Source organism: Bradyrhizobium sp. HKCCYLRH2047 (assembly GCF_051168175.1).
Lineage (GTDB): Bacteria > Pseudomonadota > Alphaproteobacteria > Rhizobiales > Xanthobacteraceae > Bradyrhizobium.
The window spans coordinates 57,042-506,065 of record NZ_JBNPUM010000005.1 but is presented as its reverse complement, the minus strand read 5'-3'; the positions used below and the strand labels follow the sequence as shown (position 1 = coordinate 506,065).

Here is a 449,024-nt window from a genome sequence, read left to right as displayed (position 1 = left end):
TGCCGCAAGTCTCTCTCTCCGCCGAGGCGCCGAAGCGCGGCGGCGTGTTGCGGATCTCGGTCGATCAGGGCGCGGCGGTCATTCATCCGCTGCTCGCGCGTGTCAATCCGGAATACCTCATCACCGAGCTGCTCTATTCCAACCTGACCCGGTTGAAGCCGGACATGTCGGTCGAGCCGGACCTCGCCTTGTCCTGGCAGGCCGGCGCGGGGCTCACCGAGTGGACGTTCAAGCTGCGGCCCAATCTCAGCTTCCACGACGGCTCGCCGCTGACGGCGGAGGATGTCGTTTCGACCTTCAAGGCAATCCTCGATCCGAAGACCGCGTCACCGGCGCGCACCAATGTCGGCCCGATCAAGGACGTCGTCGCCGTCGATCCGTCGACCGTTCGGTTCACACTGTCGGTTGCCTTCGCCGATTTTCCGGTCGCGCTCGCCTACAACAATGCGCGCATCGTGCCTGCGAAGGTCGTTGCCGCTGATCTCGCCAGCCTTGCCACCAAGGCGAATGGTTCGGGGCCGTTCAAGCTCGTGTCCTACGAGCCGGACCGCAAGATCGTCGTCGAGCGCAACCCGGCCTATTACGATCCCGCGCGGCCTTTACTCGATCGCGTCGAGATCCTCGTCTATCCCGACCGCACGGCCGAGGCATCGGCTCTGATTTCGGGCGACATCGATCTCATGTTGTCGACCACGCCCGGCGAATATGACCGGCTCGGCAAGGCCAGTGGCGTCAAGGCGGTGCGGATTCCCTCGGGGCAGTTTCTGAACGTCAACATGGGCTGCGACCAGAAGCCCTTCAACGACGTTCGCGTGCGCCAGGCGCTGGCGCTGACCATCGATCGCGAGGCCATGGCCGGCTTCGTGGCCGGCGGCTATGGCACGCCCGGCAACGATACGCCGCTGAGCCCCGCCTACCGCTTCTATCAGGACAGCAAACTGAAGAAGCCCGATATCGCCAAGGCCAAGCAACTGCTCGCCGATGCCGGCTATCCCTCCGGGATCGACCTGCCGATGGTGGCGTCCGACAAGCCGGACACGCGCACGCAGCTCGGTGTTGCGATCCGTGAGATGGCGGCGCCCGCGGGCTTCCGTATCAACGTTCAGACGATGCCGCACGCAACTTATCTCGACCAGGTCTGGAAGAAGGGCAATTTCTACGTCGGCTTCTACAACATGCAGTCGACCGCCGACGCGATCTTCAAGCTGCTCTACACTTCGGATGCGGCCTGGAATGAGACGCGCTGGAACAATGCGCGCTTCGACGAGATCGTCAACGCGGCGCGCAGCGAGACCGACGATGCCAATCGCGCCGCGCTCTATGCGCGGGCCCAGACGATGATGAGCGAGGAGGTGCCGTCGGTGATTCCGGTCTTCTTCGACATCCTGGCGGCGCAGCGCGCCTATGTGGAAGGATACCAGCTGCATCCGCGCGGGTCGGTGTTCCGGCTCGATCTCGTCTCGCTCGGCGCAGGCGCGCCCAAGCGCAGCTGAGGCGGGATCCGAGCGGTGTCATTCGCCTGGCTGCTGCGGCGGCTGCTCCTGATGGCCTACACGGTCGTCATCGTCAGCGTGCTGGTGTTCGCCATCACGCAGGCGCTGCCGGCTGATGCCGCGCAGACGCTGCTTGGCGAGAACGCCTCGCCGGAGGCGCTGGCCGCCGTTCGCGGCCGGCTCGGGCTCGACGACCCGGTCTGGCTGCAATTCGCGCATTGGGTCGCGCACGCGGCCATCGGCAATTTCGGCGTCTCCATGCGCACCGGCCTGCCGGTCGCGCCGGAGATGCTGACGGCGCTGTCTCGCTCGCTGCTGCTGGCAGCCGGCGCACTCGTCGTCACCCTTCTGATCGCGGTCCCGCTCGGAATCTTCGCGGCGCTCCGCAGGGGGCGGCCGGCGGATACGGCCGCCAGCGTGGTCGCCTATCTCGGGGTCTCCCTGCCGGAGTTCGTCACCGCAACCGTGCTCGCGCTGCTGCTGACCGACATCCTGCCATGGCTGCCGGCGACCGGCTACGTGTCGCCGCTGGAGGATACCGGGCTGGCGCTCCGCCACCTGATCCTTCCGGTCCTGACGGTGTCGGTCATTCTCGTCGCGCATGTGATGCGCATGATGCGGTCGGAGACGCTGGACGTGCTGCAGTCCGACTACGTCCGCGCGGCGCGGCTGAAAGGCCTGCCCGAGCGGACGGTGCTGGTGCGGCACGTGATGCGCAACGCGCTGCTGCCGGTCATCACCATCGTCGCGCTCGACGTCGGCTATCTCCTAGGCGGCATCATCGTCATCGAGGAGATCTTCGCCATTCCCGGCATCGGCCGCGCATTGATGATCGCCATCACCACCCGCGATCTGCCGTCGATCCAGGCCGGCGCGATGATCATGGCGGTCACCTATGCCATCACCAACACGCTGGCGGACGTCGTCTACGCGCTGCTCGACAGGCGGATCAGCTATGACTGAGCTGCTCGGCCGCATGATCCGGAAGCCGCAGGGCGCGATCAGCGTGACGCTGCTCGTTGCGCTCGCCGTCGTCTGCATTCTCGGCCCGTGGCTCGCGCCCTATGGGGCGGAGAAGATGGATTTTCTCGGCCGCTTCCGCGCACCGGGATGGCAGAACTGGCTGGGGGCCGACCAGTTCGGCCGCGACGTGCTGAGCCGCCTGTTGTCCGGAGCGCGCGCCACCGTTCCGATGGCGCTGGCGGCGACGCTCGCCGGCAGTGCGATGGGCGCCGTGATCGGCGTCGCATCGGCCTATCTCGGCGGCAAGGCCGACGAATTCATCATGCGCACCAACGATGCGGTGATGGCCATTCCGGGTCTTCTGATGGCGCTGCTGCTGGTCAGCACGCTGGGCAATGGGGCTATCAACGCGGTGATCGCGATTGCCTTTGCGTTTGCGCCGGGCATGGCGCGGGTCACGCGCTCCGTGGCGCTTGCGGTACGCAATCAGGACTACGTCAAGGCTGCCATCGCGCGCGGCGAGGCGGCCTCGCAGATCATTTTCCGCGAGATGCTTCCGAACGTGATGGGCCCGATCATCATCGAGGCCACCATCCGCGTGTCATTCGCGGTGATGCTGTTCGCGACGCTCAGCTTCCTTGGCCTGGGTGCGCAGCCGCCGGCGTCGGAATGGGGGCTCATGGTCGCCGATGCGCGCCAATACATGCACCGGGCGCCATGGCTCCTGATCGCCCCCTCGGCCGCGATCGCGCTGTCGGCGATCGCCTTCAATCTCGTCGGCGATGCCCTGCGCGACGCGCTGAATCCGCGGGACGATCGATGAGGCCGGCGCTCGCCATCACCAATTACGGGCTGGACTACGTCACCTCGGCGGGCGCCGTTGAGGTGCTGCGCGACGTGTCACTCGAGATCGCGCCCGGCGAGGTGCTCGGCCTCGTCGGCGAATCCGGCTCCGGCAAGAGCTCGCTGGCCTGGGCGTTGATGCGGCATCTGCCGGCCAATGCCCTGGAAGTCTCGGGTTCGCTGCGTCTGGGCGACCTCGACCTGCGGTCCCTCAGCCCGAAGCGACTGACCGCGGTCCGTGGCCGCCGCATCGGCATGGTGTTCCAAGACCCGTCGACAGCGCTCAATCCGACCTTGACCATCGGCCGTCAGATCACCGAGGCGCTGATGCGTCATCGCGATTTGAATGCGCGGGCCGCCAGGGATCTCGCGATCGATCTGCTCGGCCATGTCGAGCTCCGCAATCCCGCGGCGGTGCTGCGGCGCTATCCGCACGAGATCTCGGGCGGAGAGAAGCAGCGTGTGATCATCGCGACGGCCTTCGGCTGCCGGCCCGATGTCATACTGTTCGATGAGCCCACGACGGCGCTCGACGTCATCACCGGCGCCCGCATCATCGAGCTGTTTGCGCGGTTGCGGGCGGAGACCGGTGTCGCTGCGCTCTACATTTCGCACGATCTCGCGATGATGACCCGCGTCGCCGATCGCGTCGCAGTCATCCAACACGGCCGCATCGTCGAGCAGGCGCCCGCGTCCGATATCTTCCGCACGCCGCGGCACGACTACACCAAGGCGCTCATCGCCGCGGTGCCGCGTCCGGAACGGCGGCTCGTGAACGATCAGCCGGGCGCGGCCCTGGTGCTCGACGCACGCGGCATTGAGGTTCACTACGGCCGAGGCGGGCTGTTCCGTGCGGCGCCGCCGCCGGCGACCAAGGCCGTCGACGTCCGCGTCCGCGCCGGCGAAATCGTCGGCCTCGTCGGTGAATCCGGTTCGGGAAAGTCGTCAGTCGCTCGCGCCCTCACCGGGCTCGCCCGCTTCGACGGCACGATCAGCTTCGACGGCCGGACGCTGCGCGGGGCTGGCGACATGAACCGGGCCTATCGTCGCGATGTTCAGATCGTGTTCCAGCACCCGGATTCCTCGCTCAATCCGCGCCATCGGATCGGTGAGATCCTGTCGCGTCCCCTGAAACTCTATGGCGGCGACGTCGCCGCCGTGCCGCGGCTCCTGGAGCAGGTGCGACTGCCGGCCTCCTATGCGATGCGCTGGCCGCACCAGCTCTCCGGTGGCGAGAAGCAGCGCGTCGCGATCGCGCGCGCGTTTGCGGCACGGCCGCGGCTCGTGATCTGCGACGAGATCACGGCGCCGCTCGACGTCTCCGTCCAGGCCCGGATCATCGAGCTGCTGCTGGCGTTGCGCGCCGAGACCGGCGCGGCCTATCTGTTCATTACCCACGACCTCAATCTGATCCGGCAGATCGCGCACCGCATCGTCGTGATGCGTCATGGCCAGCTCGTCGACAGCCGCGCCGTTGATGCTTTCGGCGCCGAAGACGTTCACCCTTACACCCGCGAGCTGATGGCGGCCTCGCCAGCGCCGGTTGGCTGACCGCAAGGATTGACCCGATGGACCGCAACGACCTGCTCGCCCGCATCGATATTCCCGCCTCGCTCGCGCTGCTGTCGCGCATGGTACAGCACAAGAGCTATTCGAAGACCGAGGGCGAGAAGCAGCTCGCGGCCTTCATGGCCGAACAGATGAGCGCGATCGGCCTGGATGCCGGCCTCGCTCCGTTCGGGGCCGAGGGCCGGGTCAACGCGGTCGGCCGCTGGCACGGCACCGGCGGCGGCAAGAGCCTGCTCTTCAACGGCCATGTCGATACAAATCCGGTGACCGAGGGCTGGACCGTCGATCCCTGGGCGGGGAAGGTCGACGACGACTTCATCTACGGCATCGGCGTGTCAAATATGAAGGCCGGCGACGCCGCCTATTTCTGCGCGGTCAAGACGCTGATCGAGGCCGGCGTGAAGCTGCGGGGCGATGTCATCCTGACCTATGTGGTCGGCGAGCTGCAGGGTGGAGTCGGCACCTATTCGCTGCTAGAGCAGGGGCTGCGCGCCGACTATTTCATCAATTCGGAGCCGACCGACCTCAAGGCGATGACGATGCATGCCGCGGCCTTCATGTTCATCATCGAGCTCGTCGGCAACACGCGGCATCTGTCGAAGCGCGAGGAGGCGGTGGACGCGATCACCGCCGCCTGCGATCTCATTCCGCGTCTCAACGCGATGCGGTTCTCCGGCGCGCGTTCGCCGGCACATGAGGCCATCAACCGCGTCCATGTCGGCGTCGTGCACGGCGCGCTCGGTCGTGAGTTGCACGAATGGCGCACGCCGCAGGTCGCGGATTTCGTCCGCATCAAGGGCTCCGGCCGTTACGCTCCAGGGCAGACCGAGCAGGGCGCGCTCGCGGACATGCGGCGCGAGCTCGATGCGCTGGAGGGGCGTTTTCCCGGCCTGAAGGCCCATCTGATGTCGGAGGACCGCGCCGGCGTGCCGACCATGCCGCCATTCGAGGTCGCGCCGGACAGCCCGATCGTTCGTGCCGTCAACAATGCCTATCGCGTCGTGCGCGGCGCTTCCCAGCCGACCGGCCCGGTGGCGCCGAGCTGCTTCTACGGCACCGATGCCGGCCATCTCTATACGTATGGCGGCATGGAGGGCATCGTCTGCGGGCCGGGCGGCCGCTACAACACGATGCCGGACGAGCGCGTCGACATTCCCGACTATCTCGACATGATCCGCATCTACATGCTGGCCATTCTCGATATCTGCGACTGAACCTGCGCTCAGGCGGCGGCTGCCTGTTGCTGGAATTGCTCGAACGCCGCAATCGCATCGGCGGCATACATCAACGACGGTCCGCCGCCCATGTAGATCGCCATGCCGAGCGTCTCCTCGACCTCCTGCCGGCTTGCACCGAGACGGACGAGCGCCTCCGCGTGGAAGCCGATGCAGCCGTCGCACCGGACGGCGACCCCGATCGCCAGCGCGATCAGCTCTTTGGTCTTCTTGTCGAGCGCGCCATCAGCGGCGGCGGCCCTCGCCAATGCAGAGAAGCCCTGCATCACGTCCGGAATGTCCTTGCGCAGCGTCTTCAGGTTACCCGAGATGTCCTTGCAGATCTCGCTGTACAGTTTGGTCATGATAGCTCCTACGACATCTTCGTGGTGGGTTTGCCGGGCTCGCGCAGCGCGATGTAGATCGCGGGGATCACGAGCACGGTGAGCAGGGTGGAGGAGGCCAGACCGAACAGCAGCGAGATCGCCAGACCCTGGAAGATCGGATCGAGCAGGATCGTCGCAGCACCGATCATCGCCGCCAGCGCCGTCAGCAGGATCGGCTTGAAGCGCACGGCGCCGGCCTCCAACACGACGTCGCGCAGGGTCTTGCCCTCGCCGCCGCTGTGGCGGATGAAGTCGACCAGCAGGATCGAGTTGCGGACGATGATGCCGGCCAGCGCAATGAAGCCGATCATCGACGTCGCGGTGAACGGCGCGCCCAGCAACCAGTGGCCGAGCAGGATGCCGATCAGTGTCAGCGGGATCGGCGTCAGGATCACCAGCGGGAGCCGGAAGCTCTTGAACTGCGCCACGACCAGAACGTAGATGCCGAGGATGGCCGCGCCGAATGCGGCGCCCATGTCGCGGAAGGTCACGTAGGTGATCTCCCATTCGCCATCCCACAGCAGCGTCGGACGGGACTCGTCCGCCGGCTGGCCGTGGAAGCCGATCACCGGCTTCGGCAGCTTGCCCCAGTCATGGGCGTCGATCCGGTCGGCGACCGCGAGCATTCCGTAGAGCGGCGCCTCGAACCGGCCGGCGAGTTCTGCCATCACCATGTCGGCAAAGCGGCCGTCGCGGCGGAAGATCATCGGCGACCCCTCTTCCATGGTGGCCTTCACCACCTGGCCGAGTTCGACGACAGTCTTGCTGCCGGGCAACGTGTTGGCGGGCACCGGCGTCGATGCCAGGGCCTGACTCCAGCTCTTGTCGTGCTTCGGCAGACGCACGGCGATCTCGATCGGATTGCGGTCTTCGCCGCGATGCGAGTAGCCGACCGAGACGCCGCCGAACAGCGTCTGGATCGTGTCGTAGACGTCTCGCTGCTCGACACCGAAGAACTCGAGACTGTCCTGGTCGATCGACAGCCGCAGCCGCGGCCGGCGCTGGCCGATGGAATCGTCGATATCGACGATGAAGGGAACGTCGGCGAAGACCTTCTTGAGTTCGGTGGTGACGGCGCGCCGGGTCGCCGCGTCCGGACCGTAGATCTCGGCGAGCAGGGTCGCGAGCACCGGCGGCCCGGGCGGTACTTCGACCACCTTGATGCTGGTGCCGGCAGGCACAGGGATGCTCTTCAGCCGCTGCCGCAACTCGAGCGCGATGTCGTGGCTCGCGCGCTTGCGGTCGCCGCGCGCGGCGAGATTGACCTGTAGCTCGCCGAGCTCGGGCCGCTCCCGCAGATAGTAGTGCCTCACGAGACCGTTGAAGTTGAACGGCGCTGCCGTGCCGGCATAGCTCTGCACGGTCGTGATCTCCGGCAGCCCATGCGCGATGTCGGCGGCCGCGAACAGCGTGCGCTCGGTATCCTCCAGGCTCGCGCCTTCGGGCAGGTCGACCATCACCGCGATCTCCGACTTGTTGTCGAACGGCAGCAGCTTGACGGTGACGGACTTGGTCGCGAACAGGGTCATCGACAGCAGGGTGGCGATGCCGACGCCGAGCAGGAAGATCCAGGCGGAGCGCTTGCTGGCGACGATCGGGCGCGCGACGCTGCGATAGATGCGTCCGAGACGGCCTTCGCCATGCGCGTCATGAGAGTCCGCAGAGGCGCTGGTCGACCTCGGCGCCAGCCGCAGCATCAGCCACGGCGCCACCACCATGGCGACGAAGAACGAGAACAGCATCGCCGCCGAGGCGTTGGCCGGGATCGGCGCCATGTAGGGACCCATCAGTCCCGACACGAACAGCATCGGCAGCAGGGCGGCGACCACGGTCAGGGTCGCGACAACGGTCGGATTGCCGACTTCGGCGACGGCCTCGATGGTGGCCTGCAGGCGCGGCCGGCCGTCATGCATGCCCCAATGGCGCGCGATGTTCTCGACCACGACGATGGCGTCGTCGACTAGGATGCCGATCGAGAAGATCAGCGCAAACAGGCTGACCCGGTTGATCGTGTAGCCCATCAGATTGGCGGCGAACATCGTCAGCAGGATCGTGGTCGGAATCACCACGAAAGTGACGAGGGCCTCGCGCCAGCCGATGGCGACCGCAATCAGCACGACGATCGAGATCGTGGCGAGGCCAAGATGGAACAGCAGCTCGTTGGCCTTCTCATTGGCGGTCTCGCCGTAGTCGCGCGTCACCGTGACGGCGACGTCGCTCGGAATGAGACTGGCCTTCAGCCCTTCGAGGCGCTGCGCGATGTCGTGCGACACCACCACGGCATTGGCGCCGGCGCGCTTGGCGAGCGCAAGACTTACCGCCGGCACCCGGTGCCAGTCGCCCTTGTCGTTGCGGGCGTCGTCCCAGACGCGGTGCTCGGCGAGATTGGGGCCGATGACCACGGTGGCGACGTCGCGCACATAGACGGGACGACCATCGCGCGTCGAGATCAGGAGCAGGCCGATATCCGGGATGCCCGTGAGCGTCTGGCCCGCGGCGACATTGCGCACGATGCCGCCGTCGCGAACGTCTCCGGCCAGGAACGAGCGGTTCGCGTCCTTCACCTTGGCGACGAGCTGCTGCAGGGTCACGCCGAACAGCGACAGCTTTTCCGGATCGGGCTCGACCCGGATCTGCTGGGCGCCGCCGCCGGAGATATAGGTCAGGCCGATATTGTCGACCTTGGTCAGCTCCGCCCGCAGCTTGTCGGCGAGCTCGTAGAGGTCCTTGTCGGACCAGCGCCCGGCGGCCTCCGGCTTCGGCGACAGCGTCAGCACGGTGACGGCGACGTCGTTGATGCCGCGGCCGACGATCAGCGGCTCGGGAATGCCGACGGGGATGCGGTCGAGGTTGGCGCGCAGCTTCTCGTGGACGCGCAGGATCGCGTCCTCGAACTTGGTCCCCACCAGGAACCGCGCGGTGACCATGACACGGTCGTCCTCGGTCTGGCTGTAGACGTGTTCGACGCCATCGATCGCCTTGACGATGGTCTCCAGCGGCTTGGTCACGAGCTCGACGCCGTCGGGCGCACGCAGGCCGTCGGCGTTGACACGGATGTCGACCATCGGCACGCTGATCTGCGGCTCTTCCTCGCGCGGAATCACGACGACGGCGATGAGGCCGACCACGAGCGCCGCGAGCAGAAACAGCGGCGTCAGCGGCGAGGCGATGGTCGCCTGGGTAAGCTTGCCTGAGAGTCCGAGTTTCACGGCTGCACCAACTGGTCGCCGGCGCGCAGGCCGGACAGGATTTCAAGTCCATCGGGGAGATCGGCGCTCGGCAGAGCGCGTCCGCGCTGCACCGGAACGCTCACCTTCTGCGTCCCTTGCTGTAACTGGACATAGTCGATGCCGAACCGTGTCGTAACGTAGCGGGACGGAATCACGAAGGCGTCGCGCTGGCCGCCGGAGATCCAGACCCGCAGCCGGTCGCCGACGAAATACTGGCCGAGACCCGAGACGATCGCGTCCGCCACGACCCGGCCTTCCTCGATCTGCGGATAGACGAGGTCGATCACGCCCCATTTGTCGGAGCTGTCGCCGAACTCGGCGCCGTCGACCCGGACCTTGTCGCCGGCCTTGAGAAAGAGAGCGTGGCGCTCGGGCACGCGCAGTCGCAGCTTGAAGTTCTGCTGCGCCACCGTGACCACGGGATCGCCGGGCAGCACCACCGACCCGACGGCAACCAGCTTCTTCAACACGCGGCCGTCATCGGGCGCCAGCACCTGGCCTTCGCTCATCTGCTGGTTGACCACGGCGCGCTCGGCGGTCTTGGCCCGCAGCGAATTCTCGGCGACGTTCAGCGCGGTGCGCGTCTCGTCGAGCTTGACCCGGGGCAGGGTGCCACGCTCGACGAGCCCCTCGGTGCGGGTGAAGTCGATCTGCGCCTGATTGGCCTGGGCCTGCAGCGCTTCGATCTGGGCGTCGAGCGATTTGATCTGCAGGGCCAGTTTGTCGTCGCCGATCAAGGCGATGGGCTGGCCGCGCTTGACCGGGTCGCCTTCGCGCACCGAAAGCTGCACGATGGTGCCGCCGATGCGGCCGCGGGCAGGGACCACGCTGATGCTCTCCACCGTCGCGAACACCGCCTTCTCGTCGGCGACCTGCCGCGGCGCCACCGTCAGCGTCTCCGCAAGGGCCGGCGCTGCCTGCCACGCCATCGCGGCGATCAAGCTCAGGACCGATAATCTGCGCATCAGCCTATTCCTGTCTGGTTTGATTCGAATTGTGAGATTGGGCGAGCCGTCCGCGGTCGGCTGCAGACATCTCACCTGGATGGGGGTTCCCGTTTGATATTGGTCAAGATGCCGGTCCGGCATCCTCATAGTCTCGGTCGCGGTCTCGGCCCGCAGTACACCTGATAGAGCGTCTTGAGGACCTCGCGGGCCGGATCGCTTGTGATCGAATAGTAGATCGTCTGCCCCTCGCGCCTGGCGGTGACCAGGCCGTCCTTGCGCAGGAGCGCCAGGTGCTGCGACACGGTCGAATCGCGCAGGCCGAGAAACTCGGCCAGTTCTCCAACCGACCGCTCGTCGTCGACCAGCTGGCAGATGATCAGGAGGCGATGGCGGTTCGACAGCGCCTTCAGGAGGTCGCTGGCCTGGTCCGCCGCCGCTTCCATGATGTCAGCATCAATTTTCATAGTTGCGTATATACAGATATTCGAATATATAGTCAAGGCCGGCGGCGGCGCCGCGGTGACATGAAGCAAGAATGAATCAAGTGCGGATGGAGGATCCCAATGGCGGAAATCGTGGTGATCGGGGCGGGGCTGAGCGGCTCGCTGATGGCTTATGAAATGTTGCCGCAACTGAGGAGGGAGGATCGCGTGACCGTTGTCTCGCAGGGGTCCTCCTATCATTTCGTGCCATCCAACCCATGGGTGGCCGTGGGCTGGCGCAAGCGCGACGAGATCGAGATCGATCTGGTTGACGTCATGCAGCGCAAGGGCATCCGTCTGCTGACGCAGGGCGCCAAGCGCGTGCATCCGGCCGAGAACCAGGTCGAGCTGACGGATGGCGGCATGGTGGCATACGATTATCTCGTCGTCGCCACCGGTCCCGAACTCGCCTTCGACGAAATCCCGGGGCTTGGACCCGATGGGCATACACAATCCGTGTGCCACGTCGACCACGCCGCTCATGCCAAGGCGGCCTTTGACAGGCTCGCCGAGAAACCCGGGCCGGTGATCGTCGGTGCGGTACAGGGCGCCTCCTGCTTCGGCCCCGCTTACGAATTCCTCTTCATCCTGGAAACCGAGCTGCGCCGGCGCAAGATGCGCGACCAGGTGCCGATGACCTTCGTGACCTCCGAGCCCTATATCGGCCATCTCGGCCTCGACGGTGTCGGCGACACCAAAGGCCTGCTGGAAAGCGAGATGCGCGAAAAGCACATCAAGTGGATCACCAGCGCGCGCGTCACCAAGGTCGAGGATGGCCGCATGTTCGTGGAGGAGGTCGCCGACGACGGCACCGTCCGCAAGACGCACGAGCTGCCGTTTGCCTATTCGATGATGCTGCCCGCCTTTCGTGGCGTGGGGGCCGTCCGCGGCATCGACAAGCTCACCAATCCCCGCGGCTTCGTCGTCGTCGACAAGCATCAGCGTAATCCGACCTTCCCCAACGTGTTTGCCATCGGCGTCTGCGTTGCGATCCCGCCGATCGGGCCGACGCCGGTGCCGGTCGGCGTGCCCAAGACCGGCTTCATGATCGAATCGATGGTAACGGCGACGGCCTTGAACATCGGGGCGCTGCTGCGCGGCCAGGAGCCAAAAGCCGAGCCGACCTGGAACGCGATCTGTCTTGCCGATTTCGGTGATTCCGGCGTCGCCTTTCTGGCCCAGCCGCAGATCCCGCCGCGCAACGTCAACTGGTCGTCGAAGGGAGAGTGGGTGCATTACGCCAAGGTCGCCTTCGAGAAGTACTTCCTGCGCAAGATGAGGCGCGGGACGCCCGAGCCGTTCTACGAGAAGTTCCTGCTCGACCGGCTCAACATCGCCAAGATCAAGGAGGTCAGGACCGGGACATGAGCAACGGTTTGCAGATCGTGTGCGGCCATTGCGGGCAGATCAACCGTCTGCCCGCGGACCGGGTGCCGACGCAGGGGAAATGCGGCAAGTGTCATACGCCGCTGTTCGGCGGCCATCCGATCGAGGTCGACCAGGCCGCGTTCGAACGTCATGTCGCGCATAGCAGTTTGCCGCTGCTCGTCGACGTCTGGGCGCCGTGGTGCGGTCCATGCCGTGCGATGGCGCCGATGTTCGCGCGCGCGGCCCAGGAGCTGGAGCCGCGTGTGCAACTCTTGAAGCTGAACTCGGACGAGGCGCCGGAGGTGTCGGCACGGTTCGGCATCTCCGGAATTCCGACCATGCTGCTGTTGCAGCAGGGGCGGGAGCTGGCGCGGATCTCGGGTGCGATGGACTCGCAACGAATCGTCGCCTGGGCGCTGTCCGGCCTGCGGCAATAGCCGTACCGCCGGGCAGTCACTTGCTTGATTACGCTCAAATGCAACCATGAAGGAATATGTCATGAACGTCGACAAAGCGGTTCTCACCTTCGCAGGGATCGTCGTCCTGCTCAGTCTGGCGCTGGGTTGGTACGTCAGTCCCTACTGGTTCTTGCTGGCGGCCTTTGCTGGCGTGAACATGATCCAGGCCTCGTTCACGGGCTTCTGCCCGGCAGCGATCGTCTTCAAGAAGCTGGGGCTCAAGAGCGGCAACGCGTTCTCCTGAACCGATCGGAAGGACGGCAAGATGAAGCGGGGATATCATGGCTGACTCGGACGACACCTATATTGTCGGGCCGCTCTACAAGGCGCGCGACAAGGTCTATCCGGCGGCCGTGCACGGCCGCTTCCGGCGCATCAAGTGGACGATCCTGTGCATCACACTCGGCATCTACTACCTGCTGCCCTTCGTCCGCTGGGATCGCGGACCCGGCATGCCGAACCAGGCGGTGCTGGTCGATTTCCCGCACCGCCGGTTCTACTTCTTCTTCATCGAGCTGTGGCCGCAGGAGGTCTACTACTTCACCGGCCTGCTCATCATTGCGGCGGTCGCCCTGTTCCTGATGAACGCGGTCGCCGGCCGGCTGTGGTGCGGCTATCTCTGTCCGCAGACGGTGTGGACCGACCTGTTCTACGCCGTCGAGCGCTGGGCCGAGGGCGACCGCCGTGAGCGCATGCTCAGCGACAAGCGCGGCTGGACCTTCACCCATTTCCGCCAGGTTGCGCTCAAGCACTTCCTCTGGATCATGATCGGCTGGTGGACCGGGGGCGCCTGGGTGCTGTATTTCGACGATGCGCCGACCCTGGTGAAGGACCTTGCCACCTTCCAGGCGCCGTTCACCGCCTATCTCTGGATCGGCATCCTGACGGCGACGACCTATGTGTTCGCCGGTCACGCCCGCGAGCAGGTCTGCATCTATATGTGCCCGTGGCCGCGCATCCAGGCGGCGCTGACCGACGAATGGGCGCTCAACGTCACCTACAAGGGCGACCGCGGCGAACCGCGCATGTCGGTCAAGAAGGCGGAAGCCGCTCGGCTGCAGGGCGCACCCGCCGGGGACTGCATCGACTGCCACCAATGCGTAAACGTCTGCCCGACCGGCGTCGACATCCGCCACGGCATCCAGCTCGGCTGCATCCAGTGCAGCCTGTGCATCGACGCCTGCGACAGCGTGATGACCCAGATCGGCCGTCCGACCGGCCTGATCGGCTACGACACCGACATCAACGTCCAGCGCCGCAAGGAAGGCAAGCCCGAGATCTACCGGATCATCCGGCCGCGCACGATCATCTATGCGAGCTTCATCGCGATCGTCGGCGGAATCATGCTGTACTCGCTGGCGACGCGCGGCACGATGGGCATCAACGTGCTGCATGAACGTAACCCGCTGTTCGTGCAGTTGTCGGATGGCGGCGTCCGTAACGACTACACGGTCCGCCTGCTCAACAAGCGCGGGCCGCGCGACTTCGTGCTGGACGTCGTGGGGCTTCCGAACGCCAAGGTGACGGTGGCCGGCGAGACGCGCGAGCAGGACGGTCGCATGGTGATCGATGTGGGCCAGGATCAGACTCGCGAGATCCGCATGTCGATCGAGGCCAAGGGGGCCGACCTTCCCTCCGCGCCGGTGGACATCGAGATCAAGATCACGGATCCGGCGACCGGGACGTCGGTCAGCAAACGCGATCACTTCGTTCCAGCGACACGATAGAGCAGTGTCGTTCGATCGCCGACCGCGAGGCATCGCCGACAGTCCGTCGGCTCATCGGGACTGATCGAGGGAGGAGCGGTCGCTCCTCCCTCGATTGCTGAGTCCGGTTGTTCCAAATCAATGCCGCCTGGAGGCCGCAGGCAGAGCATTCTCGCGTCAAGGGATCGAAAGCTTTCCTACTGGCGGAGAAGGACAGATGTTCAAGGTCGCAATTCTCATCTGGGTCATGCTGGGCACGGTGCTGGCAGGCAGCGCGGTGACGGCATTGTTGACGGTGCAGGGGCTGGTCGCGAGTCCGATGAAAGACCTGCCGTTGGCGGCGCTGGTCGGATTCGTCGTCGCCATGCCGCTATCGTATCTCGTCGCCGCGAAGATCAAGGGCGGGCGCGGCCGGACGGCGTGACGGTCGTCGACGACGGGCCGGATCATCGTAATGGTCCGGCCTGATCGTCGTGCAGCAGTCGCGGGAGTGCCAGTCTGGCGCCGTCCATGAAGAGGTCGATCGCATCACGGACGGTCTGCTCGAGATCAGATGGAACGGGTGTTTCGTAGATGAACTTTCGGATCGCGAGATAGAAGATGCGTCCGTGCAGTCCCCAGAACATCTCCGCCTCGCGGCTGCCGAGGGGGCGGGTCGCGGTGTCCGGGAGCTGCAGTTCATGCCGCAGCTCGATCGCGGCAGGCTCGATGATCTCGCGCCGGACGAGGTCGAGATAGCGGCCGGTGATGCCGAACGACTTCATGCCGGAGAACACGAAGATCCGCACCCAGTTGTATTCGAACACGCGCGCCACGTAGTCGAGATAGAAGCCGGTCAGTCGCGCCTTGAGCGGATGGCTGCGATCGCGGATCAGCGGGCCCCAGTCCTGCGACCAGCGGCTCAGATAGACCTCCTGATAGACGCGTTCGATGAGGGCTTCCTTGCTGGGGAAGTGCCGGTAGATCACCGAATGCGCGATGCCCATGCGCTTGGCGAGCTCCCGCGTCTGGCCTTCGAAGCCACGCTCGGCGAAAAAGCGGATCGCTTCATCCACGATCAGGCGCTCGCGGTCGGCAGCGCGCATGTTGCGGCGCCTCGCCTGTGGGCGGCCGTCGGTTTTGCGCGGGCGTCCACCAATGCGGCCCTTCGTCTCAACGCTCGCTGTCTTCGGAGTCCTGGCCATGGTCTCAATCGATTGTGGCGACAAGCCTGTCTGATACCCGAAAGCAGATTTGTGACCAATCGTTCGTTTCTGGTTGACCGCACTGCCGCCGCGTGCAATTGTTTTGAGACCAGATGGTTACAAATCTGGAATTTCGGGCTGGCGAGCCCTGGCGGCGAGGAAACGGATGAAAGCGAGGGCTTTCAGCTATTTTCGTGCACACACGATCGGCGAGGCGCTCGAAGCTCATGCGAGCGCCGGCGACGATGCGCGATTCATTGCCGGTGGCCAGAGCCTGGTTCCGGCGCTGGCGTTGCGTCTCCAGGCCCCGCGAACTCTGATCGATATCAACCACATTGCAGAGCTGCGCGGCATCACGCGGGACGGCGAATGGTTGCGGATCGGCGCCTTGACCCGGCACTGCGAGATGCTGACCGATCCCTTGATTGCCGAGTTTGCCCCGCTGTTGCGTGCCGCGGCGCCGTTCGTCGCGCATCCTGCCATCCGCAATCGCGGGACCTTTGGCGGCAGCGTCGCGCTGGCCGACCCGGCCTCCGAATTTCCGGCGATGGTGCTGGCGCTCGACGCCGAGATCGAGATTGCCGGCGCGTCCGGCCTGCGCCGCGTCAAGGCCGACGACTTCTTCACCGACCTTTTTGAGACTGCGATCGCGCCCGGCGAGCTCCTCGTTGCGGTTCATGTTCCTCTCTTCAAAGCCGGTCAGCGCATCGCGTTCGATGAGCTGGCCCGCCGGCGCGGCGACTATGCACTGGTCGGTTGCGGTTTGCTCGCGACCTGCCAGGGCGATCTGATCGAGCGCCTCCGCATCGCGTTCTTCTCGGTCGGCAATATCCCGACCCGTGCGAGACGGGCGGAGGCAGTCCTCACGGGCAGCCGGATCGATGCGGCACGGATTGCGGCCGCGCAGGCCGCGCTCGACGACGATCTCGCGCCTGCTGACAGCGACGATGTTCCGGCGGCGATGCGCCTGCATCTGGCGCGCGTTCTGCTCGGCCGTCTGCTGGGACGGATCGGAGAAGCCGCATGAGCGCGCCGGTCGACGTCGAGGCCGAGGAGCAGGTCCGTATTCGCCTCATCGTCAACGGCCGCAAGGTGGCGTGTGACGTCGCGCCCCGCGACACGCTGGTGGATTGTCTTCGCCAGCAGCTCGAATTGACCGGCACGCATGCCGGTTGCGAGATGGGCGCCTGCGGCGCCTGTCTGGTTCAGCTCGACGGCGCTGCCGTGCATGGTTGCCTGATGTTTGCCGTGCAGGCCGATGGTGCGCGCATCGAGACCATCGAGGGGCTCTCGGAGAGCGGCGTGATCGCCGACCTGCAAGCCGAGTTTCATCGGCGCAATGCGCTGCAATGCGGGTTCTGCACGCCGGGCATGCTGATCACCGCTCATGAGCTGTTGACCCATTCGGCACGGCCGAGTCGCGAGAGCATCCGCGACGCGCTCTCGGGCAATTTCTGCCGCTGCACCGGATACGAAGCGATCGTCGACGCCATTGCCGCGGTCGCCGCGGCACGGGCGGCAACGCCATCGCAGGGCGCGGAGGGCTCGTCGCCATGACCGTGCCGCTGACCTCGCTCGACCGTCCGAATTCCTATATCGGCCGCTCCGTCCCGCGTCCGAATGCGAAGCGGCTGCTCGCCGGACGCGGGCGCTACGTGACCGACATTCGCCTGCCGCGCATGCTGTACGCTGCCTTCCTGCGCAGCCCTTATGCTCATGCACGCATCACCGGCATCGAGGTCGATGCGGCGCGGGCGCTTGCGGGCGTTCATCTGGTCGCGACCGGCGCTGATCTGGCGAAGATCTGTACGCCATGGACCGGAACACTCGATCATTTCAAGGGCATGACGTCCGAGCCGCAGCTGCCGTTGCCGCTCGATCGCGTCGTCTGGGCCGGCCAGGCCGTGATTGCCGTGGTTGCCGAGAGCAGGGCGATCGCGGAGGATGCGCTGGAGCTGATCTCGGTCGGTTACGAGGAGCTGCCGGCGGTGGTCGATCTCGACGCCGCTCGCCAGCCGCGGACACCGCGGGTCAATCCGGCTTCCGCATCCAACGTCTGCTTCCGTACGCAGCTCGACAGCGGCGGCGTCGACGAGGCCTTCGCGTCGGCCGCGCACGTGATCGAGCAGGACTTCAGCTTCGGCCGCCATACGCCGGTGACGCTCGAGCCGCGCGCCATCATTGCGGACTATGATCCCGAGAGCGGCGCGCTGACGGTGCATCATGCGACGCAGACGCCGTATCAGTTCCAGGACCTGTATTCCCGTCACTACGGCATCCCGGAAGCCCGCGTGCGCGTAATCGCGCCGGACATCGGCGGCTCGTTCGGCATGAAGCTGCATGTCTATCACGAGGACATGGCGGTCGTCGGATTGTCGATCCTGCTCGGGCGCCCGGTCAAATACGTCGCCGATCGCATCGAGTCCTTCGTCTCGGATATTCATGCCCGCGATCACCATGTCCACGCGCGCATGGCCGTTGGTACCGACGGCAAGATCCTCGCCATGGATGTCCACGATGCCACGGCGATCGGCGCGTTCTCGACCTATCCGCGCACCAGCGTCGTCGAAGGCAACCAGGTCATCCGCCTGATCGGTGCGCCCTATGATTTCAAGTCCTATCGCACCGAGCTCGAGGTCGTATTCCAGAACAAGGTGCAGACCAGCCAGTATCGCGCGGTCGGACATCCCATCGCCTGCGCGGTCACCGAGCGCATGGTGGATCTCGCCGCTGCCCGCGTCGGGCTCGATCCATTCGCGATGCGCGCCAGGAACGTGATTGCCGACAATGCCTATCCGACGGCTTCGCCGACCGGCTACAAGTTCGAGGCGCTGTCGCACGAAGTCTGCCTGCGGCGGCTGCGCGAGATCATGGACTACGACGCGCTACGGGCCGAGCAGGCCGAGCTGCGCCGGCGCGGTATCCATCGCGGCATCGGCATCGCGACCTTCGTCGAGATTACGAACCCCAGTCCGGCCTTCTACGGCGTCGGCGGCGCGCGCATCTCGTCGCAGGATGGCGCGACCGTCAGCCTGACGCCGTCGGGCGAGGTGCGCTGCGCGATCTCCGTGACGGAGCAGGGGCAGGGCACCGAGGCGATCATCAGCCAGATCGTCGCCGAGCAGCTCGGCCTCGCCCAGGAGCACGTCAAGATCATCACCGGCGATACCGAGGTCACGCCGCATGGTGGTGCGACCTGGGCCTGCCGCGGCGCGGGCATCGGTGGCGAGACGGCACTGCAGGCCGCGCGGAAGCTCAAGGCAAACATTCTGGAGATTGCCGCGCTGGTGCTGCAGGAGCAGCCCGCCGCGCTCGACGTCGTCGATGGCCAGATCGTCAGTGCCGCGACGGGGCAGCCGCGTCTGCCGGTCGCCGAGATCGCGCGCATCGCCTATTTCCGCTCCGACACCTTGCCGCCGGGCACCCAGGCGCAACTGACGGTCAGCCATCATTTCGCGCCGCAGGGCTACCCCTTCGCCTTCACCAACGGCATTCAAGGCTGCTATCTCGAAGTCGATGTCGAGACCGGCTTCATCAGGCTGCTGAAGCACTATGTCGTCGAGGACTGCGGCCGCATCATCAATCCGATGCTGGTCGACGAGCAGTTGCGCGGCGGTGTCGTTCAGGGTCTGGGCGCGGCGCTGTTCGAGGAATGCCGTTACGGTGAGACCGGCCAGTTGCTCAACGGATCGCTGGCCGACTATCTGGTGCCGATGGCGATGGAGATGCCGGACATCACCATCGATCACGTCGAGACGCCGACGGCGGACACCATTCTCGGCGCAAAGGGCTGCGGCGAGGCCGGCACCGCCGCTGCCTCGGCCTGCGTGCTGAATGCGGTCAATGATGCGCTGATGCCCTTCGGCGCGACCATCAACACCATCCCGATCACGCCCGCGCGCGTGCTCAAGGCGCTCAACCGGTTCTAAGAAAAACGAATGAGGGAGGAGATCATGCCAAGCTACGAGACGAGGCTGCGACGCACAGGAATATCCCGCCGCACGGCGCTGATGGGGATGTCGGCCGGTGTCGCCACGCTCGCGATGCCGCGCCTGGGACGCGCCGCCGATGACACCATCCGCATCGGCTTTCCGACGCCGCTGACCGGCCCGTTCGCCGCCGAGGCCCGTGACCAGGTCAAGTGCGCCGAGCTCGCCGTGAAGCTGGTCAACGACAAGGGGGGCATCGCCGGCCGCAAGGTCGAGCTCCTGGTGCGCGATGACAAGCTCAACGCCGGCGAGGCCGCGACGCGGACGCTGGAGCTGATCGAGAAGGACAAGGTGCACGCCGTCGTCGGCGCGCTCTCCAGCGCCGTCCAGCTCGCCGTCAACGAGGTGACGCGCGCCCGCGGCGTGATCTACGTGTCGATCAGCCAGTCCGACACCATCAACGAGGCCAAGGATTTCAGCAAATACACCTTCCACGAGGCGCTGAACCCGCACATGACCACGGCGGCCGTGGCCCGCCAGACGATCAAGAAGGGCATGAAGGTCGCGCATCTCGTGGCCGACTATGCCTACGGCCATGAGATGCTGCGCGGCTTCAAGCGGGCGCAGGCCGCTGTTGGCGCCGAGAGCGTCGGCGAGATCCTGCATCCGTTCGGTGCGGCCGACTATTCGACCTTCATGCCGCGGCTGATGTCGCTGCGCCCGGACGTGCTGTGCATCAGCAATTTCGGCCGCGACCAGGCCAACGCGATCAAGCAGGCGGTCGACTTCGGCATCAAGCAGCAGATGAAGATCGTGGTGCCGGTGATCCTGCACAACCAGCGTCTCGCCGTCGGGCCTGACGTGTTCGAGGGCGTGGTCGGAGGCGCCAACTATTATTGGGGTCTCGAGACCCAGAACAAGACCGCGGCCGAGTTCAACAAGGCGTTCCGGGCCGCCAATGGCGGCGCGATCCCGACCGATTACGGCGCCTATGGCTACTCGGGCGTCGGCTCGCTGCTGCAGGCGATGCAGGCCGCCGGCGGCACCGACACCGACAAGGTCGTCGCGGCACTGGAAGGACTGCAATACGACCTGACCAAGGGCCCGCAGCACTACCGCAAATGCGACCACCAGTCGGTGCAGTCGGTGCTGGTGCTGGAGTCCAAGAAGAAGTCGGCGATGGCCAACGAGAACGACCTGTTCGCGATCGTAGCCAGCGATCCCGGGGCGGACGAGATGCTGCGAAGCTGCAGCGAACTGGGTCATCCCACCTGATCCCGATCGCATGGACCTCTCGCTGATCATCATGCAGCTGTTTTCCGGCATCGCCCTTGGGGCGGTGCTGGTCATCACTGCGCTCGGTCTCACCATCGTGTTCGGCATGCTGGGTGTCGTCAATTTCGCCCACGGCGCGTTGTTCATGATCGGGGCCTATGCCGGCCTGTATGTGGCGTCGCTGACCGGCAGCTTCTGGTGGGGCTTGCTGCTCGCGCCAATTCTGGTCGGCGCATTCGGCATGCTGATCGAATACGTCCTGGTCCGTCGCCTGTATGGCCGCTCGATCGATGATCCCCTGCTGCTCACTTTCGGTCTCAGCTACATCCTGGTCGAGGGCGTGCGCATCGTATTCGGCAGCGATGGCATTCCGTTCCCGACCCCGTCGCAGTTGGTCGGCGTCGTCGATCTCGGTGTCGGCTTCTTTCCCAAATATCGTCTGTTCGTGATCGCGCTGGTGGCCGTCGTGCTGCTGGTGCTCTGGCTGATGCTGGAGAAGACCCGGGTCGGTCTGATCGTCCGGGCCGGCGCGCGTGATCCGCTGATCATGCGGGTGCTCGGGGTCGACATCGGCAAGGTGTGGCTCGCGATCTTCGGCCTTGGCGTCGGTCTCGCCGCGCTCGGCGGCGTGCTGGCGGGACCCATGCGCAGCGTCAATCCGGAGATGGGAACGCTGGTGCTGGCGGAAGCCTTCGTCGTCACCGTGATCGGCGGCCTTGGCTCGATCGTCGGTGCTGTCGTCGCCGGGCTGATGGTGGGGATCTGCATCAGCATGGTCGCGCTGTTCGCGCCCGAGATGGCGACGATCGTGATGTTCGCGCTGATGGCGGCCGTGCTGCTGGTGCGGCCGCAGGGTCTGTTCGGCCTCAAGGGGAGAGCGTGATGACGGTGCAGTCGACCGGCGAAGCACCGCCGCTTCCTCAGGCGCAGCGTCTCGTCGCGGTTCTCGCGGATCACCGCGTGCTGGTCTCGCTCATTGCGCTGGCGCTGCTGCCCTGGCTGCTGCCGTCGAAGGCGCTCGCCGTGAACGTCCTGATCTACGGCGTCGTGGTGATGGGCTACAATCTGCTGTTCGGCTACACCGGGCTGCTGTCGTTCGGCCACGCCGCCTTCTTCGGCACCGGCGCGTATCTGACCGGCATCGCCATCGGCCGCTGGGGCCTGCCATGGTTCGTCGCGGTGCCGCTGGCGATCGCCGCGAGCACCTTGCTCGCCGCGTTGATCGGCACGATCTCGACGCGCACCCGCGGCATCTATTTCTCCATGGTCACGCTCGCGCTGGCGCAACTCGTCTACTACTTCGCGCTGCAGGCCTCCTCCTTCACCGGCGGCGAGAACGGGCTGCGCGGCTTCACGGTCGAGCACATCGGTCTGTTCGGCGCGCAGATCAACTTCCTCGATCCCGTGAACAAATATTACGTGCTGATGGTGCTCGCGGCGATCGCGATCTGGGTGCAGTCGCGGATCCTCAACTCGCCGTTCGGCGCCGTGATCGAAGCGATCAGGGAGAACGAGCAGCGCGCGCGGGCCTGCGGCTACGACGTCGAGCGCTGCAAGCTGATCGTGTTCATGCTGTCGGGCGCGATCTCCGCCGTCGGCGGCTGCATGTCGGCGCTGCATCTGTCCATCGTTCCGCTCGACATCCTGCACTACCAGACCTCCGGCATGATCGTGATGATGGTGCTGCTCGGTGGCGCACGCAGCTTCTTCGGGCCGTTCGTCGGCGCCGCCACCTTCCTGATCCTGGAGGACGTCGTCTCGCTGTGGACGCCGCATTGGCAGATCGTCGTCGGCGCCATCTTCGTCGTGTTCGTGCTGTTCCTGCCCAAGGGCATCTGGGGCACGTTCCTCGATGTGCTGCCCATCGCGAGGCAACGCCGATGAGCACCGAGCTGCTGCGCGCGGACGGGATCGGCCGTCGTTTCGGCGCCTTCGTCGCGCTGGAAGGCATCTCGGTCGCGTTCGCGGCCGGCGAGCTGACCTCGATCATCGGCCCGAACGGGGCCGGCAAGAGCACCTTCTTCAACATTCTCTCCGGCACGCTGTCGCCGAGCAGCGGCACGTTGCGGTTCAAGGGCCGCGAGCTGAACGGCCTGCCGCAGCATCGCTTCGTGCATCAGGGCATCTCGCGCTCGTACCAGATCACCAACATCTTTCCCGATTTGTCGGTCCACGAGAATGTCCGGGTCGCCGCGCAGGCCATGCGCGTGAGCTACGACATCTGGCGCAAGCGCGCCGATCTTGCCGAGCTCGGCGAACGCGCCGATGCAGCCTTGATGGCGGTCGGCCTGATCGGCCGGCGCGGCGAGCTCGCCAAGTACCTCGCCCACGGCCAGCAGCGCGCGCTGGAGATCGCGATTGCGCTGGTCTCCGAGCCGGAGCTTCTGCTGCTCGACGAGCCGACCGCGGGCATGGGGCCGGAAGAGACCAAGGAGATGGTGGCGCTGCTGGAGCGGCTCGCGGAGAAGCGCACGGTGCTGCTGGTCGAGCACAAGATGAAGATGGTGCTCGGCTTGAGCCAGCGGGTGCTGGTGCTGCATCACGGCCGGCTGCTCGCCGATGGTCGTCCTGAGGACATCCGATCCAATCCGGACGTGCGCCGGGTCTATCTGGGACAGAGTGAGGGCTATGGCTGAGACCGCGTTGCTCGAGCTCGACAATGTCCAGGCCTGGTACGGCGCCAGCCACGTGCTGCACGGCATCTCGCTGCGCGTGAACGAGGGTGAGGTGGTGGCGCTGGTCGGCCGCAACGGCGCCGGCAAGACCACGACCTTGCGTACCGTCATGGGACTGATGCCGAAGGCCTCGGGCAGCGTGCGCTTCGCCGGCCAGGGCCTGCTGCCGCTGGCCGCGCACAAGCGCTTCCATCTCGGCCTCGCCTATGTGCCGGAGGAGCGTCGCATCGTGCCGGGCCTGTCCGTGCGCGAGAATCTGCGGCTTGGGCTGGTCGCCGCCAAGGCCGACATCGACGAGCGCGTGGCATTCGCCGAGATCGCCGAGACCTTTCCGCGATTGAACGAGCGGCTGGACCAGGAGGGCGTCACGCTGTCGGGCGGCGAGCAGCAGATGCTGGCGATCGCGCGCGCCTTGATCGCGCGGCCGCGCATGGTGCTGCTCGACGAGCCCTCCGAAGGCATCATGCCGGTGCTCGTCGAGGAGATGGGCGTGCTGTTTCGCCGGCTGCGCGACCAGGGCAAGACCTTGCTGCTGGTGGAGCAGAATGTCGAATGGGCGCTGCGGCTCGCCGATCGCGCCGTCATCATCGACCAGGGCGAGGTCGTGCATGAGAGCAGCGCCGCGGCGCTGCTGGCCGACAAGGACATCCAGGATCGCTACTGCGCGGTGTGATGCCGCGGGGGGCGCCGTCGTCGCGACGAGCCATCTCCCTCCGGCGGCGGCCGTTGCGGCAGGCGCGCAAGCCCGATGCCCGCGGCCCGAGACCATCTCACGGGCTTTCTCAGCGTCTGAGCGTCATCATGTACGATATACGCCCGCAATGGATGACCGTTTTGATGCGGAGATCGTCGTCGATCTGCACCGGCTTGCGCCGGCTGCGTCGTTGGCTATGGTCGTGCCAGGCCGGCAAAGCGAGACGAGGGAACACGTCATGGCGCGCATCCGCTGTATCACCGAGATGGGAATGGGCGTCGACGTCCACGGCCGCGACGCCACCAAGGCGGCCAGGCGGGCGGTGTCCGATGCGATCCGTCATTCCAGCCTGGGCTTCTTCCGCATGGTCGGCAAGACGCCGCAGGACATGTTCGTCGACGTCACCATCGGCGTGCCGAACCCCGAGGCGGTGGACACCGCGGCCGTCGCCAAGGAGCTGCCCTATGGCACGGTCACCGTCACCGCCGTGAAGGGCGGGCTGGAGATTCCGGCCGAGGCCGGCAGCGACGCCATCATCATCGCCAATGCGGCGGTGCTGGTCCATCTCGACGATGGCAAGTGAGAGCTCGCGCCCATCTCGCTGAACGGATTGTTCTGATGTGAATGTCAAACAGCCGGATATGCGATCGCGATCCCGCGGCGCGTTGCGCGCCCGGGTGATATCAGAACGATGTCCCTCTCGAGAGGAGAGGGCGCAGGGAAGACCGGGTATCCGCTGATACCCGCGGCCCCCGTGCGTGAAGAAGTGCACGGGGCAGGAACCACAGGCTCAGCCGGACATTCCGGCCTTCCCTGCGCAACGGTTTGACGGCTTATACGTGCTCTCCCCGGGGACCGGCTTGTTTGCCCCCGTCGCCAGCTGGTCATCATCTCGGCCGGCTTGACCTCAGCATCGGGAGGCCAGGACCACACGATTTCGCCGGCGCCTTCTGCCGTTCGTCCGCACGGAGAACCATGCTGCGGCAGCCTGCGCCCGTCGCATCACCGCCTCCACGTTCGTGACGATCGCGAAGCGCCCCTCATGGCGAGGCGGGACAGGCGGAGTATTTCATAGAATTCGGAAAAACGAAAGCGAAATTTTCGTGGACGCGGCATGCGAACCCCGATCGCATTGGAAAGGCTGGTGTTTGGCGCCGAAGATCGGCTTCGTCTGGGCGCAGGCGATCTCGCCCGGGCGCGGCCGGATCGCCGTGGAAGTTGCCGGCTGGCCTGCGCCCGGAACCGGGCCAGGCCAGCCGATGCGCATGCTCAGCGTCTTTGGCCTTTGCCTCGGCCGGGTCCCGTCGTGTCGAGAGCCTGGCGGCAATCCGCTGAGACTTTCTCGCGGTTGGTCTCGAGGCAGGCGCGAACCTGGCCTGCGCCGTGCTGCTTGCCGGAGCAGAAGCTCTGGATGTCAGCGGCGCATTGCGTTGCCACCGGCCCGGTTCCCTGAGCGAAAGCGGGCATGGCCGCGGTGGCGGCGATGACGATGGCGAGTTGCAAGGACGTCCTCATTCAAGCCTCCTTGGGGAGTGGTGTAGGCACGGTAGCGAGGTAGCGTGTGTCCTGCGTCCGTTCGTTGCGCAGGATCAAGCCGAAGGGGATCGCGCCGGAGGAACGGCGTCGCGTTCCGGGAATCGTACCTGGACGAGACGGCGTGACTGCCAGGAAGCTGCTCCACGATGATGATATCGCCGACATCGAGAGGCAGTACCAATACCTGCTGCGTCAGCAGCATGACCGCGATGGCTTCGATCTCCTCGAAGGCAGCCGGCACATCGGTGACGATGTCAGCGGCCCTGCGGAAGCTCACCCCCGTCGACCTGAGGCCACCGTCCTACGCTCACCCCGCCGCTCGATCGGCTCGCTCGCACGCCCCTGCGGCTGCGCGCTGCGATGACGAGACGGGTCTCAGAAGCCGGTCCGCGCACTCAAGACAAGCTGATCTCGGTTTCGCCGTCCGGCCCGATGAGCGTCAGCACTCCGGGCGTGCCCTCGCCACCGGAGAGGTAGTGATAGCTATCAAGTGCATGTCCGCTGGGAATGCCGAGAAGCTCAGCGAGGCCCGTCAACCTGTCTTCGGCAAACATGAACGGCCTGGCTGGGGACGGCGTGGCGACGATTGCGGCAGGCCTTGTAGCCATGCGCTTTTCGATGTCGGCGAGATATTGCTCGAGGCTCGGCGGATTCGGCATCTTGGCGGCAATCATCGGATAGGCCTCGATCGCTTTCTTACGGACCGCGTTGCGAGGTGCGGCGTCGCGAACGTGGAGGTTGGTGATGAACGATCCCATGGCTCCCTTCCGCAGTTCGGCTGCCCAAAGTCACGTTTGGCTCGAGAGCGCCCGTCACTGGGCGCCACAACTACGGAGCGTAGGCACCATGGGCGGCTGTGATACTCTCGCAGATGACGTCGACATATTCGTCATAGAACATGATGCGAAAATGTCGGCAGCGGGCAAGATGCCGCTGGGAGAAGCTCATCAGCCAGGCTGATCGTCCCAGGTCCACCACGGCGGCTTGATCGATCGCGGGCCCCCAATCGACGGTTTCACGGGAATAGTCATGGACTTCCTCTGGGGTGACTTGATGCACTTGAGTCTTGTGAAGGATCAAGTGTCGCATATCGTCCTCGGAAGCCCAGTCCGGGTTCAGATAGTCGAGGGCGATCAAGTTCAATCCGTGGCCGAAAAAGTGCGCTCGTCGCAGCTCTGGTCCGCGTCCGTCAGCCCAGATCCAATCGCGCAAGACCGGCTTGTACATCGCAGAAGATCGCCGTGGTTGGTTGTTGAGCGGCTCACAGCCGCGGATCGATCGGCTCGCTCTCCAGTGCCAGAACCGCGAACACGCATTCGTGCACGCGGCGCAGCGGCTCGCGGGCGACGAAGCGGGTCAGCGCCTCGTGGCCGAGCGCGAACTCGCGCAGGGCCAGGTTGCGCTTGCCCTCGAGCTTGCGCTGGCGCAGCCGGACGATGTGCTCCGGCGCATCATATTCCGGGCCGTAGATGATGCGCAGATATTCCGGCCCGCGCACCTTGAGCGCCGGCTGAATGAGGCCCTTCGGTCCGCGCGCGACGAAGTTTTTCGGCTTCACCACCATGCCTTCGCCGCCGCTTCCCGTGAGCTGCTCCCACCACGCGATGGCGTCGGCGACGGCCGTGTCGTCGGCCAGCACAACAGTGCGCCATTGCGTGCGAGTGACGACGGATGCTGATGCGGCGGCCAGCCGATCGGCGAGCGTCATGTGCCAGACGTGGTCCTGATCGAACCAGACCCGGCCCTCGCTGGCGAGCAGATGAAACGGCGCGACCTTGAGATCGTCGATGCCGCCGACCGGCCAGACGTAAGGCGCCCAGGCAGCGCCATAGCGCTTGGCGCGCGCGACACGATCGCGGAAATGGTCGCCGAGCGCGGCGACATCGAGGCCACGCGCGGCGGCGCGCGCCACTGCGTCGGCTGCTGCTTCGAGGCCGGCGACCGATGACGCCGCGACCGGCGCGTACTGGCTCTCGATCAGGCTGCCGGCCTTGGCCGACCAGGGCATGATCTCGGCGTCGAGCAGCAGCCAGTCGGATTGCAGCTCCTGCCACAGGCCGGCGCTGTCGACAGCGTCACGCAGCCGTGCCAGCAGCGCCTCGGTCATCGCGGCATCGTTGAAGAAGGCGCGGCCGGTGCGGGTCCAGATCGCGCCGCTCTCGTCGCCTGCGATGCCGAAGCGGGCCCTGGCAACATCGGCGCTGTTGCATAGCGCAATGACGGCGCGCGAGCCCATGTGCTTCTCCTCGCACACGACCTCGGCAACGTTGCGGGCGCGGAAATGCGCGAACGCCTCCTCGGGCCGTTCCAGCCAACCCTCGCGCGCGCTCGTCTCCGATGGCGACATGGTCGGCGGCAGATAGACCAGCCATTGCGGCGGCAGCGCGAAGCGGCTCATCACCTCCAGCGCGGCGGCCGCGTTCTCCTCGGCCACGACCATGCGGCCGCGCAGCGTGGTGTCGATCCAGCGGCGGCCGCTCACATCATCGATATCGAGCAGCTGATCGGCCTCGGCCTGCGCGGAGGCGCTGCCGGCGCGAGGCGCGAGCGGACGGACCGGCTCGCACCAGACGCGCTCGGCCTCGACCTCGACGAGCTCACGCTCCGGCCAGCGCAGCGCTGTCAGCCGGCCGCCGAACACGCAGCCGGTGTCGATGCACATGGTGTTGTTGACCCATTCGGCTGATCGCACCGGCGTGTGACCGTAGACCACGGTGGTCGGTCCGCGGTAGTTCGCGGCCCAGTCGGCGCGCAAGGGCAGGCCGAATTCGTCGATCTCGCCGGTGGTTTCGCCATACAGCGCGAATTCGCGCACTGCGCCGGAGCCGCGGCCGATCATCTCCTCCTTCAGCCCGGCATGCGCCACCGCGAGCCGGCCGCCGTCGAGCCAGACATGGCTGCGCAGCCCGTCGAGAAAGCCCGGCAGAGTGTCGCGGAAGCTTCGCTCCTCGCTGGCGAGCTGATCGATCGTGGCCTGCAGGCCGTGCGCGATCGTGACCTTGCGGCCCGCCAGCCAGCGCTGGAATTTGCGGTCGTGATTGCCCTGCACGGCATAGGCGGTGCCGGCCGCCACCATGCTCATGACGATGCGCAGCACATCGGGTGACTGCGGGCCGCGGTCGACGAGGTCGCCGACGAAGACGAGCTTGCGGCCCGCGGGCGGCGTCACTGTGACGGCGCGTCGACCCTCTGTGTCGCTCCATGTGACCTGATAGCCGAGCTTCGCCAGCAGCGCCTGCAATTCGGCCGCGCAGCCGTGTACGTCACCGATGATGTCGAACGGTCCGGCGTCATGCCGCTTGTCGGTCCACAACGGCTGCCGCGCGATGGTCGCGGCCTCGATGCGCGCGACGCTGTCGAGCTTCCACACCTGGCGAAAGCCCTCGCGCTGCAGCCCACCGAGACCACGGCGGATCTCCGAGACCATGCGCTGCACGACGGGGCCGCCGAAGGCGCGCTCGGGACGCGTCCTGTTTCTGTCGATGCAGACGTCGATGCCGGGATCGAACACGATCGCGACCGGCAGCGCATGCCATTTGCGCGCGAGCTCGACCCAGCCCTTCCGGTCGGCAGGGCGCACATTTGTGGCGTCGATGACGGCGAGCCTGCGGTGCTTCAGCCGCTTGCCGGCAATTTCGCGGACGATGTCGAACGCGTCGGCGGAGACGCCCTGGTCGGTCTCGTCGTCGGCGACCAGCGCGCGGCAATGGTCCGAGGAGATCACCTCGGTCGGAAGGAAATGCCTGGCGGCGAAGGTCGACTTGCCGGAGCCGGTCGAGCCGATCAGCACGACCAGCGCGAAATCGGGGATTTCGATGTTCATGGAATTGCTCAGCGAGTGAAGACGGCCATCTGCGTCGGCGCGCCATGGCTCTCGTCGTGATGGCCGATGCCGGAGAAGGCGGCCTGATAGTTGAAGGTTGCGCAGATCCGCTGCGCCCAGTCGGCAAACTCGGCGCGCGACCATTCGAAGCGATGGTCGCGGTGGCGAAACTGTCCGGCGGGCAGGCTTGGAAACAGTGCGTTGTAGTCGGCGTTCGGTGTGGTCACGATCACCGCGCGCGGCCGCGCGGCGCCGAACACCACGCGCTCGAGCATCGGCAGCCGGTCGGGATCGAGGTGCTCGATCACCTCGACCAGAACAGCGGCGTCGGCCTCCGCCCAGCGCGCGTCGCGATAGGTCAGCGAGCCGTGCAGCAAGGTGACGCGGCCCTCGGGCGGGCCACCGGGGAAGCCCAGCTTGAGCCGCTTGGCCGCGCGCTCCAGCTCGCCGGCCGCGGGATCGAGCCCGATCAGTCGTTCGACCCAGCGTTCGCGTACCAGAAGCTGCAGCAGCCGGCCTTCGCCGCAGCCGAGATCGGCGATGGTCTTGGCACCGGTGGTCCGCAGCGCCTCGATGACCGCCGTCATGCGCAGGTCGTTGAGCCGGATCGGCGCCTCCAATTTGTCTTCTGTCAGGCTGCGCGCCTCGGGCTCGGCCGTCTCGTCCTGCGTCTCCGGCGCGAGCCGTGCCAGCGCCGCACGCGCGAGCACGCCGCGGTGGCGCAGATAGCGGCGCACGATCAGCTCCTTGGCAGGATGGGCGTCGAGCCAGCCTTCGCCGCGCTTGAGCAGCTTGTCGATCTCCTCGTCGCCGACCCAGTAATGCTTGGCATCGTCCATCACGGGGATCAGCACGTAGAGATGGTTGAGCAGTGCGCTGAGCCGCGCAATGCCGCGCAATGTCAGTCGCACGTAGCGGCTCATCGCATCGCCCTGTGGTCCCGCAATGGGTGCGAGTTCGACCTGCCAGCCCAACGGCTCGAACAATTGCCGCAGCACGGCTTCGCCGCCGCGCAGGGGCAGGGGTGTCACGACCGCCTCCAACGGAATGGCGCTCTCGGCGAGCGCCTGGCGCGCGCTGCTGACGCCGTTCATCGCGGTCCGGAACGCCTTGTTCAGCGCGACCGACAGGAACGACGACGCGGCATAGGGGCGGTCGTTGACATATTGATCGAGCAGCCCGTCGCCTTGGCCCTTGCCGCGGACGAGGCCGATCGGATCGACGTCGAGCACCAGCGCCGCCTCGCAGCGATCATTGCTGGCCTCGGGATAGAAGATCAGCGCCTTGCCATAGGTGAGCGCGAGCTCGTGCAGCCGCTCCGGATGCTTGTTGAGCAGGTAGCCGAGATCGGTGGCAGGCTGATGGGTCGTGGCGATGGACAGGTACATGGCGTCACTTAAACGGGGGCGCGTGGGGTGGTCCACTGTTTGTGGAAGAAGACCCGGGCGCGTCTGTGGCGCGTCCGGGTCGTTTGTCGTCAGTGCAGGGTCGCGCCGCGCAGAATCTTCTCCTGCGCCGCGATCCAGGCGATCACGGCCTCGGAGAAGCCGTCGACCCGCGTCCAGGGCCCGTAGCCGACCCCGTGCTGGTACGACGCCACGTTGACCACGGTCCCGCGCGCCCTGGGCGGCTGCACCGCATCGTGGCTCTGCTCGTCGGTGAAGACGATCAGGCGGTCGCCCTTGCGGTCGACCTCGCCGACCGCACGGCCGAGATAGGTCCCGGAATGCGGCTGCGACCCGAGGATCGCATCGCGCAGCGCAAAGCCACGCCGCGGCGGCACCTTCACGACCTCATTGCTGAACGTGAAGATCTCCACCTCGTCGCAGACCTCGCGGGCCAGGATCGCCAGCCCGCACGCCGCGTCCGCGCGCGTCATCTCCGACCTCGCGGACAGCGCCGCGAACATCGAGCCGGAGACGTCGATCAGGAGCCGCGTGCGGCCCTTGAGCCGCGCGTAACCCTTGATCGACCTGAACATCGCGGCCTCGAGCTCGGGCTCGAAGGCCGGCGCATGCCGGGCCGCCGTGATGAACCGATACGGCAGCACCCGGTCCGTCCGCATCGTCGCGATCGCCTGTGCGATCGTTGCGCGCGGCACTCCGGCCTGCCGCATCAGGCGCAGGTTGCGCAACAGCGCCAGCGCTCCGAGCCTGTTCTCACCGAGCAGCCGCTCGAAGCTCGCACGCTTGTCCGCACCGGCCGACAGCGCGACCTCCCAGGTGTCGGGCGAGGGCAGCTCGCCATCGACGAGCTGCTTCCACACCGCCTCCTGGACGGCATCCCTGGGCCTGGCGTGAACCAGGAAGAGGACGTCGCGCAGCCGCACCGGCCCCTCGCGGTCATACTTCGCGAGCTGATAGGCGTCGAACTTCGAAAACGCCTTCGCCAGCCCCTTCTTGACCTGCGCCGAGACCGGCTGCCGCTTGCGCTGCTGCTGCGGACCGAGAGCGTCCGCCCAGTAGATCGCGAGCAGCTCGGCCATCTCGTCCGGCCGCTGGATGATGCGCGACAGCGTCTCGGCGACCAGCGCGCGGTGCGACGGCAACCGCGCCATCTCGCGGGCGACGAGCAGCGGCGCGTGCCGCAGCTTCATCTCCTCGCGCGCACGGACCGCGAGCTGAGCCACCTCGCGCGGCTCGACCTGCGGCACCAGCGCCTTGATGCGATCGGCGATCGCGACCCCGTCCTCGTAGAACTGGTCCTCCCAGAGCAGGCAGCTCATCAGCGTGCGCTGCAGCGCCTGTGCCGGCGCGAGCTGTCGGGACGGCGCACCCTCGTGGGTGAAGGCGCGCAGGAACGTGTTGAGCTTGACCATGCCAGGGCCTCCTCTTGGGTTAATGGTCGATGGATAAATGGCCGGGAGCATCGGCCGGCACGCGCGATCTCGTTCGAGATCAGGCGTGATGGGAACCACGCGCCGGGAACGGGCGAATGCTGATCGGCTAGTGCTCTACCGCTGAGCTACCGGCGCATGGAACGCCGGATGGGAGTCGAACCCACGACCTCTCGATTAGCAATCGAAGTATCAGCACTCTTCACCACGGCGCGTGGAAGACGGCGGCACAGCCAGCAGCTGCGCCGTAACGACGTGACCGCCTGTTGGCGGACAGCCACCGGTTGAGATGGATCACGAGCCGGGAACGGGCGATGACTGAGATCCGGGCCACTTGCATGGCCCGGACAGCGCTCTGACCTCTAAGCTACCGGCATGACGCCGGGCGGGATTCGAACCCGCGACCTCTGGCGTGGAAGGCGAAGTAACAGTCATCTTCACCACGGCTCGCGAATGAGTTCGGCGGGGAATGGGTGATGCTGTTGCTGCCCCAGTGGGGCGCTCGGTTTCAACGAAGTAACAGGCATCTTCACCACCGCCTTGGCCGCACGGCTGCGGGATGCGGCCGGGCGGCATTGATGGCGTGCTGGGGAACGGGCGATCACGGCGATACGACGATCGAAACGCAGGCTTGGCATCAGCCTCGCCGCAACCCGCGACTCACCCATCTCGCTTGACGGATTCCACGGTACGATCGATCGAAGGCGGCGCGCGGCCGCATTGGCGCGAAGGAGCCGCGATCTTCACCACCAGCAGCTCCCGGCTGCGAACGGCCGGGAATTCAATTGGCTTGTCTGCGGCGCTGCACGGCGCCGCGTGTTGCGAGCTCCAGGGAGCTCGCTCTGTCATCGGTGTCCGGCGTTGCCGCCTCGTTCCCTCCGACAGGCCCCGCGCGCGCAGGCCACGCGCATCACCTGCGCGAGCCCCGGGATCCGGGTCTCCCGTTCCGGCTCGAGGCCGGGACATCTGGTTGTTCGCCGTGCAGCCGGCTCACGTGAGGGCAACAAAAAACCCTCCGGAGCGGCGGGCTCGGGAGGGTCCGTGTGATGCGGACTGTTGATCTTGCCTCAAGCAAGATCGCTCCCCCGAGCATGGCGTGCGCCATCCACCGGCATGACGCCGTTGGACGTGCGGATGAAGTGTTCGTAGCCGAAGGACATCGTCTCGCTCATGTTTGTCGCGGGCGCAGTCGCTCGCGAGGCCGCGGGACATACGCCGCTTTGTTGGTGCTGTCAACAGCATGGCGTTGATGTTTTGCCGGCTGCTGCGGCGGCCTTGATCTGCAACAACGCGCCGATGCGGAGCATGCTTATCGTGAGCATATCGAGATGCGGCGAGAATTGCGGGCGCAGAGTCATGAACCGACGGCGAGTCCTGATAGGAGGCGGCAGCGCGCTTGCAGCGGCCGCGCTCGGCGCCGGCTCCTGGCGCGCCGCGACCGGCACGATGCGCGCATATGACGACTATAGTGCCCGGTTGCGCGCGCCGTTGTCGTCCGACATCACCGATGTCATCCGTTACGCGACGCTCGCGGCCAACAGCCACAACACGCAGCCGTGGCGCTTTCGCGTGACGCGGGATGCGATCGAGATCATGCCCGATCCGTCACGCCGCACGCCGGTGGTTGATCCGGACGACCATCATCTGTTCGTCAGCCTCGGCTGCGCGGCCACCAATCTCGCGATCGCCGCCGATGCGAGCGGCCGTCCGGGCGAGATCAGCAGCGACGGCCGGATGGTGCGGTACAGCTTCACGAACGGCACGGCGCATGACGATGCGCGGCTTGCGGCCATCGTCCGCAGGCAGTCGACGCGCGCGGAGTATGACGGACGAGCGGTGCCGCCAGGCGATCTCGCCGCGCTGCAGGCGGCCTCGGCGATGCCAGGCGTCGATCTCGCGATCATCACGGCTCCCGCCGTGATCGCTGCCATCCGCGATCTCGTGGTCGCCGGCAACGATGCGCAGATGCACGATGCCGCGTTCTTGCGCGAGCTGAAGAGCTGGCTGCGGTTCAATCCGCGGAGCGCGATGGAGACGGGCGACGGCCTGTTCGCGGCGGCCAGCGGCAATCCGTCATTGCCGACCGCGCTCGGTGGCCTCGCCTTCGATCAGCTCTTCAATGCAGCATCGGAGAACGACAGATATGCGCGGCAGATCAGCTCATCGGCCGGTGTCGCCGTGTTCACCGCCGAGCAGGCCGACGCCTCGCATTGGATCAGGGCCGGGCAGGCGTGCCAGCGCTTCGCGCTCGAAGCGACGCGGCTGGGGCTGAAGCTCGCCTTCGTCAACCAGCCGGTCGAAGTCGCCGCGTTGCGGCCAGAGCTGGCGCGCGTGGTCGGAACGACGAGGCGGCCGGATCTCGTGCTGCGCTTCGGCTACGGGCCGGCGCTGCCGTTTGCGCCGCGGCGGCGCGTTGCCGACGTGCTGGGTTCATGAGTCGTTCCTGTCAATCTTGACGGATTTGCGACTCGGTGCATTGCTTCGCTGCATGTTCGAGAACACCCGATTGGCACGCATGAGCGACGGGCATTATTGCCTGGTGCGCGACCTTGGCCTGGTCAAGGGCGGCAAGGGCATGCGCCATCACGAGGTGGTGGTGGATTTCAGCTATCGCGGCATCAAGGTGTTTGCCAGGCAGGGCGCGTCGTCGCTGATGCGCCGCGTCGCGGCCAAGCTCGCGCAGCACGACGCCACCTCGAAGCTGCCGGCACTGCTGCGCGTGCGCCTGCGCGAGCCGCAGTAGCGTCAGCGCTTGCGCCGGAGCTTGCCGCGCTGCGCTGTCGCGATCGGTCGTTTCGGCTCGTAGGGGCTGTCCGGATTGACGTCGAGCTCGACCTCGGCGACGCAATATTGCGGCCGGCGGTGGCTGCGCCCGGAATGCCAGCGCCCCTGGCGCAGCTCGACCTCGCTCATGTCGGCGACATCGAAGCACTTGCATTGGCCGCCCGGCGGCAGGCCGCTGCTCGCGCCGCCCGCGAACTGGAACGCGAGCACGCGCTCGCGGCCGGCGGTGTGGCCGAGGATGATCGGGCAGATCGCGCGGGCGAAGCCGCCATAGATGCACAGAATCTGCTGGCGCGAGAGCATCGCCTGCATGATCAATCGGTAGGTCGGGCTCGGCATGCTGGCCTTCTGCACGATGCAGCAACATAAGATCGCCGGCCGCGGCCAGTTCCGCATCGAACCTTGCAGCGGCGGTTCACGGGCTTAGATTGAGCTCTCAACGAGACAGCGCGAGCAAAAAGCCATCATGTCCGATCTCTCCAGCTTCCCGATCACCGCGCGCTGGCCGGCGCGGCATCCCGACCGCATCCAGCTCTATTCACTGCCGACGCCGAACGGCGTGAAGGTCTCGATCATGCTGGAGGAGACGGGCCTGGCCTACGAGCCGCATGCGATCGATTTCGGCAAGGATGATCAGAAGACGCCGGAATTCCTGTCGCTCACTCCGAACGGCAAGATTCCCGCGATCATCGATCCCGACGGTCCCGGCGGCAAGCCGCTCGGCCTGTTCGAATCCGGCGCGATCCTGCAGTACCTTGCCGAGAAGACCGGGAAATTTCTCCCCGACGATCCGGCGCGGCGGTGGCAGACCATCCAGTGGGTGCATTTCCAGATGGGCGGCATCGGCCCGATGTTCGGGCAGCTCGGCTTCTTCCACAAATTCGCCGGCCGTGAGTACGAGGACAAGCGGCCGTTGCAGCGCTACGTCGCGGAGAGCAGGCGGCTGCTCGGCGTACTCGACAACAGGCTCGACGGCCGGCAGTGGATCATGGACGCCGACTACACCATCGCCGACATCGCGACGCTCGGCTGGGTGCGCAACCTGATCGGGTTCTACGGCGCGCGCGACATCGTCGCCTTCGATGAGCTCAAGCACGTGCCGGCCTGGCTGGAGCGCGGCCTGGCGCGGCCGGCGGTGCAGCGCGGGCTGGAGATCCCGCAGCGGCCGTGATCGTCAGCGAGGCCGATTTCGAACGTTGCATCGCCGAACTGCTGGCCGCGCCGGCGATGCCGGGCGACGCCGTGCTGCCGTCCGACAGCGTGATGTGGCGCGTGCATCGCGAGGCCGCGCTGTTTCTCGGCGCCGGCCGCGCGCTGCTGTTGCAGCTCGCCCATCCCTGGGTGGCGGCGGGCATTGCCGAGCAGTCCAGAGTGTTCGCCGATCCGCTCGGCCGTTTCCACCGCACCTTCAGCATCGTCTACACCATGGTGTTCGGCACGCGCGCGCAGGCGGTCGCCGTGGCGCGGCGGCTGTATCGGCGGCACGCCGCGGTCGATGGCGTGATGCCGGAGACGGTTGGGCCGTTCGCCGCCGGCTCGCGCTATCGCGCCAACGACGTCGACGCGCTGCGCTGGGTCCATGCCACCCTGGTCGAGACCGCGATGATGTCCTACGGCCTGCTGTGTCCGCCGCTCGGCGATGCCGAGCGCGAGCAATATTGGCGCGAGGCCATGCGATTCGCGGGCCTGTTCGGAATTCCACACGAGGCCATGCCGCCGGACTGGAGGTCGTTCAAGGTCTATGCGGCCGATATGATGGCGTCGGAGACGCTCACGGTTGGCACGGCCGCGCGCGACATCGCGCACCGCATCTTCTCGGGCGAGGCGACGTGGATCGCACCGCCGCGCTGGTTCACGGCGCTGACGGCCGAGATGCTGCCGGAGCGGCTGCGCCTTGCGTTCGCGCTGCCCTATGGCGAGCGCGAACGCCGCAGCGCGGCGCGGGCCAAGCGGTTTCTGCCACGCGCCTACGCGTTGCTGCCGGAGAGATTGCGTACCGTCGGCCCCTATCAGGAGGCGATGGCGCGCATCGAGGGGACGACGTGTCCGCCGTTCACACGGCTGCTCAACCGTGTCTGGATCGGACAGCCCAGCATGGCGAGCCCGTTCGAGTCGCGTGCAGACCGTGCGCGGAGCGGGACGCTCTGAGTCCGGCGCGCCTGCCGCCGCGACGGCGGATCACGGCCGCGGAGCGAGCTTGAGCGTGACGCCGCGAACCTCCTGCGGCGTCGGCGCGCGGCTGCCGCCGGGTTGGCTGATGCTGAGGCGGATCGACAGCCGTCCACCCTCGATGGCCTCCTTCGGTACCGGGAGCGCATAGGTCCCGGCCTCCGCACCAGTGCGAAGGCCGAATGGCGAGATGGTCCCGAGCGGCATCCCGGATGCGGTCGTCACCGTCACCTCCTGGCCTCGCCCCAGTGCGCCCAGGCTGATCTCGACGACCGCAGCGTCGCTCGCATCCAATGGCCGCGGCACGACCAGATCGACGGCCCTGAAGGGCTCCGCCGCCAAGGACGAGGCCGGTCGCAGCAAGGTATAGAGCAGCACGGTACAGAGCAGCACGGCGCAGGCCCGCAGCGCGGCGCGCCTGCCGTTCATCGGCGCAGCGGTCCGACCGAGAGCGCTTTCAGGGGCGGCGCGGTGCCGACGCCGCCCGAAGGCACGACGCGGATGCTCAGCGGCTGGTTGGGCGCGGCCCGCAGGGCGGAGAACGCCTCCTGCTTCGTCGGCAGCGGCACCGCGAAGGTCGCATCCATGGTCATGGCCATGCCCGGCATCATCGATCCGAAGAAGGCGATGGTGCCTGCATAATACGGGCTGTCAGCCGTGACCTTGGTGACGTTGGCGGGCGCGTTCACCAGGACGTCGAACTCGCGCACGGTCGAATAGCCGCTCGGGCGGGGCAGCGTGATCTGCGCCATCAGCGGCTGCGGCCGCGTTGCCGCCAGGTGCGCTTCGAGCGCGTCGCCAGGAATCTTAACCGTGCCCACATTGGCCTTGACCGAGCCCTGCTGCGGCTTGATCTGCGGCGCCGAGGCGACCGCGGGCGGACCCACGATGTCCTCGCCGAATCCCGGCGCATAATCGTAGTCGAAGCGGTCGGTCGAGATGTAGTCGCCGGCCTTGCTGGGGCCGACATAGCCGCCCTTGCCATCGGCGTAGAACAGGAACGGCTCGTCCGAGAATGTCTTCAGGTCGGCCCCCTGCGGCAGGTAGGGTAGCTTGAGCCGCTGCTGCTTGCGTGTCCAGACATCCCAGAGCCGGTCCATGTTCGAATGATGCAGGAAGAAGATCGGATCGACCGGCGACAGGAAATTGGTCATGTTGCCATAGGGGCCGGGATCGAGCGGGCCGACACCGCCGATGTAGTTGTGGACCTTGTTGTGCGGCAGACCTTCCAAGGTCGAGAACTTGGTCGCGCCATTCGGCTGGGTGTTGTGCGAAGCGGTCTTCGAGCTGGTGAAGCTCAGATAGTTGTCGGGGTTATAGAAGTCGGTCGGCAGAAGGCCCGCCATGATCACGAACGGCGAGACGTCGTAGGTGGTCTTAGCATCGAGCTTCGGATTGTCGCGCGACAGATAGCGTGAGGCGCAGGTGGTCGCGAATGCCTCATTGCCGGAGATGCCGGCATTGGCGGACGGCGAGAAGCCGGTGACGTCGTTCCAGAGATCGTCGATCGACTTGTAGCCGCGGATCTCGAGCTGGCCGCGCTGGTCCTTCGACAGGCCGTTCCAGTAATCCGTCAGCGCCGGCTTGATGAACGAGGTGAAGACCGCGAGATTCCCGGTGAACGGCTGATACGCCTTGTCGGTCGGCGTCAGCACGCCGTCGAACATGCCGGCAGGAATTTCCGGCAGCTCGGTCCAGTCCCAATAGGGCAGGGCGAAACTGTCGTCGCCGCTGAGCGCGCGGATCGATTGCTCGAAATAGCCGAGATAGCCGCGATGCCAGACATAGAACCACCAATTGCCGTGCGGGCAGTCCATCAGATGAATGAACGCGTTGCGGAACCAGTTCTGCGGATGGTTTGCGGGAAGCTGCAGCATGGCGGCGACGCCCTTGGCGTAGCTCGCGAGCATCTTCTGGCCTTCCGCGCTGGTGACGTTGGCGCGGCGATATTTCGCGGCGGCGTGGCCTGGTCTCGGCGAGATGACGGTGCCGGCTGCCGCCATCGCGGCCGTCGCCAGGAACGTTCGGCGGGTCTGTCGCAATCCCATGCTCATCTGAAATGAATCCTGGTTGGAAAAACGCCATGTTGCGTTCTCACGATTGCAATCTCAAGTAGCAATTCCGTGTGATGGCCGTATGATGCCGCCCGAGAGGGTTGCCGATGAACGCGCTGACGCTGCTGATCATCCGTCATGCCGAGAAGCCTGACGGCGACACGACAGGCCCGGGCCTGACCCACACGGGCAAGCCGGATTCGAAGTCGCTGGTGATCTTCGGCTGGGAGCGGGCAGGGGCCTGGACCGCGCTGTTCGGCAGCGGGCTGGGCGGCACGGACTATCCGACACCGCAGGCGGTCTATGCCGCCGATCCCGACAGCACCAAGGACGGCTCCGACCCGAGCCGCCGGCCGTACGAGACGGTGCTCGAGCTCGCGGCGCGCATCGGGCTCGACAAGCCGAACACGTCCTTTGCGAAGGGGCAGGAGGCGGCGCTGGTCGAAGCCCTGCTACCGCTGTCCGGCACCGTGCTGGTGGCGTGGGAGCACAAGGCGATCATCTCCGACATCCTGCCGCGGCTGCCGGTGAGCAATGAAGGCCAGTTGCCGACCCACTGGTCCGGCAAACGCTTCGATGTCGTGCTGCGCTTCGACCGCGCCGCGGGCGGGGCCGATTTCAAGTTCACAGAGCTGTATCCCTGCCTGATGCCGGGCGATTCCAACACGCCGTTGAAAAGCGATCCGAAAGACGATTGAGCACCCGATCGCGGTTCGCCTGCTCCAGGGAGATATCCCGCGGACGGGTGCGTTGGAGCGACGTCCGCAGCAGTGGCGTGGGTAGGGTCGATCGCGCGGGCCGTTTCCTTTCGCGGGTCAGGTCAGGCCAGCGCAACCCGCTCGCGGTCGCTGATCTCCTCGACCCAGGCATGGGCGGCGAACCATTCATGGTAGATGCGGCAGTGCGGGCAGTAGGCGCGCGAGAAGAACACGGGCATGCGCTGAAAGCGCGCAGCGTCCATTTCCATCCCCGTCTCGATGCTGCGGCCGGTCTGCGGACAACGTACCATGATCTTGCCCATCGCGGTCTCCTGTTCGTGGGCCAGATACGCCGGGGATGCGAAGAAAATGTAATGCTCAGCCGACAGTTTCGTGGCAAAGGTCGGAGTGAATTCCGACCGCGGAACGCGTGGCCTCCGCCGCATCAAAAGCGGGTGAATCGCACTGCAAAATGCAGGGCCGATTGTCGCAACGTGGGACATCCATCACCGTCGGACACGATTGTTTGAGGACGCGTGGCATGAGCATCACGATCTACGGAATCAAGAACTGCGACACGATGAAGAAGGCGCGCGCCTGGCTCGACGATCACGGCGTCGCTTACGAATTCCACGACTACAAGACCGCCGGAATCGACAAGGCTAAACTCAAGGCGTGGAGCGACGAACTCGGCTGGGAGGTGCTGCTCAACCGCGCCGGCACGACGTTCAAGAAGTTGCCCGACGCGGACAAGGACGGACTCACCGAGAGCAAGGCGATCGCGCTGATGCTGGCGCAGCCGTCGATGATCAAGCGCCCGGTGCTCGATCTCGGCGGCCGGCGCGTGGTGGGCTTCAAGCCGGATCTCTACGCCAGGGACGTGAAGGCCGCGAAGTAGTTGGAGCCGGCGATCGCTGCGCGCGTGCGGGAAAATGCCGGTGGCATGATATTCTATGTCAACGGGAAATACCGGCAGATTTCAACGCAAGGTCCGCCGGCCGCCTTGCGACGTCGTTGCCCAGCTTTCCGCCTTGCCTAACTCACTCGATTGACGGCATATTCCGCCGCGAAGCGGTCGCGGGTGGCGGCGAGGAACCGTCCAGCCGTCCAGCAGAGCCGTCGTACAGGAAGAAGCGAGGGCCAGGCGCTGAAGGCGCCGGCTTGGGGGGAATCTTTGGCTGACGAGTTCATTCTCGAGACCCACGGATTGACGAAGGAATTCGCGGGATTTTTTGCCGTTCGCGATGTTTCGCTCAAGATCCGCCGGGGCACCATTCACGCGCTGATCGGCCCGAACGGGGCCGGCAAGACCACGTGCTTCAACCTGCTGACGAAGTTCCTGACGCCGTCTGCCGGCAAGATTCTCTATAAGGGTCAGGACATTACAGCGACGGCGCCGGCCGACGTGGCAAGGCTTGGCCTGGTCCGCTCGTTCCAGATTTCGGCCGTGTTTCCGCATCTGACCGCGCTGGAGAACGTCCGCGTCGCTCTGCAGCGGCAGCATGGCTCGTCGTTCGACTTCTGGCGCTCCAAGAGCGTTCTGAACCGCTTCAACGGCCGGGCGCTCGAGCTGCTCAACGACGTGGGCCTGAGCGAGTTCGCCAATATTCCGGCGGTCGAAATGCCCTATGGACGCAAGCGCGCGCTGGAGATCGCGACCACGCTGGCGCTCGATCCGGAGATGATGCTGCTGGACGAGCCGATGGCCGGCATGGGCCACGAGGACATCGACAAGATCGCCGCGCTGATCAAGCGCATCTCCGCCAAATACACGATCCTGATGGTCGAGCATAATCTCAGCGTCGTCGCCAACCTCTCCGACACCATCACCGTGCTGACGCGCGGGCAGGTGCTGACGGAAGGGCCGTATTCAGAGCTTTCCAAGGACGAGCGCGTCAAGGAAGCCTATCTGGGAGCCGGACATGCCTGAGGTGATGACGGCCACGAAGCCAGGCGCGGCGGCTGCGACCAGCACCATTCTCGACGTCAACAACCTCGAGAGCTGGTACGGCGAATCCCACATTCTCCATGGCATGAACTTCAATGTGAATGCCGGCGAGGTGGTCACCCTGCTCGGGCGCAACGGCGCCGGCAAGACCACGACGCTGAAGTCGATCATGGGGATCATCGGCAAGCGCACCGGCTCGGTTCAGTTCAACGGTCAGCAGCTGATCCGCATGACCTCGGACAGGATCGCGCGGCTCGGCATTGCGCTGTGCCCGGAGGAGCGCGGCATCTTCGCGAGTCTCGACGTGCGCGAGAACCTGCTGCTGCCGCCGGTGGTGCGGCCGGGCGGGCTGACGCTCGATCAGATCTTCGAGCTGTTCCCGAATTTGAAGGAGCGGCTGAAGAGCCAGGGCACCAAGCTGTCCGGCGGCGAGCAGCAGATGCTGGCGATCGCGCGCATCCTGCGCACCGGCGCCAGCTTCCTGATGCTGGACGAGCCGACCGAGGGTCTCGCGCCCGTGATCATCCAGCAGATCGGCCACACCATCGCGCGGCTGAAGAAGGAAGGCTTCACGATTCTCCTCGTCGAGCAGAACTTCCGTTTCGCCTCGACGGTCGCTGACCGCTACTACGTGGTCGAGCACGGCAAGGTCATCGACGGCTTCGCCAATGCCGATCTGTCGGCCAACATGGACAAGCTGCATACTTACCTCGGCGTCTGACCGGCGCCGGCGAAGCCGACCTGGGAGTTTCCTTCCGCGGTTTTCTTACGGTTTTCTTGGCAGTCTTCTCGGCAGTTTCTTGGAAAGTTCTGGAAGTTGGAAATGAAGAGCAAATTCATCGCGTCGCTGCTGCTGGGAACGGCACTCACGCTCGCCGTTGGCAGCGTCGCTTCGGCCGGCGACAAGACCGTCAAGATCGGCGCGCTGTCCGATCAGTCGGGTCTTTATGCCGATCTGGGCGGTCCCGGCTCGACGCTCGCGGCGCAGATGGCGATCGAGGATTCCGGTCTCACCGCGAAGGGCTGGAAGATCGACGTCATCTCCGGCGACCACCAGAACAAGCCGGACATCGGCACCTCGATCGCGCGGCAGTGGTTCGACGTCGACAAGGTCGACGTCATCGTCGACGTGCCGAACTCGGGCGTGGCGCTGGCGGTGAACAACGTCGTCAAGGAAAAGAACGGCGTCTACATCAATTCGGGCGCTGCGACCTCGGATCTCACCAACGCGCAGTGCTCGCCCAATACGGTGCACTGGACCTACGACACCTACATGCTCGCGCACACCACCGGCCAGGCGCTGGTCAAGGCGGGCGGCTCGACCTGGTATTTCCTGACCGCCGACTACGCCTTCGGCGCGGCGCTGGAGCGCGACACCACGGCGGTCGTGACCGCCAATGGCGGCAAGGTGATCGGCAGCGTCAAGCACCCGCTCAACACCTCCGACTTCTCTTCCTTCCTGCTGCAGGCGCAGTCGTCGAACGCCAAGGTCATCGGCCTCGCCAATGCCGGCGGCGACACCACCAATTCGATCAAGCAGGCGGCCGAGTTCGGCATCACGAAGGGCGGCCAGAAGCTCGCGGCGCTGCTGTTGTTCCTGACCGACGTCAAGTCGATCGGGCTCGACATCGCGCAGGGCCTCAACTTCACCGAGACCTTCTACTGGGACATGAACGACCAGACCCGCGCGTTCTCGGACCGCTTTGCCAAACGGATGAAGAACGGCGCGCCGCCGACCATGGTGCAGGCGGGCGTCTATGCCGGCTTGATGCATTACTTCAAGGCGTTGGAGGCTCTCGGCGAGAACCCGCATGACGGCGTCAAGATCGTCGACAAGATGAAATCGATCCCGACCGACGATGCGCTGTTCGGCAAGGGCGAGATCCAGCCGAACGGCCGCACCATCCACACTGCGTATCTGTTCGAGGTCAAGAAGCCCTCGGAGTCCAAGGGCCCGTGGGATCTCTACAAGCTGGTCGGCTCGGTACCGGGCGACCAGGCCTTCACACCGCTCGACAAGAGCGCGTGCGCCTTGTTGAAGAAGTGAACCGCTGCCGTCCCGGCGGCTGATCCCGCCGGAACCGCTGTCTTTAGGAAACGCCGAGAGAAAACAGAAACAAGACGATGCAGGCCCTCTACGCACAGCTCCTGGTCGGACTGATCAACGGCTCGTTCTACGCGCTGCTCAGTCTCGGGCTTGCCGTCATCTTCGGCATGCTCAACATCATCAACTTCGCCCATGGCGCGCTCTACATGATGGGCGCGTTCTGCGCCTATTTTCTGCTCAACCTCGGCGGCATCAATTATTGGTGGGCGCTGCTGCTGGCGCCGATCATCGTCGGCGCCTTCGGCATGATCCTCGAGCGCACCATGCTGCAATGGATTGCCGGGCTCGACCATCTCTACGGACTGCTGCTGACGTTCGGACTGGCGCTGATCATCCAGGGCGTGTTCCAGAACTTCTTCGGCTCGTCCGGCCTGCCTTACGCGATCCCGGATCAGCTCCGTGGCGGCATGAACCTCGGCTTCATGTATCTGCCGGTCTATCGCGGCTGGGTCGTCATCTTCTCCCTGGTCGTCTGCCTGGCGACCTGGTTCCTGATCGAGCGCACCCGGCTCGGCGCCTACCTGCGCGCAGCCACCGAGAACCCGACCTTGGTGCGGGCCTTCGGCATCAACGTCCCGCGCATGATCACGCTGACCTACGGCCTCGGCGTCGGGCTTGCGGCGCTGGCCGGCGTGCTGTCGGCGCCGATCAACCAGGTGCGGCCGCTGATGGGCGAGCACATCATCATCGTGGTGTTCGCGGTGGTTGTGATCGGCGGCATGGGTTCGATCATGGGCTCGATCATCACCGGCTTCCTGCTCGGCGTGATCGAGGGACTGACAAAGTATTTCTACCCCGAGGCTTCCAACACCGTGGTCTTCGTTCTGATGGTCCTGGTGCTGCTGGTGAAGCCGACGGGTCTGACCGGACGGGCGGCCTGACATGACATCCATCACCGACGCGACCCTGCCGATCACCCCGCGCGCGATGCGCGACGAGATGATCGTGTTCGTCATCATGGCAGCGCTGCTGGCGATCGTGCCGTGGACCGGGCTGTACCCGTTCTTCGTCATGCAGGCGCTGTGCTTCGCGCTGCTCGCCTGCGCCTTCAACCTCCTGATCGGCTATGGCGGCCTGTTGTCGTTCGGCCACGCGATGTTCCTGGGAACGGCCGGCTATTGCAGCGCCCACGCGTTGAAAGTGTGGGGGCTGCCGCCCGAGCTCGGCATCCTCACGGGCGTTGCCGGATCGTTCGTCCTGTCGGTGATCACCGGCTACATCTCGATCCGCCGGCAGGGCATCTATTTCGCGATGATCACCCTGGCGCTGTCGCAGCTCTTGTACTTCATCTATCTGCAGGCGCCGTTCACCCATGGCGAGGACGGTATCCAGGGCATTCCGCAGGGGCGGATGTTCGGCATCCTCGACCTGTCCAAGCCGACGGTGCTGTATTACGTCGTGCTGGCCGGCTTCCTCGCCGGCTTCCTGCTGATCTTCCGCACCATCAACTCGCCGTTCGGCGAGGTGCTGAAGTCGATCCGCGAGAACGAGCAGCGGGCGATCTCGCTGGGCTATAAGACCGACCAGTACAAGCTGCTCGCCTTCATCCTGTCGGGGACGCTGGCTGGCCTCGCCGGTGCGCTGAAGGTATTCGTCGCCCAGAATGCCTCGCTGACCGACGTCGAGGTCGGGATGTCCGGCCAGATCGTGCTCATGACCCTGGTCGGCGGGCTCGGCACCGTGTTCGGCCCCGTCGTCGGCGCCTTCGTGATCGTCGGCATGCAGCAATATCTGTCCGGCTTCGGCCAGTGGGTGACGGTGATCCAGGGCGGCATCTTCGTCGCCTGCGTGCTCACCTTCCGCCGCGGCGTGGTCGGAGAAATCGCCCATCTGTTCAAGCGATCCCTCTAAGCTATTGATCTGTAAAGAGATCGTCGAAGGGCAGAAAGCGGTGGATGAACCGGCCACCGCTTCTGCTGGTGCGCGATCCGGAGTATGACAGTTCTGTGACGGGCCGGCCCTGGCCCGTTTCGGAATGGATGGATCTCGTCCCATGCTGCACTGGTTTCGCGCCGTTCTCCCGCGGGAGGAGCGGTTTTTCGATTTGTTCGCCCGCCACAACAAGGTGGTGATCCAAGGCGCGCATGCGCTGCAGGACATGCTTAAGGGCGGCGACGACATCCTCAGGCACTGCCAGCGCGTCAGCCAGCTCGAGAACGAGGCCGACAACATCACGCGGGAGGTGCTGACCGCGGTCCGCCGCACCTTCATCACCCCGTTCGACCGCGGCGACATCAAGAACCTGATCACCTCGATGGACGACGCCATCGACCAGATGCAGCAGACCGCCAAGGCCGTGGTGCTGTTCGAGGTCAAGGAGTTCGAGCCGACCATGCGCGAGATGGGCACCTTGCTGGTCGATTGCGCCAATCTGATCGGGAAGGCGCTGCCGCTGCTGCAGGCGATCGGCCAGAACGTGCCGATGATCACCGCGATCACCGAGGAGATGACCAAGCTCGAGGGCCGGGTCGACGACCTCCACGACATCGGGCTGAAGGAGCTATTCCTCAAGCACCGCAACGCCAACACGATGGACTTCATCGTCGGCGCCGAGATCTACGACCATCTGGAGAAGGTCGCCGACCGCTTCGACGACGTCGCCAACGAGATCAATTCGATCATGATCGAACAGGTCTAGGGTAGGGCCGCGCCGTGGACGCTCAACTCGGCCTTCCGATTCTGGTTGGCCTCATCGCCGTCGCACTCGCCTTCGATTTCCTGAACGGCCTGCACGACGCCGCCAACTCGATCGCGACCATCGTCTCGACCCGCGTGCTCCGGCCGCAATATGCGGTGTTCTGGGCCGCGTTCTTCAATTTCGTGGCGTTCAGCGTGTTCGGACTGCATGTCGCGCAGACCATCGGCACCGGGATCATCGATCCCGCGATCGTCGACGCCCACGTGATCTTCGCGGCCCTGGTCGGCGCGATCGTCTGGAACCTGGTCACCTGGGCGGCCGGCATTCCGTCGTCGAGCTCGCACGCGCTGATCGGCGGCCTGGTCGGGGCAGGGGTCGCCAAGGCCGGCATCTCGGCCACCGTGTGGAGCGGCCTGTCCAAGACCGTGCTCGCGATCGTGCTGTCGCCGCTGGTCGGGCTGGTGCTGGCGATGATCCTGGTTGCGATCGTGTCCTGGGCCTCGGTGCGCTCGACGCCGTTTGCCGTGGACCGGGCCTTCCGCATCCTGCAATTCGCTTCGGCCTCGCTGTATTCGCTCGGCCACGGCGGCAACGACGCGCAGAAGACGATGGGCATCATCGCGGTGCTGCTGTACTCGCAGGGCCATCTCGGCGAGCAGTTCACGGTGCCGTTCTGGGTGGTGCTGTCGTGCCAGGCCGCGATGGCGCTGGGCACGCTGATGGGCGGCTGGCGCATCGTCCGGACCATGGGCCTGCGCATCACCAAGCTGAATCCGATGCAGGGCTTCTGCGCCGAGACCGGCGGCGCCATCACGCTGTTCCTGGCGACGTTCCTCGGCGTGCCCGTCTCGACCACCCACACCATCACCGGTGCCATCGTCGGCGTCGGCGCCGCCCGCCGCGCCTCGGCGGTGCGCTGGAACGTCGCCGGATCGATCGTCTATGCCTGGATCTTCACGATTCCGGCCTCGGCCATCGTAGCGGCACTGAGCTTCTGGCTGGTGTCGGTGCTCAGGCACTAAAGACGGCGAGACCGTCCTGAGACGTTGGGGCCTCATGGTTCGAGACGCGCCGCAAGCGCGGCGCTCCTCACCATGAGGGTTTGGGGCTGGATCTGGTCCGCAAAACGGACTCCGCTACAGATTCAGACCTCGTCCTGAGGAGCGCGCCGCTTGGCGCGCGTCTTGAAGGACGGCCGTGGGCGGGATGCGGGGTCCGGGCGGGCCACGGTCAGGCCGGTTAACTCCCCGGTTGGAGTTGCGGTGCAAAACGCCTATATGGAGGGCGCGCGGCGGCCGTGATCCCGCGCCTTTTCATCACATAGCGCTCTCTCTGGCCTCAAAACGACGTCCGCCGCCTCATGTCCGATTCCGCCGTCACCACTGAACAGCCGTCCCGCTCCGCGCTCTCCGATGAGGTCGCGCGCCGGCGCACCTTCGCCATCATCTCGCATCCGGACGCCGGCAAGACCACGCTGACCGAGAAGCTCTTGCTGTTCGGCGGCGCCATCAACCTCGCCGGCCAGGTCAAGGCCAAGGGCGAGCGCCGCAACACCCGCTCAGACTGGATGAAGATCGAGCGCGAGCGTGGCATCTCGGTCGTCACGTCGGTGATGACCTTCGAGTTCGAGGGCCTCGTCTTCAACCTGCTGGACACGCCGGGCCATGAGGACTTCAGCGAGGACACCTATCGCACGCTGACCGCAGTCGACTCCGCCGTCATGGTGATCGACGCCGCCAAGGGCATCGAGGCGCGCACGCGCAAGCTGTTCGAGGTCTGCCGCCTGCGCGACATCCCGATCATCACCTTCATCAACAAGATGGACCGCGAGAGCCGCGACACCTTCGACCTGCTGGACGAGATCGAGAAGACGCTGGCGCTCGACACCACACCGATGACCTGGCCGGTCGGCCGCGGCCGCGACTTCATCGGCACCTATGACGTCAGAGACGGCGGCGTGCGCCTGCTCGAAGGCGGTGGCGCCAAGACCGGCGCGGCGCAGCAGATCGCGATCTCCGAGCTCGGCAAGCTCAACGCCAATCTCGACATGGGCCAGATCACCGACGAGCTTGAGCTGGTCAAGGAAGCCTGCAAGCCGTTCGACCTGGAGGCGTTCCGCGAGGGCCATCTGACGCCGGTCTATTTCGGCAGCGCGCTGCGCAATTTCGGCGTCGGCGATCTCCTGGAAGGTCTCGGCCGCTACGCGCCGTCGCCGCGCGCGCAGGAGTCCAACCTGCGCAAGGTCGACGCCGCCGAGCCGCGCATGAGCGCCTTCGTCTTCAAGATCCAGGCGAACATGGACCCGAACCATCGCGACCGCATTGCGTTCGCGCGGCTGTGCTCGGGCAAGCTCAACCGCGGCATGAAGGCCAAGCTGGTGCGCACCGGCAAGACCATGCCGCTGTCGAGCCCGCAATTCTTTTTCGCGCAGGACCGCTCGGTCGCGGACGAGGCCTTCGCCGGCGACGTCGTCGGCATTCCCAACCACGGTAGCCTGCGCATCGGCGACACGCTGACCGAGGGCGAAGACCTGACCTTCGTCGGCGTGCCGAGCTTCGCCCCGGAAATCGTTCGCCGCGTCCGTCTCACCGATGCGATGAAAGCCAAGAAGCTGAAGGAAGCCTTGCAGCAGATGTCGGAGGAGGGCGTCGTGCAGGTGTTCCGTCCGCGCGATGGCGCGCCGGCGCTGGTCGGCGTGGTCGGACCGCTGCAGCTCGACGTGCTCAAGGCGCGGCTCGATGCGGAATATTCACTGCCGGTCGAGTTCGAGATCTCCGAGTTCTCGCTGGCGCGCTGGATCTCCTGCGACGACAAGAAGAAGCTCGAGGCGTTCATCGCCGCCAACAATTCCGGCGTCGCCGACGACGTCGATGGCGACCCCGTGTTCCTGGCCAAGAACGAGTTCTATCTCGGCTACACCAAGGAGCGCGCGGAGGGCATCGTGTTCTCCAACGTCAAGGACGTGAAGAAGAAGGCGTGAGGCTGGCTCCGTTGTCAGCCGTCATTCCGGGGCATCGCGCAGCGATGAGCCCGGAATCCGTCTTGCCTCTGGTTCTGTCGCCCGATGGATTCCGGGCTCGCCCTGCGGGCGCCCCGGAATGACGTGGGGAGAGAGTTCCCTGCAAAACTCGGGGCTGCTCACAGCTCGATGATGCCGCGCCTTGCCGCGTGCGCCACCGCATCCGTTCGCCCGGTGGCGTCGAGCTTGTCGAGCAGCGAGCCGACGTGGAATTTCGCGGTGTGCACGGAGATGCCGAGGCTGCGGGCGATCTCCTTGTTGGAGCAGCCCTCGGCCATCAGCGCCAGCACGTCGCGCTCGCGCGCGGTGAGCTGAAAATCATCGATCGCCAGGCCGTCGATCCTGTCGTCGCCGCTGTGCGTCTCATCACTGCCATGCAATGGCGCGATGGCGACGTCGGCGCTCTCGCCGGGGGCGACCAGCGTCAGGCCCGTGACATCGCCGAGCAGCGCCGCCAGCCGGTCGGCGAGCTCGGCATCGTCGACCGCGATTGCGATCCTGATCGGCCCGCGCGCCTCCTCGCTCACGCCGGCCTCTCGCCGATGGTCAGGGCGAACTGCACCGGCTCGCCGGCACGCAGCGCTGCGACCTCGACGACGGCGCCGACGCTGTCCGGACCGAGTTCGCGCATCATCGCGCGCATGCCCCTGAACGGCTCCTTGTTGAGAGCGGTGATGACGTCACCCTGGCGCAGGCCGGCGGCAGCGGCCGGGCCGCTCTTGTCGAGGCTCATGATCATCGCACCGAGTCCGTCGTCGAGCCGGACCGGCTGCAGGCCGGCGCCGAGATAGCCGCGCGCGATGCGACCATGCGTCTCGAGCTTGCCCGCGACCCGTTCGATCGTGGCCGCGGGAATGACGAGCGTGCGGCGCGGGCCGCGCACGGCCATTCCGATCGCGTGGCCTGCAGCGTCGAGCGCGAGGCCGCCTTCGGAGCTGTGGCGCAGCCGGGTGTCGAGCTCGATCCGCGCATCGATGTCGCCGCCGCGCAGGCTGCGCCACGGGCCGGCGGATTTCGAGACCATGGCGAGCGCTGCGACCGGCGCGCCCTGGTCGGCGGCGGCGATGACCGCGAGCGAGCCGAGCGCGGGCACCTCGCCGGAGAGTTTGACTGGCGCCGCCGCGCCGCCATCGAAGCGGAGCAGGGCGATGTCGGTGGTGTGATCGCGGCCTGCCATCCCGGCGGGACGTGTGGTGCCGTCGGCGAAGACGATAGTGACGTCGCCTTCATCGGCCAGCGCCTCATCGGCGGTGACGATGAGGCCTGATTTCCAGACGAAGCCGGAGGCGCGCAAGCGGTGCGAGTGGACCGAGACCAGAGACGGTGCGACCGCGGCGACGGTCGTCGAAAGCGCTGATGAGAGCGAGGAGAGGGTGGACAGATCGGACATCGCGGGCTCCATGGGTTGATCCCAATGTGGAGCGTCGGTCGGCGTTTCGGAACTCCCCGGATGGGCAGGCTATGAGTTGAACTCAGAGCGTCTTCCGCGACTTCGGCAGCGGAAACGCGAGATCGCCGTGTTTCGACGTCTTCAGCCCCAGCCCGACCAGCGCCTCGGCGAAGCGCACGGCGGCGGCGACGCCGTCGATCACGGGAATGCCGAGCTCGGTCGAGAGATCGCGCGCCAGATCGGCCATGCCGGCGCAGCCGAGCACGATGGCGCCGATCCCGTCCTCGCGCAGCGCCGCCCGGCATTCGCCGAGCAGCGTGCCGCGCACATTGGCCTCGGGCTTGTCGAGATCGAGCACGGCGACGTCGACCGCGCGCACCTTGCGGCAATGCTGCTCCATGCCGTAGTTGCGCACGAGGTGCTCCGCGATCACCTTGGTGCGCGACAGCGTGGTCACGATGCTGAAATGGGTGGCGACGAAGCTCGCCGCATGCATCGCGGCTTCCGCGATTCCGAGCACCGGCACGCCCGACAATTCGCGCGCGGCGAGCAGGCCGGGATCGCCGAAGCAGGCGATCACATGGGCGTGGCAGCCCTCGGCGTCGCCGGCTTCGATCTCCTTGAGCATGCCGACCGCGGCAATCGCCTCGTCGTAGTGCCCCTCGATCGAGGCGGCGCCGAACCGCGCGGTGCGGCCGACGATCCGCGTCGACGGGCTTGCGCTGGCCTGGGCCGCCTTGGCGATCAATTCGGTCATCGTCACCGTCATGTTCGGGTTGATGACGTTGATCACGGTCTCGCTGTGGCTCATCGTCGCGTCCGTCCGTTGTCGCATCCTGCCGTGTTCTAGCCGAGTTCCGCAGGCACGGTCGAGGGCCGTTCGCGACGCGGGAACGCGCAGACGTGAACGGGATTGAGCTTGCGAATTCTGCGATCGGATCCAGCTTGGAGTCCATTCCAGCCCGAGAGTCCCATGCTCCGTGTCGTCGTGCTCGTCCTGTTGATGGTGGCCGCTCCGGCCACCGCCGACGCGCGCCGCCAGCAGATCAATCCGGTGCCGTTCGCGCACACACCGTGCAGCGTGCTCGACGAGGGACCATGCACGCCGTCGTTCTGCAGCGTCTACGGGCCGTGGCCGTGCATTCCCGAGATGAACTATCCCTATGGCCAGAACCTGCAACTGACCATCGAGAGCCGGCCCGCCAAGGATCAGGAAGCCAAATATCAGAAGCCGGATCACGATCTCGACACGATCGGCGATCTGTTCGCAGCGCTGCGTGCATGCTGGACGCCGCCGCCGGAGGACAACGCCCGCGCCGGGATGCAGATGACGGTGCGCTTCAGCTTCAAGCGGACCGGCGAGATGATCGCGCCGCCGCGCGTGACCTTCGCAACATCAGGCGCCCCGGCCGACACGCGTGCGACCTATCTGAAGACGATCAATGCCTCGCTCGACGGCTGCCTGCCGCTGAAGTTCACAAAAGGGCTGGGCGGCGCGCTCGCCGGCCGGCCGATCGCGATCCGCTATGTCGAGAATCGTGATCTGAAGAACACGTCGGAGCGGTGATGGCTTCGCCCGCTGGGCACGACCTCTCGACCGCCCCGTGTCTCGCGCCCATCGTCATTCCGGGGCGACGCGTTAGCGTCGAACCCGGAATTTCGCGATTGCCTGCAAGAACGCAAGCCAATCTCGAGATTCCGGGTTCGGCTCTTCGAGCCGCCCCGGAATGACGGCTGAGGCGCTTGGCGCCTCACCTCGAAAATGCAGGCCACGTTGCGAGGCCGCCCCCGGAAATGATACCGGTGCCCACGCACAGGTCGCGTGCAAGCGAAGGGGGATGCCGTGGGACTTCTGGTGATGGTGGTGGGGCTGGTGCTGTTTCTCGGCGCCCATGTGTTCACGACCCGGCGCGAGGCGCGCGCGCAGGTCATCGCGCGGCTGGGCGAGGGCACGTACAAGCTGGTCTACACGGTCGTGGCCCTTGCCGGCCTCGTCCTGATCGTGTGGGGCTTTGCCGATTACCGCAGCGGCGGCTGGATCCAGGTCTGGACGCCGCCGAAGGCGCTCAAGCACATCAATCTCGCGCTGATGCTGCCGGCCGTCATCATGGTGGTCGCCGCCTACATCCGCGGCCGCATCTACACCGTGCTGAAGCACCCCATGCTGGCGGGCGTGAAGCTGTGGGCGTTCGGGCATCTGCTCGCCAATGGCGACCTCGGCGGCATCATCCTGTTCGGCTCGATCCTGGCCTGGGCGGTGTTCGACCGCATTTCGCTGAAGCGGCGCGCTGACGCCGGCGGCCCACCGATCCCGGTCGGCGGCGTCGGCAACGACGTGATCGCGGTGGTGGTCGGCATCGTCGTCTATCTGGCGCTGGCCTTCGCGTTCCATCCCGTCGTGCTCGGCATTCCGGTCATTGGGGGGTAGCGATGTCGGTGCAGTCGACGGTCCGCCGAAAGACGGCTCCCGAGATCCGCGCCCGCAAGGGCGGCGAGCCGATCGTGATGCTGACGTCCTACCACGCCCATACCGCGGCGCTGGTCGATCGCCATTGCGATGTGATCCTGGTCGGCGATTCCCTTGGGAACGTGATGCACGGTTTCGAGACCACCGTGCCGGTGACCCTGGAGATGATGATCCTGCAGGGCCGCGCCGTGATGCGTGGTTCGCGCCAGGCGCTGGTGGTGGTCGACATGCCGTTCGGCTGCTACGAGGCGTCGAAGGAGCAGGCGTTTCATGCGGCGGTGCGGATCCTGAAGGAGACGCAATGCGGCGCGGTCAAGCTCGAGGGCGGGGTGCGGATGGCCGAGACGGTGGCCTTCCTCAGCGAGCGCGGCATTCCGGTGATGGGCCATGTCGGCCTGACGCCGCAATCGATCAACACGCTCGGCTCGTTCCGCGCGCAGGGCCGCGACGAGGCGGATTGGGCCGCGATCGAGAGCGACGCTGCGGCGATCGCGCAGGCTGGCGCGTTCTCGGTTGTGATCGAGGCCGTGGCCGAGCCGCTGGCGCGCAAGATCAACCAGCAGATCGCGATCCCCACCATCGGCATCGGCGCCAGCGCCGCCTGCGACGGCCAGGTGCTGGTGCTGGAGGACATGCTCGGCCTGTCGCCACGCGCGCCGAAATTCGTCCGCCGCTACGGCAATCTCGGTCCGGCGATCGACGAGGCGGTCGAGCGCTACGCGGCCGACGTGCGTAGCCGTGTGTTTCCGGCGGCGGAACATGTCTACGGCATGAAGTCCAAGACCTGACGGGCGCCTCTCGCTTGGTCGTCGCGTTGCAGCCGTGATGCGCGCGGCGGCACTGCGCTATCTCCGGCGCTGCCGGAGATAGCCAAGCGCATCGCCCGATGGTTATGCTTGGCTGGTCCGCATCGCGGCAAACAACGACAAAAAAGCCAAGCTCGGGGAAATGCCATGGACTGGTCGACCTATGTGACGCCGCCGATGCGGCGCGAAGCCCGTTTTGGCGATCGCGTGGTGCCGCTGTTCACGGAGCGGCCGGCGAACATCTGGGCCATGGTCGAGGAGGCCGCGGCGCGCAACGGCGACGGCGAGGCGCTGGTCTGCGGGGCCGTGCGGCTGTCATGGCGCGAGGTCGCCGAGGCCGCCGCGCGGATCGCCGGCGGGCTGCAGGCGAGGGGCCTGCGCCAGGGCGATCGGCTGGCGCTGCTGCTCGGCAACCGCATCGAGTTCGTGCTCACGCTGTTCGCTGCCGCCAAGCTCGGGCTGATCACGGTGCTGCTGTCGACGCGGCAGCAGACCCCGGAAATCGCCTATGTGCTGAAGGATTGCGGCGCCAAGCTGCTGCTGCACGAGGCGGCACTGGCGGACCGGTTGCCGGCTGCTGCAGAGACGCCGGAGCTGGCGGGGCGCATTGCCGTCGATGATCGTCCAGCGCGATCGGATTTTGCAGCGCTGGCCGATCATGCCGCGCACGAGGCTCGGGTCGAGGTGGCGGAAGAGGACACCGCGATGATCCTCTACACCTCCGGAACCACCGGTCGGCCGAAAGGCGCGATGCTCGCCCATTGCAACATCATCCACTCCTCGATGATCTACGAGGCCTGCCTGGGGCTGACGCCAGCCGACCGCTCGATCGCCGCGGTGCCGCTCGGCCATGTCACCGGCGTCGTCGCCAACATCACCAGCATGGCGCGCTGCGCCGGCACCTTGATCATCATGCCGGAGTTCAAGGCCGGCGAGTATCTGAAGCTCGCCGCGCGCGAGCGCGTGACCTACACGGTCATGGTCCCGGCGATGTACAATCTCTGCCTGCTGCAGCGCGACTTCGACAGCCACGATCTCTCGTCGTGGCGGATCGGCGGCTTCGGCGGCGCGCCGATGCCGGTCGCGACCATCGAGCGGCTGGCCGCCAAGATCCCGGGTCTGCGGCTGGTCAATGCCTATGGCTCGACCGAGACCACCTCGCCGGCAACGTTGATGCCCTCGGATCTGACCGCGCGCCATATCGACAGCGTCGGGCTGCCGTGTCCAGGGGCCAGCATCCTGGTCATGGACGGGGAGGGGCGGGAACTGCCGCGCGGCGAGATCGGGGAGATCTGGATCGGCGGCGGCCAGGTCATCAGGGGCTACTGGAACAATCCCAAGGCCACGGCCGAGAGCTTCACCGCCGGCTATTGGCATTCCGGCGATCTCGGCTCCGTCGACGCCGACAATTTCGTCCGGGTGTTCGACCGGCAGAAGGACATGATCAACCGCGGCGGTCTGAAGATCTACTCGGCCGAGGTCGAATCGGTGCTGGCGAGCCATCCGGCGGTGGTCGAGAGCGCGATCGTCGCCCGGCCATGTCCCGTGCTCGGCGAGCGCGTGCACGCGGTGGTCGTGACCCGCGAGCCGATCAGCGCCGAGGCGCTGCGCAGCTGGTGTGCCGAGCGGGTCTCGGATTACAAGGTTCCGGAAACCCTGACCGTGACCGCGGACCCCCTGCCGCGCAACGCCAACGGCAAGGTGATGAAACGGCAGTTGCGCGAAGCCTTGACGGCGTGATAGCCGCGTTCGGACCCTGTGGCAGAACCGGGGAGTAACGCCTTGATTCGGCTGGACTCGCCTTGCCACCGCCATGCCGATGCGGTATCGGCGCCGGCGCGTGGGCAACGGGCCGCTCGCGCGGCCCTTCGAAGCCATGCGCGCGCGTTCGCAGCGAACCTGACTGGATGTCCTTAGGTGTCTGATTTTATTGATGAAGTAGACGAGGAGGTCCGCCGGGAACAGCTCAAGAAGCTGTGGGACCGCTACTCGATCTTGATCATCGCCCTGGCCGTGCTGATCATCGCCGGCGTTGGCGGCTGGCGCGGCTACCAATACCTGGAAGGCCAGAAGGCGGCCGAGGCGGGCTCGGCCTTCAACAAGGCCCTCGAGCTCTCCGAGCAGAACAAGCATGCCGAGGCGGAAAAGGCCTTTGCGGATGTCGCGGCCACGGCCCCATCGGGATACCGCACGCTGGCCCGCTTCCATCAGGCCGCAGAGGCCGCCATGCGCGACAAGGCGGCGGCCGTGAAGCTCTATGACGAGCTTGCTGCCGACCGCAGCATCGGGGCCGAGCAGCAGTCGATGGCGCGGCTGCGCGCGGCAGGCCTGCTGGCCGATACGGCACCTTACGCGGACCTCAAGCAGCGCCTCGAAGGCGAAACGGCGCCTGGTGCGCCGTTCCGCCACGCGGCCCGCGAATTGCTGGCGCTGTCGGCGTGGAAGGCCAATGATGCCGCCGCGACCCGTCAATGGCTCGACATGATTGCGCTGGATGGTGAAACCCCGCCGGGCCTGCGCTCGCGCGCCGAAGCGCTGCAGGCGCTGTTGCCTGCAGTCGCCAAGAGCTGATCGCGAACCTCGCGACGGCGAACCGAGTTGATTGGAACGACGATCATGCGCCGCCCCCAACGTGTCATTGCCCTCACGGTCCTCGTTGCGCTTTCCGGCGTGCTGGGCGGCTGCGCGAGCGGGGGAAGCTTCGACCCCTCGGACATGCTCGACTTCCTGGACACCAAGAAGAAGCTGCCGGGTGACCGCAAGCCGGTGTTCCCGGAGGGCGTGCCCGGCCTCGAGCAGGGCGTGCCGAAGGAGCTCTACAAGGGCGCGCAGCAGCAGCCGGTGGCTGATCCGGGCGCCCAGGAGGCGATGCCGGCACCCCCGGTCGAGGAGCCCAAGGGGAAAAAGGGCGCCAAGGGCCGCCAGCAGGCCGCCGTGAGCAACCCGACCACGGCCGATCCGCAGGATGGCGAGGCCGCCGCGGTCGAGGAGGGTGCCGCCGCCGTTCCGCCGGCGCCGAAGCCGAAGAAGATCGTGCGCCGCCGCACCACCGCACCGCCGGCGGATGACACGGCCGCGGCGCAGCCGCCGGCCGCCCAGCGCTCCGGCGGCGGCTTCCCGGCGCCGATGCCGAGCGGCTCCTTCAGCCGTTAATCTCAGTCGCGAATCGGCCGATCGCCCGTTCGGTTTTGCGGCCGAATGCGCTAAAGCTGCGCGCTCACGCGCACGGATCATCATGCCCTTCACCATCGCCATCATCGGCCGGCCCAATGTCGGCAAGTCGACCCTGTTCAACCGTCTGGTCGGGCAGAAGCTGGCGCTCGTCGACGACATGCCGGGCGTCACGCGCGACCGCCGCGAGGGCGAGGCCAAGCTCTTCGATCTCCATTTCACGATCATCGACACCGCCGGCCTCGACGAGGGGCCGAAGGGCTCGCTGACCGCGCGCATGCAGGAGCAGACGGAAACCGCGATCGCGCTCGCCGACGCGCTGTTCTTCGTGATCGATGCCCGCATCGGCTTGACGCCCGCCGACCGCGCCTTCGCGGATTTCGCCCGCCGCGCCGACAAGCCGGTGCTGCTGCTCGCCAACAAGAGCGAGGGCAAGCATGGTGAACTCGGCGCGATGGAATCCTACGCGCTCGGCCTCGGCGATCCGATCCAGATCTCCGCCGAGCACGGCGAAGGCATGGGCGAGCTCTATGACGCCGTCAGCAAGCTGGTGCCGCCCACGGAAGACGAGGACGACGAGCGTGAGGAGACGGACGAGGAGCGCGCCGCACGTCCGATCCGCGTCGCCATCGTCGGCCGTCCCAATGCCGGCAAGTCGACGCTGATCAACCATCTGCTCGGCGAGGAGCGGCTGCTGACCAGCCCCGAGGCCGGCACGACGCGCGATTCGATCGCGGTCGAAATCGAGTGGAAGGGCCGCGGCTTCCGTATCTTCGACACCGCAGGCCTGCGCCGGCGCTCGCGCATCGAGGAGAAGCTCGAGAAGCTGTCGGTGGCGGACGCGCTGCGGGCGGTGCGCTTCGCCGAGGTGGTCGTGCTGATGATGGATGCGCAGAACCGCTTCGAGGAGCAGGATCTGCGCATCGCCGACCTGATCGAGCGCGAGGGTCGCGCGCTCGTCATCGCGGTCAACAAATGGGACCTGATGGAGGCCAAGCCGGGCCAGATCTCGATGCTGCGCCGCGACGCCGACCATTGGCTGCCGCAGGTCGCCGGCGCGCCGATCGTGGCGGTGTCGGGCCTGATGGGCGAGGGCATCGACCGGCTGATGCAGGCGATCGTCGAGGCCTACGCGGTCTGGAACCGGCGCGTGCCGACCGCGGCGCTGAACCGCTGGTTCGAGGGGGCGATCGCCGACAATCCGCCGCCGGCGGTGTCGGGCCGCCGGCTCAAGCTGAACTACATCACCCAGACCAAGGCGCGGCCGCCGAGCTTCGTGCTGTTCTGCTCGCGCGCCGACGCGATCCCGCAATCCTACTTGCGCTATCTCACCAACTCGATGCGCGAGACCTTCGAGCTGCCGGGCACGCCGGTGCGCATCACCCTGCGCGAGAAGGCCAACCCGTTCGCGCACAAGCGCAAGCGGCCGAACTGATCGGTCGCGGTAGCGGAAGCGGTCCGGCCATGGAAGCAAGCCCGCCGAGCGTCGCGACCGAAAATGCGCCGCCCCCACGTCGCGGCGCGGTCGCCTTCATCTTCGTCACCATCCTGCTCGACATGCTCGCGCTCGGGCTGATCATGCCGATCCTGCCGAAGCTGATCGAGAGCTTCGTCGGCAACGACACCGCGCAGGCGGCACGCATCTTCGGGCTGTTTGGCACCGCGTGGGCGCTGATGCAGTTCGTGTTTTCGCCGGTGCTCGGCAGCCTGTCCGACCGCTTCGGCCGGCGGCCGGTGATCCTGCTGTCGAACTTTGGCCTCGCCGCCGACTATGTGCTGATGGCGCTGGCGCCGTCGCTCGCCTGGCTGTTCGTCGGGCGGCTGATCTCCGGCGTCACCTCGGCCAGCATCTCCACTGCCTTCGCCTATATCGCCGACCTGACGCCGCCGGACCGCCGCGCCGCGATCTTCGGCCGCATCGGCGCGGCGTTCGGCGCGGGCTTCGTGCTCGGGCCTGCCACCGGCGGGCTGTTGGGCGACATCGATCCGCGGCTGCCGTTCTGGGCGGCCGCGGGGCTCAGCTTCGCCAACGCGCTCTACGGCTTCCTGGTGCTGCCGGAGTCGCTGAGGCCGGAGCGGCGCAGTCCATTCCGGTGGCGAACGGCCAATCCGCTCGGGGCGCTGCGGCTGCTGGCATCGGACCGCATCCTGGCCGGACTGTCGACCGTGAACTTCATCACCCAGCTCGCCCATGTCGTGCTGCCGTCGACCTTCGTACTGTACGCGACCTATCGCTACGGCTGGGACACGCGCACCGTCGGCCTCACATTGGCGATGGTCGGCGTCTGCGCGATGATCGTGCAGGGCGGCGCGGTCGGGCTGATCGTGCGCGTGTTCGGCGAGCGCGGCGCGCTGATGCTGGGGCTATCCGCGGGGCTGGTCGGCTTCTTCATTTTCGGCGTGGCGCCGACCGGACCGCTGAGCTGGCTGGGCATTCCCGTGATGGCGCTGTGGGGCGTCTCGGGCGCGGCGCTGCAGGCGCTGATGACCCGGCTGGTGGCGCCGGACAAGCAGGGCCAGCTCCAGGGCGCGACATCGAGCGTGCAGAGCGTGGCCCAGCTCACGGGGCCGTTCCTGTTCACGCTGAGCTTCGCCTATTTCATCGGGGCCACCGCGCCCGTGCATCTGCCCGGCGCGCCGTTCCTGCTGGCCTCGGGGCTGATGATCGTCGCGATCGTGATCGCGCTGCGGACGCTCGCGAAAGCGAAGGCCGCCTCCTGACATCATCCCGATGCGCGCGACGGCGCATCGGAAATGGGCGTGAGTCCGGACTGATGCTGGCGCGCCAGCCCGGACCGATGCGGGACGATTACTTCTTCACCAGCGGGCACTCGCTGGCCTCGAGCGGCTTGGCGGCGTCCTCGGCCGGGATCGTCGCGATCAGCTTGTAGTAGTCCCACGGATATTTGGACTCTTCCGGCTTCTTGACCTCGAACAGATAGGCCGGGATCAGGCGGCGTCCGTCGGCGCGCAGCGGGCCCTTGCCGAACAGCGGATCGTCGGTCGGGATCTCCTTCATCTTGGCCACGACCTTGGCGCCGTCATGCGGATTGCCGCCCATCGCGTCCAGCGCCTTGAGGTAATGCAGCGTGCCGGCATAGACGCCGGCGACCGTCATCGACGGCATAGTGCCCTTTGGCGACACCTTCTGGAAACGCTTGGACCATTCGCGGGTCTTGTCGTTGAGATCCCAGTAGAACGACTCGGTGAAGGTCAGGCCCTGCGCCACCTTCAGGCCCAGCGCATGCACGTCGTTGACGAACAGCAGCAGCGCGGCGAGCTTCTGGCCACCCTGGACGATGCCGAATTCGGCGGCCTGCTTGATCGCGTTGGTGGTGTCGCCGCCGGCATTGGCAAGGCCGATGACCTTGGCCTTGGACGACTGCGCCTGCAGCAGGAAGGAGGAGAAGTCGGCGGTGTTGAGCGGGTGCTTGACGGAGCCGAGCACCTTGCCGCCATTGGCGGTGACGACCGCCGAGGTGTCGCGCTCCAGCGCATGGCCGAACGCGTAGTCGGCGGTGAGGAAGAACCAGCTGTCGCCGCCGGCCTTGGTCAGCGCCTTGCCGGTGCCGTTCGCCAGCATGTAGGTGTCGTAGGTGTAGGAGATGGTGTTGGCGTTGCAGGCCTTGCCGGTGAGGTCGGCGCTCGCGCCGCCGGAATTGATCAGGACCGAGTTCTTCTCCTTGACCAGATTGGAGATGGCCAGAGCAACGCCGGAATTCGGCGTGTCCATGATCACGTCGACCTTCTGGGTGTCGATCCACTGCCGGCCGATATTGACGCCGATGTCGGGCTTGTTCTGGTGGTCGCCGCTGATGACCTCGATGGTCCAGCCCTTGGCCTTCATGCCGGAATCTTCGACCGCCATGTTGACGGCTGCGACCGAGTTCGGTCCGCCGATGTCGGCATAGAGGCTGGACATGTCGTTGAGCACGCCGATCTTGACGACCTTGTCGTCGGCGAAGGCGGAGCCGGCAAAGCTGAGCGTGGTGGCGGCAAGCAGCGCGGCCATCCGCCGCGCCTGAGACGTCGTCATCAAAGTCCTCCCTGGTGTCGTGTCACGGCGGGGCTTCTTGGGCGCCCCTTGCCGTCTGTCTCCCTGGATAGCCGGTCTTGTGAGTTGCGGCAATGTGCCAAAAGGCGCGAGGCGCGCCCAAGGTTTGTGCGTTTCGCTTGAGCGTTAACGCTGGGCGTACAGGCCCTGCAAGAATACCGTTGCTCATCATGAGGCCCGTGACCGACGCCTTCCACGATCAGGTCATGCTCGGCTGAGCACGGCGCGGTAGCTCATGAGGGCTCGACGATGGGCGTCGAGCCGCGGGCCTTTCTGGTCTTGTCGCCGACCGGCGAGGGGGCTGCGGGCGGCCGCAGGAAGCGCGTCAGCATGATGCGCAGATGTGCGGTGCTCTTCTTGATGTCGACGTTCGGATTCCGGATCGGCAGCGCGCGTGCGCCGTCGACGATCGCGAACAGAATATTGGCGGTCGATTCGGGATCAAGGCGGGGATCGACGTCGCCGCGCCGCTGCGCCTTGATGAGAAAATCGACCAGCAGCGCCCGCATCGCGCGCGCATGGGCGTGGACGATGGCGGCAAAATCGGCATTGCGGCAGGCCTCGGCCAACGCCTCGGCGCTGAGGACCTGGGCCTGCGGCTGATGAATGCTGGTGCTCTCGAGCTCCTGCACCAGGGCGTCGATCACGTCGGGTGAGGCCAGGATCGCCTGGAGGCGCGCTGCGGCGTGGCTCAGGTTCTGGTCGACCAGCGCCTGGATCATCGCCTCCTTGCTGGGGAAGTAGTGGTAGAGGTGGCCTGGGCTGATCTTGGCGGCGGCGCAGATGTCGGTGGTGCTGGCGCCGTGAAAACCGTTCCGGACGAAGCACGACAACGCCGCCTGGAGAATCTCCCGGCGCTTCTGCTCGTGCTTGACCGGATCGACCTTTCTCATCACGCGTCTCTCATCACACGTCCTGTCGGGCCAACTCTCGCCACATTCGCGGTCTCCGCCAACTGCTTGTAATATAAAATAATATTTCGCGCCGCTCTAATCTAGAGAATTTGATCTAGTTTAGTTGGACAAGCGTTTCGGCTTGTGAGACTTAATTAGAGTGAGCTATCTATCAATGGGTCTCGCCGGTAAGATGCGCCTCGCCCCGCTGAAGTCGACGGCCCTGATTTCCCTGGCGCTGGCAACGGCCGGCTGCGCCACCGCTCCGCTGGAGCGGGCCGGCTCGCTCAAGAATTACGATCGTCTCGCCGACGCCAATGGCTTGGTGACGCGCGCGCAGATCAAGGCGAACAAGAAGGAGCTGCTCGAGGCCAGGACGATCCGGATCGAGCCGACCGCGTTTCCGCCGCGTCCCGACATCGCCTTCGACGAGAACGAGCGCAAGCTGGTCGCCAACGCCATCAGCCGGGAAATGTGCCTGCGGCTCAGCGAGCGCTTCCGCATCGTTGCGCTCGGCGAGGAGGCGGATCTGACGATCAAGGCGACCGTCACTCACGCCACGGCGACCAACGCGACCGCCTCGGCCGCCTCGCAGGCGGCGTCGATCGCCAAGAGCGTCGCGCTGCCGGGCGTCCCGGTGCCGGTGCCACGGTTGCCGGTCGGGCTCGGCACGCTGTCCGTCGAGGCCGAGGCGCGCGATTTCGCCGGCTTCCAGAAGGCCGCGATGGTGTGGGCGCGCGGCGCCTCCTCGGTGTCGACCGCCCGCATGGCCAATGACGGCGACGCCTACGACCTCGCTTCGGAGTTCGGCGCCGATTTCGCCAGGCTGGTATCGACCGGCGAGTCGCCGTTCTCCGGCGTCCCGTCGCTGGCCTCGCTGCCTTCGGTGTCGAGCGTGCCCGCCAAGCTTGGCGGCGCTCCCAAATATGCCGCATGTGAGCAGTACGGACGCTTCCCCGGCCTGAAGGGCTTCGTCGGTGCCGGTCTGGGCCTGCCGCCGGGCTGGACCGACAAGGGGGCCGACGAGGTCAAGCCCGGCGTGCCGCCGCCGGCGCCGGAGATCGCAAGCGTGGAGCAGCAAGCGTCGCGATGAAGTCTGCCGCCTCCTTCCGCGCGATGGTTCCGCGTATCCTGCTCGCATGCGCCGCGTCGCTGCTGCTGGCGGCGTGCGCAGCCGTCATGCCGCGCAACGCGCTGCCGGAAGCGGCTGCCGTCAGCGCCGACCCGGTCGGCTTCCGCAACGTGCGCTACTGGGGTGACGAGCCGGCGCCGCGCTTTGCCGAGGCCGCGATGTCGCGCGCCTCGGCCGAAATCCCGATCTCGCGTCCGCTGAATTTCCTCGCGATCTCCGGTGGCGCCGAGAACGGTGCATTCGGCGCCGGGCTGCTGGCCGGCTGGGGCGAGTCCGGCAACCGGCCGTCGTTCGACATGGTGACGGGCGTCAGCTCCGGCGCGCTGATCGCGCCGTTCGTCTTCCTGGGGCGCGAGCACGATGACAAGCTGCGCGAGATCTTCACCGCCTATGAGCGCAAGGACATCTTCACGGTCAACATTCCCGGCCTGCTGCAGGGCTCGGCGCTGGCCGACAACACGCCGTTGTCGCGGCTGATCGAGAAATATGTCGATCGCGAGTTCCTGCGCGATGTCGCGCGCGAGAGCAGCAAGGGCAGGGTGCTGCTGGTCGGCACCACCAATCTCGACGCGCAGCGGCCGGTGCTGTGGGACATGGGCCGCATCGCTGCCGCCGACACGCCCGAGGCGATCGCGCTGTTCCGCCAGGTGCTGCTGGCGTCCGCGACCGTGCCGGGCGCTTTCGCCCCGGTTCGCATCAAGGTGCGGATCGGCGACAAGGATTACGACGAGCTGCATGTCGATGGCGGCGTCACCCGGCAGGTCTTCATCGGCCCGTCGGTGCTGCGTCTCGTCTCCGGCCGCGGCCCGCGCCGGAGCGTGAGCGGCGCGCATCTCTACGTCATCCGCAACGCCCGCATCGATCCGCAATGGGACAGCGTCGGCGCCGACGTGCTCTCGGTGACGCAGCGCTCGCTGTCGACCCTGATCAAGAACCAGGGCATCGGCGACATCTACCGCATCTACTCGGTGGCGAGGTTCAACGGCATCGACTTCAACTTGGCCAGCGTGCCAGCCGATTTCCAGGCCAAGGCCGACGGCCCGTTCGATCGCACCTACATGACCGCGCTGTTCGATCGCGGCTTCGAGATGGGCCGTCGGGGCTATCCCTGGGTGAAGAGCCTGCCCGGGCTGCAATCCAACGAGCATGGCATCACGGCGCAGGGGACCACGCGCACCATGGCAGCGGCCGCGCGATGAGCTTCCGCCGGACCTGCTCGCGATTGACGCGGCCCATGCCCTGGCGTTCAGTGCTCGGGAGCGCGGCGCTGTTGACGTCCGTGCTGCTCGGCGGCTGCGCGACCTCGGGCACGACGCCATCGTCCGACACGGCGCAGTACGGCAACACGTACAACTATCTCCCGGTGAACGACGTGCCGCATGACGAGCAGCGCCCGGTGCTGTCGGTGGAGCAGCAGGAAAAGCTGCGCAAGGAGCTGACGGCGGTGCGCGATCGTCAGGTGCCTGCCGCGGCGAAGCCCGTCCCCGCGAAGCCCGCTGCCGCAAAGCCTGCGGCGGCGAGTCCTGCTCCGAAATAGCTGCCGACGCAGATCGGCTCACAAGTGGTCGGGGCACGAACGGGTTGACGCGTCGTGCGTGAGAGGCGTGGTGCCGACCACGTCCGCCGCTGTCGTCCCGGCGAACGCCGGGACGGATACCGCGTGATGCGTGTTGGGAAAGACGGTCTGCGTCGTCATCGTCGCCCACCACGACCGCCGGTGGCTATCGGTCCGGCGTTCGCCGTACGGTGAGGGGAGCAACGATCTCACGCCGGCGGCTGAAAGCTCTTCAGCGTGCGGGTCTTGTACTCGTACAGTTTGCCGGTCTCGGTCCAGGACGGCAGGCACATCGGCACGATGAAGTCGGCGACCTGCTCGGGCGTCTCGAGCGTCATCGGGTCTTCACCGGGGAAGACCGTGGCGCGCATGCGGGTGCGGATCGGGCCCGGGCTGAACAGGTTGACGCGCAGCGGCGTGCGCTCGGTCTCGTGCGCCCACACCCGCGCCAGCGTCTCCAGCGCGGCCTTGGTGACGGCGTAGGGGCCGAGATAGGCCTGGGCCTTGTGGGCGGCGCCTGAGGTGAGGAACACGGCGCGGCCGGCGTCGGAGGCCTTCAGCAGCGGCTCCATGCAGCGGATCAGCTGGAAGTTGGCTGAGAGGTTGACGGCGACGACGTCGTTCCACGGCTTCAGGTCGATATGGCCGAGCGGCGAGGACGGGCCGGGCACGGCGGCATTGCCGACGAGGATGTCGAGCTTGCCATGGCGCTCATGCAGCGCGGCGCCAAGACGGGCGATGCCGTCGCTGTCGGTCATGCTGAGCGGCACCAGGGTGGCGCCGTTGCCGGTCTCTTTCCGGATCTCGTCGTCGAGCTCCTCCAGCCCGCCCTGGGTGCGGGCGACGGCGACAACATGCGCGCCGGCGCGCGCCAGCGCGCGGGCGGTCGCATGGCCGATGCCGCGCGAGGCGCCGGTGACGAGGGCAATCCGGTTGGCGAGGGGAAGGGTGGTCATGGCCGCTATTCTCTCAGACGTCGTCCGGGCCAGGCGCACGATTGCGCGCCCGGAGCCGGGACCCGTACTCCTCGGCGGTTATGAGGGAGTTGGACCGTCGTGGCTAGTCCTAGCCGCCCAACGATCGCTGGTGGCTATGGTCCTGGCATTCGCAGAGACGACGGGCAACCGCGCATCGCCCCGGAACGACGGCGTGTGGAAAGAGCCTCAGCTCGCTTCCGCCAGCAGCGAGAGCTGCTGCTGGGGCGGCTCGACGAGTGACCGGTCGGTGAGATGGGTCGGATAGCTGCCGGTGAAGCAGTGGTCGGCATATTTCGGCGCTGCCGGGTCGCGGGCGGGCTCACCCATCGCGCGATACATGCCGTCGATCGACAGGAAGGCGAGCGAGTCCGCGCCGATCAGCTGGCGCATCTCCTCGAGCGAATGCGTCGCCGCGAGCAGGCCGCCGCGATCCGGCAGGTCGATGCCGTAATAATCAGGGTAGAGGATCGGCGGCGAGGCCAGGCGGAAATGCACCTCGGTGGCGCCGGCGTCGCGCATCATGCGCACGATCTTGCGCGAGGTGGTGCCGCGCACGAGCGAGTCGTCGATCAGGATGATGCGTTTGCCTTCGATCGCGGCGCGGTTGGCCGAGTGCTTCATGCGCACGCCGGATTCGCGGATCGCCTGGGTCGGCTGGATGAAGGTGCGGCCGACATAGTGATTGCGGATGATGCCGAGCTCGAACGGCACGCCGGAATGCTGGCTGTAGCCGATCGCCGCCGGCACGCCGGAATCCGGCACCGGCACGACGACGTCCACCTCGGGATGGCTCTCGCGCGCGAGCTGCGCGCCGAACGCCTTGCGCACCTCGTAGACCGAGCGGCCGCCGACGACGGAATCGGGACGGGCGAAGTAGATGTATTCGAACACGCAGGGACGTGCCGGCTTCGGCGGGAACGGCTTGTGGCTGTGCGCCCCGGTCTCGTCGAAGATCACGACCTCGCCGGGCTCGATGTCGCGGATGTAGCGCGCGCCGATCATGTCGAGCGCACAGGTCTCCGAGGCCAGGATCGGGCAGCCTTCGAGCTCGCCATAGACCAGCGGACGGATGCCCAGGGGATCGCGGGCGCCGATCAGCTTCTTGTTGGTCATGCAGACCAGCGAGTAGGCGCCTTCGAGCGCGCGCAGCGCCTCGATGAAGCGGTCGATGAAATTGGTGCGGCGGGAATGCGCCACCAGATGCAGGATCACCTCGGTGTCGCTGGTCGACTGCATGATGGCGCCGGCGCGCACCAGCTCGCGGCGGAGCGTGAGACCGTTGGTGAGATTGCCGTTGTGGCCGACGGCGAAGCCGCCGGCATTGAGCTCGGCGAACAGCGGCTGCACGTTGCGCAGGATCGTGGCGCCGGTGGTGGCGTAGCGGACATGGCCGATCGCGGCATTGCCGGGCAGGCGCTCGATCACCTCGCGGCGGGAGAAGGTGTCGCCGACCAGACCGAGGCGGCGCTCGCTGTGGAAGCGCGTGCCATCATAGGACACGATGCCGGCGGCTTCCTGGCCGCGATGCTGGAGCGCATGCAGGCCCAGCGCAGTGATCGCGGCGGCGTCGCTATGCCCATAAATGCCGAACACGCCGCACTCCTCGCGCAGCGTGTCTCCGTCCAAGTCTGGGTCCAGGTCTGGGTCTCTGAGGTAGGCTTGAGGTCCGAAGTCCAGATCCGCGTGAGTATCCGCTTGGGCTTCGCCGGAAGAATCGTGGTGCAGGTCCATCGCGCCTCTCTTCTGGGCTGAGCTCACTTGGCCGCGGGTTTCTCGATCAGCTTCTTCAAGCTGTCGCGGGCAGGCTTGCTGTACCCATCGCCGCCCGCTCCGGGCGACTCGGTGTCAGTCTGGTCGTCGTCCGGCTTGTTCTTCTTGAATTTCTTTAAAATGGTGTTCTCGGGATCATCAGGCAAGAGCGACATCAGCCAATCCCCGGTTCCCTGCAGGACCACGCGGGATTTGGCACCGGTGACCCAGTCCGGGCGCTGCTTGTCCGGCACCAGCCAGCTGAAGAACAGGAAGGCGACCACGACGATCAGCAGGCCACGGCCCAGTCCGAACAGGAATCCGAGGGTGCGATCCAGCGCGCCGATGCGCGAATCGAGAATCATGTCGGAGATCTTGACCGTGATCACCGAGACGATGAGCAGGGTGCCCACGAAAGTACCGGCGACGACGACGACGCTGGCGACGGTATCATTGTTGAAATAGGTCTTCGCGGTCGGCAGCAGCTTGGAGAATGAATAAAGCGTGACCAGGGCGGCCGCGCCCCAGGCCGCGATCGACAGCACCTCGCGCATGAAGCCGCGGACCATCGCGAGCAGCCCCGACACCAGCATCACGCCGAGCAGGATGAGATCGAGGATCGTTATCGGCATCGGCTGCTCAGGTCCGCTTCACAGGTCCAAGGTTCGCTTCGAATCGACGGAGGACCGCCCCTCCAGGTGGAGGACAGCGAGGTTCCCCGGCAAGTCCGGACGCTGCACGATCCCGTGTGGGCGACCGGTTGCGGCGTTGTATAGCGGCGAGTCACGCGAACGTCACGGTCCGGCTAGCCGTCCTGGCGGCGGAATCTCGCTGGTGTGGCATTTTTTTCGGCAGGGCGCGGTCCGCGGCGGCCGTGGTCGCCGTCATCGTCGTCCTGCCGGGTCGTCTCATGGCGGGCACGCGGCGTGCCGCGCGCGGCGATGTCGGCCACCAGGCTGGTCAACCCGCCGACGGTATTGAGGCTGAGCCCGGCGTCGCCGCCGGCCTCGCCGCGGGCGCGCTCCGGCAGCACCACGCGCAGAAAGCCGAGCTTGGCGGCCTCCTTCAGCCGTGCCGAGGTCTGCGCCACCGGTCGGACCGCGCCCGACAGCGAGATCTCGCCGAAATAGACCGCATCGGGCGGCAGCGGCGCGTTGACCAGCGAGGAGACCAGAGCTGCGGCCGCGGCGAGATCCGCCGCCGGCTCGTTGATGCGCAGGCCGCCGGCGACGTTGAGATAGACGTCGTGGCCCGACAGCTTGACGCCGCAATGCGCCTCCAGCACGGCCAGCACCATCGACAGCCGGCTCGGATCCCAGCCGACCACGGCGCGGCGCGGCGTGCCGAGCGAGGTCGGCGCCACCAGGGCTTGGATTTCGACCAGAACAGGGCGGGTGCCCTCGATGCCGGCAAACACCGCCGTGCCGGGGCTGCCGAGATCACGCTCGGACAGGAACAGCTCGGAGGGGTTTGTGACCTCGCGCAGACCCAATCCGGTCATCTCGAACACGCCGATCTCGTCGGTCGGGCCGAAGCGGTTCTTGACCGCGCGCAGGATGCGGAACTGCTGCGATCCCTCGCCCTCGAACGACAGGACAGCATCGACCATGTGCTCGACGACGCGGGGACCTGCGATCTGGCCATCCTTGGTGACGTGGCCGACCAGGATGATGGCCGCGCCGGATTTCTTGGCGAACCTGATCAGCTTCTGCGCCGAGGCGCGCACCTGGGTCACCGTGCCCGGCGCCGATTCGACGGTGTCGGTCCACATCGTCTGGATCGAATCGATCACGATCAGCCGCGGCACGCCGCCCTCGGACAGGGTCGCGATGATGTCCTCGACCGAGGTCTCAGCCGCCAGTTGTACCGGCGCATCCGCAAGCCCGAGGCGCTCGGCGCGCAGCCGCACCTGGGCGACAGCTTCCTCGCCGGAAATGTAGACCGCGCGATGGCCGGCGCGCGCCAGCATCGAGGTCGCCTGGGTCAGAAGCGTCGATTTGCCGATGCCGGGATCGCCGCCGACCAGCAGCACCGAGCCGCGCACGAAGCCGCCGCCGGTGACGCGGTCGAGCTCGGTCATGCCCGACGACAGCCGCGGCGCGTCGATGGTCTTGCCGGTCAGCGATTCCAGCTGGAAGGTGCGGCCCTTGCGCTTGGAGCGCAGCGACACCGGCGCGGAGGTCGCCCCCGTCGTGTCTTCCTCCGCCAGCGTGTTCCACTCGCCGCAGGCCTCGCATTTGCCCTGCCAGCGCGAATAGGCCGCGCCGCAGTTCTGGCAGACGAAGGAGAGCGTGGTCTTGGCCATGAGGTGAGAATCGGTGCGGTCAGGAGTGGGTAGCGTTCCATAACATACTTAGGCCGGCGGCCAGCATGATGCCATCCATCACCACGCGGAACACGTCCGGCTTCATGTGCAGCACGAAGCGCTTGGCGACGAAGGCGCCGGCCATCAGCGAGCCGCCGGCGATCAAACCTTTCAGCAGGATGTCCGGCGTGAGCGCGCCGAAGCGCTGGAAGGTGATGGATTTGGACACGTAGAGCCCAAGCGAACTCGCGGCCTCGGTGGCGAGGAAGGCGCCTTTCGACAGCCCGTAGAACAGGAACAGCGGCACGCTCAGCGGCCCGGTCGAGACCACGATGCCGGTCAAATATCCGATCACCGCACCGCCGATCGCGAGATGCCAGAGGTTGGCCTTGAGGTCGTGCCGCGCAAGCACGTGGCGCAGTGGCACCATCGCCATCAGGAACAGCCCGATGGTGATGTCGACCGCTTGCGACGGCAGGATGAGCAAGGTGCGCGCGCCGAGTGCGGCGGCCGGAATGCCGGTGACCGAATAGGCGGCGCAGGCGCGCCAGTCGACCTCGCGCCACCACGCCAGGATGCGCGACAGGTTCGCCATGACGGCGGCGACCGCCATGATCGGCACGGCCTCCTTCGGCCCGTACTCGTAGGCAAGCACCGGCATCAGCATGATCGACGAGCCGGTGCCGACGATGCCGGACAGTGTGCCGGCGACGAGGCCGACCGCGAGCACGAAGAGGAAGCCCAAGAGTGTCGTCCTCCGGGATGGCCGCGAGATCTGTCCTCCGTCATTGCGAGCGAAGCGACTTGTCCGCCATAGCCCGAAGGGCGACGGCGGAAGCAATCCAGGGCCGCGGGTGCCGCCCTGGATTGCTTCGTCGCTGCGCTCCTCGCAATGACGGAGGATGGTGCGGTGGTTAACGGCTCGTTCGAGCCGACTCGAAATCGGCGATGATTGTGCGGCCGCATCATTAAAAGTTGAAGCGTATTCCTCGCAGGTCCGCTGATGTTCTCGGACGATGACGATGAGCAAAACGCCAATGTCCTTGGAGATGCGGCCGTCCATGACGGCAACCGCCGATGCGGAGTTCCCCTGGTTCACGGCTGCGATGCTGGCCATGGAAGCCGGCGAGGTCATCCGGCTCCGGCTGGAGAAGTTCGCGCGCGGCGAAGCCGATGCGGGCGAGGAGGCGGAACTGATGGTCAGCGAAAAGATCGCCGCAGCCCTGGAGGCGACGGCGAAGCTGATGGCCGGCGCGAGCCCGGCGGCAGTCGTCGATCTCTATCGGGACTATGTCGCGGCCAACGCCGAGCGGCTGTCGGCCTAAGCCTTGCGCAGTCCGATTGCGTTGGACTGCGGACGTCGAGCAACCGAGCGCGGACGAGTTGGTCGAAACCCGCCGACTGGGCGGTTTCGTGCGTCCAGGTGCGGTGTTGCCATTGTGATGAAGATCGGACATTTTGCCGAAACCACCCACTGCTGATCACTTCCTTTCGCCGGACCGATCCAGTGCGACTGCTCATACGCCTCATGCAACGCGTGCTGGTCGCCGGGCTGGGGATCTTCACGGTCTGGCTGATCGTCTTCGTGGTGTTCGAGACCGCGAACCGCAGGCTGCCGTGGATTGCCGCAGTCGGCGTCAGCTACGCGTTCGCGGCCTACGTCGTTCTGCCACGCGTGATCCGGTTAGGTCTCAGGATTCTTCAGACGCGGCGAGTGCCCAGCTACACGATCACGGCTGACGGATTGCCCGGGGACCCGGTCAATCTCGCCCTGGTCGGGACGCTCCAACAGCTTCGCGCGAGCTTCGCTGCGGTCGGTTGGTCTGAAGCGGACCGATTGGGCCTGACGAGCTCCTGGGCCATGATCCGCGCCTTCGTCCTCAATACGCCTTACCCCGCCGCTCCGTTCAGCACGCTCTATCTGTTCGGGCGCGGCCAGGATATCGGCTTTCAGAAAGCCATCGGCAACAGCCCGCGAAAGCGCCATCACGTCAGGTTCTGGGCTGTCGGCCTGGCACACGCAGAGCAAACCTGGAATGCAGGCGATTTCTGGTCCAACGCCGATCAGCCGGCGGTCGATGAATCCGCTCTGTGGGTTGGCGCCGGCACGAAGGACACCGGCCTGTCGTTCACTCGATTGACGTTTCAGGTTACGCACGCCACCGATCCGGATGTCAACGCCGAGCGGGATTACATCATGGCCGAACTGATCAGGACACGATCGATCGAGATCGTGGAGCTGTACAAAGCTGGTCAGAGCCTCCCCGAGCGGGTCAATCACTACGTGACGGACGGAGACATTGCGTTGGCGAGCCTGCTGGTCTCCACCGCAGACGACGGCACATGATTTGCCGTCGTCTGTCTAATGGACACGCTGACGAGCCGCTTTCGATGTCGTCCGTTCTGCCCGGGGCCGGACCAGGAAGGCGGTGCCGAGCAGGACGAGCATCGCCACGCAGACGACCGTCAGGAACGCCTGATCGAAGGCGCGGTGGGCGTGCGAGGTGACGATGGCGGCGAGCTCGGTCGGCAGGCGCCCGGCGGCGATCAGCGCCTCGTCGATGCTGTCGCGCGCAACGGCGGGAATGCCGAGGCCGTCGGGCAGAACCATGAACGCCGTATAGACCCCGGACAGGATGCTTCCGAAAATGCTGATGCCGATGGTGCCGCCGAGCTCGAACGACACCTCCTCGATCGACGCGGCCATGCCTTCGCGGCCTTCGGGCGCGTGATTCATCACGGCGTTGGAGGCGGCCGCGATGGATGCGCCGAGCCCGAGCCCGTTGATCGCGATGCAGGTCAGTTGCAGCGCCAGGCTGGCGTTGTAGCAGATCAGGTAGCCGGCCGCGCCGATGCCGGCGATCAACAGCGCGCCGGACATCGTGGTGGCGGCTCCCACGCGACGGAGCATGAGGCTCGCGAGCGGGCCGCCGATGAATGCCCCCAGCGGGGCCGGCAGGATGTACAATGCCGCCTGCAGCGGCGAGTAGCCGAGGACGAGCTGCAGGCGCTGGCTGATCGCGAGCTCCGTGCCCGCAATGGCAAGTGAAGCCACGATCGCGGTGATCACGCTGAGCGTGAACTCGACGTTTCGGAACAGGGTGAAGTCGAGCAAAGGATCCTCGAGACGCAATTGACGGCGCACGAACACCGTCAACATGATGACTGTCGCGACGGCCGTGCCGGCAAGGACGACATAGGACGACTGGCGACTGCCGAGCTCCTCGACGACGTAGGCGAAGCCGATCAGTCCGGCCATCACCTGCACTGAACCGAGGAGGTCCCAGTCGCGCTCGGCACGATCGGCCGGTGCAGGAATCAGCAGCAGGCCGGCGGCCAGCGCCAGGACGACGAGCGGCACGTTGATCAGAAAGACCGAGCCCCACCAGAAATATTCCAGCAGGACACCGCCGACCAAGGGGCCGACCGCCGCCCCGCTGGACGCAACGGCTCCCCAGATCGCGATAGCGAGCGCCCGTTCGTGGTCATCGGAGAAGGTGATGCGAATGATCGACAGCGTCGCGGGCATCATCAGCGCGGCGCCGATCGCGAGCAGGACGCGTCCGCCAACCAGGATCGTGGCGGTCGGCGAATAGGCGGCGACGACCGAGGCCAGTCCGAAGACGATGAGGCCGGCGACGAATGTCCTCTTGTGCCCGACGCGGTCGCCGAGCGAGCCGAAGCCGGGAAGCAGGCCGGCGACGACGAGCCCGTAGGCCATGACGATCCACAATTTCTCCGAGGCGGTTGCTCCGAGCTCATGGGTCAGGCTGGGCAGCGCCGTATAGAGCACCGTCATGTCGATGACGACGAGCGCCAGCGCGCCGGAGACGGTCAGGAGGATCAGCCAGCGAATGCGCTTCGACGTCGGCGAATCCGCCGGCGGAAGACTCTGTTCAGTCCGCGCATTCGCCATCTCGTGCACCGTCATCATTCCCGTTCAGAGTCCGTCGCGATGTGTGATCCGGCCGTTCATCATCGTCAGCTGAACGTTCACCTTGCCGATCTCGTGTGGCCCGACATCGAACAGGTTCTTCTCGAGCACGATCAGATCGGCCAGCTTCCCGACCTTGATGGAGCCGATCTCATCCTCCATGCGCATCTGATAGGCCCCGTTGATCGTGTAGCCTCGAATGAGCTCCGGCAGGCTCAGGCGTTCGGTCGCGGGCGGATGGACCAGGCCGTCGGGCTTGCCGGGCTCCTGACGCGTATGGCCGGCCTGCACCGCCTCGAGCGGCTTGACGACGACCTTCGAGCCGGTCGCCAGGGCATCCATTCCGAACGACACCGTGACGCCTTGGTCGATGAACGTCTTGAAGGTGTACATGCGGCTCCAGCGCTCTTCGCCGTAGAGCTCGCGGATGCGACGCTGGCTCGTGTCCGGCACGCCCCACTGGATCTGGGTGTTCGCGATCACGCCGAGCTTTCTGAAGCGCGCAATGTCCGAGGGCGCAGTGAGGAACGCGTGGCAGATGGTATGGCGGCGGTTGCCCGGGCCATGCTCGCCAAACGCGGCGTCGTATGCATCCAGGCTCATGCGGACTGCGGCGTCGCCGACGGTGTGAAGATGCGTGTCGATTCCCTCCGCATGTGCCTGGCGCAGGATTCGGTTCAACACGGGCGCTGGCAGCAACGGTTCGCCGCGCCAATCCGGACTTCCGGCATAGGGATCGAGCAGATAGGCGGTGCGGGTCAGCTCGGTGCCGTCGACGAGCAGCTTGAGCACCTCGGCCTTGACCAGCGGCGTGCGATAGCGCTTCCGGTACGCCCGAATGATCGGCAGCGGATCGACGTTGGGATCATTGTGATAGAGGCAGCCGATCACGCGTTGCAGCAGCTTGCCGCGCCTCTCGAGGTCGACCAGCATGTCGAAACCGTGATGCTGTTCGGTCGGCCAGGCGCTGAAGCCGGCATCGAAGAAGGTGGTGATGCCGGCGGCCGCCAGCTTGGGCTGCCATTCCTCGATGGCGGCGGCGGTCGACTTGAGGCCGAACGGTTCGATGCCGTGCTTTTCGAGCGTCTTCAGCACCGCGAACAGCGCGGGCACTTCCGAAATGAAGCCGGTCGGCGCGCCATTGGGATCCTTTTCGTACCAGGAGGAGCCGGGTACGACGTCGCGTGGGGTGGCCTTCGTGATGCCGGCCATCTCCAGCAGCTTGGAATTGACCCAGTAGCTGTGCAGATCGCAACTGACGAGCAGGACCGGCCGGTCAGGGAAGATCGCGTCCAGCGGTTCCTTGCGCGGACCGGAGGCCGGAAACGCGCCCGCGATCCATCCGAAGCCGAGAATGAACTTCTCGTCGGAATGCGTCTTGGCGTAATCACGCAGAATCTCGTAGATGCGCTCGGGATCTTCCTCGTTGACCCAGGCGCCGCGAGCAAATGCCAGCGTGCAAAGATGCCAATGCGCTTCGACGAAGCCCGGCATCAGCATACGGCCCTTGAGGTCGATGACCTCGGCCCCGCGTCTGCCAAACTTCATCGCTCCGGCATCGTCGCCGACATAGACGATCTTGTCTCCCTTGACGACGACGGCCGCCGCCCAGGGCTGCGAGTCTTCCACCGTATAGACGCGCCCGCCGCGAAACACGGTCGTGCGGCTGGAGGCGGCAAAAGCCGGAGCCGGGCCAGTGGCCGCGAATGCTGCGGCGGCAGCCGTGGTTGCAACCATCCGGCGACGGGTCAGTCCGCCGCTCTCCGTCTTCGACGCCGCAAACAGCGAACCGATGGCTGAGCCGCATGCGATGCACATTGTCCTGCTCCGAACGCCCGCGCTCCGCATGAGCTGCGTCGTCTACCAATCGAACGCAAAACTACGTCTCTCCGCACATTCCAGGATTGACCGCGATCAAGGCGGCCTCAAACGAGGCGAACGTGCGTACGCAAACCGAAGTTCTGTTTGCTGATGACGAAAATTCGAATCGAATGCCTTCAGACAGGATCGCAGACCGGATTACTTCGATCCGGGCAGAATCATTTTGGAAACAGGAAAGCCAGACTCGCCCGAAACTGCCAATGCGATGCCTGGTCCGGCTTCAGCAGGTTGTAGTAGACGCCCACCTCGGCATTGATCGGCTGCCTATCGACCATGAAGAGCTTGCCCACGCCGACGCCGACCGGGACGACCCAGCGATCATTGCCCTTCGCGAGCCAGTTCGCCGTGATGATGGGACTCGAGCTGATGTAGGACCCGTCGGAGAAGTTGTAGGTCACGAAGTACTGCAGCATCATCTGGTTCACCGGCGCGCGGTCGCTCGGTCCCGCAAACGACCAGATGTTGTTGGCGAGCACGCCGAGCACCCACGGGCCCGGCATGGTCAGCGCGACGATGGTCGGGCCTGCGTTCCATTTCCCCGAACCGAGGGCGGGGTCGGTTGCCGACGGATAGGAAAAGGTCGGGCCGACACCCCAGATGAGCGGGCCCGAATGCGATGGGGTGAGCGCGAAGATCTGGTTGATATCGCCGACCCCGCCGATCCGGCCCTGCTCAGGGGAGAAGCGCACCTGGGCGATGCCGGGAATGGTCGTGCGCGTCACCAGATTCCAATCGGCATTGAGCTGGAACGGGATCACCGGCTCGATCTTGAAGACGTCGGCCGTCTGCCGGTACGGGCCCGTGTTCGGCATGGCGATATTCTCGAGGCCGACGCTGATCGTGTCCGCGATCGGGTTCTGCGCCGCCTTGGCCAGATCTTCGAGCGACGGCGTCCTGGCCTGCTGTGCCAGGGCGCCGGAGTCATGGCAGAGCGCCGAGATCAGGAGCAACAGAACCACACGTCGGAAGGCTCTCGGCATCCTTGTCGACCTCGCTGTCGAAGCGCAGCTCTTGCAGCCATTGTCTCGCCTCCGCACCGTATGGCCCCGCTTGCATCAGGTGAAGGTCGGGAAACGCTCGCCCGCGAACAGGGAGCGCCGGAGACGGGACCAGTTTGACGCGAACTGGAACGTGTCGAGATCGGTGTAGGTCTGGCCGATCACCTGCATGCCCGCGGGCATGCGGTCCTCGACCAAGCCGAGCGGGACGTCGACGACGGGATAGCGGTTGAGCAGGTTCCAGTGCCACGTCAGCGCCAAGTTCAGGCCGGTGCCCACCCACGGGTCCACCTTGTTGTCCTTGCTCTTGAACATGTCGGCCCCGACAAGAGGCGTTGCCATGGTCGGCATGAGCAGGATGCGGTAGCCCTTGCCGAACACGCGCTGCTGGACCTGGCGGTGCAGCCGCTGCAGCAGCTCCTCGGCTTCTTCGGCCTGGCGCGGTCCGACCGCGCCGACCTGGTCGAGCATTTCGGTCATGTAGGGCGAGAGCTGATCGCGATGCGCATTCGAGATCTCGATCGCGGTGCCGATGGACGTCGACATCAGCCCACGGATGAAGACCATCTTGTGGGCCTTCGTGAAGCCGCAATCGACCTCGTCCACCGTGCAACCCGCGGCGCGCAGCGCCGCGATGCCTCCCAGCATCGCCGCCTTCACGGACGGGATGGCCTCCGCAATGCCGGCGCCCCAATCGACGGCGATGCGCCACCCGGAAAGGCGCGGATAACGGGTGGGATAGTCGAGGCGAGGGCGCATCGCGGCCATCACCCGCTCGGACGGACCGACGATCGCGTTCTGGAGGCGGACGAGGTCGTCGAAGCGCCGCGCCATCGGGCCCGAGGTCGAGAACGGGATCTCCCCGCCGGCCACGCGTCCGAACGGCGGCCTGAAGCCATAGAGGCCACATTGTGAGGCGGGAATTCGGATCGAGCCGCCCATGTCGGAGCCGAGGGCGAGCGTCGTGAAGCCCGCGGCCAACGCCGCGCCGGACCCCGCCGACGACCCGCCCGGAGAATATTCGAGATTCCATGGATTGCGCGTCGTGCCCCAGGCGCGGGTGGATGCGCCGAGGAAAAGATAGAATTCCGGCACGGTCGTCTGGAACGGCATCACGGCGCCGGCCGCCTCGAGCGAGTCGATGATGGCCGCGTTCTCCGTTGCCGGCGGCGAGTCCTTGTAGATGAGCGAGCCCTGCGTCGTCCGCCAGCCCGGCCTGGAGAACTCGTCCTTGATGGCCACCGTGATCCCTTCGAGCGGCCTCGGATTGCCGCGCCGATAACGGTCTTCGGACTGCTTGGCCTCCTTCATCGCCTGGTCGAAGTGCTCGTAGGTGATGCAATTGACCTTCGGGTTGTAGGCTTCGATCCGCTTGATCTGCGCCTTCAGGAGATCGACCGGCGACGCCTTGCGGGCCCGGAACATGGCGGTGAGATCGGCGACCGATGCGTAGCAGAGCGGATCGGCGGACTCGGCCCGCGCGGCCGGCAAACCGAGTTCGGATGCGACCAACGCCGCTCCCGCGCCTTTGATGAGCATTCGTCTGTCGATCATACACGCCTCCGCATTTCCGGGAATCGGTCCGAGTATTTCGATTGGATCGTGAGGTGACGATCCGAGAAGAACGCAGGATTCAGCTTCGCTGTTCGTGGTTGAGCTGGCCGTTCATGACGGTCATCAGCACCTCAATGTTGGGCCAGCATCGGCCGCGGCGAACGCCGCGCCTGTCTGGACGAGCGGGCGTCGTGACAGCCCGGCCCCGTTGGCGCAGTCACAATCAAGCTGGAGCAAACCGCGAAATCTCGGCCCGTTGCATGCGACGTACATGAATTCACCTTTGCACGCTCTGCGGGAAAGACACTATTCCCGATTCCGCGGATCGTATGAACTCGGGGGAACTACGTAGTCCATTGCGTGCGAAGCGTTCGCATGAGCTGCTCGTGTTCGAGACGAATAGGTTAGAATGATTGTCAATTCGGAATAACTCCGCGACTTCGAAGCGGAATCGCCATTCGAAGCAAGCAGGCCGCATCACATTGTGAGGGACGCCGGCCTGCGTATCGTCCAGTTTGCGATTAGGTCGCGAACTCATCCGATCTGCAGAGTTCAGCTCATGGCAACGAAATCGATGTAACCTGCACGTGCGCGATTCGTCCGGCTCTGCGAGCGTGACCCCTGATCTGGCGGCATCCGTGTCGCAACCGGCGGTCCCGCTTCGCTCGGCAAGGTGCTCTCATGATCTTGCTGCTGGCCGTGATTCCCCAGTGCGACGGCAGACCGATGGAGTGAAAGAATGTTCACACTGGTACATGCAGGGACTTGGCTCGTCGTCGGCTTGATTGGCGGCGGCCTTGCCGGAATCCTGGTGAAGCGCCGCCGAGCAGGTTTCGGGCTCCTCGCCAACATCGGGTTGGGATGCGTCGGCGCCCTCATCGGCGGTGTCTTGTTCAACCTGTTCGGGTTGTTTCCGGGCATGGGCAGCATCGTCATTTCGCTACGCGATGTCGTCGCGGCGTTCGTCGGCTCGCTCGTCCTGCTGGCGGCGATCTGGTTGTGGGGCGTAGCCCGCGAACCGAGCCCGCGCTGAGCCCCACGCGGTCGTCAGCCCGAGTGGCGCGCGGTCTCCGCGCGCCAGTCGCGCGGACGCATGCCGAAACGCTGCTTGAAGCGACGCGTGAAGTGCGACAGATCCGAAAAGCCCCAGTCGAAGGCGATGCGGCCGATGTCGCGGCCGCATCGGGCGGGATCACGCAGATCGCGCGCCGCGCCATCGAGCCGGCGCTCCATCACCAGTTCGGAGAAGCTGGTGCCGGCGCGGGCCAGCAGCTTGTGCACATAGCGCTCGCTGATCCCGACGACAGATGCGATGGTCGCCACCGTCAGGCCGGGCTCGCGCACCCGCTCGTGAATGGCGCGGCGCAGCGCCAAGGTCGTTGCATCGGCAAACGCGGTGGTCGCATGCGTCTCGCGGCGGCCGCGGCGCGAAAGGCTCAGCGCCACCAGATCGAGCAGCACGTCGAACAGCGCCGACGCATCGTCCGGCGCGAGCCGCAGCGCATTGGCGTTGAGGGAGCGCGCCGTCTCCACGATCAGTGCGCCGACGCACGGGTCGTCGGACAGCCGCGCCGGCGCGATGTCCGGCACCGCCGGCAGGCGGCTGAACAGCGCATCGGCGGGGACGCGGAACGAGATCACGCCGAGCGACGGCCCACGATCGTGCTGCAGCACGAAGGTGCGGTCGCTGTCGAAGATACCGACCTGGCCGGCGGACAGGCTGACATCGCATTCGTCCTGCAGGATGGTGCAGCGGCCGGCGAGCTTGAGGTTGAGATAGAAGCAGCGCTGGGTGGAGGCGGCGATGTCCGTGCGCGAGCGGCGGACGATGTGCTCGGGAAAGCTGACGCGGTTGATGGCGCCGCTCCCGACGCTGATGCTGTGCACCTCCGCCGCGAATCCGATGCCGCGCGCCGGCTCCGGCGTCAAATTCATGAAGGCCTGGCAGATCGCCTCGCGGTAGTACGAGAACTGCTCCTCCGGCCGCACCGCTGCCGTATTCCAGCTCCGCTGCCGTTCCGGCTCGGCGCCCATCGGTTCACTCCGAGACCAATCGGGTTCAGTTGCAGCCAAGCGCCGCGGGCGCGGTCCGGCCCATAGTCCTTGCACCGCCTTCCATCGTGCAAAGGAACGTGATCATGTCAACCTACGTCCTGGTCCATGGCGCCTGGCATACCGGCGCCGAGCTCGAGCCGGTCGCCGCGCCTATTCGCTCCGCCGGCCACACGGTCCATCTGCCGACCATCCGCGGCAACCGCCCCGGCGACGCCAAGACCATCGGACTCGACGAGGCGATCGCCTCGATCTGCGACTACTTCACCGAGCACGACATCACCGACGCCGTGCTGATGGGGCACTCCTATGGCGGCATGGTCATCACCGGCGTCGCCGACCGCATCGCTCAGCGCATCCGCCGCCTGGTCTACTGGAACGCGTTCGTGCCCAACGACGGCGAGTGCCTCAACGACATGGTGCCACCGCACTATGTTGCGCTGTTCGACGCGGTCGCTGCGGAGCGCGGCGACGGCTCGGTGGTGCTGCCGTTCCCGGTCTGGCGCGAGGCCTTCATCAACGACGCCGATCTCGCCACCGCGACGCGCACCTATGAGATGCTCAATCCGCATCCCAACAAGACCTTCACCGACAAGATCAAGCTGCGCACCGATCCCGCCGAGATGGCCATCGCGAAATCCTACATCAACTGCACCGAGGACACGGCGCTGCCGCACAGCCTGCCATGGCATCCGCGCCTGTCCGGCAAGCTCGGACTGTTCCGGCTGGTCCAGGTGCCCGGCAGCCATGAGCTGTGCTTCTCCGATCCCGGCCGGCTTGCGCAGGCGATCATGGATGCGGGCCGGGACTGACGGTGCGCCGTCACGCTCTCGGTGTGGCGCCATGTGGTGATGATTCAAGGTTGTGATCGGCGTCACATTCGCCGGGAGCGCGATCGGCCAGACTGATCTCCGATGATTGCAGCTCGGCGGGGCATCCATCCTCGCCGCACCATCGGAGAACGCGTCATGGCCCAGCTCCATTTGACGTCCCCTCGGGGTCTTGCATCCAAGACATCAGCCGCGAAAGCGCCCGCGCGGCCGGCCGCGACCAGGGCCGGCTGGCTCGCGATGGCCGCCGGCGTGATCACGACCGTGTTCGCTGCGATCGGCGCGGTGAACAGCGTCATTCCCGCGGCGTCGAACGTCGGCGCGGCCGTGCTCGAAGCGCTGAATGTGCCGGCCTGCCTGTCCTATGCCGATCGCTATGACGGCACGCAGAGCAGCTTCCGCAAGGAAGGCCAGCTCTGGCGCGAATATCCGCGCGGCTCGGAGACCTTCAGCTACGAGTTCAGGGAGATCCGGCGCACGCGCCAGGAGATCATGCTGTGGAACGTGACGCCGCGCCCGAACGTGCCCGACGCCGCGAGCCTCGTCGTACACCTGCCGGTGTGCGGCGGCATGGCGGTGCTGACCGAGGGCCTGCCGGAGCGGGCGACCAACCTGCAGCAGACCTGGCCGGACCGCGGCTGAAGCTCCGACGCGCGCGACCTTCGGACTATGTCAGCACGATCCACGCCGGCGCGTGATCGCTCGCGCCGTCCTCGCCGCGAATGGCGCGGTCGACGCCGGCCTTGGCAAGGCGCGGCGCGAGTTGCGGGCTCAGCAGCAGATGATCGAGCCGCAGGCCGGCATCGCGCGGCCAGCGGTTGCGCTTGTAGTCCCAGAACGTGAACATCGGCGCATTCGGATGCAGTGTGCGGATCGCGTCGCACCAGCCTTGATCGATCAGCGCGTGAAAGGCGGCGCGGCTCTTCGGCTGGATCAGCGCGTCCTTGTCCCAGGACTTTGTCGGATAGATGTCGAGCGTATCAGGCGCCACATTGTAGTCGCCGGCGAGCACGACCGGCAGGTCGTCCTTGATGAACTTGGCCGCGTGCCTATGCAGCCGCTTGAACCAGGCGAGCTTATAGTCGAATTTCGGCCCCGGCTGCGGATTGCCGTTCGGCAAATAGAGGCAGCCGACGACGAGGCCGCGCACCGCGGCCTCGATGTAGCGCGCCTCCTCGTCCCTGGGATTACCGGGCAGGGTGGTGCGCGTCAGCACCGGCTCAGCCTTGCGCGCGAGGATCGCGACCCCGTTCCAGGTCTTCTGCCCCTGCCACACCGCGCCATAGCCGGCCTTGGCCATCGCATCGACGGGGAAATCGACCTCGGTGCATTTCAGCTCCTGCAGGCAGACGATGTCGGGCCTGGCGGCGCGCAGCCAGCGCAGCAGATTGGGGAGCCGCCGCCGGACATTGTTGATGTTGAAGGTCGCGATCTTCATGATGCCTGTTGCGGTGGGGATGGTCCGGATGACCAAGCTCGCAATCGCCTTTTGGTTCACGCTGCAGCATCGATGCAGCCAAGGCTGCCTATGAAAGCCCGGCCCATCAGGCAGCCACGCGCTTCTCGGCGGCGCGAGTCGAGAAGGCGCACGTGTCTATTTAGGTCGCGACGTCACCAGCGCGCGGATCTTGTCCGCATCCTCCGGCGTCGCGGGATTGTAGATCACCATGGTGAGGTCGGGCCGGCCATCGACGGCGAAGCCCGAGAATTCCAGCGAGAGCGGCCCGGCGACGGGATGGTGCAGGACCTTCACGCCATCGCCATGCCGCCCTTGCACATCATTGTCGCGCCACATCGCCGCGAAGTCCGGGCTGGTCGCGCAGAGCTCGTCGACCAGCGATTGGACATTGCGGGCCGCGCCGGCGCGCGCCACGTCGGCGCGGAAGGACGCGACCACATAGCGCGCCACGGCCTGCCAGTTGGACTGTGCGGCGCGGACGCGGCTGTCGTGGAACATCATGCGCAGAACGTTGCGCTGGCCCTCGGGCAGGGTGCTGTAGTCGGTGAGAACGACCGTGGCGGCCCTGTTCCAGGCGACGATGTCCCATGTCGCCGTGCGAACGAAGGCGGGGCTGTAGTCCAGCGTGTCGAGCACGCGTTGCAGGCGGGGGGAGATGCCGTCGATGGCGTGATAGCGGGCTTCGGGCGGCCGGCCGAGACCGAGCAGGAACAGATGCTCGCGCTCGACGTCGGTCAGCATCATGGCGCGCGCGATGCGGTCCAGCACGTCGGCGGAGGGCGCGCCGCCGCGCCCTTGCTCCAGCCAGGTGTACCAGGTGGCGCTCACATTGGCGCGTTGCGCCACCTCTTCGCGCCGCAGCCCCGGCGTTCGCCGCCGCTGCAGCGGCAGGCCGAACGCGGTCGGATCGAGCTTGGCGCGACGATCCCGGAGATAGGTCCCGAGCGAGTTGCTGTCCGTCATCCTGTTAGCGATTATACCCGTATAATGTCACGACTTTACCCGCATGAGCAGCGTAGCAATATCCCGGCGATCTGAACAGGGAGTGTGTCTCATGCGTGTCTTCGTCACCGGCGCCGCCGGCTTCATCGGCTCCGAAACCACCAAAGAGCTGATCGCTGCCGGGCATCAGGTCATCGGCCTCGCGCGCTCCGAAGAGAACGTCCGCACGCTCGAGCAACTGGGCGCGCAGGTTCATCGCGGATCGCTGCAGGACCTCGACAGCCTCAAGCGCGGCGCGAAGGACGCCGACGGCGTGATCCATCTGGCCTTCATCCATGACTTCGCGAAGTTCGCGGAGAACGGAGCGATCGACAAGGCCGCCATCGAAGCCATGGGCGAGGTGCTGGTGGGCACGAACAAGCCGTTCATTGTCACCTCCGGAACGGGGCTCGTGGCGGCCAATGTGGTGGTCACCGAAGACATGCGGCGCGAGTCCAGCGCGCATGTCCCGCGCGTGTCCGAGCAGACGGGTCTCGCCTATGCGTCGCGTGGCGTGCGCGCGATGGTGATCCGCCTGCCGCAGGTGCACGGCGCACCAGGAAAGGCCGGGCTGATCTCCTATCTGGTCGAGCTCGCGCGACAGAAGGGCCGCGCCGCCTATGTCGGCGCGGGCGCCGAGCGCTGGGCCGCGGCGCATCGATCGGATGTCGTCCGCCTCTACCGGCTCGCCCTGGAGAAGGGCGTGGCCGACGCGATCTACCACGCCGTCGGCGAGGAGGGCGTCCCGATGCGCGAGGTCATCGAGGCGGTCGGCCGCGCGCTGAACGTGCCGGTCGTGTCGATCAGCAAGGAGGAGGCGGGCGACTACTACGGTCCACTGGCGATGTTCGCGGGCCTGGACATGCCGGCCTCCAGCACCCTGACACAGCAGCGCCTGGGCTGGACGCCCGAGGGCATCGGCCTGATCGCCGACATCGGCCAGCCGGACTACTTCAAGCCGAGCTCTCGGAGTTGAAGGATTGCCTGGAGCGGGTGGCGCGCCTGATCCTCACCCGCTCGCTGCGGCTGAAAGGCCCGGTCCGCCTGATGGCGGCGTTCGGCAAGTGCTTTCCGTCGTAGCCTCGGGCGGGGCGCCGGCCCCTCGGTCGCTGGGGAGTTCTATGCACTGTCGCCGAATTCTCCAGAAATAGGTCGCAAATGACAGGCCAGCGGGGAGGGTTGCCCCTCAATCGGCCGCGAGCTTGCCCTGTGCGGCCGCGACGATCTCGTCCTGCAGCGGCCGAGGGCCGAGCGCGCGCCGTCACCATCGTGCCGATCAGCATAGTCAACGTACGGATCGCTTCGCCGCGCGCCTCTCGGCGCGATCGTTCCTAAGCTGCTGGCGCATTTTCACGGGGCGGCCCGCATGAGCGCGGCCCCCCGAATTCGCAGCGCTCATCCCCGCTTGCATACCTTCAGGACTTCTTGAAGATTAGACGTGCTATGCTGATTGTGAAAAAGTCTATAGACGTCGCGTAGTCACCGTTGCAGGACATGGATGCGCGCTGTTCGCAACCATGCGAGTTCAGCGCTACGATACACATGAAAAACTCGAAGAGCGGGCTCGTGCGATGAATCAACAAGCAAGGCTTCGTACAGGTCGGCGAGGGTGGCGAATTTTGCTGCTGCCACTTCTGATCATGCCGTTTGTGCCCGAGATAGTGGTCTATGCGGCAACCGTTCTAGGAAGGTCGGTCGGCTGTCGACTTGACGATTCGAATGAGGCGGCGTGTCAGGTCGCAGGTTGGCAAATCAGCAGCATCCTGGATGCTGCGCTGCAGGCGGGTCTGCTTGTCAGCGTGGCCTTCGGAATCGGATTTGCGGCTGTCTGGCTCGCAGTGTGCTATTACGTCGTCAATAGGGGCTGGTCTCAAATGGCAAGCCGCGTCATCCTCATTTCCTTGTTGACCATGATGTTTGCTGGGCTACCGTATTTGGCGCCTAACTTGGCGTTAGCTTATGTTGCGAACCAAAGGTGCGAGGCAAACGGCGGCTCTTGTTACGTGTTTGGCGGTAAGGTAACTAATACGGCAAGAGATGTCGTCGTTGTATCGGATCAGCCGTTCATTGCCAGTCTCGTCAAATCGCCGCCGGGTCCGATCGGGATTGGCGCTCCGATCGCTGGTGGCATGTTCGTGATTTACGTCGTCGGCATGTTGGCATCTCGAATTATTTTGCATCGCCGCAAGGCGGCTACAGATGGCACTGGAGCATCGTCGAGCAAGTCTTAGCCGATGGGGACCTTCCAAGTCCTGGGGATGGCGTTGCCACGCGGTCGCAAGCATGATCTAATACACGCCAGGGTATTGGAGGCATCTACGATGCGAAAATGCTTCATTTTATGGGGCAGGGGCATTATTGCGTTTGCTCTACTCATACTATCCTTTTCAATTCAGAACGTTTTTGCGCAAGAGCAGGACTGCCAAGCTTTAAGGGCAAGCGACATAGGAGACGCCTTCTTCAAGGTAGGCGCATTCGACCTGGGTCGGCCATTCGAGTGTCAGGCGGCCAAGCAATCGGCAATCAAATTTGCTGGATATTATGCGCCATACGCCATCCAAGCCGCGCTCTCGTACGTCTCCGATCATCAGATCAAGGAGGGACCGGATAATTTTGGGGACGAGCAGAATGTTCGCAAAGCGAAGAGAGTGTTCAGACAGTGGGAGTATCAGTTTGACAGTCTAGGCTTGGTAAAATGTACGATACCGGGCGACGAAAATTGTGTGGACGACCGCCCCCAGCGCTGGACGTTGTTTTCGACGGATGGACTTTATTATCAGGTCTGGGCTCGTCACCTCGCCAATCGTGGATGTTCAGAGGTTAGCATTGCATTTCGGGGCACAGTCAATTCGTCGGTCGCCTTGTTCTTGGCGTCCTGGAGTTCGAACGCCCATCGCTTCTCTCGTTACGCGCATATCGATGACGAATACGATCAGTTGGCGCGGCGACTTGATAATCTGATAGAGAAAATCAAGGGTATGCCCTGCTACAAGAGGGCAAACGGAAACGCTCAGATTGTTTCAGTTGGACATTCGCTCGGCGGCGGGCTCGCAGAGTTCGCAGCTCTTGCAACGAAGGCGGGCCGAATCAAGAAGGTCTTCACGTTCAATTCGTCCCCTGTGACGGCGCCGGATCTGATCAATGATCAGACGTGGAATACAAATCGGCAAAAATTGACCATCGACCGCGTCTATCAGGAAGGTGAAGTTCTTTCAAAATACGCGGTCATCCGTGGTCAGCAGCAAACTCCCGCGTTCGAGTGCGATCCCTTGGTTAGAACGGTTCAGATCAACGCCTTCAGGGCAGGTGCACCCAAGACCACGTTTCAGAGGGTCGTGCGGTGGGTCAATCCTGGGGCATACAATGCCTACGAGGAGCACGGCATAGTGCCGCTGGCTTCCAAGCTTGTGGAGTGGACGGACGAACGGCAGTCCAGCTATCCGCCTCTGCCCAGAAGTGCTCACACGACCTGCGACCCGAGCCCTGACTATCAAATGCTTCCGCCGCCGTCGCCTCTCGACCAGGTCGCTTCAATGGGTGCGTGGCACGTCGCTCCAGCGGCAGGCGCACGCGATGTTGCTGGTCTGAGAAGCCAATCGCGGCGGCGCGAGCGCCAACTGCAGGCTTACGGTTCTTCTGAGCCGGGATTGTTCTCGATGCAGCCTCTGCAGTTCGCTCCGGTCGAACCAAATATTCTCGAACAGACGGCTTCTAAGCAGAAGAAGGGGGCGGCGCGGGCAGTTGTCGGTCCAAGATATCGGACTACGTTCCGCTCATGGCGGGCGGCGGGGTTGGGCACGGGGCATTAGCACTGGCTCTCGTCATGGCCGACGATTACGCTCCGACCAGCGTTTGATCACTGGATTTGCACGTAAGCAGAGGGCTGGCGTAGCTGGTGCGGATACCATGCCGCTCCTATTGTCCGCGACGACGGCTCTAATCGCTGGGGCCTAATTCTGCGGACTTTTTGCACTTTGCGGAAAAATTTCCCAGTAATTTCAGCGTGACTCACCCTGTCCAGTCCTTCGGCGAAAAATATTTAACTTCCGTTTATCGGAAAAATATGGTTCTCTCTCTCCGTCCCGCCTCGGCACGAGGGGCGTATCGCGATCGTCATGACACGCGGGGTGGGATGTGGTGGGCGCTTCGGGTCGCAGCATGGCTTGACGTCGTGCGGACGAACGACACGGGGCGCACGTCGAAAACGTATGGTCCTGGCATCTCGACGCTGATGCTACGCTGGCGGTGATGATCCGCCGGTCACGGGGGCAAGACAGCCGATCCCCGGGGAGAGTACGCATAAGGCGTAAAGCCATCGCGCGGGGAATGCCGGTTGACCGGCTGAACCTGTGGTGACTGCCGCCTGCTTTTTTTCTGCAGGCGGGCCATGGGTGAGGCCTTCACCCGGCATTCCCTGCGCCCTCGTCTTTCGAAGAGGGTAAAAACGAGATGCAAGCCTCGGGCGTGACATGCCGCGAGAACGATAACTCATGTCAGCTCGCAATGACGAGGTGGCAGCAGCGGTGTGGACGTCAGACAGAGAGCGTTGCTGCGCGCGATCAGCTCTCCGCTGGCGCCGCACCACCTTTGTAGATCCGATGATAGCGCCGGCCGAGATTGGTCAGGACCTCGTAGCCAATGGTGCCGAAATGATGCGCGAGCTCGTCGACGGTGATGCCTTCGCCGAGCAGCGTCGCGAAGTGGCCGCGGCGTGCGGCCTTCGGCGGCAGGTCGGTCACGTCGACCGCGATCAAATCCATCGAGATACGCCCCGCGATCGGGCAGCGCTGGCCGGCGATGATGACGTCGGCGCCGCGGGTGCCGTCATTCGAAGAGGCAGCGCGGAAGTAGCCGTCGGCATAGCCGGCCGAGAGGATCGCAAGCTTGGTCGGCCGGCGCGCGCTCCAGGTGCCGCCATAGCCGACCGTGTCGCCGCGCGCGAGGTCGCGCAGCTGCACAATGCGGGCCTTGATCTCGGCGACCGGTTGCATCGGGTTGTCGGCCTCCGGCGTCGGGTTGACGCCATAGAGTGCCGCGCCGGGGCGCACCATGTCGAACTGGAAAGAGGCGCCGAGGAAGATGCCGGAGGAGGCGGCAAGCGCGGCGGGTACGCCGGTGAAGACGCCGGCGACCTCGCGGAACGCCGCGAGCTGGCGCGCGTTCGACGGGCTGTTGATCTGCTCGGCGGAGGCGAGATGGCTCATCACCAAGGTGATGCCATGGTCGCCGCTCTGGATGCGCGGGATCATGCTCTGCGCATCGATCAGGCTGAGGCCGAGCCGATTCATGCCGGTGTCGACATGGATGGCCGCGCCACCCTTCCAGCCGGTGCGGCGGCAGAACATGTCCCATTCGGCGAGCTCGTTGAGATCGCCGATGACAGGCCGGCAGTTGATCGCGGCGTAGTCGTCGCCGGTGTTCTGGAAGAAGCCGTCGAGCACGTAGAGCGCGGCCGAGTCGGGCAGGGCGGCGCGGGCGACCCTGGCCTCGGCGAGCGTGGCGACGAAGAAGGTCTTGCAGCCGGCGGCGGCGAGCGTGCGCGCCACCTGGGGAATGCCGCAGCCATAGGCGTCGGCCTTGATCACGCCGGCGCATTCGGCCGGCACCGCGGTCTTTTCCAGCTTGCGCCAATTGGCGGCGAGCGCGTCGAGATCGATGGTCAGCACGCCGGTGGCGCTGGCCGGGACAGCGTCATCGACCGCCGAGACAGGCTGTTCGGCGGGTTTCTGTTCGGGAACACTCATGGGGCGCTTTTACGCGCCACGGCGTCACGGTTCAACCGCGTCAGGTCAATAGTCGTGATGCTGCGGCGGCAGACCGTCATGCGCGAGATCGCCGAACCGGGTGACCGAGGCGTCGAAGTGCAGCTCGACCGTGCCGGTCGGGCCGTGACGCTGCTTGCCGATGATCACCTCGGCCTTCCCCAGCGCCAGATCCATTTCCATCTGCCACTTCTGGTGCTCCTCGGTGCCGGGGCGCGGCTCCTTGGCGGCGAGGTAGTACTCGCCGCGATACACAAACAGCACCACGTCGGCGTCCTGCTCGATCGAGCCGGATTCACGCAGGTCCGACAGTTGCGGCCGCTTGTCCTCGCGGTTCTCGACCTGGCGCGACAGCTGCGACAGCGCGATGATGGGAACGCTGAGCTCCTTGGCCAGCGCCTTCAGGCTGGTGGTGATCTCGGTGATTTCCTGGACGCGGTTGTCGTTGCCGCGCTTGCCCGAGCCCGACAGCAGCTGGATGTAGTCGATCACCAGGAGGTCGAGGCCCTTCTGGCGCTTGAGGCGGCGGGCGCGCGCCATCACCTGCGCGATCGAGATGCCGCCGGTTTCGTCGACATAGAACGGCAGCGACTGCAGCTCGATCGAGCACTCGCGCAGCTTCTCGAAATCGGCCTCGGTAATGCCGCCGCGGCGGATGTGGCTCGAGGGAATGCCGGAGCGCTCGGCGATGATACGGGTGGCGAGCTGCTCGCCGCTCATTTCGCACGAGAAGAACCCGACGACGCCGCCCTGGGCGGCGCGATAGGTGCCGTCGGGCTGCAATTCGGGAACATAGGCCTGGGCGACGTTATAGGCGATGTTGGTCGCGAGCGAGGTCTTGCCCATGCCGGGACGGCCGGCGAGGATGATCAAGTCCGAATGCTGCAGGCCGCCCATCTTGGCGTCGAGATCGCGCAGGCCGGTCGAGATGCCGGACAGCTTGCCGTCGCGCTGGAAGGCCTTGGCGGCCATGTCGAGCGCGGTCGTCAGCGCCTGCGAGAATTTCTGGAACCCGCCGTCGTAGCGGCCGGACTCGGCGAGCTCGTACAGCCTTCGCTCGGCGTCCTCGATCTGGTTGCGCGGCGCGAAGTCGACCGGCGCGTCATACGCGACGTTGACCATGTCCTCGCCGATGCCGATCAGGTCGCGGCGCAAGGAGAGGTCGTAGATGGTGCGGCCGTAGTCCTGGGCGTTGATGATCGTGGTCGCCTCGGCCGCGAGCCGCGCCAGATATTGCCCGACGGTCATGCCGCCGATGTCGACGTCGGCCGGCAGGAACGTCTTCAAGGTCACGGGAGTCGCGACCTTGCCCATCCGGATCAGGCTCGACGCGGTCTCGAACACGGTCTGATGCAGCGGCTCGAAGAAATGCTTCGGCTCGAGGAAGTCCGAGACGCGATAGAACGCGTCGTTGTTGACCAGGATCGCGCCGAGCAGACCCTGTTCCGCCTCGATGTTGTGAGGAGCGCTGCGATAGGCCGGCGTTGCTGCGTCAGCCGGAGCCAGCTTGTGAACGTTCGAATCGGTGAGTGCCATGACCGCGTGTTTAGCAGCTTTGAAGGGGAGGGGATAAAGCGCCAGTCGCGCGCGAAGCGGAAGCGAAAGCTGAGCGCAATTCACCGTCTGGTAAATCTGGTGGATGAATCCGGACTCGCCAGATGCCGCGCTTGACGGAACCGACAGGACTCAAGGCCGCGCGAGCGCGAGCGACATGCCGGTGCACTCAACCGGCGCGATCGTTCGACATGTCCGCGAGGCGGGAACGAGAGTCGGTACGGCAGGACGTGCGAGGGCCGCGCGTGGATCCGCGCCCGGCGTCAGACCAGCAGCAGATAGAGGAGGGCGATCAGGGATGCCCCTACGCCCGCGGCGATCAGCGCGTAGTCGGTGCTGAAGTCGGTCTGGGGTTCCAACATGGCTCTGGCGGGGCTCTGGGACACGCCGGGACACTACGGCCGGGCTTACCCGGGGTCTGTGAGCCAGTTCACAGACCGCACGATTTGTTTGAAAATTTGAGTCGGATGGGCATGATCTCACGCTTGGGACGCGATCCGTTATCTACGCATCTCAAGATTGAAGTCGGGCCGGCGGCGCGAATCCGGGCGTCCGTCTCTGCAGGACCATTGCACTGACGCCGCCTTCCGCCTTCGTCGCGGGCCGCGCGCGCTACTCACCCGCCATCTGCAGCGCCGGGCGGCTGCCGCGCTCGCGCGCCCGCAGCCGCGTCTCCTCGCGGTGGACGTAGTCACGCGTCATCGGCACGACGCCCTGGCGCTTCGTCAGCTGGATCTGGACATTCATCAGGTTCTGCTTGCGGAATCCCATTTCCGCGGCCGCCAGGTAGAACTCCCACATCCGCGCGAAGCGCTCGTCATAGAGCTGCACGGCCTCATCGCGCCGGGCCATGAAGCGTTCGCGCCACGCCTTCAGGGTTTCCGCGTAGTGCAGGCGCAGGATCTCGATGTCGCAGACGAGGAGCCCGGCGCGCTCGATCGCCGGCAGAACCTCCGAGAGGGCTGGGACGTAGCCGCCGGGGAAGATGTATTTGGCGATCCAGGGGTTGGTCGCATCAGGGCCCTCGGAGCGTCCGATCGAATGCAGCAGCATGACGCCGTCGTCCGCGAGCAGCTCGGCGCAGCGGCGAAAGAAGGTGTCGTAGAAGGCGACCCCGACATGCTCGAACATGCCGACCGAGACGATGCGCTCGAACGTACCTGGCACGTCGCGGTAATCCTGCAGCAGGAAGCGGGCGGCATGGGACAGGTGCCGTTCGGCCGCGCGGGCCTCGGCGACCTGCAACTGCTCGGCCGACAAGGTCACGCCGGTGACGTCGGCATCACACATCTCAGCCAGGTAGAGTCCGAGCCCGCCCCAGCCGCAGCCGATGTCGAGGATGCGATGGCGGCGGCGGATCAGCAGCTTGGCCGCCAGATGACGTTTCTTGGCGAGCTGGGCATCGTCCAGCGTCGCATCCGGCTTCTCGAAATAGGCGCAGGAATATTGCCGGTCGGCATCGAGGAACAGCGAATACAGCCGCCCGTCGAGATCGTAATGATGGGCGACGTTGCGGCGCGCGCGTGCCCGGATGTTGAGCTGGTGCAGGTGCCGGACGAGGTAGCGCAGCCACCATTGCGTCTTGGCCCAGTCGGGCACCGCGGCCGGCTGGCTCATCACGATCGACAGCAGATCCGCGATCGATCCTCGTTCGACGACGAACGAGCCGTCCATATAGACCTCGCCGAGCGCGAGCTCGGGATTGGCCAGAATCCGGCGCTCGGCTTCACGAGTCAGAAATCGTGCCGCCACGGGGACACCGGTTCCATCCCCGCAGCTGAACGACGTGCCGCTGGCCGTCGTAAAGCTGATCGACCCACGGCAAATGAAGCCACTCAACAGACTTCGGAGCAAACGGTCCATCCACACCACCCAACGAGCTATTCCCGTGAGTTGCTGACTTTCCCGGCCGTCGCACTCGACGCGTTGAGAACCGATTGGTTCCCAATCATCACGTTGTTATGTTACCCAGCGGGCACACGCCGATGCCACTGCCATGAACACAAAGCCGATATTCAGAACTGTCATTGTCATTGATCGATGGACATCTCGGCGCAGGAACATCTGTGCGCTTTCATTCGCTCCGCAATCCGTTAAAAAGGCCGCGGCCGCCGGCCTTTTGGCCGGTGTCCGGCATCTGACCGCCGGACGAGGTCTGAAGGGATCGCCGTCGACGGCGTGGAGCGACCGCAATGTCCGCTGTCACGTTCGGCTGATAGCGAGAGGAAACACGGCAGCGGATGTCGCGCGGGGCGGCGCCGTGTGGGCGAAACCATAGCTGGAGAATGAGAATGGTGGGCCGAGCGCTCAATTTGGCGGCGGTGGTGGCGGTGTTCTGCATGGGCTTTGCGGGGGCCGCCGTTGCGCAGGAAAATCTCGATGCGGGCAAGAGTCCTGCGCAGATCTTCAACGGGACCTGCGTGGTCTGCCACAAGTCGCCGCGCGGTCTGGCCAAGAACACCTCGGCCGGCTCGCTGCCCGGGTTTCTGCGCCAGCATTACACGACGAGCCCCGAGATGGCCGGCGTGCTCGCCAATTACCTGATTGCGAACGGCGCCGCTGATGCGCGATCCACGGGCCATTCCGGCAAGGAGACGCGGTCCGAGCGTCGCGCCCGGTCGGCCACCACCGAGCCGTCCGAGGCGAAGCCGGCCACCGCTGACGATGCGGCCGAGCCGCGCCGTCGGGGTCATCATTCCAGGCGCTCCGCGCCGGCCGAGGCCAAGCCCGATGCGGCAGCGGAGCCCGCGGCTGCACCGGCCGACGGCGAGGGCAGTGCGCCCGCAAAGAAGGGCCGGCTCGGCAAGCGCAAGAAGCCGGCCCAGGAGGGCGCGGCCGCGGATGAGACGCGCAGCGAGCCGACCGGTGCGACCCAGCCGTCACCGTCGCGCGAGGACAGCGCCGCCGGCTCCGAGCCGCCGCGGGTTGAGCCGGCAAGATCGAGCGACGCCGCCCCGGCGCTGCGCGCCGATCCGGTCCCGCCGGTGACGCCGGCGCCGGCCACGACCCAGTCGGTGCCGTCGGATCCCTCGGTTCCGTCCTCGCCCTCGCGGTGAGACGGCAATGAAAAAGCCCGGCTCGTTGAGCCGGGCTTTTCCGCAAATGGGCTAGCGCGGCGCTTACTGCTGCGCAGGCTCGCCGGCAGCGCCCTCGTCCTGGGCCTCCGGATCGAAGAACTCGCCGGCGGCCGCGATCGCTTCGGCGGCGGCGTCGCGGTCCTCCTGGCGGGTCGAGATGTCCTCGCCGCGCTTGATGCGCTCGGCCTCGTCGGCGCTGCGGGCGACCGTCACGGTCACCGAGGTCTCGACCTCCGGATGGATCGCGATGGTGATCGTCTGCTTGCCGATCGTCTTGATCGGGGCGTCGAGCCAGACCTGCGGCCGGCTGACGGTGATGCCGTCGGCGGCGAGGGCGGCGACGATGTCGCGCACCGAGACCGAGCCGAACAGCTGGCCGGATTCGGAGGCCTGGCGGATGATGACGATGTCGCGGCCGTCGATCTTCTCGGCGACCTTGGACGCCTCGCCCTTGGCCTTGATGTTGTTGGCCTCGAGCTCGGCCTTCATGCCCTCATACTTGGCCTTGTTCTCGGCGGTGGCCCGCAGCGCCTTCTTGCGCTTGAGCAGGAAGTTGCGGGCGAACCCGTCCTTGACCTTCACGATCTCGCCCATCTGGCCGAGCTTGGCGACGCGTTCCAGCAGAATGACTTCCATCGATGTTCTCCTTTAAGATGTTCGAAGCGGTTGGTTGAGGTGAAGCTTCTACGGCACCGGCAACGGCGGCGGCTGCCGCGGGCCGAAGCGGTGGCGGAGGTCGAAGGCGGCGTCGGCGAGGCCGAGGACGATCATCGCCAGCATCGGGATCGGCCAGATGAAGGTCAGCATCAGCGCGTAGGCGAGGCCGAGCCAGAGCGGCCGGGTGCGCAGCGGCAGGGTCAGCGTATGCAGGACCGCGAAGCCGGTGAGCGCATAGGCGGTCAGCAGCGCTGCGGCGGCGATTCGCGCGAGCATGCCGATCAGCCCGCCCGGAAAGCAGAAGGCGATGATCGCAAACAGCGCCGGCAGCGTCATCAGCGGCAGCTTGGTGTCGCGCAGGCGTGGCCATGGGCGCATCAGCCGGCCGGAGATCGCCGTGATCTTTGCAGCCGCCAGGACGTTGAGCGACAGGATCGTGGTCATGATCACCGCGGCCATGGGCGGCGCCATGAATACCAGGAGCTCGACCAGCTGCGGAATGTCGACCGCGTCGGACGACGCGACGGTATTGCCGAGCACGCGCGACAGCAGCCGCCTGAGACCCTGATTGGTGGCCGTCATGTCGGTGCCGAAGGAGAATGCGGCAATCAGCGCGGCGATCACCGCGATCCACAGCAGGATGTTGCCGGGCGGATACCATTCGATGCCATCCTGGCCGGATGGGCTGGTCGTCGGCCGGCCGAGCAGGACGAGGTGGCCGAGCCACCAGGCCGGCAGCGTCACAGAGACTGCAAAGGCGAGCGCGCGATCGAAGCCGAAGATGGCCAGCACGCAAGCGGTTGCCACAAGACCGCCGATGACAGCGCAAAGCCGGCCCCAGGCGATTGCGGCGACCAGCAGCGGCACGGGCGCGAGCAGCGCAAGCACGAGCGCCGTCATTACGCCCGACGCCGTCGAGGCGAACATGACGGCGGAGGCAGCGCCTGCTGCGAGCGCGATGAGAAGCGTTCCGATCATCAGCTGTCCCGCTCCCTTCGAGCGGTTAGAGGCGCCTTCGCCCCAACCATCGGCGACCGGACGACCCGGAAGCCTTATGAGAATTCAACGGAAGGAGCCGGCGGCGCGGGGCCGCCGGTCCGAGGTCCGCAATCAGCGGATGACGTAGGGCAGCAGGCCGAGGAAGCGGGCGCGCTTGATGGCGCGCGCGAGCTCGCGCTGCTTCTTGGCGGACACGGCGGTGATGCGGCTAGGCACGATCTTGCCGCGCTCGGACACGTAGCGCATCAGCAGCTTGGAGTCCTTGTAATCGATCTTCGGCGCGTTCGGCCCGGAGAACGGGCAGGTCTTGCGGCGGCGGAAGAACGGGCGACGTGCGGGGGCTTCAGCCATTGATCTTACTCCTCGTCCGTCGTTTCTTCGTCACGGGGCCGGCGCGGGCCACGATCGCCACGGTCTCCGCGATCGCCACGGAAGCCGCCGCCATCGCGCTCACCACGGAAGCCGCCGCCGCGGTCGTCGCGCTCACGGTCGCGATCGGCCTTGCGCATCATCGCCGACGGGCCTTCCTCGAGCTCCTCGACGCGGACGCTGAGGTAGCGGATCACGTCCTCGCTGATCCGCTCCTGGCGCTCGATCTCGGCGATCGCCGCGGACGGCGCGTCGATGTTGAGCAGCACGAAGTGCGCCTTGCGATTCTTGTTCATGCGGTAGGTGAGGGAGCGAACGCCCCAATTCTCGGTCTTCGTGACCTTACCGCCGAGACCCTCGACGATACCGGTCATCTGAGCCGTCAGTTCTTCCACCTGCTGGGTGCTCGCGTCCTGACGCGCGAGGAAAACATGCTCGTAAAGCGGCATGGCTGTCCTTTCCAAGTTGGCGCAAATCCTGGCGTCAAGCCCTTCGAGCCCTTGTGGAAAGGACTCGCAGACGTCAGCTCAGAAGGCGGGAACACGGGACGACGGGCCGACTGGCCCTGCCACATCAAATCGCCTGGACAGCTTGGAGAGGGTACATCCCCAAGGTTGAGCAAGGTGAATTTGCTGGGACCGTCCGTTCAGCTCCCGGCTCAGGATCCACGGATGGCGGGCCTTATACCGATTTTCGGCGCCAAGGCAAGGGAAAGTGGTCGAAATGCGCCCGTCACGCGCTTGACATCCCGGCCTTTGCCAGTGTCTTTCCGGCCAAAGTTACTCAATTCCAGGGATTTTGGAACGTTCAGGGGGGCGGCCATGACGGCAGCATTCACTTTTCCGGGGCAGGGGTCCCAGGCCGTCGGCATGGGCAAGGCGCTCGCGGACGCCTTCCCGGTGGCCCGCGCCGTGTTCGAGGAGGTCGACGCTGCCCTCGGCGAGAAGCTGACGACCATCATTTGGGAAGGTCCGGCCGAGACCCTGCAGCTGACCGAAAATGCCCAGCCCGCCCTGATGGCGGTGTCGATGGCGACCTTACGGGTGCTGGAGGCCGAGGCGGGGTTCTCGGTCGGGCGGGACGCGGCCTTCGTCGCGGGTCACTCGCTGGGCGAATATTCGGCACTGGCGGCCGCCGGCAGCCTGACCACCGCCGACACCGCCCGCCTGCTGCGGACGCGCGGTCTCGCGATGCAGAAGGCCGTTCCGGTAGGCGTCGGCGCCATGGCCGCGCTGCTCGGGATGGATTACGAGGCAGCCGTGGCGGTCGCCGAAGAGGCGGCTCAGGGCGAGGTCTGCCAGGCCGCCAACGACAATGGCGGCGGCCAAGTGGTGGTGTCCGGCAACAAGACTGCCGTCGATCGCGCCGTCGAGATCGCACGCGCCAAGGGCGCCAAGCGCGCCATGCTGCTGCCGGTCTCCGCGCCGTTCCACTGCAAGCTGATGCAGCCGGCGGCCGACGTCATGGCGGAGGCGCTCTCCAAGGTCACCATCAAGGCGCCGGCCTCGCCGCTGGTCTCGAACGTGCTCGCGGCCCCGATCAGTGATCCTGACGAGATTCGCCGTCGCCTGGTCGAGCAGGTCACGGGTACGGTGCGCTGGCGCGAATCGATCGCCTACATGGCGAGCCAGGGCGTGACGCGCTTCCTGGAGATCGGCGCGGGCAAGGTGCTCAGCGGCCTGGTCAAGCGGATCGCGGATGGTGCAGTCGGTGTCGCCGTCGGCGGACCGGCGGACATTGCGGCCGCCAAGGATGCGCTGGCCGCGGTCAAAACGTCGTAGAGCGTCGCGTATAGCGGCATTGAGGAGAGTTTGATGTTCGATCTGAGTGGCAGGACCGCGCTGGTCACCGGCGCGACCGGCGGCATCGGCAATGCGATCGCCAAGGCCTTGCATTCCCAGGGAGCGACCGTGGCCGTTTCCGGCACCCGGCGCGAGGTGCTCGAGACCCTCGCGGGCGAGCTGGGCAGCCGTGTGCATGTGCTGCCTTGCAATCTGTCTGACGCGGCCGAGGTCGAGGCGCTGGTGCCGGCCGCCGAGCAGGCGATGGGGCAGGTCGACATTCTCGTCGCCAACGCCGGCATCACCCGCGACAACCTGTTCGTGCAGCTCCGCGACGAGGATTGGGACGAGGTAATCAAGGTCAACCTGACCGCGACATTCCGCCTCTCGCGTGCCGCCACCAAGCTGATGATGCGCAAGCGCTTCGGCCGCATCATCGCGATCACCTCGATCGTCGGCGTCACCGGCAATCCGGGGCAGGGCAATTACACGGCGTCCAAGGCCGGCATCATCGGCATGATCAAGACGCTCGGCGCCGAGTACGCCAAGCGCGGCGTGACCGCCAACTGCATCGCACCGGGCTTCATCAAGACACCGATGACCGACGCTCTGAACGAGAAGCAGCGCGAGTCGATCCTCGCCAAGGTGCCGGCGGCGCGGCTGGGCACGCCAGAGGACATTGCTGCAGCTGCGGTGTACCTCGCCTCCAACGAGGCGGCGTATGTCACGGGCCAGACCATCCACGTCAACGGCGGCATGGCGATGATCTAGGCCCTGCCGCGGCTCGGAATGCGGCGAAAAGACGTCGCGACCAGCATACCGGGCCGTGTGGTCAACGATTCGCGTGTATGGTAACCGGGCAGCTGATGGGGGCACGAAGAACGCCATTGCAGGATTTCCAAACCCTGTATATTGGCGGGGCGAGCTGCCATCGTTCGCCGGGCCTCCGTCGGCTGGCGCTGCTGATCCGGGTTCCTGTTTGAGCGCTCTGGATCGGAGGCGTACCGGCCTCATGGAGAGTGTGGATTGGAGTTTGTGAGTGGCCCCGTTTCCGAAGTTTTCGGACCGCAAGTCGTCCGCCAAATTTCGGTAAAGGGGCGCTGCGGGGCAAATCTGGTTTTGCGCGATCGCGAAGGAAGTTTAGCGGCCGGGGTGATGCGGATCATCCGGGGGTCGGGTCTTAAAGGAACAAGCACGAGGTTGAACGATGAGTGAGATTGGCGAGCGGGTTAAGAAGATCGTGGTCGAACACCTTGGTGTCGAGCCCGAGAAAGTGGTCGACAACGCGAGCTTCATTGACGACCTCGGTGCTGACAGCCTCGACACGGTCGAGCTCGTCATGGCCTTCGAGGAAGAGTTTGGTTGCGAGATTCCGGACGACGCCGCCGAGACGATCCTGACCGTCGGCGACGCCACCAAGTTCCTCGAGAAGAACGCCAAGAGCTGACGCTCCGGCGAAGTTGCGCGAAACCGGCCGATCCGTCTTGTGCGGTCGACCGGTTTCTTGCTGTTGGCGGCGTCGTGATGAGCCGTCATCTGGCGGCCGGCGACAGACGATTCGGTCGCGCTGCCTGGCCAGACCGTGTTACTCGAACAATTGACCCGAGATGCGGCGACGGCCGTCAGCCGATCCACAAGCGCTCAAAATCGGGTCTGGAGAAACGAACATGAGGCGGGTTGTCGTCACTGGCCTTGGCATGGTTTCGCCGCTTGGCTGTGGTGTGGAAACGACCTGGCAGCGCATCCTTCAGGGCAAGAGCGGTGCGCGCTTGATCGAGTCGTTCGAGGTCTCCGATCTTCCCGCCAAGGTGGCCTGTCAGGTGCCGCGCGGCGATGGCTCCGACGGCACCTTCAACGCCGACCAGTGGATGGAGCCCAAGGACCAGCGCAAGGTCGACGATTTCATCATTTTCGCGATGGCTGCGGCGCGTCAGGCGCTCGATGACGCCAACTGGCATCCTGCGACGGAAGAGGACCGCTGCGCCACCGGCACGCTGATCGGGTCCGGCATCGGTGGCCTCTCGGGCATTGCCGACACGGCGATCCTGCTGAAGGAGCGCGGTCCGCGCAAAGTGTCGCCCTTCTTCATTCCCGGACGTCTGATCAATCTCGCCTCGGGCTATGTCTCGATCGAGCACGGGCTCAAGGGCCCCAATCATTCGGTCGTCACCGCCTGCTCGACCGGCGCGCATGCGATCGGCGACGCCAGCCGCCTGATCGCGCTCGGCGATGCCGATGTCATGGTCGCCGGCGGCACCGAATCGCCGATTTGCCGAATCGGCATGGCCGGGTTCTGCGCGGCCCGCGCACTGTCGACCGGATTCAACGAGACGCCCGAGCGCGCGTCGCGTCCTTACGACAAGGACCGCGATGGCTTCGTGATGGGCGAGGGCGCCGGCGTGGTCGTGCTCGAGGAGTATGAGCACGCCAAGGCACGCGGCGCGCGGATCTACGCCGAGGTCTGCGGCTACGGACTGTCCGGCGACGCCTATCACATCACATCGCCATCGCCGGATGGCGACGGCGGCTTTCGCAGCATGAGTGCGGCGCTGAAGCGCGCCGGCATCACGGCCGCCGACCTCGACTACATCAACGCGCACGGCACCTCGACTCAAGTCGGCGACGAGATCGAACTCGGCGCGGTCGAGCGCCTGCTTGGCAATGCCGCTTCGAAGATCTCGATGTCGTCGACCAAATCGTCGATCGGCCATTTGCTCGGCGCGGCCGGCGCCGTCGAAGCCATCTTCAGCATTCTCGCGATTCGGGATAACATCGCGCCGCCGACGATCAATCTGGAGAATCCGTCGGTGGAAACCGCGATCGATCTCGTGCCGCATGCACCTCGCAAACGCGAGATCAACGTGGCGCTGTCGAACTCCTTTGGTTTCGGCGGCACCAACGCGTCGGTGGTTTTGCGGCGCGTGGTGACCTAGTGCGGAAGGACGGAATGCCGCTCGGGCCGATTGTCGCTTGGTCACGCGGATATCCGACTGCAGCCACACTAGAACCCAAGACTTCGCGTGTCTTTAACTTCGCGTGTCTTTAACTTCGCGTGTCTTTCGCAGGTCGGCCTTCGGCGCCGATGCGGTAAGTGGATGCGCATGGCGGTGAGGCCCGGCGAAAACACCTTTTCGCCGTATTCGATGACGAGATGACGAATCGTTAAATTGGGCGTGGACTTCAGGTCGCTTGCGTTGGGGAGCGCACGGCCACGACGAGAGCGACAGGACTGAAGGTTGCATCGATGAGTGAACGGCCGCCCATCTCGCCCCGCAGCCCGCGCGCAGCGCTGGAGCCGGAACGCGTGCCGCCGCCGCCGCGCCGCTCCGACCGCGCCCGTAATCCGTTCGTGGTGGTCGGCAATGCGATCATCACCTTGCTCATCCTGGCCATGCTCGGCGTGGGCGCGGCCTACTATTATGGACGGCAGATTCTCGAAGCGGCAGGACCGCTGCAGGAGGACAAGGTCGTCAACATCCCGCAGCGCGCGGGCAAACGCGATATTGCCGACGTGCTCGCGCGTGAAGGTGTGATCGACGTCAATCCGTGGATCTTCATCGGTGGGGTCTATGCGCTGAAGGCCAGTTCCGACCTCAAGCCGGGCGAGTATGCGTTCCAGAAGAATGCATCGTTGCGCGACGTGATCGGCGTCATCGTCGAAGGCAAGGTCGTGCAGCATTCGGTGACCGTGCCCGAAGGCCTGACGTCAGAGCAGATCGTGGCGCGCCTGTCCGAGAACGAGATCTTCACCGGCAGCGTCCGCGAGATTCCGCGCGAAGGCACGTTGTTGCCGGAGACCTACAAGTTCCCGCGCGGGACCAGCCGCGATCAGGTCGTGCAGCGCATGCAGCAGGCGCAGAAGCGCGTGTTGGCCGAGATCTGGGAACGGCGCAGTCCGGATCTGCCGGTCAGGACGCCGGAGCAGCTGGTGACGCTGGCTTCGATCGTCGAGAAGGAGACCGGCAAGCCCGACGAGCGCAGCCGGGTGGCCGCGGTGTTCGTCAACCGGCTGAAGCAGAGGATCAAGCTGCAGTCCGATCCGACCATCATCTATGGTCTGGTCGGCGGCAAGGGCACACTGGGCCGTCCGATCAAGCGCAGCGAGATCACCCAACCGTCGCCCTACAACACCTATGTGATTGAGGGCCTGCCGCCGGGACCGATCTCCAACCCCGGCCGCGCCTCGCTGGAGGCGACGGCCAATCCGGCGCGCACGCGCGATCTCTATTTCGTCGCCGACGGCACCGGCGGCCACGCGTTCACCGAAACCTACGACCTTCACCAGAAGAACGTCGCCAAGCTCAGGGCGATGGAGCGCCAGACCCAGAACGACACCGTCGAGCCCGACGAGGCGCCGCCCGCCGTTGCCGGCGGAGCGGCGGATCCGGCGGCCGGGGCAGCAGCCGCGCCACGGGCGCCGGCCGGTGCGAAGAGGCCGCCCGCCAACCGCGCCAACGGCGGTGTTGCACCCGGCAACGGGGCGCGGCAGGGCGCTGCGCAGCCGACCCCGCCGGTCGTTCAGCAATAATTTCCCACGCATGTCGGCCGCGCAGAACCGGGCTTAACATTTGCCCAAAAGGCCGTAAGGTTCGCGCACTTTTGGCGGAGCGAGTCTGTCCCGCCATTCCCGATATGCCGGAGACATGGACGAAATGGCGCTGTCGAGCATGACCGGCTTTGCCCGTAGCCACGGGGCAAGCGGTCCCTACTCGTTCGAGTGGGAGTTGAAATCGGTCAATGCCAAGGGATTGGACGTCCGGGTGCGGCTGCCGCAGGGCTGGGACGAGGTCGAGGCCTTCGCCAAGAAGCGCGCCACCGAGGTGCTGTCGCGCGGCACCGTCTACGCCAATCTCACCGTCAAGCGCACCGAGACCGGGTCGACGGTACGAATCAACGAGGATGTGCTGGCGGCCGTCGTGAAGGTGGCGAGCCAGCTCGCGGGCCGGATCGACGCGGTCGCGCCCAGCATCGATGGGCTGCTGTCGATCAAGGGCGTGATCGAGGTGGCGGAGCCGGAGACCGACGAGGCCGAGGACAAGGCCGCCAAGGAGGCGGCGATCGCGGCGTTCGAGACCGCGCTGAAACATCTCGTGGAGATGCGTCGGCGTGAGGGCGACACGCTCGGACAGATCCTCAACCAGCGCGTCGACGAGATCGAGGCACTGGCGAAGAGGGCCGAAACATCGCCGGGCCGCAAGCCAGAGGCCATCAAGGCGCGACTCGCCGAGCAGGTCGCGGCCCTGCTCGACACGTCGGACCGCTTCGATCCTGACCGCCTGGCGCAGGAGGCGCTGCTGATCGCGGCCAAGGCCGACGTGCGCGAGGAACTCGATCGCATCGCCTCCCACATCGCGCAGGCGCGCGAGATGCTCGGCAAGGGCGGGCCCGTCGGCCGCCGGCTCGACTTCCTCGCCCAGGAATTCCATCGCGAGGTCAACACCACCTGCTCGAAGTCGAACGACATCGAGCTGACGAACATCGGCCTGGAGCTGAAGACCGTGGTCGAGCAGTTCCGCGAACAGGTTCAGAATCTGGAGTGATCCATGGCGGCTCACGACGGAAGCTTCGATGGGGTCGAGCGGCGCGGCCTGATGTTCGTGCTGTCATCGCCTTCGGGGGCGGGTAAGACGACGCTGTCGCGCCTGCTGATCGAGCGCATGTCGGGTCTGCGGATGTCGGTCTCGGCGACGACGCGCTCGATGCGGCCAGGTGAGGTCGACGGCCGCGACTATCACTTCGTCGACCGCGCGCGCTTCGAGGACATGGCCAAGCGCAACGAGCTGCTCGAATGGGCCACCGTGTTCGACAACCGCTATGGCACGCCGCGCGCGCCGGTCGAAGCGGCGTTGTCGGCGGGCCAGGACGTGCTGTTCGACATCGACTGGCAGGGCACGCAGCAACTGCGCGAGAAGGCGCGGCAGGACGTCGTCAGCGTGTTCATCCTGCCGCCGTCCGCCGCCGATCTGGAGAAGCGTCTCCACACCCGCGCGCAGGACTCCGATGAGGTCATCCGCGGGCGCATGAGCCGCGCCAGCCACGAGATGAGCCACTGGGCGGAGTACGACTACATCGTCATCAACCGCAACGTCGACGACGCGTTTGCCGAGGTGCAGTCGATCCTCAAGGCCGAGCGCCTGAAGCGCGAGCGCCGCACCGGCCTGACGACCTTCGTGCGCGAGTTGCAGCGCCAGCTCGAGGGCTGAAACGCCTTCCGTCTACGCCCGCCGGCCGAGGCGCGCCAGGATGTCCTGGATGCCGTCGAGCTCATCATCGTGCTGAATGTTGCGCGGCCGCGGGCGCAGCGCCGGAGGCCGCGGAATAAAGTCGAGCGGCGGGGTCGCCGGGTCCTCGAACTGGCTCGGCACGAACAGGGGTCGCTGCTGCGGCGGCCGCTGCGGTTGCTGCGGCGCCTGCGGCCTGTCGATGATCGGTGGCGCGGCGGGGATCGACGACCGCGATTCCAGGAGACTCATCAGTCGGGCCGCGGGATCATCATGCATATGCGCGACGTCCTGCGGAGCCTCGACGGAGAACTCCTCCTGCTGCGGCTCCGCCTCCAGCTCGTCTTCGGGCAATGAAAAGCGCGACTGCAGAAGGTTGATCAGCGCCGCCGCAGGATCGTCGAGCTCGTCGTCTTCGGCGGCAGGGGCCTCCGACATCATCCCGGGTCCGGCCCTCGCGATGTCATCGTCAGGCTGAGGGGCCGGCTGTCGTGCCGCATGCGCGCGAAGCGTCTCGATCAGCGCGGCCGCTGGATCGGCTGGTGCCGTTGACGGCGCGCGCGGGGGCGCGGGCTGATCGGGCATCGCGGGAACGGGCTGAGCGGCCGGCTGGCCGCCACGCAATTGGTTCGTCAGGGGTTGCGACGCCTGCGTGGTCCGGTGTGCAGCGTCCGCCTGCGCTGGCGGAGCCGTCTCAGCGAGGGCCGCTGCAGCCGGACCGTCGCCAGCCTCGCCGGGGTGCGTGGTACGCCGCTTGGCCGCGCGCGACACCAGCAGCGCGGCAATCACCTTGGCGGCGTCGATCGGCGCGCCGGCAGCGGGGGACGTGGCATCGCTGTTGCGGGCCCTGCGCAGCGCCGACACGATTTCGCTGACGTCGACAGGGGCGGGTGGGGCGGCGGTCGCGGCAGCCTGCGTCGGTGGCGGGGCCGATGGCGGCATTGGTGCGCCCACCTGGATACGGGCGGGATTCGCTGGTTCAACCCGCTGCGCCGCCGGCCAGGGCTCGGCGGGTGCCGTCGGTGCCGCATAGGTCGGCGAGCGCGGCGAGGCGTCTGCAGCAGCAGCGCTCGCCTGGGCTGCTGCAATCTTGGCGGCAGCGGCCTGCGCCGCGGCCATCTGGGCAGCCGTCAGTTGTGCCTGCGCCGGAGCAGTAGGCGATGGGGCAGTTGCGGCAACCGGCATTGGCTGCGCGTTGGTCGCAGCGGTCTGTGCCCCGGAAGGCTCGGCCCGGCGTATCGCTGCGCGATCGACCAGCTCATCGACCGCCTGCCATACCGCGTCGGTGGACTGCGATCGTTGCATCGCCGCAGCCGCGTCCCGGTCGCGTCGGCGTGCGGCTACGGCCGGGTGATCCTGCTGCTGGGGAGACGGCGCCGGCCGCTGCGGACGGGGCTCGACCTGGTCCGGCGAAGCCGCCAGCCGCGCGCTCGCGAGGTCGAGCGCCGAAGCCGGCTGAGAGCCGCGGCTGCCGCCTGAATGGGAGGGTGCTGCCGGCATGCTGCCGCGGCCCGCACGCATCCCGCCCTGCGGCGCCTTGGACCGTGGTTTGATGCGACTACGGCGCATCCGGACTGCGTCCGCGTGCCAGCTGCCGTTGCGCCGTTGCCGCCGTCCCATCCGGGCGAGCCGATAGAGCGCGCTCGCCAGCAGTCCTGAAATCGCGAGGGCGCCGATGACCACGAGCATGAGCACGTGGATGGGCGCTTCGGGCTTGCTTGGCTTCGGTGCGATGATCGGCCCGTCGGCAGCCGGCGCCGCATTCGTGTCCGGCTCCGCATTGCCATCGTCGGCCATTGCCGGCGGTGGCGCATCGGCAGCGATCGGCTCCGCCTGTTGTGGCGGGGCAGAGGGCCAGGGCGAGGTATCGAGGCTGCGGGGCAGGCTGGTGTCGGATGCGGTCAGCGTCGTCGGTGTGGCGAGAGTCTGCGGCTTCGGCGTGCCCCGCACGGCGAGATCGGCACGCAGCCGCGGCTGCGGCGCTTCTGCGAGGGCGTCGCTGGTGCGAGCGACCGGGCCATCGGTGCGTCTTGGCGTCAGTTTGGGTGGAGCGGGCTGGGCGAAGTCCCACGGAGCCGGCTGCTGCGTCGCCCGTATCGGTGCCGCGGCGTCACGGGTGTTGCCGTTGGCGTCTTTCAGATACCAGCAACGCCGATTGGTGCCACGATCGAAACGATAGTACCAGCGTTGCGCGTCGGACTTCTCTCCCGTCGGCTCGGTCAGACATTCCTCCGCCGCCAACACGACGCGCGGCAGCACGAGCACGACGGTGCCAAGGATTCCGGCTGCAATGGCAAACGCAACTCCTGCCGTTCGGCTTGCCATTGAAGACTCCGGATACGCTTACGCAACGGCGCGTTCTCGGAGAGAAGTTGGGTGGCAATGAGCCGCAATTCCGGATTAATTCTGTCGCGATCCTTTCGTGCCCGAGTGCGGCTTTTTTCCCACAAGAAGCTCCGCATCACGCCGCGATTTTGGCCGCGCTATCGCGCCAAATCGGTCACATCGGTGACGATGGACCTGGCTTTTCACCCTCAGGGGTCAGAGGCGTCGCGCCGACAACCTCTGCGTTTGTGGACAAATGATGGGCCGCAGTGGCGGCGAGCGGCGGCGGTACAGCACCGTCGCCGCGCGCGATGTCGCAACGGCGAGGGATCAGTTCGTCAGCACCACGCGTCCGACCACATGGCCGGCGCGCAGCGCATCGATCCACTTCTGTACGTCAGCCATCGGCTCCTCGCGCATCGGCGGCGGCTTGATCTTGCCGGCGCGCGCGAGCGCCATCAGTTCGTGCGCCTCGGCCAGCGTGCCGACCATGAAGCCCTCGATGGTCATGCGCTTGTACACCCATTGAACCATCGGCAGGGTGAACTGGCCGCCCATCAGTCCTGACACGACGATCTTGCCGCCGCGCGCTGCGACGGAGACCGCAAAGGCCATCGACTTCTCGTTGCCGGCGAAATCGACGATTTCGTCGAAGCCGCCCTCGGTCTCCTTGAGGATGCGCTTGATCACATCCGGCTCGGCCGGATCGTAGGCCGTCGCAGCGCCATTCTTCAGCGCGGTCTCGCGCGCGGCCGCCGAGAGGTCGGCCACCGAGATCGGCTGCTTGAACATGGCCTGCGCGAACGACAGGCCCATCATGCCGACGCCCCCGAGTCCGATCAGCAGCAAATTGCGCTGGCGCGGCCGATCCACGAGGCGCTTGAGCGCGCCATAGGCCGTTACGCCGGAGCACATCAGCGTCGCGGCCTGGTTGACCGGCAGCGGATCGTATTCCAGCAGATACTTCGCATCCGGCACCAGCACGTGGGTGGCGAAGCCGCCGTCGATCGAGACGCCGAGGAAGCGCTGCTTGGCGCACAAATTCTCGTCGCCATTGGCGCAGTCGCGGCACTGGCCGCAGCCGATCCACGGAAACACCGCGCGCCGGGCGCCGATCAGCTCCTTCGGCACGTCGGCTCCGACCTCGTCGACAACGCCGGCGATCTCATGGCCGAGCGTGAAGGGCAGGGTCATGCCGCGCGTGGTGTCCAGGCGCTTGCCGCCGCCGAGATCGGCATAGCCGTCCTGGATATGCAGGTCGGAGTGGCACAGGCCGCAGCGCTCGATGCGAACCAGAACTTCCCGGCCTTGCGGCTTCGGCGTCTCGACGATGGTTTCGCACAGCGGTGCGTCGAACTTGACGAGCGACTGACGGCGCATCAACGCCATGATGAAACTCCCTGAAATGCTTGTTGATTACGACTTGTTCTCGTCGCGACTATTGGTCAATTCGCGGGCCATGGCAACAAAGCCCGACACCGGAATGGTCTCGGCGCGGCGGGTGGGATCGACGCCTGCGGCGGCTGCGAGCCGCGCGGGATCCGCCGGCAGCGACTTCAGGCTCTGCCGCAGCATCTTGCGGCGCTGGCCGAAGGCGGCGGCGGCGACCTGCTCGAGCGCGCGGCGGTCGCAGGGTTCGGGCGACGGGCGCGGCACCAGCCGCACCACGGACGACGTGACCTTCGGCGGCGGCACGAAGGCGGATGGCGAGATGTCGAACAGGATCTTGGTCTCGCAGCGCCAGTTGGCGAGCACGCCGAGCCGCCCATAGGCGTCCTCGTTCTCGCGCGCGACGATGCGCTCGGCGACCTCGCGCTGAAACATCAGCACCATCATGTCGTACCAGGGCGGCCACGGCTCTGTAGAGAGCCAGCCGATCAGGAGATGCGTCGCGATGTTGTAGGGCAGGTTGGCGACGATCTTTGCTTTGGTGCTGCCGAGGTAGGGCCGGACGTCGAAGGTGCGGGCGTCGGTGCAGACGATTTCGAGCCGCCCCGGATAGCGCGCGGCGATCGCCTGCAGCGCCGGGATCGCGCGCTCGTCGTGCTCGACCGCGATCACGTGGCGCGCGCCGAGCGCGAGCAGCGCCCGCGTCAGGCCGCCCGGGCCTGGGCCGATCTCCACCACCGTGGCGTCCTCGAGCGGACCCGCGGCGCGCGCGATCCGGGCGGTGAGATTGAGATCGAGCAGGAAGTTCTGGCCGAGCGCCTTGCGCGCCGACAACTGATGATCGCGGATGACCTCGCGCAGCGGCGGGAGGTCGTCGATCGCGCTCATGATGATTGCTGGACCATGCGTGCGGCGAGTCGCAACGCTGCAATCAGGCTTGCCGGATTGGCGGTGCCTTTGCCGGCGATGCCGAACGCCGTGCCGTGGTCCGGCGAGGTGCGGATGAAGGGCAGGCCGAGCGTCACGTTGACGCCGTCGTCGAACGCCAGCGTCTTGAGCGGGATCAGCGCCTGGTCGTGATACATGCAGATGGCGCAGTCGTAGGTCTTGCGCGCAGCGTCATGAAACATCGTGTCGGCGGGCAGCGGTCCCTGCACGTCGAGTCCGGCATTGCGCAAGGTTGCGATCGCGGGCGCGATAATCGTGTCCTCTTCGGTGCCGAGCGTACCGTCCTCGCCCGCATGCGGATTGAGTCCCGACATCGCAATGCGCGGCCGCGACACGCCGAAATAGCGGCGCAGGCTCGCCGCGACGATGCGCGTCGTCGAGGTGATCAGCGGGCTCGTGAGCTGCTCGATCGCGTCGCGCAGCGCGACGTGGATCGTCACCGGCACGACGGCGAGCATCGGTGACCACAGCATCATGACAGGCTGCGGGGCCGCGCCGCCATCGGCGGCGAGCTCGGCGAGAAATTCGGTATGGCCGGGATGCGAGAAGCCGGCACGGTAGAGCACGGCCTTGGCGATCGGGTTGGTCACGACGGCGCTGGCGCGTCCGGCCCTCACGTCAGCCACGGCCTCACGGATCGAGCCGATGGCCGCCGCGGCACTCGTCGTGTCCGGCCGGCCCGGCAGGGCCGTCACGGCGTGCCCGGTGGAGACCACGGGCAGCGCGGTCGCAAACGCCTGCGCCGCTTGTTCGGGACGAACTTCGTCCACGGTGACGGGAAGGTCGAGCAGCCTGGCGCGCTGCGCGAGAAAGGCAGGATCGCCGCGCACGTAGAAGGGGGGAAGCCCGAGCTCGGTGCGGCGCAGCCACGCCTGCAGGGTGATGTCGGGTCCGATGCCTGCCGGTTCCCCCAGGGTCAGCGCGAGCGGCTTCGTCATCAGCGATATTCGATCATCGCCGCCTTGCGGACTTCCTGCAGATAGGCCTTGGAGGTGGCCTCGTATTTCTTGGTGTACATCTGCTCCTTGATCTCCCGCTTCTTCGGCGTGTCGATCGTGGTCGGAGTCCGCGAGCAGAGGGCCACCATCTGGATGCCCTGCCGCGTCGCTTCCGGCGGAGTCAGGTGGCCGATCGGCGTGTCATCGAGCAGCTTGCGCAGATTCGGCGGGATGTCGGCGGACGTCTTGACGACGATCTCCTTGATGACCGCATTCGCCGTCGTCTTGAAGATGTTATTGGCTTCGGCGCAGGTCTGCACCCGTGCGCGCAAGGCCTCGGCCTCCTTGTGCCGCGCTTCCATCAGGCCCTGGTTCGAGGAGTTCGACACGATCAGCACGATCGGCTGCATCTTGTACTCGAACGCCTGGCCCTGCTGATCGCCATCGCCGCCCGCGGCGGCGACAGCCGCGGCCACGTCCTTGTCGGAGACGATCAGGCGTTCCTTGTAGCGGCCGCGCACCAGGCTGCTCCAGACGATCTCGGCCTTGATGCGCGCCTTCAGCGTCTCCGGCCGTACACCCTGGCTCTCCAGCGATTTGGTCAACTGTTCCGGGTTGAGCCGCATGCGAGAGCCCATGCCGGCAAACGACTGGTCGACGTCGGAGGCGGTCGGCTCGACGCCAAACTTCTTGCCTTCCTTGATCTTCACCTTGTCGTCGATCAGCTCGTTGATGATCTCCTGGCGAGTCTGATGCTTGCGAGTGCTCAGGAAGTTCAGCTTGGTGCGCTGCTCGATGTCATAGTCGGTGATGGGATCGCCATTGACCATGACGACGATGCTCTGGGCGCGAGCCGACATCGTTCCGATGCCGCAGACGAGTGCGGCAAGAGTGCAGATGGCCAGGGCCCGAAGGCGAGGAGAGAACGCGATCGTCATGACCAAGCTTCGTTGTCGCTATTGATCCAACTGGAAGCGGCGCCACGGCTCCCAACGAGGGACTTTCGACCCCCACGGAGCGGCCCGTCGGAGACTGGCGCGCGCTACTGCAGGCCCCCAGCCCCGGTTCCCGTGGACGAGGAATTGGCCAGCGTCCGGAGTCCGATCTGGAGCATATAGGCATGGCTCAGAACGGGGGGAGTGGTGCCCGCCGTATAATTATACGACGTTACATAGTTGGCGGCCAGCACGAAACAATCGTCCACATAGCCGGCGCCGATCACATACTGGTTGATCTTGTTGGCTGCCAGATCCCAGCGCGCCGCACCCGTGACGACCCAGTTCGGCGCCACCTTGACCGAGCCGCTGCCGAGGATGCCCTCGCGACGGTCGAGGTAGCCGAGCGCCGGATCGGCGGCATAGTTGCCGTAGGTCAGGGCCACCGACCAGCGATCGAAGTTCGCCTTGGCTTCCGCCTCGAAGCGCTGGATGTTCAGGGTCTGCTGGTCGAACCGGCTGCGCATGCTGAACGTGTAGGTGCGGTTCGGCGAATAGTCGACGCGCGCCACGTAGTCCGAGGCGTTCTTGTCCAGGCCGGAACCGATCGCGGTGTTGTTGGCGTCCTGCACCGCGAACGAGTTCATCCCGAACAGGTGGTAGGACTGGCCGAACAGCACGTTGATGGTGCCGCCGCGGTCGAACTGCGTGGTGGCCTGGACACCGACATTGGCGCGGCCGCCGCCCTCGACGCGGTCATAGCCGGAGAACTTGTCGACGCTGAACAGGTTGCTGGCGTCGAACACCATGCTCTGGGCGTCCTCGTTCGGCAGCCGGCCGGCATAGGTCTCGTTCGGCCGGATGATCACTTGCGCGATCGGCTCGATCGTCGTCGTGCCCCATGGCTGAACGTTGATGAACGGATAGCGATATTCCAGGCCGACCGTCGGCATCAGGCGCAGCGCCTGGGTGTCCCCGGTCTGCAGGAAGTTGCCCACGCCCGGCTGGTTCGAGACGTTGGCGTTGATCGCGTCTGCGCGCAGGATCGCGAACGGCGTCCAGATCTGGCCGTAGGGATCCGTGAACGACCGCCGCCACTCCGCCTGCGCGGTCAGGCGGGTGTAGGTGCCGGGCGTGGCGCGCAGCAGGCACTGGGTGGGCAGGCGCGCCCGCGGATCGGCAGACACCGTCGTGCACAGTCCGGCGGTATTGGCCGTGGTCGTGATCGGGTCGAACACCGCCGTCTGGCGGCTCAGATTGACGAAGTTGGTCTTGTAGCTGAACTCGCCGCCGAACACGGGATAGTTCAGCACGTTCGAGTAATCCAGCACCGGATAGACCACCGGCACGGTCTGCTGGTTGCCCGAGAAGCTCAGATAATGGATCGCCCGGACGTCGAAGAAGCTGCGGCTGCCGACGCCGGTCAAGTAAAGCTGCGAGATCGCCTCGGTCGGGAGGCTCATGAACGAGTTGAACGGATCGCGATACTGCGCCAGCCGGTAATCCGACAGGAACATGTAGTCGGACAGCAGGATGCCGTCCCAGCCCCAGACCCATTTGTCGTTGAGCGCGAACTGGCCCTTGGTGTCGACGCCGCCGCGGAACTGGCGGTCGCCCGGCTGGCCGGCGAAGGCGTTGCGGTCGAGCTGATCGATGCCGTACAGGCGCACCTGATAGCCGCCATTGCTGAGGCGCTGGCGGAACTCGGTCTGCAGCAGCACGCCCTGCTTGGAGGTGATACGCGGCGTGAACGTCGCGTCGTAATCCGGCGCGATCGCCCAGTAATAGGGGATGTCGACGCCGAAGCCGTAGCCGCCGGTCTGGGTGACGCCCGGCATCAGGAAGCCGCTCTTGCGCTTCACCGTCGGATCGGGCGTCGAGAAATAGGGGATGTAGGCCAGGGGAACGCCGAAGAATTCGAGCTGGGCGTTCTCGAAATACAGCATCTTCTCGGTCTGGTCGTGGATGATGCGCGCACCCTTGACCTGCCACAGCGGCGGCTTCTTCGGATCGTCCTTGCACGGCGCGCAGGCGGTGTATACGCCGTTCTCGAAGACGGTGTAATTGCCCTTGGAGCGGTCGGCGCGGGTCGCCGCCATCCGCGTCTGGTCCTCGGTCTCGACGCGCAGCGAATCGACGAAGCCGTCGCGATAGTCGTCCGACAGATCGAGGCTGTTGGCGTAGGTGATCTTGCCGTCGGCGTCGGTCATGCGGATGTTGCCTTCCGCATGCAGGCGCTTGGTCTTCTGGTCGTAGATCACCCGGTCGGCCTCGACCGAGGTGCCGTTGTAGAACAGCTGGACGTTGCCGACCGCCGACACGCGCGAGTTGTTGTAGTCGTAATCGACCTCGGTCGCCTGCACCAGCATCTGGTTGTCGTTGGCGACGCGCGGCGGCGGCGCCTTGGGCGGACGCGGATTGTAGGTGAAGCCCTGCGCGACGGCAGGGGTCGGCGCCACGACCGCGGTCGCAGCAGCAACCATCAGGCCGAGCCCGCAGGCCAGAACGAATCCAAGTACGCCAGACCCGGCGCGACGCACGCGCGCGCAACCGGCGCGCGCAACGGCATGCTGCCGAAGCGCGGCGAGCGCTGTCTGACGGACGGCAACGAACGACACTAGCCGTCCTCCTGGTAGAGCAAAGCCATGAAACCGGTGAGGCCGCCGACGAACACCGGCAGCCACGCCGCAGCGATCGGATTCATCAACTCAGCCTTGCTCAAATCTTCAGTTACTTTCGACAGAACGTAGAGCAGAAACCCGGCGCCCACGCCACTCAAAACCATTTTCTGTACGCCACCCATTCGGAAGAACCTGAGCGACACGGACGCAGCCAGCATGACCATCGCAGCCAGCAAAAACGGCTGCGCGATCAGCTTATGATACTGCAGTCGGTACCCCGCGGTCGCGAAGCCTGAGCTCTCCGACGAACGGATGTATGTCGGCAGTTGCCAAAACGACACAGTTTCGGGGGTGGAGAAGCTGTTTCGGACCTGCGCCGGCGTCAGGCTGGTCGGAAGAATGTACGTCGGTTCGTCGACCGGTGGGGCATCGAGGGAGAATCGGCGCACGGACCGGAAGACCCACCGGCCTTCTTCCAGGGTCGCCTCGCGCGCTTCGATTCGTTCCTTGAAGTGCTTGTCCGTATCAAAACGGAACAGGGTCAGTCCGGTCAGGCGGACGCCCTGCTGCTCGCTGCGCGCGGCATTGATGATGACCGAGCCGTCGGGGTTGATCTGGTTGAGCCAGAAGCCGGCCGCATCCTGCACGCCGCCGCCCGGCGCTGCGCCGAACAGCTCGGCCTCCATCCGCTTGGAGAGCTCGCGCAGATTGGCCGACATCGGATTGTAGAGGGTCGTGGCCATCAGCCCGAGCACGATGGCGCTTGCCAGCGCCGGCGCGATGAACTGCCAGGCGGAGACCCCGGCTGCGCGCGCCACCACGAGTTCGAGTCGGCGCGACAGCGCGAGATAGCAGGTCATGGCGCCGATCAGGACGCAGAACGGCATCATCTTCTCGAGCAATTGCGGCACCCGGAACAGCGACGTCTCCGCCACCATCAGCGCCGAAGCGGAGGCAAGTCCGGAGGTCTTGCGCACCATCTCGATGTAGTCGACGAGCACGAGCAGGATGAAGATGCTCGCGAACACGCCGACCGCCGAGACCAGGAAGCGGCCGGCGAAATAGCGCCCGAGCGTGTTGGTGACCATGCTCATGCGGTGGCCGGCCTCCCGAACAGCCGTGCGATCCGCGCGTTCGAGCGGTTGATGGCTTCCATCAGCCGCGCCGGCGGCTCGACCACCACGCCGCCGATGATGATCCAGATGCTGAGGCCGAGCACGCCGAACAGCATGAGGTACTGCACCAGCGCCGCCATCGGCGTCTTCACGGTCATGACCGAGCAGGCGAAGCCCGCCATGCGCACGCCGAACACGGCGAGAATGGCGCTGCCGAACGAGAAGTTGCGGCTCTGGCGTGTCGTCCGCGGCGCGCCCAGGAATGCGAAGGTGAGGGCCGCGAAGGCGAACGGATAGATCGGCGCCAGGAAGCGGTCGTGCAATTCCTGGCGGAACTGTCCGGGGATCTGCTTGTAGATCGGATCGTTCTCGGCGGGCGCCATCAACTCCCACAGATAGCGCTCGCGAATGCCGAGCGTGACGTCGCGGCCCTGGTTCGAAAACTTCGACATGTCGAAGGCGTAGCGGGCGAACGCGACCATCGCCGGCTCGCGCTTGCCGAGCTCGAAGCGTTCCAGATTGCCGTCCTCGAGCACCAGGAACGAGCCGTCGGCATTCTTCACGACGGTGCCCTTCTCGGCGATGATCGTGATTCGCTCCTTGGGATCGCGGCGGTCGTCGATCAGGATGCCGGACAGCTCGCCGCCGGGTTGGCGCTCGCGGATCCGGATGGTCAGGTTCTGGTCGAGCTGCGCGAACCGCCCGGGCTGCAGGATGTTGGCGAGCACGTCGGCGGTGATCTCGGCATCCCACTGCTTGATCCGGCGCAGGCCGTCGGGGGCGAAGAAGGCGGCGATCAGCGTCACCAGCACGGCCACCGCGCAGGTGGCATAGGCGAACGGCACGAACAGCCGGATCGGCGACATGCCGGCCGCGTTCATGACGATGATCTCCGAATCGGTCGCAAGCTTGTTCAGCGTGTGCGAGACCGCGATCATCAGCGCGATCGGCGCGATGACGCCGAGCAGGGAGGGAATCACGAGGCCGGTGATGCCAAGGAAGGTCAGGATCGTCTGGCCCTGGCTGGTCATCAGGTCGATGCCGCGCAGCGCCTGCGTAATCCAGATCACGCCGGTGAGGCTGACCAGGACCAACGCGAACGACGCCAGCGTCGTGCGAAAGATGTACCTGTCGATGGACCCCATCGTCTGCGCTCGATCCCCAGTCATCTGTGCCGGAACGCGCGCTGCAGCCAACCCTCGCAACGGGCCCCCCAAGGCTGCAGTCGCCGTCACGTTCCGAAGGCGGTGAATATCTGTACCATCCCTTTGATCCGTCGACAAAATGGCTGTGGCATGGCGCCACGAAAATACGGTTAAAATTTCATCATTGTGACCGGTCCGCAACGCGGCGCTTGGCAGCCCCGGTCCGGGCAGGCCATACTGCTGCCAAGTTGGGTTCCGAACTGCCGCCATCCTGGTCTGGCCCTTGAGGTTTTCGGTCGGACGTGGCGGCTCATCACGTCGAAATTTGGAGGATTGCTTGATGTCCGACGCCGTCAAGGTCGGCTTCGTCCCGCTGTCGACCGCCCCGCGTGGCATCGTGGTGGCGTTCTGCGATGACACCCTGCGACTTGGAGTCGCGACCGAGAAGGCGCTCGGGGGAGCCTCGGACCTGATCAAGCGCGCGGCCGGGGCAGCCCGGTTCAAGGGCAAGGATGGTGCGGTGTTGGATCTGCTGGCTCCTGAGGGAATCAAGATTCAGCGCTTGATCGTCATCGGCATCGGCAAGGGCTCGGACCTCAAGGACAAGGATTTCCTCAAATACGGCGGGACTTTAGCCGGAAAGCTGAACGCCGGAACTGAAGCGGTGACGGTGCTCGCCGAGCTGCCTTCGGGACCGCTGTTGCCAGATCAGGTCAGCTCGCTGGCCGCCGGCATTCGGCTGCGGGCCTATCGGTTCGACCGTTACAAGACCAAGAAGAAGGACGAGGAAGGCGCCGTCAGCGCCAATGTCTCGATCGCCGTGGCCGACGTCGCGGCGGCCAAGAAGGCCTTCGCGCCACGGTCCCATGTCACCGACGGCGTGATCCTGGCGCGCGATCTGGTCAACGAGCCGCCGAACGTCCTTTACCCGGAGGAGTTCGCCAAGCGCGCTGCCGCCTTGCGCAAGCTCGGCGTCACCGTCGAGATCCTCGACGTGCCCGCGATGAAGAAGCTCGGCATGGGCGCGCTGCTCGGCGTCGGCCAGGGCTCGGCACGGCCGAGCCGCACCGTCGTGATGCACTACAATGGCGGCAAGCGCGGCGAGCAGCCGGTCGCGTTCATCGGCAAGGGCGTGTGCTTCGACACCGGCGGCATCTCGATCAAGCCGGCCGGCTCGATGGAGGACATGAAGGGCGACATGGGCGGCGCGGCCTGCGTGGTCGGCCTGATGCATGCGCTCGCCGCCCGCAAGGCCAAGGCCAACGTGATCGGCGCGATCGGCCTCGTCGAGAACATGCCGGACGGCAACGCCCAGCGTCCGGGCGACATCGTGACCTCGATGTCGGGTCAGACCATCGAGATCATCAACACCGATGCGGAGGGCCGCCTCGTGCTCGCGGACGTGCTCTGGTACGTCGCGACCAAGTTCAAGCCGAAATTCATGATCGACCTGGCGACCCTGACCGGCGCGATCATGGTCGCGCTGGGCACCGAGCATGCCGGTCTCTTCACCAACAATGATGATCTCGCCGACAAGCTGCTCAAGGCGGGGCAGGAGACGGGTGAGAAGGTGTGGCGGATGCCGCTCGGCCACGAATACGACAAGCTGATCGATTCGCAGTTCGCCGACATGAAGAATACCGGCGGACGCCATGGCGGCTCGATCACCGCCGCGCAATTCCTGCAGCGCTTCGTCAACGACACGCCGTGGGCGCATCTCGATATCGCCGGCACCGCGATGGGCGCGCCGAAATCGGAGATCAACCAGAGCTGGGGATCGGGCTACGGCGTCCGGCTGCTCGATCGGCTGGTGTGGGATTCCTACGAATCCAAATCCGACTCCAAGGCTGAAAAGGCTGAAGCCAAATCCGGCGCCAAGGCGTGACGTCGGGCGATGACTGAAGTCCTGTTCTACCATCTGCAGAACATGACCCTGGAAGGCGTGCTGCCGCCGCTGCTCGAGAAGTCGCTCGAGCGCGGTTGGCGCGTCGTGGTGCAGTCGACGTCCGAAGAGCGTGCGGATGCGCTCGATGCGCATCTGTGGACCTATCGCGACGATTCGTTTCTGCCGCACGCCACCTGGCGGGTGGCCGATGTGGCCGACCAGCCGATCGTGCTCGCGGTGGAAGAAGGCAATCCCAACCGCGCGAACGTACGATTCCTGGTGGATAACGCGCCGCTGCCAGCGGACTCGCACAGCTACGAGCGCATGGTGCTCGTGTTCAACGGCGATGATGCGGACGCGCTCGCGGCTGCGAGATCGGCGTGGACCGATTGCAAATCGCGGGGATTCGAGGTCACCTACTGGCAGGCGGATGAACGGGGACGCTGGCAGCGCCGACAATGATACGGAAGCCCGTGAAGCGCCGATGATGGCAGCGCCGCGTGATTAATGATAATCTGCCGATTTGCCGGCAGAGCGTTGGCAAAGCCACGAACGTGCCGCAAAGTGATGTTGGGACAACACGTTAGAGTGTCCACAGGTTGCAATTCAGCAAGGTTCATCGTGCGAGACCACACCAAACAGCTGACGCGCGCTCTGGCGTTCCTTGTGCTTGCCCCGGTCGTCGCCGGATGCTCGAGCACGCCCGATTTCCTGTCCAAGGACGCCGAGTGGTTCAACCGGCCGCAGCGCCTGTTCATCAAAAACATCTCGATCGATGCGCCGCCGCTGACGCCGGACAAGCCGGTCTCCGCTGAGGATCTTGTGAGCGCCGAAGGCGCATGCCCGGGCATGGCGCCTGCGGCCGGTGCTGCGGGCGCGAACGCGCTGGCGAATGATCCCGCCACGGCCGCGCCGGCTGTCGGCGGCACCGTTGCGCTCGGTCATACCGAATGCGACGTGGTGCGCGGCATCGGTGCACCCGACAACGTCAACATCTCGAGCAATGGCGGCGAGCGCGTGGCCACCGTGACCTGGCTGCGCGGCGCGCGCGCCGGCGTCTACACGTTCAGCTCCGGCCGCCTGACCTCGGTCGAGCGGGCGCCCGATCCGGGACCGGCGCCGAAGGTGGCGAAGCCCAAGGCGAAGAAGCGGGCGACCTGACGGAGGAGGCGGCCATGCAAATCACCGGCCTCCGTCGCGAGTTGGAGGAGGCCGGGTATGGGGTGCGCCGTGGTTTTCTTCCTCGCGAGTTGCTCGAGGCCGGCGATCGAATCAAGTCGCGAGCCGGTCGTGAGGCGATCGCGGAGCCTCATCTCGGATCCGTTGTCTCAGTCGGCTCGTCGGCCGATTTCGCGCCGATCATTCTGTTCGATGCACAGTATGAACTGTTGGAGCGCGCCGGATACCGGGATGCACGCTTTTTTGCCGGCTTCCTGATCTCCAAGCCGGCCGGATGTCCGAGGCTGCACTGGCACCAGGATTGGTGGGGCTGGTCGAGCGCTGCGAGCTACGCCGCCACGCCTCCAATTCTCTACTTCATGTACTACTTGACCGATACGAGCGCCGCGAACGGATGCTTGCGCGTGCTTCCCGGCAGCCATCGGCGCAAGAACGATCTCCATGCCTTGATCAAGGACCGGCCGACGCATCCCGATCGGATTCTGCCTGTCGACGACGTGCTGGTTTCCACACGACGCGACGAAGTCGATGTGACCGTTCGGAGGGGGGATCTGATCGTTCGCGACGGCAGGCTTCTGCATGCATCCCATGCCAACAATTCGAGCGAAGACCGCGCCTTGATCGTGTTGTCCTTCGTGCCCTTCTGGTCCGACCTGCCGGGGGAGCTGCAATGCGCCTTCGACAGGAAACGACCCAAGATCGAAAAATCCTGGCCGTCCCTAGAGGCCGAGCGCGTGCTGGCTCGAGCGACGGTCTACAACGGAGCGTCCTCGCCGATCCGTCTGCAGCGAACCCCGGACTTGAGCGACTGATCAGGCCGCTGCGTCCTCCGCATCCAACTCCATGACGACATCGGTCGCGCTCAACGTCTCGCCCGCACCGCGCCGGACCTGACTGATTGTCCCGGAATAGGGAGCTTTCACCGACAGCTGTGATTTGGCCGCCTCGATGACGTAGAGGACCTCACCGGTCTGCACCTTCTGACCCGCCTTGACGCAGACGTCGTAGAGCAGGCCGTCAAGTCGAGCGTAGAGCTGCTTGTTCATGTTTCGTCCTCCTGAAATCGCTTCAATCGAACCTCAAACATCAACGTTGTGTACCGAAAGTAGAGCAATTTTGAACCTGCCACAATGGCGCTTTCCAGCTTATGGATGTATGTAGGCATCATTGCTACCTCCAGCTCCGGGCATAGCGAGGCGCGCCATGAAGTGGTTCTTCAGCAAGTATCTTTTTGCAGCGATGATTGTCGTAGTTTCGTCGATTGCTGCGCGTGCCGACGTTCTGCCGGCGCCGTCGAGATGGACAAATCAACGAGGCTCGGTGCTCGAGATCTGGTCAGTCACCGATGGACAGGTGCGAGGACAATTCACCAACAACGCGCCAGGATTTGCGTGCCAGGGCATTCCCTATCCGGTATCCGGCAGATCGGCCGGCAGCGCCGTCATGCTGGTCGTGACGTTTGCTCAGTGCAATTCGATCACGCGGTGGAGAGGCCAGGTCGGCGGCAATCTACTCCGGACGAATTGGAATCTCTTCTACATTCAGCCCAACGGCGATCTCGGCAACCTGCCGGGTGCGGACCTGTTTCAGCGGACCAACTGATCCGGCCGCTCGCGCCGACCACGCATTCATCCGCGCGGGCCGCTGAGCGCGAGGGCATTCCGCGAAAGCCGAGTTGTCTGCGACTTTCCGCCGAATGCCCGATCCGAGGCTCGGGGCGCTTCAGCTCCCCGCCTCGTCATACAGCGTGCTGGCCTCCAGCCATTGCTCCTCGGCGCGCGCCAGCGCGTCGGCGGCATTGGCGCGCGCCTTCGACAGTTGCGCCGCCTGCTTCGGGTCGCGCGTGAAGATGTCGGGCAGCGACAGCGCGCCGTCGATCTTGGCGATGATCTCGGTGATCCGCGCGATCTCGGCCTCGGCCGCGGTGATCCTCTGCTTCAGCCCGCTCCGCCGGTTGTCGCTGCGGGGCCGCTCGGTCTTCTCGGCGGTCCCCTGCGGACGTTCGGTGTCTCGCGTGCCGGCACCGCTGCGCGACGACAGCACCATGCGCCTGTAGTCATCGAGGTCGCCATCATAGGTCTTCACGGTGCGGTCGGCGACGACCCAGAGACGGTCGGCGCAGGCCTCGATCAGATAGCGGTCGTGCGACACCATGATCACGGCGCCGGGAAAGTCGTTGATGGCCTCGGCGAGCGCGGCGCGGCTGTCGATGTCGAGATGGTTGGTCGGCTCGTCCAGGATGATCATGTTGGGGCCGAAGAAGGTCGCGAGCCCGAGCAGCAGCCGCGCCTTCTCGCCGCCCGACAGGCTCTTCACCAGCGTGTCTGCCGCCTTGCCGGAAAACCCGATCGCGCCGGCGCGCGCGCGCACTTTCGATTCCGGCGCATCGCCCATCAGCTTGCGCACGTGACTATACGGCGATCCGGTCTCGTCCAGCTCATCGAGCTGGTGCTGGGCGAAGTAGGCGATCGACAGCTTGTCGGCGCGCGTGACCTTGCCGGAGAACGGTGTGAGCCGGCCGGCGAGCAGCTTCACCAGCGTGGACTTGCCGTTGCCGTTGGCGCCGAGCAATGCGACGCGGTCGTCATTGTCGATGCGTAGGGTGACGCGGTTGAGCACCGGTTGCGCGGGGTCGTAGCCGACGGAAGCGTTGTCGACCGCGATGATCGGCGGCGACAGCAGTCGCTCCGGTGCGGGGAACGTGATCTCGTGCACGTCCTGGGTGACGAGCGCGGTGATCGGCTTCATCCGCTCCAGCATCTTGACGCGGGACTGCGCCTGGCGCGCCTTCGAGGCCTTGGCCTTGAAGCGCTCGACAAAGGCCTGCAGCCGCGCACGCTCCGCTTCCTGGCGCTTGACCGCCTTGGCATCGAGCATCTCGCGCGTGGCGCGCTGTTCTTCGTAGGAGGAGTAGCTGCCGCGATATAGCGTCAGCTTGCAACGGTCGAGATGCAGGATCTGGTCGACGGAGGTCTCCAGGAGATCGCGGTCATGGCTGATCACGATCACCGTGCGCGGATAGTGTGCCAGGTGATCCTCGAGCCACAGCGTGCCCTCGAGGTCGAGATAGTTGGTCGGCTCGTCCAGCAGGAGCAGGTCTGGCGCGGCGAACAGCGTGGCCGCCAGCGCAACCCGCATGCGCCAGCCGCCGGAGAATTCGGCGCAGGCCCGCGCCTGGTCCGTGGCGGAAAATCCGAGGCCGCTGAGAATCGCGGCCGCGCGCGCTGGCGCCGAATGCGCGTCGATGTCGACGAGGCGGGTCTGGATCTCGGCGATACGGTCTGCGTCATGGGCCGTCTCGGCCTCGTGCAGCAGCGCGTGCCGCTCGAGGTCGGCCCGGAGAACCACCTCGATCAGGCTTTCGGGCCCGCTCGGGGCTTCCTGGGCCAGGCTGCCGATGCGCCACCGCGGTGGCACGCTGATGCTGCCGGTCTCCAGCGACAGTTCGCCGCGGATCGCCTTGAACAGGGTCGACTTGCCGGTGCCGTTGCGGCCGACCAGTCCGACGCGGGCGCCGGGCGGAATCTGCACCGAGCTCTGGTCGATGAGAAGCCGTCCGGCGAGGCGGATGGAGATGTCGGTGATGGAAAGCATGCGCGCCTTGTCACCGCGCGCGCGGCCAAAGGCAACCGCTTTGTCGCGTCTCAGCGGCCGGATCGGCTCGTCCCGACCTCGTCGCGCTTGCGCAATTCGTTCATCAGCTCCGCGAGGGGAGCTGGCAGGTGAGAGCCGTCCGGCGGCAGGCTGCGTTGCAGGCGCTCACCGACGGCCTCGCAGATCGACCGGCTGGTCTTGCGATCGAGCGCGTCGCTGAAATCGGCGGTGCGGCCAGACATGACGGTATTCCACGGGCAGTTGCAGGACGATGCTGTAACAAGTCGTGACCGCTCGATTTGTTTCCGGCTCCCGACCGGAATACCCCGAAATGAGGTTGAAAGTGCACAAAAAAAGCCCCGGCGTGGGGGAGACGCCGGGGCAATGCGAGTTCGGTGCGGCGGGGGGCGGGTGCCGCGCCGAGGCTCGTATCAATAGCAGCGGTTGATCAACCGCCAGCGCGGTCCCCACGGGGTCGGAACCACGCGGCGCACGTAGCAGCCGCCATAGCCGTAGCTGTAGACCGGGCCGCCGACGAAGAAGCGCGGGCCGTAGAACGGACGGTGCCATCCGCCATAGCCGCCGTGCCAACCGCCCCCATGCCAGCCGCCGTGCCAATGAGCCGAGGCGGCGGTCGGGGCGAGGGCGGCTGCGCCGAGGGCAATTGCGGCCGCCGCGATGAGGGAGAGTTTGCGCAACATGATCGTCTCCTGGATGACAGCGCTGGTGGCGCCGAAATTGTCCGACGGATGAGGCTGGGAGAGGGCGGCCACCGGTCGTGCTGCTGGCTCGTCCCCGCCCGATAGCCACGACCTTAAGGCCCCTGAGCTGAACACGGGTGGCACGGACCCTTCAGACTATGTTCAGAATCGTGAAATTGTCGTAAGGCGTCCCGCCTCCGGCAGGGTCCCGGTCGCTTGCCGTCGGCCGATCGCGTCGATATAAGCCCGCAACTCACCCAAATCCCGCACCTCCAAGGACGACATCATGGCGATTGAGCGCACCTTTTCGATCATCAAGCCCGACGCGACCGAGCGTAATCTCACCGGCGCGATCAACGCGCTGATCGAGAAGGCCGGCCTGCGCATCGTGGCCCAGAAGCGCATCCGCATGACGCGCGATCAGGCCGAGACCTTCTATGCCGTGCACAAGGCGCGGCCGTTCTTCGGCGAACTGGTCGATTTCATGATCTCCGGGCCGGTCGTGGTCCAGGTGCTCGAGGGCGAGGGCGCCATCCTGAAGTACCGCGACGTGATGGGCGCCACCGATCCGTCGAAGGCGGCCGACGGCACCATCCGCAAGCTGCATGCGAAGTCGATCGGCGAGAACTCGGTGCACGGTTCCGACGCGGCCGAAACGGCTGCGATCGAGATCGCGCAGTTCTTCTCCGGCAACGAGATCGTCGGTTGATCGATCCTCGTGCGGCGGAGGGCGCCCTCCGCCGCACGACCGTCGTGTTCTACGCTGAACTTGTCTGAAAGGCCCGGCCGTGAACTGGCTATCGCAACTCGCCGATTCCGCCAGCTTCGGCCACATGCTCGCTCAATTCGAGGCCGACCTGCAGAGCCCGGGCTTCTGGCTCGCGCTCGGCAAGATCGTCTGGATCAACGTGCTGTTGTCGGGCGACAATGCGCTGGTCATCGCGCTCGCCTGCCGCGGCCTGCACGGCAAGCATCGCTTTTGGGGCATGGTCGCCGGCTCCGGCATTGCCGTCGCGCTGCGCATCGCCTTTACCGGCATCGTCGCCACCCTGATGGCGTTGCCGTACCTGAAGCTGGTCGGTGGGCTGGCGCTGCTCGTGATCGCTGCCAAGCTGCTGGTGCCCGAAGACGAGAACGACGAGATCGCCGCCGGCACGACGCTGTGGCATGCGGTCCGCATTGTCGCGCTCGCCGACCTCGTGATGAGCCTCGACAACGTGATCGCGGTGGCTGCGGCCGCGAACGGCCAGGCGTCGCTGCTGATCATCGGCCTCGCCATGAGCATCCCGCTGATCATCGCGGGTGCCGCGCTGATCATGCTGGTGCTCGATCGCTTCCCGCTGCTGGTCTGGCTCGGCGCGATGCTGCTCGGCTGGGTGGCCGGCGAGGTGATCGCGACCGATCCCGCGATCGAGCCGATGCTGCACCATCTGCTCGACGGCACCGTCGTCATCAACATCGAGGCGACCTCGGCGCTGCTCGCCGGCAAGACCACTCTCGCGAGCCATGTCGATGTCATGGAGACGCTGATGTCGCTGATCGGCGCCGGCGTGGTGCTGCTCGCCGGCTCGATCTGGCGTGGCCGCGCGCTGCAGCGTCAGGGCCAGCTGGAGCCGGTGCCGGCGCGGGGCGTCGATCTGCCGTAGCGGTCGTCTGCGCCAGCGGATCCGACCGCACGCGCCGTCAGGCTTCGGCGTCCAGCCGATCGAGGAACTCGCGCACGGTGTGAACCGAGCCCGTGTCGGCCGGCTGATAGCCGGGCAGGGCGGCGATGGCGCAATGGAAGTCGTCGCCCTTCATCACATCGAGGATGCGCCGCATCGGATCGCTCTCGAGAAACGACTGATGGCAGGCGAAGAAGTAGTCCTCGGTCAGGATACGGATGAAGTCCAGCCCGAACTGCCGCGCAGCCGCCTCGACGCCGAAGCAGGCGTCGGCCATGTCGCTCGCGACATAGGCCGCGACGGCAGCGTGGGTGAACTCGATCTGCTGCGCGCCATTGATGCGCGCCTCGTCCAATCCGTGCGAAGCGAGCAATTGATCGAACAGCAGGCGGGTGCCTGAATCATGATCGCGGTTGACGAAGCGAATCTTGCCATCCGCGATGTCCGCCAATGATCGGATCGACAGCGGATTGCCGCGCTTGACCATCAATCCCATCTCGCGGGTCACGAAGCTGATGACGCAGTCCTGCCGGGGATCGAGCCAATCCCGGCAAGCCTGGATGCTCTGTGCGCGCAGTTCGCCGCGCGGCAGATGCAGACCGGACAGGTCGCAGGCGCCTTGCGCGAGCGACACCAGCGAATGCTGGCTGCTGACATAGCGCAGATCGACGCCGACGCCCGGCTCGCGATCGAGCAGCTCGCGCAACTTGGCGACGGCGAAGCCGTGGCTTGCATGCACGCGGATTACGGTGGGATGCGGCTGCAGGAACGGCTTGATCTCGGTCACCAGCTCCTGCGCCAGATTGTCGAGCTGCGGGCCGAGACGGGCCTGCATGCGCTCGCCGGCCCAGACCAGCTTGTCGCCGAACGCCGTGAGCTTCGATCCTTTGCCGCGCTGGGTCTCCACCAGCGGCACGCCGAAGAATGCGGACCATTGCTCGATCAGATTCCAGACATGACGATAGGAGAGGTGCGCGTCATGGGCCGCGCTGGTGATCTTGCCGGTTTTCCTGATTTCGCTGAGCACGCTGAGCATCACGACGATGCTCTGCGGTCCGTCATCCCAGTGGAAGCGCCAGACGGGTTCGATCGCGATGCGCAGCATCGGACCTGCTTGTGAAGTCGGCTTCATATGATGGCCCGCCATAGGCAACAGATATCATATTTACGAACTCATATTTGCTCCTACGCTGGCATACAAGAAGCGGAGGAAATATGATGTCCATTGCATATGACTACGAACGCGGCTCCAGCGCGTCGCGCTATCTGGCGAAGCCGCTGCAGCTCCTGGTCGACGGCCGGCACGTTCCCTCCGTCTCGGGGCGCTCGTTCGTGTCGTTCAATCCTGCCACCGAGCAGCCGATCGCGACGATCGCCGAGGGCAACGCCGAGGATGTCGACCGTGCCGTCGCAGCGGCGCGGCGTGCTTTCGAAGGGCCGTGGCGCACGATGCGCGCAGCGGAGCGTGGCGCGATCCTGCTGAGATGGGCGCAGCTGCTGCGTGATCATGCCGACGAGATCGTCGAGCTCGAAAGCCTCGATGCCGGCAAGCCGGTTGCGGCCGTGCTGCGCCAGGATCTGCCCGCAGCGATCGATACACTCACATATTACGCCGGCTGGGCCGACAAGATCAGCGGTGAGGTCGTGTCCACGCGCGACGATGCCCTGACCTACACGGTGCGCGAGCCCGTCGGCGTCGTCGCTGCGATCGTGCCGTGGAACTTCCCGCTGATGATCGGAATGTGGAAGCTCGCGCCGGCGCTGGCCTGCGGCTGCACCGTCGTGATGAAGCCCGCCGAGCTGACCTCGCTGTCGGCGCTGCGGATCGGCGATCTCGCGCTCGAAGCCGGTCTGCCGCCCGGCGTTCTCAACATCGTGACCGGTCCCGGGCGCACGGTCGGCGAGGCGCTGGTCAATCATCCCGATGTCGACAAGGTTACGTTCACCGGCTCGCCCGGCGTCGGCCGCGGCATCATGAAGGGCGCGGCCGGCAACTTCAAACACGTGTCGCTTGAGCTCGGCGGCAAGTCTGCCAACGTCATCTTCGATGATGCGAACATCGAGGCGGCCGCGAAGGCCGCGGCCAGCGGCATCTTCTTCAACACGGGGCAGGTGTGCTCGGCCGGCTCGCGCGTGCTGGTGCAGGAGCGTGTCTATGACGAGGTTGTCGAGCGCCTGACCGAGCGGGCGAGGGGCTTACGGATCGGCGATCCGCTCGATCGTGCCACCTCGCTGGGACCCGTCATCTCCGAGCGGCAGATGAAGACGATCCTCGATTATGTCGAGATCGGCCGCAACGAGGGCGCTTCGCTGGTGACCGGCGGGGCGCGTGCCGCACCGCGTGGCTACTTCGTCAGCCCCGCCGTATTCGCCGGCGTCACGCACGAGATGCGGATCTCCCAGGAGGAGATTTTCGGACCGGTCGTCAGCGTGATCAAGTTCAGGGACGAGGCCGACGCGCTGCGCATGGCCAACGGCACCGCCTACAGCCTGGCCGCCGGCGTCTGGAGCCGCGACATCGGCCGCGTCCAGCGCCTCGCCAAGCGGCTGCGCGCGGGCACGGTGTGGATCAACACCTATGGCTACACCGATGTGCGGTTGCCGTGGGGTGGCGATCGCGACTCGGGACTGGGCCGCGAGCATGGCACGGCCGCTCTGGACAATTTCACAGAGCCGAAGGCCGTCTGGATGAATCTTGCGGTGTGAGCCAGGCGTCGGTTGACGCGGACGGCCGCCATTCGCATCGGCGGTCGTCTGCGCGATCCAACGGATCAGTCGGCCTTGGCGCCGGTCGTGATGATCGAGCCGACGTGGTGGCCACGCAGCGCCGCCGTCAGCCGTCCCGGCACCAGGCCGTTGACGACCTGGACCTGCGAGATGTGGCGTGCGTTGGCCATCACCTCGAGCAGCGTGCGGTCGAACGGCAGCGTGCCGTCCTGCCTGGCCAACGCATCGAAGCTGGTCTGACCCAGCAGTCTTGCTTTTGCCGCGTCCGGCCCGTTCGGGTCGACCGTGTAGACGCCATCGACGTCCTCGACGATCGTCAGTCCCGCGGCGCCGAGCGCATCGGCGATCAGGAAGGCGCCGGTGTCGGCCCGATGCGTCGGAATGCGCGAGGTCGGGAATTCGTGGTGGTGATAGGGCGGGAAGGCACTGCCGACCACTGCGCGTGCCGCGGTGAGATGAATCGCGAGCTGGTTGGCGATCGTCGGATGCTCGATGTAGGACACGCCTTCGCAGGCCAGCAGCGCCGCCAGGATGTGGCCGTTCTGGCCGGCCTCGCTGGCTGCGAGCGGTGCGAGCGAGCCGACCGGCAGGCCGAGATCGAGGCCGACGCCGTAGAGATGTCGGGCGCGGATACCTGCGCCGGTGAGGATCAGCAGCCGGTGCTCCGGCAGCAGCTTCCTGATCTCCTCGACCAGCGGCAGGATTGCCTCGGCGCCGCGGTCCATGATCGCGCGGCCGCCGATCTTGACGACCTGCAGCCAGGGCAGCAGCGCGATCGGGCGTTTGCCGGCGACAGGACGGGTGAGCTTGTCGTCGAGCAGCGTCTGGCGCGCGAGCGGCGAGGCGACGTGCTTGATGGTGTTGGTGTCAGCCATGGCGGTGGGGCCCTCAGCTCGCGGTGATGATGGTGCCGACGTGCTCGCCGGCGAGCGCACGGGTCAGATTGCCGGGCACGAGTCCGTTGACGATCTGGACCTCGCGGACGTGGCGCGAGGCTTCGAGCAGGTCGAGCATCGGGAACTCCAGGATGGAGTCCGCCAGACCCTTGGCCTTCATCTCGGGCACCGAGATCTTGGGAATGAAGGTGGCATTCTTTTCGGTCTTCGGATTGGCGGTGTAGAGGCCGTTCTCGTCCTTCACGTAGATCATCGCCTTGCAGCCGAACTGCTCGGCGACCAGGAAGCAGCCGGCGTCGGTGCGGTAGGGCGGGATGACACCATCGGCCGAAGGGCGCATCCACAGGCCGTAGGGCGGCATGCCGCTGAAGACGACCGCGTTGACCTCGGCGAGATAGAGCGGTACGGCGGAAAGACCCGCGCCTTCCACCGCCGAGATGCCGTGCTTGGCGAGCAACTGGCCCAGCATTGCCGCGTTCTGGTCGGCAACGGAGGCGCCGAGCTGCGACAGCACGCCGGCCGGCAGATTCAGTCCGGCGGCGATCGAATAGAGGTGGCGCGCGCGGGTGCCGGCACCGGTCCCGATCAGCATCTTGTGCGCCTTGCGGGCGGCGACGATCTCCTCGACCAGCGGATAGACGGCGGCACGGCCGCGATCGATCATGCTCTGGCCGCCGATCTTGATCACGGTGGCGTCGGGAAGGATGCGGAAGTCAGCCGCCGTTTCCGCCGCCGCAATCAACTGGGCGTCGGTGAGCGAGCGCTGCATCAGAAGCTGCTCGAGCCCGGCCGTCGTGGTTGCCATTGAAAAACGTTCCTTTCCTCGTGGATGTCCGGCCGGCGTGCCGGATTGGCTGCGCCGTCCACCCGCTCCTGACCGTTTCCCTGAGATGTCCTGGCAGCCGGCTCAATGCCGGCTATCGATCGCATATTGCCCGTGGAATACACGACCGTTCGTGGCCCCGACAATCGTCTGCGGAGCAGGTTGGCCCACGCTGTCATGCGCGAATATCGATCGCGCCGATCCCGCGGGTCCATCCAGTCAGAGAAAATCCCTTGGTATTTCAATTAGCTATATCGAGAATCATATAGCTTCACCCGAGCGGTTTGCAGGGTTTCCGACAATGCACAAAGTTTCGGCATAATCGCGCCGACTGCGGCCTGGCCCGATTGATCGCAGCGCCAGGTTGCCGGTGAACGGCAGCCGCGATCATTTGAGAAGCTCGCAGATCGTGGGTCGATTCTTGTCGAATACGGCGCAGCGCCGCGACACGCTCCACCACCACTGGTCCAGCGCGCGACGCGTGCAGGGCAGCCTCACGCTCATGCCCTGCGCGAAATTGATCCACTCGGCGAACCTGAAGCAGGGGACGGCGATCAGGACAGGGACATCCGCGGCCAGTGCCTGCTCGATCAGATAGGTCAGGCCTCCGCCTTCGCTTTCCTGGCGGCCGAAGCGGTTGACGATGAGAAGATCGGCGCCCTCGCTCAGCGCCCCCGCCACTGCTGAGCCCGCCTGCAGCAATTGGCCGACGTCGAGGCGGCAGCCGCCGGCTTGGCGCCCAAGCCGCTGCAGCAGAGAAATCTCGACACCGCTGTGCACCAGCGTCGCCGCGATCTCGTGCGCGTCGAGAGAGCGCTGGACACGCTGCACCAGTCCGACGGCACGAACGCCGCGAGCCCGAAGACGGTCTGCGAACTCTCGTAACAGCTGATCCGGCTCGTCGCCCTGATCATACACCAGGGCAGCGAGGTCGCATTCGGCGTCGAACATCACGCGCTCCGGAGTGAAAATGACGGTGGACCCGTTTGCGGGAAGGCCGCGGACAACTGTCCGCGGCCTTCATGTGGCTCAGGCCGTGAGGCCCGGTCCGTTGATGATCTGCAGCTGGGTGAACTCGGCGAGGCCTTCCTCGGCGAACTCGGTGCCGATGCCCGATTGCTTGGCGCCGCCGAACGGGATGTGCGGCGCCATGTCCAGGTGCTTGTTGATCCACACCGTGCCGGCCTCGATCTGGGTGGCGATCTCATGCGCGCGTTTCGGATCGGACGACCAGACCGATGCGCCCAGGCCGTAGCTGGTGCCGTTGGCGCGGCGGATGACGTCGCTCGGGTCGGAGTATTTGATCACCGGCAGCACCGGTCCGAACTGCTCCTCGTCGACCAGCTTCGAGCCTTCCTTGATGTCGCGCACGATCGTCGGCTCGATGAAGTAGCCGGGACGATCCATCGCAGCACCTCCGGCGATGACCTTGCCGTTCTTGTGCGCGTCGTCGAGGAACGCCTTCACTTTCTCGTATTGCATCCTGTTCTGCAGCGGCCCGAGCTTGGTGCCCTGTTTGGAGCCGTCGTCGACCACGGTGTTCTTGGCGATCGCGACCAGCTCGTTGCAGATGTCATCATAGACGCTCTCGTGCACGTAGAGCCGCTTGATCGCTAGGCAGACCTGCCCGGAGTTCTGGAAGGCGCCCTCGAAGATACCGGGCGCGACGGTCTTCGGATCGACGTCGTCGAGCACGATGCCGGCGTCGTTGCCGCCGAGTTCGAGCGTGATCCGCTTCAAGGTCTGCGCGGCACTGGCCATCACCTTCTGTCCCGTCGCGGTCGAGCCGGTGAACGAGATCTTGCGGATGTCCGGATGCCCGGTCATGCGGTCGCCGAGATCGTTGGCGTCGGTGATCACGTTGAGCACGCCGGCCGGCAGCACGTCCTTGACCAGCTCGGCGAATTTCAGGGTCGAGAGCGGCGTGGTCGGGGCCGGCTTGACCACCAGCGTGTTGCCGGCGAGCAGGGCAGGCGGCAGCTTGAAGCCCAGGATCAGCAGCGGATAGTTCCAGGGAATGATGGCGCCGACCACCCCGAGTGGACGGCGATAGGCTTCGACCTGGCGGTCGCCCGAACTCTCGATCACGCGCATCGGCAGCTCGAGCGTCGCGAGATAGCGGAAGAACGCGGCCATGCCGAGCACCTCGCCGGTGGCGTCGGTGAGCGGCTTGCCCTGTTCGCTGGTCAGGATCCGGGCCAACTCGCCCGAATTGGCTTCGATGATGTCGGCCATCTTGCCAATGAGCCGGCGACGCTCCTCGATCGCAGTCGCGGCCCAGGCGGGGAAGGCCGCCTTGGCGGCGGCGACCGCCTGGTCGAGCTGGGTTTCGGAGGCCCGCGGACACTGCGCGAGCACCTCCTCGGTCGCCGGATTGATCACCGGCATGGTCGCGGCGCCCGGCACCAGCGTGCCGCCGATCAAAAGATGATAGTCGCTCATCGGCATGACTCTCCCTGCAAGATATGGCACTTCGGCCACGTTATATCTGACGCTATATCACGATGAATACAGCAACGCCACCGCGGCATTTCCGCTGCCGCGCTGGACGCGATGGCATTTTTCGCTATAGTCATACGGAAATAACGGTGAATTGATGTGGAGCCATCATGGAGCTGCGGGCCAAGGCGCTGACGGTCTGTGAGGTCGTCGACGACGGTGAGACGATCTCGCTCGGGTTCGAGGACGCGGCCGGCAATGCGGCGGCGCTCAGCCTCTCGGTCAGCCAGGCCGGCGCGTTGGTCATGACGCTGCCCGGCCTCCTCGAGCTGGCGCTGCGTACGCGTTATGGCGACCAGGCACTGCGCTACGCCTATCCGCTGGCGTCCTGGACCATCGAGCAGTCGACGGATTCGACGAAGCGCATCATCACGCTCGCAACGCCCGACGGCTTCAGCGTCCGGTTCGCGATTCCCGACGATCAGCAGAACGTGCTCGGCGAGGCGCTGCTGATGCGATACCCGTCGGCACCGGCGATCCGGCCGAACTGATCGCGCGGGGACCGATCCGAACGTTGGTCAGGCCAGGGATTTCCTGCCTGTTTCGAGGGCGGCGGCCGGCGCGTCGGCGTCCTCCGATGCCCTGCGAGAAGCACGATGGCCGTCATATGTGTTGCCGTTACCGTCTCCGATCACTGGGTCGGTCAGCAACCGTCGCGGCCGGATCACAAGCCGCTCCACAATGCTGCGGCACGGTGCCGCGCCTTTGACAAGTACCTCAGGGCGCGATCGTCTGTTTCTTATAATCTTAAACCCGTTCGCGCCGCCGCGACACCACCACGTCGAGCTCCACTGGTCGGGCCCTGATTGGAATTGTTTCGAATTGGACTTGCGCATGTTGACTGCTGATGAGATCGTGCACGTCAGGTCGTCGTTCGACTTGGTATTTGCCAATGCTACACAGATGACGACGACGTTCTATGACCGCATCTTCGAGCTCGCGCCGGAATGTCGCACGATGTTTCCCGCCGACATGGACGTGCTGAAACGGGACTTCATCGCGACCCTGGCGGTCCTCGTCGGCAGCCTCGATCAGACGACGGGTCTGTTGTCGAGCTCCGACATCCTCGGCCGCAATCATGCGCGCTATGGGGTCAGGCCTGAGCACTATCCGGTGGTCGGCGAAGCGCTGCTGTGGACCCTCGCCAACGGACTTGGTCCGCATTGGAACGAAGAGGTCGAGCAGGCCTGGCGCAAGGTCTATGGCATCATCGCCCAGCGCATGATCGCCATCTCGGCCGGCGCCCGGCAGCCCTGATCCGGATCTAGCTGCGCACGATCGAACCGGAGCGGCCGACGAGACGCGCGAGCTGCTTGAAGCGTCCGCCGACGCGGTCGGCGACGAGGTCGACCATCTGGTGCTCGAACACCAGCATCAGCTTGCGGTCCTGGGTGCGGAAATGCGTTGCCGGCAGCACGCCCGGCCGCGCCGCCGAGATCAGATGCGCGACGCGAAACGCGGTGCCGAGCAGGCGCGCACGATCGATCTGGGCCGGGCTGAGCTGCTCGGTGAGGGCAGGCGGCTTCGCCTCGTTGCCCAATCCCTCGTAGCGGAAGAACACCGACAGCGCGGCGAAGATGCGGCCCTCGTGGCTGATCGAGCCGAAATTGCCGTTAAGAATGATGCCGTAGGTCTGCTCGCCGCGATGGTCCGGATGCATGCGCCAGCCGATGTCGGACAACAGGCAGGCCGCATGCCGCAGCCGTCGCTCGTCCTCGGTCTCGCGGATGTGCATCACGCGGAACAGGCGGTCGGTCCAGTCGATCAGCTCGCGGGCATGCTGGGCCGAGCGCGACAACAGCTCGTTGAGGCCCTGCGCCGCGCAGAGCAGCCCGTCCTTGGCGCGCTCGGCGTCGGGAAGCTTGGAGTAGAGCAGGCCCTCGCGCACGCCGAAGGTCGAGAACACGACGGTCGTCGGCCTGGCGACGCGGATGATGTGCTCGAGCACCAGCGCGGCATAGGCAAGCAGCGGGCGTCGCGCCTCGGCGATCGCTTCGATGTCGGCCAGCATGTCGGCGGCGACGAGGCGGCGCAGCCGGCGCACGAAGGCCAGCGCGTCGGCCGCCGGGATCGCATAGCCGTGCATGACGCCGAGCGGATAGCCGCTCTGGATGATGTGGATGCGCGCCAGCGCGCGCCAGGTGCCGCCGACCGCGTAGAAGGTGCGGTTCTGACCGGCCAGCAGCTGCGGCAAGTCGGTCAGCGCCTCGCTCGCGATGCGCTGCGCCTTCTTCAGCGATTTCTCGGCGAGATCCTGCAGCGCCAGGCTGCCGAGCGGCAGGGTGACGCCGCTGCGGACCTGGTGCCCGCGCACGTCGATCAGCTCGAGTGAGCCGCCGCCGAGATCGCCGACGATGCCGTCGGGCTTGTGAATGCCGGAGATGACGCCGAGCGCCGAATAGCGCGCCTCTTCGGCGCCGGTGAGAATCTGGATCGGCGCGCCGCAGATCTTCTCGGCCTTGGTGATGAAATCGGGGCCGTTCGAAGCATCCCGGCAGGCGGCGGTCGCGATGGCATGAACCTGCCCCACCCGCTGCACCTTGCACAGCGCACGGAAGCGCTTCAGCGCGGTCAGCGCCTTGTCGACGGCATCAGATGCGAGAAGGCCGGTGGTCTGGACCTCGCGACCGAGCCCACACAGCGCCTTCTCGTTGAACACAGTGACGAGACTGCGTTCCATCGCCTGGTAGACGACGAGACGGACCGAATTCGAGCCGATGTCGATGACACCGACGCTCGTGGCCCTCGTGCGGGGCGGCTTCACCACGGCATGTCCCGGCGCAGAAGGCCCCGGTGCAGACAGCCCCTATGAAGGAGAGCGTTCATTCCGGCGCGTGAGCCGGCGCGGCGATGATTCCTTGAGCGACTTTCCACGGCCGGACAGACTCGGATTCGTCATGAAGTAATTGTGCAGGTTGAACGGCTCCTCGCCCTTCGCGGCCTTCATACGCGTTGACGACCCATCCGGCAACAATTGCCAGCTCTGCTCGGTATCCTTCAGGTTCGCGACCATGATCTGCTCCAGGACCTGCTGATGCACGGTGGGGTTCTGAAGCGGGCACAGCACCTCGACGCGGCGGTCGAGATTGCGCGGCATCATGTCGGCCGAGGAGATGTAGACGGCGGCCTTGGCGCTCGGCAGGCCCTGACCCATACCAAAGCAGTAGATGCGGCCATGCTCGAGGAAGCGGCCGATCACCGATTTGACGCGAATGTTCTCCGACAGTCCGGGCAGGCCCGGGCGCAGGCAGCAGATGCCGCGCACGATCAGCTCGATCGACACGCCGGCTTGCGAGGCCTCGTACAGCGCGTCGATGATGTCGGGATCGACCAGCGAGTTCATCTTCATCCAGATCACGGCCGGCTTGCCCTGGCGGGCGAAGCTGGTCTCGCCGTGGATGTGCTCGATGATGCGCTTGCGAAGCGTGAGCGGTGACACCGCCATCTTCTCGATGTCGATCGGCTCGGCATAGCCGGTGATGTAGTTGAACACCCGCGTGACGTCGCGGCCGATCACAGGATCGGAGGTGAAGTAGGACAGGTCGGTGTAGATGCGCGCCGTCACCGGGTGATAGTTGCCGGTGCCGGTGTGGACGTAGGTGGTGAGGCTGCCGCCCTCGCGGCGCACGACCATCGACAGCTTGGCATGCGTCTTCAGCTCCAGGAAGCCGTAGACCACCTGCACGCCGGCCCGCTCGAGGTCGCGGGCCCAGCGGATGTTGGCTTCCTCGTCGAAGCGCGCCTTGAGCTCGACCAGCGCGGTCACCGACTTGCCGGCTTCGGCAGCTTCCACCAGCGTGCGCACGATCGGCGAGTTGTTGGAGGTCCGGTACAGTGTCTGCTTGATCGCAACCACGTCGGGATCACGCGCCGCCTGCTGCAGGAACTGCACGACGACGTCGAACGACTCGTACGGATGATGGACGATCAGGTCCTTCTGGCGGATCGCGGCGAAGATGTCGCCGCCATGGTCGCGGACGCGCTCGGGGTGACGCGGCACATAGGGCGCGAATTCGAGGTCGGGCCGGTCGACCCGCGTCAGTTGCGACAGCTCGTTCATCGCCAGCACGCCGTCGACGACGAACACCTCGTCATCCGTCGTGGACAGCGCATTCTGCACGAAGCGGCGCAGCTCCTCCGGCATGTTGGCCTCGATCTCGAGCCGGATCACCGAGCCGCGGCGGCGCCGCTTCAGCGCCGTCTCGAACAGCCGCACCAGGTCTTCGGCTTCTTCCTCGATCTCGATTTCGGAGTCGCGGATGATCCGGAAGGCGCCCTGGCCCTTCACGGTGTAGCCCGGAAACAGCCGGCCGATGAACAGTCCGGTCGCCTGCTCCAGGGTGATCAGGCGGATCACGCCATCCTTGGAGCCGGGGAAGCGGATGAAGCGGTCGATCTTGCCGGGCATGCGAATGAGGGCGTTCATCGGACGCCCGTCCGCGGAGCGGATCAGCTGCAGCGCCACCGTGAAGCCGAGGCTCGGGATGAACGGGAACGGATGCGCCGGATCGATCGCGAGTGGCGTCAGCAGCGGGAAGATGTTGGCGAGGAAATGGTCCTCGATCCAGGCGCGCTCGCTCCTGGTGACGTCCTGACCGTCGACCAGCACGATGCCGAGCTCGCCGAGAAACTTGCGCAGGTCGCGCCAGATCGCCTGCTGGTCGATGGCGAGCTGCGACACCGTCTCGTTGATCAGCTTCAGCTGCTCGGTCGGCGTCAGCCCGTCGGGGCTGCGCTCGGCGATGCCCTCGCGGACTTGGGCGCGGATGCCGGCGACGCGCACCATGAAGAATTCATCAAGGTTGTTGGCGGAAATCGACAGGAAGCGCACCCGCTCCAGGGCGGGATGGCGCGGATTGACCGATTCCTCCAGAACGCGGCGGTTGAAGTGAAGCCAGGACAGCTCCCGATTGATGAATCGCTCGGGGCTCGAGGCAATCTCGATGGACGGCGCCGAGACCGGTGCTTTCTCTGAAATTTCAGTAACTTGCTCGGTATCCATAGGGAATTCGATCCATATCCGTCCAGTCGCGAATGGTCGACCGTAGCCCAATCTGGGTGACCAGGGGATGACGTTGCCGGCACCATTGAGGTTCCGTCATCAACCGCCGTCAAGATGGCTGCCGGTCACGCCGGGCGGAGCAGCTCCGCCGCCAGCGCCCGGGTGACGGGGCGTCCGAGCCGCAGCGACTCGTTGTCCAGCAGCGCGATGGTCTGGCGTGCCGCCGCATAGGACCGCTCGATGTGGCTGGCGAGATAGCTGACCACGGTTTCGTCGATCGCCAGCTGCCGGTCGGCGGCCAGCTTGACGATCAGGGCCCGGAACAGCTGGTCGTCGGGCGGCAGCAGCGTGACCACCGGGACGGCACGCAGCCGCGACCTCAGATCGGCCAGGGCGATTGGCAGGGCCGCCGGGGCCTCGCGCGCCGTGATCAGCACGAAGGCCTCGTCCTGGCGGGCCAGGTTCAGCAGGTGAAACAGCGCCCGCTCGTCGAGACCGGTGGCGGTCAGATCCTCCAGCACCAGCGCGCCGGTGGTGAGCGCCCCGGGGACCACGCCTGCCTCAAGGGCATGCGCGGACAGCGATCGGGCGCCTGCCTGCTCGGCCCAGATCGCGGCGAGGTGGCTCTTGCCGGAGCCGTCGGGGCCGACCAGGAACATGGTCCGCGCCGGCCATTCCGGCCAGGCGTCGACCAGAGCGAGCCCAGCCGCGTTGCCTGGACCTTCGAAGAAATTGTCCCGCGTCAGGCTCTCCGCATGCGGCAGCGCGAAGGCCAGCTGACGAGGGGGGATATGGCCGGCCAAGATCGAATTGCTCCATATCGTGTGGTGCGTGAGGTCAGGACGGGCCCTCCGCGGAGGATCACCGGACCTCGATGGTGCTCATGTGGCGCACCCAGTCGACGAGATACAGCCCGACCGACACGAGGGTAAAGACGGTGACCAGCACCATCAGCACCACATCGTAGGGCCTGGGCTCGAAGCCGAAGCTGAGCGAGGCCAGCACGAGCGCCGCGAATCCCACCTGGGCGACCGTGTTCAGCTTGGACACCATCAATGGCTTCATCGCGACCGGTCGGTCGAACAGCCAGGACACGATCACCGCCGAGACGATCATGATGTCGCGCGAGACCACCAGGATGACGATCCAGCGCGGGATCGCGCCCCAGATGCCAAGCGTGACGAAGATCGAGACCAGCAGCGCCTTGTCGGCGAGAGGATCGAGCAGCGCTCCCAGCTCGGACCGCAGGTTGAAGCGCTTGGCCAGGAAGCCGTCCACGGCGTCGCTCACCCCCGCGACCACGAAGACCAGAAACGCGATCTCCATCTGGCCGGCCGCAATGGCCCAGACGACGATCGGAACCAGCAGGATTCGACCCAGCGTGATCAGATTGGGGATACTGTGGGGAATGGTCACGCAGCGGGTCCCGACGACGACTCGATCAAAAGACAACCCGATTCCGAAACAGGGCGAACCGGTACGGTTCCTAGATAGTGTGGGGACGAGCCCCTTGCGAGCCATTGCGCGCGGCTGGATTCCGACGTAACCAGCGGCCAGATTAGGGGTTTTTACCATGACCGAGCGCAAGAACGGGCTCACTTATGCAGATTCGGGCGTCGATATCGATGCCGGAAACCGTCTGGTCGATCTGATCAAGCCCATGGTGCGCGCAACCGCCCGCGCCGGCGCGGATGCCGAGATCGGCGGCTTTGGCGGCCTGTTCGACCTCAAGGCCGCTGGATTCAAGGATCCGGTGCTGGTCGCGGCGACCGACGGCGTCGGCACCAAGGTGAAGATCGCGATCGAGACCGGGCTGCATGGCGGCATCGGCATCGACCTGGTCGCCATGTCGGTCAACGATCTCGTCGTGCAGGGCGCCGAGCCGCTGTTTTTCCTCGACTACTTCGCCTGCGGCAAGCTCGACCCGGAGGCGACGGCGTCGATCGTGGCCGGTGTCGCCGAAGGCTGCCGGGAATCCGGCTGCGCGCTGATCGGCGGTGAGACCGCGGAAATGCCGGGCCTCTACAAGGACGGCGACTACGATCTTGCCGGTTTCGCGGTCGGCGCGGCGGAACGTGGCACGCTGCTGCCGTCTCCCGACATCGCGGCCGGTGACGTGGTGCTGGGGCTCGCATCCTCCGGCGTCCACTCCAACGGCTATTCGCTGGTGCGCAAGATCGTCGCCCAGTCCGGCCTCGGCTTCGATGCGCCGGCGCCGTTCGCGCCGGTCCTGACCCTCGGCGCGGCGCTGCTGACGCCGACCCGCCTCTATGTGAAATCATGCCTTCGCGCCATCCGCGAGACCGGTGCGGTGAAGGGGCTCGCACACATCACGGGCGGCGGCTTCACCGACAACATTCCACGCGTGCTGCCGAAGCATCTCGGCGTCTCGATCGACCTGACGCGCCTGCCGGTGCTGCCGGTCTTCAAATGGCTGGCGGAGCAGGGCGGCATTGCCGAGCGCGAGCTCTTGCGCACCTTCAATTGCGGGATCGGCATGATCGCGATCGTCAAGGCCGAGGCCGTCGATGCCGTCATCGAGGTGTTCACCGCGAATGGCGAGCACGTCGCACGGCTCGGCGAGGTCGTTGCCGCGACAGGCGACGAGCGGGTGATCTATACCGGCGCCCTCGACCTGGCTTTGTGAGACGAGTGAGCCGATGAAGCGCCGCGTCGCCATCCTGATCTCGGGCCGTGGGTCGAACATGGCCGCGCTGATCCACGCGGCGGCGCAGCCGGAATTTCCGGCCGAGATCGCCGTCGTGATCTCCAACCGGGCCGATGCGGCCGGGCTGCAGAAAGCGCAGGAGAGCGGCGTCGTGATCGAAATCATCGAGAGCAAGCCGTTCGGCAAGGACCGCGCAGGGTTCGAGGCCAGACTGCAGCAGGCGCTCGATGCACGCGGCATCGAGATCATCTGCCTGGCCGGTTTCATGCGCCTGTTCACGGCGGAGTTCGTGCAGCGCTGGTACGGCAGGATGCTGAACATTCACCCGTCGCTGCTGCCATCATTCCCCGGCCTCGATCCGCATGGCCAGGCGCTGCGCGCCGGCGTCAAGCTGTCAGGCGCCACCGTGCATTTCGTCATCCCGGAGACGGATGCAGGTCCGATCGTGATGCAGGGCGCGGTCGTGGTCAGGGACGACGACACGCCGGACACGCTGTCGACGCGCATTCTCGGCGTCGAGCATCGGATCTATCCGGAGGCGCTGAAGCTGTTGGCCAAGGGTTTGGTGCGGCTCGAAGGCGATCTCTGCCGGACGTCGTCCGTGGAGCAAGGCGATCATACGCTGATCTGGCCGGTCGTCCGCTAGCTGTCGCGGACAAAAAAATCCCCGGCGGGGCCGGGGGCACATCAAGGCTGACGAAGTCTGATCATCGGCGGCGAGCGAACCTGACGCGGAGCTCGTGAGTTGGTTTACGAACCCGCGCTGTGGCGACCTCCGCCGGGACGATGCTCACGAGAGCTTCAGGTTCTCTGCCGACGTCTTGCCGCGGCTCTCCACCAGATCATATTCGATCGTCTGGTTCTCGTTGAGCGTGGTCAGTCCAGCACGCTCCACGGCCGAGATGTGGACGAACACGTCCTTGTCTCCGCCAGTCGGTTTGATGAAGCCATATCCCTTGGTCGGGTTGAACCACTTCACGCTGCCCTTGTAGGTCGGCATCGCTGTCTCCTCGTCTAGACGAAAAAAAGACGCGGCCACGCTCACGCGTGCCACGCCACAAACGGGCTTCCCGGGATCTGCTCAATTTCCAAAGTCGCGAAACGCACAGTCGAACGGCCAATCCGATTGTACGGGAGATTGCAACACGATTTTCCGCCGATATCAAGGTTGGCGGACTGATGAGAACGCGTCGCGACGTCGCGTCGCCGGCTGTTGCTGCAATTGCGAGGCTTGTGGTGCTGGAACCACAAATCCCTGCAGGGAAGCCGCGGCACGGGCAATCCTCATTGACCGCGATCGGGAACTGCGGGCAAATCATCGCGGCAATATTGAAGCGAATTTGAGCGGCGGTGAAACGGGGCATCGATGCGCGGGGCATCTCAAGCCAGGCCGGATCGGCGAATGCGTAGTGGTGCGTCGGGCGCGATGCTGCTCATCGTCGCGCTCGGCACGGCCGCCGCGTCTTCGCCGTGCGTCGCGCAGGCCAGCCTGCCGAGCATCGCCGCCAGCCCGACGCCGACACCAACGCCGAGCCCACTGCCCAGCCCTGCGCCAGGCGCGATCAGTTCCGAACGTTCGGCCGGCCGAGCCGTGCTCGATCTCGGCTCGAGCTTCCTCGAACGGCTCGGGACTCAGGCCACGCAGGGCGTCACCCGGCTGCAGCGGAGCAATCCCGGGGGCGGCGGCGCGCCGGAGGCTTCGGAACAGCCTCGGTTCCGGACCTGGGGCGAGATGTATGGCGTCACCGTCCGTAGCGATGCGCAACGCGACTTCGTCGGCGACAAGAGGACGACTGGGGGCGGCGTCGCCGGTATCGGCATGCGCCTCGTGCCGGGCGTGAATGTCGGACTATCCGTCGACCAGAGCCGGACCTGGGTCGATGTGCCGGAGGCGCTGCAAGCAGCGACGCTCGATCTCACGCAGTTTGGCTTCAACGCCTCGTTCGACCAGGGACCCTGGACCTGGGCGATCGCGGTCGTCCATGGAGTCGGCGGGATCAGTGCGCGGCGCGACACCAGCCCCGGTGCGGCGACGTCGGTCTACGGCGCCCACATCACGGGCGTGCTGAGCGAGCTCGACTACTACTGGAGCATCGGGGAGAGCCGGATCGTTCCGAAGCTCGCCTTCGAATACACGCGCGCCACGACGGCGGCATTCCAGGAAGCGGGCGGGCTCGACCCGCTGTCGGTCAGCGGCACCTCGCTGGAGCGCGCCCGCGTTCTCGTCGGCGCCGAGTTCGGCCGCTACTTCATCGTCGACGGCAAGATCCTCGACGTCTCGGCCTATGGCAAGCTGGTCGACAATTTCAGTCAGAATCTCGGCGCGCTGACCGTCAGCCTCGGTCCGCAGAGCATCACGCTGCAGGGCCTTGGCGAGGGCCGCTACGGCGCCGACGCCGGCGCGGCACTGTCGCTATCCCTGAACCGAACGGCACGCCTCTATCTCAACTACGATGCAAAGCTTCGCTCGGTGCTGCAATCGCATCAGGGCACGCTCGGCGTCGAGCTCAAATGGTAGCCCGTCATACGGGTTTCGGCGCGACGTAGCCGTTGAAGCCGACGACATCCCGCGCGGGCGCCATCAGAGGCACGAGATTCAGCGGATGGATGAACTCGTCCCGGAAGCAGGCATGGACCTTCGGATCGAAGATGCGCTTCAACCAGTCGATGACGACCTTGTGCCGGTCGGAGTTGCGAAACTCCTTGTGATAGGTCAGCCACAGATCCATGTGGTAGTTGATGCCGAGATCGACAGGAACGAGCGGCGCCCCGAGCGCGACCGCCGATGTCGGCAGAAAGCCGATGCCGGCGCCGCGCTCGACCGCGTAGAGCACGGCAACGCTCGAATTGGTTGAGATGCCGACGATGCCTTCGAGGGACTCCAGGCCGAGGATGCGCGCATAGCCGGTCTCGTCGAGTTGCACGCCGTGCTGCTTGATGATGCGGTGGTTCTTGAGATCCGCCAGCGAAGTCGGCAGTCCATGCGCGTCGCGATAGGCTTCCGACACGAAGCCGTAGATGTGCAGACGGCCGAGCTTTGCAACGATCACGTCGGGGTTGGTCGGCCGTTCGAACTGGATCGAGATGTCGGCCTCCAGCCGCGACACGTCGGCCTGCTGCATCGCGCAGCTCAGATCGACGGTGATCCTGCGATAGGTCTTCTGGAAATCGATCAGTCGCGGCAGGATCCAGAAATTGCCAGGGCCTTCGGTCACGGCGACGCGCACCGACCCCTGAGTGTCGGTCGACAGCGAGGCACGCCGGAAGATGTTGAAGCTCAGCCGCTCCATCTGCTCGACGTCGAACAGTAACGATCGTCCCTCGTCGCTGAGCGACAGGCCGGATTGATCACGGATGAAGAGCTTGCATCCGAGCTCGTCCTCGAGCCGGTCGATCTTGCGCATCAGGGTTGTGCCGGTCAGTCCGAGCACATCCGCCGCGTTGCGGAAGCTGCGGTGACGCGTACAGAGCAGAAATGCTCTCAAATCCTCCCACGAGGGGTTAAGCGTTTCGTCAGACTTCCTGCGCTGCGTAGATGCAGCACCCCGATGCAAATGTTGCCGCATACACTCCAGCCCCGACAAGTATGATGACGTCATCAAAGCCAAGCTGGAAACATAGATGCAGAACCCCTACCGCGGAAGCACAGAATTCACGCCGCGACATCAGCTCGACGCGCTGCCGCGGACGGATCGGGTCGCGGCGCGGGCGGTCACGCTCGATCGGCTCGGTGAGCTCGCGGCGCTCGCACGCCGGGAAATACCGGGCGTTCGTGCCTCAGAACACGAGCTTGCGGAGTTCTTGCGGCACGATCCGGACTCGATCTTCGCGCTCTACCGCGGCAGGAACCTGCTCGGCGGCATCGCCTTCCTCTATCTCAACTGCTCAGGCCTCGATGCTTTGCTCCTGGATGAGTTCAATTTGAATGATCCGCCGCGCAGATTTCTGGCGCGGCCGGACGAAGACGTAGCCGCCATCTATGTCTGGGCGCTCGTCGCGCAAGGGCGGGGAGCGATCGGTCTCGGCAACGTCGCGCAGGCGCTGCAAGGCGCGAGATTTCGCGCCGCCGATTACTACGCGCAACCATCGAGTCCGGAAGGGCGCGCCTTTCTCGGCGCGCTCGGCTTCACGCCGGTGCCGAGCTTTCAGCCCGATCTCTGGTGGTATCAGCGGCCGTGGAACCGGATGCCCGAGATGATCGCGCCTTCGATCCAGTCGATGAAGGGTTTCGAACAAGGGAGCATTGCGGATGCACAGCATTAGTTCGGCCAGGACAGCAAAGACGAATCCCCGCGCGATCACCGTGCGCATCGCGCGCGATCCGAATGACCTCATGCTCGTCACCGCGATCCGCTCGGCGGTCTACCTGACCGAGCAGGATTGTCCCATGGAGGAGGAGTTCGACGGCAACGATCTGGTTGCAGCCCACTTCCTCGGTTTCGTCGGCAAGGAGCCGGCTGGATGTGTGCGTGTGCGCTTCTTCGGCGACTTCGCCAAGGTCGAGCGGCTCGCGGTGCGCCATCAGTACCGGCGCTCGCGGCTGTCGTTCAAGCTGGTTCGCGAGGCGCTCGACTATTGCAGGCGCAAGGGCTTCAAGAAGGCCTATGGCCACGCGCAGGATCGTCTCGTCGATTTCTGGGCGCATTTCGGCGCCAAGCCGCTCGGCCATAATCGCAAGCTCACATTCTCCGATTTCTCCTACACGGAGATGGTGCTGGACCTCGAGCCGTGCGACGATGCGATCACGCTCGACAGCGATCCCTACATGATCATTCGTCCGGAAGGCGACTGGGATCGGCCGGGCGTGCTCGATCTCTCGGCTGGCCGGCCGGCATCCTCGCCCTTGCACGACTTCGCCGCAGCGAGACCATGATGCCGGGCCGAGATCTGTTCGGTGCCACCGAGGCGGATCCGCCTGTTCTCGTCTGCGCCGATCTGCAGTGCGAATATCTCGCCGAGGGACGCAGGCATCTGATCGCCGATGGCGACGTCGTCATGGCGCGCTGCCGGCAGTTGATCGCGCTCTGGCGTGACAACCTGTGGCCGGTCGTCCATCTCAAGCGGATCGCACAGGCAGCCTGGTTCAACCCGGCTTCCAACCTGACGAACTGGCTTCCGGACTTCAAGCCGACCCCGGGGGAGCTCGCGTTCGAGCATCCGCTGCCGTCCGCCTACAGTTCGGCCCGGTTCGCCGAGTACATGGCGAACATGCGCAGCATGCGCTGCGTGCTGCTCGGCTTCTCGCTGGACGAGACGATCCTCTCGACGGTGGTGGACGGCTTTCACCGCAGTCACCGCTATCAGGTGATCGGAGACGCCGTCGCCTGCCGGCAGGCCTGCGCCGGCGACGCCGCCTTGTACAAGTTGGTTGTAACCAAGGTGATCGGCAATTTTGCCGGTGTCCTCGCCAGCGCCGAGCTTATCGGCGCTGGCGGCCGGCTCGCGGTGTGACCGCGGCGGCTATTGGCGGTATCATCCTGAGGCGAGTCGTTCGGCCAGATCGATAATCATACGACGATCGGCCGGATCACTGATCTTGTTGAACGCGACGACGAGGCGAAGGGCCTCGACGACGTGCAGGTCGACCGGATTCTCGCTGAGCAGCCGCAGCAGCTTCTGTTCCGGCGGTTCGCAATTGTCTTTGCTCACGCGGCAGCTCCAGGACCGAGACCACGACATGACCCGAGAGGAAGAGCTCAAAGAGCTGGCGAGCAGCCTCCGGGCAGCCATCGCGAAGGCGCGCCAGCTCAATCTGCCGACCAGCGTCTACATTCTCTCGATGGCTCTGGTTGAGGTGTCCCAGACAATCGAGGCGGAGTTGAGGGGGCAGACCAGCGCCGAATGATTGGCGAGATCATGGACACCCGTGCCGCCTGCTGCAATCAACTCGGCAGACTCGGGGAAGACGCGGCCGGCCATAGCCGCTGCGACGCCCATCAGGCCCGGTCGACCCGGACGACGCGGCCCTTCTCGATGGCGAGCGCGAGCTTGCCGTGCTTCAGCGCCAGCGCGGCCTCGCCGAACAGTTCGCGGCGCCAGCCCTGCAGCGCAGCGACGTCGGCATTGTCATCGCCGGCGATCTGCTCGAGATCATCGACGGTGGCGATGACCTTGCTCGCCACGGCGTGCCGTTCCGAGGTCATGCGCAGGAGGACCTTGAGCAGCTCGACGATCGCAGCGCCATTGGAGTTGTTGCGCGGCTTTTCCAGCTTGGGCAGGGCGGCGAGATCGCGCGCCAGTCCGCGCTGCACGGCGGCAACGATGTCGGAGCCCCATTTGGAGCGCTCGAAGCCCTTGGGCAGCGAGCGCAGATTGCCGAGCTTCTCGATCGTTGTCGGGGCATGGGTGGCGATGTCGCCGACGGCGTCGTCCTTCATCACGCGGCTGCGCGGCACGTCGCGGCTCTGCGCCTCCTGCTCGCGCCAGGCCGCGACCTCGATCAACACGGCCAATTCCTTCGGCTTGCGGACGCGGGTCTTCAGCCGCTCCCAGGCGCGCTCGGGGTGGAAGTCGTAGGTCTTCGGCGAGGTCAGGACCTCCATCTCCTCGCTGACCCAGTCGCTGCGTCCGCGCTTCTTCAGGTCGGCATCGAGCGCGGCGAACACGTCGCGGAGATGGGTGACGTCGGCCTCGGCGTAATGCGCCTGCTCCTTGGTCAGCGGCCGGCGCGACCAGTCGGTGAAGCGGTGGGTCTTGTCGGGGCGGTGGCCGGTGATGCGCTCGACCAGTTGGTCGTAGGCGATGCTGTCACCGTATCCCAGCACCATCGCAGCGACCTGGGTGTCGAAGATCGGGTGCGGCACGATGCCGGCGCGGTGCCAGATGATCTCGATGTCCTGGCGAGCGGCGTGGAAGACCTTCAGGACCTTCTCGTTCGCCATCAGCTCGAAGAAGGCTTTGAGATCGATGCCCTCGGCCAGCGCATCGATCACCACGGCCTCGTCCGGGCTCGCCATCTGCACGACGCAGAGCAGGGGATAGTAGGTGGTTTCCCGGAGGAACTCGGTATCGACGGTGACGACCGGGTGGCGGGCGAGGCGGGCGCAGGCGGCTGCGAGGTCCGCGGTGGTGGTGATCAAGTCCATGAACGATCCATGACGAGGCTCTTACGCCGTCGTCCGAAAACGCTGACAAGTCAAGGGTGTCGGCAAAGGGTAAGGGACGAAATTCGTCTCCGCTTGTCGGCCCAATCCGCCGCGAACGCAAGCGCCAGTGTCTCGGCCGATCGCTCTATGGTTGATGATGGGCGGGCAGGGGGCCGGTCAGTGATGCCGGACGCGGCCCGCAGGCCGGCGCGCCGAGGGCACAGCGAGCACGATCAGGCACAAGGCGATCATCGCCAGACCCATGAATTCGAACACCAGCGCGTCCACGTCTCAGACCTCCCCGACTTGTTGGTTCAACTTGTCGGGGCTGCGTTGATCGTTTCTTAAGGACCCGGGCGCTGTCAGGGCGATGGTGGACGCGAGGTTAAGACTGCGTGTCAGGTGCCGCAGAACGTCTGCAACACCTGCTCCTCCGGCTGCGGCGGATCGGCATAATCAGCCCGGTCCGGCCGGTCGTCATAGGGCCGGGCCAGCACCGCATGCAGCTCCTCGAACGGTGCGTAGTCGTCGTTCTCGACCGCCGCCGTGATCACCGCCTCGATGCGGTGGTTGCGCGGGATGAAGGCCGGATTGACCTTGCGCATGGCCGCGCGCCGCTCGGCCGGGCTCTGCGGTTCCTCGGTCAGGCGCTGCTGCCAGCGCGCCACCCATTCGTCGAACCCGGCGGGATCCTCGAACAGCGAACGGACCTCGCCGAGATCGCCGTTGCCGGCGGCGTCGCTGAGACGGCGGAACGTCAGCGTGAAGTCGGCCTTGGCCGCGGCCATCGCGTCGAACAGCGCCTGCGCCAGCGGCTGGTCGCCCTCGCGTTGCGTGAACAGGCCGAGCTTGCGCCGCAGTCCCGCCTGGTGGGCGTCGGTGAACTCCGCGGCGAAGCCGTCGAGTGCAGCCTCGGCCTCCTTGATCGCCTGGTCCTTGTCGTCCCCGAACAGCGGCAGCAGGCATTCGGCCAGCCGGGTCAGGTTCCACAGCGCGATGCGCGGCTGGTTGGCGAAGGCGTAGCGGCCGAACTCGTCGATCGAGGAGAACACCTGCTTGGGATCGTAGGCGTCCATGAAGGCGCAGGGGCCGTAATCGATGGTCTCGCCGGACACCGAGGTGTTGTCGGTGTTCATAACGCCATGGATGAAGCCGACCAGCAGCCAGTCGGCGATCAGCTTGGCCTGGCGCGCGATCACGGCGTCGAGCAGGGCGTGGTAGGGCCGCTCGGTGCCGGCGATATCAGGATAGTGCCGGCTGATGACGTGGTCGGCGAGCCGGCGCACGGCGTCCACGTCCTGGCGGGCGGCGAAGTACTGGAACGTGCCGACCCGGATGTGGCTGGTGGCGACCCGGGTCAGCACCGCGCCGGGCAGGGCCGTGCCGCGATAGACCTGCTCGCCGGTGACGACCGCCGCCAGCGACCGGGTGGTCGGGATTCCCAGCGCCGCCATCGCCTCGCTGACGATGTATTCGCGCAAGACCGGCCCCAGCGCCGCACGGCCGTCGCCGCGGCGCGAAAATGGCGTCGGGCCGGAGCCCTTGAGCTGGATGTCGCGGCGGACGCCGTTGCGATCGACGACCTCGCCGAGCAGGACCGCCCGGCCGTCGCCGAGCTGCGGCACGAAATGCCCGAACTGGTGGCCGGCATAGGCCATCGCGATCGGCTCGGCACCCTCGGGCACGGTTTTGCCCGCCAGGATCTCGGCGCCCTCCGGCGTCTCCAGCTCCGTCGGGTTGAGGCCGAGCTCCTCGGCCAGCGGCCGGTTCAGCTTGATCAGGCGGGGCGCCGCGACGGGGGTCGGCGCCACCCGGGCAAAGAAATTGTCCGGCAGCGCGGCGTAGGAATTCTGGAAGGGGAAATGCACGGTCATGGCTCCAAGATAGGCCCGCTGAGGCCACTTTTCGAGCCCAAACGGCTGCCAGATGAGCGTTTCAGCGCCAGCTCAATTCGGCGGCAGCGCGGCCGGTTGCTCCGGTGCGCCGGGGAGGCGGCCTTTTCCGCAACGAGGCGGAAAAGGGGCCGCGCATGCGGTTGCCGCGCCGGGGCGGCTCGGCTAAACCCTGCGCGCATTCGGCAATGCGCCCTTGCGGCTGCGCCGATTCCCTTTTCCTCACGACGACCATTCAGGACGACCATGCATCGCTACCGGACCCACACCTGCGGCGCGCTCCGCGAGAGCAACATCGGAGAGACGGTCCGGCTGTCCGGCTGGTGCCATCGCATCCGCGACCATGGCGGCGTGCTGTTCGTCGATCTGCGCGACCATTACGGCATCACCCAGTGCGTCGTCGACCCGGACTCGCCGGCGTTCAGCCTCGCCGAGAAGCTGCGCTCGGAGTGGGTCGTGCGCATGGAGGGCAAGGTGCGCCGCCGCCCGGCCGGCGCCGACAACAAGAGCACCGACAATGACGATCTGCCGACCGGCAAGATCGAGCTCTACGTCTCCGACATCGAGGTGCTCGGCCCCGCGGACGAGCTGCCGCTGCCGGTGTTCGGCGAGCAGGACTATCCCGAGGACATCCGGCTGAAATACCGCTTCCTCGATCTGCGCCGCGAGAAGCTGCACCAGAACATCATGACGCGCGGCGCGATCATCGATTCGATGCGCCGGCGCATGAAGGAGCAGGGCTTCTTCGAATTCCAGACCCCGATCCTGACCGCGTCCTCGCCCGAGGGCGCGCGCGACTTCCTGGTGCCGTCGCGCATCCATCCCGGCAAGTTCTACGCGCTGCCGCAGGCGCCGCAGCAGTACAAGCAGCTGCTGATGATGTCGGGCTTCGACCGCTACTTCCAGATCGCGCCGTGCTTCCGCGACGAGGACCCGCGCGCCGACCGCCTGCCCGGCGAGTTCTATCAGCTCGACGTCGAGATGAGCTTCGTCGAGCAGGAGGACGTGTTCGCGGCGATGGAGCCGGTGATCACCGGCGTGTTCGAGGATTTCGCCAAGGGGAAGCCGGTCACCAAGGGCTGGCCGCGCATCCCATTCGCGGAAGCGATCCGCAAATACGGCTCCGACAAGCCCGACCTGCGCAACCCGATCGAGATGGCCGACGTCTCCGAGCACTTCCGCGGCTCAGGCTTCAAGGTGTTCGCGCGCATGCTCGAGGACCCCAAGAACCAGGTGTGGGCGATTCCCGCACCGGGTGGCGGCAGCCGCGCGTTCTGCGACCGGATGAACTCGTGGGCGCAGGGCGAAGGCCAGCCAGGCCTCGGCTACATCATGTGGCGCGAGGGCGGCGAGGGCGCGGGTCCCTTGGCGAACAACATCGGTCCGGAGCGCACCGCTGCGATCCGCAGCCAGATCGGCACCAAGGAAGGCGACGCCGCCTTCTTCGTCGCCGGCGATCCCGACAAGTTCTGGAAGTTCGCAGGCCTCGCCCGCAACAAGGTCTCCGACGAGCTGAACCTCGCCGACAAGGATCAGTTCAAGCTGGCCTGGATCGTCGACTTCCCGATGTACGAGTACAACGAGGACGACAAGAAGGTCGACTTCTCGCACAATCCGTTCTCGATGCCGCAGGGCGGCCTGGAGGCGCTGCAGACCCAGGATCCGCTGACGATCAAGGCGTTCCAGTACGACATCACCTGCAACGGCTACGAGATCGCCTCCGGCGGCATCCGCAACCACAAGCCGGCGGCGATGGTGAAGGCGTTCGAGATCGCAGGTTACGGCGAGCAGGAGGTGGTCGACCGCTTCGGCGGCATGTACCGCGCCTTCCAGTACGGCGCCCCGCCGCATGGCGGCATGGCCGCCGGCGTCGACCGCATCGTGATGCTGCTCTGTGGCACCACCAACCTGCGCGAGATCTCGCTGTTCCCGATGAACCAGCAGGCCATGGACCTGCTGATGGGCGCCCCGTCCGAGGCTTCGACCAAGCAGCTTCGCGAGCTGCACATCAGGACCAATCTGCCGAACAAGTAGTTCGGCAGGGCTCGATGTAGGGTGGGCAAAGCGGCCGCCGTCAAGCGGCGGCGTGCCCACCATCCATCGGCGCATCCGCCGCGAGATGGAGGGCACGGCGCTCCAGCAGATTGCCGTGAGGAGAGAGCAGGGCAGCGCCTTTGCCCACCCGACGGCAGTGTTCTCCCTTATGCCACCGAACGGCCCGGCGGCATCCGCGTCAGGACGTCGTCGCGGCGGACGGCGTGATGAAACAGTGCGGCGGCGACGTGCAGGGCCACCACGACCCACGCGATCCATTTGCCGACAAAATGGTGGATCGCGTCGACCGGCGGCTCGAACGCCTCTCAGGCGATCCCCGAGCGCGTCTCGATCCAGCTGAACAGCGCAATCCGTCTCGGCTCGTCGTTATCGGCCCCGAGCTGCGGCATGTCGTCGCCGGTTAGGACGTCACGCCGGTGCAAGATGACCCAGCCTTGAAGGCGTCGCTCCGTATTTGATGTTCTCGCGTTAATGCTGGTTAACACTGCGAACAACTTCGTCCGGGCCTTCGATTGCGTCGAGGCGGCTCCGGATGCGCTCTCGCGCATCGCGCCGAGCTCTTCGAACGGCCACAGGATCGGGCCGTCGTGCCCCGCGGCAAAGTGTTGATTCTGAGAACTAATCGATGGTGCCGGCTGTTAGTTCGGCGCGTTGCGAGACCCAACGCAGAACGCGATCGAGCAGTGCGGCTCGCTATGAGTTCCAGGCGACAGCGATCGGCCGAATGGCGGTTGCGGTGTTATGCAACCTGTCCTTAATAGAAGCCTGTCTGACTCATGTAGTGAACATAGCCAACCAATCACAAGAAGACGGATAGTTCAAAATGACCGTTCGCTGGTGTGCGCTCCTTCTCGGAACCTGCTTCTTCGTCCCTGCCGCCTCTGCTGTTCCCATTTCCCCCGATGTCGTTCGTGATCTCGCCGCCCGCGTCGGTCCGGTCGTCGGTCAGGCCGCGACGTGCCGCGAGATCGCCCAGGGACGCGTCCAGACCATCATCGATCAATTCAGCGAAGTGATCCGCCAGGGCTCTTCGAACGGCGGCGAGCGCGATGGGCTCATCCGCACCTTCAACAGCTACATCGCCGAGGGCCGCGGCCGGGTCGCGTCCTCGCAGGTGAACTGTCAGACCGCAGAGCGCCAATTGGCAGAGCTGGAGCGGTCGCTCAGCCAGCAGCAGTCGGCGGCTCCCTCGCTGTCCTTCGCGCTGGCTCCCTCGACCGCGGCCGCGTCGACGCAGCCCACGGCCAACCTGCCGCCTCCGCTTCCGCACGGCGTCAGCGATACTGAGATCCGGTTCGGCACCGTCATCCCGTTCTCTGGAGTCCGCAAGGAGTCCGCGCGCCAGATGAAGCTCGGCATCGAGACCGCGTTCGCCCGCGCCAACGATGCCGGCGGCATCAATGGCCGCAAGCTGCGGCTGATCGCTGCCGACGATGGCTATGATCCGACGCGGACGCTCGGCGCCATGACGCAATTGTACGAGAAGGACCAGGTGTTCGGCTATATCGGCAACATGGGCACTGCGAACAACGCGGTGGCGATTCCCTACGCGCTGGAGCGCCGCGCGCTGTTCTTCGCGCCCTATAGCGGCTCCGCCGTCGTCCGCCGCGATCCGCCCGACCGCTACGTCTTCAACTATCGTGCGAGCTACGCCGAAGAGACCGCGGCGATCGTGCGCTACCTGATGAAGGTCAAGCGCATCCCGGCGAAGCAGATCGCCGTGTTCGCGCAGAACGACGCCTATGGCGACGACGGTGCCAACGGTGTCGCCAAGGCGTTCCGCGCGAACGGCATCAACGATCCGATCATCCGCTACGGTTTTCCGCGCGGCACGCTGGACGTCGACGAGGCCGTCGGCAAGCTGAAGGCGCAGACCAAGCCGCCGATCAAGGCCGTGATCATGATCGCGACCGACCGCGCGGCGGCGAAATTCATCGAGAAGACCCACGAGGCGGTTCCAGGGCTGATCTACGCCAACATCTCGGCGGTCGGATCGTCGTCGCTCGCGGCCGAGCTGAAGCTGCTCGGCTCGAAATACACCAACGGCGTCATCGTCACGCAGGGCGTTCCCTCGGTCGCAGGCTATTCGAGCCTGGTGCTCGACTACAAGACGGCGCTGGAGAAGTACTTCCCGGGCGAAGCGCCGGACTACACCTCGCTCGAGGGCTTCATCTCGGCGAGCATCCTGATCCAGGCGCTGAAGCAGACCACGCCGCTCGAGACCGAGCGGCTGGTCGATACGCTGGAGTCGATGCAGAGCATCGACCTCGGGCTCGGCAGCAAGCTCTCCTTCGGACGCGCCGAGCACCAGGCCTCGCACAAGATCTGGGGCACCGCGCTCGACGAGACCGGCACCTACCAGGCGATCGAGCTGGAATGAGGCGCGGAGGGGGGCGCGGCAAGACGGCCATCGCCGGGCCTTGCCGCGTCGCCCACGCTTCCCGCTGACTTCCGGTGCCGCTGCGATGAGTTCGGGCGGACGAGGCTGCGGCCTGCCGTACTGAGCTCATGGTGAGGCGGAACAGTTGGCCGGATTTCGGGTTTGGATTGCATGCGCAACAACTGTGGGCGACTGCAATGTCCGTGCGAACACAGATTTCGGCGATGATCTTCATGATGGTTCAGGCTGTGCTGTTCGGCGCGGGAGTCCTGACCATTCTCCTCACGCCGCTGAGCGATCACGCGATGATCGCGATGCCGGTCATGATCGCATCGAGCGTGGCGCTGGCCGCCATTCTCTCCTGGCAGATCGCACCGCGGCTGCGTGCGAGATACTGGCGGCGGCGTGGAACCACCCACGACCTGATCTCGGGTTGACGCGGGACGCCGGGCTCCGGACGGCAGGTGCAACGCTGCTTTCGGACTGGTGTGCCTGGCCTTCGCCGCGGCCACGGCAACAAAGAACGGCTGCGGAATACTCAAACCGGCGTCGTTCGCCCACGATTTCACTCCGCCGCATAGGGCGACACAGCGGCGCCGCGACGGTCGTTGCGGCGCAATATCGAAAGCCGGCAGTTCGTTAGAACCAACCCTGAGCCGCACGGTTAGAGAGCATTCTCATGGAGGATGAACTATGCGCGTTTCAGCAGCAGCGACCGTTCTGTTCCTGTCCTCTTGTTTCGTGTCCGCCGCAGCTCTGGCTGAGCAGGCCGACACCACGCCTCGAACGGGCCAGTCCCAAGCCGTTCCTGTGCAGCCCGAACGCACGCCCCAGCAGGCGGACCAGGCCCGGGAGCGCGAGCGGCAGAGCGCCGAAGATACCAAGGTGAACCGCGATTGGACCACGCAACAGCGCGACGACGATCGGATGGGCATGGATCGCATGCGCCAGCACCGCATGGGCCGCATGATGGACCAGGACATGGACCATCGCACCACGGGAAGGAGTTCGCGCATGCAGCGCGACGACGACATGGATCGCCGTTCAAGCAGCTTCGACGAGGACCGGCCGTATCGCCGTATCAAGATCTGCTACGAGTACGAAAATGGCGACGAGTTCTGTCGCTACCGTGACTAGGTGAGGGCGGTTGCGACAGCATCGGCTGATGAGGCACCGACCGCACCGCTGCCCGCGGGCTCGCTTCCTGACAGCGAACGAGCTGCTGGTTTGCGTCAGCTTGCGCGGCGTGCAAACAGCAGCGCGCCGCCGAGGCCGCACATGACGGCGCCCGACGCCTGCCGCATCCGCGTCACGAGGCTCGGGCGCGTGACGAGACCGTGCCGTGCTCTGGCGGCCCAGAACGTCACGACCAGGTCGACGCTGGTGTTGAGCGCGACCGAGATCAGGCCCAGCACGATGAACTGCGCGGCAACGTGGCCGCTGGGATCGACGAACTGCGGGATGAAGGCGAGGAAGAACGCCGCTGTCTTCGGATTGAGCGCGTCGGCGATGATGCCCTCGCGGAAGGCGCGCCGGCTGCCGGTCGTCATCACCTCAGCTGGCTCTGCGACCCGGGCCTCACGTCACGTCGTGATGCCCAGCCAGAACAGATAAAAGTACCGGCGATCTTCAGCGCGGTGAGCGCTTCGGTGCTAGCCATCACCAGCGCCGCTGGAGGCCAGCCCCTCGCTCCGCCCGCCGGCCAGCGTCCGCGCTACGATGTAGAAGGTGCCGGGGCCAGGCGTCAGCGGGACGACGAGCCCAGGGCTTGCGAAGATGACTGGGAAATGTAGCATGAGTTGCCTCCGCTGGAGGAGGGGAAGTCGACCAAGAGGCAACTGCCGAAGAGCCGGCTCAGATCTTTAGGCGTCTTCCTCATCGTCTTCATCGTCTTCATCGTCAGATTGCACAGCCATCGTCTCAATGTACCTATGGCGAATGTCGCGTAGGGATTGCTTACTATCCTGATCTACCAAGAAGAACCACCAGCCACCGATCTTCCTGCCCGCGATAGCAGTAGCCGCATCATTGGCGCTCACGTATGCCTTGCCATCGACATCAATCTTTCCATCGCTGAGCAAGGTCGCGGTCACGTGGCTATACTTCCTGCGCCGAGGAAACAGCGCCATACCAATCTGAAGCATTCCTGCGTTTAGCAGATCAGCCAGCTCGACGGACTTGAACGTTTTTGGCTTATCGGGAGCGAACTCCGATTTATAGTTTGCGGGAACCTGCCAGATATTCTCTATTAAGCCCACGAGGTGCTCGCTGCGCTGGCGTATCGAATCCTCCGTCCATTCCCGTTCCGAATTTTTCAATAATTCGCGGTTGAGAAATAAGACATCATGTGCCTCAAGACCCTCGCGCTTGCCGCCTGCGCCCACCCATGGTCCGTTAGACACCTTTGAGTTTAGCTTTGTTGTAAGAAGCGTTAGATTTCCCAGGCTGTGGATCAGGCGATCTCGTTCCGTCTCCCTGGTTGTGTCGGATATGGGCCAGTTGGCCTGCCATTTTCTAGGCATGATGTGTTCAATCGCAAGCTTCCCCCTAGGCACTCTTTCGTTTCCAAGTCCTTTTCTTCCATTCTTCCATCCGCGCAGGTGATCCTCTATGCCCTCTAGAACCATGCGCAATCGTCCGCGTCCGAGCCGTCGGTATGCCTGCATTGGCGTCAATTCTTGTGTGAGTTCGATGTTATCAGGCCAGTACCGGCCTGCGCTGCGTTGACTCGTTAAATAGCTCTCTATGATGTCGCCTGCCTGAATGCGGTCTGAACTGGAGAGCCGCGAAATCATCTCTGAAATAGCTTGACTGTAGGATTTCGTAGTCGCACGTACGAGCATACGCCTTACCATCCAGCTCTCGACTACATTAAGGCACTTCAGTAACTGGTCTTCGGGAATCGCTGCCTGGTCCGCGTCAAAGAGGCAGATAACAAGTGGTTTGACGACCTCGCTTTCCAGAACACTGGTTCGATACGCAAACAGATCAATCGGATTTGGAGACGTGCTGTCCGATTGTGCTGCCGTTATGAACGTGCGATAATTGCCGGCCGCGAGATGGATTTGTTTGAGTAAGGCCTCCATTTTGAGTGCTGATTCGTCGGCATACCGCTTAAACCGATCAAAGACCTCTCGAGCAACGACTTCTTCACCGGTTTTGGCAACGAGCCAATGGTTTAAAAATAGGGCCGATCGTGGGTATCTTAGCCGGCCGACACTGATTTCAGTCTCCCAGAAGCCGGTCTCGAACTCCTTCCAGTATCTCTGATAGGCGATCTCAACATCGGCTCCATCCTCCTGCAATCGCTGAAATATAAAATTCTTGATCAAGTCGGCTGCTGAAAGTTGCGCGCCTCTCGCGTTGAGGGTTTCAAAGATTTCTTGGGCGTTCTCGTCGGCAGTCAGGTCGATAACAACGATCTGGAGTAAATCTCTTGCGGCAGTTTCTATGGCGACTGCGCGCTTCTGAATTTCATCTGCGCTTTCTGACTTGAGCCAGAGTTCGGCTTGTTCGCAGAAGAAGCGGTGTGCTTCTACAATTCGATCCCCTCGTGGGCGGTTTCCATTGGTGCTTTGCCCGCTTCCTTTGTTCATGACATGATAAAAGGCAGGGCGGTCACGGTTTGTTGGCCAGACTTTGAATCTGTCCTCTGGCGCCGAACAGAATGGTTCGGCATTTCGAACGAGTGCTTCGAGTCGCTTTGCTGGTTGGGTGGCTTGGGCTGCCAACAGCTGCGATGCGAGGGCATCCAAGAGTATCTGAAGCGTTGTTAGTCTTTGTTGACCATCGATAATTGTTCTCTCTTGCATTAGGCCGGTCTGCTTGGGAATTTGTTGAAGCACAACAGCTCCCAAGAAGTGCGCCTGGTTCTTCTCTCCAGAATTGTTGATTAGTCGGCTGGCGATACGTGTAAGGTCCTCCCAAAGCGGCTCCCACTGATTTTCTTCGTTCCAGACGTAGGGTCTTTGAAAGAGTGGCACGACGAGCCGTTGCGGCTGCATGAAAATCAATTGTGGTGTGCGAACCTGCGTTTCCATTTTTTGAATCCCTTTTATGAATATCAACTTAGACTAGAAGGTTGTTTCTTCGGTTTCAATGCCGACCGTTTCGGGCAACGCAACTCAACGAAGATGATGTCGACCTGGGAGTTGCGTCGAGTGAGACACCTGTGCGGATGTTTTGAGGAAGCCGCAACTTCACATGCCGGGCTTGCCCGACGGGCCATCCTCGCATTCCCGCCATGCGCAATCTGCCCGTCGTGTTAGTTTGTCGCAATCATTCCGCTTGCGTCGTCGGGCAAATCACCTTCACATTTCCGGCTATCCCGCCTCGATGGAGAGGGACGGTTCGCGGTCGTCACGAGGCGTGAGGCGGGGAGGCGGTGGCTGCATCGTGCTCGCAACGTGCCGATAGCGCGCGTCGACGAACGGCACGGTGCAGACGGTCAAGTCGTGTGGTCCTGACACCCCGATGCTGGTGTCAAGTTCGCGACGATGCCTTCCGGCATCGCGCGGATGACGGGGGCAAACAAGCCGGTCCCCGAGGAGAGCGCGAAGCAGCCGAAAAGCCCACCGCGCAGGGAATGCCGGATGATCGGCAGCACCTGTGGTACCTGCCGCCTGCATTTTTTTCGCAGGCGGGCCATGGGTTGCGGCCAGCACCCGGCATTCCCTGCGCCCTCTTCGTCGAAGGAGGGCCGAACGACCGGAATAACTCGGGCGAACAAAGCCGCGAGGTCGCGGAGGCGCGTCGCTCGGTTGGCGAGATGCTCACCGCGAAAGTGACGGCGCAGCGAAGGGCGACCGAAATCGTTCAGAGATACACCGCTCCCGCCAAGAGCACGGTGCGCTCCCTCTCCCCGTTCTTCACGGGGAGAGGGTTGGGGTGAGGGGCAGACGCACGGGGAGTGTTGGTGGACAAACCTGTACCCCCTCACCCGGATTGCATCTTTCGATGCAATCCGACCTCTCCCCGCAAGCGGGGCGAGGTGCACCGAGTAAGACGCGGCACAGTCATTCCCTACTATCAGTCGACCATTGAAGACCGAGGTCGCGCATGCATCCATCTCGCTTCTCGCTCGGTCGTGGCCATGGAACTCGGGCTCGCGCTGCGCGCGCCCCGGAATGACGGAGGAGAGCAGTGCGGACTTTCTTCTCTCTCTAGGTCAGGAAAAACATCACGGCGCGGTCTGGGCCTCGATCTTGAACTGCGCCAGCGCGCTCGGCGGGTCGATGGCGATGAGCTGGGCGAGCTGCAGGGCTGGGACCTTGGCGCGCGGCGAGAGCTTCAACGTGAAGGTCTGGCGCGGGGTCTGGACGAAACGGCTGATGGCCTCGACGGCGCTGGCGACATCGATGTTGTCGGCGGCGACCTGGGCGCCGATCGCCTTGATGCTGTCGACCAGCGCCTTGCGCGCGGCATCGCGCGTGATCGCATGACCGCGCGCGTAGTTGGCGACGAGCAGGTCGACCGCGCCGAGATCGTGCAAGGTCAATTCCAGTCCGCTGGCCTCGATCTGCTCCGCTGCCGTCGTGGCCTGCTGCAGGTCGATGGTGAACACGTCGCGCGGCACCTGCGACAGCGAGACATTGGCCGAGGCTGCGATGAGGTTGCTGACCTCGAGCTTGAAGGGCTGGAGCGCGAACGCACCCGAGCTCTCGGTCCAGCCGAGGCCGAGATCGGCGTCGAACGCGGCGGTGTCGATGCCGGCGACGAGGAGCGGCAGCAGCGCCGGATTGGACGCATCCAGAGGTCCGGCCATCTTGGCCACCAGGTGCGCCTGGGTCGGGATGGGGCCGACGAACTGGCCCCAGTCGAGGCTGAAATTGTCGATCTGCACCGGCTTGGTGCTCGCCTTGTAGGAGGTCGTCAGCCCCTTCAGCTCGATGCCGCCGATCAGCTTGAACAGCGCCAGGGCTTCGGCCGCACCGGGCTTGGCGCCGGGCACGGCGAATTTGGCGGTCTGGCGCAGCATACCGCCCATGTCGAAGCGCTTGACCGCGAAGCGGCCGAGCTTGACCGGTCCGTTCGGGGTCCGTCCGTCGAAGCCCTCGAACGCGACGTCGCCCTTGCCGTCGTCGAGGTCGAACCGCGTCAGCGCGACCTTGACCGGGCCGTCGGGAGTCTCGACCGCCAGACCTCGGACCTCGACGTTCTTGAACAGGACGCCGTCATAGATGCTGGCCACCTTGTCGATGAGGTCGGGCGTCATGGCGCTCGTTCGCGGCGAGGTCGGCGTCAGGGCAGCGACCAGCGCGGGCAGCTGGATGCGCGACGGCCGCACGCCGAACTCGTCCATCGTCAGGCTGTCGATGTGCATGCGCATGCCGAGATCGGACGTGATCTCGTAGAGGCCCATCCCGGCGGAGCCGCTCAGGCGGATGGCACGATCGTCCTTGGCGGACTCGGTCGCGAACAGGGCGACGATGGCGTTGACGTCGATGTCCTTGGTCACGATGTCGAGCATGCGGCCGCGCACCGTCTCGACCTTGCCGTTCGGCGGCTGCGCCGCCGTGCTGAAGGTGACTTCCTGGATCTTGTAGTTGTCGATGCGGCCGCCCTTGATGCCGTCCACCACCAGCCCGGAATAGCCGAATTCGGTCGGCCCGACCGCGGCGCCGCCTTCCATCGTGCCGGTGACCCGCGGCACCGTGGCCGAGGTGGCGCTGACGGTGGCGAGCTGTTGGGCGAGGGCGCGGGTGGTCTCGAGCGCACCCGCCCCGGCCGGGATCGCCGCGAACCGCGCCGGGCCGGCGTAATCCTTCACCATCAGTTGCGGCAGCTTGTAGCTCAGGCGCAGCGGCGAGGGGCCGGGGATCTGGCCGGCCACGGCGATGTCGCCGATCTCGATGCTGGCGGCCGTGACATGCTCGGAATCAGGCTGGCTCAGGCCGGTCGCGGTGACGGTGCCAAGCGTGACGCTGGCCGGCGGCTGGGTCGCCGATTCCAGCTTGACATCGGCGATTGTCAACTTGCGGCTCCACAGGTCGAAGGCGACCTTGCCATGGGTTGCCGTGGCGCCACTCTGCCGGATCTGGGCAAAGCTCGCCTCGACCTCGCGCTCGGCGCGGCTCTGGGCGTACCAGGGCACGCCGACGAGGCCAGCGACGGCCAGCGCGACAGCCGTGAGAATTCCGATCACGATACGGGTCATTTGATGTGCTCCGCCCAAGGCTTAGGCAGCAAGTGGTGATGGTCTCAATGAAATCGATGGAGTAGGGATGTGCTTCTGCGAATTGGGGAATCGCTGGCCCGGGATGCCGGCGAGCATGGTTTCGGATGTTGCATGAAAGCCGCCCAACGTGCATCACATGCGCTTCCACCGGCCGGAAAAACCGACGTCTGACCGAGACTCAAGAGACCAAAAATCCGGGTCGGAAACGCTGGAGCACGTATGTCGTCGTCCTATTCTGAAGATCTTCGTTCCGCAGCCCTGGCCTATCACCGCCTGCCGCGGCCCGGCAAGCTGGAGATCCAGGCCTCCAAGCCGCTCGCCAACCAGCGCGACCTGGCGCTGGCCTATTCGCCGGGCGTCGCCGCTGCGTGTACCGAGATCGCCAACAACCCGGCAGAGGCCGCCTCGCTGACCGCGCGGGCCAACCTGGTGGCCGTCGTCTCCAACGGGACCGCCGTGCTCGGCCTCGGCAATATCGGCCCGCTGGCCTCCAAGCCGGTGATGGAGGGCAAGGCGGTCCTGTTCAAGAAATTCGCCGGCATCGACGTGTTCGACATCGAGATCGCGGCCGACACGATCGACCGGGTGGTCGAGACGGTCGCGGCGCTGGAGCCGACCTTCGGCGGCATCAACCTCGAGGACATCAAGGGACCGGAGTGCTTCGAGATCGAGGCGCGGCTCAAGGAGCGCATGAAGATCCCGGTCTTCCATGACGACCAGCACGGCACCGCGATCATCGTCGGCGCCGCGATCAAGAATGCGCTGTCGCTGGCCGGCAAGCAGCTCTCCGAGGTCAAGATCGTGACGTCGGGCGCAGGCGCGGCCGCCATCGCCTGCCTCAATCTGCTGGTGTCGATGGGAGCGCAGCGCAAGAACATCTGGGTCTGCGACATCGACGGCGTCGTCCATGAGGGCCGCAACACGCTGATGGATCCGTGGAAGGCGGTCTATGCGCAGAAGACCGACAAGCGGACCCTGGCCGATGTCATCGGCGGCGCCGACATCTTCCTCGGGCTGTCCGCCGGCGGCGTGCTGAAGCCGGAGCTGTTGAAGCAGATGGCCGAGAAGCCGCTGATCATGGCGCTTGCCAATCCCAACCCAGAGATCATGCCGGAAGAGGCGCGCGCGGCGCGGCCCGACGCGATGATCTGTACCGGGCGTTCGGACTTCCCGAACCAGGTCAACAACGTGCTGTGCTTCCCGTTCATCTTCCGCGGCGCGCTCGACGTCGGCGCCACCGCGATCAACGAGGCGATGAAGCAGGCCGCGGTCGATGCGATCGCGCAGCTCGCCCAGGACCCGCCGTCCGACGCGGTGTCCCGCGGCTTCGACACCGGCGAGACCCAGGGGTTTGGCCCGGGCTCGCTGATCCCCTCGCCGTTCGATCCGCGCCTGATCCTGCGCATTGCGCCGGCGGTGGCGAAGGCGGCGATGGAGTCCGGCGTCGCGACCCGGCCGATCACGAACTTCGACGAGTATACCGCGCTGCTGGAGCGTTTCGCGTTCCGCTCCGGCCTGGTGATGAAGCCCGTGTTCGCCAAGGCAAAGACGCAGCCGGTCCGCGTGATCTATGCCGAGGGCGAGGACGAGCGCGTGCTGCGCGCGACCCAGGTGGTGCTGGAGGAGAAGCTGGCGCGGCCGATCCTGGTCGGGCGCCCCAGCGTGGTCGAGGCCCGCATCAAGCGCTTCGGCCTGTCGATCAAGGCCGGGCGTGATTTCGACCTCGTCAATCCCGAGGACGATCCGCGCTACCGTTCTTACGTGCAGAGCTACATCGAGATCGCCGGCCGCCGTGGTGTCACGCCGGATGCGGCGCGCACGGTGGTGCGCACCAACGCCACGGTCATCGCGGCGCTCGCCGTCGTCAGGGGCGAGGCGGACGCCATGATCTGCGGCGTCGAGGGCCGCTACATGAGCCATCTGCGTCATGTCCGCGAGATCATCGGCTTCATGCCGGGGGTCAGCGACTACGCGGCGCTGGCGCTCACCATCACCAGCAAGGGCGCCTATTTCATCGGCGACACCCAGGTGCGGCCGGATCCGACCGCTGAGGAGCTCGCCGAGATGGCCTCGCTCGCGGCCAACCACGTCACGCGCTTCAACATCAAGCCGAAGATCGCGTTCGTGTCGCACTCCGATTTCGGCGGCTACGACACGGAGTCGTCGCGCAAAATGCGGCAGGCGACGGCGCTGTTGAAGCAGCATCGTCCCGACCTCGAGGCCGACGGCGAGATGCAGGGTGACACCGCGCTGTCGGCGACCGCGCGCAAGGCGATCCTGCCGCATTCCAATCTCGAGGGCTCGGCCAACGTGCTGATCATGCCGAATCTCGATGCCGCCAACGTCGCCTATCAGATGATCAAGGTGCTGGCGGATGCGGTCCCGGTGGGGCCGATCCTGATCGGCCCTGCCAGGCCGGCGCATATCCTCACGCCATCGGTGACGGCGCGCGGCATTCTCAACATGACGGCGGTGGCCGCCGTCGAGGCCCAGGAGCGGGCGGGGAGGGCGCAGCCGACGCTGTTCGCGTAAAGCGGTTGGCGTGATCGAAGTGTGGCGGAATTCGTCCGGTTTCGGTCGTATTCCGCCCGCCTTTATTGTTGAAAAGCGTTCGCGACGTCACATATCCGGCCCGGTGGGCCGGCGACACATCGTTTGAAGTTGATCCGTGAGGGCGAGAATGCCGGGTTTCATTACATTCGGGCGCGTTCTGTTCGCCGTGATCTTCATCTACACGGGCGCGACCAAGCTGTTCGGCATTGCCGCCACCGCCGATCTGATCGCCGCCAAGGTCACGATTCCCACGATGCTCGCGCCCTATGCGGCGCAGCTCGAGGCCGCCGCCAAGATGCCGATGCCGCAGATCCTGGCGATCGCGGCCGGCGCGTTCGAGGTGCTCGCCGGTGTGATGATCGCGCTCAACTTTCTCGGGCGTTTCTTCGCGGCTCTGATGATCCTGTTCGTCGGCGCGACCATCTTCTACTTCCATGACTTCTGGAACCAGACCCCGCCCGACAACGCCAAGACCCTGATCGACGCGCTGAAGAACCTGTCGATCATCGGCGCGCTGTTCATGATCTTCGGCTACGGCAAGGGCCCGAAGGCACCGGAGCAGAGCGCCTACGGAGATATCTAGGAGGGAGCCTTAAGCGGATCGCTTCCAGGCGGTCACGCTGACGTCGTCGGCGGGATCGAGCATCAGCTGATTGGACGGCGTGTAGCCGTGGGCCGTCAGCACCTGCTGCGGCGATCGGTCGGGACCGACGCCTGGAAAGCACGGCGCGCCGCCGGGCAGGGAGACGTGGGGCGCCAGCGACAGGAAGAAGCTGTCGTAGCTGTCCATGAACATCTCGAACACGACCGGACCGCCGATCACGGCCACCGTGCCAGAGCTGACGCCCGCGGCTTCACAGGCGGCTTCGAAGGAGGCGCCCGCCGGATTCCAAAGGGTAGAGAGCGGCTTCTCCGGATCCGGCGCCAGCCCCGCGACCTTGCGGGTCACGACGATGCGCCGGCGCTTCGGCGAGTTCGGCTGGTCCTCATAGGAGTTGCGGCCATGGACGATCAGATCGGCGCCATCGAGGGCCTGGGAAAAGAATGCGGCGTCGCCGGGGAATTTCAGGGCGGGCGGCATCGCATTGTGCGCGTCGGCCAACATCCCGTCGGCCGACACGATCACGTAACCTTCGATACGAAGCTTGGTCACTGACGAAAGGAATCCTGTCTCATTCGGACACTGTCGTCACAACGCTCGAGACCGGCCTTTGGCTCACTGTCGGCAGCTTCGCGACCTTGGCGAGCTGCTCGTCATATTGCGGCAGCGACTGCACCGGCGCCTTGGCGCGCATCGCGACCACCTTGTAGCCGCCGGCCTTCAGGCGGCGCAGCATCTCGGGCAGGGCCTCGGCGGTATGCTTGTGGAAGTCGTGCATCAGGATGATGCCCTTGCCGAGCTTGTCGAGCTTCTTGAAGGTGACGTCGAGCACCGCCTGCGCATTGCGCGCCTTGAAGTCGAACGAGTCGAGATCGCAGGAGAAGATTCCGATGTTGCGGGTGCCGAGATAGGTCACCATCTCCGGCGGGTGCTGCAGGGCCGGGAAGCGGAAGAACGGCGCCGGCGAGTTGCCGCCGAGCGCCCACTTCACGGCGCTGATGCCGAGCTCGATCTCTTCCTTGCGCTGATCCTCGGTCAGCTTCTTGTTGGTCAGCGCCGCATGCGACCAGGTGTGCGTGCCGACCGTATGGCCGGCATTGTAGACCTGCTTCAGGATCTCCGGGTAATAGGTCGCGTGCTTGCCGATGATGAAGAAGATGCCAGTGGTGCACTGGTCGGCGAGCGCCTTGAGCACGGCGGGCGTGTTCTCCGGCCACGGACCGTCGTCGAACGTCAGCACGACTTCGTGATCCTTCAGGAAGTCGAGGTCCTTGAAGTGCTCGAAGCCGAAGCCTGGACCGCCGGTCGTGTCGATTTCGACGGTGCGGCCGACGCCGAGCGCCTCGGGGTTCATGCAGGGCGCGCGCGGCGGCTGGGTCTGCACCGCAGCGGCCGGGGCGGGAGCGGGCACTGCGGCAGCCGGGGTCGGTGCCGCCGCCGTGCGCTGCGCCTGCGACCACGCCGCGCCAGACGTCAACAGCGAAGCCGCCAAAGAGCTCGCGAACACCAATCCTGCTGCAATCCGCATCGTGTTTCCTCGGGGTTGTTGCAACGGGAGCGCCAGTGCCGAGAGTCGCTCCGTCATCCGGCCGGGATATTAGCCCAGCAGCCGGAGTGGCGCCAAAAGGAAACGAGGCAAAAACACGGGGGAAGTTGCCGGCTTCCGCCGCATTCCTGCCGAGTGTTGCTCAGCCGTTCGCCAGCAGCCGGGCGACCGCGGTCTTGACCCGCGTCTCCGTCGGCTCGACCGAGGAGGCGAACACGTCGGCGATGTAGCCGTCACGGCCGATCAGATATTTGTGAAAGTTCCAGCGCGGCGTCTCTTTGGGCCGCGCCTCGGCGGCCCAGCGGTAGAACGGGTGGGCGTTGGAACCGGTGACCACCGCCTTGGCGGTCATCGGGAAGGTCACGCCATAGTCCTTGTTGGCCAGCTCGGCGATGTCGCCGGCGATTCCGGGCTCCTGGTTGAAGTCGTTGGACGGCACGGCGATGATCGTCAGCCCGCGCTCATGGAACTCGCTCCACAGCTTCTGGAGGCCGGTGTATTGCGGGGTGTAGCCGCACTGCGAGGCCGTGTTGACGACCAGCACCGGCTTGCCGGCGAAATCGGCGAGCCGAATCGGCTCACCGGCCAGCGCCGGGAAGGAGAAGCGGTAGGCGGTCATCTTGCTCACCGCATTGTCGGCATGAGCCGCCTGCGACGTGAGCGCCGCGCCCGACAACGAGGCGCCGATGCCGAGAACAACCATCCTGCGATTGATCATGTGAATCTCCCTGAGCAGAGCCAGCCCCGTCAGCATGAATGTGCCCGCGCTCGACCTGCCGATGCGTGAACGGCTTCGGCGTTGCGCTGGATCAGACTGCGTTGCGGCACGGGATACCCTTGCCGTAGGGCGGAAAGAGGGACGGCGTCGGTCTTCAGCGCAGCGAAAGGATGAACTCGGTGCCCTCGCCGGTTTCGCCCTGGTTGATGCCTTGATCGGAGACGATCAGCGAACTTCCGGTCGACAGGGCTTCGCCGAGCCACGCCATCACGTCGGCGGGAATGGTGATGCGATCGAGCGCCTCGGCTGCGCTGCTCAGCTGAACGACCTGCTTCAGCTCGGCATCGGCGCCCGCGGACTTCTTGCCGCGCCGGACCGCCTTGGCGGCGCCATCGGTCGCCGCGGTGCTTCGCGCCGAGGAGGGCAGCGAGACGACCGACCAGCGCATCGTCGCCGGATCGGCCTTGTCAGCCGTCGCGGTGAACACGTGGGTGCCGAGCGGCTTGTCGCCCGGTGCGATGGTGACCGGGGTGTTGAACACCGGAGCGAAGTTCTGCCGCACGTACAGCTTCGAATCCTTGCGGCTGATGAAGATCGCGATCTGGCTGTTGCGCTTCAATTCGGGCTTGGGCGCAATCGGCTTGTCCGGCGCGGCAACACGCGACTGATCCTTGGCGAGATCGTTGGGATCGACCGCCTTCGCCGGTGCCTCTGCCGCCGGTGTGGACGGCGACGCAGGCTGGTCCGCGATCGGGGCGTCGGCAGGCTTGGACTCTACCGACTTGGACTCAGGCGGCTTGGACTCGGCAGGCTTGAGTTCGGTCGAACCGGTGGCTTCGGCATTCGATGCCTCAGCCGGCTTCTCGACAGCCGGAGCGGCCACCTGCGCAGCATTCGTTGGCTCGCTCGCCGGAGCGACGTCGCCGGGGGCAGACTTGGCCTCTGCGTCGGCGGTCGCAGGCTCAATCTTGGTCTCGGCGACACTGGGCTTCAGATCGGCAGTATTGCTTTGAACCTCCACCGGTGGCGAGCGCGATGGTTCGACGCTTGGGGAAGCATCCGAGACCATCGGTGGGAGTCCGTTGGCGTTGGCGTTGGCGGCGTCGGCGGTCTGCACCTGGCGCGACGCGGCGGGCGATCCTTCGCCGGAGCGCGGGCTCTCGGCATGACCGATCGTGGCGCGCAGATCCGTCGTCGCGACTGTGATCGCGGTGGTGACGGCCGCGCCCTTGTCCGACTTGATCGCCGCCGGCGCAGTCGCATCGGGTTGCACCGATGCGCTCGGCTGCGGCGCCTTCAGTGCAGCGAGCATCGGATGCGAGAAACTCGCAGGAGCCACCTCGTTCGGCGTGACCAGGACCCGGGATCCCATCCGCGTCCAGCCATAGAATCGGGTTGCAAAGCTTGGCGGCATGCGGATGCAGCCATGCGAGGCCGGGTAGCCGGGCAGTACGCCCGCATGGAGCGCGACGCCCGACCAGGTGATGCGCTGCATGAACGGCATCGGGGCGCCGCTATAGATGTTGGAGCGATGGAATTTCTGCTTCTGAATGACGCTGAACACGCCCATCGGGGTGGAATGTCCCTTCATGCCGGTCGAGACCGGCGCTTCCGCGAACAGACCGTTTGCGTCGTAGACCTTGAGCTGCTGCTTGTTGATCGACACCGCGATCGTGACCGGCCCTTGCGGCTTGGCAGCCTCCTTCTCGGTCTTCAGCTTGTCGAGGTGGCGCGCCTTGGCCTTGCGCGGCGCGGCCGGGCGTAAGGTCGGAGCAATGGCGACGGGCTGAGAGTCGTTCCAGTAGTAATAAGACGCTGCGTCAGCCTGTGAAGTCGCTGCGAGGGCAAGCGGAACTGAAACGATTGCTGCACAATAGAACCGCCCCCTGGCGGCCGCACGAACGCAGAGCATTCCGGCAAATCCTCAAGAACCATCTGGTCTTTAGTGTCGCAGACGGAGTCTGCGTTCACCAGCTTGGGGCTTCTGCCCTGCGTGATTTCGTTCCAATCGTAGCAGAAAAGCCTCACATCCCGTTAAACGGGTAGTGGAAGGTCACGGGCTGGAGCGCCTTCCTTGCAGGCATTTGTGTCCCTACATGGGCGGTATGCCGAGCATCGGCGGTATAACGGAGACCGACATGTCGTTCAGAGCCACCAAACGGTTTGATCTGTGGCTGAAAACCCTCGCTTACCTACTGCTTATCGGATTGTCCTCGCCTGTCATCTCAGCATACGCCGCAGACGAGCCGGATCTGATCTTCCGTCGGTCGACCGTGTTCAAATTGCTCAGCCCGAATGACAAGCTCGCGACCTATGGCGTTGATGATCCAGAGGTCGAGGGCGTCGCCTGCCACTTCACGGTGCCGCAGAAGGGCGGATATGCCGGCTGGCTGGGCCTGGCCGAGGAGGTCTCCGACATCTCGCTCGCATGCCGGCAGATCGGCCCGATCAGGTTCAAGCGCAAGCTCGAACAGGCCGACGACATGTTCCGGCAGCGGCGGTCGCTGTTCTTCAAGAAGATGCAGATCGTTCGCGGCTGCGACGCCAAGCGCAACGTGCTGGTCTACATGGTCTACTCGGACAGGCTGATCGAGGGCTCGCCGAAGAACTCGACCTCCTCCGTCCCGATCATGCCTTGGGGCAAAGCCGATGACGGCGCAGTCCAGAAGTGCGGCGATTTCATTCAATAAGGGATGTGCCAAGAGACGATCGGCTGCCGAAAGCCTCGCTGGGCAATTTGTGCTTGGCGGGATCGTGGCAGCCGATCAGCCGCACCAAGCTCTGTGGGGCCGAGGCAGCGTAGCTCTCGGTCCGCTGCTGCGCCATCGGCGTAGCCAGGGAGCTGCGGCGAGATACCTTCGGCTTGGGTGTGTGCAAGCGCTTGTCCATGGTGACCCTGAGGGAGCAACGTCGTCTCCCAACGCGCCGCGCTGCTGGGTTGCCGTGGTGAGCTGGGAGGTTCGCCCTGCCGGCCACGATTAACGCAAGGTCGTTAAGAAGCTCTCCGTCGGCAGATTGACGGTTGCCTTGGATGGCGCTGGCGCGGTCAAAGCGGGTGGCGCTTTAGGTCACTCTCGTTTTGATTGTATTCTGTGTCGTCGGGTGGTCGCGATGAAACGAAGCGGAGGGGCCATGAAACCATTTTGTGCCCGTGCCGCAGACCGCTTGAAACGTGAAGCGGGTATGAAAGCATCAGCGACATGAGAATCGTGTCGTCCCGGCCCGCGTGGATGACATGACAAAAAACAAGAACCAGCGGTCCACCATGTGTTTTCGACTGGATGCTGCGGCGCTTGCCGCGCTGTCGTGCCTCTTCTGGTCCTCCGTCGAGGCGCGGACGACGACCCGATTGCCAGATCTGCGCGGCGAGTTCGTACGGCTGTGTGCGCCTCATATGCTCGACCGGTGGACGCATCCCGAAGCTGTCTGCTCCTGCCTGCATGATCATGCGGCCGCGATGGTGGAGGATGCCGACTTGCGTGAGGCGCTGCTGCGCGGGATCAGTGAGACCGGCGTGCCGACCATAGAGACCGATTGGGTGCCCGCACCGAAGCGAGCGGAGATCGGTCCCACGTTCACCAAGATCGCGAAACCCGCGCTGCAGTGCATGTTCGATCCGGCCAACTGATCAGCCGCCGGGCCTGATGTCGATCAGCATCGATCGTCCGGCGGTGCTCGTTGTCAGTCCAGGCCGTATTGCGACATCAGGGACTGCACGTCCGGCCGGCGCATGATGCGTGAGATCCGGGTACTGATGGCATCCTCGTCGCTGTGTCTTGACGATTTTGCAGCAGGCTTGGGTGCAGGACGGGCCGCTGCCGCGCCGGCACGGGTTGGCTGATGCCGTACAGGAGCAGGCTTTTCGGCGGACGACGAAGCGGCCGGTTGCGTCCCCGTGGCCTGTGTGGCCGCCGCGGCCGGGAGGCCGGACCGGGGCCGCGCGGCAACAGCAGCGATCGCGGGGACCAGCACCGGTGAAGCTGCGGCCGTGACGGGCGGAGTCGGGGCTGGTGCCATCGGGCGTGCTTCGGTGGTGACCGCCGCGGGGGATGTCGCGAGCACTGGATTCGACGTCTTGGCAGCTTCAGCAACGGGCGCGGCGGCCGTGAGCGAGTTGGTACGCGTCTGCGATGAAGCTGCCTCAGGCGCCGGGACGGGCGCAGCCAGTGAGGTGAGCGCCGGGGCTGGCGGCGAGATCGCCGCCGGCGGCTCGATGACCGGAAGCGGGGCGGCGATGGCGGCATTGCCTGCGGAGGCGGCCTCGCTGGTGATCTTTTCGCTGCGGTCCAACTCGGGCTTCCTGATATCGCTGGGGACATTGAGGGCCTGGGTTTGCGCGTGAGCCAGCATCTGCCGCGCGGTCATTGGTGTCTCCGCCGAAGCCGAGATCGGCAGCAGGACGGCGGTCGCGAAGGCCAGCTGCAGGGTCCTCGTTGACGATGTGAACTTGATCATGACCGGCTCCTTGCGATGTGCGATCTGCACTGGGTTCGTTCAGGCCGCTGCGCTGGCGGTCGCCCGGTCGTGGGCGATGACGACACGCTGGCCGCGCATCTTGGCGATCACCTCGTCGCGCGGGCCGAATGCCAGCGTCTTGCCGAAGGCCATCACCATGATGCGGTCAACATGCGCCAACAGCTGCGGACGGTGAGTGACGACGATCACGGTGCGACCGGCGGTCTTCGCCTGGGCCAGGGCGTGCGCCAGCGCCCGCTCGCCGTCCTCGTCGAGGTTCGAGTTCGGCTCGTCGAGGATCAAGAGCCGCGGATTGCCGTAGAGCGCGCGGGCGAGGCCGACGCGCTGCCGCATGCCGCCGGACAATGCCACGCCGCCTTCGCCGATCGGCGTGTCGTAGCCGTTGGGCAGGCGCAGGATGACCTCATGCGCGCCGGCGGCCTTGGCGGCAGCGACAACGGCTGCTTCGTCGACCTTCGCAAGCCGGGCGATGTTGTCGGCGACGGTGCCTGAGAACAGCTCGATGTCCTGCGGCAGATAGCCGATATGCTTGCCCAGCCGGTTCTGATCCCACTGGCTGTAGGCGGCGCCGTCGATGCGGATCACACCTTCGCGCAGCGGCCAGACCCCGGCCATGGCGCGCGCCATGCTCGACTTGCCGCTGGCGGAGGCGCCGACGATCGCGAGACTCTCGCCGGCCTTGAGCGAAAAGCTGACGCCCTTGACCGAGGGACGGCCGGCCGCCGGCGGCCACACCACGGCGTTCTCGACGTCGATGTCGCCGCGCGGCGTCGGCAGCGCGGTCGGTGCAGCCGTGACCGGGAGCGCCTGGAACAGCTCCTCCAGCCGGCGATAGGCGGAGCGGAATGCGATGATGCGCTTCCACTGCCCGACGACCTGCTCGACCGGCGCCAGCGCGCGGCCCATGATGATCGACGTAGCCATCATCGCGCCGGGCGAGATCTGCTGCTCGATCGCGAGCCAGGCGCCGATGCACAGCAGCGAGGTCTGCACCGCCATGCGCGCGAACTTGGTCACGGAATGCATCGCCGCGCCCCGCTCGACGAGGGTGCTGTGGGCATCGACCATCGCCGACTGACGGCAACTCCAGCGGTCCATGACGATGTCGCCCATGCCGAGGCCGCGCACGACCTCGCCATTGCGCAGCGCCGCCGCGACGAAGCGCGAGGCCTCGTTGGCCAGCGCGTTGGTGCGCTCGACGCTGGCGCGGGTGTAGAATTCGGTGAGCAGCGCCAGCGAGAACAGCACCGTCGCGCCGAGCAAAGAGAGGATTCCGAGATAGGCGTGCTGCAGAAAGCACAGCGCGACGAACACCGGCGTCCACGGCAGATCGCAGGCGATGGCGGCGGTGCCGCTGGAGATGCAGTCGCGGATGGTCTCGGCGTCACGGATGATCTGCTGGCCGAAGCGATGCCGCGGCGACAGCTCCGCCTTCATCATCGTCTCGAACAGCGGGTGGCGCAGCGTGCCTTCGAACTGCACGCCGGCACGGGCCAGAACGCCGGAACGGGCGAATTCGAGGACGCCATACAGCACGAGGAAAACACCGACGATGAGCGTCAGCATGACCAGCGTGCCGAGATTGCGGCTGGTGAGCACGCGGTCATAGACCTGCATGGAGTAGAGTGGCGAGGCGAGCATGCTCGCATTGATGAAGAGGCTGAGCACGAAGGTCGCGGTGAGCGCGGGAAAGCACGCGCGGAGCGCGGTTCCCAGCGGGCTTCGGGTGGTGCTCGTCATGTCGGATCCCCTTGCGATGGTGCTGGGGAGCTTCGCCTGGGCGCCCGTCGTCGACCGTGACTGACCTCACATAGCTCGAGGCGGATCTGGCGGCGCTTGAGTTGGCCGGTTGCAGCCGCTACCGGATGGATCAGACGTGCTCAGATTTCGCACTTGCCTGAATCGCAGTGACCTCATGCCTGCCGTAACGTCCCAGAACATCCGGCTCCTGTCGGGCCTCGTCCTGTTTGCGTTCGCCGCGACGCATTTTCTCAACCATGCGGTGGGGCTGTTCAGCCTCGAGGCGATGGATGAGGTGCAGGAATGGCGACTGGTCGTCACCCGATCGTGGCCGGGAACGATCGTGCTGGCGGCGGCACTGCTCGCGCATGCCGTGCTTGCGTTCACCAAGACGGTTGAGCGCGGCACGTGGCGGCTGTCCTCGTGGGAGCTTGTTCAGATCGCCACCGGATTTGCGATCCCACTGTTGTTGCTGCCGCACGTCATCGAGACCCACATGGCTCATGCTCTGTTCGGCGTTCAGGACGGCTACCTCTATGCGCTGGCGCTGCTGTGGCCCAAGGCGGCGTGGATTCAGACCGCGCTGCTGCTGCTGGTCTGGATCCACGGCTGTGTCGGCCTGCATCATTGGCTGAAATTCCGTGGCTGGTATCGCGTGATGCAGCCGCTGCTGTTCGTCCTCGCCGTCGCGCTGCCGTTGGCGGCGCTGATGGGCTTCGTGGTGTCCGGACGCGCCGTCGCCGCGCTGCTCGGCAATCCCGGCATGGCCGAGCAGATGCGCGAGGTCACCCATTGGCCGAGCGAACTCGACGCCAAGTGGATTGCCCTGCTGCAGGTTTCGGCGCAGATCGCGGCCGTCGCGCTGCTCGTTGCAGGCGTGACGATCATCGTGTTCCGCCACGTCGCATCGCTCGCAGCGCCGAAGATTGCCGTTGCCGTCACGGGCGGCGCGACGGTGCAGGCCGCGGTCGGTCCGACGCTGCTGGAGATCGTCGGCAGTCATGGGCTGTCGCTCCAGGCCGAATGCGGCGGCCGCGCCCGCTGCGGTCTCTGCCGCGTCCGGGTCGATGAAGGAGCGGAGACGTTGGCGCCACCCGGCCACGCGGAGCGTGCCATGCTCGCCGAATTGGCGGCACCGGTGAATGTGCGCCTGGCCTGCCAGATCCGCCCTGGGGCGCCGCTGACGATCACGCGTCTCGTCGGCGGCCAACGAGAGGAGAGGGTGCCCGCCGTCGACGGCCTCCAGGCTGAGCGCCGCGCGGTGTGTCTGGTTCATGTTCGGGTCCGCGCGGTGGCGACCATCGCGCGCGACCGGTTGCCTCCGACCTCGGCTTCATGATGAACGAGATCTTCGGCGCCATTGGCGGAGCCATCGAAGCCCGGTCCGGGCGCATCGATCGTTTCCTCGGCGACGGCGTGCTCGCCGTCTTCGGCGAGGAGCAGGGAGCAGAACAAGGCTGCCGCGATGCGCTGCAGGCGATCGGCGCCATGGACGTGGTTATGGACCGCGTCAACGAAAAGATCGCCGCGGAGATCGGTCGGCCCGTGGAGCTGGCGATTGGTGCTCACCTTGGCGACATCGTTGTCGGGCAACTGACCCTTGGACGCACCTCGCAGGTGGCTGTGCTCGGACTTGGGACGGAGTGGCCGGCGCTTCTGGCTGAATTGGCGGAGACCAGAGGCTGGCAGCTCGCAATGTCCGGGGGCGTGGCGACAGCTGCCGGCCTTGTTGATCTGGATGGAGCGATGCGTGAGAGGCTTGCCGATCCCGAACAGGGTCGCGAACTGGACGCCATCGGCGTGCGGCGTGCCCGCGACCTTGCAGTCGTTGCGGGCACGCCACCGGCGCGGTCGGCATAGGTGCTCTCGGCTCATTTCTCACGGAACGTCTTGGCGAGCGTGTTGAGCAGCGGGCCGACCAGATATTCGAGCACGGTGCGCTCTCCCGTGGAGATGATGACGTCGGCCTGCATGCCCGGCAGGATCTTCTCGGCGATCTCGGGCGGGATGGTCGAATAGTCGATCACCACGCGCGCCGAATAGTAGCTCTGTTTGCTCGCCTCGTCGGACATCGCGTCCGCCGAGACGCTCGAGACCTTGCCGAAGATCGTCGGCGTGGTGCGCGAGGAGAAATTGGAGAAGCGCACCTCGGCCCTCTGGCCGATCGCGACGCTCTCGATGTCGCGCGGCGAGACGTGCGCCATCACGTCGACGCCTTCGCCGACCGGGACGATCTCCGCGAGCGTATCGCCGGGCTTCACGACGGCGCCGACGGTGTGGACCTTCATGTTCATGACGATGCCGTCGCGCTCGGCGCGGATGTCGACCCGGCGCAGCACGTCCTCGGCGATGACCAGCTTCTCGCGCAGGTCCGACAGCTTGGCCCGGGTGCCGTCGAGCTGCTGGCCGACCTCGGTCAGATATTTCTGCAGCGTCTGATCGATCTGCAGGCGCGTCTGCGCGGCCGTCTGCGTCAGCCGCGCGACGTCGGCCTGCGCCTGACCGAGATCGCCTTCGACGCGGGCGCGCTCGCGTTCCAGCTCAAGGAACTTGTTGCGCGGATAATAGCCTGCGGCGACGGCCGGGCGCACATTGTTCATCTGCGTCTCGAAGCTCGCGAGCTGCGCGGAGAGCGCTGCGCGCTGGCGGTCGCGGCCGGCGAGCTCCTGCTGCTGCTGGGCGATCTGCGAGTTGAGGATGTTGATCTGGCTGATCAGGCCATTGCGACGCTCGACGAACAACCGCTGCTGGTCGGCGATGGCAAGCGCCGCCTCCGGCACGTTCTGGCGGTTGAGCAGCGCGTCGGGAAACGTGATCATCCGCGCATTGCCGCGCTCGGCGAGGAGGCGCGCCTCCTCGGCCAGCGCCGCGTCCATCTGCTTGCGCAGGAGGTCGGTGTTGGCCTGGGCCTCGGTCGGCTGCAGCCGAAACAGCAGGTCGCCGCGATGCACGGCGTGAGTTTCCTTGGCCAGAATCTCCCTGATGATTCCGCCCTCACGGTGCTGAACCACCTTGTGATCGCCGGAGACGGACACGGTGCCCGGTGCGATCGCCGCACGATCGAGCGGCGCATAGGCCGCCCACACGCCGAAGCCGCCGAACACCAGCGCAATCGACAGATAGCCGAGCAGGGCGTAGCGGCTGAAATCGGCCTTGACCGGCTGCGGCCGGTCGGCCGCTTCGAAGAAGCCGTGATCCTGCACCGCTGACATCGACATGCTGCGTCCCCGAGATTGTCCGTGGGGCAGGAGCATCGTCGATGCACAGATTCAGGACTGTGCGGAAGGTCACGTGCCGGAGGCCGGCTATGTATGACGGCCCAATCGAACGAGATCAGCTACTTCCTTTTCGGCCCGAACCGCGGCACGCATTTCGTGGTGCGGACAATGCCGGTTTCGGCCATCTTGGAGCCCAAGACCTCCTTCACCTGGCCGGCGGGGCAGGTGCCGTCATCGACCAGCACCCGCTGGCCGAGCCGGAGATCCGTGATGTCCTGCTCGCGCCCGACATATTGCGCCTGTGCGGGTGCGGCAACCAAGAGCAAGATACCGAGGACGCCGAGAGGGCAGGCTGCGACGTCCGCGAACGCGAAGATTTGAGAACGCATCACTTCCCTTCGATCTTCAGGCCTTTGGGCCCGAGATTGATCTGGACACCCTCGGGCTGCTTCTTGGCCTGATATAAATTGTAGCCGAGCACGATGATCGCCGCGCTGAGAATGCCGAGGAGGAAATAGAGGATATTGCGGTGGTCCGACATGCCAAAATCCAAAGTATGTTACCGTCGTTCGTATGCGCGAATGTACGAGCGGCCTTGCGATTCTGAAAGCAGCGGCGAATCCGGTGCAACTATGCATCAGATTGTGATTTGGTGCGGTCATCGGCAATTGGAACCGCGACAGGCATGATCACCCAGGACACTACGCAGCGCATCGTCGACGCCGTCGATGCCCACTTCGACCGGCAGCTTGCGACCACGAGCGACTTCGTCGCCATCCCCTCGACCCGCGGCGCCGAAGGGCCGTGCCAGGACATGTTCGGCGATCTCCTGCGTGTGCGCGGCTACGAGGTCGACGACTGGCACATCGATCTCGACGATCTGAAGGACATGCGCGGCTACGGCCCGATCGAGCACGACTTCTCGAAGGCGCGCAGCGTGGTTGGAACCTACCGGCCGGCCACGTCGGCCGGGCGATCGCTGATCTTGCAGGGGCATTGCGACGTGGTACCCGCCGGCCCGCTCGAGATGTGGGAGACGCCGCCGTTCTCGCCGGTGATCCGCGACGGACGAATGTATGGCCGCGGCGCCTGCGACATGAAGTCCGGGACGATCGGCGCACTCTATGCGCTCGATGCCATCAAGGCGGCCGGCTTCAAGCCGACGGCGCGCATTCATGTCCAGTCCGTGATCGAGGAGGAGAGCACCGGCGTCGGCGCACTGTCGACCTTGCAGCGCGGCTACCGCGCGGATGCCTGCTTCATCCCCGAGCCGACCAGCGGCAAGATGGTGCGCTCTCAGGTTGGCGTGATCTGGTTCCGCCTCAAGGTGCGCGGCTTTCCCGCGCATGTGTTCGAAGCCGGCGTCGGCGCCAATGCGATCCAGGCGAGCTATCATCTGATCCATGCGCTGGAGAAGCTCGAAGCGGACTGGAACGAGCGCGCCAAGAGCGACCATCATTTCAAGACGCTCAATCATCCGATCAACTTCAATCCGGGCATCATCAAAGGCGGCGACTGGGCCTCGAGCGTGCCGGCCTGGTGCGACGTCGATTGCCGCATCGCCATCCTGCCGGGCTGGTCGGTCAAGGACTGCCAGAACGAGATTCTCGCCTGCGTCGCCGCGGCTTCGCGCGATCACCGCTTCCTCTCCAACAATCCGCCGGTGGTCGAGTGGTCCGGATTCCTGTCCGAAGGATACGAGTTGACCAATTCGGCTGAGCCGGAGGCGGCGTTCGGCAAGGCCTTCACCGCCGTCTACGGCGGGGAGGTGCAGGACCTCGTCTTCACGGCGCTCACGGATACCCGCTTCTACGGGCTCAACTACAACATCCCCAGCCTCTGCTTCGGCGCGACCGGCGCGGCGATGCACGGCTTTAACGAATATGTCGATCTCGACTCGCTACGCCAGGCGACCAAGACCATGGCCTTGTTCATCGCCGAGTGGTGTGGAGTCGAGAAGGCGTGAGCGCAAGGCCGTCGCGGCAATGACCTCGGAGGTCATTGCCGCGCGGTCTGGGCTCGGCGCATCCAGGGTGCGGTGAAGGCACGGGGAGACGTGTCGTCCGTGCGCAAGGATCGGAACGGTATGACGCCGCTGGACAAGATCAATGCGATGAAGATGCCGTTCGCGGACTTGAAGGGCGTCACCTTCACCGAGGCCAGCGCCGATCGCGTCGTGGCGCAGATGCTGGTGCGGCCGGATCTGTGCACCCTGCATCACACCATCCACGGCGGCGCCGTGATGGCGCTCGCTGATTCCGTCGGCGCGGCTGCGACCGTGATCAACCTGCCGCAGGATGCCAAGGGCACCACAACCATCGAGAGCAAGACCAACTTCATCGGCGGCGCCAAGGAGGGGACCGTGGTGACCGCAACCGCCACGCCCGTGCACCGCGGCCGCCGCACTCAGGTATGGCAGACGCGGGTGGAGACCGAGGACGGGCGCCTGGTCGCGATCGTGACCCAGACTCAGCTCGTGCTGTGATGATTCGTACACAAACGAATTGTTAACTCACGCGATCCTTGCATGGCCGCATGTTCTCTCCGTAGAGCGCGGGGCTTGCAATGAATGTTGCGATGCACAATATAGCTTCTGTCTAGGGAAAGACGTCTGTATGCGAGGGCTCTCGAGAGGAGTCTCAGGCAGTGTCACAGGTAGATACTTTTCGTCCCCGGCCGGGCTTCGGCTATGTGCGGACGCTCAGCCAGCACGAAGAACTGCCGTTGCTGCGCGATCATCTGTTGCGGCTCGATGCGGAAAGCCGGCACGATCGATTCAACGGCTTCCTCGATGACAGTTTCATCGAACGCTATGCCGCCCGCTGTGCGGCCGATGGCACGATCGTCGTCGCCTACATGGAAAACGGCATGGTGCGCGGCGCCGCCGAGTTGCATCCGCCGGAGCAGTCCGAGGACGGGCTTCCGGAGATTGCGTTCAGCGTGGAGGCTTGCGTGCGCCGCCGCGGGGTCGGCAGCCTGCTGTTCCAGCGCGTGATCTCGGAGGCGCGGTGGAAGGGCTATCGCAAGCTTCGTGTCACGACCGGATCGCAGAACCATGCGATGCGGGCGCTCGCGGCCAAATTCGGCGCGCATCTGGCGTTCCGTCACGGCGAATCGACCGGTACGATCGATCTGAGCGAGCAGCCTCAGGATGAACTGGCGAAGCTCGTGATCGATGCGCCGATCGCGGCCGCGCGTGCGTTCTTCACCCTCAACCGGGCCTGCTGGAAGCTCGTGACCCGGATGTACGGCGACAAGCGCGCGGCCTGAGCGGAGCCGTTGCTGCGATGACAAAGGCGCGACAGCGATCACCGCTGCCGCGCCTTTTCGTTTGATTGCATTGGCCGATGCGCCCCGGAAGGCGTTCAGGTGCCGGTGCGCTTGTCGAAATTGAAGCGGCGCACGGTGCGGCGCTCGACCACGACGGCACGCTGCTGCGTGCCCTGGTCGGCCGTGATGACGCGCGTGTTGGTGCGCGCGGCAACGCGAACTGCCTTCTTCACCTCGGGCAGCACCTGCTCAAGCGGCAGACCCATCAGCGCCGACGCGATCTCGGCCTGGGCCTGCACGTCGTCGGTGATGCCTGACGCGGCGAAGATCGCTTCCTCCAGAGTCGGGGGATCACGCCTGACGCGACGCGGACCGTACTTGGTGTTCCAATCTTCGCTCATGGGGGCCTCGTAAATCGTCCGGGATACCTAGAAGCAGGATTGTTGCATTGCAATATATATTCCGCGGGGCAGCCCAGCTATGCGTTCACCATGTCGCGATTGGGCAACGGTACCTGCGTCATGTGGATATCCTGGGGCCAGCGGCGCAAGGCCGCGAGGCCGGCTTTTGTGAGGACATAGACACCGCGCTCGGCGCGGTCGAACCAGCCGTAGACGTTACGCTGCAGAATCTTCGGCGCATCCGGAATCTCCGCGCGGAGGTCGCGGACGCGCTTCGGCCCGCCCGAGAGCGCCGAGGCGCAGGCCAGCGCCTGCTGCCGATAGGCCGTCATGATGGGAGCCCGGGTCGAGCCGCCAGCGACGGGGTCGCCCTTGCGTCGCTGATGCTCGATCACGAGACGCGACCGCTTCTTGGGGTTCTTGCGCGGCGCGGTGGTGGGCGGCTGCACCAGCACTTCGATGTCTCCGGCTGAAGTCACGGCCAGCATGCCGAAGCCGAGCCGGCGGCACAGATTGCGGTAGCGGGAGTCGCTTTCACGACCCTTGCCACGTGCCGACAGATTTGCGGCGACCCAGACCTCATCGCAGGCCCCAGCCCGATCAACCGCCTGCAGCAGCAGTTCCAGGTTGAAGACCTGCTTCAGCTCGCAGACGACGACCACCGGCGGGTCGTCGCCCCTGAGCGCCACCACGTCGCAACCGCCGATTTCCCCTTTGACCGAGAAGCCGAGGTTTTCGAGGAAGCGTTTGACGGGAAGGTAGAGCGCGGTTTCCAAGGGACTGCCCGATGTGTGCGACTCAGAGCGCGCGCGAGTCTAGCCCGCCGAGTCCGGTGATGTCAGCGCCAAGTCGGGGTGACCGGCTGGCTTCGCTACACCCGGCCGACAACCGGTATCAGTGCGCCGGTCACGCCGCTCGCGGCGTCGCTGGCGAGAAACAGAATGACCTCCGCGAGTTCCTGCGGCGTCACCCATTTGTCGAAATCGGCCTTGGGCATGCTGGCGCGGTTGGCCGGCGTATCGATCGTCGACGGCAAAACGGCGTTGACGGTGATCTTGCCCTTCCATTCGGCCGCGAGCGCTTCCGTCAGGCGATGCACGCCCGATTTGGACGCAGCATAGGGGCCCATGCCGGCACCGGCCTGGAGCGCGCCCATGGCGCCGATGTTGACGATGCGGCCCGTGCTGGAGCGGACGAGATGCGGGATCGCCGCGCGCGAGGCGTGCAGCGCGGTCATCAGGTTTCGCGCATGCATCGTCTCCCAGACGGAATCGTCGCCGTCGGCCGTGGTCTCGAACGCGAACGCGCCGGCGATGTTGATCAGCGCATCCAGAGTGCCGAAGTGGGCGGCGACGGAGTCGATCGCGACCTTTGCCTGCCCGGGGTCGGAGAGGTCGACGCCTCCGAGCTCAATGCGGTCGTCACTCGCCGGGATCTCGGCCTGGGCATGATCGATCCCGGCCACATGCGCGCCCCGTGCGAGCGCGAGATCGGCCACGCTGCGTCCGAGCGCCCCTTGCGCACCCGTAATGACAATCACTGCTCCGTTCATTCCGTCCCTGGTCTCCGTTGACGCGCCCCACAGCGCCGCTTGTTATACTATGGCCCTGCCGATGAGTTGCAATGGCCGGACGGCCGGGGCATGCAATTGCAATCAGAAAGCGTGGTTCGTCAGAGGTGACCATGACGGCGAAAGACTCTCTCGAATTTCCCGACGTCGCCACCAGTTTTACTCGTCCGATCAGACAGTTCAGGCAGAGTCTGGATGCGCAGCGCAAGACCCGGATCGTGGCGCTTGGCTCATCTTCCACCGCCGGCACCAACGGAATTGTCGCTTTCCCGGCCCGGATCGAGCAGTCGCTGCGCAAGACCAATTTCGGCTGCCTGATCGACGTCCTCAATCGGGGTGTGGGCGGACAGGAATCCCCGGAGGAGCTCTCGCGCTTCGAATGCGACGTGATTGCGGAGCAGCCGTCGCTGGTCATCTGGCAGGTCGGCACCAACGCCGCCTACAGGCCCGAGGTCTACAGTCCCGATGAGGTCGAGGCGGCGCTGCGCGTCGGCCTTCGATGGCTGGCGGGGCTGGCCATCGACGCCATCGTGATGGACCTGCAATATACGGCGGCGATCGTGACGGTGCCGAACAGGCTGGCGCGTGCCGAGGACATTCAGCGACGGATCGAGAAGGTCACGTCTGCAGCCAACGTCAATCTCTTCAGGCGCTGGAATTTGATGAAGAGCTGGCATGAGGCTGGTCAGATTCCGTTGTCGGCGCTCGACGACGGGCACGGTGACCGCTTGCATGTGAGCGAGGCCGCCACCGCGAAGATCAGCGACGTTTTGGCCAGCGCCATCATGACGGTGCCGGTCGTGCCGGCCTGATCGATAAAATTAGTCGGACTTTCGTAAGTGGATTGCCAGCGCGGCCCGCTAGCTTGTCGCTATGCCGCTTGAGGGGCGTTGGAGCTTTGACATGATGAGACATCTGCCGGACCACGGTTTGCCGCTGGTGCAACTGAAGGAGCAGCGGCGGGATCTGGTGGTCGCCTTGCAGAACCGTGCAGGTCCGGTGACGGGCTGGGAATTGATGCAGATCGCGGCGGTTCAACAGGCGATTTCCGCATTCGAGGAGGTGATTGCCGATCTCGACGCGATGGAAGCCGCCGAGACAGCCGATATCGAAGCGGCCTGATCGGGCTCAAGCGTATTCGTGCCGCCCTGGCTCACAGTGTGAGATAGCGCGCCTGTAACGTCTTTCGTGCAGCGCCGTCGATGCCGAGACCGTCGCGCAGGTAGGTGTCGACGTCGCCGAAATCATCACGCATGGCGTCGAACGCAGCGGCGAGGAACGAGGCCTGGACCGTCCCGATCGCCTGGACCACATCAGCGGGAAGATCCGCGTGAGCTGCAGTCTCGCGACGATAGAGCTGGTTCGTGAGCAGGTAGTCTTCCAGGATCACGTCATCCGGAACGTCGAGCGCGTGCAGGACCAGTGCACAGGCGACACCGGTGCGATCCTTGCCGGCCGTACAATGGATCACCAACGGCGCATCCCCATTGAGAACATGTTCGAACAGCGCGCGGAAGCGCGGCGTGTAGCTGCGGATGTAGTTGCGGTAGGACTCGCGCATCAGCTCCAAGGCATGGTCGGTTGTGAGCTGTCCTCCTGTCGCCAGGGCCCGCAGCGCCGGCACGACGCTCGGCTCGATCGGCACGGAATGCACGGTGATCTCGGCGATCGTGCAGAGGCCGGCCGCGCGCTCGTCGCGACCGCGGAAATCGAACGCTGCGCGAATGCCGAGCTCCCGCAGGACCGCGAGGTCGGGCTCCGTCAACTGACCGAGATGGTTCGACCGAAACAGCTGCCGCCATCGCACGTGCCGGCCATCCCTGCTGGGATATCCGCCGAGATCTCTGAAGTTGCTGGCACCGTGAAGTCCGAGATGGCGGAGCGGATGGGCGGGCATGAACGCATTCTAGGGAATGCGGGCTTGATGTGAAGCGTCGTTTCGCCTGCGCGACGGCAAGGCAGAGGAGAGCATGAAGCGGCTCAGGACGGCGGAACGTATGCACCCGCCACGTCGAGCCCGTCGGTGACCGCCAGCAGTAGACATGGTTGACAGCGGGCAAGAAAAAGGGCCGGAACCTTGTCGGTCCGACCCTTCAGCAAAGGCGCGTGAGCGGCACGGTACAGTCGGACATCAGCGGTCCCACGCCGGCTTGGCTTCCTGGATCGCCTCGTCGTGATACCAGCTGCCGCTGTAGATCGTCGGCTGGATCGAGGGCGCGATCGGCCGCGCCGGCGATGCCGCGGATTGGCGAGGCGCAAGACCTGCCCGCCCTCCGCGCGGAAATTGATAGATCCTTGCGGACCCCTCGTGCACGTTAGTGTCCATTCCTCAGTCTCCTTCCATCGGGCCACACGTCATGCTGCGCCCGACTCGTTCTCTTGTGGTTACCGATCTCGATATCGGCTCTGCCCGGAGGGAATGCAACATGACCAAAATCAAATCACATGTTGCGCGTTTTGCGGGCATTTCTGTCTTTGCTTCCTCCGCAGCAACGTGCAGCTGACCAACACTTGGGCTGGACCAAAGGTTGCGGAAAGAGGCTCAGGTCTTTTCAAAAATGTCCCGGACTTGCTGAGAGCTTGTTCGGACGTTTTTGCGCATCGCCGCAAATGCCACGGAATCAAGCGGGTTTTGACCAGCTTCTGATTTCCGCCATGCGTTCCGTGCAATCCCGGTCGCGCTGCTTTGCCGCACCCCTGACGTGCAAAAACCAGCGCCAGCTCCGCCCTGATTGGCCTTCGTCCATGCGACGGGACGTCGCGGGACTTGGCACGTTCCATGCTTAAGAGTGCGCTGGCCGATCGTGGCCGGGTAAGCGGGGAGCCTTCGATTGCTGGGCTCCCACCTTTCGATAAGACAGAGAGGCTCAATGACGAAGTACAAGCTCGAGTACATCTGGCTCGACGGCTACAAGCCGGTGCCGAATTTGCGCGGCAAGACACAGATCAAGGAATTTTCCTCGTTTCCGACCCTGGAACAGCTGCCCCTTTGGGGCTTCGACGGCTCGTCGACGATGCAGGCCGAAGGCCATAGCTCCGACTGCGTGTTGAAGCCGGTCGCCGTGTATCCCGATGCCGCCCGCACCAATGGTGTGCTGGTGATGTGCGAAGTGATGATGCCGGACGGCAAGACCCCGCATCCGTCGAACGCCCGCGCCACCATCCTGGACGATCCGGACGCGTGGTTCGGTTTCGAGCAGGAGTACTTCTTCTACAAGGACGGCCGTCCGCTCGGCTTCCCGGAATACGGCTATCCGGCTCCGCAGGGTCCGTATTACACCGGCGTCGGCTTCAAGAACGTCGGCGACGTCGCCCGCAAGATCGTCGAAGAGCATCTCGACCTCTGCCTCGCGGCCGGCATCAACCACGAAGGCATCAACGCCGAGGTGGCGAAGGGCCAGTGGGAATTCCAGGTGTTCGGCAAGGGCTCGCGCACGGCTGCTGACCAGATGTGGATGGCCCGCTACCTCATGCTGCGTCTGACCGAGAAGTACGGCATCGACATCGAGTTCCACTGCAAGCCGCTCGGCGACACCGATTGGAACGGTTCGGGCATGCACTGCAACTTCTCGACCAAGTATATGCGCGAGGTCGGCGGCAAGGAGTACTTCGAGAAGCTGATGGACGCCTTCAAGGAGGCGCGCGCCGACCACATCGCCGTGTATGGTCCGGACAACCACATGCGCCTGACCGGCAAGCACGAGACCGCTTCGATCGACACCTTCAGCTGGGGTGTGGCCGACCGTGGCGCCTCGATCCGCGTGCCGCATTCCTTCGTGAACAACGCCTATAAGGGCTATCTGGAAGACCGCCGTCCGAACTCCCAGGGCGACCCCTACCAGATCGCGTCTCAGGTCCTGAAGACGATCGCGATGGTTCCGACCGGCGCGAAAGCCGCAGCCTAAGACGCCGAACACATTACCCCGGGGCCGGGGCTGACATGATGATCCGCCGGAGCAGCCGCTTCGGCGGATCATTCGTTTGGCGGGCTGGCGTGATCGCGGAGGCGCCGCCTTGATCAATCGCAAGTCCGTCTTCGATCGCAGCGGTATGTCTTTCTGGAAGCGGTTTATGGAAGCGGGGCGTCGAATGAATTATCGCAAGTGGGTTTCAGGCGTTCTGATCGCCTGTTCGGCCATCTCCCTGGCGGCGGCACAGTCGCAGTCCAATGCAGAACAATATCTGCCGCGGCTCGGCGACATCATGAATCTGATCCAAGTCAGGCATGCGAAACTGTGGTTCGCGGGACAGGCCAAGAACTGGGATCTCGCGTCCTATGAGCTCGCGCAACTGAGGCAGAGCCTGACCGACGCCGCGGTGTTCTATTCGGGACTGCCGGTGGACAACGTCACCACGCTGGGCCAGCCGATTCAGTCGATCTCGGACGCCATCGCCGCCAAGGATGGCAAGCGCTTCGCTTCCGCCGTGACCGAGCTGACGTCTGGGTGCAACGCCTGCCACGCGACCATGGATCGCGGCTACGTCGCGATCCGCATTCCGACCGACAAGCCGTTCGGCAACCAGGATTTTCGGCCTCAGGGCCGCTGACCGGGATGGGGCGGACAGAGCGGCGGAGGGCGCCTAAATTGCGCCTTCCACCGGCGGCGCGCATCGACTAAGAGCGGCGGCAACCTGTCCATGTCCTGAGACCTCATGATCCGCCTCGATAACGTCAGCAAGCAAGTCGGCCACCAGATTCTCTTCATCGAAGCCTCCGCCGCCCTCCAGCGTGGCGAGAAGATCGGCTTGGTCGGTCCGAACGGGGCCGGCAAGACGACGCTGTTCCGGATGATCTCGGGCCGCGAGCAGCCCGACGAGGGGCAGGTCTCGATCGATCGCGGCGTCTCGATCGGCTATTTCAACCAGGATGTCGGTGAGATGTCCGGCCGCAGTGCCGTGGCTGAGGTCATGGATGGGGCTGGGCCGGTGTCGTCGGTCGCCGCCGAGCTCAAGGAGCTCGAGGCCGCGATGGCCGATCCGGACCGCGCCGACGAGATGGACGACATCATCGCGCGCTATGGCGAGGTGCTGGCGCGGTTCGAGGAGCTGGACGGCTATGCGCTCGACAGCCGGGCCCGCGAGGCACTGGCCGGCCTCGGCTTCTCCGAGGAGATGATGGACAAGGATGTCGGCCTGTTGTCCGGCGGCTGGAAGATGCGCGTCGCTCTGGCGCGCATCCTCCTGATGCGTCCCGACGTGATGCTGCTCGACGAGCCGTCCAACCACCTCGATCTCGAGAGCCTGATCTGGCTGGAGCATTTCCTGAAAGGTTACGAGGGCGCGCTGCTGATGACCTCGCACGACCGCGAATTCATCAACCGCATCATCAACAAGGTGATCGAGATCGACGCCGGCCAGCTCACGACCTATTCCGGCGACTACGATTTCTACGAGCAGCAGCGGGCGCTGAACGAGAAGCAGCAGCAGGCGCAATATGAGCGCCAACAGGCGATGCTCGCCAAGGAGATCAAGTTCATCGAGCGGTTCAAGGCGCGGGCCTCGCATGCGGCGCAGGTGCAGAGCCGGGTCAAGAAGCTCGACAAGATCGAGCGGGTCGAGCCGCCGAAGCGGCGCCAGACCGTCGCGTTCGACTTCCTGCCGGCGCCGCGCTCGGGCGAGGACGTGGTGGCGCTGAAGAAGGTGTCGAAGAGCTATGGCAGCCGCCGCATCTACGACGGGCTGGACTTCATGATCCGGCGCCGCGAGCGCTGGTGCGTGATGGGCGTCAATGGCGCCGGCAAGTCGACCCTGTTGAAGCTCGTCGCCGGTAGCGCGGAGCCCGATGACGGCTCGGTGACGATCGGCGGCAGCGTCAAGATGGGCTACTTCGCGCAGCATGCGATGGACCTGCTCGACGGCGACGAGACGGTGTTCGAGTCGCTCGAGCATTCGTTTCCGCAAGCCGGTCAAGGCTCGTTGCGGGCACTGGCGGGCTGCTTCGGCTTCTCCGGCGACGACGTCGAGAAAAGATGCCGGGTGCTGTCGGGCGGCGAGAAGGCACGGCTCGTGATGGCCAAGATGCTCTACGATCCGCCGAACTTCCTGGTGCTGGACGAGCCGACCAACCATCTGGACATGGCGACCAAGGAAATGCTGATCGCGGCCCTGTCGAACTTCGAGGGGACCATGCTGTTCGTCTCGCACGATCGTCATTTCCTCGCCGCGCTCTCCAACCGCGTGCTGGAGCTGACGCCCGACGGCCTGCACCAGTATGGCGGCGGCTACACCGAGTATGTCGCGCGCAGCGGCCACGAAGCGCCGGGCCTGCGCGGCTGATCGAGGGCAAGACGGCGGCGATCACGCGTTCAGCTCTCCACCATCTCGCCGACGCGGGCGGCGAGCGCCTCGACGTCGAACGGCTTGGTCAGCACCTGCATCCCCGGCGCGAGCTGGCCGCTGCTCAGGATCGCGTTCTCGGCGTAGCCGGTGATGAACAGCACCTTGAGATCCGGCCGCGTCGCGCGCGCCGCATCGGCCAGCTGGCGGCCGTTCATGCCGCCGGGCAGACCGACATCGGTGATCAGCAGATCGATGCGCGCGTCTGATTGCAGAGCCGCAAGGCCGGTCGGTCCGTCCTTGGCTTCGACCACCGCGTAGCCGCACTCGTCGAGCACCTCTATCACCACCATGCGCACCGTCGGCTCGTCGTCGACAACGAGGATGGTCTGGCCGGTGCGGGAAGACGGCGCCGCGCCGGCGCGCACGGGATCGCTGGTCTCAACGGCACCGGCATAATGCCGCGGGAAATAGAGACACATCGTGGTGCCCTGACCGAGCTCGGAATAGATCCGCACCTGTCCGCCGGACTGCCGGACGAAGCCGTAGACCATCGATAGGCCGAGGCCGGTGCCCTGGCCGATCGGCTTGGTGGTGAAGAACGGATCGAACGCGTGCTCGATCACGTCGGGTGTCATGCCGGTGCCGGTATCGGTCACGCACAGCGAGATATATTGGCCGGGCGGCAGGTCGCGCTCGCGCGCGGCGCGGTCGTCCAGCCATTTGTTGGCGGTCTCGATCGTGATCCGGCCGCCCTCGGGCATCGCGTCGCGGGCATTGATGCAGAGGTTGAGCAGTGCGCTTTCGAGCTGCGACGAATCGATCAGTGCCGGCCAGAGCCCTCCGGCCGTCACGACCTCGAGCGCGATCTGCGGGCCGACGGTGCGGCGAACCAGCTCCTCCATGCCCATGACGAGCCGGTTGACATCGGTCGGCTTGGGATCGAGCGTCTGCCGGCGCGAGAAGGCGAGCAGGCGATGGGTCAGCGCGGCGGCGCGCTTCGAGGCGCCCTGGGCGGCCGCGACGTAACGGTCCACATCGGCAAAGCGGCCCTGGCGCAGGCGGGTCTGCAGCATCTCGAGCGAGCCCAGGATGCCGGTCAGCAGATTGTTGAAATCATGGGCGATGCCGCCGGTGAGCTGTCCGACGGCCTCCATCTTCTGCGACTGCCGCAACGCCTCCTCGGCCTCGTGCAGCCGTGTCTGTTCGCGCAGCCGGTCGGTGACGTCATAGGCGAACTGATAGGCGCCGATCTGTCGGCCCGCGGCGTCGCGCAGCACCGAGAAGCGCATTTCGTAAAAGCGGCGGTCGCGGCCGGGATCGCCGAATTCCTCGACCGCGACGAACTCCTCGCCAGCCAGCGCGCGGGACCATACCGCGCGAACCGCCGCCCGATGCTCCGGTAGATCCTTGAACAGCTCCAGCATGTCGTCGCCGATCTTGGGCTGGAGGCCGAAGACACGTCCAAACTCCTGCACGGCTGCGCCGTTGATCGCGATCAGGCGGTATTGCGTATCGACCACCTGCACGAAGGCGTTGGTGCCTTCGACGATGTCGGCGAGCAGCTTGCGCTCGGCGAGCGCGGCGACCACGCGGGCCTCCAGCGTGTCGTTGATCTCCTGTAGTGCAGCCTCGGCGCGCTTGCGCGCGGTGATGTCCTGGAACAGCACCGCGACCTGTCGACGTTCGGCCGGCTCCACCCGGAACGCCGCGAGCTCGAGATAACGTCCGGTGGCGACCAGCTCGCGCTCGAACCGGATCGGCTCGCCGGTGCGCAGCACGCCGCCATAGAGCTCGACCCAGCCGTCGGCCTCGCCCGGCACCATCTCCCGCACCTTCTGTCCGACCACGTTCGGAATGCCCGCATGCAGCGCGTAGGCCGGGTTGGCCTCGACATGGACGTAGTCGCTCAGCGGGCCGTGCGGGCCGTCGAAGAACTCGATGATGCAGAAGCCTTCATCGATCGAGTTGAACAGCGTCCGGTACCGCTCCTCGCTCTCCGCCAGGGCGGTCTCGGCGCGCGCGCGCTTGCCGGCATCGGCGGCGAACAGGGCCTGAAGACGGGCATTTTCGCTTTCGAGCTCCCGCAGCCGCTGCCGGAGCGCATCGATCTCTGAGGGACTCACGCCGCCTCGCGCAGATGAGGAGGCGGGGCAGGCAAAGCGGAGAACATTGAAGCGCCTATGCAGCTCGATGTGGAGATCGCTTGACGTCATAACATGTCAACGATCGTCCGTCAGGCCGCTGCCGATGGAACCCGACGATCATCGAGCGGCCCCGCCCACCCATGGCGGGGCCCAGATGTCGTCCAGCCCGGCGTCCGGTCAGCCGCCGGCCTCGCATTTCTTCATGAAGCTGGTCTTGGCGGCGCCGGCGAGCTTCTTGCCGTCGGAGCCGACCGCCTTGGTTTCACACGTCTCGGCCATGCACTTCTTCATGAAAGAGGTCTTGGCGGCACCGGCCAGTGCCTTGCCGTCCTTGCCGACGGCCTTGGTCTCGCAGCTATCCTCGGCGAAGGCGGAGCCGGCGGCGAAGGTCGCGAGCGCGGCAATCAGGAACAACTTCTTCATGAGTGTGTCTCCTTGGGACAAACAATGCGGCGGATGGGAGCCGCAAATCTTGGCGTGATCAAGTTTCCTGTTCGGCCTATCACCCGAAATCCGGCCGGGTCGGCCGGCGAACTCATCAGCATGCTACCGATGACGCGGACGCGACGCGCTTTGCAGCGAGTGGTCATCCCATGCCGCGCTGCAGAAACGCCAACGTCTGGCGATCCCGCACCCCGTCGCAATAGCGATCGAGCGCCTGCGCGAAGATCCCATTCGGGCTGATCGAATCGAACAGCGTCATGCATGAGCGGAATTTGGCATCGTCCGGCACACCCAGAATGTCGCGCAGCGACTTGCCCTGCACCGCGAGCACCAGACGTGTGCATTCGACGAGTCGCGGGCCGAGCAGGGGATGCGCCAGATAGGCCTCGGCCTCGGCCCGGGAGCGGATCGCGTAGCGCTGCGCCATGGCGGAGCTGCCGAGCCCCTCGACCTGGGGAAAGATGAACCACATCCAGTGGCTTTGCTTGGCGCCGGCCGCAAGTTCGGCGGTCACCCGTGAATAAATCGAACTTTGTGCGTCGGCAAATCGACTGAGATCATCACATTCGGCGTTCACCCATTCCTCCAACCGGCTGATTCATCGATATAATCGGCTTTCTGGGACGGTCGCGGCGCGGCCCTGCGAGGCTTGGACCCCGGTCCATTCCCCGTCACTCCGGGCTGGCGTTTGTCTAGATTATGCCGCACTCTTGCCATCCTATGTCATGACGGGTCGAATCGTACCCCTTGGGGTCGGGCACCTTTCCCGGGTGGTCCGAAAAGGGGGGTATATCGGGGACGTGATGGCTTCCAGTGAAGCAAGCGTAGACGTTCTGTTGTCGCAAGGCCGCTTCGGGCGCTCCGAAGCGATCGCACTCGTGCTTGCAGCACTTGCGGTCGCAGCGGGCGCGGCCGCATGGGTCGGAGCCAACAGCGATGAGACGTCGCTTGCGAGCGCGGCGATTCCGGCCGCCGCCGCGCCGTCCATGACCTTCGAAACACGTTTCGCGCCGGCCTCCGCCTCGGCCACGGCGTATTCGGAAAAAGACGCGGTTCGCGCGCTCGACCGTTTCGCCCTTCGCGGCGCGATCGACCGCCAACTGCTCGATGCCCGGGCCGCGCTGGTGAAGGGCATGGAAGCGCGCGATTCGGGCGCACGCGACCCCAGCAACAGCGATTGGCGGCCGATGTTGACGGAGGGCAATACCGTCACGATGCCCGCACCGGGCGTGCCGCTGCCGCGACCGCGGCCGTCCGTCGCCAACCTGCCGACCAGTCTGGTTTCGGCCAGTGCGCCTGAAGCCGTCGGACGCGTCGACGATCGCTCCATCCTGCAGAAGCTGTCCGACCTGTTGCCGAGCCCGACCAAGTTCGCCTCGCTCGGCCCGGATAGCGGCATCGTGCGCTCCGGGATCGATCTCGGTGCGCTCGGCTACGACAAGACCGCCGTCTACGACATCAAGGCCAAGATGGTGTATCTGCCGTCGGGCATCGGGCTCGAGGCCCATTCCGGCATGGGCAGCCTGCGCGACGACCCCGAGCACGTCAATCAGCGCATGGTCGGCGCGACCCCGCCCGCCACCTATGACCTGAAGCCGCGCGAAAAACCGTTTCACGGCGTGCGCGCCCTGCGCATGAACGTGGTGGAGGGATCGACCCTCGGCCGGAGCGGATTGCTGACCCACCCCTATATGCTGGGGCCGGAGGGTGATTCGAACGGCTGCGTCTCGATCAAGAATTACGATCGCTTCCTGAAGGCGTATGATGACGGCGAGTTCAACCGACTCGTTGTCGTCGTCGGGCTCGAGGCTGGCACCCCGACGCGGACCGCGCAAAAGACCGAGTGACGTTTTGTTGCTGGGCCTCGGCGCGACCTCGGCGGTGACGCCCGTCGCATCTTCCGGAAGGTCCCCATGATTGATCCCGCAAACTCGGAAACGCGTCTGCGTACCACCTTCAACATCAAGGTGAACGGCAAGCCGGTCGTGATTTCGACGGTCGGGCAGGCCCATCAGTTCCTCACCAGCCTCAACGCCGTCGAGTGGATGGAGTTCAAGTCGCTGCACGACCAGGCCATGGCCGCGCTGCAGGCCGCGGCCGACAACGCGATCATGACGGTCCAGGCCACCACGGCGGTGCGCACGCTGTTCGTGAGCGCGAAGCTGTTGTGAGAAACCTGGTCCGAGACGGCTGCCGTGTCGGGCCATGCCGCGCGTGTTGCTCGCGTCACTGTCCGCCCCTTCACACTTGGTGTCATCGCCCGGCTTGCCGCCTCCGTTAAAGCTGCGGCGCGCCCTGGCGCTCGTTGCCGCGTCGAAGCCGACAGGCGAAGACGGGACCGGGCGATCCAGCACGCCGAGGCCGTCGTGATTGCGCGAGCGGCCGCGGCGCACCGGATGCCCCGCCGGAGCCTGTCCTCGGGCTCGCCGAAGGCGAGACGCGGGGGCGGGGCATGACAGCGGTGGGAGGAGCACCATCTCGCCTCATCGTCATGCAGGGGCGCGTGCAGCGCGAGCCCGGCATCCATAACCACGAGCGGCCGTGTGAGGCATGTTGGCCGCTCCATCTCGCTCAGTCATTCCTGCCTGTGAGTATGGATGCCAGGCTCGCGCTGCGCGCGCCCAGGAATGACGGTGAGTCTGTGGAAGCGCTGCTCCGCTCATGACCTCACCTTTTCGCAGACTTCGAGATGTTCACGCATGCGCTCGCGCTCTCGCGACGCTCCGCGCCCGAGGGATCCGTCCGTCTTGCCCTCTCCATAAAAAGAGGGCGCGGGGAATGCCGGGATGCTGGCCGCAACCCATGGCCCGCCTGCAGAAAAAAAGCAGGCGGCAGTCACCACAGGTTCAGCCGGGCAACCGGCATTCCCCGCGCGATGATCTTAACGGCTGCTTCGCGCGCTCCCCGGTGCGCCGGGCGTTCTGGTCACCGTGCACGATGACGCGCTTTGGGCGCGCCACCGCGGGGGCATCAGCGTCGGGATGCCAGGACCACGCGACTTGACCGTACGCGACACCAGCGTTCGTCGGCGCAAAGATGCGCTGCGCTGCCATCGCGTTCACCGCTCCTCCCGCTCCACGTCCGTGACGACCGCGAACCGCCCCTCCTGCGAGCGGGAGATGGCGCGACAAAAGCACTGAATTCGATTTAGGAAAAGCAGAATATTTTCGACGAAGGGACTGGACAGGCCAAATCAGCTTGATGGGCCTGCGGAAAATCGTTTCCGCGCGCACCGCCGTTGTTGCCGATTCAAGCCCCGGAGGTGACGCCACCAGATGGACATGCGCCTTGATTTGCCCGGCGGGCAGGCGTTCGCGTCGTTCCGATGATCGTTGTTCGGCCGAGAGCCGCGGCGTGAACATGTTTGTTAGTTGCCCGGCGCACGCTGATCGCGCGAGGAAGCGAAGGCAGGCTGAAGCACGCTCGATGCGCGCCACGCGAAGCGACCGGGGATGGTCTTCGCGTGCATGCCGCGATGCACGCGTGGGGCCGTCCAACGCCATTGCGCGGGAGTGGATCGGCAGGGCCAAGGCCCAGATGTTGCGGCGCGGCGGCCGGATCAGTTGGCCATCTCGGCGGCGTCGAGCGCGATCTCCTCGCGCTCGGCCTTCTCGGCCGCCGGAGCGTTGGCGGTCTCGGCCGTTTCGAAATCGTCCTCGGCGATCTCCTGGACCGCAGCCTCCTGGACTTCTGCCGTCTCGACCTCGGCCGTCTCGACCTGCTCGGCGGCGAGTGCGGCGGCCACGACGGCCTCCGGCTCGGCGTCGTCATTGGCCGGCGTCGCGAACAGGTTGGGGGCGGGGATGGTGGTGGGCACCACCGGCCGCTGCTTGGCCTTGTACCAGGACGAAAATTTCTGCGACAGGCCGGCTTCGAACTCGGCGAGCGGCAGGCTGTTGCCGTCCTCGTCGGTGATGACGACCTGCCAGCCTTCAGCCTCCATCACCTGTGCGTTGGCGAGAACGATGAGGGCGCTTTCGCGCTGCTTGCGGATCGTCTGCTGCTCCCGCTCAGCCACCATCGTGTACGCCATGAACCTGACTCCCACACCTGAACTCGGGACACGTGATGGTCCGAAGCACCATCAGGACGCCGCCACTACGCCGTGAGAGTGTGAGCGCGGCTGGGCCGGATTGCGTTCGCCTAATGACAATTTGGCGGCGTCTCACAGGTTCCGGCCGGCCAAGGGGAGTCGAAGATGCAACAGGCCGCAAAATTGTGGTGCAGGACCGAGAGCGCTTGTTGAAGGCGCGCCGCGACGTGTCATCATTTGATTCTGCGGCGGCAACTGCTTCGCGACATCAGCGAAGGCAGCGGGTGAACCGGACAAACAGCGGGCGAATTGGGGACGGCGATGCGAACTCATCTGTTCAGGATGCGGAATTGGAATGTGGCAATGGCGGGGCTTGCGCTGGCGATGGTCGCCAGCCCGCGCGCGGGCCATGCCTTCACGGAGGACGACCAGCGGCGGCTGTGCACGGGCGACGTCTTCCGGCTGTGCTCGTCGGAGATTCCCGATCGCGACCGCATCATTGCCTGCATGATGAAGCAGCGCGCCAGCCTCAGCGACGGTTGCCGCAGCGTGTTCGGCCGGCCATCGGAACGCTCCGCTTCGGCCACCGTGACGCGCTGAGCGTGCCACGCCTCGTTTCCGCCAGCCACGCGCCGCCGGTCCTTCGATCTGCGGCGTGACCAGAACTACCTCGATGACATGACGGCGTGTTAGCTTGGCGCGGATCGTACGGCCAGGAGTTGACCCGCCATGAGCTTCCGCATCCTCGTCCTCTACGGCTCCTATCGCTCCGACCGGATGGGCATCCGGCTCGCGCAATTCGTCGTGGACGGGTTGCGCGCCAGGGATCAGGTCGTCGAGCTGATCGACGCCAAGGCGGTCGGCCTGCCGATGCTCGACCGCATGTACAAGGAATATCCGCCCGGCCAGGCGCCAGCAGCCATGGCCGAGCTTGCGGCCAAGATCCGTGCCGCCGACGGCTTCGTGTTCGTCACTGGCGAATACAACTGGGGCATGCAGCCGGGACTGAAGAACCTCACCGACCACTTTCTCGAGGAATGGTTCTGGCGTCCGGCGGCGATCGCGAGCTATTCCGCCGGCCGCCTCTCCGGGGCACGGGCCGCCACGGCGTGGCACGGCACGTTGTCGGAGATGGGCATGGTGGTGGTGTCGAGCACGCTTGCCGTCGGCCCGATCGGTCAGGCGCTGTCCGCCGACGGCAAGCCGACCGGCGATTCCGGCCAATCGCTTGAGCACGCGTTTCCGCGCTTTGCCGACGATCTCTTGTGGTGGGTCGAGGCGGGCAGGGAGCAGCGGGCGCGCAGGGCGCCACCTTACTGAGTGCGGGCATCAGCGCAGGCCGGAGCGCAAGCGCTCCAGCTCTTGCGCCAAGTCCGCTCCAAGTCCGCTAACGTTGTTCCGCGCTGCCGGTCCCGTTGGTGACCGCGCGCTGACGCGCCGGGGCGCTTGCGCTCTGCCCCTGACAGGGCCGCTCCATCCAGCTCCCGTCCGGGGCCTGCTGGTAGGCGCGGCACGGCAGGGACGACGTGGCCTGATCATCCGGCTTGGATGCCTGGGAGCTTTTCGCCAGTGCGGGGGCGGCCGTCGCGACGAGGGCTGCCAGCGAACCGACGTAGATCATTTGGCTGATCCGCATCTTGGGGGTTCTCCTGCTCGAAGCACCCCCGATTCAAAGTCGAATTGTGGAAACTTTGAGGCAAATCCCGCCTGTCGTCGCAGGACGCTTAAGGATCGCTTGCGACGTCGCCTGCGGGCGTTGAGGCAAATGCGCGGTCCGGCGAGCGTGGCTTTCTCAAGGCTGGCGTTGCGCCCATGCTGACGGTAAGAGCGGCATGACGCGCGAAAGCGCCCTCGTGATCCGCGATGCGGGTGCTCCGCCCGGAGCGTCCTGTGCGGTCAACGGACGCCGGCATGGCCGCCGGCGCTCCCGACATCAGCCGCGCGACCGACGGATCGTGGCGGTTCCGCTTCAGGGCGGGGAGGGAGACCGCGCAGGCTGAGAACTGTGCGAGCATGACGAGACCCCGGTTGCCCTCCCTGATCGCGCTGCGTGCCTTCGAGGCCGTCGGCCGCAAGGGCAGCGTGCGCGCCGCCGGCGACGAGCTCGCGGTCAGCCACACCGTGGTCTCGCGCCATCTGCAGAATCTGCAGCGCAGCCTGGGCGTGGCGCTGGTGCGCGCCGAGGGACGGGGCCTCGCGCTGACCGATGCCGGACGTCAGTTCCATGCCGAGGTCAGCCAGGCCTTCGACATCATCGCCCGCGCGACGATGTCGGTGCGGCCCGTGGCGCGTCCGACCCTGAACATCTGGTGCATTCCGGGCCTCGCCAATCGCCGCCTGCTGGCGCGGCTGCCCGAGCTGAGCGGCCCGCCACGCAACTGGGACATCAACCTGCAGCCGACGCTGGCGCACCCCGACCTGCAGCGCGGCGAAGCGGATGCGGAGATCGTCTATGCCGAAGCGATCGACCGGAGCGGCGGCGTGGTCGCCGAGGAGCTGGTGTGCCCACGCGTATTCCCGGTCGCAAGCCCGGCCTATCTGGCAAGGTTTCCGGCGATCGCGACACTCCCGGGCCTCGCCAGGGCCTCGCTGATCCACGAGGAGTCCACCGCGCAATGGGAGCAATGGTTCGAGCTGGCGGGGTATCGCGAGCCGGTCACGTTGCGCGGGCAGCGGCTGTGGCACGCGCATCTCGCCATTGAAGCCGCCCGCTTCGGCCAGGGCGTCGCGCTCGCCAACGAGGTGCTGGTCGCCGATGATCTGCGCAGCGGTGCGCTGGTCGAGGTGATCCCATCGGCACTCCACATGGGAGCCTATCAGCTCGTCGCGCTCCGGGAGCGCTGGGACGAGCCCGCGATCGTGGCGCTGCGGGCGTGGCTGAAGAATGTGCTCGCCGCGTAGCTGCGCGCTCATCCTGCTGGGTCTGGTGCATTGCAGGCACCTGTCGTCAGGAACAAGCTGATTGATCGCGACGGCTCGCGGCTTAGCCTTCTGCTCGATTTTCCGACGAGGAGTTGAGCCATGGTTGCCAATTTGGCTGCGAATTTGGCTGCGAACGAAGAACTGCTGGCGCGACGTCATGAGGCCGTCGTCCGGGGCGTGAGCTATGCGACGCCGCTGTTTGCCGACCGCGCCCTCAACAGCGAGGTGTGGGACGTCGAGGGCAAGCGCTACGTCGACTTCGCCGGCGGCATCGCGGTGCTCAACACCGGCCACTGCCATCCGCATGTCGTTGCCGCGATCCGGGCACAGCTCGACCGCTTCACCCACACCTGCTTCCAGGTGCTGCAATACGAGCCCTATGTGCGGCTGAGCGAGCGGCTCAACGCGCTGGCGCCGATTTCGGGGCCGGCCAAGTCGATCCTGCTGACGACCGGCGCGGAGGCGACCGAGAACGCCATCAAGATCGCACGCGCCGCCACCGGCCGCAGCGGCATCATCGCCTTCACCGGCGCCTTCCACGGCCGTACCGCGCTCGCCAATGCGATGACCGGCAAGGTGATGCCGTACAAGAAGCATTTCGGGCCGCCGCTGCCCGGCGTCTGGCACGCGCCGTTTCCGATCGCCGGCAGCAACGTGACGGTCGAGGACACGCTGTCCTACATCAACTTCATCTTCAAGGCCGACATCGACGCCTCGCAGGTCGCGGCCATCATCATCGAGCCCGTGCAGGGCGAGGGCGGTTTCCACCAGGCGCCGCCGGAGCTGATGCGGGGCCTGCGCCGGATCTGCGACAGCCATGGCATCGTGCTGATCGCCGACGAGGTGCAGACCGGCTTCGGCCGCACCGGCAAGATGTTCGCGATGGAGCACTACGACGTGCAGCCGGACCTGATCTGCGTCGCCAAGAGTCTCGCCGGCGGCATGCCGCTGTCCGGCGTGATCGGCCGCGCTGCGATCATGGACGCCGCCGAGCCGGGCGGTCTCGGCGGCACCTATGGCGGCAATCCGCTGGCCTGCGCCGCGGCGCTTGCCGTGCTCGATGTGTTCGAGCAGGAGAAGCTGCTCGACCGCGCCAATGCGATCGGCGAGCGGCTGCGTGCGGCGATCGCGCGCTTCTCGCGCGCCAACACGCTGGTTCCGGTTTCCGGTCCGCGCGGTCCTGGCGCAATGGTTGCATTCGATATCCTGAAGCAGCGCGGCAGCGACGAGCCGGATGCGGAAATGACCAAGCGCGTGACGCGCGTGGCGCACGAGAACGGCCTGATCCTGTTGTCGTGCGGCGTCACCGCGAGCACCATTCGCATCCTGGTGCCGCTGACGGCATCGGACGAGATCGTGGACGAAGGGCTCGCGATCCTGGAGAAGTGCCTGGCCGCCTGACGTGCGGCCGAGGTGAGCGGGAAGGCTGGAGGTTTGCAACGTGACTGAAGCTGCGGCGGCTGTGCCGAATGACGTGATGGAGCGGCTCGCCGCCGCCGTCGATGCCAACTTCGCCAAGCAGGTCGCCTTCCTGCAGCAGCTCGTGCAGTTCCGCAGCCTGCGCGGCGAGGAAGCGCCGGTGCAGGACTGGCTGGCGCGCGAGCTCGCGAGCCGCGGCTATCAGGTCGACCGCTTCAGCCTGGGCGATGTCGACCTGATGCGCCATCCCAAGGCGGCGCCGATGGACGGCATCGCACTCGACGGCTCGCAGCAGGTGGTGGCGACGCTCGACGGAGCGGGCAAGGGCCGCAGCCTGATCCTGCAGGGCCACGTCGACGTCGTGCCGGAAGGGCCGACCGATCTCTGGAACGACCCGCCCTATGAGGCGATCGTGCGCGACGGCTGGATGATCGGGCGCGGCGCCCAGGACATGAAGGCCGGCGTCTCCGCGATGATCTTCGCGCTCGATGCGATCAAGGCGGCCGGCTTCGTGCCGGACGGACGCATTCACCTGGAGACGGTGACCGAGGAGGAGAGCACCGGCAACGGCGCGCTCTCGACTCTTTTGCGCGGCTACACGGCTGATGCTTGCCTGATCCCGGAGCCGACCGGCCACACGCTGACCCGCGCCCAGGTCGGCGCGATCTGGTTTCGCTTGCGCGTGCGCGGCACGCCGGTGCACGTCGCCTACGCCGAGACCGGCACCAATGCGATCCTGTCGGCGATGCACCTGATCCGCGCGTTCCAGGAGCACACCCGGGAGATCAACGCGCGCGCCAGGTCGAACGCGTGGTTCGCCGCGGTCAAGGATCCGATCAAGTTCAACGTCGGCATCATCAAGGGCGGCGACTGGGCCAGCTCGACGCCGGCGTGGTGCGACCTCGATTGCCGGCTCGGCGTGCTGCCCGGCGAGACGCCGGCGCAGGCCATCGCCGGCATCGAGCAATGTCTCGCCATAGCGCAGGCCGCAGACAGCTTCCTGTCGGAGAATCCGGTCGAGCTGGTGTGGAGCGGCTTCCAGGCCGATCCCGCCGTGTGCGAGCCCGGCAGCGCCGCGGAGGCCGCGCTCGCCGACGTCCATGCGCGCGTGTTCGAGCAGCCGCTGGACGTGCGGCTGTCCACGGCGGTCAACGACACCCGCTACTATCAGGTCGACTACGGCATCCCGGCGCTGTGCTACGGGCCCTACGGCATCGGTCCGCACGCGTTCGACGAGCGCGTCGATCTCGACAGCGTGCGCAAGACCACGCTGTCGATCGCGATGTTCGTCGCGCAATGGTGCGGACTGCGGCCGGCATGATCACGGTCGCGCTTCTCAGCCGTCCCGGGCTGATGGATCCGATGCGGGCGCTGCTCGCGCGCGAGCTGCCGGGCGTGACCGTCGCGTCATGGCCGGAAGCCGCGGCGCGCGACGCCGAGCTTGCCGTGTGCTGGAAGCCGGAGCCCGGTGCGCTGGCGGCGATGCCGAAGCTGAAGCTGATCCATTCGATCGCGGCCGGCGTCGACAATATCTTGTCCGATTCCACCGTGCCGGATGTGCCGCTGTGCCGGATCGTCGATCCCGACATCTCGGCGGCCATGACCGAGTTCGTGCTGTGGGGGACGCTGTATTTCCACCGCGATTTCGATCGCGCCGTCGGCAACGCGCGGAACGGCGTGTGGCGGCGCTACGAGCAGCGTGCCGCCAGGGACCGTCGGGTCGGCATTCTCGGGCTCGGCGAGCTCGGCTCCGCGGCCGCGATCCGTCTGGTCGAGCTGGGCTTCGCGGTGAGCGCGTGGTCGCGCTCGCCCAAGGCGCTCGCCGGCGTGCGGACCCATTGCGGCACCGCTGCGCTCGACGACTTCCTGGGCGAGACGGAGATCCTGGTCTCGCTGCTGCCGCTGACGGCCTCGACCGTGGGGCTGCTCGATGCCGAGCGTCTGGGCCGGCTGCCCAAGGGCGCCGCGCTGATCCTGTGCAGCCGCGGCGAGCACCTGGTGACGGAGGATCTGGTCGCGCTGCTGCGCAGCGGCCATCTGCGCGGCGCGGTGCTCGACGTCTTCGCGCATGAGCCGTTGCCCCCGGACCATGCGCTGTGGCGCGAGCCGGGCGTGCTGGTGACGCCGCACATGGCGGCGATCGCATCCTGGGAGGTGATCGCGCAGCAGGTCGCGGAGAATGCCCGGCGGCTGCTGCGCGGCGAGCCGTTGCTGAACGTCGTCGATCGCGCCCGCGGCTACTGATTAGTCAGCTACTCAAGCGTCTGCACCGGCGGCGCCACCGGACCGCGCGGCGCCGGCGGAGCGACAGCGATGGTCCGTGCAGGCGGTGGTGCGCTGCGCGGCGCGGCCTGCGGTTGCTGCTGAGACTCGGTCATCGCAGCCTGGCTGTCCCTGACCGGACGCCGGACCTGCTGTGACCGCGCCGCGCGCGAGCGGCGGAAGCCCCAGGAGCGCGCGATCGAGGGACCTGCCGTGTAGCCGACGACCGCGCCGGCAACCGCTCCAACCGGTCCGAACACGACGGCGCCCGACAAGGCGCCCAGCGCGGCATCGCCGCCGCGGTGCTCGTCGGCCATCGCCGCCGATGCCGTCAATGTCAGCGCCAAGGCCGCGGTCGCCAGCAGTCTGGTCATGAGATGTCCCCTCCGTCGCAACAGCGCCGAAATGGCGGACAAATGTGGCGAGAAGAATGCGGGGAGTGGAACCTGTCAGGGAACCGGTAACCCTAATGCGGACACAATGTCTCAGCGCCGCGGCATGGCGCGCAGCGTCGTTCAATGCATCGCGCCGAGCACCGACGTGAACGGCATGGCGATGATTTCCTCGCCGAGATCATCGGAAATGTGCAGCACCCAGTCGCGCCAATCCTCGTCGCTTTCGGAGGAAATCAGCGAATGCATGACGCGCTCGGCGTGATCGCAGGCCTCGGCGAGATCGACGACCGCGGTTCCACGCCGATCGACGAGAAACTCCTCGGGATTGGAGCAGTGGAAGAAGACCTGCGTCATGTCCGTCTCCTCAATCGCCATCCGGCGAATCTCAGCCAGGAGTAACAGTGTGGCGGCGCACGCGAAATCGGATTGATCACGTAAGGTAAATTACGGGGAGAAGTCTAAGCCTGGGGAACCGGGCCCGCAGTGATCCATCTCACGGAACGCATCGGTGTGGAGAAAGTTGACTTGGGTTATTCGATCCGGCGACAGGAGCTCGACATGATGTCTGAAGTCCAGATCCACGCGATCGCCCGGCAGATGCTCGAGATGCACGGCGCCTCGGCCGTCGCGCAGGCTGCGCAGAAGGCGCAGCAATGCGAAGCCAGCGGCGAGGCCGAGGAGGCCCGCGAATGGCGCCACATCTCGGATGCGATGCGGATGATGCGCGGCCCGCACCAGAGCTGACATCGGTTTCCATTTTACCGAATATTGCCGCGCGTTCCGCCGGATCGACCGACTCTGCTCCGCAGCAGCCGGCGGTGGATACGTTCCGTCAAGGGAAACGTGTGCCGCATCTCATCCTGGTTTCCGACCCATTTTCCACGCAAGAATCGGGCAACATGATTCGGCGGTGGATTCGCCGACCAACGTTTGCCGGCGCGCCCGCCGTCCAGGGATTATTGCCATGGTCTTCTTCAAGCGTGAGCTGAGCCCCGTCGAGATCTTCGAGCGTGCGCTGAAGGACAAGCAGGCCGCGCGGCAACGGCTGACGGATCGCCTCCGCGTGGCCGAGGCGGCGCTGGACGAAAAGAAGGTTGCCGCAGAGCGGCTCGCCAAGGCCGGCGCCAGCAACGGGCAGCTCGATCGTGCCGAATCCAAGATGCAGGCCGTCGAGCAGAAGGCCAAGGCGCTGCGCGCAGCAGTCGCCGAATGCGATGAGCAGATCATCCTGGCCGAACGCGCCTTCGCCGACGCGGTGGCGCAGCGCGACCGCGACCGCGCTGCCAACGACATCGAGGCCGTCGCCACCGCGATCGAGCAGGCGGTTCCGCGCTTCGAGATCGGTGCGGCGGCGCTCGTCGATGCGGTGACGCGCGGCCGCGCGGCGCTGAGCGAGGCCAGCCGCTTCGCGTCCGATGTCGACGACATCCGGCGCGAGGTGATGTCCGCCGCGGAGCTGATCTGCTGGGAGCTGCGCGCGGCCGCGAGCCGCACGCGGGCCGGCAACATCAACGTGGCCCTGCTGGCGCCGCCCGAGATGCGGCAACTGCCGGCGCCCGAGACCGACCGCCAGATGATCTATACGCTGAGCCCGCTGACCTGGCGTGAGGGCGAGGAGGTGAAGCGCGTCGCCGCCTTTACCATGACCGCGCTGCCCAAGGCCCTGCTGCCGCTGGCGCTGGCGCATCAGCACGTCGACTATCTCAACGCGCGCCGGGTGCAGACGCTGATGCACGTCCATGGCGGCGGACAGCAGCAGAGCGAGCCGATGCCCGACGATCCGGCGCTGGTCGATCTCGATGCGCTGGGTGCGCAGGCCGAGGAAAGCCCGCAGGCTGATGTCGCCTGAGCGCGTCCCTGCGCGCAGGCGCGCCGGAGCGCAGCTGGGGCTTGTTGGATCGGCCGTGCTGCTGCTGATTGTCATCAGCGGTGCACGGGCGGAAAATCTCGATGCCGGTAAATCCGGCGCGCGGCTGTTTGCGGACAGCTGCGCCACCTGTCATCGCTCGGCACGTGGGCTCGCCAAGGGACGCTTCCGCCTAACGCTCTATTTGTTCCTGCAGAAGCACTACACCAGCAGCGACGACGCCGCGTCGGCCTTGAGCACCTATCTGCAGTCGGTCGATGCGCCGGCAGCCGCGCCGGCCCGTCGTCCTGCTGCGCGGCGACGGGATTATCGCGGTGAGACGCGACCGCCGCGGCCGCCGCTGCCGGTCCGGGGACGCTAGTCCGGCGGGCCGCACGACGATCTCCGCTCGCTTCGTCCTGCGAGGGGAACGGGCCGCGGCGAGTGAACGTGAGCTGCTCAGGTTCAGCCGCTCGGCCCGCAGTTTTCCGGTGTGCGCTCGTCCGGGTGTGGCCGATATCCGCAACCTGGGCTATGCTCGTCGGCCAAGGTGCTCGACGCCCCGGGGGTGCCGATCTCGTGCGTGTCCGTGCGAAGCTGGCCGCCCCGAGCCGTATCGTGACGTCTCAGTCGTTCCACGAGCCGCGTTATCGTGATTGTGTTTTCGCGCGTTATGTCTTTTGACGTTGTGTTAGGGCTGTCTGAGGCAGGGCAGCGGCGATGATGACCTTACCGGAGCTCGCGGCAGCGGCGTTGGAGCGTTTCCTCAGCTCCTATATGCGACGCCGTTTCGGATCGTCTCATACCCAGTTGACGGAGATGCTTCCGGCGGCTGCGCGCATTGCACTGGAATGCATCGGCAACAGCGATGCGCTGTATCACAACGTCGAGCACACCTTGCTGGTGACGCTGGCCGGCCACGAGATCCTGCGCGGCCGTGCGCTGCACAGCCACATGACGGCGGACGACTACGTCCACGTCATCCTGGCCTGCCTGCTTCACGACATCGGCTATGTCCGCGGCCTGTTCAGGGAAGACGATGTCAACGGCTTCGTCGTCGATCGCGGCGGCCGCAAGATCTGCCTGCCGCGCGGCTCCTCCGATGCCAGCCTGATGCCGTATCACGTCGACCGCTCGAAGCTGTACGTGATCAACCGCATCGAAGGCATGGCGCCGCTGGACAAGGACCGCATCGCCCGCGCCATCGAAGGCACGCGCTTTCCGCCGCTCGCCGGCCAGCACTTCGACGAAGAGCAGTCGATCGTGCGCGCCGCCGACCTGATCGGACAGCTCGGCGACCCCAACTACATCCGCAAGGCCAACGCGCTGTATCACGAGTTCGAGGAGGTCGGCATCAACCGGCAGCTCGGCTATGAGTCGCCGGCCGACATCGTCAACCGCTATCCGCAGTTCTATTGGAACAGCGTCGCGCCGCACATCCAGACCGAGATCCGCTATCTCAACATGACCTCGACCGGGCGCCAGTGGATCGCAAACCTCTACGCCAACGTGTTCCGCGCCGAACGCGACATCTCGCTGTCGGGCCCGCAGAGTTGACTGGCGGGAGTTAGCGCCGGCCGCCGACCTCGTCGATGTGGTCGAGCAGGTCGGCCGGGTCCTCGTAGACTCGGATGGCGCCGGACTGGCGCAATTCCTCCGAGCCATAGCCGCCGCTCAACAGGCCGACTCCGAGCGCCCGGCAGCGGGTTGCGGCGAGCATGTCCCAGATGCTGTCGCCGACCACGACCGCGCGCTCGATCGACATGTCGAGGCGGGCGGCGGCGGCGAGAAACAGATCGGGATCAGGCTTGGCGTAGCGGACCTCGTCGCGGGTCACGACGGCGCTGGTCTTGGGATCGACGCCGAGCGCGGCGAGATTGACGGCCGCCGTTTCCATTCTGCCGCTGGTCGCGATCGCCCAGGGGATGCCGGCATCGGTCAGGAAGCCGAGCAGCTCGCGGGCGCCGGGCAGGGGGCGGACCTGGCCTCCGAGCTTCTGATAGGCCGCCGCATGCGCCTTCCGCAGCCGCTCGATCCGCTCGGGCTCGATGGCATAGCCGGTCTCGCGCAGCAGCTGGTTGGTGAACAGGCCGCCGCTCATCCCGATCTTGCGGTGGATGCGCCAGACCGAGAGCTCGATGCTCTCGGCATCCAGCGCCGTCTTCCAGGCCAGCACATGCTGGTAGACGCTGTCGACCAGCGTGCCGTCGAGGTCGAACAGGAAAGCGGTTTCGATGCGCATGGCTCGCTCCGGGCTGGACGTCTGCTACGCAGCAGCCGCTACGGCCAAGCGGCAGCGGACATTCTGGTTCCTGGCCGCTGCGGGAGCTGTGCTGTGCCTGCGCCGCGACCCGGCTCAGCCCTTCGGACGGATGAAGCCGGCCAGCGTCTTCTTCTGCTCCTCGCACCAGTTCGTCATGCCGAGGCGGCGCTGATCCATGTCGATGGCCTGGGTGGCGACGGCGACCTCCGCCATCAGATCGTCGTCCTGCTTCTCGCCCATCTTGCCGCCGGTGTGCATATAGGCGATCGCCTTGCGCACCTTCTCGGTCGTGCCGTCAGGCATCTTCATGTCCTGCGCCTTCTGGACCAGATCCTGATAGACGACGTCGACGCCGGGACATTCGACCTTGGTGGCGAACGCCTCCAGCACCATGGTCGTATACATGTGGCGTGGCTCGGCGCTGCCCGGTGTCAGGGCCGCCAGCAATGCCGCAATGCTCAATGCCGCAAGGGTTGACGTATAAAGCAGACCGTTTCGCATCCTCTGGCTACCTCCCGCTTGTTTTCGGCGAGGCTAGCCTGTGGGCGAAGCCCGGGCAACAACGAGCGCAGTGCAGCACGCGCGAATTGATCGAAGGGGCCGCCGGCTATTTGTTCAGCCGCCGCTCCTGCTCCTTGAGCAGAACGTCGAGCTCCTCGCTCTGCTGCGCGAGGCGGTCGGCGTTGCGCTCCTCGTCGGCGGCACCCGACTGCGAGGCGGCCTGCTCGGTGATCTGGCGGATGTTGTCGCGCAGGATCGCGATGCGGTCTGCGAGGTCGGAGGCGGACAGGATGGTCGGATCGGTCAGGCTCATGAACCCCTCGGGATGCGCATTGTCAGGCGCAGCTCCTTAGCTCGGAAAGCCGCGTCGCGACAAGTGGATCGACGGCATCGATCACCCCCGCGCCAATCGGCGCGGACCGGCGCGGGCGCCTGTGCGGATCCCTCAGCGCACCGGCATTGGCGGACGCACCACGGGCTGGTCCGGATCGACCGGCGCCGACGGCAGCGGCATCGGAGCAGGCGGCGGGGGTACCATGTTGGCTGCAGCCGGCGGCGGCGTGCGCGGCCGGTGCGGCACCGCTGCTCCGGGCTGTGCCGGGGTCACGGCCGCCGTCGTAGGGCGCGGGGCCGGGCGCGGCCGGATCGTCTGCTCGATGGCGCGCGGATCGAACGACCGTGCTTCCGCGGTCCGCTCGCTCGGCCGCTCGGCGGGCCTGTCGCTGGACTTGGCCTCGGCGACCCGCGCCATGTCGCGGACCATCTGCTCCTGCCCGGCCTTCAACTGTGCGAGGCTCGTCTTCAGCTCGCCGATCTGCTGGCTCAAGGCAGCCAGGTCGTGGGCCATCGATTGCAGCAACTGCGCCTGCTCCTGCGACGCGGTCGCGCCAACCGCGCTCGTTGCGTGCTCCTGCGCCTCAGCCGGCGCTTCTGCGGCCGTCTGCTGGGGCGCGGTCGCGGCTGGCTGTGCCGCGGCATCCTTGTCGGTGTTCGATGCCAGCGAGATCCGCGGCATCCAATGCGCGATCATCTCCTGGGCCTGGTCTCCATAGCTCTGCCAGGCGGCTGCGGCGACCGCGCTGCCGACCGCGAACAGCACCGCCAGAATGGTGCGCACGGCCCAGGTGGCGAACGTGCTGCGCTCTCCGGTGACCGCGAAGTCGCTCGTCGCCTGCGTCCTGTAGTCAGGGTCGATCTTCGGCGAGGGCACATCCGGTGGCCGTTGCGAGCTGCGCCTGTCCGCTTCGGCGGCGGTGCGATCGGCGCGGGCCGCCAGCACGATCTCGGGATCGATCACGGCATGAGGCTGCTGATCGCCGTCTTTGGTCGTCGTTGCAAGCATTGACGCTCCGTCCTCCGTTGTCGTCCGCCTCGCAGGCGGCGCTCGGCTCTGTTCCGATGCGTCGTCCTACCAACGCCTCGTGCACCAACGCTTCGCGTACTCACGCTGCATCGTACTGACGCCTCGTGACACCAACGTCGGATGACGACTGCGCCACGGGACGCTCGGCCTCTCCGGCCGCATCAGCACAGAACCTGGATACCGGTTGTCCCTCGTGCCCACGCGTCTGCATGTTCACGGTGATCCATCTTGGCCAGAGCCGCATGCTCAGGAACGTCCCATCATCGTTCCGTCGCGTCGACGCTCGGCTGATTCCCAATCTCATCGACACTTGGTCATATCCGCCCAAACCAAGGCGAAGGCATGGCGGTTGCGCGACCCATGCAACCTCCACCTCAGGCCGCAGGCGGAGCATACCCCGAATGCACCGCGAAGGCTATGCCGACGGCGGTTCGCCGTGCCGGCGAGATCCTCGGCCATTGTGACCGACCGGTGCTGCGGAACGAAGCTTCGATCGGCCCGTCAACGCTTGAGAATGTCGCCGGTGGGCAGCCGGATTTCGCAGCAGAGGCCGCTCGGCTCGAAGCGCCGGACGACGCGGGCACCGACCTCGTACGGCAGCATCTGTTCCAGCAGCACGGTTCCAAAGCCCTGGCGCTGCGCAGCCAGCGGACGGCCGGACATGCCGGTCTCGGTCCAGTCGATGACCAGCCAGTCGGCCGCGTCGCGCTCATCGAGCCGCCATTCGATCCTGATGAAGCCCCGCGGCACTGTCAGCGCGCCGTATTTCAGCGCATTGGTCGCGAGCTCGTGCATGGCAAGCCCGATGCTCTCGGCCGCCTTCGGCCTCAACCGCACCTGGGGGCCCGACAGCGAGAATTGCCTGTCCTCGCGCGCGGCTCCGGCGCGCAGCTCATCGGCGATCAGCTCCGCCAGATCGAAACCGGCGAGGGGATCGCGCGTGACGACCGCCTGGATGCGCGACAGCGCCGTGATGCGGCCTTCGAGGTGACTGGCGAAATCCTCGACGCTGTCGCTCGAGTCGCCCGTGCGGCGGATGATCGAGCGGATCACGGCGAGCATGTTGCGGACGCGGTGCTGCAGCTCGGCGAGCAGCAGCTTCTGGTGCTCGGAGGCCGAGACCAGCGCCGTGATGTCCTGGGTGATGCCGCCGATGCGCTGCACCCGTCCCAGCTCGTCGACCATGGGAAAACTACGGATGCGCAGCCAGCGCGCGACGTCGTCCGGCTGCGTGACGATACGGACATCCAGGCTGTCGCGCTGGCCGCGCCGGGCGCGCTCGAGGCTCTCGACGGCGCGGGGCCGGTCCTCCGGCAGCATGAGCTCGGTCCACGATGCGAGATGGTCGCCGCGGAGCACAGCGGTGCGCGGCACGCCATAGATGGTCTCGAATGCGGGGCTGAGATATTCCCAGTGCAGGGTCTCGGCATCGCGGATCCACACCACGTCGGAGGATGCTTCGCCGAACTGGCGGAAACGCGCCTCGCTGTCGCGTAGCGCGGCCTCGGTGCGCTTGCGGTCGTCGATGTTCATCGCGAGCTCGACCAGGGTGCCGTCGCCGAGGTCCCGGCCGGCGAACATCATCCAGGCGCGTTCGCCGTCCTTGCGAAAATACTGCTTCTCATAGGGACCGATCCGGCCGGTCTGCCGCAGCAGCTCGATCTGGTCGCTCGATGTACCCATCCATTCCGGGGGGGTCAGGCTCTTCCAGGTCAGCTGGCCGCTGTCGATGTCCTGACGCGAATAGCCTGTCATCGCCAAGAAGGCCTCGTTGGCGTCGACCAGGGTGCCGGCTGCATGATCGAAGAACAGCACGCCGACCGAATCGATCTCGAGGAGGCGGCGCAGCCGATGGTCGCTGGCATCGCTGCCGTTCGAATGCGGCTGCCGTGCGGACGGCCCGGCCTCCGGCAGCTCGCTGCAGCCGAGGCAGACGGCGAGCTCGGGATCGGTCCGTGCGAGGGCAAGCACGTCCGAATCGATCGCGAGCAGGTGTGCATCGGCCCAGAAATGGGCTGTGCGCAGATAGGCGAGGAAGGCCGCCAGCAGATCGAACCTGGTGTCGCCGAAGGCATGTCGGATTGCGCGCCGCGAGCGGTCGAAATCAGCACGCTGCATGAACAGCACCGACGCGGCCTCGAACAGGTCCGCCTCACCGTCGCTGCCCGGCTCCGGGATGTCGAGCGGGGGCTGGATGAGCTCGAGCCGGTCGAGCGCCGCCGCGGTGCGCGCGGGATCCGCGAGCGGCCGCGCGAGCAGGTGACGCGCCCGATCGATCGGCTCCGGGCGGGACGTCGAGTCACCCGCGGGCTTGCCAGATCCAACCAGAAATCCGAAATGCCGGGTCAGACAATAAGGCGAACGGTTGAGGCGCGACAGATGGACGGCGAGCCGCTCCTTGAAAAGGGCCGGAAGCGGGGTGTCGAGATAGGCGCATTTGGCGAACTGCCAGAGCTGTCGGGTCGCCTCAGGCGCAGACGGCGCCGACCTGAACAGGTTGGGCATCAGCCCGAGGCGCTGCACGATCTCCTGCTCGAAGGGTCCGTCCACCATGCGCTGTTCGACCATCGCCGTTTCCCCGGCAGAGTGCCGAGACAGTCAGCATAGCGCAAGCGCCAGCGCTCCGAACCTCTCACTCATTCGCGTCGAGCTGACGGCCTTCGCGGTCCAAATGCAAGTAATTCGCGTTGAACAGGCCGGCGCTCATCAAGCGCTCGAGGTCCGGAAGTACCAGCATCTTGCCCTTGAGCACGATCAGGTTGCTGGCGCGCAGTTCCTGCAGCGTGCGGTTGACGTGGACCTTCGACAGGCCTGTCGCCTCGGCGAGATCGGCCTGAGTGAGCGGGAAGCTGCAGCTGCTGTCGTCGGCCAGGCCCGCCAGGCGTAGCCGGAAGAACAGTTCGCACAACAGGTGAGCCATGCGTTCGGACGCCGTGCGTTGCCCGAGATTCATGGTCCATTCGCGCTGGATTGCGGCGTTGACCAGTGTCTCCCACCAGAACGCCGTTGCAATGCGCGGATAGCCGGCGCTGATCTCGTCGAAGAACTCGCGCGGCAGATCGGCGATCGACACCGGCGTGATGGTGCCGATCGAATGGTCCATCTCGCGCAGGATGAAGATGTTGAGATCACAGATATCGCCGGGCAGGAAGAACGAGACGATCTGGCGGCGGCCGTCCTCGAGCTGCTTGTAGCGGCAGGCCCAGCCGTTCAGGATCAGATGCACGTCCTTGGGCTTCTCGCCTTCGCGCGCGATGTCGGTGCGTGGCGCGAAGGTCCTTACCCGTTGAGCCGCAGCGCGGTTGAGCATCAGGCGGTCGGCCGCAGAAAGGCGGACGAAATTCTCAAGCTTGCGGACCAGATGACTCAAAGAGTGGTTCCCCCGAATTAGTTTATTGGGGTTCCAAGCGGCGCGACTTCAATAACTTATGTTAGCATGATACCGCGTTGACCGCTGATCTTTCTGCACCTGCGCAAGGAACCAACGCGTTGTTGATGTGCGTGGGTCTGCTGCCGCAATCTCGGTGATGATTTCGCCATCGCGCGATGGTCGGAGCATGAGCGACATCGCGCGAGTCAGACCTGCACTGCGCGCTTCTGTCGTCGAACTCTCATGAAAGTCGATGATGAATCACTGTCGAGGCCCGTGAAAATACGGGAATCGACGTGCGGCCGCGACGATTTGCCCTCGGCAGCGTGCCTGCGCAAGTTAATAGCCTCTTAGACTGCGCTTCCTAAGTTGACCGAAACAATCAACTGGAAATGCACGATGCGAGTCGGTCAGCTCTTTGCGGTATCGATGCTCTCGGTCACGGCGCTTGCCTGTGTTCTCGGGGGCGAGGTGCTGGTATCTCACTATCGCGCCTACGCGAGCAGAACCGAAGCGATCAAGTCAGTCGACGCGTTCGCTGCCGTGCTCCTTGCAGGCCAGGCCGTCGCGGGATTGCGGGCGCCGTTCGTCACGCCGATGTTCCAGGACGTTCCGGCCACTCCTGTGCAGCTGGACGTCGTCGACAAGGCCGGGCAGCAGGCCGACGCTGCCTTCGCCAAGGCGAAAGCGGCCGTTGAGACGCTCTCCGACAGCCAAGCCATCTTCGACGGACTGAACGCCGCCAAGGCAAAGCTCACCGACGTGCGCACGATGGTCGACCGCGCCGTGAGATTGCCGCTGAATGCGCGCGACCCGGCAGCGATGAAGGGATTCCTGCCCGGCTTGACCGACGTGCTGAAATCGGTCGAGCCGCTGCTCAACCGCCTCGAGAACCGCGTGGCGACCGCCGATGCATCGCTGACGCCGCTGCTGTCGATTGCGCGCATCACGCAGGATCTGCGGATCACGGCCGGCGGTCGCGCCGCGATGCTGGCCCCGGCGCTCGGCGCCAAGCGTGCGCTGGCTCCGGCCGAGTATTCCAACATCGATCGGGCGCAAGGCCGGATCGAGGTCGATCGCGAACGGATCGAGTCGAGCATCGATCAGCTCGGCAATCCTCCGAAGGTCGCGCAGGCGATGTCGCAGGCGGTCGAAGCGTATTTCAACAAGGCCGCGGGACTGATCGAGAAGGAGATCGCGGCGTCGCGCAGCAATGCCGGCTACACGCTGTCACCGGAGCAGTTGGGCGGCACCGTCGTGCCGCCGATCGGAAAATTCCTGACCGTTCGCGACAATGCGCTGGCCGAGGCACGGACGCGCGCCGAGACGGCGCGGGACGATGCACTGGTGATGTTCGGGATCGGCAGCGGCGCGGTGCTCGCGCTGCTCGGCATGCTCGGCGTCGTGACCTTCATGCTGCGCCGTCGCGTGATCGCGCCGCTGGCTGCGCTGACCGGCGTGGTCGGCGACCTCGCGGCTGGCCGTGACGACGTCGTCGTTCCGGCCAGCGATCGGCAGGACGAGATCGGCACGCTCGCCGCCTCGCTGCAGGTGTTCAAGGATGCGCTGCTGGCGAAGAAGGCGGCAGACCGGGCCGCAGCGAGCGAGGCGGAGGCCAAGATCCAGCGTGGACAGCGGGTGGATACGATCACCCGCGAGTTCGAGGCCGTCATCAGCGAGATCGTCGATGTCGTGTCCTCGGCGTCGACGGCGCTCGAGAGTTCGGCAGGAACGCTCACGACCACGGCCGAGCAGTCCGAGCGGCTCGCCACCACCGTCGCTTCCGCGTCCGAGGAGGCCTCGACCAACGTGCAGTCGGTGGCATCAGCGACGGAGGAAATGTCATCGTCGGTGACGGAGATCGGCCGCCAGGTTCAGGATTCGGCGCGCGTCGCCAACGAGGCCGTGCAGCAGGCGCAGCGCACCAACGATCGTGTCGGCGAGCTTGCCAAGGCCGCGGCCCGCATCGGCGACGTCGTGGAGCTCATCAACTCGATCGCCGGCCAGACCAACCTGCTGGCGCTCAACGCCACCATCGAGGCGGCACGCGCTGGCGAGGCGGGGCGCGGCTTCGCCGTCGTGGCCTCCGAGGTGAAGGCGCTGGCCGAGCAGACCGCGAAGGCGACCGACGAGATCAGCCAGCAGATCAACGGCATCCAGGCGGCCACGCAGGAGTCGGTGAACGCGATCCGCGATATCGGCGAAACCATCGAGAAGATGTCGGAGATCGCCTCGACGATCGCATCCGCGGTGGAAGAGCAGGGCGCGGCGACGCAGGAGATCTCGCGCAGCATCCAGCAGGCGGCCCGTGGCACGCAGGAGGTCTCGGCCAACATCACGGATGTGCAGCGCGGCTCCAGCGCCACCGGTCAGGCGTCGGCGCAGGTGCTGAATGCGGCGCAATCGCTGGCCGGTGAAAGCACACGCCTGAAGCGCGAGGTCGCGCGCTTCCTGGGCTCCGTGCGCGCCGCGTGACGACGGGACTGCACGGCACTGCATTCCAACATCATGAGCGCCGGCTCGGACCGGCGCTCATATCATTCGCTCACTTGCTCCTGTCGAGGGTCTGCGCCATGTCGAGATGATGCTGCAGGGCCGGCAGGGTCTTGCCGCCCAGTCCTCGGTGGCGGATCGTCGCCGCCCTTCGCATAGCGCTCGAACAGCGACACCGGGTCGCAAACCTAAACCGAGAGATGTGCACGATGTCCCGACGAACTGGCGCGCGCGGCGCGGCGTGCCTGGTGAGAAGATGCCGCGAGCAGCCGGCGTAGCCGCAGAGCGTCGGCGGGCGCCGCGCTCTTCTGGTCGTTGTCGAAATAGACGTAGACGTCGATGCCGTGCGACGCCCAGGCGCGAATGCGCTTGGCCCAGGCTTCGAGTGTCGCGTCCGGATAGTTGTCCTTGTAGCGGCCGCCCGGGCCATGGCCGCGCACATAGACGAAATCGGCCGTCCGCCTCCACGGCGCCGGCGCGTCGTGATGGTCCGACAGGCAGAGCGAGATGTTCGCGTCCCTCAGCAGGCGCATGATCGCCGGTGTGTACCAGCTCGGGTGACGGAATTCGAAGCTGTAGCGCCGGTGCGTCGGCAGTAGCGGCAGAAACGACTCGAGCCGTTCTCGATTCGCTTCGAATTGCGGCGGCAGCTGGAACAGCACGGGGCCAGCCTTGTCGCCGAGCAGCGACAGCCGGCTCTCCATCAGCGCGATGCTGTTGACCGAGCGCGCAGACAGGCGCTTCCAATGCGTGATGAATTTGGAGGCCTTCCAGGCGAAAACGAAATCGAGCCCGGTCTGATCGCGCCAGCCACGGACGGCAGCTTCCGTCGGCGTCCTGTAGAACACGCCATTCAGCTCCGTGGTCTCGAACTGGCTGGCGTAGTAGGGCAGCTGATGTCTGATCAGCAGTCCCGGCGGAAAGAACGCGCCGCGCCAGGACCCGTAGTGCCATCCCGATGTGCCGATCACGACCCGGGCCATCATCGTCCTCTCGCCGAGACCAGACCTCGAAAGCAAAGCGTCGTGAGGGCGTTCGGGTTCCTTTCAAAGCCGCAGCAGACGATACGGCGCGCGCTCTAGCGCTCGGCGGCGTGCAGCACCGGTGCGCTCAACAGCTCGTTGATATGCGCCGCCGTCTCCGCCTGCATCGCCTTCTTCAGCATGATGTCGCGCTCGGGGCCTACGGGAAGACGTGCTGCCGCTTCGCGGGCAGCTGTTGCAGCCTGCTGCAGCCGCTGGCCGAACGACACTGTCTGCTTACGCCGGTTCCGGGTGACGCTCATGGCGAACTCCTGTTGCTTCAAACAGGAGTCTGCGAGCCTGCCGGCCTTGTGTCGCTAACACACGTTAGCGTGCAGTTCACTATCCCTGGAGGTCCTGTTGGAACAAGACGACAGCGTCGCGGTGCTGATTAGTTGTTCGATCGATCTGGGTCATTGCCCGGAACGCTGAGATGCACCTCGTGGCCTTGCTTGATGGCCAGCGTCGCGGCTGATGCAGCGGATTCGAACGCAGCCTCCTTGGTCGCGTAGTCGCCATGGGCGTTGCCGTCATGCAGAACGCTCCAATGATCGTCGACCGCGACGATGGCGTATTGAGCCAGTCCCATGTCCTCCTCCATTCTTCGCGTCATTGGGTCGAAACGCTCGGGGACGCCCGATGCCGTGCCGCGGGCGCGGCTCGTCTCGGCGGGCACGAGACCAACCAGAGCAGGTTGCATCCGTTCCTGCGCATGCGGACCAACCCGGCCGGATGCGCCCGCTTCCCGATGCCGGCGAACCGCGGGGCAGCCGGCCCGTTCTCAGCCCTTGCGTTGGGTCTACCCCGCGGGCCGATAGCCTGTTAAGCAACGGCGCAGGACGGGGCGGTCCCCGCGGAAGAGACTGAGAGGAAACGGCAATGATTCAGACGATCGGCATCATCGGAGCAGGCACCATGGGCAACGGCATCGCGCAGGTTTGCGCGGCCGCGGGCGTGCCGGTCGTCATGGTCGACATCTCCGAGCAGGCGGTGGCGCGCGGGCTCGCCACGGTGGGCTCCAGCCTCGATCGCCTGGTCAAGAAGGAGAAAATGACGGCCGCCGACAAGGACAAGGCGCTGTCGCTGATCACCGGCACTGCCGACAAGGCGAAGCTGTCGAGCTGCGATCTCGTCATCGAGGCCGCCACGGAGAACGAGGAGCTGAAGCTCAAGATCCTCAAGGACCTCTGTGCCGGCCTGAAGCCCGAGGCGCTGATCGCGACCAACACCTCCTCGATCTCGATCACCAAGCTGGCCACCGCCACCGATCGGCCCGACCGCTTCATCGGCATGCACTTCTTCAATCCGGTGCCGATGATGGCGCTGCTCGAGCTGATCCGCGGCCTGCAGACCTCGGATGCGACCCATGCGGCCGCCGCCGATTTCGCCAAGCGGATCGGCAAGGTCGCGATCACCGCGAAGAACAGCCCGGGCTTTGCCGTGAACCGCATCCTGTGCCCGATGATCAACGAGGCGATCTTCGCGTATTCGGAAGGCATTGCGACCGCGGCGGACATCGACGAGGGCATGAAGCTCGGCTGCAATCACCCCATCGGTCCGCTGGCGCTGGCCGATCTGATCGGTCTCGACACGATGCTGTCGGTGATGGAGGTGTTCTACAACGGCTTCAACGATCCGAAGTATCGGCCGGCGCCGCTGCTGAAGGAGATGGTGGCCGCAGGCCAGCTCGGCCGCAAGACCGGCAAGGGCTTCTACGACTACGGCAAGTAGCTGCGGCCAAGTAGCTACAGCCAAGTAGCTACGGCCAAGTAGCTACGGCATTGTGCGACGCGAGCGGCGGGTGGCCCATGCGCCCGCCGTGCCTCGGTTGACGATCGACTACGCGGACGACGGATTGGCTGACGACCGATTGCGTTGACGATGGATTGCGTTTCGAGGCGCGTGGGAGCACCAAGAACCACACCTCTCCAAATGAGAGCTGCCGAGTTCGCGCTGATCCGACGATCCAGATTCACGGCACAGCGCCGGGCGGGCAAGGGGCCATGCCTCGCTGATGCAGCCCACAAAGCCGCGACCCGGCGTGCCGTTCGTGATTTGCCGCTATGCGATGGTCCGAGCGATTACCGTCGCACTCAGCGGGCCTGGTACGGAGGTGGAGTCATTGAACCTCCCTGCAATCAGATGGATTGTCGTCGTTCCAACATCATCGGCACCATGAACGGCTACCGCAATGGACGACAGCGATGATCGTCCTCCCGGCGGCCGGCGCTGTCAAGGCGCAACATGACGCATTGATGAATTCGGCGTGACGGGTCCGGTCGATCCTGCGCGCGCGGAGAGACTGTGGTTCGCCTTGGAGTGATGACAAACCCGTGCAAATCATTACATGAGGGCAGCCGGTCGACGAGGCTATGCGGTTGCGCCTTGCTCGAGCTCGTGTAGGCCGCATCGGCCGACATAAGGATCTGCAGCGGCGATTCACCGAGTGTGGCTCGGGTTGCGGCCTTTCGGGGAACCAAAGAATTCGTGGTGTTTTGTTTGCCGCGAAAAGCAAGGCAGGAGAACAGCGATGAGAGCAGTTGGCATCATTCTGACGACGGTCGCCATGTTTGTGGGAACTCTGCCCGCTCTGGCAGCGGAGCAGGGTACGGCGGGCATGGTCACGGGGATCAACCGTCTCAACGGCACGATCGCGATCAAGCGCATTCCCGATGGAACCGTCGGCGCCAACACGGCCGGAGCAGCCCAGGAGTTCAAGATCAAGGACAACGCCATGATCGAGAACATCCACGCCGGCGATCGCGTGACGTTCTCGACGTCTGACGCCGCCACACCCACGATCGTCAAGCTCGATCGGCAGAAATAGCCGTCATAGCCGGATCGAGGGGCGCGATGAGACAGTGCGGTGCTCTCCGCGGACGGGGCGTATGGCGTCTCGGGCTCTGGATGATGATGGTCGTCGGGAACTGCACTATTGCGACTGCGGCCCCGACCGACCTGTACCAGGCGCAGACGGTCGTGACCGGTCAGGGCGAGGACAATCGTCGGGCGGCCTTTGCAGCATGTCTGGAAGACGTGCTGATCAAGGTGTCCGGTGCATTTCAGCTCAGAAGCGATGCAAGGCTCGCACCACTCGAGGCGCGGGCCGCGGAGTTCGTCACCGGCTTCGATTATCACGATCAGATGTCGGGCAAGCCGAAGCATGACGAGCAGGGCACGCGCGACCGTCCATATGACCTGACCGTGTCATTCGATCGCGCGCGGATCGATGAGTTGCTTGCGAGCTTGAACATCAAGCCGTGGCTGGGGCCGCGCCCGTCGATTGGCGTGATTGTGACGATGACGTCGGGCGGTCGTACTTTCTTCGTTGCATCCGACGACCGGAGGTCCGATCTGCAGCGCGACGCGCTGCGCGCGGCGGCCGTCAAGCGTGGGCTCGAGATCGCTCTGCCAAGCGCCTCCGAGGTCTCGAAGGCCGCTATTGAGCGCACCAAGTTGAACGATGTCCAGCCCGCGGCGGTCGCGTCGTGGTTTCCCGGAGCTGATGTCATGCTCTTTGGCGATCTCACCTGGGACGATGCCGAACTGGGCTGGGTCACGCAATGGCGCCTCGATCGCGCTGGCAAGCAGGACCGGTGGCAATTCCGTGGCGTGACGTTCGACGAAGCATTTCGCCGCGGTCTCGGTGGAGCAGCGCAACTCCTCTCCGACAACGGAGCGCCGTGAGGTTGCCGCGATAGTATGCGACCATCCCTGTAAAGTGGATGCCTGAGCCGCGCATGCGGGCACGAGAGTCTCGCGCCCGAGCTCGCTCCGGCAAACAGACAGGAGGGTGCCCGTGGTGAAACTCAGAACGTGTCTCGTTGCTGCGCTGTTGATTGCCACGCCCGCCTCGCTGGCGGTGGCTGCGCCGGGCCTGGTGCGTACCGCGGCCACCATGCGCGCAGGGCCGGGCCCCGGTTTTCCCGTCGTCGAGCGCATTCCGGCCGGTGCCAGGATCACCATCCATGGCTGCATTCAAGGCGGCGCGTGGTGCGATGTCAGCTTCGGAGGCGAACGTGGCTGGGTCGCGGCGCGGACGCTCGCCTATCTGTATCGTGAGCAGTACGTTGAGCTGCCCGAATATGTCGAGTACGTGCCGACTGTCGGCTTCACGCTGACCACCTATTGGAGCAGCTTCTATTTCGGACGGCCTTGGTATCATCGGCATGCGTTCTGGAACCGCTACTGGCATCGCCATCCGCCGGTCATGGCGCAAAATCCGCCTCAGCCTGGCATGACCCCGGGGATGCCGGGGCGCGGTCCCGGCGGGGTGATCCAGCCGGGCGCGGTCGCCGGCACAGGCCAACGATCCGGACCGCCTTCGGGCATGCAAGGTCGTGTGCCGCCTGCGACGGCCGCCGGCCCCGCCGCACCTCCGGTCGTGGCTGGTGGTCCCGCGCGAGTTGCAACGCCACCCATGGTGCAGCCGTTGATGAGCCGAAGCAGCGGTGCGCCGCAGAGCGCCCGCGCGCAGATGGGCGGCATGCGCATGATCGGGACTTCGCCGCAAATCGGTTTGGCGCATATTGGGGGCGGCCCCGCCATGGGTGCTGCGCGTGTGGGCGTCAGCGGCCCTCGCGGTGGCGGGCGTTCCGGCCCGGGCGGTGGTTTCCGCCGGCACTGAGTCTTCAGCACTGGCGTGGTGTCCGGATTGTGAAGGCGGCGTGCAGGCCGGCGCTGGCGACGGCGGGTGCGATGACTACATGGATGTCATTCCTCGATGCCTCCCCATTGTTCTCGCCTATCGTGAAAAAGCCCGTGCTCGCTTTCCTGCTGCTCATCTTCGTGCCCATCTCGCTGTCGGCCGCGAACTATCTGCGCGGCGATCGCCGCGGCAGCTGGCAGACCGCGGACCGTTCGAGCGCGGGCCTGCTGCCATCGCCAGCTCAGCATGCCGACGCGGTGGTCCGCGTATTCGCTGCGCGCACGGTGCGTTGGCGTGGCATCTTCGCGGTCCACACTTGGATCGTCGTGAAGGAGAAAGGCGGCCCGCGCTATACCCGCTACGACTACACCGCGTGGGGTGAGCCGATCCGGGTCGATGGCTTCGCGCCCGATGGTCGCTGGTTCGGTGCGTTGCCGGAGACAGTGCTGGCCGTCGACGGCGAAGAAGCCGAGCGGGTGATTCCGAGGATCCGCAGCGTGATCGAGAACTACCGCTTCCGCGCCTATGGCGACTACAATGCTTGGCCGGGACCGAATTCGAACACCTTCGTGCAGGCGGCGCTGCACGCGGTTCCTGAGCTGAACGCCGTGCTGCCGCCGACCGCAATCGGCAAGGACTTCCCTTTTGACGGCTGGTGGGGGCGCACGGCCTCCGGGACCGGTCTGTTCGTATCGCTCGGTGGCTATCTCGGTGTCACCGTCGGCTGGATCGAGGGCGTCGAGCTGAACTTCTTCGGGGGAGTTCTCGGCGTCGATCTGCGCCGGCCGGCGCTGAAATTTCCCGGGATCGGCCGCCTCGGCATGCCACCGGCCTGAGGCCCACGATCTGCCTGTCAGGCACTGGCTGGCATGCTGCTTGCTGCGAGCCTCTTCAGCGCGCCTGCGATGTCGCGGATGCGCCAAAACGCCAAGCGAGGCGAGAAGAGGCGGACGATGAGCACGCTGTTTGCGATCTGCGCGACCTATGAGGTGGACGATGGCGCGGCGCGTGGCTTCGTTCTCCAGCGCCGCGAGCCCGACGGTAGCGCCAAGCCTTGGCCGATCCTGGTCACGCGCAAGGGCAACAACTTCTACGGCTTCGAGAATGCCTGCCCGCATCAGGGCGCCCGCCTCGACAAGCATCCGGGCGAGTTCATGGACGAGGAAGGTAATTTCCTCGTTTGTGGCGAGCATGGTGCCCAGTTCGACCTCGATACCGGACAATGCTTCATTGGGCCCTGTCAGGGCCGGACGTTGTCTGTGGTCGAGCTTGTGATCGACGACGGTGACATCTGCCTCTCCGGGATCGATCTGGACGAGGAGGACGGCCTCGACATCGACGATCCCGAGGATGACGTGCCGGAGGTGCAGATCACATCGGATTGAGGCTGAGCGCCGGCCCCCCGACCGGGTCAGCGTTTCTTCCGTTCAGCGCGGCTGTAGTTGCTGAAGTGCCCCTCGCGTGCTGCCTGGCTGCGAGCGGCCTTGATCAGGCCGGGGCTGCGCGCCGGCGGCGCCGGCAGCGAGGGAAGGCGGGTCAGCTTGCGACTGCCGCAGGTCGGACAGACAGGCCTTTCAGAAATCCCGATCAGCAACTCGACATCCTCTGCGCAGGCCGCGCAATGGAAGCTATAGAACGGCATGACGTCATCCCCTCATTGTCGCTGAGGGGCGTTGCACGAAGCGGGCCAGCTCCATTGCGCACCAAATCCGCGGATTCACGCCTCGTTTGCATGCTAACGGCAGCAATTTTGCTGCGCATGTCCCGAACGCGACGCGGCCGGCGTCGAACACTCGACAGGAGCGGAGAGATCCTCCGCCCAGCCGGCCGGTCCCGGATATCCCGGCGCCAGCCGGACGGGTAAAGCGGATCAGGCGTTGGTCTTCGGCACGTACTTGCCGGCGACACACTTGTAACTCTGCAGATGCCACTCGTGATAGGGACCCTTGGACATCCAGTCTGCGATTCCGATCTGCGCGCTGACGGCGCAGGATGTCATCGTGATGCCGGACATCTCGCTGTTGGTGACGACCTTCTCCATGCAGAGCTGGCCGTTGCATAGCATTGCGACGAGAGTGACGAGCACGTTGATTCTGCCTCCAAAGAGTGGGACCCGGTCAGGATCGAGAAAGCAGAGTTCATGCCAAGTTATGAATCCAGGTCGTGCTGCTACGGGACGGATTGCTACGGGTGTCACTTCATGGCGACAGAAGCGTGATGAATTCACTGCTTGGATCACGCAGCGTTCGGCAACTGGCCCGTGTTTGCTGCTCGATCATTTGGCGATTTGCTCGTGTTGCGTGGTTCGGCCTGAGTGCCGAGGCTGAGCGGGGCCTATTGCGTCAAATAACAGGCAGCGCCTGCGCAGTCCTGCGGCGCTCGCGGACATTGGCTTCGGGGGCTTCGGGCGGAGTATCGCCGTTCATTGGCTGAATCAGAGTTCGGTTCGCACGGGCGTCCGCAGACGAACCGTCGATCCCCAGGATGATATCCGGCCTGATGCCAGACTTCCGGTGGCGCTGATATAGACGCCCCGACGCCCGGTGCTGGGAGCCTCCGCGTCGTCAGGCCTCGTTCAATCCGGCACCTCGATCGGTCAGGATCTTCTGCCCCTTCGCCGTCAGCTCGTAGATGTCGCCGTCCTTGGCGACATAACCCTCGCGGATCAGTCCATCGAGTTCGTCCTGCCGGTCGGGTGAGAAGGCGATTGCCTGGCCGATATCCGAAAGCGTCGCGATCTGGTCGTCCGTCAGCATGGCCATCCTCCCGTTGTTGATCCGAACGCCATGGCGTCGCGAATGTTCCGGGAGCACGAGGCCCTACGCCTTGCGCACGAACTCCGACTTCAGGTTCATCTGGCCGATGCCGTCGATCTTGCAGGCGATGTTGTGGCCGTCGCTCGCCTCCTGCAGGCGGATGTTGCGCACCTTGGTGCCGCCCTTCACGACGGACGACGATCCCTTCACTTTCAGGTCCTTGATGACGATGACGCTGTCACCGTCGGCCAGAACGTTGCCGTTGGCGTCGCGGATGCTGGCGTCGTCGCCGGCCGCCGCCGCAAGGGCGGCGTCGCCGCTCCATTCATGGCCGCATTCGGGACAGACCCACAGCGCGCCGTCCTGATAGGCGTGCTCGGAGCGGCATTGCGGGCAGGTCATTGCGTCGGTCATCTTATCCTCGGGCGCGGCAGAAGCGTAGCGCAGCGTTAGAGGCTCGGATGGAACCGGGCAAGGAAAAATCCCGGGGGAGGGCAGCGCGCGGCTCAGATCGGCTGCGCGCCGCCATCGTCGGTCGGCAGCGTCACGCCGCCTTGCGCTCGGGGGTCTTGCTGGCCGGCCCGGTCTCGGCCGCTTCCATCGCCCGGAGATAGGTGTCGAGCAGCGTCTCGTGCTCGTCGCGCTCGTCCTGGTCCTGCTTCCTGAGCTTGATGATCTCCTTCAGGATCTTGACGTCGAAGCCTTCGCCCTTGGCCTCGGCGAACACTTCCTTCTTCTGCTCGTTCAGCTCCGCCAATTCGCCGTCGAGGTGCTCGATCCGCTCGATGAAGGACCGGATGCGCGCGCCGGGAATGCCGATCTCTGACATGGTGACTCCTGTACTAATGGGACGGAGAAAATGCGCGGCAGTTCGTTGCCAATGTCTTAACGGGCGCGCTTTGCCCACATCAGTGAATCCGACGTGCTTAACGCGGAACCGGGCGGGCTCTCGATGTCGCCGAGCGGGCGCCATGCGCTAGCTCCGCTCCGCCGCCGAGAGCTTCTGAAACTGCTTCTTCATCGCATTGACGCGGCCGAGATAGCCCGCGACCGAATGGTCGCCGCAGCGCTCGCCATCGGCCGGCTTGAAGCCGCGCCGCGCGAATCCGGCCGCCGGCCCGGCGCCGCACAGATGAATGACGGCTGCGAGATCCTGCCGCTGCTGCGCGCTCGGCTTGGCGCTAGGCTGCCGTGCGAGCACGGCGGCGACCTGGCGGTCGAGCGAGATCACCGTCAGCGCCACCGCATGCGCCGGCCATGCGCGGACGTACAGGCTCGGCGACCCGCAGCCGTCGCTGACCACCTCGTGATCCCGGATGCAGAACCGTGCGGCGTCGGCAAAGGCGCCGTCGGTCATCTGGAACAAGCCGACGGCGCTGGAAGCCGGCTGATACAGCGCGAACGGATTCCACGCGAGGCGCCAGCGCCAATAGGTGCGCGCCACCGGATTGCCCGAGCTCTCGGTCTGCGCCAGGGCGGCGAGCAGCTCCGGCGTGATCGATCCTGTCGAGCTCTCACGGAACAGCGCGCCATATTGGCGCCACGTCTCCTCCGGCTCCTTGTCGAGCGAATGACCGGTCACCACGAACAGCTCGGTCGGCTTGCGCAGGACGTGATAGGCCAGATTGACCAGCGCGAAGGTCAGGAGCAGCACCAAGGCGCCGCAGGTGATCTTGATCCACCGCGGCGCCGCGCCCACCGTCCGGCCCAGCCGCTGCGCACCGCGCCCTGCGATTCGCTTCGCATCGCGCCGCAGCGCGCGCCAATGTCTGCCGCGTTGCGGCTTGCGCATCTTTTGTTGGCGTGGAGCAGGGGATTTCGGCAACTGATTACCTCGGGCGCCGGTGTGCCGGTCCATGGTTAAGGAAGAATTTGTGCAATCGCGTCATCCTGCCACTTTCTGGTGTGGGGCGGCGCGTGATGAAGAAATCGGTCAGTACTCTGCTGATGGTGCTGTTGTCGGTGCTGGCGGCGGGCATCCTGGTGTCCACGGCGATCCTGATGAGCGGCGCCGCGGGCCGCTATCGCGAGAGCGTTGCGACCGAGCATTTGACCGCGGCCGACAAGGCGATCTTCCAGAACGTCCTGGTCATGCGCGCCCACCGCGGCGACATCCAGAGCGTGCTGCTGAGCGAGGACGATCCGCGCGCCAAGCTCACCGAATATCAGGGCATCGAGGCCAAGGGCTATGACGGCATCGTCGCCGCGCTCGCCGGCGTCGACATGCCCGAGCGCGACGACCTCCTGGCCGGGTTGAAATCGAGCTGGGACGCCACGGTTCCGCAGTTCAAGCTGCTGTTCGACGAAGCCGCGAAGCCGCGCGCCGAACGCGTGCTGGCGCGCACGCAGGCCTGGTACCAGGCAATGACCAAGACGCTGGACGTCGCCAACGCCGCCTCGCTCGCCGTCTCGAACCGCGCCTGGATGACCGATCCGGCGATCGCCAAGATGGTGCAGGCGCGGCGGCTGGCCTGGCAGGTCCGCGACCGCTACGGCCTGCAATGCTCGGCGCTGCGTCCCAACATCAACGCCTCCAAGCCGCTCGACGACACCCAGAAGGGCGCGGTCGCGCAATGGCGCGGCACCGTCGCGGCCGGCTGGTCCGGGCTCGACGACCTCCTGGCGGGGGGCGGCAGCACCGCGCTCGCCGGGGCCGTGAAGACCTCGCGCACCGAGGTCGAGGCCGCCCATCAGCGCATGGACCAGCTCACCAAGGGGTTTGACGGCAGCGGCAAGCCGGCGATGCCGGCGCCGGAATGGAACGCGTTCTGCCAGGGCCCGTTCGCCGGCATCATCGCCGTCGGCATGACCGCGCTCGACGGCTCGATCGCGCGCGCCGAGGAGATCAGGACCGCCGCGCTGAGCAGCCTGGTCGTCCAGTCGCTCGCCTTCCTTGCCGCGCTCGCGGTGGCCGGCCTGGCGCTGCGCGCGGTGCGCGTCCGCCTGATGCGCCCGGTCGGCGTCCTGATGCAGGCGATCCAGCGCATCGGCCAGCGTGACTACCAGACCCCGGTGCCGCAATTCGCTCATGCCGACGAGTTCGGCGCCATGGCTGCCGCCCTCGAGGGCCTGCGCGAGAGCGCCGCCACCGCCGACCGGCTGTCGCGCGAGCGCGAGCTCGACCAGGGCCGGCGGCTGGAGCGCTCGCAGGCGATCGACAGCGCCTGCAAGAGCTTCGACGACACCGTGCAGGCGGTCATCGTCAGCATGGGCAACTCGACCGGCCAGCTCGATTCCAGCGCCGGCGAGGTCCGCAAGCTGGTCGACGAGTCCACCGAGCAGACCGCCGCGGTCGCCAGCGCCGCGGAGACCGCGACCAGCAATCTCGAGACCATCGCCGCCGCCACCGAGGAGCTGACCGCATCGGTCTCCGAGATCGCCGCGCAAGTGCAGGCCTCCGCGGCCGATGCGCGCCAGGCGGTGGAGAAGGCGGCGCAGACCAACGCCACCGTCGAGATGCTCGACCGCGCCGCCAACCGCATCGGCGAGGTGGTCAAGATGATCACCGCGATCGCCGCGCAGACCAACCTGCTGGCGCTCAACGCCACCATCGAAGCGGCGCGCGCCGGCGAAGCCGGCCGCGGCTTCGCCGTGGTCGCCGGCGAGGTCAAGAACCTCGCGGCGCAGACCGCGACCGCGACCGACGATATCACCCGCCAGATCGCCGAGATCCAGGCCGCCACCGGCGAGTCGGTCGAGGCGATCCGCGCCATCAGCCACAACATCTCCAGCATCGACGAGAAGATGACGGCGATCGCCGCGGCGGTCGAAGAGCAGCGCGCCGCCACCACCGAGATCTCGCGCAACTTCCAGCATGCCGCCCAGGGCACCCGCGCCGTGACCGACACGATCGGCTCGGTCGCAGCGCTCAACCGCCAGACCGGCAATGCGGGCGCGGCCATGGTCGACTCCGTCCGCCGCATGTCGACCGATGCCGATCGTTTCCGCGTCGCGGTGGAGGGCTTCCTCGGCACCGTGCGCAAGGCCTAGCATCGGCCAAGCGGACGCGATCCCGCGGCGCAGATGGCGCCCGAGCCTTGCCGGTCGTTGGCCCTCTGAAGGGAGAGGGCGCGGGGAATGCCGGGCGCTGGCCGCACCCATGGCCCGCCTGCAGAAGATAAGCAGGCGGCAGTCACCACAGGTTCAGCCGAGGCATCCCGGCATTCCCCGCGCGATGGTTTTCACGCTTATAACGCGATCTCCCCGGTGTCCGGCTTGTAGCCACCGTCGCACGGCGGGATCATCATCACCGCCGCACTTGGCGCCAGCTTCGGGGCGCCAGGACCACGCGTCTTCACGTCCGCAAGCGTGCCGTTCGTCGGCGGGCCTCGAGCCCGCTGCGGCACACCCACAGCCACCGCATCTCCGGCCCACGTCTCGTGACGATCGCGATACGCCCCTCTCGGCGGGCCAGGATGGGCGTAGACAATCATGAATTCAGAAAAATAGAAAGTAATTTATTTTTATCGGAAGGTCTGGACACGACCGATCAGCCTGATGGTGTTGGCGAAATCAGCCGCGAGGCGCAGCAGGATTTCGCCGCGCATGACGCTGTCGGAGGGTGGGCCAAGCGACGCCGCTGGCGGCGCGTGCCCACCATCGGCGCCGGCGGGTGCGGACGGTGGGCACGGCGCGCGAACGATGTTGCGCGACGAGATCGAGCCGGGCGGGCCTTTGCCCATCCTGCGGCTGCGTCTGCGCGGAGGCGCGTCGCGGAACACATCTCCCATCCGCCGGTTGAAGCTGCTTCCACATTAGCCACGGAGCACTCCCCCAATGCAGGACATCAGGGAACACATGGAAGTCATCGGCGCCGACGGCGCGCATGTCGGCACCGTCGACCGCGTCGACGGCAACCGCATCAAGCTGACCAAAAAGGACAGCGGCGAGGGCAGCCACAAGGGGCATCATCACTTCATCGACAAGGGCCTCGTCGCCGGCGTCGAAGGCGACAAGGTGCGGCTGTCGGCCATCGGCGCCGTCGCGGTGACGATGGAGGAGGAGAAGTAGGGGCGGGGATCCTCCTGTCTCCGTCCTCCGCTCGCAGTGATGCGCCCTTGCTCTCCTACGCGACCGGCCCGTGACGTGTAGGGTGGGCAAAGCGGCGCCGTCAGGCGGCGCGTGCCCACCATCGACGGCAGGCACGGTGGCGTGCGCATTTGCTCCAAAGCTTGTCATTGCGCGGTGGCGTCGAACCAATCATCGGATGCCGACGACACATGAAGATGTGATCGACGCGTGACCACGCGGAACTTGTGATGGCCAGGCGAGACAGCTACTCCCTGCGGAGCACATCAGCGCGAACGCACAGAATGGACGAACGTCGACGTCATGGACGGTGCAGACCTTATCGGCTTGCTGATTGCGTTCCTGCTGCCGCAACCGATGTCCCATGCCGAGCTGGCGCCCACCGGCATCTTCAAGTCGCCCTTGTACTACACCTATAACGGCCTTCTGCTGGCGCTGTTCGCGCTGATCTTCACGCCCATGTTCGTCCGCTTTCCGTCCGCTGCGCTCAAGGCCGATTTGATCGCTTTGGCCATCGTCGCGGTGGCCGCCTTCTTCGCCCGTCGCGCGCTGAAATGGCGCTATCCAATCTGACCTAACGGCTGCGCTCGCATGACAGTGAACCGTAGGGTGGGCAAAGCGGCGCCGTCAGGCGGCGCGTGCCCACCATCGACGCTGGCGGGTGCGGGCGGTGGGCACGGCGCGCGCAAAATGGTGCCCGACAAAACCGACGCTGGCGCGCCTTTGCCCCGCCCTACGTTTCGGCTACTCCGCGTAGCCCAGAATCGTCTTCAACAATTTCGGGAACCGGGCATTGAGGTCGGCCTCGCGCACGACGTTGCGATGCTCGACGCCCTGCTTGGTGGTGTGGATCAGGCCAGCCTCGCGCAACACCCGGAAATGGTTCGACAGCGTCGATTTGGCGATGCCGGGGCAGGGCGCGGCCTCGGTGCAGGACATGCAGTCCTTCCGTTCCATCAGGCTCTTGACGATGCGCAGCCGCAAGGGATCGGCGAGTGCGGCCAGCACTCCCGCTAATGTGATGTCCTCGCGCGACGGGTGAAACAGCTGCGCCATGAAAAACATATAGCGACGGCCTTGCGCGCGTTCAATAGTTCACTAGTTCTGAACGATTGAACCGAACGCCGCAGGCGGCGCAATGTGGAGAGCAAGATGAGCAAGCGACTTGAGGGCAAGGTGGCGCTGGTGACCGGCGCGTCCAAGGGGATCGGCGCCGCGATCGCGGCCCGGCTGGCCGAGGAAGGCGCCGCGGTCGCCGTCAACTACAGCTCCAGCCGGGAGGGCGCCGACCGCGTCGTGGCGGGGATCACCGGCAAGGGCGGCAAGGCGGTGGCCGTGGGCGGCAACCTCGCCAATCCCGGCGACGTCAAGACCATCGTCGCCGAGACGGTGAAGGCGCTCGGCCCGATCGACATCCTCGTCAACAACGCCGGCGTCTACGCCTTCGCGCCGCTCGACGGCATCACGCCGGAGCACTTCCACAGCCAGTTCGACGTCAACGTGCTCGGCCTGCTGCTGGTGTCGCAGGAGGCCGCGCGGCATTTCAATCCGGCCGGCGGCAGCATCGTCAACATCTCCTCCGGCGTGTCCACCCTGACGCCGCCGAACACCGCCGTCTACACCGCGACCAAGGCCGCCGTCGACGCCATCTCCTCGGTGCTGTCGAAGGAGCTGGCGCCGCGCAAGATCCGCGTCAACACCATCAATCCCGGCATGATCGTCACCGAGGGCGTCGTCGCCGCCGGCCTGCACGAGGGCGACATGCGCAACTGGATCGAGACGGCCACGCCGCTCGCGCGCGTCGGCAAGGCCGAGGAGATCGCCGCCGCGGTGGCATTCTTCGCCTCGGACGATGCGTCCTACGTGACCGGCGAGACGCTGCACGTGACCGGCGGGCTGCGCTGAGCGATCACGTCACTTCGGTCGCAGTCGCGAGCGGTGAACCGTAGGGTGGGCAAAGCGCCGCCGCAAGGCGGCGCGTGCCCACTGTTCCGGTGTTTGGACGAAGCCAAATTCCCGTCTCGCCCCCCGGCGCCTATCGCGCTATGATGACAGCCGCGGGAACGGAAGGCAGCCATGACCATCAAGGTCGCCGTCAGGTCAGAGGTCGTTCGTGATCCGACGGTCATGAGCGGCGATCCGGTGGTTCGCGGGACACGGGTGCCCGCCGAAACCATCCTGGCCTACCTGCGCGCCGGCTATCCGGCGCAGGAGATCTTCGCCGACTATCCGAGCCTGCCGATCGATGGCATCGACGCGGTGATCCGCTGGGCTGAGGTCACCTATGGTGCCGATTGGCGATCGGCGGAGAACGCGGCAGCCACCCGTTGAGCGAACGATTCCTGATCGACGAGTGCCTGAGCGGCGCCTTGGTGGGAGTGGCAAAGGCGCGCGGCTATCAGGCGGACTACGTCAGCCATCTGGGCAAGAGCGGCTGACAGGACTGGAATCTGGTGCGGTTCGCAAGCGCGAACGACTACATCATCGTCACCGACAATCGCAGAGATTTCCTGAAGGAATATGCCAAGCTCGACGTACATGCCGGGCTGGTGATCCTGATCCCGAAGGGCACGCGGGATGAGCAGATGAGTCTGTTTCAGAAGGCGCTCGATCTCTATTCCGTCCGCAACGCCGATCTCGTGAACAAGATCATCGAAGTCGCGCGCGACGGCTCGGTCCATATCCGCGAGTGGACCGCCGACGATCACGACATCAACCATATCAACGATCCGAAGTGGCGGTGACCGTAGCCCGGATGAGCGAAGCGATATCCGGGGTCTGCCGCAGCGCCAGCGATGAACCCGGATGTCGCTTCGCTCATCCGGGCTACGCGGCAACGGTGATTTTTGGCAACTATAGGTTGATGAATCGTCCGATATAGGATCAAATCGGGCTTGCCGAATCCGTGATGCGCGCATCGCGGACGAGCTGCGTTTCAACCCACCGGTCGGGCGCATGGCGTTTTGCCATGGCGCAGTCCTGGCCGGCTGAATTTCAAATCACCAAAGGAGTTTCTCATGCGCATCGGTTTTGCATTGTCGACCATGTCTGTCGTCGCCGCATCGGTGGCCCTCGGCTGGGGCCTGACCGCGCCGCGCCCCGCGCACGCGTTCCTGGAGGACATCTGCATCCCGCGCGTGAAGGACGGGCTGAAGAATTGTCTCGCGCCGGCGAGCGCCTGCAAGGATCCGGCGGAGGCGCTGAACCGCGGCTGCCTGCTCGAGGCGGTGCAGTTCGCCGTCATTCCGCCCGGCCGCAGCATGATCCATGCGGACTCGACCTATTTCATCGCCCAGGCGCTCGGCTACCGCGCCGACGTCGCCTATTGGATCGCCGCCTACAACGAGAACTCCGACTACGCGCAATATGCGCCGATCGACCAGTGCGGCGGGCAGGCGACCTCGACCAATTCCGGCGCCAGCTACATCACCGCCAAGTTCAACGGCTTCCAGCGCACCAACAACACCACCGACGGGCCGCTGTATCACTACCTGCTCAACTTCTCGCCGAACGGGCAGGGCACCGACGTGCACGGCGCCAGCGGCGTGCAGGCGGTGTATCCGTTTCACTATCCGCCGCCCGGCTACCCGATCACCATCGACAGCGTCTATCAGGGCACGCTGTACGACCTCAGGCAATGGGCGATGAAGGGCGACGAGGCGCCGGGCCTGCTGTGCACCGCCGGATACACCGTGCCGAACGGCTCGTCGAACTTCAGCGGCCCGAAATGCCTGGCGAACGTGCCGATCAGCGGCAACGTGCCGCTGCTGGAGAACTACGCGATCGGGCCGGCGATCAACGTGACCTCCGGGCCAAAGATTCTCGACAACAGCAACGGCAATGTCGACTACACCCAGCTGAAGTCCTGGCTGGACGACAAGAGCCGGACCACCGGGGTGCTGTTCGATGATCCCCGGAAGCCGCCGGTGCCGGTGCAGATCGCCAGGATCGGGCTCTATCTGCACTCCCTGCAGGATGCCTCCTCGCACGGCACCTTCTGCGGCGACGACGCGCCGTCGCCCCCGGGCGGCTCGGATGTCGGCAGCTACATGTTCATGAGCTCGGGCAGCATCAAGCTCAGCTTCGGCACCTATTGCGCGACGGGGCCGCATCTGGCGAGCCACGTCCAGGAGACCGGCACCGGCGACACCAGCCTGCCGCTGCGCGACTATGTGGCGCTGAACAACACGGTGGACGAGCTGATCCTGTTCGGTAACAACGTCGCCAAGCCGCGCGGCTGGATCGTCAACCCCAGCCTGCTGCCGCCTGATGTCGTCGGGCGCAAGAGCGCGGCCGGCGACAGCGCCGCCGATTTGAAGTCGCGTCTCGTCGGCCGCATCGTCTCGGGCCAGCAATGGTCCCGCGCCGAGGTCTACAACTCCGGCGTCATCACCTTTCCGCTGCAACGCACCGATGCGCAGGACCGGCTGAACACGATGAACGCCGCGCTCGGCGCGTACTCGAAGCGCCTGACCAACGCCAACCCCAAGCTGACGCCGCTGAAGCCGATGCCGGGAAATTCGTTCGTGGCGGGGGATACGTCGGTGTGTTTCAAGTAGATGGCGGAGCGACTACGTCGCTCGTCGCCGCCGAGATGTCGCGAGATGGAGCGGAGTGCTTATGAATGTGCCCCCTCCTGCCATGGTGAACCTTCGTTTCGCCTTGGGGGAGAGGGCGCGGTGTCGCTTCAGCACCACCCCTTCTTCCAGTGACCGGGCGGGCAGTGATGGCCGCGCCAGCCCACCTTGCGGCCGCGGCTCCAGCCGAAGGCCCGGTGGCCACCGCCGCGGCCCCAGCCGTGACCATGGCCGCCGTGGCCATGCCCGCCTCTGACCGCGATGACATCAGACGCGCCGCGATCGGCGTGATCGACCTGGATGGGCGCGAGCGGCATGGCGCCGACAGGCGTGATCAGTGCGGTCGAGATCGATGCAGCCAGGATGAAGAGCGCTTTGCGCATGGGACTCCTCGGATGTTTGGACAATGAAGCGATGGATGGAGCGGCTTTGCGGCTTGTCTGTGTCGCCAAGCCAAGGGGGCGGGCCGAGTTCGTCGATCTCACACCCGCTCGCGCGAACTACTTCCGGGTCGTATTGGAGCCGGTCGTCGTCATGCGCTGGCCGGGAGCGCTCTCGGAATGACCCGGGCCGGCGGCCGTGTTGCGCTGATGACCAGGCGCGTATTCGGACGCGCCGGGCGCCGTCGACGTCCTGCTGGTCTGCATGCGATGGCCGGGCGTCGTCTTCGACACGCCGTGCGAAGTCTCTGCGGTCTCTGCGGCGAACGCTGGTGAAGCCGCAAACAGCGCCGCGGCCAGAACGACTGCCATCCTCATGAACGAACCTCCTCCTTGTTGAGACCGGAGCAACATGGAGTTCCTGGCGATCGTTCCGGCTCCCGTACTATCCCGGTGTTCCCGGCGGGGACGCCGCTGGCGTCAATGTCGGCGTCGCACACTCCCGCACCCGCGCCGCAGCGGGGCACGGTGCGACGCGGCATTGCCGCGGGCCTCCTGATGTGTCCTGCGCCGTTTCAGGGGGATGGCGTCGCCGAAAGCGTCTTCCAGAGCAGATATCCACCCAGCACGATCAGGATCAGCGGCATGAGCGGCAACGGCAGGGCAAGAAGATCCCACAGGCCGGCCGCAAGAATGATGACCCCGATGACCACGCCGAACCTGTCGACCTTCAGGCTCCGTTGCGTTCGCACCATCTGTGCGCCCAGGATGAGGACGCCGACGCCCACCAGGAACCAGCCCCAGGGAAGCCCTGCGAGCATGACCACGCCGAGCCAGATGAAGAAGACGGCCCACGCGGCTGAATCGATTTGACGGTGCGGATCGGGTGTGTCGTGGGATGGGACGAGAGATGCTTGCGTATCGGCCATGATGCTGCCTCCGCTTCTCTGACGGTGACAGCTTGGTGCGGATTCACGTCGGCGCTGTTGATGCAAGTCAACCAAAGCGCGGGGGAAGCGCTAGGTCGTGGCGGAGGCAACGACTTTCGATCCAGCACAAGCGAGCCAGTTGAATGCGCCCGCAGGCAGCGTCGGCCAATTCGGATAGCGCGAGTAGCCCGGATGAGCGATAGCGACATCCGGGGCCTCACACGTCACCTGCGATGAACCCGGATATCGCTATCGCTCATCCGGGCTACGCGACCTCCACCACCAGGGCGGGATCGAAGTCCGGGTTCTCGCGGCCATAGCCGTGCGGGTTGCAGATCACGCGGGTGGCGCCGATGGAATAGTCCGACGGCGTGTGGATGTGGCCGTGGATCCAGAGCGCCGGCTGCGTCGCCAGGATCAGCGCCGACAGGTCCGAGGCGTAGGCGGCGGTGACGCGGTCATTGCGATAGCGCTCGGCGACCGAGCCCCAGCCGGGGGCGTGGTGGGTGACGACGATGGTCGGGCCGTCGAACGGCGTCTCCAGCAGGCCGGTGAGCCAGGTGCGCGAGGTCCGGTGCAGGCCGAGCGCCTCCTGCGGCCGGAAGCGCAGCCAGGGCTGTTTGCGCCAGGTGATGCGGCGATGGTCGTTCATGCGGTCGCGGCAGACCGCCATGGTGTGCACCTCGGAGCCGGGCCCGAAGATCGCATAGTCGGTCCACAGCGTGCAGCCGGCAAAGCGCACGCCCGCGAGCACGACCGCCTCGTTCTCCAGCAGATGCACCCCGAACCGCGCCGCCTCGGCGCGCGCCTGCGTCAGTTCGTCGGGATAGGTGCGGTGATAGAACTCATGGTTGCCCATCACCATGACGATCGGCACGTCGTCGGCCATGATCTCGCGCAGCCGCGCAAACCCGTTCACCGCCCCCTCGCACACATCGCCGGCGACCACGACCACATCGACCCCGGGCAGGGCCTCGATCGGCTTGATGTCGGCCATGTCGGCGTGGAGATCGGAGAAGATGTGGAGGTGCATATATCCTTTGTTTGTTGGAGCAGGTTCCGAGAGTAAGGGTGCGTTAGCAGATTGCGCCGTCCGCGGGCTAAATATGCTCGGCCATTTTGACAAGAACTTCTTTCACCGAGTACTGTCGGTGTATAATTCCCGCAAGGGGAGGAGCTCATGGAAAGACTGAAACAAGAATTCGAGTCAGCCATGTTTGAGATCTATCGACGGGCGAAGGAGGAAGCTAATTATCCGGCCAACATTTTTCTAAAAATGATATCGGAGCGAGGGGGGCTTGAAACAGCTCGCTTCCTCATAAATCAACCGCAAGCCTCCGATGGCTACACTCATTTATATGAAAGGGGTCGGATCGACCTGACCGTCGAAGCCATGATTGTAGAGAATGGCAAGTGGCACACTCTGTTTTCTGAGTTAGAGCTTGGAAAAGCTCGCAAGCGCCTGAAAGACTATGGATATCAGCCACGGCAATAGAGCTTCTTGATAGTTCAGGGGAGGCTGTTCAATATTTGGAATAAATCTTCGAGATGAGTTCGTGAATATGTGCTCCAACCGTAACCTCCTCGAAGGAGGCCGAATTCGGGTGACCTGCGGCGTTCCTCCGGTCCAGGCAGCTCTGCAGTTCCTTGTGTTGATTCTTCGTCAATACTCCGATGTGCTCAAGGATGTTCAGGAATTCTGCTTCTTTAAGAGTGGCAAGATCATCCACGTCTTTTGCGTCCTTCCATTTGGGAAAACGGCGACGTGCTTCCTGGTCAAACTCGGAAGATTTCTTGGAAAGTACATGTTGGTAGAGCAAATATACCGCGCCTACCCAGGTCAGAACGATTGCCGACCGGAAAGCCTTGTTTTTTACACATTGAACGGCTTCTTCAACGAATCGCGCCCGATCTGCATCGCGCACCTCAGTTAGGTACTTTTCAAGTGCCTCCGTCACCGGGGTTAAGATGCCCGCAGGAGCCAAAAGCTCTCGCTGAACAAGCATCGATCTACATGCTTCGGTCACAGTCCATCCATTCGGCAAGTAGATCGCGTTCCTAGTCTGCTTTAGGAGCGCGCCGGGCATATTTATTGAGCCTTCACGCCAACCATTCTGGCGGGCAACAGATCGTATGTCGGCCGCCTTCATGGGGCCGTCATGCATCGCGACGATTAGAAGGTACTTATCTGTTTTTGATACGTCTCGCCGGGCTAAGCTTTCGCGGAGCGGTGTCACTGCCTTAGCTTCTCTATAAGTCGTTCATATGTATTGTGCGAAAGAGCGTACTGGCCGTGTGATGGTTCATTTATCTCGTTTCGAGACAATAATCCGTCGATAGTTTGAGAAAGGTTTTTGTTCATGTTGGAGTTGTAAACTCGAGGAGCTTTTTTCATCTCGTGAAGTATTTGTTCTCGAGTTGCTGGTTCTATGCTGTCGCTAGCCTGCAACTTGGCGAGCGCAATCTTAAAGAGTTCAGGGGCGGATTTAACTTTGAGTTTCGCTGCAGCCCCTGCCGTCGTGAATGTAGTAGTCGAAGCTTGGCTTGTACCGTTTGTGTCGGCGGCTTCTTCGGCTTCGTCGTTTTCTTCTGCGGTTCCTGTGCCTATAGCTTGAATTATTGAGGCAACTAAATCTGGGACTTCTGATCGCAGGAACTCAAGCTCTCCTTCCCACTCGATCTCAATACCCTTCGCTTTGATGCGCAATTTGGCCGACATTGCTCCACCTGAGTGCTGGCTAAGATCAACGGGTCGCGTTCAGTTTGAGATTGGCTTCCATAAAACAAAGCTGAAATTTGGTGTCGTATCTCTCGGCGAAAGGGCGACCCTGGGGGCGCCCTCTCGCTCAAGTGAGCAGGCGTCGTCGGAGTTTGGCGACGACGCTTACACAGCTACGTCACGAACACCCCGTCGTGCTTCCGCACGTATCGCACTTCATACAAGTCCCGTTCCGGACCAGCGTGAAATTCCCGCACTCCGAGCACATCTCGCCTTCGTAGCCCTTGGCCTTGGCTTCGGCGCGGCGTTCGGCCTTGGAGGCGACTTGCGTCGCGGCCGTGCCGGCCTTGCTCCATTGCAGGGCCTCGAGCTTCTCGGTGGGCGAGAGGTCGTGTTGCGCCTCCTGCTTCAGGGCGACGGCGCCGTCGATGGCGTCGCCGGCGCGGGAGCCGGAGAGGGCGGTGACGCGGCCCGACGGGCCGGCGTCATGCGGGGCGGAGACGGCGGTCGTGGCCGAGCCGCCGCGCATGACGACGAGGTTGTCGGTGCGGGAGCGGGTCAGGCCGCGCGAGACATACTTCGCGGCCTGCTGGCTCGGGCCGTCCTCCGACGGCTTGCCTTCGTCGACGCCGCGACCGAGCGCATCGAAATTGCTCTCGGAGGGGTCGACATGGGCGAGGTCGAAGCGCGACATGTAGCTGACGGCGAGCTCGCGGAACACGTAGTCGAGGATCGACGTCGCGTATTTGATCGAGTCGTTGCCCTGCACGGGGCCGGCCGGCTCGAAGCGGGTGAAGGTGAAGGCGTCGACATACTCCTCCAGCGGCACGCCGTACTGGAGGCCGAGCGACACCGCGATGGCGAAGTTGTTGATGAAGGAGCGCAGCGCCGCGCCCTCCTTGTGCATGTCGATAAAGATCTCGCCGAGACGGCCGTCATCATACTCGCCGGTGCGCAAGTACACCTTGTGGCCGCCGACGACCGCCTTCTGGGTGTAGCCCTTGCGGCGATCCGGCATCTTCTCGCGCTCGCGCATCACGACGATGCGCTCGACCAGCTTCTCGACGATCTTCTCCGAGACTTGCGCCGCACGCGCGGCCATCGGCTTCTCGTAGAAGGAATCGACCGCATCGTCCTCGTCCTCATCATCGCTGATGAGCTGCGAGTTGAGCGGCTGCGACAGCTTCGAGCCGTCGCGATAGAGCGCGTTGGCCTTCAGCGCGAGCTTCCAGGACAACAGATACGCCGCCTTGCAGTCCTCGACCGTGGCGTCGTTCGGCATGTTGATGGTCTTGGAGATCGCGCCCGAGATGAACGGCTGCGCCGCCGCCATCATGCGGATGTGGCTCTCGACCGAGAGATAGCGCTTGCCGATCTTGCCGCAGGGATTGGCGCAATCGAACACCGCATAGTGCTCCGCCTTCAGATGCGGGGCACCCTCGACCGTCATCGCGCCGCAGATGTGCACGTTGGCGGCCTCGATCTCGCGCTTGGTGAAGCCGATGGCGGCGAGCAGCTCGAAGGTCGGCGAAGCCAGCGCGTCGGCGGAGACGCCGAGCTGCCGGGTGATGAAGTCCTCGCCCAGCGTCCACTTGTTGAACACGAACTTGATGTCGAACGCGGTCGGCAAGGCCTTCTCGACCTTGGCGATGGCCTCGTCGGTAAAACCCTTGGCCTTCAGGGTCGAGGCGTTGATGCCGGGCGCGTTCGACAGCGAGCCGTGACCGACGGCATAGGCCTCGATCTCGGCGATCTCGCTCTCGCGATAGCCGAGCGCGCGCAGCGCCTCGGGGACGGCGCGGTTGATGATCTTGAAGTAGCCGCCGCCGGCCAGCTTCTTGAACTTCACCAGCGCGAAATCAGGCTCGATGCCGGTGGTGTCGCAATCCATCACCAGGCCGATGGTGCCGGTGGGGGCGACCACGGTGACCTGGGCGTTGCGGTAGCCGTTGGTCTCGCCGAGCGCGAGCGCGTCGTCCCAGGCCTGGATGGCGTGGCTGACCAGCGAGACCTGCGGGCAATGGGCGTGGTCGAGCGGCACCGGGGCGACCGAGAGCGCCTCATAGCCGGTCGCTTCGCCGCGTGCCGCGCGGCGATGGTTGCGGATGACGCGCAGCATGTGCGCGGCGTTCTTCTTGTAGCCGGGGAAGGAGCCGAGCTCGCCGGCCATCTCGGCGGAGGTCTTGTAGGCGATGCCGGTCATGATCGCCGAGAGCGCGCCGCACAGCGCGCGGCCTTCCTTGGAGTCGTAGGACAGGCCCATGGTCATCAGCAGGCCGCCGATATTGGCGTAGCCGAGGCCGAGCGTGCGGAACTCGTAGGACAGCTCGGCGATCGCCTTCGACGGGAACTGCGCCATCAGCACGGAGATCTCGAGCACGACCGTCCAGAGCCGGCAGAGATGCTCGTAGGCGCCGACGTCGAAGTGCTTGGTCTGGGTGTTGTAGAACGTCAGCAGGTTGGCGGAGGCCAGGTTGCACGCCGTGTCGTCCAGGAACATGTATTCCGAGCACGGATTGGACGCGCGGATGTCGCCGGACGCCTTGCAGGTGTGCCAGTCGTTCATCGTGGTGTTGAAGTGCAGGCCGGGATCGGCCGAGGCCCAGGCGGCGTGGCCAATCTTCTCCCAGAGGTCCCTGGCCTTCAGCGTCTTGACGACCTTCTTGTTGGTGCGGCCGATCAGGCTCCAGTCGCTGTCGGTCTCGACGGCGCGCAGGAAATCGTCCTTCAGCGATACCGAGTTGTTGGAGTTCTGGCCCGAAACCGTGAGGTAGGCTTCCGAATCCCAGTCGGTGTCGTAGATCGGGAAGTCGATGTCCTTGTAGCCCTGCCTGGCGAACTGGATGACCCGCTTGATGTAGTTGTCGGGCACCAGCGCGCGGCGCGCGAGCTTGATCTCGCGGCGCAGGGCAGGGTTCTTCTCGGGGTCGAAGCAGTCGTCGCCGGAGCCCTCGCAATTGACGCAGGCCTTCATCACGGCCTTGAGGTGCTTCTGGTTGATCTTGGAGCCGGTGACCAGCGCCGCAACCTTCTGCTCCTCCTTCACCTTCCAGTCGATATAGGCCTCGATGTCCGGATGGTCGGCGTCGACCACCACCATCTTGGCGGCGCGGCGCGTGGTGCCGCCCGACTTGATCGCGCCGGCGGCGCGGTCGCCGATCTTGAGGAAGCTCATCAGGCCGGACGAGCGGCCGCCGCCCGACAGCCGCTCGCCTTCGCCGCGCAGCCGCGAGAAGTTGGAGCCGGTGCCGGAGCCGTATTTGAACAAGCGCGCCTCGCGCACCCACAGGTCCATGATGCCGCCGTCATTGACGAGGTCGTCCTCGACGCCCTGGATGAAGCAGGCGTGCGGCTGCGGGTGCTCGTAGGACGATTTCGACTTGGTCAGCTTGCCGGTCTTGTAGTCGACGTAATAGTGGCCCTGGCCGGGGCCGTCGATGCCATAGGCCCAGTGCAGACCGGTGTTGAACCATTGCGGGGAGTTCGGTGCGACCATCTGCTTGGCGAGCATGAAGCGCAGCTCGTCGTAGAACGCCACCGCATCCTCTTCGGTCGAGAAGTAGTTGCCCTTCCAGCCCCAATAGGTCCAGCAGCCGGCGAGGCGGTCGAACACCTGCTTGGCGGAGCGCTCGCTGCCGTAGCGCTCGTTCTCGGGGAGCGCGGCCAGCGCGTCGGTGTCGGGCACCGCGCGCCACAGCCAGGACGGCACGCTCTCTTCCTCGACCTTCTTCAGGCGCGCGGCGACGCCGGCTTTGCGGAAATACTTCTGCGCCAGCACGTCGGAGGCGACCTGCGACCAGAACTCGGGCACCTCGACATTCTCGAGCCGGAACACCACGGAGCCGTCCGGATTCTTGATCTCGGACGTGGTCAGGCGGAAGTCGATCCCCTGATAGGGCGACTGTCCTTCGGTGGTGTTGCGCCGTTCAATCCGCATCGCGAGCCCCAATAGTTCTTGCCGGACCGCGTCGTTGGCGGCCGGGATCATTGCATCCAAGGGCGGCGGCTGGAAGTCCCCGGACGCTGCCGGGAAACTCGTCTGCCGCCGCAGTTCAACCGGTTGCCCGGTCCGCATCTGTTCAGCCTCGAAGGCGAAGGCCTTGCGCCGTTGTCCGGCGTCTCGCCCCGTCTTCCTGCGCGGCGCGTGCAGCCCGTCCGCTGCCCGCACCGTCCGTTCTCAACGCGTCACTTCCGCCGCTCTGCTCCGTCGTGCCTGCAGGGGAGACCCCACATCTAGTGGGTTCCCCGCCGGGGCGCGGCGGCGCAGCGATTGGTACACAGGGCAGACGGCGACCCTCGCCCGCAGCCGTACGGACGGCGGCGTGGTCGTCTTCGAACCCTCTCGAGGGAAGCGGCCGGCCAGACCCGAAACATGACTGTGCGCCGAACCGGGCCGGAAGCTAGGACGACTCCGCTTCCCCCGTCAAGGACTAGTGGGGGTTCCCTAACCAAACACTAAATATGGGGGAAAGTACGGGATAACCAGGGCGTGTGCCGGTATCGTGATGGCCGTAACTATCGGCGAGTCCTCGCGGATTCGAAACCGGAAAAATTTGTTCGGAGCGCTGTCCACAGGGCTTCGTCCCGCTGTTCACAGGGGCAGATTTATTCGCGTGCAAACGACGTGTTTTGCTTGCATCAGCGGGACTCACGGGCGCCTACGGAGCGTTCGCGGGGCAGGCATGCCCCACAATCCCTGGTGTGGCCGGGAAAACGCCGGCAAGGTCGTCCTCCCACGGACGGCGCCGGTGATTCCATGACAGACAAGCCAGTGGCCAGCGGGCGGATCACGCCCGCCGGGCTGATGTTCCTCGCCATCACCTCGCTCGGCTGGGGCTTCAACTGGCCGGTCACCAAGCACCTGGTGGGCGTGCTGCCGCCGCTCACCCTGCGCGGCACCACCGGGGTGGTGGGTGCGCTTCTCCTGGCACTGCTGGCCGTCATCCGCAGCCAGAGCCTTGCCGTGCCATCGGAGGTCTGGCCGAGGCTGATCCTGGCCGGGATGCTCAACGTCACCGCCTGGATGGTGCTGATGGGACTGGCGCTGCTGTGGCTGCCGGCGGGCGAGGCGGCGCTGATCGCCTACACCATGCCGGTGTGGGCCTCGCTGCTGGCCTGGCCGATCCTCGGCGAGCGGCCGACGCTCCTGCGCGTGCTGGCGCTGGTGCTGGCGTTCGCGGGGCTGGCCGTGATCATGGGCAGCAACGGACTCAACGCCAGTCGCGACAAGCTGCCGGGCATCCTGATGGTGCTCGGCGGCGCGTTCGGCTTCGCGCTCGGCACGGTGATGGCCAAGAAGCTCCCGATCAGGCTGCCGCCTTTGTCGGCCGCGGCCTGGCAGATCGGCATCGGCTGCGTGCCGATCGTGATCGTGGGCTTCGCGGTCGAGCATTCCGACTGGACGAAGCTCGATCGGCTCGACTGGGCGCTGATGTTCTATTCCACCGTGATCCAGTTCTGCGTCGCCTATGTCGCCTGGTTCGCGGCGCTGTCGCGGCTGCCGGCCTCGGTGGCGGCGATCGGCACCATGGCGGTGCCGGTGATCGGCGTCGTGGCCTCCGCGATCGCGCTGCGCGAGCCGCTCGGGGCAGGGCAGGTGGCCGCGCTGGCCTTCACGCTGGCCGCGGTGGCGATGGCGACCCGCGGCTAGCGCCAGCCGGCTTGCCGTCCAGCGCGCGTCGCACCATCTGCGCAAGCTCGGCGCGGCGATAGGGCTTGGTCAGCAGCAGCGCGTCCGGCACGAGCTGCTGGTTCTCGACCATCTCATCGCCGGTATAGCCGGAGGTGTAGAGCACGGGGAGCGCGGGGCGCGTCGTCATGATGGTTTCGGCGAGCTGCCGGCCGCTGATGCCGCCGGGCATGATGACGTCGGTGAACAAGAGGTCGAAGGGCTGGTTCTGCGCGGCGATCGCCAGCGCCTCCGAGGCCTGCGAGGCGACGAGGGTGGTGTAGCCGAGGCCCTGCAACTGGGCGAGCACGAAGTCGCGCACCAGCGGATCGTCCTCGACCACCAGGATCGTCTCACGGCCATGCGGCAGCGCCTGCTCGTGCTCCGGCTCGGTCTGTTGCGCCGCCTGCGCCGCCGGCAGATAGAGCCGGATCGTCGTGCCGCGGTTCTGCTCGCTCTGAAGCTTGACGTGGCCGCCGGACTGCCTGACGAAGCCATAGACCATGCTGAGGCCGAGTCCGGAGCCCTTGCCGGCGTCCTTCGTGGTGAAGAACGGCTCGAAGGCGCGGTCCTTCACCTCGGCCGGCATGCCGCTGCCGGTGTCGCTGACCGCGACCATGACGTAGGAGCCCGGGACGATGCCGGGATTGGCCGCTGCATCGGCCGCGTCGAGCGTGGTCTTCGCCGTCTCCAGGAGCAGCCTGCCGCCGTCAGGCATCGCATCGCGCGCATTGATCGCCATGTTGACCAGCGCGTTCGCAAGCTGCGCGGAATCGACATGGGCGATGAGATCCCCCTCGGCGAGAACGGTCCTGATCTCGACCTGCTCGCCGAGCGTCGGCCGCAGCAGCTTGGCGATGTCCTCCACCGTGGCGTTGACGTCGATGTCGCGTGGACGCAGCGGCTGCTTGCGGGCGAAGGCGAGCAGATGCCGGATCAGCTCGGTGCAGCGATCGGTGGCCCCGCCGATCAGGGCCGCGAACTCGGCCGCCGCCGGCCGGTCCTGCACCGCGTCGATCAGGACCTCGATCGACCCGGTGATGATCGTCAGCATGTTGTTGAAGTCGTGCGCGACGCCGCCGGTGAGCTTGCCGATGGCATCGAGCTTCTGCGCCTGCTGCAGCAGGCGCTCGGTCTCGTGCACGTCCGTGACGTCGTGATACACCAGCGCCGCGCCGCTGATCGCGCCTGCGGAGTTGCGCAGCGGCCGCCCGCTGACCATCAGGCGGAACTGCGGCCGGCCGTCGGTCGGCTTGACCACGACCTCGCGGCGGTCGAACGACCGCCCGCACAAGGCGCGCGCGATCGGGAGCTCCTCGTCGACAATGCGGGTGGCGGCGTCGCTCTCGTAGAACTGGTTGGCGGCCAGCATCTCGGCGAAGGTCTTGCCCACATTCGTTCCCAGGAAACGTCCCATCGCCTGGTTCGACAGCATGATGGTCCCTTCGGGATCGACGACGAGGACGCCCTCGGCCATGCTGTTGAAGGTGTTCGTGAGAATGGCGGAGAAGCGGCGCAGCTCGTCATAGGCGGCGGCGAGATCGCTGCGCTGCTGCACGGCCTGGGCTTCCAGCGAGGTCGCGGTCTCCCGTGACAGGGTGAGGGACGAGCGCAGCGCCCGGTCGGAAAGACGAGCGCGCCGGACGAGATGGGCCGACATCAGGAGCAGCAGGCCGACGCCGGCGAGGTCGACCGCCAGCAGCCAGGACCCGGTTCGTCGCGAGATCGTGGCGCGGTCCGCCAGCAGCCGGCGCTCGTCGTCGGTAAAGGCGTCGAGCGTCTGGTTGATCGTCGTCATCGCCGCCGGACCGGCCGCGCTCGCCGCCAGCGCCTGCAGGCCGTCGCGATCGTTCGCCGCGTGGCGACGGATCAGCTCGCCGGCAAGCTGGATGCGCCGCTGCACGATGCCATAAATTGCTCGCAGCCGCTCGCTCTGCGAGGAATTGTCCCGGACGAGCCCTCGCAGGTCGGCCCAGGCCGCAGGGATGAGTCCGCTTGTCTCCTGAAACTCTGCGATGAACCGGTCGGCTCCGGACAAGGCGAAGCCGCGCGAGGCCGCTTCTGACTGACGCAGCAGGACGCGGAGCTCGGAGGATTTCTCCAGCACCTCCATCGTGTGCTCGACGAGGGCGGTATCGTTGCGCGCCTTGATGTCCAGTGCCGTCGACGCGGCGCCGATCGCGAGCAGAGTTCCAAGGCCGAGCCCCAGCACCACGCGCCGGCGGATCATCGGTGGCCTCCAATGGCGCGGGATGCCGTCGTGTCCTGCCAACTGCATGGGAAGGTTTCCATCGGAATTTTTTGGCGCCGAGCTCCGGGACGATCGCAGTTCCGATCCGCGCGATGGTCGAGTCAGGAGAAGTGAGCGCGCGTCGGCACGTCCTCGGAAAAGGCATTCTCGGCCAACGCATCATCGGCCAGGGCGTCATCCGCGGGGCCCGCCAGCGCGAGCCGCACCATCTTGGCGAGCTCCGACTTGCGATAGGGCTTGGTGAGCAGGAGCGCCGCCTGGTCGAGGCGGCCGTGCTCGACCATCGCGTTGTCGGTATAGCCGGAGGTGTACAGCACCTTGGTGCCGGGCCGCTGCCGCAGCGCCTCCTCGGCGAGCTCCTTGCCGTTGACGCCGCCGGGCATGATGACGTCGGTGAAAAGGAGATCGAAGCTTTGGCCGGAGTCGATCTTGGCCAGCGCCTCGACCCCGGTCGATGCGGTGATGGTCTTGTAGCCGAGGCTCTGCAACTGTGAGACGACGAAATCCTGCACCAGTGGATCGTCCTCGACGATAAAGATCGTCTCCTCGCCGCGCGGCGGCGGCGGCTCGGGCGGAGCAGGGCTCGCAGCCTGTCCCTTGGGCACGGGGATGTAGAGCCGGATCGTGGTGCCCCGTCCTTCCTCGCTGTAGATCTTGATGTGGCCGCCGGATTGCTTGACGAAGCCGTAGACCATGCTGAGGCCGAGGCCGGAGCCCTTGCCGGCTTCCTTCGTCGTGAAGAACGGCTCGAAGGCGCGGTCGCGGACCTCCGGCAACATGCCAGTGCCCGTGTCGCTGACGGCGACCATGACATAGGGCCCGGGCGTCACGCCGGCGTTGGCTGAGGCATAGGCCTCATCGAGCACCACCCGGCGCGATTCCAGCAGCAGCTTGCCGCCATTGGGCATCGCGTCGCGGGCGTTGATCGCCATGTTGACCAGCGAGTTGGCGAGCTGCGCCGAATCGATGTGCGTGATCAGCGTCTCGTCTTCGAGGATCGAGTTGATCTCGATCTGCTCGCCGAGCGTCGGACGCAGCAGCTTTGCGATGTCGAGAATCGTGCTGTTGACGTCGCTGTCGCGCGGATGCAGCGGCTGCTTGCGGGCAAAGGCGAGCAGATGCCGGATCAGCTCGGTGCAGCGGTCTGCCGCCTGTCCGATCAGCGCTGCGGTCGCCGCGGCGGCGGGGCGGTCTTTCACCTCGTCGGCCAGCGTCTCGATGGTGCCGGTAATGATCGTCAGCATGTTGTTGAAGTCGTGTGCGACGCCGCCGGTGAGCTTGCCGATCGCATCCAGCTTCTGCGCCTGCTGCAGCAGCCGCTCGGTCTCGTGCGCCGTGGTGATGTCGTGATAGACCATCGCCGCGCCGGTAATGCCGCCCGCGGCGTCGCGCAGCGGGCGGCCGGAGATCATCAGCCGCAGCGTCTCGTCCCGGTCGGGCCGGTAGACGATCAGCTCGCGGCGGTCGAAGCTCTCGCCCCGCAAGGCTCGCGGCGTCGGCAGGTCGTGGGCTGCGACAGGCGTCACGCCGTCGCTTTCGTAGACGCGCAGCCGCGCGCGGACGTCGGCCAGATTCTTTTCCGGGCTGTAGCCAAGCAGATGTTCGACCGCGGGGTTCGAGAATACCACGGTGTCCGCGGCATCGATGACGAGCACGCCCTCTGCCATGCTGTTGAACGTGTTCTGCAGGATCTCGGCGGAATGGCGCAGCTTCTCATGGGCGGCGATCAGGTCGAGATGCTGCTGCTCGGCCTTTTCCGCCAGCGAGATGGCCTCGGCTTCGGACCGGACCAGCGACGCGCGCAGCGCACGATCGTGGAGATAGGTCCGCCGGATGAGGTAGAAGGCGATGATCAGCAGCAGCGCGAGGCCGCACAGGTCGATCGTGAGCAACAGCGATCCGGTGGCCTTCGACGTCATCGAACGCTGCGTCAGCAGCTCGCGCTGATCGGCAACGAAACGGTCGAGATGGGCCGTGATCTCGCTCATGGTCGCCGGGCCTTCGGCGCGGCTTCTGAGCGCTTCGAGCCCCGCACGATCGGAGGCGGCGCGCAACCGGATCAGCTCCGCGGCGAGCTCGACCCTGCGGGCAACCAGGGCTTCGGTCTCGGTCAGAAGCTTCAGCGGTTCGGGATTGTCGGCCACGGCGCGCCGCAGCTCGGCCATGGCGACCGGAATTTTCGTGCTGACATCGGCAAACTCCGTCCTGAACTGATCTTCACCGACGAGTGCGTAGCCGCGAGAGGCCGCTTCCGCTTCGCGTAGCAGCAGGCGCAGATCGGAGGTCTTCTGCAGGATGTCGAGCGATGAATTCACCCAGGCCGCGTCGTGGCGCGACTTGATGTCGAGCGCCGTGGACGCGGCGCCGATCGCCAGCAGCGTTCCAAGACCGAGCCCCAATGCGAGGCGCTGATAGGTCATCTGCGTTTCTCAATCATCGACATGTCCGCCAGCTGGGCCGGGGATCATCGCGGCCAGCCACATGCATCCGAGTTTCGATGCAGCTGCGTCCAAGCAGTGAAGATATGTCGGCAAGGCGCGCCTCCTTGTTCGAAGTTCTTGGCGCGTTCGCGGGCGGCAGGCCCAAGCCGCTCACCCGCGGCGTTTGCACTGCGCGAGTCCCGCGAAAATCCATGTGTCCATCAACTGATATCAACCAAGCCTGCGAAGCGGCCAAACGGGCAGAATCACGAGCTGAAACGATATTGGACCGGAACGGGCCGATCATCTGCACGTCGCGGGGCACATTTTGAAATATGGGCGAAAATCAGCCTGCAACGTGGCGCATTAGACACAAAACAAACAACAATACGGCACGAAAAAGGCGGCGAGGATAGCCTCGCCGCCTTCTGTTGTCGTAGCTACGATGTCAGACTCTTACGGGCATGGGTGGCGAATGCCATCATAGCCAAGATAAGTTCCCGAAGCCGGATCATACGAGCGGTACCTGCGTGCGCAGTAGCTCGGGTCGACGCCTTCGGTTCCAACGACGGCGACAGGCGCGGAGTCGTCATAGTACGAGTAGTCGGAGTAATAGTCGGGTCCGTAATAATACGGATCATTGTAGTAGGCATAGCTGCTGCCCAACCCGATTCCGACGCCAACGCCGACGCCCGGCCAGAAGCCGCCGCCGCGGTGATGCCAGCCGCCACGGTGGCCGCCCTGCCAGCCGCCGCCACTCCAATTGCCGCCGCTCCAATTGCCGCGGGCGCCACCCGTGTTGACGGCGACGTTGGCGCCGGCCGCCGGACCGCGACCCGCCAGCGCTGCACCGCCAACGGCTGCGCGTCCCGCGAAGCTGCCGCCACTCATGCCGCCGCCACCCGGACCGGCCGCAAAGCCGCCGCGTCCGCCGCCGCCGATCGCTCCGCCGCCGCCACCACCGATAGCCGCGCCACCGCCCCCGCCGATGGCGGCACCACCACCGCCGCCCGGACCACGACCGCCGCCGCCGGGACCCTGGGCAAAGCTCGTCGTCGCTGCCGCCAGCGGCAGAATCAGCGCCACTGCCGCCGCCGTGCTCCATGTCTTCAGTCTGGTCATCGTTATCGCTCCATCAGGGGGAAAATGACCTAACCGCAGGCCGCGGATGTCGTTCCCCGCCGTGAACCGATACATCGTCGCGGGCGGAGGCGGTGCAACACTGGACAAGATGCGGGCGGGGTGGCATCAGAACCGGGACCTTCACAGAACCGGCCCCAAGCCCATGAAACAGTTCTTTCTCAAGCTCTTCACGTGGTGGAACGGCCAGACTTTCGGCACCCAATTGTGGACTTGGCGCTTCGGCGAGCTCGTGGGGCAGGATGCACAGGGCAACCGCTATTATCGGACCGCCGGCGGCAAGATCGATCCGGTGCTGCATTTCGAGCGGCGCTGGGTGATCTATAACGGCCTGGCCGAAGCGAGCCGTATTCCGCCCGAATGGCACGGCTGGATGCATCACATGGTCGACGTGCCGCCGACTCAGGACGGCTACAAGCCGCGCGAGTGGGAAAAGCCGCATCAGCCGAATCTGACGGGGACTGCGCTGGCGTATCGCCCGGCCGGCTCGACCTTGGGCAGCGGTCGCAGGCCAAAGGCCACCGGTGATTATCAGCCCTGGACTCCTGGCGGCTGATTCGACGTCGCGCGAGATGACCTCGATCGGAAGAGGCTGCCCGAGCTCCGGGCGGCCTCTTTGCTTTCGCGAGCCTGCCAAGCCTGCGCTACGTCGGATTGATCCTGAGGGCGGCCGCCGCATGCTCCGCCGCCTCGATTCGCCGCTTCCGGGACGGTGCGATCCGCTCCAGCATGCGTGACACCACCTCGGGCGGCGCCGTGTCGGGGGAACCAGCGGTGAAAGGGGGCGCCGGATTGTATTCGAGCCTGAGCTGGATGGCCTCGGCCGTCTGGCGATCGACCAGCTGCGCCACCAGGGTCAGCGCGAAGTCGATGCCGGCCGTGACACCGCCGCCGGTGATCCGGTTACGGTCGATGCAGACGCGCTCTGTGCTGACGGTGGCGCCGAACAGCGGCAGGCACTCGCGCGCGCTCCAATGGGTCGCCGCGCGATAGCCGTTCAGCAGGCCGGCGGCGCCGAGCGCCAGCGAGCCCGTGCACACCGACGTGACGTATCTAGCCCCTTCGGCCTGGCGGCGGATGAAGCCGATGACTTCGGCGTCGCCGAGGATGGCATCGACGCCGAAGCCGCCGGGAATGCAGATCACGTCCGCCTGCGGACAGTCGGCAAAGGTCGTCGTCGGCAGGAGTGTGAGAACTGAGTCGGTCGGGATCGGCTCGATCTTCTTCCAGACCAGGTGCAGCGTCGCACCGGGCACGCTCGAGAACACCTGTACCGGTCCGGTGAGATCGAGCTGGGTCACCTGGGGAAACAGAACGAGAGCGATCGAAATCGGTTGGTGCATGGCGGTGCTCGCAGGTCTGGTGCTTGACGGCGGTCATTCTGCATGGTCCGTTGGATGGCTCATATGCCAAAGTTCCCTCGTTTCCGGACAGATTTGAGATTCCATACTTGAGGTCTCAAACTTAGGATCACGGACTTGGGATCACCGACTTGGGATCACGGAGCCATCCACCATGATCGGCGTGCTCATCTATCCCGATTTTCAGTTGCTCGACGCTGCCGGGCCGATCTCGGTGTTCGAGATCGCTTCGCGCTATGCGCGCGCCGTGCCATCGATCAGGGTCATCGCCGCCACGCCCGGACCCGTGCGGTCGTCATCGGGGGCTGAGATGCTGGCGCGCAAATTCGGTCCGGTGTCGGCGCTGACCACGCTGCTGATCGCCGGCGGCGAGGGTGTGGAAGCCGCGAGCCGCAACACATGCACGCTGAACTTCGTTCGCAAGGTCGCGCAGCGCGGCACCCGGCTTGCCAGCATCTGTTCCGGCGCCTTCGTGCTGGCCGAAGCGGGCCTGCTGGACGGGCGGCGCGCGACCACACATTGGCAGCGCACGCGGCAGTTCCTGCGCGCCTACCCCCATGTGAAGCTCGAGCCTGACAGCATCTATGTCCGCGACGGCAACGTCTGGAGCTCGGCTGGGATCACTGCCGGCATCGATCTCGCACTCGCCATGGTCGCCGACGATCACGGCGAGGAGATCGCGCAGAAGACCGCACGTCAGCTCGTGCTGTACCATCGCCGCAGCGGCGGGCAGTCGCAGTTCTCCTCGCTGCTGGAGCTGAAGGCGCCGAGCGGCCGCTTCGCCGAACTCCTGACCTGGGCGCGCGAGCATCTCGATGCGCCGCTGACGGTCGAAGACCTTGCCGAGCGTGCCGGCATGAGCACGCGGCATTTCACGCGCGCCTTCGTGGCCGAGACCGGCACGACGCCGTCGAAGGCGATCGAGCGTCTCAGGCTGGAGGTTGCGCGCGATCGCGTGCAGGCTTCGCATCAGCCGATCGAGCTGGTGGCCGAGGCGACCGGCTTTCGCGATCCTGAGCGGATGCGTCGCGCCTTCATTCGCGCCTTCGGACAGCCGCCGCAGGCCCTGCGGCGCGCGGCGCGCCTCACCGCCTGACCTGCATCGGTGGATTGGAGGCGCGGGCGTCGATCGTCGATGGCAATTGAAACAATTTAAAGTTGTGTCGCGGGCGCAGAGCGCGCATACTGAATCTATTGCTATTGTTCATGGAGGATACGATGCGCGTATTTCTGACCCTGATTTTGTTTGCTGCTGCCGCGCTCGGCAGTGTCGACAGCGCTTTTGCGGCAAAAGCCGAAGTCACTGGAATGTGCGTCTGCAAGAAAGGCGGCAGCACGATCGAGACCTATAGCGAGACGATCTGCGTGAAGAACGATCATGCGGGCTGCACATCCGCGAAGGTCGCCTGCGTGAATGCCTATGCCGCCACCTGCAAGGGCAAGGGCGGCACGATTTCACAGTCGACCAATACGTGCAGTGTCGGCGCCAAATGCTGAGCAGCTGATCAGCTAGACGTTTCCGAACGTCTGTGACACGCAGACCCGCGCGGCGGACATCGGTGCATGTCCGTCCGCGTGTTGGCATCGGCAGGTGTGAGACCTATAGTCCGCCCCGCGAAACCGAGGGGTAGGCTAGGCACGATGCGTGTCACCATCATCACCGGCAGCGGAGCCGGCATCGGCGCGGCCGTGGCGCGCCGCCTCTCCGCGCCGGGACAGGCCGTGATGCTGCACGGGCAGGGGGCTGACGAAGCGGGTCTGGCGCGTCTGCGGGAGGTCGCCGCGGCGTGCCGCGAGGCCGGCGCCGAAGCCGCGTTTCATTGCGGTGACCTGGCAAGGCCGGGTGTGGGCGCGGAACTGGCGGCGGCGGCCCGCACGCGATTCGGCCGGATCGACGCGATGGTGCATGCCGCGGGCTTTGCCGACCGCCGCAGCTTTTGCGATCTGCCGCGCGACGGCCTCGACCGCTCGCTCGCCGTGATGCCGTCGGCGTTTCATGAGCTCGCCAGTGCCGCGCTGCCGGACCTCATGCAGAGCGGGAACGCGCGTGTGGTCGCGATCTCCAGCTTCGTCGCGCATCGCTTCGTGCCGGGCGGCACCTTTCCGGCCTCGGCCGCCGCCAAGGCGGCGCTGGAGGCGCTGGTGAAATGCCTCGCCATCGAGCTGGCTGCGTGCGGTGGCACCGCCAATGTCGTCGTGCCCGGCTACACGCGCAAGGATGCGGGACGGCTCGGCTCGCTCGATCCGGCCGCGTGGCAGACGGCGGCGGCGGCCAATCCACAACGACGCCTCGCCGAGCCCGACGACATCGCCGCGGCTGTCACGTTCCTGCTGGCGAAGGACGCCGGCCACATCACCGGCGCGGTGCTGCCGGTCGATGGCGGCCTGACCCTGATGTAACCCGGTAGATGGATCGAGTGACGATGGAGAGCGTGCAGCAGACAGCCGACGTGGTCGTGCTGGGAGCGGGGATCGTCGGCGTCTCCTCCGCCTACGCCGTCCGGGAACGCGGGCTTTCGGTGGTGCTGGTCGACCGCAAGGCGCCGGGCGAGGAGACATCGTACGGCAATGCCGGCATTCTCTCCTCCGGCTCGATCCTTCCGCTCAACAAGCCCTCGCTGTTCAAGGCCCTGCCGTCCTATCTCGGCAACCGAAGTGCAGCGCTGCGCTGGGATCCGGCCTGGACCTTGCGCAATGTCGAATGGGTGCTGCGCTTCCTCGCCAATGCCGTGGAGTCCCGCGTCAGGCCGCGCGCCACCGCGCTGCATGGCCTGATCGGCGCGTCTCTGAAACTGCATCGCGACTGGATCGTTCGCGCCGGCGAACCGCAGCGCATCCGCGAGACCGGCTGGCTCAAGGCATGGCGCAGCGATGCGATCGCCGCCGCCACAGCCGAGCAGGCGTTCCTGGCCGAATACGGCATCAAGAGCGAGCTGCTCGACCGCCAGGGCATTTCCGCGCTCGAGCCGAACCTGCTGCCGGTCTACAAGGTCGGCCTGCTGCACAGCCAGACGGCGTCGGTCGATTCGCCCGGCAACGTGACCAAGGCCTATGCGCGGATGTTCGAGGGCGCGGGCGGCATGCTGCGGCAGTCGGAGATCAGGGCGCTATTGTCCGATGGCGACGGCTGGCGCGCCGTGCTCGGCGACGGCGAGATCCGCGCCCGCCATGTCGTGGTTGCGCTCGGCCCGTGGTCGCCGGACATTCTCAGGTCGCTGGGCTACCGGGTGCCGATGGCGTTCGAGCGCGGCTATCACCAGGAGTTCACGCCCAATCCTGCGCGCATGCTGCACCGTCCGATCCACGACGCCGAGGGCAGCTTCCTGATGACGCCGATGGAGAACGGCGTGCGGGTCACGAGCGGCGTCGAGCTGACCGATCGCGACGCACGCTCGAATTTCGCCCAGCTCGAGCAGGTGGTGCCGCTGGCGCGCGGCGTGGTCGAGTTCGGCGAGGCCGTGGCTCAGCCCTGGCGCGGCGCGCGGCCGACCTTGCCGGATTCGCTGCCGATGATCGGGCCGGCGCCGCGGCATTCCGGCCTGTGGCTTGCATTCGGCAACCAGCATATCGGCTTCACCACGGGGCCGGCCACGGGCGCGGCGATCGCCGCGATGATCGCGGGCGAGGCGCCGTCGTTCGACGCCTCCGCCTTTGCTCCGAGCCGGTATCTGTGAGGGGCCGCGACCGCGTCACGCCGGAGCTGCGATGAACTACACCTGGGATTTCGCCATCCTCGCCAAGTACAGCCATCTGTTCTGGGTGGGGCTCGGCTGGACCATGGCCTACACGCTCGGCACCATCCTGCTCGGCTCGGTGATCGGACTCGTCGTCGGCATCGTCAGGCTGCGCCGTCCGGTCGTCATCGACTGGCTGCTGATCGGCTATATCGAGCTGTTCCGCTGCACCCCGCTGCTGGTGCAGATCATCTGGTTCTACTACGCCTTCCCGGTCGTGATCGGCGTCAACATTCCGGCGCATGTCGCCGCGGTCACCGTGCTGTCGCTCTATGCCGGGGCGTTCTATGCCGAGATCGTACGCGGCAGCATCGAGAGCGTGCCGCGCGGGCAGTGGGATGCGGCGCGCGCGCTCGGTCTGCGTCCGTGGCGGATGATGCGGCTCGTGATCCTGCCGCAGGCCTTGAAGCCGATGCTCGCGCCCTACGTCAACCAGTCGGTGACGCAGTTGAAGAACACCTCGCTGGTGTCGGTGATCGCGGTGCCGGATCTCGTCTACAACGCAACCTTGATCAATGCCGACACCTACCGGCCGCTCGAGGTCTACACCATCATCGCGCTGATCTACTTCGCGATCCTGTTTCCGGCCACCCTGCTGGGCCGCCGGTTCGAGCGCGGCATGACGTACGACAAGGCGTGAGAGACTCGGCGTAGCAACATTCTCGCCGTCATTGCGAGCGCAGCGAAGCAATCCAGGGCGGCACGTATAGCCCTGGATTGCTTCGTCGCTGCGCTCCTCGCAATGACGGCGGAGAGAGCGCCGCTTCGCTTAGATATTCACCTCGACCGGCACGTCGTCGGCCTTGACGCCGGCGAGCCCCAGGCCCTTGACGAACCATTCCCGCATCTGGCCGATGCCGCGATTGTAGTCGATCCACACCGCGAGGAAGTCGCGCCAGCGTTTGTCGGCCTCGCGGCGCACGCCCATGCTGGACGGGATGGCGACCGACGGCGACTGCAGGATCTTGTAGGTGCCGAGGTTAGGGTTCTTGGCGATCGCGGTGAGGCCCAGGATCAGTGCGTTGACGACGACGTCGACGCGGCCCGACGCCATCTCCAGCATCACCTCGTCGCGCGACTTCAGCGACTTGATCGTGGCGTTGGGCGCAAAGCGCCGGGCCACCGCCTCGTTGGCCGAGCCGACGTCGACGGCGATCTTCACTTCCGGCTTGTTGATGTCGGCCCAGGTCTTGGCTTCCATGCCCTTCTTCAGCATCGCGCCGAACGGATGCGGAAACACCGTGCCGCAGAAGTCGATGACCAGTGCGCGCTGCGGCGTCGGGTTGAGCGCGAAGCCGAGATCGATCTTGCCGGCCTGCAAATCGAGCACCGAATTGCCGTAGGTCGACTCGACATATTCGAGCTTCACGTCGAGCAGCTTGGCGATGTCGTTGGCCATCTCGATCGAGAATCCCGACCACGTGCCGGAGGCGAGATCCTTGTTGAAATAGGGCAGCTCGCCCGGCAGCACGGCGATGCGCAGCACCTTGTTGGCGCGGACGCGGTCGAGCGTGTTGTCGGCGGCCGCCTGCGCCGAAGCCGGCGTCGTCGTCATGGCGGACGCGAGCGCGGCACCGGAGCCGATCGCGAGCGCGTAGCGCAGCGCCTCGCGGCGGTCTTCGGAAATTGTCTGATCGTCTGATGGGGTCACATAATCCTCCTGCACCAACAGGCGCGGAGCGTAGCGCCGGCCATGCACGCCAGCAACAACGATGTCGGCCTTGATAGTAAGCGGCTAGCCGTCGTCATGCCGGAACGGCCGCACGCCGCTTCCGCGCTGCCTCATTCCGATGCAGGACTGATCAAGCCGTGATCGGTCCCGCCGGATGGAAGCGGCCTTGGACGCAGGCGCTCGGCGAGCGGCCGCAACAGTTGCGGAGCGAGGTGGATCGGGAACTGGCTCATCGCGAAATACAGCCAGGTCGTGCCGGGGATCGCGCCCTCGGTCGCCGCGAGCATCAGCCCCATGTTGCGCAGCGACACCATCATGCCGAGCGCCATCGCGCGTTCGCGCCCCGCACCGCGAAACAGCAGCATCGTGGTACCAAGCAGCAGGAAGAACACCGCGAAGGCGAGCAGCGCCAGTCCCAGCATGCGGAACGGGCTCGCCGCCAGGTCGGCCAGAAAATGCGCCATGATGGCGGAAGCGAACACGAACAGGATGAGGATGTTGAAGCCGTCGATCGGCGCGCGATGGCGGCGGATCGCGTCGCTGCCGAAGGCAAGGCGGATCGCGGTCGCCGTAGCCAGCGCGCCCGCAAGGATGGCGGCGAGCTTCAGCCCGAGCGCGGCCGGAGACAGTGACAACGTCTCGCCCAGGAACACATAGGCGAACAGCGGCGCCGTCAGCGGCACCAGCGCGGTCGAGGTCACCAGCGTGATGAGAACGAGCGTCGCGTCGAGCCCCATCAGCGCGGCGAGCGCGGGCGAGGCCATCATCGGCGAGGCCGTCGCCTGCAGCATCAGCGCGAGATGGAGGTCGGGCGCGGCGGCATCGACGCCCGTGGCGCGCGCGATCGTGCCGACCAGTGCCGGCACGGCGACCGTGGTCCAGGCCGTCGCGGCCACCACCAGCAGAGGCCGGCGCAGATGCGCGCGCAGCATCGCGACGTCGACGCGCATGAACGAGATGCAGAGCAGCAGGAAGATCGCATGCGTGACGTAGGGGCGCGTGAGCTCGCCGAGCGGCGGCACTGCGATTGCCACGATCAGCACCGCCACGATGGCGCGGGTGCCCTGATTGCCGAGCCAGCTCAGGGCCTGCAGAGGAAAAGCGAGAGGCCCGAGGGACGGCATCTTCATTCCGAACGATGGGAATCAATGAACGCGCGAACCATGCGTTGGCCGCGCGTTCATGCAAAGTCACATCTGGTTACGGACGATGTCGGCGCCCGCGCGTCATTGCGCGCTGGAGCCGCCGACCACGATCTTCTCGTTGAGCTTGAAGTCGACCGTCTGCACTGTCTGATCGATCTCGGGGTTGGGCATGCCGAGCTGCTGCGAGATCAGCTTCACCAGAAGGTCGACGCGCTCGATGAAGGGCGCGCCGGCGGCGACGGCGCGCGCGGCCGACGACGGCTTGAGCAGGCTCTCGGCCGCCTTGGCGTATTTCTCGAACGGCACCTGGTCGCTTGGATCGGCGCCGAGCTTGCGCGCGATGGCGTCGACGTGCTCGTAGATCGATTTCGACTGGGCGAGGTTGCCGTGCACGGCGTCGCGGATCGCCTGCGGCTCGCCGCGGGTGATGCAGCGGTAGTTGCCGGTCAGCAGCATCGACCACTTCGCCAGCGGCACGAACAGCGAGTCGAACACCTTCAGCTTCACGGGCACGTCCTGGCCGTCGAGCCTGACCGCGTCGATGTCGCGCTCGAGCTCGCGCAGCAGCGCGTTGTGCGTTTCGTCCTCGAACGCGGCGGCCTTGAAGTTGGTCGGCAGGCCGACATGCAGCACGTTGGCGCCTTCCTCCGGCGGACGGAAGGCCTGCGGATCCGGCGAGCACAGCGTGACCAGTCCGGGCGTGAAGCGTTCCCACACTGCGGGATTGGTGTAGGCCTCGTCGAGGTCGACATTGGCGAGCGCCGGGATGCGCTTGAGATAGGGCAGCGGCGGCATGTTCATGATCGAGAGGCACGGCAGCCTGGCCTCGGCGATCTTCACCATCAGCACGCGAATGGTGTGGTTGGTGTATTGCGGCTCCTGCATCGCCAGGCCGACCAGGTCGTAGCGCGACAGGTCGACACTGTCCGGCGTGGCGGCGTCGAGCTTGCCCGGCAGGTCGCGCGAGAAGATCGAGCGGTGCGTCGGCTCGTCGCGCAGCTTGATGCGGACTTCGGTGCCGTCGCGGTTGATCAGCTCCGCCGTTTTCTTGCGGCAGACCAGCGTCACGTTGTGACCGGCCATCAGCAGCTTGGTGCCGAGGAGGGAGCCGTAGGAGGCCCCGAGAATCAGGATGTTGCGTGCCATGCCTTGGTCGTCCCCAGAGATCGGTTCGAGATTTCGCGTTCGCGTTTCTTATTGGTGATCCAGCCGGACCGAAGAGTCCGTCAGGCGCCCCGCAGGGGCAGACGGAGGCGGTAACCCATTGCCTCGGTTGCTGGCATACCAGAGCTTTCATCCCATGGAATGCGCCGTCTGGCAAGGTGCAGCGCACCCATGCGGCACCCGGCGCGTGTCGCGGCCGAGCCGGCCAGGCGCGATCGACCTTGCGCTTGGAAATCCGGCGGCTCAGCTCAGCGCCATATAGCGCCCGGGCTTGTGGTTGATCGCGATGATGACGTTGACGATCACGATGCCCAGGATCGACAGCGCCAGACGGTTGACCGGGATGACGAAGAACGCGGCGATCATGATGAGGAAGTCGACGGCGAGCTGGAAATAGCCGGCGCGGATCTTCCAGTGCTCCTGCAGATAGAGCGCCAGGATGTTGATCCCGCCGAGCCCGGTGCGATGCCGGAACAGCATCAGCAGACCGGTCCCGGTCAGGCCGGCGCCGATCACCGTGGCATAGATCGGATCGATACGGCTGATATCGATCCATGACGCCGTCAGCCGTGAGAACAGCGCGACGAGCCCGACCGCGACGAAGGTGCGGATCGTGAACGGCCAGCCCATGCGCCGGACGGCCAACGCATAGAACGGCAGATTGATCAGGAAGAAGCTGAGCCCGAAGCCATAGCCGCTGATGTAGCTCAACAGCAGCGACAGGCCGGCGGTGCTGCCGACCAGCAGCACCGTCTTGCTGTAGATGAGCATGCCGAGCGACACGAACAGCGTGCCCAGCGTCAGCGCCATCGCGTCCTCGTAGAGCTTGTGCCGCTCCTGAGCGACGATCTCGGTCACGGCCTTGGTCCTTGCAGGCGATGGCTCAAAGCGACTTGAACAGGCCGGCGACGCGCGAGACGTCGGCGAGCTTCAGGCCTGCGATGTTGATGCGGCCCGAGGTCGGCATGTACACGCCGTGCTTTTCGCGCAAGGCCATGACCTCGGCCGGCGTCACCGGCAGCAGCGAGAACATGCCTTCCTGGACGCCGATCGCGATCGTGTTGGACCAGCGCCCGCCGAGCGCCTCGGCAAAGCCGCGCCGCAGGCTCGCCAGGCGGAGCCGCATCGACTCGAGCTCCTCGCTCCAGTCGCGTCGCAGATCGGAGCTGTCGAGAATGGTCTTCACGATCGCCGAACCATGGTCCGGCGGCATCGAGTAGCTGGTGCGCGCGATCGCGACGAGATTGGAGCGCGCGGTGTCGGCGGCTGCCTGCGACGTCGCGACGGCATAGAGCGCGCCGGTGCGCTCACGATAGAGCCCGAAGGACTTCGAGCACGACACGGCCACGAGCGCCTCGGGGACGGCCGCGATCATCGTCCGCAGGCCGGCGGCGTCACCTTCGAGCCCGGCGCCGAATCCCTGGTAGGCGGAATCGATCAGCGGCACGAGCCCGCGCGCGGCGATCACGGCGGTGATGCGCGCCCAATCCTCCGCGCGCAGCGGGGCACCGGTGGGATTGTGGCAGGAGGCGTGGATCAGGACGGCGTCGCCGGGCGCGGCGCGCTGCAGTGCCTCCAGCATGCGGTCGAGCTGCAGCGTCTGCGAGGGCACGTCGAAGTAGGGATAGGTCTCGATCTCGAGCCCGGCCGCTGCGAAGATGCCGGCATGGTTGGGCCAGCTCGGCAGGCCGAGCCAGATCTTGCCGGTGCCGGCCTGGCGAACCAGATCGGCTGCGAGGCGCAAGGCGCCGGAGCCGCCCGGCGTCTGCACGCCGGCGGCGTGGACCGGCAAGGCCGTGCCGCCGACCATCGACCACAGCAGGTCGAGGAATGCCTGGTCGCCTTCCGGCGCCACATAGCTCTTGCTGTCCTGGCTCTCCCAGATGATGCGCTCGGCAGCTTTCACAGCGCGGAAGATCGGCGAATGGCCGGCCTCGTCACGATACACGCCGACGCCCAGATCGACCTTGTCCGCTCTCGGATCAGCCTTGAAGATGCCGATCAGAGCGAGCAGGGGGTCATCGGGTTGGTGGGTCAAGCGGTCGAACATCGGGGCGATCCTATTGGAGGATGGTCTCGCCAGACGGCCATGGGCCGTCCTTGCGGGCGACGGGACACTATCTTGGTTGCAGCGCAAAAACAGCGGACATTTCGGCGATGCTCCGCTTCGTCAGCTGCATGGGCGGCCGTTGCGCCCTCAGAACTGGCCCTGGCCTGCCTGAGCGTACTGAGCGACAAGCGTCAGCGACTGCCGTCTGAGCCAGAACGAGGCTCGGGAGACGGCTGTGGGGACTCGTTGCGGATCCTGCTCGCGCGCTTGGCGGCAAGCTGGGAGCGAACCCTGCCATCGACTTTGCGTCCGGTCGCACGCTGCCATGTCCGAAGCTCGGCGGCGGTCAGGATCACCTTCACGACACGCTGGTCTGGACGATCGCCGATCGTGTCGATGACCTCCTGAACGCTGGTCAGCCATTCTTCGTAGGTATCGTGCAGATCTGGGCAGATACGCCTGATATCATCCCACTCCTCGGGCTTGAACCAAGCCAGCGCAATCTCCAGAGTTGGCTCCATGTTCATCCTGCTCACCTGTCCGCTCCGAATGATATCTCAAACTCGCGGAGTCCCGAAGCTCTGACGTCTTTCGGCGAGTCAGATGCGCGGTTTGGGCGCGGGCACCCGGTCGGAGTCGCCTGAGTTCGGTTCGCCCTTGGGTTCGATCAGGAGCACCTTGACCTCTTTGGCCGCGCGCGGCCGATGGACGACGCCTCTGGGAACAACGAACAACTCGCCGGCCTTCACCGTTCGCGAGGGCTGACCTTCGATATCCATTTCCATCTCGCCTTCCAGGACGAGGAAGAAGTCATCCGTCGTGTCATGCTTGTGGAACGGGAATTCTCCCATGAACTTCACGACCATCACGTCATTGTCGTTGTAGTCCGCGACCACGTGCGGGTCCCAATGGCCTGAGAATTGGCTCAGCTTGTCGGCGAGGTTCACGGTCTTCATGCGCGAGTCTCCTGCTGCGAGGAATGAGATGTGGCTGTCCAGTCGTCCCGGCTGGTTTGCACGGGATGTAGCTGTTGCTCGAGCGCGAGCAAGCCGATCTCACACGAGACGACTTCGACCGCATGTGAGCGCGACCCGCGAACTCGCGGGTCGTTGTGTTCCGAGCTCAGCGCGGTAACGGCTCAGATGCCGCCGGGCCGATCGAGCTGTTTCAGCCAGACGCCGATGTCGCGCGCCGCGACATTGGCCTGGTCGAGCAGCTTGCCCATGGTGAAGAAGCCGTGGAACTGGCCGGGATGCGTCCGATAGGTCACCGGCACGCCGGCCTCGCGCAAGCGCCGCGCGTAATCGTCGCCTTCGTCGCGCAGCGGGTCGGCGCCTGCGGTGAGCACATAAGCCGGCGGGAGCCCGACCAGGGTTTCCGCCTTTGCCGGCGAGGCCCGCCAATCATGGATGTCGGCGGCACTGTTGAGATAATGGTCGCGAAACCAGCGGATCACCGAATGCGTCAGCAGCACGCTGGTCTCGGGCTCGCTGTGCGAGGGTTGGCTCATCGAAAAGTCGGTGGCCGGATAGATCAGCACCTGGCCTGAGAGCTTCGGGCCCTTGCCGTCACGCGCCGAGAGCGCGACGACGGCGGCGAGATTGCCGCCGGCGGAATCGCCGCCGACGCTGAGCCTGGCTGCATCGATGCCGAGCGCGGCGGCATTGTCGGCGATCCATCGTATGGCCGCGGCGGCGTCGTCGACCGCGGCCGGAAACTTGTGCTCGGGCGCGAGGCGGTAATCGACAGAGATCACGATCAGTTCGCCTTCGTGCGCCAGCGCGCGGCAGACCACGTCGTGCGAGTCCAGATTGCCGATCACCCAGCCGCCGCCGTGATAGAACACCAATCCCGGCGCAAGACCGTTGGTCTGCCGCACCGTTTTTGGCCGATAGAGCCGGGCCGGGATTGCGCCATGCGGGGCAGGGATGGCGAGGTCCTTGACCTCCGCAAGCTCGGGCGGCTCGGGATTGCTGACGACGCGCGCGGCCAGGTAGTAGTCCCGCGCCTCCTGCGGTGTCAGCGTCTCATAGGCCGGCCGACCGGCCTCCTGAAATGCCTTGTAGACGGCAGCGGCATCGGCATCGAGTTGCACGGGCATTGCAAAAACCTGTCGGGTTGAAAAGACGGTCGAGTGGAAGGGACGTCAGGCGGCGGTGCGGCCGCCATCGACGGTGTAGGCTGCGCCGGAGACGTAGCTCGCATCATCGGAGGCGAGGAAGGCGACGATCGCGGCGACCTCCGCGCCCTGGCCGAGCCGGCGCGCGGGGACGCGGTCGACGACCTTGTCGGCCGGCACGGGAGCGCCGCTGCGCCCTTCGATGATCGCGCTCAGCATGCGGCTCTCGATCAGCCCGGGGCAGATGCAGTTCACGCGCACATTGGTGCCGGTGCATTCCCACGATGCGCTCTTGGTCAGGCCGATCACCGCGTGCTTGCTGGCGCTGTAGACCGCGATCTGTGGCGAGCCGATCAGGCCGGCGATCGAGGCGGTGTTGATGATCGAGCCGCGGTTCTGCTTCAGCATCACCGGCAGCACGTGCTTGAGGCCGAGAAAGACCCCGACCACGTTGACGTCGAGCACGCGGCGGAACGCCTCCAGCGGATACGCCGTGATCGGCTTGATCTCGCCTTCGATGCCGGCATTGTTGAAGAACACGTCGATGGTGCCGAACCGATTGCAGGCCTGTCGGACATAGGCCGCGACCTGGTCCTCGTCGGTGACGTCGGCGGCCACGGCGAAGGTCTCGGCGCTTGCGGGCAGGCCGGCCGTCGCGGCGGCGAGATCGGCCTCGCGCCGGTCGACGGCGACGATGCGGGCACCCCGCGCGGCCAGCAGCCGCATGGTCGCGGCGCCGATGACGCCGGCCGCGCCGGTAACGACGGCCACCCGGCCGTCGAGACGGATCGAATCAGACATCGGTTTCCTTCCCTTTGACGCCGGTTCCGTCCGGCTCTTGATCACGACTATCTCATTGGATGAACCGGCTGACCAGCACGCGGCGTGCTGGCAGCTCGCCCTTTCCCCGCCGTATTCGGCATGTTAACGGGAGGGCTGATCGAGAGCGGCGGATGGGTCATGACGCGATTTGATTGTCCCGAACCCCGATTCGCCTGATAAAGCCGCGCGAGATGCACCGAACAATCGTCCTGACCGGTATCGCGGCATTGCTGGCCGCCACATCCCTCACGCTGTCCGTGCCGGCGCGCGCGCAGATCGGTACCATTTTCTCCGATCCGGTTCCGCGCCCGCCGGGCAACATTCCGCGCCGTGGCGAGCCAATTCCGCCTCCCGAGGAAGAGGAGGAGATCCCCGAGCTGCCGCAGGGCCGGGTGCTGCCGGCGCCGACCCGGCCGCCGCCAGGGCAGGGCGCCGCCCTGCCGGGTCCGGTCCAATCCCAGCCGCTGGCGCCGCCGCCGGGAACGACGATCCTGCCACAGAACAATCCTCCGGTCGCGGCCGTGCCGCCGCCCGGCCAGCCGGGGGCTGCGCCCGGTCAGCGGCAGGCGCCGCCACGCGGCGCACCCCAGAATGCGGCGATCCCGCCGAACGGCGCGGTACCGCAAACCCCGGCCACCATCCAGCCGGGCGACGAGGTCGTGACCGAACCGCCGGCGCAGAAGATCGTCAACAAGAAGGCGAGCTTCTCCGGGCTCGACAAGATCACCGGCCGCATCATCAATTTCGACGAGGAAATCGGCGAGACCGTGCAGTTCGGCGCCCTGCGGGTGAAAACCGATGCCTGCTACACGCGGCCGGCCACCGAGGCCGCCAACACCGACGCGTTCGTGGAGGTCGACGAGATCACCTTGCAGGGCGAGGTGAAGCGCATCTTCTCGGGCTGGATGTTCGCGGCCAGCCCCGGCCTGCACGGCGTCGAGCACCCGATCTACGACATCTGGCTGGTCGACTGCAAAGAGCCGCAGACCACGGTCGTCAGCGCCGCGCCGGATCAGAAGCCGGCCGCGGCGCCGCAGCCTGCGCAAAAGCGTCCGCCGCAGCAGCGGCAGGCGGCGCCCAGGTCGCCACCGCCGCCGCAGCAGTATCAGACCCAGCAGGTGCCGCCACCACCGCCGCCGCCCCAGGCGGGCGGACCGTTCGGCGGAGTGTTCAGATAACCGGCGCTCAGCCGCGCGCGGCGATGATCGCGAGTGCCTCGGCGCCTGAGATCGGCCGATCAACCGCCAGCCTGGCGAAATTGGCGGCCGGCCCCCTCAGGGCCTTTTCGAGCAGCACGGTGTAGCGCCGGCGCGGGATCTCGAGGGCGCCGAAGGTCTTGAGGTGCTGGGTGACGTATTGGGTGTCGAGCAGCTCGAAGCCGCCGGCGATCAGCCGCGCGACGAGATGCACCAGCGCGACCTTCGAGGCGTCGCGGGTGCGGTGAAACATGCTCTCGCCGAAGAAGGCGCGGCCCAGGCTGACGCCGTAGAGGCCGCCGACCAGCTCTCCATCCTGCCAGCATTCGACGCTGTGGCAATGGCCGAGCGCGTGGAGGCCGCTATAGAGCTCGCGGATGCGCTTGTTGATCCAGGTGTCCTCGCGGCCGGGCTGCGGCGCGGCGCAGCCATCCATCACCGCCTTGAAGGCCTGGTTCACCGTCACGGTGAAGGCATCCGACCGGACCGTGCGCGCCAGGCGCGAGGCGACGCGAAAGCCGTCGAGCGGAATGACGCCGCGCAGCTCCGGCTCGACCCAGAACAAGGTCGGGTCGTCGGCGCTTTCGGCCATCGGGAAGATGCCGCAGGCATAGGCACGCAGCAGGACCTCGGGCGTGATCTCTGACGCTGCGGAGTCGCGCGTATTCATGAGATCAGCATAGCAGGCCGACGTCGGCCGCGCGATGGTCGCGTTCCGTCCGCGCCAGCTCAACCGACCGCGGCAGAAGCGGGCTTGGGAGCATGCTTTTCGAAGCGGAATCGGACGACGATCTTGGTGCCGGCATGGTTCGGGTCCGGGCCGACGCTGGCATCGAGCTTGGTCGCCATGGCGCTGACGATGCGCTGGCCCATGCCGGTCGAGCGCGGGTCGCTGGTCGCGTTGAGGCCGACCCCGTTGTCGGCGATCGACAGCATGATGTCCTCACCCGCGAGCTTCAGCTCGACATGGATCGGGCCAGGGCCGTCGGGATAGGCGTATTTGACCGCGTTCATGACCAGCTCGTTGACGACGATGCCGATCGCGACCGCGCGATCCGGGTCGATCTCGACCGGCTCCGCCTTCAGGGTCAGCCGCGACATCCGGTTGCCCTCGGCCGAGCGGCGGAGGTCGTCGAGCAGCGAATCCAGGTACTGGTTGAGCAGCACGCTCTTGAGGTCCTGGGACGTGTAGAGGCGGCGATGCACCTGTGCCACGGCGGCGACGCGGCCCATGGCGTTGGTCAGCGCCGCCTTGACGTCGTCCTGATTGCTGGAGTTGGCCTGAAGATGCAGCAGCGAGGCGATGATCTGGAGCGAATTGCCGACGCGGTGATTGACCTCGCGCAGCAGGACCTCGCGCTCGGCGGCCAGCGCCGCGTAGCGGTCGCGTGACGCCCGCACCTCGGCCTCGGCCTCGTCGCGCGCCTTCTGCAGCCGTGCCTGCCGCACCGCGCCTTCGGCTGCGACCTGCAGCAGCGGGATGAACTCGCCCTGCACGTCCTTGACGAGGTAGTCGGCCGCGCCCGCCTTCAGGGCCGTGACCGCGATCTTGGAATCCTGTGAGGCGGTGACGAACACCACCGGCGGTGGTTCGGGCAGCGCCATGATGCGCTCCAGCGTCTCGAGCCCGTCGAAGCCTGGCATGTACTGGTCGAGCGCCACGACGTCGATGCCGCCGCGCTCCAGCCGCTGCAAGCCCGCGCTGCCGTCGCTCGCGTGTTCCACCGTGAAGCCCAGGCGCTTGAGCCCGCGCTCCACCAGCCGCGCCAGCGCCGCGTCGTCGTCAATGTAGAGCAGCGTGGGGGCGGCGGAGCTCATGCGGCGGGCGGAACCTGGATGACGGAGAAGAACAGGCCGAGTTGGCGAATGGCGTTGGCGAAGCTTTCGTAGTTGACCGGCTTGGTGATGTAGACGTTGCAGCCGAGTTCGTAGCACCGCTTGATCTCCTGCGAGTCGTCGGTCGTGGTGAGGATGACCACGGGCGCGCTCTTCAGGAAGCTGTTCTGCTTGACCATCTTGAGGATGTCGATGCCGGTCATGTCCGGCAGGTTCAGGTCGAGCAGGATCAGCAATGCGTGCCCCTTGTGATCGAGGCCGGTGCCGTCAGCACCCAGCAGATACTTCACTGCATCTGTACCGTTGGTGAACGGCTTGATTTCGTTGTTGACGCCGGAGCGGCGGATGTTGCGCTCGATCAGGCGGGCGTGGCCTTCGTCGTCCTCGATCATGATGATCGTCACGGGCATGGTCATCGGTCTGAATTCCGGTTTGAGGCGTTCCAGTTGATCGGGAGCGTAATGGTGAACGTGCTGCCCTGGTCGAGCTCCGATGCGACCGACATGGTTCCGCCGAGCCGGCGCACCAGGGCACGGACATGCGCCAATCCGATCCCCTGACCCGGACGGTCCTGGGTCCCGGCGCGGCGGAACAGATCAAAGATACGTTGGTGATCCCGGGGATCAATCCCCCGGCCGTTGTCCGTGATCTCGAAAATGGCGAAACCGAGCTTGGTCCGGGCGCGAATGGCGATGTCGCCGGGAACGCCTGGCTTGAGATATTTGATGGCGTTGTCGATCAGGTTGGAGAAGATCTGCTCCAGAGCCAGGCGGTCGCTGACGATGGCCGGCAGCGGTTCCAAGCGAATGGTGGTGTCGGTTTCCGCCGCCTGATGCGCCAGCGTCGAGACGATGCCTTCGATCAGTTCGCGGGTATCGATCCGCACCGGCACGAACTCGCGGCGTCCCTCGCGGGTCAGGTTGAGGATCGCCGAGATCAGCCGGTCCATCTTGGCGATCGAGGATTTGATGAAGCCGAGGGCTTCGGTGAAGTCCTCCGAAAGCTGCTTGTCGGCGCCTTCCAGCTCGGGCTCGGTGCCTTCCGCCGGCGGCGGCGCGTCGGAGGCCGCCCGCGCCAGCGTCGCAATCCGCCGGAAGATGTCGTTGCGCAGTTCGTCGAGCTCGCTGGTGAAGCCCATGATGTTGACCAGCGGCGATCGCAGGTCGTGGCTCACGATATAGGCGAAGCGCTGGATCTCCTCATTGGCCTCGCGCAGATCGGCGGTGCGCTCGTCGACGGTGGCTTCCAGATTGAGATTGCTCTCGCGCAGCTGTGCCTCGGCATCGTCGCGCGCGCGGGTCGAGCGGCGCACCAGCAGCACCGAGATGATGGCGAGCACGACGACCAGCGCCGAGCCGGTGATGGTGACGATGGCGGCGAGCCGCTGGCTGGCATCGGCATTGGCGGTCCGCAGCGCCAGCAGCCGCTCCTCCTCGAGACGCATCGCCTCGGCGGTGTCGCGCATGGTCTTGCTGCTGCTGGTCGAGCCCGCGTCGCGGACCAGGGCGATCGCGGCGGCGAGGTCGCCGCGCGCGACCAGCAGCTTTTCGCGGTCGAATTGCGACAGCCGGGTCTCGATCACGCTGCGCAGCGTGGCGAGATTTTCAACCTGGGCGGGGTTGTCCGCGACCAGCCCATGGAGCTTCTCGAGCACCGGCCCGATCGCCGCGACGGCCGCCTCGTGGTCGTTGAGGAACTCCTGTCCCTGGGTGAGAAGGTAGGCCCGCGCCGCGCTCTCGGCGCGCCGCACCTCGAGCAGCAGGGCGTTGATCTGGTTCTCGGCCTCGACGGTGTGCACCACCCAGGCGCTGTCGCTGCGGGCCTTGTTGACCAGCAGAACCGACGCCGTGCTGACCGCGACAAGCACGAGGAAGCCCGCTGACAGCAGCAGGACCTGTCCCAGCGTGCGCCTTCGTCTCACCTCAGGCGCCACCGCATACTCGCACGTCGTTGAAAATCACTGCCCCCTGGCGGAACTGATCCGACCCACCAGAACGCGGCTGCGGCCGGATGGTTCCGCTTCGGATGACAGTTTTCTGAATGCGGCCGCTCAGTCGGTCTTCTGGCCGGCCAGATACTGCTCGAGCCAGTGGATGTGATAGTCGCCGTCGATGATTGCGGGCTCGCGGACCAGGGCGCGGAACAGCGGCAGCGTGGTCTCGATGCCGTCGACCACCATCTCGTCCAGCGCGCGCCGCAGCCGCATCAGGCACTCGACCCGGCTCTTGCCGTGGACGATGAGCTTGCCGACCAGCGAGTCGTAATAGGGCGGGATCACATAGCCCTGGTAGACGGCGGAATCGATGCGGACCCCGAGGCCGCCGGGCGGATGGTACTGCTGGATCTTGCCGGGCGAGGGCCGGAAGCTGACCGGGTTCTCTGCGTTGACGCGGCACTCGATCGAGTGGCCGTTGATGACGACCTGGTCCTGGCTCATCGGCAGGTCGCCGCCGGCGGCGATGCGGATCTGTTCCAGCACGAGGTCGATCCCGGTGATCATCTCGGTGACGGGATGCTCGACCTGGATGCGCGTGTTCATTTCGATGAAATAGAACTCGCCGTCCTCGTAGAGGAATTCGATGGTGCCGACGCCGATATATTTCAGCTCCTGCATCGCCTTGGCGACGGTATTGCCGATCTTGGCGCGTGCGGCCGCATCGAGCACCGGGGAGGGGCCTTCCTCCCAGACCTTCTGGTGGCGGCGCTGCAGCGAGCAGTCGCGCTCGCCAAGATGGATGGCGCCGCCGCGGCCGTCGCCGAGCACCTGGATCTCGATGTGGCGCGGCTTCTGCAGATACTTCTCCAGATAGACCGAGGCGTCGCCGAACGCCGATCTCGCCTCGTTGGCCGCTGTGGTCAGCGCCAGCTGCAGATCGGCCTCGGTGTGGGCGACCTTCATGCCGCGGCCGCCGCCGCCGGCGGCGGCCTTGACCAGCACCGGGAAGCCGATCTCCTTGGCGATCGCCATCGCGTCCTGGTCGGGCGTCACCGCACCGTCGGAGCCGGGCACCACCGGAATACCCAACCGCTTGGCCGTCTTCTTGGCCTCGATCTTGTCGCCCATCAGGCGGATGTGCTCCGCCTTCGGCCCGATGAAATGCAGATTGTGGTCCGCAAGAATCTCGGCGAAGCGCGCGTTCTCCGACAGGAAGCCGTAGCCGGGATGCACGGCGTCGGCGCCGGTGATTTCACAGGCGGCGAGCAGGGCGGGGATGTTGAGATAGCTGTCCTTCGACGGCGGCGGCCCGATGCAGACGCTTTCATCGGCGAGACGGACATGCATCGCATCGGCGTCGGCGGTGGAATGCACCGCGACGGTGGAGATGCCGAGCTCCTTGCAGGCCCTGAGGATGCGAAGGGCGATTTCGCCGCGATTGGCGATGAGGATCTTGTCGAACATTGTGCCTCGGGCGCGAGTGGCGAGTAGTGAGCGGCGGACGTGGAATGGCGGACCATTCGCTCGTCGCCGTCCGCTAGTCGCGCTTATTCGATGATGACGAGCGGCTCGCCGAACTCCACGGGCTGGCCGTCCTCGACCAGGATCTGCGTCACCGTGCCGGCGCGCGGCGACGGGATCTGGTTCATCGTCTTCATGGCCTCGATGATCATCAGGGTCTGGCCGACCGAGACCTTGGAGCCGACCTCGACGAACGGCTTGGCGCCGGGCTCGGGCGCCCAGTAGGCGGTGCCGACCATGGGCGAGGGCACCACGCCGGGATGTTTTGACAAGTCCGCGCCGGCGGCTGCCGCGGTGGCGGCCGCGACCGCGGGAACGCCAGCGGTGGCGGCTCCGATGGCCGAATGGACGGCCGCCGCAACGGTCACGTTGCGGGCAACGCGGATGCGAAGGCCGGCACGCTCCAGCTCGATCTCGGTCAGGCTGGTCTCATCCAGCAGCGCTGCGAGCTCGCGAATGAGCTGGCTGTCTTCGGATTTCGCGATGGTCTTGTCGTCGGGCTGGGGCGCCATGATCTGATCCGGAACGTTGGGATGCGTGAGGACTGTGACGTCAGGCTTGCGCTAGATGTCGGTCTGCGTGACGGCTTTGGCGCCGATCTTGGCGGCGAGGCCGGTGATCGCCAGCCGGTAGCCGTCGATGCCGAAGCCGCAGATCGAGGCAAACGCGGCCTTCGCGGTGAAAGAATGGTGCCGGAAGCTCTCGCGGGCGTGGATGTTGCTGATGTGCACTTCGACGGTGGGAATCTTCACCCCCATCAGCGCGTCGTGCAGGGCAATGGAGGTATGAGAGTAGGCGCCGGCATTGAGGATGATTCCGACCACACCGCGGCTGCGGGCCTCATGGATGTGATCGACGAGCACACCCTCATGGTTCGACTGCCGGCACTCCGCCGTCAGGCCGAAGCGGGCGGCCGTCTCGACGCACAGCCGTTCCACGTCTGCCAGGGTGGCATGGCCGTAGGTCTCCGGCTCGCGGGTGCCCAACAGGTTGAGGTTGGGTCCGTTGAGGACATAGATCGTGTTGTGCGCGGCGTCGGCCATTCCCATCCCGGCGGTGTGGCGGCAGTGGGCGGCGTTATAGGTAACAAAGCCGCCAAGGGGAAGCCTTTCGGCAGCCGGGTAGGCTGACCGAGGCTTGGTCCGTCACACGAAAAAACCGTCTTAAGAGTACGAAATTGCTGAACAACCGGCTTTGTCCACGGGACTGCACGCGTTGCGTGTGATGGCTCCCGCGCGCGCTTTGCGCAATAGGTTGGGGCGGGCATTGCTGCCCGCCCCTCGTTCTCGTCGCCTGCCTGGTCGGGATCAGACGTTGAGAACCGCGACGATCTCGTAGGTGTGAGGATCGATCACGACGATCTGCTCGCGAACCAGGATGAAGTCATATCCGCGCCACTCCGGATAGATCGTCACGACTTCGGTCGGGAGCGGGTGGAAGTGAACCTCGCGCGGCACCCTTGTGCCGACGGAAATGTTGAAGTTGACGTTGGTCACCGGCTCGACGCGCTGGCTGCGGATCACCGTGGTGATCTTGGTGCGCTGCTCGGTGGTGAGCTTGGCAGCGGCGCCGGCCTGTCCGGTGGTGGTCTGCGAACGCTCGGTGCCGGTCTTGGTTTCGGCATTGGTGCTGGTGCCGGTCTTGCTGTCGCGCCCCTCGGCCTTCATGTTGTTGTCGCGACCCTCGCGACCTTCGGCCTTCATGTTCTTGGCGCCGCCCTTGCTGTCGCTCTCGGTGCTCGCGCCCTTGGTGGCCGGGCCCTTCATGCCGTCCTCGGCGTGCTGGCTCTTGGTCGCACCGGGCTTCTGTTCCGATTGACTGGAGCGCATGTCGGACGCGCCGCCGGCCGCAGGCGAGGCGCTGTCGCGATGCATCGCGCCGCCGGGCGCGTTCATGCCGCCGCTCGATGCTCCGCCGGCAGCACCACCGGTCGCACCGCCCTGCATGGCTGCGCCGCCGGACTGTCCAGCTGCGCCGCCCGCACCGCCGGCACCTTGCGCATGAGCAAAACCTGCACCCGCCAGGAGCGCGATTGCAGCAACTGATACCATCAAGCGATTGGTCATCCTCTATCCTCCTCGTATTGGCACTGCCCGCGCCGACAACGGCAGGAAGTAGGAGTCGTTCCGCGCGTCTCCGATCGTTCCGGAAAAATGTCGCAGATCGCAACCTTATGAACGGATGCTCAGGGTCATGAACGCCGCATGACCATCGTGGCGATCAGTCGCGCTCGCATGAGCTACGCGCCGTGACGTTCGCGCGCGTAGCGGACGAGAGCCAAGAATCGATAGAGGCCGTGCACGAACTTGCCGTAGGGCATCGTGATGAAGAGCGCGAATACCGCACCGAGATGGAGCGCGAGCAGCAGGCCCATCGTGCTGGTCTCGCGTAGCAAGAGGAGGGCGAGACCGGTTGCGCCGGTGAGCACGAGCATCGCCAGGAACGCGACGTCCATGGCGCGGCTGCCCGCATCCATCATCGCAGGCTCACGCCTGCGCTTGGCGGTGTAGAGTCCGAGCGGGCCGAGCACGATGCCCAATCCGCCGAGCGTGCCGAGCACGACCGGCAGATCCCACAATGGATACGGCGCCTCACGGTGCAGAAGATAGTGGTAGAGCGTCGCAACGCTGGTCGATGCGACGCAGAGCATGAAGCCCCAGAACGTCAGCTGGTGATAGAACCGCCTGGTGTCGCGCGGCCGCTCGTCCTCGTTGTAGCAGCCGACGCCGCCGCCATCGAGATAGCGCAGGCTGGCTGCGTCGCGGACGGCGCGCAGCAGTGGACGTGGCCGCGTCAGGGTCGAGCTCGGCTCGCCGATGTCATTCCAGAAGGCCCGGGCGCCCATGATGAAGGCGATGATGGCCCACAGGAAGGCCGCGCCGAACAACAGTGCCATCGCGTTGTGGGGCATGAGCGCGTAGAACGAGCCGGGGCCGTGCCGGCCTGCAAACACCGCGGCCGGATCGTTGAAGGCCACGATGCCGAGGATGAACGCGGCCATGCTGATCACCGCGATGAGCGACACCGCGAGGCCGTTGCGCCTGAACAGCGGCGCCAGCGCGCGCGGCCAGGCACAGTCGGCATAGCTCTCGTGCCGCACCCGGGCCAAGACGGAGGGGACGCGAACATCGAACTCGTGCGGTGGCGCGAACTGGCAGTCGACGTAGCAGGCGCCGCAGGCATGGCAGAGACTGGCGAGATAGTTGAGGTCGCCGCCCGTGAAGGCGCGGCGCATCTCCATCGCCGGAAACACGGCGCAGAGTCCCTCGCAATAGCGGCAGGAATTGCAGATCGTCATCAGGCGATCCGCCTCGGTCAACGCCTCACTGCGCTGCATGTGTCGCTGCTCCCCGGCCGGCGATGCGCCCGAACACGCTGCCGATCGTCATGCCGATTCCTGCGGCATAGCCGCGGCCGAGCACGTTGCCGGCCATGATCTCGCCTGCGGCATACATGTTGTCGGCGGGACCGCCGGACTTCATCATCATCTTTGCGGCGTGATCGACCCGCACGCCGAGATAGGTGAAGGTAATGCCGGGCCGAACCGGATAGGCATAGTAGGGGCCGCTGTCGATGCGGCGCGCCCAATGCGATTTCGGGGGCATCAGGTTCTCGGTGCGGCAATCGTCGAGGATGTCGGGATTGAATTGTCCGTCGCGCACCGATGCGTTGAAATGCGCGACGGTGGCGGTCAGCTTGTCCGGATCGAGGCCGAGCTTGCCAGCGAGCTCGGCGATGCTGGCCGCCTCGATCGCGGGGTAGAGCGACGGCATGAACAGGTTCGCCGATTTCGCGTCGAAGATGATGTAGGCGATCTGGTCCGGCTGCGCAGCAACGAGGCGTCCCCAGATCGCGTAGCGCTTCGGCCAGACGTCCTCGCCTTCGTCGTAGAAGCGCTCGGCGTTGTTGTTGACGACGATGCCGAACACGACGCAGTCGAGCCGCGTGATGATGCCGCCGTCATATTTGGGGGCCCGCGCATCGATCGCCACCGCGTGGCACTGGGTCGGATCGCCGATGCTGTCGACGCCGGCGCCGAGCAGCATGTCGAGCACCGTGCCGCGATTGTTGGGCGTGCCGCGGATCAGGAAGTTGCGCGCGATCTCGCCCCAGCCCTCGACCAGCTTGTCGATATTGGCTTCGAAGCCGCCCGCAGCCGCCACCAGCGCTCTGCCGGCGATGCGCATCCGGCCATCGCCGTGCCGCACGATCGCCGCGCGGAAGCGGTTGCCGTCGATCTCCAGCCCCACCACCTCGGCCTCGTAGCGCACCTCGACGCCGAGCCGCTCGGCGGTCAGATACAGCGCATTGAGCATGGCCCGGCCGCCGCCCAGGAAGAACGAGTTGGTCCGTCCTAAGCTCAGCGTGCCGCCGAGCGAGGGCTGGAAACGCACGCCCTGTTCGACGATCCAGTCGAGCATGTCCTTGGACTCGCGGATCATCAGGCGCGCCAGTTGCTCGTTGGTCTGGCCCTCGGTGACCCGCAGGAGATCGTCCCAGAACTCGTCCTCGGTGTAGGGGCCGCTCAACGTCGTGGTTGCCGCGTCATGGGCGCAGCGCATGTTGCGGGTGTGGCGCGTATTGCCGCCGCGATAGAACTTCGAGGCGGCCTCCAGCACGATGACCGAGGCCCCGCCGCGCCGTGCCGCAATGGCGGCGCAGAGGGCCGCGTTGCCGCCGCCGACCACGACGACGTCGTAGGTCTGGGGATGGTCGGCGATATCGCTCTGATCAGTCATCGCAGGCCCTCGCGGACGCAAGGCGGCAGGCCCTGGATCGGCTTTGGTCGCACAGCCACGCCATCGGCCGACCGGCAATAGAGGGTACGGAAGTGCGGGCTACAGTGGGCATGGAAATCGTATACTATTGTATACAAAAATATGCAAGATATGCTGTTGTTCGGAGCGAGGTTGTGAGATCGTGACCCCCATGTCCCCGGAAGCGCCATCGCTCACCATCGATCGTGACAACGTCTCTCTCGGCGAAGCGGTATTTCGTGCGCTGTGCCATGCGCTGGAGAACGGTTTCTATCGCTCCGGTGATCGGCTGCGGGAGGACGAGGTCGCCCAGAAGTTGAACGTCAGCCGGACGCCGGTCCGTGAGGCCTTCGGCAAGCTGGTGGCCAAGGGGTGGGTGCAGCCGGCCGGTGGACGCGGCCTGATCGTGCGCAGTCTCGACGAGAACGAAGTCCTCGAGCTGTACGCGATGCGGGAAATTCTCGAAGGCGCCGCGGCCCGGCTCGCCGCGCAATATGCCGTGCCGGCCGAGGTCGCGGCGCTCCGCGACATTCATGCGAGCTTTGTCAGCGCGGGGGACGCCGCCGAGCTGGCGCGGCTGAACCGGCTGATGCACGGTGCGATCCAGCGCGCCGCGCGCAACCGCTATCTCGACGCCGCCCTCGAGGACATGCATGTCGCGACGGCGCTGCTGGGAACCACGACGTTTGCGGCCGAAGGACGTGCTGCAACAGCCGCGGCCGAGCATGGTGAGCTGATCGAGGCGATCGCGATCCGCGATCCCGATCGGGCAGAGGCGATTGCACGCGAGCACATCCGCGAGGCACTTCGAACCCGGCTCGGCATGAGGCTGAAGGGATAGGCGAGGGCGCTGCCGCCACCGGTCTGTCGCTTCTTCACCGGCTCACGGCAAAGAAGAAGGCCGGCTGAGACAGCCGGCCTTCGATTGATCCCATGATGGCGAGACGCTTTGGCAGATATGCTCAGCAGCTCGCCTTGCCGCAGCGGGCCGTGCTGATCTTCTCGCGCAGGCCCTCGACGCCGACGGCGCCGATCACGACCTGCTTGCCGATCACGTAGCTCGGCGTCCCGTTCATGCCCATCTCCTCGGCGAGCTTGAAGTTTTCCTCGATCGTCGCCTTGGCCTCGGGGCTCGCCATGTCCTTCTCGACGCGCGCCATGTCGAGCCCGAGATCCTTGGCGACGGCGAGCGCATGGGCCTTGTCGGCTTGGCCGCGGCCGCCCAGCAGCTTCTGGTGGAAGTCGAGATATTTCTGCGGGGCCTGCATGCGAACGGCAACCGCGACCTGTGCGGCCTCGACGGAGCCCTGGCTCAGCACGGGAAATTCCTTGAGCACGACCTTCAGCTTCGGGTCGCTCTTCATCAGCTCCATCATGTCGGCCATCGCGCGCTTGCAGTAGCCGCAATTGTAATCGAAGAACTCGACGAAGGTGACGTCGCCATCCTTGTTGCCGAGCACGACGCCGCGCGGCGAGTTGAAAATGGTCTCGGCGTTCTTGCTGACGCTGGCCTCGTGCTTGGCCGCCTCGGCCGCCGTCTGACGCTTCTGCAGCTCGGCCATCGCCTCTTCGAGCACCTCGGGATGCGCGATCAGGTAGTTTCGGACGATGGTCTCGATCTCGCCCCGCTGGCTGTCGGAGAAGCTCTCCGCCGACGCGAGCTGAGGCACGCCGCAGAGCGAAAGCGCGAGCAACATCGCGGGAATGAGCGTGCGGACTGACGGCATGAAGGAGGTCCTCTGGGTCAAATGATCGGGTCCTTGTCGATGGTCGTGACGGTATTCTGATATTCTGGATCGGATGATAGCAGTAGTTCAGAACTTCAGCGGGCGCCAACCCCCGCTGTCCGACACCCTACTGGCCGGAAAGCGGCTTTGCCGTGACGATGTCGTCGGCCCTGACCCAGCCCGGCGAGCCGACCGCGAAGCGGGTTTTTGCACGCGAGGCAAGCTCGCGCGCCGTCTTGTTGTCGCCACGCAGGAAGGCGGCCTGCGCCGAGGCCAGATCCGCCTCCGCATAATCGCCCTTGCGACCGTAGGCCATCGCGAGCTGGGAATAGCCGAGCGGCGCCTCGGATTCGCGCGCGACCGCCGCGCGCAAGATCGAGATCGCCTCGTCAGTGTAGGCTTTGTTCTCGGATGCCACCAAGGCCTGACCAAGTAACATCTCGATGAGCGGGGCGTTATTGGACAGGTGCACCGCCTTGCGCAGCGGGGCGATCGCCTCAGTGGGGCGGCCGCCCTCCAGCAGGGCCTGGCCGCGGACCTCGTAGAAATAGGGGTTGTTGGGCTGCACCTGGATCAGGCCATCGATCTGGCTCAGGGCGCTGCGCAGGTCGCCATGCAGGTAGGTGGAGATTGCCCTGGCGTAGCGGGCGGGCAGGCCGGTGTCCGACAATGGATAGCGCCGTGCCACCGTGTCCGGCCGTTCCATGAAGGCCGAGATCTTGGCACGGACCATGTCGTGGCGCAGCTGCAGTGCGGGGTCGTCCTTCTTGTCCCAATAGGGGCTTTGGCGCGCGAGGCCCTCGAGCGCCTCGACGCGATCGGCCGGCATCGGATGTGATTGCAGATAGGGGTCGGCGCCGCGCGCGGCGAACAGGCTCTCATTGGTGAAGCGCTTGAACGTCTCGTACATGCCCTTCGGCGATTGCGCTGTCGCGGTGAGGAATTTCACCCCGGCACGGTCGGCGTTCTCCTCCTGCTGGCGCTGATACGACAACAGCGATCGGCGGATGACCTCGCCCGGGGCCGACAGCGTCGCGGCGCCGGCATTGGCCAGGCCGCTGCCGCCGCCGCGCGCGCCAACGGCGAGGGCGCCGGCCCCGAGAATGGTGGCGATGATCATCTGGGTCTGCGCGGTGGCGAGCTGCTGGCGCAGCTTGGCGAGATGACCGCCGGCGAGATGGCCCGTCTCGTGTGCGAGCACGCCGATCAGCTGATTCGGATTTTCCGACTGCAGGATCGCGCCGTAATTGACGAAGATGCGGCGGCCGTCGGCAACGAACGCGTTGAAGGACGCATCGTTGATGATGACCATCTGGATGTTCTGCTTTTCGAGCCCGGCGACGCGCAGGATCGGCCGCGTATATTCGCGCAGCAGCACCTCGGTCTCGGTGTCGCGCAGGATCGGCGGTCCCTTGCCCTGCTGCGCCGACGCAGGCGCGAGCGGCGCCAGCGTCACGGCCGCCGCGACGACCGCGGCAAGCCCGCCGGACAGTTTCTTGCGAAGAACGATACGGAGCGACATCAGGCGATCTTTGCAATTGGCGCGAGGCGCGAGACGGGCTATTGCCCACCAAACGGCGGAATGCGGCTCATCTGCGGCGAACGAGGCCCATGGGCTGACCTCGACCGGTTCACGGAGCGGGTCCGGACAGCCGGGGTCAATAGCAGATATCGATGGTGGATGCGACAGTGATACCGACATTGGAACAGCGGATCGCCAACCTGACGGCGCCGTCCGCGCGCAGCAATGTTCCACCGTTCATGGTGATGGACGTGATGGCTGCGGCCGAGCGGATCGAGTCGGGCGGCGGACATGTCATCCACATGGAGGTCGGCCAACCGGCGGCGGCTGCGCCACGAGCGGCCATCGCGGCCGCGCATGCCGCGCTCGATCAGGCCCGCATCGACTACACCTCGGCGCTGGGTTTGCTGTCGCTGCGGCAGCGAATCGCACGGCACTATCGCGAGACGCATGCTTGCGAGATCGATCCGGCGCGGATCGTGATCACGACGGGATCCTCCGCCGGATTCATCCTGGCGTTCCTGGCGATGTTCGAGCCCGGTGACCGCGTGGCCGTGACCGTGCCGGGCTATCCGCCCTATCGCCACATCCTGACGGCGCTGGGCTGCGAGCCGGTGCTGATCGAGACCACGGCGGAGAACCGTCACGCTTTGACCGGCGAGGCGCTGCTCGCCGCGCACCGCAAGACGCCGCTGAAGGGCGTGCTGGTGGCAAGCCCTGCCAATCCGACCGGCACCATGATGTCGCGCGAGGCGCTGGGCGGCGTCATTGCAGCCGCACGCGATGCCGGCATCCGCTTCATCTCCGACGAGATCTATCACGGTCTGGACTACGCGTTTCCGGCGGTGACGGCGGCGGAGCTGTCGAGCGAGGCCCTGATCATCAACTCGTTCTCGAAGTACTTCTGCATGACGGGCTGGCGCATCGGCTGGATGGTGGTGCCGGATGCGCTGGTGCGGCCGATCGAGCGTCTGCAGCAGAACCTCGCGATCTCGGTTCCGACCCTGTCGCAGATCGCGGCGGAAGCGGCGTTCGACGGCCGGGCCGAGATGGAGGCCATCAAGCACGGTTACCAGGAGAACCGCCGCATCCTGATCGAGGGTTTCCCGAAGGCCGGCCTGACCCGGTTCCTGCCGGCCGACGGCGCCTTCTACCTCTATGCCGACGTGTCCGACTTCACCTCCGACAGTTTCGACTTCGCCAAGCGGATGCTGGAGGAGACCCATGTGGCCGCCACGCCGGGCGTCGACTTCGATCCGATCCACGGCCGCAGCTTCGTGCGCTTTTCCTATGCGCGTTCGGCCGAGGACATGCGTGAGGCGGTGGCCCGGATCGCGCGCTGGCTAGGCTAGGGCGCGGGTGAGGTCGGTTGTGCACCCTTCGTGATTGAAGGGCACGAGCGGCGTTGACGGTGCCGGCTTCATCACCTTGGCCAGCAACGCTGGCGGTCGTGAAGCCGCCCTGGTTCCGGGCATGGCGATCGTGTTCTCGATCGACGAGTTCATGCGCGAGCCGCGCGCGCTGGCCAGCATCACCGGCAACGGCACGGCCGCCGTGTTCGTCTCGTGGAGGGAAGACGAACGCGACCATGATCTCCTGCTGAGACGGCTCAATCAGCAGATCGATCCGTCGGATGTCGAGACGGCCGTGACGAGGCTTGAGCGGCCTCCGGTCGTCACGGCCAGGAACGATCGCCATACGCCATATGAAAAACGCCCGGCCATCTGGCCGGGCGTTTTGCATTGAAGCGTCGGAGAGCGGGGGCTACTGCCCGCCACCGAAACGGCGGGACCACCAGCCGGCCCGGCGCGGGGCCGCAGGGGACGAGGAATCGGTGGCCGCCGGCTCGGTGGCAACCGGTTCGGACGCCGCGACATCGGCAGCCGGAGCGGGCGTGCTGCTCTCGGCGACGTTGACGGCCGAAACCGCGCTCTCCGGCCTGGGCTCGGTGAGGAAGCTGACCTTCTCGCGAACCGTCGAACGCCGCGGGGTCTTCTCGGATTCCGTCTTCGGAGCCTCGGTCTGCTGCACTTCGGGTTGACCGGGAGCAGCCTGGGGCATTGGCGCGGAGGCGCCAGCGAGGGGCTCATCGGCCTCGGTTGCGGCCGGCGCACGGACCGGCGCCGCGGGTTCTGCCGGCTCTTCCTCGTCGTGGTGGGAAGCGCCGTTGCCGTCGAAATCGGCCACGGCGGTTTCTGCCTCCGATGCCGAAGCCGGCGCGAGCTCGTCGCCGATCGATGCGGCGAGACCTTCTTCCGCGCCACCGCGCCGCCGACGACCACCGCGACGTCCACGCCGGCGCGGACGCCGCTCGCCGCCGGGCTGATCCGTCTGCTCGCCCTGGGCGAACGCAGGCTGTTCCTCCGACTCGTCGTCTTCGCCGTCGGAGTCCTCGGCTGACTGGTCGGCGGCAGGGCCCGGCTCCGCGGGCTGCAGTCCGGCCGTTCCTTCAGGCAGCGCGCCCTCGCGGGTCTCGCCGCCGCGGCCGCGACGACGCCGGCGCCGCTTGCGACGCGCGCCATCCCGCTCGCCTTCGGCACCGCTGCCGTCGGCCGTGTCTTCGGACAGGCCTTCGGTCTCCTCGGTCTCGACCTCGGATTCCGTCTCGATGTCGAAGGGTTCTTCCTCGTCGTAGATGTCCTCGGCCACCAGCGGCGGGGCGGAGGCCTGCGCCGCGAGCAGCGCCTTGGCGGCCTCGAGCGTATGCACCTGCTCGCCGCGATCGATGATGAAGGATTGCTGGCCGCTCACGCTCGGGTCGGCGATGACGGCGAGCGAGACCTTGAAGCTGTTCTCGAGGTCGCGCAGATGGCCGCGCTTGTGGTTCAGCACGTAGAGCGCCACCTCGGTGCGGGTGCGGACCACGAGGTTGTGGGTCGCGCCCTTCATCAGCGTTTCTTCGAGGCTGCGCAGCAGTTGCAGCGCCACCGAGGATACCGAGCGCACATGGCCGGTGCCGCCGCAATGCGCGCACGGCTCGGTCGAGCTTTCCAGCACGCTGGCACGGATGCGCTGGCGCGACATCTCCAACAGGCCGAAGTGCGAGATCCGGCCGACCTGGATGCGCGCGCGATCCTGCCGCAGGCAGTCCGACAGCTTGCGCTCGACGGAGCGGTTGTTGCGCTTCTCGTCCATGTCGATGAAGTCGATGACGATCAGCCCGGCGAGGTCGCGCAAACGGAGCTGCCGCGCCACTTCCTCGGCCGCCTCCATATTGGTCTTGAGCGCGGTGTCCTCGATGTGATGCTCGCGCGTGGCGCGGCCGGAGTTCACGTCGATCGAGACCAGCGCCTCGGTCTGGTTGAGCACGATATAGCCGCCGGAGCGCAGCTGCACGGTCGGAGAGAACATCGCGTCGAGCTGGCTCTCGACGCCCATCCGCGAGAACAGCGGCTGGCCGTCGCGATACTGTTTCACCGCCCGGACGTTGGTCGGCATCAGCATCTTCATGAAGTCGTGCGCCTCGCGGTAGCCGTCTTCACCGGCCACCAGGATCTCGTCGATCTCCTTGTTGTAGAGGTCGCGCAGCGAGCGCTTGATCAGCGAGCCTTCCTCGTAGACCAGCGTCGGCGCCTGCGACTTCAAGGTCATGTCGCGGACCGTTTCCCACAGCCGCAGCAGATATTCGAAGTCGCGCTTGATCTCGGGCTTGGTGCGGTTGGCGCCGGCGGTGCGCAGGATCACGCCCATGCCCTCGGGCACGTCGAGGTCCTGCACCACTTCCTTCAAGCGCGAGCGGTCCTGCGCGGAGGTGATCTTGCGGCTTATGCCGCCGCCGCGGGCGGTGTTGGGCATCAGCACGGCGTAGCGGCCGGCGAGCGACAGATAGGTCGTCAGCGCGGCGCCCTTGTTGCCGCGCTCCTCCTTCACGACCTGCACCAGCATCACCTGGCGGCGCTTGATGACCTCCTGGATCTTGTACTGCCGGCGCGGACGGAAGGTGCGCTCCGGCACTTCTTCCAGCACGTCGTCGCCGCCGACGGATTCGACGAGCTCTTCCTCGATCTCCTCGCCGTCGTCCTCGTCGTCCTCGTGGTCGCCGGACACGGCCTCAGAGCCGTTCTCGTCGCCGGGCACGATGGTGACGCCGTGATCTGTGTGCTCGGCCATGGGAGCGACGTCATCGTCGTGATCGTGCTCATCGTGATCATGCTCGTGATGGTCGTGCTCGTGATGGTCGTGCTCGTGATGGTCGTGCTCGTGATGGTCGTGCTCGTGATGATCGAGCTCATCATGCTCGTGCTCGCCATCATGATGCTCGTCATGACCGTGGCTCTCATGGTCATGCTCGTCGGCGTGCTCGTCCGCTCCGAGGACGGGGCTGGCTGCCTCGGTGGCGGGCGCGTCGCCGGTCTGCGCGACTTCGCCAGTGGGCTGCTCGGCGGCGGCGTCGTGGGCCTGCGCGGCGACGGCATCATGCGGTTCTTCGGCACGGCCGTGCGATTCGTCGGCTGCGCCTTGTTGAGCTTCGCCCGGCGCGTCCTGGTCGTGGGTCTCGACCGGGCCCTCGGAGAAGCCCTGCGCCTCGGTCGGCTCGGTCGCGTCGGCGTGCGGCTGATCGTCCTGCGCATAGGCGTGGTGCTCAGGCGCCTCGTGGTCGGCCTCATGCCCCTCGGTCTGGGCAGGGAGGCCCGCCTCGGCGGCCTCGACGATCTCGCTCTGGACGCGTTCGCCGCTGCCGCGGCGCCGTGAACTGCGGTGCCGGTTGCGGCGGCGATTGGAGCGGTTCTCGCTTTCCTCTTCGGCTTCGCGGTGCGCGCGCTCCTCGGCTTCGATCAGAGCCTGCCGGTCGGCGACCGGGATCTGATAGTAGTCCGGATGGATTTCGCTGAAGGCGAGGAAGCCGTGGCGGTTGCCGCCATACTCGACGAAGGCGGCCTGCAGCGAGGGCTCAACGCGGGTAACCTTGGCGAGGTAGATGTTGCCGCGGAGCTGCTTGCGTTGGGCCGTTTCGAAATCAAATTCCTCGACGCGGTTGCCGCGGACGACAACGACCCGGGTCTCTTCCGGGTGGGTAGCATCGATCAACATCTTGTTGGGCATATTGGAACTCTTGGAGGCGACGGGCGCGATTGGCCGCGAGCGCGTGGCGCGCTGTCGGATGACGCGACGGTCCACCTGATTCGGGGGTGAGGGGAAGGCCTAAACGCAGCTGGTCGCGCCGCGCCAACCCTGATGCCGGCGGGGCGATTGGCCGGGCGGGGGTCTGGCCCCGCATCGGCGCGGATCGTCCGCTGGTCATGGTTGGCAACTCAGTCTGGCGCATCAAGCGTCGGCCCGTCTGGAATATGTGGGCGGCAGCGGGTGCCGCCTTCTCTGTTGCCGAAGGCCAGATTGCGCCGAAACGCTTGCCTGGATCGAATACCCACCCTGTCACGGGCGCGGTATCAGGCTATACCGTGTCTGACCTGGTGCCCGGGCGGTCTCTGCGAGGAGGCGCCCTGACAGGCGCCACTCGGCTCGTGACCGCTCTCCGTTGCGGCCGCGCGGGATCGCGCAGGCTTTGGTGGAGCGTCGGAAAGGCGCTGGAATCTCCGCCACGATCAAGGACTCGATACCGAGCACCCCGATCACGAAGCTTCCGGCGTTTCACCGGAGGTTGAACGCGACACAACCGGCAGTAAGGATTAGCCTTCAGCCCTTCGTACATACGAGGAATGGTCAGGTCGCGCAAGCGAAGCGTCGCGGAACCGCAACAATCGGTGGCCTTTAACGAAAATGACAAAATTTGGCGATTAACCCCTGGGATTGGTTGCGGTAAGACGATCCCGCGGAGGCATCGATTTGGCAGTTGGCCGGGCGAATTACCTTTCCTTGCTGGGATGCGCGTCACTGTGCGTCACGCAAATGTTATGCGCGGCCGCCATTCCGGCCCGCGCCCAGAGCGGGCCGGTCGGCCAGGTTCCGCCTGCCGTAGTCGGGCCCGGGTTCCCGATCGCCACCGATGCACGGGTCGCCGGCGATTCCCGACAGACCCGATTCGTGCTCGATCTCGACCGGACGGTGCCGTTTCGAGCCTTCCTGCTCAGCGAACCCTATCGCGTCGTCGTCGACCTGCCCCAGGTCAGCTTTCATCTGCCCACGGGAGCCGGGACCAGCGGCCGTGGTCTGGTGAAGGCGTTCCGCTATGGGATGGTGATGCCTGGTGGGTCCCGCATCGTCTTCGATCTCACCGGCCCGGCCCGAATCGCCAACTCCACGGTGCTGGATGCCGCCAACGGCCAGCCGCCGCGGCTGGTGCTCGAACTGGAGGAGGTCGACGAGGCGACTTTCGCCCGCGCCATCGGCAGCGACAGCCGGGCCAGGCCTGCCGATTCGGGTTCCGCGACGGCGTCCGTCGCGGTCGCAGGGAACCCCGCGCCGGCAGTCCGGCCGCCGCCGACGACGGTCGCCATCGCCACCCCTCCGACCGATGGCCCGCCGGACACCCGGCCCGTGGTCGTGATCGACCCCGGTCATGGAGGAATCGACTACGGCACCCAGGGCGGCGAGGTGCCGGAGAAGAATCTGGTGCTCGCCTTCGGCCAGGCGCTGCGCGACCGGCTGGAACGGTCGGGCAAGTTCCGCGTGGTCATGACCCGCGACGACGACACCTTCATCCCGCTCGGAGACCGGGTCCGCATCGCCCAGAAGCAATCGGCGGCTCTGTTCGTCTCCATCCACGCCGACGCGCTGCCGCGGGGTGAGGGCACTGCGCAGGGCGCGACCATCTACACGCTGTCGGACAAGGCGTCCGACGTCGAGGCGGAACGGCTGGCCGAGACCGAGAACCGCGCCGACCAGATCGGCGGGGTCAATCTGACCGAGGAGCCGGCTGACGTCGCCGACATCCTGATCGATCTGGCCCGCCGGGAAACACGCACGTTTTCCAACAGGTTCGCCCGTGTGCTGATGAACGACATGAAGACGGCGGTGCATATGCATAAGCGCCCGCTGAAATCGGCCGGTTTCCGCGTCCTCAAGGCGCCCGACGTGCCATCCGTGCTGGTCGAACTCGGCTATGTCTCCAATAAGGGCGATATGGGGAACCTGGTCTCCGACGCATGGCGGTCGCGCACGGCGGACGCAATGGCGCGGGCGATCGATGCCTTTCTGGCCAAGCGCATTGCCAATGCGGGCCCCGAGAGGCCGGACAAGCCGGTGGCGGTCCGCGCAAAGCCCTAGTTTGGCCACAGCAACATCCGTATAAACGTGCTGCGAGGCACCCGGAATCAGTGAGGATTCCTTCTCGGCAGACTTGTGATAGGCTTGACCGCTGATAGGCTTGACCATGCGTTTCTCTGGCATGGGTCACGCGGCATTGCAGCCGACCGTGTGATTTTTGGCGGTAGCGCCCGTGGGTGCGCCGCGTCCGAGCCGAGAGACGAAACAAGAGTTGGAACGGATATTCGCCGATGCGCTTTCTGGTGCGGTTTTTGGGCTTCCTGTTCGCGGCCGGTACCGTCTTGTTCCTGGTCGGTGTGGCAGCAGCGGCCGGCCTGATCTGGCATTTTTCCAAGGATCTGCCTGACTACTCCCAGCTGCAGGATTATGAGCCGCCGGTGATGACGCGCGTGCACGCGGTCGACGGCTCGCTGGTCGGTGAATATGCCCGGGAGCGCCGGCTGTACCTGCCGATCCAGGCGGTTCCCAAGCTCGTGATCAACGCGTTCCTCGCCGCCGAGGACAAGAACTTCTATGAGCATGGCGGCATCGATTTCACCGGCATGGCGCGCGCTGCCGTGGTCTACGCCCAGAACTTCGGCTCGAATCGCCGTCCGCAGGGCGCCTCCACCATCACCCAGCAGGTCGCCAAGAACTTCCTGTTGACCAACGAGGTGTCGTTCGCCCGCAAGATCAAGGAAGCGCTGCTGGCGATGCGCATCGAGCGCACCTACTCGAAGGACAAGATTCTCGAGCTCTATCTCAACGAGATCTATCTCGGCTCCGGCGCCTACGGCATCGCCGCGGCGTCGCTGGTCTATTTCGACAAGTCGGTCAACGAGCTGACGGTGGCCGAGGCCGCCTATCTGGCGGCTTTGCCGAAGATGCCGGGCAGCCTTCATCCGATCCGGAATCGCGACCGCGCCATCGAGCGCCGCAACTACGTCGTCGATCGTCTGCTCGAGAACGGCTGGATCAAGCAGGCCGACGCCGACAAGGCGCGCAAGGATCCGCTGACGATCGCGAGCCGCAACACCGGCGCCCACATCTTTGCGGGTGAATATTTCGCCGAGGAAGTGCGCCGTGACATCTTCGAGCGCTATGGCGAGAAGAAGCTCTACGAGGGCGGCCTGTCGGTCCGGACGACGCTCGATCCGAAGATCCAGGTCATGGCGCGCAAGGCCATGGTCGCCGGACTCGTGAGGTACGACCAGGAGCAGGGCTATCGCGGAGCCGTCTCCAAGCTCGACACGTCGGGTGATTGGGGTGTGAAGCTCGCCGATATCAAGTCGCTCTCCGACATCTCGCCCTGGCGGATGGCCGTAGTGCTCGAGACCAGTGACCAGTCCGCCCGCATCGGCTTCCAGCCGCCGCGCGAACTCGGCGGCGCCGTCAGCAAGGAACGCCAGACCGGCCTGATCACGCTTGACGGCGTGAAATGGGCGCGGGCTGCGACGGCCAACGGCCGCGGCAAGGTGCCGACGTCGGTCGCCCAGGTGCTGCAGCCGGGCGACGTGATCTATGCCGATCCGCTGTACAAGGAAGGCAATCCGGTCGAAGGCCAGTATCGCCTCGAGCAACTGCCCGAAGTGTCCGGCGCGATGGTTGCCATGGACCCGAACACCGGCCGTGTGCTCGCGATGGTCGGCGGCTTCTCCTTCGACCAGAGCCAGTTCAACCGCGCAACGCAGGCCTACCGGCAGCCCGGATCGTCATTCAAGCCGATCGTCTATTCTTCGGCGCTCGACAACGGCTATACGCCGTCGACCCAGGTCGTCGACGCACCGATCGAGATCGACCAGGGGCAGGGCGGGCAGGTCTGGCGCCCCGACAACTTCTCCAACGGGAAATATCTCGGGCCCACGACCTTGCGCAACGCGCTGCGTCTGTCGCTGAACACGGTGACCGTGCGTCTCGCGCAGGACGTCGGCATGCCGCTGATTTCCGAATACGCCAAGCGGTTCGGAGTCTATGACGAGCTGCCGAATTACTTGTCCTACGCCCTCGGCGCCGGCGAAACCACGGCCATGCGCATGGTCACCGCCTATTCGATGATCGCCAATGGCGGCCGTCGGGTGAAGCCGACCTTGATCGACCGCATCCAGGACCGCTACGGCCACACCATCTTCAAGCATGATGCCCGGGAGTGCCGCGGCTGCGACGCCCCGGACGGCTGGAAGAACCAGAGCGAGCCGCAGCTGGTCGACCGCCGGGAGCAGGTTCTGGATACGATGACGGCCTACCAGATCACCTCGATGCTCGAGGGCGTGGTGCAGGCGGGCACGGCGACCGTGCTGAAGGAGGTCGGCAAGCCGATCGCCGGCAAGACCGGCACCACCAACGAGGCCAAGGACGCATGGTTCGTCGGCTTCTCGCCCGACCTCGCCGTCGCGATCTACATGGGTTACGACAAGCCGCGGCCGCTCGGTCGGGGTAACGCTGCGACCGGCGGTCATCTGGCCGCACCGATCGCAAAAGACTTCATGAAGCTCGCGCTGGCCGACAAGCCGGCCACGCCCTTCAAGATCCCGGCCGGCATCAAGCTGGTCCGTGTCGATGCCAAGACGGGCATGCGCGCAAGCCCTGGCGACGGCGGCCGCACGATCATGGAAGCATTCAAGCCGGGTACGGCGCCGCCGGACAACTACTCCGTCATCGGTGTCGCCGACGCCGATGGACGCGTGATGCCGTCGCAGAGCGGCGGCCAGCCTGATGCTGGCAGCTTCATCATCCGTCCAGGCACGGGAAGCCTCTATTAGGCTATTGGGCCGGCTGAAACTGATGCCGTTGCGGCGCGGAGCGATTGCGCTTTGCGCCGAGCGCCGTTACATCCCCCTGTGAGAGACGATGCTGCGGCGCTTGGAGCCGCGGCCTGAAGAGAGCGACATGCGCGCGGAAATCGAGAAAATCGTAGAAGAGATCAAGCAGTCGGTCGGGCTGCTGAGGAGGCATCTTTGACGTCGAGACATCGACGGCAAGGCTGGCCGAGCTGAATAAGCTCGCCGAAGACCCCAATCTCTGGAACGACCCCCAAAAAGCTCAGCGGCTGATGCAGGAGCGGACCTCGCTGGAGGACTCGCTCACCGGCATTGGCAAGGTCGAGCGTGAGCTCAGCGACAACATCGAGATGATCGAGCTTGGCGAGGCCGAGAACGATCCCGGCGTCGTCACTGAAGCCGAGAATGCGCTGAAGGAGCTGAAGAAGGAGGTCGCGCGGCGCGAGCTCGAGGCGCTCCTGTCCGGCGAGGCCGACAAGTTCGACACCTATCTTGAGGTCCATGCCGGCGCCGGCGGCACCGAGAGCCAGGACTGGGCGCAGATGCTGCTGCGCATGTACACGCGCTGGGCCGAGACCCACGGCTTCAAGGTCGAGTATCTCGAGGAATCACTGGGTGAAGAGGCCGGTATCAAGTCCGCGACCATCCAGATCTCCGGGCACAACGCTTATGGCTGGCTGAAGACGGAAGCCGGCGTGCATCGCCTGGTCCGGATCTCGCCGTTCGATTCGAATGCGCGGCGCCACACCTCGTTCTCTTCGGTGCAGATCTTCCCGGTCATCGATGACAGCATCAAGATCGACATCAAGGAGTCCGACGTCCGTGTCGACACGATGCGGTCGGGCGGCGCCGGCGGCCAGCACGTCAACAAGACCGAATCGGCGGTGCGGCTGACGCACATCCCGACCGGTGTCGCGGTGGTCTGCCAGGCCGGCCGCTCACAGCACAAGAACCGGGCCCAGGCCTGGGACATGTTGCGCGCGCGGCTCTACGAGATCGAGCTGAAGAAGCGCGAGGAGAAGGCGGCGGCGGATCAGGCGGCCAAGACCGAGATCGGCTGGGGCCACCAGATCCGCTCCTACGTGTTGCAGCCCTATCAGATGGTGAAGGATCTGCGCACCGGCGTGCAGACGTCGGACACCGCAGGCGTGCTCGACGGCGATCTCGACGAGTTCATGGCCGCGACGCTGGCACAGCGCGCGTTCGGCACGACGCCGGGCGCCGCAATCGAGGACGTGGATTGACCGCGGCGCGCGTTGCCTTCATCGGGCTCGGGCGGATGGGCCACGGCATGGCCGGTCGCTATCTCGATGCCGGCTATTCCGTAGCCGTCTGGAATCGCAGCAGGGCGAAGGCCGAGGATCTGATCGCGCGCGGCGCGCGCTGGTCGACCTCGCCGGCCGATGCGGCGATCGATGCCGTCGCCGTCGTCACCATGGTTGCGGATGACGACGCCTCGCGCGCGGTGTGGCTCGGGCCGGATGGCGCCGCCGCCACCATGCGGGTCGGCACGATTGCGATCGAATGTTCGACCGTATCGCGTGATCATACGCTGCGCCTGTCGCGCGAGCTGAATGCGCGCGGCGTGACATATCTCGACTGTCCGGTGACCGGGCTGCCCGACGCGGCCGCAAGCGGCAAGCTGACCCTGCTGATCGGCGCCGACGCCGCCGATCTCGACCGCGCCCGGCCCTATCTGGCGCCGATCGGCTCGACCATTCGCCATTTCGGACCGGTGGGCACCGGGACCGTCTACAAGCTGATCAACAACCTGCTTGGCGCGATGCAGATCGCGGGTCTCGCCGAAGGGCTCGCGATCGCCGAGCAGGCCGGGCTCGACATGAATCTCGTGCTCGAGGCGATCCAGGGCGGCGTCGCGGCGAGCCCGCAGGTGCTGCGCCACGCCCCGCGCATGGTCGCGCGCAACTTCGCCGATGCAAGCTTCACCGCGGCGCTCCGTCACAAGGATGCAGCCTATGCGCTGCAGCTCGCCGAGCAGCTGCTTGGTGAGCGTCCCATCATGGCCCAGGCAGCCGTCGATGCCTATGCGCGGGCGAAGGCGGCGATGCCGGATGAGGACGAAGGCCGCATGATCGAGCTGATCTCGCGGCCGAAAGACCCGCCGTAGAGCGCGACGCTGACGGAAAGCGGGTGGATCACGCTCGGCCCTATTTGCAACGTTCACGCCGACATTGAACCACGATTGCCGTGATGACATCCCAGAACGAGAGCATGGACGCGCGGGACTGGTCGCTGCTCGGCCTGCTCTCGCTGCTGTGGAGCGGGTCGTTCATCTTCAACGGCCTCGCCTTGAAGGAATTGCCGCCGCTGACGCTGGTGCTGCTGCGCATCGTGCTGGCGGCTGCGATTCTGCTGCCGGTGGCGCGCCTGCGCGGGCTCGGTTTTCCCAGGGGGATTGTCGGTTGGCTGCCGTTCCTCGCCGTGGCGCTGTTCAACAATGTCGTGCCGTTCTGCTTGATCGTGATCGGCCAGACGTTCATCACCTCCGGTCTTGCCGCGGTGCTCAACGCGACCACGCCGCTGTTCACCATCGTGGTAATGGCTGCCGCGGGGGAGGAAAGGCTGTCGGTCCGGCGGGCTGCGGGCCTGATCGTGGGCCTCGTCGGCGTCGTGATCCTGCGAGGCGGATCGGGGCTCGGCGGCTCGGCCGGCGGCTACGGCATCGCCGCGCTGCTGGTGCGCCGCCATCTCGCCCAATCGCCGCCGCTCGCAACCGCCACCTTCCAGCTCTCGGCTTCGAGCGTGATGATGCTGGTCATCGCCGGCACGGTCGACCAGCCCTGGCGTCTCCCGCTTCCCGGGCTGCAGACCTGGGTCGCGGTCATCGGCCTTGCGGCGCTGTCGACGGCATTCGCCTATATCGTGTTCTTCCAGATACTGCGCCGCTCCGGGGCGACCAACGTGATGCTGGTGACCTTGTTGATTCCGTTGACGACGATCCTGCTCGGGTCGCTGGTGCTCGGCGAAAGCATCTCGTTGCGGGAGATCAGCGGTGCGCTGGTGATCGGGAGCGCGCTGCTGGTGATCGATGGTCGCATCCTCAGTGTCATTCGCCTTTCACCGCGACCGTCCTGCTGAACCGTTCACGATCACTTCGTGCCGAACATCCGATCGCCGGCATCGCCGAGACCGGGCACGATGTAGGCGTGGTCATTCAGCTTCTCGTCGATCGCTGCGGTCCAGATCGGGATGTCCGGATGCTCCTTCTCGAACTTGGCGATGCCTTCCGGGGCCGCCAGCAGGCAGACGAAACGGATGTCGCGGGCGCCCCGCGTCTTGAGCAGCTCGGCAGCCGCGCAGGCGGAGTTGCCGGTCGCGAGCATCGGGTCCATCAGGATCACGGTGCGGTCGCTCAGATCCTGGGGCGCCTTGAAGTAGTACTCGACGGCCTGCAGCGTGTTGGGATCGCGGTAGAGCCCGATATGGGCGATGCGCGCGGACGGCATCAGCGCCAGCATGCCGTCGAGGAAGCCGACGCCGGCGCGCAGGATCGGCGCCAGGGTGAGCTTCTTGCCGGCGATCTTCGGCGCCTTCATCGGGGCGATCGGCGTTTCGATGTCGACGAGCTCGAGCGGCAGGTCGCGCGTGACCTCATAGGCGAGCAGCATGCCGATCTCGTTCAGGAGCTCACGGAAGCCCTTGGTCGAGCGGTCACGCTCGCGCATCAAGGAGAGCTTGTGCTGGACCAGCGGGTGATCGACGACGTGAACGCTCGTGTTTGCCATGATTCAAGTCCAGCGGGATCAGAGATTGTGTCGGAGATGGATACGCGCCCGGCTCATGGCAGCACCTCGCGGCGGTCGGCGAGCATCGCCTCGGCCTGGCTGCGGCGCTCGGAGAGGAGCCCGGCGCTGGCGTCCTGGATCAGGTTGAGCAGCACCTGCGCATCGCTGAGCCGCGGCACGGTCACATAGTCGGCGCCGGCATCGTAGAGGTCGTTGACGTCGGCGAGCAGGTCGGCGGTCGCGACGATCTTGGCCGTTGCATTGATGCTGCGCACGTGGCGCACCAGCTTCTCGTTGTTGGCGCCCTTGAGCAGCGAGTCCGGGATGCTCAGGATGATCAACTCGGCCTGGCCGACCCCCGCGTGGATCAGCGTGTCGACATTGCTGATGTCGCCATAGGTCACCTGGATGCCACGATCGGACAGGGTGCGGAAGACGACCGGGTTGAAATCGACCACGCCGATCTGCTCCAGCAGCGCCGGCTCGTTGCGCTCGATCTCGCTGAGGAGGGCGCTGGCCGTGCGGAAGAAACCGAGGAGAACGATCGGCCGTCCGGCGCCGTGCCCGCCCTCATGGCCGGCCTCGCCGTCCTTGCTCGAATCGAGGTCGCGCAGCCCGAGCCGCTTGAGCAGCGGGATGCTTCGCCGCGCGATCGGGTCGGAGCGCACGATGACGAAGGTCGAGAGCACCGCGAGCAGCACGAAGGCAAAGGACGCCGCGCTCGAGGTGCCGTTCTTGAGGTGGCCGGCGGCGGCGCCGGTCTGGATCACCACCAGCGAGAATTCGCTGATCTGGGCAAGGTTGAGCGCCGGCAGCAGGCTGGCGCGCAGGCCCTGCCGCATCATGTAGAGCGGCGTAAAGGTGGTGAGCAGCCGGCTCGCCACCGTGAAGAGCGCGATCACCAGCGCCAGCCCGACCACGGACAGCGTCGGGATCGGGATGGTCATGCCGAGCGCGACGAAGAACAGCGTGATGAAGAAATCGCGCAGGGTCGTGACCTTGGCGGTGACGTCGAGCGCATAGGGGAAGGTCGAGAGCGAGACGCCCGCAACCAGTGAGCCCATCTCGCGCGACAGGTGCAGCCTTTCTGCGATCTCGCCGATCAGGAAGCACCAGGCCAGCGCGCCGAGCAGGATCAGCTCGGGGGTGCGCGCGATGCGGTGGAACACCGGCGGCAAGACGTAGCGGCTGAGCAACAGGGCGATCGCGACCAGCGTGCCGGCGCGGGCGAAAGACAGCAGGATCACGCTGACATGGAGGTCGTCGAGGCTCGGCTGCACCGCCAGAAACAGGATCGCGAACACGTCCTGCAGAACCAGCACGCCGAGCGTGATGCGGCCGGGCAGGGTGTCGAGCTCGCGCTTCTCGTACAGCACCTTGACGATGATGACGGTCGAGGACAGCGCGCAGGCGACGCAGAGATAGAGCGCGTCGTAGCTCTCGGCGCCCATCCGCATGCCGATCGCGACGAAGAACAGGATGCCGAGCGCGGCGCCGCCGAGCAGCTGGACCCCGCCGGCAATCAGAATCACCGGGCCGGCGCGGATGATCTTCTTGAGGTCGATCTCGAGCCCGATCATGAACAGCATGAAGATCAGGCCGAGTTCCGAGATCACGGAAATCGACTCCTGGGACTTGACCCAGCCGGTGCCGAAGGGGCCAATGGCGAAGCCCGCGACCAGATAAGCGAGAATCGAGGGCTGGCGCCATCTGTGCGCCGCCAGTCCAAGCACCCACGCAAACAGGATGCAGAGCGTGATGTCGCCGATCAGTTCATGCATGAAGCAACCCCCGAGGCGGCAACTTATGTCGGGCCGCCGCGCAAGGAAACCCGCAATCTGTCACATCCGGACCGGCGCATTCGCGCTGCTGCTCATCGCAGCTGTTGCGGCCGGCGCGGCGCAGGCGGCCGACGACGTGACCACGACTTTCGCGAGCTCGCTGACGCCAGTTCCGGCGCAGCCCGTCACGGTCACGGGCGCCGTCTACGTCCCCGTCTATTCCAGCGTCGCGATGACCCCGGGCCGAGTCCAGGCCGATTTCTCGGTGACGCTGAGCATCCACAACGCCTCCGAGCAGCGGCCTCTGATCGTCCGGCGCATCAACTATTACGACACGGCCGGCACGCTGGTGGAGGCGCATCTGCGCGAGCCCGTCGCCTTGAGGCCGTTCGCGACCGTCGAGATCTTCGTGCCCGTCAAGGACACCCGCGGCGGCACCGGCGCCAATTTCGTCGTCGACTGGGCCGCGACCGGTGAGATCGCCGAGCCCGTCGTCGAGGCGCTGATGGTCGGCGGCATCGGCGCCGGCCACTACGCCTTCATCAGTCAGGGGCGCCCGATCCGGCTGACCGGGCGATGAGAGCGGGGCGGCTCAGGCCGCCCGCACGTTGTCGAGGAATCTGTCGACCTCCTGCCGCAGCCGGTCGCTCTCCTGCGACAGCGACTGCGCCGCCGACAGCACGCTTCCCGACGCGGAGCCGGTCTGCGAGGCGCCGCGCTGGACGTCGACGATGTTGGTGTTGACCTCGGTGGTGCCGCGCGACGCCTCCTGGATGTTGCGCGAGATCTCCTGCGTCGCCGCACCCTGCTGCTCGACGGCGGCGGCGATGGTCGAGGAGATTTCCGACAGCCGCTCGATCGTCGTGCTGATCTCCCGGATCGCCGACACCGATTCCTGCGTGGCCGCCTGGATGCCCGAGATCTGCTGGGCGATCTCCCCGGTCGCCTTCGAGGTCTGCTCGGCGAGCGCCTTGACCTCGGACGCAACCACCGCGAAGCCGCGGCCGGCATCGCCGGCGCGCGCCGCCTCGATGGTGGCGTTCAGCGCCAGCAGGTTGGTCTGGCCTGCGATGGTGTTGATCAGCTCGACCACGTCGCCGATCCGCGCGGCCGCCTTCGACAGCTCGTTGACGCGGTCGTTGGTGGTGCGCGCCTGATCGACGGCGCCGTTGGCGATGCGCGCCGATTCCTGGACTTGCCGGCTGATCTCGGTCACTGACGAGGTCAGCTCCTCGGTGGCCGAGGCGACCGACTGCACGTTCGTCGCGGCCTGCTCGGACGCGGCGGCCACGGTGGTGGCGAGCTCCTGCGAGCGCGTCGCGTTCGAGGTCAGCGTGCCGGCGGACGTCTCGAGCTGGGACGAGGCCGAGGACACCGTCTGCACGATGCCGCCGATCGCGCTTTCGAATTCGCTGGCGAGCTTGTTCATTCCGGCCTTGCGCTTGACCTCGGCCGAGTGCTGCACAGCCTTCACTTCCTCGCTGTTGAAGCGGACGATGGCCTGCACGGTCTGCAGGTTGCGCAGCGCCTCGCCGATCTCGTCGTCGCGCTCTACCGGAATGCGGTTGTCGAGCTTGCCCTGGCTGATGTTCTGCATCGCGTCGTTGAGCACTTTGAGCGGCCGCAGCACCGCGCGGATGCTCTGCAGGCTGAACGTGGCGCCGATTCCGATGCCCGCCAGGATCATCACCGAAATGATCGCGAGCACCACCAGATATTGACTCTCGGCCTCCTCGTAGAGCGCCTTGCCTTCCTTCACCTGGATCTCGACGAGCTTGTCGAGCTCGTGCTTGGCGGCCTCGAACAGATCATGCCCCTTGGTGGCGATATGCTGGCTCGCTTCGTCGAACTTGCCCTGCTCGAGCAGAGCCAGGCCTGGCCTGATGCCTTCCTCCAGATAGGCCTTGCGCCTGATCGCGAAGGCATCGGCGACAATCTTCTCCTCCGGGGTCAGGTAGCTCGCCATGTAGTCGGCCCAGACCTTGGTGATCCTGGCGCTGTTTCCGTCCACCAGCGCCCTGATGCCGTCAATCGGCTTTCCGGCCTTGCCGTTCGCCGCCGCGGACTGTTGCGACGACATGTTCTGCAAGGTGCGATCGTTAATCTCGAACAATTGCGCCAGCGGAATCGTGCGATCCTCGTACAGCGACTTCATGGCGACATTGGTGGAGCGGGTCGAAATCAGGCCGGCTGCGCCGATGATCAACATGAACACGCCCAGCACCGCGGCCAAGGTCGTCAGGCGCGCTTTGAGCGTACCCGTGAACAGCGACAGGCGGTCGAACACCGAGCGGCGGCGGATGATGCCCGCGCTGATGGTGTAGTCCTGCGCCTTGTTCTGGTTGAGAAGCCCGTACACCTTCTCGGCCTCGGCGCGCTGCTCAGCCGGCAGCTTGGTGCGGATCGAGGTGTAGCCGGTGATCTCGCCATTCTCGCGGATGGCCGACGCGGTCGCCTGCACCCAGTAGAAGTCACCGTTCTTGCGGCGGTTCTTGACGGCGCCGGCCCACGGCTTTCCTTGCTTCAGCGTGTCCCAGAGGTTGGCGAAAGCCGCCTCCGGCATGTCGGGATGGCGGATGATGTTGTGCGGCTGGCCCATCAGCTCGTCGGGGGTGAAGCCGGCGGCATCGACGAACTGCTCGTTGAAATAGGTCAGCTTGCCCTTCAGATCGGTGCGCGAGACGATGAGCGTCTCGTCGGTGATCGGGTATTCATGGGTCGTGACCGGTAGATTCTTGCGCACGGATATGAACTCCACCTGCCCATTGAATCGGATTCGGAATTTGCACTTCGGACGAACGCGAGAAGGCGGTCCGATCGTTAAATGTTGCGTAAAAGATGGGCACCGTAGGACTACGCGTTGTGCATTGCGATGGTTCGAGAGCCGGATACCGTCTCAAACAATCAGCAATAGAGCATGCGAAATCCCTCGTGACGCACGGGCGTCCGAGCTTTCGGCAGCGAGCCCTCGAGACGAGGGCGCAGGGAATGCCGGGTGAAGGCCTCACCCATGGCCCGCCTGCGAAAAAAATGCAGGCGGCAGGTACCACAGGCAAAGCCGTAACCGGCATTCCCTGCGCGATGGTTTTAACGATTTATACGCGATCTCCCCGGGGACCGGGCTTTCTTGCCCCCGTCATCCGCACCAGCGCATCTGCGCCGGCACGAACTTGGCCTCAGCATCGGGAGGTCAGGACCACGCGACTTCATCGTTCGCGGCCGCCATGCCCGTCGTGCATCGCAGCCCACGTCCACCGCATCCCGCCCCAACGTCCGTGACGACGCGTACGCCCCTCGCAACGAGGCGGGATGCGCGGATCATACACGATTTCTGTAAAAAAGAAATAGGAAAGTTTGTGATTGTCGGGCTCTGCCGCATTCTCAGACATGCTCTGCAACGGGGGCCTGGTTCGACACTGCGGGCTCGCGGCTGATTGGCGCTTTGCCGATGCGCGGGGAAGTCACACCTCGCAAGTTGACTGGGAAGTTGGGCGGCTCGATCGCTGCCCCCAGCCGCGGGGGCAATGGCATTCCGCCCTGTATGATGCTATGTGCAAAGCAAGATTCCCGCTGACGGAGCCGTCGTCTCCGCGCCTCGTTTGCACAGGACGGATCACCGCATGAGCATCGGAAACGGCGGACGATTGATCTGGGGTGGCGGCGCCGTTGCGGCGCTCGCGATCGCGGGCCTGGCCATTGCGTTCGCGCAGGGCTTCGGTCTCGACCTCCCGATCTTCAAGCGTGAGGGGACGTCTGCGAGCCGGACTGGCGCGACCGCGCCGAGCGCTCCGACAGACGGTCCGCCCGCTGCTCCGCAGCGCGCTGCGGCGGCTGAGCCGGGTGCGGCAGACAAGGGCGGCGCGAGCCAAGCCGCGGCAGCGCTCGCCAGCGCGCAGCAACAGGCCAGCGGACTGGCTTCGCTGCTGGCGCCGGTGGCGCCGCCGGCGGCCGAGAGCGATGGGCCGTCGTTCGACGTCGTCAGCGTGGAGCCGTCGGGCGACACCGTCGTTGCCGGCCGTGCGGCGCCCGGCGCCACTGTCGAGTTGCTGCGCAACGGCGAGCCGCATGCGCGAGTGGTGGCCGATCGCTCGGGGCAATTTTCCATGGTGCCGCCGCCGCTGCCCGCCGGGACGTTCGAGTTGACGTTGCGGGCCAAGCAGCCGGACGGCCGCGAGATCTCGTCCAAGCAGAGCGTCGCGGTGGTGGTCGAGGCCGGCAAGCGCCCGGCCACCGTCGCGGTGATCGCGCCGGACCAGCCGACACGCGTGCTGTCGAAGCCGGCCGCATCGGTGCCGCTGGCGGTCGCGGTCGAGGCCGTCGACTTCGAGCCGAACGGCAATCTGCGCGTCGGCGGCCGCGCACGGCCCGGGGCCACCGTCCGGATCTATCTCAACGACCGGCTGGTCGACACCGCGACGGCCGGTGCAGATGGCCGCGTCGCGACGACCATCAAGGATGCCGCCTGGGCCGGCAAGGACCGGCTGCGGCTCGACGAGGTGGATGCCAAGACCGGCGCCGTGCAGGCGCGGGCCGAGGTGCCGTTGAATGTGCCGGAGGCGCTGACCACGGCCTCGCTGCCTGCGGCGGGGGGCCAGGGGCAGGGAAGCGGCGGTGCTCCCGGCGCGCGCACGCAGCTTGCATCGGCGTCGCCGGCCGACCTGAAGGACGTTGCCGCGTCACCCGCGCGCAGCGGCGCGAGGACGATCACCGTGTCACGCGGCGACAGCCTGTGGCACATCAGCCGCCGGCTCCTCGGCGAGGGCACGCGCTACGCAGTCATCTACCGCGCCAATCGCGAGCAGATCCGCCGGCCGGATCTGATCTATCCGGGCCAGGTGTTCGTGCTGCCGGCGAAGCGCTAGCTGCGCAGCACAAAGGATTTTGACTTCTGTACGTGCTTGCACCTGAGCGCGCTGCTCGCGCCGTTGCGCTAAGATGGCCGTCAGCATTGTCTCACGAGGTTTCCATGCACGATCTCACCCGCTGCGTTCAGCATCCCGCCGTGTCGCAGGACGGCTTCAAGTCGCTGGCGGTTCCGACCCATCGCGCCTCGACGATCGTCTATGACGAGCCGCAGGACTTTGCGCGGCGCGCCGAGCGTGGTCTCGACGGTTACACTTATGGCCTGCATGGCACGCCTACGACGCGGACCCTGGAGGCGCAGATCAGCGCGCTGCATGGTGGCGAGCGCACCGTGCTGGTCCCGTCCGGACAGGCCGCGGTCGCGATCACGATGCTCGCCGTGCTCAAGCCCGGCGACAAGGTGCTGATCCCCGATCACGTCTATCCGCCGGTGCGTCATCTGTGCGCGAACTATCTCGCCGCGCGCGGGATTTCGCATGAGGTCTACGACCCGCTGATCGGCGGCGGCATCAGCGATCTCATCGATGCCAGCACGAAGCTGATCTGGCTGGAATCGCCGGGCTCGGGAACGATGGAGGTGCAGGACGTTCCTGCCATCGCGCGGGCCGCAAAAGTGCGCGGCGTGCTCACCGGCTGCGACAACACCTGGGCGAGCCCGCTGTTGTTCAAGCCGCTGGCGCATGGCGTCGATTTCGCGGTGGAGGCGCTGACCAAATATGTCGGCGGTCATTCCGACCTGCTGCTCGGCTCGATCACCGTCAGGGACCTGAGCTTGCGCAAGGCGCTCAAGGACGTGCTGGGCGTGCTCGGTATCGGCGTGTCGCCGGATGAGGCGGCGCTGGCGCTGCGCGGCATCGAGACCATGGGAGTCCGCATGGCGCATTCGGGACGCGTCGCGCGTGAGTTTGCCGAGCTGCTGCAACAGTCGCCGGCGGTCGCGCGCGTGCTGCATCCGGCGTTGCCGTCCTGTCCCGGCCACGAAATCTTCGCGCGCGACTTCAAGGCTGCGAGCACGGTGTTCAGCGTCGTCATCAGGCCGGAGTTTACCGCGCGGATCTATCCGGCGCTCGGACATCTCAGCCTGTTCGCCATCGGCGCCTCCTGGGGCGGCACCCACAGCCTGATTGCGCCGATGGATGTCACGGCCGATCGCACGGTGCGCGCATGGAATGCCGCGGAAGGATTGGTGCGGCTGAGCATCGGGCTGGAGGAGCCGGGCGAGTTGTGGGAAGACCTGTCGCGATTTCTGGAAGCGCTGGTGGCGTGAGGCTGTCGCCGAGCACGATTGAGCGCTTTGAGGCTGAACCTCTCTCCCCGCGTCATTCCGGGGCGCGCGCGCCCCGGAATGACGCGGGGAGAGATTAGAGGCTCAGCAGGCAGTGCATTTCGCTGATATGGGCCAAGCCCAGATCAGCATCGGCTGCTACCCCGCGCTCAGCCGCACACCCGCGCGCAGGAATTTCTGCGGGTCGACGGCTTCGCCGTCGATGCGGGTCTCGTAGTGCAGATGCGGGCCGGTCGAGCGGCCGGTTGAGCCGACCTCGCCGATGATGTCGCCGATCTTCACCTGCTGGCCGACCTTGACGTTGATCTCGGAGAGATGGCCGTAGCGGGTGGAGAGGCCGTTGCCGTGGTCGACCTCGACCATGCGGCCGTAGCCGCCGGCCCAGCCGGCATTCACCACCTTGCCGTTGGCGGTGACGCGAACGGGATCGCCGGTGGCGGCGCGGAAGTCGAGGCCGGTGTGCATCGCCGGGCGGCCGAGGAATGGATCGGAGCGCACGCCGAAGCCGGAGGTGAACTCGACCTCGCCGATCACTGGCTTGCGATAGGGCACCAGCGACAGCGTGCGGTTCATCTTCTCGACCTGCGCGCGGGTGATGTTGATACGGTAGAGCTGGCGTTCGAACGGACCGGATTCGGCGCCGAGCTTGACCGGAACGAACGGGCCGCCCATGCCGCCCTTTGGCGCGGCCGCTTCGAGCTGGCCCATGTCCAGGCCGAGATCGGTGATGACGCCGCGCATCCGGCGCAGCTTCGATTCCAGCGTCTCCTCGGCCGAGGACAGCATCGCGACCTGCCGCGCCTCGACCTGGTCGAGCGAGCGCGTCAGCCGCGTCAGCACGTTGTCGACGCCGGCGAGCTTGGTCGATGGATTCGGCTGCGCATTCGCCATCACGGGGCTGCGCGATTCGAGCCGGGCCTCGCGGTCCGGCGGCGCGGTGAAGATCACGGTGTCGCTGATCGGCGACGGTTTTGGCGCGGCTGTCGCCGATGGCGGCTCGATCGCGACCGGCGCACGCGCCGGGGGGCGGATCGAGCCGGTGATGTCGGGCATGCTGCCGAGCGCGGTGGCGCGTCCCTCGAGCGCGGTCTGGCGCTTGAGGATCTGGTCGAGCTTCTGGTCGAACTGCTCCTGGTCGAGCAGTTGCCGGCTGGTGGCGCGGTCGACCTTGGCGCGCAGCTCGGCGATGCGGTCCTCATAAGCGTATTGCATCTCGGCCTGGCGCGCGATCAGCCGCGTCAACACGTCGTCGCGGAACGCGAAATAGGTCGCGGTCGCCGCCGACCACAGCCCGAGCAGGCTGACGGTGCCGACCACGATCCAGAACACCACGGGGCCGATGCGCACCTGCTTGCCGGCATGCACCAGCGTGTAGTCGCTCTGCGATGCGGCGGCGACGGGCGCCGGATGGCTGGCGGGTGCGCGCCGATGATGGTGGGCGTGCCCGCGGTCATGAGGATGGTGCTGGGGATATTCGGCGTGATGGCCGGAACGATACGACATCGGCACTCCCGCGCCGGCCGGAGATCGTCGTTCCGGCGGCGTCATTTACGGGAGCGATTTGACCCCTGCATGGTTAATTTTCCCCCAACGCTTTCAGGCGCATTCTCAGAGCGCGCGCGCCGCCGCCAGCACCGCGTCGGCATGGCCGTCGACCTTGACGTTGCGCCACACCTTGGCGACGCGGCCGTCGGCGCTGATCAAGACGGTGCTTCGGATGATGCCGAGAAACTTGCGGCCATAGAGCGACTTCTCGCCCCAGGCGCCGTACGCCTCCAGCATCTCATGCTTCTCGTCCGAGATCAGGGGGACGGCGAGATCGTGCTTGTCGCGGAAATTGTCCTGCGCCTTGACCGAATCGGCGGAGACGCCGAGCACGGCGGCGCCGGCAGCGGCGAAGTCCTTTGACAGGCGGGTGAAGTCGATCGCCTCCTTGGTGCAGCCGGGCGTATTGGCCTTGGGATAGAAGAACAGCACGAGCTTCTGGCCGCTGTAGTCGGCGAGCGAGACGGTTCCGCCGCCATCGCGTGGCAGCTTGAACGCGGGTGCCTTGGCGCCCTCAGCAAGGCCCGTTCCGCTGGCAGCCGGCGCTGCGGGCTTGACCTTCGCAGCGGCGGCCTTGGTGGTCGGCGTCTTGGTGGTCAGCGTCTTGGCGGTCACCGCCTTGGCGGAGGTCGTCTTGGCGGCTTTCGTCACGGCCGGTTTGGCCGTCTTCTTGGTGGCCTTCTTGGCCGCGGTGGCGAGCCGGTTCCCGTCAATCGTCCCGTAGGACGCCGGGTTGGAGGATTTCTTTCGTGATTCCTTCGACATACGCCTTCCTTTCGTCGCTTTCGGCGGCTCAAAAATGAAAGTATCTCGGTTCTTGTCCGGTGTCCCGGGATCGATCTGGAATCCGTGCTTCGCGGCGCGCTGGGGTTCGCGCCTCTTGCGATGAAGCGAAGATCATGGCTACCAGCAGGCGTGAGCACCAGCGCAGTTGAGCACAGTGCAATGACGACTCTCGTACCGTCTCCGGATCAGACGTCCCCGCCACAAATTTCGTCCGGCGGTGGAGAGGCGCCGGTCCGCTGGCGCGAGCAGGTGGGCAAACCTGACGGCGGCGGGGTATAGTGACGAGGATTCCGCGCGTCGTCCGCGCCGCCAGCGAAGCGCCATCGGGCGTGTTGACAGCACCCGCCGAAGCGTGACGGGATCATTGGGGCATCGACTCCTGCCGGCAGTGAGCACGCGCGCTGCGTGAACGGGCGGGGCCACATCGGCGACCAACCTGGCCGAGGCCAGATTGGCACGACTATTTCGGACACGAGGGGCCGGCACCGAGAGGCAATGGCAAGACAGACATCACCCCAGCGGCCCCATCTGCAAGCGGACACCCAGGGCCAGCAGTGGGATGAGGCCGACTGGGATGTGGCCGACCAGTATGAGGCTGCCGCCGAGCACGACGAGATGGTCGGGCAGCGCGCCCGGAGCCTGTTGTCGCGGCCCGATTCGGGCGGGAGCACCGGTCGATTCGGCGGGGCGCGCCCGCGACTGCCGGGCGGCCGGGTGGCCAAGCGCGTCGTCATCACGCTGGCATCGCTCATGCTGCTCGTCGGGCTCGGATTCGCCGGCCTGTGGCTGCGGCTCGGTGCGGGCCCGATCAGCCTCGACATCGCGACGCCATGGCTCGCGGCGGCGATCGAGGACAATATCGGCCACGGCAACACCGTCGAGGTCGGCGGCACCCAGATCGAACGCGCGGGGCGGATCAGGATCGCGGTCCGGATCCGCGACATCATCGTGCGCGACCAGGATCACGCCATCGTCGCCAGCGCGCCCAAGGCCGAGGTGCGGCTGTCCGGCGCCGCGCTGCTGATGGGCCAGCTGCGTGCCGAAAGCCTCAAGCTGGTCGACGCCGAGCTCGCGATTCGCATCACGCCGGACGGCACCGTCACGGTGTCGACGGGTGAGACCAACAAGCCGCTGGCGACGGGCGTCGCCTCCAAGCGCGACGCCGGCCTGCCGCCGACATTCCCGCGGCCGGGACAGGCCGCGCCACTGCCTGGTGCACCGGGACCGCAGGCCGGCTCGCAGCCGTCGGCACCGGCCACGGCGACATTGCCCGCGACCGCCGCGCCTGCGCCGAACGGCCTGCTCGCCGGCCTCGACTGGCTCGATAGCCTCAGCCTGACCGGGCTCGATGGCCAGAACCTGAACGAGATCGGCTTGAAGAACGGCGTGCTGATCGTCGACGACCAGCAGCGCGGCAACAAATGGACGTTCGAGAACATCAGCCTCAGCCTGCGCCGTCCGTCCGGCGGCGGGGTGGCGCTGAGCCTCGGCGAAGAGGGCGCCAGGCCGTGGTCGCTGCGCATTCTGGTCGGGCCCCAGGCCAACGGCGTGCGCACGGTGGACATCAAGGCCGACAAGGTCTCCACCAGCAACATCCTGCTGGCGATGCGGCTCAAGGATCTCACCTACATGGCGGACCTGCCCATGACCGGCGAGATCAAGGGCGAGCTCGCGCGCGACGGGCTGCCGACCTATCTGCGCGGCAAGATCAACATCGGCGCGGGCAAGATCATCGACACCGATACGCCCGACTATCCGATGGCGATCGACTCGGCCGAGATCAGCATGGAATGGGACGCCGGACGCCGCGTGCTGATCGCGCCGTTGAAGGTGATCTCTGGCGCCAACCGCATCACGCTCAACGCCAATCTCGAGCCGCCGAACGACACCGCGAACGACTGGCGGCTGGGTCTCAACGGCGGCACCATCCTGCTCGGCGCCATCGAAAACGAGCCACCGCTGATCTTCAACCGCATCTCGATCAACTTCCGCTTCGACACCGAGGGCAAGCGCGTGCTGCTGACGCAGGCCGAGGTGTCCAACGGTGAAATCGGCGTCGCCGGCACCGGCAGCGTCGAGTATGCCGGAGAGCCGCGGCTGAAGCTCGGCTTCGCCGCGACGCCGATGCCCGCGCTGGCGATGAAACGGATCTGGCCGGCGCTGATCGTGCCGGAGGTGCGGGCCTGGATCATCGAGCGCATCGAGCGCGGCTCGGTGCAGCGGATCGACGTCGCCGTCAATTCGCCGACGCGCAACCTGCCGCGCAAGGGGCCGCCGATTCCCGACGATGGTCTCGACGTCAACATCGTCGCCACCAATGTCACCGTGCATCCGGTCGACGGCCTGCCGTCGGTGCGCGATGCCGACGTGAAGGCGCATGTCACCGGCCGCACCGCGACGGTGACGATCGGGCAGGGCGTCGCGGATACGCCGGCCGGGCGCAAGCTCAACTTCTCCGACGTCGTGTTCGAAGTGCCGGACATGGCGCCGAAGCCGTCGCCGTCGCGGGTGCGCATGCGCGTCGAGGGCCAGGTCGCCGCGGCCGCCGAGATCCTCGCCTCTGACCGGCTCAACGATCTGTCGTCGATGCCGATCGATCCCAACCAGACCAAGGGAACGTTCCAGGCCAGCGTCAATCTCGCGATGCCGGTCAAGGGCGAACTGACCAAGGCCGACACCAGCTACGCGGTCACGGCCGATCTCAACGGCTTTGCCGCCGACAAGCTGGTGATGAACCAGAAGCTCGAGGCCAACACGCTCAAGATCGTGGCCAACACCGCCGGCTATCAGGTGAAGGGCGACGTCAAGATCAACGGCCAGCCGGCCACGCTCGACTATCGCAAGCCGACCGAGGGCGACGCCGACATCAAGATGCAGGCGATCCTCGATGATGCGAGCCGCGCCCGGCTCGGCATGGATCTGGGCACCGCGATCACCGGCAACGTGCCGCTCAAGCTCAACGGCAAGATCGCAGGCTCCGCCGATCGCGACAGCCGGCTCGGTGTCGAGGCCGATCTGACCCAGCTCAAGCTCGACAATCTGCTGCCGGGCTGGGTGAAGAATCCGGGCAAGGCGAGCAAGGCCACCTTCAACGTGGTCGCCAAGCAGCAATCGACCCGCTTCGAGGACATCAACATCGAAGGCGGTGGCGTCTCCATCAAGGGCTCGCTGGAAGTCGACCAGAACGGCGACCTGATGAACGCCAACTTCCCGACCTATTCGCCGTCGGAAGGTGACAAGACGCAGCTCAAGGCCGAGCGCGGCCAGGACGGCGTGCTGAAGCTGTCGATGCGCGGCGACGTGTTCGACGGCCGCGGCTTCCTGAAGTCGGCCATCTCCGGGACCAACAAGGACGCCGACAAGAACAAGGCGCGCTCGAACCTCGACTTCGACGCCGAGGTCAAGCTCGGCGCCGTCGCCGGCTTCAACGGCGAGGCGCTGCGCAGCGTCGACGTCAAGCTCTCCCGGCGCGGCGGCGCCTTCAAGAGCTTCAATTTGACCGGCAAGGTCGGCCGCGACACGCCGGTCACGGCCGACATCCGCGTCGGCCGCGAGGCGCCCAGCTCCGATCCGCGCGCGCGCCGTCAGGGCCGCGAGGTGATCTATCTCGTGACCAACGATGCAGGCGCGCTGCTGCGCTTCGCCGACACCTATTCCAAGATGGCCGGCGGCGAGCTGGAGCTGGCGATGGAGCCGCCGACGGCCGATTCCAGCCCCAAGGAAGGCTTGGCGATCGTTCGCAACTTCACCGTCAGGGGTGAGCAGGCGCTCGACCGCGCCGCTTCCGGTGCGGCCCAGGGCGCGTCACAGGGCATCGCCTTCACGATGCTGCGCGCAGAGTTCACGCGGCAGAACGGGCTGCTCTCGATCCGCGACGGCGTGGTCAAGGGGCCGACGCTCGGCCTGACCATCGAGGGCAGCATCGACTACAACGTCAACCAGGTCCGCGCCTCCGGCACGATCGTGCCGCTGTACGGGCTGAACAACATGTTCAACCAGATCCCGATCGTCGGCCTGTTCCTCGGCGGCAGCAATGAGGGCCTGTTCGGCGTGACCTACGAGGTCGTCGGCACGCCGAGCCAGCCTGTGGTGCGCATCAATCCGATCTCGGCCATGCTGCCGGGCGTGACGCGCAAGATCATGGATTTCAACACCGGCAAGCAGCAATACCCGCCGGCGGAGCTGCCGCCGAACAATTGACGCGGCCGGCCGTCGGCGTCGGCGACGTCAACAGAGCGGATCGATGCGGTCAGGCCGCTCTGACGCCAGCAAGGAAGGTGTCGACCTCGCGGGAGAGCTGCTCGGCCTGCTTGGAGAGGTTGCCGGCGGCGATCAGCACGTGGCTCGCGGCGCCGCCGGTCTCGTTGGCCGCCGTCGAGACGCCGCCGATATTAGCGGTGACCTCACGGGTGGCCTGCGCGGTCTGGGTGACGTTGCGCGCGATCTCCGCGGTGGCCGTTCCCTGTTCCTCGATCGCCGATCCGATCGTGGCCGCGATCGCGGACACTTCCTCGATGGTCAGGGTGATGCCGTCGAGCGCGCCGACCGCTTCCCGCGTCGCGTTCTGGATCTGGGCGATGCGGTCGCCGATCTCCTGCGTGGCCTGTGCGGTCTGGCTGGCCAGGCTCTTCACCTCCGCTGCGACCACCGCGAAGCCGCGCCCGGCTTCGCCGGCGCGCGCGGCCTCGATCGTGGCGTTGAGCGCCAGCAGGTTGGTCTGGCCCGCGATGCTGGAGATCAGCTCGGCGACGTGCTCGATCTGCTTGGCGCCGTCGGCCAGGGCGCGGACGATCCCGTCGGTATGGCGCGCGCTTTCGACGGCGCGTCCGGTAACCTCGGCCGATTGGGCGACCTGACGGCTGATCTCGGTGATCGACGAGGTCAATTCCTCGGCGGCGGTGGCGACCGTCTGGACGCGCGAGCTCGCTTCATTCGCGGCGGAGCTGACGGCGGTCGCGCGCGCATTGGTGCTCTCGGCGGTGCCGGTCATCGATTTCGCCGTGGCCTCGAGCTCTCCGGCGCCGGACGCCATCAGGGCCACGAGCTGGCCGACGGAGGCATCGAAGCGGTCGGCCATCGCGATCAGCGCGTCGCGCTTGTCCGCTTCGCTGCGCTGCTTGGATGCGGCCTGCTCATGCTCCAGCATGCGGGCGGTGATCGCGGTCTTGCGCAGCACCTCCAGGGTCTCGGCCATGCGGCCGATCTCGTCGCCGCGTTCGGTCTCGGCGACCGGCTGCTCGAGCCGCCCGCCGGCGATGTCCTGCATGCGATCCTTCAGCCGATGCAGCCCGCCGACCACATTGTGCGAAATCAGGAAGGACAAGATGCCGAGCAGCACGAGCAGCGCCGTGCCGATGCCGGCGAGCCGCATCAGCAGGGCATAGACGTCCGCCTCGATATCGTCGACATAGAGCCCGTAGCTCATGACGATGTTCCACGGCGCGAAGGCGCGGACGAAGACGACCTTCCGCAGCGGCTCGGTCTGGCCGGGCCGCGGATAGAGGTAGGAGGTCGTGCTGCCTTCCGGTTTCTGCTGCGCGGCCTTGATCTGCGCATCGGCGATCATGACGCCGTTGGCGTCCTTGGTGCCGAGGATCTTGCCTTCCAGCTTCTCATTTGCGGCATTCAGAAGAAGCGCCGAATCGGCTGCGTTGTAGGCGATCGGATAGCCCTGGCCGTTGTTGAACGTCATTCGTCGCGCAAGATAGCGGAACTTGTTCTTGGCTTCGTCCACCGACATTTTTCCTGCCGCGACCTCCGTCTGCAGCGTCTCCGCGAGACCGTAGACGAGGTCCACCGCCGTATGCATCTGGGTGATGCGGTCCTCCAGCATCCGCGCGCGGCTGAGCCAGCCGGAGACGGCGACGATCGCGATCACCGTTGCGATCGCAAGGAGCACCATGCTCGCGAGCTTGGTGCGGAACTTCATGCGGCTGAGCAGTGTCACGGCGTCCTCTTCGTTGTTGTTGCCAAAACAACTATCATCAAGCTGCTTACTAATCATGAACGCGTGGTTGTTGCGTGCCGTCCACTATGTGGACGTGCGGCGCTCGCCGCTCGTGAGCACGTCTTAATCGGGCGCACGCCAACTACGTGCGAAGGGCGGGAACGACCAGGAACGGGATCATCCCGATGACGACGCTCACGAGCGCCAGCAGAATGACGGCATCATAGCCGTGAGTGAGATCGTGGATGACGCCGCCGCTCCACGATCCCAGCGCCGAGCCGAGCCCGCTGCCGATCGTGATCGTGCCGTAGATGGTGCCGAGCCGCCTGCCGCGGAAGATCTTCATCGCGGTGGCCGACAACAGCGGCCCGCGCGAGCCGATCATGCTGCCGAAGCAGACGACGAAGCCGCCGAGCAGGAAGATGTTCGGCGCAAATTGCAGCGCCCACAGCATCAGGATTCCTGCGATCGATACGGCGTAGGAGAACAGCACCGACGGCCGCCGGCCGATCAGCCCGTCGAGAGCGGAGACGCCGAGCATGCCGAACAGCAGCACCACGCCCGAGAAGCCCCAGGCGGTGGCGGCCTGCAGCGGCGCAAAGCCGGCATCGATCAGATAGGCGACGACCTGCGGCGCGATCGCATACATGCCGATGGCGGTGAAGAAGAAGGTCGAGAACAGCGCCCAGAAGGCGTGGTGGCGCAGCGCGCGCGACAACGTCCAGGCGTCATCAGCGAGCTCGTCGCTGATCGGCCTGGTGATGTGAGGCGCGCCGGCGGCGAACAGCCGCCACGGTAGCAACGCCAGCGGCACCAGCAGACTGAAGGCTGCAGCGCCGAACGCCTGATAGGTGCTGCGCCAGCCGATGGCGTCGATCAGCAGTTGCGAGCCCGGCAGCAGGATCAGCACGCCGGCGCCGGTCGCCGAATAGATCACCGCCATCGCGGTCGGCAGCTTCTTGCCGAACCAGCGGCCGAGCAGGATCGAGTTGGGGACGTTGCCGATCAGCGCGATGCCGATGCCGACGCACAGGCCGATGCTGATCTGGAACTGCCACAGCGCCCGCGCGTGCGCCGCGGCCGTGAAGGCTGTGCCGAGCAGCAGGAGGCCGAGCGCATAGACGGCGCGCGGCCCGGTGTGGTCGAACAGCCGTCCGATCAGCGGCGCGGCGAGGCCGCCGGCGAGCGCCGTCAGCGAATAGATCGAGACCACCTCGGAGCGGTCCCAGCCGAAGCCGTCGGAGATCGGCTTGAGGAAGACGGTAAAGCTTTCTCCCAGCCCGCGGCCGAGCACCGACAGCGCGAAGCACAGGCCCAGCACCACGAACGCCAAGTGCGTTCGTGGTCGAGCTGTCGGGCTTTCCTCGGCTTGCGCAGGCTCTTGCGGCGCGCTGATCGTCATACCGTCAGGGAGCGCCTTTCGGCGTTCCCTGACAAGCAGGCAAAAACGAATGCGGCTATGCAGGCTTGACCAGCACGTGGCGCTTCTTGCCCAGCGACAGCTTGATCACGCCCTCGCTGGTCAGCGCCGCCGGCGTCAGTGCCATCTTTTCGTCGGTCACCGCGACGTCGTTGACGCGCAGGCCGCCGCCCTTGATCTGCCGCCGCGCCTCGCCGTTGGAGGCGACGAGGCCGGCCTTGACGAAGGCATTGAGCACGCCGAGGCCCGCGTCGAGCTCAGCCTTTGCGACCTCGACGGTCGGCAGGTTCTCGGCGATCGCGCCTTCCTCGAAGGTGCGGCGCGCGGTCTCGGCCGCGGTCCGCGCCGCTTCTTCGCCGTGCAGCAGCGTGGTCGCCGCATCCGCCAGCGCCTTCTTGGCCTCGTTGATCTCGGCGCCCTGGAGCGCGCCGAGCTTTTCGATCTCCGACAGCGGCAGCGTCGTGAACAGCTTGAGGAACTTGACGACGTCGGCGTCCTCGGTGTTGCGCCAGTACTGCCAGAAATCATACGGGCTGCACTGGTCGGCATTGAGCCAGATCGCCCCCTGCGCGGTCTTGCCCATCTTGGCGCCCGAGGCGGTGGTCAGCAGCGGTGTCGTCAGCGCGAAGAGCTGTTCGGTGCCCATGCGGCGGCCGAGCTCGACACCGTTGACGATGTTGCCCCACTGGTCCGAGCCGCCCATCTGGAGCCGGCAGCCGGTGCGGCGCGCCAGCTCGACGAAGTCGTAGGCCTGGCAGACCATGTAGTTGAACTCGATGAAGCTCATCTCCTGCTCGCGCTCGAGCCGCAGCTTCACCGAGTCCATGGTCAGCATGCGGTTGACCGAGAAGTGCCGGCCGATGTCGCGCAGCATCTCGATCCACTTGAGCTGGGTCAGCCATTCGGCGTTGTCGAGCATGATGGCATCTGTCGCGCCGTCGCCGTAGCGCAGCACCTTGGCGAACACGCCGCGGATCGAGGCCTTGTTGGCCTCGATCTCCTCGACCGTGCGCATCGCGCGGGTCTCGTCCTTGCCGGAGGGATCTCCGACCATGGTCGTGCCGCCGCCCATCAGGGTGATCGGCTTGTTCCCGGTCTGCTGCAGCCAGTACAGCATCATCATGGTCAGGAAGTTGCCGATGTGCAGCGAGCGTGCGGTGCAGTCATAGCCGACATAGGCGGTCGCCTGGCCCTTGGCGGCGAGCGCATCCAGGCCCTCGAAATCCGAGCACTGATGGATGAATCCGCGGCTCTGCAGCACGTTCAGGAAATCAGACTTGAAGCCAGTCATTGTCGGCGACTCTGAGCATTTGTTTACGGTATTGACCTGATGTCGCGGCGGGGTGCGGTAGGGCACATGCCGCGGATACGGGCGTTGTGGCATTATAAGATGCGCCGGGCTTGTACAAGCATGGGCGCGGCCCGGGCGGGACCTCAAATCGGCCGTACTTGGCAAGCAGGGCAGGGTTTTCGGGTTCGACTGCAATGATTCTGACCGCACTTGGCCTCATGAGTGGCACCTCGCTCGACGGGGTGGACGTGGCCCTGATCGAGACCGACGGGCGGCAGATCAAGAGGCTCGGCCCCACGGGCTACCGGGCCTATGGCGCCGCCGAGCGCAGCCTGCTGCGCGAGGCGCTCGCCGATGCGGTGCAGATCGAGCGGCGCGAGGCGCGTCCCGGGCGGGTACGCGATGCCGAGCGCGCCGTGACGGTGGCGCACGCCGAGGCGATCGCCGCGTTCCTGGCGCAGCACCGGCTCAAGCCTGAGGACATCGACATCATCGGCTTCCATGGGCAGACCGTGCTGCACCGCCCGGAACGCCGCCTGACGGTGCAGATCGGCGATGCCGCCGCGCTCGCCAAGTCCGTCCATATCCCGGTGATGCACGATTTCCGCGCCGCCGACGTCGATTTCGGCGGGCAGGGCGCGCCGTTCGTGCCGGTCTATCACCGTGCCCTGGCGCAATCGCTGTCACGCCCCGGGCCGATCGCCGTGGTCAATATCGGCGGCGTCTCCAACATCACCTATATCGATGGCGACGACGTGCTGATCGCCTGCGACACCGGTCCGGGCAATGCGCTGCTCGACGACTTCATGCACCGCGCGACCGGCCAGGCGTTCGATCAGGATGGCCGCGTGGCGGAGCAGGGCAGGCCGGACGAGGCCTGGATCACGAGCGCGCTCGACATGCCCTTCTTCGCGCTGCCGCCGCCGAAATCGCTCGACCGCAACGATTTCGCCGCGCTGAAGCTCGGCGATGTGACGCCGGCGGACGGGGCCGCGACCCTGACGGCGTTCACGGCGGCTGCGATCGCCCGCGTCGTTCCGCTGCTGCCGAAGCCGCCGGCGAGCTGGATCGTCTGCGGCGGCGGCGCCCGCAACCATACCATGATGCGGATGCTGCGGGAGCGTGTCGCTCCGGCGAGCGTCGAATCGGCCGATGCGCTGGGCTGGTCGGCTGACGCGATCGAGGCCCAGGCGTTCGGCTTCCTGGCGGTCCGCGGCATGAAGGGCCTGCCGCTGAGCTATCCCACCACCACCGGGGTGCCGTTTCCGATGACCGGCGGAGTGATCGCGCGTCCGTGATCCATGCAATTGCATGAATCTTGACAGTTCCATGCGTGTGCATCTAGTTTGATGCATCTGCATCAAACTGCCGAGGATGTCATGTCGCCCTCCCTGAAGCTGATCAGCCACAAGCTCTGCCCCTATGTGCAACGCGCCGTCATCGCGCTCACCGAGAAGGGTGTCGCGTTCGAGCGGATCGACATCGATCTTGCCGACAAGCCCGACTGGTTCCTGAAGATCTCGCCGCTCGGCAAGGTGCCGGTGCTGGTGGTGCCGACGGCGCAGGGCGAGGTGGCGGTGTTCGAGAGCAACGTGATCTGCGAGTACATCGAGGACGCGCAGCCGGCTGTGAGGCTGCATCCCGAGGACGCGCTGGCCCGCGCGCAGCATCGCGCCTGGATGGAGTTCGGCTCGGCGATCCTCGGTGATCTCTGGGGCCTGGAGACGACGCAGGATGCCGCCGTCTTCGCGGCCAGGCGTGAGGCGCTGACGGCGAAGTTCGCGCGCGTCGAGGACGCGCTGGGCGAGGGGCCGTATTTCAATGGTGCGCGTTTCAGCCTGGTCGACGCGGTGTTTGCGCCGGTCTTCCGCTATTTCGATGTGTTCGATGGCTATGCCGATCTCGGCATCTTTGCTTCAACGCCGAAGGTTCGGGCCTGGCGTGATCAGTTGGCGCAGCGGCCGAGTGTGAGGACGGCGGTCGGCGCCGATTATCCGACGCTGCTGCGCGCGTTCCTTGTGAGGCACGACGCTTATTTGTTGAAGCAGGCTGCTTGAGAAAGTACGCGAGGCGTAGGGTAGGCCAAGCGATCAGATCGGTGCAAAGCGCTGATCTGATCGCGTGCCCACCATTGGCTCAGCATGCACACATGAAGTCGGTGGGCACGGCGCGTTGGACTCGCCTTTGCCCACCCTACAGAACATCGCCCGGCCTCACCTCACATTGGCGAGGCGCATGTCCAGATAGGCCGTGATCGTCTCCATGAGCGGCTCGAGCTTGCCGTCGAAGAAGTGGTTGGCACCGGGGATGACCTGCTGGTCGATCACGATGCCCTTTTGCGTCTTCAGCTTCTCGACCAGCGTGTTGACGTCCTTGGGCGGCACCACCGCATCGCGCTCGCCGTGCACGATCAGGCCGGAGGACGGGCAGGGCGCCAGGAACGAGAAGTCGTAGAGGTTGGCGGGCGGCGCGATCGAGATGAAGCCCTCGACCTCCGGGCGGCGCATCAGGAGCTGCATGCCGATCCAGGCGCCGAACGAGAAGCCGGCGACCCAGCAGGCGCGAGCCTCGGGGTTGATGGTCTGCGCCCAATCGAGCGCGGAGGCCGCATCGGACAGCTCGCCGGTGCCGTGGTCGAACGAGCCTTGGCTGCGGCCGACGCCGCGGAAATTGAAGCGCAGCACCGAGAAGCCGCGATGCGCGAAGGCGTAGTAGCACTGGTACACGATCTGATGGTTCATCGTGCCGTGGAACTGCGGATGCGGATGCAGGATCATCGCGATCGGCGCGTTCTTCTGCTTCGCCGGATGGTAACGGCCTTCGAGGCGGCCGGCCGGACCGTTGAAGATGACTTCAGGCATCAGAGAATCCTTGGCAGAGCGTCGACCGACTTCGTCCATGCTTCATCTGGCGCCTCGCCGAAGAGTCAGCAGGGGACATCAGCAGGAAAAGTGGTGATCGAGCGCCATCCGTTCGCTTGGACGGAGCGGCGCTGGCGTGACTGGAAGTTGGCCTTCTAGCATGGAGCGCAGGGCAAAAAGCAAGGATTTTCAACGCCCGGCGAGGGGGCTGCGGCGGGGATGCCGAGCGTGCCATCGAAGCGGCTGCGGGGCGAGGCGGCCGCGGAGCGTGCCCCGAATGCGCCTGCAATCTGATGAAAATACAGGCGTTTTCGTCACCAGCCGCGGCCGCTTCAGCGCGCCGCCACCACCGTCTGCTCCAATGGCGCAACCGCGCTGCGATAGCGGCGGCTGCCCTGGACGGATTGGCCGCCGTCGAAGGTCAGGTCGAACTCGCCTGATGGCAGAACCGAAAGCGCGGTGACCCTGGTCATGTTGACGAGCCGGCCGCGATGGATGCGCACCAGCGCGAAGCGGGCGAGTTCGGCCTCGGCGGCCGACAAGGTGCCGCGGATCAGATGTCGCCTGCCGCCGGCCATGGCGTATTCCACGTAGTTGCCGGCCGCAGCGACCCACAGGATGTCGGCCGGCGCGACGCGGATGCGGCTCGCGCCGTCGCGCAGCCAGAGCGTGGCAGGGGCAGGAGGCTCGGATCGCCGTGTCGGCTCTTGGAGGGCGCTCGCGCGATAGCCGTCATATAGCCAGAGCGTGGCACCGATGAGCAGCGCCGTCATGACGTCCTTGCGGAACTCGTACACGATGGTGGCGAGCGAGAACTGGAAGTCGTAGGCGCCGCCAGCGCCCCACATCAGCAGCTTGCGCAGCATCACCATGCCGGTGATGTGGAGCAGGGAGAAGACGATGACGGCGGCAACGGCGAGCGCGATGAGACGGACAGGGGCGGCCGGGCCCCGCCGGATCAATCGAACGGTGACGACCAGCAGCGGCGCCAGCAGGATGATGACGATGATGCTCGTCATCTCCCACAGCAGCTGCTTTTCTAGATCATAGGCGGCTCCCCGCCTGACGGCATCGTGGGCGGCCGAGAGGGCGTTGACGACGCCGATGCCGAGCGAGAGCCCGGCCATGATGGCGTAGAAGCTCCGATCATTCGGACGCAGCATCGAGCCGACAAGCTTGTTCATGGCACCGGACCCGCTATCTCAATCTCGCGCCCGACGATACCACGCTGGCCGTCGCGCATCATCATGGTGCCGACGAGCCATGGTCGTTCGTGGCCCGAGTTGATATGAACGGACCGATGGCCGACAGGATCTATCTCGACTGGAACGCGACGACGCCGCTTCGACCGCAAGCGCGCGCGGCGGTGATCGCCGCCATGGACCTGGTCGGCAATCCCTCGTCGGTTCATGCCGAAGGCCGCAAGGCGCGGCGGCTGATGGAGGAGGCCCGCGAGGTCATCGCCCGCGGGCTCGGTACCGTTGCGCGCCGCGTCGTGTTCACCTCCGGCGGAACCGAGGCCAATGTGCTCGCTTTGAGCCCAGGTCTGCGGGCGCCGGCCGGCCCGGTCGAGCGGCTGCTGGTGTCGGCGGTCGAGCATGCCTCGGTGCTGGCCGGCGGCCGGTTCGCGCCATCGGCGGTGCAGACGATCCCGGTCGATGCCTCGGGCGTGGTCGATCCCGGCCGCCTGGAAGCCCTGCTGGCCGGGGGACCGCGGGCGCTTGTGTCCGTCATGGCCGCCAACAACGAGACCGGGGTGCTTCAACCGGTTTCGAAAGTTGCTGAGATCGTGTACCAGGCGGGCGGCCTGCTGCATGTCGACGCGGTCCAGGCATTTGGGAAAATACCCCTCGATATCAAACAGATGGGCGCGGACCTTGTGACCATCTCTGCGCACAAGATCGGCGGACCCAAGGGCGTCGGCGCGCTGGTTCTGGGCGCCGGCGTGGAGGAGCCGATTCCGGTTCTCCGCGGTGGCGGCCAGGAGCGCGGTCGCCGGGCTGGAACCGAAAACATGGCCGGAATTGCCGGATTTGGCGCCGCAGCCGGCGCTGCCCTGGCTGAGCTCGAGGTCGACCTGCCCCGGATCACGGCGCTGCGCGACCGGCTGGAAACGGGCCTTCGTCAGACCGCCGGCGTGACGGTATTTTCCTCCGAAGCGGCGCGGCTTCCGAATACGACGCTGTTCACGGCGCCGGGGCTCAAGGCCGAGACGGCCGTGATCGGGTTCGATCTCGAAGGGATCGCGGTGTCTTCCGGCTCGGCCTGCTCGTCCGGTAAGGTCCAGCCATCCCATGTCCTGGAAGCGATGGGCGTCGGTTCCGCAGCGGCGCAGGGAGCGGTGCGCCTCAGTCTGGGCTGGTCCACGACCGAGGCGGATGTCGATCGCGGCCTGCAGGCTTGGCGAAAGCTGTCATTGACCCTACTTAAAGGTGGCGACGAAACCGTGCTTGAGCGATTCTAAGGGCGTGATTTCGTCCGCGAAACGTCGTAAGACGGTTCCAGAACGTGTCCACCGCGGTCCTTGAAACCGCGAGCGGAGGATGGAATGCCAGCCGTACAAGAGACGGTCGACCGCGTCAGGCGGATCGACGTCGACCAATATCGTTATGGGTTCGAGACACTCATCGAATCCGAGAAGGCTCCCAAGGGGCTTTCCGAAGACACGATCCGCTTCATCTCGGGCAAGAAGAACGAGCCCGCCTGGATGCTCGAATGGCGGCTGGAGGCCTATCGCCGCTGGCTGACCATGCAGGAGCCGACCTGGGCGCGCGTCGACTACCCCAAGATCGACTTCCAGGATCTGTATTATTACGCCGCGCCCAAGCCGAAGAAGCAGCTCTCCTCGATCGACGAGATCGACCCGGAGATTCTGAAGACCTACGAGAAGCTCGGCATTCCGCTCCGCGAGGTCGCGATCCTCGAGGGCGTCGAGCCGGTGCCCGGCGCTGGCAGCCCCGAGAGCCGCAAGATCGCGGTCGACGCCGTGTTCGATTCGGTGTCGGTGGCGACGACGTTCAAGGAGGAGCTGAAGAAGGCGGGCGTGATCTTCATGCCGATCTCGGAAGCGATCCGCGAGCATCCCGAGCTGGTGCAGAAATATCTCGGCAGCGTGGTGCCGACCTCCGACAATTTCTACGCGACCTTGAACTCGGCCGTCTTCTCCGACGGCTCGTTCGTCTATATCCCGCCGGGCGTGCGCTGCCCGATGGAGCTGTCGACCTATTTCCGCATCAACGAGCGCAACACCGGCCAGTTCGAGCGCACGCTGATCATCGCCGACAAGGGCGCCTACGTGTCCTATCTCGAGGGCTGCACCGCGCCGCAGCGCGACGAGAACCAGCTGCACGCGGCGGTGGTCGAGCTGGTCGCGCTGGATGATGCCGAGATCAAGTACTCGACGGTGCAGAACTGGTATCCGGGCAATTCGGAAGGCAAGGGCGGCATCTACAATTTCGTCACCAAGCGTGGCGACTGCCGCGGCGATAATTCCAAGATTTCCTGGACCCAGGTCGAGACGGGATCGGCGATCACCTGGAAATATCCGAGCTGCATCCTGCGTGGCGATAACTCTCGCGGTGAATTTTATTCGATCGCGATCTCGAACGGCTTCCAGCAGGTCGACTCGGGCACCAAGATGATCCATCTCGGCAAGAACACGTCGAGCCGCATCATCTCCAAGGGAATCGCTGCCGGCAAATCGCAGAACACCTATCGTGGCCTGGTCACGGCGCATCGCAAGGCGACCGGCGCGCGCAACTTCACTGCCTGCGATTCGCTGCTGATCGGCGACAAATGCGGTGCGCATACCGTGCCGTATATCGAGGCCAAGAACTCCTCGGCCACCTTCGAGCACGAGGCGACCACGTCCAAGATCTCCGAAGACGTGCTGTTCTACTGCATCCAGCGCGGTCTTTCGCAGGAGGAGGCGGTTGGCCTGGTCGTCAACGGCTTCGTCAAGGACGTGCTGCAGCAGCTCCCGATGGAGTTCGCAGTCGAGGCGCAGAAGCTGATCTCGATCAGCCTCGAAGGTTCGGTCGGCTGAGGCCATATTGCAGCAGGGCCGCGGCGCGGCCCGCTCGTGCTGATATCGATATCATACGTCCTTGGACCCGATGGAATCGGTGCCGCCAGGGCAAGCGTTGAGCGGAAACAGATCATGGCACTACTCGAAATCAACAACCTGCAGGTCCGCGTCGAGGAGCGCGAGATTCTCCACGGCCTGACGCTGTCGATCGACGCCGGCAAGGTGCATGCGATCATGGGGCCGAACGGCTCCGGCAAGTCGACGCTGTCCCACGTCATCGCCGGCAAGCCGGGCTATGAGGTGACCGGCGGCGAGATCCTGTTCAAGGGCGAGGATCTGCTCGCCATGGCACCGGACGAGCGTGCCGCCAAGGGCGTGTTCCTGGCGTTCCAGTACCCGGTGGAGATCCCCGGCGTCGCGACCATGACCTTCCTGCGGACAGCGCTGAACGCGCAGCGCAAGGCGCGCGGCGAGGAGGAATATTCGACGCCGGACTTCCTCAGGAAGGTGCGCGAGATCTCGAAATCGCTCAGCATTCCGCAGGACATGCTCAAGCGCGGCGTCAATGTCGGCTTTTCCGGCGGCGAGAAGAAGCGCAACGAGGTGCTGCAGATGGCGCTGTTCCAGCCGTCGCTCTGCATCCTCGACGAGATGGATTCCGGCCTCGACATCGACGCGCTGCGCATCGCCGCCGACGGCGTCAACGCGCTGCGCGCAGCCGATCGCTCGATGATCGTGATCACCCACTATCAGCGGCTGCTGAACTACATCGTCCCCGACGTCGTTCATGTGATGTCGAAGGGGCGCGTCGTGAAGAGCGGCGGCAAGGAGCTCGCGCTCGAGCTGGAGGCGTCCGGCTACGCCCAGTTCGAAGACGCGGCCTGAGCTCGCGAATGGATCTGTGATGAACGTAGCTTTGGTCAAGAACGACAGCGGTCCGGCGGCGAGCAGCTTGCTCTCTGCCGCTCTGGGCCGTCTGCCCGGCACCGGCAAGGTGGTCGATATCCGGCGCGAAGCCTTCTCGGCCTTCGAGCGCACCGGCCTGCCGCACCGTCGTATCGAGGAATGGAAGTACACCGATCTGCGTGCGCTGATGCGCGAGGTGCTGCCGCTCGCAGGCGCGCCCGACGCGGCGGCGCTGGCACGGGCAAAAGCCGTGCTGGCTTCTGTTGCCGTCGACGGCGCCCGGAAGCTGGTACTGGTCGACGGCGTGTTCGTGGCGGAGCTCTCGGACATCTCGGCCTCCGAAGATGGTGTCAAGGTTCACACGCTGCGCGAGGCGCTGCAGAGCGCCGGCAGCGAGCGGCTGCTGGAGACGACCGTCAACGATGCGATGGTCCTGTTGAACGGTGCGCTCGCGACCGACGGAGTCCTGATCTCCGTGGCGGATGGTGCAAAGCTCTCGCATCCGCTGCAGATCATTCACATCGCGACGGCATCGCAGGCATCGCGTGCCAGTCGCTCGCATCTTTCGGTGGGGAACGGCGCGCAGGCCACCTTGATCGAAAGCGCGATCGCCGCCGATGGCGCCTCGGGCTATCAGGCCAATGACGCCGTGGTCGTCTCCCTCGGTGACGACGCTGCGTTGTCCACCATTCGCCTGATGCGCGATGCCGGGGATGCCGTTAACATCACGTCAGCCAAGTACGAGGTCGGTGCGCGGTCGAAACTCAATCTCTTCAACATGACGACCGGCGGCGCCGTCAGTCGTCTGCAGGGCTTCATCACTCTCAAGGGCGAAGGCAGCGAGCTGATCATCAACGGCGTCAACCTGCTGCGCGACAGGCAGCATGGCGACCTGACGCTGGTGGTCGATCACGCGGTGCCCGGCTGCACCAGCCGCGAGAACTTTCGTGCGGTGCTCGACGATCGCGCCCATTCGGTGTTCCAGGGCCGCATCATCGTGCGCCCCGACGCGCAGCAGACCGACGGCAAGATGATGACGCGGGCGCTGCTGTTGTCCGACGAGGCCGAGGCCGACAGCAAGCCCGAGCTCGAGATCTTCGCCGACGACGTCTCCTGCGGCCATGGCGCCACCGCCGGCGCGCTCGACGACAGCCTGTTGTTCTATCTGCAGGCCCGCGGCCTGCCGGAGAAACAGGCCCAGGCGCTGCTGATCCAGGCCTTCGTCGGCGAAGCCATCGAGGCGATCGAGGACGATTCCTTGCGCGAGCGCGTCATCGCGGCCGCCCAGGACTGGATGGAGGCGCGCGCATGAGCACGCATCCCGCCGTCTCCAACGGATCCTACGACGTCGCCCGCATCCGCGAGGACTTTCCGGCGCTGGCGCTACAGGTCTACGGCAAGAAGCTCGTCTATCTCGACAATGCCGCCTCGGCACAGAAGCCGCGCGCGGTGCTCGACCGCATGACGCAGGCCTATACCAGCGAATATGCCAACGTGCATCGCGGCCTGCATTATCTCGCCAATGCCGCCACGGAAGCCTATGAGGGCGGCCGGGAGCGGGTCACGCGCTTCCTCAATGCGCGCCGCAGCGAGGAGATCATCTTCACCCGCAACGCGACCGAGGCGATCAATCTGGTCGCGTCGTCGTGGGGCGGGCCGAACATCGGCGAGGGCGACGAGATCGTGCTCTCGATCATGGAGCACCATTCCAACATCGTCCCCTGGCATTTCCTCAGGGAGCGGCAGGGCGCGGTGATCAAGTGGGCCCCGGTCGACGATGAGGGCAACTTCCTGATCGACGAGTTCGAGAAGCTGCTGACGCCCAGGACCAAGCTGGTCGCGATCACGCAGATGTCGAACATGCTGGGCACGCTCGTGCCGGTGAAGGAGGTCGTTCGGATTGCGCATGCGCGCGGCATCCCGGTGCTGGTCGACGGCAGCCAGGCCGCCGTGCATCTCGCCATCGACGTCCAGGACATCGACTGCGACTTCTACGTCTTCACCGGCCACAAGCTGTACGGGCCGACCGGGATCGGCGTGCTCTACGCCAAGTACGACCACCTCGTTGCCATGCGCCCCTACAATGGCGGCGGCGAGATGATCCGCGAGGTTGCGCGCGACTGGGTCACTTATGGCGATCCGCCGCACAAGTTCGAGGCGGGCACCCCGATGATCGTCGAGGCGGTCGGGCTGGGCGCCGCGATCGATTACGTCAACTCGGTCGGCAAGGAGCGCATCGCCGCGCATGAGCACGACCTGCTCACCTATGCCCAGGATCGGCTGCGCGAGATCAACTCGCTGCGGCTGATCGGCACCGCCAAGGGCAAGGGGCCGGTGATCTCGTTCGAGATGAAGGGGGCGCATGCTCATGACATCGCGACCGTGATCGACCGCCAGGGCGTCGCGGTGCGTGCGGGCACGCACTGCGTGATGCCGCTTTTGGAGAGATTCAACGTCACGGCGACCTGCAGGGCCTCGTTTGGCATGTACAATACGAGGGAAGAGGTCGATCAGCTTGCACAGGCATTGATCAAGGCGCGGGAATTGTTTGCATGACCGACACGGCCGACGTCAAAACTCAGACTGTCGAAACCCATTCGGCGCTGCCGCCGGAGGAGACCGAGCGGCTTTCCACCGAGATCATCGCGGCGCTGAAGACGGTGTTCGACCCGGAGATCCCGGCCGACATCTATGAGCTCGGCCTGATCTACAAGGTCGACATCAAGGACGACCGCAGCGTCGACGTGATGATGACCTTGACGACGCCGAACTGTCCGGCGGCCGGCGAGTTGCCGACCATGGTGGAGAACGCGATCGCCAGCGTCCCGGGCGTCGGCGTGGTGAATGTGAGCATTGTCTGGGAGCCGCAATGGACGCCGGACCGGATGAGCGACGAGGCGCGCCTCGTCCTCAACATGTGGTGAGGCACGACGTTTGAATGGCGGTCGGGATTGATCGAACGCCGGGATTGACCAGATGACCGATATGACCAACACGCCAGTCGCCAGCAAGCCGAAGCCGCGGCCCCGTCCGCAGGTCATGCGGCTGACCGATGCCGCGGCCACGCGCATCCGCGAACTGACCGCACGCGCGGAATCCGAGATCATCGGATTGCGCGTCGGGGTCAAGAACGGCGGCTGCGCCGGACAGTCCTACACGGTCGAATATGCCCACGATATCCGGCCGACCGACGAGGTGGTCGAGGACAAGGGCGTGAAGATCCTGGTCGATCCCAAGGCCGTGCTGTTTCTGCTCGGGACCGAGATGGACTATCAGGCCGACAAGATGCAGGCGCAGTTCGTGTTCAACAACCCGAACCAGATCAGCGCCTGCGGCTGCGGCGAGTCGGTTCAGCTCAAGCCGGCCGAGGTCTGATCGTCGGCTTTCCGCCGGGACGGCACCGGACCCTGTCGCGTTCCGGACATTGACACACGCCACCCTCCCGACCGAAAACTCCAGGCGAGCAACTGGGTGTTGGCGGGAGCTGGTGCGATGGACCGCGAATTCCTGACCGATCTGTTCGCCGGCTTCGGTCCGGTCACGATCCGGCGGATGTTCTCCGGCTTCGGCATCTCTGCCGATGGCATCAACTTTGCGCTCGCGCTGCGCAGCGGTCTCTATCTGCGCGCCGATGAGGCCAGCTTTGCCAGGTTCGAGGAGGCCGGATCCAAGCCGTTCTCCTACGAGACGCGCGCGCGGACCATGACGGTGCGCTCGTATTGGCAGGTGCCGGCGCATCTGTTCGACGACACCGATGAGTTCGCGGCATGGGCGAGAGATGCGTTTGCGGCGGCGCAGAGGGCCGCCTTGAGCAAGCGGACCAGCAAGAAACGGGCTGCGCCGCGCAGCGAGGCGGTACCGGCGCGTGGTCGGAGCAAGTCCGGAGCGACCAAGACAGCAGCGAAAAAGACCAAGTCGGTCAAGACGGGGAAGGTGGCCAAGAACGTTGCCAAGAGCGCGGAAACGGCGCCCGCCGGCCGCAAGGCTCGCAGCGCGACGGCGGTGCGGGGCCGGACGTCGCGCACAGCATCATCGCGGACGCGCTGATGCTCTCGACGCTCGGCTGGCCACCTGGCCCTCAGGCAACCTGGCCGCGCGTGGCTGCCGCATATTCGGGATCGTTCTCGCACACCACCTTGTTGCGCCCGCTGCGCTTGGCGGCATAGAGGCAGGCGTCGGCGCGTTCGATCAGCGTATCCGTATCGTCACCGGCCCGCAGCAGGGACAGGCCGACCGAGATCGTCACACGTCCGAGGATCTCCCCGGTCGACTTCTTCTTCAGCTCCTTTGCCGTGACGGCGCGGCGGATGTGATCGGCCACTGTCAGTGCGTGCTGCAGCGTGGTGTTCGGCAGAACGACAGCGAACTCCTCGCCGCCGTAGCGCGCGGCGATGTCCTGGCCCTTGATGGCATGCTTCAGGGTCATCCCGACGAGCCGCAGCACCTGGTCTCCGGTGAGATGTCCGTAGGAGTCGTTGAAGGACTTGAAATGGTCGATGTCGAACATCAGCAGCGACAGCGGCTGCTGGGTCGCGAGCCCCGACTGCACCGTCGTCTCGAGCATCCGGTCGAAATATTTGCGGTTGCCGAGCCCTGTGAGCGGATCGGTCAGGCTCTCGGCCCGGATCACCTCCAGGCTGTGTTGCAGCCCGCTGATCTCGTCCTTCGACAGCGTCAGCCGCTCTTCGAGGATGCGGTTGGTTTCGCGCATCTGCTTGGTCGAATGGGCTAGCGCCTCGATGATGTCGACCAGTTGCTCGCGGCTGGTGGCCGATGCAAGCCGCAGATCGGCGCCCGCGAGGGTCGCATCGTAGCTCGCCGTCCTGCCGAGAGCATCGCTGAGCATGTTCATCAGGTCGTCGATCTCGCCGACCACGCGCGCGCCGACCTTGTCGATGCGATCCGAGGTCTTGAGATGCGCGAGGTAGGAGTCGTAGAGCTGATCCAGATCGGACTGCGACAGCTTGCCGTTGCGCGACAGCGTCTCGTTGATGATCTCGTTCAGCGGTGCGTTGTAGCCCGTCGCGTAGACGTACCAGATCTCGTAGTTGCGCGGATTGGCCGAATGGCGAAGCGTTCTGATCTGGCTGAGCGCGACTTCGGCGAAGCCTATCGTGCGTTCGTGTTCGTCAAGCGCATTGACCACCACAGGTTCTCCCCCAATCGCCCGCGTCGCCGTCGTCGTCACAGCAATGAAATAAACAATGCCGGCCAAGCTAAAGGACGTTTGTGAACCAGGGGTAAATACGGCCGTAGAGTCCCGGATATGCGCACGAGCCGTTCATCTGGGACCGGCACCGCATATGTTCAATGAGCTGCATAGGATGCTGCGGGAACTTGCTGGCGCGAGCTGGAACTATTCGCGCACGCGCGCATTCGCCGAGGGCTCGGCGATGTCGACTCCAGTCAAGTACGACGAATGCAGCAACTGATCATCGCGGACGCGACAGTCCGGGCGGCCGCATGTCGCGCAGCCCGGAATCTTGTACTCGCTCAGGGAAGCGGGGCCCGCACCGGGCGAAGCAGGAACGCCGGCAGATGTGAATGATCGGCAGGCTCGTTGTCGTGGTCGCGCCGCGGCCGCCGCGCTTCATTGCGAGGCTGTTCGTTACGCGGTTGTTCCTTGCGGGCGCTCGGCGCAGCAGGCCGGGGAGAAGCTGCCTGGGCGGCGCGCGGCGCTGCTGGCCGCGGCTCACGATCGCGCTCGCGCGGAGCTGCATCACGATCACGCGATCCCGCATCGCGCTCCCGCGCCTTGCCGCGGCTGCCGCGACGCGCGGCGTCGCGCGGACGCCGCTCACGGCTGTCCTCGTCGCCCGAGGATTCCTGCACCTCGTAGTCGCCTTCGATGGTGGGAATGCCTTGTCCGATCAGCTTCTCGATCGCGACCATCGACTTCTGGTCGGCCGGAGCCACGATCGAGATTGCAGTGCCGGTCCGTCCGGCGCGGCCGGTACGGCCGATGCGGTGAACGTAGTCGTCCGAATGATGCGGCACGTCGAAATTGAAGACGTGGCTGACTTCGGGAATGTCGAGGCCGCGTGCGGCGACGTCGGAGGCGACGAGCAATGGCAGTTCGCCCTTGCGGAATTGATCGAGCGCGGCGGTGCGGGCCGACTGGTCCATGTCGCCGTGCAGGGCGCCGACGCTGAAGCCATGCTTCTGCAGCGACTTGTGAACGATGGCGACATCACGCTTGCGGTTGCAGAAGATGATCGCGTTGTTGAGATCCTTGGCGTCCCGCAACAGCCTGCGCAGCACCTCGCGCTTCTGATGCGCCTCGCGTCCCGAGGGCACCTGCAACTGGGTCACCGTGACGGCTGTCGTCGCCGGCTTGGAGACCTCGACCTTCTGCGGATTGTGCAGGAAGGCTTCGGTGATGCGCCGGATTTCCGGCGGCATGGTCGCGGTGAAGAACAGGGTCTGGCGGGTGAAGGGAACGAGCTTGCAGATGCGTTCGATGTCGGGAATGAAGCCCATGTCGAGCATGCGGTCGGCTTCGTCGATGACCAGCAACTCGACGCCAGTGAGGAGAAGGCCGCCGCGCTCGGTATGATCGAGCAGTCGGCCCGGCGTGGCGATCAGCACGTCGACCCCGCGGGTCAGCTTGGCGTCCTGGTCGCCGAAGGAGACGCCGCCGATCAGCAGGGCGACATTGAGCTTCTGTCCGGCGCCGTAGCGATCGAAGTTCTCTTTGACCTGGGCCGCCAGCTCGCGGGTCGGCTCCAGGATCAGGGTGCGTGGCATTCGCGCGCGGGCGCGGCCCTTTTCGAGGATCGTGAGCATCGGCAGGACGAAAGCGGCGGTCTTGCCGGTACCGGTCTGGGCGATGCCGAGCACGTCGCGGCGCGCCAGCACATGAGGAATCGCCTGTTCCTGAATGGGGGTCGGGTTGGTGTAGCCGGTGGCCGCAACTGCAGCCAACACCTTGTCGGACAAGCCGAGATTGGAAAAAGACATCGAGCCTCTATGTCACGCGCCGATAGGCGACGGGGCCTCTATTCGACGCCGCCGTTAGGAATCGAGGGTAAAAGGCTGTGGTCGCGCTCAACCCCGAAACGGCATGCTCTAAGGAAGCTGGGGGTTTTCTGACTAGCGCCGGCCCGCGGTCAATTTCTCAGGAATCGGATGCGATCCGGCCGCGCTGCTGCGGAAGATAGGGGCGAATCCTGCAAAGTCAATGGAAGAGGGGGGCGAAGTACCGAAAAAGCTTAATGTTTTTGCATTATTTGCAGGCAACCTGTCGTCGAGCTGTCGCATTCGGGTGCTCCGAAGCACTGGCGGCCGGTCGCGGAAAGCGCTCCGGTCGAATTGTCGACGGAATTGCGGCGTGTGTTCGGCAGGGGGAGCAGCCGCGTGTGCCCCGGGGATGAACCGGTGGCGGCGTGCCGTCGACTATCCGAGGGCGGCAGCCCACGCGATGAGTGCAGGGACGGACGATGAGATCGATGCGGATGTGGCTGGCGTGCGGGCTGGCGATGCTGGCGGTGGTTCTGGCGCCGGCCGCGCGTGCCGAGAAGCGCGTCGCGCTCGTGATCGGCAATAACGACTACCGGTTCGTGCCGAAGCTGCAGAAGGCCGTCAACGACGCGCGGACGATGGGCGACACGCTGAAGCAGCTCGGCTTCAACGTCATGGTCGCGGAGAATCTCAATCGCCAGCAGTTCAGCCAGACGCTGCTGGCGTTCGACAACGCCGTCGAGCCGGGCGACACCGCGTTCTTCTTCTATGCCGGTCATGGCTTCGAGATCGCGGGCCAGAACTTCCTGTTGCCGACCGACGTGCCCGCGGCCACCGAAGGCCAGGAAGAGCTGGTGCGCGACGCCTCGATCCTCGCGGACCGCGTCATCGAGCGGCTGCAGAACAAGAAGGCGCGCACCTCGATCCTGGTGTTCGATGCCTGCCGCAACAATCCGTTCGAGCGCTCGGGCACGCGCGCGGTGGCGGGCGGGGGCGGCCTGGCGCCGATGACGCAGTTGCCCGAAGGCGTATTCTCGGTGTTCTCGGCCGGCCCACGCCAGACCGCGCTCGACCGTCTCTCCAACGATGACGCCAATCCGAACTCGGTGTTCACGCGCACCTTCGCCAAGGAGCTGACGCAGCCCGGCGTCAATCTGGTGCAGGTCGCGCAGCGCACCCGCCGCGTGGTCAGCGAGCTCGCCGAGACCGTGCGGCACAAGCAGATCCCGGTCTATTTCGACCAGATGGTCGACGATGTCTTTCTCAACGGCATGGCGAAGGGGCCGGCTGCGGCCGACAAGCCGGCCGAGCCGCAGCAGAAGCTTGCGGCGCTGCCTCCCGTCTCCGCGCCGCGCATTCCGCCGGCGAACGAGAGCCTGAACGCACCGATCGCGATGTTCTCGCGCCACAATGGCGGCTGGACCGTCACCTTCTCGATCGCCGATCCGACGCTCGGCATTTCCTGGCGCATGGGCGACGCAGGAGAGTTTCGCGAGACAGGCTTCATGGACGTGCTCGATCCGCGCACGCGCAAGCGCATGCCCAATCCCTCGATCCAGCTGCCGGCGGATGCGCCCGCGGGCACCATCCAGGTCCGCTATGTCGATGCATCCGGCGAGATGCAGGGACCGTTCCCGATCCGCTTCGAGCCGGAGGCCGCGCTGGTGCACGACCAGCGCAAGATCCTCGACATGACCGCGACGAGCTGGCTGTCGTTCCGCGAGTTCAACGGCCTCCTGGTCTACTACACGCACCTGATGTCGTATCGCTGCGCCATCCGCGAGGTCCGCATCGGCATCGACACGGCGGTGCCGGACAAGGTCCTCAACATGCCCGGCTGCGACATGCGCGATCCCATTGCGATTCCCTCCAACGCCACGCCCTATTTGAAGCTGCCGCCGGCGACGAAGTTCGTCTCGGTGGAGTTGACCTATCGCGACGGCAGCGTCTCCGAGATCAAGAGCTTTCGACGCTGAGGCGTCGGCTACGCCATGATCGAATAGCCACCATCGACGGGAATCGCGGTACCGGTGACGAAGTCGGAGGCCGGCGAGCTCAGGAACGTCGCGATGCCGGCGAAGTCGTCGATGTCGCCCCACCGTGCCGCGGGCGTGCGCGCCAGCACGCGGTCGTGCAGGCCGTCGATCTGGCTACGCGCCGCGCGCGTCAGGTCGGTGTCGATCCAGCCCGGCAGAATCGCGTTGACCTGGATGTTGTCGGGCGCCCAGGCGCAGGCACAGGCGCGCGTGTACTGCACGATGCCGCCTTTGCTGGCCGCGTAGGCCGGCGCGAAGCTGGCGCCGAAGATCGACAGCATCGAGCCGATGTTGATGATCTTGCCGCCGCCGCTCGCCTTGAGGGCCGGGTAGGCGGCCTTCGAGCACAGGAACGCGCTGGTGAGATTGGTGTCGATCACCTGCTGCCACTCCTCCAGCTCGAGCACGTGCGGCGGCTTGCGAATGCTCATGCCGGCATTGTTGATGAGGATGTCGATACGACCGAGCTCGCTGGCCACGCGCGCGACCATGGCGGCGACGTCGTCCTTGTCGCTGACGTCGGCTGTGACGGCGATGGCACGGCCGCCGCGACCGGCGAGATCAGCCACCGCCGCCTGTGACTTGGCTTCGTTGCGGCCGACCACGGCAATGTCGGCGCCGGCATCGGCAAGCCCGCGCGCCATCCCCAGGCCGATTCCGCCGTTGCCTCCTGTCACGATCGCAACCTTGCCACTCAGGTCGAAGCGGCCCGCCATGTCGTGTCTCCATGTTGTTGTCAGACGTCAGCAGGTGCCCTGCCAGATCATCACCAGGCCGAGTGCACCCATGCCGACGCCGTAGCCGGCCCATTGCAGCTGGTTGATCATGAAGCTCGTCCGCGGCCATGCCACCACCCCGGTGCCCTGGCCGACCCAGAGCAGGCCGACGGCGAGCAGAAGCAGGCCGCCGATCATCAGGAATCTCCGCATGGCCACTTCCTCCCTCATCGACCGCGTCACAGCATCGGAGACGCTGCTGCCGTCTTTTTTGTGAAGTTTTATGACGAGGAGGCTAGCGGCCGCCGCGGCAGATGACCAGCGGCTCCAGCCGCCAATATCGGAGGCAAAAACAAAAAGCCCCGGATCAACCGGGGCTTTTCGCAGAAAAATCGAAAGACCGCGTGCGGTCCGCTCAGTACTTGACGGCCGGGCCGGTCCAGTTGAAGCGGTAAACCAGCGAGGTGCTGATGGTCTGCACCCACGGCTTGAAGCTGACCGAGTCGGTCGTCGCGAGGTTGCCGACGTCGGTACGGACCGCGATGTCCTTGCGGTCGTAGTAGGCGGCGCGATATTCGGTCTTCATGAACCAGCCCGGCGCCGAGATGCCGAAGATGTTCAGGTTGTTCTCGACGCCGCCACCGACGAACCAGCCGTTGCGGTTGAACGAGTCGGTGTGGAAGCCGGACGCCGCGCCCGTGAGGGTGGTCAGGCCAGTGCCCGACCAGTGCGAACCGGAGTAGCCGGCGTTGACGTAGGACAGCACGTTCGGCGCAACCAGGTAGCCGACGCGGGCGCCCGCGGCCCAGGCGGTTTCCATCTTGATGCGGCCCGTCAGGGCAGCGAACTGATCCTGCAGGGTGCCGCGCAGGCTGCCGAACTGACCATCGGCGAACACGCCGAAGACCCAGGTCGGGTTGACCTGCCAGTCATAGCCCGCGCCGACCGTGCCGAGGAAGCCGTCGCCGCCGACGCGCTGATCGATGGTCACCGGCACGCCGTTGAAGTTGGTGTGCGAGTCGGCATCCCAGAGGCCGCCGCCGGCGCCACCGAAGATGTAGAAACCGGTCCAGCTCGGCGCCACCGGCATCATCGGCGCCTTCACATAGGGGCGAGCCGCCAGATCAGCAGCCGAAGCGGCACCCGTGATCGCAACCAGCGCAGTGGCAGCAAGCAAAAGCTTTTTCATATTCAATTCCCCAAGATCGTCGTGTCGCAGGTGCCGGGTTGCGGCGGCGATTCCCTCGCCAGATGTGCCCGAACTATAGCCGATTGGTGCCCAAAAGCTGTTGCAGGTTGAGCACACCGGAGGGGAAAGTGCGCTGCGGGATGCGCGCGGCCCTCGTAAGTCTCTGATCAAACTAGGTGATTGCAGGTTCGCGCGAGGGAATGGAACCTGCAATCGAGGCGTGAAATCGGGTCAAAAGCTAGACGTCGAGCAGCTCGTCGCTGGCGAATTCGGCCTTTTCCGAAATGAAGGCAAAGCGGGCCTCCGCCTTGGTCCCCATCAGCCGCTCGACCGAGTCGGCGGTGCCGTCGCGATCTTCGGCGAGCAGCATCACGCGCAGCAGGGTGCGCCTGGCCGGATCCATGGTGGTTTCCTTCAATTGCGCCGGCATCATCTCGCCGAGACCTTTGAAGCGGCCGATCTCGACCTTGGCGTTGGCGTTGAACTCGCGCTTGAGGAGCTCGTCCCGGTGGGCATCGTCGCGCGCGTAGAACGTCTTGCTGCCATGGGTCAGTCGGTAGAGCGGCGGCACGGCGAGGTAGAGGTGGCCCTCGTCGATCAGCGGTCTCATCTGCCTGTAGAAGAACGTGATCAGCAGCGAGGCGATGTGGGCGCCGTCCACGTCGGCATCGGTCATGATGATGATGCGCTGGTAGCGCAGATCCTCTTCGCGATACGACGTGCCCGTGCCTGCGCCGATCGCCATCACGAGGTCGGCGAGCTGGGCATTCGCCGTCAGCTTGTCCTTGCCGGCGGAGGCCACGTTGAGGATCTTGCCGCGCAGCGGCAGCACCGCCTGCTTCTTGCGGTCGCGCGCCTGCTTGGCGCTGCCGCCGGCCGAATCGCCCTCGACGATGAACAGCTCGGAGCCTTCGGTGCCGGCGTCGGTGCAGTCGGCGAGCTTGCCGGGCAGGCGCAGCTTCTTGGTCGCGGTCTTGCGCGCCGTCTCCTTCTCCTGGCGGCGGCGGATGCGCTCCTCGGCGCGCTCGACGACGAAGTCGAGCAGCCGGTTCGCCTGCACCGGATTGCCCGACAGCCAGTGATCGAACGGGTCTTTGACCGCCTGCTCGACGATGCGCTGGGCTTCGGCGGTCGCGAGGCGATCCTTGGTCTGGCCCTGGAATTCCGGCTCGCGCACGAACACCGAGAGCATGATGGCGGCGCCCGCCATAATGTCCTCGGAGGTGATGTTGGCGGAGCGCTTGCCCTGGCCGACGCGCTCGGCGTGGTCCTTCAGGCCGCGCAGGAGTGCGCTGCGGATACCCGATTCATGCGTGCCGCCGTCGGGCGTCGGAATCGTGTTGCAGTAGGACGACAGGAAGCCGTCGGCATCGGCCGTCCAGGCCACCGCCCATTCGCAGCCGCCGTGGCCGCCGGTGCGGCCGGACTTGCCGGCGAAGATATCCGGATGGACCAGCGTGTCGGCATGGATCGCTGCGGCCAGATAGTCCTTCAGGCCGCCGGGGAAGTGGAACGTCGCCTCGGGCTGGACGTCCTCGATGCCCTTCAGCAGCGACGGATCGCATTTCCAGCGGATCTCGACGCCGCCGAACAGATAGGCTTTCGAGCGCGCCATCTTGAACAGGCGCTGCGGCTTGAACGTCGCCTTGGCGCCGAAGATGGTCGGGTCGGGTTGGAAACGTACCCGTGTGCCGCGCCGGTTGGCGACCTTGCCGACCTCCTCGAGCTTGCCCTTCGGGTGGCCGCGCTCGAAGATCATGCGGTAGAGCTTCTGGTTGCGTGCGACCTCGACCTCGAGCCGGGTCGACAGCGCGTTCACCACGGAGATGCCGACGCCGTGCAGACCGCCCGAGGTCTCGTAGACCTTGGAGTCGAACTTGCCGCCCGCGTGCAGGGTGCACATGATGATCTCGAGCGCCGACTTCTTGGGAAACTTCGGATGTGGATCGATCGGAATGCCGCGGCCGTTGTCGGTCACGGTGAGGAAGCCTTCGGCATCGAGCTCGACCTCGATGAAGGTGGCGTGGCCGGCCAGCGCCTCGTCCATCGAGTTGTCGATGACCTCGGCGAACAGGTGGTGCAGCGCCTTTTCGTCGGTGCCGCCGATATACATGCCGGGGCGGCGCCGCACCGGCTCCAGGCCCTCGAGGACCTCGATGTCACGGGCGGTGTAATCGCCCTCGGCGCTGCCTGCGCGGGCGGCTGGCTTGGCCGGAGCCTTGCCCTTGGCGGCGAACGCCGCCAACGGGTCCGTGACGCCCTTGGCCTTGGCTTTTGCAGCTGATTTCAACGGTTTACCCATGGAATTGGATGTTGCGTGTGCGCAAGATGGAACGAATCGTTGGGCCTGACTATGCCATGGACCGGCATAAAACAATGACCCCGGGAAACAACGACGTTCACCAGCCCGCCACGTTTTGGCCGGTTCCGATCGCCGGATCGCCGCTGTTCACGCGGTTCAGCCGGTTGTTGTGACTTGAAGTGGGCGGGTTCGGTGGCGTACCAGTCTGCGCCATGGAACCGCGAAGGCCTTCAAGCACTTAAGCGCCGCGGAGCAGAAAGGCGTCGAGCAGATGGAAGATTTTGGCCGCGCGGTTGCCGACTTCGTGCGCGACCATCAGGCCTGGGCTGCTCCGATCGTCCTGCTGCTTGCCTTTGGCGAGTCCCTGGCCTTCGTCTCGCTCCTGATTCCCGCCTGGGGCGCCCTGGTCGCGATCGGCGCCTTGATCGGCGCCACCGGGATCAGCTTCTGGCCGATATGGTTGGCCGGTGGAATCGGCGCCGCGCTCGGCGACTGGGTCTCCTACTGGTTCGGCTACCGCTACAAGGACCGCGTCGCCCAGATGTGGCCGCTGTCGCGATACCCGGAGCTGCTGCCGCGCGGCGAGGCCTTCGTGCGCGATTGGGGCGTGCCGAGCATCTTCATCGGCCGGTTCTTCGGCCCGTTGCGCGCGTCGGTGCCGCTGGCGGCGGGCATTTTCGAGATGCCCTACATGGTGTTCCAGATCGCCAACTTCGTGTCGGCGCTGGTGTGGTCGGCGGTGCTGCTGTTGTTCGGCGACATCATCGGGCGCACCATGGAATGGCTGTGGCATGCGGTCTAACGCCGGCCCCGAACGGGCCGGGCCGACGTGCGAGCTTGACGCAGGAACCCTGCGGCCCTATAGGCCTGCCCCCATGATCAACGCAGCGACCAACATGATCGCCGAAATGCGCCGTCGTACCTCCGCGGTACGGGCGATGATCTGCGTCTAGATCACAGCCCCTGCCGCCGGATCCGTCCCGCGGCAAACTTTCTCCTTGCAGCGCGATCGATCAGGCGGCTCCTTCGTCCAGCAGGAGTTTTCCGATGTACACGCCACCGCCCTTCAAGCCCGATCGCGCCGCGAGCCTCGGCTTTGCGGAGGCGCGCGGCTTCGGCACGGTCTGCGCGTGGGACGGCACTAGGCCGATTGCGTCCTCCGTGCCGTTTCACCTGGGGGCGCTGAACGACGGCACGCCGCAGGCGTTCTTCCACGTCGCCCGCGGCAATCCGCTGGCGAAGCTCGCCGACGGCGCGACGCGGTGGCTGCTCGCCGTCAACGGCGCCGATGCCTATGTGTCGGCCGACTGGTACGTCTCGCCCGATCAGGTGCCGACCTGGCTTTATCAGGCGGTGCATCTGACCGGCCCGGCGCGCATCCTGTCGGAGGCGGAGCTTGCAGAGCAGGTGGATGCGGTCAGCGCCAAGTTCGAGCAATGGCTGTTGCCGAAGGCGCCGTGGACCTCGGGCAAGATGAGCGCTGGCCGGCTCGAGGCGATGCGCAAGGCGATCGTCGGCATCGTGATGACGATCGACGAGGTCGAGGGCAGCTTCAAGCTCAACCAGCATAAGTCGGAAGCCGATTATGCGGCGGTCGCGACCCGGCTCGGCGAGCGGCCCGACATCGGCTCGCAACAGATATCGTCTCTCATGCGGCAGGCGCGGCCCCAGGCCTTTGCCGGCGAAACCCACACCTAAGGAGCGTGTCATGACCGTGATCGACAGCAATTTGCCGAAAGCTCACACCACCTCCGGGACTACGACACGCGCCGTGTTCGTCGACGGCGGCTCGGGCACGACCGGCCTGGGAATCGCCGAGCGGCTCCGGCACCAGCCGGATATCGTCGTGAAGACGATCGCCGAGGACAAGCGCAAGGATCCGGCAGCCAAGCGGGCGCTGATGGCCGAGGTCGATCTCGTCATCCTCTGCCTGCCCGATGACGCCGCCAAGGAGACGGTGGCGCTGATCGACGGCATGGGCAGCTCTGCGCCGAAGGTGCTGGACGCGTCGACCGCCTATCGCGTCGCGCCGGACTGGGCCTATGGCTTTCCCGAGCTCGCCGCCGATCAGGCCGACAAGATCCGCAATGCACGCAAGGTCTCCAACCCCGGCTGCTATCCCACCGGTGGCATCGCGCTGTTGCGGCCATTGGTCGATGCCGGCCTGCTGCCGCAGGACTATCCGGTGACGGTGAATGCCGTCAGCGGCTATTCCGGCGGCGGCAAGACCATGATCGCGGCCTTCGAGAACGGCACCGCGCCGAGCTTCGAGCTGTACGGCCTCGGCCTCGAGCACAAGCATCTGCCCGAATTGCAGCTCTATTCGCGGCTGACCCGGCGGCCGATCTTCATTCCCTCGGTCGGCAACTACCGGCAGGGCATGCTGGTCTCCGTGCCGCTGCAGCTCGACACCCTGCCGGGCAGGCCGTCGGGCTCGGACCTGCAGGCGGCCCTGGCGAAGCACTATGCCGGCAGCCAATACGTCTCGGTGATGCCGCTCGACGGCGCGGCGGCCAAGAGCGGCCGGCTCGAGCCGGAGGCGCTGAACGAGACCAACGAGCTCGAGCTCTACGTCTTCGCCAGCGACAAGCATCATCAGGCGGTGCTGGTGGCGCGGCTCGACAATCTCGGCAAGGGCGCATCGGGCGCGGCCGTGCAGAACATGCGGCTGATGCTCGGACTGCCCGATCTCGTGAGCTGAGATCGATCTGAATCATCCGGTCGCGGAAGCGCCGGGCACGATCGGCAACATCATGCGACGGCCTGCGTTCCGCCGGCCGCGCTGTGCAATGACGCACGCTGAGGAATGGGCAGACCCATGACCGCCACCGATTTGAACGCGCTGCCCGTCACCGTCAACGACGTGCGCGCCGCCGCGGAAACCATCGGCGGCGCCGTGCTCGCGACGGCCTGCAACCAGAGCAGGACGCTCGGCGAGATCTGCGGCTGCAACGTCTGGCTCAAATTCGAGAACCTGCAGTTCACCTCCTCGTTCAAGGAGCGCGGCGCGCTGAACCGGCTGAATGCGCTGTCCGCCGGGCAGCGCGAACGCGGCGTGATCGCGATGTCGGCCGGCAACCACGCGCAGGGCGTCGCCTACAATGCGCGGCGTCTCGGCATTCCCGCGACCATCGTGATGCCGGTGGGCACGCCGATGGTGAAGGTGGAGAACACCAAGCGGCACGGCGCCGAGGTCGTGATTTCCGGCGCCACCCTGGAAGAGGCGGGGGCATTTGCCAGGGAGCACGGTGCGGCCAAGGGCATGACCATGATCCACCCGTACGACGATCCGCTGATCATCGCCGGGCAGGGCACGGTGGCGCTGGAGATGCTCGCGGTGGTCCCCGAGCTCGATACGCTCGTGGTGCCGATCGGGGGCGGCGGGCTGATCTCTGGCATGGCGGTCGCGGCGCGCGCCATCAAGCCGGGCCTGCGCATCGTCGGCGTGCAGGCCGAACTCTATCCCTCCATGTACAACGCCGTCCGCAACAGCCAGCTGCCGATGCGCGGTGATACGCTGGCCGAGGGCATCGCGGTGAAGTCGCCGGGCCGGATCACGACCGAGATCATCCGACAGCTCGTCGATGACATATTGCTGGTCACCGAGCCGCAGATCGAGCGTGCACTGGCGACCTTGATCTCGATCGAGAAGACAGTGGTCGAAGGCGCCGGCGCCGTCGGTCTCGCCGCCGTGCTCGCGCATCCTGCGCAGTTTGCCGGACGCAATGTCGGCCTGGTGCTGAGCGGCGGCAACATCGATACCCGGTTGATCGCCTCGGTCCTGACCCGCGAGCTGGCGCGTGAGGGGCGGCTGACGCAGTTGTCGATCGACATCGTCGACCGCCCGGGACAGCTCGCGGCCGTCTCCACCCTGCTTGCGGATGCGGGCGCCAACATCATCGAGGTCTCGCACCAGCGCACCTTCTCGGACCTGCCGGCGAAGGCGACCCTGCTGGAGCTGGTGATCGAGACGCGCGACCAGGCCCACCTCAACGACGTGATGGCAAAACTCGTCGCCGCCGATTTCAAGGCACGGTGCACCTGAGCGTCATACGGTCCACGGCATATTCTCTTGCGCAGCCGGCGCCAGCTCGCGCCGGTCGGTCCCCGCCTTCCCAGCTCAGCTAGCCGTCTCTCCCGCCTGCAATACGTATCGCAAACGCGAACACCTCATCCTTGAGGTTCTCACTGTCAGAATTTCAGTTGCGCACCTCAGAAAATGAGGACAGGATTACCGCAACAAAGAAGACGGTTGGGAGGATTCCGATGGGACTGCTCGCGAAGCTGGGACTCGCCGCTGCCGCATGCCTGCTTGGTGCGACCGCCGCAAGCGCCGACACCACGGTGAAATGGCTGCATATCGAGGTCAATCCGGCCCAGGTGAAGATCTGGGAGGAGGTGGCGCGCGCCTACGAGGCGTCGCATCCCGGCACCAAGATCGAGATGCAGTTCCTCGAGAACGAGGCCTACAAGGCCAAGCTGCCGACCATCCTGCAATCCAAGGACCGGCCGAACATCATCTACAGCTGGGCCGGCGGCGTGCTGAAGGCGCAGATCGAGGCCGGCGTCCTCGAGGACATCACCGACCAGGTGAAGGGTTACAGCGACAGCGTGACGCCGGCGGCGCTCGCGGCCTTCACCGACAACGGCCATGTCTACGGCCTGCCGATCTCGCTGTCGCAGGTCGGCTTCGTCTGCAACAAGGAGCTGATGGCCAAGGCGAAGGTCGATCCGGCTGCCATCAAGAGCTGGGATGATCTGCTGGCCGCCGTGAAGGCATTGAAGGCCGCGGGGGTGACCCCGATCGTCGTCGGCGGCGCCGACAAATGGCCGCTGCATTTCTACTGGACGCATCTGGCGGTCCGCATCGGCGGCAAGCCGGCATTCGACGCGGCGTTGCGCGGCGAGAATGGCGGCTTTGCCGGCGACACCTTCGTCAAGTCCGGCGAGCTGTTCAAGCAGCTCGTCGATCTCCAGCCGTTCCAGAACGGCTTTCTTGGCTTCAAGAATCCGCAGGCGGTCGGCTATTTCGGCGATGGCAAGGCGGCGATGACGCTCGCGATCAGCTCCGTCTACAACCTGCAGCGGGCGCTCGCCGCCGACAAGGTGGGCCTCAGCGAAGACAAGATCTGCTGGTTCGATTTTCCGGTCGTGCAAGGCGGCAAGGGCGCGCCGACGGATACGCTCGGCGGCATCACCGGCTGGCTGGTCACCAAGGGCTCGCCCAAGGAAGCGGTCGATTTCCTGAAGTACTTCATCTCCAAGGACGTCCAGACCCGGCTGGCGGCAGGGAATTTCATCATCCCGGTGGTGCAGGGCGCCGACGCCGGCCTCAACAATTCCTTCATGAAGCTGATCGCGTCCAATCTGGCAAAATCGAACTATCACCAGAACTTCTATGACCAGAGCCTGGGTCCCTCCGTCGGCCGTGTCGTCAATGACGTCTCCGCGGAGATTGCCGGCGGCAGCATGACCCCGCAGGACGCCGCCCAGGCGATCGAGGCGGCGCGGAAGCAGGGCAACTGACGTGGCGCGGCCGATCGCGGGCTCGCCGGCGATGGTGTCGCCGGCATCGCTCTCCGCGCGCGCGGTGCGCGGCCCGAGCTGGGACGGCCGCTTCACCGTCCTGGTCCTGTTCCTGCCGCCGGCGCTGCTGCTGTTCACGCTGTTCGTGGTGCTGCCGATCGGCGAGGCCGCCTGGTACTCCGGCTTCAACTGGAACGGATTCGGACGGCCGACCCATTGGATCGGCTTCGACAACTACCGCTTCGTGCTGGAGACGCGCGCCTTCTGGCTCGCGCTGCGCAACAACGGCCTGATCATTGCGGTCTCGCTCTGCGTCCAGCTGCCGCTGGCGTTGACACTGGCCCTGATGCTCGCGGAGCGGTTTCGCGGCGCGGTCGCGCTGCGCATGCTGTTCTTCATGCCCTATATCCTCGCCGAGATCGCGACCGGGCTGATCTTCAGCTTCGTCTATGACGGCGATTACGGCCTGGTCGCGTCGATCTGGCGCAGCTTCGGCGCCGAGCCGCCGCATCTGCTGGCCTCGACCGACACGGCGATGCTGGCGGTGCTGATCGTGATCGTCTGGAAGTATTTCGGCTTCCACATGATGCTGTTCATCGCGGCGCTGCAAAGCATCGACAAGAGCCTGATCGAGGCGGCACGGATCGACGGAGCCACCCGGACGCAGAGCCTGCGCCATGTCGTCATCCCCTTGCTCTATCCGACGATCCGGCTGTCGGTGTTCTTCGCCATCGTCGGCTCGCTGCAGCTGTTCGATCTCGTGATGCCGCTGACCCGCGGTGGCCCCGCCGACTCCTCGAACACGATGGTGAGCTTCCTCTACAACAACGGCATCTCCCGCATGCGGGTCGGCTATGGCAGCGCCATCGGTGTCATCCTGTTCGTGATCTGTGTGACATTTGCCTTCACCTACAAGCGATGGTTCATGCGCGATGAATAGTGCCGAGACGAGCCAAGCGCCGTTCGATCCCGCCGTGCTGTTCAAGGCGGTGTTCCTCGCGATCGTCGCCATCTTCGTGCTGGTGCCGCTGCTCGCGACGCTGCTGGGCGGCTTCAAGTCGCTCGGGGAACTGCGCGTCAATCCGTTTGGCCTGCCGCAGCGCTGGGAGTGGCAGAATTATGCCGACATCCTGTTCTCCGGGCGCTACTGGCAGCTGCTGCGCAACTCGCTGATCATCTCCACGCTGACGGTGGTCCTGACTCTCATCGTCGCGTCGATGGCGGCCTTCACCTTTGCACATGTGCGATTCTACGGCAGCTCGATGCTGTTGAGCTATCTGACGCTCGGCCTGCTGTTTCCGGCGGCGACCGCGGTGTTGCCGCTGTTCATCAAGGTGCGCGATCTCGGGCTGCTGGACACCTATTTCGGCGTCGCGCTGCCGCAGGTCGCCTTCAGCCTTGCGATGAGCGTGCTGCTGCTGCGCCGCTTCTTCAAGGACATCCCCTACGAGCTGCTCGAGGCCGCGCTGGTCGACGGCTGCAGCTACGTCAAATTCTTCCGCTATGTGACGCTGCCATTGTCGCGCCCGATCCTGGCGACCGTGGGCACCATCACTTTCGTGAACAGCTGGAACGCCTATCTGTTGCCGCTCGTGATGCTCAACACCGACGCGCTGTATCCCTGGCCGCTCGGCATCATGGTCTATCAGGGCGAATATTCCTCCGAGTGGCACCTGATCCTCGCCTTCATCACCCTGACCATCCTGCCCACGATCGTCCTTTTCCTCCTGGCGCAGAAGCACATCGTTGCCGGCCTGACATCGGGCGCGGTCAAGGGATGAACGAGACCTCACGGAGACCCCAATGAGAAAAGTCGGCATCGGCATCATCGGCTGCGGCAACATCAGCACGGCGTATCTGAAGGCCGCGCAGCGCTTTCCCGTTCTGGACATCAAGGCGCTCGCCGACATGCGCAGCGACGCCGCCGAGCGGCAGGGCGCGGCCTTCGGCCTGCCGGCGATGCGGGTCGATCAATTGCTGAAGCGCGATGACGTCGAGATCGTCATCAATCTCACCGTGCCGCTCGCCCATACCGACGTCAGTCTCGCCGTGCTGAACGCCGGCAAGCACGTGCATTCCGAGAAGCCGCTGGGCATCGACGTCGCCGAGGCCCGCAAGGTGATCGAGCTTGCCGCGCAGAAGAATCTCCGCGTCGGCTGCGCGCCCGACACCTTCCTGGGCGGCGGACACCAGACCGCACGCAAGCTGATCGACGACGGCGCGATCGGCACACCCGTGGCCGGTAGCGCCTTCTTCGGCTGCCCCGGCCATGAGCGCTGGCATCCCGCGCCGGGCTTCTATTATCTGCGCGGCGGCGGGCCGATGCTCGACATGGGGCCGTACTACATCACCGATCTCGTGCAACTGCTCGGCCCGGTGGCGAGCGTCATGGGCTCGACCGCGCGCCCGCGAGCGGAGCGCCTCGTCACCAGCCAGCCGATGAGCGGCACGCTGATTCCGGTCGAGGTGCAGACGCACGTCGCAGGCACGCTCGAATTCGAAAGCGGTGCGGTGGTCTCGGTCACGATGAGCTTCGACGTCCCGAAGCACCGGCACGCCCCCATCGAGATCTATGGCGACGAGGGCAGCATGCTGGTGCCGGACCCCAACCGCTTCGGCGGCGAGGTCCAGGTCGCCAGGACCGGCGGCGACTGGCAGACGATGCCGTTGACGCATGGTCACATCGACGGCGAGTTCCGCTCCATCGGCGTCGCCGACATGGCGACCGCGATCCTGAACGACCGGCCGCATCGCGCCAGCGGCGCGCTCGCGTTCCACGTGCTGGAGGTCATGGAAGCGTTCCAGACCTCCGCGAACGAAGGCCGGCGGGTCAAGATCGAGAGCCGCGTGGAGCGGCCGGCGATGTTGCCGGTTGGACGCGACACCGGACAGATCGACTGAGGACAGAGACATGCGCAAGGCAATGATTGTGTGGGGCGGCTGGCCGGGACATGACCCCGATCTCTGTGCCTCGATGATCCGCGGCTGGCTCAAGGCGGAAGGCTTCGAGGTGCGGATCGAGACCACGACGGCTGCATTCGCAGATCCTGCGATCCACGATCTGTCGCTGATCATCCCGATCTACACGATGTCCAAGATCGAGAAGGCGGAAGCGCTCAATCTCTGCGCGGCGGTGCGCAGCGGCGTTGGGCTCGCCGGCCATCATGGCGGCATGTGCGATGCCTTCCGCGATTCGGTCGACTACCAGTTCCTGTGCGGCGGGCAATGGGTCGCCCATCCCGGCAATATCATCGACTACCGGGTCGACTTGACCCGGCCGGACGATCCCATCATGAAGGGCCTGACAAGTTTCGAGCACCGTTCCGAGCAGTATTACATGCACGTCGACCCGGCCAACGAGGTGTTGGCGACCACGACCTTCACCGGAGAGCACGCCCCGTGGATCGAGGGGGTGGTGATGCCGGTGGTCTGGAAGAAGCGCTACGGCGCGGGCAGGGTGTTCTATTCCTCGCTCGGCCACCGCGCTTACGAGCTCGACGTGCCGGAGATCCGGACGTTGATGACCCGCGGCATGTTATGGGCGGCGCGCGAGTGACGGCTGACGCGAACCCGTTGCCGGTCCGGGCCACGCTGGAGGACGTCGCGCGGACGGCGGGCGTGTCGCTCGCCACCGTCGACCGCGTCATCAACCGGCGCGAGGGCGTGCGTGCCAAGACCGTTGCCCGGGTGGAGGCCGCTGTTGCCAAGCTGGGTTATCGCGCCGACGTCGCCGCGGCACGGCTCGCGCGCGGCCAGAGCTTCCGCTTTGCCTTCGTGCTGCCGACCGGTGGCAACAGCTTCATGACCGTCCTGACCGAGCAGGTCCAGCGCACGGCGGAGTGGCTGGCCGGCCAGCGCGGCTTCATCGATATCCTCCACGTCGACGTGTTCGATCCTGACGTGCTGGCCGGTGCGCTGGAGAACCTGTCGCCGGCCTATCAGGGCGTTGCGGTCATCGCGCTCGATCACCCCAGAGTGCGCGCCGCGATCGACGAGCTCACCGCGCGCGGTGTCGCGGTGGTGACCCTGGTCTCGGACGCGCCCAGCTCGCGCCGCCTGCATTATGTCGGGATCGACAATCCGGCCGCGGGGCGAACCGCCGCCACCCTGATGGGACGCTATCTCGGCGGTCGCGAGGGAACGGTCGCGGTGATCGCGGGATCTCTGTCGCTGCGCGATCATGCCGAGCGGCAGTTCGGCTTCAACCAGATCCTCTCCAGCGAATATCCGAACCTGCGGGCGCTGCCCGTGATCGAGGGCCGCGACGACAGCGAGCGCACGCGGGAGCTGACCGCGGCGCTGCTCGCGCGCCATGCGGATCTGCTCGGCATCTATTGCTGCGGCGCCGGCAATCGCGGCATCGCCGATGCCCTGGAGGCCTCAGGGCGGGCTCGCGAGGTGGTGTGGATCACGCATGAGCTGACCCAGCACACCAGGAGGTTCCTGGTCCGCGGCACGTGCGACGCCATCATCAACCAGGATCCCGGCCACGAGGCGCGCTCGGCGGCGCGCGTCCTGCTCGCGCACTGCTCGGGGGAGCCGATCAGTCCCGATCAGGAGCGCATCCGCATCGATATCTTCCTGCGGGACAATCTGCCCTAGCGGATCGCTAGAGCCAGCCGAAGATCGCGACCGCGAGCACAGCCTGTGCCGCGAAGCCGACCACGAACGCCAGCGTCCGGAACACCGGCAGGCCGATCGCGTAGACGATGACGTGAGCGACGCGCGACCAGAAATAGACGGCGCAGGCGAGCACGGTCCATTTGGTCGAGTAGTCGATCGCATTGAGGATCAGCACCAGCGGCGCGAAGATCACGAGGTTCTCGACCGCATTGTCGTGCGCGAACATCAGCCGCGTGGCCCACGGTGCGTGCGGCTTGTCGTTGCGGGAGGGATTGGCCATGGCGCCCGTGAGGCCGCGGACCTGGCAGCGGTTCAGGATGTAGGGAACCCACAGCAGGCCGGTCAGAATGACCGTGAGCGTCAGCCAGAACAGTTCGCGCGTCATCGAGATCCCCTCAACTGATTCCCGTCCCGTCCCGGCGGGACGGAGCGGTTATAGTCAATCGCGGCGGATCACGCTATGCGCGGACGCGGACATAGGAGCCCGGCGCATCCTCGAGCGGTGGATAGGCCTCGCTGCCGACGTCGCGTGCGGGAACTTCTTCCGGATCCAGCTGGCTCAGCCATTCGCGCCAGTCCGGCCACCACGAGCCCTTGTGCTCCTGCGCGCCCTTCATCCAGTCCTTCAGCGAGATGTCGTGGATCTGGTCATTGGTCCAGTACTGATACTTGCCGGAGGAGGGCGGGTTGACGACGCCGGCGATGTGGCCCGAGCCCGACAGCACGTACTTTACCGGACCGCCGAAGAATTGCGATCCGTACAGCACGGAGTCGGCCGGCGCGATGTGGTCCTCGCGGGTGGCGAGATTGTAGACCGGCACCTTCACCTTGGAGAGGTCGAGCAGCGTGTTGTCGAGCACCATGGTGCCCTGCGTCAGCCGGTTCTCCAGATAGCAGTTGCGCAGATAGTAGGAATGGTTCGCCGCCGACATCCGCGTGGCGTCCGAATTCCAGTGCAGCAGGTCAAACGCCTGCGGCGCCTGGCCCTTCAGGTAATTGTTGACGACGTAGGACCAGATCAGGTCGTTCGAGCGCAGCATGTTGAAGGCCATCGCCATCTTGCTGCCTTCGAGCACGCCCGAGGCCTGCATGTCGCGTTCCAGCGCCGAGATCTGGGTCTCGTCGACGAACACCAGGAGATCGCCGGCATGGGTGAAGTCGACCTGTGCGGCCAGGAAGGTCGCGGAGGTCACGCGCTGGCGGCGCTTGTCGGCGAGCCAGGCCAGCGTCGTCGCCAGCATGGTGCCGCCGACGCAATAGCCCATCGTGTGCACCTTCATCTCGCCCGTCACCTTCTCGATGACGTCCATCGCGGTGAGCGGACCTTCCTTCATGTAGTCCTCCCAGGTCTTGGTCCCGAGCTTCTTGTCGGGATTGACCCAGGAGATCACGAACACCGTGAGGCCCTGATCGACGCACCATTTGATGAAGGATTTCTCGGGGCGCAGATCGAGGATGTAGAACTTGTTGATCCAGGGCGGCACGATCAGCAGCGGCGTGCGCAGCACGTTCTCCGTCGACGGCGCGTACTGGATCAGTTGCATCATGTCGTTCTGGAAGATGACCTTGCCCGGCGTCGTCGCCATGTTGACGCCGACCTCGAGATTGGCCGGGTCGGACTGGCGAATCTTGAGCGAGCCCTTGCCGGCCTCGATGTCCTCCGCGAGCATCTGCATGCCACGCACCAGGTTATCGCCGCTCGACGCCACCGTCTGCCGCAGCACCTCAGGATTGGTCAGAACGAAATTCGAGGGCGCCAGCGCATTGGTGATCTGGTTGACGTAGAACTCGGCCTTCTTGCGCGTGTGCGGATCGAGGCCTTCGGCATTGTGGACGAGGTCCTGCGCCCATTGCGTCGTCAGCAGATAGGCCTGCATCACGAAATCGAAGAACTGGTTCGACTTCCATTCCGGATCGGCGAAGCGCTTGTCGCGCGGCGAGGGCGAAATGGCCGGGGGCGCGTCTTCGCCGGCGAGACGGCGCGCGGCCGAGCCCCACAAATCGAGATAGCCCTTGGCGATCTTGGTCTGGACGTCGCTGGCGCGATCCTTGTCCGACAGCCAGTAGTCGGCGACCGCGGTGAAGGATTTGACGACCTCGGTCAATTCGGTCGGTGGCCGGTCCTGAACCTCGCCGGTCTCGCGCGGCTTCAGATAGGCGGACAGCGCCTTGCCGCTGCTTTCCATGGCCTTCGCGATGTTCATCGCGAACGCTTCCGCATCGAATGTTTTTTCTGGATTGCTGCTGTTCTGAACGTCGGTCATGGCTCGATCACACTATCGCGTCGGGATCGTTTCGTCACCGCGCGAGATCAATAATCCGCGAGTTTGCGGCAAATTCGATTTTTGATTGTTGCGCTGCGAAAAAATTTCTCTCGCTTCCGACATCATGATCACGTAGCTGGATGAAATTCCTGTTCAAGCCGGTCACGTTTCGAGTGACAATTGGTTGTGCTGCGGCAAAATGCGCCGCGCTGCGGTCGGGCCGGGGACCGTCGATTGGAAGTTGGGGGCTGAGGGACGTGCGCGTGGGGACGCAGGGGCGAGGTTGGAGGTCGGGACGGCGCGCCCTTGTTGCGGGACTCGTCGTGTTCGGCGCGCTCGCGCTTGCCGGGTGCTCCAGTCCAATCGCGGACATGCCTTCGCTCGACGCGGATGCCGTCGCCCGACCCAAGGAGCCGGGTGGGTATCTGCCCGTCAACGACGTGCCGCGCGACCGCGATGCGCCGATCATCTCGCCGCAGGAGCGCGACAAGATCGAAAAGGAGCTGCTCGCGGCGCGCGACCGCCAGGCTTCGGCGGGTACCAGCGTCAGGCCCAAATGACCGGCCCGGGACAAAGGCTGGGCGATCGGCCGCGTGGCGCGGCGTAATTGTCTGGCGCGGCGCGGCGGCCATGATAAAACAACCGGAATCAACACCTCCGCGTGTCGTTGCCAGCCAAGCCGCGAGCCCGTGCTAAACTCCTGATCCAGCACCGGTTTCAAGGCATGGCGAACGCCGCCGCAGCGCCAGCCCTGCTGGCGAATCCGCCCCCGGTTGCCGGAGCCGAGAGACCCATGGAAGATTTTTACCGCATCCGCCGTTTGCCGCCTTACGTGTTCGAGCAGGTCAACCGGGCCAAGGCGGCCGCGCGGAATGCCGGGGCCGACATCATCGATCTCGGCATGGGCAATCCGGATCTCCCGGCGCCGCCGCACGTGCTGGAGAAGCTCAAGGAGACCCTGGGCAAGCCGCGGACCGACCGCTATTCGGCCTCGCGCGGCATCGTCGGACTGCGCCGGGCGCAGGCCGGCTATTACGACCGCCGTTTCGGGGTGAAACTCAATCCCGACACTCAGATCGTGGCGACCTTGGGCTCGAAGGAAGGTTTTGCCAACGTCGCGCAGGCGATCACCGCACCGGGCGATGTCATCCTCTGCCCGAATCCGAGCTATCCGATTCACGCCTTCGGTTTCCTGATGGCGGGCGGCGTGATCCGCTCGGTGCCGTCCGAGCCGACCCCGCAATTCTTCGAGGCGGCCGAGCGCGCGATCATCCATTCCATTCCGAAGCCGCTGGCGCTGATCGTCTGCTATCCGAGCAACCCGACCGCCTATGTCGCGAGCCTCGACTTCTATCGCGACCTCGTCGCATTCGCGAAGAAGCACGAGATCCTGATCCTCTCGGACCTCGCTTATGCCGAGGTGTATTTCGACGACAAGAACCCGCCGCCGTCGGTGCTGCAGGTGCCCGGCGCGATGGATGTCGCCGTCGAATTCACCTCGATGTCCAAGACCTATTCGATGGCCGGCTGGCGCATGGGCTTTGCCGTCGGCAACGAGCGCATCATCGCGGCGCTCGCGCGCGTCAAATCGTACCTCGACTACGGCGCGTTCACGCCGGTCCAGGTGGCGGCCACCGCTGCGCTCAACGGCCCCGACGACTGCATCCGCGAGATGCGCGACGTCTATCGCAAGCGCCGCGACACGCTGGTCGAGTCGTTCGGCCGGGCCGGCTGGGAGATCCCGTCGCCCGAGGCCTCGATGTTCGCCTGGGCGCCGCTGCCGGAGAAGTTCAAGAGCCTCGGCAGCATGCAGTTCGCGACGCTCATGGTCGAGAAGTCCGGCGTCGCGGTGTCGCCGGGCGTCGGCTTCGGCGAGCATGGCGAGGGCTATGTCCGCATCGCGATGGTCGAGAACGAGCAGCGCATTCGGCAGGCCGCGCGCGGTGTCCGCCGCTTCCTTGAAAGCGGGATCGAAACGTTGCACAACGTCGTTCCCATCGCCAACCGGCGCTGAGCCCTCCCGTACTTTCCTTTCGACAGGTTCTTTGATTCCATGGTCGCACCCCTGAGAGTGGGCATCGCGGGCCTCGGCACCGTGGGTGTCGAGGTCGTTCGTCTCATCGAGCGTCAGGCGCGCGTGCTGACCGAGCGGACGGGGCGCCCGGTCAAGGTTGTCGCCGTGACGGCGCGGTCGAAGGCCAAGAAGCGCGGCATCGATCTGTCCGGCATCACCTGGGCCAAGGATGCGCTGGCGCTTGCCTCGGATCCGGAGGTTGATTGCCTGGTCGAGCTGATGGGCGGCGCCGGCGATCCTGCGCTGTCGGCGATCGACACCGCGCTGAAGGCCGGCAAGTCGGTGGTGACCGCCAACAAGGCGCTGATCGCAAAGCACGGTCTGAAGCTCGCCAAGGCGGCCGAGAAGCATGGCGGCGCGCTGAATTTCGAGGCGGCCGTCTGCGCCGCCATTCCGGTGATCAAGACCCTGCGCGAGGGTCTCGCCGGCACCGGCATCAGCCGCGTCTATGGCATCCTCAACGGCACCTGCAACTACATCCTGACCCGGATGGAGCAGGAAGGGCTGTCGTTCGACGAGTGCCTGAAGGACGCCCAGCGCCTCGGCTATGCCGAGGCCGATCCGTCGTTCGACATTCATGGCCACGACACCGCGCAGAAGCTCGCGATCCTCGCGAGCCTCGCCTTCGGCACCCAGGTGGCGGAGAAATCCATCTATGTGGAAGGCATCTCCTCGATCGCTCCGGAGGACCTGAAGGCGGCGGCCGAGCTCGGCTACCGCGTCAAGCTGCTCGGCGTCGCCGTGCGGACCGCCAAGGGCATCGAGCAGCGGGTGCATCCGACGATGGTGCCGAAATCCTCCTCGATCGCCCAGGTGATGGGCGTCACCAACGCGGTCACGATCGACGGCGACGGTATCCCGCCGATCACGCTGGTCGGTCCGGGAGCAGGGGGCGCCGCGACGGCCTCCGCGGTCGTGGCCGATATCGCCGATGTCGCGCGCGGCATCCGCGCCGCGCCGTTCGGCCGCCCGGTCGAGAAGCTGCAGGCGACCGAGAAGGCGCCGATGGAGCGGCACGAGGGTGGCTATTACATCCGCCTGATGGCGCGTGACCATGCCGGCACCGCCGCCACCATCGCCACCCGGCTGGCCGAGCAGAAGATCTCGATCGAATCGATCGTGCAGCGCCATCCCAACGGCAGCGAGCCGGCGAAGACGGCCGGCAAGTCGGCGCCGGTGCCGGTCATCCTGATCACCTATGCGACACACGAGGATGCCGTGCATCGCGCGCTCCAGGCGGTGCAGCGCGACAAGGTCATCAGCGGCAAGCCCCAGGTCATCCGGATCGAGAAGAACTAGCGCATGATGCCCAGGGAACCGCTTGTCCCTGCTCAAACAAACGCGTGGCGTTTGGTATAGGTTCATGCTCAAAGCGGGAGAGTAGACAGGCGGGGAGCGGCCGTTCGTGCCGACCGCCTGACCCGGATGCCGCCCAGGGGGGCGGCGTGCGAGCGGTAGATTTTGATGGCGGATGTCCGCCTTGACGTCTTGAGGAGTTGATCGATGTCGACGCAGATTTCTGTCCCGCAACAATTGCTGCTCGAGCGCATCCTGACGCTGGAGCTGGTGCGCGTGACCGAACGGGCGGCGGTGTCGGCGGCGCGGCTGCGCGGCCACGGCCAGGAGAAGCCGGCCGACCAGGCGGCCGTGGATGCGATGCGCCGCGAGCTCAACAAGCTGCCGATCGAAGGCACGGTCGTGATCGGCGAGGGCGAGCGCGACGAAGCGCCGATGCTCTACATCGGCGAGAAGGTCGGCCTCAATGCCGGCCCCAAGGTCGACATCGCGGTCGATCCGCTCGAGGGGACGACCTTGTGCGCCAAGAACATGCCGGGCGCGATCGCGACCATGGCGATGGCCGATGGCGGCACCTTGCTGCACGCCCCCGACGTGTACATGCAGAAGATCGCGGTCGGCCCCGGCTACGCCAAGGGTGTCGTCGACATCGACGCGACGCCGGCCGACAACGTGCGCCGGCTCGCCAAGGCCAAGGGCGTCGAGCCCGGCGCGATCACGGTGCTGGTGCTCGACCGTCCGCGCCACGCCGACATCATCCAGGGCGTCCGCTCGACCGGCGCCGCGGTGCGCCTGATCACCGACGGCGACGTCGCCGGCGTGATCCACTGCGCCGACCCGGACAATACCGGCGTCGACATGTATCTCGGCACCGGCGGCGCGCCTGAGGGCGTGCTGGCCGCGGTGGCGCTGCGCTGCATCGGCGGCCAGATGCAGTGCCGCCTGATCCTCGACACCGAGGAGAAGCGCGAGCGCGCCCACAAGATGGGCGTTGGTGATCCCAAGATGATCTACGGCATCGAGGACATGGCCCGCGGCGACTGCCTGTTCGCGGCGACCGGCGTCACCACCGGCTCGCTGCTCTCCGGCGTCAAGTTCCGCAAGGACGGCGTCATCGAGACCGAGACCGTCGTGATGCGCTCGGTCACTGGCACGGTGCGCTACATCCGCGCCGAGCACCGCCAGTTGGCGAAGTTCCACCTCGACTAATCCAACCCTGTCATTCCGGGGCACGCGACTTGTCCGCCGAAGCTCGTAGAGCGACGGCGAAAGCGTGAACCCGGAATCCCGAGCTCGCAGATCGAGATTCCGGGTCTGCGCGCTTCGCAGGCATCCCGGAATGACGAAGTCGGGGAGCGATTCAGCATGTCCGATCTGTCCATGGTCAAGGCGCTGGTGTTCGACGTGTTCGGCACCGTCGTCGACTGGCGCACCAGCCTGATCAACGACTTCACCGCGTGGTCGAAGACCCGCGGCATCCAGGGCGACTGGACCGCGCTGGTCGATGGCTGGCGCGGGCTCTATGTCGGCTCGATGGACGAGGTCCGCAAGCACCCCGAGCGCGGCTACGTCATCCTCGACGTCCTGCATCGCCGTTCGCTGGAGACGCTGGTCGCCAAGCTCGGCATCACCGGGCTCACCGAAGCCGATCTCGATCATCTCACCCGCGGCTGGCACCGGCTGCATCCGTGGGCCGACAGTGTCGCCGGCCTGACCCGGCTGAAGTCCAAATACATCATCGCGCCGCTCTCCAACGGCAACGTCGCGCTCCTCACCAACATGGCGAAGTTCGCAGGCCTTCCGTGGGACCTGATCCTCTCCGCCGAGCTGTTCGCGCACTACAAGCCCGACCCCGAGACCTATCTCGGCGCCGCGCGTCTGCTGGGTCTTGCGCCCGGCGAGGTGATGATGGTCGCCGCGCACAACAACGATCTCGAGGCGGCACAACGTTACGGCCTGAAGACCGCCTTCGTCGCCCGTCCCACTGAATACGGCCCGCTGCAGAGCCGCGACTTCGACGCCACCGGGGCCTGGGACATCGTTGCCGATGATTTCAACGGCATCGCCGACCGCTTGGGCTGCTGATCCTCCCGCCTCACGCGCCCGACACGATCACGCCGTACCAGCCGAGCCCCTTGTAGGTCTCGTAGCCGGGCGTGGCGTGGAACGCGACCAATCGTCCGGACGCATCCTGATAGAAGCCGCTGCGCTTGCCATCGAGCTTCAGCGACACGCGCTCGCTGAGAATGCCCTGACCGTCCGAGGATGCGATCACGCGCAGATTGGAGTCCACCAGCAGCACACGCGCCTTGTCGCTTTCGCTGACGCGCACGCCCTGGACGATCGCGCGCGCCTGCGCCTCCCAGTCGAAATGGATGGCGAGCACGCCGAGCGGCTTGCCATGCGCCTTGCCGTCCTCTCGGACCGAGGCGCAATAGGTCGCGACCTGGGCGTTGCCGAGCAGCGGCTGGCACTCAACGTCGCCGGCGACGTAGTCGTCGCCCGAGCGCAATCCACGCGCCTCGCGAAACCATTTGGTGTCGGCGACGCTCTGGCCGACGACGTTGAAGCGGTCGGCGCGGCCGTTGGCGATGACCTTGCCGCTGGGATCGCACAGCCACAGATCGAGATAGACCGTGTAGGCCGAGAGAATCACCGCGAGCCGTTCGGAGACATGAGCGACACGCGCCGCGTCCGGAGCGGCGGCGCAATCGACCACGGCGGAGTCGGTTGCCCACCAGCGCACGTCGCAGGTTCGCTCATAGAGATTGCGGTCGATCAGCTCGATCGCGTTCAGCGCCAGATCGACCATGCGCTCCCCGCGCGCACGTTCGGTCATGCGCTCGATCGAGCTCTTGAGATTGCCGGTGCGCGTCGTGAGCTGGCCCTCCAGCTCGCGCGCGATGGTCTCGACGAGTTGGCCGACGGCGCGCACCTCCTGGGCCACCACGGCGAAGCCTGCGCCTTGCGCGCCGACCCGCGAGCTCTCGATCAGCGCGTTCAGCGCCAGCATCTTCATCTGGTTGGTGATCTGCTGGATCGATTTGGTCTTCTCGCAGGCGATCTGATTGACCTCGCCGGTGAGCCGCGCGATCAGCGCCGAGACGTCGGTCTCGTCATCCTTGGGAGTCGTTTGTGCCGGAGCGGCGGAGGGCTGCGTCTTCGACTCGGGCGCGGTCAGCATCGGCAATGAACTCCATGTTGCCGCGCCTCCTGGTCGGCACGAAGAGGGCGGACAAATCGGACGTAATAATTGATTGAAATGTTACGGAGTTCGCCTAACGGCTGTTTAATGCACTCCATTGAACGCAGCTCGAATTTTAGGCAACCAGGCGTATATGGGCGGCATTTCCCGGATTTCCTGTGAGTTCCGCCAAGTTCTGGGACGATTCTGGTGGGTTTCATGGATGGAACCTGCTGTGGCAGGCCAGTTGCTGTAGATTCGATTGCGTCCGTTTCGAATCGCTGCGCTGCAAGCGAGGCCCTGCGCATCATGGCACCATCCGCCCTTGCACTGCCCCTGAGCGCCCCGCCGGCGTTCCTGGGTGTGCGGCTGTCGCTGACCAACAAATTGTGGCGCGACCGGCTGGATGCGCGCGGCGCGGCGCGCGCGCTTGCGATGGTGCAGCGCTATCAGTTGCCCGAGATGCTGGCGCGCGTGCTCGCCGGGCGTGACGTCGAGATCGACGCGGTCAACGACTTCCTCGATCCGACCATCCGCAAGCTGATGCCGGATCCGTTCACGGTGACGCAGATGGAGGCGGCGGCGCAGCGCATTGCCGACGCCGCAGTCAAGGGCGAGACGGTCGCGATCTTCGGCGACTACGATGTCGACGGCGCGACCTCGGCGGCGCTGCTCGCCTGGCATCTGCGCCATTGCGGGCTCGATCCGCTGATCCACATTCCTGACCGCATCTTCGAAGGCTATGGCCCGAACGTCGAGGCGATCCGCGCGCTGGCAAGCAAAGGCGCGACGCTGCTCGTGACGGTCGACTGCGGCACCACCAGCCTCGAGCCGCTGGCGGAGGCGCGGCGGCTCGGCATGTCCGTGGTGGTGATCGATCACCATCAATGCGGCGAGGAGCTGCCGGAGGTCGAGGCGCTGGTCAATCCGAACCGGCCGGATGATCTTTCCGGCCTCGGCTATCTCGCCGCGGTCGGGCTGACGCTGGTCACGCTGGTTGCGGTCAATCGCGAACTGCGCGGCCGCGGCTTCTGGAGCAGCACGCGCCCGGAGCCGGATCTGCTCAGCATGCTGCATCACGTCGCGCTCGGCACCGTCGCCGACGTCGCGCCGCTGATCGCGCTCAACCGCGCCTTCGTCGCCAAGGGCCTGATCGCGATGCGCCGGCGCGACCATGTCGGGCACACCGCGCTGATGGATGTCGCCCGGCTCAACGGTCCGCCCGAAGCCTGGCATCTCGGCTTCATGCTGGGACCGCGCATCAATGCCGGCGGGCGCATCGGCCGCGCCGATCTCGGCGTGCGCCTGCTCCTGGAAAGCGATATCTCCGAGGCCGCGCGCATCGCCGCCGAGCTCGACCGGCTCAACAGCGAGCGCCGGATCATCGAGCAGCAGGCCGAAGCGCAGGCCGAAGCGGAGGCGCTGGCCTCGCTCGGGCTGGAGGACAAGGGCGCCGTCATCGTGACCGCGTCCGAAGGCTGGCATCCCGGCGTGGTCGGGCTGGTCGCGTCCAGGCTCAAGGAAAAGTTTGCCCGGCCGGCGTTTGCGATCGCGCTCGAGCCGGGCGGCATCGGCACCGGGTCGGGCCGCTCGATTCCGGGCGTCGATCTTGGCAAGGCCGTCCGCCACGCCGTGGAGCAGGGCATCCTGATGAAGGGCGGCGGGCACGCGATGGCCGCCGGCGTCACCTTGCGCAAGGAGCGGTTGGCCGAGTTTCGCGCCTTTCTCGAAAGCGCGCTCGCCGCCGACGTCGCCGACGCACGTCACGTCAACGAGATCCTGATCGACGGCGCCATCAGCGCGCGCGCCGCGACGCCCGAGCTGGTCGCGACGCTCAATCGCGCCGGTCCCTTCGGCAGCGGCAATCCCGAGCCGATCGTGGCGCTGCCGTCGCATCAGCTGGTTTACGCCGACGAGGTCGGGCAGGCGCATCTCAAGCTGCGCTTCAAGTCCGGCGACGGCGCCGCCCTGAATGCGATCGCATTCCGCTCGGTCGGCCAGAAGCTCGGCAACGCCCTGGTTCAGCATCGCGGCCAGGTCCTGCACGTCGCCGGCACCCTCACCGTCGACCGCTACCAGGGCGTCGAGCGCGTGCAACTGCGCGTGCTGGACGTCGCCGTGCCGGACCACGGGCCGGCGATGATCAGGTAGCAGCTCCACGTCGACTGTCATCCCGGACAAGCTTAGCCGACGCTCGCGTCGGCGAAGCGCCGATCCGGGAGCCATACGCCGCAGCCGTTGTTGTGAGGACGAGATGCCTGCGCCGATCGTGCCTCACATTGCGCCCTCTGGGTTTGGGTCCCGGCGCGGAGGCCGGGACGACAGCGGAATGTGTGGGACGCATCGTGCCTCGCATGACCGCTCGATCTCGCCGCGCATTCGCGCCCGAGTGATGCATCGTCAAAGCCCCCTCTTGATAGGAGAGGGCGCAGGGAATGCCGGGTGAAGGCCTCACCCATGGCCCGCCTGCAAACAAAAAGCAGGCGGCAGTCACCACAGGTAGGCCGATCAACCGGCATTCCCTGCGCGATGGTTTTCACGCTTATACGCGATCTCCCCGGTGTCCGGCTTGTTAGCCACCGTCGCCCTCAGGGCTCATCATCACCCGACGACTTGGCGCCAGCTTCGGGGCGCCAGGACCACGCGATTTCACGTCCGCAACCTGCCGTTCGTCCGCGCGCATGGAGCACGCTGCGACACGATCGCGGCCACCGCATCCCGCCCTCCACGTTCATGACGATCGCGAAGCGCCCCTCTCATGAGGACGAGACCCGGATGTTATTTCCGATTTTCGGAATAAAAGCAAGCGGAAAGTTGGCTCCCGAGAGCTGAAGGAAGCAGGCGGCTGATTGTCCTGCGGAATGGGTTCGATTGGCGCAGCGATGCGGCATGGCGCCACGTGATTGGAGAACTGAGGCCCCCGGGGCAGCGCGCCAGGTGCAGCACGCTTTGGCGAACGTCGAGGATGCGCACGCGCGAGGCGGTTGCACGCTCTTGACCGGCTCGGCAAGGTGCGCAGGCGGCTGAGGGGGGCTAGATGAATCGCGTATCGTTCAAGGGCGTCGTGATCGGAAATATCGTCGACATTCTGTCGACGAACCTTGCCATCTATCCCGTGACGATCCTCGTCTTCATCGTGTCGGGATCGGCCGCGGCGGAGCTCGCGGCCTCCGATCCGCGTGCACTGATGGCGAGCAATCTCTTCAAGGCGTTGTCGTTCACGTTCGGAGCCCTCAGCTCCGTGTTGGGCGGCTACGTGTCTGGGCGGCTTGCCAAGCACGACGACATCTTGAACGGAGCTCTCTCGTCGATCCTGTGCATGGGGTTCGGCGCGTACGCGATGTTTGGCGGCCGTGGCGGGCTTGGGACGCAGCTGGCCCTCATCGCCTTGAGCCCGGTGCTGGGCGCTGTTGGCGGATATCTCAGCATGCGCCACACGAAGCCGCAGTGACAGCCGGCGGGCCGCGTCGGAAGCTCAGCGCCAGGATGGCTTCGGGAGTTGATCAGGATTGAATCTCGGCGTCGGCCGGGGCGCTGGCGGGGGCGCGGCGTCGTCGGACGCCGAGAACAGCAGAAGCGCCTCGAACGGCACGTCGGGAGCTTCCGCGGCATAGCCGGAGCAGGTGACGGGCGTGCCTCGGCAGCACCCTTCGAGGCTGAGCGTCAGCTCGTCCGGGCCGAACAGCGACGGCTGTCCCGGGGCATGGCGCTTGGTCTTGATGATGGCGGTGAAACGATCGCCATGGGCCTCGTAGCTGCCGGCATAGCTCAGCACGGTATCGCCGCCGCAGATCCTGCCACCGACCAGCTCGACGATGCCCGTTCCCTGGCCCTTGGGGGTCCTGAACCAGGCTGAATAGGTGCCTTCTTTCATCATCTGCCGTAGATCCCACCGTTGGGTCGCGCGCATCGTTGTGCGACGCAAATTAAGAGAAGGTGAAAACAACCGCCAGAACAGGCCGGGAACCCGGAATTTGTTCGTGTACGAATGGTGGGGAGCGCTGCGGGCTGTCTCCGCTGGCTACGCCCCGGGCCGTGCCAAGTCGCCCCGTGGCCATGCCGTTCGTCTCAAGAAAATCATCCGGCTGGATGTCGGCCCGCGTATAAGGGAATAAGAACAGGGCCTACCTTGAGGACTATCCGATGCCATCCGAACCTCGCTCGCCGCGTCTTGCCGTTCTGATCGACGCCGACAATGCCTCGGCCAAGATCGCGGACGGGCTGTTCGAGGAGATCGCCAAGATCGGCGAGGCGAGCGTGCGCCGGATCTATGGCGACTTCTCCAGCCCGCGCTCGAAGCCGTGGGCCGATACGCTGGCGCGTCACGCGATCGTGCCGCAGCAGCAGTTCGCCTATACGACCGGCAAGAACGCCTCCGACATCACGCTGGTGATCGACGCGATGGACCTGCTGCACAGTGGACGCTTCGACGGCTTCTGCCTGGTGTCGTCGGACAGCGACTTCACCCGTCTCGCGGCGCGCATCCGCGAGCAGGGCACCGACGTGTTCGGCTTCGGCGAGCAGAAGACGCCGGAGAGTTTTCGGCAGGCCTGCCGCAGGTTCATCTACACGGAGAATTTGCGCAGCGACGCGACGGGCAGTAAGGATGCGGACAGCGCCGCGGCGCCGAAGTCGCTGCTGCCGATCAGCGCGGCGACGCCGATGATCAGGAAGGTCATCACGCAGATGGAGAGCGAGGACGGCTGGGTCGCGCTCGGCGAGGTCGGCAAGCAGCTCACCAACCTGGTCTCCGACTTCGATCCGCGCACCTATGGCTGTCGCAAGCTCAGCGATCTCGTTCGCAAGACCGGCGCCTTCGAGATCGAGGAGCAGGCCAAGGGCGGCGGCTCGGTGCGCATCCGGGTGAAGGCGGCCAGCGCGTCGCAGCCCAAGGCGCGGGCGTCGAGGTCCGGCCCCCGCGAGGCGGCGGCCAAGACGTGATTCAACCGGCGCGGAGCTGCGCTGTGCGGAGCTTGGTCTGGGAAGTCGCGGATCGCCAATGCTGCCGCTGGCGCCGCCGGCGTTGAAGCAGGTCGCGGTCAGGCATGCTTGCATCCTCGCTTCAGTTCGGGCCGAAATGACTATCTCTGCGAGTGGCAAATACTGCCGTCCTAGGGCGGCGACGTAGTGGACTCGATCCGCGGTATTCCCCAGACCGAAGTCAGTTGCTGCACACGCTCGACGATCTCTCTCGTTGAGTCCTCGATAACGATCGATTGAACAAAATCGGCTTGTCGCAACTTATCGAGGTGTCGAGTCCACGGTCCTACTATTATGCGGCCTGCCCACTGCTTCGGGTCTGAAATGGTGAGATAGAATGTGGTGTGAGTTTGCCAGCCCTGGACAAGTTCATTGACGTCGTCGCAAAATACGTCGGTCGTTTCTGCATGCCCAACGCGTGTGAGATAGGCAAGCGCTGGCCAAAGGCCGGGGTGAGCGCTGAGATGAGCGCATTTCCGGTTGTTGATAACTAAAGCAACCTCGGGTGAAGTGTCCTCAAGATACCCGGACCTCAACACGTTTCGAATTCGCTGATCGCCGTGGCTACATATTAGTTCCGCGACGAAATGTCTTACAGATGGATCGAGATCTTTTACTAGCGAATATTCCAAAAGATCAATCAGGGATTCCGCGGGCAAGTTCGTGAATCCGCGAATCACTTGTCCGGCCTTTACCGTATCTGGAGGCCACACTTCAGTCAGCAGACCTCGTATCTGCACGTGCTTCGAATCTGGAAGGCGGTTGGAGTATGACAGTATTTCGGAAATACGACTAAGCTTCGCTGAAGCGGTCGCGCCCGACGTTACAATTAAGTCAATGATGGCACCCGCAAAATACGCCCCACCATCTTCCGTATCCATCATGAATTTGAGTACGCCAGTCCAAGAATCATCAAAGAGTAGCGGCCCTAGTGAAAAGACCTCTCTTCGCCTGACAAATTCGTTCGCCGCTAAGTACTCCAGAAAGCTTCGGTGAATGAAGTCAATCTTGCCTAGGGTGGGCTCGCGCAGAATATTGCTCCGCTCCGTATAAAATCGCAAAATGTCTTCTTCGGATAAGGTGATAGTGGATTGGGCTGACTTGTTTTTGTAGTTTTTTATCCAGATCAGAACCTCCTTTTTGTCGACTTCAAGCGTCATTTGTCGACTGGTCCGGGAAACGCCCTCCTGCATCGTGAGCGCAATGTGGCCGAGTAAATCGGTTCGGAGCGGTTGCCTTAGGGAACGATATTCAATTGCAGATGGAACGTTTCGAATCTCATCTCGCGTCTGGCTTAGGATGCGAACCGACTGAGTGTAAAGCTTTCGAATGGAATCGGGCAGGCGGCCTTGGCTAAATAGGTTTACGATGCAGACGAGAGCGCATAGCAAGGGTATTTTGCAGAGAGATAAGACGTCTTCATGCTTGCTGCTGCTCAGCACCTCAATAAGTGTCTGTGGATATGTCTCTAGCTGCTCGGTGATATCAGGGTGTAGTAGTTCTCGAGAAAGGCCTTGGTGCCAACGCTGGATAAACAGGTGTATTTGACTTCGATTTAGCGGAGCTATTTGAAAGTCGATGAAGCCGGCCGGAGGATTCCATTCCCATCGGTGTTCGGAGAACTCTTTGGCGGTCATCGAGAAGATGTTCTTATAATTTCCGTCTGATGTATGTGTAAAGGAGAGGTGTCTCGATGTAATGATTATTTTGGCCTTGTCAAACTTGTTGGAAAAGTCAGTCAAGAACTTCCAGAAATCGGATCGATCCTTGAAGCTAAGCTCGTCGAGCCCGTCGAACATCACGAGTGTATTGCGGGTACGAAGGATCGAGTCTATCCAGACTGGCCCTAGCTTGCGGTCGAGGTCAATGCTATCTGTTGATAGAATGACAAAGTCAGATACGTTCACGCGGCGGGAATGGTTTGAAACAACCCGCCGTAAAGGAATGAGGATCGGAACGATCGCAGTCCAGCCACTTGTTGGGCCCGAGACGAGTGGGGCGCGCAGAACGGAGCGCGCACATTGCAGGGAGATCCACTGGAGCAGCGTCGTCTTTCCGCTTCCTGCGTCACCCCGTGCGATGACGTACTTGAATTGACGGAATACTTGCTCGGCGTTCTCGCTCACGCACTCGGCGGAGTTGTCCCACATCTCTCTTAGATACAGAGAGACAAATGAAGCTTCTAGCTGGCTCTCTATCTGTTCTTGCCGCAGAAATGCATCGATGCCGGTCATCATCAATCGCGAGGTCTTTGCGACCATTTCTTCGCAGTATTCTTTTAGTTGCGCATCAGCAGGTGTTGCATCTGGCGTCTGGTTGGTGGAAAGCGCTCGTTCTGAATTCAATACACGCGAAATAAAGACTCTGGTGATTTCGTCCTTTTCAAATAACGATTGTTTCAAGTCTCTAATGTTGTTGTTGTTGAACTGTTCAAAATCGATGTCGTCGAGCTCATAGTTAGTCGTATCTGGTAGGGCAACGTTTCGCTTGTTTTTGTATTGAGCAGCGATCCGGTCGAGTTCGATTTTCTGTAACCTCTCAAGTTCTGTTTTGCAGATCTCAGTAGGGTACGGCTCTGAAAAAAGCGCTGCCAGTACGAGCGGCTTTAAGCGATCGATGTCTGTTGGTGTGTCTGACGAAAAATACAAATATAAGATGGGGTGTGAGCTATGCTGCCATCGCTTGTTCTTAAGATATTGATCTACTCGCCGATCGAGATCGCGTAACGAGTCGCGAGACAGAAGTAGTGAGTTGGGAAAGAAGCGTACTCGGGTGGCGGGTATCTTCTGCTTAGCCCAGTCATAAAGTACAGAAGAAACAATGTTAGTCCCAATGGCTACGATGGCATCGATCAAGGGGTCGTTCATGGGAGGAGCCCCGCGGGATGGATATCTGGCAATGATATCTGTGCAACCACCCAATTGTAGCGCATAAGTGTTTGTGGGTCGAGCGATCGAGAAAATACAGCTCGGCCGTGTGGCAGTGCCAAATGGTCGGCAGGTGGCTGAACTGCTCGTGCGTGGGATTTCGGATGTATCGTCGGCAGAGCAATTGCCGCGTATTCGATGCCGTTCAAGGTCGGCAATTAAACGACCGCTATTCGGGTCGGTGGGAGCGAACGATCACCCGCCCTGTCTGAGCTTCGCCAGCACCTTCAGCCCACCATAGCCGTCGGCCGGCGTGAGGCCCGCTTTGGCCTGGAAGTCGCGGATCGCCTTCATGGTGTCGTTGCCGACGCGGCCATCGGTGCCGCCGGTGTCGAAGCCGGCGGCGGTCAGGCGCTTCTGCATCTCCTGCACCTCGGCCAAGGTCAGCGCGCGCTCCGAGCCGGGGAAGGGCTGCAGGAAGGGCGGGGCGCCCAGAATGCGGTCGCCGAGATGGCAGATCGCGAGCGCGTAGCTCATGGCCGGATTGTAGGACTTCACCGAGTAGAAGTTCGGGCCGAGCAGGAAGGCGGGGCCGCCCGCGACCGGAATCCAGAGCTGCGCTGACGCATTGGGCTGCGGGAACGGCTGGCCGTCGGCACGGGTGACGCCGGCCGCCTGCCACGCCGCATAGCTGCGGCTGCCAGACATGTTGCCGGGCGCGCGCACCTCGTAGCCCCAGTGCTCGCCGCGGTGATATTTGCCGCGGTTGACGAGATAGCGGGCGGTCGAGCCGAGCGCGTCGTCGGGGCGGCCGAACGGGTTGATCTTGCCATCGCCGTCATAGTCGAAGCCGACATTGAGCCAGACCTCGGGCATCCATTGCGTATGACCCATGGCGCCGGCCCAGGAGCCGCGCATCTCCTCCGGCGTGCTCCAGCCGCGGTCGACGATTTTCAGCGCATTGGTGAGCTCGGTCTCCCAATAGGCCTTGCGGCGCGGCTCGTTCCAGGCGAGCGCGGCGAGCGCCGGAAACACCGGGCGCATGTGGTTCTGCTGCACCAGCGGATCGCCGAACGCGGATTCGACGCCCCACAGCGCGAGAAGCGTGCCGCGCTCGACGCCAAAATCCTTCTCGATGCGCGCGAACAGCGCCTCGTTCTTCTGCAGCGCGATCTTGCCGTTGATGACGCGCCAGTCGGAGACGCGGCGGTTGATGTACTGCCAGAGCTGCTCCTTGAACTCGGGCTGGTTGCGCATCTCCTTGAACACGGTCATGTCCGGCTCGAGCCGTGCCATGACCCGCGTCCAGGTCGCCTGCGAGATGCCTTTGGCGAGCGCGCGGTTGCGGAAGCCGTCGCGCCAGGCCTCGAACTCGGCCGGCGCCGCGGACGCCGGCAGGGCCGGGACGAGCAGCGCGGCGGCGCCGAGGCCGGAGCGGAGCAGGGCGCGGCGGGTCATCGGATGAGGTCGTGAATCGGACTGGGTCATGGCCGCCAGTCTACCCGGTCAGGGCGGTGCGCGGCAAAGCCTTGGCAGCGCCGGGAACCCGCTAGGCGCCGTGGAGATCGGCGGCGATGTGCGCGAGCCAGCGCCGGATGGTCGCGAGCTCACTCCGTTTCAAGCCGCGGGCGAGCCTGCGTTCGATGGCGGTGGCCTGTCGGCGCGCCGTGGCGAGCAGCGCGAGGCCACGGCGCGTCAGGCTCCATTGCAGCATCCGGCCATGCACGGGATGCGGCGCCCTCTGGATGGCACCGTCCCGCTCCAGATTGCCGATGATCACGTTGACGGTCTGCGGCGTCAGCAGCGCGACGCGGGCGAGATCGGCCCCGGACAGCCCGGGATAGGCCTTCAGCATCGTCAGCACCACGAATTGCGGATGGGTCAGGCCGGTGGCGATGAGCGCGCGGTCGAGCGAAAGCCGCGCCGCGGCCTGCGCCTGGCGCAGCAGATAAGCGAGGTGGCCGTCCTCGCCGCGCTTGCCCTCGCCGGGCGAAGGCGGGCGGGCCTGACTCTTGGATTGAGTTTTGGGCCGACCCGCGGGGCCAGCCCTTCGCGAGGCTCGCGAGTTCGTCAATGCCGGTGCCTTGCGCATGTCATCAGAGCCCTGATAAGTTATCAGACATCTGATAACATGAGAGACGGACAATGTCACATTCGCGCAGCGAGTACACCGCGTTCCGGAGCCAGGCGCCGGAGCTGTACGAGGCCATCCTTGCGGTGAGCCAGCAGGCGGCCAAGGCCGGCCTCGACAAGCAGTTGCTCGAGCTCGTCAAGATCAGGGCGTCGCAGATCAATGGCTGCGCATTCTGCGTGCAGCATCACGTGCTGCTGGCCGAGAAGCTCGGCGTCTCCGCCGACAAGATCAACCTGGTCGTCGTGTGGCGCGAGGCGCCGCAATTCTCGGCCCGCGAGCGCGCGGCGCTGGCGTTCACCGAGGCGCTGACCACGCTGCACGGCGGCGTCAGCGATGAGGTCTACGCCCAGGCGCGGGCCGAATTTTCCGAAACGGAGCTGGTGTTCCTGACGTCGGCGATCGGCGTGATCAATCTCTGGAATCGCTACGGCGTCGCGTTCCGCTGGACGCCGGCGGAGCGGCCGGCAAGGGCGCCGTCCTGAGCTGCCTGGAACCGCAGCGGGGCCGGGCGGGTTATGCGTGCAACTCAGAGGAGGCGCGCGTGACCGGGACGGACGAACCGCTCAAGCCGGAGGATTTCCCGCTGGAAGCCGATAAGCAGCGCGTGCAGCGCCAGGACGGCAAGCCGATCGCCACGACGAAGAACGAGGCGATGGCGCACGAGATCGCCGAGCGTCTCAATGCCGAGGAGCAACGCCGCGAAGAGGACAAGTGGTCGGCGTGACCGACGACAACGAGCTCATGAGTTGCCTTGCGAGACGGCGAGCCGCGCGATGTGAACGATGATCTCGCGGCTTGCGCCATGCACCTCGCCGGGAGAGGTCGGATCGAGGGTGACAGGTCTACCACTCATAATTCCCGTGCGGCTGCCCCTCACGCCAACCCTCTCCCCGTAAGAACAGGGCGAGGGAGCACACCGGTGATGGCGGGCAAGCTTGTGTCTCTCTGAGAGCCGCGGGAGACAGATACCGGCTGCAAGCTAAGCTGCAAGCTAATAAGTATGTCGCGCTCAGAACGGATTGGCCGGCTGCGCGCGCTTGGGGCCTTCCGGCTTGGGCTCGACCGCGAGGCTAGGGTCGGTCGGCATCACGCGCGCGCCGGCAGCGCGGGCGACCTGGCCGGTGGTCGAATGACGCGCTTCGTCGGCCGACTTGATCTCGGGCGGATGCCAGCGGTCGCGCACCAGCATCGTCAGCGCGCCGACACAGACCAGCGCGATCGCCGCTGAAACGAGCGCCGGGCCGGCTCTGCGATGTGGGTTGGCTGTCACCGTCTGCGATCCTCCGCGCAGACAACCCGGAACGGTGGGCCGCGGTTCCAGCCGCGCCGGCGATCAGTTCCGGTCGCGCCCGGCGGCAGCATCGGCCGCAGGTCCGAGCGGCGAGGGTCCGAGCGCGCCGGTGGTCAACGGCGGCTGCGACGCGGTGATCTCCTCCAGCCCGACCTCGCGGCCGCGGCCGCCGATCAGGCGCTCATAGGCCGCGATCAGCGTCATGTAGGGATTGACCCAGATCCAGCCATCGCGCGTGAACAGCTGGACGTCGAAATGCAGATGGCGCGTGGTGCCGTTGGGATGGTCGAGATAGTTCGAGACCACGCCGATCGGCTCGCCCTCGCGCAAGCGCCGGCCGTTGAGCAGGCCGTCGGCATCCATCGCCGAAGGGTTCATGTGCATGTAGCGGAAGCGGATGTGCGCGGTGCCGCTGTTGACCTGCACCGTCACGGCCTGCTGCCGGGTCGAGCGGATCACGACGCCGTCGCGCGCGGCGAGCACGCGCTGCCGCCACGGATTGCAGCCCTCGGCGCCGTCGCGCCGCACCGGGCAGGCCCCCGGCCTGAGATCCTGGCCCTGATGGCCGAAGCCGCTGGCGCACTGGCCGACGTTGAAGCTTCGCGCCTCGCAGAAATTGTCGCGCCAGGGATACTGGCTCCACGGCTGGTCGAATTTGTCGCTCGCGCGCCGGCGGCCGAACGACTGCGAGTGCACATAGGCCGGCGCATCCAGGGGATAGCGGATCTGCGAATAGACGGTGCGGTCGGCCCGCCCGCTCCGGCCGCGTCCGCCGCTGTTGGCGACGATGTCGCCAACAGGCCGATAGGTGAAATCGGCATCGAACGTGACCGGACGCTCGGCTGTGAGCGGCGCGATCTCCGGCGGGATGCGCGACGGCTGCCCGCCGGCGATGCGCAGCGCCTTCAGGAAACGCTCGGCGATGGGATAGGCCTCGCGGCAGGCGAGGCGCCGCGGCCGCGGCGCGCTGTCGAGGCACTGGATCGAGACCACGTAGGGCACGCCGAAGCGGGTGAAGGCGTAGCGGACATAGCCCTCGCGAATGAAGCGGCGCAGATCCGGATATTGCGCTGACAGCGCCTTGACGCTTTCGCCCTTGCCGCCGGCGGGATCGGCGACCTCGTAGGTGAGGAGTGAGCCGGTGATCTGGATCTCGACCGGCTTGGCGAAGACGCGCGACGGCAGGCCGGAGGTCACCTCCGGCGGCAGCGAGAACACGGCGTCGTAGCCGGACGGGCCGGCATCGAACAGGTCGGTCTGGAAGTCGGCCTGATAGCGCGACAGGTCGCGCGCCGCGATGGCGGCGCTGCGGCGCGCAGCGAGATAGGCGATGGTGTCGAACGGCAGCAAAACGGGGACCGGACTGCGTCCGATCCCCGTGAAGATGGTCGAGGTCACGCCGTTGAGCTGGACCAGCGCGGGCCTGCGCCGGGCATCGCCGGCGGAAATACCGCTCCGGCGCGCGGACAGAGCGAAGTCGGCGGCGACCTCGGGCGCCGCGTTGAGCTCGGAGCGGAGCTGATCCAGCGCCGCGCGCCAGTCGGCGCGGTTGATGGTGAGGGCAGGCGGCGCGAAGTCATCGGCCGCGCGCGTCGTCGATGGCGCGGCCAGCGTGATGATCGCCGCCAGGGCGGCGATGAGCGTGATGACCCGTGCCCCCAAATTCCCCCACGCCCCCCGGCGTCAGATCCTCGAGATGCCTCAGTCCTTGGCGCGCTCGCAGTAGGAGCCGTCCTCGGTCATGACGACGATGCGGGTGCCGACCGTGATATGCGCCGGCACGCCGGTGCGGACGCCGTTGGAGAGCACCGCCGGCTTGTAGGACGACGACGCGGTCTGGCCCTTGGTGACCGGCTCGGTCTCGACAACCTCGAGCGTGACCCGCTGCGGCAGGGTGATCGCCACCGGCACCACGTCGTGCATCGACAGCTTGACCGTCATGTTCTCCTGGAGATAGGCGGCCTGGTTGCCGACCACGTCCTTCGGCACCTGGACCTGGTCGTAGGTCTCCGGGTTCATGAAGTGGAAGCCGTCGGCATCCTCGTAGAGGAACGTGAAGTTGCGCTCCTCGATCGTCGCCTTCTCGACCTGGTCGGTGGTCTTGAAGCGCTCCGAGATCTTCACGCCATCGCTGATTCGGCGCATTTCGATCTGGCTGACCGGGGTGCCCTTGCCGGGATGGATGTTCTCGGCGGTCACGACGACATAGAGCTTTCCATCTTGCTCAATGACGTTACCCTTGCGAATAGAGCTGGCGATGACTTTCAAAGCTGTTTTCCTGACACTGAAAAGGGGGCGCCGGCCCAAGCCGGGGCGCCACGCGACGCGGAATGCGGTTTCGGGCGGCAACATACTGATTTTGTCCGGGGTTGCCAGTCTTTTGCGGCCCGAACGGACGACCCTCTGATGTCCCGGGAGCCCGCGCCTTCGCCGTGGTGGTCGCCGCAGCGGCACGCCGATGTCAGGCCGTTCCTGCTCGCCCGGGCCGCCATATCCCGGGCGTTGCGGGCCTGGTTCGACGAGCAGGGCTTTACCGAGGTCGAGACCGGCATCCTGCAGGTGTCGCCGGGCAACGAGACCCACCTGCACGCACCACGCACCGACCTGACGAGCCCGGATGGAACCCGCTACCGGCGTTTTTTTCGAACCTCACCGGAATTCGCCTGCAAGAAGCTGCTGGCGGCCGGGGAGCGGCGGATCTTCGAGTTCGCCCGGGTGTTCCGCGACCGCGAGCGCGGCGACCTGCACCTGCCGGAATTCACCATGCTGGAATGGTATCGTGCGGAGGCGCCTTACGACGCGATCATGGCCGACACCGTCGTGGTGATCGCCCACGCCGCCCGGACCACCGGAATCCGGCAGTTCGCGTTCCGTGGCCGCACCGCCGATCCCTTCGCCGAGCCCGAGCTGCTGACGGTTGCCGGCGCGTTCGCGCGCCATGCCGGGATCGACCTGCTCGCGACCATCCGCGACGGCGCGGGCGACCGTGCGGCGCTGGCCCAGGCCGCCGCCGGCAAGATCCGGATCAGCGGCGATGACACCTGGTCGGACCTGTTCAGCAAGGTGCTGGTCGAGCATGTCGAGCCGCATCTCGGGCAGGGGCGGCTCACCGTGCTCTATGAATATCCGGCGCCAGAGGCCGCCCTGGCACGGGTGGCGGCCGACCCCCGCGTCGCCGAGCGGTTCGAGGTCTATGCCTGCGGCGTCGAGCTCGCCAATGGCTTCGGCGAGCTCACCGACGCCGCCGAGCAGCGCCGCCGCTTCGAGCAGGAGATGGCCGAGAAGGAGCGCCGCTATGGCGAGCGCTATCCGCTCGACGAGGACTTCCTCGCCGCCGTGGCCGAGATGCCGCAGGCGAGCGGCGTTGCGCTCGGCTTCGACCGCCTGGTGATGCTGGCGGCCGGCGCCATCAGGATCGACCAGGTGGTGTGGACGCCGCCGGCAGGTGAGCGATGAACAGGATCGAACGTCCGACGACATTGCGCAGCGCCGAGGATCTCGTCGCGCAGGGACTGGCCGACCCGGCGGAGCAGCCGGCGCTGGCGCGCGTGGCGCAGCGCTACGCCGTGGCGGTGACGACGCATCTCGCCGACCTGATCGACGTAGACGATCCGAATGATCCGATCGCGCGCCAGTTCGTGCCCAGCCCGGACGAGCTGAAGGCCGCGCCTGGCGAGCGCGGCGATCCGATCGGGGACGATTCGCATGCCCCGGTGCCCGGCGTCGTGCACCGCTATCCCGATCGGGTGCTGCTCAAGCTGGTGCATGTCTGCGCGGTCTATTGCCGCTTCTGCTTCCGCCGCGAGATGGTCGGGCCCGGCAAGGACAATGCGCTGTCGGAGGAGGCCTATCGCGGCGCGCTCGACTACATCCGCGGCCATCGCGAGATCTGGGAGGTGATCCTCACCGGCGGCGATCCGCTGATGCTGTCACCGCGGCGGCTGAAGGAGATCATGGCCGATCTCGCCGGCATCGAGCACGTCAGGATCATCCGTATCCACACCCGTTTGCCGGTCGCCGATCCCCAGCGCATCACGCCAGCGCTGGTCGACGCGCTGAAGGTGCCGGGCGCAACGACCTGGGTCGCGCTGCACGCCAACCATCCGCGCGAGCTCAGTCCTCCGGTTCAGGCGGCCTGCGCGCGGCTGATCGATGCCGGCATTCCCATGGTCAGCCAGTCGGTGCTGCTGCGCGGCGTCAATGATGACGCGGCGACCCTGGAGGCGCTGATGCGCGCCTTCGTGGAGATCCGCATCAAGCCGTATTACCTGCACCATGGCGACCTCGCGCCGGGCACGGCGCATCTGCGGACCACGCTGGCGCAAGGTCAGGCCCTGATTCGAACGCTGCGCGGCCGGGTGTCCGGCCTGTGCCAGCCCGACTACGTGCTCGACATTCCCGGCGGCTACGGCAAGGCGCCGGTGGGGCCGCAATACCTCACTGCCGATGAAACTGTTGAGCAGGATCATGTGGCAGCTGCGCAAACGCGCTATCGTGTGATTGACTATTGCGGTGAGGCGCACCTCTATCCGCCCGCCGCGGGATGAAGTGTCCTGCTGATTCCGCTGACACGGAGGAGCAACATGAAGAGACTTGCGATCGCGATGGGGCTCCTGATGGCCGCGACTGACGGCATCGCGCTGGCGCAGAGCGGCAGCGGCTCCTCCGCCGGCACCGGATCGAAGAGCGGCATGCCGCCGCAGGCGCCGATCGGCCATCGCCAGGTGCGTCCCAGCGACCTGCCGAAGGCCGAGCAGACCGAAGACAATTCGATGAGCGGCATGACCAAGGAAGACCGCGACCTCGATCGCAAGATCAAGGGCATCTGCCGCGGCTGCTGAGTCCGACCAGCGGCGCGCCCGACGCGCGCCGCCTTATTGGTTCGTGAGCGTTACGCCGAGCGCTCGTGTGGGGAGTTGCGAAGCGCCGCACGCCGGGCGGCGACGGCTTCGGCGAGCTGCTCCAGCACCTCCACCGTCGTGTCCCAGCCGATACAGCCGTCGGTGATGCTCTGGCCGTAGGTCAGCGGCACGCCCGGCTTGACGTCCTGCCGTCCGGCGACGAGATGGCTCTCGATCATCACGCCCATGATGCGCTGCTCGCCTGCGGCGAGCTGGTGGCCGACGTCGGCGGCGACCAGCGGCTGGTTCTCCGGCTTCTTGCTCGAATTGGCGTGGCTGGTGTCGATCATCAGCCGCGCCGGCAGTCCGGACTTGATCAGCTCGGCCGCGGCCTGCTCGACATGGGCGGCGTCGTAATTGGGGCCGCTGCCGCCGCGCAGGATGATGTGGCAGTCCTCGTTGCCCGTGGTCGCCGCGATGCCCGAGCGGCCGCCTTTGGTCACCGCCATGAAATGATGCGGATGGGCGGCCGACTTCACCGCATCCGCGGCGATGCGGATGTTGCCGTCGGTGCCGTTCTTGAAGCCGACCGGGCACGACAGGCCTGAGGCCAGCTCGCGGTGGATCTGGCTCTCGGTGGTGCGCGCGCCGATCGCAGCCCAGGCGACGAGGTCGGCGATGTATTGCGGGGTCGTCATGTCGAGGAATTCGCATCCCGCCGGCAGGCCGAGATTGTTGACGGCAGACAGCACGCTGCGCGCGAGCCGCAGGCCCTTGTTGATGTCGAAGGAATTGTCGAGGCCGGGATCGTTGATCAGGCCTTTCCAGCCGACGGTCGTGCGCGGCTTCTCGAAATAGACCCGCATCACGATCTCCAGGCGGTCGGCGAGGCGCTCGCGCAGGGCAGCGAGGCGGCCGGCGTAGTCGATCGCGGCGGCGGGATCGTGGATGGAGCAGGGGCCGACGATGACCAGCAGGCGGTCGTCGCTGCCGGTCAGGATGGCGTGGATCGCATTGCGCGCGGCCATCACCACACGGGTGGCAGTGAGGGTGCGGGGGATTTCACCCATCACCTCCGCCGGCAGGCTCAATTCCTTGATTTCCTTGATACGAAGATCGTCTGTGGTGCTCAGCACGGCGGGCTCCTGGGTCTCTTGGGTGGGCACCTGCCGGCAATAAAAAAGCCGCCAGGTCTGGCGGCTCGTTCGGATATCTTGCTGCAATGTGTCAGATTGAGCGCGATCCTCCCGCCGCCAGCGAGCTGTCGTAGCTAAAGTACCAATAGTAGCTGGTGGCGGCGTTGATCATGGTCGCTCTATAGCGGCCGCGCGGCCGCTTGTCATCTCGAAAATCGCAACCCTCGGACTAGGCGTTGCGGGCGGCGAGCGCCATGCCGATCATCGACAGCCCGCCGAACAGCAGGTTGATGCCGACCAGCAGACCGATCGCCCACATCGCCGTGCCCGGCAGGCCCGAAATGATGATTCCGGCGATCGCGATGTCGACGACGCCCGAGATTGCCAGCCACGACCAGCGTCCGGACAGTTCGCGGCGGTGCTCCAGCGCATACATGATGGTGGCGACGCCCTCGGCGAGGAAATAGACGCCGATCACGATCGTCAGCGTCACCGTCCCCTGGACCGGCTGCGCCACCAGGATGATTCCGGCGACGATGGCGAGCACGGCCGACAACAGCGACCACCAGAAGCCCGGCATGCCGCGAGCCCAGAAGGTGAGCGCGAGCCCGGCGATGCCCGAGATCAGGAACATCCAGCCGAGGAAGATCGTGACCGCGAGGCTCGCCAGCGGGGTGAGGATCATCGCCAGCAGGCCGAGCACCGCGAGCAGGATGCCCTCGATCAGGAAGGCCTTCCAATGCGCGCGCATGGCCGCCCCCATTTGCGACCTCATGCGTTCGAGCTCGGGCGGAATCGTATCCTGGGGAAGGGTCATGATCGTCACTCCGGGCAAGGTCACGCGCTCAACGCCGCGGCCGCCTGCCCACGCACATGGTGAGGACCTGCGGCCCGGACAAGCGCGCGATGCGCGTTTCGTTGCTCTGCCGGCCGCAGCAGGCCGGGACTAGGCCGTCGTCCGCATCCGGTTGCGGCCGAAAACATAGACCGTCGTTGTGACAATCAGAAGGGCCATGCCGACGATGATCGCGGTGAGACCGAGTGGAACCAGCACGGCGGCGACGTTGCGGTCGGGGTTGAGCAGCCAGTGCCGAATGGAGGTCAGCACGAATCCGAGCCCGACGAAGCCGGCGGCGCCGCCGAACAGGAGCAGCGCCCACATCCTGCGCAGCTGGCTCAGCCTTGCCCGCGCTACCTCGGTGCGCGGCGTGTGGTGATGGGCGACCCGGCGCACCAGCCGCACGGCAAGGCCGATCGAGGAGAACCCGATCAGCACGCTGACGCCGCCGAGCCAGAGGCGCGCGGCGGCGTCGAGGGTCGACGCCCGCTGCAGCAGCAGCAACGGATAGTCGAAGGCCGCATGCAGCATCACCGGAGCGGCCAGCACCAGTGCCCAGCTCGACAGCCGCGCCCCTTCGCGATTGTGGCGGTTGGCGCCGAGCGCCGTACTGGTGCGGGCGATCGCGAGATAGGCACCGGCAATGATGCCGAGCGCACCATGAAACGGCACGGTGAGCACGCTGCGCAGCACCGCCAGCGAGCGCCACATCTCGGCATGCTGGACGAGATAAGCCAGGTTCTCGTAGGCCGCGAAGCCGAGCCCGACGGCGGCGCCGTAGAACACCGTGTCCATGGCATTGCCGACCTGCCGGCGCCGCGACCAGAGCGCGGCGATCACCGCGACCTTGGCGAGCTCTTCCGGCAAGGCGACGCCGAACAGAGCCCGGACCGCTTGCGCGATCCAGGGATTCTCCAGCGTCAGCCCGACATGCTGGAACGGGATCCGGACGATGCCGAGCAGCAGCACGCTGGCGGCACCCAGCAGGAAGGCGGTCCAGATCTTGAGCGGGGGGCCTGAATTGTCACCCGCGGCGACCACCAGCCAGAGGATGAGCAGCGCGGGCGCGATCGCGGCGGTGCCGATCACGGTCGCGAGGGCTTCGAGCAGGTTCATTTGCGATGGCAAGTAAGCCATGGTCTCCGATCATCCAATGCGGCGGGGCCGAACCGGCCGCCACCACCCGCACGGGGGATGGATTTGACATCGGTCCGTGGCCGCACGGCAAGATCTACATGTCGGCAGAATGAGCCGCCCTTCAAGGGAAAGAACCCCGTCCGGATGCTCGATTGGGGAGGGACCGCTGTGCGGCCGCAGTCCGCGGCCGCACGGCAGGGCTCAACGGGGCCGGGGTCCTCTCGGCGTCGCCGTATCGCTGTCGCGCGCCGGCGCCTCCTGGCGCGGCTCGCCCGGGGTCCAGGCGTCGGTGCGGGAGGGGCTCGGCGCCTGGGCGGTCGTCGGCGTTTCCACGCAGCTCAAGCGCGGCGTCGGGTCGGCTACGCGCCGGCACTCCAGACCCTCAGCAAAAGCGGTCTGGCTGATGGCGCACGCAACCAGGACAATCGAAAGAACAACTCTCATGGTGCCCCTCGGAGCAGGCTCGGCTCGCCCGTGATGCAGGCTCGACTCGGTCGTATTGGCCGATCATCTCCAGCTTGGTCGCAAAAGCGTGCATTTGTTTGACCATTCTCGCCGTCATTCAAAAAAAACTTCCGAAAATCGCTTGCATTATCGGAAGGTTGCAAGTCGTGCGCGAGTTCTGGCCGGCGGAATGAATGCGCGGTTGCGCTCGCTCTCGAACGGCGCCAAGTGCGCGGCCGGCGCCGAGCCGCTGCCGGACCATTTGCCCCCAGCTTGCGCGGCATGAACGGTCGGCCGGGCTTGATGTGGCGGATGGATCATGGTCGGTTGCCGCGATGAATTCGCCGCCTTGGTCAGCTTCCGACAGAACCTGTGGTCCACGCTATCGCCGTGGCTGGGTCGACGACGCCGTGGCGGCCATCGAGGCCGACCAGTGCCGGACCGCCGACACGCATCTGATCCGGCTGATCGTGCCCGCGCTCGCCGGCATCGACATCTACCTGAAGGACGAATCGACCCACCCGACCGGGAGCCTCAAGCATCGGCTGGCCCGATCGCTGTTTCTCTATGCGCTGTGCAACGGCCACATCCGGGAAGGCACGCCGGTGGTCGAGGCCTCCTCCGGGTCGACAGCGGTCTCGGAGGCCTATTTCGCGCAGATGATCGGCGTGCCGTTCTACGCGGTGATGCCGCGCACCACCTCGGAAGAGAAGATCGCCGCGATCACGCATTACGGCGGCAATTGCCACCTCATCGACGACGGCCGGTTTCTCTATGCCGAGGCGGCCGCGCTCGCAGGCCGGCTCGGTGGCCATTACATGGACCAGTTCACCTTCGCCGAGCGCGCCACCGATTGGCGCGGCAACAACAACATCGCCGAGTCGATCTTCAACCAGTTGCAGGGCGAGCGCTGTCCGCTGCCGGAATGGATCGTGATGGGCGCAGGGACCGGCGGCACGTCGGCGACGATGGGCCGCTATCTGCGGTACCGCCGCCACCCGACGCGGCTGTGCGTCGCCGATGTCGAGCATTCGGCCTTCTTCGACGCCTTCTGCAACGGCGACAGCGCCCGGACTTGCGAACGGCCGTCATTGATCGAAGGCGTCGGCCGTCCGCGCTGCGAGCCGTCCTTCGTGCCTGGCGTGGTGGACCGGATGATGAAGGTGCCGGATGCCGCGTCCGTGGCGGCCATGAACGTGCTGACGCGGCGGCTGCGGCGGCCGGTCGGCGGCTCGACCGGAACCAACTTCCTGGCGCTGTGCCGGCTGGCGGCGGAGATGCGGCAGCAGGGACAGACGGGGTCGCTGGTCACGCTGATCTGCGATTCCGGGGAGCGCTACCGCCAGACCTATTACGAGCCGCAATGGCTGTCCGCGCGCGGTCTCGACCCCGCGCCGTACGAGGCCGCTCTGTCCGCCTTTCTTGATACCGGGGCGCCGCTACGGCTCGATATTGCCGATGCGGGGAATCCGCTGCCCGCCTGAATGCCTCCGCGCGCGTCGTGGTGAGAGCCGCGGCGAGCGGTGTCCGGATGCCCGGCAATGTGCGCGATCCCTGATCTGGATCAACGAAGAAGGCGCCGGATTGCGCTTTGGTCCGACCCCGAGCAGGGCTCCAAGGGCGCGCCGGAACGCAGGTTCGGGACGTGGGCAGGGGAAGGACGGATCAGGTGATGAACTACGACAGCTATTTCGACCGTGCCCTCGACCAGTTGCACCAGGAGCGGCGCTATCGCGTCTTTGCCGATCTGGAGCGCCTCGCCGGCCGCTTCCCGCGCGCGATTTGGCATTCGCCGGAGGGGCCGAAGGATGTCGTGATCTGGTGCTCCAATGACTATCTCGGCATGGGCCAGCATCCGAAGGTGATCGGCGCCATGGTCGACGTGGCCGCGCGCATGGGCACCGGCGCCGGCGGCACCCGCAACATCGCCGGCACCAACCATCCGCTGATCGAGCTCGAGCGCGAGCTCGCCGATCTCCACGGCAAGCAAGCGGCGCTGGTGTTCACCTCGGGCTACGTCTCCAACGAGACCGGCATCTCGACCATCGCAAAACTGCTGCCGAACTGTCTGCTGCTGTCGGACGCGCTCAACCACAATTCGATGATCGAGGGCGTCCGCAAGGCCGGGAGCGAGAAGCAGGTCTGGCGGCACAACGACCTCGCCCATCTCGAAGAGCTGCTGCGGGCGGCCGATCCCGACCGTCCCAAGCTGATCGTCTGCGAGAGCCTGTATTCGATGGACGGTGACGTCGCGCCGTTGCACCGGATCTGCGATCTCGCCGAGCGTTATGGCGCGCTCACTTACGTCGACGAGGTCCATGCGGTCGGCATGTACGGCCCGCGCGGCGGCGGCATCGCCGAGCGCGACGGCGCGATGGCCCGCATCGACATCCTCGAGGGCACGCTCGCCAAGGCCTTTGGCTGCCTCGGCGGCTACATCGCTGCCAATGCCAATCTGATCGATGCCGTCCGCTCCTATGCGCCGGGCTTCATCTTCACCACCGCCTTGCCGCCGGCGGTTTGCGCCGCGGCGACCGCCGCGATCCGCCACCTCAAGACCTCGCAGTGGGAGCGTGACCGGCACCAGGATCGGGCGGCGCGGCTCAAGGCCGTACTGAACGCCTCGGGGCTGCCGGTCATGCCGTCCGACACCCACATCGTGCCGGTGCATGTCGGCGATCCCGAGAAGTGCAAGACGGCGTCCGACCTGCTCCTGTCCGAGCACGGCATCTACATCCAGCCGATCAACTATCCGACCGTGCCGCGCGGCCTGGAGCGGCTGCGGATCACGCCATCGCCCTACCATGATGACGGCCTGATCGACGCCCTGGCCGAGGCGCTGGTCGACGTCTGGGACCGGCTCGGCCTTGCACGGGCGCCGCAGGCGCTGGCCGCGGAGTGAGCCCGTTCCGCTGACCTGTCACATCGGCCTGTCAGTTTGATCTGCCGCAATGCCGCCCGCGCCCGCGCGGGCGTAGTCTTTTGCGTTCAGGGAAAATGCCGGTTCGGCAAGGCCCGGCCGGCGCACAGGCGAGGGCGGCCATGGCAAGGATCATCGAAGCGCTGCTGCAGGAGCACGAGAATCTCGAGAAGCTTCTCTCGGTGCTCGAGCACGAACTGGAGCTGTTCGATCACAATCGGCGGCCGGACTACGACATTCTGCAGAGCATCATCGCCTATTTCGAGGACTATCCGCAGCGCTGTCATCATCCCAAGGAGGAGATGATCTTCGGCAAGCTGCGCGAGCGCGATCCAGCCGCGGCCGCGGCCTATGGCGACGTCGACGACGAGCACGAGACCGAGGCGCGGCGGCTGCGCGGCTTTGCCGACGCCGTGAACGCGGTGCTGTCGGACCAGGAGATCCTGCGCGAACGCTTCCACGCCGCCGTGCATGAGTTCATCGACAGCCAGCGCGAGCATCTGCGCAAGGAGGAGACCCTGCTGTTTCCCGCGGCGCTGCGTACCCTCCAGGCGGAGGATTGGGCCGACATCGACGCCCGCATGTCCGACCGCAAGGACCCGCTGTTCGACGGCGACGTCGCCGAGAAATTCCACAATCTCGAGCGGACCATCCTGCGCTGGGAACAGGAGGCGGAGCAGGCGCGCGCCACGGCCGGCTGATGGCATTTTGCCCAATTGCGCCCCGCGAGCCGTGGACTATAGTTTCAGCTCGGGGGCAGGCACTCGTCTCGGAGTTGGCTATGACCGCTTTGAACACAGGGCTCGAACCGGCCCGAGGTTCGCAGGATGCAGGTGCCGTCGACGCGACGGGCAGGCCTGCGCAGGTCCCGATGGCGCAGCAGAACGCCTTCGGCAGCCACGGCTATGACATGTATCCGCAGAAGCTCATCCGGCTGTCGGGCTGTCAGGAGCGCGCGCTCCGTCGCGAGAAGAAGCTCCCGTTGCTGCTGAGCTGACGGTGCTGCCCCGTAAGCATACGGTTGGCTGGCTTGTATTAAGACATCGTTAACCAGGCCGCGCGACCCTGTTTGCATACTCCCCCAGGAGTGCGACGGAACCGGACGGCCGGAGCCGGCAGTCGCGACAAAAGGCCGGCGGCGTAACGCCCGCCGGCCTTTTTGCGTGGGCGGGGTGTCCCGGAATCCCCCTGGATCAGTTGCGTCGCGCCAGCGAACGCAGGAAGCCCTGATATTCCTCGTTCAGCTCCATATCGACGGCGGGTGCGAGCCGCAGCAGCACGTTGGCGATGAACGCCTGATCGTTGCGGGGGTCCGCCAGCACCTCGCGCAGCACCGGGACGTTGTCCTCGATGTGGTGCAGGAAGGCGACGCCTTTCTCCGCCGTCTCGGTCCAGCGCGCCCGCGTCCATTTCGCCAGCGGATACATGATCTCGTGGACGAAGTTCGATTTGCGCGCCTTCTCGAAGAAGCGCAGTCCGGCGCTCCAATTTTCCTTGGCGCGCAGCGGCGGTGGGGACAGATCGCCGGTCAGCATCTTCCTGCCGGCCTGGCCGACGAAATCGTCCAGCGTGGTCGGCGCATCGATCGTGGCGCGGAAGTGCCACAGCGCGAACGAGCCGGGAAAATCCTTGCCCATGCCGTCGAGCAGGGCCGTCTCGACCGTGTCGACCGCCGCCTTGTCGCCCTTGAGCGACGCCGTCATCGCGAAGGCGAACAGCGCGTCGTTGCCGACCTCATGGACGCCGCCGTTCTTCAATTGCGCCGCCGACAATGCGGGCGTCTTGCCGTCGGCAGGCACCGTGGCCTCGCCGGCGCGTTGCGCCTTGATGAAGGCGGTGATCTCGAGCCAAGCCGTGAGGTTGGCGATGAAGGCGTCGGGATCGACATGCACGATGGCGAGATTGAGCGGCTCCTTGCGCGTTCTCAGCTCGGTCATGTCGGTCATGTCGCACTCCGCAGCAGCTCGCCGCCGAACGGTCTGTCGCCTTTGCGACATGATGGCTCGTTCGACGAAGATGCCGGGAAGGGCAGCAAGAAGGGTGCCACGGTCTTGTCGGGCTCGCGGGCACGGCGCGATCCTCGGAACGAGTCTTGCTCGGCTGCTTCGCGTGCGGTGTTCGCAACGGAAAGCATGAGGCCAGTGAATGTTCACCCGTGTCTGCAAGGCCGACACGATCGACGAAGGCGGCATGCGCCTCGTGATCGCCGATGCCAAGCTCATCATCCTGGCCTGGCCCGACGATGGCGAGCTCAAGGCGTTCCAGGGCGTCTGCCCGCACACCGCGGCGCCGATGGAGGAGGCCGGCTTCGACGGCCGCGTGCTCAGTTGCCCCGTGCACAATTGGACGTGGGATGCCCGTACCGGCGCACCGCTCCACCCTCCGGAGAGTGCGTTGGCCGCGTATCCGGTGAAGGTCGAGGACGGCGTGGTCTACATCGACACGGACGGCATCTCTCCGCTGTTTGCGGCCCGTTGAGCATGCGGGACCAGACCGGAAAGACCGGCACGGGGTGGCTTGCCCGGCCGGCGAAACGCCTCTATACGTTCGGCGCGCGGCACGGAATCACCGTCGGTGGTTCAGCCGACCTCGCAGATCATCGCCTCAAGCGGCTGATTTGCTGAAGGTTTTGCCGAAACGTGCAAGCGGCGATGGCACCGGGGTCTCGTGCCCTCTGGCATCGTGCGTATTGCTCCCTTCGTCTATCGGTCAGGACGCCACCCTTTCACGGTGGAGAGAGCGGTTCGATTCCGCTAGGGAGCGCCATTCCGCGCCGGCTTTCCTTCCATCTCCGATCTTGAAACGGACGGTTTGCGCCGAGACGTGTCGGCGCGGGGTCCTGCATCCATGAATCGCACGCCCAGTACGTGATCCGGTCAACCGTCCATTAGGGTCCTTGCCGTACTGCAGCGGGCGAAGCAGGAGCAGGATGATGGCCGCGCCCAAGAAGCGGGAAGCCCGCAAATCAATGAAGCAGCCGGCGTGGATCACGCTGGAGGGCGGGTTCGCCGTGCGCCATTGCCTGGTTCAGGACATTTCCAGCGCCGGCGCCAAGCTGACCTTGCAGGACGCGGTGGCGCTGCCGGCAACCATCCGGCTCGCCTTCGCGCGCGACGCAAGAACCGGCCGGCAGTGCCAGGTGGTGTGGCGCCGCGGCGCCTCGGTCGGCGTCAAGTTCATCGGCAAATAGACCGGTATCGCTTCACTGCTGCAGACGCGCTAACAAGCGGCATGTGCCGTTCTCTCATCCTGGGCGCCCTCGCGGCGCTCGCCGCCGCGACCGTTGCGGCCGCCGGCTCGCCGGGGTCATCGCTTCTTGTGCCATCGCTTCCCGGGCCGAAGGCGGCTGGACCGAATAAGGCCGCACCCCGTTCAGGCGCCGCCACCAACAATCCCTGCGCGTCCTACGGTGCGAACTTCGTGCGTGTCGAGGGAACCGATACCTGCGTGAAGGTCGGCGGCGCCCTGGGCGTCGAGATGGGCACCTCGGCCGGCCGCTGAGGCGCTCACGACAGCGGCGGCGCGATGTGGCGGATGAAGGCCGGGCGTTGCGCGATCTGTCCGTACCAGCGCGCGAGACTCGGCAGCTCCGGCTTGTCGACACCTTCGACTCCGAACCAGCGCCGCGCATAGGCGCCGAGCGCGATGTCGGCGAGCGTGAAGCGCTCGGCCTCGACATGGCTGCGCGTGGCCAGATGCGCGTCGAAGATGCGCCACATCGCCGCGGCGTCGTCGGCCGCCTTCTGCAAGGCGGGCATGTCGCGCTGCTCCGGTGGCGTACGCACCAATCCCCAGAACAGCGGACGCTCGATCGGCTGCACCGTCGACAGCGTCCAGTCCAGCCAGCGCTCCACCGCGGCGCGGTGCCGCGGCGTCGTCGGGTAGAGCGGCGTGCCGTCGCCATGAGCGAGGCAGAGGTAGCGCATGATCGCGTTGCTCTCCCACAGCACGAAATCACCCTCGACCAGGGTCGGGATGCGGCCGTTCGGATTCATCGCGAGATAGTCCGCTTCGTTGTTGCGGCCGTACTGCATGCCGGCGTCGATCCGGTCATAAGCGATCTCGAGCTCGGCGAGACACCAGAGCACCTTCTGCACGTTCACCGAATTGGGGCGGCCCCAGATCGTCAGTCTGTTGTCGGCGGACACGTTCGGCTCCTCTCTGGCGAGCGTCATCATTAGCGCATGTTACGCAAAAAGCCCCGCTCGTTGGCGGGGCTTTTCGGTCGAGCACGTCGTTCGCGGGATCAGCGGCCGAAGAACAGCCATAGCAGAATGATCACCGGAATCGGCACGCCCAACAACCACAATAGAATTCCACGACCCATCTCGGCCTCCTCGTATCCTCACCGTCAATCGGAGCGACAACGCGAGGGTGGCCTCGATGTTCCGGCCGGAATCACGCGGGGCAGATGACTCACCAATGTCCGGTGTTCGGCATCGACAGCCAGGGCTCGGCGGGCGCCTTCGGCTCGCCCTTCTGCAACAGCTCGATCGAGTGCAGGTCGGGCGAGCGGACGAAGGCCATGTTGCCGTCGCGCGGCGGCCGGTTGATGGTGATGCCGAGCTTCATCAGCCGGTCGCAGGTGGCGTAGATGTCGTCGACCTCGTAGGCGAGATGGCCGAAGAAGCGGTCCTCGCCATAGCTCTCCTCGTCCCAATTGTAGGTGAGCTCGACCAGCGGGGCGCCGCGCGTCGGCGGCAGGCTCTTCAGCAGGTGTTCATCCTCGGGTGCGCAGAGAAACACCAGGGTGAAGCGACCCTTGTCGTTGTCGATCCGGCGCACCTCCTTGAGGCCGAGCGCATCGGAATAGAATTTGAGCGCGGCGTCGAGATTGCGCACGCGCAGCATGGTGTGGAGATAACGCATCGTTTCTTCTCTCCCTGAACTCGAAGCGGCTGGTCAACGGCCGCCTGCGGACGCCGATCCATAGCAGCAATTCGTTCGCCCGTGTATCGAGCCTGATGCTGCGGCGATGCCGGCTCGCGCGGATGTGCGGTGCGCGCGGCGACGCATTCATTGGACTGCGCGCTGTTGCGAGAGCCTCTCCGCATGCCCGCGAATCGCTGTTTTGGCAGTGATTCGCGGCATGGATGAACGGGCGCGATGCGACCGCATGCAGGTATTTCAGCGTGTTTCGCCTGCAATGTGCGGCCAAAATCACGCAGGACCGTCGAAAATGCCTAGAAATATAGGGGAAAATGAATCGCATGCTCCGTTCGATCGCCAACGCAGCTTGACTTCTGCGCGCTCCGTTGGAATTTTGGCGCCGCTGTGGGTGCTTCGGGGCCCCTTGAAATGCAGGAGAATCCCGAAAATCGCGGGGTGATACGCCACCAGACGACTGAAGTCCCGGCTGTGCAATGCAGCCAGAAAGCCCCGACCAGTCTGCGCAGCAATGCGCTGATAGCCGCGCAGTCGTCACGTCATTCACCAGTATCAATCACAAGGAGATACGATGGCTACCCAACTTTCCAAGTCGCAACTGATCGAGAAGATTGCGACCTCGACCGAGCTGTCCAAGCGCGACGTCAAGAACGTCATGGAGACGCTCACCGACGTCGGCCACAAGGAGCTGAAGAAGAACGGCGTGTTCCTGGTGCCGGGCTTCGCCAAGTTCGTCGTCGTCAAGAAGCCCGCCGTGAAGGCGCGCAAGGGCACCAACCCCTTCACCGGCGAAGAGATGATGTTCAAGGCCAAGCCGGCCCGCAAGATCGTGCGCGCGCGCCCGGTCAAGGCCGCCAAGGACGCGGTTGCCTGATCTGACCGTCAGTCACGGTCGTGATCACGTCAAAGGCCTCCCGGAAGGGAGGCCTTTTTCGTTGCGGCTGTGTGGTTGCAGCGCGGCTGAGCGTTGCGGTCGCCGAAGCGCCGCCGTCCCCGGATCGCGAAGGTTGGCACCGCGGGGGCCCGAAAAACGACAGCAGCGCCAGCGCGACGGAATATCTTCGTCGCGTGGCGCCACCCTCGAGCACTGGGCCCTGAAATCCCCAGTACTGATCTGTCTCGGGGTGGCGCAGGCAGGTTCAAAGGATTTTGCGGGAAAATTGACCGGCCCGTGCGACCTCCGGCCCGCGCAGGAGCGCCATCGCGCGCGCTGGGGAGAAGCCGGTGGATATGGCGCAGCAAGCCGTTGATCAGCAATCCGGAGAGTCCAGGCGAGGAGCTGTGGACAAGCGTTGGATCGACTGTGGATGAAGGGCCGGCGATCGCCGCAAAGCTCGGCTCTAGCGGCGCTCGCCGTTCAGATCCGCGCCGTCGTCCGCTCTTGTTTCAGGCGCCACACCGGCCGCCTCGGTCCTGGGATGACAGGACGCAAGCACGACGAATCCGCCATAGCCGATGATGTTGAACAGAAGTTCCAGCCAGGATGCCATCGCGGATTCCCCCCATGGCAGTGAACGTGTGGCGACGGTGACGGTTCCAGACGCGCGCGGCGGTGAGCCTGCCTGCAACCAACTCCCCAGCATCTGCGTTGTTTGGACGCACGGGAATTGGAGGACATTCGATCATGAGAAAGACATTGGCTGTTCTGGCGACCGCGGGCGCCGTCGCCATCACCGCACTGGCGGCACCCGCTCCGGCACAGGCGCGCGGCATCGGCCCGGGTCTCGCATTCGGCCTCGCGGCGGGAGCGCTGACCGCCGGCGCGATCGCGGCGTCGCACCCGTATTACTATGGTCCGGGCTACGGCTACTACGACTACGGCCCGCGTTACGTCTACGCGCCCGGGCCGTATGCCTATTACGGCGGACCGTACTATCATCGCTACCACCACTGGCGTCATCACTGGTAAGCGCCAGTCGTAAGGAGGAGGGCCCGGATGGCGAAAGCCTCCGGGCTCTTCTCTCATCCCTGCTATTCCGCGGCCTCGCCGCGCTGTGCCTTCTTCCACGCCAAGCGGGCATATTCCTCGCGTTCGCGCGCGAACTTCTCCTGGGTCGACTTGAACCGTGCAATCCTTGCGGTGATGTCGGCGCGCTCCTTCGCGCGGCGGTCGTCCTGCGTCTCGTTCTGCCTCACGGATCCTCTCTGCTCCGGTCGCTATCCGGCGAGCCTCGCCCTGAGACGCGTGACAAACTTCCTGGCGAATCGCTGGCGCGATGTGGGTGTCCGATTGAGGCGTGATTGCGGACGCCCGGCCCCGCTGCAGGCGGGTCGCGCGTTTTGCTGGGGAGAGAAGGCGAGCACCGCCAACGTCTTCCGGTAGACACGGAACGATCCGACTCGTCTTGCTTGCAGTTGCGTCGTTCACGGCTGGTTCCGGAGGATGCGGAGTAGCGCAACGACGCAGCCGGGCCGGACATGCTCGGAGGCGGGAGCCAGCTTGCCGTGCTATGAAGGGAGGACAATGATGGTGCGAGGTTTCATGGTTCGGGGCCGCCGCTGATGATTGCATCCGATCTGCACGACGGGGTGAACCGCCTGGGAGACATGATCGCTGCGGCGCGTGTGATCGTGCCCTTCACCGGCGCTGGAATATCGACCGAGACGGGCATTCCGGATTTCCGGTCTCCCGGCGGTCTATGGACGCGCAACCGGCCGATCCATTTCGACGAATTCGTCGCCAGCCAGGAGGCGCGGGACGAGGCCTGGCGGCGGCGCTTCGCGATGCAGGAGACGTTTGCCGCGGCGCGGCCCGGCCGCGGACACCTGGCGCTTTCGTCGCTCTACCGTGCGGGGAAAATTCCGGCCGTGATCACTCAGAACATCGACAACCTGCACCAGGACTCCGGTTTCGCGCCGGATCACGTCATCGAGCTGCACGGCAACACCACCTACGCGCGATGCATCGGATGCGGGCAGCGCTATGAGCTCACCTGGGTGCGCGAGCGCTTCGAGGCCGACGGGGCCGCGCCGGATTGCCCCGATTGCGCGGAGCCGGTGAAGACCGCGACGGTATCCTTTGGTCAGTCGATGCCGGAGCATGAAATGCAGCGCGCCACCGAGCTCGCGCAGCACTGTGATCTGTTCGTCGCGATCGGCTCGTCGCTGGTTGTGTGGCCGGCCGCTGGCTTTCCATTGATGGCAAAGCGGGCTGGCGCGCGACTCGTGATCATCAACCGGGAACCGACCGATCAGGACGACGTTGCCGACCTCGTTGTCCACCACGAGATCGGCGAAGTACTCGGATCGTTCGTCCGTAATTGAACGGAAATTGATGCATTTTTGTCGGCATCTCTGTTCATATGCCTCAGTGAAACCGATTTTTATCTATGCGCGGCACGAGGGAATGTTATCTTTGATTCGAGAGATTCGCGTGACTCATCGTGGGTATAGGTGGTGAGCACGTGTATGAGGGCGCCGTTGCAGGGGTGGCGGCTCACAATTCATATGTGAGGTCCGGGGTTATGGGGTCGGACGGATTTGAGTCCAAGAAGCTTGGGGTGCCGGTCGTTGGTGGTTCGACACCAACCCGGCTCGGGGCGGAATATCAAACCGGCGTCGCGCGCGACTCGGCAATTGATGCGATGACCGGTCTTGGCGAGAACCTCGTCGAAATCAGCGGCGTCATCAAATGGTTCGACGCCTCGAAGGGATACGGTTTCATCGTTCCCGACAATGGCTGGCCGGACGTGCTGCTGCACGTCACGGTGCTCAGGCGCGACGGCTACCAGACCGCCTATGAAGGGGCTCGCCTGGTGGTGGAGTGCGTGCAGCGCTCCAAGGGCTACCAGGCCTTCCGCATCGTCTCGATGGACGAGTCGACGGCGATCCATCCGGCGCAGATGCTGCCGCCGCGCACCCACGTCACGGTGACGCCGACCAGCGGGCTGGAGCGAGCCCAGGTCAAGTGGTTCAACCGCCTGCGCGGCTTCGGCTTCGTGACCTGCGGGGAAGGGAGCCCGGACATCTTCGTCCACATGGAGACCCTGCGCCGCTACGGCATGACCGAGCTGCGCCCCGGCCAATGGGTGCTGGTCCGCTACGGGCCCGGCTCCAAGGGCATGATGGCGGCCGAGATCCACCCCGAGACGGGTTCGCCGGCATTGTCCTCGCACTGAGTTGCTTGCGATCACTGCACTTGACGGCCCTGGAAAGGTGCTTTCCGGGGCCGTTTTCATGTCGGCTCCATCTTCACGGCCAGGCCGCGGTCTTGCTGCCGAGGCCGCGACCGTGTAGTGACGGGTTCGTCGAGGACAATCGTCCCTTGAGAACATCGGGGTATAGCGCAGCCTGGTAGCGCGGCAGTTTTGGGTACTGCAGGTCGTTGGTTCGAATCCAGCTGCCCCGACCATCTCCGCAGCAACGTGGCCTCGCAGGTGAGACCTGATAGCTGGCGCGAACTGCGCGACGAGGCCGATAAAAAATTCGGATGCTCCCGCAGCGGCAAAACCCGGGAGCATCCGAAGTGTGCGGGTGAATCCGGGGAAGGAACATCCGCTGGCGGTCAGCATCCTCTGAATCGGAATCTCGCGTCTTTGCGCTAGATCAAATCGGGCGTGGGAGGCGGTTCGCGCGTCGGCCGTGCCGAGGTCGCGGCCGGCGGCTCAGCGCGCCAGCTCGTCCTACGCCAGCCGGCCGTCGATGATGTGCACGCGCCGTTGCATCTGAGCGGCGAGGTTGAGGTCGTGCGTGACCGCGACCACGGTCTTGCCGCGCAGCGTGACGAGATCGCGCAGGATGCCGAACACCTGCGCGGTCGCGGCGGTGTCGAGGCTACCGGTCGGCTCGTCGGCGAGGATGACGGGAGGATCGTTGGCGAGCGCGCGCGCCACCGCCACGCGCTGGCGCTGGCCGCCCGACAGCTTGTCCGGCGTCTTGCGCAGATGCTCGGCGAGGCCGAGCGAGCTCAGCAGCTCCTCGGCGCGCGCGGTGATGGCGCGCGGCGACAGCCGTGCCAGCGCGCGCATCGGCAGCGCGACGTTCTCGGTGATCGAGAATTCCGGCAGCAGGAAATGAAACTGGAAGACGAAGCCGAGCCGTGACAGCCGCACCTCGGCGCGCTCGTCCTCGTTCATGCCCGTCGTCGAGCGGCCGTCGATCAGCACGTCGCCCTGGCTCGGCAGGTCGAGCAGGCCAAGCAGATAGAGCAGGGAGGATTTTCCCGAGCCCGACGGTCCGGTGATGGCGATGAGCTCGCGCGGATGGATCACGAGATCGATGTCGGCGACCAGCGTCACCGGCACCTCGCCGGGCAGCACCTTCGTCACTTGCCGCGCCTCGATCAGGGGCGGGCTCACGTCGCGCCCCGGATGATGTCGACCGGATGCAACCGCGCCGCGGCGCGGGCCGGAAAGTAGCCGGCGACGGCGCTGGAGATCAGCGCGACCGCGCCCGCCAGCAGATAGTGCTTCAGCGAATACAGCACGGGCAGATGATTGTAGTCGGAGAACGGCGTCTTGAACTCGAGCGAGGCGAGCCCGCGGGTGAGCAGGTAGCCGAGCGCCCAGCCGAGAGCGGCACCGGTCAAGCCGATGAACAGCGCCTCGACGATGAAGATGGTGCGGACCGTGCGGTCGCGGAAGCCGAGCGACTTGAGGATGGCGATGTCGCGGGTCTTCTCGTGGGTGATGGTCGAGATGATGTTGTAAGTGCCAAAGCTCGCGACCAGCAGGATGGCGCCGACGATAGTGTACATCAGCACGTTGCGCAGCGTGATCGCCGACAACAGGTCCTCCTGCGCCTCCTGCCAGGAGACCGCCTTATAGCCGGTCTGCTCGCCGATGCGCTCGCTGATCAGGCGCGCCTGCATCGGATCGTTGGTGCGGACGCGGATCTCGTTGATGATCCCAGTCTGGCGCTCCAGGATCTGCGCGGTGCGCAGCAGTACGTAGCCGGTGGTCTCGTCGGTGCCGCGGAAGCCGGAATGGAAAGTGCCGACGACGGTCGCATTCATGCTGACGCCCTGGGCCGAGGCGAGCGTGATGTTGGAGTTGACCCGCGCGCCGATCTTGGCCGCGAGCCGGTCGCCGAGCAGGATCGCGTGCGAGGACCGGTACAGCGAATTGAGATTGCCCTGCCGCATGTGGCTCGCCAGCGTCGAGACCTGGCCCTCCGTGCGCGGATCGATGCCGATGATCGCGACCGTGAGGTTGCGGCCGGCGAAGCGCAGCACGGCCTTGGACTGCACCGACGCCGTCAGCGCGCCCGGCACCCAGCCCTGCAGCGAGGCGATGGTGGCCATCGGGTTCTTGATGCCGGGACGGCGGACCTTCGGGGTCAATCGGCGGAATTCGGCTGCCGCATAGATCAGGTCGGCCGGCTGGCGGGTCGGCTGGCGCAGCTCGTCGGTGATCGAAATGTGCGGCAGCGCGTCGACGAGCGTACGGATGAAGTCGTCCTGGGAGCCCTCCATCATCGCCGCCATCATCACCGAAAACGCCACGCCGGTCATGACGCCCGCGATCGCGACCAGCGTCTGGCGGGCGCGATGGCGCACATGGGTCCAGGCGATGGTCAGGACGAGGCTCATGGCGCCGACGTCTCGGGCCCGATCACGCGGATCCGCTCGCCGTCCTTGATGTCGGCGGTCGCGGGCGCTGCGACCAGCTCGCCCTCGCTGGCGCCGTCGAGGATCTCGACCGCCGCGGAGCCGCGGATGCCGATCCGCACCGCACGCCGCTGCACACGGCCGCCTTCGATCACCATGAGGCTGCCGTTGACGACGGCATTGGCCGGCGCGAGCAGCGTGTCGGCCGTCTCCCGGCTGACGATGTTGGCCTCGACGCTCATGCCGACGCGCAGCGGCGTGTCGTCCGGCAAGCCGATCCGCACGCGGAACGTCTTGGCCACGGGATCGCCCGCCGGCGTGATCTGCTTCACCGTCCCGGGCAGGGCCTGGTTGCCGAACGCATCGGCGCGCAGCAGCGCCTTCTGCCCGATCTGGACACGGGGGATGTCCTCCTCGTTGACGTCGGCGACGACCCAGAGCGGCTTCTCCAGGCCGACGCGGTAGAGGATGGTGCCGGGATCGACCATGTCGCCGACCTCGCCGTCCTCCTTGAGGACGACGCCGTCCATCGGCGCCACCAGCTTGAAGTAGTCGAGGCGCTGGGTCTGGGCCGCGATCTGGGCACGGATGCGGGCGAGATCGCTTTCGGAGCGCTGGTAGGCTTGCGAGGTGGCCGCCCCGCGGGCCAGCAACTGCGACTGTCGCTCGAACTCGTGGCGCTGGAATTCCTCCTGTGCACGCAGATCGTTCAAGGTGGCCAGCGCCTCCTTGTCGTCGAGCCGCGCCAGCACGTCGCCGGCCTTGACCGACTTGCCCTCGCAGCGGCAGCGCTCGATGATGCGGCCGCGGACCAGCGGCGTGCTCCGCGACCACGTCTCCGGCTCCACGGCGCCGGTCGCATAGACGATCTCGGCCGCCGTGCCGCGGGTGATGCGGGCGGTCGCGATCAGCGGTCCACGCCCCCACCATGCGGCAAGCCCGGCCAGTGCGCCGAACAGCAGGATGATCGAGAGCAGGCCGCGCCACGGAAAACGACGCCGGCCGCGATCGACGGCCGGCGTAGCAGCAATGGCGTTGGATGGGTCCGGCGTCAGCATGTCCATGATCGAACGGACCCTGCGACGGGAGAAAGGCTATACTTAGCCCGCAGTGCCCGTCGCCACGCGGGGCGGAGCCATCTTGAAGTGCTGTTTGGCATAGGCGACGATCTGGCGATCGGTCGGGTGATCGGCGGCTTCGACGCCGACGATGCGCTTGCCGACCGCAGGATGCTTCTCGTGCAGGTACTTGGCAAGCTCGGTCTTGGCACCGGCCGGGCCGATGATCAGGATCTCGCCGGCGTCGTCGAGCGCGCGCGCGACCTCTTCGAGGAAATTCTTGTCAGGCGCCGCGTGGCCGCTGCCGATCTCGTTGGCCTTGTGATGCAGATGCTTGGTCTGCAGGTGCGGATGCAGCGTCAGCTCGTCGGCACCGGTCAGTCCGATGTGGAACACCTTGGCCTCGCTGTGATCGAGCCACACGACGGCATGGAAATGGGTCGGCATGATCTGGTCCTTGTCAGCAAATCACCGCATGCGCAGCGGCGCGCGTTCGCAAGGAAACGCGCGCCGCGGGAAGCGGCTCCGTTGGTGATGCAAACCTTAGCGAGCCCGATCGTGCCCGGCTTGATGCAGGTCAACGGAGGCGGGGACCGCCCCCGCGCCGCTGTGCCGCGGAGCTCACTTCGGCGCGGGCGGCTTCGGCAGCGGCTTGTCCTGCCGCTTCGACCAGGAGATGTAGTAGGCGACGGTGGTCATGATCGCGATGCCCGCGGCGCTGACCAGGATCTGCGCCAGCAGCGAGCCCGAGCTCAGCATCAGGGTGAAGTGGCCGATGAAGGACAGGAACACGCCGACGCAGAACACCGCCAGCGACTGCTGGCCGCAGACGATCAGGGGATCGAACGCCTTCCACTCCAGGCCCGGCCATTCCTTCGGCACGAACCGGATGACCAAAATGACGATCACCACGAAATGCAGGAAGCGGTACGGCGCGAGGTTGGTCTTGTCGTTGGGATTGAAGGCCGCATAGAGCCAGTTCGGAAACATCGATCCGAGCTCAGGGAAGCGGCCGGCCATCGTCATGACCAGTGCGAGCACCATGTAGGCGATGCAGAAATAGAGCGTGGCCGGCGCCATGATGATGCCCATCGATCGGCGGGCGCCGCCGAGCGCGCACCATGAGCCGAACACGAACAGCACCTGCCAGCAGTAGGGATTGAAGTACCAGGTGCCCGCCGGATAGGCCGCGAAATTCCAGCCCATCTGTCGCGCCACGAGCCACAGCACGATCGAGGCGATCATGGTCAGGTCGGGCTGGCGCAGCATCATCCACAGCACCGGCGGGAAGAAGCCCATCAGCACGATGTAGAGCGGCAGCACGTCGAGATTGACCGGCTTGAACTTCAGGATCAGTCCCTGGGCCAGCGTATCGCTGGCGTGGTCGACGAGGCCCGCGACGTTGAACTCGTCGATGATCTCGGAGACGCCGAACCGCGTCGCCAGATAGCTGATGGCCACGATATAGATCACGAACAGCACGATGTGGGCGACGTAGAGCTGCCACACCCGCTTGAACAGCCGGGTGGCGCCGACGATGAAGCCGCGGTCGATCATCATGCGCGCATAGACGAACGAGGCAGTATAGCCGGAGATGAAGACGAACAGGTCGGCGGCGTCGCTGAAGCCGTAATTCCGCGTGGTGATCCAGTTCACCACATTGTCCGGGATGTGATCGAGAAAGATCGCCCAGTTGGCGATTCCGCGAAACAGGTCGAGCCGCAGGTCGCGCCCGCGCTCGGGCAGCGTGGCATTGATTTTCATGGCCGCTTCAACGCACTGTTTTGAATGGAAAACGTTCGGGGAGCAGAGGCGCCGTGGCAGTCGACCGAGATTGTCACGGGACGGCAGAATGACTATACGGGGCACGATAGACGGTCACGTCCTGGATGGGAATCACCGTTCCGTGCTGGATCTTGCCTGTACCCCATCCCGGCCGTTTCCGCCAAACGCATGACGACCTCAGCTTCCAGGGGCTCTTCCAGCCATGACCGCACGCATTTTCAAGCCCGCCAAGAACGCGATGCAATCGGGCAAGGCCAAGACCAGGGACTGGCAGTTGGATTATGAGCCGGAGCAGCCGCGTTCGGTCGAGCCGCTGATGGGCTGGACATCCTCCTCGGACATGAAGCAGCAGGTCACCTTGCGCTTCGATACCAGGGACGAGGCGATCGCCTATTGCGAGCGCAAGGGCATTCCCTACCAGGTGATCGAGCCGAAGGAGCCGGTGAAGCGGCAGATCGCCTATGCCGACAATTTCTCGTTCCGCCGCGGTGAGCCTTGGACGCACTGATTTGGACGCATTGAGGGGCCGGCCCGGCCGTCATCCGTTCAACCTGTTTGAGGCGGCCCGCCGGGGATGGGCAGCGGCGCGTCCTTGGACAGGCCGAGCACCGGGAAGCTCCTGATGGCCCGGACGCCGGGCAGGGCGGCGAACTGGCGGAGCTGGCGGCTCATGCCTTCGACGCCGGTCGACACGCATTTCAGCAGGAAATCCGCATCTCCCGACAGCCGCCAGCATTGCTGGACCCAGGGCAACGTCACGATCGCGGCCTCGAACGACTCCAGTGCCGTCTGGTGCTGGCTGTCGAGCTGAATCGACACGAACGCGACCACCTCATAGCCCAGCGACCGTTCATCGATGCTGGCGCGGATGGATTTGATCACGCCGCTGCTGCGCAGCGTCCGCACCCGGCGCAGGCAGTTCGGATGCGAGATCCCGACCCGGTCGGCGAGCTCGTTGATGCGGATGCGGCCATCGGCCTGGAGCTCCGCCAGGATCCTGCGATCGATCGCGTCGAGCTCCGGGCTGCCAGCCATCGGCGCGGCCCGTTCAGCCGGTCGGGCGATCAGGCCGGCCACCGCCGGCCGGATCAGGCCCGGCGGTGCGCGGCATGACGCCCGAGAGCACGAGCTTCTCGTGGGCCGCGATGATCGCCTCCCTGGTGAGCCGGCCGCCAGGGCGGTACCAGCTGCACAGCCCGGTCAGGAGCGCGATGATGGCAAAGGTCGCGACCTGGATGTCGTCGACGTCGAACACGCCTTGCGCCACACCGTCGCTGAGGATGTCGGCCAGCCGGCGCTCATAGGCGCCGCGCAGCGCCACCACCGCCTCGTAGTTGCGCGGATCGAGGCTGCGCAGCTCCGAATTGGCGATGAAGACCTCGCGCTTCCGGGTCATGTGATAGCTGACGTGGAAGGCGACGAATGCCCGGAGGCGTTCGACCGGACCATGGGTGTCGCGGAGCGCCTGCTCGAGCTCGTGCAGCAGGTCGTTGATGTGGTCCTGGATCAGCTCTGCCAGCAGCTCCTGCTTGGTGCTGATGTGATTGTAGAGCGAGCCTGGCTGGATGCCGACCTCGGCGGCGAGCTGGCGCAGGCTCATGGCCTCATAGCCGTGCTGGAAGATCAGCCGCAGGCCGGCCCTGCGGATCGCCTCCATCGTCGTCGGACCATGTGACCCGATCGTGCGCGCCATCTCGTCCTCGCTGGACCGTCCCGATGCCGATCGCGGCTGACCCGCCACGGCAGGGGGTCCCGTAGTGAAGTCTGAAAATTCCGTGGTCTCAAGCAAATGCTGCTCGCCCCGGACGCTACAACAATCCGCTTGAGAATAGAATTTAAAAACGTATGATCGTTTAATTCGAGAAGGTCGGACGGCCGCAAACCGGGCCGCCGGCGGGCAGGGAGGACAGCATGCGGGCAAAGATGGTACACCCGGGCTCGCAGCGGCCTGAACGGCCGCGACCGCTCTGACGCGTGCTCCCACGGCTTCCCCCTCCAGCCCCGCAACGAAGACGCCGGTCATGACGCTTCACTCCACGATCGATCCATCGTCCTCAGATTTCGCCCGCAATGCCGACGCCATGCGCGCGCTGGTCGCCGACCTCAGGACGAAGCTGGGGCAGGTCGCCGAGGGCGGCGGCGAGGCCTCGCGCAAGCGGCATTTGTCGCGCGGCAAGATGCTGGCGCGCCAGCGCGTCGACCTGCTGCTCGACCCCGGAACGGCGTTCCTTGAGCTGTCGCCATTGGCCGCGCACGGGCTCTATGGCGGCGACGTCCATTCGGCGAGCATCGTGACCGGCATCGGCCGCATCGCGGGGCGCGAATGCGTCGTCGTCGCCAACGACGCCACCATCAAGGGCGGCACCTACTACCCGATGACGGTGAAGAAACATCTGCGCGCCCAGGACATCGCGCGGCAGAACAATCTGCCCTGCGTCTACATGGTCGACTCCGGCGGCGCGTTCCTGCCGCTGCAGGACGAGATCTTCCCGGACGAGCGGCATTTCGGCCGGATCTTCTACAACCAGGCGCAGATGTCGGCGCAGGGCATTCCGCAGATCGCGATCGTGATGGGCTCGTGCACCGCCGGCGGCGCCTATGTGCCGGCGATGTCGGACGAGAGCATCATCGTGCGCAACCAGGGCACGATCTTTCTCGGCGGTCCGCCGCTGGTGAAGGCGGCGACCGGCGAGGTCGTCAGCGCCGAGGAGCTCGGCGGCGCCGACGTGCATTCGCGACAGTCGGGCGTGACCGATCACTACGCGCAGAACGACGCCCATGCGATCGGCATCGCGCGCCGCATCGTCGGCACCCTGAACCCGCCGGGCGCGCGCACCGTGCTCAACATGCGCGAGGTGCGCGAGCCGCGCTATGCGGCGGAAGAGATCTACGGCGTCGTGCCCGCCGACGGCCGCAAGCCGTTCGACGTGCGCGACATCATCGCCCGCGTTGCCGACGGCTCGGAGTTCGACGAGTTCAAGAAGCTCTACGGCCAGACGCTGGTGTGCGGCTTCGCCCACATCTGGGGCCATCCGGTCGGCATCATCGCCAACAACGGCATCCTGTTCAGCGAGAGCTCGCTGAAGGGCGCGCACTTCATCGAGCTGTGCTGCCAGCGCAACATTCCGCTGGTGTTCCTGCAGAACGTCACCGGCTTCATGGTCGGCAAGAAATACGAGGCCGGCGGCATTGCCCGTGACGGCGCCAAGCTGGTGACGGCGGTCGCGACCGCCTCGGTGCCGAAGTTCACGGTCGTGATCGGCGGCTCCTACGGCGCCGGCAATTACGGCATGTGCGGCCGCGCCTATGCGCCGCGTTTCCTCTGGATGTGGCCGAACGCGCGCATCTCGGTGATGGGCGGCGAGCAGGCCGCGATGGTGCTGAGCCAGGTCCGCCGCGACGGCATCGAGGCCAAGGGTGAGAGCTGGCCGGCGGACGAGGAAGAGAAATTCCGCAGCCCCATCCGCGCGCAATACGAGGCGCAGGGCAATCCGTACTACGCGACCGCGCGGCTGTGGGACGACGGCGTGATCGATCCCGCCGATACCCGCCTCGTGCTCGGACTTGGATTGTCTGCCGCCGCCAATGCCCCGGTCGAGCCGACCAAGTTCGGCCTGTTCAGGATGTGATCATGGCTCGTCCCGGATTGTATCGTCGTTTTCGCAAGCTCCTGATCGCCAACCGCGGCGAGATCGCCGTGCGCGTCATCCGCACGGCGCGCGCCATGGGATTGAAGACCGTCGCGGTCTATTCGGAGGCCGACCGCAACGCGCTGCACGTCGCGCTGGCCGACGAAGCGGTGCTGCTCGGCCCTGCGCGCGCCCGCGACTCCTATCTCAACATCGAGCGGCTGATCGAGGCCGCCAAGCAGACCGGTGCCGAGGCCGTTCATCCCGGCTATGGCTTCCTGTCCGAGAGTGCCGAGTTCGCACAGGCCTGTCTCGATGCGGGGCTGGTGTTCGTCGGGCCGACCGCGGCGATGATCACGGCGATGGGGTCGAAGTCCGGCTCGAAGTTTCTGATGGAGCAGGCGGGCGTGCCGCTGGTGCCCGGCTATCACGGCGAGGCGCAGGATGACGCCACGCTCGCCAATGAAGCCGCGCGGATCGGCTTTCCCGTGCTGATCAAGGCGTCCGCCGGCGGCGGCGGCCGCGGCATGCGCGTGGTTCACGCGGCCGGCGACCTCACTGATGCCGTCACCAGCGCCAAGCGCGAGGCCAAGGCGGCGTTCGGCGACGACCGCGTGCTGATCGAGAAGTTCGTCGAGAGCCCACGTCACATCGAGGTGCAGATCGTCGGCGACAGCCACGGCAATCTGGTCTCGCTGTTCGAGCGCGAATGCACCCTGCAGCGCCGGCACCAGAAGGTGGTCGAGGAGGCGCCGTCGCCGACGTTGACGCCGGCGCAACGGGACACGGTGTGCGCTGCGGCGCGTCGCGCGGCGGGCGCGGTGAACTATGTCGGCGCCGGCACCATCGAGTTCGTCTCCGACGGCCGCGACGTGTTCTTCATCGAGATGAACACGCGTCTGCAGGTCGAGCATCCCGTCACCGAGTTGATCACCGGGGTCGATCTCGTCGAATGGCAGTTGCGCGTCGCCTTCGGCGAAGAGCTGCCGCTGACGCAGGACCAGATCCGGTTGCATGGCCATGCCATCGAGGCGCGCGTCTACGCGGAGAATCCCGCCAAGAACTTCATGCCCTCAGTCGGCACGATCAAGACCTGGCGGCTTCCCGCTGAAACCGGCGGCCTGCGCATCGATGCCGGCTATCGCGAGGGCGATGCGGTCTCGCCCTATTACGACGCGATGCTCGCCAAGATGATCGCCTGGGCGCCGACCCGCGAGGTCGCGATCGAGCGGCTCAACCGCGGCCTTGACGACACCGACGTCCGAGGCATCGTCAGCAACATCCCGTTCCTGTCGTCGCTGCTGACGCATCCCGACGTCGTGGCGAACGCGATCGACACCGGTTTCATCGAGCGCCATCTGACGCATCTGACCCAGTCAGGAGCGGTGGCCGGCGACCTCGAGCTCTGTGCCGCGGTTGGGGCCATTCTCATCGGCGAGCAGATCGCGGCCGCGAAGGAGCAAGGCTCGCCGTGGCGCGCATCCGGCTGGATGCCGGTGGGACTGCGACAGCGCGTGTTCTCGTTCCGCCAAGGCGCGGGTAATGAACCGCGGACCGCCACGCTGGCCTATGGTTCCGGCGTACAGCGCCTGTCGATCGAGGGCCGTGAGACCTCGTTCTCGGCTATTCCGACTGATGACGGCGGCTTCGACCTTGTGTGCGACGGCGTCAAATCCCATGTGGTGGCCGTCATCGAGGGCCATGAGCTGTACCTGCGGACCCGCAACGGTCGTTTCGATCTGCATTGGATCGATCCGTTCGGCGGAGACGACGAGGAGCAGGCCGGCGAGGACAAGATCGTGGCGCCGTTGCCGGGGACCGTCGTGGCGCTGCTTGCGCAGGAAGGCGCCGTCCTGGAGAAGGGTGCGGCGATCCTGACGCTCGAAGTCATGAAGATGGAGCAGACCCTGCGGGCGCCGTTCGCAGGCCGGCTCACGGCGATCAAGTGCAAGGTCGGCGACATCGTGCAGGAAGGCGTCGAACTGGCGGACCTCGAACCGTCCGCCTGATCCTCGAACCGGAGAGGTCGGCATGAGCGAGAGCGTGCGCATCATCGAAATGGGCCCGCGCGACGGCCTGCAGAACGAGAAGACGTTGGTCGGCGTGGCCGATCGCATCGCCTTTGTCCGCGCGCTGGTGAACGCCGGCCTGGCGACCGTCGAGGTCGGCGCCTTCGTCTCGCCCAAGGCGATCCCGCAGATGGTGGGATCGGATGAGGTGATGCGCAGCGTGTCTGCGCTGCCCGGCGAATTCCATGTGCTGGTGCCCAATGTGAAGGGCTATGAGGCCGCGCGCGCTGCGGGCGCCAGGGTGATTTCCGTGTTCACGGCGGCCTCTGAGAGCTTCTCCCGCGCCAACATCAACTGTTCGATCGCGGAGTCGCTGGAGCGCTTCAAGCCGGTGATCGCCCACGCCAGGACCGACGGCGTCAAGGTGCGCGGCTACGTCTCCTGCGCGCTCGGCTGTCCCTATGAAGGCGAGATCAAGCCGCAGGCGGTAGCCGGCGTGGCGAAGGCGCTGTGGGACCTGGGCTGCTACGAGGTCTCGCTGGGCGACACGATCGGCGTCGGCACGCCGCTCAAGGCCAAGCAGATGCTGCGCGCCGTCTGCGACGATGTGCCGGTGATGCATCTTGCGATGCATTTCCACGACACCTACGGCCAGGCGCTGGCCAATCTCTATGCGGGCATGGAGGAGGGCGTCCGCGTCATCGATGCCGCCGCCGGCGGCCTCGGCGGCTGCCCGTTCGCTCCGGGCGCGACGGGAAATGTCGCGACCGAGGACGTCGTCTACATGCTCGAAGGCATGGGCATCCGCACCGGCGTCGACATGACGAAACTGCTGGCCGCCACCAACGAAATCAGCCGGCTGCTCGGCCGGCCCCCGGTCAGCCGCGTTGCCGGCGCGCTGAATGCGAAGAACAGGCGAGCAGCGAATGGCGAATAGCGAACGGGGGCTGAACCTATCGCCAATCCCTATTCGCTACGTCCTAGTCGCCATTCGTCGCTGCGTCAGCGGCTGAGATCCGGCCCCATCACGAGATCCGGCAGCGCCGTCGAGATCTGCGGCACGAAGCAGAGCAGCAGCACGGCGGCCATCATCAGCAGGACGAACGGCAGCGTGCCCCAGATCACCTCGCGCAGCGGGATGTCCGGCGCGACGTTCCTGATGACGAAGATGTTGAGACCCACCGGCGGGTGAATCAGGCCCATCTCCATCACGATCGTCATCACCACGCCGAACCAGATGATGTCGAAGTTCGCTGCCCGCAACGGCGGCAGGATGATCGGCGCCGTCATCAGGATGATCGATACCGGCGGCAGGAAGAAGCCGAGCACGACCACCATCAGCAGGATCGCGAACAACAGTTCCCAGCGCGGCAGGTGCATCGCCACGATGGACTCCGCCACCGACTGCGAGATGTGCAGGTAGCTCATCACGTAGGAGTACAGCAGCGACATGCCGATGATCAGCATCAGCATGGTCGATTCGCGCAGCGTCGCCTTCATGATGGGCGCGAGATCGGCCGGGCTCCAGACGCGGTAGATGATCGCGATCAGCACGAGCGCGAGGATGCCGCCGAGACCGGCTGTTTCTGATGGCGTGGCGAGGCCGCCATAGAGCGCGACCATGACGCCGGTCAGGAGCAGCACGAACGGAATCACGCGTGGCAGCACGGAGAAGCGCTGCGCCATCGTAAAATCGTCCTTGGTCAGGATGTCCGACCACGCGCCCGACTTCTCATAGACGGCTTTCGCGCGCGCATATTCCTGCCGGAAGCGCACCACCGAATAGACGCCGAACAGGGTCACCAGCAGCAGCCCGGGGCCGATACCGGCCAGGAACAGCCGTCCCAGCGATTTCTCCGCCGCGATCGCGAATAGGATCATCGTAATCGAGGGCGGAAGCAGAATGCCGAGCGTGCCGCCGGCGGCGATGATGCCTGCGGCGAAGCCGCCGGAATAGCCGCGCTTGCGCATCTCGGGAATTCCGGCCGAGCCGATCGCCGAGCAGGTCGCGGGGGACGATCCCGCCATCGCCGCGAACAGCGCGCAGGCGAACACGTTGGCGACGCCCAATCCGCCGGGCACGCGATGCAGCCACGCATGCAGCGCCGAGTAGAGGTCCTGGCCTGCGCGGGAGCGGCCGATCGCCGCGCCCTTGAGGATGAACAGCGGGATCGACAGCAGCGTGATCGACGCCATTTCCTCGTAGACGTTCTGCGTCACCGTATCGAGCGACGCGGTCGGCATGTAGATGGCCATGAACACGACGGCGACGGCGCCGAGCGCGAACGCGATCGGCATGCCCGCGAACATCGCAAACAGGGTCGAGAGTCCGTAGGCAACCCCAATTCCGAACACGCTCATCGACGCGCTCCGGTCAGCGGAGCCACGATCTGCAGCAGCATCTGCAGGCACAGCAGGGTCATTCCCGCGGCCATCAGGCCGTAGGGAATCGCCAGCGGCGGCGACCACATCGAATTCGAGACCTGACCATCGACCCAGGCCTCATGTGTCAGGGTCCAGGATTTCCAGGTGAAGAAGGCACAAAACAAAAAGCTCGCGACGTCGACCAGCCAGAGCCTGATCTTGTTGGCGAGCGGCGACATCAGCCCAACGAAGGCTTCGATGCTGACGTGGCCGCGATGCTCCTGCACATAGGCTGCAGTCATGAAGGTTGCGCCGACGAGCAAGAACACGGCGGCTTCGTCCTGCCAGTAGTTGGCGGCCTTGAACAGTGCACGGCCCGCCACGCTGTAGCTCAGGATGAGGCAGGCCGCGACCAGTGCGAACGCGGCCAGAACGACGATGATGCGATTGAGCAGCGAGACAACACGCTGGAGCGGCGCCAGCGGACCGCTGGCGCCGATGGCTGTCGTGGCCTCGGTATCGAGAACGGGCGCGTGCATCAATCAGGCCGCGACGTCGGAGGCGAGTTTGAGGAGCTTGGCGCAGTTCGCGGACCTGCCGCCATAGTCCTTCCAGGCCGTATCACGGGCAATGTCGCGCCATTTGTTGACGGTCTCGACATCGAGCTCCGTAACCTTGGCGCCGGCCTTTTCGTAGACCTTGGCAACTTCGATGTCGTCGTCCTGCGCGCCCTTGCGCCCGAACGCCTCCATCTCCGCGCCGACCGCGAGGATGATGTCCTGTTGGTTCTTCGGCAGCTTGTCGAACGAGGCCTTGGACATCATCAGCGGCTCGAGCATGAACCAGTACGACGCCTTGGCTCCGGAGGTGAGGGCCTTCGACACCTCTTCCAGCCGGAACGAGATCAGGCTGGTCGACGAGGTAATGCCGGCATCGCAGGCACCGGTCTGCATCGCGGTGTAGATTTCATTCGACGGAACCGACAGCACCGAGGCGCCGGCGGTCTGCAGCACCATGTCCATCTCGCGCGAGCCGCCGCGCACCTTCATGCCCTTGGCATCCTCGGGCGCCACCAGCGGCCGTGATCGGCTGGCGACCCCGCCCGCCTGCCAGACCCAGGTGAGCAGGATGATGCCCTTGTCGGCCAGAAAATCGCTCAGCGTCTTGCCGACCGGCTCGTTCTTCCAGCGCATCCCCTGGTCGTAGGTCGTGACCAGACCCGGCATCAGCCCGATGTTGGTCTCGGGCACCTCGCCGCCGGCGTAAGGCATCGGATAAAGGCTGATGTCGAGCGCGCCCTTCCGCATGGCCGAGAATTGCGCGACGGTCTTGATGAGCGAGGAGTTCGGATAGATCTCGGTCGCGATCTCGCCGCCGGAGCGCTTCGCGACCTCCTCGGAGAACACCCGGCAGAGCCGGTCGCGGAAATCGCCCTTGTCGATGGTGCCGCCGGGAAACTGGTGAGAGATCTTCAGCGTCGTTGCTGCATGGGCCGTGCCGGTTCCAAAACGCAGAATGGCCGGCGCAGCGAGCGCGGATGCGATGACATGACGGCGTGTGAGCATGAGATTTCCCCTGGACAACTTCTGGTTGGGTTCCCGACCCGGGTTCGTTGGCGTGAGTTATACCAACCAATCTACCGGACTTACCTCTAGCCGAACTAGGCAGTTCGTTCGAGGCCAAATGCATGGGAAGCGACATATTGCTGCGGCGCACGTACCGGCCTGTGAATCCCTTGCCCGGGTTGTACTAACATGATCTTGCCGGGCAAAATTGTGTCCTCGATTCCGGAACGGGACGCATTCGAGTCAAATTTGATCGAACAAAAATTCTCGCCCGCGCTCGTAACAATCGCCTTCATCGGAACGTCGATATCCAGGAACGGCGCGTCCGTCGCCGTCGAACCCCGTCATACGAAGGAGCGATCATCATGACCAATCGTAGCCGCCTCATCCTCGGAATCTCCGCCGCCGCCCTCGCGTTCAACGTGGCCGTCGCGCCGGTGGCCTTCGCGGAGGACAAGATGAGCAAGGACGATGGGATGAAAAAGGGCGCGATGTCCCACGACGGCATGAAGAAGGATTCGATGGCCAAGGACGGCATGAAGAAGGACGATGCCATGTCCAAGGACGGGATGAAAAAGGACGACGGCATGATGAAGAAGAACTAAGTCGTCTCGCCCGGCATCGTGCGATGGGACGACAGTATCAGTCCCATCGCCGATGAAGTGAGGAGCCGCGCGATGCCGGACGCGACGGCACGCAGGTCTCGTGGCGGCGGCGTTGCTGCTTACTTCTTCTTTCCGCGGGCCTTGCGCGCGGCGTAGCGCGCGTCGCGCTTCGCCTTCTGCTCGGCTTCCATCTCGGCCAGGCGAGCGGCTTCGTCTTCCGCCTCGCGCGCGAGCCGGGCAATCTCGGCAGCTTTGGCCTCTTCCTCGAGGCGCTTCTGCTCCGCCTTGGCGGCCTCGCGCTCCAATCGCTGCTGCTCGCGGCGGGCGGCGGCAGCTTCGCGCTCCTGCCGTCGCTTCACGACTTCGGGATCGTCCGGTCCCGGCTGCGATTTGAACTTCTGCACGATGCTCTGGCGGGCCTGCTGCGCGGCCTTCTGCCGATCGGCAAATCCAGGTTCCTTGAATCCTCTCATGGAGACGTCGTCACTTCGCTATTTGGGTGTTCGATCAGGGTGTGGTCGGTCAGGGGCTGCACGCGCCGCCAGGCAGTTCTTCCACGAGATCGTGAACACGAGCGGAGGCCGACGCGAGCCCGTGTGTATAGGATCGCATGCGTCGATGACAAATGCTTTATCGCCGCTCCTCCACATCCGACCTGCCTAGCGCTTGCATGGCGCTCGCCGGAGGCTATGTAAGCACCCCCGTCGCTGACGCAGGTCGGCCGGCTGTGAGTCGCTTCACGCCTCGCGGGCACCAGCGCACCGCCCGGGTGCGACGTCCAACGGAGTTGACCGGCATGATCTGTGTTCGCCGCGGGCGCATGGCGCTCGGCCTCGCGCTCGTCGCTCTCGTGGTCAGCGCATGCGTGATGACCGCGGTCCTCGCCCGCCCGCGGCCCGTTTCGGCCGGTGTGCTGGGTTCCGAATGGGAATGCGGGCAGCTGTTCTGGGTGACGAGCTGCACCCGTATCGAATCGATCTCGCCGGCATCTCGCCAGCAGCAGCAACCGCACGGTGAGGCCGCTGGCCTGCGTGCCGCCTAGGCGCACCGGCGATGAGTACGCAGGGGCCGGATAGACGCGGTGCCATGGCGGCACTGGTGTTCGCGGCGCTCGTCGTGGCCTTCGGCGTGTGGCTGGCTCGCAGCCTGACCTCGGCAAGCCGGATGCAGGATTGCCTGATGTCGGGACGAACCAACTGCAATGTGATCGTGCCCGACCGGTGACCGCCGACCAGCTCGTACCGGATCGGCAGGGCCGCGCCAGTAAGGTCGCATGATCGAAGCGGCGAATCAGCCGGCATCTCGGTTAACCTGACGGCAGCAGGTTGACCTAGCCGCAAAATAGTCCGGATTTTACCCGTTTGTCGCGGAAACTATGATGTGTCCGGATCATGCGCGCCGAAGCCGGCGATCCGGGATGATCAATCCGCATTACACTTGGCGTCCGTGGCAATCAGCGCGGACGGCGGGTGATCAAGGGTAGGGGAGAATGATGTTGTCCAACCAGAGCACACGGTGGCTGCCTGCGATCGCAATCCTGACCGCCATCGGGATCCCCGCGCAAGCCTGGGCGCAAACCCAGGACCAGGCTGGTCCTGGTGCCGGGCATTCGCCCCAGGCCCGCCCGCCGGGTGTCATTCGCCAAGCGCCGGCCCAGGGTGGGCAACCGGGCGGCCAACCCCATGTTCAGATTCCGCGGCAAGCCGGTCCCATGGCCGGCCAGCCGCAGGGACCGCAGCCGGGCGCACCGCCGCGGGCTGCCGTTGCCCCTCAGGGACGTCAGCCTGCGCCGGTGGCGCAGCAGGGACGTCCGCCGGGAGCCGGTCAGGGCTACGCAGCGGGCCACGGGCCGGGCCCTGGTCCAGCGATGGTCGGGCGGGGACCGGATGCGCGTTATGCGCACGGCCGGGTCGCGGTGCGCGACTATGGTGGGCAGTCTTATCGCGGCCGGGTCGGCTGGGAGGGTGGCCGATGGCGGCACGAGGTTCACAATGGCCGTCCGGGCTGGTGGTGGGACGTCGGTGGCGTCTGGTACTATTATCCCGAGCCCATGGAAGGACCGCCGACCTACGTGTCGGAGGACTATGCTGACGATGTGGTCTATGCGCCGTCGGCGGCCTACGAGGCGCCCCCGCCGGTCGCCTACGAGCCGGCGCCGCCTCCGGCCGAAGTCGATCCGGGCGCCAGCGCGCTCGGGGGCGCGATCATCGGCGGGGTGCTCGGCGGTATCCTCACCGGCAAGGCGGGCGGTGCCGCGGCGGGCGCCGTGCTTGGTGGTGCCACCGGGGCGATCGCCGGCGCTACGGCTGCGGCGCGACCGGGCTATTATCTGTCGCAGGGCAATTGCTACTATCGATATCCGTCGGGAGAGTATGTCGCGGTCGATCCGCGCTCCTGCTACTGAGCCGCCGCCGGCGGTCGGAGCGCTGCGCTGAGCTTGGTTGGCCGCTGCGGAGTTGTGGCCGAATCTCCGCAAAGCTCCGGAGCAGGAGTGGGAGCGAATCTTGATAGACTCCGCTTCATCGTTCGAGAGGTGAGAGCTCCTGGGCCATGACCAAGGCGTCCAAGCTGGTTGCCGCCAAGGGCGGAAGGGTTCTCCTGGTCCGGCGCCGGGCCGACGGGCGCTGGATGTTTCCGGGTGGCCGCAAACGCGCGCAGGAGACGGCGAAGGACTGCCTGAAGCGCGAGATCAAGGAGGAGCTTCCCAAGCTCAAGCTCGGCCGGCTGCGGCTATGGAAGGAAGTCACCGCCAAGAACAAGCGCTCGGGTCGCAAGATGAGCGATGCCATCTTCATCGCCAAGCATGCCAAAGGGCGCCTGGAGATCGGAGACAAGAAGGAGATCGACCGCGCGGTGTGGCAAAAGCCCTACGGACTCAGCCTGACGCCGACGTCGCGCTACATCCGCGACCAGCTGTTTCCACGAAAGCCGGACTGAACCGTCGCGGGCTGGGAACATCCCGGCCGCCTGGGCGTTATGTGCCCATGCCTTACGATAACACAGACAGACAGCCTCGCGTCCTCACGCCGGAAGAGCGTCGAGCGCGCGACGCCAGCCGCAGGGCTGATGCCGAACAAGCCATGCGCGAGCATGAGGCGGCCCAGCGCGCCTTTTACGCCAACCGCGAGCGGCTCCGGGCCGAGCGTCTGGCCCGGGAGGCTGCCGCCAAGTCGGGCTGACGGGAGTTTCTGTCAGCTCGCCTTGCGGCTCCGGAATGCGTTCGCCATCCGCAGAAACGCTTGATCCAGCAACGCATACATGTCGCCCGTGATGTCGCAATCGAACATCGCGCGGCGCATGCACGTCATCCATTCGTCGCGCTCGGCGTCGCCGATCGGATACGGACGGTGCGCGGACATGATGCAGCGATGTTCGGCCCGCTCGAAATAAAGCGCCGGCCCGCCCAACCAGCCACTGAGAAATTCGAACAGCAACTGCTTGATCGGACCAAGATCGGCGTCGTGCATCGCGCGGATGCGGCTGGCGCCGGGCTCCTGGTCCATGATGGTGTAAAAGCGCTCCGCCAGACGGCGCACGCCGGCCTCGCCGCCTACGAGCTCATAGGGCGTCGCCTCGTTCACAACTGCTTCTGCTTCGTTAGCCGAATTCGCTGCCGTCATCGCATCTCGTTTCTGCTCGCCCCTCTGCAGCCAACAAGCGGCAGAGGTATGGCGCCTTGATCTGGATCAAGCGGGAAAACGCGCGTGCGTTCGGGCTAGCGGATGCTGGCTTTGACGAGGCGCTGCCGGTCGGTGTCGGCGGCGATCTGGCGCAGCGTTTGTCGGAGCAGAGCGAGGTCGACCGGCTTGGAGAACGGCGGATAGACGTTCAGGCCGAGGATCTTGCCGGCGCGGACCGTGACGTCGCGGGTCTGATCGTCTGAGCCGCTGATGATCAGCACCGGGGTGCGGGATTTGATGTCCGCCAACAGCTGCAACACCTCGGTGCCGGAGCGCTCACCGAGATTGAGGTCGAGCGTGATGCATTCGAAGTTGCGCCGGCGCAGCACGTTCATCGCGCCGTCGACCGAGTTCACGCCGGTCGTCGCAAAGCCCGCCTGCACGGCGATCTTGCGCAGGATCGACAGATGAACGTCGGCATCTTCGATCACGAGAAGTTCGTTCAGCATGGTCCCCGCGCGGCTGGTGTGTCGGCTACAGATGGACCTGCGGAACTTAAGAGGGGGTTTCTGATTTCCTCGTAAACATCGGGTCCCGTAGAACAACGGAAAATCTGCACGCTATCCGCCATTGCCGGCGCCCGCGCGGAACAGCTCAGAACGGCCGACGGCTCGGCATGGCTTTGGAGGAGCCCCGCAGATCGGTCATCTCTGCCGAATCGGCCGGAGGCAGGCGCCCGCCCGGCCGGCGCCAGTGCTCGACGTGCAGAAGGATGCCGGCCACCAGCAGCGGCGCGACGGCGGCCACCGCCAGCAGCGGCGACAGCGGCTTGGGCGTGATCATCTCCATCGTCATCTCGCAGACCATCCAGATGGCTGCGGACGCCAGCACAAAGTCGCGGGAGGGGATGCGGAGCCAGTACAGGAAGCCGGCGATGATCGCGGCCGGCGCAATGATCGGGCCGATCATGTAGAAGTTCAGCTCGGGCGGCGTCACGGCGTCGAGCACCATCGATGCCAGCAGCCACAGGCTGAGGAACATCACCACGCCGTCGACGTATCTCATGGCCAACCTCCGCCGCGACATTTTGGCGCAATCTTTGTCCGGTTTATGGCTGTTCCGTCAAGGGCCATGGCGTCCAGGGCCGATTTGCAGCCCGATCCGGCGGATTTTCGCCTGCGGCCCGGGTTCCGGCGAGTTCCTGGTTCCACGGCCATCCCCCGCTCAATCCGCCGAAAACCCGAACGGAACCGACGACGTCCTGAAATCGTCCGGCAGGATCTCGCGCCCGATCGGCGGCGCCGAGCGTGCGGCGCATTTCGGCCGGTGGCAGACCCGGCAGGCGACCCCGATCGGGGTCGGATCGTTGGCATCGGGCCCGTGGCCGTCGCGGGTGTAGATCAACTGTCCCGCATGCTCGGCAGCGCAGCCGACCGCAATCGCCCGCTCGACGCGCACCGCGCCATAGGAGCCGCCGCCGGCGGTCACCGTGCGGGCGATCGAGAAGAACCGGCGGCCGTCGGGCAGCTCCAGCCATTGCGTCACGATCTGGCGCGGCGTCTTGAAGATGCCGTGCACCGACCACAGCGGGCAGGCGCCGCCATGGCGCGCGAACGGGAAGCCGGCGCCGTCGAGCAGCTTCGAGACGTTGCCGGCGGGATCGACCCGGATCAGGAAGAACGGGATCCGCTCCGCGCCCGGCTTCTGCAGGGTGGTGACGCGATGCGCGGTCTGTTCGAAGCTGGTGCCGAACTGGCGCGCCAGCGCCTCCAGATCATACGCCCGCGCATCGACGGCTTTGGCAAAGATCGAATAGGGCATGATGATCGCTGCCGCCGCGTAGGCCGCGAGCGCGCGGCGCGCCAAGAGCTCGGCGGTCTTGCTGGCGAACTTGCCGTCCTCCAGCGCCGAGCCGATCTCGGTGTCGAGCTCGAGATAAGCGAGCTGCCGCGCGAGCTCGAATTTCAGGCTCGCGCTGTCCAGCGAATCCTCGATCAGCAATTGCCGGCGGTGCAGATCGAGCCGCCGGAGCGAGCCGAGCATCACGTTCGGCGGCATGTAGCGGACCTGGAGATTGTGCCGCGCGCGAAAGCGCTCGATGAAGCCGGCCGGTCCGGCGGAGACCTGCGGAGCTCCCGTCGACGTCCCCTGGAAGATCGCCTGCGCCAGCCGCTCGGCGGCATCGTCGAGCTGGGCAAAGTTGTTGCGGCGCGCGGCGAGGAAGCGGCGGACGTCGGCGACGGGATCGTTGGCGTCGAAGCTGTCATTGCCAATGCGCGGCGCGGTGCCGGCCGGCACTGGGGCGCGCTGCTCGGCCAGCGCGAGCTGCTCCTCGCGATAGGCCGTGTAGAGCCGCAGGAAGGCTTCGGTCATGCCGGGATAGCTCACGGCGAGATCGGAGATCTCCAGCGCGGGGATGTCGATGTCGGAGAACATCGGGTCCTTCAGCACCGACTGCATCCGCGCGGTGTGGTCGGCGCCGCCGTCGCCGGCGAGGTCGGCGAGGTCGATCTTGTAGGTCCGCGCCAGCCGCAGCAGCATGTCGGCCGTGACCGGCCTCTGGTTCCGCTCCAGGAGCGCCACGTAAGGCGCTGAGATTTCGAGGTCCGCGGCCATGTCGGCCTGGGTCAGGCCGAGCTCGCGCCGCAGGCGGCGCAGGCGCGGGCCCATGAAGATCGATCGTGCCGTGGCGGTGGTCATGGCCAAATCCCGGTCTTGTAATCTCCTTACAGCTATACACGAGAGGTTTGTAAAGTGTGACAAGTTTTCCGCGCAATGTCTGGTCCGCTGGCCGCGCGTGCTTACAACAGGTCCCAGGTTGTCCTTAACCAAGGGATCACGGACATGAATTTCCAACCGCGTGGACTGAACGACCAGGCCCTCCAGGGCCCCTCGTCCTACCAGGCCGAGGTCGAGGCGGCGCGCGCGCTGCTCGAGACCAACCCGACCTGGAACGGCGTCACCGCCGAGGCCGTGGCGCGCATGCGCCTGCAGAACCGCTTCAAGACCGGTCTCGACGTCGCCCGCTACACCGCGGCCGTGATGCGCGCCGACATGGCCGCCTATGACGAGGACGCCACCAAGTACACCCAATCGCTGGGCTGCTGGCACGGTTTCATCGCGCAGCAGAAGCTGATCTCGATCAAGAAGCATTTCGGCAAGACCGACCGCCGCTACCTCTATCTCTCCGGCTGGATGATCGCGGCGCTGCGCTCCGAGTTCGGCCCGCTGCCGGATCAGTCGATGCACGAGAAGACCTCGGTGCCCGCGCTGATCGAGGAGCTCTACACCTTCCTGCGCCAGGCCGACTCGCGCGAGCTCAATGATCTGTTCCGCAGCCTCGACGCGGCCCGCAAGGCCGGCGACAAGGCGAAGGAGACCGAGATCATCGCCAAGATCGACGGCTTCCAGACCCACGTCGTCCCGGTGATCGCCGACATCGACGCCGGCTTCGGCAATGCCGAGGCGACCTATCTGCTTGCCAAGAAGATGATCGAGGCGGGCGCCTGCGCGCTGCAGATCGAGAACCAGGTCTCCGACGAGAAGCAGTGCGGCCATCAGGACGGCAAGGTCACCGTGCCGCATGACGTCTTCCTGGCCAAGATCCGCGCCTGCCGCCACGCCTTCCTGGAGCTCGGCGTCGAGGACGGCATCATCGTCACCCGCACCGACTCGCTCGGCGCTGGTCTCACCCAGCAGATCGCGTTCTCGAGCCAGCCGGGCGATCTCGGCGACCAGTACAACAGCTTCCTCGACTGCGAGGAGGTGACGCCTGCGACCGCGCGCAGCGGCGATGTCATCATCACCCAGAACGGCAAGATGATGCGGCCGAAGCGGCTGCCCTCGAACCTCTACCAGTTCCGTCCCGGCACCGGCGAGGACCGTTGCGTGCTCGACTGCATCACCTCGCTGCAGAACGGCGCCGACCTGTTGTGGATCGAGACCGAGAAGCCGCATATCGAGCAGATCGCCAAGATGGTCGACCGCATCCGCAAGGTGATCCCGAACGCCAAGCTCGCCTACAACAACTCGCCGTCGTTCAACTGGACCCTCAACTTCCGTTGGCAGGTCTATGACGCGATGAAGGAGGCGGGCCAGGACGTCAGCAAGTACAACCGCGCCGAGCTGATGAAGGCGGAGTACGACGACACCCCGCTGGCGAAGGAAGCCGACGAGCGCATCCGCACCTTCCAGGCGGATTCGGCCAAGCGAGCCGGCATCTTCCACCACCTGATCACCTTGCCGACCTACCACACGGCCGCGCTCTCGACCGACAACCTCGCCCGCGAGTACTTTGGCGAGCAGGGCATGCTGGGCTACGTCAAGAACGTCCAGCGCGCCGAGATCCGCCAGGGCATCGCCTGCGTCAAGCACCAGAACATGGCCGGCTCCGACATCGGCGACGACCACAAGGAGTACTTCGCCGGCGAGAAGGCCCTGAAGGCCGGCGGCGCGCACAACACGATGAACCAGTTCGGCTGAGCTTGGCCGACTGAGGACTGACAGGACCCGTCTGGAGCTGACAGCTTCAGGCGGGTCTCGCTTTTTAGGGACGCGCCTTGTAGCTGTCGCCGATCGTGAGCCTGGAAGCTTGAGGTCGCCTCTCTCCACGCCGTCATGGCCGGGCTTGTCCCGGCCATCCACGTCGTTCGGCGGACGTGGATCGACGTGGATGCCCGGGCCTTCGCCGCGCCGAAGCGGCTTCGGCCGCGCAGGCGGGACAAGCCCGGGCATGACGAGCAACAAATTGGTGCCGGACCGTGTGGCTGAGGACGTCATTCTCCTACGCGACCCTCTCGCCCCGTCGCGCGGTGCCCTCAGCGCTCCGCCAGCGCCAGCCGCGCACCAAGCAACGCAAAGCCGCCGGCAAAGGCGCGGCGCAGCCAGGTCATGACGCGGGGGCGGCTGACGACGCGGTCGCGCACGGCGGCTGCGAACAGGCCGTAGAGCACGAACACCGCGAACGTCATCGCCATGAATGCCGCCGACAGCTCCAGCATCAGCGCCAGCGGATGCGGCACATCGGCCGCGATGAACTGCGGCAGGAAGGCGAGGAAGAAGATCGACAGTTTTGGATTGAGGATGTTGATCAGGAAGCCGGTCAGCACCACCCGCCCGGCCGAGCGGGCGTCCGGCTTCGCATCGTCCTTCGTCTCGACCGACAGCGCACCGCGCTCGCCCAGCGTCTGCCAGGCCATGTACAGCAGGTAGGCGACGCCGCAATATTTCAGCGCCGCAAACGCCAGCGCGCTGGTGTGCAGCACGGCGGCAAGCCCGACGATCGCGGCCAGCATCGCCGGAAGGATGCCGAGCGTGCAGCCGAACGCGGCGGCGATGCTCATCCGCGAGCCCTTCGTCAGCGCCACTGCGAGCGTGTAGAGCACGCCGGTGCCAGGCGAGGCGACCACGATCAGCGAGGTCAGCAGGAAGGCAGTGGACATCGGCGGGCTCCCAGGGTCGCGGTTGTTCAGGCAAAGGGCAGTCGGCGCATCTCAAACGGCCTCCATCATTCCACGGCGCAGCGGCGGACGATAGAAGGAGGCCGGACACGGGTCGGTGACGACCGGGCGAGCCATCGTGTGCGTCGTCGTCGAGGGCGCGCAGCGGGTGATGCGGGCAGGGGGCGCGTTCATTCGTCATCGCGACGCATGTCGCGCCCGAACTGTTGCGGTCGTTTCGCCCTCCAGCAAACAGAGGGCGCGGGGAATGCCGGGCTGCTGGCCGCAACCCATGGCCCGCCTGCAGAAGAAAAGCAGGCGGCAGTCACCACAGGTTCAGCCGGATCAACCCGGCATTCCCCGCGCGATGGTCTTCACGCTTATACGCGATCTCCCCGGTGTCCGGCTTGATAGCCACCGTCGCCCGTGGGGGTCATCATCCCCCAGGACTTGGCGCCAGCTTCGGGGCGCCAGGACCACGCGATTTCACGTCCGCAAGGAGCCGTTCGTCCGCGCACTATCCAAGCACGCTGCGATTCACCTGCGGCCACCGCATCCCGCGCCCAACGTCCGTGACGATCGCGATCCGCCCCTCTCGAGGAGCACGGGATGGCGACAGTCAATCATGAGTTTCGGAAAAAGGGAAGAGGAATATTTTTGCGCCGATGACTGGACAGGGGTGATCGTCTTGAGCGGCCTGCTGAAATAAGTTTCGCCGCGCATCCTCACGGCTCATGCTGCCGGCAAGCGCAGCGCCGTCGCGCCATGATCCGGTTTCTGCGCCGTGAGGACCTCCCGGACACTGCAACCTGTGCGGGTACTGAACGCATCGCCCTGCCAACGACCTGCTTGATGCCGGGGACGGCAACGGCTGTGTCCTGCCCGCAACGTGGTCGGTTTTTGATAGTTCCACCATTCCCCTCGAGGTTGCGGCTATTGTTCCCCAGATCGGCCCCTGCTACCGCTACTCAACGACAGTTGGGGATGCCGTGGGGGCTCAAATGAAGTGTTTGCGTTGGCCTGCCGGCTGGCTGGCCATCCTGGGAGTCGCGTGTCTTGGCGGGTGTGCTGCGCCGCTTGCGGTCAACAATGTAACCGACATCAGGTCGACGACGGGCAGCCGAGGGATCGACGTCTACGAGGCGAAGCGCCGGACCGATCCGAGCGTGCCCGAGTTCGCGGGCGACCAGCTCGTGGAAGTGCGGACGTTTCACAATCCCGGCGGGGGAGGCGAGGTCGAGATGGCCGGAGCGTCCTGCTCACTGGAAGCCTCCGGCTTCACGGCGACCATGACGAGCCCCGCGAAGGTGCGCGTACCGCTCTATCGCGGACAGTCGAGCACGCTGGCCGTGTCCTGCCAAAAGCCTGGCTATCAGAAGCGGATGATCACGGTCGCGCCGATCGATGCGACGCGCCAGGCTCGTCTGGCCAGCGGCATCAATGGCGGTATCCTCGGTGCGGTCATCGTGGCAGGTATCGATGCCGCCGCCGACAACACGAAGAACGACTGGCGCTATCCCGTCGCGAAGGTCGTGCTGGAGGCCGATCCCCCGGGGTAGGTGGTGGACGGATCTTTTGGCATGCCGGTGAATGCAGTTGCGGTGACCGTGCACTTAGCTCGTTCGATCGATCGCCTGTCGAGATCAAAGGTTCGAGGGGACGCTAGTGCCGGCCACAATTGCAGAACGGTCGGTGAGCGCACGCTACGGCGGACTGCCGGTGGCACAGAGGCCATCAACCGCGGGAAATTTGAGCTGAGAGCTCGTTAAGGATTTCAACGTCGGAGTCGAATGTCATGAGAGCTCTCGCGCTGATCCCACTGATCGCCTGCCTCGCTGGCTGCGGGATGGTCGACGCCGTCCAGAACGGGCTGGCCTACAGCCACGCCGTCGAAGCCGACCTCCTCGCCGAAACCGGCGTCAAGCCCGCCGTCGGCTTCAACTGGAACAACGGCACCCTGACGTCGGTGATGGTGACCTTTCCGAAGCTCTACACCGACAAGCCGCTGCCAGAGCTGGCGGAGAAGGTCCGGGCCGCAGTGCTCAAGGAGTTCAAGCAGAGCCCGCGGCAGCTGGTGCTTGGGTTCGCGGTCAGTGGGTGAGGGCAGCGCGGCTGCTTCAACTGACGTCCATGGGGAAGCTTGTGCACTGTCACCATAACTCCCAGATTGTCCGAAGATTTGGACGGACGTCGAGCGGGGCATTGGAGGCGCTGACGGTTGACTCGACGGGACCTGTTGCACTGACGATGACGCACGCCGCATCAGTCGCGTGCTGCGCTATACATTACCCCTGTTGTGAAATGTGCCACTGTGGTGGCAAGCCTTCTCCGAGTGCCGTTCCGCTAGCGTCATCAGGTCCTCGGATCGAGGATCTATTATGGTCCGGAATTGGTCATCGCCAGCAGTCGGCATAGCGCGGTCGGCCGATTGCGCATTTCAGAGCGCCTCCGACGGTCGGCCGAAAAATCCAGTTTTTGACGACTGTTCGCCTTCGGTACTATTCCGCTCTTGAGGTTCAATGGTCTTTTCAATTCGATTGATCAGGTGGAAGGTTCCAGCTGAGTAAAGGAAGTCGTGCCTGATCTTGTGTTGCCGGTTGTGTATGTCTCGGTAGGTGGCGGCCGAATAGAAGAACAGCATCAAGTCATGATCGCCGAGAGCTATTGCGTCTCTGACACAGAACTGTCTTGCGTCGAACGTCACAGCAATCTGATCACTCCGCTGGCCTTCGCCGAGAACCTCAATTGCGCGTTCTGGCATTTCATATTGGATCGTATGTTTCTCAGTTTTTTCGAGCATCACGGAGTGCATGACTTCTTCAAGAATGGCGGGGGTCTTTCCTGCGTTTGTGAATGTATATGCGAGGATTGGAGCCTGCATTACTATCGCTTCGATGCTGGCATCGTGCCGTCCTCGGTTACTGGCCTGGATCGTTTCAACAACATCGTGCCGAACGACCTTGACAAATAGATGAGCCCGCTGCCCGTCAATAACGACTTGGGCATTGAGCTTGGCAGCACTCGCTGCATCCTTGGCTGCGTCAGCAGCTTCCTTGGCAGGACCGAGGCTTTCGCGAATGAATTGGAGCTGGACGTAAAATAGAATTGCTTGGGCGAGGCCAACGATAACGAGTCCAAGCGTGAAAACAGCTGTTGCATCGTGCCACCAGGCTTCGCGCAGCTCAGTCGCTCGTTGCTCCGCGACTTGGCCGGAGTGTGGCAGTGAGCCGAATGCAAAACCAATCGCAAGCACGGCGATTGTCAGATAAGCACCCAAAATGATCTCGGGAATTCGAAATCTTTTTAACATTGGCTGATCGCCTCGATTCATCATCAAAAGTCAAAGCCTAGTTGCAACGGCCAAGATGATGACGATCAACAACGATACTGAGATCGCGAACGTGCCGTCGGCAGTCAGGTGCATTCCCCAGAAGCTGAACTGCAGTCGATTGCGCATGCGAAGCTCTCCATTGAAAGTACATGAGAGCCTTCGGGGGACGATGTATCTGGTCGCAGCTTTGCTGGCTCGTCAAGGTGCCTTCAGGTTGGCTGTCCCTTGGTAAGGGACCGTCTTTTACGCAGCGACAGGGGCTTACGGCTTCGGCGTGTCATTTACGTGCCACGAATGACTGTGGACAACTTCAGCCGCTTCATGTGCTCGACCCTCGCGTTGAGGCGAGAAAGCGATTTCCGGTCTACGGCTGTCGGACGACCAATTGGGGACAAATGTCGCTCGCGGGCGGCCAACTGCGAAAGAGAACGGCTGTTATTGAGCCGGGTCTTCCTTTATCGGCGCCGCGCATCACGATTTCCAGCGCGTCATCCGGCAATGGCCGTTGCAGCGCCTCGGCCTCATCCCATGGCGCGCGCAGCCAGAAGTTACGGTGACAGTGCTGGACTGCACCCCTCAAGTGAGACACGATAATCTCAGTGACAGGCATTCCGAGGATGACCTGTGGCAGCAAGAGGGAAGACCCGTCGGTTTCCGACGGCTTATAAGCTGAAGGCGATCAAGCGTGTCGAGCGAGGCGAAGGCGTTCTGCCTGTGGCTCGGGACCTTGGGATATCGCGCAAGATCCTGCATGACTGGATCAAGGTCTGGAGGGCGCAAGGGCCGGACGGATTGAACCGCAAGCCGGGACCGAAGCCCGGTCCCCGGAAGCTCCAATCTCTGGCGACCTATGACGATAAGCGGTCCGCACTGGCACGGGCCAATGCCCGCATTGCCGAGCTCGAACGGCTGGTCGGCCGTCAGCAGATGGACCTCGATTTTTTTCGGCAAGCCTTGCGCGCACTGGAGCGGCCGGCAGCGCAAGGCAAACCCGTATCCGCATCATCGAAGTCATCAAAAGCATGACCGCGGAGACAGCCGACTCCAGCACTCACGTGCAGCGCCTCTGCGCTTTGGCAAGGCTGCCTCGAGCGACTTATTACCGGCATATCAACCGACGCAGCCGCGCCGAGGCCGAGTGCGAGTTGCGTGACCAGCTCCAGCGCATCTGCCTGAAGCATCCGTTCTACGGCTATCGACGGGTGACCGCCGCTCTTCGGCGTCTGGGAATGGTCGTCAATGCCAAGAAAGTCCTGCGCCTCATGCGTCAGGATAATCTTCTCGCGCAGCGCAAGACGCCCTTCCTAAAGCCGCCAACTGAAAGGCCGACTGACGTGATCGTCGTCCCCAACCTGATCCGTGGCCTGGCGCCATCGGCTCCGGATCAGATCTGGGTCGCTGACATCACCTACGTCCATCTCGCCAAGACGTTCGCCTATCTCGCCGTCATTCTCGACGGCTTCTCCCGAAAGGCGGTCGGCTGGGCATTCGACAACATCCTCGACGCCTCGCTCGCCATCGCGGCGCTCGACAAAGCGCTTCAATCTCGGAACCCCAAGCCCGGCAGCCTGATCCACCACTCAGACCGCGGCGTGCAGTACTCCTCGATCGCCTATCGGGAGCGGCTGGCCAAGCGCGACATCAAGATCAGCATGAGCAGTCCCGGCAACCCGTTCGACAACGCCAAGGCCGAAAGCTTCATGAAGACGCTCAAGGCCGAGGAGATCAACGGCAAGAGCTTTGCCGACGTCAACGACGCCCGGCGCCGGATCAACAGCTTCATCGCCGAGATCTACAATAAGGAGCGCTTGCATTCGGCCCTCGGCTATCGATCTCCTCTTGAGTTCGAAGCCGCGTTCAAGCAAAACACGATGCGATGACTTTACCCATTGTCACTGAGATTATCGTGTCTCACTTGAGGGGTGCAGTCCAGCACTGTCACCGTAATCCTTTCGTCACTTACCAAGGGAGCTAATGGTATGAGTTCAGTACTCCCGGGTCGAACCTGAACTAACTTTCCCGCGTCGATCATCAAGCGCGTACTTCCTACAGGAAAATGGGATCGGTAGGTTCCAATAAGTCAGAGCCTTGATAACGGCTGCGCGTGGATAAAATTCGCCCGCATGCTCAAGGTCTCGGTGAATCTTAGCCAGCCGACGATTTGCGTCCACGATGATCCTGTCGTTAATTGAGACGGTGTTGGGGGGTGGTGCATCGTCAGGCGCTTTGGGCCAACTCGCCGGATATGCGGGGTCATTCGTCCACCCTGCGAGGTGCGAGCAGTCTGCGAGTGCTTCATGATCGCAATGCCAGCCGAAGGCATAAAATGCGCAGGCACGAAGCATCCACTTCACCTCCGGCATTACGTCGGTAAATGCCTTCAGCGGGGTTGGAAGGAGCACCATATTCGCAACGCAAGAATAGAAGCGCGGGTCTTGAACAACGGCGTTCCCCAACGCATAGCTGTCGTCATCGATGCCCCAGATATGGCAGCAAGACCAGTTCGGCCTTTCGTGGGGACGAAGCCCAAGCGCATTGGTCAAAGCGAGGTTGGCGTATCGGTTGCTTTCTTGCTTATGAGAGCTTACGCCAGTCGCTCTATTAGTGTTTGGCTGCGGCTTGCTCCAGTTGGCTTTATAAAATAGTCCGCGCCGACTATGTTCCGGATACCATACGGGCAACCGCTTGAAGGTCTCTCGCGACACCCAACGAGCGGTTCGTTCGATAAGCCGCATTATCTCGGCCAAACTCAGTTCAACACGAAGTGCGTCAAGACCGTCGGGAAAGGCTGCTGACATAAATTGCTTCACTCACTTAGGTCATGTGATTTCTAGGTCACTTAGCAGCACATATCCCGTAAACAACGTTCTGGGGGCGGGCTGCAAGCGGAGTTGCTTCCCGGTGCTTTTGGCAAGTGCGCCCAAAGATCGTTACCTTTTTAGAACGGTACCTCGTCATCGCTGGTGGGCGAAGCGCTCGGTGGAGGGATACGCTTTCTTTCAGCGGGAGCCGGCAGCTTAGCCGCGTCCTCGTCTCTCGCTTGAGCAAAGACTTTCATAATTCGCTCGAGGCGTTCGATGGCTGGATCGAGATTTTTTGCACCCGCTCCGATAGCGCTCGTTATATCGAGCCAGAGGCCGGTGACCACTTCGGCTCTTGTGCGATCTCGGTCTACTTCGAATTGCAATGTCTCAATTCGTCGAAAAATGGCGTCACGTTTCGATTCTGTTAGATGAGCCTCATGAACGATTTTACGAATAGCGGTGAGATGAGCGCCGATTTGCGTCTTAAAGCTGGTCGCAACATGGAATGAGGTTCGGTGCACTCTTCGGCGTGCAGAAATCTCTAAGCGTGCCTTGGCCCTAAACGACTCGACTGCTCTACGAAATCCAGCGAAGTATGATGAGAAGTTATCGTCGGTAAGTGGAGTATCCTTAGAGACATGTAGATCGATATTCCTCGCTTCTACAAACGCAAGTATGTAGGCGACGTACTCGCGCTCAATGTCCCATCCTTGATTAAAGGCGCGATCGTCAAGCTTATTATTTAGGATGGCTTCAAATGCGATAAACGCTTCAAGGTCATCTTCAGGTAAATCATCAAGCTGGTCGTCAGTGATCATTCTAGGTTTGCCCTCAGAATGGGTCGTTGGTCGTACGCAGGCATTGGAGGAGCCGCGAGGAACGAGGAATCCGCGACTCACCTACCACGCGGCTCAACAGATCAAAGAGAATAGCCATAGACAGAACCACGCGGTCGCCCGATGCATCGAAGGACGAGGACCGTAAATCTTCCGAGTCCGATTCGCGCAGGCGGACAGTCCTAACGGAGCTGGGACTACGGGACGGCAATATCAAAAGCAGTGCCCACTGCCATCCAATCTCAACCAGAGCACTAAGGCAAGGCGTGCTCGTCTGTTTAGCGGACGTAGCGAACGTATTTCTGGCGCCGACGAGGACCCTCAGCCAGAATTCTTCTGCGCCCGGGTGGGGACCGCCAACAAATACTGGATTAACAGTGGGGTGTCATTGCCGGGTTCGAAAGGTTGGTGAGCGCGCCGGGACTCGAACCCGGGACCCCATGATTAAAAGTCACGTGCTCTACCGGCTGAGCTACGCGCTCGCTCCCAAGGAAGCGGTGTGACGGCTGGACCGTCACTGTCCGGATCGTCGACAGGATACCATCAGAACGCTTGCGGCGTGGCCGTGGTTCACTGCGGGCTGCGGGAACGGGGGTGAACCCCTGGCCCGTGGGCCGCATGCTGTCGTGCGGGGTGTGTAGGGGGTGGGTGCGGTCGGGTCAATAGGGCGGAAGGGGCAAACCACAGCGGGGTGGGATCATGGCGGACGCGTCAGCGGCCCGACCGAACGCAATTTGAGGCACGTCATGCCCGGGCTTGTCCCGGGCATCCACGTTTGGCGTCTTGCGCTGCCATTCCGACGTGGATGGCCGGGACAAGCCCGGCCATGACGGTGTGTGGGGGGAGCAGCCGGGTAAAAAGTGACGTCCGCGCGCCCGCCGGTCTCGCACCTACACCTTCTCTGTCACCTTGGTCGCCGCCGCGCTCAGCGGCGCCGGCTGCATCCCCGGACCCGCCAGCTCCGGCACCCAGACCGGGCGCAGGCCGATCAGCTCGGCGGTGCGGACGGTGGCGTGGCGCCAGAACTCGAAGGAGTTGATGCGGGACATCTCCAGGAGCGCGATCGCGACCGCGGACAGGAACGGCAGGCTCTCCAGGATCAGGACGGCGGCGAAGATGTAGAGCTCGGTGATCTGCAACGTGTTGGTCACGATCAGGATGGTGGCGCCGATCAGGAGCAGGGCGCCGATCACGGCCTCCCAGAACGCCTGGAACTCGATCGACATCCGCGACAGCCCGCCCTTGGAGGTGCGGGCGAACGCCAGGTGCTCGGTGATCAGGCCCTGCGCCACCGCGCGGCTGACGGTCCACTGCACCGACATCGCCGCGATCATCGCGCCCAGCATCTGCCAGGGCCTCACCGCGACGCGCAGCCGGTAGAGGATCAGGAAGTGGGCGAGCGAGACCACGAAGGCGGCGAGGATCGGGATGGTCAGGATCTTGTCGGGGATGGCGATGCCGGCGAAGGCCACGATCGGCGTCCAGATCAGGTTGAGGATCGCGACGACGACGCCGAGGCTCTCGGCGCCCAGCCAGTTGAGCCAGCCGAGCGAGAACTCGCGCTTCTGGTCCGCCGTCAGCCGGCTCCTGCCGGGCAGGAAGCGCTGCCAGTGCTTCTTGACGATCTGGAAGCCGCCATAGGCCCAGCGATGGCGCTGCTTCTTGAACGCCTCGTAGGTGTCGGGCAGCAGGCCCGAGCCGTAGCGGGTGGCGGTGTAGTGGGTCTGCCAGCCGAGCTCCTGGATGGCGAGGCCGAGATCGGTGTCCTCGCAGATCGTGTCGCTCGACCACCCCCCGGCCATGTCCATGGCGGCGCGGCGGATCAGGCACATCGTGCCGTGCACGATGATCGCGTTCTCCTCGTTGCGCTGGACCATGCCGATGTCGAAGAAGCCGGCATACTCGCCGTTCATGATGTAGTGCATCAGCGACAGGTCCTCGTCGCGATGCTCCTGCGGCGCCTGCACCAGGCCGACGGTGGGGTCGGCGAAGGCCGGCACGAGGTCGGAGAGCCAGTCCGGCGTCACGACGTAGTCGGCGTCGATGATGCCGATGATCTCGGCATCGACGGCGGTGCGCTCCATCGCGATGCGCAAGGCGCCGGCCTTGAAACCCTTGACCTTCTCGGCATTGATGAACTTGAAACGCTCGCCGAGCATGCGGCAGTGATCCTGGATCGGCTGCCAGAACGCCGGATCGGGCGTGTTGTTGATGATGCAGACGACCTCGTAGTTCGGGTAGTCGAGCCGCGCCAGCGCATCCAAGGTCTGCTTCATCATCTCGACCGGCTCGAAATAGGCCGGCACGTGGATCGAGACCTTCGGGCAATAGCCTTGGGGCATGGCGGCGCGGTCGCGCGCGACCTTGTCGCGGGTCAGGAGACGGCGCGGCTCGCGGCCGAAGGCGATCGCGGCGATCTCCTCGATGCGGGCCATCGCGATGAGGATCAAGGGAACCAGGAGGATCAGGCCGAGCGTCAGCGCGAAGGTCGAGCCCCAGACGAAATAGTGCACGTTCCAATAGGCGAAGACGGTGGAGACCCAGGCGCCGACGCCATGCGCCGTGATCGCGAGCATCATCGCCTGCAGCACGGTCGGCTGGCGCAGCCGCACGATCGGCAAGGACAGGAGCACGCCGACCAGCAGCGCGATGGTCGCGAGCTTCCAATAGTCGGGATTCACGATCGGGCCGGTCCAGGCGAATTTCGCCTCGCGCGCGGCGTTGAGCACGCCCCAATAGGGGCCGACGCCGCCTTCGAAATATTTCCAGGGCTGATCGATCGCCTCGACGATGTTGTACTCCATGCCGATCGAGGCGGCCTGGGCGAGGAAATTGCGCAACACCTTGGCCTGCCGGAGCGGGCCCGGCACGGCTGGGCCGCGGCCGTCGCCGCTGCGGCTGTAGCCCTGGCTCGGCCAGCCGAACTCGGCGATCATGATGCGCTTGCCGGTGAACTGCTTCTTCAGGAGCTGATAGCGATCCACCGCCTGGTCGACCGCCTGGTCGTCGGTGAAGAACTCCCAATAGGGCAGGACGTGCGCGGCGATGAAGTCGACATTGGCGGCGAGCTCCGGGTTGTCGCGCCAGGTGTTCCAGACGTCGCCGGTGGTGACGGGCACGTTGACCGACTTCTTCACGCGCTTGATCTTCTCGATCAGCTCATCGACCTTCTGGGTCGCCGTGAGGATGGTCTCGTTGCCGACCACGATGCCGATGACGTTGCTGTTGCGGCGGGCCAGCGTGATGGCCGACTGGATCTCGCGCTCGTTGCGGTCCGGATCCTTGTCGATCCAGGCGCCGAGCATCACCTTCAGGCCCGCCTCGGCGGCCAGCGGCGGCACGATCTCGAGGCCTCCGGTCGAGGAGTAGAGCCGGATCGCCCGCGTGATCGTGGCGAGCTTCTTCATGTCGGCGCGGATGCGCTCCGGCGAGGCCACGGTGTTGGCGCCGGGGGCTCCGGTTCCTTCATGCGGATCGTAGGAGACGCTCTGCAGCAGGCCGGTGAAGTTGGGGGCCTCCTGCTTGTCCTGCAGCAGTCCCCAGAGGGCGGCGTGCACGGCGGTGACGAGGAGCAGGACGGCGACGACGGCACGCATGGGAGGGGCAACCATTCCTAGGATCAAGTCAGCGGTGAAGCGGAGCGGTCGATCGCCGTTCCATCTCGGGTATGCGATGCTACCGGGATCGTGTTCACGCGTGCGTTCGACGGCGAACGGCGAAGGCGATCAGTCTCACGCCGTCACAGCCGAAGGCCGCGACGTCATACGTCATCCCAACAGAGCCCAATCCTGCTGAACGCTGCCTGAACCGGGGCGAGGCTCAGGCGCGCGTCGACGGCCTCGATCGTATCACGGCCGTATCCTGCCACGTGATCGGAGCGCTGTCATGCCGCACGCCGCGCATGGCGCCCGGTCGGCGGGATCGTGCGTCCTGCCTGCCGTCAGGCGCCGGTCACTTCGCCGGAGGCTGCGCGGGCGCCGGCGAGGCCGGGGGGGCGGGCTGCTGCGCCGGCGCCGGCGAAGCCTGCGCGGCCGGGGTCGAGGCCGGGCCCGGCGCAGGCGCCGCAGCCACCTGCGGCTTGGCATCCGGATTGATCCAGCAGCCATGGACGTGGTTGTTCAGCGAGTTCGGCACCTTCGGATCGATCTGCGGGATGAAACGCGTCAGGCAGCGGAAGGCGGCCTGGACGTGGCCACCGGGGCAGCCGAAGCGGTCATAGAGATCGAGGTGGCGGAAGGCGGTATCGAGGTCGTCATTGTACATCAGCTGGACGACGCGGCGGCCGAGCCAGACGCATTCGGGATTGCCGGCCGGGCCGCCAGAGAGCGCCTGGGACGCTTCGGTGAATTCGTCGGCCTTGCGCTGGTTCTCCTTCGACACGTCGGCCGGATTGGCCGCCTGCGGCTTTTGGTCCTGGGGATGGTCGCTGCCGCTCTGGGCGAGCGCGCCGGGGGCGCCGATGAGGAGCACGAGGCCCAGAGCCGCCGACAGGCGCGAAACCGAAAACTTGGAGTGGAGCACGCGTCGACCCATAAATTCCCCGATTGTTGCCTTCGTGCCGTCCCCTGACGGACGCAGTGTTGATGCCGATCAAATCAGCCCCGATTGCGGCGGGAGATTGATTCCGACTGTCGCAGAGCGTTCCTAACGGGCGCTTGCGCAGGGGTCCAGAACCTGGGTTGCGACGGCCGGGGTCAACCGGGATTCCCAATGACCGGAATCTCGGATTTTGTCCAGCAACGTACCAACTTTCTCGCGTCATCGTAAAAGGGTGATTTGGAGCGGGTACGCCCGGTGCGCCGTCGGGCCCGATCGCCTACTTGGCAGATCGCCGCCGACCGGGTAATCGACACCACCCTGCCTGGAGAACGGAACTGAAATCCCTCCCTACGCCGCTGGCGCTTCTGCTCATATCCTTGGGTGTCATCGCCGCCGCGTGGTGGTGGCTGGCCAAGCCGATCACGCTCGCGCGCGCGCCGATCGAGCCGGCCTCGAAGCTGCAGTGCGTATCCTATGCGCCGTTCCGCGGCCAGCAGAGCCCGCTCGATCCGACCACGCATATCGACGCCGAGCAGATCGAGCAGGACCTGGTGCAGCTCGCCAAGATCTCCGAATGCGTGCGCACCTATTCGATCGAGAACGGCCTCGACCAGGTGCCGGGAATCGCCGCCCGGGTCGGCATCAAGGTGATCCAGGGCATTTGGCTCGGCTCAAACAAGCTGAAGAACCAGCAGCAGATCGGCATCGCGGTCGACCTGATCAAGCGCTATCCCGGCGTCATCACGGCGGTCGTGGTCGGCAACGAGGTGCTGCTGCGCGGCGAGATGACGACCGCCGACCTCGCCGCCACCATCCGCAGCGTCAAGGCGCAGGTCACGGTTCCTGTGACCTATGCCGACGTCTGGGAGTTCTGGCTGCGCAACCGCGAGCTCTACGACATCGTCGACTTCGTCACGGTTCATATCCTCCCGTATTGGGAGGACATCCCGGTGCGCGCGAAATTCGCCGCCTCCCATGTCGACGCCATCCGCCAGCAGGTCGGCGTCGCCTTTCCGGGCAAGGAGATCCTGATCGGCGAGACCGGCTGGCCGAGCGAGGGGCGCATGCGCGAGGGCGCGCTGCCGTCGCGCGCCAACCAGGCCCGCGTGGTCTCGGAGATCCTCTCGCTCGCCAAGCGCGAGAATTTCCGCGTCAACCTGATCGAGGCCTATGACCAGCCCTGGAAGCGCAAGCTCGAAGGCACCGTCGGCGGCTATTGGGGCCTGATCAGCGACGACACGCGCACGCTGAAATATCCGCCGGGCCAGCCCGTCAGCAACTATCCGCTGTGGAAGCTGCAGATGGGCGGCGGCATGATCCTGTCCTTCGCGGTGTTCCTCGCCGGCTGGCTGACGGTGCGGCGCCGGCCCTGGCCGCCGCACATCTCGGCCTGGATCGGCGTCGGCATTTCCGCGACCACGGCCGGCGTGCTGTTCGGCATGGCCGCCGACAAGATGTTCTACGAGAGCCTCGGTGTCGGCGGCTGGCTGCAATGGGGCGCGCTGCTCGCCGCCGGGGTGCTGGCGCCGATCCTGGCCGCCAATGCGGCTATGGCCGGGCGGCCGCTGCCGACCTTCCTCGACCTGCTCGGACCGAATGACGGCCGCAAGCAGCTGAAGATCACCTACCTGCTGGCCCTGGTCCTGGTCGTGACCGTGCTGATCGCGGCCGAGACGGCGCTCGGCTTCGTGTTCGACCCGCGCTACCGCGATTTTCCGTTCGCCAGCCTGACCATGGCGGTGGTGCCATTCGCGATGCTGCTCGGCAACCGTCCGACGCAGGGCCCGCGGCCGATCGCCGAGGCATGCTTCGCCGGACAGCTGGCGATCTCCTCGGTCTACGTGATCTACAACGAGGGCCGCGACAACTGGCAGGCGATGTGGACCTGCGCGATGTATCTGCTGCTGGCGTTCACGCTGTGGCGGGCGCGGGCCGCGCAAAGCCGAGGATGAGCAGGCCGATCGCCAGCCCCGACAGCACGATGTTGTAGAGCACGATGCCGAGGCCGGCGGCGATCAGCCCGCCGGTCAAGAGCACGATCGACGGCCGCATCACGTGCAGCACCGCGATCACCAGCGCGGTGGCGCCGAACACAGAATTCTTGAACAGCGGGGTCGCCACCGCCCGGCTCTTGCAGGCCAGCGTCTGCAGGCCGGCGTCGCAGGCGAGCGCGACGCTCGACAGCTCGATCGCCAGATAGCGCAGATAGAGGGCATAGCCGACGGTGACGAAGCCGACGATCAGGAGCCATTGCACCTGATAGGGCGAGAGGCGGAACGGGGTCTTTTTCATGCGCCGGACTATGCTGCGGAAAGGACGTGCGGACAAGCCGCAAAGCCGGTTCGCGGACTGCTTTCACAATCCGTCCCAACCGGCTTTGACCGCTCGCTGATTTGAGACTCAGGAGCGGCGGAAGAACGACGACAGCGCCGACGGCTGCTCGGGCTTGGGCGCCTCGGCCGGCGGCGGCGCCGGCGCGGCTGCCGTGGGCGGCGGCTCCTCGCGCTTGCCGTGGCGCTGCTGCTGGGCCTGCGGCTGATAGGTGCGCCGGCGCTGCACCGGCTTCGGGGCGGCGGCCGCGGGAGCGCCCGGCTTGGCCGCCTCCGGCTCCTCGCGGACCGCGAGGCGCTGGCCGTCATAGACGGTGGTCTCGCAGGCGCGCTGGCTCTCGGCGAGCACCGCGCAGATCTTCGCCGCCGTCGCCGCGTCACTCAACGGACCGGCGCCGAGCCGCAGCTGCATGCCCGGACCGCCTCGGCCTTCCTTGAGAATGACGATCGGCCTGAGCGAGGCGAGGTCGGCATGGGTTCTTACGAGGTCCCGCCACAGCGCCCGCAAGCCGCCGAGCGAGTTGGCCGCGCCGAGATCGACGGCAAATTCGGTCTTCTGGACCGCCGTGACCGCGGCGTCGGTGCTGTCACTGCCCTTGGCGCCGGCGGCCTCGGCGGGTTCAGCTCTTGCGAGCTTGTCGGTCTCGGCCGGCTTGCCGGCCGGGTCCGGTGCGCCAGCGGGCAGCGGCTTGGAACCAGCTGCTGCGACCGCAGGGGCGGGCGAGGCAGATGGTGTCGGGGACGGGGCCGCAGACACAGGCGATGACGAAGCTCCCGAGGCCGGCTCCTGCTTCGTCTTGTCGGCGCTCGCGGCAGCCGACGGAGCCACCGGCTGAGCCGGATTGGGTCCGGCCGCTCCGCTGGGAATCGGCATGAACGGGGACGCGTTCGCGAATGCCGGCAGGGGGCTGGGCGCCACGGAACTCGACGGAACCGCAGCCGGGGCGAGGGATTCCACGGCTGCGATCTGCGGCGCGGGCCCGGCCCTGCTGGCGGGATTCGGGGACGCCTGGGCGCTCTGCTTGGCCAGCGCGCCGGTCACCGAGTCCAATCCCTGCTCGAGCACGGTCACGCGCGCGTACAGCCGGTCCCGGTCGGTGTTGAGCGTCTCGATGGCCGCGCCGAGCTGGCGCGCCTCGCCCTGGGTCTCACGGGCCAGCGACTGCAGCAGTTGCGCCTGGCGCGACAGGTCGGCCGCAGAAACACGGTCCTGCCGCCATCCCTGTGCGGCCTGATTGGTGAAAACGGCCAGGCCGACGGCGCCGACGGCACCAGCCCCCCACCAGCCGAGCCGCCACAGCGCGCGGCGATCGAACTCGTTCTCGTCGGCAAACAGTCCAGACAGAGTCGTGCCCGTCTTCTCAGCTGCATTTGCGCCGGCGGATTTGCGGGAGTCCTTAGCCATGAACCTGCCTTAATCGAATCACGAAGCGAACATTAACAGGAAAACCACCAGGGGCTTCAGCCGGTGCGGTTTGCCCCGCGCAGAAAACGCATTATGACAGCGCGACCTATGCGCTCCCTTCATCCCAGGTGTTTCATGACCGCTCGATCCAGTCTGACCATCGTGCTTGCGGCAGGCGAGGGCACCCGGATGCGCACGAGCGTGCCCAAGGTGTTGCATCCCGTCGCCGGCGAATCACTGCTGGCGCACGTCCTGGCGGCGGCGCCGCATGGGGATGGCGCCCGCGTCGCGGTGGTGGTGGGGCCGGGGCACGAGGCGGTCGAGAAGGAAGCCCGGCGCCTGCGCCCGGATGCGGATATCTTCGTCCAGCGCGACCGGCTGGGGACGGCGCATGCGGTGCTGGCGGCGCGGCAGGCGATCGCGCGCGGCGCCGACGATCTGCTGGTCGCGTTCGGCGACACGCCGCTGATCACGGCCGAGACGTTCGCGCGGCTGCGGGCGGCGCTCGCCGAAGGCGCGGCACTCGCCGTGCTCGGCTTCCGCGCCGCCGATCCGACCGGCTATGGACGCCTGCTGCTCGACGGATCGAAGCTGGTCGCGATCCGCGAGCAGGCCGATGCGAGCGAAGCGGAGCGGGCGATCACGCTGTGCAATGCCGGGGTGATGGCGATGGACGGCCGTCGCGCGCTGGGGATCCTCGACAGGATCGGCAATGCCAACAGCAAGGGCGAGTACTATCTGGTCGATGCGGTGGCGATCGCGCGCGAGCAGGGGCTCGATGCGGTCGTGATCGAAACCTCCGAGGACGAGGTGCGCGGCATCAACACCAAGGCGCAACTCGCCGAGGCCGAGGCGGTGATGCAGACCCGGCTGCGCCGCGCGGCGATGGATGCGGGCGTGACGCTGATCGCGCCGGAGACCGTCTATCTCGCCGCGGATACGACGTTCGGCAAGGACGTGACCATCGAGCCGTTCGTCGTGATCGGCCCCGGTGTGTCGATCGGCGACGGCGCGGTGGTGCATTCATTTTCGCACATCGTGCAGTCCAAGCTCGGCCGCAACAGCCTGCTCGGGCCGTTCGCGCGGCTGCGGCCCGGAACGTCGCTCGGCGACGGCGCCAAGATCGGCAATTTCGTCGAGGCCAAGGCTGCGGTGCTGGAGCCGGGCGTGAAGGTCAATCACCTGTCCTATATCGGCGACGCCCATGTCGGCGCCAATACCAACATCGGCGCCGGCACCATCACCTGCAATTATGACGGCTTCAACAAGCACAAGACGAACATCGGCGAGGGCGCCTTCATCGGCACCAACACCTCGCTGGTGGCGCCGATCAACATCGGCGCGCGCGCCTATATCGGCTCGGGCTCGGTGATCACGCGCGACGTGCCCGACGATGCGCTGGCGCTGGAGCGCAGTCCGCAGACGACGCGCGAAGGCGCCGCGGCGCGATTCCGGAATGCCAAGCAACGCCACAAAAAATAGGCGCGAGCCGGGGCAGGGCAGCTTGGATTTCGGTCAACTGCTGTTCGATCTCGTCGGTGCGATTCTGACTGCGATCGTACGGCTAGCCATGTTTTCTGGGCGCGTCGTTTACGGCACGCTTGGTACAACTCCCCCTTTGGAGATCATGTTGCTGACCGGGCTCGGCATATGGGCCCTGATCGGTGCGATCGCCGCTTGGGTCTTTCTACAGGCGCCACGCGCTTGTTCACTCTTCGTCGTCCTGGAACTCGGCGAACATCGCGCGCGTCAGGCGCCAGCCGCGGCGGGTGGCGTGCTTGACCGGCTCGTTCTTGCTCTGATGCTTGATCGGCATCGGCTTCAGCTCGTGACTCAGCGTCGGCGGCGGCCAGTGCGCCAGATGGCTCCCGGACGCCGGATGTGACAGGCTGAGCGAGCTGGTTCCCTTTGGATCAGTTGGGCGGCGGTAAAAGGCCATGGGTCATCTCCGACGCGATAGTCTTGTGCGAAAGCGTTGACCGCACGTTAAGCCCGCTCCGAACCGACCTCCGTGTCGAACCGGAGCTGCCAGCCTGCCGCGTGGTTAAGCCTCGCGTGAAGTCTTGCACTTAACCCTGTCGCAATCCGCAATAATTATTGAATCCTGAAAGCGCGCGGTTTTCGTTAAGACAATGCCACGCTTTTGAATCTCTCTCGACGATTTGGGGACTAGCGCTGATGTGCGGAATCATCGGGATCCTGGGACGCGGGCCGGTTGCCGAGCATCTCGTCGATTCCCTGAAACGTCTCGAATATCGCGGCTACGATTCCGCGGGTGTCGCCACGCTCGAGGGCGATCATCTGGACCGGCGACGCGCCGAGGGCAAGCTGAAGAACCTCGAGAAGCGGCTCGAGCAGCAGCCGCTGAAGGGGCACGCCGGCATCGGTCATACCCGCTGGGCCACCCACGGCAAGCCGACCGAGAGCAACGCGCATCCGCACGCAACTGACAATGTTGCCGTGGTGCATAACGGCATCATCGAGAATTTTCGCGAACTACGCGCCGAGCTCGAAAAGCAGGGCGCCAGGTTCGCATCCGAGACCGACACCGAGACCGTCGTCCATCTCGTCAATTCCTATCTGCTGAAGGGCCACACGCCGCAGCAGGCGGTCGCTGCGTCGCTGCCGCAGTTGAAGGGCGCCTTCGCGCTGGCCTTCCTGTTCAAGGGCCACGGCAATCTCCTGATCGGCGCCCGCAAGGGCTCGCCGCTGGCGCTCGGCTATGGCGACGGCGAGATGTTCCTGGGCTCGGACGCGATCGCGCTGGCGCCGTTCACCGACACGATCAGCTATCTCGACGACGGCGACTGGGTCGAGATCACCCGCGATTCCGGCATCATTCACGACGCCTCGGGCGCGGTGGTGAAGCGCGAGGTGCTGAAATCCGGCGCGTCGTCGTTCCTGGTCGACAAGGCCAATTATCGCCACTTCATGGCCAAGGAGATCCACGAGCAGCCGGAGGTCGTCGGCCACACCCTGGCGCGCTACGTCGACATGGGCACCGAGCGCGTGATGCTGCCGGCGCGGCTGCCGTTCGACTTCAAGGACATCCAGCGCATCTCGATCACCGCCTGCGGCACCGCGAGCTACGCCGGATTCGTCGCCAAATACTGGTTCGAGCGCTTCGCGCGGGTGCCGGTCGAGCTCGACGTCGCCTCCGAGTTCCGCTACCGCGAGGCGCCGCTTCGCGAGGGCGATCTCGCCATCTTCATCTCGCAGTCCGGCGAGACCGCCGACACCCTGGCCGCGCTGCGCTACGCCAAATCGCAGGGCGTGCATACGCTCTCCGTCGTCAACGTGCCGACCTCGACGATCGCGCGCGAGAGCGAGATCGTGATGCCGACGCTGGCCGGTCCCGAGATCGGCGTCGCCTCGACCAAGGCCTTCACCTGCCAGTTGATGGTGCTGGCGGCGCTCGCCATCGCCGCCGGCCGCGGCCGCGGCGAGCTGTCCGAGGCCGACGAGACCAAGCTGGTCCACGGCCTGGTCGAGGTGCCGCGTCTGATCGCGGCGGCGCTGACCACCGAGCCGCAGATCGAGAAGCTCGCCCGCGAGATCGCCAAGTCAAAGGACGTGCTCTATCTCGGCCGCGGCACCTCCTATCCGCTGGCGCTGGAAGGCGCGCTGAAGCTGAAGGAGATCTCCTACATCCATGCCGAGGGCTACGCCGCCGGCGAGCTCAAGCATGGGCCGATCGCGCTGATCGACGAGACCATGCCGGTCGTCGTCATCGCGCCGTATGACCGCGTGTTCGAAAAGACCGTGTCGAACATGCAGGAGGTCGCCGCGCGCGGTGGCAACATCATCCTGATGACCGATGCCAAGGGCGCCGAGGAGGCGACGGTGGACTCGCTGGTCACGATCACCATGCCGGACATGGCCGCGACCTTCACGCCGATCGTCTACGCCATCCCGGTCCAGCTGCTGGCCTATCACACCGCCGTGGTGATGGGCACCGACGTCGACCAGCCGCGCAACTTGGCGAAGTCGGTCACGGTGGAGTAGATACGCCGCCGCTTGCCGCGTCCAAGCGATGCTCTCGCGTCGCCTTGAGAACCAGTTGGGCGTGAGTTGCGACGCGGCCTCTGCACATTCGCTGTCATCCCGGCGAACGCCGGGATCCATAACCACCTCACTTCGTGGCTGGCAGCTCCAGCGAGGCCCAAACCACCTCCCGGGACGACGGCCGAGTTTGCCTGTGCTGTGGCGCAACTGATTGACAGGGATTCCGATGGCACTCGACACTTGGCTGCTGTTCCTGCTCACGAGCATCGGAATCTCCCTGACGCCCGGACCCAACGGCCTGCTCGCCTTGACGCACGGGGCGCTGCATGGCGGTCGCAGGACATTGTTCACGATCGCGGGCGGCCTGATCGGCTTCATCCTCGTCATCGCGCTGTGCATGTTCGGCATCGGCGCGCTGGTGCAAGCGTCGATCACCTGGCTCGTGGTCCTGAAGTGGGTCGGCGGACTCTATCTTGCCTGGCTCGGGATCAAGCTCTGGTTCGCGCCGCCGGTGGGCGTCGATCTGGCCGGCCAGACCGTGGCGGCGCGCCCGCACGCGCTGTTCCGCCAGGGCTTCCTGACCGCGGCCACCAACCCGAAATGCCTGCTGTTCTTCAGCGCCCTGCTGCCACAATTCATCGATCCCGATCGCAGCCTGGCGGTGCAGTTCGCCGTCGTGGCCGTCACCTATACGGTGACGGAGTTCGTCACCGAATACGCCATTGCCAGCGCGGCAGCCCAGGTTCGTCCGTGGCTCGCCCGGGTCGGGCGGCGCTTCAACCAGGTCTGTGGCGGCATCTTCGTGGCGGTCGGCCTGGCCCTGCCGCTGCGTAGCGCCTAGGCGCGGCGGGTTTGCCCTTTTGAGTGGCTCCTCGCCGCCGCAGGGATCGAAATCGACGGCTTGCGCGCTGACTTGGGGCCCGACTGCCGGGCCACAGGTCAGCGGCAAAGCGCGCCTGTGTCGGAAAGAGGGCCTTTGCCCTTCAAAAATCTGCTAAGACCCCTAGGTGAGATTTGATCCGACCCGGAAGTTCGCATGAGTTCCCGCGACGACCTGCCGCCTGAGACCGATCCCTTGGCCGATGCTCCGGCCGAGACGCCCCACCATGGGCTGATGTTCAGGTTTCGCAACTATTTCCTGACCGGCCTCGTCGTCGCCGGACCCGTTGCCATCACGCTCTACATCACCTGGTGGTTCGTGACCTGGGTGGACGGGCTGGTCCGGCCGTTCGTGCCGCTGGTCTATCGTCCGGAAACCTATCTGCCGTTCGGCGTGCCCGGCTCCGGCCTGATCGTGGCCGTGATCGGACTGACGCTGCTCGGCTTCCTGACGGCCAACCTGATCGGCCGCACCCTGGTCGACCTCGGCGAGCGGCTGCTCGGCCGCATCCCGGCGGTGCGGGCGATCTATCGCGGCCTCAAGCAGGTGTTCGAGACGCTGTTCTCGGGCAAGGGTTCGAGCCTGCGCCGTGTCGGCCTGGTCGAGTTTCCGTCGCCCGGCATGTGGTCGATCGTGCTGATCTCGCAGCCGCCGAGCGCGGAGATTTCGAGCCGGCTGCCCGGTGACGACGAGCAGATCTCGGTGTTCTTGCCGTGCGCGCCGAACCCCACCACCGGCTTTTTCTTCTATCTGCCGCGGAGCAAGATCATCGAGGTGGACATGAGCGCCGAGGACGCGGCGACGCTGATCATGTCCTGCGGCGTGGTGCAGCCGGGATCGGACCAGCAGAAAAAAGTCGCGGCGCTGGCCAACATGGCCAACGCCGCGCGCCTCGCCAACGCACCCGCGCAGCCATCGCCGCACCGCGAGCCCGAGCCGGCCAAGGCGGACTAGGCTGAAGGGCCGACTGGCGCGAAAGGCCAGCCGCTGCGGAGCTAGGCCGCATCCTGCGGAACGAACACGCGCAGGCGATGTCCATCCGGATCGAGCGCGACGAACGTCGTTCCGAAATCCATCCGCGTCGGCGCCTGCGCGATCGAAAGTCCGCGCGCCTTCCAGTCGTCGTGCAGCCTTTGGACCTCGCCGGCATCGCCGACCGCGAACGCGACCTCGCCGAAGCCTGCTGCGCCGGCCGCTGGCGGCTCGACCGTGTGCCGCGACCACAGGCCCAGCATGACGCCCTCGCGCAGCGGCAGCATGGCGAACGTCGGCGATTGTTCGATCACGGGCCGGCCAAGCAGATCCGCATAGAAGGCCGCGCTGCTCGGCGGGTTGTCGACGTAGAGGATCAGGAAATTGAACTCGGGCATCGTCTGTTCTCCGGTGGCGGCGCCGGCTGCGGCGCGTCAGCCACACGACTAGCCGAGCTCCCTGCCAGATTCTGTCAGCAGCCTTCGCGAGCACGGTCGGCGGCGGTCCGGTCCGCCCAGCGGGCAAACGTGCGCATCGCGGCACTTTGCACTGCATGATGATGCGAGGAAGGCACAGCCACGGATGTCGTCGTTCCTACAACCAGCGGGCGGTGGTGTTTCGAATGGTCACCATGGAAACATCGGGCAAACAAAAGTATGACGTTGGGGAAGCGCGTATGAGGCCTGTGAGTAGAACGACGTTGTTGTGCGTGGTCGCGCTGTCCGTAGCGTCGCTGCAACTGACCGGGCCGGCGGCAGCCCAGACCACCTATACGCGCATTCAGGCCTTTGGCGACAGCTACGCCGATACGGGCAATCTCTGGACCTTCACCGGCGGGGCCGGCAAGCTGCCGCTCTATCCCACCGGCCGCTTCAGCGGCGGCACCAATTTCGTCGACACGACCTCGGCGCTGCTCGGCATTCCCCAGCTCAACTACGCGATCGGCGGCGCCATGGCCGGCAACACCAACGTGGTGGCGCCCGGCATTCCCGGCTTCTTTCAGGAATGGAGCGGACTGACGGGCTTCTCCGGCAGGATCTCCTCGACCGACCTGGTCGAGATCTCGGTCGGCGGCAACGATGCGCGGGCGTACTACCGCGCCGGTGGCTCGCTCGCTGGAGCGCCGACGGCCGCGGCCGTCACGGCTCAGCAGGCCATGGCCGGCATCAACGCGCTGGTCGGGGACGGCGCGCGCAGCATCGTGTTCACGGCCGGCGATGTCAGCACCTTGCCGGAGGCCGTCGGCAACGCCAATGCTTCAGCCGGCAAGGCCTACAGCACGACCTACAACAGCCTGATGCAGCAGTCGCTCGCCGGCGTCGCGCGTTCGGGCGTACGTGTCGAGTATGTCGACACCGGACTGGTGGGGACGCTGATCCAGGCCAATCCGTCGCGCTATGGCTTCACCAATGTCGGCGCCTGTCCGATCGCCTGCATCGGCAATCCTGCGCTGCAGAACCAATACCTGTTCTATGTCGATGGCGTGCACCTGACGTCACACGGCTTCGAGGTGCTGGGCCAATATATCGTCAACCGCCTCAACGCGCCGCTGACCTTCGCGCCGCAAGGCGAGGTGGGGTCGATCACGGCGATGGGCTTCGCCTCGACCCTGTTCGGCAAGCTCGACATGTTCCGCGAGACCGCGGGCTTTGCTCCATCGACGATGAACGCCTATGGGGCAATGGGCCGCCCGCCCCACACCAAGGCGCCGCCGCTCGCGTCGGTCAGTCCATGGTCGTTCTACATGCAGGGCAATGGCGGCGTCAGCGACCGCCAGGGCAGCGCCGCCTCGAACGGCTTCAATCTCGACAGCATCGGCGGCACGATTGGCGTCGAGTACCGGCTGTCGGCGAACGCCATCATCGGCACCGCCTTCGACTACTCCAACCCGAAGGCGAGGCTGTTCAACAGCGCCGGCACCACGGATGCCAACTCCTATCAGTTCGGCCTCTACGGCGCCTGGGCCAGCAGCAACCTGTTTGCGGAAGCGCTCGCGACGATCGGCCATCAGGACTATCGCAACACGCGGCCGGGCGTCGTCGACACCATCACCTCCAATCCCGGCGGCACGACCTTCGTCGCGGCCGGCAAGGCCGGTTACCTGTTCGATGCCGGCACGGCAAAGCTCGGCCCGATCGGCGGGCTGACCTATGCCCGCGCCCGTGTCGACGGCTTCACCGAGACCGGCGATCCTGCGCTCACGCTCGCGGTCGGCTCGCAGACCGCCGAGACCCTGATCGGCAGCGTCGGCGTGCAGCTGCGCACCCCGTTCCAGGTGCAGGGCAACGTCATCAATCCGTACCTGAACCTGACGCTCGATGACGACATCATCGGCAACGGCCGCCTGATTCAGTACAGCGCGACGTCGGCGCCTGTCATCGTCAACAACTGGACCGTTCCGAACGGCACCTCGCACGACGTCTACGGCCGGGTGAGCGCCGGCGTCGTGGCGCCGTTCTGGAGCAATGTGGCGCTGACGGCGACCGTGTCGCGCACCATCGGACGCACGGGTGGCGACGATTTCTTCGGCAGCGGAGGATTGAAGATCGCGTTCTGAGGTCTGCCGCGGCGGCCAGCGTTCTCGGGGGCTCTGAGGGGAGCGTTGAAGTTGCGGCCAAGGCGAGGGCAGCCCGGAAGGGCTGCCCTTCGTTTTCGTGCCTTCAATTTTGTCACGGGGTGCGCATAGTCTTCGAGACCATCGTTGGAACCGGAGCCGTCCTCATGCCCCCCAGCATTGCCGTCATCGCACCGGGCGCAATGGGCGGCGCGATCGCTGCCCGTCTCGTGGAGCACGGCTGCAACGTCCTGACGTCGCTCGAGGGGCGCAGCGCGGCGACGCGGGCGAGAGCGGCCGCATCCGGCATGATCGGCGCCAGCGATGCCGAGATCGCCAATGCGGACATCATCCTGTCGATCGTGCCGCCGGGCGAGGCCGTGGCGCTGGCGGAGCAGCTCGCGACGGTCATCAACCGGAATTCGAGGAAGCCCATCATCGTCGACTGCAATGCCGTCAACGTCGAGACCATCCGGACGATCGAGGACATCGTGCTGTCGTCGGGCGCGCGCCTGGTGGATGCCGCCATCATCGGCCTGCCGCCGAAGCCCGGCACGAAGGGACCGGCCTTCTATGTGAGCGGCGAGGCGTCCGCCGATGTCTCCGTGCTGGGCCAACTCGGGCTCGATCTGCGACGGATCGAAGGACCCATCGGCGCGGCTTCGGCGCTGAAGATGTCCTATGCCGGCATCAACAAGGGGCTGACCGGGCTCGGCGCCGCGATGGTGCTGGCCGCCACCCGCGCCGGCGCAGCGGACGCGCTGCGCGATGAGCTGGCTCTGAGCCAGCCGCACGTGCAGGCGCGGCTCGGCAATGCGCTGCCGGACATGCTGCCGAAGGCCTATCGCTGGGTTGCCGAAATGCGCGAGATCGCGGGCTTCCTGGGAGAGGATCATCCGGCGGCGCTGATCTACGAAGGGTTGGCCCGGCTGTTCGAGCATGTTGCCGCGGACGTGCAGGGGCAGGGCATCGAAGCCGCGCAACTGGTGGCGTTCGCGGAAAACTGCAAGGCGAGGACGTAGGCATCGTCCTCACTCGCAATGACGGCGGTTGAACCTAGCCCGCCGTCAGCAGCGGGATCGCCTCGTCGCGTTCGTACAAATACAGCAGGCAGCGCAGCGCGTCGCTGCGCGGGCCCTTCAGCCTGGGATCGTCCTTCAGGATCCGCAGCGCCTCGTCGCGGGCCTGGGTGATCAGTTGCGCATGCACCTCGGGCCGCGCGATGCGATAGCCGGGCAGGCCGCTCTGGCGGATGCCGAGCACGTCGCCTTCGCCGCGCAGCTTGAGATCCTCCTCGGCGATGCGGAAGCCGTCGGTGGTCTCGCGGATCACCGCGAGCCGCGCCTTCGACATCGGCCCGAGCGGCTCGTGATAGAGCAGGATGCAGGTCGAGGCCTCGGAGCCGCGGCCGATGCGGCCGCGCAGCTGGTGCAATTGTGCGAGGCCGAAGCGCTCGGCATTCTCGATCACCATGATGCTGGCGGCCGGCACGTCGACGCCGACCTCGACCACCGTGGTGGCGACCAGCAGGCGCAGCTCATGCGCCGCGAAGCGGCCCATGACCTCGTCCTTCTCGCTGCCCTTCATCTTGCCGTGGACGAGGCCGACCTTGTCGCCGAAGCGCTCGCGCAGGCTCTCGAAGCGATCCGTCGCGTTGGTGAGATGATCGATGCCCTCGGCCTCGGATTCCTCGACCAGCGGGCAGATCCAGTACACCAGCTTGCCGGCATCGAGCGCGCGGCCGACGGCGTCGATGACCTCGCCGAGCCTGGTATCGGCCACCGCGCGGGTGTCGATCGGCTGGCGGCCGGCCGGCTTCTCGCGCAGCTCGGAAATGTCCATGTCGCCGAAATAGGTCAGCACCAGGGTGCGCGGGATCGGCGTCGCCGACAGCACGAGCACGTCGACGGCCTCGCCCTTCGAGGTCAGCGCCAGCCGCTCGCGTACGCCGAAGCGGTGCTGCTCGTCGACGATGGCGAGCGCCAGCGACTTGAAGACCACGTCGTCCTGGATCAGCGCGTGGGTGCCGATCAGGATGTCGATCTCGCCGGCTTCGAGCCGGGCGAGGATGTCGCGGCGCTCCTTGCCCTTCTCGCGTCCGGTGAGGATGACCACGTTCATGCCGGCGCGCGCGGCGAGCGGGGCGATGGTCTTGGCATGCTGGCGCGCCAGGATCTCGGTCGGCGCCATCAGCGCCGCCTGCTTGCCGGCCTCGGCGACGGCGGCCGCCGCCAGCAGCGCCACCACCGTCTTGCCGGAGCCGACGTCGCCCTGCAGCAGCCGCAGCATCCGCACCGGCTTTTCGAGATCGGCGGCAATCGCGGCCATCGCCTCGGCTTGCGAGTTCGTCAGCGCATAAGGCAGGGCGCCGATGATCTTGCGACGCAGGCGGCCGTCGCCGGCATGACGGTTGCCCGCGGGCCGGCGCAGTTGTGCCCGCACCAGCGCCAGCGCCAATTGGCCTGCGAGCAGCTCGTCGAAGGCGAGGCGCGACCAGAACGGGTTCTCCGGCAGGATGTCGGTCAATTCCTGCGGGACGTGCACCCGCGTCAGCGCCTCCCTCAAGGACGGGAAGTTGCAGCGGCTGAGCACCTCCGGGCTGATCCATTCCGGCAGGTCCGGCAGCTTGGTCAGCGCTGCGGCGATCGCCCGCCGCAGCGAGCCGAGCGCGAGGCCTTCGGTCAGCGGATAGACCGGGTCGATTCCTGACAGTTTTGCAAACCCAGCCTCATCGAGGATGCGGTCGGGATGCACGATCTGCGGCACGCCGTCGTACATCTGCACCGTGCCGGAGACGTAGCGCTTGGCGCCGACCGGCAGCATCTTCTCGATGTAGTCGCCCTTGGGGCGGAAGAACGTCAGCACGACGTCGCCGGTCTCGTCGCTGGCGTAAACGAGGTATGGCGCGCGCGCGTTGCGCGAGGGACGGTGGCGGTCGACCGTGACCTCCAGCGTCACGACCGTGCCGACCTCGACGTCGCGGACCTTCGGCCGGTTACGGCGGTCGATCACGCTGGCCGGCAGATGCAGCAGCAGGTCGACCAGCCGCGGCGTCTCGCTGCAGCCGAGCAGGTAGCGCAGCAGCTTGTCCTGCTTCGGCCCGACCCCGGAGAGGGCGGTGACCGGCGCAAACAGGGGATTGAGGATGCTGGGGCGCATGGAGCGAACACTTAAAGCGGTTTGGGAGCCGGGATAGCCGCGAATGCCGAGACATCCACGTCTTTTTCTCAGTTTTCAGGTGCCGGGCATGCCGGTTCTGCAGTCCCGAGGGCTGACAGGGGCGCCGCGCACCGCTATATCAACCGCGCCCGGCACCGTCCGGGCTTTTGGCGTTGTACTGCAGGATGTCGCGATGACTGGAACGACCCGATCGAGCCAAGGCCTTGACGACCGCCGCAAGCGGCTCCTGTTCCGCTGCTGGCATCGCGGCACCCGCGAGATGGATCTGATCCTCGGCCGCTTTGCCGACGCCGAGATCGGCAGCCTCAGCGAGAGCGAGCTGGCCGAGCTCGAGCAACTGCTCGAAGTCCCCGACCCGGACTTTTATGCCGCGGTCACCGGCGCCCGGCCGCTGCCGCCGGAGCAGACCCCGGCGCTGTTCGCTCGCATCAAGGCGTTCCGCGCGGTGGACGCCGACTGATGAAGAGCCCGGTCAAGTCGCCTGCCGAGCATCTCGCGCCGGGGCGCGCGCTGACGCTCGCCAACGTCGCCGAGGGCGCCGAAGGCCTCGTCGTCTCCGACCTCGCGCGCGCCATCGCCGCCAAGCCGAAGCCGCCGGCGGTGAGCCTCGCCGTGGTCTGCCGCGACGGCGCACGCATGCAGCAGCTGGCGCGGGCGCTCGACTTCTTCGCGCCCGATCTTCCTGTCATGCAGTTCCCCGCCTGGGACTGCCAGCCCTATGACCGCGTCTCGCCGCATGGCGGCATCCTGGCCCAGCGCGTCACGACATTGGCGCGGCTGTCGCGCCTCGCCGGCAGCGACAAGCCGCTGATCGTGCTGACCACCGTGAATGCCATCGTCCAGCGCGTGCCGTCGCGCGACACCATGGCCGGGCAGGCACTGTCGGTCGCGCCCGGCCATGTCGTGCCGATGGACTCTGTCGTCGCCTGGTTGGAGCACAACGGCTACCACCGCTCGTCGACCGTGCGCGAGAGCGGCGAATATGCCGTGCGCGGCGGCATCCTCGACCTGTTCCCGGCGGGCCTCGACCAGCCGGTGCGCTTCGACTTCTTCGGCGACAGCCTGGAATCGATCCGCACCTTCGACGCCGAGACGCAGCGAACCCTGCTCGACATGCGCTCGCTCGATCTGGTGCCCGTCTCCGAATTCCAACTGGTCACCGACACCATCCGCCGCTTCCGCATGGGCTATGTCGCCGAGTTCGGCGCGCCCGAGCGCGACGATGCGCTGTACGAGGCCGTCAGCGAGGGCCGGCGCTATCCCGGCATGGAGCACTGGCTGCCGCTGTTTCACGACAAGATGGAGACGCTGTTCGACTACCTGCCGAACACGCCGGTCGTGATCGAGCCGCAGGGCGAGGACGCCGCGCGCGAGCGCTTCAAGCAGATCATCGATTATTACGACGCGCGTCGCGAGGCCATGGAGCATCCCGGCGGCGGCGCGATCTACAAGCCGCTGACGGTCGACCGCCTGTATCTGACGTCGTCCGAATGGGCTGAGCGGCTCGCAGCCGTTCCGCTGGCGCGGGTGACGCCCTTCGCCGTGCCGGAAGGCACCGGAGTCGTCGATATCGGCGCGCGTCAGGGCCGCAGCTTCGCACCCGAGCGCAACGACGCCGCGGTCAACGTGTTCGAGGCCGTCGTCGCCCATGTCCAGGCGTTGCAGTCTATGCGCAAGAAGGTCGTCATCGCGCTGTGGAGCGAAGGCTCGCGCGACCGCATGGCCAGCATGTTGAAGGATCACAAGCTGATCCACGTCACCAGCGTCAACACCTGGCGCATGGTGCAGGCGACGCCGCGCAACGAGACCATGCTCGCGGTGCTCGGCCTCGAGACCGGCTTCGAGACCGATCAGATCGCGGTCATCTCCGAGCAGGACATTCTCGGCGACCGCCTGGTGCGGCCGCGCCGGGCGAGCCGCAAGCTCGACAATTTCATCTCCGAGGTCACGAGCCTCGGCGTCGGCGACATCGTCGTCCACGTCGATCACGGCATCGGCCGCTTCGTCGGCCTGCAGACGCTCGAAGTCGCCGGCGCGCCGCATGACTGTCTCGAACTGCGCTATGCGGGCGAGACCAAGCTGTATCTGCCGGTCGAGAACATCGAGCTGTTGTCGCGCTACGGCTCCGACCAGACCAATGTCGAGCTCGACAAGCTCGGCGGTTCCGGCTGGCAGACCCGCAAGGCCAAGCTGAAGAACCGCATCCGCGAGATGGCGGGCGAGCTGATCAAGATCGCCGCCGAGCGCATGCTGCACGAGGCGCCGAAGCTGCCGGTGCAGGCCGGCCTCTACGACGAGTTCTGCGCCCGCTTCCCCTATGACGAAACCGAGGACCAGCTCGCCGCGATCCAGGCGACGCTCGGCGATCTCGAAGCCGGACGGCCGATGGATCGGCTGGTCTGCGGCGACGTCGGTTTCGGCAAGACCGAGGTGGCGCTGCGCGCGGCGTTCGCGGTCGCGCTCGACGGCAAGCAGGTCGCCGTGGTGGTGCCAACCACGCTGCTGGCGCGCCAGCACGCGAAAACCTTCACCGAGCGCTTCAAGGGCTTTCCGGTCAATGTCGCGCAGGCGTCGCGGCTCGTCTCGACCAAGGAGCTCAACCAGGTCAAGAAGGGGCTCGCCGACGGCTCGGTCGACATCGTCGTCGGCACCCATGCGCTGCTCGGCAAGTCGATCAAGTTCCGCGACCTCGGCCTCGTCATCGTCGACGAGGAGCAGCATTTCGGCGTCGGCCACAAGGAGCGGTTGAAGCAGCTGCGCGCCGAGGTGCATGTGCTGACGCTGTCGGCGACGCCGATCCCGCGCACCCTGCAGCTCGCACTCACCGGCGTGCGCGAGCTGTCGATCATCGCCTCGCCACCGGTCGATCGGCTGGCCGTGCGCACCTTCGTGGCGCCGCATGATCCGGTGATGATCCGCGAGGCGCTCTTACGCGAGCGCTATCGAGGCGGCCAGGCGTTCTACGTGGTACCGCGCATCGACGATCTGGCCGAGGTCAAGGAGTTCCTCGACAAGACCGTGCCGGAGATGAAGGTCGCGGTCGCCCACGGCCAGATGGCGCCGACCGTGATCGAGGACATCATGTCGGCGTTCTACGACGGCAAGTTCGACATCCTCTTGTCGACCACGATCGTCGAATCCGGCCTCGACATTCCCCGCGCCAACACCCTGATCGTGCACCGCGCCGACATGTTCGGCCTTGCCCAGCTCTATCAGTTGCGCGGCCGCGTCGGCCGCTCCAAGCTGCGCGCCTATGCGCTGTTCACCCTGCCGTCGACGCACAAGATCAGCCCGCAGGCCGAGAAGCGCCTGGGTGTGCTGCAGTCGCTGGAGACGCTCGGCGCCGGCTTCCAGCTCGCCAGCCACGACCTCGACATCCGCGGCGCCGGCAATCTCCTCGGCGACGAGCAGTCCGGCCACATCAGGGAGGTCGGCTTCGAACTCTATCAGTCGATGCTGGAGGAGGCGATCGAGAACCTCAAGGCGGGCATCACCGAGCCGACCGTCGACCGCTGGTCGCCGCAGATCACCATCGGCATGCCCGTGCTGATTCCGGAGGACTACGTCTCCGACCTCTCGGTGCGGCTGTCGCTGTACCGCCGGCTCGCCGATCTCGAGACCGACGACGAGATCGACAACTTTGCCGCCGAGCTGCGCGACCGCTTCGGCAAGCTGCCGGACGAGACGCGCTATCTGTTCAAGGTCGCGGCGATCAAGAACTACTGCCGCCGGGCCAATGTCGAGAAGGTGGATGCCGGTCCGAAGGGCGCCGTCATCGCCTTCCGCGACAACAGTTTTGCCTATCCCGAGCGCCTGGTCGCCTTCATCAAGCGCCACGGCCAGGCCGCCAAGGTACGTCCCGACATGAAGGTCGTGTTCCTGCAGATATGGGAGACGCCGGAGGAGCGGCTGGCCGGCACAACGGATATCCTGAAGGAGCTGGCGGAGCTCGCGGAGAAGAAGAAGGCGGCCTAGCCGGCGCTGAGCGTCACCGAAGCTGCCAGCCGAAATGCAAGGCAAGGCTGGCGATCAGGAACACCGAGACGATCGCGACGACGCTGACCCAGTCAGTCTCGTCCCGTGATTGCCGGTTGTGCATGACGCATGCTCCGCTTGCTGAGATGCCCCCGAGCGCATTTGCGTGATTGCACCAGACAAGTAGGGCAAATGCGCGATCTCAACTTGCATGCATTGGGCTGAGATCGTGATCAGGGAAAACAGTCCGTAGGGTGGGCAAAGCGGCCGCCGTCAGGCGGCAGCGTGCCCACCGTCGCGCGTCGCGTCGTGCCGTCAGATGGTGGGCACGGCGCCATCTGATGGCTCGCATGCGGCAAGACCTTGCACGCGCCTTTGCCCGCCCTACGCAGCACAACGGCTCGACAATTCGGATCAAGCTTGTCTACCATGAACCTGGGTAATCCCTGCACAGCTTGAGCGATGAATGCTGTCTCTCGTCAAAGAACTCATGGCGTTCCTTGTGAGCACGGTCGAACAGCAGGGCCTCGCGGTGAGAGGGACCGTCGTGGAAGGCAGACGGACGCGCCGCCTCATCATCGAACTTTGCCGTGGCCCCGAGATCAGGCTCGAGGCGGAGTTCGGCTTTCACATCCAAAAGCGCGGCGCGCTGCACGTGACGTGGACGACGTGGTTTCGCTGGCCGAAGCCTGAGGAGATGCTTCGCGACCTCCGGCCGCCGTCGCCCTATGATGGTCCCGACGTGCCCGAGATCCGCAAGGCGCGAACCCAGCTGTATGCGATCGCTGGGCTCCGGCCCGTAAATGATCACAAATCCAATCATGTATATTTTTTTCCTCCGGAGGCTGACGCCATCCGTTGTCATCTCGTAGACGTCGTCGATACCCTGCTGCAAAAGGTCTTGCCGGACTTTCAGCCATACTGCGACGTCGACATATTCAGCCGGGCGGCAATGGAGCCCATGGCGAAATCCCGGCTTGAAATGATGCAGATCAATGTCGCAGCAATCCTGGCTGCAGCTGGCAAGCGCCGCGAATTTGAAGCTTGGCGCGAGGCCTGCAGAAACGGCTTTGTCGGACCGGGTCGGCGAAACGCGACAGGAACCCAGGCCTCTGCCGTCGCATATCAGGAGAAATACATGCTGGCGCTGGAAAGCCGTCTGCTTGTCTCGGACTAACGCGAGATCGCCGCCGGGAATTCATCCGGCGGCTGCCCCGCCTCACGACGCCGCGCGCTGCGCCTCGCCATAGACGCGGGCCAGCAGGGTGCGCGCGGTGTCAGTCGGCTGCAGCGCGGCGACGGTGACCGACGGCTCCGTGCGCGTATCGCGCTTGCCGTGCGAGGTGTGGCGCATCACGCTGGAGAGGCGGCGGGCGATGGCATGGGCGGAGCGGAGGTCGGTCTCGGCGAAGACGACCACGACGGAGCCGTTGTCCTCGTGGGTGCCGAAATCCATCCGCCGCATCAGGCGGCTGATGATGCGGGCGCCGTCATATTGCGCGCGCGGGTTGACAGGGTCGAAGGCGAACCGAGCTACCGCGAGGCTGCCGCCGCTCTTCTGCGTCTGGCTGACCGCGGTGGCGAAGTCGCGCGCGAAGGCGTTGCGGGTGAGCAGGCCGGTCTGCGGGTCGAGCATGCCGCCGGCTTCGATGGCGCGCAGCGTGCGGTTGAGGCGGGCTTCGAAGGCGTGCAGGCGGATCAACGGCAGCGCGCTGGCCGCGATGTGCGCGGGAGCGCCGGCGATGATCTCGAGATTGGCGAGTTCCTGCAGCGGCGCCGGCTGGTTGGCAGTGACGACAACGGCAAGGTTGCGGAAGCGGGTGTCCTCGGCGAGCACCGCGAGGAACGCGTCGACCACGCGCGGCGAAAACCCTTCGCCGAGCACGATGCCGTCGATGTCGCGGCTCGACAGATGCTTGGCGGCGGCTTCGATGCTCAGCGCGCCGACGACCGCCATGCGTTCGCCGAGCGCGACCGACAGGCCGGGCAGGGAGCTGCCGCGGCCGAGCAGCAGCACGGTCGCGTCATCCAGGGGATCTGTTTCCGGCAGGGTGGCGCCGGGTGCCTTCTTCTCATCGAGACGGCGCAGCACGGTGGTGTGCAGCGTGCGGACACGCAGCGCCGCGCGCAGCCGCGCCAGCAGCCGCTCGTGATTGTCGCTGCCATGCAAGGGAATGGCGTGGTCGGGCAGGACAGCGCCACCGGGCGCGATGGCGATCAGCGGCACGTAGGGCTTGCGCGCACCGACATGACGCGAGACCGCCGCCAGCTCGGTTGCATCAGCATCCTCGACGACGGCGACGACCGCGGCCGGCTGAACCCGGGACATCGTGCTGATCGCATCAGCCCAGCGCGTCTCGACGGAGGGGAGAATTTGCGCCACCGCGAGGGCCGCACTCAGCGAAGGCCGCGTGGACGAGGAGACGATGAGAAGCGGGCCTTGTGGGGACATCCAGGAAACTCAGGATACGCTGGGCGATACGTCGCGATCCTAGGTCCCTCCCGTTAACGCAGCGTCAACACTGTTCTAAACTTGACGGTTCCGTAGTGGTCCGGACGGCAGGATCAGCCGCCCGGGCCGGCGCGGTCGCGGAAGGCCTCGACCATCAGCGGATTGAGTCCGAGCTCGGCGAGCGCTTCCCGCGCGCGCGCATTGTCCATCGCGCGGCCCGCGAGGCGGTGACCGCTGAGACGGTCGGGCAGAGCGGTCAGCAGCGCGCCCTGGCCGAGCCGCCGCGACCATTCGTGCAGGTCCTGCGCAAGGAAGCGGTAGCCGCCGACGGCCATCACGCCGGCCGGCGGCGCCGTGATCGAGATCGTGTCCTGGGCACGGTCGAGGCGCACCGCATACTCGGTGTCGACGTAGTCGCGCGGCGCTGCCGGCATCAGCGAGTCGCTCGGCGGCGGCGGAGGGGCGTAGGCGGCGAGCACGACCATCGGCCCCCGCAGCCCGAGCGTGCCCTTCGGCGTCACCAGGATCTCGCCGGCGATCGACGAGCCCGGCTGTTCGCGCGGCGCGCCCTGGCGGCCCGGTTTGACCGGGCCGGGACTGCCATCGGCCGCGGTGCGGCGCACGGCGAACAATCCGGCTTCGCCGAACAGATAGACGTCGGTCATCTCGATGTCGCGCGTCTTCCAAGATGCGCTCGACGCCACCTGCTCGGGCGCGCGCCACATGCCGAGCACGTAACGCAGGTTCGGCAGCCGCGAGGCGAGGTCGCCCTCGTCGAGACGCAAGGCGAGTTGGGCCGGCGCGATCAGCGTATCGCAGGCGAGCTCCGCGAGCTGCTGTTCCAGCACGTCGGCGTCGAACGGGTGATGCAGCGCAAGGGTGCCGCCGGACAACAGCCATGTCACGACCGAAGCGGCAAGGCCGGCGAATGACGACGGCAGGAAGGCCGACATCATGTTCACGCCCTGCGGCAGATCGCTCTCGAGCGAGACGGCGAGCCCCCCGGCGATCAGGCTCAAATGGGTGCGCGGGACGGCGCGGAAGCCGTCGGCGGTCACGTCGAACGAGACGATCGCGGCCTTGCGGCCGTCCGGCATCAGCCCGCGCGTCGAGCGCGAAGGTTTCGCGATCGACTGGTCGAGCGAATACATCCCCTCGGGCAGGTCGGAGCCGAAGCCGCAGACGTGGCGGATCGAGAACGCCTCCGCCGCCGCATTCATCGCGAGATCGGAGTGAATCACGCCGTCGATCTTCGACATCGTGACGATGGCGCGCGCGCTGGTGCGGTTCAGCGCCGCCACGAGCTCCGACTGACGCCACAGCAGTGGGAACACGGCGACGACGAGGCCGGCGCGATGCGCGGCCAACACCGTCAGCACGAACTCGATCGTGTTGGGCAGCTGGACCGCGATCACCGAATGGGCGGGCAGGCCGGCGTCGATGAAATGCGCCGCCAGCGCCGAGATCACGCGATCGGCTTCGGCATAGGTCAGGCGCATCGGCGGCCGCCCGGTGACGCGCTGCTTGTTGATGGGATCGACCAGCGCGACCGCATCCGGCTTGCGCGCCAGGATGCGTTGAAACAACGCGTCGAGCGTCGGCGACGTATTGGCCTGATTCACCTGTTGCCCCGTACTTTCACGGACCCGGCCACGACCAATTGCCCCGATTGGTCACTTCCGTGCCGGCTCCGGCCGCTGCCACCAGCTCTCCGGGAGCGCTCCCGTCAAAGCCGTCCTCTTTGGCCGTTCTATACGATTCCACCGCGCGATCCATTCCTCGGCGGCATTGAGCACTGGAATAGCGTAGAACCCCGCCATAAGAGTACGGTCCAATGCGCGAACCGTCGAGATAAATTCCGGCCTGTCGCGGGCGCGCAACAGCGCCGCGATCATGGCGTCGATCGCCGGGTCCCTGGCCCCCATGTAGTTGCGGGTTCCGGTGCGGTCGGCGGCCTCGCTGCCCCAGTAGAACGCCTGCTCGTTGCCGGGGGACAGCGACTGGTCCCAGCGGTTCTGGATCATGTCGAACTCGAAGCTCAGGCGGCGCTGGTCGAACTGCACGGGATCGACCACCCTGATCGAGGCATTGATGCCGGCCCGCTTGAGACTGCCGGCGTAAGCCAGTGCGATGCGCTCCTGATCGCGCGTCGTGACCAGGATCTCGAAGGCGAGGGGGGCCCGCGTGGTCCGATGCCGCAATACCGTCCCGTCGAGGCCATATCCGGCCTCGTTAAGCAGATCGAGCGCCGCCTTCAGCGTTGCGCGGTCGCGGCCGGATCCGTCGGTGATCGGCAACCGGTAGCTGCCGTCCATGATGTCGGCGGGGATCTGCGTGGCGTAGGGCTTCAACAGCTCAAGCTCGGCCGCGTCGGCCGGACGTCCATAGGCGGACAGCTCCGAGCCGGCGAAATAGCCGCCGCTGCGGCGGTACAGTCCGAAGAAGTAGTTGCGGTTGATCCATTCGAAATCGAACAGCAGCGTCAGCGCACGGCGCACCTTCACGTCGGCGAACACCGGCCGCCGCGTGTTGAACACCAGGAACTGCGAGGGCTGCGGCATCCCCGAGGTGAAGCTGTCGCGGATGACCTCGCCATTGCGTGCGGCCGGGAAGTCATAGCCGTCGTGCCAGCGCAGCGGCTCGGTCTCGACGCGGAAGTCGTACAGCCCGCGCTTGAAGGCTTCGAACTGTCCGTTGGACTCGCGGTAGTAGTCGAGCCTGACCTCGTCGAAGTTCCACAATCCGCGGTTGACCGGCAGGTCGCGTCCCCAATAGTCCGGATTGCGGGTGAGGGTGACACTGGATCCCGGCTGCACCGCGGTGACCCGATATGGGCCTGACCCGAGCGGCGCGGTCATCGTCGTGTCCTCGAAGCTCGGCACGTCCGTCGCGTGCTTCGCCAGAATCGGCATCAGGCCGAGGATCAGCGGCAGCTCGCGGTCTTCCGTTCCACCGAAATCGAACCGGATGGTCAGCGGGTCGAGCACGTCGGCCCTGGCCACCTTGCCGTAGAACTGCCGGTGGTTGGGGCGGCCGTGATCGCGCAGCAGCTCAAAGGAGAACGCCACGTCCTCGGCGAGCACGGGGCTGCCGTCGGAGAAGCGGGCACGCGGGTCGAGCCGGAAGGTGACATAGGTCCTGTTCTCGTCGGTCTCGACGGATTTCGCGAGCAGGCCATACAGCGTGAACGGCTCGTCGTTGCCGCGGGTGAGCAGGCTCTCGACCACATAGCTGCGGATTTGCTGCACCGCGAGACCGCGGACGATGAACGGATTCAGGCTATCGAAGGTGCCGAGCAGTCCCCAGACCAGACGGCCGCCCTTGGGCGCGTCGGGATTCGCATAGGGCATGTGGTCGAAGTCGGCCGGCAAGGCCGGGAGACCGTGCATGGCGATCGCCGCAGTCTCTGCCGCGTTCGCCGTGGGGGTGTAGACCGCGGGCAACAATGCCAGGACCACGGCGACCCATCCCGCGGCCGCGCTGAACATGCGCTGCAGCATCAGGATCGGGGCGCAAGCATTTGATTCGGAACAGGTCACAAGGGGCTTTTACCACAGGCTCGCCAGCGCTAGACCGCGGCTTCGACATGGTCTCGCGGCATTGATTCTTCCGCGCACCGCGTTAAGAAGGCGGGCGATTGAGTTAGGGCGGCAACGCCTGTCACTTAACCGCCTCATTTCCTGAGGAGACAGCCGCTTCAACGGCTTGGTGTGGCGCCTTTGGCGGTCTCGGGCGCTGCCGTTCAGAAAGGGTTTTCCGCAATGAATTTCCGTGACTTGGCCTCGTCGGTTGGGCCGCGTGGGCGGCTTGTCGCGCTGCTCGCGGTCACCGCGCTGGCCGTTTCCTTCGCTCCTTCGGTTGCGCAGGCTCAAGCGCCGAAGGCGAAGGCTCCGGCTGCCGCTCCCAAGGCTCCCGCGCCGGCGGCCCAGGCCCCTGCCATTCCTCCCGCCGGCGGCCAGCCTCAGGCCCAGGCTCAGCAGGAGATGCCGCAGCTGATCTACGCGCCGTGGACCAAGTTCTGCCTGAAGGGGCAGGATGCCAACGCCAAGCAGGTCTGCTTCATCGGCAAGGACGGCCGCATCGAATCCGGTCAGCCTGTGGTTGCAGCCGTCATCATCGAGCCCGAAGGCGAGCCGAAGAAGATCCTGCGTGTGACCTTGCCGCTCGGCATGCAGCTCCAGCCCGGAACCCGCATCGTCATCGACAACAACCAGTTCATGGAAGGAAAGTACGTCATCTGCTTCCAGAACGGCTGCATGTCGGACTACGAAGCGACGCCCGAATTCGTGAACAGCCTCAAGAAGGGCCAGACCCTCTACGTCCAGGCGATCAACTCGAACGGCACCGCGCTGACGCTGCCGCTGCCGCTGCAGGAAGGCAACAGCAGCTTCGCCAAGGCCTATGATGGTCCGCCGACCGACCCGAAGCAGTTCGAAGAGACCCAGAAGAAGCTGCAGGAAGAGCTGCAGAAGCGCGCCGAGGAGCAGCGCAAGAAGCTCGAGCAGACCCAGCCAGGCCAGCCGCAGGCGAAGCAGTAACGCTGGCCGGGCCCGTCCCGCATCATCAAAAGGCGCTCCATTCGGGGCGCCTTTTTCATTCTGCGAGCTGATGCGAGGGGGAACTTGCGAGCCGGGACCGAACGATGAGGGGCTTGCGCCGACGGCGCTCAGGCGAAGCTCTCTGGTCGAGCAGGTCAGTTCATCAGCGGATTGCGCGGACGATAGCCGCCCGATTTGTCCTTGATGAAGATCTCCGCAACCTGGGAATGGCGGATCGGCTCGCCGGACTCGTCGGGAACCAGGTTCTGCTCGGAAACATAGGCGACGTATTCGGATTCAGCGTTCTCGGCCAGCAGGTGATAGAATGGCTGGTCCTTATGCGGACGGACCTCCTCGGGAATCGACAGCCACCATTCCTCGGTGTTGTTGAACTCCGGATCGATGTCGAAAATCACGCCCCGGAACGAGAACACCCGATGCCGGACGATCTGGCCGATCTGAAACTTGGCAGTTCGTGCTTTGATCATCCCAGTCGAATAGACCAGGACGGGGAGCGATGCTAGTGCCCCGCGGGCGGATTTAATCTAGACCAATCCGAGTCGCGTCAAGCCGCGACGCCCCCGCATTCCAGGCCCTTCCCAGGCTCCCTCAGGGGGCCATCTTCCGAGCCCATGTTCGACATTCTCAATCTGGCCCTGCCTTATTTCGGCGTCGTTTTCATAGGCTTCGCCTGCGGTAAGTGGAGGAGGCTGCCCGAAGCCGGGCTCGCCTGGATGAACTTCTTCCTGCTCTACGTCTCGCTGCCCGCCTTGATGTTCAACCTCATCGCGCGGACGCCGTTCACCGAGCTGAGCAACCCTCCCTTCCTGGTTGCAACGACGCTCGCCACCATGCTCACCTTCGCCCTGGCGCTCGTGCTCGGCAAGGCCATCGGGCGGCTGTCGCTCCGCGAGGCGACCATGGCCGGGCTCGCGGGTGGCTACGGCAATATCGGCTATATGGGGCCTGGGCTGGCGCTGGCCGTGCTCGGGACCAAGGCGGCGGCGCCGACCGCGCTGATCTTCTGCTGCGACAGCATCTTCCTGTTCTCGATCGTGCCGCTGCTCGTCGAGCTGACCGAGCGCGATCATGCCTCGGTGGTGCACGCGATGCGCACCGTGCTGCGCCAGATCCTGCAGAACCCGCTGATCATGGCCACCGCCGCCGGCATCCTGGCGGCCGCGTTCCAGTTGCATCCGCCGACCGTTCTCGACCGCACCCTGCAGTTCCTGCAGAACGCCGCTGCGCCGACGGCGCTGTTCGCGCTCGGCGTGACCGTGGCGTTGCGCCCGTTCGAGCGGCTGCCCTGGGAGGTGCCGGTCCTGACCGTGGTGAAGCTCGTCGTTCACCCGCTGCTGTCGTTCGGGCTGATGCTGCTGTTCGGGCCGTTCGCGCAGCCCTGGGCGGCGACCGCGGTGCTGATGGCGGCGCTGCCGCCGGCGCTCAATGTGTTCGTGATCGCGCGCCAGCACGACAGCTGGATCGAGCCGGCCTCATCGGCGGTGCTGATCGGCACCTTCGCCTCGGTGATCACCCTGACCAGCGTGATGTGGCTGATCCAGACTGGCCGGCTGGCGTTTCCCTGACGGTGCTCAACCGGCCCTGCGCGTGGCTCTCCATGACGGCGCCAGGCCCTCGCGCATCGCGAGCCGTCGCAGCGGACCGATGCCGCTCATGAGGTGCATGCCGACGGCGCGCAGCGACTGCATCGGCAGCAGATCGCTGAGCAGCGAGCGGTTGGCGACGTCGATGGCGAAGGTGCGGCTCAGGATATCGGCGCGGCGCGCCGCACCATAGCGCGCGAGCACCTGCGGCGCACCGATATCCTCGCCGGCCGCATTGGCCTTGCGCACGACATCTGCGATGTCGATGCCGTCGCGCAGGCCGAGGTTCAGTCCCTGCGCACCGATCGGCGGCACCACATGCGCGGCCTCGCCGACCAGGGCGATCCGGTTTTGCGCGTAGCTCAAGGGCCGCTCGATCGCGAGCGGAAACACATGGCGGCCCGGCTCGACGCGCACCCGGCCGAAGATCGAGTGCGACTGCCGCTCGGCCGCGGCGGACAGGGCGTCGTCGTCGAGCGCGAACAGCCGGTCGGCCTCCTTCGGGGCCGCGACCCAGACAACGCTGCAGCGGTCGCCCGGCAGCGGCACGAACACGCAGGGTCCCTGCGGCGTGTGGAATTCCGTCGACACGTTGTGATGCGGCCGTGCATGGGTGATGTTGAAGGTCAGCGCCGACTGCTGCAGCGTGCGCCGGCTCACGCCGATGCCGGCGGCCTCGCGGCACAGCGAATGCCGGCCATCGGCGCCGACCACGAGCCGCGCCGTCAGCACGCGGCCCGATGCGCTGGTGACGGTCACCGCATCGGCATCGCTGCGCACGCTGTCCGCATCCTCGGCGATCCGCACCAGGCCGTCGATCTCGCCGGCGCGTTGTTCCAGCGCGTCGACCAGGACGGCATTGGCGATGTTGTAGCCGAACATTTCGAGACCGATCTCGTCGGCGACGAAGCGGACCTCCGGGGCTCGGATCAGCCGGCCGGTATCGTCGACAAGCCGCATCGCCTTGAGACCGGCGGCGCGGTCACGGCACGCCGACCAGACACCGATCTCGTCGAGAAAGTCGACCGAGCCGCCGAGCAGGGCGGTGGTGCGGTTGTCGGCATACGGCGCCTGGCGGGCCACGAGCGCCGTTCGCGCCCCGGTCTGCGACAGGGCAATGGCGGCGGCGAGCCCGGCGGGTCCGCCGCCGACGACGATGACATCAAAGCTGGCGTCTGTGTTGCTCATCCGGGAACATTTGACGTTCCGGCAGGGCTTTTTCAAGGGTATTGCGTGAGCCTGCGCGGCGCATCGCCGCAACGGCGGATATGCAATCGGCTCCGATTCCTGATAGCACTGGCGCCGCATGGATCAGTTGAGACCAGAGAGCAGGGTCGCCGCAACGCCGGCGCATCGCGTCGCGGCGTTCTCGGTGCACGTCTTCACCGCGCTCGGTGCGGGCGTCGCGCTGCTGGCGATGCTCGAGGCCGTGCGCGAGCATTGGACTGCGATGTTCTGGTGGCTCGGCGCCGCGCTCGTCATCGACGGCATCGACGGGCCTCTGGCGCGCCGGCTCGACGTCGTCCATGTGCAGCCGGACTGGTCGGGCGACGTGCTCGATCTGGTGGTGGATTTCACGACCTATGTGTTCGTGCCGGCCTACGCCATCACCGCCAGCGGCATGCTGCTGCCGCTCGCCGCGCCGGTCATCGGCGTCGGCATCGCCGTCACCGGCGCGCTGTATTTCGCCGATCGCCGCATGAAGAGCGACGACAATCATTTTCGCGGGTTTCCGGGACTCTGGAACATTGCGGCATTCTATCTGTTCCTGCTGCATCCCTCGCCATCGTTGGCGACCCTCGGTCTCGCGGTCCTGATCGCGCTGACCTTCGTCCCATTCCATGTCATCCACCCGGTGCGCGTCGAGCGGCTGCGCTGGCTGACGCTGCCGCTGGTCGCGCTCTGGGGCGTCCTGGTCATCGACGTGCTGGGAAACAACTTCGCCGTGGGCTCGATCGTGACGACCTTGTTGTGCGCGATCGCCCTCTACATCGTCGCGAGCGACTCCGCGATCCGCCTGCTGAGATCCTTGAAAGCATGATCGACCTTCTGACCAGTCCCGAAGCGTGGGCCGCGCTGCTCACTCTGACCGCCCTCGAGATCGTTCTCGGCATCGACAACGTCATATTCCTGTCGGTGATCACCTCGCGCATCCCGCAGCCGCAGGCGACACGCGCCCGCCAGATCGGGCTGGCGTTGGCCCTGATCTTCCGCATCCTGCTGCTCAGCGTGCTGGTCTGGCTGATCGGGCTGACGCAGCCGGTGTTCACGATCGGCGGCGTGGGCTTCTCCTGGCGCGACATCATCCTGATCGCCGGCGGCCTGTTCCTGATCGCCAAGGCCACGCACGAGATCCATGCCGAGGTCGAGGCGCGCGAGGAGGAGGAGGGGTCGCAGGGCGGCGGCGCCAACAAGTTCTTCTGGGTGATCCTGCAGATCATCGTCATCGATCTCGTGTTCTCGCTGGACTCGATCATTACCGCGATCGGCATGGCCCAGGATCTCGAGATCATGATCGCCGCCGTCATCATCGCCATGGTCATCATGTACGTGTCCTCGGGACCGGTGGCGCGTTTCGTGGCGAACCATCCGACCACCAAGATGCTGGCGCTCGCCTTCCTGGTGCTGATCGGCGTCGCGCTGGTCGCCGACGGCTTCAAGTTCCACATCCCGCGCGGCTACATCTACTTCGCGATCGTCTTTGCGCTGGCGGTCGAGGCCTTCAACGTGATGGCGTCGCGCAACCGCAGGAAGCGCAACGCCTGACCGGTGCCGAGTTGACAAGGCCGCCGTGATCGCCTTCGCTTTTGCCGCCGGCAGCGCCGGGTGCGCGGCCGGAGGTCGGCTCCTTCAACGGAGCCGGATGTCCGATGAGAATCAGGTAAGTGTCGAAGGTTCTTTCGCCGGATTCCCGGACGCGGCGATGGAGAGTCCGAAGGGGAGATGGCGGGATGGTCAAGGCGGTGCGCGTGCACAAGGTGGGAGGCCCCGAGGCGCTGGTCTATGAGCCGGTCGATCTCGCCGCGCCCGGCCCCGGCGAGGTCCGCATCCGCCAGCACGCGATCGGCCTCAACTTCATTGACGTGTACTATCGCACCGGACTGTACAAGGCGCCCGGCCTGCCGTTCATCGCCGGCAACGAGGCGGCAGGCGAGGTGATCGCCGTGGGGCCCGGCGTCACGCATTTCCATCCCGGCGACCGCGTCGCGTATTATGAGAACCTCGGCGGCTATGCCACCGAGCGCAACATCGCCTGGCAGCGCCTGGTCAAGCTGCCCGACCATATCACCTATGAGCAGGGCGCGGTGCTGATGCTCAAGGGGCTGACGGTCTGGTATCTGCTGCACAAGACCTTCAAGGTCGAGCCGCACCATCGCGTGCTGATCCACGCCGCCGCCGGCGGCATCGGCCTGCTGGCCTGCCAGTGGGCGCGCGCGCTCGGCGCGCACGTCATCGGCACCGTCGGCTCCAAGGCGAAGGCGGATCTCGCGCTGGCCAATGGCTGCGACCACGTCATCCTCTACAACGAGGAGGACTTCGTCGCGCGGGTCAAGCAGATCAGCCGCGGCGAATTGTGCGACGTGGTCTATGACGGCGTCGGCAAGTCGACCTTCCCCGGCTCGTTGTCCTGCCTGAAGCAGCGCGGCCTGTTCGTCAGCTTCGGCAACGCCTCGGGTCCGGTGCCGCCGTTCTCGATCGCCGAACTCAACAGTCATGGCTCTCTGTTCGCGACCCGGCCGAAGCTCAACGACTATATCGGCAAGCGGTCCGAACTGCTGGAGGGCGCCGATACGCTGTTCTCGGCGGTGATCAGCGGCAAGCTGCACGTGCCGATCAATCACGCCTATGCGCTGAAGGATGCGGGTCGGGCGCATGCCGACCTCGAAAGCCGCGCCACGACCGGGGCCTCGATCCTCAAGCCTTAACAGCCGGCCTTAACAGCCGCGCGACCGAGCCCTGTCGCTACACCTCGCCCCGGATCGAAGCGTCGCCGGCTGCCGCGCGACTCCAGAGCACCGCATCGGTCTGCGCTGCCGTCGACGCCTCGATCCGAGCCGGCGCGAGGCTGTCTTGCCCGTCCCGCCAGGCGCGCTCGCGCTCGGGGTCGTCGAGCGCCAGAACGAGACCCTGGTTGAGCTCATACAGGCCAGAGGCGAGCCCCGCAGCGACGAGCGCCGCCCTGAGCGAATCCTGCACCAGCGCGCGCAGCGCGAGGTGTGGTGCCGAGACCGGCACGTCGACCTCGCGGCCGGCCATGGCCTGTGCGCAGGCGCGCCGGTCGAACGAGGCATGCCCGCGGCAGGCGAGCGGACGCGCGGGATGGATGATGCAGCCGCCGCGTACGAGGAATGGGCAGGGCTGACGCAACTTCATCCGCGCGGTGTCGCTCAATCCGTGCGTCGCGCGGTTGGCGAGCTTGATCCGGCGCGACAGCGAGCCGAGCGCCTTAGCCGGCATGCGCTGGTCGATCTGCCGGACATAGCGCGCGAGCAAGAAGATCTCCGGTGCCGTCGCGGTCACGCGCAATGCGCAACAGGAGGGGCAGCCCTTGGCGCAGGCGAGGGCGGGCAGATGCGCCGTCTGGGCATCGATATTGGCTTCGAACAGATCGAAAGCGCGGTCGGCGAGCGTCTCAGCGCAGTTCTGCGATGCCCTGCACGCTGCCAGCAGCGAGCTGAACGCCCGCTTCAGTTCGGTGAAAGCCGCATCGCTCAATGCTGTCCTCCAAAGACCCGACGATCAAAACGCCGGACGGTCAAAACGCCAGCGACCGCGGCGCACCCGGCGCACCGCGGTCGACAGGGGCAGGGCAGAGAGGACGCTCACTGCCACACCCAGCCCGAAAGCCGATGTCAGGCAATGCCCTTGAGGATCGCCTCGAAACAGGGGCGGGGGATGCGGAAGAAGCCGCGGCCGCCGGCGAAGGTCTGATAATGCGGACGCGCCATGTCGAGCAGGCGCTCATACCATTCATTGGCGGTCAGGCTGGCGGGCTTCTCGCCGATCGAGTTGATGTCCGAGTTCGGGAAGAAGCGAACGTGGATCAGCACCTCTTCGGTCGCGGCCAGGGCGATGTGGCTGCCGCTGTCGTCGACCGGCAACGCCCGAGCCAGATTGTCTCTCGCCATTCTTGCATCTCCTTCTATCGTGCCGACCTCGTTGTCGGCGGATGATCATCAGCTTGGTCCCGGCAAGCCTCTCTCCTCCGAGCTGATCACATCCCGTACAACGCTATATCAGGACAGATATAACGTAAGTCATCGGATCGCAGGTGTTTGGCGCGATCAGGATCGTTGTTCGGGGGGACAGCTGTCCTTGATCCAAGTCAAATGGCGGCGAGCCCGACCTCGGTGTTTGTGCCTCATCTGTAGGCAGCCGGCACGCAGGCTTCGCATGTGGCACGGAGCCTGCGTCTTGAACGGCATTCGATCAGGCGACGCAGCGCGCGGCGCCGACTTTGGTCAGGATTCCGTCCAGCGTGTCGATCATCGCCGCGATCTCATCGCGAGTCACATTGAGGGCCGGCATGAAGCGTAGCGCATCCGGACGCGGCGCGTTCAGCAGCAGGCCGAGCTCGAAGGCGTGCGCAACGATCGCCGGCGCGATTGGCCTGATCACGTCGAGCGCAAGCAGCAGACCACGGCCGCGCACTTCGCCCAGGCCGTGCCTTGCCGAGATGCGCTGCAACTCGCTCTCCAGATAGATCCCGTTGTCCGCGACAGCCCTCAGAAACTCCGGCTTCTCGATCACATCGAGCACGGCGAGTCCCGCCGCACACATCAGCGGATTGCCGTTGAAGGTGCCGCCCTGATCGCCATGCTCGAAGCAAGACGCCTCGTCGGTCGCCAGCAGGGCCGCGAGCGGAACGCCGCCGCCGATGCCCTTGCCCAGGGTCATGATGTCCGGGAGGACGTCGGCATGCTCATAGCCGAACAGTTTTCCGGTGCGGCCCATGCCGGTCTGGATCTCGTCGACGATCAGCAGCAGCCCGTGCCTGGTGGTCAGCGCCCGCAACTGCTGCAGGAACTCGTCGGTCGCGGGCCACACGCCGGCCTCGCCCTGGATCGGCTCCAGCATGATCGCCACCGTCTTGTCGGAGATCAGGGCCTCGACCGAGGCGATGTCGTTCAGCCGTGCCTTTGGAAAGCCCGGGACCTTGGGCTCGAACAGCGGCTCGAACGCTTTCTTGCCCGAAGCCGACATCGTCGCCAGCGTGCGGCCGTGGAAGCCGCCCTCGAAGGTGATGATCTCGTATGCGCCGTTCTTGCGCAGAGCGCCGTATTTGCGGGCGAGCTTGATGGCGCCTTCATTGGCTTCGGCGCCCGAATTGGTGAAGAACACCTGGTCGAAGCACGAGCGGTCGACCAGCGCCTTAGCGAATTGGAGGCTGGTGTCGTTGAAATAGGCCGGGCTCGGCGTGATCAGGCGTGCCGCCTGGTGGGCGAGCGCGCTGGCCAGCTCCGGCGGCGCGTGGCCGAGCGAGTTCACGGCCCAGCCCTGGACGAAGTCGAGGTAGCGCTTGCCGCCGTCGTCCCATAACCAGGAACCCTTGCCCTGAACGAAGACGGTGCGCGGGCGCGCCGTGATCTCCATCAGAGCGTCGTAGGGATGGGAGGCGGTCAGCATGTGCAATCTCCTATGCTCAGGGGGAAGCGGGGGCCAAAAAAGTGAGAAGGCCGCTCCTTTGCGGGAGCGGCCTTCTCGAAAACCTGGAGCTGATGAGCTAGCTGATCAGCAACGTCTTCGGACATGGCGCGCCCCGGCATCGT

425 protein-coding genes, 4 tRNA genes and 2 pseudogenes (1 of these 431 only partly in view) are annotated in these 449,024 nt (G+C 65.8%); 220 read left to right on the top strand and 211 right to left on the bottom strand.

Annotated features, from left to right (window positions below; all coding sequences use genetic code 11):
- The 5 genes in view from ACQR1D_RS15615 to ACQR1D_RS15595 are tightly spaced (at most 17 nt apart) and all read left to right on the top strand, a layout consistent with a single transcriptional unit that may run on beyond the window.
- On the top strand, positions 1-1,493 hold the 3' portion of the coding sequence (locus tag ACQR1D_RS15615; RefSeq protein WP_434839076.1) for an ABC transporter substrate-binding protein. It extends 58 nt beyond the left edge of the window; the window shows 1,493 of its 1,551 coding nt (coding positions 59-1,551); its start codon lies off the left edge, out of view; its stop codon occupies positions 1,491-1,493.
- Between the two features lie 15 nt (positions 1,494-1,508).
- A complete protein-coding gene (locus ACQR1D_RS15610) occupies positions 1,509-2,456 on the top strand; it encodes an ABC transporter permease (RefSeq protein WP_315800387.1) in 948 nt (315 codons plus the stop codon).
- Positions 2,449-3,279 carry an ABC transporter permease gene (locus tag ACQR1D_RS15605; RefSeq protein ID WP_434839077.1) on the top strand — a complete coding sequence of 277 codons (831 nt, stop codon included), beginning with the start codon at positions 2,449-2,451 and terminating at the stop codon, positions 3,277-3,279. Before ACQR1D_RS15610 ends, ACQR1D_RS15605 begins: the two co-directional genes overlap by 8 nt.
- On the top strand, positions 3,276-4,850 hold the full coding sequence (gene nikE, locus ACQR1D_RS15600) for an ABC transporter ATP-binding protein (protein ID WP_316183483.1): 1,575 nt from the start codon (positions 3,276-3,278) through the stop codon (positions 4,848-4,850). Before ACQR1D_RS15605 ends, nikE begins: the two co-directional genes overlap by 4 nt.
- A gap of 17 nt (positions 4,851-4,867) precedes the next feature.
- Complete coding sequence (locus tag ACQR1D_RS15595; protein ID WP_316183484.1) at positions 4,868-6,082, top strand: M20 family metallopeptidase; 1,215 nt, start codon at positions 4,868-4,870, stop codon at positions 6,080-6,082.
- Positions 6,083-6,090: 8 nt separating this feature from the next.
- Here ACQR1D_RS15595 and ACQR1D_RS15590 read toward each other — a convergent pair whose 3' ends face one another.
- From ACQR1D_RS15590 to ACQR1D_RS15575, 4 genes are all read right to left on the bottom strand, one after another.
- Positions 6,091-6,447 (bottom strand): carboxymuconolactone decarboxylase family protein, encoded by a 357-nt coding sequence (locus tag ACQR1D_RS15590; protein ID WP_315712545.1) that lies wholly within the window; start codon positions 6,445-6,447, stop codon positions 6,091-6,093.
- A gap of 8 nt (positions 6,448-6,455) precedes the next feature.
- The gene (locus ACQR1D_RS15585) at positions 6,456-9,677 is read right to left on the bottom strand and encodes an efflux RND transporter permease subunit (protein ID WP_316183485.1); all 3,222 of its coding nucleotides are present in this window, start codon (positions 9,675-9,677) and stop codon (positions 6,456-6,458) included.
- The gene (locus ACQR1D_RS15580; protein ID WP_316183486.1) at positions 9,674-10,663 is read right to left on the bottom strand and encodes an efflux RND transporter periplasmic adaptor subunit; all 990 of its coding nucleotides are present in this window, start codon (positions 10,661-10,663) and stop codon (positions 9,674-9,676) included. Before ACQR1D_RS15580 ends, ACQR1D_RS15585 begins: the two co-directional genes overlap by 4 nt.
- A gap of 125 nt (positions 10,664-10,788) precedes the next feature.
- Positions 10,789-11,088, bottom strand: a complete 300-nt coding sequence (locus ACQR1D_RS15575) for an ArsR/SmtB family transcription factor (RefSeq protein WP_315800450.1) — start codon at positions 11,086-11,088, stop codon at positions 10,789-10,791.
- Between the two features lie 120 nt (positions 11,089-11,208).
- Here ACQR1D_RS15575 and ACQR1D_RS15570 point away from each other — a divergent pair, with 120 nt between their 5' ends.
- The 5 genes from ACQR1D_RS15570 to ACQR1D_RS15550 all read left to right on the top strand — a co-directional run bounded on the left by ACQR1D_RS15570 (position 11,209) and on the right by ACQR1D_RS15550 (position 15,083).
- Positions 11,209-12,495 carry an NAD(P)/FAD-dependent oxidoreductase gene (locus ACQR1D_RS15570; RefSeq protein WP_315800380.1) on the top strand — a complete coding sequence of 429 codons (1,287 nt, stop codon included), beginning with the start codon at positions 11,209-11,211 and terminating at the stop codon, positions 12,493-12,495.
- A complete protein-coding gene (gene trxC / locus ACQR1D_RS15565; protein WP_316183488.1) occupies positions 12,492-12,932 on the top strand; it encodes a thioredoxin TrxC in 441 nt (146 codons plus the stop codon). The genes ACQR1D_RS15570 and trxC overlap by 4 nt, the downstream gene beginning before the upstream one ends.
- Before the next feature lie 61 nt (positions 12,933-12,993).
- Positions 12,994-13,197 (top strand): YgaP family membrane protein, encoded by a 204-nt coding sequence (locus tag ACQR1D_RS15560; RefSeq protein ID WP_315739305.1) that lies wholly within the window; start codon positions 12,994-12,996, stop codon positions 13,195-13,197.
- A gap of 37 nt (positions 13,198-13,234) precedes the next feature.
- Entirely contained in the window at positions 13,235-14,680 is a 1,446-nt protein-coding gene (ccoG, locus tag ACQR1D_RS15555; protein WP_434839078.1) for a cytochrome c oxidase accessory protein CcoG, read from the top strand.
- Positions 14,681-14,876: 196 nt separating this feature from the next.
- Positions 14,877-15,083, top strand: coding sequence for a hypothetical protein (locus tag ACQR1D_RS15550; RefSeq protein ID WP_315712536.1), 207 nt, complete (start codon positions 14,877-14,879; stop codon positions 15,081-15,083).
- 22 nt (positions 15,084-15,105) lie between these two features.
- On the opposite strand, the gene ACQR1D_RS15545 is transcribed toward ACQR1D_RS15550, so the two are convergent.
- Positions 15,106-15,744 (bottom strand): TetR/AcrR family transcriptional regulator, encoded by a 639-nt coding sequence (locus ACQR1D_RS15545; protein WP_434839079.1) that lies wholly within the window; start codon positions 15,742-15,744, stop codon positions 15,106-15,108.
- Positions 15,745-16,009: 265 nt separating this feature from the next.
- On the opposite strand from ACQR1D_RS15545, the gene ACQR1D_RS15540 reads away from it, so the two are divergent.
- The 9 genes from ACQR1D_RS15540 to ACQR1D_RS15500 all read left to right on the top strand — a co-directional run bounded on the left by ACQR1D_RS15540 (position 16,010) and on the right by ACQR1D_RS15500 (position 24,999).
- Complete coding sequence (locus tag ACQR1D_RS15540) at positions 16,010-16,870, top strand: FAD binding domain-containing protein (protein WP_316236721.1); 861 nt, start codon at positions 16,010-16,012, stop codon at positions 16,868-16,870.
- Positions 16,867-17,400, top strand: coding sequence for a (2Fe-2S)-binding protein (locus ACQR1D_RS15535; RefSeq protein ID WP_434839080.1), 534 nt, complete (start codon positions 16,867-16,869; stop codon positions 17,398-17,400). The genes ACQR1D_RS15540 and ACQR1D_RS15535 overlap by 4 nt, the downstream gene beginning before the upstream one ends.
- The gene (locus tag ACQR1D_RS15530) at positions 17,397-19,772 is read left to right on the top strand and encodes a xanthine dehydrogenase family protein molybdopterin-binding subunit (protein WP_434839081.1); all 2,376 of its coding nucleotides are present in this window, start codon (positions 17,397-17,399) and stop codon (positions 19,770-19,772) included. The genes ACQR1D_RS15535 and ACQR1D_RS15530 overlap by 4 nt, the downstream gene beginning before the upstream one ends.
- Before the next feature lie 24 nt (positions 19,773-19,796).
- Positions 19,797-21,047, top strand: coding sequence for an ABC transporter substrate-binding protein (locus ACQR1D_RS15525; protein ID WP_434839082.1), 1,251 nt, complete (start codon positions 19,797-19,799; stop codon positions 21,045-21,047).
- Positions 21,048-21,057: 10 nt separating this feature from the next.
- Positions 21,058-21,930, top strand: coding sequence for a branched-chain amino acid ABC transporter permease (locus ACQR1D_RS15520; RefSeq protein WP_315800372.1), 873 nt, complete (start codon positions 21,058-21,060; stop codon positions 21,928-21,930).
- A complete protein-coding gene (locus tag ACQR1D_RS15515; RefSeq protein WP_434839083.1) occupies positions 21,930-22,931 on the top strand; it encodes a branched-chain amino acid ABC transporter permease in 1,002 nt (333 codons plus the stop codon). The genes ACQR1D_RS15520 and ACQR1D_RS15515 overlap by 1 nt, the downstream gene beginning before the upstream one ends.
- Positions 22,928-23,683, top strand: a complete 756-nt coding sequence (locus ACQR1D_RS15510; protein ID WP_316183494.1) for an ABC transporter ATP-binding protein — start codon at positions 22,928-22,930, stop codon at positions 23,681-23,683. The genes ACQR1D_RS15515 and ACQR1D_RS15510 overlap by 4 nt, the downstream gene beginning before the upstream one ends.
- Positions 23,676-24,395, top strand: a complete 720-nt coding sequence (locus ACQR1D_RS15505) for an ABC transporter ATP-binding protein (protein ID WP_315800369.1) — start codon at positions 23,676-23,678, stop codon at positions 24,393-24,395. The genes ACQR1D_RS15510 and ACQR1D_RS15505 overlap by 8 nt, the downstream gene beginning before the upstream one ends.
- Before the next feature lie 259 nt (positions 24,396-24,654).
- Positions 24,655-24,999: a Lin0512 family protein gene (locus ACQR1D_RS15500; RefSeq protein WP_315800448.1), complete on the top strand. Its 345-nt coding sequence runs from the start codon at positions 24,655-24,657 to the stop codon at positions 24,997-24,999.
- Between the two features lie 686 nt (positions 25,000-25,685).
- On the opposite strand, the gene ACQR1D_RS15495 is transcribed toward ACQR1D_RS15500, so the two are convergent.
- From ACQR1D_RS15495 to ACQR1D_RS15460, 8 genes are all read right to left on the bottom strand, one after another.
- Positions 25,686-25,883, bottom strand: a complete 198-nt coding sequence (locus tag ACQR1D_RS15495; protein ID WP_434896134.1) for a cysteine rich repeat-containing protein — start codon at positions 25,881-25,883, stop codon at positions 25,686-25,688.
- Complete coding sequence (locus ACQR1D_RS15490) at positions 25,831-26,229, bottom strand: hypothetical protein (protein ID WP_434840040.1); 399 nt, start codon at positions 26,227-26,229, stop codon at positions 25,831-25,833. Before ACQR1D_RS15490 ends, ACQR1D_RS15495 begins: the two co-directional genes overlap by 53 nt.
- Positions 26,230-26,347: 118 nt before the next feature.
- The gene (locus ACQR1D_RS15485) at positions 26,348-26,710 is read right to left on the bottom strand and encodes a hypothetical protein (RefSeq protein ID WP_315800366.1); all 363 of its coding nucleotides are present in this window, start codon (positions 26,708-26,710) and stop codon (positions 26,348-26,350) included.
- A gap of 70 nt (positions 26,711-26,780) precedes the next feature.
- A complete protein-coding gene (locus tag ACQR1D_RS15480; protein ID WP_315800365.1) occupies positions 26,781-27,179 on the bottom strand; it encodes a hypothetical protein in 399 nt (132 codons plus the stop codon).
- Between the two features lie 34 nt (positions 27,180-27,213).
- Positions 27,214-29,775 (bottom strand): polynucleotide kinase-phosphatase, encoded by a 2,562-nt coding sequence (locus ACQR1D_RS15475; protein WP_316181005.1) that lies wholly within the window; start codon positions 29,773-29,775, stop codon positions 27,214-27,216.
- Positions 29,776-29,783: 8 nt separating this feature from the next.
- Positions 29,784-31,163: a 3' terminal RNA ribose 2'-O-methyltransferase Hen1 gene (locus tag ACQR1D_RS15470; RefSeq protein WP_315800363.1), complete on the bottom strand. Its 1,380-nt coding sequence runs from the start codon at positions 31,161-31,163 to the stop codon at positions 29,784-29,786.
- Positions 31,164-31,252: 89 nt separating this feature from the next.
- Positions 31,253-32,593, bottom strand: coding sequence for a TROVE domain-containing protein (locus ACQR1D_RS15465; protein WP_315800362.1), 1,341 nt, complete (start codon positions 32,591-32,593; stop codon positions 31,253-31,255).
- A 157-nt stretch (positions 32,594-32,750) separates the two neighbouring features.
- A tRNA-OTHER gene (locus ACQR1D_RS15460) sits at positions 32,751-32,825 on the bottom strand.
- A 1,142-nt stretch (positions 32,826-33,967) separates the two neighbouring features.
- Between ACQR1D_RS15460 and ACQR1D_RS15455 the strand changes: the two genes are divergently transcribed.
- A complete protein-coding gene (locus ACQR1D_RS15455; protein ID WP_434839982.1) occupies positions 33,968-35,047 on the top strand; it encodes an Acg family FMN-binding oxidoreductase in 1,080 nt (359 codons plus the stop codon).
- 79 nt (positions 35,048-35,126) lie between these two features.
- Complete coding sequence (locus ACQR1D_RS15450) at positions 35,127-35,354, top strand: hypothetical protein (RefSeq protein ID WP_316180996.1); 228 nt, start codon at positions 35,127-35,129, stop codon at positions 35,352-35,354.
- 2 nt (positions 35,355-35,356) lie between these two features.
- Here ACQR1D_RS15450 and ACQR1D_RS15445 read toward each other — a convergent pair whose 3' ends face one another.
- Positions 35,357-35,734, bottom strand: coding sequence for a hypothetical protein (locus ACQR1D_RS15445; protein ID WP_434839983.1), 378 nt, complete (start codon positions 35,732-35,734; stop codon positions 35,357-35,359).
- A gap of 127 nt (positions 35,735-35,861) precedes the next feature.
- On the opposite strand from ACQR1D_RS15445, the gene ACQR1D_RS15440 reads away from it, so the two are divergent.
- Positions 35,862-36,566, top strand: a complete 705-nt coding sequence (locus tag ACQR1D_RS15440; RefSeq protein ID WP_315800358.1) for a glutathione S-transferase N-terminal domain-containing protein — start codon at positions 35,862-35,864, stop codon at positions 36,564-36,566.
- Complete coding sequence (locus ACQR1D_RS15435; protein WP_434839984.1) at positions 36,563-37,543, top strand: oxygenase MpaB family protein; 981 nt, start codon at positions 36,563-36,565, stop codon at positions 37,541-37,543. Before ACQR1D_RS15440 ends, ACQR1D_RS15435 begins: the two co-directional genes overlap by 4 nt.
- A 30-nt stretch (positions 37,544-37,573) precedes the next feature.
- On the opposite strand, the gene ACQR1D_RS15430 is transcribed toward ACQR1D_RS15435, so the two are convergent.
- Positions 37,574-37,993 carry a hypothetical protein gene (locus ACQR1D_RS15430; protein WP_315800356.1) on the bottom strand — a complete coding sequence of 140 codons (420 nt, stop codon included), beginning with the start codon at positions 37,991-37,993 and terminating at the stop codon, positions 37,574-37,576.
- Positions 37,990-39,618 carry a tyrosinase family protein gene (locus ACQR1D_RS15425; protein ID WP_434839985.1) on the bottom strand — a complete coding sequence of 543 codons (1,629 nt, stop codon included), beginning with the start codon at positions 39,616-39,618 and terminating at the stop codon, positions 37,990-37,992. The genes ACQR1D_RS15430 and ACQR1D_RS15425 overlap by 4 nt, the downstream gene beginning before the upstream one ends.
- Before the next feature lie 107 nt (positions 39,619-39,725).
- On the opposite strand from ACQR1D_RS15425, the gene ACQR1D_RS15420 reads away from it, so the two are divergent.
- Positions 39,726-40,316: a histidine phosphatase family protein gene (locus tag ACQR1D_RS15420; protein WP_316215609.1), complete on the top strand. Its 591-nt coding sequence runs from the start codon at positions 39,726-39,728 to the stop codon at positions 40,314-40,316.
- A gap of 122 nt (positions 40,317-40,438) precedes the next feature.
- Here the strand turns inward: ACQR1D_RS15420 and ACQR1D_RS15415 are convergent, their stop codons facing one another.
- Positions 40,439-40,639 carry a hypothetical protein gene (locus ACQR1D_RS15415; RefSeq protein WP_315800353.1) on the bottom strand — a complete coding sequence of 67 codons (201 nt, stop codon included), beginning with the start codon at positions 40,637-40,639 and terminating at the stop codon, positions 40,439-40,441.
- Positions 40,640-40,857: 218 nt separating this feature from the next.
- Between ACQR1D_RS15415 and ACQR1D_RS15410 the strand changes: the two genes are divergently transcribed.
- The 9 genes from ACQR1D_RS15410 to ACQR1D_RS15370 all read left to right on the top strand — a co-directional run bounded on the left by ACQR1D_RS15410 (position 40,858) and on the right by ACQR1D_RS15370 (position 49,989).
- Positions 40,858-41,214, top strand: a complete 357-nt coding sequence (locus ACQR1D_RS15410; RefSeq protein ID WP_315800352.1) for an ArsC family reductase — start codon at positions 40,858-40,860, stop codon at positions 41,212-41,214.
- 276 nt (positions 41,215-41,490) lie between these two features.
- On the top strand, positions 41,491-42,246 hold the full coding sequence (locus tag ACQR1D_RS15405; RefSeq protein ID WP_315800351.1) for an ABC transporter ATP-binding protein: 756 nt from the start codon (positions 41,491-41,493) through the stop codon (positions 42,244-42,246).
- Complete coding sequence (locus tag ACQR1D_RS15400; RefSeq protein WP_315800350.1) at positions 42,239-42,985, top strand: ABC transporter ATP-binding protein; 747 nt, start codon at positions 42,239-42,241, stop codon at positions 42,983-42,985. Before ACQR1D_RS15405 ends, ACQR1D_RS15400 begins: the two co-directional genes overlap by 8 nt.
- Before the next feature lie 102 nt (positions 42,986-43,087).
- The gene (locus ACQR1D_RS15395; protein WP_434893867.1) at positions 43,088-44,311 is read left to right on the top strand and encodes an ABC transporter substrate-binding protein; all 1,224 of its coding nucleotides are present in this window, start codon (positions 43,088-43,090) and stop codon (positions 44,309-44,311) included.
- A 77-nt stretch (positions 44,312-44,388) separates the two neighbouring features.
- On the top strand, positions 44,389-45,252 hold the full coding sequence (locus ACQR1D_RS15390; protein ID WP_315800348.1) for a branched-chain amino acid ABC transporter permease: 864 nt from the start codon (positions 44,389-44,391) through the stop codon (positions 45,250-45,252).
- Between the two features lies 1 nt (position 45,253).
- On the top strand, positions 45,254-46,222 hold the full coding sequence (locus ACQR1D_RS15385; RefSeq protein ID WP_315800347.1) for a branched-chain amino acid ABC transporter permease: 969 nt from the start codon (positions 45,254-45,256) through the stop codon (positions 46,220-46,222).
- Between the two features lie 142 nt (positions 46,223-46,364).
- Positions 46,365-47,009 (top strand): DUF47 domain-containing protein, encoded by a 645-nt coding sequence (locus tag ACQR1D_RS15380; protein WP_315800346.1) that lies wholly within the window; start codon positions 46,365-46,367, stop codon positions 47,007-47,009.
- A 14-nt stretch (positions 47,010-47,023) separates the two neighbouring features.
- Positions 47,024-48,031: an inorganic phosphate transporter gene (locus ACQR1D_RS15375; RefSeq protein ID WP_315800345.1), complete on the top strand. Its 1,008-nt coding sequence runs from the start codon at positions 47,024-47,026 to the stop codon at positions 48,029-48,031.
- A gap of 338 nt (positions 48,032-48,369) precedes the next feature.
- Positions 48,370-49,989, top strand: a complete 1,620-nt coding sequence (locus ACQR1D_RS15370; protein ID WP_315800344.1) for a peptide chain release factor 3 — start codon at positions 48,370-48,372, stop codon at positions 49,987-49,989.
- 158 nt (positions 49,990-50,147) lie between these two features.
- Here the strand turns inward: ACQR1D_RS15370 and ACQR1D_RS15365 are convergent, their stop codons facing one another.
- From ACQR1D_RS15365 to ACQR1D_RS15355, 3 genes are all read right to left on the bottom strand, one after another.
- Positions 50,148-50,555, bottom strand: coding sequence for a response regulator transcription factor (locus tag ACQR1D_RS15365; RefSeq protein ID WP_434839989.1), 408 nt, complete (start codon positions 50,553-50,555; stop codon positions 50,148-50,150).
- A complete protein-coding gene (locus tag ACQR1D_RS15360; protein WP_434839990.1) occupies positions 50,552-51,418 on the bottom strand; it encodes a S1C family serine protease in 867 nt (288 codons plus the stop codon). The genes ACQR1D_RS15365 and ACQR1D_RS15360 overlap by 4 nt, the downstream gene beginning before the upstream one ends.
- A gap of 82 nt (positions 51,419-51,500) precedes the next feature.
- On the bottom strand, positions 51,501-52,229 hold the full coding sequence (locus tag ACQR1D_RS15355; protein ID WP_315800341.1) for an aspartate/glutamate racemase family protein: 729 nt from the start codon (positions 52,227-52,229) through the stop codon (positions 51,501-51,503).
- Between the two features lie 162 nt (positions 52,230-52,391).
- Between ACQR1D_RS15355 and ACQR1D_RS15350 the strand changes: the two genes are divergently transcribed.
- The 8 genes from ACQR1D_RS15350 to ACQR1D_RS15315 all read left to right on the top strand — a co-directional run bounded on the left by ACQR1D_RS15350 (position 52,392) and on the right by ACQR1D_RS15315 (position 60,583).
- Positions 52,392-52,985 (top strand): hypothetical protein, encoded by a 594-nt coding sequence (locus ACQR1D_RS15350; protein ID WP_315800340.1) that lies wholly within the window; start codon positions 52,392-52,394, stop codon positions 52,983-52,985.
- Positions 52,986-53,261: 276 nt separating this feature from the next.
- A complete protein-coding gene (locus ACQR1D_RS15345; RefSeq protein WP_315800339.1) occupies positions 53,262-53,846 on the top strand; it encodes an NnrU family protein in 585 nt (194 codons plus the stop codon).
- Positions 53,847-53,848: 2 nt separating this feature from the next.
- Positions 53,849-54,673 carry a 3-methyl-2-oxobutanoate hydroxymethyltransferase gene (panB, locus tag ACQR1D_RS15340; protein ID WP_316180976.1) on the top strand — a complete coding sequence of 275 codons (825 nt, stop codon included), beginning with the start codon at positions 53,849-53,851 and terminating at the stop codon, positions 54,671-54,673.
- 165 nt (positions 54,674-54,838) lie between these two features.
- Positions 54,839-56,431, top strand: a complete 1,593-nt coding sequence (locus ACQR1D_RS15335) for a class I adenylate-forming enzyme family protein (protein ID WP_316180974.1) — start codon at positions 54,839-54,841, stop codon at positions 56,429-56,431.
- A gap of 177 nt (positions 56,432-56,608) precedes the next feature.
- Entirely contained in the window at positions 56,609-57,262 is a 654-nt protein-coding gene (locus tag ACQR1D_RS15330) for a tetratricopeptide repeat protein (RefSeq protein ID WP_316180972.1), read from the top strand.
- Positions 57,263-57,307: 45 nt separating this feature from the next.
- Positions 57,308-57,844, top strand: a complete 537-nt coding sequence (locus ACQR1D_RS15325; RefSeq protein WP_316180971.1) for a hypothetical protein — start codon at positions 57,308-57,310, stop codon at positions 57,842-57,844.
- A gap of 82 nt (positions 57,845-57,926) precedes the next feature.
- The gene (gene der, locus ACQR1D_RS15320) at positions 57,927-59,297 is read left to right on the top strand and encodes a ribosome biogenesis GTPase Der (protein WP_316180969.1); all 1,371 of its coding nucleotides are present in this window, start codon (positions 57,927-57,929) and stop codon (positions 59,295-59,297) included.
- A 29-nt stretch (positions 59,298-59,326) separates the two neighbouring features.
- Positions 59,327-60,583 carry a TCR/Tet family MFS transporter gene (locus tag ACQR1D_RS15315; RefSeq protein ID WP_316180968.1) on the top strand — a complete coding sequence of 419 codons (1,257 nt, stop codon included), beginning with the start codon at positions 59,327-59,329 and terminating at the stop codon, positions 60,581-60,583.
- Positions 60,584-60,671: 88 nt separating this feature from the next.
- On the opposite strand, the gene ACQR1D_RS15310 is transcribed toward ACQR1D_RS15315, so the two are convergent.
- Together ACQR1D_RS15310 and ACQR1D_RS15305 are read right to left on the bottom strand one after the other, a co-directional pair.
- The gene (locus ACQR1D_RS15310; RefSeq protein ID WP_315800332.1) at positions 60,672-61,898 is read right to left on the bottom strand and encodes an ABC transporter substrate-binding protein; all 1,227 of its coding nucleotides are present in this window, start codon (positions 61,896-61,898) and stop codon (positions 60,672-60,674) included.
- Positions 61,899-62,149: 251 nt separating this feature from the next.
- The gene (locus ACQR1D_RS15305) at positions 62,150-62,809 is read right to left on the bottom strand and encodes a TetR/AcrR family transcriptional regulator (protein WP_316180966.1); all 660 of its coding nucleotides are present in this window, start codon (positions 62,807-62,809) and stop codon (positions 62,150-62,152) included.
- 160 nt (positions 62,810-62,969) lie between these two features.
- On the opposite strand from ACQR1D_RS15305, the gene ACQR1D_RS15300 reads away from it, so the two are divergent.
- Genes ACQR1D_RS15300 through ACQR1D_RS15290 form a run of 3 tightly spaced genes read left to right on the top strand, consistent with a single transcriptional unit; the run spans position 62,970 to position 65,478 of the window.
- Positions 62,970-63,902 carry a DUF3313 family protein gene (locus tag ACQR1D_RS15300; RefSeq protein WP_315800330.1) on the top strand — a complete coding sequence of 311 codons (933 nt, stop codon included), beginning with the start codon at positions 62,970-62,972 and terminating at the stop codon, positions 63,900-63,902.
- The gene (locus tag ACQR1D_RS15295) at positions 63,899-65,140 is read left to right on the top strand and encodes a patatin-like phospholipase family protein (protein ID WP_316180964.1); all 1,242 of its coding nucleotides are present in this window, start codon (positions 63,899-63,901) and stop codon (positions 65,138-65,140) included. The genes ACQR1D_RS15300 and ACQR1D_RS15295 overlap by 4 nt, the downstream gene beginning before the upstream one ends.
- 35 nt (positions 65,141-65,175) lie before the next feature.
- The gene (locus tag ACQR1D_RS15290; RefSeq protein WP_316180963.1) at positions 65,176-65,478 is read left to right on the top strand and encodes a hypothetical protein; all 303 of its coding nucleotides are present in this window, start codon (positions 65,176-65,178) and stop codon (positions 65,476-65,478) included.
- A gap of 227 nt (positions 65,479-65,705) precedes the next feature.
- Here the strand turns inward: ACQR1D_RS15290 and ACQR1D_RS15285 are convergent, their stop codons facing one another.
- The 5 genes from ACQR1D_RS15285 to ACQR1D_RS15265 form a co-directional block, all read right to left on the bottom strand.
- Positions 65,706-66,452 carry an SDR family NAD(P)-dependent oxidoreductase gene (locus ACQR1D_RS15285; protein WP_316180961.1) on the bottom strand — a complete coding sequence of 249 codons (747 nt, stop codon included), beginning with the start codon at positions 66,450-66,452 and terminating at the stop codon, positions 65,706-65,708.
- 207 nt (positions 66,453-66,659) lie between these two features.
- On the bottom strand, positions 66,660-68,204 hold the full coding sequence (gene purF, locus ACQR1D_RS15280) for an amidophosphoribosyltransferase (RefSeq protein WP_434839991.1): 1,545 nt from the start codon (positions 68,202-68,204) through the stop codon (positions 66,660-66,662).
- 23 nt (positions 68,205-68,227) lie between these two features.
- Positions 68,228-68,854 (bottom strand): CvpA family protein, encoded by a 627-nt coding sequence (locus tag ACQR1D_RS15275; protein ID WP_315712460.1) that lies wholly within the window; start codon positions 68,852-68,854, stop codon positions 68,228-68,230.
- A 173-nt stretch (positions 68,855-69,027) separates the two neighbouring features.
- Positions 69,028-70,527, bottom strand: coding sequence for a DNA repair protein RadA (gene radA, locus ACQR1D_RS15270; RefSeq protein ID WP_315800325.1), 1,500 nt, complete (start codon positions 70,525-70,527; stop codon positions 69,028-69,030).
- A gap of 19 nt (positions 70,528-70,546) precedes the next feature.
- A complete protein-coding gene (locus ACQR1D_RS15265; RefSeq protein ID WP_434839992.1) occupies positions 70,547-71,272 on the bottom strand; it encodes a sulfite exporter TauE/SafE family protein in 726 nt (241 codons plus the stop codon).
- 316 nt (positions 71,273-71,588) lie between these two features.
- Here ACQR1D_RS15265 and ACQR1D_RS15260 point away from each other — a divergent pair, with 316 nt between their 5' ends.
- Positions 71,589-71,852, top strand: a complete 264-nt coding sequence (locus ACQR1D_RS15260) for a hypothetical protein (RefSeq protein ID WP_431335596.1) — start codon at positions 71,589-71,591, stop codon at positions 71,850-71,852.
- Positions 71,853-72,055: 203 nt separating this feature from the next.
- Positions 72,056-72,874 (top strand): LssY C-terminal domain-containing protein, encoded by an 819-nt coding sequence (locus ACQR1D_RS15255; RefSeq protein WP_434839993.1) that lies wholly within the window; start codon positions 72,056-72,058, stop codon positions 72,872-72,874.
- Positions 72,875-72,889: 15 nt separating this feature from the next.
- Here the strand turns inward: ACQR1D_RS15255 and ACQR1D_RS15250 are convergent, their stop codons facing one another.
- From ACQR1D_RS15250 to ACQR1D_RS15235, 4 genes are all read right to left on the bottom strand, one after another.
- The gene (locus ACQR1D_RS15250; protein ID WP_434839994.1) at positions 72,890-74,461 is read right to left on the bottom strand and encodes an MFS transporter; all 1,572 of its coding nucleotides are present in this window, start codon (positions 74,459-74,461) and stop codon (positions 72,890-72,892) included.
- A 6-nt stretch (positions 74,462-74,467) separates the two neighbouring features.
- A complete protein-coding gene (locus ACQR1D_RS15245) occupies positions 74,468-76,279 on the bottom strand; it encodes an amidohydrolase (protein WP_434839995.1) in 1,812 nt (603 codons plus the stop codon).
- 221 nt (positions 76,280-76,500) lie between these two features.
- A complete protein-coding gene (locus ACQR1D_RS15240) occupies positions 76,501-77,301 on the bottom strand; it encodes a hypothetical protein (protein WP_434839996.1) in 801 nt (266 codons plus the stop codon).
- A 96-nt stretch (positions 77,302-77,397) separates the two neighbouring features.
- Positions 77,398-78,894, bottom strand: a complete 1,497-nt coding sequence (locus tag ACQR1D_RS15235) for an amidase (protein WP_434839997.1) — start codon at positions 78,892-78,894, stop codon at positions 77,398-77,400.
- Positions 78,895-79,633: 739 nt separating this feature from the next.
- Here ACQR1D_RS15235 and ACQR1D_RS15230 point away from each other — a divergent pair.
- The gene (locus ACQR1D_RS15230; protein ID WP_434839998.1) at positions 79,634-79,927 is read left to right on the top strand and encodes a GlsB/YeaQ/YmgE family stress response membrane protein; all 294 of its coding nucleotides are present in this window, start codon (positions 79,634-79,636) and stop codon (positions 79,925-79,927) included.
- A 14-nt stretch (positions 79,928-79,941) separates the two neighbouring features.
- Here the strand turns inward: ACQR1D_RS15230 and ACQR1D_RS15225 are convergent, their stop codons facing one another.
- Positions 79,942-80,928 carry a helix-turn-helix domain-containing protein gene (locus ACQR1D_RS15225; RefSeq protein WP_434839999.1) on the bottom strand — a complete coding sequence of 329 codons (987 nt, stop codon included), beginning with the start codon at positions 80,926-80,928 and terminating at the stop codon, positions 79,942-79,944.
- 104 nt (positions 80,929-81,032) lie between these two features.
- On the opposite strand from ACQR1D_RS15225, the gene ACQR1D_RS15220 reads away from it, so the two are divergent.
- Together ACQR1D_RS15220 and ACQR1D_RS15215 are read left to right on the top strand one after the other, a co-directional pair.
- Complete coding sequence (locus ACQR1D_RS15220; RefSeq protein ID WP_434840000.1) at positions 81,033-81,758, top strand: alpha/beta fold hydrolase; 726 nt, start codon at positions 81,033-81,035, stop codon at positions 81,756-81,758.
- 156 nt (positions 81,759-81,914) lie between these two features.
- Positions 81,915-82,418 (top strand): hypothetical protein, encoded by a 504-nt coding sequence (locus ACQR1D_RS15215; RefSeq protein WP_316180941.1) that lies wholly within the window; start codon positions 81,915-81,917, stop codon positions 82,416-82,418.
- Positions 82,419-82,443: 25 nt separating this feature from the next.
- Here the strand turns inward: ACQR1D_RS15215 and xth are convergent, their stop codons facing one another.
- Both xth and ACQR1D_RS15205 read right to left on the bottom strand, forming a co-directional pair.
- Positions 82,444-83,214, bottom strand: coding sequence for an exodeoxyribonuclease III (xth, locus tag ACQR1D_RS15210; RefSeq protein ID WP_316181024.1), 771 nt, complete (start codon positions 83,212-83,214; stop codon positions 82,444-82,446).
- A 156-nt stretch (positions 83,215-83,370) separates the two neighbouring features.
- On the bottom strand, positions 83,371-84,198 hold the full coding sequence (locus ACQR1D_RS15205) for a helix-turn-helix transcriptional regulator (RefSeq protein WP_316180939.1): 828 nt from the start codon (positions 84,196-84,198) through the stop codon (positions 83,371-83,373).
- Between the two features lie 91 nt (positions 84,199-84,289).
- Here ACQR1D_RS15205 and ACQR1D_RS15200 point away from each other — a divergent pair, with 91 nt between their 5' ends.
- From ACQR1D_RS15200 to ACQR1D_RS15190, 3 genes are all read left to right on the top strand, one after another.
- A complete protein-coding gene (locus tag ACQR1D_RS15200) occupies positions 84,290-85,192 on the top strand; it encodes an SDR family oxidoreductase (protein WP_434840001.1) in 903 nt (300 codons plus the stop codon).
- 541 nt (positions 85,193-85,733) lie between these two features.
- The gene (locus tag ACQR1D_RS15195) at positions 85,734-86,447 is read left to right on the top strand and encodes a hypothetical protein (RefSeq protein WP_434893868.1); all 714 of its coding nucleotides are present in this window, start codon (positions 85,734-85,736) and stop codon (positions 86,445-86,447) included.
- A gap of 90 nt (positions 86,448-86,537) precedes the next feature.
- Positions 86,538-88,025: a lipase family protein gene (locus tag ACQR1D_RS15190; protein WP_316215635.1), complete on the top strand. Its 1,488-nt coding sequence runs from the start codon at positions 86,538-86,540 to the stop codon at positions 88,023-88,025.
- Between the two features lie 750 nt (positions 88,026-88,775).
- On the opposite strand, the gene alr is transcribed toward ACQR1D_RS15190, so the two are convergent.
- The 3 genes from alr to ACQR1D_RS15175 all read right to left on the bottom strand — a co-directional run bounded on the left by alr (position 88,776) and on the right by ACQR1D_RS15175 (position 93,395).
- Positions 88,776-89,960, bottom strand: coding sequence for an alanine racemase (gene alr / locus ACQR1D_RS15185; RefSeq protein ID WP_316236642.1), 1,185 nt, complete (start codon positions 89,958-89,960; stop codon positions 88,776-88,778).
- Positions 89,961-90,005: 45 nt separating this feature from the next.
- On the bottom strand, positions 90,006-91,514 hold the full coding sequence (locus tag ACQR1D_RS15180; RefSeq protein ID WP_315755750.1) for a replicative DNA helicase: 1,509 nt from the start codon (positions 91,512-91,514) through the stop codon (positions 90,006-90,008).
- A gap of 630 nt (positions 91,515-92,144) precedes the next feature.
- Positions 92,145-93,395, bottom strand: a complete 1,251-nt coding sequence (locus tag ACQR1D_RS15175) for a class I SAM-dependent methyltransferase (RefSeq protein WP_434840005.1) — start codon at positions 93,393-93,395, stop codon at positions 92,145-92,147.
- 428 nt (positions 93,396-93,823) lie between these two features.
- Here ACQR1D_RS15175 and ACQR1D_RS15170 point away from each other — a divergent pair, with 428 nt between their 5' ends.
- A complete protein-coding gene (locus ACQR1D_RS15170) occupies positions 93,824-94,588 on the top strand; it encodes a hypothetical protein (protein WP_316180925.1) in 765 nt (254 codons plus the stop codon).
- A gap of 63 nt (positions 94,589-94,651) precedes the next feature.
- On the opposite strand, the gene rplI is transcribed toward ACQR1D_RS15170, so the two are convergent.
- From rplI to rpsF, 4 genes are all read right to left on the bottom strand, one after another.
- Positions 94,652-95,245, bottom strand: coding sequence for a 50S ribosomal protein L9 (gene rplI, locus ACQR1D_RS15165; protein ID WP_315800304.1), 594 nt, complete (start codon positions 95,243-95,245; stop codon positions 94,652-94,654).
- 48 nt (positions 95,246-95,293) lie between these two features.
- A complete protein-coding gene (locus ACQR1D_RS15160; RefSeq protein WP_315800303.1) occupies positions 95,294-96,244 on the bottom strand; it encodes a hypothetical protein in 951 nt (316 codons plus the stop codon).
- Between the two features lie 132 nt (positions 96,245-96,376).
- Complete coding sequence (rpsR, locus tag ACQR1D_RS15155) at positions 96,377-96,616, bottom strand: 30S ribosomal protein S18 (protein ID WP_008963441.1); 240 nt, start codon at positions 96,614-96,616, stop codon at positions 96,377-96,379.
- 5 nt (positions 96,617-96,621) lie between these two features.
- Positions 96,622-97,083, bottom strand: a complete 462-nt coding sequence (gene rpsF, locus ACQR1D_RS15150; protein ID WP_315800302.1) for a 30S ribosomal protein S6 — start codon at positions 97,081-97,083, stop codon at positions 96,622-96,624.
- A 372-nt stretch (positions 97,084-97,455) separates the two neighbouring features.
- Between rpsF and fabD the strand changes: the two genes are divergently transcribed.
- The 7 genes from fabD (at position 97,456) to gmk (ending at position 104,618) form a co-directional block, all read left to right on the top strand.
- The gene (fabD, locus tag ACQR1D_RS15145) at positions 97,456-98,415 is read left to right on the top strand and encodes an ACP S-malonyltransferase (protein WP_434840006.1); all 960 of its coding nucleotides are present in this window, start codon (positions 97,456-97,458) and stop codon (positions 98,413-98,415) included.
- 33 nt (positions 98,416-98,448) lie between these two features.
- Positions 98,449-99,186, top strand: coding sequence for a 3-oxoacyl-[acyl-carrier-protein] reductase (gene fabG / locus ACQR1D_RS15140; protein ID WP_315800300.1), 738 nt, complete (start codon positions 98,449-98,451; stop codon positions 99,184-99,186).
- Between the two features lie 436 nt (positions 99,187-99,622).
- A complete protein-coding gene (locus ACQR1D_RS15135) occupies positions 99,623-99,862 on the top strand; it encodes an acyl carrier protein (protein ID WP_006610957.1) in 240 nt (79 codons plus the stop codon).
- A 220-nt stretch (positions 99,863-100,082) separates the two neighbouring features.
- Positions 100,083-101,348 (top strand): beta-ketoacyl-ACP synthase II, encoded by a 1,266-nt coding sequence (fabF, locus tag ACQR1D_RS15130; protein ID WP_315800299.1) that lies wholly within the window; start codon positions 100,083-100,085, stop codon positions 101,346-101,348.
- A 311-nt stretch (positions 101,349-101,659) separates the two neighbouring features.
- The gene (mltG, locus tag ACQR1D_RS15125) at positions 101,660-102,943 is read left to right on the top strand and encodes an endolytic transglycosylase MltG (protein ID WP_315800298.1); all 1,284 of its coding nucleotides are present in this window, start codon (positions 101,660-101,662) and stop codon (positions 102,941-102,943) included.
- A gap of 124 nt (positions 102,944-103,067) precedes the next feature.
- Positions 103,068-103,955 carry a YicC/YloC family endoribonuclease gene (locus ACQR1D_RS15120; protein ID WP_315800446.1) on the top strand — a complete coding sequence of 296 codons (888 nt, stop codon included), beginning with the start codon at positions 103,068-103,070 and terminating at the stop codon, positions 103,953-103,955.
- 3 nt (positions 103,956-103,958) lie between these two features.
- Positions 103,959-104,618, top strand: coding sequence for a guanylate kinase (gene gmk, locus ACQR1D_RS15115; RefSeq protein WP_315800297.1), 660 nt, complete (start codon positions 103,959-103,961; stop codon positions 104,616-104,618).
- A gap of 12 nt (positions 104,619-104,630) precedes the next feature.
- Here the strand turns inward: gmk and ACQR1D_RS15110 are convergent, their stop codons facing one another.
- The 8 genes from ACQR1D_RS15110 to lptF all read right to left on the bottom strand — a co-directional run bounded on the left by ACQR1D_RS15110 (position 104,631) and on the right by lptF (position 116,052).
- A complete protein-coding gene (locus ACQR1D_RS15110; RefSeq protein WP_434840007.1) occupies positions 104,631-106,961 on the bottom strand; it encodes a hypothetical protein in 2,331 nt (776 codons plus the stop codon).
- Positions 106,962-107,291: 330 nt separating this feature from the next.
- Positions 107,292-108,350, bottom strand: coding sequence for an alcohol dehydrogenase (locus ACQR1D_RS15105; RefSeq protein ID WP_434840008.1), 1,059 nt, complete (start codon positions 108,348-108,350; stop codon positions 107,292-107,294).
- 27 nt (positions 108,351-108,377) lie between these two features.
- On the bottom strand, positions 108,378-109,238 hold the full coding sequence (gene rsmA, locus ACQR1D_RS15100; RefSeq protein WP_316180914.1) for a 16S rRNA (adenine(1518)-N(6)/adenine(1519)-N(6))-dimethyltransferase RsmA: 861 nt from the start codon (positions 109,236-109,238) through the stop codon (positions 108,378-108,380).
- The gene (gene pdxA, locus ACQR1D_RS15095) at positions 109,235-110,236 is read right to left on the bottom strand and encodes a 4-hydroxythreonine-4-phosphate dehydrogenase PdxA (protein WP_434893869.1); all 1,002 of its coding nucleotides are present in this window, start codon (positions 110,234-110,236) and stop codon (positions 109,235-109,237) included. Before pdxA ends, rsmA begins: the two co-directional genes overlap by 4 nt.
- Entirely contained in the window at positions 110,236-111,174 is a 939-nt protein-coding gene (locus ACQR1D_RS15090) for a SurA N-terminal domain-containing protein (protein ID WP_315800292.1), read from the bottom strand. Before ACQR1D_RS15090 ends, pdxA begins: the two co-directional genes overlap by 1 nt.
- Before the next feature lie 104 nt (positions 111,175-111,278).
- The gene (locus ACQR1D_RS15085; protein ID WP_316180910.1) at positions 111,279-113,789 is read right to left on the bottom strand and encodes an LPS-assembly protein LptD; all 2,511 of its coding nucleotides are present in this window, start codon (positions 113,787-113,789) and stop codon (positions 111,279-111,281) included.
- Positions 113,789-114,886, bottom strand: a complete 1,098-nt coding sequence (gene lptG, locus ACQR1D_RS15080) for an LPS export ABC transporter permease LptG (protein WP_316180909.1) — start codon at positions 114,884-114,886, stop codon at positions 113,789-113,791. The genes ACQR1D_RS15085 and lptG overlap by 1 nt, the downstream gene beginning before the upstream one ends.
- A complete protein-coding gene (lptF, locus tag ACQR1D_RS15075) occupies positions 114,883-116,052 on the bottom strand; it encodes an LPS export ABC transporter permease LptF (protein ID WP_315800289.1) in 1,170 nt (389 codons plus the stop codon). The genes lptG and lptF overlap by 4 nt, the downstream gene beginning before the upstream one ends.
- A gap of 340 nt (positions 116,053-116,392) precedes the next feature.
- On the opposite strand from lptF, the gene ACQR1D_RS15070 reads away from it, so the two are divergent.
- From ACQR1D_RS15070 to ACQR1D_RS15055, 4 genes are all read left to right on the top strand, one after another.
- Positions 116,393-117,937, top strand: a complete 1,545-nt coding sequence (locus ACQR1D_RS15070) for a leucyl aminopeptidase (RefSeq protein ID WP_316180907.1) — start codon at positions 116,393-116,395, stop codon at positions 117,935-117,937.
- Between the two features lie 9 nt (positions 117,938-117,946).
- Positions 117,947-118,399: a DNA polymerase III subunit chi gene (locus ACQR1D_RS15065; RefSeq protein ID WP_434848351.1), complete on the top strand. Its 453-nt coding sequence runs from the start codon at positions 117,947-117,949 to the stop codon at positions 118,397-118,399.
- Positions 118,400-118,603: 204 nt separating this feature from the next.
- A complete protein-coding gene (locus ACQR1D_RS15060) occupies positions 118,604-119,098 on the top strand; it encodes a hypothetical protein (RefSeq protein ID WP_315800445.1) in 495 nt (164 codons plus the stop codon).
- A gap of 14 nt (positions 119,099-119,112) precedes the next feature.
- On the top strand, positions 119,113-119,928 hold the full coding sequence (locus ACQR1D_RS15055) for a phytanoyl-CoA dioxygenase family protein (protein ID WP_434893870.1): 816 nt from the start codon (positions 119,113-119,115) through the stop codon (positions 119,926-119,928).
- On the opposite strand, the gene ACQR1D_RS15050 is transcribed toward ACQR1D_RS15055, so the two are convergent.
- Positions 119,929-120,162 (bottom strand): acetyl-CoA carboxylase biotin carboxyl carrier protein subunit, encoded by a 234-nt coding sequence (locus tag ACQR1D_RS15050; protein WP_315800285.1) that lies wholly within the window; start codon positions 120,160-120,162, stop codon positions 119,929-119,931.
- Positions 120,163-120,319: 157 nt separating this feature from the next.
- On the opposite strand from ACQR1D_RS15050, the gene ACQR1D_RS15045 reads away from it, so the two are divergent.
- Positions 120,320-120,718, top strand: a complete 399-nt coding sequence (locus ACQR1D_RS15045; protein WP_315800284.1) for an avidin/streptavidin family protein — start codon at positions 120,320-120,322, stop codon at positions 120,716-120,718.
- 120 nt (positions 120,719-120,838) lie between these two features.
- On the opposite strand, the gene ACQR1D_RS15040 is transcribed toward ACQR1D_RS15045, so the two are convergent.
- From ACQR1D_RS15040 to ACQR1D_RS15030, 3 genes are all read right to left on the bottom strand, one after another.
- Positions 120,839-122,710, bottom strand: coding sequence for an ABC-F family ATP-binding cassette domain-containing protein (locus ACQR1D_RS15040; protein ID WP_434889242.1), 1,872 nt, complete (start codon positions 122,708-122,710; stop codon positions 120,839-120,841).
- 50 nt (positions 122,711-122,760) lie between these two features.
- Complete coding sequence (locus ACQR1D_RS15035; protein ID WP_434893871.1) at positions 122,761-122,952, bottom strand: hypothetical protein; 192 nt, start codon at positions 122,950-122,952, stop codon at positions 122,761-122,763.
- Positions 122,953-123,141: 189 nt separating this feature from the next.
- Entirely contained in the window at positions 123,142-123,411 is a 270-nt protein-coding gene (locus tag ACQR1D_RS15030) for a sulfur globule protein precursor (RefSeq protein ID WP_315800444.1), read from the bottom strand.
- A gap of 286 nt (positions 123,412-123,697) precedes the next feature.
- On the opposite strand from ACQR1D_RS15030, the gene ndk reads away from it, so the two are divergent.
- Positions 123,698-124,120 (top strand): nucleoside-diphosphate kinase, encoded by a 423-nt coding sequence (gene ndk / locus ACQR1D_RS15025; protein WP_315712380.1) that lies wholly within the window; start codon positions 123,698-123,700, stop codon positions 124,118-124,120.
- Between the two features lie 79 nt (positions 124,121-124,199).
- Complete coding sequence (locus ACQR1D_RS15020; RefSeq protein WP_315800281.1) at positions 124,200-125,057, top strand: TerC family protein; 858 nt, start codon at positions 124,200-124,202, stop codon at positions 125,055-125,057.
- A 37-nt stretch (positions 125,058-125,094) separates the two neighbouring features.
- Here ACQR1D_RS15020 and ACQR1D_RS15015 read toward each other — a convergent pair whose 3' ends face one another.
- A complete protein-coding gene (locus tag ACQR1D_RS15015) occupies positions 125,095-126,180 on the bottom strand; it encodes a substrate-binding domain-containing protein (protein ID WP_316180900.1) in 1,086 nt (361 codons plus the stop codon).
- 113 nt (positions 126,181-126,293) lie between these two features.
- On the opposite strand from ACQR1D_RS15015, the gene ACQR1D_RS15010 reads away from it, so the two are divergent.
- The gene (locus tag ACQR1D_RS15010; RefSeq protein ID WP_434840038.1) at positions 126,294-127,781 is read left to right on the top strand and encodes an aldehyde dehydrogenase family protein; all 1,488 of its coding nucleotides are present in this window, start codon (positions 126,294-126,296) and stop codon (positions 127,779-127,781) included.
- A 65-nt stretch (positions 127,782-127,846) separates the two neighbouring features.
- Here the strand turns inward: ACQR1D_RS15010 and ACQR1D_RS15005 are convergent, their stop codons facing one another.
- The 4 genes from ACQR1D_RS15005 to ACQR1D_RS14990 form a co-directional block, all read right to left on the bottom strand.
- Positions 127,847-128,677: a molybdenum storage protein subunit alpha gene (locus ACQR1D_RS15005; protein ID WP_434840013.1), complete on the bottom strand. Its 831-nt coding sequence runs from the start codon at positions 128,675-128,677 to the stop codon at positions 127,847-127,849.
- A 13-nt stretch (positions 128,678-128,690) separates the two neighbouring features.
- Positions 128,691-129,503: a uridine kinase gene (locus tag ACQR1D_RS15000; protein WP_316180895.1), complete on the bottom strand. Its 813-nt coding sequence runs from the start codon at positions 129,501-129,503 to the stop codon at positions 128,691-128,693.
- Between the two features lie 405 nt (positions 129,504-129,908).
- Positions 129,909-130,472 carry a DUF2478 domain-containing protein gene (locus tag ACQR1D_RS14995; RefSeq protein ID WP_434840014.1) on the bottom strand — a complete coding sequence of 188 codons (564 nt, stop codon included), beginning with the start codon at positions 130,470-130,472 and terminating at the stop codon, positions 129,909-129,911.
- A gap of 78 nt (positions 130,473-130,550) precedes the next feature.
- Positions 130,551-131,963 carry an aldehyde dehydrogenase family protein gene (locus tag ACQR1D_RS14990; RefSeq protein ID WP_316180892.1) on the bottom strand — a complete coding sequence of 471 codons (1,413 nt, stop codon included), beginning with the start codon at positions 131,961-131,963 and terminating at the stop codon, positions 130,551-130,553.
- A gap of 167 nt (positions 131,964-132,130) precedes the next feature.
- Here ACQR1D_RS14990 and ACQR1D_RS14985 point away from each other — a divergent pair, with 167 nt between their 5' ends.
- On the top strand, positions 132,131-132,511 hold the full coding sequence (locus ACQR1D_RS14985) for a hypothetical protein (RefSeq protein ID WP_315800275.1): 381 nt from the start codon (positions 132,131-132,133) through the stop codon (positions 132,509-132,511).
- A gap of 343 nt (positions 132,512-132,854) precedes the next feature.
- Positions 132,855-133,277, top strand: coding sequence for a globin family protein (locus ACQR1D_RS14980; protein WP_434840015.1), 423 nt, complete (start codon positions 132,855-132,857; stop codon positions 133,275-133,277).
- A gap of 7 nt (positions 133,278-133,284) precedes the next feature.
- On the opposite strand, the gene ppx is transcribed toward ACQR1D_RS14980, so the two are convergent.
- From ppx to ACQR1D_RS14960, 4 genes are all read right to left on the bottom strand, one after another.
- On the bottom strand, positions 133,285-134,784 hold the full coding sequence (gene ppx, locus ACQR1D_RS14975; protein WP_434840039.1) for an exopolyphosphatase: 1,500 nt from the start codon (positions 134,782-134,784) through the stop codon (positions 133,285-133,287).
- 42 nt (positions 134,785-134,826) lie between these two features.
- On the bottom strand, positions 134,827-137,022 hold the full coding sequence (locus ACQR1D_RS14970) for an RNA degradosome polyphosphate kinase (protein WP_315800272.1): 2,196 nt from the start codon (positions 137,020-137,022) through the stop codon (positions 134,827-134,829).
- A 125-nt stretch (positions 137,023-137,147) separates the two neighbouring features.
- A complete protein-coding gene (locus ACQR1D_RS14965; protein WP_434840016.1) occupies positions 137,148-137,825 on the bottom strand; it encodes a chromosomal replication initiator DnaA in 678 nt (225 codons plus the stop codon).
- 58 nt (positions 137,826-137,883) lie between these two features.
- The gene (locus tag ACQR1D_RS14960) at positions 137,884-138,438 is read right to left on the bottom strand and encodes a CDP-alcohol phosphatidyltransferase family protein (protein ID WP_315800270.1); all 555 of its coding nucleotides are present in this window, start codon (positions 138,436-138,438) and stop codon (positions 137,884-137,886) included.
- 157 nt (positions 138,439-138,595) lie between these two features.
- Between ACQR1D_RS14960 and purM the strand changes: the two genes are divergently transcribed.
- Positions 138,596-139,669: a phosphoribosylformylglycinamidine cyclo-ligase gene (gene purM, locus ACQR1D_RS14955; protein WP_434840017.1), complete on the top strand. Its 1,074-nt coding sequence runs from the start codon at positions 138,596-138,598 to the stop codon at positions 139,667-139,669.
- A 13-nt stretch (positions 139,670-139,682) separates the two neighbouring features.
- Complete coding sequence (gene purN, locus ACQR1D_RS14950; protein ID WP_434840018.1) at positions 139,683-140,336, top strand: phosphoribosylglycinamide formyltransferase; 654 nt, start codon at positions 139,683-139,685, stop codon at positions 140,334-140,336.
- Positions 140,337-140,480: 144 nt separating this feature from the next.
- Here the strand turns inward: purN and ACQR1D_RS14945 are convergent, their stop codons facing one another.
- On the bottom strand, positions 140,481-140,690 hold the full coding sequence (locus ACQR1D_RS14945) for a cold-shock protein (protein ID WP_284423192.1): 210 nt from the start codon (positions 140,688-140,690) through the stop codon (positions 140,481-140,483).
- Between the two features lie 402 nt (positions 140,691-141,092).
- Here ACQR1D_RS14945 and ACQR1D_RS14940 point away from each other — a divergent pair, with 402 nt between their 5' ends.
- Positions 141,093-142,208, top strand: a complete 1,116-nt coding sequence (locus ACQR1D_RS14940; protein ID WP_434840019.1) for an autotransporter outer membrane beta-barrel domain-containing protein — start codon at positions 141,093-141,095, stop codon at positions 142,206-142,208.
- 4 nt (positions 142,209-142,212) lie between these two features.
- Here ACQR1D_RS14940 and ACQR1D_RS14935 read toward each other — a convergent pair whose 3' ends face one another.
- Entirely contained in the window at positions 142,213-143,256 is a 1,044-nt protein-coding gene (locus ACQR1D_RS14935; RefSeq protein WP_316180884.1) for a LysR family transcriptional regulator, read from the bottom strand.
- Between the two features lie 55 nt (positions 143,257-143,311).
- Here ACQR1D_RS14935 and ACQR1D_RS14930 point away from each other — a divergent pair, with 55 nt between their 5' ends.
- From ACQR1D_RS14930 to ACQR1D_RS14920, 3 genes are read left to right on the top strand one after another with little or no spacing between them, the layout of a single operon-like run.
- Positions 143,312-143,953, top strand: a complete 642-nt coding sequence (locus ACQR1D_RS14930) for a hypothetical protein (protein WP_315800265.1) — start codon at positions 143,312-143,314, stop codon at positions 143,951-143,953.
- The gene (locus ACQR1D_RS14925; protein WP_315800264.1) at positions 143,940-144,563 is read left to right on the top strand and encodes a GNAT family N-acetyltransferase; all 624 of its coding nucleotides are present in this window, start codon (positions 143,940-143,942) and stop codon (positions 144,561-144,563) included. The genes ACQR1D_RS14930 and ACQR1D_RS14925 overlap by 14 nt, the downstream gene beginning before the upstream one ends.
- Positions 144,560-145,141 (top strand): isochorismatase family protein, encoded by a 582-nt coding sequence (locus tag ACQR1D_RS14920; RefSeq protein WP_434840020.1) that lies wholly within the window; start codon positions 144,560-144,562, stop codon positions 145,139-145,141. The genes ACQR1D_RS14925 and ACQR1D_RS14920 overlap by 4 nt, the downstream gene beginning before the upstream one ends.
- 21 nt (positions 145,142-145,162) lie before the next feature.
- Here ACQR1D_RS14920 and ACQR1D_RS14915 read toward each other — a convergent pair whose 3' ends face one another.
- Entirely contained in the window at positions 145,163-145,339 is a 177-nt protein-coding gene (locus tag ACQR1D_RS14915; protein ID WP_315800262.1) for a hypothetical protein, read from the bottom strand.
- A 28-nt stretch (positions 145,340-145,367) separates the two neighbouring features.
- Here ACQR1D_RS14915 and ACQR1D_RS14910 point away from each other — a divergent pair, with 28 nt between their 5' ends.
- Entirely contained in the window at positions 145,368-145,535 is a 168-nt protein-coding gene (locus ACQR1D_RS14910) for a hypothetical protein (RefSeq protein WP_315800261.1), read from the top strand.
- A gap of 91 nt (positions 145,536-145,626) precedes the next feature.
- On the opposite strand, the gene rnd is transcribed toward ACQR1D_RS14910, so the two are convergent.
- Both rnd and ACQR1D_RS14900 read right to left on the bottom strand, forming a co-directional pair.
- Positions 145,627-146,775, bottom strand: coding sequence for a ribonuclease D (rnd, locus tag ACQR1D_RS14905; protein ID WP_315800260.1), 1,149 nt, complete (start codon positions 146,773-146,775; stop codon positions 145,627-145,629).
- Between the two features lie 398 nt (positions 146,776-147,173).
- Entirely contained in the window at positions 147,174-148,649 is a 1,476-nt protein-coding gene (locus ACQR1D_RS14900) for a protein adenylyltransferase SelO (RefSeq protein ID WP_434840021.1), read from the bottom strand.
- A 264-nt stretch (positions 148,650-148,913) separates the two neighbouring features.
- Here ACQR1D_RS14900 and aspS point away from each other — a divergent pair, with 264 nt between their 5' ends.
- The gene (gene aspS / locus ACQR1D_RS14895; protein ID WP_315800258.1) at positions 148,914-150,701 is read left to right on the top strand and encodes an aspartate--tRNA ligase; all 1,788 of its coding nucleotides are present in this window, start codon (positions 148,914-148,916) and stop codon (positions 150,699-150,701) included.
- A gap of 167 nt (positions 150,702-150,868) precedes the next feature.
- On the opposite strand, the gene ACQR1D_RS14890 is transcribed toward aspS, so the two are convergent.
- Entirely contained in the window at positions 150,869-150,961 is a 93-nt protein-coding gene (locus tag ACQR1D_RS14890; protein ID WP_316181021.1) for a hypothetical protein, read from the bottom strand.
- Between ACQR1D_RS14890 and ACQR1D_RS14885 the strand changes: the two genes are divergently transcribed.
- The 4 genes from ACQR1D_RS14885 to ACQR1D_RS14870 all read left to right on the top strand — a co-directional run bounded on the left by ACQR1D_RS14885 (position 150,929) and on the right by ACQR1D_RS14870 (position 154,239).
- Positions 150,929-151,126 (top strand): hypothetical protein, encoded by a 198-nt coding sequence (locus ACQR1D_RS14885; protein WP_434840041.1) that lies wholly within the window; start codon positions 150,929-150,931, stop codon positions 151,124-151,126. The two genes, ACQR1D_RS14890 and ACQR1D_RS14885, sit on opposite strands and share 33 nt — an antisense overlap.
- Positions 151,127-151,545: 419 nt before the next feature.
- Entirely contained in the window at positions 151,546-153,102 is a 1,557-nt protein-coding gene (locus tag ACQR1D_RS14880) for an ABC transporter substrate-binding protein (protein ID WP_316215655.1), read from the top strand.
- A gap of 197 nt (positions 153,103-153,299) precedes the next feature.
- Positions 153,300-153,539: a hypothetical protein gene (locus ACQR1D_RS14875; RefSeq protein ID WP_315800256.1), complete on the top strand. Its 240-nt coding sequence runs from the start codon at positions 153,300-153,302 to the stop codon at positions 153,537-153,539.
- Positions 153,540-153,795: 256 nt separating this feature from the next.
- Positions 153,796-154,239, top strand: a complete 444-nt coding sequence (locus ACQR1D_RS14870) for a hypothetical protein (protein ID WP_315800255.1) — start codon at positions 153,796-153,798, stop codon at positions 154,237-154,239.
- Between the two features lie 95 nt (positions 154,240-154,334).
- Here the strand turns inward: ACQR1D_RS14870 and ACQR1D_RS14865 are convergent.
- The 3 genes and pseudogenes from ACQR1D_RS14865 to ACQR1D_RS14855 form a co-directional block, all read right to left on the bottom strand.
- Positions 154,335-154,898 (bottom strand): annotated as a pseudogene (locus tag ACQR1D_RS14865) (LysE family translocator).
- Between the two features lie 66 nt (positions 154,899-154,964).
- The gene (locus tag ACQR1D_RS14860) at positions 154,965-157,142 is read right to left on the bottom strand and encodes a GmrSD restriction endonuclease domain-containing protein (protein ID WP_434840023.1); all 2,178 of its coding nucleotides are present in this window, start codon (positions 157,140-157,142) and stop codon (positions 154,965-154,967) included.
- Between the two features lie 1,139 nt (positions 157,143-158,281).
- Positions 158,282-160,258, bottom strand: a complete 1,977-nt coding sequence (locus ACQR1D_RS14855; RefSeq protein ID WP_434840024.1) for a hypothetical protein — start codon at positions 160,256-160,258, stop codon at positions 158,282-158,284.
- Positions 160,259-160,498: 240 nt separating this feature from the next.
- Between ACQR1D_RS14855 and ACQR1D_RS14850 the strand changes: the two genes are divergently transcribed.
- The gene (locus ACQR1D_RS14850; RefSeq protein WP_315800252.1) at positions 160,499-162,811 is read left to right on the top strand and encodes an NADP-dependent malic enzyme; all 2,313 of its coding nucleotides are present in this window, start codon (positions 160,499-160,501) and stop codon (positions 162,809-162,811) included.
- A 148-nt stretch (positions 162,812-162,959) separates the two neighbouring features.
- Complete coding sequence (locus ACQR1D_RS14845; protein ID WP_315800251.1) at positions 162,960-163,415, top strand: DoxX family protein; 456 nt, start codon at positions 162,960-162,962, stop codon at positions 163,413-163,415.
- A 9-nt stretch (positions 163,416-163,424) separates the two neighbouring features.
- Here ACQR1D_RS14845 and ACQR1D_RS14840 read toward each other — a convergent pair whose 3' ends face one another.
- From ACQR1D_RS14840 to ACQR1D_RS14825, 4 genes are all read right to left on the bottom strand, one after another.
- Entirely contained in the window at positions 163,425-163,985 is a 561-nt protein-coding gene (locus tag ACQR1D_RS14840) for a dihydrofolate reductase family protein (protein ID WP_316180866.1), read from the bottom strand.
- 19 nt (positions 163,986-164,004) lie between these two features.
- A complete protein-coding gene (locus ACQR1D_RS14835) occupies positions 164,005-164,961 on the bottom strand; it encodes a polysaccharide deacetylase family protein (RefSeq protein WP_434840025.1) in 957 nt (318 codons plus the stop codon).
- 160 nt (positions 164,962-165,121) lie between these two features.
- Positions 165,122-165,697: a glutathione peroxidase gene (locus tag ACQR1D_RS14830; protein WP_315800248.1), complete on the bottom strand. Its 576-nt coding sequence runs from the start codon at positions 165,695-165,697 to the stop codon at positions 165,122-165,124.
- 154 nt (positions 165,698-165,851) lie between these two features.
- The gene (locus ACQR1D_RS14825) at positions 165,852-167,609 is read right to left on the bottom strand and encodes a L,D-transpeptidase family protein (RefSeq protein WP_434840026.1); all 1,758 of its coding nucleotides are present in this window, start codon (positions 167,607-167,609) and stop codon (positions 165,852-165,854) included.
- Positions 167,610-167,835: 226 nt separating this feature from the next.
- Here ACQR1D_RS14825 and ACQR1D_RS14820 point away from each other — a divergent pair, with 226 nt between their 5' ends.
- Positions 167,836-168,387: a CreA family protein gene (locus ACQR1D_RS14820; protein ID WP_434840027.1), complete on the top strand. Its 552-nt coding sequence runs from the start codon at positions 167,836-167,838 to the stop codon at positions 168,385-168,387.
- 575 nt (positions 168,388-168,962) lie between these two features.
- The gene (locus ACQR1D_RS14815; protein WP_316181020.1) at positions 168,963-169,325 is read left to right on the top strand and encodes a hypothetical protein; all 363 of its coding nucleotides are present in this window, start codon (positions 168,963-168,965) and stop codon (positions 169,323-169,325) included.
- A 53-nt stretch (positions 169,326-169,378) separates the two neighbouring features.
- Here the strand turns inward: ACQR1D_RS14815 and ACQR1D_RS14810 are convergent, their stop codons facing one another.
- Positions 169,379-170,152 carry a hypothetical protein gene (locus ACQR1D_RS14810; RefSeq protein ID WP_434840028.1) on the bottom strand — a complete coding sequence of 258 codons (774 nt, stop codon included), beginning with the start codon at positions 170,150-170,152 and terminating at the stop codon, positions 169,379-169,381.
- A gap of 39 nt (positions 170,153-170,191) precedes the next feature.
- Positions 170,192-171,913 (bottom strand): type I secretion system permease/ATPase, encoded by a 1,722-nt coding sequence (locus tag ACQR1D_RS14805; RefSeq protein ID WP_434840029.1) that lies wholly within the window; start codon positions 171,911-171,913, stop codon positions 170,192-170,194.
- Between the two features lie 175 nt (positions 171,914-172,088).
- Here ACQR1D_RS14805 and ACQR1D_RS14800 point away from each other — a divergent pair, with 175 nt between their 5' ends.
- Both ACQR1D_RS14800 and ACQR1D_RS14795 read left to right on the top strand, forming a co-directional pair.
- Entirely contained in the window at positions 172,089-173,252 is a 1,164-nt protein-coding gene (locus ACQR1D_RS14800) for a 2Fe-2S iron-sulfur cluster-binding protein (protein ID WP_434893872.1), read from the top strand.
- The gene (locus tag ACQR1D_RS14795; RefSeq protein ID WP_434893873.1) at positions 173,249-173,773 is read left to right on the top strand and encodes a hypothetical protein; all 525 of its coding nucleotides are present in this window, start codon (positions 173,249-173,251) and stop codon (positions 173,771-173,773) included. The genes ACQR1D_RS14800 and ACQR1D_RS14795 overlap by 4 nt, the downstream gene beginning before the upstream one ends.
- 11 nt (positions 173,774-173,784) lie before the next feature.
- Here ACQR1D_RS14795 and ACQR1D_RS14790 read toward each other — a convergent pair whose 3' ends face one another.
- The 3 genes from ACQR1D_RS14790 to ACQR1D_RS14780 form a co-directional block, all read right to left on the bottom strand.
- A complete protein-coding gene (locus ACQR1D_RS14790; protein ID WP_434840031.1) occupies positions 173,785-175,131 on the bottom strand; it encodes an HlyD family type I secretion periplasmic adaptor subunit in 1,347 nt (448 codons plus the stop codon).
- A 119-nt stretch (positions 175,132-175,250) separates the two neighbouring features.
- Entirely contained in the window at positions 175,251-175,520 is a 270-nt protein-coding gene (locus tag ACQR1D_RS14785) for a DUF6719 family protein (RefSeq protein ID WP_315800240.1), read from the bottom strand.
- A complete protein-coding gene (locus tag ACQR1D_RS14780) occupies positions 175,520-175,672 on the bottom strand; it encodes a hypothetical protein (RefSeq protein ID WP_315800239.1) in 153 nt (50 codons plus the stop codon). The genes ACQR1D_RS14785 and ACQR1D_RS14780 overlap by 1 nt, the downstream gene beginning before the upstream one ends.
- A 144-nt stretch (positions 175,673-175,816) precedes the next feature.
- Between ACQR1D_RS14780 and ACQR1D_RS14775 the strand changes: the two genes are divergently transcribed.
- The 3 genes from ACQR1D_RS14775 to ACQR1D_RS14765 all read left to right on the top strand — a co-directional run bounded on the left by ACQR1D_RS14775 (position 175,817) and on the right by ACQR1D_RS14765 (position 178,401).
- Entirely contained in the window at positions 175,817-177,097 is a 1,281-nt protein-coding gene (locus ACQR1D_RS14775) for an ArgE/DapE family deacylase (protein ID WP_434840032.1), read from the top strand.
- A gap of 120 nt (positions 177,098-177,217) precedes the next feature.
- The gene (locus ACQR1D_RS14770; RefSeq protein WP_315800237.1) at positions 177,218-177,616 is read left to right on the top strand and encodes a PaaI family thioesterase; all 399 of its coding nucleotides are present in this window, start codon (positions 177,218-177,220) and stop codon (positions 177,614-177,616) included.
- Positions 177,617-177,777: 161 nt separating this feature from the next.
- Entirely contained in the window at positions 177,778-178,401 is a 624-nt protein-coding gene (locus ACQR1D_RS14765) for a GNAT family N-acetyltransferase (RefSeq protein WP_316236716.1), read from the top strand.
- A 95-nt stretch (positions 178,402-178,496) separates the two neighbouring features.
- Here ACQR1D_RS14765 and ACQR1D_RS14760 read toward each other — a convergent pair whose 3' ends face one another.
- From ACQR1D_RS14760 to ACQR1D_RS14750, 3 genes are all read right to left on the bottom strand, one after another.
- Positions 178,497-178,802, bottom strand: a complete 306-nt coding sequence (locus ACQR1D_RS14760; protein WP_172109527.1) for a hypothetical protein — start codon at positions 178,800-178,802, stop codon at positions 178,497-178,499.
- A gap of 77 nt (positions 178,803-178,879) precedes the next feature.
- A complete protein-coding gene (locus ACQR1D_RS14755; RefSeq protein WP_434840033.1) occupies positions 178,880-179,578 on the bottom strand; it encodes a DUF2161 domain-containing phosphodiesterase in 699 nt (232 codons plus the stop codon).
- A 95-nt stretch (positions 179,579-179,673) separates the two neighbouring features.
- Entirely contained in the window at positions 179,674-180,354 is a 681-nt protein-coding gene (locus tag ACQR1D_RS14750) for an SDR family oxidoreductase (RefSeq protein WP_316236615.1), read from the bottom strand.
- A gap of 71 nt (positions 180,355-180,425) precedes the next feature.
- Here ACQR1D_RS14750 and ACQR1D_RS14745 point away from each other — a divergent pair, with 71 nt between their 5' ends.
- Positions 180,426-181,184 carry an SGNH/GDSL hydrolase family protein gene (locus ACQR1D_RS14745; RefSeq protein ID WP_434840034.1) on the top strand — a complete coding sequence of 253 codons (759 nt, stop codon included), beginning with the start codon at positions 180,426-180,428 and terminating at the stop codon, positions 181,182-181,184.
- Positions 181,185-181,275: 91 nt separating this feature from the next.
- A complete protein-coding gene (locus ACQR1D_RS14740; protein ID WP_012044361.1) occupies positions 181,276-181,494 on the top strand; it encodes a hypothetical protein in 219 nt (72 codons plus the stop codon).
- Positions 181,495-181,525: 31 nt separating this feature from the next.
- On the opposite strand, the gene ACQR1D_RS14735 is transcribed toward ACQR1D_RS14740, so the two are convergent.
- Positions 181,526-182,269: a tyrosine-protein phosphatase gene (locus ACQR1D_RS14735; protein WP_434840035.1), complete on the bottom strand. Its 744-nt coding sequence runs from the start codon at positions 182,267-182,269 to the stop codon at positions 181,526-181,528.
- Positions 182,270-182,503: 234 nt separating this feature from the next.
- Positions 182,504-182,698 carry a DUF2735 domain-containing protein gene (locus ACQR1D_RS14730; RefSeq protein ID WP_315800231.1) on the bottom strand — a complete coding sequence of 65 codons (195 nt, stop codon included), beginning with the start codon at positions 182,696-182,698 and terminating at the stop codon, positions 182,504-182,506.
- Between the two features lie 544 nt (positions 182,699-183,242).
- Here ACQR1D_RS14730 and ACQR1D_RS14725 point away from each other — a divergent pair.
- From ACQR1D_RS14725 to ACQR1D_RS14715, 3 genes are all read left to right on the top strand, one after another.
- Positions 183,243-184,277 carry a glutamine synthetase beta-grasp domain-containing protein gene (locus ACQR1D_RS14725; RefSeq protein WP_315712320.1) on the top strand — a complete coding sequence of 345 codons (1,035 nt, stop codon included), beginning with the start codon at positions 183,243-183,245 and terminating at the stop codon, positions 184,275-184,277.
- Between the two features lie 184 nt (positions 184,278-184,461).
- Entirely contained in the window at positions 184,462-184,920 is a 459-nt protein-coding gene (locus ACQR1D_RS14720) for a hypothetical protein (protein ID WP_315800230.1), read from the top strand.
- Between the two features lie 105 nt (positions 184,921-185,025).
- Positions 185,026-186,648, top strand: coding sequence for an ABC-F family ATP-binding cassette domain-containing protein (locus ACQR1D_RS14715; RefSeq protein WP_315800229.1), 1,623 nt, complete (start codon positions 185,026-185,028; stop codon positions 186,646-186,648).
- Positions 186,649-186,677: 29 nt separating this feature from the next.
- Here ACQR1D_RS14715 and ACQR1D_RS14710 read toward each other — a convergent pair whose 3' ends face one another.
- The 3 genes from ACQR1D_RS14710 to ACQR1D_RS14700 form a co-directional block, all read right to left on the bottom strand.
- On the bottom strand, positions 186,678-188,774 hold the full coding sequence (locus tag ACQR1D_RS14710) for a PAS domain-containing protein (RefSeq protein WP_434893874.1): 2,097 nt from the start codon (positions 188,772-188,774) through the stop codon (positions 186,678-186,680).
- 198 nt (positions 188,775-188,972) lie between these two features.
- The gene (locus ACQR1D_RS14705) at positions 188,973-189,218 is read right to left on the bottom strand and encodes a hypothetical protein (protein ID WP_008961253.1); all 246 of its coding nucleotides are present in this window, start codon (positions 189,216-189,218) and stop codon (positions 188,973-188,975) included.
- A 163-nt stretch (positions 189,219-189,381) separates the two neighbouring features.
- A complete protein-coding gene (locus tag ACQR1D_RS14700; protein ID WP_434893875.1) occupies positions 189,382-189,816 on the bottom strand; it encodes a DUF1810 domain-containing protein in 435 nt (144 codons plus the stop codon).
- A 226-nt stretch (positions 189,817-190,042) separates the two neighbouring features.
- Between ACQR1D_RS14700 and ACQR1D_RS14695 the strand changes: the two genes are divergently transcribed.
- Both ACQR1D_RS14695 and ACQR1D_RS14690 read left to right on the top strand, forming a co-directional pair.
- A complete protein-coding gene (locus ACQR1D_RS14695; protein WP_434893894.1) occupies positions 190,043-191,086 on the top strand; it encodes a DUF2778 domain-containing protein in 1,044 nt (347 codons plus the stop codon).
- Positions 191,087-191,152: 66 nt separating this feature from the next.
- Positions 191,153-191,410, top strand: a complete 258-nt coding sequence (locus ACQR1D_RS14690; protein ID WP_315800226.1) for a hypothetical protein — start codon at positions 191,153-191,155, stop codon at positions 191,408-191,410.
- Between the two features lie 1,388 nt (positions 191,411-192,798).
- Here ACQR1D_RS14690 and ACQR1D_RS14685 read toward each other — a convergent pair.
- Positions 192,799-193,272 (bottom strand): hypothetical protein, encoded by a 474-nt coding sequence (locus tag ACQR1D_RS14685; RefSeq protein WP_315800225.1) that lies wholly within the window; start codon positions 193,270-193,272, stop codon positions 192,799-192,801.
- Positions 193,273-193,635: 363 nt separating this feature from the next.
- Here ACQR1D_RS14685 and ACQR1D_RS14680 point away from each other — a divergent pair, with 363 nt between their 5' ends.
- Positions 193,636-193,872 (top strand): hypothetical protein, encoded by a 237-nt coding sequence (locus ACQR1D_RS14680; protein ID WP_315712310.1) that lies wholly within the window; start codon positions 193,636-193,638, stop codon positions 193,870-193,872.
- A gap of 129 nt (positions 193,873-194,001) precedes the next feature.
- The gene (locus ACQR1D_RS14675) at positions 194,002-194,592 is read left to right on the top strand and encodes an NADPH-dependent FMN reductase (protein WP_315800224.1); all 591 of its coding nucleotides are present in this window, start codon (positions 194,002-194,004) and stop codon (positions 194,590-194,592) included.
- Between the two features lie 67 nt (positions 194,593-194,659).
- Here ACQR1D_RS14675 and ACQR1D_RS14670 read toward each other — a convergent pair whose 3' ends face one another.
- A complete protein-coding gene (locus ACQR1D_RS14670; RefSeq protein WP_315800223.1) occupies positions 194,660-194,908 on the bottom strand; it encodes a hypothetical protein in 249 nt (82 codons plus the stop codon).
- Positions 194,909-195,285: 377 nt separating this feature from the next.
- Between ACQR1D_RS14670 and ACQR1D_RS14665 the strand changes: the two genes are divergently transcribed.
- From ACQR1D_RS14665 to ACQR1D_RS14650, 4 genes are all read left to right on the top strand, one after another.
- Positions 195,286-196,173, top strand: a complete 888-nt coding sequence (locus ACQR1D_RS14665; protein ID WP_315800222.1) for a LysR substrate-binding domain-containing protein — start codon at positions 195,286-195,288, stop codon at positions 196,171-196,173.
- Positions 196,174-196,293: 120 nt separating this feature from the next.
- Positions 196,294-197,595, top strand: coding sequence for a 4-aminobutyrate--2-oxoglutarate transaminase (gene gabT, locus ACQR1D_RS14660; RefSeq protein ID WP_316180842.1), 1,302 nt, complete (start codon positions 196,294-196,296; stop codon positions 197,593-197,595).
- A gap of 40 nt (positions 197,596-197,635) precedes the next feature.
- Positions 197,636-198,934 carry an ArgE/DapE family deacylase gene (locus tag ACQR1D_RS14655; RefSeq protein ID WP_434839444.1) on the top strand — a complete coding sequence of 433 codons (1,299 nt, stop codon included), beginning with the start codon at positions 197,636-197,638 and terminating at the stop codon, positions 198,932-198,934.
- On the top strand, positions 198,931-199,857 hold the full coding sequence (locus ACQR1D_RS14650; RefSeq protein ID WP_434839565.1) for a 2-hydroxyacid dehydrogenase: 927 nt from the start codon (positions 198,931-198,933) through the stop codon (positions 199,855-199,857). The genes ACQR1D_RS14655 and ACQR1D_RS14650 overlap by 4 nt, the downstream gene beginning before the upstream one ends.
- 8 nt (positions 199,858-199,865) lie before the next feature.
- Here the strand turns inward: ACQR1D_RS14650 and ACQR1D_RS14645 are convergent, their stop codons facing one another.
- On the bottom strand, positions 199,866-200,249 hold the full coding sequence (locus ACQR1D_RS14645; RefSeq protein ID WP_316180838.1) for a hypothetical protein: 384 nt from the start codon (positions 200,247-200,249) through the stop codon (positions 199,866-199,868).
- 141 nt (positions 200,250-200,390) lie between these two features.
- Positions 200,391-200,624, bottom strand: coding sequence for a DUF6894 family protein (locus ACQR1D_RS14640; protein ID WP_315800218.1), 234 nt, complete (start codon positions 200,622-200,624; stop codon positions 200,391-200,393).
- 207 nt (positions 200,625-200,831) lie between these two features.
- On the opposite strand from ACQR1D_RS14640, the gene ACQR1D_RS14635 reads away from it, so the two are divergent.
- From ACQR1D_RS14635 to ACQR1D_RS14620, 4 genes are all read left to right on the top strand, one after another.
- Complete coding sequence (locus tag ACQR1D_RS14635) at positions 200,832-201,014, top strand: hypothetical protein (RefSeq protein WP_315741166.1); 183 nt, start codon at positions 200,832-200,834, stop codon at positions 201,012-201,014.
- A 220-nt stretch (positions 201,015-201,234) separates the two neighbouring features.
- On the top strand, positions 201,235-202,119 hold the full coding sequence (locus tag ACQR1D_RS14630) for a hypothetical protein (RefSeq protein WP_316215675.1): 885 nt from the start codon (positions 201,235-201,237) through the stop codon (positions 202,117-202,119).
- The gene (locus ACQR1D_RS14625; protein ID WP_316180835.1) at positions 202,109-202,498 is read left to right on the top strand and encodes a cytochrome C; all 390 of its coding nucleotides are present in this window, start codon (positions 202,109-202,111) and stop codon (positions 202,496-202,498) included. Before ACQR1D_RS14630 ends, ACQR1D_RS14625 begins: the two co-directional genes overlap by 11 nt.
- Positions 202,499-202,836: 338 nt before the next feature.
- Complete coding sequence (locus tag ACQR1D_RS14620) at positions 202,837-203,673, top strand: HD domain-containing protein (protein WP_315800215.1); 837 nt, start codon at positions 202,837-202,839, stop codon at positions 203,671-203,673.
- 10 nt (positions 203,674-203,683) lie between these two features.
- Here the strand turns inward: ACQR1D_RS14620 and ACQR1D_RS14615 are convergent, their stop codons facing one another.
- The 6 genes from ACQR1D_RS14615 to ACQR1D_RS14590 all read right to left on the bottom strand — a co-directional run bounded on the left by ACQR1D_RS14615 (position 203,684) and on the right by ACQR1D_RS14590 (position 209,613).
- Positions 203,684-204,358, bottom strand: coding sequence for an HAD family hydrolase (locus ACQR1D_RS14615; protein ID WP_316180833.1), 675 nt, complete (start codon positions 204,356-204,358; stop codon positions 203,684-203,686).
- Positions 204,359-204,472: 114 nt separating this feature from the next.
- Entirely contained in the window at positions 204,473-204,880 is a 408-nt protein-coding gene (locus ACQR1D_RS14610; RefSeq protein WP_316180831.1) for a hypothetical protein, read from the bottom strand.
- A gap of 106 nt (positions 204,881-204,986) precedes the next feature.
- Positions 204,987-205,193 carry a hypothetical protein gene (locus ACQR1D_RS14605; RefSeq protein WP_315800212.1) on the bottom strand — a complete coding sequence of 69 codons (207 nt, stop codon included), beginning with the start codon at positions 205,191-205,193 and terminating at the stop codon, positions 204,987-204,989.
- 132 nt (positions 205,194-205,325) lie between these two features.
- On the bottom strand, positions 205,326-206,222 hold the full coding sequence (locus ACQR1D_RS14600; RefSeq protein ID WP_434839445.1) for a hypothetical protein: 897 nt from the start codon (positions 206,220-206,222) through the stop codon (positions 205,326-205,328).
- A 522-nt stretch (positions 206,223-206,744) separates the two neighbouring features.
- Positions 206,745-208,811 (bottom strand): PAS domain S-box protein, encoded by a 2,067-nt coding sequence (locus tag ACQR1D_RS14595; RefSeq protein ID WP_434839446.1) that lies wholly within the window; start codon positions 208,809-208,811, stop codon positions 206,745-206,747.
- Positions 208,812-208,875: 64 nt separating this feature from the next.
- Positions 208,876-209,613, bottom strand: a complete 738-nt coding sequence (locus ACQR1D_RS14590; protein WP_315712288.1) for a Crp/Fnr family transcriptional regulator — start codon at positions 209,611-209,613, stop codon at positions 208,876-208,878.
- A gap of 399 nt (positions 209,614-210,012) precedes the next feature.
- Here ACQR1D_RS14590 and ACQR1D_RS14585 point away from each other — a divergent pair, with 399 nt between their 5' ends.
- Positions 210,013-212,088 carry a methyl-accepting chemotaxis protein gene (locus ACQR1D_RS14585; RefSeq protein WP_434839447.1) on the top strand — a complete coding sequence of 692 codons (2,076 nt, stop codon included), beginning with the start codon at positions 210,013-210,015 and terminating at the stop codon, positions 212,086-212,088.
- Between the two features lie 206 nt (positions 212,089-212,294).
- Here ACQR1D_RS14585 and ACQR1D_RS14580 read toward each other — a convergent pair whose 3' ends face one another.
- From ACQR1D_RS14580 to ACQR1D_RS14570, 3 genes are all read right to left on the bottom strand, one after another.
- Entirely contained in the window at positions 212,295-213,089 is a 795-nt protein-coding gene (locus ACQR1D_RS14580) for a DUF72 domain-containing protein (protein WP_434839566.1), read from the bottom strand.
- A 95-nt stretch (positions 213,090-213,184) separates the two neighbouring features.
- Positions 213,185-213,391 carry a hypothetical protein gene (locus ACQR1D_RS14575; protein ID WP_315800208.1) on the bottom strand — a complete coding sequence of 69 codons (207 nt, stop codon included), beginning with the start codon at positions 213,389-213,391 and terminating at the stop codon, positions 213,185-213,187.
- Between the two features lie 128 nt (positions 213,392-213,519).
- Entirely contained in the window at positions 213,520-213,717 is a 198-nt protein-coding gene (locus ACQR1D_RS14570) for a hypothetical protein (RefSeq protein WP_315755672.1), read from the bottom strand.
- Between the two features lie 290 nt (positions 213,718-214,007).
- Here ACQR1D_RS14570 and ACQR1D_RS14565 point away from each other — a divergent pair, with 290 nt between their 5' ends.
- From ACQR1D_RS14565 to ACQR1D_RS14540, 6 genes are all read left to right on the top strand, one after another.
- A complete protein-coding gene (locus tag ACQR1D_RS14565) occupies positions 214,008-214,859 on the top strand; it encodes a 3-hydroxybutyryl-CoA dehydrogenase (protein WP_434839448.1) in 852 nt (283 codons plus the stop codon).
- 799 nt (positions 214,860-215,658) lie between these two features.
- Positions 215,659-215,955, top strand: coding sequence for a copper-binding protein (locus ACQR1D_RS14560; RefSeq protein ID WP_315800206.1), 297 nt, complete (start codon positions 215,659-215,661; stop codon positions 215,953-215,955).
- Between the two features lie 80 nt (positions 215,956-216,035).
- Positions 216,036-216,815 carry a DUF2066 domain-containing protein gene (locus ACQR1D_RS14555; RefSeq protein WP_434839449.1) on the top strand — a complete coding sequence of 260 codons (780 nt, stop codon included), beginning with the start codon at positions 216,036-216,038 and terminating at the stop codon, positions 216,813-216,815.
- Between the two features lie 112 nt (positions 216,816-216,927).
- Positions 216,928-217,755 (top strand): SH3 domain-containing protein, encoded by an 828-nt coding sequence (locus ACQR1D_RS14550; RefSeq protein ID WP_315800439.1) that lies wholly within the window; start codon positions 216,928-216,930, stop codon positions 217,753-217,755.
- A gap of 134 nt (positions 217,756-217,889) precedes the next feature.
- Complete coding sequence (locus ACQR1D_RS14545) at positions 217,890-218,612, top strand: DUF3750 domain-containing protein (protein ID WP_315800438.1); 723 nt, start codon at positions 217,890-217,892, stop codon at positions 218,610-218,612.
- A 117-nt stretch (positions 218,613-218,729) separates the two neighbouring features.
- Positions 218,730-219,161, top strand: a complete 432-nt coding sequence (locus ACQR1D_RS14540) for a Rieske (2Fe-2S) protein (protein ID WP_315800204.1) — start codon at positions 218,730-218,732, stop codon at positions 219,159-219,161.
- A gap of 26 nt (positions 219,162-219,187) precedes the next feature.
- Here the strand turns inward: ACQR1D_RS14540 and ACQR1D_RS14535 are convergent, their stop codons facing one another.
- The 6 genes from ACQR1D_RS14535 to ACQR1D_RS14510 form a co-directional block, all read right to left on the bottom strand.
- Positions 219,188-219,418 (bottom strand): FmdB family zinc ribbon protein, encoded by a 231-nt coding sequence (locus tag ACQR1D_RS14535; protein WP_315800203.1) that lies wholly within the window; start codon positions 219,416-219,418, stop codon positions 219,188-219,190.
- 228 nt (positions 219,419-219,646) lie between these two features.
- Positions 219,647-219,862 carry a hypothetical protein gene (locus ACQR1D_RS14530; RefSeq protein ID WP_316170439.1) on the bottom strand — a complete coding sequence of 72 codons (216 nt, stop codon included), beginning with the start codon at positions 219,860-219,862 and terminating at the stop codon, positions 219,647-219,649.
- A gap of 478 nt (positions 219,863-220,340) precedes the next feature.
- Entirely contained in the window at positions 220,341-220,532 is a 192-nt protein-coding gene (locus tag ACQR1D_RS14525) for a hypothetical protein (RefSeq protein ID WP_315712266.1), read from the bottom strand.
- Positions 220,533-220,595: 63 nt separating this feature from the next.
- A complete protein-coding gene (locus ACQR1D_RS14520) occupies positions 220,596-220,946 on the bottom strand; it encodes a zinc ribbon domain-containing protein YjdM (RefSeq protein WP_315755663.1) in 351 nt (116 codons plus the stop codon).
- Between the two features lie 130 nt (positions 220,947-221,076).
- Positions 221,077-221,361 (bottom strand): DUF2312 domain-containing protein, encoded by a 285-nt coding sequence (locus ACQR1D_RS14515; protein WP_315712263.1) that lies wholly within the window; start codon positions 221,359-221,361, stop codon positions 221,077-221,079.
- Between the two features lie 147 nt (positions 221,362-221,508).
- The gene (locus ACQR1D_RS14510) at positions 221,509-222,324 is read right to left on the bottom strand and encodes a transglycosylase SLT domain-containing protein (RefSeq protein WP_434839450.1); all 816 of its coding nucleotides are present in this window, start codon (positions 222,322-222,324) and stop codon (positions 221,509-221,511) included.
- Positions 222,325-222,452: 128 nt separating this feature from the next.
- On the opposite strand from ACQR1D_RS14510, the gene ACQR1D_RS14505 reads away from it, so the two are divergent.
- The 3 genes from ACQR1D_RS14505 to ACQR1D_RS14495 all read left to right on the top strand — a co-directional run bounded on the left by ACQR1D_RS14505 (position 222,453) and on the right by ACQR1D_RS14495 (position 226,133).
- Complete coding sequence (locus ACQR1D_RS14505) at positions 222,453-224,522, top strand: methyl-accepting chemotaxis protein (protein ID WP_434839451.1); 2,070 nt, start codon at positions 222,453-222,455, stop codon at positions 224,520-224,522.
- A gap of 786 nt (positions 224,523-225,308) precedes the next feature.
- On the top strand, positions 225,309-225,542 hold the full coding sequence (locus ACQR1D_RS14500; protein WP_315800199.1) for a DUF2171 domain-containing protein: 234 nt from the start codon (positions 225,309-225,311) through the stop codon (positions 225,540-225,542).
- Between the two features lie 321 nt (positions 225,543-225,863).
- On the top strand, positions 225,864-226,133 hold the full coding sequence (locus tag ACQR1D_RS14495) for a hypothetical protein (protein ID WP_315800198.1): 270 nt from the start codon (positions 225,864-225,866) through the stop codon (positions 226,131-226,133).
- Positions 226,134-226,304: 171 nt separating this feature from the next.
- On the opposite strand, the gene ACQR1D_RS14490 is transcribed toward ACQR1D_RS14495, so the two are convergent.
- The gene (locus ACQR1D_RS14490; protein ID WP_316180812.1) at positions 226,305-226,616 is read right to left on the bottom strand and encodes an ArsR/SmtB family transcription factor; all 312 of its coding nucleotides are present in this window, start codon (positions 226,614-226,616) and stop codon (positions 226,305-226,307) included.
- A gap of 96 nt (positions 226,617-226,712) precedes the next feature.
- Between ACQR1D_RS14490 and ACQR1D_RS14485 the strand changes: the two genes are divergently transcribed.
- The 4 genes from ACQR1D_RS14485 (at position 226,713) to ACQR1D_RS14470 (ending at position 230,119) form a co-directional block, all read left to right on the top strand.
- A complete protein-coding gene (locus tag ACQR1D_RS14485) occupies positions 226,713-227,465 on the top strand; it encodes an SDR family NAD(P)-dependent oxidoreductase (protein WP_316236601.1) in 753 nt (250 codons plus the stop codon).
- A gap of 171 nt (positions 227,466-227,636) precedes the next feature.
- On the top strand, positions 227,637-227,891 hold the full coding sequence (locus tag ACQR1D_RS14480) for a DUF433 domain-containing protein (protein WP_315800195.1): 255 nt from the start codon (positions 227,637-227,639) through the stop codon (positions 227,889-227,891).
- A gap of 122 nt (positions 227,892-228,013) precedes the next feature.
- Positions 228,014-228,304 (top strand): hypothetical protein, encoded by a 291-nt coding sequence (locus tag ACQR1D_RS14475; RefSeq protein ID WP_434839452.1) that lies wholly within the window; start codon positions 228,014-228,016, stop codon positions 228,302-228,304.
- Positions 228,305-228,577: 273 nt separating this feature from the next.
- Positions 228,578-230,119, top strand: a complete 1,542-nt coding sequence (locus ACQR1D_RS14470) for a hypothetical protein (protein WP_434839453.1) — start codon at positions 228,578-228,580, stop codon at positions 230,117-230,119.
- Positions 230,120-230,247: 128 nt separating this feature from the next.
- On the opposite strand, the gene ACQR1D_RS14465 is transcribed toward ACQR1D_RS14470, so the two are convergent.
- From ACQR1D_RS14465 to ACQR1D_RS14450, 4 genes are all read right to left on the bottom strand, one after another.
- Entirely contained in the window at positions 230,248-230,520 is a 273-nt protein-coding gene (locus ACQR1D_RS14465; protein WP_316180807.1) for a hypothetical protein, read from the bottom strand.
- A gap of 117 nt (positions 230,521-230,637) precedes the next feature.
- Positions 230,638-230,895, bottom strand: coding sequence for a hypothetical protein (locus ACQR1D_RS14460; RefSeq protein WP_434839454.1), 258 nt, complete (start codon positions 230,893-230,895; stop codon positions 230,638-230,640).
- A 197-nt stretch (positions 230,896-231,092) separates the two neighbouring features.
- Positions 231,093-231,446 (bottom strand): hypothetical protein, encoded by a 354-nt coding sequence (locus ACQR1D_RS14455; protein WP_316236597.1) that lies wholly within the window; start codon positions 231,444-231,446, stop codon positions 231,093-231,095.
- A 265-nt stretch (positions 231,447-231,711) separates the two neighbouring features.
- Positions 231,712-232,479: a metallophosphoesterase gene (locus tag ACQR1D_RS14450; RefSeq protein ID WP_434839455.1), complete on the bottom strand. Its 768-nt coding sequence runs from the start codon at positions 232,477-232,479 to the stop codon at positions 231,712-231,714.
- A gap of 147 nt (positions 232,480-232,626) precedes the next feature.
- On the opposite strand from ACQR1D_RS14450, the gene ACQR1D_RS14445 reads away from it, so the two are divergent.
- The gene (locus ACQR1D_RS14445; protein WP_434839456.1) at positions 232,627-232,941 is read left to right on the top strand and encodes a hypothetical protein; all 315 of its coding nucleotides are present in this window, start codon (positions 232,627-232,629) and stop codon (positions 232,939-232,941) included.
- 28 nt (positions 232,942-232,969) lie between these two features.
- Here ACQR1D_RS14445 and ACQR1D_RS14440 read toward each other — a convergent pair whose 3' ends face one another.
- The 3 genes from ACQR1D_RS14440 to ACQR1D_RS14430 form a co-directional block, all read right to left on the bottom strand.
- Positions 232,970-233,596 (bottom strand): hypothetical protein, encoded by a 627-nt coding sequence (locus tag ACQR1D_RS14440; RefSeq protein ID WP_434839457.1) that lies wholly within the window; start codon positions 233,594-233,596, stop codon positions 232,970-232,972.
- A gap of 83 nt (positions 233,597-233,679) precedes the next feature.
- Complete coding sequence (locus ACQR1D_RS14435) at positions 233,680-234,165, bottom strand: hypothetical protein (RefSeq protein ID WP_434839458.1); 486 nt, start codon at positions 234,163-234,165, stop codon at positions 233,680-233,682.
- A 178-nt stretch (positions 234,166-234,343) separates the two neighbouring features.
- The gene (locus ACQR1D_RS14430) at positions 234,344-238,102 is read right to left on the bottom strand and encodes a vitamin B12-dependent ribonucleotide reductase (protein ID WP_434839459.1); all 3,759 of its coding nucleotides are present in this window, start codon (positions 238,100-238,102) and stop codon (positions 234,344-234,346) included.
- An 819-nt stretch (positions 238,103-238,921) separates the two neighbouring features.
- On the opposite strand from ACQR1D_RS14430, the gene ACQR1D_RS14425 reads away from it, so the two are divergent.
- The gene (locus ACQR1D_RS14425; protein ID WP_434839460.1) at positions 238,922-239,815 is read left to right on the top strand and encodes a DMT family transporter; all 894 of its coding nucleotides are present in this window, start codon (positions 238,922-238,924) and stop codon (positions 239,813-239,815) included.
- On the opposite strand, the gene ACQR1D_RS14420 is transcribed toward ACQR1D_RS14425, so the two are convergent.
- From ACQR1D_RS14420 to ACQR1D_RS14410, 3 genes are all read right to left on the bottom strand, one after another.
- On the bottom strand, positions 239,778-242,063 hold the full coding sequence (locus ACQR1D_RS14420) for a CHASE3 domain-containing protein (RefSeq protein ID WP_434839461.1): 2,286 nt from the start codon (positions 242,061-242,063) through the stop codon (positions 239,778-239,780). The genes ACQR1D_RS14425 and ACQR1D_RS14420 overlap by 38 nt on opposite strands.
- Positions 242,064-242,185: 122 nt before the next feature.
- Positions 242,186-244,504, bottom strand: coding sequence for a CHASE3 domain-containing protein (locus ACQR1D_RS14415; RefSeq protein WP_315800185.1), 2,319 nt, complete (start codon positions 244,502-244,504; stop codon positions 242,186-242,188).
- Between the two features lie 456 nt (positions 244,505-244,960).
- On the bottom strand, positions 244,961-245,626 hold the full coding sequence (locus tag ACQR1D_RS14410; protein ID WP_434839462.1) for a BA14K family protein: 666 nt from the start codon (positions 245,624-245,626) through the stop codon (positions 244,961-244,963).
- A 163-nt stretch (positions 245,627-245,789) separates the two neighbouring features.
- Between ACQR1D_RS14410 and ACQR1D_RS14405 the strand changes: the two genes are divergently transcribed.
- Entirely contained in the window at positions 245,790-246,200 is a 411-nt protein-coding gene (locus tag ACQR1D_RS14405) for an NADH:ubiquinone oxidoreductase subunit NDUFA12 (RefSeq protein ID WP_315800436.1), read from the top strand.
- Between the two features lie 88 nt (positions 246,201-246,288).
- Here the strand turns inward: ACQR1D_RS14405 and ACQR1D_RS14400 are convergent, their stop codons facing one another.
- Entirely contained in the window at positions 246,289-246,987 is a 699-nt protein-coding gene (locus tag ACQR1D_RS14400; protein WP_434839463.1) for a DJ-1/PfpI family protein, read from the bottom strand.
- 172 nt (positions 246,988-247,159) lie between these two features.
- On the opposite strand from ACQR1D_RS14400, the gene ACQR1D_RS14395 reads away from it, so the two are divergent.
- From ACQR1D_RS14395 to ACQR1D_RS14375, 5 genes are all read left to right on the top strand, one after another.
- Complete coding sequence (locus ACQR1D_RS14395) at positions 247,160-248,101, top strand: GlxA family transcriptional regulator (protein WP_434839464.1); 942 nt, start codon at positions 247,160-247,162, stop codon at positions 248,099-248,101.
- Positions 248,102-248,223: 122 nt separating this feature from the next.
- Positions 248,224-248,502, top strand: a complete 279-nt coding sequence (locus ACQR1D_RS14390; protein ID WP_434839465.1) for a hypothetical protein — start codon at positions 248,224-248,226, stop codon at positions 248,500-248,502.
- A 144-nt stretch (positions 248,503-248,646) separates the two neighbouring features.
- Positions 248,647-249,405 (top strand): SDR family NAD(P)-dependent oxidoreductase, encoded by a 759-nt coding sequence (locus ACQR1D_RS14385; protein WP_434839466.1) that lies wholly within the window; start codon positions 248,647-248,649, stop codon positions 249,403-249,405.
- 23 nt (positions 249,406-249,428) lie between these two features.
- Positions 249,429-250,679: an NAD(P)/FAD-dependent oxidoreductase gene (locus tag ACQR1D_RS14380; RefSeq protein ID WP_434839567.1), complete on the top strand. Its 1,251-nt coding sequence runs from the start codon at positions 249,429-249,431 to the stop codon at positions 250,677-250,679.
- A 31-nt stretch (positions 250,680-250,710) separates the two neighbouring features.
- A complete protein-coding gene (locus tag ACQR1D_RS14375) occupies positions 250,711-251,379 on the top strand; it encodes an amino acid ABC transporter permease (protein ID WP_315780581.1) in 669 nt (222 codons plus the stop codon).
- A gap of 129 nt (positions 251,380-251,508) precedes the next feature.
- Here ACQR1D_RS14375 and ACQR1D_RS14370 read toward each other — a convergent pair whose 3' ends face one another.
- The 9 genes from ACQR1D_RS14370 to ACQR1D_RS14330 form a co-directional block, all read right to left on the bottom strand.
- Entirely contained in the window at positions 251,509-252,390 is an 882-nt protein-coding gene (locus ACQR1D_RS14370; RefSeq protein ID WP_316180784.1) for a transporter substrate-binding domain-containing protein, read from the bottom strand.
- Between the two features lie 131 nt (positions 252,391-252,521).
- A complete protein-coding gene (locus ACQR1D_RS14365; protein WP_434839467.1) occupies positions 252,522-253,535 on the bottom strand; it encodes a Na+-dependent transporter in 1,014 nt (337 codons plus the stop codon).
- Between the two features lie 102 nt (positions 253,536-253,637).
- Positions 253,638-254,702 (bottom strand): ketopantoate reductase family protein, encoded by a 1,065-nt coding sequence (locus tag ACQR1D_RS14360; protein WP_315800176.1) that lies wholly within the window; start codon positions 254,700-254,702, stop codon positions 253,638-253,640.
- 261 nt (positions 254,703-254,963) lie between these two features.
- Complete coding sequence (locus ACQR1D_RS14355) at positions 254,964-255,578, bottom strand: YitT family protein (protein WP_434839468.1); 615 nt, start codon at positions 255,576-255,578, stop codon at positions 254,964-254,966.
- A 25-nt stretch (positions 255,579-255,603) separates the two neighbouring features.
- Positions 255,604-256,770, bottom strand: coding sequence for an amino acid aminotransferase (locus ACQR1D_RS14350; protein WP_316180780.1), 1,167 nt, complete (start codon positions 256,768-256,770; stop codon positions 255,604-255,606).
- A gap of 191 nt (positions 256,771-256,961) precedes the next feature.
- Positions 256,962-257,297, bottom strand: coding sequence for a hypothetical protein (locus ACQR1D_RS14345; RefSeq protein WP_315800173.1), 336 nt, complete (start codon positions 257,295-257,297; stop codon positions 256,962-256,964).
- Positions 257,298-257,369: 72 nt separating this feature from the next.
- Complete coding sequence (locus ACQR1D_RS14340; protein ID WP_315800172.1) at positions 257,370-257,726, bottom strand: cupin domain-containing protein; 357 nt, start codon at positions 257,724-257,726, stop codon at positions 257,370-257,372.
- Between the two features lie 182 nt (positions 257,727-257,908).
- Positions 257,909-258,871, bottom strand: coding sequence for an alpha/beta hydrolase (locus tag ACQR1D_RS14335; RefSeq protein WP_434839469.1), 963 nt, complete (start codon positions 258,869-258,871; stop codon positions 257,909-257,911).
- A gap of 45 nt (positions 258,872-258,916) precedes the next feature.
- Positions 258,917-259,690 carry an SDR family NAD(P)-dependent oxidoreductase gene (locus ACQR1D_RS14330; protein ID WP_316180775.1) on the bottom strand — a complete coding sequence of 258 codons (774 nt, stop codon included), beginning with the start codon at positions 259,688-259,690 and terminating at the stop codon, positions 258,917-258,919.
- 212 nt (positions 259,691-259,902) lie between these two features.
- Here ACQR1D_RS14330 and ACQR1D_RS14325 point away from each other — a divergent pair, with 212 nt between their 5' ends.
- Positions 259,903-260,889 (top strand): DUF2155 domain-containing protein, encoded by a 987-nt coding sequence (locus ACQR1D_RS14325; RefSeq protein ID WP_315800169.1) that lies wholly within the window; start codon positions 259,903-259,905, stop codon positions 260,887-260,889.
- 7 nt (positions 260,890-260,896) lie between these two features.
- On the opposite strand, the gene aat is transcribed toward ACQR1D_RS14325, so the two are convergent.
- The 10 genes from aat to tcuA form a co-directional block, all read right to left on the bottom strand.
- Positions 260,897-261,577 (bottom strand): leucyl/phenylalanyl-tRNA--protein transferase, encoded by a 681-nt coding sequence (gene aat, locus ACQR1D_RS14320; protein ID WP_434839470.1) that lies wholly within the window; start codon positions 261,575-261,577, stop codon positions 260,897-260,899.
- A gap of 59 nt (positions 261,578-261,636) precedes the next feature.
- Positions 261,637-262,725, bottom strand: a complete 1,089-nt coding sequence (locus ACQR1D_RS14315; protein WP_315800167.1) for a sensor histidine kinase — start codon at positions 262,723-262,725, stop codon at positions 261,637-261,639.
- A complete protein-coding gene (locus ACQR1D_RS14310) occupies positions 262,722-263,159 on the bottom strand; it encodes a response regulator (protein WP_172109443.1) in 438 nt (145 codons plus the stop codon). The genes ACQR1D_RS14315 and ACQR1D_RS14310 overlap by 4 nt, the downstream gene beginning before the upstream one ends.
- Entirely contained in the window at positions 263,156-264,676 is a 1,521-nt protein-coding gene (locus ACQR1D_RS14305) for a sensor histidine kinase (RefSeq protein WP_316236582.1), read from the bottom strand. Before ACQR1D_RS14305 ends, ACQR1D_RS14310 begins: the two co-directional genes overlap by 4 nt.
- A 117-nt stretch (positions 264,677-264,793) precedes the next feature.
- Positions 264,794-266,143: an acetyl-CoA carboxylase biotin carboxylase subunit gene (gene accC / locus ACQR1D_RS14300; RefSeq protein ID WP_315800165.1), complete on the bottom strand. Its 1,350-nt coding sequence runs from the start codon at positions 266,141-266,143 to the stop codon at positions 264,794-264,796.
- 83 nt (positions 266,144-266,226) lie between these two features.
- Positions 266,227-266,712, bottom strand: a complete 486-nt coding sequence (gene accB / locus ACQR1D_RS14295) for an acetyl-CoA carboxylase biotin carboxyl carrier protein (RefSeq protein WP_434839471.1) — start codon at positions 266,710-266,712, stop codon at positions 266,227-266,229.
- A 51-nt stretch (positions 266,713-266,763) separates the two neighbouring features.
- Positions 266,764-267,243 (bottom strand): type II 3-dehydroquinate dehydratase, encoded by a 480-nt coding sequence (aroQ, locus tag ACQR1D_RS14290; protein ID WP_315800163.1) that lies wholly within the window; start codon positions 267,241-267,243, stop codon positions 266,764-266,766.
- A 264-nt stretch (positions 267,244-267,507) separates the two neighbouring features.
- Positions 267,508-268,266, bottom strand: coding sequence for a DUF1236 domain-containing protein (locus tag ACQR1D_RS14285; protein ID WP_315800162.1), 759 nt, complete (start codon positions 268,264-268,266; stop codon positions 267,508-267,510).
- Positions 268,267-268,439: 173 nt separating this feature from the next.
- Entirely contained in the window at positions 268,440-269,537 is a 1,098-nt protein-coding gene (gene tcuB, locus ACQR1D_RS14280) for a tricarballylate utilization 4Fe-4S protein TcuB (RefSeq protein WP_434839472.1), read from the bottom strand.
- Positions 269,524-270,939 carry an FAD-dependent tricarballylate dehydrogenase TcuA gene (gene tcuA, locus ACQR1D_RS14275; RefSeq protein WP_316215713.1) on the bottom strand — a complete coding sequence of 472 codons (1,416 nt, stop codon included), beginning with the start codon at positions 270,937-270,939 and terminating at the stop codon, positions 269,524-269,526. The genes tcuB and tcuA overlap by 14 nt, the downstream gene beginning before the upstream one ends.
- A 190-nt stretch (positions 270,940-271,129) precedes the next feature.
- On the opposite strand from tcuA, the gene ACQR1D_RS14270 reads away from it, so the two are divergent.
- Positions 271,130-271,798, top strand: coding sequence for a GntR family transcriptional regulator (locus ACQR1D_RS14270; protein ID WP_434839568.1), 669 nt, complete (start codon positions 271,130-271,132; stop codon positions 271,796-271,798).
- Between the two features lie 121 nt (positions 271,799-271,919).
- On the opposite strand, the gene ACQR1D_RS14265 is transcribed toward ACQR1D_RS14270, so the two are convergent.
- Both ACQR1D_RS14265 and ACQR1D_RS14260 read right to left on the bottom strand, forming a co-directional pair.
- A complete protein-coding gene (locus tag ACQR1D_RS14265) occupies positions 271,920-272,684 on the bottom strand; it encodes a DsbA family protein (protein WP_316180758.1) in 765 nt (254 codons plus the stop codon).
- Between the two features lie 127 nt (positions 272,685-272,811).
- Positions 272,812-274,206: a M48 family metalloprotease gene (locus tag ACQR1D_RS14260; protein ID WP_315800158.1), complete on the bottom strand. Its 1,395-nt coding sequence runs from the start codon at positions 274,204-274,206 to the stop codon at positions 272,812-272,814.
- 152 nt (positions 274,207-274,358) lie between these two features.
- On the opposite strand from ACQR1D_RS14260, the gene ACQR1D_RS14255 reads away from it, so the two are divergent.
- Positions 274,359-275,558: a pyridoxal phosphate-dependent aminotransferase gene (locus ACQR1D_RS14255; protein ID WP_315800157.1), complete on the top strand. Its 1,200-nt coding sequence runs from the start codon at positions 274,359-274,361 to the stop codon at positions 275,556-275,558.
- Between the two features lie 37 nt (positions 275,559-275,595).
- Positions 275,596-275,859, top strand: a pseudogene (locus ACQR1D_RS14250) (dicarboxylate/amino acid:cation symporter); the annotation flags it as partial.
- A gap of 111 nt (positions 275,860-275,970) precedes the next feature.
- On the opposite strand, the gene ACQR1D_RS14245 reads toward ACQR1D_RS14250, so the two are convergent.
- The gene (locus tag ACQR1D_RS14245; RefSeq protein WP_434893876.1) at positions 275,971-279,249 is read right to left on the bottom strand and encodes an Rne/Rng family ribonuclease; all 3,279 of its coding nucleotides are present in this window, start codon (positions 279,247-279,249) and stop codon (positions 275,971-275,973) included.
- A gap of 804 nt (positions 279,250-280,053) precedes the next feature.
- Between ACQR1D_RS14245 and ACQR1D_RS14240 the strand changes: the two genes are divergently transcribed.
- From ACQR1D_RS14240 to ACQR1D_RS14220, 5 genes are all read left to right on the top strand, one after another.
- On the top strand, positions 280,054-281,370 hold the full coding sequence (locus tag ACQR1D_RS14240) for an N-acetylmuramoyl-L-alanine amidase (RefSeq protein ID WP_315800433.1): 1,317 nt from the start codon (positions 280,054-280,056) through the stop codon (positions 281,368-281,370).
- A gap of 230 nt (positions 281,371-281,600) precedes the next feature.
- Positions 281,601-284,108 carry a penicillin-binding protein 1A gene (locus ACQR1D_RS14235; protein WP_315800153.1) on the top strand — a complete coding sequence of 836 codons (2,508 nt, stop codon included), beginning with the start codon at positions 281,601-281,603 and terminating at the stop codon, positions 284,106-284,108.
- Positions 284,109-284,235: 127 nt separating this feature from the next.
- A protein-coding gene (gene prfB / locus ACQR1D_RS14230; protein ID WP_315737783.1) for a peptide chain release factor 2 occupies positions 284,236-285,370 on the top strand; the annotation gives its coding sequence in 2 pieces (ribosomal slippage) (positions 284,236-284,304 and positions 284,306-285,370; 1,134 coding nt in all).
- Complete coding sequence (locus tag ACQR1D_RS14225) at positions 285,367-286,254, top strand: NAD(P)-dependent oxidoreductase (RefSeq protein WP_434839474.1); 888 nt, start codon at positions 285,367-285,369, stop codon at positions 286,252-286,254. The genes prfB and ACQR1D_RS14225 overlap by 4 nt, the downstream gene beginning before the upstream one ends.
- A gap of 83 nt (positions 286,255-286,337) precedes the next feature.
- Positions 286,338-287,225 (top strand): DMT family transporter, encoded by an 888-nt coding sequence (locus ACQR1D_RS14220; RefSeq protein WP_434839475.1) that lies wholly within the window; start codon positions 286,338-286,340, stop codon positions 287,223-287,225.
- 11 nt (positions 287,226-287,236) lie between these two features.
- Here ACQR1D_RS14220 and upp read toward each other — a convergent pair whose 3' ends face one another.
- Both upp and ACQR1D_RS14210 read right to left on the bottom strand, forming a co-directional pair.
- Positions 287,237-287,872, bottom strand: a complete 636-nt coding sequence (gene upp / locus ACQR1D_RS14215; RefSeq protein WP_315800151.1) for a uracil phosphoribosyltransferase — start codon at positions 287,870-287,872, stop codon at positions 287,237-287,239.
- A gap of 53 nt (positions 287,873-287,925) precedes the next feature.
- Positions 287,926-289,653 carry a cation:proton antiporter gene (locus tag ACQR1D_RS14210; RefSeq protein WP_315800150.1) on the bottom strand — a complete coding sequence of 576 codons (1,728 nt, stop codon included), beginning with the start codon at positions 289,651-289,653 and terminating at the stop codon, positions 287,926-287,928.
- Between the two features lie 25 nt (positions 289,654-289,678).
- Here ACQR1D_RS14210 and ACQR1D_RS14205 point away from each other — a divergent pair, with 25 nt between their 5' ends.
- Entirely contained in the window at positions 289,679-290,233 is a 555-nt protein-coding gene (locus ACQR1D_RS14205; protein WP_434839476.1) for a DUF3124 domain-containing protein, read from the top strand.
- Positions 290,234-290,245: 12 nt separating this feature from the next.
- On the opposite strand, the gene ACQR1D_RS14200 is transcribed toward ACQR1D_RS14205, so the two are convergent.
- Positions 290,246-292,396, bottom strand: a complete 2,151-nt coding sequence (locus ACQR1D_RS14200) for a methyl-accepting chemotaxis protein (protein WP_315800148.1) — start codon at positions 292,394-292,396, stop codon at positions 290,246-290,248.
- An 877-nt stretch (positions 292,397-293,273) separates the two neighbouring features.
- Here ACQR1D_RS14200 and ACQR1D_RS14195 point away from each other — a divergent pair.
- Entirely contained in the window at positions 293,274-294,515 is a 1,242-nt protein-coding gene (locus ACQR1D_RS14195) for a LysM peptidoglycan-binding domain-containing protein (RefSeq protein ID WP_434839477.1), read from the top strand.
- A 104-nt stretch (positions 294,516-294,619) separates the two neighbouring features.
- On the top strand, positions 294,620-295,783 hold the full coding sequence (locus ACQR1D_RS14190) for a trans-sulfuration enzyme family protein (protein ID WP_434839478.1): 1,164 nt from the start codon (positions 294,620-294,622) through the stop codon (positions 295,781-295,783).
- 156 nt (positions 295,784-295,939) lie between these two features.
- Here ACQR1D_RS14190 and ACQR1D_RS14185 read toward each other — a convergent pair whose 3' ends face one another.
- Positions 295,940-297,304 (bottom strand): peptidoglycan DD-metalloendopeptidase family protein, encoded by a 1,365-nt coding sequence (locus ACQR1D_RS14185; protein ID WP_434839479.1) that lies wholly within the window; start codon positions 297,302-297,304, stop codon positions 295,940-295,942.
- 105 nt (positions 297,305-297,409) lie between these two features.
- Positions 297,410-298,111, bottom strand: coding sequence for a peroxiredoxin (locus ACQR1D_RS14180; RefSeq protein ID WP_434839480.1), 702 nt, complete (start codon positions 298,109-298,111; stop codon positions 297,410-297,412).
- A 516-nt stretch (positions 298,112-298,627) separates the two neighbouring features.
- Between ACQR1D_RS14180 and ACQR1D_RS14175 the strand changes: the two genes are divergently transcribed.
- On the top strand, positions 298,628-302,332 hold the full coding sequence (locus ACQR1D_RS14175; RefSeq protein ID WP_434839481.1) for a YhdP family protein: 3,705 nt from the start codon (positions 298,628-298,630) through the stop codon (positions 302,330-302,332).
- A 49-nt stretch (positions 302,333-302,381) separates the two neighbouring features.
- On the opposite strand, the gene ACQR1D_RS14170 is transcribed toward ACQR1D_RS14175, so the two are convergent.
- The 3 genes from ACQR1D_RS14170 to tyrS all read right to left on the bottom strand — a co-directional run bounded on the left by ACQR1D_RS14170 (position 302,382) and on the right by tyrS (position 306,790).
- On the bottom strand, positions 302,382-304,079 hold the full coding sequence (locus ACQR1D_RS14170) for a methyl-accepting chemotaxis protein (RefSeq protein ID WP_434839482.1): 1,698 nt from the start codon (positions 304,077-304,079) through the stop codon (positions 302,382-302,384).
- A gap of 142 nt (positions 304,080-304,221) precedes the next feature.
- Positions 304,222-305,481 carry an MFS transporter gene (locus ACQR1D_RS14165; protein ID WP_434839483.1) on the bottom strand — a complete coding sequence of 420 codons (1,260 nt, stop codon included), beginning with the start codon at positions 305,479-305,481 and terminating at the stop codon, positions 304,222-304,224.
- 55 nt (positions 305,482-305,536) lie between these two features.
- Positions 305,537-306,790, bottom strand: coding sequence for a tyrosine--tRNA ligase (gene tyrS, locus ACQR1D_RS14160; RefSeq protein WP_315800138.1), 1,254 nt, complete (start codon positions 306,788-306,790; stop codon positions 305,537-305,539).
- Between the two features lie 194 nt (positions 306,791-306,984).
- Between tyrS and ACQR1D_RS14155 the strand changes: the two genes are divergently transcribed.
- Both ACQR1D_RS14155 and ACQR1D_RS14150 read left to right on the top strand, forming a co-directional pair.
- Positions 306,985-308,088, top strand: coding sequence for an anhydro-N-acetylmuramic acid kinase (locus tag ACQR1D_RS14155; RefSeq protein ID WP_434839484.1), 1,104 nt, complete (start codon positions 306,985-306,987; stop codon positions 308,086-308,088).
- A gap of 81 nt (positions 308,089-308,169) precedes the next feature.
- Positions 308,170-308,847: a glutathione S-transferase family protein gene (locus ACQR1D_RS14150; RefSeq protein WP_434839485.1), complete on the top strand. Its 678-nt coding sequence runs from the start codon at positions 308,170-308,172 to the stop codon at positions 308,845-308,847.
- 156 nt (positions 308,848-309,003) lie between these two features.
- Here ACQR1D_RS14150 and ACQR1D_RS14145 read toward each other — a convergent pair whose 3' ends face one another.
- A complete protein-coding gene (locus tag ACQR1D_RS14145) occupies positions 309,004-309,651 on the bottom strand; it encodes an alpha/beta hydrolase (RefSeq protein WP_008971476.1) in 648 nt (215 codons plus the stop codon).
- A gap of 332 nt (positions 309,652-309,983) precedes the next feature.
- Positions 309,984-310,835 (bottom strand): LytTR family DNA-binding domain-containing protein, encoded by an 852-nt coding sequence (locus ACQR1D_RS14140; protein ID WP_434839486.1) that lies wholly within the window; start codon positions 310,833-310,835, stop codon positions 309,984-309,986.
- 116 nt (positions 310,836-310,951) lie between these two features.
- Here ACQR1D_RS14140 and ACQR1D_RS14135 point away from each other — a divergent pair, with 116 nt between their 5' ends.
- The 8 genes from ACQR1D_RS14135 (at position 310,952) to ACQR1D_RS14100 (ending at position 318,631) form a co-directional block, all read left to right on the top strand.
- A complete protein-coding gene (locus ACQR1D_RS14135) occupies positions 310,952-312,115 on the top strand; it encodes a cysteine desulfurase family protein (protein ID WP_434839487.1) in 1,164 nt (387 codons plus the stop codon).
- Positions 312,116-312,199: 84 nt separating this feature from the next.
- Complete coding sequence (sufB, locus tag ACQR1D_RS14130) at positions 312,200-313,696, top strand: Fe-S cluster assembly protein SufB (protein WP_434839488.1); 1,497 nt, start codon at positions 312,200-312,202, stop codon at positions 313,694-313,696.
- 114 nt (positions 313,697-313,810) lie between these two features.
- Positions 313,811-314,563: a Fe-S cluster assembly ATPase SufC gene (gene sufC / locus ACQR1D_RS14125; protein ID WP_315800132.1), complete on the top strand. Its 753-nt coding sequence runs from the start codon at positions 313,811-313,813 to the stop codon at positions 314,561-314,563.
- A 19-nt stretch (positions 314,564-314,582) separates the two neighbouring features.
- The gene (sufD, locus tag ACQR1D_RS14120) at positions 314,583-315,896 is read left to right on the top strand and encodes a Fe-S cluster assembly protein SufD (protein ID WP_434839489.1); all 1,314 of its coding nucleotides are present in this window, start codon (positions 314,583-314,585) and stop codon (positions 315,894-315,896) included.
- Entirely contained in the window at positions 315,893-317,140 is a 1,248-nt protein-coding gene (locus tag ACQR1D_RS14115; RefSeq protein ID WP_315800130.1) for a cysteine desulfurase, read from the top strand. The genes sufD and ACQR1D_RS14115 overlap by 4 nt, the downstream gene beginning before the upstream one ends.
- On the top strand, positions 317,137-317,508 hold the full coding sequence (locus ACQR1D_RS14110) for an SUF system Fe-S cluster assembly protein (protein ID WP_315800129.1): 372 nt from the start codon (positions 317,137-317,139) through the stop codon (positions 317,506-317,508). Before ACQR1D_RS14115 ends, ACQR1D_RS14110 begins: the two co-directional genes overlap by 4 nt.
- A gap of 61 nt (positions 317,509-317,569) precedes the next feature.
- Positions 317,570-317,959, top strand: coding sequence for a HesB/IscA family protein (locus tag ACQR1D_RS14105; RefSeq protein ID WP_257170803.1), 390 nt, complete (start codon positions 317,570-317,572; stop codon positions 317,957-317,959).
- Between the two features lie 117 nt (positions 317,960-318,076).
- The gene (locus tag ACQR1D_RS14100; protein ID WP_434839490.1) at positions 318,077-318,631 is read left to right on the top strand and encodes a TfoX/Sxy family protein; all 555 of its coding nucleotides are present in this window, start codon (positions 318,077-318,079) and stop codon (positions 318,629-318,631) included.
- Positions 318,632-318,662: 31 nt separating this feature from the next.
- On the opposite strand, the gene ACQR1D_RS14095 is transcribed toward ACQR1D_RS14100, so the two are convergent.
- From ACQR1D_RS14095 to ACQR1D_RS14085, 3 genes are all read right to left on the bottom strand, one after another.
- A complete protein-coding gene (locus ACQR1D_RS14095; RefSeq protein WP_316215732.1) occupies positions 318,663-319,730 on the bottom strand; it encodes a GGDEF domain-containing protein in 1,068 nt (355 codons plus the stop codon).
- 347 nt (positions 319,731-320,077) lie between these two features.
- Entirely contained in the window at positions 320,078-321,544 is a 1,467-nt protein-coding gene (locus tag ACQR1D_RS14090) for a DEAD/DEAH box helicase (protein ID WP_315800126.1), read from the bottom strand.
- Positions 321,545-321,676: 132 nt separating this feature from the next.
- Positions 321,677-321,844, bottom strand: coding sequence for a hypothetical protein (locus tag ACQR1D_RS14085; RefSeq protein WP_315800125.1), 168 nt, complete (start codon positions 321,842-321,844; stop codon positions 321,677-321,679).
- Between the two features lie 179 nt (positions 321,845-322,023).
- On the opposite strand from ACQR1D_RS14085, the gene ACQR1D_RS14080 reads away from it, so the two are divergent.
- Positions 322,024-323,520, top strand: a complete 1,497-nt coding sequence (locus tag ACQR1D_RS14080) for a caspase family protein (protein WP_434839491.1) — start codon at positions 322,024-322,026, stop codon at positions 323,518-323,520.
- Positions 323,521-323,528: 8 nt separating this feature from the next.
- Here the strand turns inward: ACQR1D_RS14080 and ACQR1D_RS14075 are convergent, their stop codons facing one another.
- The 4 genes from ACQR1D_RS14075 to parE all read right to left on the bottom strand — a co-directional run bounded on the left by ACQR1D_RS14075 (position 323,529) and on the right by parE (position 327,787).
- Positions 323,529-324,296, bottom strand: a complete 768-nt coding sequence (locus ACQR1D_RS14075) for an SDR family NAD(P)-dependent oxidoreductase (RefSeq protein WP_315800124.1) — start codon at positions 324,294-324,296, stop codon at positions 323,529-323,531.
- Positions 324,297-324,323: 27 nt separating this feature from the next.
- Positions 324,324-324,509: a hypothetical protein gene (locus ACQR1D_RS14070; protein ID WP_009027935.1), complete on the bottom strand. Its 186-nt coding sequence runs from the start codon at positions 324,507-324,509 to the stop codon at positions 324,324-324,326.
- A 202-nt stretch (positions 324,510-324,711) separates the two neighbouring features.
- Positions 324,712-325,485 (bottom strand): outer membrane protein, encoded by a 774-nt coding sequence (locus ACQR1D_RS14065; protein ID WP_316215733.1) that lies wholly within the window; start codon positions 325,483-325,485, stop codon positions 324,712-324,714.
- A gap of 238 nt (positions 325,486-325,723) precedes the next feature.
- Complete coding sequence (gene parE, locus ACQR1D_RS14060; RefSeq protein ID WP_434839492.1) at positions 325,724-327,787, bottom strand: DNA topoisomerase IV subunit B; 2,064 nt, start codon at positions 327,785-327,787, stop codon at positions 325,724-325,726.
- Between the two features lie 271 nt (positions 327,788-328,058).
- Between parE and ACQR1D_RS14055 the strand changes: the two genes are divergently transcribed.
- The 10 genes from ACQR1D_RS14055 to ACQR1D_RS14010 all read left to right on the top strand — a co-directional run bounded on the left by ACQR1D_RS14055 (position 328,059) and on the right by ACQR1D_RS14010 (position 337,915).
- On the top strand, positions 328,059-328,589 hold the full coding sequence (locus ACQR1D_RS14055) for a DedA family protein (protein WP_315800121.1): 531 nt from the start codon (positions 328,059-328,061) through the stop codon (positions 328,587-328,589).
- Between the two features lie 245 nt (positions 328,590-328,834).
- Positions 328,835-329,485 carry an FMN-binding negative transcriptional regulator gene (locus ACQR1D_RS14050; protein ID WP_434839493.1) on the top strand — a complete coding sequence of 217 codons (651 nt, stop codon included), beginning with the start codon at positions 328,835-328,837 and terminating at the stop codon, positions 329,483-329,485.
- Between the two features lie 10 nt (positions 329,486-329,495).
- Complete coding sequence (argC, locus tag ACQR1D_RS14045) at positions 329,496-330,488, top strand: N-acetyl-gamma-glutamyl-phosphate reductase (RefSeq protein WP_434839494.1); 993 nt, start codon at positions 329,496-329,498, stop codon at positions 330,486-330,488.
- Between the two features lie 117 nt (positions 330,489-330,605).
- Entirely contained in the window at positions 330,606-331,832 is a 1,227-nt protein-coding gene (locus ACQR1D_RS14040) for a threonine ammonia-lyase (protein WP_315800118.1), read from the top strand.
- 221 nt (positions 331,833-332,053) lie between these two features.
- Positions 332,054-333,313 carry an extracellular solute-binding protein gene (locus ACQR1D_RS14035; protein WP_315800117.1) on the top strand — a complete coding sequence of 420 codons (1,260 nt, stop codon included), beginning with the start codon at positions 332,054-332,056 and terminating at the stop codon, positions 333,311-333,313.
- Position 333,314: 1 nt separating this feature from the next.
- The gene (locus ACQR1D_RS14030; protein WP_315800116.1) at positions 333,315-334,253 is read left to right on the top strand and encodes a carbohydrate ABC transporter permease; all 939 of its coding nucleotides are present in this window, start codon (positions 333,315-333,317) and stop codon (positions 334,251-334,253) included.
- Complete coding sequence (locus ACQR1D_RS14025; RefSeq protein WP_315800115.1) at positions 334,246-335,094, top strand: carbohydrate ABC transporter permease; 849 nt, start codon at positions 334,246-334,248, stop codon at positions 335,092-335,094. The genes ACQR1D_RS14030 and ACQR1D_RS14025 overlap by 8 nt, the downstream gene beginning before the upstream one ends.
- Before the next feature lie 22 nt (positions 335,095-335,116).
- The gene (locus ACQR1D_RS14020; protein ID WP_315800114.1) at positions 335,117-336,214 is read left to right on the top strand and encodes a Gfo/Idh/MocA family protein; all 1,098 of its coding nucleotides are present in this window, start codon (positions 335,117-335,119) and stop codon (positions 336,212-336,214) included.
- A gap of 10 nt (positions 336,215-336,224) precedes the next feature.
- Entirely contained in the window at positions 336,225-336,869 is a 645-nt protein-coding gene (locus tag ACQR1D_RS14015; protein ID WP_315712128.1) for a ThuA domain-containing protein, read from the top strand.
- Positions 336,866-337,915 carry a LacI family DNA-binding transcriptional regulator gene (locus tag ACQR1D_RS14010; protein ID WP_315800113.1) on the top strand — a complete coding sequence of 350 codons (1,050 nt, stop codon included), beginning with the start codon at positions 336,866-336,868 and terminating at the stop codon, positions 337,913-337,915. Before ACQR1D_RS14015 ends, ACQR1D_RS14010 begins: the two co-directional genes overlap by 4 nt.
- A gap of 7 nt (positions 337,916-337,922) precedes the next feature.
- Here the strand turns inward: ACQR1D_RS14010 and ACQR1D_RS14005 are convergent, their stop codons facing one another.
- On the bottom strand, positions 337,923-338,321 hold the full coding sequence (locus ACQR1D_RS14005; RefSeq protein WP_315800112.1) for an MAPEG family protein: 399 nt from the start codon (positions 338,319-338,321) through the stop codon (positions 337,923-337,925).
- A gap of 73 nt (positions 338,322-338,394) precedes the next feature.
- Positions 338,395-340,200: a PHA/PHB synthase family protein gene (locus ACQR1D_RS14000; protein WP_315800111.1), complete on the bottom strand. Its 1,806-nt coding sequence runs from the start codon at positions 340,198-340,200 to the stop codon at positions 338,395-338,397.
- Positions 340,201-340,523: 323 nt separating this feature from the next.
- Here ACQR1D_RS14000 and ACQR1D_RS13995 point away from each other — a divergent pair, with 323 nt between their 5' ends.
- From ACQR1D_RS13995 to ACQR1D_RS13975, 5 genes are all read left to right on the top strand, one after another.
- A complete protein-coding gene (locus tag ACQR1D_RS13995; RefSeq protein WP_315800110.1) occupies positions 340,524-340,760 on the top strand; it encodes a hypothetical protein in 237 nt (78 codons plus the stop codon).
- Between the two features lie 233 nt (positions 340,761-340,993).
- Complete coding sequence (locus ACQR1D_RS13990; protein WP_315800109.1) at positions 340,994-342,214, top strand: LL-diaminopimelate aminotransferase; 1,221 nt, start codon at positions 340,994-340,996, stop codon at positions 342,212-342,214.
- A 39-nt stretch (positions 342,215-342,253) separates the two neighbouring features.
- A complete protein-coding gene (locus ACQR1D_RS13985; RefSeq protein WP_315800108.1) occupies positions 342,254-343,573 on the top strand; it encodes a homoserine dehydrogenase in 1,320 nt (439 codons plus the stop codon).
- A 204-nt stretch (positions 343,574-343,777) separates the two neighbouring features.
- Positions 343,778-344,779: a class II fructose-bisphosphatase gene (glpX, locus tag ACQR1D_RS13980; RefSeq protein WP_315712118.1), complete on the top strand. Its 1,002-nt coding sequence runs from the start codon at positions 343,778-343,780 to the stop codon at positions 344,777-344,779.
- Between the two features lie 156 nt (positions 344,780-344,935).
- Positions 344,936-345,655, top strand: coding sequence for a haloacid dehalogenase type II (locus tag ACQR1D_RS13975; protein ID WP_315800107.1), 720 nt, complete (start codon positions 344,936-344,938; stop codon positions 345,653-345,655).
- A gap of 10 nt (positions 345,656-345,665) precedes the next feature.
- Here the strand turns inward: ACQR1D_RS13975 and ACQR1D_RS13970 are convergent, their stop codons facing one another.
- On the bottom strand, positions 345,666-346,754 hold the full coding sequence (locus tag ACQR1D_RS13970; RefSeq protein ID WP_315800106.1) for a methyl-accepting chemotaxis protein: 1,089 nt from the start codon (positions 346,752-346,754) through the stop codon (positions 345,666-345,668).
- Positions 346,755-347,063: 309 nt separating this feature from the next.
- On the opposite strand from ACQR1D_RS13970, the gene recJ reads away from it, so the two are divergent.
- Together recJ and ACQR1D_RS13960 are read left to right on the top strand one after the other, a co-directional pair.
- Complete coding sequence (recJ, locus tag ACQR1D_RS13965) at positions 347,064-348,905, top strand: single-stranded-DNA-specific exonuclease RecJ (RefSeq protein WP_434839495.1); 1,842 nt, start codon at positions 347,064-347,066, stop codon at positions 348,903-348,905.
- An 886-nt stretch (positions 348,906-349,791) separates the two neighbouring features.
- Positions 349,792-350,205 (top strand): hypothetical protein, encoded by a 414-nt coding sequence (locus ACQR1D_RS13960; RefSeq protein WP_434839496.1) that lies wholly within the window; start codon positions 349,792-349,794, stop codon positions 350,203-350,205.
- A gap of 24 nt (positions 350,206-350,229) precedes the next feature.
- Here ACQR1D_RS13960 and ACQR1D_RS13955 read toward each other — a convergent pair whose 3' ends face one another.
- Positions 350,230-350,631: a hypothetical protein gene (locus tag ACQR1D_RS13955; protein WP_434839497.1), complete on the bottom strand. Its 402-nt coding sequence runs from the start codon at positions 350,629-350,631 to the stop codon at positions 350,230-350,232.
- Positions 350,632-350,897: 266 nt separating this feature from the next.
- On the opposite strand from ACQR1D_RS13955, the gene ACQR1D_RS13950 reads away from it, so the two are divergent.
- Positions 350,898-351,695: an NYN domain-containing protein gene (locus tag ACQR1D_RS13950; RefSeq protein ID WP_434839498.1), complete on the top strand. Its 798-nt coding sequence runs from the start codon at positions 350,898-350,900 to the stop codon at positions 351,693-351,695.
- A 170-nt stretch (positions 351,696-351,865) separates the two neighbouring features.
- On the opposite strand, the gene ACQR1D_RS13945 is transcribed toward ACQR1D_RS13950, so the two are convergent.
- The 3 genes from ACQR1D_RS13945 to ACQR1D_RS13935 all read right to left on the bottom strand — a co-directional run bounded on the left by ACQR1D_RS13945 (position 351,866) and on the right by ACQR1D_RS13935 (position 356,693).
- The gene (locus tag ACQR1D_RS13945) at positions 351,866-354,601 is read right to left on the bottom strand and encodes an NACHT domain-containing protein (protein WP_434839499.1); all 2,736 of its coding nucleotides are present in this window, start codon (positions 354,599-354,601) and stop codon (positions 351,866-351,868) included.
- Between the two features lie 255 nt (positions 354,602-354,856).
- On the bottom strand, positions 354,857-356,089 hold the full coding sequence (locus tag ACQR1D_RS13940; protein ID WP_316236552.1) for a lytic murein transglycosylase: 1,233 nt from the start codon (positions 356,087-356,089) through the stop codon (positions 354,857-354,859).
- 61 nt (positions 356,090-356,150) lie between these two features.
- Complete coding sequence (locus ACQR1D_RS13935; RefSeq protein WP_434893877.1) at positions 356,151-356,693, bottom strand: MarR family winged helix-turn-helix transcriptional regulator; 543 nt, start codon at positions 356,691-356,693, stop codon at positions 356,151-356,153.
- Positions 356,694-356,746: 53 nt separating this feature from the next.
- Between ACQR1D_RS13935 and ACQR1D_RS13930 the strand changes: the two genes are divergently transcribed.
- Together ACQR1D_RS13930 and ACQR1D_RS13925 are read left to right on the top strand one after the other, a co-directional pair.
- Positions 356,747-357,217, top strand: a complete 471-nt coding sequence (locus ACQR1D_RS13930; protein WP_434893878.1) for a carboxymuconolactone decarboxylase family protein — start codon at positions 356,747-356,749, stop codon at positions 357,215-357,217.
- 59 nt (positions 357,218-357,276) lie between these two features.
- The gene (locus ACQR1D_RS13925; RefSeq protein ID WP_316178884.1) at positions 357,277-357,459 is read left to right on the top strand and encodes a hypothetical protein; all 183 of its coding nucleotides are present in this window, start codon (positions 357,277-357,279) and stop codon (positions 357,457-357,459) included.
- Between the two features lie 285 nt (positions 357,460-357,744).
- Here the strand turns inward: ACQR1D_RS13925 and ACQR1D_RS13920 are convergent, their stop codons facing one another.
- The 3 genes from ACQR1D_RS13920 to efp all read right to left on the bottom strand — a co-directional run bounded on the left by ACQR1D_RS13920 (position 357,745) and on the right by efp (position 360,294).
- Positions 357,745-358,005, bottom strand: a complete 261-nt coding sequence (locus tag ACQR1D_RS13920) for a hypothetical protein (protein ID WP_315800095.1) — start codon at positions 358,003-358,005, stop codon at positions 357,745-357,747.
- Positions 358,006-358,068: 63 nt separating this feature from the next.
- On the bottom strand, positions 358,069-359,688 hold the full coding sequence (locus ACQR1D_RS13915; RefSeq protein WP_434893879.1) for a M23 family peptidase: 1,620 nt from the start codon (positions 359,686-359,688) through the stop codon (positions 358,069-358,071).
- A 39-nt stretch (positions 359,689-359,727) separates the two neighbouring features.
- Positions 359,728-360,294, bottom strand: coding sequence for an elongation factor P (efp, locus tag ACQR1D_RS13910; RefSeq protein WP_006614774.1), 567 nt, complete (start codon positions 360,292-360,294; stop codon positions 359,728-359,730).
- Between the two features lie 138 nt (positions 360,295-360,432).
- On the opposite strand from efp, the gene epmA reads away from it, so the two are divergent.
- The 3 genes from epmA to ACQR1D_RS13895 are packed head-to-tail and all read left to right on the top strand — an operon-like array spanning position 360,433 to position 362,867.
- A complete protein-coding gene (gene epmA / locus ACQR1D_RS13905; protein WP_434893880.1) occupies positions 360,433-361,482 on the top strand; it encodes an EF-P lysine aminoacylase EpmA in 1,050 nt (349 codons plus the stop codon).
- Positions 361,479-362,573 carry a lysine-2,3-aminomutase-like protein gene (locus ACQR1D_RS13900; RefSeq protein WP_434893881.1) on the top strand — a complete coding sequence of 365 codons (1,095 nt, stop codon included), beginning with the start codon at positions 361,479-361,481 and terminating at the stop codon, positions 362,571-362,573. Before epmA ends, ACQR1D_RS13900 begins: the two co-directional genes overlap by 4 nt.
- Positions 362,574-362,609: 36 nt before the next feature.
- Positions 362,610-362,867: a hypothetical protein gene (locus tag ACQR1D_RS13895; protein ID WP_315800091.1), complete on the top strand. Its 258-nt coding sequence runs from the start codon at positions 362,610-362,612 to the stop codon at positions 362,865-362,867.
- A gap of 50 nt (positions 362,868-362,917) precedes the next feature.
- Here ACQR1D_RS13895 and ACQR1D_RS13890 read toward each other — a convergent pair whose 3' ends face one another.
- The 3 genes from ACQR1D_RS13890 to ACQR1D_RS13880 form a co-directional block, all read right to left on the bottom strand.
- Positions 362,918-364,003 carry a 3-deoxy-7-phosphoheptulonate synthase gene (locus ACQR1D_RS13890; protein WP_316215751.1) on the bottom strand — a complete coding sequence of 362 codons (1,086 nt, stop codon included), beginning with the start codon at positions 364,001-364,003 and terminating at the stop codon, positions 362,918-362,920.
- A gap of 229 nt (positions 364,004-364,232) precedes the next feature.
- Entirely contained in the window at positions 364,233-364,820 is a 588-nt protein-coding gene (locus ACQR1D_RS13885; protein WP_316178874.1) for an HdeD family acid-resistance protein, read from the bottom strand.
- Positions 364,821-364,949: 129 nt separating this feature from the next.
- Positions 364,950-365,978 (bottom strand): PrsW family glutamic-type intramembrane protease, encoded by a 1,029-nt coding sequence (locus ACQR1D_RS13880; RefSeq protein WP_315800088.1) that lies wholly within the window; start codon positions 365,976-365,978, stop codon positions 364,950-364,952.
- A gap of 779 nt (positions 365,979-366,757) precedes the next feature.
- Here ACQR1D_RS13880 and ACQR1D_RS13875 point away from each other — a divergent pair.
- The 4 genes from ACQR1D_RS13875 to ACQR1D_RS13860 all read left to right on the top strand — a co-directional run bounded on the left by ACQR1D_RS13875 (position 366,758) and on the right by ACQR1D_RS13860 (position 370,339).
- Entirely contained in the window at positions 366,758-367,906 is a 1,149-nt protein-coding gene (locus ACQR1D_RS13875; RefSeq protein ID WP_316178872.1) for a PLP-dependent cysteine synthase family protein, read from the top strand.
- 188 nt (positions 367,907-368,094) lie between these two features.
- The gene (hemA, locus tag ACQR1D_RS13870) at positions 368,095-369,324 is read left to right on the top strand and encodes a 5-aminolevulinate synthase (RefSeq protein ID WP_434839506.1); all 1,230 of its coding nucleotides are present in this window, start codon (positions 368,095-368,097) and stop codon (positions 369,322-369,324) included.
- Between the two features lie 140 nt (positions 369,325-369,464).
- Complete coding sequence (locus ACQR1D_RS13865) at positions 369,465-370,043, top strand: hemerythrin domain-containing protein (protein WP_315800085.1); 579 nt, start codon at positions 369,465-369,467, stop codon at positions 370,041-370,043.
- Between the two features lie 80 nt (positions 370,044-370,123).
- Positions 370,124-370,339: a hypothetical protein gene (locus ACQR1D_RS13860; RefSeq protein WP_315800084.1), complete on the top strand. Its 216-nt coding sequence runs from the start codon at positions 370,124-370,126 to the stop codon at positions 370,337-370,339.
- A 196-nt stretch (positions 370,340-370,535) separates the two neighbouring features.
- Here the strand turns inward: ACQR1D_RS13860 and ACQR1D_RS13855 are convergent, their stop codons facing one another.
- Positions 370,536-371,288 (bottom strand): hypothetical protein, encoded by a 753-nt coding sequence (locus ACQR1D_RS13855; RefSeq protein ID WP_316178867.1) that lies wholly within the window; start codon positions 371,286-371,288, stop codon positions 370,536-370,538.
- Between the two features lie 199 nt (positions 371,289-371,487).
- On the opposite strand from ACQR1D_RS13855, the gene ACQR1D_RS13850 reads away from it, so the two are divergent.
- The 4 genes from ACQR1D_RS13850 (at position 371,488) to ACQR1D_RS13835 (ending at position 372,843) form a co-directional block, all read left to right on the top strand.
- A complete protein-coding gene (locus tag ACQR1D_RS13850) occupies positions 371,488-371,820 on the top strand; it encodes a Rieske 2Fe-2S domain-containing protein (protein WP_434839507.1) in 333 nt (110 codons plus the stop codon).
- A gap of 213 nt (positions 371,821-372,033) precedes the next feature.
- A tRNA-Glu gene (locus ACQR1D_RS13845) sits at positions 372,034-372,108 on the top strand.
- A 166-nt stretch (positions 372,109-372,274) separates the two neighbouring features.
- Positions 372,275-372,532: a PilZ domain-containing protein gene (locus tag ACQR1D_RS13840; RefSeq protein ID WP_434839508.1), complete on the top strand. Its 258-nt coding sequence runs from the start codon at positions 372,275-372,277 to the stop codon at positions 372,530-372,532.
- A gap of 41 nt (positions 372,533-372,573) precedes the next feature.
- On the top strand, positions 372,574-372,843 hold the full coding sequence (locus ACQR1D_RS13835; RefSeq protein ID WP_434839509.1) for a porin: 270 nt from the start codon (positions 372,574-372,576) through the stop codon (positions 372,841-372,843).
- A gap of 5 nt (positions 372,844-372,848) precedes the next feature.
- Here ACQR1D_RS13835 and ACQR1D_RS13830 read toward each other — a convergent pair whose 3' ends face one another.
- Both ACQR1D_RS13830 and ACQR1D_RS13825 read right to left on the bottom strand, forming a co-directional pair.
- Entirely contained in the window at positions 372,849-373,517 is a 669-nt protein-coding gene (locus tag ACQR1D_RS13830) for a glutathione S-transferase family protein (protein ID WP_409997857.1), read from the bottom strand.
- 241 nt (positions 373,518-373,758) lie between these two features.
- Positions 373,759-374,211: a VOC family protein gene (locus tag ACQR1D_RS13825; protein WP_012044102.1), complete on the bottom strand. Its 453-nt coding sequence runs from the start codon at positions 374,209-374,211 to the stop codon at positions 373,759-373,761.
- A 589-nt stretch (positions 374,212-374,800) separates the two neighbouring features.
- On the opposite strand from ACQR1D_RS13825, the gene ACQR1D_RS13820 reads away from it, so the two are divergent.
- Positions 374,801-375,103, top strand: coding sequence for an HU family DNA-binding protein (locus ACQR1D_RS13820; RefSeq protein ID WP_172109121.1), 303 nt, complete (start codon positions 374,801-374,803; stop codon positions 375,101-375,103).
- A gap of 466 nt (positions 375,104-375,569) precedes the next feature.
- Here ACQR1D_RS13820 and ACQR1D_RS13815 read toward each other — a convergent pair whose 3' ends face one another.
- Entirely contained in the window at positions 375,570-375,719 is a 150-nt protein-coding gene (locus tag ACQR1D_RS13815; RefSeq protein WP_434839510.1) for a hypothetical protein, read from the bottom strand.
- A 134-nt stretch (positions 375,720-375,853) separates the two neighbouring features.
- Here ACQR1D_RS13815 and ACQR1D_RS13810 point away from each other — a divergent pair, with 134 nt between their 5' ends.
- A complete protein-coding gene (locus ACQR1D_RS13810) occupies positions 375,854-376,138 on the top strand; it encodes a hypothetical protein (RefSeq protein ID WP_315800079.1) in 285 nt (94 codons plus the stop codon).
- 62 nt (positions 376,139-376,200) lie between these two features.
- On the opposite strand, the gene ACQR1D_RS13805 is transcribed toward ACQR1D_RS13810, so the two are convergent.
- Entirely contained in the window at positions 376,201-376,365 is a 165-nt protein-coding gene (locus ACQR1D_RS13805) for a hypothetical protein (RefSeq protein ID WP_315712073.1), read from the bottom strand.
- A gap of 366 nt (positions 376,366-376,731) precedes the next feature.
- On the opposite strand from ACQR1D_RS13805, the gene ACQR1D_RS13800 reads away from it, so the two are divergent.
- The 3 genes from ACQR1D_RS13800 to ACQR1D_RS13790 all read left to right on the top strand — a co-directional run bounded on the left by ACQR1D_RS13800 (position 376,732) and on the right by ACQR1D_RS13790 (position 378,580).
- Positions 376,732-377,493: an SIR2 family NAD-dependent protein deacylase gene (locus ACQR1D_RS13800; RefSeq protein WP_315800078.1), complete on the top strand. Its 762-nt coding sequence runs from the start codon at positions 376,732-376,734 to the stop codon at positions 377,491-377,493.
- Positions 377,494-377,693: 200 nt separating this feature from the next.
- The gene (locus ACQR1D_RS13795; protein ID WP_315800077.1) at positions 377,694-378,347 is read left to right on the top strand and encodes a cold-shock protein; all 654 of its coding nucleotides are present in this window, start codon (positions 377,694-377,696) and stop codon (positions 378,345-378,347) included.
- Between the two features lie 156 nt (positions 378,348-378,503).
- Positions 378,504-378,580, top strand: a tRNA-Pro gene (locus ACQR1D_RS13790).
- A gap of 271 nt (positions 378,581-378,851) precedes the next feature.
- Here ACQR1D_RS13790 and ACQR1D_RS13785 read toward each other — a convergent pair.
- From ACQR1D_RS13785 to ACQR1D_RS13765, 5 genes are all read right to left on the bottom strand, one after another.
- The gene (locus tag ACQR1D_RS13785; protein ID WP_434889302.1) at positions 378,852-379,526 is read right to left on the bottom strand and encodes an ABC transporter ATP-binding protein; all 675 of its coding nucleotides are present in this window, start codon (positions 379,524-379,526) and stop codon (positions 378,852-378,854) included.
- A complete protein-coding gene (locus ACQR1D_RS13780; RefSeq protein ID WP_434889303.1) occupies positions 379,523-380,758 on the bottom strand; it encodes an ABC transporter permease in 1,236 nt (411 codons plus the stop codon). Before ACQR1D_RS13780 ends, ACQR1D_RS13785 begins: the two co-directional genes overlap by 4 nt.
- Positions 380,755-381,834 (bottom strand): efflux RND transporter periplasmic adaptor subunit, encoded by a 1,080-nt coding sequence (locus tag ACQR1D_RS13775; protein WP_434889304.1) that lies wholly within the window; start codon positions 381,832-381,834, stop codon positions 380,755-380,757. The genes ACQR1D_RS13780 and ACQR1D_RS13775 overlap by 4 nt, the downstream gene beginning before the upstream one ends.
- A 42-nt stretch (positions 381,835-381,876) precedes the next feature.
- A complete protein-coding gene (locus tag ACQR1D_RS13770) occupies positions 381,877-382,281 on the bottom strand; it encodes a translational machinery protein (RefSeq protein ID WP_434889305.1) in 405 nt (134 codons plus the stop codon).
- Between the two features lie 174 nt (positions 382,282-382,455).
- A complete protein-coding gene (locus ACQR1D_RS13765; RefSeq protein ID WP_316178857.1) occupies positions 382,456-383,598 on the bottom strand; it encodes an OpgC domain-containing protein in 1,143 nt (380 codons plus the stop codon).
- 223 nt (positions 383,599-383,821) lie between these two features.
- Between ACQR1D_RS13765 and ACQR1D_RS13760 the strand changes: the two genes are divergently transcribed.
- The gene (locus ACQR1D_RS13760) at positions 383,822-384,127 is read left to right on the top strand and encodes an ETC complex I subunit (protein ID WP_315800066.1); all 306 of its coding nucleotides are present in this window, start codon (positions 383,822-383,824) and stop codon (positions 384,125-384,127) included.
- A 38-nt stretch (positions 384,128-384,165) separates the two neighbouring features.
- On the opposite strand, the gene ACQR1D_RS13755 is transcribed toward ACQR1D_RS13760, so the two are convergent.
- A complete protein-coding gene (locus ACQR1D_RS13755; protein WP_315712629.1) occupies positions 384,166-384,654 on the bottom strand; it encodes an Lrp/AsnC family transcriptional regulator in 489 nt (162 codons plus the stop codon).
- A 13-nt stretch (positions 384,655-384,667) separates the two neighbouring features.
- Positions 384,668-385,312, bottom strand: a complete 645-nt coding sequence (locus ACQR1D_RS13750; RefSeq protein ID WP_434889306.1) for a TetR/AcrR family transcriptional regulator — start codon at positions 385,310-385,312, stop codon at positions 384,668-384,670.
- 328 nt (positions 385,313-385,640) lie between these two features.
- Between ACQR1D_RS13750 and ACQR1D_RS13745 the strand changes: the two genes are divergently transcribed.
- The 3 genes from ACQR1D_RS13745 to ACQR1D_RS13735 are packed head-to-tail and all read left to right on the top strand — an operon-like array spanning position 385,641 to position 390,194.
- Positions 385,641-387,248, top strand: coding sequence for a carboxyl transferase domain-containing protein (locus ACQR1D_RS13745; protein WP_434893882.1), 1,608 nt, complete (start codon positions 385,641-385,643; stop codon positions 387,246-387,248).
- A gap of 2 nt (positions 387,249-387,250) precedes the next feature.
- A complete protein-coding gene (locus tag ACQR1D_RS13740) occupies positions 387,251-389,257 on the top strand; it encodes an acetyl/propionyl/methylcrotonyl-CoA carboxylase subunit alpha (protein WP_434893883.1) in 2,007 nt (668 codons plus the stop codon).
- Between the two features lie 22 nt (positions 389,258-389,279).
- A complete protein-coding gene (locus ACQR1D_RS13735; RefSeq protein WP_315800062.1) occupies positions 389,280-390,194 on the top strand; it encodes a hydroxymethylglutaryl-CoA lyase in 915 nt (304 codons plus the stop codon).
- Between the two features lie 65 nt (positions 390,195-390,259).
- Here the strand turns inward: ACQR1D_RS13735 and ACQR1D_RS13730 are convergent, their stop codons facing one another.
- Genes ACQR1D_RS13730 through ACQR1D_RS13720 form a run of 3 tightly spaced genes read right to left on the bottom strand, consistent with a single transcriptional unit; the run spans position 390,260 to position 393,186 of the window.
- Entirely contained in the window at positions 390,260-391,618 is a 1,359-nt protein-coding gene (locus ACQR1D_RS13730) for a TRAP transporter large permease (protein WP_315800061.1), read from the bottom strand.
- A complete protein-coding gene (locus ACQR1D_RS13725) occupies positions 391,615-392,160 on the bottom strand; it encodes a TRAP transporter small permease (protein WP_315800060.1) in 546 nt (181 codons plus the stop codon). The genes ACQR1D_RS13730 and ACQR1D_RS13725 overlap by 4 nt, the downstream gene beginning before the upstream one ends.
- Positions 392,161-392,163: 3 nt before the next feature.
- Complete coding sequence (locus ACQR1D_RS13720; protein ID WP_316178848.1) at positions 392,164-393,186, bottom strand: TRAP transporter substrate-binding protein; 1,023 nt, start codon at positions 393,184-393,186, stop codon at positions 392,164-392,166.
- A 365-nt stretch (positions 393,187-393,551) separates the two neighbouring features.
- Between ACQR1D_RS13720 and ACQR1D_RS13715 the strand changes: the two genes are divergently transcribed.
- Positions 393,552-393,791: a pentapeptide MXKDX repeat protein gene (locus tag ACQR1D_RS13715; RefSeq protein WP_316178846.1), complete on the top strand. Its 240-nt coding sequence runs from the start codon at positions 393,552-393,554 to the stop codon at positions 393,789-393,791.
- A gap of 119 nt (positions 393,792-393,910) precedes the next feature.
- Here the strand turns inward: ACQR1D_RS13715 and ACQR1D_RS13710 are convergent, their stop codons facing one another.
- A complete protein-coding gene (locus ACQR1D_RS13710) occupies positions 393,911-394,264 on the bottom strand; it encodes a DUF6481 family protein (RefSeq protein WP_315800057.1) in 354 nt (117 codons plus the stop codon).
- A 323-nt stretch (positions 394,265-394,587) separates the two neighbouring features.
- On the opposite strand from ACQR1D_RS13710, the gene ACQR1D_RS13705 reads away from it, so the two are divergent.
- The 5 genes from ACQR1D_RS13705 to ACQR1D_RS13685 all read left to right on the top strand — a co-directional run bounded on the left by ACQR1D_RS13705 (position 394,588) and on the right by ACQR1D_RS13685 (position 396,970).
- Positions 394,588-394,833 carry a hypothetical protein gene (locus tag ACQR1D_RS13705; protein WP_316215766.1) on the top strand — a complete coding sequence of 82 codons (246 nt, stop codon included), beginning with the start codon at positions 394,588-394,590 and terminating at the stop codon, positions 394,831-394,833.
- Positions 394,834-394,877: 44 nt separating this feature from the next.
- The gene (locus tag ACQR1D_RS13700; RefSeq protein WP_316236534.1) at positions 394,878-395,015 is read left to right on the top strand and encodes a hypothetical protein; all 138 of its coding nucleotides are present in this window, start codon (positions 394,878-394,880) and stop codon (positions 395,013-395,015) included.
- Positions 395,016-395,502: 487 nt separating this feature from the next.
- The gene (locus ACQR1D_RS13695) at positions 395,503-396,195 is read left to right on the top strand and encodes a hypothetical protein (RefSeq protein ID WP_434839520.1); all 693 of its coding nucleotides are present in this window, start codon (positions 395,503-395,505) and stop codon (positions 396,193-396,195) included.
- Positions 396,196-396,341: 146 nt separating this feature from the next.
- Positions 396,342-396,728 (top strand): NUDIX hydrolase, encoded by a 387-nt coding sequence (locus ACQR1D_RS13690; RefSeq protein ID WP_315800053.1) that lies wholly within the window; start codon positions 396,342-396,344, stop codon positions 396,726-396,728.
- Positions 396,729-396,775: 47 nt separating this feature from the next.
- Positions 396,776-396,970, top strand: coding sequence for a hypothetical protein (locus ACQR1D_RS13685; RefSeq protein ID WP_315800052.1), 195 nt, complete (start codon positions 396,776-396,778; stop codon positions 396,968-396,970).
- A 12-nt stretch (positions 396,971-396,982) separates the two neighbouring features.
- Here the strand turns inward: ACQR1D_RS13685 and ACQR1D_RS13680 are convergent, their stop codons facing one another.
- The 4 genes from ACQR1D_RS13680 to ACQR1D_RS13665 form a co-directional block, all read right to left on the bottom strand.
- On the bottom strand, positions 396,983-397,411 hold the full coding sequence (locus ACQR1D_RS13680; RefSeq protein ID WP_316164804.1) for a group II truncated hemoglobin: 429 nt from the start codon (positions 397,409-397,411) through the stop codon (positions 396,983-396,985).
- A gap of 95 nt (positions 397,412-397,506) precedes the next feature.
- Positions 397,507-397,920 carry a response regulator gene (locus ACQR1D_RS13675; protein ID WP_315800050.1) on the bottom strand — a complete coding sequence of 138 codons (414 nt, stop codon included), beginning with the start codon at positions 397,918-397,920 and terminating at the stop codon, positions 397,507-397,509.
- Positions 397,921-398,065: 145 nt separating this feature from the next.
- Complete coding sequence (locus ACQR1D_RS13670; RefSeq protein WP_316236532.1) at positions 398,066-398,476, bottom strand: hypothetical protein; 411 nt, start codon at positions 398,474-398,476, stop codon at positions 398,066-398,068.
- Positions 398,477-398,635: 159 nt separating this feature from the next.
- On the bottom strand, positions 398,636-400,111 hold the full coding sequence (locus ACQR1D_RS13665; RefSeq protein WP_434893884.1) for a helix-turn-helix domain-containing protein: 1,476 nt from the start codon (positions 400,109-400,111) through the stop codon (positions 398,636-398,638).
- A gap of 144 nt (positions 400,112-400,255) precedes the next feature.
- On the opposite strand from ACQR1D_RS13665, the gene ACQR1D_RS13660 reads away from it, so the two are divergent.
- Positions 400,256-401,893, top strand: a complete 1,638-nt coding sequence (locus ACQR1D_RS13660) for an isocitrate lyase (protein WP_434893885.1) — start codon at positions 400,256-400,258, stop codon at positions 401,891-401,893.
- Between the two features lie 335 nt (positions 401,894-402,228).
- Here ACQR1D_RS13660 and ACQR1D_RS13655 read toward each other — a convergent pair whose 3' ends face one another.
- A complete protein-coding gene (locus tag ACQR1D_RS13655; RefSeq protein WP_434883099.1) occupies positions 402,229-402,852 on the bottom strand; it encodes a LysE family translocator in 624 nt (207 codons plus the stop codon).
- 998 nt (positions 402,853-403,850) lie between these two features.
- On the opposite strand from ACQR1D_RS13655, the gene ACQR1D_RS13650 reads away from it, so the two are divergent.
- Both ACQR1D_RS13650 and ACQR1D_RS13645 read left to right on the top strand, forming a co-directional pair.
- Positions 403,851-404,408, top strand: coding sequence for a hypothetical protein (locus ACQR1D_RS13650; protein ID WP_434845974.1), 558 nt, complete (start codon positions 403,851-403,853; stop codon positions 404,406-404,408).
- A gap of 236 nt (positions 404,409-404,644) precedes the next feature.
- Entirely contained in the window at positions 404,645-404,950 is a 306-nt protein-coding gene (locus ACQR1D_RS13645) for a hypothetical protein (RefSeq protein WP_434872767.1), read from the top strand.
- 336 nt (positions 404,951-405,286) lie between these two features.
- On the opposite strand, the gene ACQR1D_RS13640 is transcribed toward ACQR1D_RS13645, so the two are convergent.
- Complete coding sequence (locus tag ACQR1D_RS13640) at positions 405,287-406,159, bottom strand: hypothetical protein (protein WP_434893886.1); 873 nt, start codon at positions 406,157-406,159, stop codon at positions 405,287-405,289.
- A gap of 645 nt (positions 406,160-406,804) precedes the next feature.
- Between ACQR1D_RS13640 and ACQR1D_RS13635 the strand changes: the two genes are divergently transcribed.
- Positions 406,805-407,206 (top strand): transposase, encoded by a 402-nt coding sequence (locus ACQR1D_RS13635; protein ID WP_434840549.1) that lies wholly within the window; start codon positions 406,805-406,807, stop codon positions 407,204-407,206.
- Positions 407,203-408,060 (top strand): IS3 family transposase, encoded by an 858-nt coding sequence (locus ACQR1D_RS13630; RefSeq protein WP_434840550.1) that lies wholly within the window; start codon positions 407,203-407,205, stop codon positions 408,058-408,060. The genes ACQR1D_RS13635 and ACQR1D_RS13630 overlap by 4 nt, the downstream gene beginning before the upstream one ends.
- A gap of 105 nt (positions 408,061-408,165) precedes the next feature.
- Here ACQR1D_RS13630 and ACQR1D_RS13625 read toward each other — a convergent pair whose 3' ends face one another.
- The 5 genes from ACQR1D_RS13625 to ACQR1D_RS13605 form a co-directional block, all read right to left on the bottom strand.
- Positions 408,166-408,990, bottom strand: a complete 825-nt coding sequence (locus tag ACQR1D_RS13625) for a hypothetical protein (RefSeq protein WP_434893887.1) — start codon at positions 408,988-408,990, stop codon at positions 408,166-408,168.
- A gap of 128 nt (positions 408,991-409,118) precedes the next feature.
- Positions 409,119-409,802 (bottom strand): hypothetical protein, encoded by a 684-nt coding sequence (locus ACQR1D_RS13620; protein ID WP_434893888.1) that lies wholly within the window; start codon positions 409,800-409,802, stop codon positions 409,119-409,121.
- A gap of 424 nt (positions 409,803-410,226) precedes the next feature.
- Positions 410,227-410,302: transfer RNA gene (locus tag ACQR1D_RS13615), tRNA-Lys, on the bottom strand.
- A 408-nt stretch (positions 410,303-410,710) separates the two neighbouring features.
- On the bottom strand, positions 410,711-413,416 hold the full coding sequence (locus ACQR1D_RS13610; protein WP_434839528.1) for a glycosyltransferase: 2,706 nt from the start codon (positions 413,414-413,416) through the stop codon (positions 410,711-410,713).
- 355 nt (positions 413,417-413,771) lie between these two features.
- On the bottom strand, positions 413,772-414,353 hold the full coding sequence (locus ACQR1D_RS13605; RefSeq protein ID WP_315800039.1) for a beta-1-3, beta-1-6-glucan biosynthesis protein: 582 nt from the start codon (positions 414,351-414,353) through the stop codon (positions 413,772-413,774).
- Positions 414,354-414,730: 377 nt separating this feature from the next.
- Here ACQR1D_RS13605 and ACQR1D_RS13600 point away from each other — a divergent pair, with 377 nt between their 5' ends.
- Positions 414,731-416,311, top strand: a complete 1,581-nt coding sequence (locus ACQR1D_RS13600; protein ID WP_434839569.1) for a beta-(1-6) glucans synthase — start codon at positions 414,731-414,733, stop codon at positions 416,309-416,311.
- Here ACQR1D_RS13600 and ACQR1D_RS13595 read toward each other — a convergent pair.
- Both ACQR1D_RS13595 and ACQR1D_RS13590 read right to left on the bottom strand, forming a co-directional pair.
- Entirely contained in the window at positions 416,271-416,651 is a 381-nt protein-coding gene (locus ACQR1D_RS13595; protein ID WP_315800038.1) for a hypothetical protein, read from the bottom strand. The genes ACQR1D_RS13600 and ACQR1D_RS13595 overlap by 41 nt on opposite strands.
- A 108-nt stretch (positions 416,652-416,759) precedes the next feature.
- The gene (locus tag ACQR1D_RS13590) at positions 416,760-418,094 is read right to left on the bottom strand and encodes a hypothetical protein (protein ID WP_434839529.1); all 1,335 of its coding nucleotides are present in this window, start codon (positions 418,092-418,094) and stop codon (positions 416,760-416,762) included.
- A 135-nt stretch (positions 418,095-418,229) separates the two neighbouring features.
- Between ACQR1D_RS13590 and glmU the strand changes: the two genes are divergently transcribed.
- The gene (gene glmU / locus ACQR1D_RS13585) at positions 418,230-419,576 is read left to right on the top strand and encodes a bifunctional UDP-N-acetylglucosamine diphosphorylase/glucosamine-1-phosphate N-acetyltransferase GlmU (protein WP_315800036.1); all 1,347 of its coding nucleotides are present in this window, start codon (positions 418,230-418,232) and stop codon (positions 419,574-419,576) included.
- 226 nt (positions 419,577-419,802) lie between these two features.
- On the opposite strand, the gene ACQR1D_RS13580 is transcribed toward glmU, so the two are convergent.
- On the bottom strand, positions 419,803-420,033 hold the full coding sequence (locus tag ACQR1D_RS13580) for a hypothetical protein (RefSeq protein WP_315800034.1): 231 nt from the start codon (positions 420,031-420,033) through the stop codon (positions 419,803-419,805).
- A 239-nt stretch (positions 420,034-420,272) separates the two neighbouring features.
- Between ACQR1D_RS13580 and glmS the strand changes: the two genes are divergently transcribed.
- The 3 genes from glmS to ACQR1D_RS13565 all read left to right on the top strand — a co-directional run bounded on the left by glmS (position 420,273) and on the right by ACQR1D_RS13565 (position 423,933).
- Positions 420,273-422,099 carry a glutamine--fructose-6-phosphate transaminase (isomerizing) gene (gene glmS / locus ACQR1D_RS13575; RefSeq protein WP_316236517.1) on the top strand — a complete coding sequence of 609 codons (1,827 nt, stop codon included), beginning with the start codon at positions 420,273-420,275 and terminating at the stop codon, positions 422,097-422,099.
- A 226-nt stretch (positions 422,100-422,325) separates the two neighbouring features.
- Positions 422,326-422,940, top strand: a complete 615-nt coding sequence (locus ACQR1D_RS13570; RefSeq protein ID WP_315800032.1) for a LysE family translocator — start codon at positions 422,326-422,328, stop codon at positions 422,938-422,940.
- A 195-nt stretch (positions 422,941-423,135) separates the two neighbouring features.
- Complete coding sequence (locus ACQR1D_RS13565) at positions 423,136-423,933, top strand: DUF502 domain-containing protein (protein ID WP_315712018.1); 798 nt, start codon at positions 423,136-423,138, stop codon at positions 423,931-423,933.
- 41 nt (positions 423,934-423,974) lie between these two features.
- On the opposite strand, the gene ACQR1D_RS13560 is transcribed toward ACQR1D_RS13565, so the two are convergent.
- Positions 423,975-424,349, bottom strand: a complete 375-nt coding sequence (locus ACQR1D_RS13560) for a VOC family protein (RefSeq protein WP_315800031.1) — start codon at positions 424,347-424,349, stop codon at positions 423,975-423,977.
- Positions 424,350-424,627: 278 nt separating this feature from the next.
- On the opposite strand from ACQR1D_RS13560, the gene ACQR1D_RS13555 reads away from it, so the two are divergent.
- The gene (locus ACQR1D_RS13555; RefSeq protein ID WP_434839530.1) at positions 424,628-426,508 is read left to right on the top strand and encodes an autotransporter domain-containing protein; all 1,881 of its coding nucleotides are present in this window, start codon (positions 424,628-424,630) and stop codon (positions 426,506-426,508) included.
- A gap of 164 nt (positions 426,509-426,672) precedes the next feature.
- Positions 426,673-427,527 (top strand): NAD(P)-dependent oxidoreductase, encoded by an 855-nt coding sequence (locus ACQR1D_RS13550; protein ID WP_315800029.1) that lies wholly within the window; start codon positions 426,673-426,675, stop codon positions 427,525-427,527.
- 34 nt (positions 427,528-427,561) lie between these two features.
- On the opposite strand, the gene recG is transcribed toward ACQR1D_RS13550, so the two are convergent.
- Positions 427,562-429,664 (bottom strand): ATP-dependent DNA helicase RecG, encoded by a 2,103-nt coding sequence (gene recG / locus ACQR1D_RS13545; RefSeq protein ID WP_434839531.1) that lies wholly within the window; start codon positions 429,662-429,664, stop codon positions 427,562-427,564.
- 193 nt (positions 429,665-429,857) lie between these two features.
- Between recG and ACQR1D_RS13540 the strand changes: the two genes are divergently transcribed.
- The 3 genes from ACQR1D_RS13540 to ACQR1D_RS13530 all read left to right on the top strand — a co-directional run bounded on the left by ACQR1D_RS13540 (position 429,858) and on the right by ACQR1D_RS13530 (position 434,837).
- Complete coding sequence (locus ACQR1D_RS13540) at positions 429,858-430,145, top strand: succinate dehydrogenase assembly factor 2 (RefSeq protein ID WP_315800027.1); 288 nt, start codon at positions 429,858-429,860, stop codon at positions 430,143-430,145.
- A complete protein-coding gene (mfd, locus tag ACQR1D_RS13535; protein ID WP_434839532.1) occupies positions 430,145-433,660 on the top strand; it encodes a transcription-repair coupling factor in 3,516 nt (1,171 codons plus the stop codon). The genes ACQR1D_RS13540 and mfd overlap by 1 nt, the downstream gene beginning before the upstream one ends.
- A 466-nt stretch (positions 433,661-434,126) precedes the next feature.
- Positions 434,127-434,837 carry a hypothetical protein gene (locus tag ACQR1D_RS13530; RefSeq protein WP_434839533.1) on the top strand — a complete coding sequence of 237 codons (711 nt, stop codon included), beginning with the start codon at positions 434,127-434,129 and terminating at the stop codon, positions 434,835-434,837.
- Between the two features lie 42 nt (positions 434,838-434,879).
- Here ACQR1D_RS13530 and ACQR1D_RS13525 read toward each other — a convergent pair whose 3' ends face one another.
- The 3 genes from ACQR1D_RS13525 to ACQR1D_RS13515 all read right to left on the bottom strand — a co-directional run bounded on the left by ACQR1D_RS13525 (position 434,880) and on the right by ACQR1D_RS13515 (position 439,612).
- Positions 434,880-436,112, bottom strand: coding sequence for a GGDEF domain-containing protein (locus ACQR1D_RS13525; RefSeq protein ID WP_434839534.1), 1,233 nt, complete (start codon positions 436,110-436,112; stop codon positions 434,880-434,882).
- 113 nt (positions 436,113-436,225) lie between these two features.
- Positions 436,226-437,734 carry an AMP-binding protein gene (locus tag ACQR1D_RS13520; protein ID WP_434839535.1) on the bottom strand — a complete coding sequence of 503 codons (1,509 nt, stop codon included), beginning with the start codon at positions 437,732-437,734 and terminating at the stop codon, positions 436,226-436,228.
- A 51-nt stretch (positions 437,735-437,785) separates the two neighbouring features.
- Positions 437,786-439,612, bottom strand: a complete 1,827-nt coding sequence (locus tag ACQR1D_RS13515; protein WP_434839536.1) for an extracellular solute-binding protein — start codon at positions 439,610-439,612, stop codon at positions 437,786-437,788.
- Between the two features lie 261 nt (positions 439,613-439,873).
- On the opposite strand from ACQR1D_RS13515, the gene ACQR1D_RS13510 reads away from it, so the two are divergent.
- Entirely contained in the window at positions 439,874-440,650 is a 777-nt protein-coding gene (locus tag ACQR1D_RS13510; protein ID WP_315800022.1) for an invasion associated locus B family protein, read from the top strand.
- A 155-nt stretch (positions 440,651-440,805) separates the two neighbouring features.
- Here ACQR1D_RS13510 and hspQ read toward each other — a convergent pair whose 3' ends face one another.
- A complete protein-coding gene (gene hspQ / locus ACQR1D_RS13505; RefSeq protein ID WP_315711998.1) occupies positions 440,806-441,138 on the bottom strand; it encodes a heat shock protein HspQ in 333 nt (110 codons plus the stop codon).
- A 144-nt stretch (positions 441,139-441,282) separates the two neighbouring features.
- Here hspQ and ACQR1D_RS13500 point away from each other — a divergent pair, with 144 nt between their 5' ends.
- Entirely contained in the window at positions 441,283-442,236 is a 954-nt protein-coding gene (locus ACQR1D_RS13500; protein WP_315800021.1) for an AEC family transporter, read from the top strand.
- Between the two features lie 6 nt (positions 442,237-442,242).
- Here the strand turns inward: ACQR1D_RS13500 and ACQR1D_RS13495 are convergent, their stop codons facing one another.
- Positions 442,243-443,442: a UbiH/UbiF family hydroxylase gene (locus tag ACQR1D_RS13495; RefSeq protein WP_315800020.1), complete on the bottom strand. Its 1,200-nt coding sequence runs from the start codon at positions 443,440-443,442 to the stop codon at positions 442,243-442,245.
- A 118-nt stretch (positions 443,443-443,560) separates the two neighbouring features.
- Here ACQR1D_RS13495 and pcsA point away from each other — a divergent pair, with 118 nt between their 5' ends.
- The 3 genes from pcsA (at position 443,561) to ACQR1D_RS13480 (ending at position 446,180) form a co-directional block, all read left to right on the top strand.
- Entirely contained in the window at positions 443,561-444,295 is a 735-nt protein-coding gene (gene pcsA, locus ACQR1D_RS13490) for a phosphatidylcholine synthase (protein WP_434839537.1), read from the top strand.
- Positions 444,292-445,020, top strand: coding sequence for a TerC family protein (locus tag ACQR1D_RS13485; RefSeq protein ID WP_315800018.1), 729 nt, complete (start codon positions 444,292-444,294; stop codon positions 445,018-445,020). Before pcsA ends, ACQR1D_RS13485 begins: the two co-directional genes overlap by 4 nt.
- Before the next feature lie 185 nt (positions 445,021-445,205).
- Positions 445,206-446,180 (top strand): quinone oxidoreductase family protein, encoded by a 975-nt coding sequence (locus ACQR1D_RS13480; RefSeq protein ID WP_315800017.1) that lies wholly within the window; start codon positions 445,206-445,208, stop codon positions 446,178-446,180.
- 37 nt (positions 446,181-446,217) lie between these two features.
- On the opposite strand, the gene ACQR1D_RS13475 is transcribed toward ACQR1D_RS13480, so the two are convergent.
- The 3 genes from ACQR1D_RS13475 to ACQR1D_RS13465 form a co-directional block, all read right to left on the bottom strand.
- Positions 446,218-446,970 carry a YkgJ family cysteine cluster protein gene (locus ACQR1D_RS13475; RefSeq protein WP_434839538.1) on the bottom strand — a complete coding sequence of 251 codons (753 nt, stop codon included), beginning with the start codon at positions 446,968-446,970 and terminating at the stop codon, positions 446,218-446,220.
- Between the two features lie 137 nt (positions 446,971-447,107).
- Positions 447,108-447,383: a hypothetical protein gene (locus tag ACQR1D_RS13470; protein WP_315800015.1), complete on the bottom strand. Its 276-nt coding sequence runs from the start codon at positions 447,381-447,383 to the stop codon at positions 447,108-447,110.
- Positions 447,384-447,684: 301 nt separating this feature from the next.
- Complete coding sequence (locus ACQR1D_RS13465; RefSeq protein WP_434839539.1) at positions 447,685-448,881, bottom strand: acetylornithine transaminase; 1,197 nt, start codon at positions 448,879-448,881, stop codon at positions 447,685-447,687.
- Positions 448,882-449,024: the final 143 nt, after the last annotated feature.

Bases quoted from the DNA above. Each gene is read 5' to 3' on its own strand.
- ACQR1D_RS14175 (WP_434839481.1), top strand. From the start codon at position 298,628: ATGGCAAGACAGACATCACCCCAGCGGCCCCATCTGCAAGCGGACACC.
- fabF (WP_315800299.1), top strand. From the start codon at position 100,083: ATGAGGCGGGTTGTCGTCACTGGCCTTGGCATGGTTTCGCCGCTTGGC.
- ACQR1D_RS14900 (WP_434840021.1), bottom strand. From the start codon at position 148,649: ATGACCGTGCATTTCCCCTTCCAGAATTCCTACGCCGCGCTGCCGGAC.
- ACQR1D_RS14735 (WP_434840035.1), bottom strand. From the start codon at position 182,269: ATGCCCGCCCATCCGCTCCGCCATCTCGGACTTCACGGTGCCAGCAAC.
- ACQR1D_RS13660 (WP_434893885.1), top strand. From the start codon at position 400,256: ATGAATTTCCAACCGCGTGGACTGAACGACCAGGCCCTCCAGGGCCCC.
- ACQR1D_RS14820 (WP_434840027.1), top strand. From the start codon at position 167,836: ATGTCGTTCAGAGCCACCAAACGGTTTGATCTGTGGCTGAAAACCCTC.
- mltG (WP_315800298.1), top strand. From the start codon at position 101,660: ATGAGTGAACGGCCGCCCATCTCGCCCCGCAGCCCGCGCGCAGCGCTG.
- ACQR1D_RS14150 (WP_434839485.1), top strand. From the start codon at position 308,170: ATGTCGCCCTCCCTGAAGCTGATCAGCCACAAGCTCTGCCCCTATGTG.
- ACQR1D_RS15595 (WP_316183484.1), top strand. From the start codon at position 4,868: ATGGACCGCAACGACCTGCTCGCCCGCATCGATATTCCCGCCTCGCTC.
- ACQR1D_RS14800 (WP_434893872.1), top strand. From the start codon at position 172,089: ATGCCTGCCGTAACGTCCCAGAACATCCGGCTCCTGTCGGGCCTCGTC.
- ACQR1D_RS14855 (WP_434840024.1), bottom strand. From the start codon at position 160,258: ATGACCCGTATCGTGATCGGAATTCTCACGGCTGTCGCGCTGGCCGTC.
- ACQR1D_RS14485 (WP_316236601.1), top strand. From the start codon at position 226,713: ATGAGCAAGCGACTTGAGGGCAAGGTGGCGCTGGTGACCGGCGCGTCC.
- ACQR1D_RS14100 (WP_434839490.1), top strand. From the start codon at position 318,077: ATGGACCGCGAATTCCTGACCGATCTGTTCGCCGGCTTCGGTCCGGTC.
- ACQR1D_RS14435 (WP_434839458.1), bottom strand. From the start codon at position 234,165: ATGTCGGCCAAATTGCGCATCAAAGCGAAGGGTATTGAGATCGAGTGG.
- lptG (WP_316180909.1), bottom strand. From the start codon at position 114,886: ATGAGCATGGTCACCAACACGCTCGGGCGCTATTTCGCCGGCCGCTTC.
- ACQR1D_RS14760 (WP_172109527.1), bottom strand. From the start codon at position 178,802: ATGAGCGAAGATTGGAACACCAAGTACGGTCCGCGTCGCGTCAGGCGT.
- ACQR1D_RS14445 (WP_434839456.1), top strand. From the start codon at position 232,627: ATGGAAAGACTGAAACAAGAATTCGAGTCAGCCATGTTTGAGATCTAT.
- purM (WP_434840017.1), top strand. From the start codon at position 138,596: ATGACCGAGCGCAAGAACGGGCTCACTTATGCAGATTCGGGCGTCGAT.
- panB (WP_316180976.1), top strand. From the start codon at position 53,849: ATGTCGGTGCAGTCGACGGTCCGCCGAAAGACGGCTCCCGAGATCCGC.
- ACQR1D_RS15235 (WP_434839997.1), bottom strand. From the start codon at position 78,894: ATGATCGACAGACGAATGCTCATCAAAGGCGCGGGAGCGGCGTTGGTC.
- ACQR1D_RS15465 (WP_315800362.1), bottom strand. From the start codon at position 32,593: ATGGTCAAGCTCAACACGTTCCTGCGCGCCTTCACCCACGAGGGTGCG.
- rpsR (WP_008963441.1), bottom strand. From the start codon at position 96,616: ATGGCTGAAGCCCCCGCACGTCGCCCGTTCTTCCGCCGCCGCAAGACC.
- ACQR1D_RS14815 (WP_316181020.1), top strand. From the start codon at position 168,963: ATGTGTTTTCGACTGGATGCTGCGGCGCTTGCCGCGCTGTCGTGCCTC.
- hemA (WP_434839506.1), top strand. From the start codon at position 368,095: ATGAACTACGACAGCTATTTCGACCGTGCCCTCGACCAGTTGCACCAG.
- ACQR1D_RS14360 (WP_315800176.1), bottom strand. From the start codon at position 254,702: ATGGCACGCAACATCCTGATTCTCGGGGCCTCCTACGGCTCCCTCCTC.
- ACQR1D_RS14495 (WP_315800198.1), top strand. From the start codon at position 225,864: ATGGACGGTGCAGACCTTATCGGCTTGCTGATTGCGTTCCTGCTGCCG.
- ACQR1D_RS15590 (WP_315712545.1), bottom strand. From the start codon at position 6,447: ATGACCAAACTGTACAGCGAGATCTGCAAGGACATCTCGGGTAACCTG.
- ACQR1D_RS15295 (WP_316180964.1), top strand. From the start codon at position 63,899: ATGAAGTCTGCCGCCTCCTTCCGCGCGATGGTTCCGCGTATCCTGCTC.
- recG (WP_434839531.1), bottom strand. From the start codon at position 429,664: ATGCGCCCCAGCATCCTCAATCCCCTGTTTGCGCCGGTCACCGCCCTC.
- ACQR1D_RS13580 (WP_315800034.1), bottom strand. From the start codon at position 420,033: ATGGCCTTTTACCGCCGCCCAACTGATCCAAAGGGAACCAGCTCGCTC.
- ACQR1D_RS14715 (WP_315800229.1), top strand. From the start codon at position 185,026: ATGATCCGCCTCGATAACGTCAGCAAGCAAGTCGGCCACCAGATTCTC.
- ACQR1D_RS14245 (WP_434893876.1), bottom strand. From the start codon at position 279,249: ATGCCCAACAAGATGTTGATCGATGCTACCCACCCGGAAGAGACCCGG.
- ACQR1D_RS15250 (WP_434839994.1), bottom strand. From the start codon at position 74,461: ATGATGACGGTGCACGAGATGGCGAATGCGCGGACTGAACAGAGTCTT.
- ACQR1D_RS13860 (WP_315800084.1), top strand. From the start codon at position 370,124: ATGACCGCTTTGAACACAGGGCTCGAACCGGCCCGAGGTTCGCAGGAT.
- epmA (WP_434893880.1), top strand. From the start codon at position 360,433: ATGTCCCGGGAGCCCGCGCCTTCGCCGTGGTGGTCGCCGCAGCGGCAC.
- ACQR1D_RS15430 (WP_315800356.1), bottom strand. From the start codon at position 37,993: ATGAACGGCAGGCGCGCCGCGCTGCGGGCCTGCGCCGTGCTGCTCTGT.
- ACQR1D_RS13670 (WP_316236532.1), bottom strand. From the start codon at position 398,476: ATGAGATACGTCGACGGCGTGGTGATGTTCCTCAGCCTGTGGCTGCTG.
- ACQR1D_RS14270 (WP_434839568.1), top strand. From the start codon at position 271,130: ATGTCCCCGGAAGCGCCATCGCTCACCATCGATCGTGACAACGTCTCT.
- ACQR1D_RS13955 (WP_434839497.1), bottom strand. From the start codon at position 350,631: ATGATGAAAGAAGGCACCTATTCAGCCTGGTTCAGGACCCCCAAGGGC.
- ACQR1D_RS13850 (WP_434839507.1), top strand. From the start codon at position 371,488: ATGTTCACCCGTGTCTGCAAGGCCGACACGATCGACGAAGGCGGCATG.
- nikE (WP_316183483.1), top strand. From the start codon at position 3,276: ATGAGGCCGGCGCTCGCCATCACCAATTACGGGCTGGACTACGTCACC.
- ACQR1D_RS14395 (WP_434839464.1), top strand. From the start codon at position 247,160: ATGATCGGCGTGCTCATCTATCCCGATTTTCAGTTGCTCGACGCTGCC.
- ACQR1D_RS13690 (WP_315800053.1), top strand. From the start codon at position 396,342: ATGACCAAGGCGTCCAAGCTGGTTGCCGCCAAGGGCGGAAGGGTTCTC.
- ACQR1D_RS15310 (WP_315800332.1), bottom strand. From the start codon at position 61,898: ATGACGACGTCTCAGGCGCGGCGGATGGCCGCGCTGCTTGCCGCCACC.
- ACQR1D_RS15355 (WP_315800341.1), bottom strand. From the start codon at position 52,229: ATGAGCCACAGCGAGACCGTGATCAACGTCATCAACCCGAACATGACG.
- ACQR1D_RS14260 (WP_315800158.1), bottom strand. From the start codon at position 274,206: ATGTCGCTCCGTATCGTTCTTCGCAAGAAACTGTCCGGCGGGCTTGCC.
- ACQR1D_RS14725 (WP_315712320.1), top strand. From the start codon at position 183,243: ATGACGAAGTACAAGCTCGAGTACATCTGGCTCGACGGCTACAAGCCG.
- ACQR1D_RS13840 (WP_434839508.1), top strand. From the start codon at position 372,275: ATGGCCGCGCCCAAGAAGCGGGAAGCCCGCAAATCAATGAAGCAGCCG.
- ACQR1D_RS15040 (WP_434889242.1), bottom strand. From the start codon at position 122,710: ATGCTTTCCATCACCGACATCTCCATCCGCCTCGCCGGACGGCTTCTC.
- ACQR1D_RS14190 (WP_434839478.1), top strand. From the start codon at position 294,620: ATGCACGATCTCACCCGCTGCGTTCAGCATCCCGCCGTGTCGCAGGAC.
- ACQR1D_RS14080 (WP_434839491.1), top strand. From the start codon at position 322,024: ATGAGATCGATGCGGATGTGGCTGGCGTGCGGGCTGGCGATGCTGGCG.
- ACQR1D_RS14860 (WP_434840023.1), bottom strand. From the start codon at position 157,142: ATGGAAACGCAGGTTCGCACACCACAATTGATTTTCATGCAGCCGCAA.
- ACQR1D_RS15420 (WP_316215609.1), top strand. From the start codon at position 39,726: ATGAACGCGCTGACGCTGCTGATCATCCGTCATGCCGAGAAGCCTGAC.
- ACQR1D_RS14145 (WP_008971476.1), bottom strand. From the start codon at position 309,651: ATGCCTGAAGTCATCTTCAACGGTCCGGCCGGCCGCCTCGAAGGCCGT.
- ACQR1D_RS13700 (WP_316236534.1), top strand. From the start codon at position 394,878: ATGGCGGCACTGGTGTTCGCGGCGCTCGTCGTGGCCTTCGGCGTGTGG.
- ACQR1D_RS13885 (WP_316178874.1), bottom strand. From the start codon at position 364,820: ATGACCCTTCCCCAGGATACGATTCCGCCCGAGCTCGAACGCATGAGG.
- pdxA (WP_434893869.1), bottom strand. From the start codon at position 110,236: ATGACGAAGCCGCTCGCGCTGACCCTGGGGGAACCGGCAGGCATCGGA.
- ACQR1D_RS14425 (WP_434839460.1), top strand. From the start codon at position 238,922: ATGACAGACAAGCCAGTGGCCAGCGGGCGGATCACGCCCGCCGGGCTG.
- ACQR1D_RS14480 (WP_315800195.1), top strand. From the start codon at position 227,637: ATGACCATCAAGGTCGCCGTCAGGTCAGAGGTCGTTCGTGATCCGACG.
- ACQR1D_RS14575 (WP_315800208.1), bottom strand. From the start codon at position 213,391: ATGAGCGTCACCCGGAACCGGCGTAAGCAGACAGTGTCGTTCGGCCAG.
- ACQR1D_RS14620 (WP_315800215.1), top strand. From the start codon at position 202,837: ATGATGACCTTACCGGAGCTCGCGGCAGCGGCGTTGGAGCGTTTCCTC.
- ACQR1D_RS14440 (WP_434839457.1), bottom strand. From the start codon at position 233,596: ATGAAGGCGGCCGACATACGATCTGTTGCCCGCCAGAATGGTTGGCGT.
- ACQR1D_RS15290 (WP_316180963.1), top strand. From the start codon at position 65,176: ATGCCCTGGCGTTCAGTGCTCGGGAGCGCGGCGCTGTTGACGTCCGTG.
- ACQR1D_RS13770 (WP_434889305.1), bottom strand. From the start codon at position 382,281: ATGCCGACCCATTTCCATGCCGTCGTGTGGCTCGATCACAGCGAGGCC.
- ACQR1D_RS14925 (WP_315800264.1), top strand. From the start codon at position 143,940: ATGCACAGCATTAGTTCGGCCAGGACAGCAAAGACGAATCCCCGCGCG.
- ACQR1D_RS15050 (WP_315800285.1), bottom strand. From the start codon at position 120,162: ATGAACAAGCAGCTCTACGCTCGACTTGACGGCCTGCTCTACGACGTC.
- ACQR1D_RS13830 (WP_409997857.1), bottom strand. From the start codon at position 373,517: ATGACGCTCGCCAGAGAGGAGCCGAACGTGTCCGCCGACAACAGACTG.
- ACQR1D_RS15415 (WP_315800353.1), bottom strand. From the start codon at position 40,639: ATGGGCAAGATCATGGTACGTTGTCCGCAGACCGGCCGCAGCATCGAG.
- ACQR1D_RS13970 (WP_315800106.1), bottom strand. From the start codon at position 346,754: ATGCTGACCGCGCCCGAGTCGAAGACGCAGCCCTCCGCCGCTCCGGCA.
- ACQR1D_RS14265 (WP_316180758.1), bottom strand. From the start codon at position 272,684: ATGCCGTCAGTCCGCACGCTCATTCCCGCGATGTTGCTCGCGCTTTCG.
- ACQR1D_RS15255 (WP_434839993.1), top strand. From the start codon at position 72,056: ATGCAACGCGTGCTGGTCGCCGGGCTGGGGATCTTCACGGTCTGGCTG.
- ACQR1D_RS15385 (WP_315800347.1), top strand. From the start codon at position 45,254: ATGACATCCATCACCGACGCGACCCTGCCGATCACCCCGCGCGCGATG.
- mfd (WP_434839532.1), top strand. From the start codon at position 430,145: ATGAAGAGCCCGGTCAAGTCGCCTGCCGAGCATCTCGCGCCGGGGCGC.
- ACQR1D_RS14040 (WP_315800118.1), top strand. From the start codon at position 330,606: ATGACCGCCACCGATTTGAACGCGCTGCCCGTCACCGTCAACGACGTG.
- ACQR1D_RS14650 (WP_434839565.1), top strand. From the start codon at position 198,931: ATGATCACGGTCGCGCTTCTCAGCCGTCCCGGGCTGATGGATCCGATG.
- ACQR1D_RS14135 (WP_434839487.1), top strand. From the start codon at position 310,952: ATGGCCGACAGGATCTATCTCGACTGGAACGCGACGACGCCGCTTCGA.
- ACQR1D_RS13655 (WP_434883099.1), bottom strand. From the start codon at position 402,852: ATGTCCACTGCCTTCCTGCTGACCTCGCTGATCGTGGTCGCCTCGCCT.
- ACQR1D_RS15500 (WP_315800448.1), top strand. From the start codon at position 24,655: ATGGCGCGCATCCGCTGTATCACCGAGATGGGAATGGGCGTCGACGTC.
- ACQR1D_RS14570 (WP_315755672.1), bottom strand. From the start codon at position 213,717: ATGGGACTGGCTCAATACGCCATCGTCGCGGTCGACGATCATTGGAGC.
- ACQR1D_RS15350 (WP_315800340.1), top strand. From the start codon at position 52,392: ATGCTCCGTGTCGTCGTGCTCGTCCTGTTGATGGTGGCCGCTCCGGCC.
- ACQR1D_RS15035 (WP_434893871.1), bottom strand. From the start codon at position 122,952: ATGTCTGGCCGCACCGCCGATTTCAGCGACGCGCTCGATCGCAAGACC.
- ACQR1D_RS13645 (WP_434872767.1), top strand. From the start codon at position 404,645: ATGAGAGCTCTCGCGCTGATCCCACTGATCGCCTGCCTCGCTGGCTGC.
- ACQR1D_RS15525 (WP_434839082.1), top strand. From the start codon at position 19,797: ATGCCAAGCTACGAGACGAGGCTGCGACGCACAGGAATATCCCGCCGC.
- ACQR1D_RS14220 (WP_434839475.1), top strand. From the start codon at position 286,338: ATGACATCCCAGAACGAGAGCATGGACGCGCGGGACTGGTCGCTGCTC.
- upp (WP_315800151.1), bottom strand. From the start codon at position 287,872: ATGGCAAACACGAGCGTTCACGTCGTCGATCACCCGCTGGTCCAGCAC.
- radA (WP_315800325.1), bottom strand. From the start codon at position 70,527: ATGGCCAAGACCACGCTCTCCTTCGTCTGCCAGAACTGCGGCGCGGCC.
- accB (WP_434839471.1), bottom strand. From the start codon at position 266,712: ATGGCGCCCCAGCCCGACGACAAGACCATCGCGAAATCCGAAGACAGC.
- ACQR1D_RS13610 (WP_434839528.1), bottom strand. From the start codon at position 413,416: ATGCGTGCCGTCGTCGCCGTCCTGCTCCTCGTCACCGCCGTGCACGCC.
- ACQR1D_RS14000 (WP_315800111.1), bottom strand. From the start codon at position 340,200: ATGACCGACGTTCAGAACAGCAGCAATCCAGAAAAAACATTCGATGCG.
- ACQR1D_RS15220 (WP_434840000.1), top strand. From the start codon at position 81,033: ATGTCAACCTACGTCCTGGTCCATGGCGCCTGGCATACCGGCGCCGAG.
- ACQR1D_RS14105 (WP_257170803.1), top strand. From the start codon at position 317,570: ATGACCAACACGCCAGTCGCCAGCAAGCCGAAGCCGCGGCCCCGTCCG.
- ACQR1D_RS15485 (WP_315800366.1), bottom strand. From the start codon at position 26,710: ATGGGATCGTTCATCACCAACCTCCACGTTCGCGACGCCGCACCTCGC.
- ACQR1D_RS15480 (WP_315800365.1), bottom strand. From the start codon at position 27,179: ATGTACAAGCCGGTCTTGCGCGATTGGATCTGGGCTGACGGACGCGGA.
- ACQR1D_RS13680 (WP_316164804.1), bottom strand. From the start codon at position 397,411: ATGACGGCAGCGAATTCGGCTAACGAAGCAGAAGCAGTTGTGAACGAG.
- ACQR1D_RS13900 (WP_434893881.1), top strand. From the start codon at position 361,479: ATGAACAGGATCGAACGTCCGACGACATTGCGCAGCGCCGAGGATCTC.
- ACQR1D_RS15230 (WP_434839998.1), top strand. From the start codon at position 79,634: ATGTTCACACTGGTACATGCAGGGACTTGGCTCGTCGTCGGCTTGATT.
- ACQR1D_RS14750 (WP_316236615.1), bottom strand. From the start codon at position 180,354: ATGAACGGAGCAGTGATTGTCATTACGGGTGCGCAAGGGGCGCTCGGA.
- ACQR1D_RS14025 (WP_315800115.1), top strand. From the start codon at position 334,246: ATGAATAGTGCCGAGACGAGCCAAGCGCCGTTCGATCCCGCCGTGCTG.
- ACQR1D_RS14090 (WP_315800126.1), bottom strand. From the start codon at position 321,544: ATGTCTTTTTCCAATCTCGGCTTGTCCGACAAGGTGTTGGCTGCAGTT.
- ACQR1D_RS14785 (WP_315800240.1), bottom strand. From the start codon at position 175,520: ATGCGTTCTCAAATCTTCGCGTTCGCGGACGTCGCAGCCTGCCCTCTC.
- glpX (WP_315712118.1), top strand. From the start codon at position 343,778: ATGTCGACGCAGATTTCTGTCCCGCAACAATTGCTGCTCGAGCGCATC.
- ACQR1D_RS14920 (WP_434840020.1), top strand. From the start codon at position 144,560: ATGATGCCGGGCCGAGATCTGTTCGGTGCCACCGAGGCGGATCCGCCT.
- ACQR1D_RS14740 (WP_012044361.1), top strand. From the start codon at position 181,276: ATGATGAGACATCTGCCGGACCACGGTTTGCCGCTGGTGCAACTGAAG.
- ACQR1D_RS14455 (WP_316236597.1), bottom strand. From the start codon at position 231,446: ATGGCCGATACGCAAGCATCTCTCGTCCCATCCCACGACACACCCGAT.
- ACQR1D_RS15105 (WP_434840008.1), bottom strand. From the start codon at position 108,350: ATGGCGTTGATGCGCCGTCAGTCGCTCGTCAAGTTCGACGCACCGCTG.
- ACQR1D_RS13775 (WP_434889304.1), bottom strand. From the start codon at position 381,834: ATGCTGACGCCGGACCCATCCAACGCCATTGCTGCTACGCCGGCCGTC.
- ACQR1D_RS14935 (WP_316180884.1), bottom strand. From the start codon at position 143,256: ATGCGGCAACATTTGCATCGGGGTGCTGCATCTACGCAGCGCAGGAAG.
- ACQR1D_RS13735 (WP_315800062.1), top strand. From the start codon at position 389,280: ATGAGCGAGAGCGTGCGCATCATCGAAATGGGCCCGCGCGACGGCCTG.
- ACQR1D_RS14605 (WP_315800212.1), bottom strand. From the start codon at position 205,193: ATGAGCCTGACCGATCCGACCATCCTGTCCGCCTCCGACCTCGCAGAC.
- ACQR1D_RS14825 (WP_434840026.1), bottom strand. From the start codon at position 167,609: ATGCTCTGCGTTCGTGCGGCCGCCAGGGGGCGGTTCTATTGTGCAGCA.
- gabT (WP_316180842.1), top strand. From the start codon at position 196,294: ATGGTTGCCAATTTGGCTGCGAATTTGGCTGCGAACGAAGAACTGCTG.
- ACQR1D_RS13985 (WP_315800108.1), top strand. From the start codon at position 342,254: ATGGTCGCACCCCTGAGAGTGGGCATCGCGGGCCTCGGCACCGTGGGT.
- ACQR1D_RS13760 (WP_315800066.1), top strand. From the start codon at position 383,822: ATGACCGCACGCATTTTCAAGCCCGCCAAGAACGCGATGCAATCGGGC.
- ACQR1D_RS13730 (WP_315800061.1), bottom strand. From the start codon at position 391,618: ATGAGCGTGTTCGGAATTGGGGTTGCCTACGGACTCTCGACCCTGTTT.
- ACQR1D_RS13565 (WP_315712018.1), top strand. From the start codon at position 423,136: ATGAGTTCCCGCGACGACCTGCCGCCTGAGACCGATCCCTTGGCCGAT.
- ACQR1D_RS13595 (WP_315800038.1), bottom strand. From the start codon at position 416,651: ATGAAAAAGACCCCGTTCCGCCTCTCGCCCTATCAGGTGCAATGGCTC.
- ACQR1D_RS14035 (WP_315800117.1), top strand. From the start codon at position 332,054: ATGGGACTGCTCGCGAAGCTGGGACTCGCCGCTGCCGCATGCCTGCTT.
- hspQ (WP_315711998.1), bottom strand. From the start codon at position 441,138: ATGATCAAAGCACGAACTGCCAAGTTTCAGATCGGCCAGATCGTCCGG.
- ACQR1D_RS15070 (WP_316180907.1), top strand. From the start codon at position 116,393: ATGTCCGACGCCGTCAAGGTCGGCTTCGTCCCGCTGTCGACCGCCCCG.
- ACQR1D_RS14720 (WP_315800230.1), top strand. From the start codon at position 184,462: ATGAATTATCGCAAGTGGGTTTCAGGCGTTCTGATCGCCTGTTCGGCC.
- ACQR1D_RS15285 (WP_316180961.1), bottom strand. From the start codon at position 66,452: ATGACCACCCTTCCCCTCGCCAACCGGATTGCCCTCGTCACCGGCGCC.
- ACQR1D_RS14830 (WP_315800248.1), bottom strand. From the start codon at position 165,697: ATGATCAATCGCAGGATGGTTGTTCTCGGCATCGGCGCCTCGTTGTCG.
- ACQR1D_RS15015 (WP_316180900.1), bottom strand. From the start codon at position 126,180: ATGCTGCGCATCGCGATCGAACCCGTCTGGCGCTTCCACTGGGATGAC.
- sufD (WP_434839489.1), top strand. From the start codon at position 314,583: ATGAACGTAGCTTTGGTCAAGAACGACAGCGGTCCGGCGGCGAGCAGC.
- ACQR1D_RS14335 (WP_434839469.1), bottom strand. From the start codon at position 258,871: ATGCCCGTGCAACTCGATGCCGATGCCGCTGCCGTCTACAAGGCATTT.
- ACQR1D_RS13555 (WP_434839530.1), top strand. From the start codon at position 424,628: ATGAGGCCTGTGAGTAGAACGACGTTGTTGTGCGTGGTCGCGCTGTCC.
- ACQR1D_RS14595 (WP_434839446.1), bottom strand. From the start codon at position 208,811: ATGGTCGAACAGCGCATGGTGGACGGACCCTTCGAGCAGGAGATCGTG.
- gmk (WP_315800297.1), top strand. From the start codon at position 103,959: ATGGCGGCTCACGACGGAAGCTTCGATGGGGTCGAGCGGCGCGGCCTG.
- ACQR1D_RS14910 (WP_315800261.1), top strand. From the start codon at position 145,368: ATGACCCGAGAGGAAGAGCTCAAAGAGCTGGCGAGCAGCCTCCGGGCA.
- ACQR1D_RS13950 (WP_434839498.1), top strand. From the start codon at position 350,898: ATGCCATCCGAACCTCGCTCGCCGCGTCTTGCCGTTCTGATCGACGCC.
- ACQR1D_RS14240 (WP_315800433.1), top strand. From the start codon at position 280,054: ATGTTATGCGCGGCCGCCATTCCGGCCCGCGCCCAGAGCGGGCCGGTC.
- ACQR1D_RS13895 (WP_315800091.1), top strand. From the start codon at position 362,610: ATGAAGAGACTTGCGATCGCGATGGGGCTCCTGATGGCCGCGACTGAC.
- ACQR1D_RS15535 (WP_434839080.1), top strand. From the start codon at position 16,867: ATGAGCGCGCCGGTCGACGTCGAGGCCGAGGAGCAGGTCCGTATTCGC.
- ACQR1D_RS13865 (WP_315800085.1), top strand. From the start codon at position 369,465: ATGGCAAGGATCATCGAAGCGCTGCTGCAGGAGCACGAGAATCTCGAG.
- ACQR1D_RS14155 (WP_434839484.1), top strand. From the start codon at position 306,985: ATGATTCTGACCGCACTTGGCCTCATGAGTGGCACCTCGCTCGACGGG.
- ACQR1D_RS14380 (WP_434839567.1), top strand. From the start codon at position 249,429: ATGGAGAGCGTGCAGCAGACAGCCGACGTGGTCGTGCTGGGAGCGGGG.
- tcuB (WP_434839472.1), bottom strand. From the start codon at position 269,537: ATGCAGCGCAGTGAGGCGTTGACCGAGGCGGATCGCCTGATGACGATC.
- ACQR1D_RS14940 (WP_434840019.1), top strand. From the start codon at position 141,093: ATGCGTAGTGGTGCGTCGGGCGCGATGCTGCTCATCGTCGCGCTCGGC.
- ACQR1D_RS13810 (WP_315800079.1), top strand. From the start codon at position 375,854: ATGAGAAAGACATTGGCTGTTCTGGCGACCGCGGGCGCCGTCGCCATC.
- ACQR1D_RS13720 (WP_316178848.1), bottom strand. From the start codon at position 393,186: ATGCTCACACGCCGTCATGTCATCGCATCCGCGCTCGCTGCGCCGGCC.
- ACQR1D_RS13620 (WP_434893888.1), bottom strand. From the start codon at position 409,802: ATGATCACTGACGACCAGCTTGATGATTTACCTGAAGATGACCTTGAA.
- ACQR1D_RS14555 (WP_434839449.1), top strand. From the start codon at position 216,036: ATGATGATGGTCGTCGGGAACTGCACTATTGCGACTGCGGCCCCGACC.
- ACQR1D_RS14165 (WP_434839483.1), bottom strand. From the start codon at position 305,481: ATGACGATCAGCGCGCCGCAAGAGCCTGCGCAAGCCGAGGAAAGCCCG.
- ACQR1D_RS14110 (WP_315800129.1), top strand. From the start codon at position 317,137: ATGACCGACACGGCCGACGTCAAAACTCAGACTGTCGAAACCCATTCG.
- ACQR1D_RS15170 (WP_316180925.1), top strand. From the start codon at position 93,824: ATGGTGGGCCGAGCGCTCAATTTGGCGGCGGTGGTGGCGGTGTTCTGC.
- ACQR1D_RS15135 (WP_006610957.1), top strand. From the start codon at position 99,623: ATGAGTGAGATTGGCGAGCGGGTTAAGAAGATCGTGGTCGAACACCTT.
- ACQR1D_RS14255 (WP_315800157.1), top strand. From the start codon at position 274,359: ATGGTGGATGCGACAGTGATACCGACATTGGAACAGCGGATCGCCAAC.
- ACQR1D_RS14460 (WP_434839454.1), bottom strand. From the start codon at position 230,895: ATGAGGATGGCAGTCGTTCTGGCCGCGGCGCTGTTTGCGGCTTCACCA.
- ACQR1D_RS15335 (WP_316180974.1), top strand. From the start codon at position 54,839: ATGGACTGGTCGACCTATGTGACGCCGCCGATGCGGCGCGAAGCCCGT.
- ACQR1D_RS14985 (WP_315800275.1), top strand. From the start codon at position 132,131: ATGGAGCTGCGGGCCAAGGCGCTGACGGTCTGTGAGGTCGTCGACGAC.
- ACQR1D_RS13695 (WP_434839520.1), top strand. From the start codon at position 395,503: ATGGCCGGCCAGCCGCAGGGACCGCAGCCGGGCGCACCGCCGCGGGCT.
- ACQR1D_RS13935 (WP_434893877.1), bottom strand. From the start codon at position 356,693: ATGCGCAAGGCACCGGCATTGACGAACTCGCGAGCCTCGCGAAGGGCT.
- ACQR1D_RS15325 (WP_316180971.1), top strand. From the start codon at position 57,308: ATGCGCCGCCCCCAACGTGTCATTGCCCTCACGGTCCTCGTTGCGCTT.
- recJ (WP_434839495.1), top strand. From the start codon at position 347,064: ATGGCACCATCCGCCCTTGCACTGCCCCTGAGCGCCCCGCCGGCGTTC.
- ACQR1D_RS14340 (WP_315800172.1), bottom strand. From the start codon at position 257,726: ATGAAGACCGTGAACCTCGCCGACAAGCTGAGCCAATTCTCAGGCCAT.
- ACQR1D_RS14515 (WP_315712263.1), bottom strand. From the start codon at position 221,361: ATGTCAGAGATCGGCATTCCCGGCGCGCGCATCCGGTCCTTCATCGAG.
- ACQR1D_RS14465 (WP_316180807.1), bottom strand. From the start codon at position 230,520: ATGCGCAAAGCGCTCTTCATCCTGGCTGCATCGATCTCGACCGCACTG.
- ACQR1D_RS14770 (WP_315800237.1), top strand. From the start codon at position 177,218: ATGACGCCGCTGGACAAGATCAATGCGATGAAGATGCCGTTCGCGGAC.
- ACQR1D_RS15005 (WP_434840013.1), bottom strand. From the start codon at position 128,677: ATGGCTGACACCAACACCATCAAGCACGTCGCCTCGCCGCTCGCGCGC.
- ACQR1D_RS13875 (WP_316178872.1), top strand. From the start codon at position 366,758: ATGAATTCGCCGCCTTGGTCAGCTTCCGACAGAACCTGTGGTCCACGC.
- ACQR1D_RS14235 (WP_315800153.1), top strand. From the start codon at position 281,601: ATGCGCTTTCTGGTGCGGTTTTTGGGCTTCCTGTTCGCGGCCGGTACC.
- sufB (WP_434839488.1), top strand. From the start codon at position 312,200: ATGCCAGCCGTACAAGAGACGGTCGACCGCGTCAGGCGGATCGACGTC.
- ACQR1D_RS14510 (WP_434839450.1), bottom strand. From the start codon at position 222,324: ATGCGCAAGCCGCAACGCGGCAGACATTGGCGCGCGCTGCGGCGCGAT.
- ACQR1D_RS14310 (WP_172109443.1), bottom strand. From the start codon at position 263,159: ATGACCATGCCCGTGACGATCATCATGATCGAGGACGACGAAGGCCAC.
- ACQR1D_RS15450 (WP_316180996.1), top strand. From the start codon at position 35,127: ATGAGCGACGGGCATTATTGCCTGGTGCGCGACCTTGGCCTGGTCAAG.
- ACQR1D_RS15045 (WP_315800284.1), top strand. From the start codon at position 120,320: ATGAAGTGGTTCTTCAGCAAGTATCTTTTTGCAGCGATGATTGTCGTA.
- ACQR1D_RS14580 (WP_434839566.1), bottom strand. From the start codon at position 213,089: ATGGCCCGGGTCGTGATCGGCACATCGGGATGGCACTACGGGTCCTGG.
- ACQR1D_RS14005 (WP_315800112.1), bottom strand. From the start codon at position 338,321: ATGACGCGCGAACTGTTCTGGCTGACGCTCACGGTCATTCTGACCGGC.
- ACQR1D_RS14775 (WP_434840032.1), top strand. From the start codon at position 175,817: ATGATCACCCAGGACACTACGCAGCGCATCGTCGACGCCGTCGATGCC.
- purF (WP_434839991.1), bottom strand. From the start codon at position 68,204: ATGGACCTGCACCACGATTCTTCCGGCGAAGCCCAAGCGGATACTCAC.
- ACQR1D_RS14675 (WP_315800224.1), top strand. From the start codon at position 194,002: ATGAGCTTCCGCATCCTCGTCCTCTACGGCTCCTATCGCTCCGACCGG.
- ACQR1D_RS15395 (WP_434893867.1), top strand. From the start codon at position 43,088: ATGAAGAGCAAATTCATCGCGTCGCTGCTGCTGGGAACGGCACTCACG.
- glmS (WP_316236517.1), top strand. From the start codon at position 420,273: ATGTGCGGAATCATCGGGATCCTGGGACGCGGGCCGGTTGCCGAGCAT.
- ACQR1D_RS14875 (WP_315800256.1), top strand. From the start codon at position 153,300: ATGTCCGTGCGAACACAGATTTCGGCGATGATCTTCATGATGGTTCAG.
- ACQR1D_RS15370 (WP_315800344.1), top strand. From the start codon at position 48,370: ATGTCCGATTCCGCCGTCACCACTGAACAGCCGTCCCGCTCCGCGCTC.
- ACQR1D_RS14470 (WP_434839453.1), top strand. From the start codon at position 228,578: ATGCGCATCGGTTTTGCATTGTCGACCATGTCTGTCGTCGCCGCATCG.
- ACQR1D_RS14020 (WP_315800114.1), top strand. From the start codon at position 335,117: ATGAGAAAAGTCGGCATCGGCATCATCGGCTGCGGCAACATCAGCACG.
- ACQR1D_RS14540 (WP_315800204.1), top strand. From the start codon at position 218,730: ATGAGCACGCTGTTTGCGATCTGCGCGACCTATGAGGTGGACGATGGC.
- ACQR1D_RS14970 (WP_315800272.1), bottom strand. From the start codon at position 137,022: ATGGATACCGAGCAAGTTACTGAAATTTCAGAGAAAGCACCGGTCTCG.
- ACQR1D_RS14345 (WP_315800173.1), bottom strand. From the start codon at position 257,297: ATGAACATGGAGCCAACTCTGGAGATTGCGCTGGCTTGGTTCAAGCCC.
- ACQR1D_RS13705 (WP_316215766.1), top strand. From the start codon at position 394,588: ATGATCTGTGTTCGCCGCGGGCGCATGGCGCTCGGCCTCGCGCTCGTC.
- ACQR1D_RS14745 (WP_434840034.1), top strand. From the start codon at position 180,426: ATGGCCGGACGGCCGGGGCATGCAATTGCAATCAGAAAGCGTGGTTCG.
- ACQR1D_RS15030 (WP_315800444.1), bottom strand. From the start codon at position 123,411: ATGTTGCGCAAACTCTCCCTCATCGCGGCGGCCGCAATTGCCCTCGGC.
- ACQR1D_RS13485 (WP_315800018.1), top strand. From the start codon at position 444,292: ATGATCGACCTTCTGACCAGTCCCGAAGCGTGGGCCGCGCTGCTCACT.
- ACQR1D_RS15570 (WP_315800380.1), top strand. From the start codon at position 11,209: ATGGCGGAAATCGTGGTGATCGGGGCGGGGCTGAGCGGCTCGCTGATG.
- ACQR1D_RS14450 (WP_434839455.1), bottom strand. From the start codon at position 232,479: ATGCACCTCCACATCTTCTCCGATCTCCACGCCGACATGGCCGACATC.
- ACQR1D_RS14205 (WP_434839476.1), top strand. From the start codon at position 289,679: ATGTCGGGCCGCCGCGCAAGGAAACCCGCAATCTGTCACATCCGGACC.
- ACQR1D_RS14430 (WP_434839459.1), bottom strand. From the start codon at position 238,102: ATGCGGATTGAACGGCGCAACACCACCGAAGGACAGTCGCCCTATCAG.
- ACQR1D_RS13590 (WP_434839529.1), bottom strand. From the start codon at position 418,094: ATGGCTAAGGACTCCCGCAAATCCGCCGGCGCAAATGCAGCTGAGAAG.
- ACQR1D_RS13550 (WP_315800029.1), top strand. From the start codon at position 426,673: ATGCCCCCCAGCATTGCCGTCATCGCACCGGGCGCAATGGGCGGCGCG.
- ACQR1D_RS15540 (WP_316236721.1), top strand. From the start codon at position 16,010: ATGAAAGCGAGGGCTTTCAGCTATTTTCGTGCACACACGATCGGCGAG.
- ACQR1D_RS15315 (WP_316180968.1), top strand. From the start codon at position 59,327: ATGGAAGCAAGCCCGCCGAGCGTCGCGACCGAAAATGCGCCGCCCCCA.
- ACQR1D_RS14930 (WP_315800265.1), top strand. From the start codon at position 143,312: ATGCAGAACCCCTACCGCGGAAGCACAGAATTCACGCCGCGACATCAG.
- ACQR1D_RS15505 (WP_315800369.1), top strand. From the start codon at position 23,676: ATGGCTGAGACCGCGTTGCTCGAGCTCGACAATGTCCAGGCCTGGTAC.
- ACQR1D_RS14625 (WP_316180835.1), top strand. From the start codon at position 202,109: ATGTCGCCTGAGCGCGTCCCTGCGCGCAGGCGCGCCGGAGCGCAGCTG.
- ACQR1D_RS14085 (WP_315800125.1), bottom strand. From the start codon at position 321,844: ATGCGACAGCTCGACGACAGGTTGCCTGCAAATAATGCAAAAACATTA.
- ACQR1D_RS15425 (WP_434839985.1), bottom strand. From the start codon at position 39,618: ATGAGCATGGGATTGCGACAGACCCGCCGAACGTTCCTGGCGACGGCC.
- ACQR1D_RS13765 (WP_316178857.1), bottom strand. From the start codon at position 383,598: ATGAAAATCAATGCCACGCTGCCCGAGCGCGGGCGCGACCTGCGGCTC.
- ACQR1D_RS14640 (WP_315800218.1), bottom strand. From the start codon at position 200,624: ATGACGCAGGTCTTCTTCCACTGCTCCAATCCCGAGGAGTTTCTCGTC.
- ACQR1D_RS13465 (WP_434839539.1), bottom strand. From the start codon at position 448,881: ATGCTGACCGCCTCCCATCCCTACGACGCTCTGATGGAGATCACGGCG.
- ACQR1D_RS15245 (WP_434839995.1), bottom strand. From the start codon at position 76,279: ATGTGCATCGCATGCGGCTCAGCCATCGGTTCGCTGTTTGCGGCGTCG.
- ACQR1D_RS14780 (WP_315800239.1), bottom strand. From the start codon at position 175,672: ATGTCGGACCACCGCAATATCCTCTATTTCCTCCTCGGCATTCTCAGC.
- ACQR1D_RS13940 (WP_316236552.1), bottom strand. From the start codon at position 356,089: ATGACCCAGTCCGATTCACGACCTCATCCGATGACCCGCCGCGCCCTG.
- ACQR1D_RS14115 (WP_315800130.1), top strand. From the start codon at position 315,893: ATGAGCACGCATCCCGCCGTCTCCAACGGATCCTACGACGTCGCCCGC.
- ACQR1D_RS15580 (WP_316183486.1), bottom strand. From the start codon at position 10,663: ATGCGCAGATTATCGGTCCTGAGCTTGATCGCCGCGATGGCGTGGCAG.
- ACQR1D_RS15440 (WP_315800358.1), top strand. From the start codon at position 35,862: ATGTCCGATCTCTCCAGCTTCCCGATCACCGCGCGCTGGCCGGCGCGG.
- ACQR1D_RS14795 (WP_434893873.1), top strand. From the start codon at position 173,249: ATGATGAACGAGATCTTCGGCGCCATTGGCGGAGCCATCGAAGCCCGG.
- ACQR1D_RS15120 (WP_315800446.1), top strand. From the start codon at position 103,068: ATGGCGCTGTCGAGCATGACCGGCTTTGCCCGTAGCCACGGGGCAAGC.
- ACQR1D_RS15380 (WP_315800346.1), top strand. From the start codon at position 46,365: ATGCTGCACTGGTTTCGCGCCGTTCTCCCGCGGGAGGAGCGGTTTTTC.
- ACQR1D_RS14585 (WP_434839447.1), top strand. From the start codon at position 210,013: ATGCGAGTCGGTCAGCTCTTTGCGGTATCGATGCTCTCGGTCACGGCG.
- alr (WP_316236642.1), bottom strand. From the start codon at position 89,960: ATGAGTGTTCCCGAACAGAAACCCGCCGAACAGCCTGTCTCGGCGGTC.
- trxC (WP_316183488.1), top strand. From the start codon at position 12,492: ATGAGCAACGGTTTGCAGATCGTGTGCGGCCATTGCGGGCAGATCAAC.
- tcuA (WP_316215713.1), bottom strand. From the start codon at position 270,939: ATGACTGATCAGAGCGATATCGCCGACCATCCCCAGACCTACGACGTC.
- ACQR1D_RS13500 (WP_315800021.1), top strand. From the start codon at position 441,283: ATGTTCGACATTCTCAATCTGGCCCTGCCTTATTTCGGCGTCGTTTTC.
- ACQR1D_RS13540 (WP_315800027.1), top strand. From the start codon at position 429,858: ATGACTGGAACGACCCGATCGAGCCAAGGCCTTGACGACCGCCGCAAG.
- ACQR1D_RS15010 (WP_434840038.1), top strand. From the start codon at position 126,294: ATGTCCATTGCATATGACTACGAACGCGGCTCCAGCGCGTCGCGCTAT.
- ACQR1D_RS14385 (WP_434839466.1), top strand. From the start codon at position 248,647: ATGCGTGTCACCATCATCACCGGCAGCGGAGCCGGCATCGGCGCGGCC.
- ACQR1D_RS13755 (WP_315712629.1), bottom strand. From the start codon at position 384,654: ATGGCTGGCAGCCCGGAGCTCGACGCGATCGATCGCAGGATCCTGGCG.
- lptF (WP_315800289.1), bottom strand. From the start codon at position 116,052: ATGGGGTCCATCGACAGGTACATCTTTCGCACGACGCTGGCGTCGTTC.
- ACQR1D_RS13990 (WP_315800109.1), top strand. From the start codon at position 340,994: ATGGAAGATTTTTACCGCATCCGCCGTTTGCCGCCTTACGTGTTCGAG.
- ACQR1D_RS15605 (WP_434839077.1), top strand. From the start codon at position 2,449: ATGACTGAGCTGCTCGGCCGCATGATCCGGAAGCCGCAGGGCGCGATC.
- ACQR1D_RS14390 (WP_434839465.1), top strand. From the start codon at position 248,224: ATGCGCGTATTTCTGACCCTGATTTTGTTTGCTGCTGCCGCGCTCGGC.
- ACQR1D_RS14505 (WP_434839451.1), top strand. From the start codon at position 222,453: ATGAAGAAATCGGTCAGTACTCTGCTGATGGTGCTGTTGTCGGTGCTG.
- ACQR1D_RS14880 (WP_316215655.1), top strand. From the start codon at position 151,546: ATGACCGTTCGCTGGTGTGCGCTCCTTCTCGGAACCTGCTTCTTCGTC.
- ACQR1D_RS13605 (WP_315800039.1), bottom strand. From the start codon at position 414,353: ATGGGTCGACGCGTGCTCCACTCCAAGTTTTCGGTTTCGCGCCTGTCG.
- ACQR1D_RS15475 (WP_316181005.1), bottom strand. From the start codon at position 29,775: ATGAACATCGAAATCCCCGATTTCGCGCTGGTCGTGCTGATCGGCTCG.
- ACQR1D_RS15305 (WP_316180966.1), bottom strand. From the start codon at position 62,809: ATGAGAAAGGTCGATCCGGTCAAGCACGAGCAGAAGCGCCGGGAGATT.
- ACQR1D_RS13470 (WP_315800015.1), bottom strand. From the start codon at position 447,383: ATGGCGAGAGACAATCTGGCTCGGGCGTTGCCGGTCGACGACAGCGGC.
- fabG (WP_315800300.1), top strand. From the start codon at position 98,449: ATGTTCGATCTGAGTGGCAGGACCGCGCTGGTCACCGGCGCGACCGGC.
- ACQR1D_RS15205 (WP_316180939.1), bottom strand. From the start codon at position 84,198: ATGACGGACAGCAACTCGCTCGGGACCTATCTCCGGGATCGTCGCGCC.
- ACQR1D_RS15510 (WP_316183494.1), top strand. From the start codon at position 22,928: ATGAGCACCGAGCTGCTGCGCGCGGACGGGATCGGCCGTCGTTTCGGC.
- ACQR1D_RS13525 (WP_434839534.1), bottom strand. From the start codon at position 436,112: ATGTCCCCACAAGGCCCGCTTCTCATCGTCTCCTCGTCCACGCGGCCT.
- ACQR1D_RS15190 (WP_316215635.1), top strand. From the start codon at position 86,538: ATGCGAAAATGCTTCATTTTATGGGGCAGGGGCATTATTGCGTTTGCT.
- fabD (WP_434840006.1), top strand. From the start codon at position 97,456: ATGACGGCAGCATTCACTTTTCCGGGGCAGGGGTCCCAGGCCGTCGGC.
- ACQR1D_RS13780 (WP_434889303.1), bottom strand. From the start codon at position 380,758: ATGAGCCTCGTCCTGACCATCGCCTGGACCCATGTGCGCCATCGCGCC.
- ACQR1D_RS13560 (WP_315800031.1), bottom strand. From the start codon at position 424,349: ATGCCCGAGTTCAATTTCCTGATCCTCTACGTCGACAACCCGCCGAGC.
- ACQR1D_RS13725 (WP_315800060.1), bottom strand. From the start codon at position 392,160: ATGCACGCGCCCGTTCTCGATACCGAGGCCACGACAGCCATCGGCGCC.
- ACQR1D_RS14945 (WP_284423192.1), bottom strand. From the start codon at position 140,690: ATGCCGACCTACAAGGGCAGCGTGAAGTGGTTCAACCCGACCAAGGGA.
- aroQ (WP_315800163.1), bottom strand. From the start codon at position 267,243: ATGGCCGACGCCGCGCACAACACGATCTATGTCCTCAACGGACCCAAC.
- ACQR1D_RS14995 (WP_434840014.1), bottom strand. From the start codon at position 130,472: ATGTTCGACGCCGAATGCGACCTCGCTGCCCTGGTGTATGATCAGGGC.
- ACQR1D_RS15530 (WP_434839081.1), top strand. From the start codon at position 17,397: ATGACCGTGCCGCTGACCTCGCTCGACCGTCCGAATTCCTATATCGGC.
- ACQR1D_RS14015 (WP_315712128.1), top strand. From the start codon at position 336,225: ATGCGCAAGGCAATGATTGTGTGGGGCGGCTGGCCGGGACATGACCCC.
- ACQR1D_RS13820 (WP_172109121.1), top strand. From the start codon at position 374,801: ATGGCTACCCAACTTTCCAAGTCGCAACTGATCGAGAAGATTGCGACC.
- ACQR1D_RS14680 (WP_315712310.1), top strand. From the start codon at position 193,636: ATGGCGGGGCTTGCGCTGGCGATGGTCGCCAGCCCGCGCGCGGGCCAT.
- ACQR1D_RS14065 (WP_316215733.1), bottom strand. From the start codon at position 325,485: ATGAAAAAGCTTTTGCTTGCTGCCACTGCGCTGGTTGCGATCACGGGT.
- ACQR1D_RS15560 (WP_315739305.1), top strand. From the start codon at position 12,994: ATGAACGTCGACAAAGCGGTTCTCACCTTCGCAGGGATCGTCGTCCTG.
- ACQR1D_RS14635 (WP_315741166.1), top strand. From the start codon at position 200,832: ATGTCTGAAGTCCAGATCCACGCGATCGCCCGGCAGATGCTCGAGATG.
- ACQR1D_RS13855 (WP_316178867.1), bottom strand. From the start codon at position 371,288: ATGACCGACATGACCGAGCTGAGAACGCGCAAGGAGCCGCTCAATCTC.
- ACQR1D_RS14375 (WP_315780581.1), top strand. From the start codon at position 250,711: ATGAACTACACCTGGGATTTCGCCATCCTCGCCAAGTACAGCCATCTG.
- ACQR1D_RS15055 (WP_434893870.1), top strand. From the start codon at position 119,113: ATGCAAATCACCGGCCTCCGTCGCGAGTTGGAGGAGGCCGGGTATGGG.
- ACQR1D_RS14845 (WP_315800251.1), top strand. From the start codon at position 162,960: ATGCCGGGTTTCATTACATTCGGGCGCGTTCTGTTCGCCGTGATCTTC.
- ACQR1D_RS14885 (WP_434840041.1), top strand. From the start codon at position 150,929: ATGAAACAGTGCGGCGGCGACGTGCAGGGCCACCACGACCCACGCGAT.
- ACQR1D_RS14980 (WP_434840015.1), top strand. From the start codon at position 132,855: ATGTTGACTGCTGATGAGATCGTGCACGTCAGGTCGTCGTTCGACTTG.
- ACQR1D_RS15520 (WP_315800372.1), top strand. From the start codon at position 21,058: ATGGACCTCTCGCTGATCATCATGCAGCTGTTTTCCGGCATCGCCCTT.
- ACQR1D_RS13675 (WP_315800050.1), bottom strand. From the start codon at position 397,920: ATGCTGAACGAACTTCTCGTGATCGAAGATGCCGACGTTCATCTGTCG.
- ACQR1D_RS14665 (WP_315800222.1), top strand. From the start codon at position 195,286: ATGACGAGACCCCGGTTGCCCTCCCTGATCGCGCTGCGTGCCTTCGAG.
- rnd (WP_315800260.1), bottom strand. From the start codon at position 146,775: ATGGACTTGATCACCACCACCGCGGACCTCGCAGCCGCCTGCGCCCGC.
- ACQR1D_RS15515 (WP_434839083.1), top strand. From the start codon at position 21,930: ATGACGGTGCAGTCGACCGGCGAAGCACCGCCGCTTCCTCAGGCGCAG.
- ACQR1D_RS13800 (WP_315800078.1), top strand. From the start codon at position 376,732: ATGATTGCATCCGATCTGCACGACGGGGTGAACCGCCTGGGAGACATG.
- rpsF (WP_315800302.1), bottom strand. From the start codon at position 97,083: ATGCCGCTTTACGAGCATGTTTTCCTCGCGCGTCAGGACGCGAGCACC.
- ACQR1D_RS14500 (WP_315800199.1), top strand. From the start codon at position 225,309: ATGCAGGACATCAGGGAACACATGGAAGTCATCGGCGCCGACGGCGCG.
- ACQR1D_RS14180 (WP_434839480.1), bottom strand. From the start codon at position 298,111: ATGTCGAAGGAATCACGAAAGAAATCCTCCAACCCGGCGTCCTACGGG.
- parE (WP_434839492.1), bottom strand. From the start codon at position 327,787: ATGGGTAAACCGTTGAAATCAGCTGCAAAAGCCAAGGCCAAGGGCGTC.
- ACQR1D_RS13480 (WP_315800017.1), top strand. From the start codon at position 445,206: ATGGTCAAGGCGGTGCGCGTGCACAAGGTGGGAGGCCCCGAGGCGCTG.
- ACQR1D_RS14350 (WP_316180780.1), bottom strand. From the start codon at position 256,770: ATGTTCGACCGCTTGACCCACCAACCCGATGACCCCCTGCTCGCTCTG.
- ACQR1D_RS13710 (WP_315800057.1), bottom strand. From the start codon at position 394,264: ATGAGAGGATTCAAGGAACCTGGATTTGCCGATCGGCAGAAGGCCGCG.
- ACQR1D_RS13515 (WP_434839536.1), bottom strand. From the start codon at position 439,612: ATGCTGCAGCGCATGTTCAGCGCGGCCGCGGGATGGGTCGCCGTGGTC.
- ACQR1D_RS13750 (WP_434889306.1), bottom strand. From the start codon at position 385,312: ATGGCGCGCACGATCGGGTCACATGGTCCGACGACGATGGAGGCGATC.
- ACQR1D_RS15200 (WP_434840001.1), top strand. From the start codon at position 84,290: ATGCGTGTCTTCGTCACCGGCGCCGCCGGCTTCATCGGCTCCGAAACC.
- ACQR1D_RS14565 (WP_434839448.1), top strand. From the start codon at position 214,008: ATGATTCAGACGATCGGCATCATCGGAGCAGGCACCATGGGCAACGGC.
- ACQR1D_RS15495 (WP_434896134.1), bottom strand. From the start codon at position 25,883: ATGCCCGCTTTCGCTCAGGGAACCGGGCCGGTGGCAACGCAATGCGCC.
- ACQR1D_RS14420 (WP_434839461.1), bottom strand. From the start codon at position 242,063: ATGATCCGCCGGCGCGTGGTGCTGGGGCTCGGCCTTGGAACTCTGCTC.
- ACQR1D_RS15470 (WP_315800363.1), bottom strand. From the start codon at position 31,163: ATGTACCTGTCCATCGCCACGACCCATCAGCCTGCCACCGATCTCGGC.
- ACQR1D_RS14790 (WP_434840031.1), bottom strand. From the start codon at position 175,131: ATGTCGATGTCAGCGGTGCAGGATCACGGCTTCTTCGAAGCGGCCGAC.
- ACQR1D_RS14695 (WP_434893894.1), top strand. From the start codon at position 190,043: ATGGCTTCCAGTGAAGCAAGCGTAGACGTTCTGTTGTCGCAAGGCCGC.
- ACQR1D_RS15400 (WP_315800350.1), top strand. From the start codon at position 42,239: ATGCCTGAGGTGATGACGGCCACGAAGCCAGGCGCGGCGGCTGCGACC.
- ACQR1D_RS13570 (WP_315800032.1), top strand. From the start codon at position 422,326: ATGGCACTCGACACTTGGCTGCTGTTCCTGCTCACGAGCATCGGAATC.
- accC (WP_315800165.1), bottom strand. From the start codon at position 266,143: ATGTTCGACAAGATCCTCATCGCCAATCGCGGCGAAATCGCCCTTCGC.
- ccoG (WP_434839078.1), top strand. From the start codon at position 13,235: ATGGCTGACTCGGACGACACCTATATTGTCGGGCCGCTCTACAAGGCG.
- ACQR1D_RS15275 (WP_315712460.1), bottom strand. From the start codon at position 68,854: ATGCCGATAACGATCCTCGATCTCATCCTGCTCGGCGTGATGCTGGTG.
- ACQR1D_RS15180 (WP_315755750.1), bottom strand. From the start codon at position 91,514: ATGGCACTCACCGATTCGAACGTTCACAAGCTGGCTCCGGCTGACGCA.
- ACQR1D_RS13825 (WP_012044102.1), bottom strand. From the start codon at position 374,211: ATGCGTTATCTCCACACCATGCTGCGCGTGCGCAATCTCGACGCCGCG.
- ACQR1D_RS14050 (WP_434839493.1), top strand. From the start codon at position 328,835: ATGTACACGCCACCGCCCTTCAAGCCCGATCGCGCCGCGAGCCTCGGC.
- ACQR1D_RS13835 (WP_434839509.1), top strand. From the start codon at position 372,574: ATGTGCCGTTCTCTCATCCTGGGCGCCCTCGCGGCGCTCGCCGCCGCG.
- aat (WP_434839470.1), bottom strand. From the start codon at position 261,577: ATGAATACGCGCGACTCCGCAGCGTCAGAGATCACGCCCGAGGTCCTG.
- ACQR1D_RS14535 (WP_315800203.1), bottom strand. From the start codon at position 219,418: ATGCCGTTCTATAGCTTCCATTGCGCGGCCTGCGCAGAGGATGTCGAG.
- ACQR1D_RS14410 (WP_434839462.1), bottom strand. From the start codon at position 245,626: ATGACCAGACTGAAGACATGGAGCACGGCGGCGGCAGTGGCGCTGATT.
- ACQR1D_RS15175 (WP_434840005.1), bottom strand. From the start codon at position 93,395: ATGGACCGTTTGCTCCGAAGTCTGTTGAGTGGCTTCATTTGCCGTGGG.
- ACQR1D_RS14315 (WP_315800167.1), bottom strand. From the start codon at position 262,725: ATGAGCTCCGCCGCCCCCACGCTGCTCTACATTGACGACGACGCGGCG.
- ACQR1D_RS14075 (WP_315800124.1), bottom strand. From the start codon at position 324,296: ATGGCGGGCCGCTTCGACCTGAGTGGCAAGGTTGCGATCGTGACAGGA.
- rsmA (WP_316180914.1), bottom strand. From the start codon at position 109,238: ATGAGCGCGATCGACGACCTCCCGCCGCTGCGCGAGGTCATCCGCGAT.
- ACQR1D_RS13740 (WP_434893883.1), top strand. From the start codon at position 387,251: ATGGCTCGTCCCGGATTGTATCGTCGTTTTCGCAAGCTCCTGATCGCC.
- ACQR1D_RS14560 (WP_315800206.1), top strand. From the start codon at position 215,659: ATGAGAGCAGTTGGCATCATTCTGACGACGGTCGCCATGTTTGTGGGA.
- tyrS (WP_315800138.1), bottom strand. From the start codon at position 306,790: ATGACTGGCTTCAAGTCTGATTTCCTGAACGTGCTGCAGAGCCGCGGA.
- ACQR1D_RS14870 (WP_315800255.1), top strand. From the start codon at position 153,796: ATGCGCGTTTCAGCAGCAGCGACCGTTCTGTTCCTGTCCTCTTGTTTC.
- ACQR1D_RS13640 (WP_434893886.1), bottom strand. From the start codon at position 406,159: ATGTTAAAAAGATTTCGAATTCCCGAGATCATTTTGGGTGCTTATCTG.
- ACQR1D_RS14490 (WP_316180812.1), bottom strand. From the start codon at position 226,616: ATGGCGCAGCTGTTTCACCCGTCGCGCGAGGACATCACATTAGCGGGA.
- ACQR1D_RS14810 (WP_434840028.1), bottom strand. From the start codon at position 170,152: ATGATCAAGTTCACATCGTCAACGAGGACCCTGCAGCTGGCCTTCGCG.
- ACQR1D_RS14400 (WP_434839463.1), bottom strand. From the start codon at position 246,987: ATGCACCAACCGATTTCGATCGCTCTCGTTCTGTTTCCCCAGGTGACC.
- ACQR1D_RS13715 (WP_316178846.1), top strand. From the start codon at position 393,552: ATGACCAATCGTAGCCGCCTCATCCTCGGAATCTCCGCCGCCGCCCTC.
- ACQR1D_RS15260 (WP_431335596.1), top strand. From the start codon at position 71,589: ATGACGGCAACCGCCGATGCGGAGTTCCCCTGGTTCACGGCTGCGATG.
- ACQR1D_RS15550 (WP_315712536.1), top strand. From the start codon at position 14,877: ATGTTCAAGGTCGCAATTCTCATCTGGGTCATGCTGGGCACGGTGCTG.
- ACQR1D_RS14990 (WP_316180892.1), bottom strand. From the start codon at position 131,963: ATGAGCGACTATCATCTTTTGATCGGCGGCACGCTGGTGCCGGGCGCC.
- ACQR1D_RS14525 (WP_315712266.1), bottom strand. From the start codon at position 220,532: ATGCTGACGGACGACCAGATCGCGACGCTTTCGGATATCGGCCAGGCA.
- der (WP_316180969.1), top strand. From the start codon at position 57,927: ATGCCCTTCACCATCGCCATCATCGGCCGGCCCAATGTCGGCAAGTCG.
- ACQR1D_RS14325 (WP_315800169.1), top strand. From the start codon at position 259,903: ATGCACCGAACAATCGTCCTGACCGGTATCGCGGCATTGCTGGCCGCC.
- ACQR1D_RS15000 (WP_316180895.1), bottom strand. From the start codon at position 129,503: ATGGCAACCACGACGGCCGGGCTCGAGCAGCTTCTGATGCAGCGCTCG.
- ACQR1D_RS13745 (WP_434893882.1), top strand. From the start codon at position 385,641: ATGACGCTTCACTCCACGATCGATCCATCGTCCTCAGATTTCGCCCGC.
- ACQR1D_RS13930 (WP_434893878.1), top strand. From the start codon at position 356,747: ATGTCACATTCGCGCAGCGAGTACACCGCGTTCCGGAGCCAGGCGCCG.
- ACQR1D_RS13975 (WP_315800107.1), top strand. From the start codon at position 344,936: ATGTCCGATCTGTCCATGGTCAAGGCGCTGGTGTTCGACGTGTTCGGC.
- ndk (WP_315712380.1), top strand. From the start codon at position 123,698: ATGGCGATTGAGCGCACCTTTTCGATCATCAAGCCCGACGCGACCGAG.
- ACQR1D_RS14185 (WP_434839479.1), bottom strand. From the start codon at position 297,304: ATGTCGTATCGTTCCGGCCATCACGCCGAATATCCCCAGCACCATCCT.
- rplI (WP_315800304.1), bottom strand. From the start codon at position 95,245: ATGGAAGTCATTCTGCTGGAACGCGTCGCCAAGCTCGGCCAGATGGGC.
- ACQR1D_RS14645 (WP_316180838.1), bottom strand. From the start codon at position 200,249: ATGACCAGACTGCTGGCGACCGCGGCCTTGGCGCTGACATTGACGGCA.
- sufC (WP_315800132.1), top strand. From the start codon at position 313,811: ATGGCACTACTCGAAATCAACAACCTGCAGGTCCGCGTCGAGGAGCGC.
- ACQR1D_RS15065 (WP_434848351.1), top strand. From the start codon at position 117,947: ATGACTGAAGTCCTGTTCTACCATCTGCAGAACATGACCCTGGAAGGC.
- ACQR1D_RS13510 (WP_315800022.1), top strand. From the start codon at position 439,874: ATGAATTTCCGTGACTTGGCCTCGTCGGTTGGGCCGCGTGGGCGGCTT.
- ACQR1D_RS13945 (WP_434839499.1), bottom strand. From the start codon at position 354,601: ATGAACGACCCCTTGATCGATGCCATCGTAGCCATTGGGACTAACATT.
- ACQR1D_RS13650 (WP_434845974.1), top strand. From the start codon at position 403,851: ATGAAGTGTTTGCGTTGGCCTGCCGGCTGGCTGGCCATCCTGGGAGTC.
- ACQR1D_RS14070 (WP_009027935.1), bottom strand. From the start codon at position 324,509: ATGCGGAGATTCCTGATGATCGGCGGCCTGCTTCTGCTCGCCGTCGGC.
- ACQR1D_RS15390 (WP_315800348.1), top strand. From the start codon at position 44,389: ATGCAGGCCCTCTACGCACAGCTCCTGGTCGGACTGATCAACGGCTCG.
- ACQR1D_RS14055 (WP_315800121.1), top strand. From the start codon at position 328,059: ATGGAAGATTTTGGCCGCGCGGTTGCCGACTTCGTGCGCGACCATCAG.
- ACQR1D_RS15215 (WP_316180941.1), top strand. From the start codon at position 81,915: ATGGCCCAGCTCCATTTGACGTCCCCTCGGGGTCTTGCATCCAAGACA.
- pcsA (WP_434839537.1), top strand. From the start codon at position 443,561: ATGGATCAGTTGAGACCAGAGAGCAGGGTCGCCGCAACGCCGGCGCAT.
- ACQR1D_RS14405 (WP_315800436.1), top strand. From the start codon at position 245,790: ATGAAACAGTTCTTTCTCAAGCTCTTCACGTGGTGGAACGGCCAGACT.
- ACQR1D_RS13665 (WP_434893884.1), bottom strand. From the start codon at position 400,111: ATGACCACCGCCACGGCACGATCGATCTTCATGGGCCCGCGCCTGCGC.
- ACQR1D_RS15575 (WP_315800450.1), bottom strand. From the start codon at position 11,088: ATGGAAGCGGCGGCGGACCAGGCCAGCGACCTCCTGAAGGCGCTGTCG.
- ACQR1D_RS14285 (WP_315800162.1), bottom strand. From the start codon at position 268,266: ATGACCAATCGCTTGATGGTATCAGTTGCTGCAATCGCGCTCCTGGCG.
- ACQR1D_RS14615 (WP_316180833.1), bottom strand. From the start codon at position 204,358: ATGCGCATCGAAACCGCTTTCCTGTTCGACCTCGACGGCACGCTGGTC.
- ACQR1D_RS14850 (WP_315800252.1), top strand. From the start codon at position 160,499: ATGTCGTCGTCCTATTCTGAAGATCTTCGTTCCGCAGCCCTGGCCTAT.
- ACQR1D_RS13630 (WP_434840550.1), top strand. From the start codon at position 407,203: ATGACCGCGGAGACAGCCGACTCCAGCACTCACGTGCAGCGCCTCTGC.
- ACQR1D_RS15090 (WP_315800292.1), bottom strand. From the start codon at position 111,174: ATGACGATCGCGTTCTCTCCTCGCCTTCGGGCCCTGGCCATCTGCACT.
- ACQR1D_RS15160 (WP_315800303.1), bottom strand. From the start codon at position 96,244: ATGATCGGAACGCTTCTCATCGCGCTCGCAGCAGGCGCTGCCTCCGCC.
- ACQR1D_RS15110 (WP_434840007.1), bottom strand. From the start codon at position 106,961: ATGGCAAGCCGAACGGCAGGAGTTGCGTTTGCCATTGCAGCCGGAATC.
- ACQR1D_RS13795 (WP_315800077.1), top strand. From the start codon at position 377,694: ATGGGGTCGGACGGATTTGAGTCCAAGAAGCTTGGGGTGCCGGTCGTT.
- ACQR1D_RS14685 (WP_315800225.1), bottom strand. From the start codon at position 193,272: ATGGCGTACACGATGGTGGCTGAGCGGGAGCAGCAGACGATCCGCAAG.
- ACQR1D_RS14805 (WP_434840029.1), bottom strand. From the start codon at position 171,913: ATGACGAGCACCACCCGAAGCCCGCTGGGAACCGCGCTCCGCGCGTGC.
- ACQR1D_RS13880 (WP_315800088.1), bottom strand. From the start codon at position 365,978: ATGGCTTACTTGCCATCGCAAATGAACCTGCTCGAAGCCCTCGCGACC.
- aspS (WP_315800258.1), top strand. From the start codon at position 148,914: ATGCATCGCTACCGGACCCACACCTGCGGCGCGCTCCGCGAGAGCAAC.
- ACQR1D_RS14520 (WP_315755663.1), bottom strand. From the start codon at position 220,946: ATGACCGACGCAATGACCTGCCCGCAATGCCGCTCCGAGCACGCCTAT.
- ACQR1D_RS14670 (WP_315800223.1), bottom strand. From the start codon at position 194,908: ATGCGGATCAGCCAAATGATCTACGTCGGTTCGCTGGCAGCCCTCGTC.
- ACQR1D_RS15225 (WP_434839999.1), bottom strand. From the start codon at position 80,928: ATGGGCGCCGAGCCGGAACGGCAGCGGAGCTGGAATACGGCAGCGGTG.
- ACQR1D_RS15445 (WP_434839983.1), bottom strand. From the start codon at position 35,734: ATGCCGAGCCCGACCTACCGATTGATCATGCAGGCGATGCTCTCGCGC.
- ACQR1D_RS13530 (WP_434839533.1), top strand. From the start codon at position 434,127: ATGCTGTCTCTCGTCAAAGAACTCATGGCGTTCCTTGTGAGCACGGTC.
- ACQR1D_RS14195 (WP_434839477.1), top strand. From the start codon at position 293,274: ATGAGCATCGGAAACGGCGGACGATTGATCTGGGGTGGCGGCGCCGTT.
- ACQR1D_RS14610 (WP_316180831.1), bottom strand. From the start codon at position 204,880: ATGCGAAACGGTCTGCTTTATACGTCAACCCTTGCGGCATTGAGCATT.
- ACQR1D_RS14835 (WP_434840025.1), bottom strand. From the start codon at position 164,961: ATGCGGATTGCAGCAGGATTGGTGTTCGCGAGCTCTTTGGCGGCTTCG.
- ACQR1D_RS15545 (WP_434839079.1), bottom strand. From the start codon at position 15,744: ATGCGCGCTGCCGACCGCGAGCGCCTGATCGTGGATGAAGCGATCCGC.
- ACQR1D_RS14140 (WP_434839486.1), bottom strand. From the start codon at position 310,835: ATGAACAAGCTTGTCGGCTCGATGCTGCGTCCGAATGATCGGAGCTTC.
- ACQR1D_RS14730 (WP_315800231.1), bottom strand. From the start codon at position 182,698: ATGGACACTAACGTGCACGAGGGGTCCGCAAGGATCTATCAATTTCCG.
- ACQR1D_RS14330 (WP_316180775.1), bottom strand. From the start codon at position 259,690: ATGTCTGATTCGATCCGTCTCGACGGCCGGGTGGCCGTCGTTACCGGC.
- ACQR1D_RS14365 (WP_434839467.1), bottom strand. From the start codon at position 253,535: ATGCCGTCCCTCGGGCCTCTCGCTTTTCCTCTGCAGGCCCTGAGCTGG.
- ACQR1D_RS15455 (WP_434839982.1), top strand. From the start codon at position 33,968: ATGAACCGACGGCGAGTCCTGATAGGAGGCGGCAGCGCGCTTGCAGCG.
- ACQR1D_RS14690 (WP_315800226.1), top strand. From the start codon at position 191,153: ATGATTGATCCCGCAAACTCGGAAACGCGTCTGCGTACCACCTTCAAC.
- ACQR1D_RS13815 (WP_434839510.1), bottom strand. From the start codon at position 375,719: ATGGCATCCTGGCTGGAACTTCTGTTCAACATCATCGGCTATGGCGGA.
- ACQR1D_RS14600 (WP_434839445.1), bottom strand. From the start codon at position 206,222: ATGCTTGCAACGACGACCAAAGACGGCGATCAGCAGCCTCATGCCGTG.
- ACQR1D_RS13960 (WP_434839496.1), top strand. From the start codon at position 349,792: ATGAATCGCGTATCGTTCAAGGGCGTCGTGATCGGAAATATCGTCGAC.
- xth (WP_316181024.1), bottom strand. From the start codon at position 83,214: ATGAAGATCGCGACCTTCAACATCAACAATGTCCGGCGGCGGCTCCCC.
- ACQR1D_RS13495 (WP_315800020.1), bottom strand. From the start codon at position 443,442: ATGAGCAACACAGACGCCAGCTTTGATGTCATCGTCGTCGGCGGCGGA.
- ACQR1D_RS14705 (WP_008961253.1), bottom strand. From the start codon at position 189,218: ATGAAGAAGTTGTTCCTGATTGCCGCGCTCGCGACCTTCGCCGCCGGC.
- ACQR1D_RS14415 (WP_315800185.1), bottom strand. From the start codon at position 244,504: ATGACCTATCAGCGCCTCGCATTGGGGCTCGGTCTTGGAACGCTGCTG.
- ACQR1D_RS14630 (WP_316215675.1), top strand. From the start codon at position 201,235: ATGGTCTTCTTCAAGCGTGAGCTGAGCCCCGTCGAGATCTTCGAGCGT.
- purN (WP_434840018.1), top strand. From the start codon at position 139,683: ATGAAGCGCCGCGTCGCCATCCTGATCTCGGGCCGTGGGTCGAACATG.
- ACQR1D_RS14210 (WP_315800150.1), bottom strand. From the start codon at position 289,653: ATGCATGAACTGATCGGCGACATCACGCTCTGCATCCTGTTTGCGTGG.
- ACQR1D_RS15195 (WP_434893868.1), top strand. From the start codon at position 85,734: ATGCGAGTTCAGCGCTACGATACACATGAAAAACTCGAAGAGCGGGCT.
- ACQR1D_RS15410 (WP_315800352.1), top strand. From the start codon at position 40,858: ATGAGCATCACGATCTACGGAATCAAGAACTGCGACACGATGAAGAAG.
- ACQR1D_RS15360 (WP_434839990.1), bottom strand. From the start codon at position 51,418: ATGTCCGATCTGTCCACCCTCTCCTCGCTCTCATCAGCGCTTTCGACG.
- ACQR1D_RS13685 (WP_315800052.1), top strand. From the start codon at position 396,776: ATGCCTTACGATAACACAGACAGACAGCCTCGCGTCCTCACGCCGGAA.
- argC (WP_434839494.1), top strand. From the start codon at position 329,496: ATGACCGTGATCGACAGCAATTTGCCGAAAGCTCACACCACCTCCGGG.
- glmU (WP_315800036.1), top strand. From the start codon at position 418,230: ATGACCGCTCGATCCAGTCTGACCATCGTGCTTGCGGCAGGCGAGGGC.